Source organism: Pseudoalteromonas sp. AOP31-A2-14 (assembly GCF_052378035.1).
GTDB lineage: Bacteria > Pseudomonadota > Gammaproteobacteria > Enterobacterales > Alteromonadaceae > Pseudoalteromonas.
In genome coordinates, this window is the sequence record NZ_JBQSXI010000001.1 from 1,543,148 (window position 1) to 2,004,520 (window position 461,373).

The window sequence follows — 461,373 nt, forward strand, 5'->3', positions numbered from 1 at the left end:
TTTAACGGTATCATCTTCTATCAGTATTGAATGGGCGCTAAAACCTGGAAATATTTCTACACCAAGAGTTTCAGCTTGCTCAGCTAAAAAGCGGCACACATTACCCATAGATACAATATAGTTTCCGTCATTATGAAATGTCTTAGGTGTTGCGAAGTGAGGTATTTTTGAAGCTTTTTCACTGTTATTAAACCAAAGAATTTCATCGTTAATTACTTTTGTATTGATAGGTGCGCCCAGTTCTTGCCAATCAGGTAGTAACTCGTCAAGGGCTCTTGCTTCAAATACGGCGCCCGATAATATATGTGCGCCTACTTCAGACCCTTTTTCGACCACACAAATCATTAGCTCTTGTTGTTTTTGTTGTGCCTGCTGCGCTAAACGAATTGCTGTAGACAACCCTGCAGGGCCTGCTCCTACGATAACAACATCAAATTCCATAGTTTCGCGTTCGACCATATTAATCTCCTCAGTGACGGCCCTAAGCCACAATTAGGTGGCAGTTTCATACTTGCAAATGAAACGTTACAGGTGATGAATAGTTTAAGGTTATTTTAGGTTGACGTTTACGTCAACAGGAAGTAGTCTAAAATTATAAAATAAACAGGTTGACGTTCACGTCACCCTGTAATTCAAAATGATAATGGAGTTCAGATGAAAGTTCTCGTGCCAATTAAAAGAGTGATTGACTACAACGTTAAAGCGCGTGTTAAAGCTGACAGAAGTGATGTTGACTTAGCTAACGTAAAAATGGCTTTGAATCCGTTTTGTGAAATTGCGATTGAAGAAGCAATCCGTTTAAAAGAAGCGGGCACTGCAACCGAGGTTGTTGCTGTTACCATTGGCGCTAAAGCATCTCAAGAGCAGTTGCGTACTGCACTAGCCCTAGGCGCTGATAAAGCCATTCACATTGAAACTGATGAAAAACTTGAATCTCTTCATGTGGCCAAGTTACTCGCTAAAATTGTTGAACAAGAATCTCCAGAGATAGTTATTTTAGGTAAGCAGTCAATTGATTCGGATAACAATCAAACTGGTCAAATGCTGGCAGCACTAACAAAGCGTGGGCAGGGGACATTTGCTTCTAAAGTAGACGTGCAAAATGGCACTATTAATGTAACGCGTGAAGTCGACGGCGGCCTACAAACAGTTTCGCTTAAACTTCCTGCTATCGTGACTACTGATCTACGCTTAAATGAACCGCGTTATGCGTCTTTACCTAATATTATGAAAGCAAAGCGTAAACCACTTGAGGTAATAGCAGCAGACAGCCTTGGTGTAGATTTAACTCCGCATATTCAATTGGTTGAAGTTAATGAGCCACAAAAGCGTTCAGCGGGTGTGATTGTTGATGATGTTGCGACATTAGTTGAGAAGTTAAAATCTGAAGCGAAGGTGATCTAAATGAAAACATTAGTAATAGCCGATCATGATAACGGCGCTTTAAAACCTGAAACTAACAAAACGATTAATGCTGCTGTAAAGCTTGGTTTACCTGTAGATGTTCTAATTGCTGGTGAAAAAGTATCGGTGATGAGTGAGCAAGTTGCCACTATTGCAGGGGTAAACAGTGTGTTAGTGGCAGATAACAGCGTATATGCTCAGCAATTAGCAGAGAATATGGCAGATTTAGTGTTATCAATAGCTGATGATTACTCTAATTTGGTAGCCAGTGCCACTACAACAGGTAAAAACTTTATGCCGCGTGTCGCTGCACTTTTAGATGTAGCACAAATATCTGAAATTATAGACGTGATTGATGCAGATACATTTAAACGCCCAATTTATGCTGGTAATGCGATTGCAACGGTTAAATCGCTAGATAGCAAAAAAGTAATTACGGTACGCGCGAGTAGTTTTGATTTACCAAGCGAACAAGCAACAGCGTCAATCATTGCAATTGATACTGTGATTGAATCAACATTGAGTGAATTTCTAAGTGTTGAGAAAACAGAATCAGAGCGTCTAGAGCTAACCGCTGCTCCGGTTGTTATATCCGGCGGACGTGGTATGCAAAACGGTGAAAACTTTACATTATTAAATGGGATTGCCGATAAACTCGGCGCCGCTATTGGCGCATCGCGCGCAGCTGTTGATGCGGGTTTTGTGCCTAACGACATGCAAGTAGGGCAAACAGGTAAAATTGTAGCACCTGATTTATATATTGCAGTAGGTATCAGCGGCGCTATTCAGCACCTTGCAGGAATGAAAGACTCAAAAGTGATTGTTGCAATAAATAAAGACCCTGAGGCACCTATTTTTCAAGTCGCTGATTATGGCTTAGTCGCGGATTTATTTGACGTACTACCTGAGCTTGAAAAAGCACTGTAAACCTTTATGAAGAAAAAATTCTGGTTGTAAAGCTGCTGCATCTATTTAGGTGCGCAGCTTTTTTGTTTGCCCAGCGAAGCTGGCAAACCCGATAGGCTGAAAGATGCCTTATCACCCTGACTAAGGGGAAGATAATCTGAATGGCAAGGGCGTCACTGGCCAACGGTGGGGTCTGAAGGAAGCCATAAGAAGTTAGAGGTACACAACTAACCGTAACCTGTTTCGGCAGTATTGGTGGGTCAGCGTGCAAAATAGCGCAACGCCCTATACTTAGTCAGACCAATACTGTGCTTGAGGGTGGGATTTCTAACAGGGAGCCAGTGCAGTAACTGGGGAAGCCTGGCATCTAAACTTAATGAGAGTAAGTGGCCTAAATTCAAGGTGAAAGCCAAGATTTAGTGTCGGTGTGAGGTGGCAGATGAACCCGTAGTAGTGAGTAAGGCTAGGCCGATGAAAGCCAGTAATGGTGTGGAGGGGAAAACCAAGCCGACCATCAACATTATGTTTGATGGGGTCAACTTTAGCCAAAAGCTTTAATTGATTGCGAAGGGGGGAAGTATTCTTTAAGCGTATGAAAGACGGGAACTTTTGTTTATCGGCTCACAAGTATTTCGACGGAAATAGCCAAAATATGACGGCCAAACAGGAATGTAGACGCTGAGAATTGAAGGGCGAGCAATGGAGTAATGACTGACCACTTAGGCAGATTGCCAAAAAAGGCTAGCACACCTAATGTCATCATGAAGAATCAGCGATAAGTAGAGTGACACGAGCAGACATACCGCAAGCAAAGGCAGAAAATGACAGTTTACTACAGCTTGTACGGACAATTATTAGACATTAATAACCTGTACAAGGGATTCAAAAAAGTGAAAGCAGCTAAAGGAGCGGCCGGAATAGATAGGCAGACCGTAGGCGCATTCGCCCTGAATTTAGAAGCAAACTTAAAACAACTGCAACTTGAGCTGCAAACCAAGCAATATAGGGCACAACCTGTCAAACGGGTGGAAATACCCAAAGATGATGGCGGTGTCAGAATGCTAGGTATCCCCGCAGTTCGAGACCGAATAGTGCAACAAACACTATTGAACATACTCCAACCGATATTCGACATCGACTTTCACCCATCGAGTTATGGGTATAGGCCGAAACGAAGCTGTCATGACGCTATCAGTAAAGCAAGTGTATTTATCCGTAAATACCATCGCGACTGGGTCGTAGACATGGATTTGTCGAAGTGTTTTGACCTGCTTGATCATGCTTTGATAATTAGGAGTGTTAGACGCAAAGTGACGGACGGTAGTATTTTAAAACTGATTAATCAGTTCTTAAAAAGCGGAGTAATGATAGGTGAACACTGGGAGGCTAGTACGATAGGAAGCCCACAAGGTGGCGTAATTAGCCCGTTATTGGCCAATATCTACCTAGATGCTTTCGATCAAGAAATGAAAAAGCGTAATCACCGAATAGTGAGGTATGCAGATGATATCTTGATTTTGTGCAGCACAGAAAAAGCAGCGCAAGAAGCACTTAAGGCATCCACCCAGATACTAGAGCGAGACTTGAAATTAACCGTGAACCAAAATAAAACCCATATTGCTCATAGCAGCAAAGGAGTGAAGTTTTTGGGAGTAGAGATAGGTAGCCAGTGGACACGGATACAAGCATCAAAACTCATCGGGTTTAAACAAAAAGTGAAGCAATTAACAAAACGTAACGGCGGCATAAATTTAGCAGAAGTAATAAAACGGCTAAATCCAGTTGTGCGCGGTTTTGTAAATTATTTTAGTATAGCCAATTGTAAACGAGAGCTAAAAGCCTTGGCAGGTTGGATCAGACGAAGACTAAGGGCAATACAGCTGAGGTTGTGGAAGAAGCCATCAAGGCTACATCGACGACTAAAACAGTTAGGAAAAAAGCCACCGTTTAAGTTCATTAAGATGAACTCGTGGCGTAACTCACTAAGCCCTTTATCTTGTGTATCGATGCCAAACCAATGGTTTGAGGAGCTTGGTTTATATCCAATAGAAAAAGTGAATACGGGATGGCTTGCTTTATCGGCGTTTAGGAAATAAGTTGATAAAATGTGAAGGGTACAGGAGCCGTATACGAGGTCCGTACGTACGGTTCTGTGAGAGGGATGAGGCATAAGCCTCACCCTACTCGATTATGTCCGTTGCTAAAAGTGTGTTGAATGACTTTTATGTATAAAAAAACCAACTCAAGGTTGGTTTTTAATTTTAAAATTATTCAGTTACTAAAATTTAGTAAGTTGCACTGCCTTTAGTGCGAGGGAAGGCAATTACATCACGTACGTTACCCATACCTGTTACATAAGCAACTAAACGCTCAAACCCAAGACCAAAGCCTGAATGTGGTACGGTACCGTATTTGCGTAAGTCGCGATACCAGCTGTAATCTTCTTTATTTAAGCCCATTTCTGCAAGACGCGCATCAAGTACATCTAAACGTTCTTCACGTTGTGAGCCACCAATGATTTCGCCAATTCCAGGGGCAACAACATCCATAGCAGCTACGGTTTTACCGTCTTCATTTTGACGCATGTAAAATGCTTTTATATCGCGAGGGTAATTTTTAATAACCACGGGTGCTTTAAAATGTTCTTCTGCTAAATAACGCTCGTGTTCAGACTGTAAATCAACACCCCATTCAACATCGTATTCAAATTTTTTGCCACAGGCTTTTAAGATTTCAACGGCGTCAGTGTAATCAACTTGCGCGAAGTCTTTTTCTACAAACTCTTCTAAACGCGAAATGGCGGTTTTCTCTACACGTTTTGCAAAAAATTCCATATCATCGCGTCGCTCTGTAAGTACGGCATTGAATACATATTTGAGCATATTTTCGGCAAGTTTTGCGATATCTTCTAAATCGGCAAAGGCAACTTCTGGCTCTACCATCCAAAATTCGGCTAAGTGGCGTGAAGTATTTGAGTTTTCAGCACGGAACGTTGGGCCAAAGGTGTAAATTTTTGACATTGCTGAAGCGTATGTTTCACCATTAAGCTGACCTGATACGGTTAAAAATGCTTCTTTACCGAAAAAGTCTTCACTGTAATCAACAGCCCCTTTCTCTGTGCGCGGCAGGTTTTGCATATCCAAGGTTGAAACACGGAACATTTCACCTGCGCCTTCACAGTCACTTGCGGTGATGATTGGGGTACTTATCCAGTAATAACCTTGTTCATGATAAAAGCGGTGAATCGCTTGTGCTAAACAGTTACGTACACGTGTTACGGCGCCCATGATGTTAGTGCGTGGACGTAAATGCGCGTGTTCACGCAAGTATTCAATACTGTGGCGCTTTGCCGACATTGGGTATGAATCTGGATTTTCTACCCAACCTAATACCTCAATTGTATTTGCCTGAATTTCAAATGATTGACCTTGGCCAGCAGATTTAACTAAAACACCCGTTACTGAGACAGAACAACCAGCGGTAAGGCGAGTTACTTCATCATAATTATTAAGTGAATTAGGGACTACCGCTTGAATAGGATCAAAACATGAACCGTCATGAACGGCTAAAAAAGAAATTCCTGCTTTTGAATCGCGGCGAGTACGGATCCAGCCTTTAATTGTTACTTGGCTGTCTTCCGCAACCGTGCCTTTTAATAGCTCTGAGATCGCTAAATGGCTCATCTTCACTCCAATGATATAAGTTGCCTAACATTAATAATGTGCACTGCACTTTGAACCGCCTATCTTACCTTTGTAAAGCCAATAAAAAAACTACTGTTGATAACTCTTTGGTATTTTTTATAAGTTTGATGAAAAAATCAGCAAGTAATAGCGGCATTTAGGTGTTATTTAAAATTGTCACTGCGAAAGTTGACTATTTTATGGCATGATAAAGATCAATAAACGTTAACTCAATCAAATTAGTTTACAGGTGTTATGAAACAAGTCTTTATTCTTCGTGGTTTACCAGGGGCGGGTAAATCTTATTATGCGCAAAACCTAGCTGACGAAATGGTGCAGGGCGACCAAAGTCAATACGTAATTTGTGCAACCGATGATTACTTTTATAACGCTGATGGTGTTTATCATTTTGATAAGTTTAAACTCTCCGAATACCATAATTTAAACTTGGCGCGTTTTATAAACTCCTTAGCCCAAAATATCCCGCTGGTGATTGTCGATAATACGAATATCAAAAAGTGGGAGTTTATAGCCTATACCCAAGCTGCTCAAGCATTAGGCTATCAGGTAAAAGAAGTGATAGTTGGCGAGGTCAAAGATAAATCTTTGCAGCATCTTTATGCTAAGCGAAATCAACACAAAGTACCGCTAAAAATGCTTAGTAAAATGGCTTATATGTTCGAGTGGTAACCAAAATTGGTTAATAAAAGGAAGTTCTTGCTTCCTTTTTAGCTGGTAGTTTAATTTATACTTTAGTAATGCTTACCTTTAATTGCTTTATAAATTGCATCACACAGAGTCGTTAAATCTTGCTCGTTACTTATATACGGTGGCATTAGGTAAATAAGCTTCCCAAATGGGCGTATCCACACACCTTGGCTATTGAAGTACTGCTGTATTTTTTCAACATTTACATTACTGTTTAGCTCTATAACACCAATTGCCCCAAGTGTTCTAACATCAACCACTTCGTTTAATTCGTTACATCGCTCAAGCTGGTGGCTTAACACACTATTTATAAGTGTTATTTGCGCTTGCCAATCTTGTGCTAACAGTAAGTCAATACTTGCACATGCTACCGCGCAAGCAAGTGGGTTACCCATAAAAGTAGGCCCGTGCATTAATACACCGGCTTCACCTTCACTGATACCAATAGCGACTTTATCGGTTGTTAAGGTTGCAGACAGCGTCATCATACCGCCAGTAAGTGCTTTACCAATACATAAAATATCAGGTTGAATATTTGCGTGAGCTACAGCAAATAACTTACCAGTGCGGCCAAATCCTGTCGCTATTTCATCGCATATAAGAAGTACATCGTATTGGTCGCAAAGTTTGCGAACAGATTTAAGGTAGTTTGGGTGATAAAAGTTCATACCGCCCGCATTTTGTACAATAGGCTCAATAATAAAGGCGGCCACTTCATGGTGGTGCTTTTTAAAATAATCGGCTAATAGAGTTGATTCTTGCTCATTATAATCACTTGCAAAAGCGCTTTTGGGGGCAGGTACAAAAATATGTTCAGGTAAAAAGCCTTCATATAAGCTATGCATTGAATTAACCGGATCGCATACGCTCATAGCGGCAAAAGTATCACCATGGTAGCCCTTAAACGGTGTCATTAATTTTTGTTTAGTCGTTACACCTTGGCTTAACCAATACTGTAAGGCCATTTTTATCGCCACTTCAACACTTACCGAGCCACTGTCTGCTAAAAATACTTTTTGTAATTTTTCAGGAGTCATAGACACTAATTTTTTACACAGCGTTACCGCAGGTTGGTGAGTAATTCCCCCAAACATAACGTGACTCATTTTAGCCACTTGCTTTGTTATTGCTTCATTTAATACAGGGTGGCCGTAACCGTGAATAGCACTCCACCAAGAGGCCATTCCATCTATAAGTGTTTCACCAGTTTCTAAATACAGCCGATTACCTATTGCATGTGTTACTGGGTATACAGGCAGAGGGTGTGTCATTGATGTATAAGGGTGCCAAATATGCTCGCGATCAAAATCTAGATCTATAGATTTATTTATGTTCATTTGTAAACTCAACTGTGCTCTTGTTTGTTGACAATGTTACGCCAAGACGTAGACTAAAGCCAATATCACCGTTACAAAATAAAGAGACTTATTATGGAGCTAGCACCTGTTCGCCACGATTGGAACCATAGCGAGGTTAAAGCACTATTTACAATGCCATTCAACGATTTACTGTTTAAAGCTGCGTCTGTTCATCGTACAAACTTTAATCCTAACGAAATACAAATTTCAACATTGTTATCAATCAAAACCGGTGCTTGCCCTGAAGACTGTAAATATTGTCCGCAATCTGGACATTATAGAACTGACTTAGAGCGTGAGCGTTTAATCGAAGTTGATAAGGTAGTTGAACAAGCACGTTTAGCAAAAGAAAAAGGCGCTACTCGTTTTTGTATGGGGGCGGCTTGGTCTGATCCTAAAGACAGGGATATGCCGTATATTTCTAGAATGGTTAAAGAGGTAAAAGAGCTAGGCCTTGAAACCTGTATGACCTTAGGCATGCTTGATAATGACAAAGCCCATGAATTGAGTACCGCGGGCCTTGATTACTACAACCACAATTTAGATACCTCTCCAGAGTATTATGAGCAAATTATAACTACTCGAACCTTTGAAGATCGTTTAGATACCATAGGTAATGTACGCGATGCAGGTATGAAAGTATGTTCGGGCGGAATAGTTGGTATGGGGGAGCAAGCTTCAGATCGCTTTGGTTTATTAATGCAACTAGCTAATTTACCACAGCAGCCTGAAAGTGTGCCAATTAACATGTTGGTAAAGGTAAAAGGCACACCGCTTGAAAATGTTGAAGACTTAGATGATTTTGAGTTTATCCGCACCATTGCTACGGCCCGTATAATGATGCCGCACAGTTATGTACGTTTATCTGCTGGTCGCAACGCAATGAACGAACAAATGCAATCAATGTGCTTTTTTGCAGGTGCAAACTCTATATTTTATGGCGATAAGTTACTTACTACTGAAAACCCAGAAGCAGATGCCGATATGAACCTAATTAAAAAGTTAGGCATGAACCCAGAGCAGCGCCATGATTATTCAGACGAAGCGCATGAAGCGTCATTAGCATCAAAGGTTGCAGACAAGGCAACATCTGAGTTGTTTTACGAAGCTTAAGTTAGAGTTTATTGTATTCTATGCCATTTGATTTTATAAATAGTCATTTACAAGCGCGCTGCGATAATGCACTTAATCGCACGCGCCACTTGATTGAGCATACAAGCGCACGCACAATCACCGTGGCTGATAAAACCTATATTAACTTTGCCAGTAATGATTATTTAGGCTTCGCAGAACAGCCCATAATGGCTAGTAAAACGTCAGCTCTTGGTAGCCACAGCTCAGCGCTGGTAACGGGGTATCAACAATCTCAATATCAGCTTGAACAGTACTTGTGCCACCAATTAGGGTATCAAGCAGCCATGCTGTTTAATTCTGGTTTTAGTGCTAATAGCAGTATAATTAAGGCATTATTTCAAGACAAAAAAGTGGCTCAGCACAGTGCGATTTTCCAGGATAAGTTAAATCACGCCAGTTTAATTGATGGTGCGTTGCATGCAAATGCCGCTTTAGTAAGGTTTAACCATAACGATATAAACCATTTACGTTCTCGGCTCGAAAAATCTAAAGCACAGCATAAATTGATTGTGAGTGAAGGGGTGTTTTCAATGGATGGCGATAAGGCCCCGCTGAAAGAGTTACTCACGCTTGCCAAACAACACAATGCATGGCTAATGATAGACGATGCGCATGGCTTTGGTACTTTAGGTAAAACAGGGCTCGGCAGCTGTGAGGCCTTTATTGCTGATGAACTAATGCCAGACATACTGGTGATCACCTTTGGCAAAGCAGCTGCAAGTAGTGGCGCGTGTGTTTTAGGGTCAGACGCGTTTATTGATTATATGCTGCAATACAACCGTGACTACACGTTTTCAACAGCGATGTCGCCGCTTATTGCGTGCCAAACATTAGCGCGTATTAAAGCGATAAGAAACGCGAATGAGCAGAGAAAAAAGTTAAACGCCAATATTACCACGTTTAAACATTTAGCTAGTAAGTACAATATATCTGTTCTTCCTTCAAATACGGCCATTCAACCCATTGTTTTAGGCTGCGCCGATCAGACCTTACAAGTTAGCGAGCAATTAAAACAACAAGGAATATGGCTCACGGCAATTCGCCCACCTACGGTACAGCATAATACAGCAAGGCTACGTATTACATTAACTGCGGCGCATACCGAAAGCGACATAGTTACATTAGTCAGCAGCTTACAAAAGGCTATTACATGATAAACCCGCAGGCGATTAATACATCTTTTAAAAAATCATCATTTAAAAATTCATCACCTATAAAAGAAGTAATAAAAGCACCCATTACGACTCAATCAGGTCGTTTAGCCTCAGAAGTATTAAAAGCTAATACTCAGCGTAGGTTTTCACATGCAGCAAATAACTATGTTGAGCATGCCAATGTACAAAAACAGGCTGCGCTCGACTTATTTAAATTAATCCCTGTAACACCCCAAACTAAAGACAAACTGTGCATTGATATCGGTGCAGGGCCACTTTGTAACACGAAAACTTTACAGAGCATGTTTAAGCAGGTGATTGCAATGGATTTAAGTTTAAATATGCTGCAAAGTAGTATGCTGACCGCGCCGCGTATTTGCGCTGACATGGATAATTTACCGCTACATGAAAATAGTATTGATGTTATTTTTAGTAATTTTGCGGTGCAGTGGTCGGCTGATTTTGAAAGGCTGATACAGGGAGTTTATAAAGCATTAAAATCAGGTGGGCAGGCGTTCATAAGTACGGTAGTTGAAGGCTCACTTCATGAAATAAAAACGGCGTTTGCAGTACTTGATCTTCACAGTCATATTAATCATTTTCAAAGTAAGCATAATATAAACCAATCGGTCGAAAAGGCAGGGTTTAAGATAAATAGTACCAAAACTGTTGTATATACCGACCAATTTGCATCTCCAATACAGGCTATTCGGTCAATTAAGGCTATTGGTGCCACCGCCCAAAACCAAACAACTCATCGCCCTGGTTTATTAACTAAACAAGCGCTACAAAGGGTATGCAATGCTTACCCGCTGATAAACAGTAAAGCGCATGTTTCTTACCATGTGTTATTGATGTCGTTAGAAAAGTCTCATTAAAAACAGCAAAAATTTAATAAAATACAAAGGCAGCGCATGCACTCATTTTTTATTACCGGCACCGATACCGACGCCGGTAAAACTCACGTAACTAGTTTGCTATTAAAATTGCTTGCTCAGCACAAAAAGCGTGCAATTGGTTTTAAGCCTATAGCCTCTGGCTGCGAAATGGCGTTTGATCAACTCGTTAATGCAGATGCCCTAATGTTAATGGAAAGCGCAACCGTTAGCGCCAATTACGATATTATTAATCCGTTTGCATTTTCACCGCCCATTGCCCCGCATATAGCAGCACAACAAGCGGGAGTGACGCTGAGCGTTGCAAAGCTAAGCGCGGCGTATCAAAATATAAAACAGCAAGAGGCTGATTACTTGTTTACAGAGGGCGCTGGTGGTTGGGCGTTACCCATTAATGATACTGAGTATTTATATGACTGGGTTAAAGCCGAGAAAATTCCGGTTATACTTGTGGTAGGGATAAAGCTGGGGTGTATAAATCATGCTATATTAACAGCCGAACATATGAAAAGTATGGGTGTAAACTGTATAGGCTGGGTCGCTAATCAAGTTGACTCTAATATGGCCGAGTACCAGGCAAACCTTGACTCACTTAAGCACCGTTTAACTTTTCCATTACTTGCAATAAGCCCGTATACCGAGCAAACACCTAAATTACAAATTTATAAAACCTTGCTTAAAGAATTATCGATTAATCCATAAATAACGCTTGCACCTTGACATAGTTTGTCATACTGCAGTGGTTGCTACAGCATGACAAACTATCAATCACTCAGCAATAAATGTTATTTTTGGAGAACTCGAATGAAACGTATATTTTTGTTTTTATTAACTAACCTAGCGGTTATGTTGGTATTAGGTGTGGTGCTTTCAATAATAATGAGTGTGCTGGGTCTGAGCCATCGTAGCTTAGGCGGCATACTACTTATTGCTGCAGTATTTGGTTTTGGTGGTTCGTTTATTTCGTTATTTATGTCGAAATGGATAGCTAAAAAATCAACCGGTGCACATGTTATTACTCATCCTCGTAACGAAACCGAACAATGGCTTATTAATACCGTAGCGGCGCAAGCTAAACAGGCCGATATTAAAATGCCAGAAGTCGCTATTTACGACAGCCCGGAAATGAATGCATTTGCAACGGGTCCAAGTAAAAAAAATTCGCTGGTGGCAGTAAGTACAGGCTTAATGCACAACATGAACCAAGAGCAAATCGAAGCGGTACTTGCGCACGAAGTCTCACACATTGCGAATGGCGACATGGTTACGCTTACACTAATACAAGGTGTAGTAAATACTTTTGTTATTTTTGCTGCAAAAGTATTGGCGGGAATAGTAGATAACTTTATTAACAGCAATGAGGAGGAGGGCGGCAGTAGCTGGACTTATTTCCTATTTGATATGTTATTTCAGGTATTATTTGGTGTACTTGCAAGCGTTGTGGTGGCGCATTATAGTCGAAAACGTGAATTTGTTGCCGACAGAGGCGCTGCAAAATTAGTCGGTGGTGACAAAATGCGCTCAGCACTTGAGCGTTTAAAGCAAAACCACCCATCGCAATTAAAAGGTTCAATGATGGCATTTGGTATAGCCAGTGGTAAAGGTATGGCTGAGTTATTTTCATCTCATCCATCGCTCGACGCACGAATAAACGCACTACGTTAAGTAAAAGCCTTATTTGATAAAGTATTCTAAAAAGCCAGCGCTTAAGCTGGCTTTTAACTATGTGCAAACTTAAATATTATTGAGATTGAATAATCTCAGTAATGCCTTCGGCTGATAATATCTCAATCCAGTAACCGTCAGGGTCCTTAATAAAGGCTAAGCCTTTCATTGAGCCATCGTCTGGCTTTTTAACAAACTCCACATCGTATTTTGCAAACCGCTCGCAGGCGTTATATACATCGGGTACGCTAATACCAATGTGGCCAAAACCTTTAGGCTCTTGGTTGCCACTATGATAGCCGGCAAAACTGTCGTCATTTTCAGTGCCCCAGTTATGGGTGAGTTCAATGAGTGCAGGGCGGCGAAATACCCACTCTGTTTTAGTTTTATCATCACCCTTTGGTAGTTCTTGCTCATAGCCTAAAAAGTACAGGGTAAACTCCATATCAGGAAAATCATACTTACCTAATAGTTTCATTCCTAAAACATCTTGATAAAACGCTAATGAAGGTTTTGGGTCTTTAATACGTAACATCGTTTGTTGCATTACGTAGCCTTGTGTAGATTCTGCAACTTGTTCTGGCGATTCGTTATAGTTAGACATAGTGGTACCTTAATGAGAATTAAAAAGCGAAACTGTATGTGATCCATTGTTACTGCATGATAATCAACACCAAGCTAAATTAAAACCACCTGCTGCAATGCAGATTCTATTACGGTGATATTTTTATACAAAAGTGCTTAAACTAGCATTTACTAAGTTTATATACAGTACTTTGTGTGAGAGCGAAGATGCATTGTTTTATAAAATTACTTTAATACAAAAATGGATAACGATAATAATAGTGACCCTATGAAAATGAACGAAGCGTTTAATAATCCCCCTCTCTTTGTGCTGCTGCGCTAGTGTCGATTTCAGATAAACTGGGATTTACACCAGAAACACTTAGAGCATGGGTCAAGCAGTCTCAAGCTCAATCGTCTAAAACATTTTTTAACACTTAATCTGAAGCGCGAGAATAAAGAGCTTAAGTCAACGAATGGTATCTTGAGGAAAACCGCTGCTTTTTTCGCCCAAGCGGAGCTAGACCGCAAACTGGTGTCGAGTTAATTTGCAAGGAATTACAGATTGCACCATCAAGGTATTATTCCCATAAACAGATGAAAACAGAGCCTGAGCGCCTTTCTAACTGAGCAGCCAAATCAGCTTTGGGTACCTGATATTATATATGTTGCGACATGGAGTGGCTTTGTTTACGTCGCTTTCGTGATCGATGTTTTTTCACGGTACATTGTAGGTTGGCGTGTAGAACTTATTTTTGATGCGTTAGAGCAAGCTATTTAGCACATAGTGGCAATCCCGAGGGGTTAACTCACCATAGCGACAGAATCTGTCAATATTTGTATGTAATATACACAATTCGATTCTCTGAAGCTGGAATTCAAGCGTCTATGGGAATGTAGGTGGCTCTTTTAACAATGCAGTGGATTAAACGATTAATGGTTTATTTAAAACAAAAATTATTTACAGGAATGGCCCGTGGAAAAATGCTGATACTGTTGAATATGCAACCTTAGAATGGTTGAGTTGGTCTAATAATCAACGGTAATACTCTTCAATTGGGTATGTTTCACCAGCTCAATATGAAGCAAACTTCTATGATAATTTAAACCAGTCAGGTAAAGTGGCCTGACTTAAACAAACTGGTCTCCGATGAACTCGAGACGATTCATATCATTTTTTATTTTTAGGAGAATTCTTGCGCAATTATCGAGGTAGCATCGCTGGTTTTTTGGGAGGAATTATATATGCAATTATATTTTATTACCTGTTTTCGATTGGTGAAAAATATTCAGTTAACTTTTTAGAGTTTGTATCAATTGCAATGTTAGTTATTTTTCCTATTTCAGTCGGAATTATAACGGTACTTTTTCTTACAAAAGAACAGGCTTTAAATAAAAAAATCATATTATTACATCCTTGGCTCCCTGTTATAGGTTGGTCTCTTATTTCGATTTTACTAGCATGGGAAACAATAATTTGTATAGTTATGTTGTTACCATTATATCTACCATTGTCTTCTTTGGGGGGATATGTTGCAGGTTATGTAAGAAAAAATTACTGTGAAAAAACTAATGCAGGTGTTGCTTCATGCTTTGCTATTTTGCCTCTTATTATCGCACCAATTGAAAGGCCTTTAGAGTCACCGACTTTATTTTATTCTTCAAGTAACACGATTGCTATAAATGCACCATTAGATCAAGTATGGGCTGGAATACCTAATATACAAGATATACAGCCAGAGGAATTACCGTGGAATTTATCTCACTTTATTGGAATTCCTAAGCCACTATCAGCTACAACTACTGAGTTAAAGGTTGGTGGTCTAAGAGAGCTGCATTGGGAGCGAGGTGTTCACTTTCAAGAAAAGATCACTGAACTAGAGGTTAACAAAAAATTGGCGTACGAAGTTATTGTAGATCAAAAGTCTATGAGTATCGCAGAGCTAGATACTCATATCGTGGTAGGTGATAAATACTTTGATGTTCAAAGCGGCTCGTATGATCTTAAGCTTATTGACGGTGTAGCTTATTTGTCATTAACTACAAATTATAGAATGACATCAAAAGTAAATTGGTATGGTTCGTTATGGGCTAATTATGTGTTGGATGATTTCCACAGCTCTGTATTAAATCTAATTAAAAACAGAGTAGAAAAATATAACAACATGCCATAAGGTGGGCCGTAAGTACTAAACCTAATTTTCCACCGCAAATTTAAAAGCCAGCGAGTACTGGCTTTTTGAAAGCTGTATTTTTGTTATGATTACTTTGCACTTCGTGCTATTTGATTTGGTAGTAGCTCTTCGATAATTTCTCGTGCTGGCAGGGTGTATCTTACACCATCAAACATGACTGATGTAAATTCATCAATTGAGGTGATCCCCGTGAGTGTCCAGCCTTCTCCACGGTTGGGGCAATAAACAGTGGTTGTAGGTTGAATTACTTCAAATTCGTCGCTCATATTAGCTTATTATTTTCTTGAAAGTAGCGCTATGATAAGCCAATATTCGTTGTTCATAAAGAAAAACGAAGAATTTATTGTGCAGCATGAAATGTCAGGGTTGACAGATATTTCCCTCCGACTTGTTTCCCATAAAGATTGCCAAGCTATTTGGGATATCTTACAAAACCCATTGGTACAAGAATTTAACGATTACCCACTGACAATCACTAAAGGGGATGTAAGAGACTTAATTCAAGGTGATATTGAACGTGCCTATAAACTAGAAGGCTCACGTTTTGTTATTGTATTTAACTTAACAGGGCAAGTAGTCGGAAGTATAGGGCTATTTAATATAAATAAAGCGGCACAAAGTGCTTATGTTGGGTTTGAGTTAGCCCCTGAGTTTTTTGGTAAGGGAATAATGCATAAGGCAGTGAGCATATTATTATCTAAAACGGTTAAGCATCATGCCTATCAAATAAACACGGTGTATGCAGATGTAAAACCAGGTAATGCTGCGTGTATTGCGTTACTCAAAAAGTTAGGTTTTACTTTTAATAATAAGATATGGGAAAAGCTACTTTAATACGACTTACACACACCAAAAGAACACATCATACTAAATTGTATTTTATTTATAAAAGCGGAGTTGCTCTTAAAAACATTTAATAAAAGGGAAGTCGATTAGTATATAATTGTATTTGGTTCTTAAGTCAGAATGTTGGTCAGTTTGGTACAAAGTAGTTAACGCTTAAGGCAATATCTGCTCTTAGCATTATTTACAATTTTGTGGTTTTTTATTGTTTGTTGCACTGTCCATTCATGGAAAATAAGCGTTTAAAGTAATGAAACCTTTTGACTCAATGTATGTAGCATTAATTTAGTTGTAGGTTCTTGCTCTGATAATCCATAAAGTAGTGTCATGAAATAGCAGTCGAGTAAGATAGCGGCTTTTACTTTATTAAATTGTGGTTGGTCGGCAAATACTAATTCGCGCATCAAAGCAACTTGCTGCTGTTGAAAACCATCGGTGAAAAGTTTATTACTAAACAGTAGTCGGTAGAATGCTAAGTGCTGACAATAAAATTGAAAAAAATACTGGCCGTAGTGGGTTATCTTCATACGTGCTGAACGATGAAAGTCTGTTTCTTTTGCTTGCTTAACAACTGCTTCAAATCGTGTCTTTAGGCAATCGTGTAAAATATCCAGCTTCACTTCAAAGTGGCTAAACAAAGTGCCAGTCGCAATCCCTACTGATTGTGATATTTCTCGTGTCGAGGTGTTCTCGTAACCGTTATTAGTGAATAATTGCCAAGCATGTTGTAATATACGTTCCCGCGTTTGTTCTTTCTTTTTCATTTTATATCTCCTTGTATTTTAATTATAAAATAAAAAATGACTGCGCTCATTTTAATTTATGAGCACGCTCATTAAGTGTAGAAGCTATTTTGTGAATCGCAAAATTTTATTTTTTATTTGTTATATGTGCTTAAGCTAATCTTTCATGGCATGACGCAGTGGTTTAGTTTAAAATTGCGCGCAATATTATTTTGTTTTTACCCGTTGGAGGGTACCGCTATTATAAGTACAGCTAACATCACCATGCAATTTGGTGCTAAACCTTTATTTGAAAATATCTCTGCTAAGTTTGGTGAAGGAAACCGTTACGGTTTAATAGGTGCAAACGGCTGTGGCAAGTCCACATTCATGAAAATCCTAAGCGGCGAGCTTGAGCCATCAGCGGGTAATGTTAGTACTGATCCTAATGAGCGTGTCGCAAAACTTAATCAAGATCAGTTTGCTTATGAAGAGTATTCGGTTATTGATACAGTGATCATGGGGCATAAAGAGCTTTGGGCCATTAAACAAGAACGCGACCGTATTTATAGCTTACCTGAAATGAGTGAAGAGGACGGCATGAAAGTCGCTGATCTTGAAACCGAGTTCGCTGAGATGGATGGTTATTCGGCAGAGGCAAAAGCGGGTGAGTTGTTAATTGGTGTTGGTATTGGCACTGAACAGCATTTTGGCCCAATGTCTGAAATAGCACCGGGTTTTAAATTACGAGTGCTGTTAGCACAGGTATTATTCTCAGATCCAGATATCATGTTACTTGATGAGCCCACCAATAACTTAGATATTTATACTATCAAATGGCTTGAAGATGTATTGAATCAACGTGATTGCACGATGATTATTATTTCTCATGACCGTCACTTCCTAAACTCGGTCTGTACGGACATGGCAGATATTGATTATGGTGAGCTGCGTATTTATCCAGGTAACTATGATGAGTACATGTTTGCAGCAACTCAAGCGCGTGAACGTTTACTCAGTGAAAACGCTAAGAAGAAAAATCAAATTGCCGAGCTTCAACAGTTTGTTTCACGTTTTTCTGCTAATGCTTCAAAAGCTAAACAAGCCACATCGCGAGCAAAAAGAATAGACAAAATTCAATTAGATGAAGTTAAAGCTTCTTCACGTCAAACACCATTTATACGCTTTGAACAAGAAAAGCAGCTATTTCGTAACGCATTAGAAATAACTAACTTCAGCCAAGGATTTGAAGAAACGTTATTCTCAGGCCTTGAAGGGCTTGTTGAAGTGGGTGAACGTATTGCTATCATTGGTGAAAATGGTGTTGGTAAAACGACATTATTAAATACTCTGGCTGGAAAATTAGCGCCTAAGCAAGGTGAGTACAAATGGTCTGACAATGCAAACATTGGTTATTACGCACAAGATCATGCGAGTGATTTTGAAAAAGATATGAATTTGTTCCAGTGGATGGAGCAATGGCAACAAGAGGGTGATGACGAACAAGTTGTACGTAGCTTCCTGGGCCGTATGTTGTTTTCACAAAACGATATTAAAAAATCAGTGAAGGTAATTTCAGGAGGTGAGCAAGGCCGTATGTTGTTTGGTAAAATTATGATGCATAAGCCAAATATCTTATTGATGGATGAGCCGACAAACCATATGGATATGGAATCAATTGAAGCACTTAACCTAGCTTTAGAAGCATATGAAGGCACTTTATTATTTGTCTCTCATGACCGCCAATTTGTTTCATCTGTAGCGACCCGCATTTGGGAAATTAAAGATGGTAAAGTAATTGATTTTAGTGGTACATATTCTGAGTACTTAGCATCTAAAGAAAGCTGAACGACTTAACCGTTTGTAATTTACTAAAAGCCATGTATGTCATGGCTTTTTTATTGCCTGAAAGTCGCACTTTGGTTAGTTATCCGTGTATAATGCTCGCCATTAAATAAGGACAAAAGTCCGCAATTGCTTTATAAATTTATTTACTGAGGAGTATTTATGACTGTTGGCATTATTATGGGTTCTAAATCAGATTGGCCGACCATGGAACATGCGGTGTTAATGCTAGAAAAGTTTGGTATTGATTATGAAACCAAAGTTGTTTCAGCGCATCGTACTCCTCAATTATTAGCTGACTATGCAAGCTCTGCTGCAGAACGCGGTATTAAAGTCATTATCGCAGGTGCTGGCGGCGCTGCTCACTTACCGGGAATGGCCGCAGCTTTTACCTCATTACCCGTATTAGGTGTGCCAGTAAAATCAAAAACCTTAAATGGGGTTGATTCATTATTGTCTATTTGCCAAATGCCAAAAGGCGTTGCTGTAGGTACATTGGCTATTGGTGAAGCAGGGGCTGCAAATGCGGGCTTACTAGCTGCACAGATTTTAGGTTGTCAGCAACCTGATCTTTTTGCCAAAGTTGAAGCATTCCGTAAAGAGCAAACTGAGACAATTTTAGCAAACCCAAATCCTGCAGAATAATATGAATATTTTAATTTTAGGTGCAGGACAACTTGCACGAATGATGAGCCTTGCTGGCGCGCCTTTAGATTTAAATGTGGTTGCTTATGATGTCGGCAGCAAAAAAATTATGCATCCGTTGACAGGAGAGGTTTATAGCACAACTTTACAACAAGCTATTGCTGAAGCTGATTCGATTACTGCTGAGTTTGAGCACATACCGGATGATGTACTAACGCTTTGTTGCGAGAGTAATAAGTTTTACCCTGGTAAAGCCGCAATTAAAACCGGAGGTGACCGCGCGCTTGAAAAAGCATTACTTGATAAAACGAATGTTGAATGTGCGCCTTATCAGTTGATCACTCAAAAGCAGCATCTTATTGATGCTGTTGAAAAACTAGGCAAGCCTCTCGTAATTAAAACCTGTCAAGCTGGTTACGATGGCAAAGGGCAGTGGCGTCTTAAGTCGGATGATCAAATACCACAAATTTGGTCTGAAATGGCCGATTTTATAACCTCAGGTACCGACGCCGCCCCGCATACTATTATTGCTGAAAAGATGATCCCGTTTGATCGGGAGGTTTCAATAATTGGTGTTCGAGATAAGCACGGTAATACGGCTATTTATCCACTTACCGAAAATCAGCATACTAATGGTGTACTTACGTTATCAGTTGCAGGTAAAGAAAAATGGACAATTGAGCACCAAGCACAAGACGCCTTTAATAAGCTTGCTAACGAGCTTAATTATGTAGGTGTGCTTGCAATTGAGTTTTTTGATGTTCAAGGGCAACTATTAGTTAATGAAATTGCGCCTCGCGTTCATAACTCAGGACATTGGACTCAACAAGGTACTCACTGTTCTCAATTTGAGAATCATATGCGTGCTGTTGCGGGTTTACCTCTTGGTAATACTGAGCTTCAACGAGTAAGTGCAATGATAAACGTACTGGGTCAATCAAGCATTCCAGTAAATGTACTGACTACACCCGATGTGACTAGTCACTGGTATGGCAAAGTAGCTAAGCCTGGTCGTAAAATGGGCCATATAAATGTTTCAGCAAATAATCTACATCAGTTAGGTGAGCGGTTAGCTGAAATGGCTGAGATACTTCTAGAAAAAGATTACCCCGGAGTTGCGGCCACTAGTAAAGCGTTAACTCTTAACTAATAGAAAGAGCCGAGCTTAACTCGGTTTTTTATTACAACGTTACCGTGCTAAAAATTAAAAGAAATATGCAAACGCAAAATATTCCCTCATTTTTGTGACTACACTTGTAGCATATTGTGTTACTCGAGTTTAAACGTTAGGTGTAAAATGGCTAACCTAAATATGATTAAAAAACCACTATTTATAGGCCTATTCTTACTCTGTGCGTTACCAATAGTTGGATCAGGTACAGCCTTGATCGTAGGTGCTTTATTTGCTTTAACGATCGGCAACCCATTTACAGAGCTAAGTCAAAAGGCCAGTAAATGGATGCTTAAATTAGCTGTTGTGGGATTAGGTTTCTCGGTTGATTTTAATCAGGTAATAGAAGTTGGCCGTAGCTCTTTAGTGCTAACTATTGTCAGTATTACTGCCATTATTGGTTTAGGTGAAATACTTACGCAGGTATTTAAGCTAAACCGTAATACGGGTGTGTTAATTTCATTTGGTACGGCGATATGTGGTGGCAGTGCCATTGCTGCTATGGCACCCGTTATCAAAGCAAAAGATCATGAAGTTGCGGTTGCACTGGGCATTGTATTTTTACTTAATGGCGTTGGCTTACTGTTATTTCCAAGTATTGGCCATTATTTAGAATTGAGCCAAGAGCAATTTGGTATGTGGGCAGCGCTTGCTATTCACGATACCAGTAGTGTCGTGGGAGCGTCTGCTACTTATGGTGCAGCAGCTCTAAGCATTGCCACGACGGTTAAGCTTACCAGAGCGATGTGGATAATTCCTTATACGTCATTGGCTGGCATGTTTTGGCGCTCTGATGAAAAGGCCAGTATTCCGCTTTTTATTGTTGGCTTTTTAGCTGCTGCATTGATCAATACTTACTTGCCTGACTATCATGTAGTTTGGGGTGTTTTTAATGTTCTGGCTAAAGAGCTGTTAGTGATGACGCTATTTTTAATTGGTAGTGGCTTATCATTGCATGTTTTAAAAAATGCCGGGATAAAGCCATTTATAATGGCTATATTATTATGGATAGTAGTCAGTAGTGTCATATTACTTCTTATTTTAGATGGGTTTATCTAATGAAATTACCTTACTCAATATTAGCTGCATTATTTATAACTAATCCTAGTTTTGCAGCTGATAGCATCCGTGTAGCAACATTTAATGTTAGTATGGATGCCACTAATTATGCTAATAATCCTCAAGAGATTAAAGCTGATTCGCTATCTACAGCGCTTAAAGAAGACCATCAGCAAATCAGAAATATAGCTGAGATTATCCAGCGCGTACGTCCAGATATCATTTTACTTAATGAGTTTGACTATATTGAGCAAAGTAGCGGTATCGATTATTTTAAACATCACTACTTACAGGTTAGCCAACAAAAGCAACCCACGATAAATTACCCTTATACGTTTATTGCTCCGGTCAATACTGGGCTGGCTACCGCATTTGATCTTGATAATAATGGCAAAAACACTGGCATAAAAGCAGATGCACAAGGCTTTGGTTTTTTTGAAGGCCATTATGGTATGGCTGTACTTTCTCGTTTTCCCATTGATGTAAGTAAAGTGCGTACATTACAAAAATTTAAAAATAAAGATATGCCTAATGCGGGAGTCCCTGTAGATCCCAAAACAGGAGATAACTGGTATTCAGCACAAGAGTGGCAAGCGTTAAGGCTGAGCTCAAAATCATTTTGGGATATACCAATCTCTATAAAAGGTAAAACGCTACATTTAATTGCATCCCATCCAACGCCCCCCGTTTTTGATGGCGAAGAAGATCGAAATGGCATTCGAAACCATGATGAAGTACGTTTGATAGCAGACTATGTTGCAAACGCTGATTACCTTTATGATGATAAAGGCGTGCATGGGGGGTTAAAGGCTAATTCTCGATTCGTGGTTGTAGGGGATCTTAATGCCGCTCCTGAAGGGGATAAAAAACGCCCAGATACAACTGACCAATTATTAAAGCACCCGTTAATAAATGCCACTTATGCACCACAAAGTAAAGGGGCTAAACTTAGTTACCCACAGAGCTATGGCGCACGTTATACCGCTTTTTGGCAAGCCCGCGTAGATTATGTACTCCCTTCAAAAGAAGGGATAAAAATTCACCAAGGCGGGGTTTTTTGGCCACCTAAAGACAGTGAATTATTTAGATTAATTAAAGATCGTAATGCTTCATCTGATCACCGCATGGTGTGGTTAGATATTTCACTAAAATAACTTGGTTATTAAACAGCAAAGTTTGGCTGTCTGTCTGAAATAATTGCTATTACATAGCTGCTTCTGGTTAAATTAGGGAAATTATAATTACCTTAAAGAAGCATTATGACTTTACCAATTACGGCTAATAAAACGCTCGTTGCGCTAAGCGTTGCAGCAAGCTTTATGTTAGCAGGCTGTCAAACTACCGCCTCAACGACTAAAGAGCAACCTACAGCAAATGTTGCCTCTGTAGTTACCACCCCAGCAGATACTGGCTCAGCAGAAATAACCCTCGAACAAGCAATGGCTCATCCAGACTGGTTAGGTCGCCAAGCAGAAAAAGCTTTTTGGGCTGCGGATTCAGCCACAATTATTTATGCACGTAAGCAGCAAGGTAATGAATTATATGACTTGTTTAGTCAAGCAATAGATTCGAAGCAAGCAGAGCAAGTTGAACTTAATAAATTGCATACGTTAGGTGCAAAAAAATCTGTCTATTCTAGAGATAAAAAACAACAAGCTTATGAGTTTGAAGGCAATATTTTTGTCAAAAACAGTCAAACAGGTGTAATTAAACAAATTACTCAAGACAGTACCAAGCAATCAAAGCCACAGTTTTTAAATGACGGCAGTTTAGCGTTTCGTGAAGGAAATACTTTTTATAAAGTTGACCTTGCAACAGGCCAACAAATTGAACTGGTAAAGTTACACTTAAGTAATGCGCCAAAGGGTATCCAAGAGCCCTCTACTTATATTGCCAAAGAACAACATAAGCTGATTGACTATATTGCGCTTACTCATAAAAATAATAAAGATAAACAAGCACGTAAAGAGCAAATTAATGAGAAAAACAGTTCAATTGCCAATGCGCAATTTTATCTGGGTGAAGGCAATAAAATCGCTGATGTACAGCTTTCACCAAATGGTAAAGCGTTAGTTGTCGTAGTAACTGAAAAGCGTCTATGGCGTGATGATACCGATATTATGCCAAATTATATAAAAGCAGATGCCGGTGTTAAAGCTGAAAAAGCACGTCGTCGTGTTGCTGATGAAAAGCCAATCACTTCAGAAGTTATTTATATCGACCTTGAAAACCAAAGTAAAAAAACACTTTCATTTGATACTTTACCCGGCTATGACGAAGACGTACTTGCTGCTGTAAAAAAAGAAAACTATAAACGTGAAGGTAAAACGTATAAATCTGAAGAAGCGCCTCGTGCTATCAACCTAATAATGGATTGGGGGTGGTCTCAAAGCGCCATTGTTTGGAATGATGAGGGTAGCCAAGTGGCTTTAATGCTAGAGGCTTGGGATAATAAAGATCGCTGGTTAGCAACTGTAGATACGACAAGTAATGAACTTGTTTCGCAGCACCGTTTACATGATGATGCCTGGGTTAATTACACCTACAATGATTTTGGATGGTTAAATAATAGCGACACCTTGTATTATTTATCTGAGGAAACAGGTTATAGTCATATTTATAAAAAGCCATTAGATGCAGACGCTACACAGCTAACTAAAGGTCAGTTTGTTGTATCTAATTTAACGCTGGCAGATGACGATAGTGCAATTTATTATAAAGCCAATGTTGAGCATCCTGGCCTATACGAAATTTTCCGTGTGAATCCAAATAATGGTGAATCGCAACAAGTGACTGATCTAAACGGCATGACCGATTATCAGTTAAGTCCAGATCAAACCAAGCTGTTATTAACTCATTCAAAAATAATGTCGCCGCCAGAGTTATACGTTGCTGATGCGAAAGCGAACACGCAAGCGACGCAACTAACGAATATGGTATCTGATGAGTTTTTAGCTAAACAGCTAATTGCCCCTAAAATTGTTGCTGTGCCATCGAGTCATACTGAGCAACCTATTTATGCAAAAGTATATTATCCAGCGGACTACGTTGAAGGTGAAAGTGGTAAAAACCGTAAAGCAGTCATTTTCAACCATGGGGCAGGCTATTTACAAAACTCGCACATGGGTTGGTCTGCTTACTTTCGCGAATTTATGTTTCATTCACTCTTAGCCTCTGAAGGTTATGTAGTCATGGATATGGATTACCGCGCATCAAAAGGCTATGGCCGTGATTGGCGTACTGCGATTTATCGCCAAATGGGCACTCCGGAAACACAGGATTTAGTTGATGGTGTTAGCTGGATGGAACAAAACGCTAATGTTGATACGGGCTCAATAGGTACGTATGGCGGTTCTTATGGTGGCTTTATGACGTTTATGGCACTATTTACCGAGCCTGATCTATTCCAAGCGGGTGCTGCGCTTCGTCCTGTAACTGATTGGGCACACTATAACGGTCCTTACACAGCAAATATCTTAAACCACCCAGATGTTGATCCGATTGCCTATGAGCGAAGCTCGCCGATTTATTTTGCTGAGGGACTTAAAAATCGCTTATTGATAAACGCGCCAATGGTTGATGATAATGTATTTTTTCAAGATTCAGTACGGTTAGTACAACGTTTAATTGAACTTGAAAAAGAAAACTTTGAAACGGCTATTTTTCCAGTCGAGCCACATGGTTTTGTGCAGCCCTCAAGCTGGTTAGATGAATATCGTCGCATTTATAAGTTATTTAAAGAAAGTCTTTAAAAAGCAAACAAAAAACGCCATGCATTAGCTTGGCGTTTTTTTTGATCTAAAGTAAGTTATTAATAAGGGTAACGCTAATAACAAGCCACCAATAGCGCCAATTAAATGCGCATCAATAGCCACGTTCGAATTAATAAGTTTTACTATATCTGCACTAGGACCGTTTATTTGTTCTAATAGTATTTTGATCCATACGCCGATAAATAAAAGCACGCCTGTACGATAGCCGATACAAATATCTTTAACAGCACCCCAAATAATTACGCCATGTAACAGCGCACTTAAGCCCGTATAAGTCTTTATATCAGGGCAAAATAGCGTTATACCGAGGCCGCACCAAGTAGCTAAAAACAAAACATTAAAAGTATAACGAAGCGGTGTAGTGTGCTCTGCGTGCAGAGCCCAAATGAGTAGTATGCCCGCACAGTTCAGCGCTAAATGTGGCCAATTAGCATGTACAAATTGACTAGATACGATACGCAAGTATTCGCCACTTTCAACAAGTGAGCGGTTAAACTCTAGAACATCATTTAATTGCAACAAAGCAAATAGTGTACTTATTAACATTAAGCACAATGGCGGTAAAATATAACGTGGCTGCAATGGAAGATTGAACATTTTGTTCTTATTTTAAAGCAAAACTTTGCATATTGTGCCCGTTTAACTTTAAGATGCCAATATGATTGCTTAATATAAATAGTCCTATGCTTTGTAAACTAAACCCCCTTATTACGCTGAGCTTCTTTTCTTGTACTTTACTTGCAAATACAGCGCAGCAACCTCGCGAAGTTCGTGAACCTGAAGCCGCTACCGGCCATCAAATAAAACATCAAGTGATGGGTAACGATTATGTCGTAGCCGCCGCCAATCCATATGCCGCAAAAGCTGGTCGTACGATACTTGAAAAAGGCGGTAGCGCAGTTGATGCTGCTATTGCTACGCAGCTGGTATTAACCTTAGTGGAGCCACAATCCTCGGGAATTGGAGGCGGCACATTTATGATGGTCTATAATAAAAAAAATCAGCAGTTAACTAGCTTTGATGGCCGTGAGACCGCGCCAAGTAACGCTGACGAAACACTCTTTTTAAATAAACACGGTAAGGCTGTAAAGTGGATTGAAGCAGTTGTCGGTGGACGTTCAGTTGGTGTGCCTGGTGTGTTACATGCTTTTGCAAGCGCACATAAACAATACGGTAAACTTGAGTGGGCAGAGCTTTTTGCGCCAGCAATAAAACTTGCCGATCAAGGCTTTGTGATATCACCACGTCTACACTCATTACTTGCTAAGCAGATAAACCCTGGAGTGACTAAGCTACCTGTTATCCGCGATTACTTTTTTCCTGACGGAAAAGCTATTGCTATTGGGTCGCTTAAAAAGAACCCGCCATTAGCAAATTTATACCGCGATATCGCCGCACAGGGCATTGATGCGTTTTATAAAGGAAGTAACGCTAAACAAATGGTTCATGCGGTACAAAATTCACAGGTTGTACCCGGTAAGCTTGCGCTCAACGATTTAGCAAACTACCAAAGTCAGCAACGCGATGCAGTATGTACGCCTTATCATCAATACAAAGTATGCTCTATGGCACCACCAAGTAGTGGAGGAGTTGCGGTATTACAAATACTCGCTTTGCTTGAAGAAAAAAATATGGCTCAGTATCAGCCAAATGAAGAGCAAGCTCTGCATTATTTTACGCAAGCCTCGCGTCTGGCATTTGCCGATCGTAACGTATATATGGGCGATCCTGCTTTTGCTGATATTCCCACTGAAGAATTACTTGCAGTTGACTACATTAAACAGCGGTCGCAATTAATCACAGAAAAAGACACCCATGCAACAGCCGGTGAGCCAAGAGTAAAACTTAGCTACGCAATAGACGATGCCTATGAACTCCCTTCAACAAGTCATGTATCCATTGTGGATAGCGACGGTAATGCGGTGTCGATGACCAGTTCAATAGAAATGGCATTTGGATCAACCGTTATGGTCAATGGATATATTTTAAATAATCAGCTTACTGACTTTGCATTATCACCAAGCAAAAACGGAAAATTAATGGCTAACCGTGTTGAAGCAGGTAAACGCCCGCGCAGTTCAATGTCACCGGTAATGGTATTTAATAAAGATGGAAGCTTACGCCTTGTGGTTGGTTCTCCTGGTGGAAGTCGTATAATTAATTATGTGTCACAAGTGGTTATTGGTGTACTAGATTGGAAATTGAGTGCACAGCAAGCGATTGATTTGCCTAGAATCACTAATCGAAATAATTACACTAGCCTTGAAAAAGCTACTGAGATTGTTAATGCCGCTAAAGCACTTAGTAAACGGGGTCACACTGTGCGTATTGTCGATTTAAATTCAGGCTTACACAGTGTAGAAGTGATCAATGGCAAGCTGTATGGCGGGGCAGATCCCCGTCGTGAAGGGGTCGCGCTGAGCGAATTAAGTGAACAAAAAACGACTAACTAGTACCTACAGTAAAGCAATAGCTTGACGCTGGTTCAAGCTATTGTAATCAGGTATAATTAAGTTCTATGCGATGATATTTCGCGTGCTTTTTTAACTTTCAATTGGTCTGACAAGATTGAATGTCATTGCATTTTTATCATAGGCAGTAATAATGACAGATCACACATACAAGACATCGTTAAGCTTGGAATTATGACTACAAAAACCGATCCGAACTATCTTTATATCCATCATTCAGGCCCTGGTTTAATTGAGACTCCTCTTTTAAATAAAGGCAGCGCATTTAGCAAGCAAGAACGTGAAAACTTTAATTTAGCGGGGCTTTTACCGCCACGCTTTGAAACCATCGAAGAACAAGTCGAACGTTGCTATCAGCAATACTCAAGCTTTAGTGATAACTTAAACAAGCACATTTACTTGCGTGCAATTCAAGATAATAACGAAACCTTATACTATCGATTAGTACGCGATCATATCGACGAAATGATGCCGATTATCTACACCCCAACGGTAGGTGACGCTTGTGAGAAGTTTTCAGATATTTATCGTAGTGCTCGAGGCTTATTTATTTCGTACGAAGACCGTTTTCATATAGATGATATTTTACGCAATGCTACAAAAGGCAAAGTAAAGGTTATTGTGGTAACTGATGGCGAGCGTATTTTAGGCCTTGGGGATCAAGGTATTGGTGGTATGGGGATCCCTATTGGTAAGCTATCGCTTTATACCGCCTGTGGTGGTATTAGCCCAGCGTATACGCTGCCAATGATGCTTGATGTGGGTACCAATAACGAGAAGCTACTTAACGATCCGATGTACATGGGCGCGCGGCACAAGCGTATTAGCCAAGACGAATATGATGAATTTTTAGACTTATTTATTCAAGCCGTGAAACGCCGCTGGCCAAACGTATTACTCCAGTTTGAAGATTTTGCTCAACCTAATGCAATGCCATTATTAAAGCGCTACCGTAACGAGATTTGTAGTTTTAATGATGATATTCAAGGTACTGCTGCAGTTACCGTAGGGTCATTGCTGGCCGCATGTCGAGTTAAAAATCAGCGTCTTTGCGACCAAAAAGTAGTTTTTGTTGGTGCCGGCTCTGCAGGTTGTGGTATTGCTGAACAAATTGTTAGTCAAATGGTATTTGAAGGTGCAACGGATGCACAAGCGCGTAGTCAAATATTCATGGTCGATCGTTTTGGCTTATTAACAGACGGTATGCTCGGACTTCGTGATTTCCAACAATCATTGGCACAACCTACCGATAAACTTACCGATTGGACTTACAGTGGTGAATACGCCTCTCTATTAGATGTAATGCATTGCGCAGAGCCGGATATTTTAATTGGGGTGTCAGGTCAACCTGGTTTATTTACCGAGCAAGTTATCCGGGCTATGCATAATGGCTGTGAAAAACCAATTATTTTCCCGCTTAGCAACCCTTCAAAGCAAGTCGAAGCATTGCCCGAAGATGTTATTAAGTGGACGGACGGCAAAGCACTGATAGCTACAGGTAGCCCATTTGCACCGGTTGAATATAACGGTGAAACTTTTCCTATACCACAATGCAATAATAGCTATATTTTCCCGGGTATAGGTTTAGGAGTTATTGCCGCCAAAGCGAAACGAATTACTGATGCAATGCTGATGGTTTCTAGTGAAATGCTGGCCGAGTCATCACCGCTTGCAAACTCTGGTTTAGGTAGTTTATTGCCTGCTTTGGCTGAAATTGAAACACTTAGTAAGCGTATAGCTTTTGCTGTTGCTAAAAAAGCTATTGAAGAAGGCGTCGCACTTGAGATAAGTGATGATATGCTTTGGGCTGCTATTGACCGTAACTATTGGCTACCGAAATACCGTAACTATAAACGTTGCAGTATTTGATCAATTTACTCAGTTAGTAAAAATAACAGGCTATTTTGGCCTGTTTTTTTGTTTGCCCAGCGAAGCTGGCAAACCCGATAGGCTGAAAGATGCCTTATCACCCTGACTAAGGGGAAGATAATCTGAATGGCAAGGGCGTCACTGGCCAACGGTGGGGTCTGAAGGAAGCCATAAGAAGTTAGAGGTACACAACTAACCGTAACCTGTTTCGGCAGTATTGGTGGGTCAGCGTGCAAAATAGCGCAACGCCCTATACTTAGTCAGACCAATACTGTGCTTGAGGGTGGGATTTCTAACAGGGAGCCAGTGCAGTAACTGGGGAAGCCTGGCATCTAAACTTAATGAGAGTAAGTGGCCTAAATTCAAGGTGAAAGCCAAGATTTAGTGTCGGTGTGAGGTGGCAGATGAACCCGTAGTAGTGAGTAAGGCTAGGCCGATGAAAGCCAGTAATGGTGTGGAGGGGAAAACCAAGCCGACCATCAACATTATGTTTGATGGGGTCAACTTTAGCCAAAAGCTTTAATTGATTGCGAAGGGGGGAAGTATTCTTTAAGCGTATGAAAGACGGGAACTTTTGTTTATCGGCTCACAAGTATTTCGACGGAAATAGCCAAAATATGACGGCCAAACAGGAATGTAGACGCTGAGAATTGAAGGGCGAGCAATGGAGTAATGACTGACCACTTAGGCAGATTGCCAAAAAAGGCTAGCACACCTAATGTCATCATGAAGAATCAGCGATAAGTAGAGTGACACGAGCAGACATACCGCAAGCAAAGGCAGAAAATGACAGTTTACTACAGCTTGTACGGACAATTATTAGACATTAATAACCTGTACAAGGGATTCAAAAAAGTGAAAGCAGCTAAAGGAGCGGCCGGAATAGATAGGCAGACCGTAGGCGCATTCGCCCTGAATTTAGAAGCAAACTTAAAACAACTGCAACTTGAGCTGCAAACCAAGCAATATAGGGCACAACCTGTCAAACGGGTGGAAATACCCAAAGATGATGGCGGTGTCAGAATGCTAGGTATCCCCGCAGTTCGAGACCGAATAGTGCAACAAACACTATTGAACATACTCCAACCGATATTCGACATCGACTTTCACCCATCGAGTTATGGGTATAGGCCGAAACGAAGCTGTCATGACGCTATCAGTAAAGCAAGTGTATTTATCCGTAAATACCATCGCGACTGGGTCGTAGACATGGATTTGTCGAAGTGTTTTGACCTGCTTGATCATGCTTTGATAATTAGGAGTGTTAGACGCAAAGTGACGGACGGTAGTATTTTAAAACTGATTAATCAGTTCTTAAAAAGCGGAGTAATGATAGGTGAACACTGGGAGGCTAGTACGATAGGAAGCCCACAAGGTGGCGTAATTAGCCCGTTATTGGCCAATATCTACCTAGATGCTTTCGATCAAGAAATGAAAAAGCGTAATCACCGAATAGTGAGGTATGCAGATGATATCTTGATTTTGTGCAGCACAGAAAAAGCAGCGCAAGAAGCACTTAAGGCATCCACCCAGATACTAGAGCGAGACTTGAAATTAACCGTGAACCAAAATAAAACCCATATTGCTCATAGCAGCAAAGGAGTGAAGTTTTTGGGAGTAGAGATAGGTAGCCAGTGGACACGGATACAAGCATCAAAACTCATCGGGTTTAAACAAAAAGTGAAGCAATTAACAAAACGTAACGGCGGCATAAATTTAGCAGAAGTAATAAAACGGCTAAATCCAGTTGTGCGCGGTTTTGTAAATTATTTTAGTATAGCCAATTGTAAACGAGAGCTAAAAGCCTTGGCAGGTTGGATCAGACGAAGACTAAGGGCAATACAGCTGAGGTTGTGGAAGAAGCCATCAAGGCTACATCGACGACTAAAGCAGTTAGGAAAAAAGCCACCGTTTAAGTTCATTAAGATGAACTCGTGGCGTAACTCACTAAGCCCTTTATCTTGTGTATCGATGCCAAACCAATGGTTTGAGGAGCTTGGTTTATATCCAATAGAAAAAGTGAATACGGGATGGCTTGCTTTATCGGCGTTTAGGAAATAAGTTGATAAAATGTGAAGGGTACAGGAGCCGTATACGAGGTCCGTACGTACGGTTCTGTGAGAGGGATGAGGCATAAGCCTCACCCTACTCGATGTTTGCCCAGCGAAGCTGGCAAACCCGATAGGCTGAAAGATGCCTTATCACCCTGACTAAGGGGAAGATAATCTGAATGGCAAGGGCGTCACTGGCCAACGGTGGGGTCTGAAGGAAGCCATAAGAAGTTAGAGGTACACAACTAACCGTAACCTGTTTCGGCAGTATTGGTGGGTCAGCGTGCAAAATAGCGCAACGCCCTATACTTAGTCAGACCAATACTGTGCTTGAGGGTGGGATTTCTAACAGGGAGCCAGTGCAGTAACTGGGGAAGCCTGGCATCTAAACTTAATGAGAGTAAGTGGCCTAAATTCAAGGTGAAAGCCAAGATTTAGTGTCGGTGTGAGGTGGCAGATGAACCCGTAGTAGTGAGTAAGGCTAGGCCGATGAAAGCCAGTAATGGTGTGGAGGGGAAAACCAAGCCGACCATCAACATTATGTTTGATGGGGTCAACTTTAGCCAAAAGCTTTAATTGATTGCGAAGGGGGGAAGTATTCTTTAAGCGTATGAAAGACGGGAACTTTTGTTTATCGGCTCACAAGTATTTCGACGGAAATAGCCAAAATATGACGGCCAAACAGGAATGTAGACGCTGAGAATTGAAGGGCGAGCAATGGAGTAATGACTGACCACTTAGGCAGATTGCCAAAAAAGGCTAGCACACCTAATGTCATCATGAAGAATCAGCGATAAGTAGAGTGACACGAGCAGACATACCGCAAGCAAAGGCAGAAAATGACAGTTTACTACAGCTTGTACGGACAATTATTAGACATTAATAACCTGTACAAGGGATTCAAAAAAGTGAAAGCAGCTAAAGGAGCGGCCGGAATAGATAGGCAGACCGTAGGCGCATTCGCCCTGAATTTAGAAGCAAACTTAAAACAACTGCAACTTGAGCTGCAAACCAAGCAATATAGGGCACAACCTGTCAAACGGGTGGAAATACCCAAAGATGATGGCGGTGTCAGAATGCTAGGTATCCCCGCAGTTCGAGACCGAATAGTGCAACAAACACTATTGAACATACTCCAACCGATATTCGACATCGACTTTCACCCATCGAGTTATGGGTATAGGCCGAAACGAAGCTGTCATGACGCTATCAGTAAAGCAAGTGTATTTATCCGTAAATACCATCGCGACTGGGTCGTAGACATGGATTTGTCGAAGTGTTTTGACCTGCTTGATCATGCTTTGATAATTAGGAGTGTTAGACGCAAAGTGACGGACGGTAGTATTTTAAAACTGATTAATCAGTTCTTAAAAAGCGGAGTAATGATAGGTGAACACTGGGAGGCTAGTACGATAGGAAGCCCACAAGGTGGCGTAATTAGCCCGTTATTGGCCAATATCTACCTAGATGCTTTCGATCAAGAAATGAAAAAGCGTAATCACCGAATAGTGAGGTATGCAGATGATATCTTGATTTTGTGCAGCACAGAAAAAGCAGCGCAAGAAGCACTTAAGGCATCCACCCAGATACTAGAGCGAGACTTGAAATTAACCGTGAACCAAAATAAAACCCATATTGCTCATAGCAGCAAAGGAGTGAAGTTTTTGGGAGTAGAGATAGGTAGCCAGTGGACACGGATACAAGCATCAAAACTCATCGGGTTTAAACAAAAAGTGAAGCAATTAACAAAACGTAACGGCGGCATAAATTTAGCAGAAGTAATAAAACGGCTAAATCCAGTTGTGCGCGGTTTTGTAAATTATTTTAGTATAGCCAATTGTAAACGAGAGCTAAAAGCCTTGGCAGGTTGGATCAGACGAAGACTAAGGGCAATACAGCTGAGGTTGTGGAAGAAGCCATCAAGGCTACATCGACGACTAAAGCAGTTAGGAAAAAAGCCACCGTTTAAGTTCATTAAGATGAACTCGTGGCGTAACTCACTAAGCCCTTTATCTTGTGTATCGATGCCAAACCAATGGTTTGAGGAGCTTGGTTTATATCCAATAGAAAAAGTGAATACGGGATGGCTTGCTTTATCGGCGTTTAGGAAATAAGTTGATAAAATGTGAAGGGTACAGGAGCCGTATACGAGGTCCGTACGTACGGTTCTGTGAGAGGGATGAGGCATAAGCCTCACCCTACTCGATGTTTATATAGTTAATAAATTGTTCATTGCGAATTAACCCGCTAAGGTGTTTACTATGGCCTAGCAATAGAAATTATTATGGATTCAAGAAGGAATTAATTAATGCGTACTTTATCGATGACAATACTAGCATCTACAATGACTTTTAATAGTTTTGCGGCAAGTACACCGGATGCTCCACATCTTTATATACAGGGACAAGCTTCTGTTACTACCGTACCTGATAATGTTCGGCTAAGAGTTGCTATTGTCGAAGTAGATAAAAATTTAATGGCTGCAAAACAAAAAGCAGATCAAACCATGGCCAAAGCCATAAAAATTGCTAAACAAACCGGCGTAGATAAAAAAGGGATTAACGCAGCGCAAATCCAAATAAACCGAGACACGCAATATAATAGTAAAATGGGAACGCAAGACTTTAACGGATACAGAGTGGGGCGCAGTTTAACATTTACTCTTAACGAGGTTGATAAGTACCCACAACTATTACAAAATTTAGTGGATGCAGGCATTAATGAAATACAGCAAACCCAGTTTACCTCAAGTCGTGAAGTAGCCTTACAAAAACAAGTTCAAAAAATGGCGATTGCTGATGCTAAAAAAGCCGCAGAAGAGTTAGCTGATGACTATGATGTGGAGTTAAAAGGGCTATATAGCGTATCATCTAGCCCATTGAATTCAGGAGCGCAGCCTTATATGCGCGCTGAAAAAACGATGCTGCAAGACACTGCCAGTGGTGGATTCGTACCTGACGCGTATCATGCAGGTGAAATAAATATTACTGCATCAAGTTATGCTATTTATCTAATTGAAGATAAATAGTTACACGTTGATTTTAGAATTTAGCTGTTAAACCGAGCAGCTAATTTCTCTCCCTTTTCAGGACTGATGCGCGAGATAGACTTGAGCATGTTATTTACCTGATTACGGTCATACTCATTAGTAATATGCTCATTAATATCATCAACAATGGCATTCAGATAAATAAATAGGCTGGCATTCGCTGATTGATATTTATGCGACGTGAAAAGAATGTTTTTAAAGGCCTCTAATATATTAGTCATTACATAGGCATCACTTTTAGAATAATTTCTAAGGGGGGTAAAGTTATCATTAAGCAGTTCATCAAATGATGTTTCATGAAAGTATAAAAGAGGTACACCATTCTCACTATTTCTAAGTGAGTAATTAACATCTTTAATATCTAGCCGTATAATTAGTAAAATGCTCAGCATATCAATAGCTTTAACAGCTGTCCCTGGATCGTTAATACCTGGGCTCATGGCCTTGACTGCAATTTCTGAAATTTGCGTTAAGCCATAGCGATAGTGATCGCTTATGTATTCTTCAATATAAAAAATAAAACAACCTAATACTTGTTCTATAAGCTCTTTATTATCGGTGATGTCTTTATCGCATTTTAAAAAGGGATAACCTTCTACGGTAAAGAAACCCTGCTTGATGGTTACATAAGCATTTAAATTATTCTCTGCTAAAAGTGAAGTGAGCTTTTCGGTGTGCACGCCTTTAAAATAACCCTCAGTGTTACTGGTAATAGAATGCCATGAATCAAAGTCAGGAAATTCATTTATGCTATGTTCATCTTGGCGCTGGACACTAGCGACCATTTCAAGTTTAGTATGTTTGTACAAGTCATTTAAAACATTATCAGCTTGGATAGACCGAGAAATAGAATGTATAAAAAATACAAAAAGTGCCAACGAAATTAAACCAAAAACCAGCGCAAAAAATACGCCTAATGAAGGTACCGCTGTACTACCGTCGGCAAGCTTATTAATATTGATCAGCATAATAATTGAATAAATAATACTGCCAAGATAAAACCCCAGCACCATTTGATGTGATTTACGAGTAATAAGACCAGGGATAACCCGAGGGGATAATGACGCGCTGGCACTATTGAGTACAATCATTACCATTGAAAAGCTAAACACCGTTAACGAAATGATACTGCCAGCTAAAGTACTTAAAATGGTACGTGCATTTTCTTCGCTATCAACTAGTATGACGTTTATTGATTCTTTAAATTTTTGTACAAAGCCAATGTATTCTACAGACATAGTTAAAACTGCAAATAATAAAAAGAATACAGAGATCAATGAGGGGTAAAAACCAATACTACTAATTAAATCTCGATATTTATTAGCAATTTTTCTAGGTGCGAACATAAAAATCCTTAAACAAGGTTAGACTTTAAGTTCAATCTAGTCATAATAGCGCTGAACTTGAGTTGTTTTTAGCGTAGCAATAAAATGGCTTATTAGTCTAACAAATAATAAATTGGAATTAATGTGATCGTTTCTTTATATGCTGCAATACTGGCCATAATGTATATACAATTAAGTTTTAGAGTTGTTAAAGTACGTAAAGCACAACAAATATCATTAGGTGATGGTGATGACCCTGAGTTAATTATGGCAATACGCACCCATGGGAATTTTATTGAATATGTGCCATTCGCTTTAATACTCTTGTTTTTGGTTGAATATCAAGGAGTAGGGAGCCACTATTGTTACATACTTGGCTTTTTATTAGTCATTGGCAGAGTTTGTCATAGTTATGCATTACCTGAAAACTCTCTAAAAATACGCGCTATTGGCATGGTGCTAACATTTTCTGTGTTTATTCTCAGCGCATTTTTACTGCTGCTTACAAGTTTTTTTTAGAGAAAGTCATTTTGTTTTAGCCATAAATAAGTAAACATTAATGAGTAACAAAATTTTTATAATTGGCTTACCAAGAACAGGTACAACCAGTGTTTGTAATAGCTTTTTAGAGCTTGGTTACACTACGGCACATACTGCATATACTAAAAAGACACTAACACAAGCAAAGGTTATTGCTGACACACCTATATTTAGTGAATATCAGCTGCTTGACAAGCAGTTTAGCGGCGCCCAATTTATCAACTTAACTCGGGAGCTTTCGTTATGGGTTCCGTCAATTAGACAACTCTTAACCCGTATGTATACTAACTTAACACGCCCAGATGGCGGTTTTAATATTCATATAAAACGTTGTTATATGTCTACATTTGAAAATATTAATCTCGATAAAATTAACTCTGATACGTATTTAACAGATTGCTATTACAAGCACCAAGATACCGTAATGAATTACTTTAAACAGCGCAGTAGTGATTTATTAAACATTGATATCGCAAAAGCAGACAGTGGCCCCAAACTACAAGCTTTTATCAATAACGGACTACCGATTAATTTTACTAAAATGAATGTTGCTGGCAAAGTAACCGCTTGGAATGATCTAAAGCATCCTAGTAAAATATCCTCAACCAGAAATGGTAAAATTGATAAATCACTAGGCTATGACCACAAGATTTTATAATGCAAATATTGTAGAATCTAGTTATAGATTTTAAAAATAGTTGTATCCATGTTTGAACTAAAATATCACACGCCTTTCTCGTGGACAGAAACCGTAATGGCTGACTTCAGTGCATTTTTACAAGATCATGCCGCGGCTGAAAAAAAAGCTGCAGGCATGGCAATGTCGATGCTTTCTCATTACCCCGATCGCCTAAAGTTAGTTAAATCAATGACAGATTTAGCACTTGAAGAAATGATTCACTTTAAACAAGTATTAAAACTATTAATAGACCGAGGAGTAAACCTTGGCAACGACCAAAAAGACCCATACGTAAAACAAATCCGTGGCTTATTTAGAAATGGCCGTGATGAGTTTCTAATGGATCGACTTTTAGTTGCTGGTGTTATAGAGGCTAGGGGACATGAACGTTTTTCTCTTGTAGCTGAAGCACTACCAGATGGGAAAGAAAAAGAGTTTTATATAGCCATCGCCAAATCAGAAGAAAAACATAAAAACCTTTTTGTAGAGCTTGCATACGAGTACTTCTCTAAAAATGAAGTTGATATACGTTTAGAAGAAATTTTAATTGCGGAAGCAAAAATCTGTGAAAGCATTCCATTTACGTCAGCGCTTCACTAAATTTTTTATAAAAAGCCCCAGTAATTATACTTAAGATTATTTATCTGCTGGAAGATAGATAAGCTTGAGTATATAAAATTAAGGTATTTACTTAATAGTTAATTATTTACTTGAAAAAATTGGTGAACAACTTAATAAACATATAGAAAAAAACTTTCAACAATAGCTAAGCTCCCTTAAAGGCGTTGCTTTAAAGTAATTTATTAGCTCTGAAAGTTCTACGATAGTAGGGCGCCCGGCTTTGTAATTTGTATCTATATGGTAAGTATTAAAGATCCAAAAAGGTTTTTTTGTGGCATTATGGCCGTGAATTGAAAATAAAACGCCGCGATTACTAAAAATTTTATCTTGTTTTACAACTTCCCGATCCCATAGTAACTCGCTTACAAGCTTTTTCTTATCACTATTTAAATCACTCCAATCCCATTGCTGACCTAGAGTATGTGACAAGCCAATTTTCTCACCTTGATAATCAAGCAAAATAGACAGCGGGTAAGATACTAACTTTTCACATGCCGTTCGCAATGTTTGCTTATCAACATTAAGGTGCCAATTACCACCATTTTTAGTCCAAAGTGCGTGCGTTATTAAGCGACAATTACGGTGGCCGGTCTAGCGACAATTATCTTGGCCGGTTGATCTGATAAGGTTCGGTACAGCAGAACGGAGGAGTTCACTGTGCCGGGAACACGAATCACTGATCAGCAGGTCACTATTTATATGAAACATAGAAAACGTAATAGCCAAGTTATCGCGGCTGCGAAAGCAGGTATTTCAGAACGTTCAGCAAGGCGCATTGATAAACTGGATGAGCAGCCATTGTCTAATAAACGCCAATGGCGAACGCGTATAGATCCACTTGAGTCTATCTGGGACAGTATTGTTGTCCCTCTACTTCAAGGTGATGCAACGTTAACTCCGGTGGGAATTTTTGATCACCTTTGCGAGTTTCACACCGACAAATTTAACCCTAGCTCACGGCGTACATTAGAGCGTCGAATTCATAAATGGCGGGCACTGTATGGCTCAAGTAAAGAGGTCGTATTCCTGCAAACACACGAGTATGGCCTATTAGGTATGTGTGATTTTACACATGTGAAGTCACCCGTTACCATTGCTAGTGAACCCTTAAAGCATATGTTGTTTCATTATCGTATGCCCGCCAGTGGCTGGGCTTACGCCCAAGTGATCTACGGCGGTGAAAGCTTTGCTGCTTTTTCTGATGGCGTGCAAAACGCATTTAAAGCAGCCGGCGGTGTGCCTAAAGAAGTGCGTACAGACAGTCTGAGTGCCGCCTATCGTAATCACACTAATGATAACGATTTTACAGAGCGCTTTAATGAATTAGTCACCCATTATGGCTTTAAAGCGACCCGCAATAACCGCGGTATTGCGCATGAAAATGGGGCTATTGAGAGCCCTCATGGGCATCTTAAATCGCAACTGGAGCAAGCATTAAAAATCCGTGGTAGTTATGACTTTCAGACAAGAGAAGTCTATGAATCGTTTGTTGCCGACATTGTAGCTCGCCGTAATCGCCGTGTAAGTGATAAATACGCAGTAGAGCAGCGACAATTACATGCTTTACCACGGACGATGAGCGTCAATTACACCGAGCATTATCTAACGGTGTCACGTACGAGTACTATTTCATTGAAACGTGTTACCTATAGCGTCCCGTCACGCCTTATTGGTAGCCGATTACTGGTTCGTTTATATGACAACCGTTTAGAGCTGCACTATGGCAGCGATTTAGTTCAAACGTTAGCGCGTGTCTATGCTTCTAAAGGATGCCGTGCACGTAATATTAGTTACTTGCATGTTATTGACGCACTGGTTAAAAAACCATTGGCATTTCGCTACTCACAACTACGTGACGACTTACTTCCAAGCGACAATTACAAAGCTATTTGGGAATACGTTAATGCCCACCTTTTAGCGGATGAAGCGAGCTATTACATGGTAAAACTGCTCCATTTAGCAAAACAAAGTGGGTGCGAACGTCAATTAGGACGATTTGTAGCAGCGTCAATTACTCAGCGACAATTACCGGCCATCCGAGAATGTGAAGCGCAATTTTTAGTGATTGCATCAAACATACCCACAATAACAATAAAGCAACACAGCTTGAGCGCTTATAGCAGCATGATACCGGGAGGTCTACATGGATAACTTCACGGCCTCGTTACCTTTAATGCTGAAACAATTAAAGCTTAGCACCATGCTTCAACAGTGGAATACCCTGGGCAAAAAAGCGATAGAAGAACAATGGAGCCCACAGCAATACTTATCTGAGCTGTGCCATATTGAACTTGCGACACGCGATGATAAACGCCTTCAGCGGCTTTTAAAAGATGCAAAATTGCCCGTGGGTAAACACCTTAGCAGCTTCGACTTTACCCTTGTTGATGGGGTTAGTAAGCCCCTTGTTGCTGATTTAATAAATCAGCCGGATTGGTTGAAGCACGGTGGCAATATATTGCTATTTGGCGCCAGTGGTCTTGGTAAAACGCATATCGCCAGTAGTATCGGTTATGGCCTTATCGAGCAGGGCCATAAAGTTAAGTTTGTTGCCGCGTCAGCGATTGTTCAACAACTCCAGCAAGCAAAGCGACATTTACGCTTGCAAGACGAACTTGTAAAGCTCGATAAATACAGCTTATTAATCGTTGATGACGTTGGTTACGTACGAAAAACGGAACAGGAAACGAGCGTGCTGTTTGAATTGATAGCCCATCGCTATGAGCGACACAGCATGATCATCACATCAAACAAATCATTCGAACAATGGGATGAACTATTTGATGATTCAACGATGACTGTAGCGGCAATAGATCGCTTGGTTCATCATGCAACGATTATTCATTGCGAAGGTGAAAGTTACCGACGCAAAACAGCGCTCAATAAGAGCAAATAAAATTCGGTGTCAACCGGCCAAGATAATTGACGCGGAACCGGCCAAGTTAATTGACGCTAGATAGTGCGCTTTTTTATCATTAGCAATTATTGATTCAAGCATCATATGTTCATGGTTCCCAAGCACCATATGTACGCCAAGGGTCGAAAAAGTATTGAGTAGTTTTAAGCTGTCATTACCACGGTCAATAACATCACCAAGAGAAATTAAAACATCTTTTTCTTTATTAAAGTTTACCGACTTAAGTGCATAGTGAAACTTTGCTAAATCTGCATCTAAATCACCAATAACAAATATGCGTTTATCAGCATTAATATGAAGAGACTGTTGAGTTGGTGATTTCAAAATTGCGTTAGCACTAATGCGCATCAAAATAAAAGACTCCAAATGAACTGAACAATTTATATTAACATTGGTTTAATGTAATTTCTAAACCCTTATAAAAAAACTGACACGAAGTTGGGTTAGTAGAGGCTTATAAACAAGGTAATGACAACATTAAAACGAGATCTTTATCTTATTTAACATAATATAAATTATGGGCTATTAGTTAACTAACGAAACTTAAGCATTTCTTGATACCACTAAGTCCAATACTGCCAGGAGTATATAGCTGTAATATGTATTTAACTTTTTAACCATTTTAACTAGCTGATTTTTAGTAATTTAATCAAACTAAGGAATAAACACACTATGTATATATAGCCCACTAAGTCCAGTACTAGACGGTATCGGACTTAGTGGGCGTAGAAAAGAATGTTGACGATATAGATAAGTTACTGCAATCATATCTATAGCAGTTGAAACAACGCATGTATGTGAATTGGGAAATGTAAAAAGCTTTATAAGATTTAAGATCTCAGGCACCATATTGTCATTACAGTTTACTGCTCACTATCCGAGGTTGGATAACGAAACTTAACCCAAGCAAGCTGTTTTTTATATTCGTTCTTCATCATATCTATCACGAAATAAGCTAAGCGATTCATCACCATATGCAATGTAACGATTAAGTAAAGACTCTAAGGGAGCATTTGGGTCATGAAAAACTGAGGACACACCATTAGTAACAATATCTTCGGGCAATTCGCGCTCACGCAACAAAATGACTCGTCCTGCAATCATTTTATGGTAAAATAACATGTCACCTATTTCGATGGGATTGAACTCGCAGTTTTCTGTAAGGTTGTAAATTGACATATCAGCAATAAGATAAAACAGAGAAATTGAAGTTTTTAAATATTCATGAAAAGTCCAACCCTTCGGTAATAAGAAAATATCAACAACTGATCTATTAAATAATAGTTGTTGATAGTTTCGTTTAGAGTTATACAAGAATCCATTTACTTTCTCACTATCTAAATAAAATGTAGCTATGGGAAAGGCAAATTGATCACTTTTATTTACTACCCCTTTATGACGATATTCTTGAGCCCCTGACTTTGAGTGAAACTTAACTACTGGATTGTTAATCCTATTCTGTTTATGCGAATAGAACCCATGCCATGAAATATAAGAAACATCCAGAAAGTGGAATTTATTTTGTTTTATATTAATAAACCCATTAAATCTGTCCCTTTTAGAGCACTCGATGATAACATCTGATTCCCCATATATTGGAGACTGCCGAATAGGCGCATCCTGAACTTTAATTGCTAATACCACTGTTCCATTTTGTGATCTTAAATAAAACTTATTACTCATTCAGTACCTCTGAGAATATAATGCTTTGCCAAGAGGCAAGTGAGCATTGCTGGACGAAGCCCTGTTAGTATTTGTCCCTGCTGTGCTTTTTTAACTCGGTAATCCCCCTGCCCTAGCACATCATCTATTGAATTGAGTTGACTTTATTTATTGTACAATTTTGAAAACTGTTTAGCATATGATCTTCAGAATAGGGGTTTTAGTGCATTTTTCAAAGCCTGAACTTTTATTTCTTTAAAGCAATTTCCTTTGGCGAGAAAATGGCCGAATTATAACAGCTGGCCATCTAATCTGAAAAATTGCATTTATTATCCGAATTTAGGAAAGTATTGTCACCCTCAGCTAAAGAACAAAACTTAGATTCAATCAACGTGCCTATCCAAAGAAAAATTATGACAGCAAAGATTGAAACTCACTTTTGGACAATTTCGAGTTAGAGCCTAAGGTCAGCTTTGTGCCATAAGCGGACTGTCGCACCTTAGACTCTTGTTAAGTTACCTTTAAACTTATATTTTGAAGTTCATCTCTAATGCTTGTCAGATGTTTATACTTTGTTTTGACCATTAACGAAAAGGTGAGTATTGGATACAAAATCGTACTGCTAAATCCTTCTTTGAATTGGTCACCATCTTCATGGCTTTCTAAGCACTGCCTTATTATTTCTATGTCTTTACCATTTGGACAGTTGGCACTATGTAACAATAACGCTCCTCTAGACTGGTCTGAGAAATATAAACCGATATAGTCTACGATTGATTTTTGCAGGCTTTGATGATGGTCCAAATCGAAGTTAGCTAATATAAATTTGAGCTCACCCACAAACTCGTCTTCGTTATTGTAAAATGCTTCAATTGAAGTGGTAAAACCATTCTTATACTTTAATGAAATATCAAACATACCGACAAGATCTTTTTCCTTGAAGTCTTTATTCAATTCCAATGATGCTCCTTCCCTATTTACAACAGGAGTTGTTACTTCAAAAAAAGAGTGTCTCATGTTGTTAAATACCCATGAAATGGCATTAGAATAAGCTTTTAGCTTTCGGTCATTTTCTAATTGAGCTTGAGCTTTTAATGCCGCTTCTGTCTTCTTTTCAACTTTTTCAGCATAGTTTGACCAAGCAGCGTTAATAAGCATGCCCAGAATAATAATTCCTAACAATGCTTGTATTGAAATAACTACCTGCATGAGCTCAGAAGTAGGAAGAATATCTCCGTAACCTAGCGTCGTAATTGTGACAACACTAAAATATAGAGCGCTAACTGGAGACAGCTCTTTGTTAAAGTTACACAACTCTTCAGGCGAGCAGAAAAAATAAATAAGGGCAAAAAATATAATGCATACAAAGTATGCAATAACTAATTTCTTAACCGAAGTAGAATTTATACTCATACTATCCCTGGTAAGTTAACAAATTTATCAGAGGACACTTTCCCTATTTTAGCGCGAAAACATCCTTATTTTATGAGCTTATATTAATAGCAAATAGCGTAAACTATTGCCAGATATAAATATTATACTTTTTATAGCCTATATAAACATGTAAAAAAGAGGAACGTTTCCTCTTATTCTTACTAAGTTACTGACAACTCACCTGACTGACTGCTTATCGCTCACAGCCAAACTTCTCCAAAGTGCCATGAGCACCCCTTCAAGGCGTTAACCTGAAACTTTGTTGGGTGGCGCCTTCGGCTTAACCAACCTACCTTTTGACGTTACGGGGTAGGTCGGATAAGTGGCGAAGCCACGCCATCCGAAAAAATGATGAGTTTACTAGAAACAGCCCGACTTACCGCGTTTAGCTGCGTTTTAAAATTGGCAATACTTCTGCTGTTTCAGAATCTAACATTTCCAAAACGCTTTCAAAATCATGTATAGGTGACCAACCTAATTTCTCACGTGCGGACGATGAATCATATACGCGATCTAAGCATTGAGGTAATTGCCAATTTCTTTGTTTAAATGCTAGCGCGATTTCTGGGCACTTACGCTTGATGACAGATCCAGCTTCAGTATATAAAGCTTCGCAATCAGAAAGATGAAAAGGTGTTGCACCTGAAATTATAAAACGATTAAAACCGTTTAAACGTTTTTCCACAGCACATAAATGAGCACTTGCTACATCTCGAGCATCAATACCACGAGTCAGACGAAATACCGCCATTAAATCCGCAGCCTCAGGAAAACATCTCGACATTTGCAGCACAGTCACTGGAAGCTGAAACAGGTTTGAAATTTCTTTTAGCTTAGTTTCAGCATCAATTTTACTTTTATGGTAAATCGACTTAGGTTGCGGAGTAACCTCCTCATTAATCCAACCTGAAATACCTTTCGGAGTCGAAGCATAACCGTACAACGCAGTTGTACTGGTAAAAATAAAGTGCTTAATACCTGCTTTTACGCCAGACAAAGCCAGTTTCTCAGTCGCGTCTACGTTGATAGATTTAAACTCAGAATCAGGCACTAAACCAACATGAGGAGCATGAAGAGCCGCTGTATGAATGATGACATCAATATTTTCAAGAATCCCATCAATCAGAGCACTATCACGAATATCACCAATGTAATCGGCTGTTGAACAAGGTGTTTTATCAATACCGACTACGTTATGTGTTCGCATTAATTTAATATAAATCGCACGCCCTACTCTACCCGCAGAGCCTGTTACCAATATTCTCATTTACAGCACCTTCTTAATGATTTACCTCAAAGCAGCTAACAATTTAATAGTGTGCAAATAGCGTATTTATTTGCTATTGCTAGCTCATCTCTACATGGTTTTAACAAATTACCTAAGATATTACTAAGTTTTCTAAAGTTTTTATGTAAAGTTAAATGAAACAATGTACGAGCGCCGCTCATTTCCTCCAATTAATGAGCAAACAACATTGAGCAATCTGTTAACTATTATATTTAGTCAATCGCAATGACTGCTCTTCGCTCAAAGCCGCCCTTAGAGTATTTACGTTTACTTATAAAGGGGCAATCCAAAACTTGCCTCTGGACATAACTGAGTTATAGAGATTACTAAATTAGCGTCTAACGAATTACTGTGGCATAGCAAGCTAGGGACAAATGCGCAAAATGATCCCGCTATTGATTAACTAAAATTTCATAAGTGAAAGTTACATGCTCGGGTACATACTGTTCAGTATTAATTTCACGTTGGACTTCTTCGATAGTCAAAACACAGAGAGCACCCTCACTATTCAAGAGCACGGCTTTTTGTCCGACAGTAGGGGTGATTGTTCGACCGGGGGTTAGAAAAGAATCGACTGTTGAGGGGGTAAAGTTTGGAGTTGTTATTAGCCCCACAGCTTTAAGACCACCGTCAGTGTATACATAGACACTATTTCCTGAACACCCACTGAAATGAATTTTGAACTGGTACTCACCATTTCCAACGGTATAACCTGAATGCTCTCGATAGCGAAAAGTTACACGCCCACTTAGAGCTGGGTTTGCATAATTACCAGAGTCTTTAAGAACATCAATCCGCTCAAGTCGCGCTGCTCGTTTATGAACGACCGAGATAGGTATCGCATGTTGTTTGTCTGCGGGAAGTCCTTCAATCCATCGCCATACTGCGTCTATCTGGGTTGATCCTGGATATCTCCTAGCATCAGGGTTTGAGTTAAAATCAAAACCTTTAGGACTTTTAGCTTTTAGCCAACGAGGCAATCTATAGTTAGGGTTTCTAACAAAAATAACGGACAGCCATGTGTTTGGTTTACTCTCAAAAACACTGCTTATCCATTCTGTCTCAATGCCAACTCCTGATGTTGGGGCGTTGTCTGCACGTTCAACATAATTTTCATCAACAACTAAAAGTACATGAGAAGCATCGGTTACTTCTTGCATGAAGCCGCTTAAACTCGAACCATAGTCGACTGCTTCGTCAATTTTCACCGTGTAACCCATTAAATGAAGTTGGCTTGCGAGTAGGTGAACCCACTCTTTATGCTCATTTGACGTCCAAGCGTATGAAATAAATAAATCCGTTTTCATTTGAATGTGTTTTCCTTATGTTCGTGACATATTGTTTAAATGCAATAGTAAACATAACCTAAATTCGGATAATAAGTGCAATTTCTCAGATTAGATGGCCAGCTGTTATAATTCGGCCATTTTCTCGCCAAAGGAAATTGCTTTAATGAAATATAAACAGCTGACACAAGAAGAAAGATACCAGATTTACGCGTTAATAAAAGCAGGAAATAACCAAAAGCAGATAGCTGAAGAACTAACTCGTTCACCGTCATCTATTTCTAGAGAGCTAAAACGCAATAAAGGACTTAAAGGCTATCGGCCTAACCAAGCCAATAACTTTGCTGAACAAAGACGTAAGTCATCTTTCAAAGCAAGTAAGTTAACAGAGGACGTCACTCACTGGATTAATAAATTGTTGCATGACGGACTTTCCCCTGAGCAAGTGGCAGGCCGCTTAGCTTTAGAGAAACAGGTCGTTTTACATCATGAAACAATTTATCAATATATTTACAGAGACAAGGCTCGTGGTGGCAAGCTACATAAGACACTCACTCGTGCATGTAAAAAGTATAAAAAACGCTATGGAAGCTATGATAAACGTGGACAGATAGTTAATCGAGTCAGCATTGATGAACGCCCAAGTATTGTGGATTCAAAGTCTAGGATTGGTGATTGGGAGGGCGATACAGTGATAGGTAAAGGGCGTAAAAATGCGCTTGTCACAATGGTTGAACGTAAAACGTTATATACAGTCGTTCACAGAATTGAAAGCAAGCATGCGAAAATAACAGCCGATGCGCTGATCACGTGTATGACACCATATAAAGGTAAGGTTATTACCGTGACGTTAGATAATGGAAAAGAGTTTGCTCACCATGAGCATGTTGCACAAAAATTAGAAGCTGATGTGTATTTCGCTCATCCCTATTCATCATGGGAGCGGGGCATAAATGAGAATACCAACGGCTTACTTAGACGCTTCTTCCCCAAGGGAACTGACTTTATGGCGCTAAGTGAAGCAGAGATACAGGCGGCAGTTGATAAGCTCAACCATCGGCCAAGAAAAACAAGAGGGTATAAAACCCCTCATGAATTATTTACGGGGCAATCAGAAGTTCTGGTGGCTGCATAATGATTGCACTTAATACTTGAATTCAAGTAAAGAGAATTTAAAAGCTACTCAGACTAATGACAATAAGCACAAATTCATCAAACTGCTTCTCATCTTCGGATTACGATTTGTTAGTTTGAATATGTACCAAGGCAGCACAAACAATCACACTCCCTAGCTCGAAAAGGGGCAAAAGCTTGTTAGAACAAAAGGCAGACTGCGACAAATAGCATCGAAAAGTTTCGAACGTTATTGTCATGGTTTTAGTATTTATTGTCGAGTTTCATACTTTAATGTTATGAATCCCTTAAAGTGTAACTATTGCTTGATGTTCTAAAATACCTGTTCATACTGGTTATTAACACAGGTATAGAGTAATGGTTATGATCGTACTGAAATCCACATCTGACTTTGAGATAGAAAGCGTCAAATACCCCAATTTCCCTTTACTGACTTGGGAGACTGATAATTCAGATCTAGGGATTGAATCTGGAAACCTTTGTGTAGAGGCAATGCAGTTCTTGATCTATGAGTGCCTAAAACGAGGTCGAGTGAATAGTGAGAACACTTGGTGGACGTATGGCAATCATTTAGCTCAATTCCTGACATTCTGTGAGCAGAACAGTTTGGATTGGCGAGATATTTCAGAAAGCAGTGAAGATGAAATGTTAGTCAGTGCTTATCGTGACCTTTGTGTTGGTGAGTTTGGCATGTCGGTTAATTCAACCAATCAGCACTTACGAACGATAGTGCGTTTCTACTCCTATGGTGTTGGTAAGTGGTTTAAATCATTGCCTTACTCTCTAGAATCCGTTTCAGTGAATAAAGGGCAGCAGTTTCTAGCTCATACCGAAAGAAATGGTGGTAAGAAGTACAGCTCTGATTTGATGATGAAAACCTTTGAGAAGAAAGCTAAGTTTTTGTCAGCTATTGAAGTGAAAGAACTGCTATCTGCGATTGAAAATCCAACCTTAAAGCTGATGGTTCGCTTATGTCTACAGACAGGTATCAGACGTAAAGAGCTGTTGTTGTTTCCGTTGCACGTAATACGAAAGCCAACTGGAAATCGAGCTTACTACGAGGTCAATATTTCGCGAACCAAAGGTGAGAAAGAGCGTAAGATACACATTCCAACACGACTGATGGAAGACTTGTGGCGTTATGTCAATGAGGCTCGTTTTCGGAAGCAGCAAGAGTCAGGAGTGGTATCAGACTGCTTGTTTTTAACGTCTGATGGTCAAGAGTGGACTTCTCAAGGCTCTGCTTTTGGTAAGGCTCTCAAGTCGCTTAATTTGCCCTTTCACGTATCACCGCACATGTTAAGACATACTTACGCAACGCACATGCTAAAAGGAATGCTAGAACATAAAAGCAGCAGATTTGAACCCTTGATGTACCTACAAGCTCGGCTTGGGCATTCAAGTATCACAACCACAATGAAGTATTTGCACTTGGTTAATGATTTAGTCGATGACTTTTCGATTGAGTATCAGCAACAAGTTGATGCGATTGCGTAGGTAAAGTATGGCTAGGCAAAGAAAAAAACTGTCGATTAACAAAGACAAGCTAAAGAAAACGTCGGCAGTAGAGCCAACTATTGACACTACTCAAAATCGAGAAATAGTCCGACCAATCAACCCTGTTGTGAATTACCCCAATATCGGTTCAAAAGGTGGTAATGGTTCTAACATTAATTTTACTCGTTTCTATGGCAAAGGTTATGACGACATTACAAATCGAGTGTACTACACCGCAAAAGCTCTGCTGAAAAATACCGATGCTCTTAGCGAGGAAACTCAAAGAAGTTATTTTAATAGTGGTTTTTCCCATTTCGCTGAATACCTTACATTATTTAGGTATTCAGCGAGTGAGGACTTAACACAAGCAGATATTACACCAGAGTTGATCGACCAATATTTACTGCACCTTAAAGGTAGTGATATTGGGTATAACACCCAAAAAGGTTACTACACTCATCTCAAGTCAATGCTGATACACATGAGGGACAAGGGCTATTGGTCAGTCATTGGTTACATCAACCTAAACAGTGATTTCTTTCCTAAGAGCCCATTTCCAAATTCAAGTAAACGTGCAAAGGGCGAGAAACCTCTGACTTCCCATGAAAAAAGGCAGGTGGTAGTTGCGCTAAAACAAGCAATTAAGCCGATTTATCAAAAGACCGAACCACTAACAGGTTATCAGTTAACACTGTGTTTGTTAGCTGTGGCGATTCAGACAGGCATCAACACATCTCCGCTTCTCAATATGACTACCGACTCATTGACCGACCACCCACTTAAAGATTGCCGCAAGCTCTTAACCGTATTCAAAAAAAGAGGCAACACCACGCAATTGCACAATTTACGAAAATCACAGGAACTTGAAGTGGTGCAAGGAATAAAGCTTGATGTTGCTTATCTTATTGAGGCTATCATTGTAATGGTCTAATGAAACTGGACAGGTTTATAGCGTAAAATGAGCTAAACCCAAAAGGTATCACTATGACCAGAAAATCAAAAGTAACACTCAGTGCACAACAAAAACTTGAATATGCCAAATTAATGGTAGAAGAAGGTTATACCAATAAGCAAATTGAAGAGATGTCTGGCGCAGGAAAGTCAGCAGTATCACGTTGGAAGCAACAATATCTATCTGAGCTAGATGGTAAGAGCCCGGGAAATGTACAAGCACTCACACCAGAACAGCAACGTATTCAATTGCTAGAGAAGCAGCTACAGCGAGCTTTAAGGGATAATGATATATTAAAAAAAGCCACCGCTTTCTTCATTCGCGACAATCAAAATTTAAAGTAATTAAAGCGTTGAAGAAAGCGACCCCAAGCTATACGGTATCTGAGTTGTGTCGTGCTTTAGAAGTCAGTACAAGTAGTTATTACTATGCGCCCGTCGCGCCAAATAAGTCAGAGCAGGCACTGCTGGAGTTAATTAAATCTATCGCTGACGATTCTGGTTATACGTATGGTAGACGCAGAGTGAACGTTGAACTGAATGCGTTAAATCATACGATTGGAATATATAAAACAGCGGCACTGATGAAAAAGTTGAATATAAAAGCCATCAGGCCGAAGAAAAAACATTACTACCCTAACTCAGGTGATGAACATAAGTACGCACAGAACCTCTTAAAACGAGAGTTTAACCCTGATTCACATAACACGCATTGGGTCGGTGATATTACCTATATCAGGAACCATCAAGGGTGGAGCTACTTGGCCTGTGTGTTAGACTTATCAACGAGGGAAGTTGTAGGGTATGCCTTATCAACAAGCCCAAATGCTGAATTGGCTATAGCAGCATTGAATAATGCTATTAAGCGTCAACAGCCGGTTCTTAATCAACTGATGTTTCATTCCGATCAGGGGTGTCAGTATTCTGCGGCCTCGTTTAGAGCTCGGTTATCACAACTAACTATAACGCAAAGTATGAGTCGTCGAGGTAATTGTTGGGATAATGCAGTAATGGAGCGATTTTTTAGAAGTTTAAAAACAGAGCGACTGAATCGCCTGTCATTTATAAATCATCATTCAGTTATAAGTGAGGTGGACAATTATATTCAGTTTTACAATTACAAACGTAGGCATTCTACGCTTAATTATATGACGCCACATCAGAAATATAATGAATTAAAAAATGCCGCTTAGAATCTCTACAGAATTTGTTGACCATTACACATTGAGCGTAATAGCCAAGTGAGAAAGTCTATCGATTCCGACTTGGTATTTGTCTATGAGCCTAGAGTTGCCCACATAGGTGCAGAGAGAGGTACGGTCTCCTCTCTAGCAGAAAGGCTGCTTCGATATAACATCAAAAAATTCATCAAAGAGTACGACTTAAGAGATGAAGATGTTCGAACGATGAAACTTAATGTAAGCCGTTTTCGCAAGACGTTCATCAATGGTATTTATGAGCTGAGTGGTGAGAGTTTGTTAATTGCTGCGCGGCAAGCCAAACACAGTGGGACAGGAACGCTTGACCACTACCTGCAAGCTCCTGAGCAATCAAAGCGCAACTTGGGCTTAATGGGTGAGATACGAGTTAAAGAGCTAACGTGCGCAGAGCCAAGTGTCCCTGTAGGGCATTGTAAAGACCCTAAGAATGGCGATAAAGCACCGAAAAATGGCTCGTTCTGTAATGACTTTTTAGGCTGCTTCCGCTGTAAAAGCTTCGTTATTACAGGTGATGATTTGTACAAACTCTTTAGTTTTTATTGGGCGATTATTCGAAGCCGTGACGAGTTTGGTCGTAAAGACTGGAAGCGTCATTTAAAAAATGTTCTAAGAATCGTAGATGAAGAAGTTGTCCCTGAATTTGCAAAGCTTGGTCAGCTACAGCGTGTAGAGGCTGAAAAAGAACGGGCAAGATCTAATCCACATCCGTACTGGCAAAACCTTGATATGTTGAAGGTGACGCAATGAGTTCAATTGAGTTAATACTCACGCAAGCTGAGTTTGCAATTCAGCAATGCCCAAAGCCAAGCACCAGTGCGCTTGAGCAAGTCATTGATGGCTCTCTAACGGGTATCGTGACCTACATTAAACTCGCCAATGGTGAATACCAAACGCTATCTCGATTTGAGGAAGATGTATGGGTGTTTCCTGCTAGGAAAGGTACGAAAGCAACTATAGCAAGTGCATTAAACCTTACTTTTTCTACGATTGATGATACTCAAATGAAGCGCATGGCAAAGTGGGTAATCTGGAGCAAATTCAAAAAGGGGTTAGCTCTTAATACTCTTGTGAAAACATTGGACAAGTTGAAAAGTTATTTTCAGTGGGTTTTAAGCTCAGATACTACAGTTACACATGGGCTGACAGCTTTTACCTCAAATGCCTACGTTAGGCATGTAAATACCCTGCACTCAAAACGAAAAGGCGAGACTAAACCACTGACAGCAGTCACCAAGGTGGATAGATTCCGCGTTCTAGAATACCTTTATTACCACTGTAAAGAGTTTGATTTTGTCAAAGAGCATCCTTGGCCTCAATCAACCGCTAATGAGCAAGCAGGGTATGTTGGTGAAGCGTATCGGGAAGCCATTACCAAAGGTAAGACCCCCATTATTCCAAATAAAGTGCTAATTCCGCTGTGCCAGTTCACTAAATCATACCTAGATAAAGCTGATGAAATTCTGGAATCGTCAAAAAAGAGAGAAACATTGCTACTTCGAGATAGCTGTATCTTCTGGCTGTTACTCACAACGGGTATGCGTATCCATGAAATATTAGGCATTAAGCGTGATGCGTATCGCTCTGAAACGAAAGGTGACACCACTTACTACCACATCGAAACTGTCTCTGAGAAAACACATACAGGGTTAGCTGAGTGGATTGCGCCAAGGATAGCCACGGAAGCGATTGATATTCTTGGCCGTTTGAGCGCTCCACTTCAAGACCAACTTGAGTGTGATTTACTAAAAGCGAAAGCAAGCAACGATCATGTGGAAGCACATCGACTTGAGGAAATCTCAAACCACATCTGCCTATCGAAAAACCGGGGAAAAGGAAACGCAATTTACCTATTGTCAGGGGTGGCAATGACTAACACTAGGTTGCCAAACTTATGTGAACAAATAGGGAATAATTGGAACCTATCAGCGCACCAATTCAGACGTACCTTTGCTAATTATGCGGTTCACTCTGAATTAGGTGACTTGAGAGCATTAAAAGACCACTTTAAACATTGGTCAATTACCATGACCACTTTGTATGCCTTTAATGATGCTTTTGATGCTGAATTGTTTGAAGAAATGCTTCGAGAGAAATATCTGGTTGAAGAAGAAATTAAGCAAGATTGGTTTGAACTAGACATGCCTATCACTGGTGGCGACATAGCTCAAAACATCATGAAAGTCCGTGAGGATAAAGAGTTAATTAAATCTTTTGGCTCTCTTAGTGCTATGGCAAAGGCATACTCTAGCTCCATACCAATTCGCTCAACAGGTATTGGGTGGTGCACCAATGATGATGAGTGTAAGTGTGGTAAGCCTGATAGCTGTGAAAGCGGCATTGTAGATAAGCGACACCTGCCCTATTGGGAGGGAATGCTAGTGCAGCAAATGAAACTGATGCAATTGGATGATATTGGTGAAGCTGGTAGAGCGGCGGTAAAAAAAGGCATGGAACGCTGTGAAAAGGTTCTAGTGGCATTGGGTATTGATGTTGAAGCTATGAAGCAAGAGATTAACGAAAGAGAGAATATCGAGGTGATAAATGTCTAACCAGAAAGAAAAAGCGACACATAAAGCGGTTCGACTTGCCATTGTTCGAATCGAAAAAGGTCGTCCAAATACTGTTTCTCATAAACGCAAAATGAGTGTCGCTGCCGTTGCCGAAGAAGCAGGTGTAAGTCGAGCATTGATTCACCGTGATTGCCCTGAACTATTAGAGCGTATTAAAGGCGGTGTAAACAAAGATATTCGACAGCAACGTGATGCCAAACAAACTGAACTTAATAAATACAAAGACCGCAATCGAGAGTTGCGGTCTGAGGTGGCAGAATTGAAAGCTATGCTCGCTAAAGTTCAATCACAAAATGCTACGTTAATACGAAAAAACATGGCTCTGAGCAATGTTCTTGCGGACAATAGCAATGTAACGCAACTAATATACAGCTAACTGCCTGAATTTAATGTTAATAATTTCAAATTAAGGTTACTTTTGAGATAGTTAAAAACATCCAAAAGTGTAACCTCAAACAAAGCTATATAAAACAGAAGGTTAGCCACAGTTACATGTAACGAACTATTTATAATTATTGTCCTCCGACAATAACAAGTTATATTCCTTGGTTTACTTTAAAACTCTGCGCTTGCTCAAATATTTCTTTGTATACTTCATCGCGGCTGATTGGTGGATATTTAAATTTAGCGAGTATTAAAATCAGCTCTACTTTAAGTGATGATTTAATATCGTCGCGGTGATTCCAATCAACAAATTTAACTTTGTCGTCCACGATTACTTTTACCGCTTGGGCCAGCTCAATTAGCTTATCTTCGGGGTAGTCAAAGTCGTATTTAACTGCAAGTGCTTTTAAGGCGTCGTAAAAGCCTTTTTCTTCAATATCAATACCTAGCTCGTCGCCAGCGTTCATTTCGTCGCGTACGCTGTAAATCATATCAACCATGCTTTCTGAAAAGTCATCAAGTACGCTACTTACCAGTACGTCATCTTCTTTCCGTTCGTTGTAGCGCTGTACCAGCGACTCAAAGCGTTTAGTAAAATCGATACCTTGGGTTTGATTTACTTTTTTAAGCTCACCAATGGCTTTGGCTAGCATTTGTTGCAGTATTTTAATTTTGGTATTGGGGAGTTTTATTTTTTCTATTTTAGCGATGTAGTCGTCATTAAAAATGTCGATTTCGCCGCCGTCTTCATTACCGAGTTTAAATATTTCCTCAACGCCGTCGCTTTGTAGGGCCTCGCTTATCATTTCACGTACTTTGGCGTTCATTTGCGCAGTATCGGGCGCTTCGCCTTTGGTTAGTTTGTAAATAATAGAGCGAATAGCGAGGTAAAAGTGAATGTGGTTACGCTCACTTTCGTTAATTTTTTCACTGCCACAACATACATCGTAAGCGGCTTTTAAACGCTTAACTAAATCCATAAAGCGCTTTTGGCGCTTTTCGGTAATAAGCGCAAATTCAGCGGCGTGGTTTAAGCAGTTTAATTGGGCAACGGCTTCACCGGTAAAGTATGGGCTGCTGTCAAATTTATGGAATAACTCGGCAAGTAGCGCTAAATGGTTTTTGACTTCAATAACCGAGGCGGTAATGTCTTCAAAATTGGTTTCGTCTGTTTTTGAATACTGCGCTAGGGCTTTATTCATTTCAGATTTAATACCAATGTAATCAACTACTAGGCCTTTATCTTTACCTTCAAACTGGCGGTTAACCCGCGAAATAGTTTGTATTAAGCTGTGCTTTTGCAATGGCTTATCTATGTACATGGTATCTAAAAATGGCACGTCAAAACCGGTTAGCCACATATCGACCACTATGGCTATTTTAAAGTTTGAGTTTTTGTTTTTAAATTGCTTATCAAGCTCTTTACGCTCGTCTTTACTGCCTAGTAAATTATATAAGCGTTCAACGTCGTCTTTGCCACGCGTCATTACCATTTTTACTTTTTCAGAGGGGGCAGCAATACGGCCTTCGCTAATGGCGCGCTTTCGCTCGGTATCTGATAGCTTTTGGGCGTCATCGGTATCTACTACATCAAACCAATGTGGGCGTAGTTCTTCTAGTTCTTGATACAGCTGATAGGCAATACCACGCGAGCTACACACAAACATAGCCTTTCCTGCAACCGTAGAGCCTTCCTCAACGCGTTTTTCGTAATGTTCAACAAAGTCCCTTGCTAAAACATTAATGCGGTCAGGATCGCCTAGAATGCTATTCATGTTAGCGGTGGCTTTTTTACTGTCTTCTATTTGCAGCTCGTTACTGCCTGCATCGGCACATTCTTTGTAATAGGCTTCAATTTCTGCCAGCTTGCTATTGTTTAAGCACACCTTGGCGGCGCGGCCTTCGTACACAATACGTACGGTTATTTCATCTTTAACCGACTCTGTCATGGTGTACGAGTCAACCACTTCACCAAATACATCTAAAGTTGCGTCTACTGGCGTGCCAGTAAAACCAACATAGGTAGCGTTTGGCAGTGAGTCGTGCAGGTATTTAGCAAAGCCAAAGGTCTTTTTAACACCTTTTTCGGTAATAGTAATTTTTTGATCAAGGTTAACTTGGCTACGATGCGCCTCATCAGAAATACAAATAACGTTAGTGCGGTCGGTTAATAACTGGGTGTCTTCGGTAAATTTATGAATAGTGGTTAAAAATACCCCTCCGCTGTTACGCCCTTCTAGTAACTCACGTAAGTGAGTACGGCTGGTGACTGTTTTTACCGTATCATCGCCAATGTAGGTTTTAGCATTACCAAACTGCTGCGAAAGCTGATCGTCTAAATCGGTTCGGTCGGTAATTAAAATAATGGTTGGGCTTTTAAGTTCAACGCTTTTCATCAACAAGCGTGTTAAAAATTGCATGGTGTAACTTTTACCGCAACCCGTTGCGCCAAAGTACGTACCGCCTTTACCATCACCTTGTGGCTTTAAATGCAGTTTTATATTTTCGAACAGTTTATTAGCCGCATAATATTGCGGGTAACGCGGCACAATTTTTACCTCTTTTTTGCCCGCGTTTTTATTATCAGAGTCGGGAAAAAATACAAAGTTGCGTATTACATCGCGTAAGCGTGCTTTATCAAACAAGCCCTGCAATAACGTATGTAACGAGTTAATCCCCTCTTGCACTGTGAGCTCTTGCCCCGTTACTTTTCCCCACGAATAAAAAAATTGATACGGCGCAAATAAGTTACCCATTTTATTGTTTACGCCATCGCTTATAACGCACAAGGTATTAAACACAAATAATTGAGGTATAGCGCGCCTGTACCGCACCGTTAACTGCTCATACGCTTCAAATATGGGGGCTTGCTCGCGTATCGCGCTTTTAAATTCAAACACCACCAATGGCAAGCCGTTTACATATAAAATGCCATCGGGAATACGCAGTTCAATATTATCGTAGCTTGTGGGGCTTTCTATTTCTAACTGGGTAACAAAGCGGTAGATGTTATCGTCTTGCAGGTAAGTAACGCTCGCTTCATTCACTTTATTCAAAGCAACGTCCGCTATAGCACTGCCTGCTATTAGGCTACTTTTAATGCCTTGCTCAACGTTGTCGTAATCAAGCAGCTGAATATACAAATCTTTTTGCGCCGCGCTGCCTGCTACTCTTCCACGCTCGCGTGTAAGCAAAAAACCATCACTCAGCCACTTACAAAAGGTTTTATTACTCTCGTATAAATCACTGGCTGGCAGCTTTTCAAGTTTTGCAATTATTGAGTCTACTTCACCCGTTGTAATATTATTTTTAGCGTAGCGCTTGGTTAAAAAAGCTCGGAGGTCTTCTTTTATCAATACATCGCTATGGTTGCGAGTAAGCTCACCACCCAGTAAATACGGGTAGCCTTGCTCGCCTAATAGCGCAACCACCGCTTGTTCTAATTTGGCTTCAGTAAATTTCATCAAACATCCTTATTCTTGTTATTTTGGCCTTTAAACGCTCAGCTAAGGTTAATTTACTACTTCTTCATCGGTTGCAACATCAGGTATTTGTAGCTCGCCAGATATGAGTTTGGGGAGCAAATAATCCCTAGTTTCAGTCAATGTATTAATTTCTTGGACACAAGCAGTAATACGTTCGTAATACATTTTTGTTACTTCTGTATAAGCCTCTACAGCCTTTTTTGATGGAATAACTAGCTGTATACTTTTGAATGTTTTCTTACTTATCTCCGCAAACGTTGTACCACCAGAAATACCCTTGATTTCATCCATCACAGAGTCTAGCCATTGGATGGTATATTCGGAACTTAATGTTTGAGCATCAGTAATTGCTATGTAACCTTGGTTGATCGCAACAGGTACTTTTGCTAACGCCAAATAACCGACTGGCGCTCTTGATGACATTAGAACAGTATCAATAGGTAATAAACCTGATGTTATTTTTTTCAATCCAGCAGAAGTTATCTTTCGGCTTGTATCAAGCATTATTTTTGTAGTGTTACCCGATAAGTCTTTAGGTGAGGTCCAGTGTATCTCACCACCTTCCCAAAAATCTGGATTTTTTGTACTTGGTGTTGAACCACCTTTTACCACAAACTCATCCTCTACTGAAGATGCACTCCAGCCCTTTGGTATCCAGCCTAGTTGTTCGTTGTGTTCGAACTCATTGGGGAAGTGGGAGTGGGTGTTGGCGTGTTGGGCCAATATATTAGGATTGACGTTAAAGTCTGCTTTAACGAGTGTTTCAGAGCCTTTATCTACTGCTTTTGTTGGTAACTGTGCTTGTAACTCGTGAGCGAGCGCACTGAGTGATGCTTTGCATTCGTCCGCATTGTGTAAACTGTTCAGTGCCGCTAAGCGGCGCTGTGCTTTTAGTTTTAACTCGTCTGGCAGACTAGTTTCAAGGTTTTCTAACTTAAAATCAACGCTCGCAAGTAGGTTGTCGAACACCGGATCAAAATCAACAAACCAGCTTTTAAATAACGCCTGCGCCATCTGCTCAAGGGTTTGGTTGGTTTGTTTATTAAGCTCTATTTTCTCACTAAAACTGAAATACACTTCCCCAGCCCACTTTTGGTATTCTAAATCACTTGGAATATCAAAATATAATTTAGAGAAATCACCTTTTTTGAAGTGCGGTATCATTGTACCGACATGCATATTTAAAATACTTTTCTGTGCTTTTGGACTGCGAAGCAATGCGAATAGAAACTTTGAATCAATTACATTTTTATTGGCTCTGATAGCAACCATGTCTTGCGCGATACAATAAGGGACTGGATTTTGTACCCAAGCTACACGACCAGGAGAGCCCTTACATACAAAAATAATATCTTCTGGCTTAGGGTGCCCTCTAAACCAAGTTTTGTATGTTTCATCAGAAATATAACGAACCCTTTCGTACTCAGCATATAAAGAGTTATCTTTAATGCAATTGGTTGCAATTAGAGGGATGCCGCTACTTTGAACTGGACAAGTTTTACCACGGTTATCTACTATATTTTCCAATAAATCTTTAAATGTATAGCTTTTAAACTCCATAACCGAGCGCCTCCAAATTTTTACGAATAGCTTTATCAAGCGCATCGCTTTGGTTCATTTGGCTATAAAGAGTTTGGCTAAGCTCAGTCATTTTGGTTTCGAACGGGATGCCATCGTCTACAATATCGGCAGCACCTACATAGCGCCCAGGGGTGAGTACGTAATCGTTAGCTTTAATATCATCAAGAGAGGCTGATTTACAGTAACCGGCGATATCTTGGTATTCTTGCTCTTTATTTTCGCTTTGCTTTTTATCTGCGCTTTCTGGCTTCGCACTTTCAGTGGTTAGCTCTTCGCCGCGCCATATATGGTAGGTTTCGGTTATTTTAGCTATGTCGTCGTTAGTTAGCTCTTTTAAGGTACGGTTAACCATAGAGCCCATTTCACGGGCGTCTATAAATAGCGTTTCGCCTTGGCGGTCGCGGCGCTTTAGTAGGCCTTTTTCGTTATTACCGCGTTTATCTTTACTTATAAACCATAAACACACCGGAATTTGCGTAGTGTAAAACAGTTGCCCTGGTAGGGCTATCATACAATCGACTAAATCGTTTTCGATTATTTTTTGGCGAATATCACCTTCAGTATTGGTATTAGTTGACATTGAACCGTTAGCGAGTACAAAGCCTGCGGTGCCATGCTCACTAAGCTTTGAGATCATATGCATTATCCACGCATAGTTGGCATTGCCAGTAGGCGGTGTTGGGTAACCTGCCCAACGGGCATCGTCGACTAGTTCGTTATCGGCGCGCCACTGTTTTTGGTTAAACGGTGGGTTTGCCATTATGTAATCGGCTTTTAGGTCGGGGTGTTGGTCTTTAAAAAAGGTGTCGCCCGCTACATCACCCAAGTTGCCCGAAATACCGCGCACAGCTAGGTTCATTTTAGCCAGTTTATAGGTGGTGTTAGTGTACTCTTGCCCATAAATAGAGATGTTTTTTTGGTTGCCATTATGGCTATTAATAAACTTAAGCGATTGCACAAACATACCGCCCGAGCCACAACATGGGTCGTAAATTTTACCTTCGAATGGTTCGATCATATCGGCTATTAGGGTAACAATTGATTTTGGCGTGTAGAACTCGCCCCCGCCTTTACCTTCAGAGGCGGCAAATTTGCCTAAAAAGTATTCGTAAACGCGGCCAACTAAGTCTTCTTCTGTTTTTTCGTTTTGATTGGCAATGGTGTCGATATTATTAATGGTATCGATTAACGCTGAAAGCTTACTAGCATCAAGCCCTAAGCGAGAAAAATAATTATCGGGCAATGCGCCGGCGAGTGATTTATTGTTTTTTTCGACCGCGTGTAGTGCGGTATCTATTTTAACGGCAATATCGCCTTGCTTGGCGTTGGCTTGAATATACGACCAACGTGCGTCTTCTGGTAGGTAAAACACGTTATCCATCGCATAAAAGTCGACCATGTCGATGTATTCATCACCGTACTCAGCAACGATAGCCTTTTTACGCACCTCAAATTTATCACTAATAAATTTAAGAAAGATTAAGCTTAAAACAATATGCTTGTATTCAGCTGACTCAACACTTCCGCGCAGTTTATTGGCGGCGTCCCAAAGGGATTCTTCAAACCCGACTTGTGTTTTTTTTGTGGCTTTTTTTGTTGCAGGCTTTTTTGATGCAGCGTCCATGTGGTCTCTCTTTGCAAGAATATCAATATAAATTATTGGCTTATCATACCGCAAAGGTCGTGGTTTTTTGAGTGTTAATTAGTAATAAATTGGTATTAAAAAAAGAGATATAAAATAATTTTTAAAAAGGTATGTTTGTCAAAAAACGACTATTGTAAATCAGGCATATATTTACGCCCGATTATACGTGTATTTTACTGTTTTAATTCTAATAATTGAATGAGCTTACGCTTACCTTCGTCATCAAGCTTTTCGATTAAACACGCCAGTGTTGCGCTTTCTTCTGACTCACAAAAAAAATAATTTACGGGAACATTTAGCTCGGTCGCTAGATTTTTGAGTGTTGCAAGATCGGGCATATGACGACCTGTTTCGTAATGGTTCATTCTGCCACTGGCAGAGCTTGGGTCCATCCCCATTTTAATACCTAACTCTTTTTGGCTTATTTTCATTCGCTTTCGAGCCTCTTTAAGACGCTCTGTAAAAAAGGATTTAACCTGCACCGTTGCTTCATCTTGGTAACTCTTACATTTAAATGATTGTCTAGTTTTTACATGAGCATGTATACTTAGTAATCCTAAGTTTATGGTGAGTGGTAAAGTTTAGCAATGAGTAAGAAAGCGAATATGAATGTATTTTTACATTTTCTTTTGGTAATCAAACAGATGGATAACTTCACTGTAACAGAAGCTAAAGACGCTTTATTACATGAACAATCTGCGTTTACTGATGCGGTGGAAACCCGAAAGTTTATATACCGTCAATTAACTCGTAATGTTGAAAAAGGACTATTAAAGCGAACCAATAAATTAAACAATGGAGTTAAAGAAGTTATCTATTCAAAAACGGAGCTGTTTTTTAATTTAGAAATGGTGCCAAACTCAAGAGGAAGTAGAGCAAAAAGCATTGATATTAATAATAACTCTACTAACGCCACAGCTGAAAATCTTGAAATTACTGAGTACCAAGAAGAACTTAAAAAAGACTTACTAACATACGAAATTGATTTAAATACAGTACTTGAAGAAGCAAAAGAGTATAAACGCCTTACTGCGCGTTACCCAAAACTACATGAACAATTGCAGCTGCATCACACTCAAGCTAAGGAAAAATCGATTAAATTACTTGGCAAAATAAATGCTTTGCAGACTTTACTGGGTAATAAAATAACAGAAAAACAGCCATGTTAAGGGCTTGGCAAACAGCCTGCTTATCGGCAGTTAAAAAACATTACTCTCAAAACCATAAACACTTTTTTTGTTTAGCTACACCTGGGGCTGGTAAAAGCGTGTTGGCGGCAGAAGTTACAGCTTACTTATTTGATACAAAGCAAATAGACTTTGTGATTTGTTTTTCACCCTCTAGTGAGGTTGCAAATGGCATTAGAAAGACGTTTGCTAAACGTTTAAATTGTAATTTTGACGGTGTTATTGGCTCAGTTGGTTGCTCGTATACTTATCAAAACATGCGCTTTTTTAGTGACGACTACTGGAAGCTATTAAAGAACAACCGCGTGTTAGTGGTGTTTGATGAAATACACCATTGCGCTGGTTCAAGCATTGAGGATGCTAATGTATGGGGGCAAGGTATTGTTAAAAACATTCAACAGCAAGCTGCTTTCACGTTAGCTTTAACAGGCACACCTTGGCGCTCTGACCTTCTCCCTATTGCGCTGGCGACTTATAGCGACCCAGATAATAGAATTCAGTGTAATTACACTTACTCACTGCAACAGGCCGTAACTGATGGAGTTTGCCGTAACCCTAAAATTGTTTTAATTGATAATGAAGAAATTTCGGTAACAACCACGAAACAGGAAACTAAAACCTATAACTCATTAAAGTCTTTGCTAAAAGATCCATCGATTTCCTACCAAGATCTAATTAAGCACGAGGCTGTAATCAATTACATTGTTGCTCAAGGAGTAAGTAAGCTCGCCACTATTAGGCTGCAAAACAGCAATGCAGCAGGGCTAATTGTGACCTCTTCTGTTGAACATGCAGAGCAAATAGTGACTGTACTAACTGACCTTTTTCATCAATCAGCAACCATAGTTACTTACAAAGAAAGCGATGCTGGCGATAGAATCAGTCATTTTCGCTTTAGCAACACGCAATGGATTGTAAGCGTTGGCATGGTGTCGGAAGGTACTGACATACCAAGACTACAGGTATGCTGCCATTTAAGCAGAGTTAAAACCGAGCTTTATTTTAGGCAGGTGCTTGGACGCATATTAAGAGTAAACAATTCCCCCAACCAAGAAGCTTGGCTATTCACCCTAGCCGAAGAAACACTAAGCACTTTTGCAAATAGAATTGACCAAGAGCTACCTGACACTTGCGTACTGATAAGAAATAACGCCATAGCGAATGAATATTTTGGAACAGAGACTCATAAAAAGACAAGCTCCACTAGGCCCGATAGTCAGCCGATTGCTGAAATTGATGATTTATTATTTTCGTGGGGCTTAAATGAATCAAATCAGCTAAAAATTGAACCTCAAGAAGCAAGTTTTTTACAGACCTTTGGCGGATTTAGAGAGCGGGTAATAGAGGTGTTTGTAATGAGCTAAAATATCAAGCTACTTTGTAGAGCAGGTATTACACCTGCTTAGATTTATGAAAGACAACTAGTAAGTTAAATTAAAGCTATAAATTATTCTACTTTTACACCAAGCAGTTTTGTTAAACCTGTAATAAAACCACGAGGCAGTACTTCAATGTTACTATCTTTACATTTTATTTGCCCTGCTGGGGTTGAATACCAGTCATTATTTTCCATACATTCTTCAGATATAGCATAATTTAGTGTTTTTCTTTCAGATTCTGTTAAGTTGCTTATCAACGATGATTCTAAAGTATAAGATTCATTTGATTGTTTGATTGGCCGTCTGTCTATCACAATATTTGCATGTTGTTTGAGTAAGTTAACCTCTTTTCTGTACCTGTTTCTCTCGGCTATGATTTGTCCAAACAAAGCTCTTACTGCAGGGTCTGTAATACGCTGCAGTAAAATATTATCGGATGGGAGTTTGCTGTTTGGTTTGACTTTGTTATTAGCTCTTTGAACTCTATCTTTGCTCTTCTCAGCCCATGCTTCAATAAGTACACGATAGTGGTCGTTTCTTGTCGCTCTCAAAGCTTCATATCCTGGACCACCATTTAACTTGGAGTAATGACCTATCTGTGTTATTGAAAAGTTACAATTACCTAAAGCTGAATAATTACTCATAATTTCATTTAATTTTTCTAAATTTTTTTGTGTTCTAGTTGCCTTTCCATCCTTTAAATCAGCTAGAATAACGTCGATATTAATATTCATTAGCTCTCCAAACTCAAAGGCAAGGTTAATTTTTCTAAATTTATAGCATTATTATTGATAGCAGATATACCGGCAGACAAAAGTTTATTGTTTACAAGGTATTCTTCAGCTTCAATATGATTTGCTACTTTTCTATAACCTTCCATTTTATCATCAGGATCAGCAATTTTAGCCATTTTTCTCATCATCGCATTTACTGCTATTAACTGTTGATTGTCGTCCATTTCCATAAAAATTGGCTTGAAACCACTTTTCATAAGCACCCGGCTTAATTGCATTGTGCGCTTCTGTATTGCTGGTGTTTTGCGAAGCTCATCTTTGAGATCAGGGTAAAACTCAGCATCCTCGCAGAGTAGTGATAAGTGCAATAACTCTGATTTTGTTTCTATAAATTTCAGTGCCTTAGTAATATCTCTTTCATCGCCAACAGCAATTAATTTATCCTGTTTTTCATCATCTTTGCGTGTTTCTTCTACTCGAATAATTTTGTTTATAAGTTCAAAGCAGGCCATCCAATCTTTAGTATATTCATCTGCTTCAACTTTTTGCTTTTCATATCTCCGCTGTAAAATTTGAAGTTCATTATGTTTAATAAAAGGAATTCCTTGTTCTTCAGCAAAAAAACTTTCATCTTTTAAGTTATCTAATTCACCTTCGATTTCAATAAATAGGTTTGCCGCTTGGTGAGCTTTATAGCTGAGTTGATTGAATTGTGCATTAAGAGTTGGAAGGTAGCGTGCTTCAGTTATAAACCACCGACATCTAATGCAGTTCTCTGGGCCATGAGATACAGCAGCATAAATCCGGTTTTGGGCATATGTTGCTTCAGTTAGCTCTTCTCCTCCATTCCAGCAGCCTCCCAGAGAACTAGATTCACTAGATTTAACGGTATTACCGCCAACTAAACATAAACCAGTAGCTCTTTCTTCCCAACCTATAGGTGCACGATTGACTAATGCCGCTTCGATACTATCGGCCTTATGGTATGCCATTTTCATTTGAATTTGCTCGGTAGAAGCATCTTTTAAAAAATTTCTGACACTTTGAGTAGATTTTTCTTCTAATTGGAGTTCTGCCTCCCCCATTTTATGTGCAAACACAGAGGGAGTGATTTTATTGTAGTAAATTGTCATCAGTAATCTGCTGTGGCCAGCCAGCATTTTTGATATAACAGCAATGGGTAGCTGTGTATCCATTGTGTATGCCGTAATTAAAGAAACACGTAAGCTATGGAGCGGAAAGTAAGTACTAGTCATTGAAGCCAAAGATGTACCAAGAGAGCATTCGTGGACTAACTTTAATTTTTCTCCATTATCTAGTGTATCTCCATTTAATTCTAGGTTGCATTCCAATTTAAGTAATAATTGATACCATAACCGGTTGATAGCTTTGTAATAAGTAGGTTTAAACTTATCGGTACCTGCTGCAGAAGCGTCGCGAAAAAGAAAGGAAATATCGCCCATACTTCTTAACTGAGCTTCAGATTTTTTCTGATCTGCTGTATGTTTATTTTTTAAAGTAGTACAGTCTGTAGGGCTTTCGATAGGATTGTATTTTTCCTGCCAACTGCGCAATTTTTCTAACCAATATAGTACTTCTTCATTCTGCCAAGGAATTGTATATCCTCGTTCGAGCTCTTCTTTATTATTGTCAGCTGATTTATTAGTATTTATATATAAAGCTGTTGAATAAGCTGCAGAAACAGAATCATAAACTCGACGAAAAACGCCTTTACCATATGGTCGTTTCGCATTCCCTAATTTAAAACTATGCTTTTCGTTAAGTACCCATTGTCGATTTTCATATCTCCATGTATCAGCTTCGCCACTATCCAACATACTTATTCTTGAATTCAAGTATTAAGTGCAATCATTATGCAGCCACCAGAACTTCTGATTGCCCCGTAAATAATTCATGAGGGGTTTTATACCCTCTTGTTTTTCTTGGCCGATGGTTGAGCTTATCAACTGCCGCCTGTATCTCTGCTTCACTTAGCGCCATAAAGTCAGTTCCCTTGGGGAAGAAGCGTCTAAGTAAGCCGTTGGTATTCTCATTTATGCCCCGCTCCCATGATGAATAGGGATGAGCGAAATACACATCAGCTTCTAATTTTTGTGCAACATGCTCATGGTGAGCAAACTCTTTTCCATTATCTAACGTCACGGTAATAACCTTACCTTTATATGGTGTCATACACGTGATCAGCGCATCGGCTGTTATTTTCGCATGCTTGCTTTCAATTCTGTGAACGACTGTATATAACGTTTTACGTTCAACCATTGTGACAAGCGCATTTTTACGCCCTTTACCTATCACTGTATCGCCCTCCCAATCACCAATCCTAGACTTTGAATCCACAATACTTGGGCGTTCATCAATGCTGACTCGATTAACTATCTGTCCACGTTTATCATAGCTTCCATAGCGTTTTTTATACTTTTTACATGCACGAGTGAGTGTCTTATGTAGCTTGCCACCACGAGCCTTGTCTCTGTAAATATATTGATAAATTGTTTCATGATGTAAAACGACCTGTTTCTCTAAAGCTAAGCGGCCTGCCACTTGCTCAGGGGAAAGTCCGTCATGCAACAATTTATTAATCCAGTGAGTGACGTCCTCTGTTAACTTACTTGCTTTGAAAGATGACTTACGTCTTTGTTCAGCAAAGTTATTGGCTTGGTTAGGCCGATAGCCTTTAAGTCCTTTATTGCGTTTTAGCTCTCTAGAAATAGATGACGGTGAACGAGTTAGTTCTTCAGCTATCTGCTTTTGGTTATTTCCTGCTTTTATTAACGCGTAAATCTGGTATCTTTCTTCTTGTGTCAGCTGTTTATATTTCATTAAAGCAATTTCCTTTGGCGAGAAAATGGCCGAATTATAACAGCTGGCCATCTAATCTGAGAAATTGCACTTATTATCCGAATTTAGGATTTGATATGTACGCAAAGGTAAATGAAGTTTAATAAACAGTATCATGTGCCTGACAGGGGACCAGATTTGAAACGTTTCCTTTTTACCATTCTTTTTTGTACGCCACACACAATCTGGGTCTGATTTATCGATTACCTCTTCATCGACTTCGTACCAATCACTTTTTTGTGTATCATGGGACCAAGTCCAATCACTGAAATTTCGGTAGTGATAAGATGGTTTTAACTCTTCATTTAACTCTATGGTTTTAGAAATCTCTAGCATTTCTATTTTACTTGGTAATGGACAGATGATCTGACGTAAATCTTGAATATACCGATAAGGTAAAGGATTACGAACAGTCTCTGTGAGAGAACGGGCTATCTTTATTTTAGTGAAAGGGTTAGCTACAAGTGGGATAGAAATACCATTATCATTTTTTTCGGATAAATGAGATTCAATAATATAATCAATAAAATCGCATGGTACATTAACAGACTTTTGTATCGCTGCAGGCTGATTTACTGTTTTTCTTATTATCTTTTCAAACTCTTCAGTAGAGCATTTATGGCCATTGAAGCCACTAAAAAAAAGTTTGACATCAACAGCGTAAGGCACTTTTTTATAGAGGTATGTTTCAAAAAAACGTGTCAGAGCTACCTGTTTAGGTCCAACACCACTTTGCTGTGTTTCCATCCATTCTGAAGCTAATTTTTGCCAGTCCTCCCATTCAGGACCAAATGTATTTAACATCCAACCGAAAGTCGTATCTGATGCGCGATTGTCTCTTTTTTTCACTTCAATTTTTATGTTCATTTTAAGCCTCTAAATTTAGAATTTTTACCAGTAAAGTAACCATTAGGGTCTATATCCTCGAAACCAACTTCAACTAAATCATTCCAATTCAATGGTTTAACAATTGATTCTATGTTAGATAGCTGATGCGTTGCTCTTTCAAGCTCTTTAGATATCTCCATATGGCTCTTACCTGTATAAGGTATTTGAGACTCTAACGATTTATGATGCATACATCGACGTATTATAAGTGGACTTAGCCCTGCTCGCTCAAGGCGTCTTCCATAGTTATGACGATGTCCATGAGGGCAAATTCCTTCTGATTTGTTAGATCTTAACCCAATTCTTTTTAATCCAACTGAATAATTATGGTTAAAAGCATTAATTGTATAAGGAGAACTCAAACTTGTATGATGAAAAGATATAAAAGCATAAGGATGATAACAATCTACACTAGCACGAAACTTCTGATAGCTAGTCCATAATGACATAAAAACCTTACCGTAATCAGAAGGAAACCAATGAACTTGTAAATAATTATCTTTATGATCAACGACTGTACTTTTCCATCCTAGATAATGAGTACCTTTCATTTTAATACGTGGAATTCTTACATAGTTTTCTTTTAAATACGCTTGTCTGGTTTGGGTGCCTGAGCGGCACTTCCAATCATAAGGGGCCTTGCCGTCTACTTCATTATAAACTCTGACAACAGCAATTTCAGGATTATAGGGGTCCTCAAATACATCTGTAATCCATAGAGTCAGTGCTTCACTTAAGCGTAGACCACCTCCATGAATTAATAATAAAACCAATTTATCCCTAAGTATTACTCTAGGGTCAGTGGAGCCTCCTAAGCCATGCTTAAAAAACATTTCCCAATATTTCTCTGGAAATGCAACTGCATCACCTTCGGCTTGTGTTAATAATGTACGCCCTTTGATATGCCTTGCTTTTCGAATGGTTTTATTAATAATCTTATCTTCAATATGTCCCAAGTAGTCATTTTGATTCTTTCGAAACCATGCTGCATAATTTAACCTATATTCCTGTGGTGTAGCATCGCGTAGGGGATTCATTGAAACATTACCAATTTTGTCAGCCTGCCAATCCGTAAATGCAGTTAGCCTATTGATATGTTTATTTACATTAATTGTTGAAGTAGGTATCCAATATAAGCCTGAAGGATCTAAACCATCCTCACCTATAGTGCCTGTATATAAGCGCTTAGCGAAAGTTTGAAAGAGTATGGCGGGATCATGAAATAAATATTTATTAGCTTCCAAATAATCTAATAACAAAGATATAGCCCTGATTAGACTTAACATAGACGAATTACTTGAACCATTAGCCTCCATTAATAACAAGTAATCAGTTACTGAACTTATTTCACCCTCCTCTGTAAGTAAGGTAGGTATTTGGCTTTTTACACCAGTATTATCTTCTATTATTGTTGCTCTAACTTTTACTGTAGTCAATCCCATCTCTTAAATACACACTATACACATATGCTACTATATAGCTTGCGCTATTAAAGTCAAATTCATCGATTAATTAACCACTTAAATACACAATATACACTAAATTAATTACTATATATAATAGACGGTATCGGACATAAAGTAATTTTAAAACTTTATTAAAAAACACTATGGTTATTTGGTTAATCAACACTGAGTAAACGCTCAGCTGTATATTCGTTAGTAATTAAGCCGCTTATCATGTTTGACCTTACTGCACCTAAAATGGCTAACACTTTTTCTTCGCCAGCAGCTATCGCATAAATCTGTTTATTAGCGTTTGTTTTTAAAGGCGTACTAGCTACACGTTGATTAACATTACAATCTAAAAGATTACCGTTTTTATCAAATACCCAACTAATCATTTCACCTACGCCACCCAAACTTTGTAACTGTTTAAGCTCTTGTGCATCAATAAAACCATCTATGTGTAATGGCGATTTTTCACCTAAGCTACCAATACCAACAAATGTAACATCTGCATCTCTAGCGAGTTTTAAGTTCCCGGTAATATTTTGTTGTGCATGTAATTGCTCTTTCTCTTCAATACTTCTTGGTAAGACTGGTAATGGCATTGGGTAATGTTTTGCATTGGTGTGCCCGGCCATTCTTACAACAACATCATAAGGTGAAGCAGATCCGTCCAATGCCATATTGCCTAACATAGCTACGATTTTATGTTGTGGACAATCAACAATTCTGAGCTCATTTACACACGCACGTAACACTCGACCAGTTCCCATAGCAAGTACTTTGGGTCGCTCAGATTTTAAGTGCCGCTCTATTTCTGCTGCACCAGCTTGTGCCAAACCTAAAGTAGATGAAGGTTCAGATGGATCACTAGGCACAACTTCACACGAATCTAAGCCAAAACGGCTTTTTAATTTTTCTGCTAAATCCATACATTTAGCAATTGGGTGATCGAGCCTAACTTTAATTAAACTTTGGCTAACTGATAATGCGACCATTCTTTGTGCTGACTGGCGAGAAACATTGAGTTTTTTAGCTATTTCATCTTGTGTGTTACCGCCAACATAATATAACCACCCTGCTCTAGCTGCATCATCGAGCTTCCTAATTTCTGTATTTGATAGCTTAATCACGTAAACCTCTTAAATTAGAAGGATAAGTAAACCCTGATTTTTAATTTTAATTGTATGTGTTGCTATATAAAATTTATATATAACAACAAATATACCTTTTTTTAATAAAAACAACGAGGTTTCATAGTATTATGAAATCATAACTTGAGTAATAGCACCCTTAAATTGCTTACAAAGGTGCTATTTTGGTCGCTACTGTAACCATTTTGGATTAATAAATATAGCTATTCGACTAATGATTCAAAATTTAACTGAGATTTCCGAAGTGAAGCCATCAAACCCTTTACCGATTTGTCCGCCAGAGTTAATGCCTTCTTTTTGATTAACATACTCAACTTTTAGAAGCGTTTTATCATTAAACCAGTAGCCAGTGGCTACTTGAATGCGCTCTACTGTATTGTCTGTGTGGTCAATTAAGTCTGAGGTGTTTTCGGCTTCAGCATAGCGAGCTGCTATGTATAACTTTTTAGGGATTAGATATTGCTGCGCTTCAAAAACGAAGTACTCTACTGATGTGTCACCTTCAATTACACTATTTGAATCAAAAGTAGTGCCATTTTCGTCAGCTATCCCGTTTGTACCAAAATATGTAATACCCGCAACTGCATTACCAGCAGCATCAGCAAACGTGTAATCATCAGATGATTTACCAAGCATAAAAATTAAGCTCGTTTGGTCAGATGGTTGATAAGCTAAATTCAGCTGAATGATTGATTGCTCAAGTCCAGGCATTACTCCAACGTGGGTATCTCTTTCGTTTGAAGGTGATGCTGAAAAATTATAGTTTTCACCATCGCCAAAGCGATAGTTTGTTGTTGTCACCCCATCAAGACTAGCTACCCCATTTTCAAAGCGTAATTGATCGCCTTGGTTCGCTTTTAATAAGTTTAAACCCGCTTTAAAGCCACCTTGAAACTCTAGGGTACCTTGAAGTCGGTAGTTATAACCGCGACCATCTTGAAAAGCTTCACCAAAACTAGACGTTGTAATATGGCCTGTTACATTATAAGCACGGACTACACCGCTATTTAATGTTTCGCTATAACTTAACTGGGCACCATTTTCTGCTGTTGAATAATCTGTAATACCATTACCAATAAGTGCATTACCTTGGTTATCTGCGCCGTCCTGAAAACCTTTAAATTGAAAAGGTGATCCGCCAATGTTACCTAAACGCAGTGTTAAGTTTGCATTATCTTTTGGTGTTCCATAAAGGCCTAGTAAGTCAAATTCAATACCAGCAAAATCGTTGTGGAATGAAAAATCCTGGCCTTCACCACCAAAATCATTAGGCTCTTCTGCAATGTCTATATCAGCAGTAATAAACTCATTAATATGAAATTTAAGCATAAGATTTGCTCTAATGCGGCCAAATCCAGATTCTTGCTCTTCGTCTTCTGGGCGAAATGCGCCTCCTTTTGCCTGAATTGACTGAAAGTTTTGCATTAACAAGAAATCTAGCTCAACGCGATCTAGGTACTCAGAGATATCAGCATGTGCAGGCGTTGATGTAGCCATAGCTAGTGCTATGAACGAGATTGCAAAGTTAGTCTTTTTATCATTAAACATAATAAACTCTATATTTTGTGTGGTGTGTTGATCCCAACTTTATTAAATCGCATTTTTACTTGATAAAATTGGTATTAATTTAGTGTGTATAGATAAGTCGATCCGAGCAAAAACCCGTAAATCCAATCAAAAACAAAGTTAAGGGCATAAGCTCATCTCGTGAGCATAATCACAGAGTCAATTTGGAAGGTCAATTGTTTTTTATTACAATAAATTTACAAGGTTGAATCTTTCACGTAAATATATTTTGAATCAATAGGTTAAGTAATAACTTTTAACACACAAATTAGAGAGTAATAAGTTACTGGATTCACTTAATTATATTAAATAAGTCATTCTTTTAAATACAACCTACAAAATTGCAAATTTATAACGGGTAATAAAGAGGTTATTTATTAGTGATTTTTAAGTAACGTTCTTGAGCTTATCTATTGCTTAGCTTAATATTAAAAGCATATTTAGCTGTTTGAAATAAGAAGTAAACGATATGGAATTTGTGCGCCCGCTAGAACCTATTTTAATAATTGATGATGTTAAAGATATTCGCGATTATTTAAATCAAATTTTAACCGAGCTCGGGTTTGAAAATATTCTTGAAAGCCCCGACTTTCAGTCAGCGAAAAAACTAATCGAAACTAAGTCACCTAACGTTATATTTTTAGATATTGAAATGCCAGATACCGAAGGCACCGAAATATTAGAATACATTAACGATCATTACCCTAAAATTCATGTTGTTATGTGCTCTGGTCATAATAGTCTTGAAAACGTACAAAACACCTGGGAGCTAGGTGCTAAAGGGTTTATAGCTAAACCATTTAATGCTAAAAAAGTTGATACAGTAATGAAACGGCTTGAACTTGTTTAACCACCCATTCCAATGTCTTTAAGGCTTATATGCAACGAACAATTACTGCAATAATAGATGATTTATCTACAGTTATTTATGGAAAACAAAAACAAATAAAATTAGCTCTTAGTTGCTTATTTAGCCAAGGACACTTATTAATTGAAGACTTACCCGGTATGGGTAAAACTACGCTATCTCATGCTTTAGCGACAGTGTTAGGCTTATCGTATCAACGAGTGCAATTTACCAGTGATTTATTACCCGCTGATATTTTAGGTTCAAGTATTTTTAATGCCAGTAATCACCAATTCACTTTTCATAAAGGCCCGATATTTAGTCAAGTTGTGCTTGCAGATGAAATAAATCGAGCGGGGCCTAAAACACAAAGCGCATTACTTGAGGCTATGGAAGAAAACCAAGTGACAATGGATGGCGATATCTACCCCCTGCCAAGCCCTTTCTTTGTTCTCGCTACACAAAACCCATCAAGTCAATCAGGAACTTACCCATTACCTGAGTCACAGTTAGATCGTTTTTTCATGCGTATTAGTTTGGGCTACCCACCCAAAGAAGCTGAGCAAAAGTTGATCTTAGGTGTAAACGATCGTAATTATGAAAAATTACCCGTGCGTATCAACCCGACTCAATTGGTTGATATACAAAATGAAATTAAAAACGTTATGATTACAGCGCCGGTCGTTGATTATATTTTAGCCCTAGTTGCTAAAACTCGAGTGGAAGGACATTATGCAAACTCTTTATCACCTCGCGCTAGTATTGCTTTAGGGAAAGCATCTCAAGCATGGGCTTTTATAGAGGGTCGTGATTTTACGACACCTGAAGATGTTCAAGCTATTTTTGCAAGTGTCACAGAACACAACAGGTTAGGTCTACAACACGAAGGGCGCGAGCAACAAATAGCACAACTGTTAAACTCAGTAACTGTACCGCTGTAATATATGAATACAAACATAGTTAGCTCCTCTGCTTTTTTTGATGCTGTTAAATCACGTTTAACTGAGTTATTACTAAAAAACAACCACCACACAAAACATCTAATTTTAAAGCACAATACTACCTATATTTTCCCTTCTAAAGCGGGCTTAGGCTTTTTATGCGTCACATTGCTTAATTTCATTCTCGGTATTAACTATCAAAATAACCTTGTTTTAGTGATGGCGTATTTGATGTTAGTGGTTATGATTTTTTCGTTTTTAACAGCTTACAGCAATGCACAAGGATTACAGGTTAAATACCAAAATTTTTCTGCTAGTTACTCGCCGGCCTCACCATTTTTGAACTTACAGCTAAAAGCAGCCTCATCAAGTCAAGCGTTTTCATTTATATACGATAATATAACAGTAGCGACTATTGATGAAATAACCACTGAACCTAAAGTTTTACAACTACCTCTGCCAATCAGTAAGCGCGGAGAGTACAAACCGACTCTACTTAAAGTGCTAAGCCTGTACCCGTTTGGTTTAGTATCCGTTTGGAGTTACATGCAATTGAGTGAATCATTTTATGTTTACCCAAAAAAATTAAAGCCACAACATTTACCAGGCTCAACGAGCGACGCTCGCTCTGCATCAGTTGGCACGTATGAACAAACCAATGGTATTGATGAGTTTGACTCTTTAAAAGTACATCAAACAGGCATGAATATTAACCGGGTGTCTTGGAAACATTACGCTAAAACACAGCAACTAATGATCAAGGAGTTTATTAATTTGAATGAACAATCCACGCTTTATGACTTTAATCAACTCCAAGGGGATACTGAATCAAGGCTCAGCCAACTTAGCTTTCTTATTAGCGAAGGACGTGAACAAAAAAGTCGATTTAGTTTAGTGCTTGCAGACACCTACTTTTCTGCCCCCAATGATGATTTGACTATGGATCAACATTACACTGATTGTCTAAAAGCAATTAGTCGCTTTAATAAAACTACAGAGTCGCTTGATGCAAACAACGCATAAATCTATAAATAACTTAGGCACTATTAATGTTTGCCTTTGTATTATATATGCTTTTGTACTTTGCTTTTTAGTAAGTGAATTACCCATTATATTTAGCGTGTTACTAGCGTTGCTGTGTAGTTGGAACTTATTGATAACCCATTTTAATAAAAATAAGCCATCGCCATTACTGGCTAATTGCTTAGCCGGTGTTAGTTTATTAATACTGTTTTACTTTGTTGGGTTTAGCGATACCGTAACACTATTTGTAGCAATGTTAATCCTGTCGAGTTTGTTTAAACTATTACAAGCGACAACCAAAAAGCATTACCAAACTATTACTTTACTAAGTTTTTTTAGTCTTTCTACCGTTTATTTATTCTCACAAACCATCATAACCACACTTGTTATAAGTGTATTATATTTTTTAAATTTTGCTGTATTAGCATTAATAGAATCAGGGAAAAGCCTTCAGTTTGCTTCAAAACAAAGTGTAAAATTATTATTACTTTCGCTGCCTATTGCAGTTTTTTTATTACTATTTTTACCGAAATTGCCAGCGTTTTGGCAGTTGCCTGGACCGAAGCTAGCTAAAACGGGTTTATCCGAATCAGTCGATCCGTTTGCTATTGCTAAATTATCAAATTCAGATGAGTTGGTATTTAGGGCTAAACTTACGCAAACACCACTAAAGCCTCCTTATTATTGGCGTGCACTCATTCATGATGAATTTAATGGTCGCACTTGGGTAATATCGGACTTTTTAAAAAAGCGTCAGAAAAGTTGGCATTCAGTGGATGTTGACGAGCAAAGTCAGGTACAAAATAAAGGGGTAAGTTATCAAATATATGCTGAGCCGGCAGCCAAACCTTGGTTATTTGGCTTAGGGCTTGCTAAGTCTAATCACAAAGATATTAAAAATACCGCGCAAGGTTTATTACTACGTCAGCGTTATTTAAGTAATAGTATTAGTTATCAAGTACAAAGCCAACCGTTGAACAGTTCGAAGCTTACAGAAACCGAACGTTCAGAAAACCTAAAAATAAATTTAAAAACAAATAACCCACAAGCACAGCGCTTAGCTGCGTCTATTTATAAATCAAACTCTAAACCAGAGCAGTTTTATGATGCTTTATTTAAGCATTTTGCTAACAATGGTTTTAGTTATACGTTATCACCTGAACCTATGTTGGGAGAAAACACCATTGACCAATTTTTATTTGATAATAAACGCGGTTTTTGTGGCCATTATGCAAGCAGCGCAGCATTTATGTTTCGTTCTGTTGGCATCCCTGCCCGTGTTGTTTCGGGGTATTTAGGGGGTGAGTATAACCAGCAAGATGGCTATTTAAGCGTCTACCAATACGATGCGCATGCGTGGGTTGAAGTTTATATTGAAAAAAAAGGTTGGAAGATTTTTGATGCTACAGCTGTCGTATCACCTGAAAGATTAAACGGTTCTTTATCTGAACATCAACAATTAAATAATGAATTTAATAATAACCTTAACTTTGGCTTATTAAGGCTGAGCAATGTCGCGGCAATAAACTGGATACGGTTAAAGCTTGAAAACCTAGATTATCAATGGACAAGCTGGGTATTAGGATTTGATAAACAGCAACAGTCATCAATGCTAAAAGCATTGTTTGGTAATAAAGATCTCTGGAAGATATCAGTTGTTGTGCTTTTATGTGTTGCAGGGGTATTTGCAAGTTACTTTATTCATTTAAAGTGGTCAAAGAAGCCCAAAAGCCAATTACATACTCTAGGAAATGATTACTTAATTATAAAAGCACACGTAGAAAAACAAGGCTTTAAATTTTCTGAATCAATTACACCACTACAGTTTTGTAAGCAAGCAGGAAATTCTATTCCTGATGCTAAACCTTATTTTGATAAATTTGCTAAGCTTTATAGCGATATTCGTTATCAAGAAAAAATATTTACCGAAGAACGTAAAAATCACAGTAAATCTCTGGTAAAATTAATTAAAAGAACAACAAATACAAAGAAATCGTCATGAATGCAGTTTTGATTGGTGTAATATCAATGCTTGGGCTTACACTTGCGCGAGTAAATGTAATTGTCGCGATGACATTAAGTGCCATGGTTGCAGGTTTAGTTGCTGGTCTTAGCTTGTCAGAAACGATTGATGCATTTAACGCTGGGCTTTCAGGCGGTGCTGAAATAGCCTTAAGTTATGCCATGTTGGGGGCATTTGCAGTCGCAATCTCTAAATCGGGCTTAACCCGTATTTTAGCTGCAAAGTTATTAGAGAAAGTAGAAAATAGCTCTAATTGGGCTGAAACCTCATTAAGTTATTTAATTCTCGGGATTATTTTGCTTTGTGGTATTTCATCACAAAATATTATCCCTGTTCATATCGCCTTTATACCAATTCTGATCCCACCATTACTCGTTGTTTTCAACAAATTAAGATTGGACCGCAGAGCTATCGCTTGTGTGATGACATTTGGTTTAGCTACTTCATATATGGTCATACCCTATGGTTTTGGAGGAATGTACCTCTATAAAATATTACACAAAAACTTAGAGAAAAACGGCCTAGATATTATCACTACTCAAGTGCCTATTGCCATGGTTATCCCAGCTTGCGGAATGGTTATAGGGTTAATTATCGCGGTGTTTTTTAGCTATCGTAAAAAACGAGATTATACGCAAGATAACACTCAAGTTGATGCTGTAAAAGTCCGAGTAGAAAAACCAAAAAAAGTTTTAATTGTTGGCTTTGCCGCTGTAATAACATCCTTAATTGCCCAGACTATAAGTGAGTCTATGATATTAGGTGGCTTAGTTGGTGTTACGGTCTTTAGCTTATTGGGTGTTGTTAAGTGGGAACAAAATAGCGATGTCTTTAGTAAAGGTGTTGCTATGATGGCAATGATTGGCTTTATTATGATTTCGGCTAATGGTTTTTCATCAGTTATTGAAGCAACAGGCGATGTAAATAGTTTAGTAAAAAGCGCGGCCTCAATTATAGAAGGCAATCAACCGTTAGCTGCTGCGTTAATTTTATTAGTGGGTCTAATGATTACAATGGGTATTGGGAGCTCATTTTCAACGGTACCGATCATAGCAACTCTATTTGTACCTTTATGTTTAGAACTTAACTTCTCGATTATGGCAACGGCTGCACTTGTAGGTACAGCTGGTGCTTTAGGAGATGCTGGTTCTCCTGCTTCAGATTCAACGTTAGGACCAACCTCTGGTTTAAATGTTGACGGACAACATGATCATATTTGGGAAACAGTCGTTCCAACTTTTTTACACTTTAATATACCTTTGCTTATTTTCGGATGGATAGCTGCAATGGTTCTTTGATAAGAATGTACCGCATAAAATTACATACCATGTGCTAATGTTTGTTGTAGAGGTAAAATTATAAAAAGCATTAGCCACCCTCTTGGTAATCTATTAATAATTTATAATAATAGTTTAGATTAGTTATTACGATATCTAGTATGATGTGTTCTTTATGTGAAGTTAATAAGCACAATCGAGTGCTTATTAATTTACCCATTTTATTTATACTAACAATTAATCTTCAAAACCATTCTTCATTTTATCGCACACAACGGGTGTAGGTCTGTGGTTGTCATCAACTGCAACAAACGTAAAGCTTCCAGTTATAGCTGAATGTTGGTCATCTCTGTGCATTGCTTCTAAGAAAATTTCAACATCAACTTTTAAACTTGTATTACCGACATATACAACCTTAGAAACAAGCTCAGCAAATGTACCTACTGGGATTGCTTCTTTAAAGTCGACTCTGTCTGATGAAATAGTCACTAAAGGCTTACGACAAAAACGAGTCGCAGCAATAAAAGCAACCTCATCCATCCAGGCTAATGCATCTCCGCCAAATAAAGTGTTATGGTGATTTGTACGTCCGGGAAATACAGTTTTTGTAACTGAGGTTGTGGATTTTTTTATTCGTTCAGTGATGATTTCATCACGGGTTTTATCTGTTGTCATTATCTCTACTTTTCGTTTTTGCTAGGGTATCGATCATCATTAGACCTGGATCTAAACGTTCGTTCTTCCAGTTAAAGCGCCAATCAAGGTGCGGGCCAGTTACTCGGCCAGTAGCCCCAATTTCTGCAATTTTATCACCATGTGTAACCATCTCCCCTACCTTTACATTCAATTTACTCAAATGAATATAGGTTGAGGTAACACCATGACCATGATCTAAAATTAATGTACCGCCAGAATAATATAAGTCATTATCCGCAAATACTACATTACCACTAACGGGGGCATAAACGGGGCTGCCTGTTTTATTAGCTATGTCTAAACCAAAGTGCGGACGACGAGGCTTACCATTAAAATAACGCTGGCTACCATAAACACCTGAGATGCGCCCTTTTGCAGGCTTATAAACAGGGTCTAAAAAGTAAGTAAGGTCAGAGTCAACTTGACGTGCTTTTTTTACCGCAATGGCATCACGGGTGATCCGTTCGCTGACTTCTTTAGGTGGAGATACATATTTTTTAGCCACACCGGTTATTTTATCAATATCGTATTCACGCTTTGTAATAGTTAATTCTTTTTGCTGAGATTTACCGTTTTTATCAACCCAGCTTAAGGTATGAGTTAACTTTGCATCACGACCAAAACCAAATACAAATTGCCCAGCTTTAGATACTTTTAGTGGTTCATCGTTAAGTGACACTGAAGAGTCACCATCAACTGAGCCGACAACTAAACCGCCTTGGGTTAAATTGCCCTTAAGCTCAACGCTTTGGCTAGAAAAACTAAGTGCAGCTAAAATTGTTGCTGAAATCAATTTATGCATAGCAAATAGATCCTTTAGCGACACCTTCATAAGCGGTGATTTTCACTTCGCACTCAGGATTATCTTGTTTCACTTGTCCTGCCAAATAATTAGCAATACATTCTACCGTTGTATCACAAGGTAAAATATCACAGCGAGCTTCACTTATAGCCATCTCAAAATAACCTTGCTGTGCTGTATAGGCAAAACATACATCATTATTATTTGCAGTAATGTGTTTTAGCTTAGAGGCTTGAATTTGGTCTTCAGCTGTAGCTAAGTATATATCTTGCCACTTATCGGCCCACTCTTTTTGTAGCCTTGGCATTGACATACCATTTAAGCTAATACCAATTTGTGAGCGATGTCCATGTATAATGCGCTGACAATTACCATCGTGTTTTTTCAAGCCATGACTATAATGATAAAAAAAGCTTTTACTATGTTCAGGCTTTACTTCAATTTCTATTTTATCAATATTATCTGGCAATTGAGGGGTAATTGTAGCAATTAGAAAATCAATAACTGCAGCTTCATCAACCTGTGGCGCATCAATAAAACAATACGCTTGATTAGGTGCACTCATCGCTAAATGGTGCTTACCAAAATGACAATCAACAGTAGTATGATCTGCGTGCTTAACTACCTCACCATCAAAGGTATTTGGAATAGCCAACTTATGATCAATACACTCATCAATAATGCCCTTTATTTGCTTTTTAACAAGCCCAAAATCTAGTAGCATTGATTCATCATTTAATTTGCCATGCAATGTTAAGTCAACAATCCAGCTCTCGCCAACAGCGCCTCGCTTTGAACATAAGTAGGAAAAATCGATAACAGTAAGTGCGTTAACAAAAAGGATCATAAACTTCCTTTAAACTGGTTAAAATTCACGGTAATTATAATGATTTTTAAACAAAAAAGCGCGTGCAAATCACTTTATAGTTAACTTACAAAGTTAACTGGTGATTTTTCAGGCGAAATGTCTATTTTTTTAACTGCTCCGAGTTGTTTAGCGTACAAGTGTACGCTAAAGTACTAGGCAATTTCTAAGCGATGAAAAGTGTTATGGAACCTAAAAATAGTTATACAAAAGAAGATTTGATCCTATGTGGTCAAGGTGAAATGTTTGGTGAAGGCAACTGCCGTTTACCAATTGACAACATGCTAATGATGGACCGTATCGTTTCAATCACTGATGATGGTGGTGAATACGGTAAAGGTCAAATTGTTGCAGAGCTAGATATTAATCCAGACTTATGGTTTTTTGATTGCCACTTTAGAGGTGACCCGGTAATGCCTGGTTGCTTAGGGCTTGATGCTATGTGGCAATTAGTCGGCTTTTTCTTAGGTTGGTCTGGTGGTCCTGGTCTTGGACGTGCACTAGGTGTGGGTGAAGTAAAATTCACAGGCCAAATTCTACCTACGGCTAAAAAAGTAACTTACCGTCTTGAAATGAAGCGTGTAATCAAGCGTAAGTTATTCATGGGAATGGCTGATGGTATAGTCGAAGTCGATGGCCGAGTAATTTATGAAGCAAAAGATTTAAAAGTCGGTCTGTTTCAAGATACCAGCGCGTTTTAATATATAAACGCATAACAAAAACGCCCCAACATTATCGTTGGGGCGTTTTTGCTTAAATAAGAAGGGTTATAACCATTATATTTTGTATAAGTTTCGGTTATCAATGGCCTCTCGCCACCCACCTAACCATTCTGACTTCGGATCCACTTGTTGATACGGACAATGTTCTTTAGAACGTCCTGCTAAACCTGCTTTAAAGCCTTGAGAGTGAGCTCTTTCTAAACGATCTCTCTTCTGTCTCTTCATAGGTAAATCCTCACCTTTTATTGTATATTTGTAGTGCAAATCACATCTACATCTAATGAATAGTAAATAAAAGTGTTAATTTCAAACCACAAAAGCAATTAAAAAAATTGACTTTAACTAAGTTGCTGATGCAAAAATGAATTAACATTAAAAAAAGTAAAGTGGTCATACCTTAAAAAGGTGATGACCAAAAACGTTCAAAATAAATACGATTTAATAATCTAAAAATTGCATTTAACTGCAACATTTATGACCTAAGGCTTTAGCAAGAGTTCCTATAAAAATCGCAACAATGACAATTTCATTACACATTTAATCTAAGCTTCTGACTTTTTGAATTTATTTGTATTGAGTTAAAAGGCTGGTTAAAAAACAACTTGCAATAAAATACGATCGGTCTAATATAACAATGTGTTTTTAAACTTAATGGTTAAGGCAATGACTACAGTACCTGATATAACACCACGCAGAGGCAGGCCACCAAAGGTTGCTCGCAGTAATAGTGATACCCGCGCACTGCTGATTCAGACGGGAGTTGAAACATTCACTGAGTTTGGTTTTAGTGCTACAGGTATAGATACTGTTCTTAAGAAAGTCGGTGTTCCAAAAGGCTCTTTTTATCATTATTTTAAAAACAAAGAAGCTTTTGGCTTAGCTGTAATTGACGCATACGACGATTACTTTATAGCCAAGCTAAGTCGTTATCTCAAACAAGATAATATCCCTCCCTTGGAGCGCATTATTAACTTTACCCAAAGTGCAAGCGCTGGCATGAAGAAATACAACTTCAAACGTGGTTGTTTAGTGGGTAATTTAAATCAAGAGCTGAATCACTTAAGCAGTGAATTTAAAACCCGGTTATTAAAAAGCTATAGCTTATGGCAACTTGAAGTTAATCATTGCCTTCAGTTAGCTAAACAACAAAAAGCAATTGCTGATGATGTTGATACTCAAAAAATGAGTGAGTTCTTTTGGCTCGGTTGGGAAGGTGCAGTTATGCGGGCTAAGCTATTGAATAACGCTTCTCCACTTATTTTGTACACAGAAATGTTTTTACGTGCGCTGCTTAGGTAGTGCTTTTTTATTTATCAATTTAAAGACGATCGGTCTAAAAGGTGCGATATGAAGAATGTAACTAAAGCAATCATGGTCAACAAAGATGAAAATACCCCCTACTCGGCTTCGTATTGTGATGTTTCCACTACTGATATGCCAAGTAATGATGTTGATGTTGATGTACTTTACAGCTCTCTTAATTATAAAGATGCACTGGCAATAACTGGAAAAGGACCTGTTGTTCGTAGCTTCCCCATGATTCCAGGGATTGATTTAGTCGGTAAAGTGACTCACTCTGATAGTTCTGAGTTTTCTGTTAACCAGTACGTGTTACTAAATGGTTTTTCTGTTGGAGAAAAATATTGGGGCGGACTTGCACAAAAAGCGAGCTTAAAGAGCGATTGGTTGATCCCTTTACCAGAACAATTAACTCCAAAACATGCAATGCAAATTGGTACAGCTGGATACACCGCTATGTTAAGTATTATTGCCCTTGAAAAACAAGGAATAAAACCTGACTCTGGTGATATATTAGTCACAGGCGCTAGTGGTGGCGTTGGTAGTTTTGCAATATATCTACTTAATAAATTAGGCTATCGCGTAATCGCAGTAACAGGCAGATTAAAAGAGAAAGGCTATTTAAAACAGCTTGGCGCAAGTGATGTTCTATCAAGAGAGGACTTTTCCGTGCCCGGTAAACCACTTGCTAAAGAACGTTTCATTGGCGCAATAGACTCAGTAGGTAGTCATACTTTAGCGAATGTATGCGCCTCATTAAAATATGGCGGTGTTGTTACAGCTTGTGGCTTAGCACAAGGAATGGACTTCCCAGCTTCCGTAGCGCCTTTTATCTTACGTGGTATATCCTTAATAGGTATTGATAGTGTAATGCGTCCAAAACATGACCGCATTGAAGCATGGCAGCGTTTGGCACAACTTGTCGACAGCGATTATCTCGATACCATAAGTAAAGAAATTAGCCTTGAGCAAAGTATCGAACATGCCCAATACTTGCTCGCCGGCACTTTGCGAGGTCGCGTTGTAGTTAAGTGCAATGAATAGCATTTAAACATGTTGAGCTAATTGTTTGGTTCAAGAAAATATAGCCCTATTTAACTTAAACCTATTAAACAGGGCTAAAGCAATTTATACTTGCGCTTGTTTAAAGTAATCAGGGTGAAGCAATGAGTAACGAAAAAATTTTTGGAAATAATCCACTACAAGGTGTAAAGCTTGAACAGGTAGTGTCCGAGCTTGTTGACCAATACAGCTGGGAGTTGCTTTATGCTTATATGCAACTTAATTGTTTTAAGACTAACCCTGATTTAAAGTCGACAGTTAAATTTTTACGTAAAACACAATGGGCGCAAGACAAGGTTGAAAATTTTTATTTATATCGCTTAAAAAATCTACCCAAACCTGATGATGTGCAATACCAATTACCACCCCGCGATCGTGTTATACCAGAAGATCACAAACCCGGTGAGCCTTGTGAACTAAGCTTTAGTGATGCAAAACGAATTCAAGCTAAAAAAGAAGCGAAAGATCGTGCGCGTACACGCAAACAACGCTCTAATGCTAGCAACCCTTGGGGTAACTAAGCGCGTTTATGCGGGGTTCTAAACGCCCCGCTAATCATTATTTATACTCTATTGCTCTTCATAAGGCATTTTTGTTGCAGCTCTAGGAAAGTTTAACTTTAAATGTTTTCTCAGCAATGATTTTACCATTTAATTCAAGTGTCATTCGCCAATCACCTACTTTATTTTCTATCGGTGCCCATAAAGTATCACCTAGATAAAAGTCCCAATTATTATCTTTTACATACTCAACACCATTAAAAGGTGGCATTACTTCACCGTCTTTATCCGGTATATCTGGATGATAAATGCAGTAATGTAGTTTTTCACCCTTTGCTTTTTTAATATTAATAATAAAACCAAATTCAATATCAAGCTGCGCATTTACCTTGGTTGTAAAAGCTTCAATCTGCGGTAAGGCCTTAGACTTCTCGTCCCAATGTGTATAAATACCATAGCTTTGCATGTTGATTATCGGTGTTGATTTAGCCATTAATCTCTCTGGGGTTTTTTGGATAAAAATGATCGTTTTGCTTTACACATAAATTAAATTCTCGGGTATTTTTATAAGGTAGCTTCATAAAACCTGCTACGCCAACATCGGTTATACTCACGGCATATTGCATTAACTTATCAAGCAAGCGCTTAAATTCCCCCTCTTTACTTGCATCAAGTAATCGGTAGTAATGGTGTATTTTCATCCTATCTGGCAAGGCTTCAAAGATAATACATCCGGTATGATGAATTTGATTAAGTTCAAAGACACAGCGGATTACTTTTTTAGGAAGTTGTAATTGCTCATCAGGATCTTTACCGTCTTCAAAATAAGAGTGTGGTCTTGTTACATCAGCCGCAGTAACATCCATTACTTCATAATTTAATTCGGGTAACTGGTCAAACTTAAAAGCCCCAGTGCCATCACGCTCTAATTGAATAGTTCTACGGGCATCAAATAAACAACATTTAAATAAGCCTTTTTGGCTTATCCCTTGCGCCAGCATTACAGTGTTATTTATTGCATCAGTAAATGCTAAATCAAGATTTTCATCGTGCATAATTAAAGATGATTCAACGAATAATGAGTCTTGTTTCCAATGAAAGCTTAGGCCCCCTACTACAGGATATTTTGCTAAGCGACTTATTGAAGCTAGAAAGGCTTTTTCTGTATCACCGGTATCAAATAAAAACTCTTTATAATACCTATCTAATTGGGCATCGTTTACGTCAAGTAAGTGATGTTCATGATCAGCTTGGCGTAAAAACTGTTTTCGTGAGCTATAAACGACAGTATCAGGCAAATCGTCTGTTTCACTATACCAAAAAGGAATGATCGCTCGCACAGCTTGGCGTTGTAATTCAGGTAAATATGCTTTAGCAATGCTTGGCATATTTCGCATAAAATAATTACCAGCGTCATCACGCGTGGCTTTATCTTTTGCCAGCATGCCGTCAATAACTTTAGCAAGCTCTTGCGGTAGGTATAAACTGGTTGCCGGGATCACACTTGCACCAAACCGACATGATTGCGCTGAAGCGAGTGCATATAGTGTAGCTGCTACTCCTTGCTCATCAAAACGCGGGGAAGATTTTTCCCCCGACATTTGAGCTTCACCGATAAAGTACACATCACCCATTCGTGCATTTGTTGTACTTAAATCTGCAGACATTAAATCCATAAAGTTGCTAGCTATAGGGTTTCCATCACTATCTACTTGGGCATACACAGAGCTCCCCCAGTCAACCAGTGATAGCTTATGGTACGTTTCGTCATAAACGATATTCGAAGGCTTGATATCACCATGGACTATAGGCTGGGGGGTGATGCCATTTTTATGATTACGTAAATCAAGCAGTACATTGCGCAACTTTAAAGCCAGCGCCATTATTTGTGCTGCGTTAAAACGCCCTTGCTTTAGGGATATTTTTTCCAGATCCTCCCCAAGAGCGCGCTCCATCATCAGAATGCCCTGCTTTTTTATACGCTCAAAAGCATAAAACTCGGGTACTAAAGGGTTATTCACTTGTGAGAGCATATAGGCTTCATCCTCAAGCCTATCTCGTACACTTTGCGCAAGTGTTATTCGGGAAAATTTAAAAACCCACGGTTTTCCTTCGTCATCAATTCCTGCGAACACGAAACCAAATGCCCCAGAGCCGATCATTTCAACGTCACTATAACCAAGGTTAGTAAGCTGTTTAATACAGATATTTAACCATTGGCGATGTTTTTTCGCATCATGATGGGAGAGCAAATAAACCGATTGCTCTTCATTGATATAAAAATTGCGGATTTCTTTGGGGTTCACTACACAAACTCAGTTTAAAGTAAAGCAGCTACTCATCTGGGTAGCTTTCAATTATTGATTTTATAATCGTTAATTACAAGCTTTAAGCCTGTTGTTTAAAATGTAAAACTTTAGTTTTATCAAAAATAAGCTGTTTCTGTACCCGCGCTATTAATTTATTAAATTAGCAATTAATTTTTACCAAAAGCGTGTTTCACCATTCTTTTTAGTTAAGTAAAAAATTATACCCAACCGCGTAGTAACTCTAAAGTAATAAACAAAGGTGCTGAAAACTATTTACGAATAAAAGTGAATAAGTTTGCACATTAAAGATCAACAATAATAACCAGCTAATTCTAACAAATTAGAATATAAGATGTTAGTAAACATAATTTAACTTTATAAACGTAGTACAAAAGGCATAACTCAATTAAAGTTATGCCTTTTTAGTTAAACTAATCATTGATTTACTTCATGAATTGTTTTACAAACGAATACCGCCGTCTATTTCAATTACACGACCAGAGAAAAAGTCGTTTTCAACAATATATTTCGCTGTTTGAGCAATTTCATCTGCTTCGCCAAAGCGCCCAACCGGTGTTACTGCAAGCATACGTTGCTTTGCTTCTGGCTTCATGGCATCGGTCATCTTGGTGCGTATAACACCAGGGGCAATCGCACCAACACGAATGCCAAACCGGCCAAGTTCTTTAGCCCACCCTGTAGTCATTGACACCACACCGGCTTTGGATGCCGCGTAGTTAGTTTGCCCAATATTACCCGCACGGGCAACACTCGACATATTGACAATTACGCCGCCTTTGCCTGACTCAATCATATGACTTGCAGCTTCACGTCCTGCTAAAAATACCCCAGTGAGATTAACATCAATCACTGATTGAAATTGTGACAATGACATTTTATCTACAACTTTTCCCTCTTTGGCTTTAATAAACATGCCATCTCGTAGAATACCCGCATTATTAATAAGCACCCCGATGTAACCAAAATCGGCGTTAATGGTATTAAAAGTATTGACCATTTCGTCTTCGTCAGTCACATCAGCAGCGTACGCTTTAACGGTTGTGCTGTGTTTAGCCGTGTGAACACTTAGCATAGCAACAGCGTCGTCAAGTATTGATTGCTGCATATCAATAAGGGCGATATTAGCGCCCATAACTGCAAATTTTTCAGCCATTGCCAAGCCTAGTCCTTGTGCGCCACCAGTAATTACAATGTTGTTGTTTTTAATATCCACAACACACTCCTACTTTGAAAATAATTTAAATATGGCGCTAAAGTCATCACTTCCTGCGCCTTTGTGTTGTAGCATAGTGTATAAGTTCTTAGCCATAGCACCCATTGGCGTAACCGAGTTACTTTGCTGGGCTGACTCCATCGCAAGGCCTAAATCTTTAGCCATTAAGTCGACCATAAAGCCCGGTTTATAATCATTACTTGCGGGGCTATTTTCCATCACACCAGGGCATGGGTTATAAAGTTCAAGTGTCCAATTTCGCCCAGAACTTGCGGCCATAATATCGCTAAGCACTTTGACATCTAAACCATTATTAATACCCATTTGTAGAGCTTCGCTGGTACCCGCCATTAAAATACTCAGCAGCATGTTATTGCAAATTTTAGCGACTTGTCCTGCCCCCACTTGCCCGGCATGGAAAATATTTTTCCCCATATCATCAAGAGCCGATTTTGCTTTGGCAAAATCACTTTGTTCACCACCGACAATAAAGGTAAGCGTACCTGCGGTTGCACCTGAAACTCCTCCTGATACTGGTGCATCCACAAAGCTAATGCCCTTAGCGCCAAGTTCACTGCCGACATGGCGTGCCGATTCTGCATCAATAGTTGAACAATCTACTACTAAAGTGTTTTCAGCAAGTGCATGGATAAGCCCAGCTTCGCCTAAATAAAGTGATTTAACATGCTTACTCGCAGGTAGCATACTAATTAGTAGCTCAGCACCTTTTGCACATTCACTGGCGCTTTTTGCCGCTATTGCGCCTTGCTTTTCAAGGTCGGTCACAGCCATCTCATTTAAGTCAAAGACTCTTACAGTGTGGCCTGCTTTAATTAGATTAGCTGCCATTGGGCCGCCCATATTACCTAAGCCGATAAAACCAATCGTTAATTTAGCCATTATATTATCCTTGAGTTAACAGTTTAAGTGGGTGAGCTTGTTCATCCCATCGTGGTGTGAAAAAGCTAGCTAACAGTGCTTCATCAATTTCATTAATCGACTTAAACTGCCAGTTAGGTTTTCCGTCTTTATCAACTAACAAAGCACGTACACCTTCTTGAAATTCACCCACTTCAGCACAACGAACTGAAATACCTAGCTCCATTTTAAAACACTCTATAAGCGTTTTATGTTGAGAGTTTTTAAGCTGTTGCTCAACCAATGCAGAGCTTAATGGACAACCATGCGCTAATGCTTTTTGTGCTCGTAATAGCCACTTATCATCCGTTTCAAGACCGTGGATGTAATCAACTTTACTTTGTAAATCATTAAATTTGCCCAGCTTTTGAATTGTGGCTAAATTAGCTTTTACATTCCCCTTTGGCATACGACCTGATAAACTTTCTATTTGAATAAGTAACTTGGTAAGTTTGTCATGGTTAAGTGATGAAGTTTTACTCCACTTTTCACTAACTATCGCGCTTAAAATACTCTCGTACTTGTCGCTGCTTGCATAGTGATCGGCAAGCTTCACGAACAATGCATCGTCGCAATTCATTGAAGCAGATGTTAGCCCTAAAAATAAACCGACTTGTTCAGGCATTTTATGTAAAAAATAACTGCCACCAACATCCGGATACAATCCTATAGTTTGCTCAGGCATAGCAATACGCGAAGTTTCGGTTACCACGCGGTGGCTAGCACCTGCCATTAAACCTAAGCCGCCCCCCATTACAATGCCATTACCCCATAGTAATATGGGCTTGTCATAGCAATGAATTAAGTAATCTAAGCGATACTCACAAGCAAAGTAATCTTGAATATAGTTTTCGGGTTGCTTGGTTTTCATAACCCCATGCAAGCTTACAACATCCCCGCCTGCACAAAAGGCTTTATCACCTGCGCCCTTTAAAATGACCATCGCAATAGCATCATCATCTGCCCACAATCGCAATTGGGGTTCTAATAACTTGATCATGTCAAAATTAAGAGCGTTAAGTGCTTTAGGCGAATTTAAAGTCGCAATACCAATTAAGCTGCCATTATCTGCACTTGCAGTTTCAAACATCACAGGTGCATCAGCCTCATTTAATAGTGTTAAATCAACCATTATCCGTTTACCCAGTTTGCTTTGCGTTTATCTAAAAAGGCATTCACGCCTTCGCGCTGATCTTCGCTATCAAACAAGCCAATAAATAACTCACGTTCAAGTGGTAATACATTGGCCATTGGTTGAGTACGCCCTTTTTGTATTAGCGTTTTACAAGCACTTACTGCAACAGGACTTTGCTCAGCCACTTGGTTGGCAAGTTTTAAGGCGCTTGTAAAGCTTTCACCTTTAGCAACAACTTCTTCGACAAGGCCTATTTGTAAGGCTTTATCTGCTTTTAGACGCTCGCCGCATAAAATCATTCGTTTTGCCCAGCCTTCGCCGACAAGCCAAGCAAGGTTTTGTGTACCACCGGCGCACGGTAACAAGCCCACTTTAGCCTCAGGCAGTGCCATTTGAGTTTGCTCTTCTGCAATTCGAATATCGCAAGCAAGCGCAACTTCAAGACCCCCTCCCATGGCATAACCATTAATTGCCGCGATTGAAACTCCACGAAAATTGCTCAGTGCTTCAAATGCATCACCAAACACTTTTGACATAGTAGCAGCAACGCCTTTATCGCCTTCGGCAAACATATTTAAATCTGCACCGGCACTAAAAAATTTTTCACCTTCACCAGTTAATACCAATGAATATATATTTTTATTATCGTTCAATTCATAAACTGTATTTTTTAAAGTGGTTAAGGTGTCTTCAGTCCATGTATTTGCTGGCGGATTATTCATGGTCAATATGGCAACATGACCTTCAATAGTTAAATCTATACTTGGGTTTGACATCATAGTCTCCTTATAAAATATCGCTGGCAGATTCGGCTAAAATACAACGCGCAATGATCACACGCATAATTTCGTTCGTTCCTTCTAGTATTTGGTGAACACGTACATCACGCACATGACGCTCAAGCGGGTATTCTTTGATATAACCGTAGCCGCCGTGAATTTGCAGCGCATCATCACATACTTTAAAGCCAACATCGGTAGCAAAGCGTTTTGCCATGGCGCAATAAGTTGTTTTTTCACTATCGCCGGTATCAAGCTTAAAGGCAGCTAATCTCACCATTTGGCGTGCTGCAACTAGTTCAGTGTTCATATCAGCCAGTTTAAATTGCAATGCCTGAAATGCAGCCAAAGGCTTACCAAATTGATGACGTTCTTTTAAGTATTCACGGGCTGTATTTAAGGCTGCTTGCGCTGTACCTAGTGAACAGGTCGCGATATTAATTCGCCCACCATCTAAACCTTGCATAGCAAATTTAAAGCCTTCGCCTTCGCTGCCTAATAAGTTATGCGCAGGAATACGTACTTCTTCAAAACTAATTAAACGAGTCGGTTGAGCGTTCCAGCCCATTTTTTCTTCGGCTTTACCGTATTCAACACCACTTGCATCAGCAGGTACTAAAAATGCTGAAATACCTGCAGCACCTTCGCCGCCAGTACGCGCCATAACAACAAGCACCTCTGTTTCTCCTGCACCAGAGATAAACATTTTTGAGCCACTTATTACATACTCATCACCTTCGCGTACAGCTTTGGTTTTAAGTGACGCAGCATCTGATCCTGAGCCAGGCTCGGTTAAACAATATGATGCTAGTAACTTGCCCATTACTAATTGCTCGCAGTACGCTGATTTCACTTGCTCTGTGCCAAAGCTTGTGATCATCCAGGTTGCCATATTATGGATAGTTAACATCGCAGTAGTAGCTGTGCAGCCCATAGCTAATTGTTCGAAAATAATGCTCGAATCAAGACGAGAAAGACCTAAACCGCCCGCTTCTTCTGGGCTGTAAAGTCCACAAAAACCAAGTTCACCTGCGGCTTTGATAGTGTCTTTTGGAAAAATATGTTCGCGGTCCCATTTAGCTGCATGTGGCGCAAGCTCAGTTTGTGCAAACTGGCGAGCCGTATCGGCAAAGGCTTGTTGATCTTCGGTTAAATTAAAGTCCATGATAGACCTCTTATTTTAAATTGTGTGTTGTCAAAATAGTGATGAACGTTAATAACTTAGCGTTCATCTTTTTTATTGTTTTAAGTTGATTATTTAAGGTTAATACTCATATTTGGGCCTGAGGCAATATCATCTTCAAACCAACGAGAGGTAACCGTTTTTGTCTCGGTGTAAAAGCGAATGCCTTGTTTGCCGTAAGTATGCTGGTCGCCATAAAATGAGCCTTTCCAACCTGTAAACGAGAAGAACGGCAGCGGCACAGGAATTGGTACGTTAATTCCTACTTGTCCTACCTCTATTTCATGTTGGAATTTACGCGCTGCTGCACCGTTTGAGGTAAACAACGACGTACCATTACCGTATGGTGACGCATTAATAAGTGTTATCGCCTCTTCAAGGGTATCAACAAACATACAGGCGAGTACTGGGCCAAAGATTTCTTCTTTGTATAAGTCCATTTCGGTGGTGACATCGCTAAACAACGTTGGACCTACCCAGTTACCTTGCTCGTAACCTTCTACCATGTAATCTGAGCCATCAATCAAACACGTTGCACCTTGTTTTTTACCGCCAGCAATAAGCGATAAAATACGCTTTTTTGCCGCTTTTGATGTTTGAGGGCCGTATGCGGCGTCTTTATCATCCCAAACTCCAGGACGAACGTTTTCAAAACCGGCTTTAATATCATCAACCCAGTCTTTTGCTTGGCCTACAAATACTCCAACTGAAATACCCATACAACGTTGACCTGCCGCCCCTACTGAAGCACCGACAAGGTTGTTAACCACATGCGATTTACTTGAGTCTGGCATAATTACCATGTGGTTTTTAGCACCCACACATGCTTGTACACGCTTTAAATTAGCAGTGCCTTTTGAGTAAATATATTCACCTACACCACAGGAGCCTACAAACGAAATAGCACGCACAATTGGATCTTCTAATAAACGGTCAACTTGCGGCTTAGTACCATGTACAACTTGTAATACGCCCTTTGGCGCGCCTGCTTCAACAAATAGTTCAGCTAAGCGCATTGGCGTTAATGGATCTTGTTCAGAAGGTTTTAAAATAAAGGTATTACCGCACACAATGGCTAAAGGAAACATCCAAAGTGGGATCATCGCAGGAAAGTTAAACGGCGTTACACCAGCACAAACACCCAATGGTTGCATATAAGATACAGTATCTATTTTACGTGCCACGTTTTCCATCGTCTCGCCCATCATTAATGAAGGGGCATTAGCCGCTTGCTCAACAACTTCAATACCACGCCAGACATCACCTTTTGCATCTTCAAACGTTTTACCTAGTTCGTGGCAAATAATGGTTGCGAGCTCGTCGTGATGCTCTTTTAAAAGCGCTGCGTACTTCATCATTATGCGGGCACGCTCTGAAATAGGCACTTCTTTCCATGCTTTAAAGGTTTCAGCGCCAGAGCTAATAGCTGCATCCATTTCAGCGTCTGTAGCACAAGGTACTTTTGCTAGTACCTCTTGATTAGCAGGGTTGATCACGTCAATTAATTCTTTTGAACTTGATTGGGTAAATTCGCCGTTTATGAGTAATGGTACTTGGTGCATAATGCACTCCTCGTCTGAGGGTAAATAGTGAAACCGCAGCTAGTTATTATTAAAAGGCACTGCGGCTGTGAGAGATTAAAAATGTATTAATAGGCTTCAACTGCCATTGCCACGGCTTCGCCACCACCGATACACAGTGAAGCAACTCCTTTTTTAAGACCTTTATTTTTAAGAGCATGAACTAAGGTAACTAAAATTCGTGCACCACTGGCACCAATTGGGTGACCTAATGCACAAGCGCCGCCATTAACATTTACTTTGTTTTCATCAAGTTTTAGCTCATTAATTGCAAGCATAGTTACCATTGCAAATGCTTCATTAATTTCCCAAAGGTCAACGTCATCGACGCTCCAACCCGCTTTTTCAAGTAGTGACTTCATAGCGCCCACAGGAGCTACAGTAAATTCACTTGGCGCTTGAGAATGCGTAGTGTGTGCAACAATTTTACATAAGGGGGTTAAATTTTGTGCTTTAGCGTCTAATTCGCGCATTAATACCAGTGCAGCTGCGCCGTCTGAAATTGACGAAGAATTTGCCGCGGTTATAGTGCCATCTTTTTTAAATGCAGCGCGCAAGTTTGGAATTTTATCAGGGCGTGCATTGCCTGGTTGCTCGTCAAAGCTCACGGTTACATCACCTTTATGGGTAGAAATTGTATGCGGCGCCACTTCGTTACTAAAAGCCCCACTTTCTATCGCTGTATTAGCTTTAGTTAACGAGCCAACCGCAAAATCATCCATTTGTTTACGACTAATACCGTATTGATCGGCAGTGTCTTGTGCAAAACAGCCCATTGCTTTGTTATCGTAAGCATCTTCAAGGCCATCGCTCATCATATGATCTTTAATTTCACCGTGGCCCATACGCATTCCGCCACGCGCCTTAGGAATAAAGTAAGGCGCGTTACTCATACTTTCCATACCGCCAGCAATTGCGCTATTAATAGAGCCTGCTTTGATTAAATCATGAGCCAACATAGCGGCCTTTAAACCTGAACCACATACTTTATTAATGGTCGTTGCCCCCGTACCTTGTTTTAGACCTGCTTTAAGCATTGCTTGGCGCGCAGGTGCTTGGCCAAGGCCTGCGGGCAGTACACAACCCATAATTACTTCATCAATCGATTCGGTATTTAAACCCGCGTCAGCTAGGGTACTTTTAATTACAGTAGCGCCAAGTTCAGTGGCATCAGCTCCACTTAGTGCGCCCATAAAGCCCCCCATTGGGGTGCGTTTTGCTGCTACAATAACAATGGCATCGGTAGTCATAATTGGCTCCATGTTTTTGGTTATCATTTATCAATGAATTAATAAACTAATTTAATTCTTTGTATAAAAGCATACATAAGATTTACGTTTACGCCAACGTAAATCTAAAATTAACGTTTTTGCGGTAAATTAAACTGTAAAGTTTTTTGTTTTTTGTGTTTACAGTAACAAAAAACACCCTGCAAAGGGTCATATAACATATAAAGTAGCTTAGGCACTTCCATTTTTTATAAGTCTAAAGTATAAGCTAGAGATACCCCTTTACCTTTACGTAAACTTCACTTATATTGGGACTATTAGAATGAGGGAACACAACATGAAACAAGACAATCAAACAAATTTTGAAAGCTCTGCGGCAGAGCCTGCAAGCCACGAACAAACGTTTAGTATTAGTGAATTAGCTAAAGAATTTGATATTACAACCCGCTCAATTCGCTTTTATGAAGACCAAGGCTTGATCTCACCTGATCGTAACGGCCAAACCCGCATTTATTCAAAACGTGACAAAGTACGCTTAAAGCTTATTTTACGCGGCAAGCGTTTAGGTTTTACACTGGCTGAAACAGGTCGCTTGTTTGAACTTTATGATGCAGATAAATCAAGTGCCAAGCAATTAGTGACTATGCTTGATTTAATTGCAGATAAAAAAGCTGATTTAAGCCAACAGATGGATGACATTAAAGTTGTTTTAATGGAATTGGTTACAGCAGAACGTCGTTGTCGTGAAACCCTCAACAACTTAGACGACTAACCTATTACTAATCGTCACAGACTCTCACAGGAACTTATTTATGAGCACTATTTCCCTTTATAAAGAAATGAATTTTGGCCTTGGTGAAACCGCTGATATGATCCGCGATCATGTTAATAGTTTTGCCAGTCAAGAAATCGCGCCACTGGCTGAAAAAACTGATATAGACAACGAGTTTCCAAATCAGTTATGGCCACAACTAGGTGAAATGGGCTTATTAGGAATGACTGTCTCTGAAGAGTTTGGTGGCGCAGGCTTAGGTTACCTTGAACATGTAATTGCAATGGAAGAGGTAAGCCGCGCAAGTGCCTCTATTGGTTTAAGCTATGGCGCGCATTCAAATTTATGTGTTAACCAAATTAACCGTAACGGTAATCAAGCACAAAAAGAAAAATTCTTACCTAAGTTAATTAGCGGTGAGCATATTGGTGCATTAGCTATGAGCGAACCTAATGCAGGCTCTGATGTAGTTTCAATGAAACTTAAAGCCGAGAAAAAAGGCGATAATTACGTACTTAACGGTAATAAAATGTGGATCACTAACGGTCCTGATGCACACACCTTTGTTATTTACGCAAAAACTGATTTAAACGCCGGCGCTAAAGGGATTACTGCCTTTATTGTTGAAGCTGACACTCCTGGGTTTTCAACAGCCCAAAAGCTCGACAAATTAGGTATGCGTGGCTCAAATACCTGTGAGCTCGTATTTGAAAACTGCCAAATACCAAAAGAGAACATTTTAGGTAACTTAAACGAAGGCGTTAAAGTATTAATGAGTGGCCTAGATTATGAACGCGTAGTTCTCGCGGCAGGCCCACTTGGCATTATGCAAGCGTGTATGGATATTGTTGTACCTTATGTACACGAGCGTAAACAGTTTGACACCCCTATCGGCCAGTTCCAACTTATTCAAGGCAAGATAGCCGATATGTATACACAAATGAACGCGGCTCGTTCGTATGTTTATACTGTAGCACGTTCATGTGATCGTGGTGAAACCACCCGAAAGGATTCAGCAGGCGCTATTTTATATGCTGCTGAACTTGCTACTAAAATGGCTCTTGATGCGATTCAAATTTTAGGCGGTAATGGTTATATAAACGAGTACGCAACGGGTCGATTACTACGTGACGCAAAGCTTTATGAAATTGGTGCGGGCACTTCAGAAATTCGCCGCATGTTAATTGGTCGCGAACTGTTCACTGAAAGCCGATAGGATAAAACGCTATGACGATTTTAAAATCGAGTGTTAACCCACACGACCCACAGTTTGTAAAAAATCATCAAAACATGTCAGCTTTGGTCGATGACTTACAAACGCAAGTAAATCAAATTAGCCAAGGCGGTGGAGCTGCACTTATTGAGCGTCATCAAGATCGCGGTAAGTTATTTGTACGCGACCGTGTTGAAACACTATTAGATGAAGGATCTCCTTTTCTAGAGATTTCACAATTTGCTGCATTTGGCGTTTATGAACAAGCGATTCCATGTGCCGGTGTTGTTGCCGGTATTGGCCGTGTTAAAGGCGTTGAATGCATGATTGTGGCAAATGATGCCACCGTAAAAGGCGGTACTTATTTTCCGCTCACCGTTAAAAAGCATTTACGCGCACAAGATATAGCCGAGCGCTGTCACTTACCCTGTATTTATTTAGTCGATTCGGGCGGTGCAAACTTACCTGAGCAAGACGACGTATTCCCTGACAAGCTGCATTTTGGACGAATTTTTTATAACCAAGCACGTATGTCAGGTAAAGGCATTCCACAAATAGCGGTGGTAATGGGTTTGTGTACTGCAGGCGGTGCGTACGTACCTGCCATGGCAGATGAAAGCATTATAGTAAAAGATCAAGGCACTATATTTTTAGCAGGTCCGCCGCTTGTAAAAGCCGCGACTGGTGAAGAAGTAACTGCCGAAGAACTAGGCGGCGCCGACGTTCACTGTAAAACATCAGGCGTTGCCGATCATTACGCTGAAAATGACGAGCATGCGCTTTCTATTGCTCGCCAATGTATTGAACGCATTAATTATCAACGCCCTACTGCACCATTACTTGCTGAGGACGTAAAACCACCACGTTACGATATTAACGAACTTTACGGTGTTGTTGGCACAGACCTTAAAAAGCCATTTGATGTGCGCGAAGTTATAGCCCGTACTGTTGATGATTCGTCATTTGATGAATTCAAACGCTATTTTGGCGATACCTTAGTCACAGGTTTTGCAAAAATATATGGCCACCCTGTCGGTATTGTCGCTAACAATGGCATCTTATTTAGTGAGTCTGCACAAAAAGGTGCTCACTTTATTCAACTATGCGCTCAACGAAATATTCCACTGGTATTTTTGCAAAATATTACCGGGTTTATGGTAGGTAAAAAATACGAAGCCGAAGGCATTGCTAAACACGGCGCAAAAATGGTAACAGCGGTTTCATGTGCTGACGTGCCAAAATTCACCATATTGATTGGTGGTTCTTATGGCGCTGGCAACTATGGTATGTGCGGCCGTGCATTTGAACCCACTATGATGTGGATGTGGCCAAATGCCCGTATTTCTGTGATGGGTGGTGAACAAGCCGCCGGCGTTATGGCACAGGTAAAGCAAGATGGTTTAGTCCGTAAAGGCGAAAACATGACTGAAGAACAAATTAGTGAATTTAAAAAGCCGATTGTTGATCAGTACGAGAAACAAGGCCACCCCTATTATGCCAGTGCCCGCTTGTGGGATGACGGTATTATCGACCCAGCTGATACACGCAATGTATTGGGGCTTGCGCTTAGCGCTGCTAAAAATGCACCTAAACGTGATTCTCAGTTTGGCGTATTTAGAATGTAAAGGAGCGCAGCATGTCAGTAACACTACAAATAACTAAATCAAATGTGGCTGTACTCCTATTAAGCCGCCCTGAAAAACGAAATGCCTTTAACGAACAAGTCATTCACGAGCTAATTCAATGTATTGAGCATGCAAACACGCTTAATATTCGTGCTTTAGTATTAAAAACCGAAGGTAAACATTTTTCAGCTGGTGCGGATTTGAATTGGATGAAGTCTATGGCTGAAAACGACTTTAGCGAAAATTTGGCTGACTCTAAACAACTCGCTAAATTAATGCATGTCTTAGCTACCTGCCCACACCCAACGATTTGCGCAGTTCAAGGCGCTGCTTTTGGTGGTGCGCTGGGTTTAATTGCCTGTTGTGATATTGCTCTTTGTAAAGACGATGCGCAATTTTGTTTAAGTGAAGTTAGGCTTGGCCTTATTCCAGCTGTTATAAGCCCTTACGTTATTAAAGCAATTGGGGAGCGCACCGCACGCCGTTATTTTTTAACCGCAGAAGTATTTGATGCGCACACGGCTAAAAGCTTAGGGCTTATTCATCAAATAACAGGCGATTTAGACTGTGCGGTCCAAAAGATATTAGAAACACTATTAGACAATGGTCCATTGGCTGTTAAAGCCGCTAAACAGCTTATAAATGACGTTGCAGGGCATGAAATAAACGGCCAGATTATTAATTTAACTGCTGAGCGAATTGCAAATATTCGTGTTTCCGATGAAGGTCAAGAAGGCCTTAGTGCCTTTTTTGAGAAACGTGCCCCTAACTGGCAGAAGTAGGATTACCCATGACAACATCTAGATTACAAAAAATCCTTATCGCAAACCGTGGTGAAATTGCCTGTCGGGTTATGCGCACCGCAAAGTTAATGGGATTAAGCACCGTTGCTGTTTATTCTGATGCAGATAAAAACGCTCAGCACGTTAAACTCGCCGATGAAGCATATCACATTGGCGCTGCGCCAAGTAAAGACTCGTACTTAGACATTAAAAAAATACTTTCAGTCGCTAAGCAAGCGGCCGTTGATTGCATTCATCCAGGGTATGGTTTTTTATCTGAAAACAGCGAGTTTGCTAAAGTATGTGAAACCAATAACATTGCATTTATTGGCCCACCAGCAAGTAGTATTGAAGCTATGGGCTCAAAAACACGTGCAAAAGAAATTATGGCAGCAGCCAATGTACCCTTAGTACCTGGTTATTATGGCGATAACCAAGACGCCGAGTTTTTACATGCTGAAGCTGAAAAAATTGGTTACCCAGTACTTATTAAAGCGGCCTTTGGCGGCGGCGGTAAAGGCATGCGCGTGGTTGAAAACAGTAAAGAATTTATGGACGCACTAGAAGGCGCCAAGCGCGAAGCCATTACAGGTTTTGGTAACGATCTTGTATTACTTGAGCGCTATGTCAATAAACCACGCCATGTTGAGGTTCAAGTGTTTGCTGATAGTCACGGCAACTGTGTTTATTTAGGCGATAGAGATTGCTCATTACAGCGCCGTCACCAAAAAGTAATTGAAGAAGCCCCTGCTCCAGGTTTGTCTGACGCGTTACGCAAAGAAATGGGTGAAGCGGCTGTACGCTGCGCGCAAGCGATTAACTACCGCGGCGCGGGTACTGTTGAGTTTTTATTTTGTGGTGATGAATTTTTCTTTATGGAGATGAACACCCGTTTACAAGTAGAACACCCGGTTACAGAAATGGTGACTGGCGTAGATTTAGTTCAATGGCAAATAAATGTCGCAGCAGGTAAGCCGCTTCCTTTAAAGCAAGCTGATATACAAACGCAAGGCCATAGTTTTGAAGCGCGTATTTATGCAGAAGATCCAAGCAATGACTTTATTCCTTGCTCAGGGTATATAACAGCGTTGAACATACCTGCTGAATCTGAGTTTATACGTGTCGACACTGGTGTTGCCTGTGGCGATGAAATAAGTCCATTTTACGATCCGATGATCGCAAAATTAATTGTACACGATGATAACCGTGATGCTGCTCTTGGGCGTTTATCAACAGCACTTGAGCAATTTCATCTAGCGGGCTTTAGCTGTAACGTAAACTTTTTACATACCCTTGCAAACCACGAAGTCTTTAAGCAAAGCGCACCAAACACGCATTTTATTGCCGATGAAGGTAAAGAACTCGTCGCCGTCGATACTGATCTTACAAAAGTAAGTACTATCATTGCTGCTTTTAGCTATGCTGTTGGATTAGCTGGATGCGAGGCGAATGCATGGCAACAGTTATCGGGTTTTAAATTAAATAGCGCCAGAGTCATCAAAATACCGTTTGTTGATCACGATGAAATCACAGCCACTAAAACCGCTGAGGGCTATACAATCAGTCTTCAAGGGGTTGACTATACAGCATCAGGTACTGTGAATAATAGCTTGTGGAATGTATTTATTAATGGTGATAAACACACCGCTCATGTCTATAGTACAGGTGCTGACATTACTGTAATGGTAAACGCACTACAGGCACATTTTGAGTTATTAAGTAAACACTATATTAGTGACCATGAAAGCGATGCCCTTCCGCTTGCAGCCCCACTTAATGGTACTGTTGTGAAGCACTTAATGGCGATTGGCGATACTGTCACCAAAGGTAACGCAGTGGTAATTATTGAAGCCATGAAAATGGAATACACCTTAACTGCGCCACACAATGGTGTATTAAAAAGCTACTGCTTCGCTGAAGGTCAACTAGTGAGCCATGGCAACCTTCTTGCTATTGTTGAGGATGAGGAGGCGTAATGGCTGACAGTGCAAACAACCTACCAAAACATGTCCGTATTGTTGAAGTCGGCCCTCGTGATGGCTTACAGAATGAAACAAGTGTTAGTACAGATGACAAGGTAGCGCTTATCACCGCTTTAGCAAAAGCGGGATTGAAAGATATTGAAGCTGGCGCCTTTGTATCCCCGAAATGGGTGCCTCAAATGGCTGACTCCACTGACGTAATTAATCAGCTAAATAAGTGCCCGGAACTTAATAATATAAATTTTAGCGCGCTTACGCCAAACTTACGCGGCGGCGAATCAGCTCATCAAGCAGGCATTAAAGAGTTTGCAATTTTTACCGCTGCCAGTGAGGTATTTTGCCAAAAAAACATTAACTGCTCAATTGATGAAAGTATCGACCGCTTTAAAGATGTGATGGACTTTGCTAAACAGCATGATATTCGCGTACGGGGCTATGTTAGCTGCGTTATGGGGTGTCCATATCAAGGTGATGTTGATATTGCAGATGTACTCAAAGTATCACAGCGACTACTTGAAATAGGCTGCTATGAAATAAGCTTGGGCGATACCATTGGAGTTGGTAATCCAAAAAAAGTAAATGCTCTACTAGACTTGCTATTAACGCATATTGATAAGTCCAAGCTTGCTGTACATTTTCATGATACTTACGGCCAAGCGCTCACAAATATTTACACGGCCCTAAACCGCGGTATAGCAACAGTTGACAGTGCAGTGTCTGGCCTTGGTGGTTGTCCTTATGCTAAAGGTGCGTCAGGGAATGTTGCCACCGAAGATGTTGTTTACTTACTACAAGGACTTGGCATTGAACATGGAATTGATTTAGAAAGACTAGCTAAAGCAGGTTGGATTATTTGTAGCACACTCAATAAACAACCCATGAGCAAGGTTTCTCTTGCGCTTAAAAACACCGTGAATAATGAAGGAGTAAGCTAATGGCCGGTTTCGATAAAGTAGTTTCAAGTTATGAAGCTGCAATGGCAGGTTTAAAAGATGGCGATACGGTTATCGCTGGAGGCTTTGGTCTTTGTGGTATTCCTGAGGGCTTAATTGCTGAAATAAAAAGAAAACGAACTCAAGCTCTTACGGTGGTATCAAACAATTGTGGAATCGACGATTTTGGTCTGGGCATTTTATTAAAAGACAAACAAATTAAAAAAATTGTGGCTTCTTATGTAGGTGAAAACGCCCTATTTGAACAGCAATTACTAAGCGGTGAAATTGATGTCGTACTTACCCCTCAAGGCACACTTGCTGAAAAAATGCGTGCGGGCGGTGCTGGAATACCTGCATTTTATACCGCCACAGGTTATGGCACACCGGTTGCTGAAGGCAAAGAAGTAAAAGAATTTGATGGTCGCCCGTATATTTTAGAAGAGTCGATCACGGGTGAGTTTGCAATTGTAAAAGCGTGGAAAGCAGACCGTTATGGCAATTTAGTGTTTCACCATACCGCGATGAACTTCAACCCAATGGCCGCCACAGCAGGTAAAATTACGGTCGCCGAAGTAGAAGAAATTGTAGAGCCAGGTGAACTTGAGCCAAGCCAAATTCATACTCCAGGTATTTTTGTTAACCGCGTGATTAAAGGTAATAACTTTGAAAAACGCATTGAACGTATCACTACTTGCGATTAAGGAGCAATAACAATGGCATTATCACGTGAACAAGTTGCGATGCGCGTAGCAAAAGAACTACAAGATGGTTATTACGTTAATTTAGGCATTGGCATCCCTACTCTTGTGGCAAACTATGTTCCAGACGGTATCGAAGTAATGTTACAATCTGAAAATGGTCTATTAGGCATGGGTGCCTACCCGAGTAAAGATGAAGTTGATGCTGATATGATCAACGCGGGTAAAGAAACCGTGACAGCAGCGACAGGAGCTGCCATATTTAATAGTGCAGATAGCTTTGCCATGATACGGGGTGGTCATGTAGACTTAACTGTATTGGGCGCGTTTGAAGTAGACCAGCATGGCTCTATTGCATCGTGGATGATCCCTAAAAAGCTGATAAAAGGCATGGGCGGCGCGATGGACTTAGTCGCTGGTGCAAAAAATATTATTGTTACGATGACTCATGCTAGTAAGCATGGAGACTCTAAGTTATTAGAAAGTTGCACTTTACCGTTAACTGGGGTTAACTGTGTAAAGAAAATCGTAACTGATTTAGCCGTGCTTGAAGTAAAAGGCGGCGCATTTCATCTAATTGAACGTGCACCAGGTGTCTCAGTCGATGAAATAATTAGTAAAACAGCAGGTAAATTACTTGTTGACGGTGACGTTCCTGAGATGGCTGTTTAAGCCACCAACTAACCCTGTACCGACCTCATTCCCAGTGCCAATGGCGCTGAGTTACCCAAAATCCCTCGCAAGAGGGATTTTTTTTAGTTATTATTCACAGCCTATTTGCACTTCTATGATGCACATTTTATTTTAAAACATTATTTTGGTAATAAAATGCTGATATGATCACTCATTATTGGGCTATTATACACTTAACAAGTTGGGTCATTAATTGCTTAACTTATAATATTAATGAATGGATGAAATAGAGTTATTATGCAAACGCCTATTCGTGGATTACGCTCATTTTGTGTCGCAGCAAAAAGCTTAAGTTTTAAAGAAGCTGCAAATCAGCTATTTTTAACCCCTTCAGCCGTAAGTCATCAGATAAAGCAATTGGAAGAACAATTAGGTATAGATCTATTCGAGAGACAAACTCGCTCAATTAGTCTCACCTCAGCCGGTAAAAACTTTTACGATTCCGTATCGCCTTTAGTTAAAGCACTTGAAAGTACTATTAATGAATTTAGTCAGCTACAAGAAAACGTTAGTATTAGCATCACCCTACCTGAGTTTTTTGCCAGCGAATTATTAATGCCTAAACTGAGTGCATGGACTACCGAGCATCCTAATATTAATTTACAGCTAAATACCATGAAAACCAGAAAAGAACTGAGTCAGCTAAGCGATGTATCAGTTGTTTTATCATCATCCAAGCCTATTGACGGTTTAGTACATGAGTTATTCGCTCTTGAATATATCCCTGCATGTAATAAACAAAACCTACAGCGCTGGAAAGAAGATCCACTCGATGCTTTAAACCAAGTCCCACTGATCTTACATAAATCTCGTCCATGGTCTTGGCATCAATGGGCTGATCATGCGGGTGTTGATGATTTTTCACCTAAGCAAATTATCCAAATAGACAGTATGTTTGGGGTGACTCGCGCCGCCCAACAAGGTATGGGCATTGCTTTAATTCCTCTACCTATTAGTCAAACTTGGCTTGATGAAGAATGGCTCCATAAATTAACGGATATTCCATATAAAACGAAAGACAAATATTATCTTGTCCAGCATGAGTCTAACCAAAGTAACCCATCACTAGACTTATTTACAAAATGGATGGTAGATACGTTTCAGTATTTAAAATAGATATAAAATACCGTGGTGCTCTGTATTAGTGCATAAAGTAGGTAACTCTTGAACCCTACTTAATTATGCTCAACTTTAGCAACACCTCTTTGGAAGTTAAAATTTATTACAACTTTAATTTTGCTCTTTAAGTTAAGCATAAGACTAAAGTCTACAAGTTAGAAAAATTCACTCATTAGGTTTATTTTTATCGTTTGTCGCATTGAGGCTAAGATCCTAGAATTTAATTGTTGGCGATGAACACCAACTTAACCAGAGGATTTTTATTATGTTTAACCCACTTTTGAAACGCATTGCACTTACCGCTCTTTTAACTTGTTCAGCTGTAGCAGTCGCTGATCAAAGTGACTATAAGTTAATGGTTATTAAAGACTTGCAAACATCTCAGGCAATTATTTCAGGCCAGTACGAAACTGTATTAAGTAGTAATGTAGAACAAAGTATTGATTTAGAACGTAAATATGAACTTGCATTTAACCGCTGCGCCGCAAATATAAAAATGAAAAAATTTGTCGATGCAGAAACGTTATGTACACAGGCAATTACCTTACTAAAAAACAGTAAAGTACCTGGCTATAAGCGTCGTGAATTAACTTCTTTTGCATTAAGTAACCGTGGCATCGCACGTATAATGGCAAATAATAATACGGCTGGACTATCAGATTTTTATGAAGCAGTTAATGTTTCAGGTAACGATTTGGTTTCACATAACCTTAATCGCGCTAAACAGAATTTATCGCTTTAATACTAAATACCCTATACTAGACAAATAAAAACAGCGCTCTATGGCGCTGTTTTTATTTGTCTAAAGCTTTTAAATCTTGTAAAGATTAACTTTCTACCCGCGGCACAAACTCAAGTACTGTAGCGTTTATACAATAACGATCTTGACCCTGTGGCCCTTCGCCTGGGAACATATGTCCTAAATGTATTCCAGATGTTTTAGAACGAATTTCTATACGGCGCATACCCCAGCTATTATCTTCGTGCTCAGTGATATTACTTTCAATAGGATGAGTAAAGGATAACCAACCCGTGCCAGAGTCAAAACGCTCACGAGTATCAAATAAAGCTTCACCACTTAGCTTATCGATAAAAATACCATCCGGTGTATTTTTAAATTCTTTATATTCCTTACAATAAGGCCTATCTGTATCAGAGTCAAAAGCAACATCATAACCTTGACTATTACCTAACTTAAATGCGCCAAGTGCTTTATAAAAATCTTCACTGGTTACATAGCCTTGTCGTCCATAAACTTCTTCTCCATTTTCTATAAACAGTATAGTCGGAGTTGCCCAAGTTGCTGACTTAATTGTTAAACCGTCAAGTTGATCAGCTTTACGAAAAGTAACGGGAATAGAACCTTTATAATCGTTAAGCACCTCTTTTTTAAGCTTTTCACAATAGGGGCAGTAATCACGAGAATCTATAATAACAATGTGTTTTCCAGCTAATAATGCCTTGTTACTTACCTGCTCTTCTTGACGTTTTTCAAACACTACGCCAGTTGAGTGATCAGGGCAATATCCATTAGGGTTTTTGACCAAATAGTTTTGGTGATACTCCTCAGCCGGATAAAACGTAGTTAGCGGTTTAATGATTGTTTTAATTTCACCATAACCTGCTGCGGTAAGCTTTTTCTGATACTCATCTTTGATTGTATTTGCAGTAGCAAGTTGTTCAGAGCTGGAAGTCAGAACGGTTGAGCGATATTGCGTACCAATATCGTTGCCCTGACGATTTTTTTTAGTTGGATCATGGCCTTCAAAATAATTTTTCAATAAAGCTTCTGCGCTGATGATGGTACTATTAAAGGTAACTTTAACTACCTCAGCGTAATTATTTTCATCGTGCCTACGTGACGCTTTTGTAATTTCACGGTAACTAGCACGAAATCCGCTCCCATCTGCATAACCAGATTGTGCATCCAGTACGCCGTTTAATGCTTCGTAGCGTTTCTCTGCGCCCCAGAAACAACCAGAACCTAGTACCAATGTTTGCACATGCATGGTGGCTTGTGTTTTGCTGTTTTGAGCTGCGGTAGAGGAAAAAGTAACACCTGTACTGCCAATAACAAACAGAATAAAACCTGCCTTTGTTAATTTATTCAATATATTAATTCCTTACTAGGTAATTGCTTATTTTAGTAGACCATGCATTAAACAACTTTATTTCAAATTTATACTGCTTTAATCGCTAATTTTTGCACACTCAGCGTGTATAACTTAACCTTGTAGTCTAATTAAGGTACAACCCCTGATATTATAATTAAAAGGTATCATTATCATGAGTAAACTATTTAAAGCATCGGCTTTAGCACTAACAATGACATTAAGTACGCAGCTTAACGCCGCTGAGTTCAACTTTTCATCGAGCATTAATGACGAGGCGCAAGCGCTGGTCGTTTTTTATAGTAAAAATGAACAGCAGTACTCTTTAAGTACCCAAGATAAGCAACTTACAGAGCAGCTTAAGCGAGCAATTGAAATTGAAAAATTTACTGGCAAACTTGGCAGCGTAGTTGAGCTGTTAGCCCCGCACGACAGCGGTTTCGAACGTATACTGATTGTCGGCACTGGTGAACAAGACTCTTTTGATAAAGCGGCGGCAGCAAAGTTAGGAGGAGATATTCATGCTCGCCTACTAAAAAATAAAACGACAACAGCAAGTGTTGCATTTGAAGGTATAAAAGGAACTATTAATAATAGTGATTTAGCTGCAAACTTTGCTCATGGTATCAACTTACGTGATCATCGCTTTGAAAAATACAAACAAAAACCGAGCATAAATACAGTTAACTATACCTTTGATGTTAACGATTCTAAAACCACTGATAAGATGTATTCAGTACTTAAAAGCATTCAAGCTGGTGTTTTCTTGGCGCGAGACTTAACCTCTGAAGTTCCCACTGAAATGACCCCTGTTGATTTTGCGAATGCGGCTAAAAAACTTCAAGAATTAGGGGTTGAGGTAAAGGTTTTAGAACCCTCAAAAATGAAAGAGCTTGGCATGGGAGCACTTGAAGCTGTTGGCCGTGGTAGCGAACAAGGATCACGACTCATTGTTGCACACTACAAAGGCTCAAATGATACTCCTATTGCTTTAGTCGGAAAAGGAATTACCTTTGACTCTGGTGGTTATAGTATAAAGACTGGCTCGTCAATTGCGCGGATGAAATCGGACATGGCAGGTGCTGCTGCGGTATTAGGCACCGTAAAAGCAATGGCCTTAGCCAAAGCGGACAAGAATGTTGTAGCCGTAATGGGCATGGCAGCTAATATGGTCTCACAGTTTTCTGTCGCACCAGGTGATGTAGTTAATACTGCTGAAGGATTAAGTGTAGAAATTTTAAATACTGACGCTGAAGGACGCTTAGTGTTGAGCGACGCAATGTGGTATGCACGTGAGTACTATAAACCTGAGATTATGGTTGATATAGCGACGTTAACAGGGTCAAAAATTGGCGCTGTAGGAAACGATTACGCAGCAGTATTTTCTTCAGATGATGAACTTGTGACTGAATTAACCTTTGCGGGTAAACAAGTGAATGAAAATTTATGGCGCTTACCTTTAGGCTATAAAGAAACCCTTGAGTCACCTATTGCTGACCTTACAAATATTGGTTCTAGCGGTCCTGGGGCAACAACAGCAGCAAGCTTTTTAGAGCATTTCGCTGGAGAAACTCGCTGGGTACACCTTGATATAGCTGGTAATGCGCTAGCGACTAAAGGTAAAGGAGAAATCTCACCAGGAGGTACAGGTTACGGAGTTCGTTTATTAAGTGAATGGCTATTAAAAGACTAAAGCCATTTGACTGCGCATAAGTGTTAGGCTTACATTTATGCGTAGTCACTTATATATACCCAAACAGCCTCAAAATGTCTTGCCTAAATCACTTTTTAATTCTAACTGAAACTCACATCTTTAGATCGCTTGGATATATAACAATAAATAACGCTATCAACATTTTATGTCATTTGTGTTAGCTTAGTTTAATCAATTATTAATAAAGTTATAAGTGATGACTAAAGACTTAAGCGTAGCTACCTATATTCTTAGTAATAACAGCTTACTTTTAGATGCAACACATCTTGGTGATAACATCTTATCGATTCAAAAAAAAATTTGGGCTTTGGTTGCCAAATGTAATGAATCTAAAGCTTTTGTAGATGTAGTCCCTGCAATGAATTCATTAACCGTGTATTTAATAAATAGTGATGAGCTAACTTTTTGGCAAACGACCTTAACAAATTGGTGGCAAGAAGTAGATGAAAAGCAGCATCAAGGTTCGCACCACAAAATAATAACCCGCTATGGTGGTGTTCATGGCCCTGATTTAGATTACGTTGCACAAGTACATAAATTATCGGTATCTCAAGTTATCCAATTACACAGCCAGGTACATTATCAGGTGTTGTTTTTAGGCTTCCAACCAGGTTTTGCTTATTTACACGGGCTCGATAAGAAGCTCACCACCCCAAGACGCAGCGAGCCACGCACCCGCGTACCAAAAGGCTCGGTTGCTATTGGTGCCAATCAAACCGCTATTTATCCTGCTGACTCACCTGGAGGCTGGCATATTATTGGTCATACAAATCATCCTTTATTTGACACCAGTAAAGAAACACCTTGCACTATAGCACCCGGTGACACACTAGAATTTGTAGTTGAGGATTAACCATGCTGACAATTATTAAACCTGGAATACAAATGAGTGTACAAGATGCTGGCCGCGCAGGTTTTCGACACCTTGGCGTGGCTAAATCAGGTGTACTTGATAAGTATTCACAAATTATTGCTAATCGACTTGTTGATAATACTGATAATGCCCCGGTAATTGAAATTACTTTAGGTTTAGCTGAATTAAAATTCCAATGCGACACGAGCATTGCTTTACAAGGCGCTGACTTAAAAGCAAAACTGGATGACACCCCCATTTACCCCGGCTGGCGACATGAAGTAAAACAAGGTCAAACGCTTACCTTTGCCTCTGCACGTAATGGATTTAGGTGTTATTTAGCTGTTAAAGGCGGTATTGATGTGTCAACTGTGATGAATAGCGCATCAACTGATTTAGGCGCTGATTTTGGCGGCTTCAATTCTCGCGCATTGGCAAGCGATGATAAGCTTACGTTTGGAAACTTCAATACACAACCCAACCCTCAACCAGAAAAAGGGGCTATGGCTCCGGCTAAACGTCGTATTATTCGTCTGCATTCCAGCGCCCACAGTGAACTTATTGGCAAGGAAAAACTCAATGAGTTTATTAATAAAAAATGGCAAATTACCCCGCAAAGTAACCGCATGGGGCTACGTTTATCTGCTGCCAACATATCTCTTGAGCATAACCATTCACTGCCATCATTAGGCGTTGAACCAGGGAGCATTCAACTACCGCCTAATGGTGAACCCATTATATTACTTAATGACTGTCAAACGACTGGTGGTTACCCGTTACTCGGTACCGTAATAAGCGCAGATCTACATCAGTTTGCACAGTTTAAAACGGGTGATAATGTACAATTTGAATATGTTGATTTAGCAACTGCTGAGAAAGCCCAGCGAAAACTAGACAGCCATTTAAACCAATGGATGATTGCTTTACAAAAAAATTAATTATCAACGCACCAAAATGGCGCGCACTGCATAGTAAAATGTGTAGTGATAGCGCCGAAAGTGCTCACAATCGGTCTAGTAAATTCAAATGGCGAAATAACCCCCTCACCACCGACTATTTTGGTGCACCTAGCACTATAGTGGTGCATTAATTATTCTATATTTTTTCTAAAAGCTATGTGACTTAGTTAAATATTTCTGTTAAAACAAAGGTTAGCAGTTAGCGAATGGTTAGCTGCACACATAATTGGAATGAGGAGTCACTATGTGTTCAATTTTTGGGGTATTAGATATAAAGTCTGATCCTAGCAAATTGCGAAGCCAAGCAATTGAAATGTCAAAATTACTACGTCATCGCGGACCTGACTGGTCAGGTGTTTATTCATCAGACAAAGCTATTTTAGTGCACGAACGTTTAGCTATTGTCGGCGTATCAAGTGGTGCACAGCCTTTATATAACCCAGAAAAAACAAATATTTTAGCTGTTAATGGTGAAATTTATAACCACAAAGAGCTAGCAGCAAATTTAGAAACCGATTTCACTTTTCAAACCCAATCTGACTGTGAAGTTATTTTAGCCCTATATAAACAAAAAGGGCCTGAGTTTTTAGATGACCTAAATGGCATTTTTGCTTTTTGCTTATACGATGAAGAGCAAGACGCCTACCTTATTGGACGCGACCATATCGGTATTATCCCGCTTTATACTGGGCATGACGAGCATGGTAACTTTTATGTTGCCTCTGAACTCAAAGCATTATCGCCTATTTGTAAGCAGATTGAAGAGTTTCCACCTGGTCATTACCTTTACAGTAAAGATGGTGAGCTTAAGCCTTATTACAAACGTGATTGGGAAACATTCGATGCAGTTAAAGATAACAGCGCACAAGCCCAAGACGTTAAAGAAGCATTAGAGGCGGCCGTAAAACGCCAGTTAATGTGTGATGTACCTTACGGTGTATTACTTTCTGGTGGTTTAGACTCTTCTGTAATTTCAGCAATCACACAGCGCTTTGCTGCTAAACGTGTTGAAGATAACGACGAAAGCGATGCATGGTGGCCAAGACTTCATTCGTTTTCTGTTGGTCTTGAAGGTTCACCGGATTTAGCTGCAGCACAAAAAGTAGCTGATAAGATTGGTACAATTCACCACCCTATCCATTTTACGATTCAAGAAGGTATAGACGCGCTTAAAGAAGTGATTTACCACATTGAAACTTATGATGTAACAACAATTCGTGCATCAACCCCAATGTATTTAATGGCTCGTCAAATTAAAGCTATGGGTATTAAAATGGTACTATCAGGCGAAGGCGCTGATGAATTATTTGGTGGTTACTTGTATTTTCATAAGGCGCCTAATGCAAAAGAGTTTCATGAAGAACTTAATCGCAAAGTATCAAAACTACATATGTTTGACTGCCTACGCGCCAATAAATCAATGGCGGCTTGGGGAGTTGAAGCACGAGTTCCTTTCTTAGATAAAGAATTTGTTGATACCGCCATGCGTATAAATCCAGAAGCAAAGATGTGTATAGATGAAAAAATCGAAAAACATATATTACGCGAAGGCTTTGAAGGTTACTTACCTGATGAAGTTTTATGGCGCCAAAAAGAGCAGTTTTCTGATGGCGTAGGTTACAGCTGGATAGATACTTTAAAGGAATATGTCGCTGAACAAGTAAGTGACCAAGACTTAGCTAACGCCCACTTCAAGTATCCTATTAATACGCCTGATTCAAAAGAAGCATATTTTTATCGCCGTATTTTTGAATCACACTTTCCAGGTGATGCCGCGGCTAAATGCGTACCACACGGTAAGTCTGTCGCATGTTCGACTCCTGAAGCGCTAGCTTGGGATGCATCATTTCAAAACAATGCAGATCCTTCAGGCCGTGCCTCAGGTATTCACAACGACGCCTATGCCCAAAAGAAATAATAAGTATCCTTACTTATTAGCCGGCTCACTGCACAAAGCAACCCGCTTTGTGCAGTTTGTGGGTATAGAGCGTGTTTTTTATCATACAAAGACACACCAACAAGGTTCATCTGCATTAATTGTTATTTATACACATGGATTGACTACATTCATGATGCAGAAAATAGCAAAAAAAACAGATCAACCCGCCACTGTTTTTTTAAATAAAGCCGATATATCCAAACCAAAATGTGCAATTAGGTGGTTTAATCCAAATAAAGAAATTCTTCGCTGCGGTCACGGTACATTAGCGGCGGCCTATTTTTTAAAAAAATACCAAGGGTATTGTCCGGCTGTATTTAGAAGGGGTAAAGGGATTGTAAGTAATGAAGAGTTTAAGATAATAAGTCAAAATGGCGCATTACAACTTCAACTAGCACCTATCATCAGTAACACTATTAACAATATTGAGATATTATCAAAAGCAGTTCCGGTAACTTTAAAGAGGCTTTATCAAACAACTGGCCATGAGGGTTATACAACGGCGTTAATTGATAGTGAAGTATCCCTAAAAAATTTAAAGGTTAACGTGGAACAGCTGAAGCTCCACCCTTTCGCTTTAATTATTTTACAAAAAACGAAAAACAAACGACATCAGACGCAATGGAGGTTTAGGTATTTTGCACCTTATTTTGGCGTCAACGAAGATAATGCAACAGGTTCAGCACTGAGTATAATAGCACCTATCATAAAATCACTAAGCGCCCAAACTCACGCCGTACTAATACAGGAGTCACCGAGCGGTGCTGTTATTAATTATCAATTAAAAAATAATGTCATCAATATCAGTTAACCTAGCACTTTTTATATAGCTATAAAGTACTCCTTTTAATAGCAAATGTGTCAATTTAAAGCTCAACATTATTTAATTTAAACGTATTGAGAGGTTTCTTGGTTTAAAAGTTCACTTAATACATCAGGTTCAATTTCATCAAATACCCATTGTTGGTTTGGAAACACTGCTATATTAATACTTTCGTTTTTAAAAAGTGGTAACCAGTAATCTATAAATTCATGTAACGATAGTTCACATACAGCGTAGTTCTCAATGCTATTTGTGAAAACGTCTGCATAATCGGGATGCGGCCACACAGGAACCGATTTCATGCCTTCAGCATTTATACAAAAAAAGAAACCGTCATCATTTTTCACACCCCAGAGTTGTTCCCAATCTGCGACTCGCTCAATAAAATGGCGACTGCGTTTTTCAGCACTTAAAGATAACACTGCACTGAATTGATGCTCATTCATTTTATATGGCATAAAAACCAAACGCTCACTATATAAATTAATACAACAAATTGTAAATTTTATTCTATTACTGTTGGATGAAAAAAGGTTTCTGCTTCAGAAATCAAATGCTCTAATTGTCCAGACTCTATAATAAGTGAAACTTGGGTACTCCAAAAAGGCTCCCACGTCCCTGTACATAGTTTTGCTGTTAAAGTTATATGGCCTGTTTTGTCAGAAGTTGCGAAAAGCTGAAACTCCCCTTCGAGGGCACTCCAGGATTTTTCACCTTCCCAGCCATTTCTATTTTGAAATAACTGATTGAAAAAATCTATCGGACTTTCACCGTATACATGATTAGTAACACGAATATTAGCACTTAATTCGTTCCCGATTAAGGATACACAATAAAAATCAACCCAGCCTTGGGAATTAACTTCTGGTGAATGTAATTCTATTGATATATTTTCTGTTGAGGTTATTTTCATTTGTATTGCTATAGTTTCCTATTGTAATTAGTAATTTAACTTACAATCTAATTAGGTTAATTCAGCAGGACCAACTTTTTCGCTCATTAAAGCTATAAAATCGTCATGCTCTGTTACAGCTCGTTTAGGTATTATATGAAAAAACTGATTGCTAATATAAATTAAGTAAAGATCTGGAGTATTAGCCCATTTATGAATCTCTTCCCATGTAAACTTACTGATTGTTTGGGAGTTCTTATGGGTAACATACTCAGGAGTTAATTCAACTTCAGTATAACTTGCTATCGCCTTATTTTGCGTAAAATGCTTTTTACTAATATAAGGCATGAGCCAAAGCTGGGCACCTAAGAAGCCTAAAAAGCCAAATACCAACGGTGTGAAAAACAATAAATACATGCCTGTTAGTAAACCCGCAACGAAAAAAATGCTTCCCATAGTTAGATAGATAGGTAGTAAAATTTTATTGTTTTTAACGCTTATTTTGACCGCTTGGTGAAACTCGGATTCTTTTAATGTATATTCAATTTTCAAACTTTAACCCTTTTTATGATTTATTTAATGTGCAAGTTTTATGAACCAAATGGTTTAGTGAGTTATTGATAAACACTTCTAACATTAATTTACCGAACGTACGCCCCATAGGTTTGACTATTTCATACAGGCTTTTGTTAATTATATAAATTTCCAACTTAGTCTAAACTGAATAGCTTACTGTTTACATAACCTTGGTAATCATACATGCTGTTCTTATAAAGCGCTGTCATTCATGTTTCATATTATATTGTGCCCTAATGGCTGTTTATGTTTGATAACACAGCAATCGTAAACTAAACCGTAAAGAGGCTTAATCATTGAGTAAAGTACAACAAAGAATCGACTCTGCAATTGCTAATTATTCTGTCGCTTTGATGAATAATACTAAATGGAAGCATGTTTTCAAAAAGCTAACAGAGTTTCAAATGATATTTCAAATAGCTTTTGTACGTGAGCATAAGTACGGATCATTACAAAAGATTCATACGTTAGATGTTATTGATGACCACTTAGCAGATGGGTGTGTATGCGGGGGACCTACGTACTTTAAGGAAATATATGCAGTGAAAATAATACGCTTTAACAAAAGCCAAAATGCTGCAACGGGAAGGTACGAGAATACAACAACATCAAGCAATGCATTTTTAGATAGCCTGCAAGCATTTGGTAGGTTCCCGATAGAAATAACCGAGGAAAATATTTATATACACGGGTATCAATAAGGTAACTACCGCTTGGTGAATTAAACACTCAGCTACAACAAACTATAACTGACTACGATTAGCTAAGCTTAATAGACTCAAATTGGCCTTAATAGGCATAAGGCAAAGTAGTTCTTATCATCTTGCCAGGTATTCTCTAATGACAAATTGGCTTGTTTGGCTAAGTTATTAAATGATTCGAGTGTGTACTTGTGCGAATTTTCAGTGTGTATACTCTCTCCTTTTTCAAACCTAACTGATTGACCATCAATAGTAACTGTTTGTGCGATATCACTGACTAAATGCATTTCTATACGACTATGTTGCTCATTAAAGCGCGATTCATGGCTAAAATGCTCGAGCATGAAAGTACCACCTAATTCATTATTAATACGCTGCAATAAATTTTTGTTAAATGCAGCAGTAATCCCCGCTTTATCGTCATAGGCATCAAGAAGCACTTGCCTTTGTTTAACCAAATCAATTCCGACCAATACATAGCCGCCTACACCACACAATCGGTTAAAGTTTTTTAAGATCTCGATTGCTTTTACTGGTGAGAAGTTGCCAATAGTAGAACCTGGAAAGTACACTAAGTTGGTCTGATTATCTAATGCATGCTCTACTGATAACTGTTTTACCATGTGACTGTCAGTAAAATCACCAAGCAATGGGCTGATTGCCAATGTTGGAAATAACGGGCCTAAATGTGCAAGAGAATAGTTCAACATTTCTGCAGATATTTCAAAAGGTACAAAATTTTTAACGGCTTTTAAATGTGCCAGTAAATAAGCAATTTTTTTGCCTGAGCCACAGCCTGGCTCTATTATTGATAAATTATCTGGCAATAACTGTGCAATAGCTTGGCTATGCTTAGTTAAAATTGAAAGTTCTGCTCGGGTTACATAATATTCATTTAATTCAGTTATTTGTTCAAAAAGAGCAGCGCCCGCATCATCGTAAAAGTATTTACATGGTAAGTTTTTTTGCTGTTGTACAAGTCCTGTAGTTACATCATTTAAAAAATCATTATCAATCATCTCAGTTAACTTAAAGTCACCTTGAATTTGGTTCATAATTTATCCTTAGCGAGTCTAATTCCGCTTTGCATCCATGCTTGATGTGCATAGTAAAAGTTACGATAGCTAACACGTAAGTGTTTATCTGGAGTTAGTGCGCAACCACCACGTAGTACCATTTGGTTACTCATAAACTTTCCGTTGTACTCACCAGCAACACCAGCAATAGGTTGAAATCCGGGATAGGGTAAATAACTACTGTTTGTCCATTGCCAACAGCAATCATCCAACTGAGAAAATAAAGCACGCTCAGGCGAACTCGCCGCTCGCTCCCACTCAAACTCAGTAGGCAGACGAGCATCGGCAAAGGCCGCATAAGCACTGGCTTCATAAAAAGAAACATGTGAAACAGGGGCATTTAAATCAAGTTTTTTTAAGCCATGTAAAGTAAACTCAAACCAACACCCTTCTATTAAATGCCAATAAAGCGGTGCTTTAGTATCGAGTGTATTAATATGTGCCCACCCATCACTTAGCCAATACTCTGGATTCTGATAGCCTTTCGCTTCTATAAAGGCTAAGTATTCACCATTTGTTACCAGCCTATTAGCTAAACTAAAGTCATGGCTCAATACTTGGTGGCAAGGTCTCTCATTGTCATAACTAAAGCCTTCACTCATCGCTCCAATATTAATTATAGATTGGTCAAAGTCGTAAAATACCATTGCAGATGATGAAGTGTGTTTACTGGGTTTATCGTCATTTTTGCGGTAGCTTGGAAAAATAGGGTTAACTGAAAAGTTATACTTTATATCCATTAACATTAATTCTTGGTGCTGCTGCTCATGATTAATGCCCAACTCAACTATTTCAAAGTGCTCATGATTAACTGTTGCACTTAAAAGTGTGGTTACTTGGTTATCTATATATTCACGATAACTTAGGATATCAGTCAAGCTCGGTCTTGATAAGCAGCCCCGCTGGGCACGACTAAATTGCGAACCAATGCCGTTATAATAAGAATTAAATAACACGGTGTAATATTTATTAAACTCAGTGTAATTGGCCATGTGGGCCTTGAGTAAAAACGTTTCAAAAAACCAACTTGTATGGGCTAAGTGCCACTTGCTAGGACTTACATCTGCCATTGCCTGTAATTGGCAATCCTCTGTTGATAAATCACTTATAATGCTTCGTGTTACTTGTCGCGTTTGTTTAAAACGTAAAATAAGTGACTCGTTGAGTGTCGATGCAGTTATCCTTTGATCTATCATTTTATTATTCTGCCTTTATCCTTGCCTAACTAGAAATAAAATAGGCCTCTATTCTTTTAAATCATATTTAGATGACACCCAGATTAATTGTTTATGCAAAATAGAGCTACCCCATTTATCATAAAAATTATTTATCACTAATTTAGTATAGTAGTAAATAGCTAACAGCTCATTATTTTTTATGAATATTACCTATTATTCAGATATTTAGCAGTGCTACTGTTTACATTTGTAATATACCACCTAAACTAATGGGGCACTTTCAAAATAATTTACCCAATTTTGGTATTATTTTTAAACGACATAACTAGTTTTGACTATATTAGAGTCCTATCAGCTGATCTAGCATCAAAATAGATAGCAACAACAAGAGGTATTACATGAGCGAAAACCATGATAAATACAGTATAGACAATACGGACTATACCGTAGGTCAAGATAATGTGAAAAAGTGGGGGTTTGATGTTCATAATCCCGTTTTTGGGTTCAGTGCGGGCTTAATTATCATTTTTTTACTCGCTGTCTTAATAACTGATGCTGAAACAGCGAAAGCCACCCTTGATGGTATCAAAAAAGATATAATTAATAATTTCGATGGCCTTTTTATGTGGGCTGCGAATTTCTTTGTATTATTTTGTATTGGCTTAATTGTTTCTCCTTACGGGAAAATTCGTTTAGGTGGTGATGAAGCACGCCCTACCTACACTAGATTGTCTTGGATGGCAATGTTATTTGCTGCAGGTATGGGTATTGGTTTAATGTTTTGGGGGGTCGCAGAGCCGCTAGCTTATTATACTGGGTGGTTCGAAACGCCACTGAATGTTGCAGCTAATACACCTGAAGCTGCAAAACTTGCCATGGGAGCAACCATGTTTCATTGGGGTTTACACCCATGGGCAATATACGCAGTAGTGGCCTTATCATTAGCCTTTTTCACATATAATAAAGGATTACCACTTTCAATTCGTTCTATTTTCTTTCCTATCCTAGGTGATAGAGTGTGGGGTTGGCCAGGACATATAATTGATATCTTAGCGGTACTTGCAACCCTATTTGGTCTTGCAACATCCCTAGGATTAGGTGCACAACAAGCCTCTGCTGGTATTAACCATGTATTTGGTACAGATGGTGGCATCGGCTTAGAAATAATTGTCATCGCGGCAGTGACACTACTCGCTGTATTTTCAGTTATTCGTGGTATTGATGGTGGCGTTAAATTATTAAGTAACGTTAATATGGGCCTAGCATTTGTATTATTACTATTTGTTTGTCTAGTAGGTTTTGCTGTTGCAGTGGGCAATCTTCCAAATACTATAATGGGCTATGTTGAAAATATTATTCCTCTTAGTAACCCTCACGGACGTGAAGATGAAGGCTGGATGCATGGCTGGACTGTAGCTTACTGGGCATGGTGGATTTCGTGGTCACCGTTTGTAGGTATGTTCATTGCTCGCGTATCTAGAGGACGTACTATTCGTGAGTTTTTAATTGCAGTATTACTTATCCCAACTCTAGTCACTGTGGTGTGGATGTCTATTTACGGTGGCATTGCGATTGATCAAGTTAAAGAAGGTATTGGCGAATTGGGTCAAAACGGTTTAACCGAGGTACCTCTGGCTATGTTCCAAATGTTTGACGTATTGCCGATGTCGCAAGTACTGTCATTTATTGCAATTGTATTAGTGTTAGTGTTCTTTATCACCTCATCTGATTCTGGGTCGTTGGTTATTGATTCTATCACCGCTGGTGGTAAAGTTGATGCGCCTGTACCTCAACGTATCTTTTGGGCCACCATTGAGGGCGTAATTGCTGCTGCACTCGTTTGGATTGGCGGCACTGAAGCTATTGAAGCATTACAAGCTGGTGCGGTGTCAACAGGCTTACCATTTACTATCGTACTTTTATTAATGTGTGTTAGTTTATTGCTAGGCCTTCGCACAGAGCCTCGCCCTAAATAAGTGATTTAACAAATTAGTAAACAACAAAACGCCGCATTTTTGCGGCGTTTTTTATTGGTATAAATTTATTAATATGAATATGCAGTTTGAAATGTTGCGATATAAATACGCCTCTATATCAAACCCAAAGAGCTGATAGCGGTGTGTCAGGCCGATAATGGTGACATAACTGTGCTTGCAATAACTCTGCGGTTGCCAACGCGTCTGTTAACGCATTATGGCTATTATATGCTGGTAATGAATAGCGCGCACGTGTATCACCTAAGCGTAACGAATCGAGCTTAGTATTAAATATCTTCCCTAATAAGCCTTGTCGTGCTTGTAAAGCGCGCTTTTCAATTTCCATCGTGTCTATAACGGCAAACTCAATACCCTCTCCTAGTCTTGCTAATAAGGCTTTATTTAAAAAATGCCGCTCAATTGCACCAAAATGTACTACTATAATTTTACCGGTTAACGCTGCTAATAACTGATTTAAAATAACACTTAAATCGGGTGCATCATTAACCTCTGAATGAGTTATACCATGTATAACAATCGACTTTTCTTTTAAGTCTTGTCGTGGCTGTACTAACCAATGCGCACTTTCTCGGCAATAAATACGTGCAAGCGTAAACGGCACTAACCCAACGCTTACAATATCATCACTTTTGAAGTTTAGACCGGTCGTCTCAAAATCTAACGCCACCATAGGGACTTCATTAATAGCTAAGTTGCCATCACTTATGCTGTGCTTATAAAAGCTTTGTAACTGTTGATCACAAGCGCTTGCAAATAATTGCTTATAGCGACTATGCCAGTTTACTTTTTGCTTATTTACCATTTAATACTGTCATACTTGTATTGGCCAAATAACTATACTTTAAGTAACTCTGTGCTTTTTCTAAAATAGCAAAGGCTTCTTTTAAGTTGCGCTGTTCAAATGGTGATAGTAAATGCGGGTCTAAATCATTGTCTGGTGCTTCACCCTGTTCTATTTGCCATGCTTGATGACGAATACGCATCATGGCAATGTATTCAAGCGCATCACGTAAGTCTTGTCCTTTGCCCTCAGGTAATAGTTTCGCTGCGATAATATCTTCAAGGCGTTCAAAAGAATTTTGCTTTCTTGAACCCACCGCAAGAGCATGCACTCGAATAACATCCGATAACGGCGCAGTGCCTCGACGCTTTAAATTCATTGCACGTTTATGCTGGCCATTATGCTCAAGTACAAAACCTTTAAAAAAGCCAAGTGGAGGTGTCCTGTTACGCGCATTTGCAGCCATGTTAGCTAAAAACCGTTTGTTTTGTCGCCCCGTTCTTCCCACATAGCTTTTTAGTTCATCGGCCCATTTTAATTTACCCCACACACCATCTAAATCAAAGAAAATGGAGCTATGTAACAGCGATTGTGGTTTAGGCTCTTTAATCCAACTGGCAAACTGCTCGCGCCATTGATCTCGTGTCAGACGCCACTTTTTAAAAGACGCCATTATCTCCCCAGTACAATAGGTATAACCACACAAAGCTAAACCGTCACAAACAAAATCGGATAGTTTTTGAAAGTAGCCATCATGGAGTTTTTCATCAAAGCTATTATCTAAAATCAAAGCGTTATCTTGGTCAGTTACAATCAACTGCTCGTCTCGTGCCATTGAGCCAAGTGCAATAAAGCAATAAGGAACGGGTGGTGGGCCATATTTTTCTTCAGCTAACTGCAGTAATTTTTGTTTAAAGGTACGGCCAATAACAGCCATTGCTGTACCAACCATGTGCGAGTTAGCATCTTCGTTAACCATACGAACAAATACATTGGGTACTTGGCGGGCATAATGAGTTAAGTCCTCAATCGATTGCTGAGCTAATATCCCACGTACTAATAGTAAGCTACTTTGTGACTCGTGACGTAAAATATCCGATAAAGAAATAACACCAATAGGTTTACGTTTATGGACAACAGGTAGATGGTGCAAATTTTCACGAAGCATCGCAAGAACCGCTTCAAACACATAGGCATTAGCATCTAATAAAACTAAGTTTGTTGACATAATTTCATCAGCCCGAGTGTCATACGTCATGCCCTTGGCGATCACTTTACTACGTAAATCTCGGTCTGTAATGATACCCACAACTTGACCATCATCTTCTTCTGGGTCATCGCTTAGTTGTTTTTGTGCATCGGTAACTAAAACTGACGATACCGATTCTTGGGTCATTAATTCAGCAACGTCTCTTATTGAAGCATCATTAGGGGCCGTTACTACCCCTCGATGCAGTAACGATTTAATTTTTGCGGTGGTTAAATCATTACTGTCGGCTTGCTCTAAAATTGCTTGATGCAAGCGCACATTACCATCAGATTCAAAATAATCTGCGAAAGCATCAAACTCACTACAATAATGCTCAAAAAGCTCTGCATTAATGCAATACACTAACGTGTCTTCAAGGGCTTTGGCGGGGAATCGTACTTTACGATTCATTAGTAGTCCCATTTGACCAAAAATTCCACCAATTGCTAAACGATTATATAATTCGCCATCACGGCGATACATTTCCACAGAGCCACTACGAATAATATATAAGTCGGCGATGTCTTCACCAAATTGCAAAATATCAGTACCGGCACGAAAATAACTTACCTCAATTTGTTGAGCGAGCTTGTTAAGCGCTTCAATAGGGAGTTTATCGAATGGCGGATGTACAGTTAAAAATTGTGCTACTTCAAATTGTTCGGTCTGCATAACAAGCATTCCTAATCGCGGTTTAGGCGTTAATTGTGTGCCTAATCGACTATTTTTTCAAAGAAAAATAGTCGATTTCAGATTTTAGTTGTAGCTCAGGTCATTTTATCAAGTTCTTGGGCTAATTGTTTAGACTCATCACCTCTAGGCGAAGTGAAGCGTGCAAGCCCTAAATAAATAACAGGAGTAAGGTAAAGCGTAAATAATACCGCAAGTGCAAGACCACCAAATACAACCCAACCGATGGCATTACGTGCCTCGGCTCCCGCCCCTGTTGATAATATAAGAGGTAGAGCACCCAATAGCGTAGATACTAAAGTCATGGTAATAGGTCTTAATCTAACTAAAGCGGCCTCTTCCACTGCTTTACGCACTGAGTTTCCTTGGTCACGAAGTTGATCAGCAAACTCGACCAATAAAATGGCATTTTTCGCAATTAATCCAATCAGCATGACTAAACCTATTTGCGAGTAAATATTTAAGGATGTACCTGTCAGATAAAGAGCTAAAATTGCTGAGGTGATGCCAAATGGCACAGTAATCATGACAACTACAGCACTATTTATACTTTCAAATTGTGCTGCAAGTACAAGTAAAACAATTAACAATGCTAAAATATAGGTTAGCAATATTTCATTACTGGTCTCTTCAAATGTAAGTGCTTCACCTTTAAACATTAAAGTAATACCATCGGGTAAAGAGGTATCAGATACGTCTCTAATGTGTGTTACTAGCTCTGCTAATGTTAAATCTTCCGGAAGCTCCATATCTACTTCAATAGAGCGACGCTGGGCGTGCCGTTCAAGTTCAGCGGCAACACCTTCCTCTGTTATTGTAGCGAGACTGCTTAATGGAACCAATCGACCATCAGCAGCACCTATATATAGGTTTGCTAAGTCGCTGGGATCATTAATTGTCTGGTTTTGAGCTTGTAGCATGATGGGTATAGATTGGTCACCTATATTTAAATCAGCCACATCCTCACCATTTATAGCAGCGCGCAAAGTAATAGCTATATCACTGAGCTCAACACCGAGATCTTCAGCTCTATGCCTGTCTATATTTACCCGTAGCTGTGGCTGGGAAGGTTGATAAGAAATACGTACCGGCGCAACGGCTGGAATTTTTTCTTCAAGAGCTGCAGAAAATTGTTGTGCTGCTTTAAATATTTGCAGGTAATCTTGACCTAATAAAGCGAGTTCAATTCCACCCCCTTGGCCACGTAAATTAAGACTATTAGAGCCAGATACTCGCCCTGGAGCTCCTGGAATAGCACTAACTGGTTCACGTATTTTATCGATAATTTCTTGTTGGCTAAATTGTCGTTCGTCCCAATGCTTCAATGGCACTGTAATTAATACAATATTAGGATCATATTGACCAACAACAGTATACATAGATTCGATTTCACCACTTTCAAGGTATGGCATTAAAGTATCTTCTATTTGCAGTGCCTGCCTGTCCATAAAATTTAGGCCAACGCCATCAGGGCCTCGCGCAAAAATACGGATTTCACCGCGATCCTCTGAAGGTAATAATTCATTGTCTAAATTTAAATAAAGCGCACCAGAACCTGTTGCAACTAAAACACAAACAGCGAACGTAAGCCAAGCATGATCAAGAACCCAATGTATTGACTTTGTGTAAATACGCGCAAGTATATGGCCAAATTTAGCGAATGGGTGAAAACCACCTGGCTTCAATTTTAATTTTGGGTGGTGTGTCAGAAAGTATGCTGAAGAAATAAAGGAGGGTGACAGCCAAAGCAAGATGATATATTTGAGGTTATGAAGACACAAATAGATATCAGCTGCCCCGACTGTCACAGTCCCAGTTTAAAGAAAAACGGCATAAAAAGCTATGGCAAGCAGAACTACCAATGCAAGGACTGCAAACGTCAATTCATTGGTGACCATGCCTTAACTTATAAGGGCTGTCACTCTAAAATAGAAGACATCATACGGCTAATGACGGTGAGAGGTTGCGGTGTTAGAGACATAGCTATTATAGCCTCAGTCAGTATCGGTAAAGTATTGGGCACCATAGGCTCATCTGTTTATAAGATCGCGCCTAAGAAGCGCTACTATGAACGCTTAGAGGTTGATGAGTTCTGGACTTACGTGTATCGCAAGAAGCGTAAAGTCTGGCTCATCTACGCTTATGACCGTGCTACTAATGAGATTGTCGCTTATGTCTGGGGCAAACGTGACTTAAAAACAGCTAAGAAGCTAAGAGCACGTTTAAAGCAACTTAAAGTAAGCTATGGCTCTATCAGTATGGACAACTGGGATAGCTTTAAAACCGCCTTTAAAGGTGATCACAAACAGGTTGGCAAACAGCATACCATAGGTATAGAGGGTAATAACTGTCGCCTTAGACACCGATTAAGACGAGCGGTTAGAAAGACTTGTTGCTTCTCAAAAAAGCTTGATAATCATTTTAAAGTGTTTGATTTGGTGTTCTTTTACATCAATTATGGCTACGTCTGATGCCAGCATACTTTTTAGAACACCACCTAATTTTGAAGTCAGTGCAGGTACTAATGATAAGGCAACAAAGCTTGAAATAATGACAGCGCCAGCAAGTACACCACCAAACTCTCTAAACAAACGCCCTACTGTTGATGGTAAAAAGGCAATCGGTACAAATACTGCAGCCAAAACAGCAGTAGTAGCTATTACAGCAAAAAACACTTCACGAGTGCCAATTACAGCGGCTGCCCTTCGGCCAAGCCCCAAACCACGCTGCCTTTGAATGTTTTCACTGACAACAATGGCATCGTCCACAATTAGGCCTGTAGCAAGAACTAGGGCGAGTAATGTTAAAATATTAATTGAAAAACCAAGTACCCATATTAACGCCAGCGATCCCACCAATGCAACAGGAATTGCAAAAGCAGGAACAAGCGTTGCCCGCCAAGAACCGATAAATACCCATAGGGTAATGATCACCAAAAGTACTGTTAAAACTAACGAAGTGATCACTTCTTTAACTGAGCTTCGAATAAATAACGCATCGTCAGATGTAAGAGTAAACTGTAATTCAGGAAAACGTGTGCGCATTCCATCCTAAATTCGGATAATAAGTGCAATTTCTCAGATTAGATGGCCAGCTGTTATAATTCGGCCATTTTCTCGCCAAAGGAAATTGCTTTAATGAAATATAAACAGCTGACACAAGAAGAAAGATACCAGATTTACGCGTTAATAAAAGCAGGAAATAACCAAAAGCAGATAGCTGAAGAACTAACTCGTTCACCGTCATCTATTTCTAGAGAGCTAAAACGCAATAAAGGACTTAAAGGCTATCGGCCTAACCAAGCCAATAACTTTGCTGAACAAAGACGTAAGTCATCTTTCAAAGCAAGTAAGTTAACAGAGGACGTCACTCACTGGATTAATAAATTGTTGCATGACGGACTTTCCCCTGAGCAAGTGGCAGGCCGCTTAGCTTTAGAGAAACAGGTCGTTTTACATCATGAAACAATTTATCAATATATTTACAGAGACAAGGCTCGTGGTGGCAAGCTACATAAGACACTCACTCGTGCATGTAAAAAGTATAAAAAACGCTATGGAAGCTATGATAAACGTGGACAGATAGTTAATCGAGTCAGCATTGATGAACGCCCAAGTATTGTGGATTCAAAGTCTAGGATTGGTGATTGGGAGGGCGATACAGTGATAGGTAAAGGGCGTAAAAATGCGCTTGTCACAATGGTTGAACGTAAAACGTTATATACAGTCGTTCACAGAATTGAAAGCAAGCATGCGAAAATAACAGCCGATGCGCTGATCACGTGTATGACACCATATAAAGGTAAGGTTATTACCGTGACGTTAGATAATGGAAAAGAGTTTGCTCACCATGAGCATGTTGCACAAAAATTAGAAGCTGATGTGTATTTCGCTCATCCCTATTCATCATGGGAGCGGGGCATAAATGAGAATACCAACGGCTTACTTAGACGCTTCTTCCCCAAGGGAACTGACTTTATGGCGCTAAGTGAAGCAGAGATACAGGCGGCAGTTGATAAGCTCAACCATCGGCCAAGAAAAACAAGAGGGTATAAAACCCCTCATGAATTATTTACGGGGCAATCAGAAGTTCTGGTGGCTGCATAATGATTGCACTTAATACTTGAATTCAAGCATCTAATAAATTTAATACTTCATCTGAAATCTCAATTGTATTAGATTGCGCTTGACGGATAATTTCCAACCCGATAACTGGAACACCATTTAAGCGAACCATTGAAAGCGGATCTGCAGGGCCAAAGTAAACAGCGGCAACATCACCAATACGAGTATCACCCTGTATTATAATATCAGCTATTTGTTCAGCATTAATTGAAGTTGCATCAGCACGTACAATAATTTGCTGATCATTGGCTTTTAAGCTACCCGCAGGTACATCAAAGGGAGCTTCGAGAAGCACATCTGCTACGTCAGGCACGGTAAGGTTAAAACTGCTCAGTTTTAAAGGATCAATACGAACCCGCAAAACACGCTCTCTATCACCATTTAAGCGCACATCAGCCACGCCAGGAATGGTTAAAAATTGAGGCGCTAAATCTGTTTCAACACGTTCGGTTAGTGCCTCTAGAGATACTGTGTCACTTGAAACAGTTAAAGAGACAACAGCTTCAGCATCATCATCAGCCTTAATAATTGAAACCTGCTCTACGTCGTCAGGTAGTTCACGCTCTATTCTAGCAACTGATTCTCGGGTTTCGTTAGCTGCATTATCGAGATTAACCCCCGGGCGAAACTCAACCACAATACGTGAGTTACCTTCCTCACTTTGTGCGCGAATAGACTTAACGCCGCTTACACGAGCGACCGCGCCCTCTAATTTACTAGTAACTTCGGTATCTACTGTTTCGGGAGATCCTCCAGGAAATGCCGCACTAACCGTTATCTTAGGCATATCAACATCAGGAAGTTCACGCACCTCAACACCTGCAATTGCAGCAATACCAGCAATTATGATCAACAAATTTAAAACCACAATCAGCACTGGACGGCGAATAGCCATTGAGGGCAAATCGTTCATTAGTGGGAGTTGTTTCATAACTTACTCCTGAACGCTTGAACTGGTCGAGTTAAAAATTAGGTCCTGCTGAGAACGTAAAGTCTGTACACCTTCTACCACTAGTAAGTCATCAGTTTTTAAGTTACCGCTTACAAGCAGTCTTCCAGCTAAACGTTGAGCTATTTTCACATCAACACGCACTGCTTTTTTATCAATACTTTTCCATACATAAGGCCCCGTAGCTCCCCATAAAAGTGCAGCTTCAGGGATCACAGCAAAGTTATCCCCTTGGGACTGAATATGCACCCGAAAACTCATCCCTGGAATAAATTGTTGATTATTATTGTTAACTTTTGCTTTCACTCTCAATGTACGAGTTTGTGAATCTATCCGAGAGTCTAAATAAGCAACTTTAGCAGCAACCTGTTGTTCTCCCTGCCATGGAATAACCACAACTTCTCCCTCAGTTTTCAGTATATTTATTGCAGATTCGGGAGCATTAAAATTAATATAAAGTGAGCTAGTGTCATCGATTGTCGCAATAGCGGTTTGCGGTGTTATCCGATCGCCTACTTCTACGTCGGTTAAACCCATAATACCACCAAATGGAGCAATTACGGTTCGATCCTCAAGTTCAGTTTCGGCTTGTGTTACAGCGACCTTTGCAAGCTCAAAAAGAGTTTTAGCATCATCTAAGTCACTTTGAGGCACGGCACCTTTAGCATGACTTTCAATTAATCGTTCAACCGTTCTTTGAGTATCATTAAAGGTTATTTTTGCTTCGCTAAGTGCTGTTTTTTGTCTACGTGAGTCAAGTTCTAACAGTATTTCACCTGCTTCAACTTTATCTCCTGGTGCAAAATGCACGGCCGTTACTTTATCTCCAACAGCAGGGTAAAGCGTCACCGAACGTATTGCTTCAGCGTCCCCAACTGCTTGAACTTTCTTTTCACTACGCTCCATCGTTATTGGTTTTACAATTACATTAGCTGCAATAGCTGTTCTTGCAAAAATTACACTAATAAAGATTAAAATACTGAATGATAAAAGTTGTCGCTGCAAAAGTTCACCTAAATGATAACTATTTTATTTATGTACGTAGTGTAACAACAGTAAGTTCAATGAAAAGAAAAGTTCGATTAATTAACATAATGCTGAGGTAAGTATAAAAAGGTGGCTAGGGTGAATAGCTAGATATAAAAAAAGCCCTACTAGGGCTTTTTTTAATTAGAACATACTGTATTAAAGCTACTTTTGACGTTGAGCGTCTTTTTGTGCTTTTTTAGCATCTTTACGTTTTTGTAAAACAGCTTGAGCTTCATTACCGATGTGACCTTCGCCACGGGCTTGTGCAAGTTCTATTTGTTTTTGTCGTTCAGCAAAGCGCGCTCTTTGTTCATCAGTAACATTATCTATACAATGATGACATGACACACCTTCCATGTACTCAGGCTTTTGTTTTTCTTGCTCAGTGATAGGCATACGACACGCATGACATTGATCGTATGAACCCTTTTGTAAATCATGATCTACGGCAACGCGATTATCAAATACAAAACACTCACCTTCCCACATGGTTTCCTCTTTTGGCACTTCTTCTAAATATTTTAAAATACCACCTTCAAGGTGATATACATCATCAAAGCCCTTCTCTTTCATGTAGGCAGTTGATTTTTCGCAGCGAATACCGCCAGTACAAAACATGGCTACTTTTTTATGCTTTTTAGGATCTAAATTTTCTTTTGCCCACTGCGGAAATTCACGGAATGTAGTCGTATTTGGATCGACTGCATTTTGAAAAGTACCAATCTCAATTTCGTAGTCATTGCGTGTATCAATTAAGATAACCTCTGGATCTGAGATTAAAGCATTCCAATCTTTTGGTTTCACATAGCTACCGACAGCTTTTAGAGGGTCTATACCCTCAACACCCATTGTTACAATTTCTTTTTTGAGTTTTACTTTAGTACGGTAAAATGGGCATTCGTCATCAAACGATTCTTTAGTCACTATATTATCAAGGCTTGGTTGTGTGCTAAGCCATGCGAGTAAATTGTCAATACCTTGGCGTTTAGCCGATACCGTTCCATTAATACCTTCAGCGGCAAGTAATAATGTACCACGTACCTCATTGGCTTCCATTACCGCTAACAGCGGCTGACGTAATGCTTCAAACTCAGGTAAAGCAACAAATTTATAGAGCGCGCACACAACAAAGTGTTCACTGGTGACATTATCTTTATGTACAGCAGACATGGGGATTCCTATTTTGCTTTGAGAGCCAATATTGGCAACAACCGAATCGTAAATCCGGCGCAGGCGCGCATTTTACCCGATTTACATTTAATTGCAAAAACTAGCTAAGTTACTGCGTTTTTCCTGTCTCCTTGGTGTATATCTACGTTATAATAAACTGTATTTTATTTGATTTTGCTCATCGGAGAACAACACATTGCATTTTACTGAACTTGGGATTGATACACGCCTTGAAAAGCAGCTTGCCCACCAAGGGATCACTCAGCCCACTGATATTCAAGCCCATGCGGTGCCTACAGCACTTGCAGGCCATGACATTTTCGCTCAGTCTAAAACGGGGTCAGGTAAAACATTAGCGTTTTTATTACCTGCCGTGCAGCGTGTTATGAAGCAAAGAGCACTCAGTAAACGTGATCCTCGGGCATTAATTGTCGCTCCCACTCGCGAGCTTGCAACCCAAGTATTTACCCAACTTAGATTGCTCATTGCGGGTACTAATATAAAAGCAGTAAAAATACTCGGTGGCGAAAACTTTAATGACCAAGTTAAAGCACTACGTAATGATCCGCAATTTGTCATCGCCACACCAGGGCGTTTGGCTGATCATCTGACTCAACGTTCATTACAGTTAAGTGGCCTTGAGTTACTTATATTTGATGAAGCCGACCGCATTTTAGACTTAGGTTTTTCTGAACAAATAAAAATGATTAATGAGTTGGCCGACCATCGATTACGCCAAACGTTATTGTTTTCAGCAACACTTGATCATGCTCAAATTGATGCCCTATCACGTAATTTATTACGTAAACCAAAACAAATTACGCTAAGCGCCGCTAACGAGCAGCATTCAGATATTAAACAAAGCTTATATTTAGCAGATCACTTAGATCATAAAGAAGCCCTACTTAAGCATTTTGTCACGCAAGATGATGTGGGACAGTGTATTATCTTTACTGCTACGCGCTCTGATACTCAAAGATTAAGTGATTTATTAACTGCAAAAGGCATTAAAGCACAAGCACTCGCTGGCGATTTAACACAAAATAAACGTCTCGATATTATGGATGCGTTTAGTCGTGAAAACTTTAAAGTACTGATCACCACTGATGTAGCCTCTCGTGGCTTAGATTTATTAAGTGTAACTCATGTTATTAATTTTGACTTACCTAAACACGCCGAGGAATATGTACACCGCATAGGTCGTACCGGCCGTGCTGGTTTTAAAGGAACTGCGATTTCGTTAGTCGGACCAAAAGATTGGCTGAGCTATAAAGCAATCAAAGCATTTTTAAATGACGAACTAACTTTTCATACTATCGAAGGCCTTACCGGTAAATTTAAAGGCTTACGTGAGAAAAAGGTTACTCCAGAATCAGTTAAAACAGATAAAAAAGCCGTTGTTTCAAAAAGTATAAAACCAAAGCGAAAAACCAGCCCCAAAAAACCAAAAGCGCCAATTAAAGCCCCTATTGATATAGACGCTAATACGCCCATGCGTCGCAAAAAAAAGCCTGAGCAGGAATAATTATGAGTTACCTCGGAACCACCCAAACCTTATTTGTAAATGAAGTATCAAACGAAGGTGCTTATCTTGATGGCCATGATTTAGGTGAAGTATTTTTACCTAGCCAAGAAATTAAACATGAGCTTGAAGCCGGCGATAGCATTAGCGTATTTATTTACCTTGATCATGCCAATCTTGCTACAGCAACAACTAAAAAGCCGATTGCTCAAGTTGGTGAATACGCCCTACTTCGTGTTAAAGAAATCAACAGCATTGGGGCTTTCTTAGATTGGGGATTAGACAAAGATGTACTTGCCCCGTTCAATGAACAAAAACCACGTATGCAAGAAGGCCACTCCTACTTGGTACGTCTTTACTTAGATAACGCAAGCTCACGTATTTGTGCATCTAGTAATTTCAATCGTTTTCTATCAAAAGATGAACCACAATACACTGCCCTTCAGGAAGTCAATTTAATTGTGGCTGGCAAAACAGATATCGGCTACAAAGTATTGATTGAAGAAGCACATTTTGGTGTGGTTTTTTATAATATGGTATTTAAGAATTTATTTATCGGCCAAAAATTAACAGGCTTTATCCATAAAGTCCGTGAAGATGGCAAAATTGACGTGATACTTGAAAAGCCAGGTATGGGAAAAGTAAGTGAACTAGGTGAAAAAATCATGCAAAAGCTAAAAGACGAAGGCGGTGTTTTAGCAATTGGTGATAAGTCAGATCCTGTACTTATTAAAAAGGTCTTCGCTACTAGTAAAGCAAACTATAAAAAAGCCATAGGCGGTTTGTTTAAGCAAGGTTTAATTGATATTGAAGCTAAGTCTATTAAGTTAAAATAATAAAAACTAATAATATTAAATGCTTAATAAAAGAGTAAAGTGAAAGCTTTGCTCTTTTTTATAAGCTTCAATGGCAACTATGAGCTGTGAGTTCAGACGGGCGATAAACTCGCTTTCGGTGTTTGTCAAACTAGTTGTCGCGATCACTACGTTATGCACTCTCAGCCTTGACACTATTTTGTTCAGGGTTTAAGTACACTTCTTTTGGTAAATCCCAATTACGGATATTACCGCTCCAGCGCTCAGGGTGAGCATCTTTAGCACCTTGATAAACTTCTTTTCTATTAGCCAATATGTCACCCGCTAATCCTGAATGCCTTTGATGTGGGCTGACGTATTTGATGCCACTATGTTTGTGGTTAAAATTATACCAGTGGCTAAATTTCAACACCCAACTACGCGCCTCATCAATTGTTGAAAACCCTTTATACGGATAGTCAGGCCGATATTTACACGTTTTAAATATCGACTCAGCATAAGCATTATCATTGCTCACCCTAGGACGATTAAAAGACGACACGACACCTAAACTATAAAGTGTTTCAAGCATTGATGAGCCTTTCATTGGGCTTCCATTATCCGAATGCAGTACCAGAGGATTATCTTTAACTCCTTCTTTTAAATGAGCTTTCTTAATTAATATTGATGCATTTTCTGCTGATTCGTCATCATGAATTTCCCATCCAACAATCTTTCGACTAAATATATCGAGTATCAAATATAAATAAAAATGCAGCCCTTTAGCGGGGCCTGGTAACCAAGTAATATCCCAACACCACACTTGGTTTGGCCCTGTAGCACAGTGTGTCGTCGGTACTTTTCTCTCTTTTATCTGACTACGTCCGCGAGCGTTTTGCTGTTTTTCTTCATGAAGAACACGATAATATGTTGATTCAGAAGCAAGATAAATACCCTCATCTGCTAATGTAGGGACGATTTGGCTTGGTGGTAAGCTCTTAAAATCATCGCTATTAACGATGGCTAATATGTTATCTCTCTCTGCTTTTGATAGCTTATTTTTTGGCTCAGGGCGCTGAGATATTGGTCTACCATCTGTTTTTATGTTCCCGTCAACAGTCCAACGTTGATACGTCCGGACACTGATCCCAAGTTCACGGCAAGCTTTAAACTTTGGCGCACCAGAACTCACAGCTTCATTAACTAGTTTAACTGCTTGAATGCGAGCTGAGTCGAGGATCATTCGTCCTCGGCTTCCCCCCAGATCGCATTTGCTTTTTTTCTTAACACCAATAGTGCTGCGGTTTCAGCGAGTGCCTTATCTTTTCGACGTAGCTCCTTTTCTAATTGATTGATCTGTTTTTTATCTTTCTTTGTTTCGGTGGAGAAGGCTTTTTCTTGCTCTTTAACGTTAGCGTTTGCATCTATACACGCATTTCGCCAAGCCGATACTTGTTCCACATAAAGACCTTTGCCTCGGCAATATTCCGCTAACTCAGCTTGATTTAAAGAGGCTGTTTCCAACACGACTGAGAATTTATTTGCTGATGACCACTGCTCAGCATTCTTTCCATCACCTGGCACTAAATGCCCCTTATCAATTGCTTGTTTTCGCCAATTATACAAGGTTGATTCACCAATCCCCATCTCGATTGATAATTGGGCTATTGCTATATTATTTGGAGGCATCATCTTCTGAAGAGCCGACTCTTTGCTTTGCGCTGAATAATGTTTCATTGTTACTCCACGCCCTCTGTTTAATGGTTGAATATTAAGCGCGACAACTAGTCTGACAGAGAGGGATATTTCCGAATCACTGCTATTTTTCCATCTTCGATTTCCAAAACTTCCATCGTTGAGTAGTGTAATTCAATGAGTTTATTTGTTTGAGGGTGAATTCCCTTACTAGATGTGGTGTATGTAATGGTAATCACATTGTGAGCGGGAATAACTTGGTTCAAAGTAGCTTCATGTTCAGAATGAGATCCTAAATAAAACAACATCCCTTCGCGAATACTTTCTTTGCCGTCAGGTAACCGGGAGTCATCCGAATCGTAGGGCAAGTGTTGGTGGGCGACATCAGGTTTAAGGAAAGACAGGTAGTGCTCTAAGTCTTTTTCAGTAGCATCAGGTGCCTGTGTTGCTGCCCATGCTAAAAAATACTTTTTTCCGAATACGGATAAATCTGTGTCTGCTATCGCGTTAAATGACGAGACTAAGGTAAAAAAAGTAAGCATCCATCTATTCATAAAAACCTCCACTGTTTAGATTAGGTATAACGCCAGCAATAAACGGCGCCCTGACAAGGGCGTCCGGTGGAGGCCGAAGGCCGGAACGAATTTAATTGCCTTGTTAAATCGTCACTTCCCACGGCAATGGTTCTCGTAGAAATCTAACAGAAAATCGTCAGTTTCTTGGTTAGCTGCGGACCAATCATAACCAAACCAATTGTCCCAACCAGATTCGATAATCAACTTACCCCGATGAAAACGTGGATGGACGGCCTCATCTGTTACCGGAGGGACATACGGCCCCCAGCGGTAAAAGCCATAGCGCAGCATGAGTAACAGACTGACTTTCCATGAACGCCAAAATGAGAAGGTCGAAATGGTTACCCTCCCACTGGCGTTATCTCTGACTTCGAATCCCTTACTCATAGTCTGTCGTGACATTTAACGCCGAAGCTCAGTTGCCGCTGTAGAGCGAAGCGGAACAGCGGTCAATTGCAGCGACTTGTGTACGCCCGACATGGGCATTGACTTATGAGGTGAAAGTCCTCTGTAGGAAGATCACCGTTTAAATAACACACTGTTATTAAACGATAACTACTAGCGAATGGCAAGGGCTAAATCGCGAGAGATAGTCTAGAGGAAGCCGCTAGCAAATCTGTGAGCTGATGAACAAAAACATCATATGAGGCGTAGGCTGGAGACGAGCTAGCACAAGATAGCGAAGTCATGTGATCTAACGGCCACCGTAAATGATGCAGTTGTGCAGAGAAAGTCGATGCACCTTATTCGGGGAGATCTGATAAACACGCATCCGCGCTAACGCTTGGAGATTACCAGTTAGGGACTGGTTGTTCAACCCTTGGCGCTTTGGTTGCTGCGACCTACAGCGAGCGAAATAGCAGTAAACAAGCATTAGTTTCGACGCGCTTTATCGAGTAATCGCTAGAGTGATTTATCAGAAGTCAGCAGACGGCATAGTAGCCAAACGCCCATCGTAATGGAGGGGACACGGTGAAGGCCTGAACATCTTAACCAGAGGAGATACTACAAATGAACTTGAATTCACATAGATCACCGTGTTGTGATAGTGATGAACAGCGTTCGACTGTGAATAATACCTCGAATGAATACAACAAAACAGATCGTGACCTGATGGCAAGGGTACTGAGCAACCACAACATTGGTGCAGCATGGCAACATGTTAAGCGCAATAAAGGGGCTGCGGGTATTGATAATATGAGTATTGAGGAATTTAATGACTTCGCTAAGTTACATTGGCTGGGTATTAAACAACAATTACTTAGCGGCACTTATCAACCCTTGCCAGTCAAACGCGTGATGATACCCAAACCCGATGGCGGTGAGCGAATGCTTGGGATCCCTTCTGTTATTGACAGAGTAATCCAACAAGCTATTGCTCAAGTGATTAGCCCTTACTTTGAGCCTCTATTTTCACCACATAGTTATGGTTATCGCCCTCATAAAAGAGCCAGCCAAGCAGTAAATCATGTTCAATCTTGTGTTAAACAAGGTTATAAAACAGCAGTTGATATTGACTTGTCTAAGTTCTTTGATGAAGTAAACCATGACATGCTGATGAATCGTGTTGGTCGTAAAGTCAAAGACAAAGCACTCATGCGCCTACTTGGTAAATACCTCCGAGCGGGGATCGCAGAGCGCGAAACGGGTCTGTGGTTTGAGTCAACCAAAGGAGTCCCTCAAGGTGGGCCATTATCCCCTTTGCTTTCCAACATCTTACTCGATGAATTAGATAAGAAGCTAACCTACAAACACCTTAAGTTTGCACGTTACGCTGATGATATAATCATTTTAGTAAAAACGAAAAGCGAAGGACTCATAATCCAGCGGGAAATTACTGCGTTCATCACTCAGCGATTAAAACTCAAAGTGAATGAATCGAAAAGTCGAGTCGGTCCCGTATCAGGCTCGAAATTTCTCGGGTTTACCTTCCGTTACGCTCAAGTGCAGATCCACGAACAGGCGCTAAAGAAATTCAAAGCAAATGTAAGAGAACTCACTAACCGCAACTGGGGGATCTCAATGACCCTACAAATTCATAAACTCACACAGTATTTGCGCGGCTGGGGGAACTACTACCTAATAGCCAACGCTTATCAGCTAACGGTGGATTTAGATCACTGGATCCGACGTAGGATAAGAATGTGCTACTGGCGGCAATGGCGTAAACCTCGCACCAAAGTACGCAGTTTAATGAAATTGGGTGTTAGCGAACGACTCGCCATAGCCTGTGGTATCACCAGTAAAGGCCCTTGTAGAAGCTCAAAAACAAAAGGAATTAACATTGCGCTAGGTAATGACTATTTAGCATCACAAGGTTTAGTGTCATTGAAAGATATTTGGATCAAAATTCATTACGGGAGATGAACCGCCCATTGCGGACCCGCATGATGGGTGGTGTGGGGGCTGGAGGTTAGAGACCTCCGGCTACCCGATTAGCTTTGTTTGCCAAGGTATTCTTTAGCGTACAGGCCAACTAAACTACGCCCAGGATTTTGACCGTTAATCCATTCATCAACGGAGAATAGCTCAAACAATCCAACTTTAATCAAGGTCGGTACTGCGATCTTCAGCTGCTCTTCTACCTCGCCACGCTCACCTGCGTTGTATAAAGCGACGTTGCGGAGCATCGTGGCAACCGTACCTGTTTGTACCTTACTTCCATCTTTAAGGGTGACTGCGGGAAGCTCTTCTCCTTCGGCCACGATCTTTTTATTGATCGAACCAAGTTGCTCGATATTTTCTGGTGAACCTTCGGACATCTCGATCTCCTTCAATAATTTTCGTAATAGCTAACGCCCAGCTCAGCCGCAGTTTGTAAGTTGACGTTTTGTGGAAACCTTTTGCGTAGCAAAACCACAAAACGGCGACTTACAAACTGTCGAGCGCACGAAGTGCGCGTTGCTGGAGCGACTTGTGTACGCCCGACATGGGCATTGACTTATGAGGTGAAAGTCCTCTGTAGGAAGATCACCGTTTAAATAACACACTGTTATTAAACGATAACTACTAGCGAATGGCAAGGGCTAAATCGCGAGAGATAGTCTAGAGGAAGCCGCTAGCAAATCTGTGAGCTGATGAACAAAAACATCATATGAGGCGTAGGCTGGAGACGAGCTAGCACAAGATAGCGAAGTCATGTGATCTAACGGCCACCGTAAATGATGCAGTTGTGCAGAGAAAGTCGATGCACCTTATTCGGGGAGATCTGATAAACACGCATCCGCGCTAACGCTTGGAGATTACCAGTTAGGGACTGGTTGTTCAACCCTTGGCGCTTTGGTTGCTGCGACCTACAGCGAGCGAAATAGCAGTAAACAAGCATTAGTTTCGACGCGCTTTATCGAGTAATCGCTAGAGTGATTTATCAGAAGTCAGCAGACGGCATAGTAGCCAAACGCCCATCGTAATGGAGGGGACACGGTGAAGGCCTGAACATCTTAACCAGAGGAGATACTACAAATGAACTTGAATTCACATAGATCACCGTGTTGTGATAGTGATGAACAGCGTTCGACTGTGAATAATACCTCGAATGAATACAACAAAACAGATCGTGACCTGATGGCAAGGGTACTGAGCAACCACAACATTGGTGCAGCATGGCAACATGTTAAGCGCAATAAAGGGGCTGCGGGTATTGATAATATGAGTATTGAGGAATTTAATGACTTCGCTAAGTTACATTGGCTGGGTATTAAACAACAATTACTTAGCGGCACTTATCAACCCTTGCCAGTCAAACGCGTGATGATACCCAAACCCGATGGCGGTGAGCGAATGCTTGGGATCCCTTCTGTTATTGACAGAGTAATCCAACAAGCTATTGCTCAAGTGATTAGCCCTTACTTTGAGCCTCTATTTTCACCACATAGTTATGGTTATCGCCCTCATAAAAGAGCCAGCCAAGCAGTAAATCATGTTCAATCTTGTGTTAAACAAGGTTATAAAACAGCAGTTGATATTGACTTGTCTAAGTTCTTTGATGAAGTAAACCATGACATGCTGATGAATCGTGTTGGTCGTAAAGTCAAAGACAAAGCACTCATGCGCCTACTTGGTAAATACCTCCGAGCGGGGATCGCAGAGCGCGAAACGGGTCTGTGGTTTGAGTCAACCAAAGGAGTCCCTCAAGGTGGGCCATTATCCCCTTTGCTTTCCAACATCTTACTCGATGAATTAGATAAGAAGCTAACCTACAAACACCTTAAGTTTGCACGTTACGCTGATGATATAATCATTTTAGTAAAAACGAAAAGCGAAGGACTCATAATCCAGCGGGAAATTACTGCGTTCATCACTCAGCGATTAAAACTCAAAGTGAATGAATCGAAAAGTCGAGTCGGTCCCGTATCAGGCTCGAAATTTCTCGGGTTTACCTTCCGTTACGCTCAAGTGCAGATCCACGAACAGGCGCTAAAGAAATTCAAAGCAAATGTAAGAGAACTCACTAACCGCAACTGGGGGATCTCAATGACCCTACAAATTCATAAACTCACACAGTATTTGCGCGGCTGGGGGAACTACTACCTAATAGCCAACGCTTATCAGCTAACGGTGGATTTAGATCACTGGATCCGACGTAGGATAAGAATGTGCTACTGGCGGCAATGGCGTAAACCTCGCACCAAAGTACGCAGTTTAATGAAATTGGGTGTTAGCGAACGACTCGCCATAGCCTGTGGTATCACCAGTAAAGGCCCTTGTAGAAGCTCAAAAACAAAAGGAATTAACATTGCGCTAGGTAATGACTATTTAGCATCACAAGGTTTAGTGTCATTGAAAGATATTTGGATCAAAATTCATTACGGGAGATGAACCGCCCATTGCGGACCCGCATGATGGGTGGTGTGGGGGCTGGAGGTTAGAGACCTCCGGCTACCCGATTAGCTTATGATTTTGCGGCACCAATAGTTTTACAAAAGCTTTCAATAACAGCTTTTTCAGGTGATGAAACGCCACCAGAAATAGAATAACTAATTGATATTTTTGAATTTGAACCGGATTCTTCTACGACCACATTAAGGGGTGCAGTTTTACCGTTACCGTATGAAACGTCTTGGCCTGCGGAAATAATACCAAGATCTTTGTCAGAACTTGAAATTTTCCAGCCGCCTTTTGCTATTTGTTGGTATATTTTTTTGTAGGCTTCTGCGGTTGAAACCCCTTCAACTTCAGCCCATGTTTTAAAGGTTTTTCCTTTAAAAAAGCTGCCTTCTTTTGTGAAGTTAGTTTCGCATTGCTCCGCTGCCAAAGTATTAAAACTAACGCAGAAAGAAAGTAACAGAATTGCTTTAGATTTTTTCATAATTCCCTCAATTGGTTATACCCTAAAAATTGTTGATAGCTTCGGGCATGGAAAAGCTAACGCCTGAATTCAGCCGCCGGCCGCTGGCGCAGCCAGTGGACGGTCGGCTGGAATGAATTGTTAGCCATCAACTCGAATTCTTCTTTAGAGCAGACGCTATTAGTTGGCTACAACCGAACCAACCCCAATAGATTCTATGGTTCATGATTTTGTAGTCAGAAATCTGCATGACTTCGAGAATGTCGATTTGATCGCCTTCAGGAGTTTCCCTCGGGTACTCCCAAATAAGGGTGTCACCGTTGATGAAGTATTTGCCTGTTCGATGCCAACGAACTAGATCATTGGGTCTTCGCTTAGTACCCTCCTCCAAGAAGCGAACAATCTCCTGCCGCCCCCGAAGAACGCCAGAGTCTTGATCTAGGATGGCTGGCACAAGCGGGCTTTCGAAGACAGCATCTTCAGCGTACAGATTGATGAGGGATGGAACATCCCGACCCTTGGCATATTCGTGCCATTTCTCATAGATGGTTTCAAACTCGTTCATATCTCTCCCATGAAGGCTAACGCCCGCCATCATGCGCTTGTCGCATGCATGGCATTGTTATGTGTTTATTTTTCAGATTTTTTGATTTCATATTGGTCTGCGCCATGATTCCCCAGATTCGGGGCACTATTTCTTGGCTTAAATATTGGAGCCGTCGGATGCTTCGGGTAGTAAAGGTTGATAGTAAACCGTTCGGCATACTCACAAGAACGAAGATCAACCAATGTTCCGGCCTCAACAGTGACTCCTTGAGCCTCCACATCTTCTGCCAGCTCAGCAACGAAGGGCTTAGAACACAATAGGTCCATGCCTGGAGAATTTGCCCACCAACCTACTGCCGCACCTACAATTAGGCTCAGGGCAACGGTCAAAGCAACCAGAAACACTCTCTTCAATCTTCACCCCCCTGCAACACATAACGCTAAGCTAAGCCGAGCGCGCTTTTTGCGCGTCGGCTTGAGCTTTTTGTTAGAGCCATTTTAACTTGCAATCTCAGGAAGAAAAGAAATGTCAACATGGTATTTTTTGGGGTTGTCTCTTTCTATTAGAACAGTAATTTCATCAGTATTAATGTGCTCAGTGGGATCGAACCATATATTTTCACTACTAAATAAGTGTATTTCAGATGTGGTAGGGTTTTTCCATTGAGCACAAATTTTATATGGGTTTCTACCATTTACTTCAAGTGAGCCATTGATTTCCACGTTTTGAAATTTGGCCTTAATTGGAATCCCATTTTTTTTCAAATATTCAATCTTTTTACCCTTCAAGCTTCCTAGCAGTATGATTAAGAATCCAGTGAGGAAAAAAACCGAACCTAGCCCCCCCAAAATAGTTGGCGCACCCCACAAAGAAAAGAAACCATTTATTTTAGCTCGCTCAGGAAAAGTCTCTTGATACAAAATTTCAACAATTTCGCCTCTAGAATAACTTGGAGGGTTACTTCCAGACGACGAGGTGAATTCAATAGTTGAACCATCTTGTGTTATAAATTCAATCATCGGTCTATATGTATCTGAGTCACTTGATCTTGAGCGTACAAGTTCTACGACTGTCCCGTCAGCTGTTAGCGCATTCTTCAGAAAATCCTGTGTATTTGTAAATAAGAAAAATGCCCCGACTAGCATGCCAAGCCCGACCACTGTAAACGTATATTTTATTATTGAAATTGTTCTCATATTTTTCCTTGTAGCTCTAACGCCGTTGTAACCGGCAAAAAATTGTTGGCTAAAATTTTGTGAAGTACGAGCAAAGCCAACAAATTTTTTGTCCGCGTTGACGACTTTGTTATGTGAATTCTCGATTGAAACGCCGAACTTTTGTACGCATATTTTTCATAGGTGACGATGTATTAAACTGAATCATACGCCCCAAAGTCCATTGTTCATACCACGCAACACCATACAAATCATGGTCACTTAAGCTTGAAATGAGTAAAAGTATCTCGTTAACCGTAGACTCAAGCTCAATGAGTAAATCGTCATATTTCCACTGACGATACTCTTCGTGGAAGCTTTCAGCAAGCGAGCCTAATTGATTCCATTTATAACCTGTTTCTGGGAAATCAACTTGTTGGTTTTGAGCTCTTAAGTTATACCATTTAAGAACGAGTCTCCCCCAACCAATCAAGTAAGCCACTGTGTCACTAACGCTAATGACTGTACCTTTGATATTTCCCTCTACTCCAAGTTTGCGAGCTTTGCTTTCCGGAATTGAACGATAGTCAGCCATGAGTTTCGGAAATATTGAGTTTATCGCTAACTCCAATTCATCCTTGTTTTTTGGCACAGAAGACATTTTGATCTCCATTCACATAACAATTTTATAGTGCGCTCATTGCGCATATATCTGCCAATGTCACGCTCATGTATTCAATAATTCTTTTTAACAAATAACTTAACACATTGCTACATATAATTTTTTATTAGTACTCAAACTCTCAATAAAAGACAAAATGCGCTCGCCGCTCATTTTCTTGAATATGTGTGCATCACAACTATACTGTATATAAAAACAGCACTATTATTGGTAATAGTATGAAAACACGTTCCCCATTTTTAAATTACATAGCTGAATATATGCTAGTTCGTCAATATTCATTGCGCACCGTAGATACGTACCTAAGATGGATTGCATCTTATATCCATTTTCATAATAAACGTCATCCCGCCTCAATGGGGGACAATGAAGTCGAACGCTACTTAGAACATTTAGTGTTAAAGCAAAACGTTGCACCACGTACGCAAGCTACCGCACTCAATTCATTGTCATTTTTATACAAGCACATAATAAAAAAAGAACTCTCATTAAATTTAAATTTTGCTCGTAGTAAAAAACAAGCAAAGCTCCCTGTAGTGATGACCCCAGAGGAAGTTAAAATGTTGATGGCTCATTTAAATAAGCGCTATTATTTAATTGCAGCCCTTATGTATGGAAGTGGCTTAAGAGTAATGGAAGCGGTGCAATTAAGGGTGAAAGATATTGATTTTGATTACAAGTGTATTCAAGTATGGAATGGCAAAGGTAATAAACACCGTATTGTAACGCTGGCCACCGAGCTAATTCCTATGCTGAGAAATCAAATTCTGCAGGTTGATGACTATCTAAAACTTGATTTAAATAATACGGAATATGCTGGCGTATGGATGCCTTATGCTTTAACAAAAAAATATCCTTCTGCCTCAAAATCACTTGCGTGGCAGTATTTATTTCCCTCACATATATTAAGTACAGATCCTCAAAGTGGTGAAATAAGACGACATCATTTTCATCACTCGTGTATAAGAAAAGAAGTAAAAAAAGCCGTTCAAAAATCGGGATTAACAAAAATAATAACACCGCATACCTTGCGTCATTCATTTGCAACGCATCTATTGCAAAGTGGCGCCGATATTCGCACCGTTCAAGCACAATTGGGCCATTCTGATGTCAAAACCACACAAATATATACGCATGTTTTACAACAAGGAGCAAACGGTGTTGTAAGCCCATTAAGCAAAATTTTCTAGTTAACTTACTATGAGGCGAAAAGTGCGTTAGCGGAACGGCCGCTTTGTAGAATAAAGAAAATAGCATTAAACGACTTGAACCATCTCTTGCTCGCTCAAAGTCGCCATTAAAGTATTTACTTTAACTGATTTTAGAACATAAACGAGTTAGTACAACCGGCCGCTTATGGCACATTGCGGGCTATTTATCGCCAAGTTAGTAAGTTTGTATACCTAAAAGCAAAAAGAGCAAAGTAAGTACTTTGCTCTTAGTATTAGTAATAGTACTAATTGAAATAACGCTTGGTTATTTTAACGAGTCATTAATTTCTTTAAGAACCGTCACCGGATCAACAGCTTGTGTAATCGGACGCCCAACAACTAGGTAGTTACTACCATCATCAATGGCTTGCTTTGGTGTCATGATACGTTTTTGGTCGCCTGCATCACTGCCTGTAGGGCGAATGCCTGGGGTCACTAGTTTAAAATCTTCACCTAGTTCTACTTTTAATTGCTTGGCTTCTTGTGCTGAGCACACTACTCCGTCAAGGCCTGCTTCTTTTGCAAGTTTTGCTAAATAGATAACCTGTTCTTCTGGGGTTTTATCAACACCTAAACGAGTAAGCTCAACTTTATCCATGCTGGTTAAAACAGTAACCGCAATTAATAAGGGGGCTTTATCACCAAACGGTTCAAGTGCTTGTTTCGCCTTGGTCATCATTTCAACACCACCACTGGCATGCACATTAACCATCCATACTCCCATCTTAGCTGCTGCAGTTACAGATTTAGCTACCGTGTTGGGAATATCATGAAATTTTAAGTCTAAAAATACATCAAAGCCTAAATCAATTAGTTCTTTAACAAATGCAGGACCAAAGTAAGTAAACATTTCTTTACCTACTTTTAAGCGACAATTGGTAGGTGATAATTGTTTAACAAAATCCAGTGCTGTTTGTTGATCGTCATAATCAAGCGCTATAAGAACTTTTTTTGAATCTTTTAAAGACATAACTTTCCTAAACAAGTTGTAAATATGTGTTCTAACTAGAAGAATTAAAAGCCGTCAATACCACGGCTTGGGACAATTGTTTCCCAATGTTTGCACGATGGGCAAACCCAATAAATAGTATAACTTGTAAAACCGCAATGCTGACACTGAAAGTCAGGCTTGGTGGCGATATAAGACGTTACTAGCTTATCAATTTGATCAAGCACTTCTTTTATATCGCCATTTTGTTTAGCTAACAACTGCAGTAAAAAACTGAAACCACGAATTGTGGGTTGTCGCTTTAAGCTATCAGTTAAAAACGTTATCGCCTGGTCAGTATGACCCTGCTCGAGTAACGCTTGGCAATGTTTTATTTTTATTAACACCCCACCTTTATCAAGAAGCTGTACAACTAACTCATGAAACTGTGATGTTAAATTCAATTGATTATAGCTATGTGCAAGCTCTTCTATAAAGAGCGGAGCAAAAAATGTAAAATTACAAATGAGTTCTCGCCAATAGTAAATAGCTTTTACATAATCTTCTTTTGCGTAGGCAGACTTACCCAATTCATACAAAGGCCTAATTACTTTGTGATTTAAGCTAATAGCTTTACGCATTATTTGTGGGTTGTTTTCAACTAAAGCAGCTTCACAATAAAAATTAGCAATGGCTTTAAAGTGTTGAGGTTTTGAGAATAACTCTCTGTGGCCTTCAAACATACTAATGCCCTTGCCCCACTCACGGGTTTGCGAGTATAGATTCAAAATCGGGTCTAATGCGTCTATGTGATGGGCTTTAACTAACCAGACTAGGTGCTCTTCGGCACTATCTAATAGCCCTGCCATAATATAATCTTCGGCAAGTTCTAAGCGACTAGCAGTTGCTTGTTGCTCATTAAGACTTGGATGCTTTAATAGCAACTCGTGGATTTTTATTGCGCGGTCAAGCTCGCCGCGGCGCCTAAACATAGTGGCAAGCGTTGAATAATGCTCAACAGAGTCAGCAGCGACTTCTAGTAAATTAATAAGGTGTTCAAGGCCTTGATCTTCTTCTCTATCAAGAAGAAACTTCAACCCTTTACTGTATTCAGAGGTGATCTGACGATTAAGTTGATGAGCTTTATTTTTAGCACTGTTTTTTCCCATGATCCAGCCATAACCAGCTGCCACAGGCAAAAGTAAAAACAAAAGCTCAATCATAGTTAGGTGTCTTTATTAGCAACAAGCTTTTTATTGTCTTTTTCAGGCGCTAATCTTTTTTTCAAACGATAGTTTTGCCACTTCAACTGCGAAAACAGTTTAAAGCTGATAAAACAACCAATTGCGACACCTAAAGCAAAGCAGATACTTATTATCATGGCTAGGGGTAATGTACTACTAGCAATAATATAATTTATTTGCACAAGTTGTGGATTTTGCGAACCAAGCACAAATGCAAATATGAAGCATATTGCTACCAGAATAATTTTTAATACCCTAAACAAGTAACTACTCCAATCAATAAACTAGGCAATACTCGCGTTTACGCGATCACGTAATTCTTTACCTGGTTTGAAATGTGGTACATGCTTACCATCAAGCTCAACAGTGTCACCGGTTTTAGGATTACGGCCAGTACGTGGAGAACGGTAATGCAGTGAGAAACTACCAAAACCTCGGATCTCAATACGATCTGAGCTCGATAATGATCCGGCCATTTGTTCAAGAATTTCTTTTACTGCATTTTCAACATCTTTCACTGGTACATGTGCGTGTTGTTCGCCAAGTGTTTCTATCAATTCTGACTTAGTCATAGCGTTTCCTTAAAAAAAGATAAAGGAAGGGCAATAGTGCCCTTCCCATTAAGACTGATTAATTAGTCTTTTTGAGCACTTTTAAATGCTGCAGCCATTGCGTTTTCAAACACTGGCTCTTCTTTCTTAAGCTTCTCAATTACTTCTTTCTCTTCTGCTTCGTAAAGAGCTTTAACAGATAAGCTTAGGGTGCGGTTCTTACGATCAACACCAACATATTTCACTTCGATCTCGCTGCCTACAGAAGTAACTGTTGTTGCGTCTTCAACACGCTCTTGAGAGATATCAGCTACACGAATGTAACCTTCAACACCTTCAATAAGCTCAACAGTTGCACCTTTAGCATCAACTTCTGTCACTTTACCTTTAACAATAGCACCTTTTTTATGTGCATCAAGATAGTTATTGAATGGGTCAGCTTCGATTTGCTTAACACCTAGCGAAATACGTTCGCGCTCTGGGTCAACTTGCAATACGATTGCAGTGATTTCGTCGCCTTTCTTAAACTCACGTACAGCGTCTTCGCCAGGCGTGTTCCAAGAAATATCTGAAAGATGTACAAGACCGTCAATGCCACCTTCAAGACCGATAAAGATACCGAAGTCAGTGATTGATTTGATCTTACCAGTAACTTGGTCGCCTTTGTTTTGAAGACGAGCAAATTCCTGCCAAGGATTAGCAATACATTGCTTAAGACCAAGAGAAATACGACGACGTTCTTCGTCGATTTCGAGAACCATAACTTCAACTGTGTCGCCAAGGCTAACAACTTTTGAAGGATGGATGTTCTTGTTAGTCCAATCCATTTCAGAAACATGTACTAGACCTTCAACGCCTTCTTCGATTTCTACGAAGCAACCGTAATCTGTAAGGTTAGTAACACGACCAGAAAGTTTAGAACCTTCTGGGTAACGACCAGCGATAGCGGCCCATGGATCTTCGCCAAGCTGTTTAAGGCCTAGAGATACACGAGTCTTTTCTTTGTCGAATTTAAGAACTTTAACTGCGATTTCGTCACCAACATTAACGATTTCTGAAGGGTGCTTAACACGCTTCCACGCCATGTCAGTAATGTGTAGTAGACCATCAACACCACCAAGGTCAACGAATGCACCGTAGTCAGTAAGGTTCTTAACGATACCTTTAACTTCTTGACCTTCAACAAGGTTAGCAAGAAGTTCTTCACGTTCTTGTGAGTTTTCTGACTCGATAACTGCACGACGTGAAACAACAACGTTGTTACGTTTTTGATCAAGCTTGATTACTTTAAATTCAAGCTCTTTACCTTCAAGGTGTGTTGTGTCACGTACAGGACGAACATCAACAAGTGAACCAGGTAGGAAAGCTCGGATTGAATCAACTTCAACTGTGAAGCCGCCTTTAACTTTACCGTTGATAACACCAGTAACAGTTTCTTGCTCTTCACATGCTTTTTCAAGACGGATCCACGCTTCGTGACGCTTCGCTTTCTCACGAGAAAGGATAGTTTCACCGAAACCGTCTTCGATTGCATCAAGTGCAACATCTACTTCGTCGCCTACAGCAACTTCTAGTTCACCAGCAGCATTTTTGAACTGCTCTGCAGGGATAGCACTTTCTGATTTAAGACCAGCATCTACAAGTACAATGTTATTCTCGATAGAGATTACTGTACCTTTAACAATAGAGCCTTGCTCTGCTTCAAAACCCTTTAAGCTTTCTTCAAATAACTGCGCAAAATTTTCTGACATACGAATATACGTCTCATATATTAATACCAATAAGCAACCATGCTGCATGGGGTTGTTAAAATAGCACTGGCATCCTGCTGGCGCATAAAATGTGTTTAGCTTCGTTTAGGAAGCTTACCTTCAGAGATTGCAATATCAATTAAATTGATTACTTTATCAAATACTTGCTGAGCATTAAGCTCGCTAGTATCTATTTCAATAGCATCTTCTGCCGGCACAAGCGGCGCAACGGTACGATTCATATCGCGATCGTCACGAGCTTTAATGTCTTCAAATAGACCACTCAGTGTAACACTTAGTCCGCGCTCGTTCAACTCAACAAAGCGACGGCGCGCGCGCTCTTCTGCGCTAGCTGTTAAATATATCTTTAGCGTCGCATCAGGGAATACAACGGTGCCCATATCACGGCCGTCAGCAATTAAACCATTTTCGGTTTTAAAAGCGCGCTGGCGACGTAGCAACGCTTCGCGAACGCGAGGTAAGGCAGCAACTGTAGATGCTTCAGCGCCTACTTCTTCATCACGTATTGTTGTAGTAACATCTTCGCCTTCTAATACCACTTTAGATTTATTTGTTTGACTATCGACCAAAAACTGTACATCGAGATTGGCAGCAAGGGGCACTAACGCTTCTTCATTATTTAATGCAATTTGATGATGAAGTGCTGCTAGCGATAAAACACGATAAATCGCGCCACTGTCCAGCACATCCCATCCTAATGTTTCGGCTAACAAGCGACAAACGGTTCCTTTACCTGAACCACTTGGACCATCAACGGTGATTACGGGCATTAATAACGCCTGCATTTAAACCTCCTGCAATGCACACCAAAATAAACGACAGCATTATACTTCAGATAATAAAATATATCCGCTTTTTTGTGGTTAACTTTTTATTATGACCTATTTTTATACACCGCTGACTGAGCGTAAAACCTTAAAAAAAGTAGGGAAAGTTTTATATGTACACTTAGGGTCGTTGATTGTTATGGGCTTACCCCCGACCGCAACCATGGCAAAACACATCGCTATGCGATGGTCGTCATAAGTATCAATATCTACATCATAAAACGTTGTCGGCGGTGTTATTTCAATAAAGTCTTTACCTTCTATGACTTTTGCGCCCACTTTACGAAGCTCTGTTGCCATAGCGTATAAACGGTCAGTTTCTTTAACACGCCAATTATAAATATTACGTATGGCTGTAGGACCATCAGCAAATAAGGCTACTGTGGCAAGTGTCATAGCAGCATCAGGAATAGCATTGGCATCAATATCAACGCCTTTAAGCTGGCCCTTACGAACGACTAGGCGCTCATCATACCAATCAATCTTGGCCCCGACTTGCTCCATCACTTTGGCAAAGCCGATATCGCCTTGTACGGATTTAGCGCCAACGCCTTTTATTTCAATTTCACCGCCAGCAATAGCAGCTGCTGCAACAAAGTATGATGCGGATGAAGCATCCCCTTCAACCATAATACGATCAACCGCTTGGTACTGTTGTGCGCCTTTAACGTGAAAGGTTTGATAGTCATTATGAGAAACGTTAACACCAAAACGCGCCATTACATCTAACGTAATATCAATATAGGGCTTTGATACTAAGGTGCCTTTTATAGTAATTTGCGTGTCGCCTTTAAATAATGGTGCTGCCATTAATAACGCAGTTAAGAATTGGCTCGAAATACTGCCGTCAATTTCAACTTCACCGCCATTTATTTGCCCACCCACTATTTTAAGTGGAGGATAGTCTTTATGCTTTGTATAAGTAACATCGCCACCAAGCGCTTGTAGGGCATCAACTAAGTGCCCTATCGGACGCTCTTCCATGCGTGGCTCGCCAATAAGTTCATATTCACCTTTTACAGCCGCAAGCACCGCTGTTAATGGACGATATGCTGTACCCGCATTACCTAAAAATAACGACTCTGTAGGCGTTAAAAACTGCCCACCAACACCTTCTACGGTAGCCACAGTTTTATCATCATTAAGACTTACATTGACACCTAATAGCTTTAGAGCATCAAGCATATGACGGATATCATCGCTATCAAGTAAATTTTCAACAACAGTGGTACCTCGTGCCAACGCTGCCAATAATAAAATCCGATTTGATAAACTTTTCGAGCCAGGCAAAGTGACACTACCATTTACTTTTTTAATTGGCTCTAAGCGTAACTGCTCCATTAGTTATGCTCCTTGGCAAATTTCTCCATAAAGTCTACTAATGCTTGCACACCGGCAAGTGGCATAGCGTTATAAATGCTGGCACGCATGCCCCCAACACTTCTATGGCCTTCAAGTGCCATTAACCCCGCATCGTTTGATTGAGCGACAAACTTACTGTTCAAGCTTTCGTCATTTAGCCAAAAAGGCACGTTCATACGCGAGCGGCTATGCTTAGCTACTTTATTAAAATAAAAATCAGAATTATCGATAAAATTATAAAGAAGTTCAGCCTTTGCAATATTTTGTGTTTCCATGGCTTTTACACCACCATTTTGCTCAAGCCATTCGAATACTTCAGCCGCTAAATACCATGCAAATGTGGGTGGCGTATTAAACATACTGCTCTGCTTGGCCTCTAGTGCATAATCTAAAATCCCCGGCCTAGGAAGCCCCTCTCGCGCCAGTAATGTTTTACGCACTATAACGATTGATATGCCCGAAGGGCCTATATTTTTTTGTGCACCGGCATAAATTAAGTCAAATTGATTAACGTCTATTTCGCGCGATAAAATAGTTGACGACATATCTGCGATAATTGGCGCTGTTGGATGGCTCGGTACATCAAAAATTTCTAGTCCATCAATAGTTTCATTGGGACAATAGTGAATGTACGAGGGATCTGCTGGTAACTGCCAGTCAGTCACCGGTTTGATCGAAAATTGACCATTGGCATCGTTACGTATATCGATAGCAGTAATTTGTGTAAACTTATTTGCTTCATCCGTTGCACTTTTTGACCAAACACCGTTTTCGTAGTAAACCGCTGATTTATTTTCCTGATGTAAATTTAATGGTACAGCACTAAATTGACCCCGTCCGCCGCCGTGCATAAATAGTATTTCAAACTCGTCACTAATATTCATTAGGCGACGTAAGCTTGCTTCGCATTTTTCTGTTAGAGCAAGAAATTTTTTACTACGGTGACTTATTTCCATCACCGACACACCTAAACCTTGCCAATCGATAAACTCTTTTTGTGCTTTTTCCATAACTGCCGGTGGCAACATTGCAGGCCCCGCACAAAAGTTATATTTACTCATTACCTTTCCTCATTCCAGTAATTTGATTATCTGATACTAAATTATTTTTATTAATTAGTATTGTTATACTACAAAAAAAAGCGGCCTAAGCCGCTTTTTATTTATTAATGTTATTCAGCTGGAGGGTGATCCCCAGTTTCATCATCAATAATTTCATCGCTTGGTGTATCAGTAATTTCGACGCTTTCGCCCTCAATGGCTAATAGCTCATCAATTTCGATTTCTTCGATACGTTGTAAACCAACGACTTGCTCTTCTTCAATGGTTCTAATTAAGATCACACCTTGAGTATTACGACCAACCGTCGATACTTCATTAACGCGTGTCCTAACTAATGTGCCACGATTAGAGATAATCATGATCTCGTCGTTATCATCTACTTGTACAGCACCAACTACAGCACCATTTCGCTCTGAAACCTTGATTGAGACTACACCTTGAGTTGCACGACTCTTCGATGGGTAATCTTCAAGTAGCGTACGTTTACCATAACCGTTTTCTGTCACAGTTAAAATAGCGCCATCTGTTTTTGGTACAATTAACGATACAACACGTTGCTCGGCAGACATTTTTATACCACGAACACCGGTTGCTGTACGACCCATAGGACGTACACCTTTAAACTTAACTTCAGGGTTGCCTTCATCATCAAGTACCGGGTTGTCATTTTCATCAACAACGGCTGTTTCTTCCGCTTCTTTAAAGCGAACAACTTTACCTGCATCAGTAAATAACATAATTTCGTTGCTGCCATCGGTGATATCTACACCAATTAAGCTATCGCCATCATTTAAATTAACTGCAATAATACCACTGGCACGTTGACGACTGTACGCTGTTAATGGCGTTTTCTTAACCGTACCAAAAGCAGTTGCCATAAAGATGAACTTATTTTCTTCGTACTCGCGTACCGGTAAGATAGCAGTAATACGCTCATCTGCTTCAAGTGGTAACAAGTTAACAATCGGCTTACCGCGGGCTGCACGGCTTGCAAGTGGTAATTGATATACTTTAAGCCAATATAAACGACCCGCTGTAGAGAAGCACAAAATAGTATCGTGCGTGTTTGCAACCAATAAACGTTCGATGAAGTCTTCGTCTTTCATCTTCGTCGCTGATTTACCTTTACCACCACGGCGCTGCGCTTCGTAATCGGACAAGGGCTGATACTTTACGTAACCTTCGTGAGAAAGTGTTACAACCACATTTTCTTCGTTAATTAAATCTTCAAGGCTAATATCGTGGGCTGCGGCACTTATTTCAGTACGACGCTCATCACCATATTGCTCTTTAATCTCGACCAGCTCATCACGGATAACTTCCATTAAGCGCTCAGGCGTTGCCAATATGTAGAGTAACTCGGCGATAAGGTCGAGTAGCGTTTGGTATTCGTTTATAATCTTTTCATGTTCTAGACCAGTAAGCTTATGCAAACGAAGGTCTAAAATTGCTTGGGCTTGCTGCTCAGAGATATAATACATATCATCACGAATACCAAACTCTTCTGCTAGCCAATCTGGGCGCGCAACATTCTCTTCACCTGCTTTTTCAAGCATTGATTTAACATTGCCTAATTCCCACGGACGCGCAGTTAATGCAAGTTTTGCTTCAGCTGGGCTTGGCGAATTACGAATAAGCTCAATGATCGGGTCAATATTAGCCAGTGCAATAGCAAGGCCTTCCAGCGTATGAGCACGGTCACGAGCTTTGCGTAAATCAAAAACGGTACGACGAGTAACCACTTCACGACGGTGAACAATAAACTCTTCAAGCATTTCTTTTAAATTAAAACACTTCGGTTGGTTATTTATTAACGCCACCATATTCATACCAAACACAGTTTGTAACTGAGTTTGTGAATAAAGGTTGTTTAAAATAACTTCGCCTACATCACCACGTTTGATCTCAATAACGATACGCATACCGTCTTTATCTGATTCATCACGAAGTGCGCTAATACCTTCAATTTTCTTATCTTTAACCAGCTCAGCAATCTTTTCGATTAAACGTGCTTTATTAACTTGATAAGGAATTTCGTGAACAATGATAGTTTCGCGATGGGTTTTTTCATCAACTTCAATCTCAGCTCGAGCACGGATATATACTTTACCACGACCCGTTAAATAGGCTTGTTCAATACCTTTTTTACCATTGATAATGCCGGCTGTTGGAAAGTCTGGTCCTGGAATATAGTCAATTAATTCATGAATAGTTAGATCAGGATTCTGAATAAGCGCTAAACAACCATTAATTACCTCAGATAGGTTATGAGGAGGTATATTTGTAGCCATACCTACCGCAATACCTGATGAACCGTTCACTAATAAGTTAGGAACTTTAGTCGGCAGAACATCTGGAATGTGTTCAGTACCATCATAGTTTGGTACAAAATCCACAGTCTCTTTATCAAGATCAGCTAATAACTCATGAGACATTTTCTCCATACGTATTTCGGTATAACGCATTGCCGCTGCTGAGTCACCATCAACTGAACCAAAGTTACCTTGGCCATCAACCAACATATAACGAAGCGAAAATGGCTGTGCCATACGTACAATCGTGTCATACACCGCGCTGTCGCCATGGGGATGGTACTTACCAATTACGTCACCAACCACACGGGCTGATTTTTTGTAAGGTTTATTCCAATCATTATTAAGTTCGTTCATTGCAAACAAAACGCGGCGGTGAACAGGTTTTAAGCCATCACGTACGTCTGGTAATGCACGCCCTACAATTACACTCATTGCATAATCTAAGTAGGAGTTTTTTAACTCATCTTCAATATTGACTGGCAGAATTTCATTGGCGAGATCAGTCATTTGATATCACATTCCTTCAGGATTTACTTACCAAAGTGCCACTATAGTGGCCGCTTAGCAGTATTAGTTATTATTACAACACCATGCTACCACAATTAATTTAGATTTACAGGCGCTAAATCTTTGCGATTTATCAATTTCCCCCTATATAATGGCCTCAGATTGACGAGGAAGCTTTTTATGACCGAACATCAAAATGTAGATAGTGCAGAAATTGCAAAGTTTGAAGCCATCGCTGAGCGTTGGTGGGACCGCGAGGGTGAATTTAAACCCTTACACGAAATTAACCCATTGCGATTAGATTTTGTCGCAAATAAATGTAACGGCTTATTTGATAAGCACACCTTAGATGTTGGCTGTGGCGGCGGAATTTTAAGTGAAAGCATGGCGAAAATGGGGGCTCACGTTACCGGAATTGATATGGGCCAAGAACCTTTATCTATTGCTAAATTACATGCACTTGAAAGCGGCGTTAACGTTGACTATATAAAAATACCGGCCGAGGAATATGCCAACCAACATCCTGCTCGCTTTGACGTAGTAACCTGTATGGAAATGCTTGAACACGTTCCCGATCCAGCTTCAATTATTCATGCTGTGGCTGCACTTGCGAAACCCGGAGCAGATGTGTTTTTTTCAACGTTGAATAAAACTGCAAAAGCGTATTTATTTGCCATTATTGGTGCTGAAAAAGTCTTAAAAATGGTGCCTGATGGCACTCATGACCATAAAAAATTCATTAAGCCTGCGCAGCTAATTCAATGGGCTGAGCAAGCAGGATTAAAGGTACGCGCCAGTGCAGGCTTAACTTATAATCCCCTATCTAAACAGTACGCGCTTAATAGTGATGTCAGCGTTAACTATATTTTACATTTTGAGAAACTTGCCTAATGGTCGGGTTTAAACCACATGATATTGACTATGATGCGTTTATTTTTGATTTAGATGGCACATTACTCGATACCGCAGATGATTTAGGTGCGGCACTTAATGAGGTGCTCAAAAGTGTAAAGATAGCGCCAGTCTCTGCTGAGCAGTATCGTCCTGTGGCCTCTAATGGCGCAAATGCCTTACTTGAACTTGGCTTTGCGGCGCAGTGGCCTGAGATGGACCAGCAAGGGCTTAGGCAACAACTGCTTGAGTATTACGCTGCTAGTATTGCAGTGCATAGCCGCTGTTTTTCAGGTATTGCCCCACTTTTAATTGCTCTTGAGCAGCAACAAATAAAATGGGGGATCATGACTAATAAGCCCGGTTTTTTAACTGAGCCGTTAGTCAAAACCTTTAAAGAACTAGCTAACGTGCAAGCTATAGTTAGTGGCGATACTATTAATATAGCAAAGCCTTCACCGTTACCACTATTACATACCGCAGAATTATTGAATGTTGATCCAACACGCTGCTTATATATTGGCGATGCTGAGCGTGACATTGTTGCAGCTAAAGCTGCCAACATGCACAGTGCAACCGCGCTTTGGGGCTACATACCCAGTATTGATGAGGCTTTAAGCTGGCAAGCCGACTTTAACTGGCAAACACCAATTGACGGATTTAACCATATATAGTGCCTAAAACACGAGTTGATACTATATATAGTGATAAAGATAGTTTTTGAACATTATTTGTTGATAAAAAAAGCAGACAAAATTTATTTTTAAAAGTATGTATATTTGTAGATCTTTAGTTGATTTTTACAAATTTCTTCATCAGTGATTGGTCAAAGGTTAGTGAGCACTAACGTAAATACCTTATCCCAATGTTATCCACAAAAAGAGGAATTTCTATCCCTTGCAAAACAGAGCCGACCACACTATCTTGTGATCTGTAAATTAAAGAACACCAGATATTGTGGCTAAATGTTATTCAACAAGCGCCCTATTATTTAGGGTTCTGAGCAAAAAGAGTTATATAAAATTACTTTGTTATTCAAAGTATAATTTTCCCAAGGAATACAGGCAAAACTATGAACCAACAGCTATCTGTAAGCAAACGTGACGGCCGTAAAGAGTCACTTGATCTGGATAAGATCCATCGCGTCATCGCTTGGGCCGCAGAAGGTCTAAATAATGTGTCTGTCTCACAAGTTGAATTAAAGTCACATATTCAATTTTATGACGGAATTCGTACTGATGATATTCACGAAACCATTATCAAAGCAGCCGCTGATCAGATCTCAAAAGATACGCCTGATTACCAATATTTAGCTGCACGATTAGCTGTATTCCATCTCCGTAAAAAAGCATATGGCCAATTTGAGCCGCCCCGTTTATACGATCACGTTGTAAAATTAGTCGAAGACAAGCGCTATGACGCACATTTACTTGCCGACTACACTGAACAAGAAATTGATGAACTTGATAACTACCTAGATCATGACCGCGATTTAAATTTTAGTTATGCAGCAGTAAAACAGCTTGAAGGTAAATATTTAGTTCAAAACCGTGTTACGGGTAAAATCTATGAAAGCGCCCAATTTTTATATATTTTAGTTGCGGCAAGTTTATTCTCAGATTATCCAAAAGAAACGCGTCTTGATTACATTAAGCGTTTTTATGATGCCGTATCTTTATTTAAAATTTCACTACCTACCCCTATTATGGCTGGGGTACGTACACCTACGCGTCAATTTAGTTCGTGTGTACTAATTGAATGTGGCGATAGCTTAGACTCAATTAATGCGACTTCTTCTGCGATTGTTAAATATGTATCTCAACGCGCGGGGATCGGTATTAACGCAGGACAAATTCGTGCCCTTGGTAGCCCTATACGTAACGGCGAAGCGTACCATACTGGCTGTATTCCTTTTTATAAGCACTTTCAAACAGCTGTAAAAAGCTGTTCACAAGGCGGTGTTCGCGGCGGTGCTGCAACACTTTTCTACCCGCTTTGGCATTTAGAAGTAGAAAACTTACTCGTACTTAAAAATAACCGTGGTGTTGATGATAACCGTGTCCGTCACCTGGATTACGGCGTACAATTTAATAAGCTAATGTATTCACGTTTAATTAAAGACGACTACATCACTTTATTTAGTCCATCAGATGTGCCTGGCCTTTATGATTCATTTTTTGAAGATCAAGCCAAGTTTGATGAGCTGTATGTGAAATATGAACAAGACGAATCAATCCGTAAAAAGCGCATTAAAGCGATTGAATTATTCTCAATGTTTGCCCAAGAGCGTGCAAGTACTGGTCGTATTTACTTACAAAATGTCGACCACTGTAATACTCATAGCCCATTTATATCGACCGTGGCACCTATTCGTCAATCTAACTTATGTTTGGAAATTGCATTACCTACTAAACCGCTCAATAATGTTAACGACGAAGACGGTGAAATTGCACTTTGTACGTTATCAGCCTTTAATTTAGGTGCAATTGAATCACTAGATGAACTAGAAGAGTTAGCAGAGCTTGCAGTACGTGCACTTGATAACTTATTAGATTTCCAGGACTACCCTGTTCCAGCAGCGCATAATGCCACCATGGGTCGTCGTACGCTCGGTATAGGTGTAATTAACTACGCATATTACTTAGCTAAAAATGGTAAGCGTTACTCTGACGGTAGTGCTAATGCGCTAACACATAAAACATTCGAAGCAATTCAATATTACTTAATGAAAGCATCAAATGAACTGGCTAAAGAACGCGGCGCTTGCCCTAAGTTTAACGAAACTACATATTCTCAAGGCATCATGCCAACTGATACTTATAAGCGTGATCTTGACAAGTTTTGTGATGAGCCATTGCATTTAGATTGGGATGCATTACGTGCTAATATTAAAGAGCACGGTATGCGTAACTCGACATTGTCAGCACTGATGCCTTCAGAAACATCATCGCAAATCTCTAACGCGACAAATGGTATTGAGCCACCTCGCGGGCATATCAGCGTTAAAGCCAGTAAAGATGGCATTTTAAAGCAGGTTGTACCTGAGTATGAGCGTTTAAAAGATAATTACGAGTTACTATGGGATATTCCATCAAACGATGGTTACCTACAACTTGTTGGTATTATGCAAAAGTTTGTTGACCAAACAATTTCAGCTAATACTAATTATGATCCAAATAAGTACGAAGGTGGAAGAGTCCCTATGAAGGTGTTATTGCAAGACTTGCTTAGCGCTTATAAGCTAGGAGTCAAAACACTTTATTATCATAATACCCGTGATGGTTCATCTGATTCACAAGATGACCAAGCTCCACAAGTTGAAGATGATGATTGCGCTGGCGGCGCATGCAAGATTTAACTATAAAGTAAAATAACGAAAGCGGGCTTAATGCCCGCTTTGTCCTGACTGTTTTTTGAGTAACCACTATGTCTTATACCACTTTTAGCCGAACACATAATGATCAATTAAAAGAACCGATGTTTTTCGGCCAAACAGTAAACGTGTCACGGTACGATCAGCAAAAGTACCCTATTTTTGAAAAGTTAATTGAAAAGCAATTGTCGTTTTTCTGGCGTCCAGAGGAAGTAGACGTAAGTAAAGACCGACTAGACTTCCAAGCGCTACCGGAACACGAAAAACACATCTTTTTGAGTAACCTTAAATACCAAACACTACTTGATAGTGTACAGGGCCGCTCGCCTAATATTGCTTTGCTTCCTATTGTGTCCATTCCAGAGCTAGAAACATGGATTGAAACTTGGGCATTTAGCGAAACTATTCACAGTCGCTCTTATACGCATATTATTCGTAATGTTACTCAATCACCTGAACTTATTTTTGACGATATCGTTAGTAATGACAAAATCAGTGAACGTGCTGATGCCGTAACAAAATATTACGATGACTTGATAAATCAGGTATCTATTTATAATTTATATGGTGAAGGTAAGCACGTGATCAACGGTGAGACCGTTCACATTAGCTTATTTGAACTTAAAAAATTATTATACCTTGCCATGATGTCGGTAAACATTTTAGAAGCGATTCGCTTTTATGTTAGTTTTGCTTGTTCATTTGCGTTTGCAGAGCGCGAGCTAATGGAAGGTAACGCTAAAATAATCAAATTAATTGCTCGCGATGAAGCTCTACATTTATCAGGTACTCAGCATATTTTAAATATTATGCAAGATGGCAAAGACGACCCTGAAATGGCAATTGTTGCAACACAGTGCCGCGAACAAGCGATCCAAATGTTTGTTGATGCCGCTGAGCAAGAAAAAGAATGGGCAGAATATCTGTTTAAAGATGGCTCAATGATTGGCTTAAATAAAGACATTTTATGTCAGTATGTTGAATATATAACTAATTCTCGTATGAGTGCGGTAGGCCTTCCGCCGCAATTTGAAAATAATAACAACCCTATTCCATGGATCAGCTCGTGGTTAGCATCAGACAACGTACAAGTTGCTCCACAAGAGACTGAAATTAGCTCTTACCTTGTAGGTCAAATAGACTCACAAGTTGATGCTTCTGACTTCGGTGATTTCGATCTCTAATGAGCGACAAAAAACCTGCAAGAGTCCATCTTGCAGATACCAGCCAGTGTATCGATTTTAGCACTGGCTGCAATTCCCTTTTAGATTGTTTAGAGCAACGAAAGCTAACTATTCCATTTCAATGCCGTGAAGGGTATTGCGGCGCCTGTCGTGCTGAGCTATTAAGCGGTGAAGTCAGTTATAATCAAGAACCGTTAGCGTTTGTAAGAGACGGAGAGGTATTACTCTGTTGTTGTAAACCCAACGGTGATATACGTTTAAAGATTTAATTTAGCACTATGATTAGTGATAAAATGGACAAGGTTTGTTTTTTATCATTTCAAAATGATGAACTCGACAAAAAACACTACTTGTAATTGCACCTCGTTGACATGTAGATTTTTTGCATAGCGTATTAGCTCTTTCTGCGCCTAAGCAGTCATAGAAATTTTTATCTATGTTGATTTGATATTCTTCACGTGGAATAGGCTTAAAACCTGAATAAGGTAAAAAGGCATCATAATGGTAATAATATAAAAAAGCTTCGAGTAATAACGCCTCTGTAAACTCGCAATCAAGTGCTTTGGCACTGTGATTAATATCTTCAATAGTATCTGAGTCTAGTGTAGACACTAACTTTTTTTGTAAAGCGATTAGTGGTACGCCCTGACTATCAACCTGATTAGTTTCAAGTTTGTCGTCGTCAATTATTAACCCATTAGTGTGTAAAAGCCATTCTTCATCCTGTGGAAGATATAACCACCCTGCTTCAATTTCGGTACCACCACGCGACAATATATTGATCAGAGGCTCGAATGCCATACTATTATTATATTCAACCATCAGTTCCTCTATTATTATTAATTCGTTAGTCTATTTTTTGACTGGTGAATTTTAAGTAACAAATAAGTTTCGCTTCATACGCTAAAATAACGCAAACATGACTTACCACCAATTTAAGGGCGTTTCGCCATCATCAGCATAAACATTACCGTAATACCATTGTGTATTATTAAATACAGTCATCACATCACTAAAAACAGACTCAATCTTATCAAACCCTGCTGAAGCAGGTACAGTGTATACACAAACACCGTTATTTATACCATCTAAAAAGCCACTTAAAGCCACTAACTTTTGAGTTAAGTAAGGTTCAACTACTGTAATTGAGTCGCTGTATACTTGAATACTTATGTTTCCACCTCGTTTTATTAGTTCAAAGTAGCCATGCTCTAAGTCAATGATATTGATGACATCACCCATCGCGATACCTAAAACTAAAGCAGGTGAAATAGCTAATTTATAATGCCTATTATCAATTGGATAAGCTAACAATGATTCACGAACTTCTTTGGAATCACTCGCATTACCCGCGTAGAGTAATATTTCCTGAGGATTGCCTGTTTCAGTTTTCAGCATAAAGCTCTACTCCTACTACTTTTAAACTATCACTAGGTAAAGTCTAAAGTATAAATAATGTGTGTATTAAGCGACAATTACGGTGGCCGGTCTAGCGACAATTATCTTGGCCGGTTGATCTGATAAGGTTCGGTACAGCAGAACGGAGGAGTTCACTGTGCCGGGAACACGAATCACTGATCAGCAGGTCACTATTTATATGAAACATAGAAAACGTAATAGCCAAGTTATCGCGGCTGCGAAAGCAGGTATTTCAGAACGTTCAGCAAGGCGCATTGATAAACTGGATGAGCAGCCATTGTCTAATAAACGCCAATGGCGAACGCGTATAGATCCACTTGAGTCTATCTGGGACAGTATTGTTGTCCCTCTACTTCAAGGTGATGCAACGTTAACTCCGGTGGGAATTTTTGATCACCTTTGCGAGTTTCACACCGACAAATTTAACCCTAGCTCACGGCGTACATTAGAGCGTCGAATTCATAAATGGCGGGCACTGTATGGCTCAAGTAAAGAGGTCGTATTCCTGCAAACACACGAGTATGGCCTATTAGGTATGTGTGATTTTACACATGTGAAGTCACCCGTTACCATTGCTAGTGAACCCTTAAAGCATATGTTGTTTCATTATCGTATGCCCGCCAGTGGCTGGGCTTACGCCCAAGTGATCTACGGCGGTGAAAGCTTTGCTGCTTTTTCTGATGGCGTGCAAAACGCATTTAAAGCAGCCGGCGGTGTGCCTAAAGAAGTGCGTACAGACAGTCTGAGTGCCGCCTATCGTAATCACACTAATGATAACGATTTTACAGAGCGCTTTAATGAATTAGTCACCCATTATGGCTTTAAAGCGACCCGCAATAACCGCGGTATTGCGCATGAAAATGGGGCTATTGAGAGCCCTCATGGGCATCTTAAATCGCAACTGGAGCAAGCATTAAAAATCCGTGGTAGTTATGACTTTCAGACAAGAGAAGTCTATGAATCGTTTGTTGCCGACATTGTAGCTCGCCGTAATCGCCGTGTAAGTGATAAATACGCAGTAGAGCAGCGACAATTACATGCTTTACCACGGACGATGAGCGTCAATTACACCGAGCATTATCTAACGGTGTCACGTACGAGTACTATTTCATTGAAACGTGTTACCTATAGCGTCCCGTCACGCCTTATTGGTAGCCGATTACTGGTTCGTTTATATGACAACCGTTTAGAGCTGCACTATGGCAGCGATTTAGTTCAAACGTTAGCGCGTGTCTATGCTTCTAAAGGATGCCGTGCACGTAATATTAGTTACTTGCATGTTATTGACGCACTGGTTAAAAAACCATTGGCATTTCGCTACTCACAACTACGTGACGACTTACTTCCAAGCGACAATTACAAAGCTATTTGGGAATACGTTAATGCCCACCTTTTAGCGGATGAAGCGAGCTATTACATGGTAAAACTGCTCCATTTAGCAAAACAAAGTGGGTGCGAACGTCAATTAGGACGATTTGTAGCAGCGTCAATTACTCAGCGACAATTACCGGCCATCCGAGAATGTGAAGCGCAATTTTTAGTGATTGCATCAAACATACCCACAATAACAATAAAGCAACACAGCTTGAGCGCTTATAGCAGCATGATACCGGGAGGTCTACATGGATAACTTCACGGCCTCGTTACCTTTAATGCTGAAACAATTAAAGCTTAGCACCATGCTTCAACAGTGGAATACCCTGGGCAAAAAAGCGATAGAAGAACAATGGAGCCCACAGCAATACTTATCTGAGCTGTGCCATATTGAACTTGCGACACGCGATGATAAACGCCTTCAGCGGCTTTTAAAAGATGCAAAATTGCCCGTGGGTAAACACCTTAGCAGCTTCGACTTTACCCTTGTTGATGGGGTTAGTAAGCCCCTTGTTGCTGATTTAATAAATCAGCCGGATTGGTTGAAGCACGGTGGCAATATATTGCTATTTGGCGCCAGTGGTCTTGGTAAAACGCATATCGCCAGTAGTATCGGTTATGGCCTTATCGAGCAGGGCCATAAAGTTAAGTTTGTTGCCGCGTCAGCGATTGTTCAACAACTCCAGCAAGCAAAGCGACATTTACGCTTGCAAGACGAACTTGTAAAGCTCGATAAATACAGCTTATTAATCGTTGATGACGTTGGTTACGTACGAAAAACGGAACAGGAAACGAGCGTGCTGTTTGAATTGATAGCCCATCGCTATGAGCGACACAGCATGATCATCACATCAAACAAATCATTCGAACAATGGGATGAACTATTTGATGATTCAACGATGACTGTAGCGGCAATAGATCGCTTGGTTCATCATGCAACGATTATTCATTGCGAAGGTGAAAGTTACCGACGCAAAACAGCGCTCAATAAGAGCAAATAAAATTCGGTGTCAACCGGCCAAGATAATTGACGCGGAACCGGCCAAGTTAATTGACGCTAGATAGTGTGAACATTCAGTGCATTTAAATTTATAGATTGCAGGATTACCACCTTCCTCATACACCGATAACATACTTTGCCATTGCTCTAATTTGAACCTATTTTCATTTAAAAATTGCGTTAATTTTATACCACTAAGCTCAGCTAATTCTTTTTTTGATGCATCGCCATGAAATTCACAAGCTGTTGAGCAATGAGATTGCCACTGTTCCTGTTGCCATGAATGATAACCAGGAGTTCTATCGCAAACCTCATCAATAACCTCTTCTACGACACCTGCTTGGAGTAAAAAGAAATCATCTGAGAACATCCCCTCAAATTTAGCGGCGGCTGAACCATCAGCAATACACCAAGGGCAAATAAAACTTACCTCTTCTTTGGTGTAAAATGATGCTGTATAAATATAACCTGAGGCTTGCTGACAACATTCACACTCTTCATCACTTTGAACAATGGCACCTGTTGAAATAGGGTTTGGGTGATATTTAAATATTGGTAAAACCACTTTTACTCCTTATAAAGTCTAATCATTAATATTTAAATTAATCTGCACGGCATCTAGCAACGTTTGAATTTTTGCTATATGACCACGTTTTGAATCATTACAGTTAACCGTACGATGTTAATGTTAGCTATCTCATAATCACTAAGCCCACCGGATAACTAAACAAAACTTTTGTCTTTTCGTAACTGCCCATATTATCGATGAGCTTAATGAACAAGACTCAGTATGAAACTACTTCTGATGTATCTACATCAAACAATGAGCCTGGATTTAGTAAGGATTCAAAGTATTGTTCTGAAATTTTATCAATCTAATAATTAGAGCTGAATAAAATAGCGTAATTGAGATTGACTAAATTGATAATGAAACGCTTCAATTAACTTAAATTTGCTCAATGGCTTATTCAATAACTTAACTAGTTTTTTGTTTGATCACGAGAGATACGATACATAAAAATTAGTTAGCGGGTTAATTTGCTGTGTTTGGTAGAAACATTGGCCAAAAAACCATAACTAAAACTGACAACACCGACTTTCATATTTTTATACTTTTATATAACGATAATTTTCAAAGGGCTACGTTTAAATATGCTACGTACTAAAGGATTATACATCATTAAACTAGGCTAACTAGTTAACAATTTCAATGGTTATAAGCTAGTATTAATTCATTAATGTAAAATCATTCATAGTAGTATGATTTTACCCAACTATATTTTCGGTTGTGTTTTTCACACCATGTAGAAAAGTCGAAATCAAAGCAACCTGATTCCCACATAATATAATCTCTATATAGTTGGCAGTAATAGCTATGTTCATTAATCAGATCTTTATGTAGAACTTGACTGTTTGCATCGAAAAAATCACTAGACTCATTAATTAATGAAGTAACGTATGCAATATCTCCAATCATAAAGTCTGGCAAGTGGTGGGCACCATAATATAAGTCATAAACATAATCAGCACCGAGTAGGCTTTTTACTGTCGTGTTATCAGGTTCTGATATCAAAGCAGTTTTTAATAAGTCTCGGTTAGATATATCTCCTAACTCTTTATATATTTCTCTAGAAAAACCACCTTCATTCGCTTGTACGAGGTAAACAATATCTTTTACTGAGTTATTCCTAATCCCCTCAACTAAGATAGGTAAAATGCACTTGACAAAAATAGGATATTGCAACTGGTTATTAATGCCTTTGTTTAGCTCTAACTTACACAACGAATATAAAAAATCATTGAAATAACCCACATCGTACATATTGATTATATTAACTACACTTGTTAAAGCCTTATTTGCTTGTTTTTTAAGCCCTTTTCTTTTAAATCTATATACGTTAGCCATTGGCTTTTAATCTCTTTCGGTATTTTCATATCTGTCACTTCTTAAAACTTTCACTCTATAATAAACAACCGAGATTTAATCATTCATACTTACAAAATTCGAGTCTATAAACATCAAACTATTACCTAGTAATTCTCGCTTAAAATTAGGTCCCTTAAACTAGGTAACTAAGTAAAGAATAACATGTATTCAATTTCTTAACATAAGTGTGAGACTTATCAATAGCATGCCTTATCTTAACTTAAGCATCATAAAAGAATAAGCAAATGTCCAATAAAACTCAGGACCAATTAACGTTCACTTTAATTAGTGCTTAAAAGTAGCAGTCGTTAACATTTGTGTGTAGTCATGTTTGGTATAAAGAAGTACTTCAAGCGTGCGATTATTTAATCGTTCAGTTGCCATCTAAAACTCATACCTTGGCCATAAGTTGAATAAGCACAACACTACACATAAGCCTAAAGCTATACTATAACGTTGTTGCTTAGCGCCTACCCTAGTGTTATATTATATCACAACATTAACAAGCCAAAATGTAGTAATGATAATGAAGCAATATTCTATGATTTCTGCGGCCGTTGCCGCGGCCTTATTCTCTCACAACGCATTCGCCGCAGTTGTAAACGGGCAAGTTACCGATAATAACAACCAGCCTATTGCTGATGCCGATGTACACGTTCATGGTAAAACAAAAAGCGTAAAAACAGATGACCAAGGTTACTTTAATATTGATATTGATAATAAAGGCCAATTACACATCAGTAAAAGCAACTACATTGATGAGCGTGTTGCTATTAATGATGCCGATCAGACCGTTAATGTAAGCTTAACACCTACATCAGTTGAAACTGTTGTGGTATATGCCTCTGGACTTCACAAAAATAGTTTAGAGATGATTTCACCCGTCAATGTATTATCAGGTGATGAACTTAAAAACCAATCAAAACCAACACTGGGTGAAACTTTAAAAGGCTTGCCAGGCGTGAATTCAAGCTACTTTGGCCCAGTTTCATCAAGCCCTATTATTCGTGGTCTTAGTGGTCCTCGCGTAAAAATAACCCAAAATGGCTTAGACAGCAGCGATGCTTCAAGGATTGGTCCTGACCATGCAACCTCAAACGACACGTTAGCAGCAGAACAAGTTGAAGTGTTACGTGGGCCTGCAACTTTATTATATGGTTCTGGTGCTATCGGTGGTGTTGTAAATGTTGTTGATAACCGTATCCCAACTGATAATATCGAGAGCCTTACCGGTGCGGCACAATATAATCATGATACAGTTTCTAATGCCAACACCTATGCTGCAAAGCTCGAAACAGGTCATGATAACTTTAATTTTCATTTTGATGGTACTAAACGTAAAGGTGATGATTACGATACACCTGACTTTCAACTACCCGCAGAAGATGGCGAAGAGCCTGAACTAGCTTCTTCGGTAGAGAACACATTCATTGATAGCGAAACAGTCAACTTTGGTACGAGCTATGTAGGAGAGCACTTTACCATTGGTGCTTCATACGGACGTATTGAAACTGACTACGGCATTCCAGCGCATGAGCATCACCATGCTCATGAAGAACACCATGATCATGAAGAAGACCATAACCATGAAGAAGACCATAACCATCAAGATGAAGAAGAAGCTGTCTACGCGAAAGTAGAACAGGATCGCTGGCAAGGACTAATGAGCTACTCTTTACACAACAATTGGATTGAAAGTATTAACCTACGTTTAGGCTATACAGATTACCAGCATGCTGAAATTGAAGATGGCGCCATCGGTACTATTTTCAAAAATGAAACCACTGAAGCGCGAGTCAATATCGAACATAAATTAAGTGATTGGCATGGTATGGTTGGCTATCATTATAGTGAATCTGACTACGATGCAGATGGTGAAGAAGCATTTACCCCAGCAAGCAAAACAACCACTCATGCGCTATTTATTCTAGAAGAGCGCCAGTTTGGTGATGTTACAGTAGAGCTGGGTGGCCGAATAGAAGATTACGAAATTAAAAGTTCAATTACAGCATCTGATCACGATCATGAGCACGAGCACGAGCACGAAGAAGAAGAGCACGAAACGAGCGCAACGCAATACAACCAAAGCTTTACCAACTTAAGCCTTTCTGCTGGTGCAATTTGGCAGTACAAACCGGGCTATAGCATGGCATTAAGTGCTTCGCACTCTGAACGCGCCCCACTCTCAGCTGAACTTCTATCAAATGGCTTACATATAGCTACTGGTACTTATGAGCTTGGTCTTGGTTACGAGATTGAAAACGGTGAAATTCATTTTGAACCAGAAGATATCAAGCAAGAAAAATCAACAAACCTTGATTTAAGCTTTAGACGTTTTGTTGGTGACTTTGGTTATAACATTAATTTTTTCTATAACGACATTGAAAACTTCTATTTCCAACAAAATACAGGCCTTGTTTATGACGAAGAAGTGGGCTTAGAAACAGCTGCAGAAGGTCATGAAGGTGATTCACCTGTTTATCAATTTGTAAGTAGCGATGTAGAGCTATATGGAATCGAGTTTGATGCACATTATCAAATTAACCCTAATGCAATGGTAAAAGTGTTTGGTGATTCTACAACCGCAAAGTTATCAGATGAAGATGATGCTAATCTACCTCGTATTCCTGCAAACAAATTAGGCTCAGAATTGCAATACTCAATTTCTGATTGGCAGTTTAGCCTGACAGGTACTCATTACTTCGAGCAAAATGATATTACAGCCTATGAAACAGCTACGGAGTCATATACGTTATTTGATGCTAGTGCAAATTATCAGCTTGATTTAGGTCAAGTTGATACGCAAGTGTATTTAAAAATTGAAAACTTTACTGATGAATTAGGTTTTGTACATAGCTCATTTATTAAAGAAAAAGCACCTTTACCAGGGCGTAACTTCAGCTTTGGTATTCGTGGATACTTTTAATTAGCTTTAAAGCCTATTAATTATCGTTAATAGCGGCTTCCCTACTTGCCGTTATTAGCGATTAAACAGCACACACAAAAAAGCCACACTCAATATTATCGAGTGTGGCTTTTTATTATTCACCTTTATATTACCTAAGGAAACCTCAGGTAATGGCGAATAGATATCTAATTAAAGAATAGCGTGTAGCTCAACATCAAATATTAGCGTTGAGAATGGTGCAATGGCAGCACCTGCACCACGTTCACCATAAGCAAGGTCATGAGGAACATAGACACGCCATTTTGTGCCTTCAGGCATCATTTGTAATGCTTCAGTCCAACCTTTGATCACGCCGCCTACTGGGAATTCAGCAGGTTGACCGCGCTCGTATGAACTATCAAAAACAGTACCATTAATAAGCGTTCCATGGTAATCAACACGTACTGTTGACTCTGCTGTTGGTTTTTCGCCTTCACCTGTTGTTATTACTTCATATTGAAGTCCAGATTCAGTTACTGTTATTTCAGGACGTTTTGCATTTTCTTCTAAAAATGCAATGCCTTCAGCTGAAAGTACTTTTGCTTCTTCTTCACGACGTGCTTGAATTTCAGTGTTAATTTTTTCAAATGCCGCTTGAATTTCAGGGATCTCCACTTGGAAATCATTACCTGTATAAGCATCTTTCATGCCTTCAAATACTGAATTAAGGTTTAAACCTTCAAAAGGGTTTGCTTTAAGTTGCTCGCCCATTTGTAAACCAATACCATAACTTGCTTTTTCAGCACCTGTACTAAAATTATCTGACATAATGTGTTTTTCACGTTTTGTTAGTTAAAAGACCCGCGTATGCTAACATAAAAAGAATCGCCTTTGGGCTCAGTTTAGCGCTTTTCAGGTGAGTTTTTCTCTGCACGGCGCTTTAAAAAAGCGACTAATAATGTTAGCAAAGGTAAACTAATACAAATAACAGCGATAAGCTCGCTTGCCAATAGCGCAGCGGCACCAACAAATATAAGCGGCACCACAATCAAGCCAACGCAAGCAATAAATAAAGCAGCTATGACAGGGAAGTGTTTATCATATTTAGTGATCAAATGCGCTGTTAAAACATTAAAGCCAAGGCAATAAATAATAGCGGTGAGCAATGCATTATCAGGTTCAGCATCTAATGCCATTTTTACTAATAAATTAATGGCGCTATGAAAGCAGTAGCTAAACACAGTCCAAAGTAAAATATGTTTGATTATACGTTGTGGTTTAGACAAAGGGCGTGAAGTATTCATATTAGTACTTTCCAATAAAGAACTGTTCCATAAAGCAAAAAACCGCCAATAAGGCGGTTTCTTTAAATGATGGTGGAGAGATAGGGATTTGAACCCTAGAGGGGCTATAAACCCCTGCCGGTTTTCAAGACCGGTGCATTCGGCCACTCTGCCATCTCTCCGTACGGCGCGAATGATAGTGTTTAAGGAAGTTGTTGTAAACCCCTAAAAGACAATTAAGATAAAATTGCTGATTATTAGTAATATTGCTTAGGTCTTTTAGCTATCCATGAGCAAATCAAACAAACTAATAAACTAAATGTAGTAAAACTGATTGCTTGAAAGATCACATCAAACTTATTTAAATCATCGCTTGGTATAATAACCAATACAAATGCTGGTAGTACACTAACTAAAGAAACATAAAGACATACCTTAAATGCACGACCAAAATCAAAGCGTTTTGTACGCTGCATCCACAAAGTAAGTAATCCCAGTACACCAAACGCTGATATCGCAATAAAGTGTGGTGTTTTAGTACTCATAGCAATATAGAGTGTAATCACAGCACCGACCATGCCCCATAATGACCATGCCCACCACTTCTCTTTTTCTTGTAAAAATAAATTGCCCATCATTCTCGTCTTCTTTATCGTTTTTTTTATAAGACTTCCCATACACTAACAAAAAACAACCGATTAAAAAACAAACTGAAGAAGAATTATTTACCACTGCATCCTAGCGCTTCTTACAGCATTAAGCGTTAACTTATAAAAAATAACACTGCCAACCTTAATGCCGTCTGACTACTGAAAAGCTCAATAGTTCACTATTGTGATCACAAAGAGGTAAAAAAGTCACCGACTTGATGACGAGTGGGTTTAGTGCAATCAACCACCGCTGTGCCAAGATATAAATAGCCGACTATTTCATCACATTCAGCCAAGCCAAGCGCCGCTTTAACTCCACTACTTTGAGCAAAGTAGCCGGTACGCCAAATACCATCAAGGCCTTGTGCAAAAGCGGCCTGTTGCATCGTCAGTACGCTGCAACCAGCGCTTTGTACTTGCTCTATACGCGGTACTTTTGGATGTTCTTGGTATTTAGCTATCGCGATAATGACCATAGGTGCTCTATGTGGCAAGTCTTTAGCCCGATTTATCACTTTTTCAGGCTGTTGCTCATCAACCGCGCTTTGATAAAAAATTTCACCAAGGCGATCACGACCTTCATCTTCAACAATAATAAACTGCCAAGGAGATAAACCACCATGATCGGGGACTTTTAAAGCAGCTTGTTTAATAATGGCTAATTGCTCCTCACTTGGACCAGGAAAAGAAAGCTTAGCTGTGGATTGACGGGTTAATAAAAGCTCGATAGCGTCCATAAAATTACTCTGAAGAAAAAACATTAGCATAACATCAATTATAAACGGTAGAAATCGTCGCTTAAAAAGGCAAGATTAATTTTGATACGAAACGCTAGCAATAGAAAAAATAACAGCCTGAAAAGATTATTATTGCTTTCATACACGCATTTAGCTGATGTAAATTGTATCTAAACAACAAGCATGTTTGCTTGATGAGCTTTAGAGGCGAACCTATAGGCATATAGTTCGTCACCTATAAGCTGCCCATACGTTACTCATCATTTATTTCTATTCATTAAACCAACTTTTAGTATTCAATAACTTACCCAAGCCTTTTAGAAGGCATAAGAAACGAGCCTCAACCTAGGCTAAGCTGATTAATTTAATAAATAGTTGCATTATATTGCTCTTGCGACTTGTAATGCTTCAAATATGGCTCGCTTAGCGTCAATAGCTGAAGCAAGCTTTGCACCACCTATAACGTATACGTTTGCTTTTCCTTGACTTGAAGCGATGATTTCATCGTTTGAAACTTGCCCAATACAGGCAATGACGGTATCAACGTTAAGTACTTTATGTTCGCCCGCTATTTTAATGGTTAAACCATTGTTATCAAATGACAAATATTCGCATTCAGCTATTTGGTTTACACCATGTTGCTTTGCAATTCGTCTATGTATCCAGCCGGTTGTTTTACCTAAACCACCACCAAAACGCCCTGCACTTCGTTTTAGCATATAGATTGTTCGAGGGTCTTTAACAGGGTTAGCTGGCTGCTCAATGCCCCATTGGGTTTTAAATTGTTCGATGGATTGGTTTTTATGTTCAGTTAGATAAGCCACCATATCAAAGCCAATCCCGCCAGCTCCCAGTATAGCGATTGATTGCCCAAGCTCAACGTCACCCCGAATAACCTCATCATAAGCCAATACCCGTTTGCCGTCAGAGCAAGCTATATTCGCTTCTCGAGGACGCACACCACTTGCAAAAACAACATCATTAAAATGACTTAACATATCATCTTGATAAGCTTTACCAAGCTCAACGGTGACTCCTAGACGTTTTAATTCATTCGTGTAATAAAGTAAAGTATGAATAAAATCTTCTTTACCCGGAATTTGCATAGCAAGATTAAACTGCCCCCCCATTTGCATCTTTTTATCTATCAAGGTTACTTTATGACCTTTTTGTGCAAGATAGCAACTTGCTGAAAGCCCCGCAGGACCGGCGCCCACCACTAATACACTTTTAGTTTTATGCGCTTGTTCAAGCGGATAATCAAGCTCATAACCTGCTTGCGGATTCACCAAACAAGTAGCTCTTTTGCCTTTAAATACATGATCTAAACAACCTTGGTTACAACCAATACAAATATTAATTTGTTCAAATTGCTTAGCTTTATATTTATTAAAAAAGTCAGGATCAGCTAATAATGGTCGCGCCATTGAAATCAAATCAGCTTCTTCATCAGCTAAAATTTGATTAGCAATATCGGGTGTATTGATCCGATTAACCGCGATAACTGGCACATTAATCACTGACTTTAGTCGCTTTGATGCTTCTTTATAAGCACCCGGCGGCACCATACTTGCGATAGTTGGTATTCGGGCTTCATGCCAGCCGATGCCGGTGTTGAATATATCAACTCCTGCTTGCTCAAGTGTCTTTGCCTGAATAGTAACGTCATCAGGAGTTGAGCCATCTGGAATTAAATCAATAACAGATAAGCGAAATATAATTAAAAACTCTTTACTGACTTTAGCTCTAACGGCTTTAACTATTTCAACCGCTAGACGCATACGGTTTTCTAAACTGCCACCAAACTCATCATTACGCTTATTAGGGCGTGTTGATCTTTGTGGTATGAAAAACAAACAGCATGAAGATAAGGTATAATTGAATTCGCCAGAAAACTTTACACCGAACCTACATGCCAAGATTAATGTTAACAGACGGGACATGGAATGTCTTATCAAAAGTAATGTACTTAAGTGGTCGAATTTATAATAAGCCCAACCATAGAAAAACGCTCGAAGGCATACTGTATAAGATGCGCACAGGTATTCCATGGCGAGATTTACCTTCTGATTTTGGCCGTTGGAGTGCTATCTACAGACGGTTTAATTTATGGTCCAAAAAAGGGATTTTGAATGAACTGTTTCGCGCATTATCTCGTGATGCGGACATGGATTGGGTCTTCATTGATGGCAGTATTGTCAGGGCTCATCAACATAGTTGCGGTGCAAGAACTGCTGACAATGAATCAATTGGAAAGAGCCGAGGTGGAAATTCTACGAAAATTCATCTTGCAGTCGATAGCGGAGGGTTGCCTGTTTATTATGAATTATCCTGTGGGAATACGCATGATATCGTCCATGCAGAGTCACTCGTAGCTAATTGCCCAACAAGTAATATGGTTGTCGCAGATAAAGGCTACGACAGTGAAAAACTGAGAGCGTTTGTTCGTGATAATAACGCTACACCCGTTATTCCACGTAAGGGCAACAGTTTAGTAGGCAATGAAGATATTGACTGGTGCATGTACAAATATCGGCACTTGGTTGAGAATGCATTTGGCCGTATTAAGCAATATAGAGGGATAGCCACGCGGTATGAAAAGCTTGAACGAAATTATCATTCAATGCTCGCTTTAGCATTTACTATGATGTGGCTACCAATGTGGGCTGATTGATATATGTACTACAAAGATCAACAGCCCCTAGTATACCCCGCCATAAACTCGTTAATTAAATACCCTTCGGAGCCCATTATCTCAACTCCATCGTAACCGGCTTTTTGTGCCATGCGAGCTGAGTGAGCAAAGTCTTTTATCGTTTTTTTAATACTTGAAAGTGACATCGCTTTTGGCTTATAGGGGTTAATAGGCGCTTTAATGGCACTTGGTGCTTGATTAAATGGGTGATACGCATAACGTCCAGCATGCAATAGTTGCAAGCAAATTTTCCCCCCATGTTGATGCACTACATCAGTGTAAGCCCGATGTTTAAAAACATCGTAATAGTTATTAAACGAAGAAGAAATCGGGGTGAGTTTACCGCGTAAATTAGGACTGTAGCCTCCGGTTATAATCATTCCAGTGCCGCCTTTTGCGCGGGCATCATAAAATGCACGTAAGCGTTTTCGATTATGCCAGCCTTCTTCAAGTCCGGTATGCATTGAGCCCATCACTAAGCGGTTACGTAATTGTGTGTGTTTTAATTCTAATTGTTGTTCTAACATCCTCTGCCCCAACTAACTGGTCTAACCTCTATACATTAGCGAATTTTGCTTGATTGGCAAGTAATAAGCAATAAAAGCCCTGGTAATTTATAATTAAAGTGCAAAATCACCACACAATAAAGTATATAAATACTTAGTTACGATTTAACAGTTAAGTTTTTTTTTATTCTAAGCTACTATGAATACAATGTTTAGGTAGTACCATAATTAAGGAATTATTTTGATTGCAAAGGTATTTAAAGGTTTATGGGCAGGAATTAACTTTTCTCGTCGATTAATATTGAATCTGTTGTTTTTAGTGATCGTGCTTATTATCATCGTTTCAATGTTTAGTGATGGCGATAAAGTTACAGTTGAAAACGGCTCTGTACTTAGGCTCAACTTAAACGGGCCTATTGTTGAAGAAAAAACTTATGTTGACCCGATAGAAGCAGCAATAAACGACGCGACAATGGATAGCGAGGCACCGAGCGAAATATTACTTGATGATATTGTTAAGGTTATCAATAAAGCCGCAAAAGATGACCGTATTACTGTACTGCTTTTAGACTTACAAGAAATGCCTAGTGCGCACCTTAATAAGTTAAAACGCATCACTAAGTCTATTGATAAGTTCAAAGCGACAGGTAAACAAGTCATCGCCAACGGCTATTATTATACCCAAGCACAGTACTATATTGCCGCACATGCCGATGAAGTATCTATGCATCCTTATGGTGGTGTCATGATTGAAGGTTATGGCATGTATCCGCTTTACTTTAAAGACGCTCTAGAAAAATTAGCCGTAACGCAACATATCTTTAGAGTGGGTACATTTAAGTCAGCCGTAGAGCCATTTATTCGTAACGACATGTCTGATGCAGCAAAAGAAGCAAATAGCGTTTGGTTAGGTGCTTTATGGCAAGAATATAAGCAAGATATCGCTCATGTTCGCCCATTTGATGAAACAAATTTTGATGAAACCATGGACGTTTACTTAGCGAAAATGAAAGCGGTTAATGGCGATTCAGGTCAATACGCACTTGATCATCAGTGGGTTGATTCATTAAAATCTAACCAACAAATTCGCCAACAATTAATTAAGCTTGTCGGCACTGAAGAAACCGGTAAAACATTTAAACAAGTGTCGTTTCGTGATTACTTAAGCTTGGTTAAGCCTCCTGTTGTTTTTGATAACCCAATGACTGAAAAAGTAGCTGTTGTTGTTGCTAGAGGCACGATTGTTGATGGCGAACGTAAAGCAGGTGAAATTGGTGGTGACTCAACAGCAGCGTTATTACGTAAAGCCCGCCTTGATGAAAAAGTAAAAGCAGTTGTACTACGTATTGATTCAGGCGGAGGCAGTATGTTTGCCTCAGAAGTTATTCGTGCTGAAGTACTCGCACTTAAAGCTGCTGGTAAGCCTGTCATTGCCTCTATGAGTTCAGTTGCAGCATCAGGTGGCTATTGGATTGCTTCAGCGGCTAACGAAATTTGGGCCGCACCTAGTACGATAACTGGTTCAATCGGCGTATTTGGTAGCTTTATGACCTTTGAAAACACAATGGCAAAACTTGGGGTTTACTCAGACGGTATTGCAACCACAGAAATGTCGGGCTTTTCGATTGCTCGTCCGCTTGATGATAAAATGGCTGAAATAATTCAACTTAGTGTCGAAGATGCCTACCAACGCTTTTTAGAAGTGGTAGGCGATGCCCGAAATATGACGCCAGAGCAAGTAAACAAAATTGCCCAAGGCCGTGTATGGATAGCGTCACAAGCACAAGAGCTTGGTTTAGTCGATAAGTTAGGCGATAAACAAGATGCTATCGACGCAGCCGCTGCTTTAGCTAAATTAGACTTGTTTGAAGTTAAAACGATTAAGCAAACACTGACCCCACAAGAGCAAATGATGCAAGACATTTTTGGCAATGTCTCATTAGGCGCCCTACTTGGCAGCCAGAAAAGTGCTGTTAGCTCGCTTGCAACCCAAGCTAATTTACAAAGCTTAGTTAAGGAGCTTGGCAGCGAGGTTGATAACTTAAAAGACTATAACGACCCGCAAGGTATTTATACCCGTTGCTTAGTCTGTAACGTGGTGCAGTAATCTTTCACTTGATGCTGTAATACATACAACTTAACGTTATACTAAGCCCAGTTTTTTTACTGGGCTTTTTTATGAAACGCAAACGTATTTATATCGCTTATACAGGCGGTACTATTGGCATGAAAAAATCGAGTCGCGGCTACATTCCTGCAAGCGGGTATTTAACCGAAACTGTCGTTAATAACGCTGAGTTTAATCGTGATGAAATGCCTTTATTTGATATACACGAATATGCACCATTAATTGACTCATCTGATATGTCTCCTGCACACTGGCAATTAATTGCAGACGACATTAAAAGTAAATACCAAGATTATGACGGCTTTGTGGTACTACATGGAACTGACACCATGGCATATACTGCATCAGCCTTATCATTCATGTTTGAAAACCTAACTAAACCTGTGATTGTTACCGGCTCACAAATTCCACTATCGCAACTGCGATCTGATGGCCAAGTGAACTTACTCAACGCCATGTACTTGGCTGCGAACTACCCTATTGCAGAAGTCAGCTTATTTTTTAACAATCAGCTTTTCCGCGGTAATCGAGCCACCAAAGCCCATGCTGATGGCTTTAATGCGTTTGCATCGCCAAACCTCGATCCTTTAGCGCTTTCTGGTATTAGTATTCAATTATTAAAAGGCCAATTAAGTCCTTACGTTGAGAATGAGCTACAAGTAACCAACATTACCCCACAGCCAATTGGTGTACTTTATTTATACCCAGGTATCAGTTCACAGGTAGTAAACAGTCTTGTAAACGATAATATTAAAGCACTCGTACTGTTAAGCTTTGGGGTGGGTAATGCGCCACAAGATCCAACCTTTTTAGATATATTATCAAATGCTAGCCAACGTGGAACAGTGATCATCAACCTCACACAATGTTTAAAAGGGCATGTAAATATGGGCGGCTATGCAACGGGCAATGCACTACTTAATATTGGTGTGTTCAGCGGTTACGACATGACTCTAGAAGCTTGCTTAACTAAGCTACATTACTTACTAAGTCAAAATTTAGAAATTGAAGCTATTCGCCATTTAATGCAAGACAACTTACGCGGTGAATTAAGTCGCTAAAGCTTAGCTTCGCGAAGTTTTATTAATTCCAATAAAAAAGGCACGCTAATTAGCGTGCCTTTATACTATTAAACAGTTAGTTCTTAACGAACCTTAGCATCTATCTCAACCAAGTCAGTTAAATGACATGATTCACCATTGTGAATTTTAATGCCATGCTCACCAAAGTAATCTCGCTGAGCCTGTACTAAATGCCCGTTACTCGGTGTTGTTAGCGTAGCTAAATAATTTTGCGTGGCACCTAATACAGGAAAAGCCAAACCAGTCATGACTGCTTGCCCGGTAATTTTGCGAAGTGCTTGCGACTCTTTTTCAAGAGTATCAATAAATTGAACACCCTCTGCAACACTGTCTAAGTAATCTGCTCGAATAATACAGCCTGCGCGCCAAGTCTGTAATGTTTTAGATAAATCTACTTTCCATTGATGAGTACGTGACGCCCCTTTGATAAGCGCTAACCCCTGACGGTAAGCTAATAAACTTGCAAGTGTAAACGCATCTTTAAGTTCATCTAAATCAATATCAACTTTGTTCGTTGATTTAGCCGCATAAGTCATCTCTTGTGCTGCAGTGGTATCACACACATTTGTTAAATGACGCGCCTGTACAGCAGCCACTAATGATGGCACAGCAATACCAAGTTCTAATGCATTTTGCGCAGTCCAAAGACCCGTGCCTTTAGCGCCAACTTTGTTATCAATTAAATCAACCAGTGGAATATTGTTTTTATTTTCAAGTGATAAAATATGGCTAGAAATAGAGAGTAAGTAGCTGTTTAATTGGCCTTCTGCCCATTGATTAAATATCTCAGCAACCTGCTGCGGAGTTCGGCCTGTGCCTATACGCAACAATTGGTACACTTCAGCTATTAATTGCATCAATGAATATTCAATGCCGTTGTGAACCATTTTCACAAAATGGCCGCTAGCTGATTGGCCAACACGTGCAAAACACGACTCGCCATTGTAACTTGCAGCTACTTTTTCAAACCACGGCTCAATACGGCCCCAACCACCTTCAGAACCGCTTGCCATCATGGCAGGTCCAAAACGGGCACCTTCAGCGCCACCAGAAATTCCCATTGTGGCAAATTCAAATTTGTTCTGGTATTTAAGTTTACGCGTAATACCATCTTTATAATTACTATTGCCACAATCAACGATAATATCATTACAATCGACGCCCGCTTCGACTAATTCATTACAAACGCTATCAACTAGCTCGCCTGCAGGAACAAGTAATAAAATAGAGCGCGGTGCTTCTAAACGCCTAACCATGTCTCTTAAGTCAGAAACAATGTGCAGCCTTTCGGCCATACCTTGAGATTTAGCACAACTTAATAATTCTTCACCCGCATGTGGGTTTTTGTCATAAGCGACTAGCGTTATCCCTTTTTCAATCAAGTTTAGGGCAATATTTTTCCCCATAACGCCTAACCCTACTAATGCAACTTGCATTTAGTGTCCTCCTCGGTAACAACTATTTGGTTAGTTAATGAACATATTTTTGCGCAGATTGCACCCAAACAGATTAAAAATTATACTTTGAGCCAGTTTGATGCCACGCTACGTACACTATCTGTACGTAATCTTGGCATTATATCAAACATCCCGAACGTCGTGGCAAAAATTTCAATCTTATGGTTTTAATTACAAGCACATTGACGGCGTCTGACACCGGTGTCATAATGGCAAAATAAGTTTTGTATAAATATTGGTAACTTAAAATTATTAAGTGTTTTATAAAATGACACTTTCCCTTATAAAGTGACTTTCAATTACTTAATTGAAAGTAAGAATAACGAAGATAACCCTCAATCTGCTTACCTAAGTAAGCCTACAGGAGAATTTGATGCTTAGACGCACAAAAATAGTCGCTACACTTGGACCTGCAACCGATCGTGATAACAACCTAGAAAAAATAATCAGTGCTGGTGCAAACGTAGTGCGTTTGAACTTCTCACATGGCGTAGCACAAGATCATAAAGACCGTGCTCAAGCTGTACGTGATATAGCTAATCGACTAGGCAAACACATTGCAATTTTAGCCGATTTACAAGGCCCTAAAATTCGTGTTTCTACCTTTAAAGAAGGCAAAGTAACGCTTGATGTTGGTGCTAAATTCATCCTAGACGCTAAGATGGAAAAAGGCCAAGGCGATGTTAATGCTGTCGGTATTGACTATAAAGAACTGCCACAAGATGTTTATCCTAGCGATCTATTACTTTTAAACGATGGCTTAATTCAATTAATTGTTGAAAAAGTTGAAGGCCACTTAGTGCACACCAGTGTTACTGTTGGTGGCGTTTTATCGAACAATAAAGGTATTAATCGTTTAGGTGGTGGTCTAACGGCCCCTGCCTTCACTGAAAAAGATAAAGAAGACTTAATAACTGCAGCAGAAATTGACGTTGATTATATCGCTGTTTCATTCCCTCGTAGTGGCGATGACATGCGTTATGTCCGCTCACTTGCTGAAGCAGCTGGCTCAAAAGCTCAGCTACTTGCAAAAATTGAACGTGCAGAAGCGGTAGAGACAACTGAAGCCGTCGATGACATCGTACTTGCCTCAGATGCAGTAATGGTTGCCCGTGGTGATTTAGGTGTTGAAATTGGTGATGCCGCATTAATGGGTAAGCAAAAATTAATTATCCGCCGTGCTCGCGCATTAAACCGTACTGTTGTTACTGCAACACAAATGATGGAATCAATGATCGATAACCCAATGCCAACTCGCGCAGAAGTTATGGATGTTGCCAATTCAGTTTTAGATGGTACAGATGCTGTAATGCTTTCTGCTGAAACAGCAGCCGGTGACTACCCAGAAGAAACCGTAGCAACTATGGCACGTGTTTGTTTAGGTGCTGAATCACAAAAAGAGACTCACGTTTCTAAGCACCGCGTAGATAGCCGTTTTTCATCTAATGCAGAGTCTATTGCTCTATCAGCCATGTATGCTGCAAATCACTTAGATTCCGTTAAAGCAATCGTTACGTTAACTGAGTCAGGTAGTACAGCAAAGCTTATGTCACGTATTAGCTCAGGCTTACCTATTTACTCACTGTCACGTCATGCAAGTACGCTGGGTCAAAGCGCCCTTTACCGTGGTGTTTACCCGGTATTTTTTGACTCAACAAAGTGCGAAAAAGACAGTATGGTTAAAGATGCGTTAAACACGTTAGTTGCTGCTGGTTCATTACACTCTGGTGATACCGTTATCATTACTCATGGTGATGCAATGGAAACCGTTGGTGCAACAAATACTATGAAAATTGTTACTGTAGCCTAGGCGACAGATTAACAATAAAAAACGCGAGCAGAGGCTCGCGTTTTTTATTTTAAAAGCGTTACCTTAGCAACATCTATTATTTGACCACTAAAGTTAGTGCTAAATACTCACTTATTAACTAGCTAGCGCTGCTTTAACTTTATCTCGATAGCTGCGACTGACTTTAAGCTCTTGACCATTATCTAACACTAACAAGTACTCACCACTTACCTGCGTGACTAATTTACTAATTTGCTTAGTATTGACAATCGCACTGCGATGTACACGCACAAATAACTGAGGGTCGAGCTCTTGTTCAAGTTCTTTCATCGTTTTGCGTAAAATATGTGTTTGCCCGTCTTGGCAATGAAGGCACATATAATCACCCGCCGCATCAACCCATTGCATCGTCGCTACAGGCACTCGAATAATTTCACCTTGATCTTTAACAGCCAACGATTCTGGGTAACGACGATCTGATAACGTATCACCAGTAGCTAATTTCTTTAAAATTTCTTCACAGTTATTTCCGGTGATCCCGGCAACAAAACTGGCTAGTTTCTTTTTATGGGCATTGTCTTGTTGCGTCTTTAAATAGGTATGCACTTTTTCTACCGCCTGTTTTAGTCTGTCGTCATCGACTGGTTTAAGAATATAATCTAAAGCATGGATCTCAAATGCTTTGACCGCGAATTGGTCAAATGCCGTAACAAACACAATAGCCGGTAATACTCTAATACTCTTGCTTAAAGCACGAGCCACTTCGAAACCATTCATACCCGGCATTTGAATATCTAAGAAAACTAAATCTACATCTCCTGTTTGGCATGCATCTATCGCTTCTTGGCCTGAGCAGCAAAGCTTTACAACTTCGATATCATCAAAATCTTCGAGCCTCACTGCCAAACCTTTTCGTGCTAATGGTTCATCATCAACGACTAGGGCTTTAATTTTGTTCATTTTTCACAGCCTCTTCAAACGGAACTCGAAGGTTCACTTTTAGACCACTTGGCGTGTTGTGCGATAACACAAAAGAATAATTATTTTCATACAAGGTTTTTAAACGATCTTTTGTATTTGCCACACCCACACCTTGTGAGTTAACTAATTGACCATCTTTTAATTCTGTACCTGGACCATTGTCACCTACTTCTAATAAAAGCTCATTAGCAAAAACTTGTGCTTTAATGTCAATCATCCCCCCTTGCGCTAAATGTGCAATGGCGTATTTAATTGAATTTTCAATCAGCGGTTGCAATATTAAGCTCGGTACTAAAGCATTTTTGGCTTTGTCACTCACTTCAATATTAACTTTTAAACGCTCATCAAACCGTACCCGTTCAATTTCAAGGTAAAGCATCAGTGCATGCAGCTCTTGCTCTAGTGGCACTTTCTTTATTGGGTCTGTATTTAAGGTATAGCGTAAAAACTCACTAAGCTTAGACACCATCAAATTAGCATCTTTATTTTCTTTAACCAAGATTAAGGTCGAGATCGCATTGAGTGTATTGAATAAGAAATGAGGATTAAGCTGATAGCGCAGCATTTTTAACTGTGCTTCATGGGCCATTGTAGTCGCTTTTAATGCTTTTTGACGCTCGCTTTGCAACAATTGGTAGTACTTAATACCAAAATACAAACCACTCCAGCATAAAATTATGTAAACTGAATCTAGACCCTGCTGAAAATAATAAAACCATTCGTTTGGTCTGTAGCCATGACGATAAATTTCCCACAGGTTAAATTTTTGAACGACGGACCACAGGGTGCCTGTTGCATACGATGCACTAAATACTACCAGCATCAATACCCATGGTGATGAATTCCACACCTTTCGATACATATAGCGCAGCGGCACGGTCATTAAGCAGCCTGCATACGCATTGAGCACAATTACAAATACGTAAATATCACGCATTTCAAATACTTTTGAGCCAATGTAATTTACCAGTGCATAGCCAATCCACCCCGCTATCTGTAATACCCAGAAAAAACGCTGACGGTTATCGACTAACGATTGCCAATTCAAAATAATCAGTTACCTTAATTGTTTGTCGGTATTATATCGGGTTATTAACGTATTGATCACTACCGCCCACCTTATATTTTAACAAGCTTACCGCAAAGGCGGTCTGATTTTTAAACAGCCACATCGAGTAGGGTGAGGCTTATGCCTCATCCCTCTCACAGAACCGTACGTACGGACCTCGTATACGGCTCCTGTACCCTTCACATTTTATCAACTTATTTCCTAAACGCCGATAAAGCAAGCCATCCCGTATTCACTTTTTCTATTGGATATAAACCAAGCTCCTCAAACCATTGGTTTGGCATCGATACACAAGATAAAGGGCTTAGTGAGTTACGCCACGAGTTCATCTTAATGAACTTAAACGGTGGCTTTTTTCCTAACTGCTTTAGTCGTCGATGTAGCCTTGATGGCTTCTTCCACAACCTCAGCTGTATTGCCCTTAGTCTTCGTCTGATCCAACCTGCCAAGGCTTTTAGCTCTCGTTTACAATTGGCTATACTAAAATAATTTACAAAACCGCGCACAACTGGATTTAGCCGTTTTATTACTTCTGCTAAATTTATGCCGCCGTTACGTTTTGTTAATTGCTTCACTTTTTGTTTAAACCCGATGAGTTTTGATGCTTGTATCCGTGTCCACTGGCTACCTATCTCTACTCCCAAAAACTTCACTCCTTTGCTGCTATGAGCAATATGGGTTTTATTTTGGTTCACGGTTAATTTCAAGTCTCGCTCTAGTATCTGGGTGGATGCCTTAAGTGCTTCTTGCGCTGCTTTTTCTGTGCTGCACAAAATCAAGATATCATCTGCATACCTCACTATTCGGTGATTACGCTTTTTCATTTCTTGATCGAAAGCATCTAGGTAGATATTGGCCAATAACGGGCTAATTACGCCACCTTGTGGGCTTCCTATCGTACTAGCCTCCCAGTGTTCACCTATCATTACTCCGCTTTTTAAGAACTGATTAATCAGTTTTAAAATACTACCGTCCGTCACTTTGCGTCTAACACTCCTAATTATCAAAGCATGATCAAGCAGGTCAAAACACTTCGACAAATCCATGTCTACGACCCAGTCGCGATGGTATTTACGGATAAATACACTTGCTTTACTGATAGCGTCATGACAGCTTCGTTTCGGCCTATACCCATAACTCGATGGGTGAAAGTCGATGTCGAATATCGGTTGGAGTATGTTCAATAGTGTTTGTTGCACTATTCGGTCTCGAACTGCGGGGATACCTAGCATTCTGACACCGCCATCATCTTTGGGTATTTCCACCCGTTTGACAGGTTGTGCCCTATATTGCTTGGTTTGCAGCTCAAGTTGCAGTTGTTTTAAGTTTGCTTCTAAATTCAGGGCGAATGCGCCTACGGTCTGCCTATCTATTCCGGCCGCTCCTTTAGCTGCTTTCACTTTTTTGAATCCCTTGTACAGGTTATTAATGTCTAATAATTGTCCGTACAAGCTGTAGTAAACTGTCATTTTCTGCCTTTGCTTGCGGTATGTCTGCTCGTGTCACTCTACTTATCGCTGATTCTTCATGATGACATTAGGTGTGCTAGCCTTTTTTGGCAATCTGCCTAAGTGGTCAGTCATTACTCCATTGCTCGCCCTTCAATTCTCAGCGTCTACATTCCTGTTTGGCCGTCATATTTTGGCTATTTCCGTCGAAATACTTGTGAGCCGATAAACAAAAGTTCCCGTCTTTCATACGCTTAAAGAATACTTCCCCCCTTCGCAATCAATTAAAGCTTTTGGCTAAAGTTGACCCCATCAAACATAATGTTGATGGTCGGCTTGGTTTTCCCCTCCACACCATTACTGGCTTTCATCGGCCTAGCCTTACTCACTACTACGGGTTCATCTGCCACCTCACACCGACACTAAATCTTGGCTTTCACCTTGAATTTAGGCCACTTACTCTCATTAAGTTTAGATGCCAGGCTTCCCCAGTTACTGCACTGGCTCCCTGTTAGAAATCCCACCCTCAAGCACAGTATTGGTCTGACTAAGTATAGGGCGTTGCGCTATTTTGCACGCTGACCCACCAATACTGCCGAAACAGGTTACGGTTAGTTGTGTACCTCTAACTTCTTATGGCTTCCTTCAGACCCCACCGTTGGCCAGTGACGCCCTTGCCATTCAGATTATCTTCCCCTTAGTCAGGGTGATAAGGCATCTTTCAGCCTATCGGGTTTGCCAGCTTCGCTGGGCAAACAAAAAAAGGAGCCAGAGGCTCCTTTTTAATACTTAGATGAAAAAGCTTAAGCGGCTAGGCCTTCTTTTGCTTTTTCAACAAGCGCTGCAAATGCAACTTGGTCATAAACAGCGATATCTGCAAGGATCTTACGATCTATTTCTACAGATGTCTTTTTAAGACCATTAATAAAACGGCTGTAAGACAGACCATTTTGACGTGAAGCTGCATTGATACGTGCAATCCATAATTGACGGAAAGTACGTTTCTTAGCACGACGGTCACGGTAAGCGTATTGACCCGCTTTAGTAACTGCCTGAAAAGCTACACGGTAAACACGTGAACGTGCTCCGTAATAACCTTTAGCTTGTTTTAAAACTTTTTTGTGACGTGCACGTGCGACAACACCGCGTTTAACTCTTGCCATTTCTAAAAACCCCTATTAAGCGAATGGTAACATACGTGAAACTAGACCATGGTCATTTTTATGAACCATAAGCTTAGGACGTAGGTGTAACTTACGCTTAGAAGTTTTCTTAGTCAGAATGTGACGAAGATGCGCTTGTTTACGCTTGAAACCGCCAGAAGCAGTTTTCTTGAAACGCTTTGCTGCGCCTCTGTGACTTTTTAGCTTATAAGCCATTGCAATAACTCCAAATGTATTGCTTTAAAATTAGTAAGCAGGCGTGAGATATATTGCTATAGCTCCACTTTTAGGCCTAACTTACTGCCATATTCCGGTGAAAACTCAGCACTTATGTGCTGCAGCTTTACTTCAAAACCGGTTACCTCAGGTGAGCATTTTCATACTACTTGTAGACCTGAGCTAAATTCGGTGCGTATTATCGCTGAATTATTACTTTTTAGCAATAGGTGCCATCATCATAACCATTTGGCGACCTTCTACACGATTTGGAAATGACTCTACAATTGCTAAGTCTTCTAAATCGGTTTTTACTCGGTTTAATAATTCAATACCAATTTCTTGGTGCGCCATTTCGCGGCCACGAAAACGAATAGTAATCTTTGCTTTATCGCCAGCTTCTAAGAACTTACGTAAGTTACGCAGCTTAACCTGATAATCGCCTTCATCCGTACCCGGACGGAATTTGATTTCTTTAATCTGGATTTGCTTTTGTTTCTTCTTCTGTTCTTTAAGCTCTTTGCTTTTTTCAAAGATGAACTTACCGTAGTCCATAACTTTACAAACAGGCGGCTCAGCGTTTGGGCTGATCTCTACTAGATCAACTCCCGCTGCATCAGCCATAGCTTGCGCGTCTTGTAATGACTGAATTCCAGCTTGTTCGCCTTCAATGTCAATTAAACGAACTTCTTGTGCTGTAATATCTTCGTTAATACGATTTTTTTGAGCTGTTTGTTGCCCTTTCTTGCCGCCTCTAATGGTACGTTCCTCCAAGAATATCAATTAAAAAGCGTGCAGTTGGCCTATTATTAATGCCCTACACACTCGAATTTTACTGTCGATGCTTAATTTCTTCGCTAATTTTAGCTACAAATTCATCAACATTAAATTTGCCCAAGTCTTCACCTGTGCGAGTTCGTACTGCTACTTCTTGCTGTTCAACTTCTTTATCACCAACAACTAGTAAGTAAGGAATACGTTTTAATGTATGTTCGCGGATTTTAAAGCCAATCTTCTCATTTCTCAAGTCAGCAGAGGCTCTAATACCCAATTTATTTAATTTTTGTACAACTTCTTTAACATAAGGCGCTTGTTTATCGGTAATATTCATAATTACCACTTGCTTTGGCGCAAGCCAGGTTGGGAATAAACCGGCATACTCTTCGGTTAAGATACCGATAAAGCGTTCAATCGAGCCTAAAATCGCACGGTGAATCATAACTGGTGTGCGACGCTCGTTATTTTCGGCTACATAAGTAGCACCTAAACGCTCTGGTAGAGCAAAATCTAACTGCACTGTACCACACTGCCACGCTCTGTCTAAGCAATCGTACAAAGTAAATTCAATTTTAGGGCCGTAAAACGCCCCTTCACCTGGTAAATAGTCAAACTCAATGTCGTTTGCTTTAAGTGCATCCGCTAATGCAAGCTCAGCTTTATCCCATAAATGGTCTTCGCCAATACGCTTTTCTGGACGAGTAGAGAGCTTAACGACAATCTTTTCAAAACCGAACGTCTCATAAGTATCATAAACCATCTTAATGCAGGCTGACACTTCGTCCATAACTTGTTCTTCGGTACAGAATATATGTGCATCATCTTGAGTAAAGCCACGCACTCGCATTAAGCCATGCAGCGCACCTGAAGGTTCGTTACGGTGGCAACAACCAAACTCAGCCATACGAAGTGGTAAATCACGGTACGATTTTAAACCTTGGTTAAAGATTTGTACGTGACCTGGGCAGTTCATTGGTTTAATAGCGTATTCACGCTTTTCAGATTCGGTGGTAAACATCGCGTCTGAATATTTTTCCCAGTGACCTGATTTTTCCCATAATGAACGGTCCATCATCATTGGGCCTTTCACTTCTTCGTAATCGTACTCACGTAGTTTTTCACGTACAAACTCTTCCAGTTCGCGGTAAATACTCCAGCCATCATTGTGCCAAAACACCATGCCTGGCGCTTCTTCTTGCCAGTGCCATAAATCAAGGGCTTTACCAATACGGCGATGATCGCGTTTTTCGGCTTCTTCTAAGCGTTTTAAATACGCTTTAAGTTGTTTTTTATCGCCCCAAGCTGTGCCATAGATACGTTGAAGCATTTTGTTTTCTGAATCGCCGCGCCAGTATGCACCGGCTACTTTCATTATCTTAAAGTTTTGGCAAAACTTCATATTTGGTACGTGCGGACCACGACACATATCAACATACTCTTCATGATGATATAAACCTGGGCGGTCATCTTGTGCGATGTTTTGATCTAATATTTCTATTTTGTAAGTTTCACCACGCGCAGCAAACGTATCGCGTGCTTCTTGCCAGCTGACGGTTTTTTTCACTACGTCGTAGTTAGTTTTTGCCAGTTGTAGCATGCGCTTTTCAATTGCATCTAAATCGTCTTGGCTTAAAGAGTGTTCCATATCGATATCATAGTAAAAACCATTATCGATAGTTGGACCAATCGCCATTTTCGCTTCAGGGAATAATTGTTTAACTGCATGACCAATAAGGTGCGCGCATGAGTGGCGAATAATTTCTAAGCCATCATCATCTTTTGCGGTAATAATCTCAAGACGGGCATCTTCGCTGATTAAATCACATGCATCAACACGTGTACCATCTACACGACCAGCAATGGTCGCCTTAGCGAGGCCTGGACCAATATCATTGGCTACATCGAGTGTACTTACTGGGTTTTCAAAACTACGCTGACTGCCGTCAGGAAGGGTAATAACTGGCATTATAAATCCTTACTACAGTGGTGACGCCTACAATGCATCACATGTATTTATTAAAAGTAAAATGAGTGACTCTACAACGCTTTTACGAATAAGCATTGCTGAAACATGCCAAAAGGCTTTTATAGTTGCTGAGTCTGAGCAACTATTATTGGTATTGTCTCGTTTGATGCAGCCAAATACAAGTATTTAGCCCCAGTAATTGACAAATAATCCCGACATTTCATACTGAGCCGATTGTTCTTTATGGAAATACGCTATGCCTGCCAGCAAGCCTGAAAATATAGCCAATACTGAGCAGCTCAGTTTTGCCACATTTAATTTACTTAACTATGCTGCGCCGCCGTACTCGTTTTACACTCAGCAAGAACGCTATAGTCAAACTCAGTGGCGACAAAAACAAGCGTTTATAAGTGATTTTTTGCAGCAATCACATGCTGATGTTATTGCTTTTCAAGAGGTATTTAGCCCCAATAAATTACAAGCGTTATGTGAGCTGCACGGCTATAGCCATTTTAAAACGGTTGAGTCCCCTCGCTGTGATCCATTATACCCACAGTTGTTGCTAAGCCCCGTGGTTGCAATTGCCGCTAAATATCCTATAAAACAATGTGAGCCTTTAACGCCTTCACCACAACTTATAAAGTATTTAACCAATCAAACGGAATTTAAATTTAATCGTATACCTATCAAATGCCTAATTGATTTACCTTTACTTGGTGAGTTGTGCTGTTATGTGGTGCATTTTAAATCACAGCGTATTGTGCCAATGAATGAGTTACTCAATGTTCATAGCAAAACGGATCCGGTATTAACATTATTAGAGAGTACGGTTGGCACTATGCAGTCGCAAATTGCACGCTCCCTCGAAGCGGCTATCGTGTATTTTGATGCCTTACACACTCAGCAACAGCGTCAATGTGCAACCCTGATTATGGGAGACTTTAATGATAACTTACAAAGTAGTTCCTTATCATTTATTAATAAACCGAACAAAGCACACAGAAGTACAAATAAAAAACCAGCTTTAACAACTAAAAATAACCCAGCTCTAGAAATTGCATTAACGGATGCATATTTGCTCAGTGAAAATAGTAAAGAAGCAAAACCCATTACGCACTATCATCACACAAAGGGAAATGTACTAGATTATATTTTAATCTCTGAACACTTTAACCCCAAAAGCCCTTATTCAAAAGTAGCTGCCCTGCGCTATCAAAGTTTTGATAAACACTTAAACCCCATGTTAAAAGAGGAAGATCTCAGTACCAGCGATCATAGTGCGATTAGTATTACCCTTACTTTTTAAGTAATAGCTTAAGTGGATGCCTCGCATCTTGAGGTGGTTTGGGTATATAATGTCGGCAATTAAGTTTTGTAGAGAAAAACCATGAGAACATGCGGTGTAGATATTACAGGTAGTGACGTACTACTATGTATTTTAAGTAAAGATAATGACGTATTTGATATCCGTGATGTACGTCAAACTCGGTTTACCCTAGCTAACGGGAATGACAGCGAAGTAATGCGTAAATTCCAGTTTGATTTTGCAAAACTTATGCAAGATTATCAAATAGACTCAGTGGCAATTCGTGAACGCCAGCCAAAGGGTAAATTTGCGGGTAGCGCGAAAGGGTTTAAAATGGAAACCGCCATCCAACTTATCGACAATTTAGATGTGCAAGTATTTAGCCCAACTGAAATAAAAGAACAATTAAAACGTAATCCTATCCCGATTGATTTTGAAGATACCGGCCTTAAAAAGTATCAGGAAAATGCGTTTGTTAATGCTTATGTCTACATCATGAAAAAAACATATCGTAGTGATGAGATATAAAAAATTATAAACGTTAAATAAACGCGCTAATGCGCGTTTTTTTATGCCCGTAATCATTTTCACAGCAGCAAACAACACACTACATTAGTCTAATACCACTTTTACTTGTCGACAATTTATGTTTATTTAGTATTGCAACCCCAACCTCTCACACTGATTTATGGAGCATGTAATGCAAGTAACCCACTCCACAACTGAACAACATGATTCAGAAGGTAACAATAAAACACTCACAAGGAGCCTCTTTACAGGTGTGCAAACCCCGGCATTAATAAATAAAACCATCGGACAATACTTTGATTCCATTGTCGACAATAATCCAGATCACCCTGCTATTATTGTCACTCATCAAAATGTACGTTTGAGCTATAGACAGTACCAAACTAAAATCAATCAATTAGCGATGGCGCTGCTTGCGCTTGGCGTTAAGCCAGGTGACCGTGTAGGCATTTGGTCACCTAACAATATCGAGTGGTGTTTAACCCAGTTTGCAACCGCAAAAATTGGTGCCATTATGGTTTGTATCAATCCGGCTTACCGCCCTAATGAACTGCGTTATGCATTAAACACCGTAGAATGCTCAACACTTATCACTGCAAGCGCTTTTAAGGCAAGTGACTACTTAAAAATGCTGAACGAAATTGCCCCTGAGCTTAGCCATAGTGAATCTGGGAGCTTGCGCGCTAAAGCATTGCCAACACTTAAAAACATTATTCGTATTGGTGACGAAGCGGCGCCGGGTATGTTTTGCTTTAATGATATTTTAACCCTCCCCACGGCTGCGCATAAAATTGAACTCGATGCACTAGCAGATACATTAAAACCCGATCAAGACATTAACATTCAGTTTACCTCTGGTACGACTGGCAACCCAAAAGGTGCCACGCTCACCCACAAAAACATTCTTAACAATGGCTTTTTCATGGCGAATGCAATGCAGTTAACCGCTAATGATAAAATATGTATTCCCGTACCCCTATATCATTGTTTTGGCATGGTGCTTGGAAATTTAACTTGCATAAGTAAAGGCGCGACGGCTGTATTTCCTGGCGACTCGTTTGATCCTAAAACAACCTTAAGCGTGGTTGAGCAAGAGCGCTGTACAGGGCTTCATGGTGTACCCACTATGTTTATCAGTGAGCTTGAACATAAAGACTTTCAGCAATTTAATTTATCAAGCTTGCGCACTGGTATTATGGCAGGCTCTACTTGTCCTGAACAGGTGATGCGCAAAGTGCAAACACTAATGCACATGAGCGAAATTGTTATTGGTTATGGTCAAACCGAGTGTAGCCCGATTAATAATGTAACTGAAATAGACTCCCCCATCGAAAAACAAGTAAAAACCGTGGGCCGTGCCCTTGCCCATACTAAAGTTAAAATAATTGATGAGCTGGGTAACATTCAAAAAATAGGTTTACCCGGTGAAATATGCAGCCACGGCGCGGGCATTATGCGCTGTTACTGGAACGATGCAGAAAAAACAGCCGCTACAATCGACACTGATGGCTGGCTACATTCTGGTGATTTAGGGGTGATGGATGAAGAAGGTTTTGTCACGATTGTTGGTCGCATTAAAGATATGATCATCCGTGGCGGTGAAAACATTTCACCAAGAGAAATAGAAGAAGTGCTTTACACCTATCCAGGTATTCAAGATGCGGCAATATTTGGCATAAACGATGAAAAATATGGTGAAGAAGTCTGCGCGTGGATACAACCCAAAGACGATGCTGTATTAGATGAGCACGCAATTCGTGACTTCTTAAAAGACAAACTAGCGTATTTTAAAATTCCAAGACACATTCGTTTTGTAGACAGTTACCCGATGACAGTAACGGGTAAATTACAAAAATTTAAAATGCGTGAGCAAATGCAAACTGAGCTTAAAGACTGCGCTTTTTCGTGATTTACGCTATCACCTAAGCAATAAGACCTAACTTTCAGCCCGAATTCTAAGGGTAATAAGTTAGGTCACTTTAATTAATTACAATTAGCTGTCTCATATCAACCTAACGTTTCTCTAAGTAATAAAGAAGCGCTTTGCTAAATATTAAACCCAATTAAAAACAGTATTAAGCCACAAAATATACTAATAGCAGATGTACTTTCGCGAGAACGTTCAGCGGATAATAGTTCACAACTTCCAACATAAAAACCATATAAAACACGGCCTAAACCACCGGTAAACCGGTAATTATGCAAATCAACATTACCCTTTTCATCGCTTAATAAACGCAGGTAACCAAAAAGGAAGCACACACAGCCGTTAATAAACAAGATTAATTGAAGTTTTTGCATTAAATATAAAAACAGGTTTTAGGTGAGCAAAGTGTAGCATTAAAAAAAGAGCTTTAAATACAAAGTTGATGGAATTGGCAATTAGGCTGCACTGCAAACGAGGCAGCCTATAAGTCTATCTCAGCAATTAAACGACGCCTTGTTCAATCATGGCATCAGCAACACGTTTAAAGCCAGCTATGTTAGCTCCTAGTAATAAATTTCCAGGTTCACCAAATTCAGTAGCCGTTTCACTGGCTGTGACAAATATATTTTTCATAATTTGTTGCAGCTTTTGATCAACTTCTTCAAACGTCCAACTTTGCATGCTGGCATTTTGTGCCATTTCAAGTTGGCTGGTGGCAACCCCACCGGCATTGGCCGCTTTACCTGGCCCGTATGCTATTTTAGCCTCAATAAAGCAGTCTATGGCTTCTTTAGTTGAAGGCATGTTTGCGCCCTCTGAAACCAATTTACATCCATTGCTTAATAATGCTTGTGCATCGGCTTGAGTTAATTCGTTTTGAGTGGCACATGGGAAAGCAGCATCTGCTGGAAGGCGCCATACAGCATGACCATCTACAGGATAATCATTGCGGGCAATATATTTAGCATTAGAATAAGTATTGATATAACTGCTTAAACAGCCCTTTGATTGCTCTTTAAGTTTTTTTATAAGAGTAAGATCAACCCCAGCTTCATGGTAAATAGTACCCCGGGAATCACTGCAGCTGATTGGCGTTGCACCTAATTGATAAAGCTTTTCAATGGTATAAATAGCTACATTACCAGATCCTGATACTAAACAGCGTTTACCTTGTAAAGTATCACCATTAGCTTCAAGCATATTATTGGCAAAATACGCAACACCATAACCGGTCGCTTCTTTACGTACTAATGAACCACCCCATAGTAAGCTTTTACCGGTCAGCACACCTTCATAGCGGCCTGTTAGGCGCTTATATTGGCCAAACATATAGCCAATTTCTTTTGCTCCAACACCAATATCACCCGCTGGTACATCTGTAGTTGGGCCTATGTGACGATATAACTCTGTCATAAACGATTGGCAAAAGCGCATTATTTCAGCGTCGGAGCGCCCTTTAGGATCGAAATTAGCGCCACCTTTACCGCCACCAATAGGCAAACCAGTCAATGCATTTTTAAAGATTTGTTCGAACCCAAGAAATTTAATAATGCTTGCATTTACACTCGGATGAAAGCGTAAACCTCCTTTATAAGGTCCCAAAGCTGAATTAAACTCAACACGATACCCTTTATTAACCTGCACATCGCCTTTATCGTCTACCCACGGGACCCTAAACATAATTTGTCGCTCAGGCTCAACTAAGCGTTGGATAATAGCATTGCGTTGATAAACCTCAGAGTCATCAAGTACAGGGTTTAGTGACTCAAGCACCTCTTCAACAGCCTGATAAAATTCACATTGTGCGGGGCTGGTTTGCTTTAAGTGCTCAATTGTAGAATGAATGTAATTCATAAATATTCTTCCGTTTCAAAAAAGTTTTATATATCAAATATTAAAATAAACATGATCTAGTTTGTATTTCATATAATAAGGCTATTCAAGTCATAAACTTAAGCACACCTTAACACTACTTTTATGAATACTTAACTTTTAAACGTGAAAAAAGCTGAAGATAAAAATCAAACTATGTCGATTTTTATGCTGTATAGATGAATATAAATGAAAAACAAAAACGAAGGAGAGTTACGATAAAACATAAATGAACTGCCAATCGCACACTCTCTTTTATGAGCTTATGTTAGTTTTGTTCAAATGCACCTACATCGCCTGGGAATACAACGGGCGATTCAACTCCTTGTGCATTAACTGCAGCCACACCAAAATAATAATTATCTATAACTACATTTTTTAAAGTCGCTTCACTTACATTGCCAACATAACGGCTAAACTGCCATTGTGGTTCGCTTGTGTAACGCCAGTAAATACGATATCCCGTTGTGGCTTTATCATTATTTTTTTTGCCATTTTAATGTAGTGCTTGGTTGCACTGCGCCTGAAATTTCAACCTCATTAGGTGGTGCTGGCGCCCACGCCATTGATGCAAGGCTCACCGCATTCAGTGCGGTTAATTTGGCTGCATAATCAAAATCAACACCATCGATTGTATCACCATAAATAATGCCGTTTTCAGTACGCAAATCTTGATGCTGGTGGTTATAATTTTCGTTAGTTTCCATTACCCGCACTGCAGCATAGCCCATATCATTAAATGGACGATGATGCCCCCCGCGGCCAAAGCGATCTAAACGGTAAACCAACATGGTATCTAGGCTTTCAATATAGCGCTCAGCAACGGTGTCAATATAGCGTGCGAGGTTACGACTTGCTGAATCAACCTCACCACCAGTAAAGCGACGTGTATGCGCTTGCTCTTTGGTTTCAATTACACGAGTGCCTTCAGAAAATATCCGCGCAGTGGTGTTATCGGTTACTCTATTGATACCAGTAATATTACCAATCATGTCATTATTAAGTACCGCATGAACTTGCCAACCTTGCTTTTGTGCATGAGCGGCTAATATTTTACCGCCAAACAGGCCTTGCTCCTCACCTGACAGCGCTGCATAAACAATCGAGCCATTAAACTTATGCTTTGAAAGCACTCGCGCCGATTCGATCACACCCGCAACACCCGAGGCATTATCATTAGCGCCTGGCGAATCACTGGTAAAGTCCATCACATCGCTCACGCGAGAGTCAATATCACCTGACATCATTACCATACGATTTGGCTCACTTTGACCTCGTTGTATGGCAATAATATTAACCACCTCAACAGGATCTGGAATGCGCTTTTCACCGGAAATAGTATCTTTTACTTCAATCACTTCTAAGCAACCACCACACTCGGCAGATATTTTTTCAAACTCTGCTTTTATCCAACGTCTTGCAGCTCCTATTCCGCGTGTGTCTGACTTGGTTTCAGACAAAGTATGGCGAGTACCAAAATCAACTAAAGACTGAATGTCACTTTCAATGCGAGATGCCGATACACTCGCTGCAATATCGTGAAGCTTTTGCTGTTCTTGATACTGAATTGTTGCCACTGAAGAGGCTGAAAACGATAACGCAGCAAAGCTAAATAAAAGCGACGCGTTGACTAGTTTAAAACTCATGGTGTTTACCTATTTGATTTATTGTTCATCGAACAATAGTAAAGTAAAAACACAACCGCAAAAAATTTGAGACCAATAACAACATGGCTCTGTTAAATCAATATCCAAACTTGTTTGGTAAAATAGTGTGCAATGCACTATCCCCATATATTAATATAAGAAAAACAAGCTAATCCTGTACCCAAGTCATGCTGAGAAGATTATGAAAAATAGATACGCCTTATTACTTTTTATTACCACAACTATTTATAGCAATATAGCTTTAGCACAGGTTAAAACGGATCATGATTGGCAGCTCATTGATAATTTCGAACTAAATACTTTAGCACAGTGGCAACTAATCGATACTGATAACCAAACAAAGCCCCGGGTAAAAAAGCCACAAATAACGACTATAAAAACAGAACAACTTAATAAAACTCAAAATAATTTTTTACTTAAAAAGCCAGCAAAAGACGGCTTAATTGGTAATCGTAAAGCCTTGAGTTACTTAAAGTTACCAAATGAGGTCGAAAACGGGCAAGTATACACATTTTATATACGTATTAATGTGGCAGCCTTTCCAAACAACCATGCTTTTGGCTTAAGTAATTTAGCCCCTGATAAAATAAATAAGCAAGGCTATGACTCCTTTGAGCCGACTCTACGCATAACCGATAAAATGGAGTCTAATGGCTTTAAAAATACCGGTGCGCTTATGGTTAAAACAGATCAGGGCTATAAGGATATTATTTCTGTAAATAAACAACAAAATGCAAAACCCATGTCTGAGAACCAATGGTATGAAGTATGGTACGTAGTAAATAACAAACCACATAAACAAGGTGGGCAGCGTTATGATGTTTATATCAAAGGTGGCGAGTTTTCTACGCAGACACTTGCATATAAAAATGCAGATTTTCGTATGAAACGAGAAAAACCATTAAAATATTTTTTAGCTAACTGCAATACAGGTCCACACGATAACCCATATGGCAATGGCGGTTTACGCTATGACGATTTATATATGGTACAAGGCATTAACCTTACAAGTCCGATTTGATTAAAGCGACTCTTTTAAGTCAAGCACTGAGCGTGAGCTTAGTATAAATACTGTAAGTTTAACGACCAGTCCCAACAAATATCGCACCTAGAGTAAGATTACAATGTTATAATATAGAATATTGTCTAGATAATTAAGCCATTAAAATGTATCGACTATTTGAGCGGATGACCAAACCATTCCCAACAGATAAACCCACTCAACCACCAGGCACTTTGTTTGCCTTTTGCCGTCACTATACCAAAGGTATGGAAGTATCACTGATACTTATGTCGCTAAGTGCTGCAGCACTTGCCATATTAGAGGTATCACTGTTTAGTTATATGGGCCAGCTTGTTGATTGGTTAAGCAGCTATACACCTGATACGTTATTTGTTGAACAAAAATCTGAGTTAATAAAAATGGCCGTAGTACTGCTGGTAGTGTTACCGCTGGTGGTATTTTTTCATTCAGCCATATTACACCAAGCTTTATTGGGTAATTATCCTATGTCAATTCGCTGGCTCGCACACCGCTATTTACTACGTCAAAGTGTCAGCTTTTACCAAAATGAGTTTGCTGGGCGCATTGCCACCAAAGTGATGCAGACATCACTCGCTGTACGCGAGTCTGTTATGAAGCTACTTGATGTACTGGTGTATATAGTCGTTTATTTTGGTGCCATGGTGTTTTTAGTCGCCGAGTCAGATTGGCGTTTAATGCTTCCATTGCTGGCATGGCTGGTACTTTACGCCGCGATTCAAGTATATTTTGTACCAAAACTTAAACGTATTGCCAGCTCTCAAGCGGACGCGCGTTCAGAAATGACCGGCCGTATTGTCGATAGCTATACGAATATTTCCACCATTAAACTATTTTCATACACCCAGCGTGAAGAACAATATGCAAAAGACAGCATGGATGTATTTTTGCAGCCTGTGTACAAACAAATGCGCTTAGTTACCAGCCTTAACTTTGCCATTAATAGCTTAAATTATTTATTAGTATTTAGTATCGCGGTACTCTCTTTATATTTATGGTCATTAAGTGCAATTAGTGCGGGTGCCATTGCTGTAGCAATAAGTTTATCGCTACGCTTAAATGGCATGGCGCAGTGGATAATGTGGGAAATAAGCAGCTTATTTGAAAATATTGGCACTGTCGTCGATGGCATGAAAACACTATCAACCCCCATTGAGGTAGATGATCAAGAAGATGCCTCAACACTTGAGATCACTGCCGGTGATATTTCGTTTAAACACGTGTACTTTAATTACGGTAAAGCGGCTAACGAAACGCATCGCGGCCCCGTCGTAAATGGCCTTGATTTACACATAAAACCGGGGGAAAAAATTGGTTTAGTGGGTCGCTCCGGCGCAGGTAAGTCGACCTTAGTTAACTTATTGCTACGCTTTTATGATGTTGATTCGGGCAGTATTACCATTGATAACCAAGATATTGCAAAAGTAAGCCAAGAAAGCTTACGCAAATACATTGCAATGGTTACTCAAGACACCTCCCTACTTCACCGCTCAGTACGAGACAATATTTTATATGGTCGCCCGAGTGCGACTGATGAAGAATTAATAGCCGCGGCCAAACAAGCCAAAGCCCTTGAGTTTATTTATGACCTTGTTGACAGTAAAGGGAATACAGGCTTTGATGCCCAAGTAGGTGAGCGCGGTGTAACACTTTCAGGCGGACAGCGCCAACGTATAGCAATTGCTCGGGTATTACTTAAGGATGCACCGATCCTAATTTTAGACGAAGCCACCAGCGCTCTCGATTCAGAGGTAGAAGCCGCGATTCAAACCAGCCTTGACGACTTAATGACTGGCAAAACCGTAATCGCCATTGCACACCGGTTATCGACCATCGCACAAATGGACAGGCTAATAGTGCTAGACGAAGGCGGTGTTGTTGAACAAGGAAGTCATGAAGAGCTTATCAAGCAAGGTGGTATTTATGCCGCACTTTGGTCACACCAAACAGGCGGGTTTATTGGAGTTGAATAGACTAAATTTAGTAAGTTTATAATAATTTAAAAGTGGGACCCATTGGAAACTTTATATAATAAGGCCAATGGGTCTTTGCCTTTATTCTTTAGCCTTTTATTACTCACCTTACCATTTTAATTAATCACAAAAACTAGACCTTTGACTAATCCCAACTTGCTGCGGGTTGCTTTACTCTGGTAACTCAACATTAAACGCTTTTTATATAATTATAATAAAAGCTATTTTTATATTGAATGCGTATTTTGAGTTAGCAATTATGTTGCCGGAGTAGTTATGACAACAACACAACAGGGTAATCAAGCACCTGAACCTAAAAATGAAGATCACCAACAAGCGACTTCTGACAGTTATGCGAACCTTCATAAACCTAGCTCTGAGTTTGAAACCAGAGATGAATACCTTGAACACGAGTTGCAGATCATGCAGCCTAAACGTTGGCGGGCTAATCTACCTTTTCGAGATTATCGATTTGAATTAGAAGACACCATTCCTGCAATGGCTGGCACCATAGGTAAAATTGTCATGGTTGGGGCGATTGCTGCCACCTTTGCTGCGCCATTAGGACTCGGCGATGCCTTCGTTTTAGAAAACGTCCGCTACGAGCTGCTTATAGTTGCGCTGTTTATTATTTTATTTTCAGGTTTTATTTTACCTACTGCAAATTTAGCAGGAACACATGGCCCACTTATCCCACTAATTCCTATTGTTGTTGCGGCGGGTGGCCATCCAATGGCGTTTGGCTTATTAATTGGTGCTTTTGGATTTATTTTAGCTATAACTAAAGGAGGTAGTTTGCTCGCGAGGCTCACCAGTAAAGGGGTTTGCGGGGGATTACTTATTTACCTAGGCTTTATTGGCACTATTTCTCAGGTTAAGAAATTATTTACGTGGGCCGAAAGTATTGAAATGACGCATATTGCATTTATCGTTATTCTTGCCACTATTTTACTTTATGCTCTACTAGAGCACTTTAAAAAACGCTGGCTTGCCGTCCCACTTAGCTGTCTTATTGGCGGCCTTACGGCATTTGCTTTAGGTGCACCGTTTGAATTTAAAACAGCACCGGGATTGCCCAACATGAACCCAATGTATTGGTGGGGTGAAAACACCGGCTGGATGCTCGGCCTGCCAACGTTAGAAAGCTTTGTGGTTGTTTTACCATTTGCTGTTTTAGCTGTTGCTATGTGGTCACCGGACTTTTTAGGTCATCAAGTATTTCAAAAGATTAGTTACCCTAAACGTACTGAAAAAGTACAAATGAATATTGATGACACTATGCTTAGTGCGTCTGTTCGCCAAACCTGTGGCTCACTATTTGGCGGGGCTAATTTCGCGTCTTCTTGGGGCACTTATATCGTACCTGCTGCCATTGCAAAACGCCCTATTCCTGCAGGCGCTATTTTAACAGCCTTATTTTGTATTATTGCCGGTATTTGGGGTTACCCTATGGATTTAGCAATCTGGCAACCAGTGCTTTGTGTGGCCTTGATTGTGGGTGTGTTTATACCGTTACTAGAAGCGGGTATGGAAATGACGCGTGAAGGCAAAACAACGCAATCTGCGGCTATTGTGGTCTTTGCTTCATCACTCGTAAATCCAGCATTTGGTTGGTCTTTAACTATGCTACTGGATAACTTAGGCCTAATTGGCTGTAAAGAAAGAAGTGCTGAGCTTACCCCTACCAGCCGCTGGATAGTACCACTTATTATGTTTGTATTACTGACGGGTGTAATGGCAATAGTCGGTATGCTACCGGGAATACCAGCATTAATGCCCAGCTTCAGGCATTAAAAATGTAATAGATAATAAGCCCACAACAGTGGGCTTTTTTGCGTATATAACGTTATTAATAAGCCACTAAACGTAGGCCGACTAATCCGAGTATCACAATATTGGCGGCTACTCCCACTAAAAAGAAATAACTACGTGGACTGGGGTTTTTCTCTGTCGCAATCATATAATAAAGCGCCATGTGGATTATGCGTGCAATAACGTAGATCCACACACTAATAGCAAAAATGCTGCTTTGCAGACCAACGATAAAAGCAAATAGTACCGTACCTAAAAATAACGGACTATTTTCAATCGTATTATGAAAAGTGCGATGTGCTCTAAATACAAAGCTTTCATGGCTCAAATTATCACTTAGCTTACCGGGCACCGTGCCTGGCTGATTAGCTTTAGAAAAACTTGCTACGCCCCACTGGATAAGCAACATAATAAAATATAAATAAAGCGCAAAGTAAGCAGATAACGTTAATTCAGTCATTTTTGTTCCTTAATTTTTTATTCGAACCAAATACCCTGCAAAGTTCAAACCATTATTAACCACCTGAAATTAAAGAATATTAAAGAAAAACAAACTAACCAATTAAAAGAATGAACCTCCGGTGTATAAAAATTACCGATTAAATAAAACCACTTAAGACACTTCCTGCTAAAAACAATGAGCTCATGTTAAAAGGTTTATATAGGTTTAAGTGTGATAAATATGAAACGACACGCTTTTAACAATATAACCTAAGGGATCCCCAGAAATAATCATTAAGTTTCAATTACATCACTCACATCCATATTTTTCCAATCGAGTTGCACTACCACCTGTACGAAATAGGCTAGTCCTGCCAAATAATCTCGCCGTCGCAGTTTAATGGACTGTTTTTTGAAGTATCGCAGCCCAACAAATGCCCATGACACTACTCGTCTTTTTTTGGTTGAATTAGCTTGAAAAGCGCCTGTCTTTCCTGCTTTGTCTATCACTGCCCCCAGCATCATTGAGAACCAATGAGCCAGTGTGGCAAGCAGCAACAGTATGTCTAATCGATAGAGTTTGTTTGTCCTGTGCAGATCTGAGCCTAAGCCGAACCTAACACTTTTTTGATCTCGAAATCCTGCTTCTATCTGCATTCTCATACCATATAATTTGAGTACTTTTTCGAGAAAGTGGTGCCTCTTTGGAAGTGAAGAAACGAGTAGCCAAGGCTCCTTATAACCACGTTTTTTATCTCTTTTTAATAACTTATGTCCCTTGCCAACCAGCACTGCATGAGTTTGATATTTTGCACTTTTGGTCAACTCGGTCGCGCCAAGATACTGGCTCTTACGTTGATTGCTCTTGAATAGTGACTGGCATGGAACAAACTCATCGCTGCCCTGCGTTTTCAAATGTGCCGTACCTCGAACACGGCTAATATAATGCCAGCCATTGTTTCGCACGGCTTTGAGCCAAGGAACTTTAAAGCCCGCATCCGTCACAATGACGGGCCGGCAGTCACCCGGCAAAATCAGTTTGAGCATCTTTAAGAACCGTTTTTGAACTTTTGGGCAATGATACTGAAAACTGAATGCACTTTCCTGATACAGGGTCAAAGAACGACCTTCACTGGCAATGCTGGCACGCAGAATACAGTATTTGGTTTGTGTATCTGCATGACTCCAATCAACCAAAATGACGGGATGCTTTTCAGTGACCACAAAACGGCTTAAGCGAACATAAACCGATGTCGACTCACGCAAAAGCTCGTGGTTATTGAGTAGTCGATCAATACGTTTAATATCATGTTTTTCAGTTGTTTTTGAATCCAAATTGCGACCAATAGATGTCAAGGTGCATTGCTGACAGTGCAAAAGAGATTTAACGGCAGCGACTAGAGTATTAAATCTGGCTTTATGAATAGAGTTAGGGGTGACAGCGCGGAGCATATTGTGCAAAATAGTAGACGCATTCATGGTGTTTAGTTCTGTTGTTTTTAAGCGATTCATAAGATCACAAAACACCATGAATGTTCCCTCACTACCCATATTTTTTAACACTATTAGTTCATTGATATATAAAGGCTAATTTTGGGGATACTTTAGCAATATAACTTTACTTGTATGCTGTAACTTACTGATAAATATATGTCAGCTAAGATGACTGAAGCGACTGGCGATAATTAGCACCATCAAAACGCCTTGTATCAATACAGTTACACACATTAAACAACAATAAGGTTACTTATGCGATTAGGACCAGGCCTACTTGTCACAGCCGCTTTTATTGGCCCAGGCACTATAACCAGTGCTAGCATAGCCGGTGCAAATTTTGGTTTTGCGCTTATTTGGACACTACTATTTTCTGTTATAGCGACTATTTTATTACAGTCTATGGCTGCACGCCTTGGTGTGGCAACTGGCCAAGACTTAGCTCAAGCGTTACGTACACATATTCAAACTCCCTTATTTAAAAAACTGGCCGCTTTCTTAGTGATAAGCGCCATTGGCGTTGGCAGTGCAGCTTATGAAGCAGGAAATCTAAGCGGGGCAAGTATGGGCTTAATTGAAATTTTCCCGCAGGTGCATGCCCAAGTATGGACGCCATTAATTGCTATTTTCAGTGCTGCATTACTGTACAGCGGTAAACATAAAGTAGTTGAAACCGCGCTGATTTTTTTAGTGATTTTAATGAGTTTGGTGTTTATATCTACTTTAATAATGGCAGCCCCCCCTATTACTCAAGTGTTAGCAGGCTTTGTGCCTAGCATTCCTGATGGCTCGATTACCACTGTGCTGGCCTTAATCGGTACCACCATCGTGCCCTATAACTTATTTTTACATTCAGGAGTATTAGCTGCACAACATGACAAACAAAGTGATAAACGCAAAGTTATAAAACAAACCAACCTCGATACGGGAATTTCAATCACCCTTGGTGGTGTTATTACATTAGCAATTTTATCCACCGCATCTGTTGCCTTTTATGGCACCGATGCCGGTAAAGTCAGTGCAGCTAATATGGCAATGCAGCTAGAACCATTATTAGGGGATGCAGCCCATTACTTTTTTGCAATTGGTTTATTTGCCGCAGGATTAACCAGCGCAATAACAGCACCTCTTGCCGGTGCTTACGCAGTATGCGGTATGATTGGTTGGTCTAATAATATGAACAGCACGCACTTTAAAATGGTCGCCCTTATTATTTTACTCTTTGGTGCAGCAGTTGCCTCTCTTGGCTTAGATCCTGTGGCCGTAATCATCTTTGCACAAGCCGCCAATGGCCTCTTGCTCCCAATAGTCACCACCTACCTCATATGGCTAGTAAACCAAAAATCGGTAATGGGTAATTACACAAACTCGACACTCGTTAATCTACTTATACTGCCCGTATTATTACTCATTTTTGCTCTCAGTAGTTATAAGCTCTTTAGTTTGATTTTTTAGCACATAAACTCAATACATACACACAACAAAGCCGCTGTTCATTATAAACAGCGGCTCTATGAAGTATTTAGGTGAAGCGGTAACAACTCACTATTTTTATCGTATTAAAACTAATTAAGTTCATTTTTGCTAATATACTTTTTAGTTAAAATACCGAAAACATATCCACCTACGGCTCCAGCAGTCAATTGAGCGTAAAATCCCCAGCCTCTTGCGCCCGCTATAATAGTGATATTCATAATTGACTCAATAGCCACCAAAGCAACAGCAAACGCCACGACTCCAGCAGCAATAAATAGCTGCACGCCATATTTATTATACTTACTATAAAGAAACCCAGTGATTAAAAATGCAATCAGCAATGCAACAGCAATTATAGCACCATAAGTTGGTAGTAAGCCCAGCCAATCATCGAGGGTTAAACTAACCCGATCACTAAAACCAACGACTACACCAACATTAACTAATTGATTGACAACGTATTGACTATGAAACAAGCTAGCAAGTGTGAATGTAAGTAACCAGGAAGCTAAAAATGAAGGTAACAAACGTGTTAAAAAGTTCATGGTTTTCTCAACTTAAAATGAAACGTTTTATCAACAGTAGCAAAGGCTTGAGTCGTAAACAATCTATCTGCTGTTTTACACTTACTTGGCTTTTTGTATTTTCAGTACAAGCCGACACACCGTTACCAACAAAAAAACACAAAATTTTCCCCCTAGCCACTGAGCTGCAATCTCCATGGAGTATGGTCGAACTGCCTGATGGCACATGGTTAATTACCGAACGTGACGGTCACGTAGTAATTGTAAAAAACAATCAACAATCTAGAGTTAATTTAGCGCTTGATGGATTATATGTTGCCGGCCAAGGAGGCCTGCTCGATATTGTATTATCGCCTGATTATAGTGAGACCAATAAAGTTATTTTCACTTATGTTCAAGGTAACTCTGACGCAAACCGAGTCGTGATTGCTAAAGCCACCTTTGATGGCACCGGCTTTTCACAACCTGAGATCATTTATCAAGTTGCAACTGATAAAGACACACCACAGCATCATGCAGGGCGCGCCCTTGTGCTACCTGATAATACTTTACTATTTTCAAGTGGTGATGGCTTTGATCATCGAGAACAAGCACAAGTAATAACTAGCCAGCTTGGCAAAGTATTACGTATAAATTTAGACGGCAGTTTACCAAAAAACAATCCATATATTGATCATGAAACCCTGGTTGCACGTGCGGTTTTCTCACTTGGCCACCGTAACACCCAAGGGCTGGTTTATGATTATGATACCAAACAAATCGTCAGTCATGAGCATGGCCCTGCTGGTGGTGACGAACTAAATTACTTAGCTGCAGGCACCAATTACGGTTGGCCGGTGATAACTTATGGTAAAGATTATTCTCAAGCCCGTATTTCACCTTTTACAGAATATTCAGGTATGAAAAAGCCTACCGTTGATTGGACGCCGTCTATTGCGCCCTCAGGTATGGCTTATTATGGCTCAAAGCAAGGTGCCTTTATTTCACTGAAAAAGCACGTCCTGATCACCACCCTAGTCGACAAAAAACTCTATGCGGTTAATTTAGATGATGGTGATTTTACCCAATCACATGTATTCCCAGAGATCACTGGAAGGCTACGAGATGTATTTGTAACCGATAACGGTAATATAGCTATATTAACTGATGGTCAAAAAGCAAAGCTATTACTCGTAACGCCAAAAGAATAAACAGAATAGGATAAACTGTTTTGTTAGGTACTAGAATTCGACTTCTGCCCCAACTTTAGTTTCACAAGACTCAACGAAAGGTCGCAGTGACCTCAATTCTTTGTGTAGTTTATCGCTTGGCTGAGATGGCCCATTCAGCATAAGCGCCTGAGGGTCTTTGACTTCAGACTCAATCTTATCTATAAAGCCTGAAAGCGCTTCTTCAAAATCATTGAAGTAGTTTTCAGACCACTTGTCTTTTGCCTCTTTGGCTACACACTCAGATACTTGAATAGACTCCTGAATACTTTATTCGCCATCACCGCTTGGGCCGATGAAGAAACTTAAATATCCCGATACCCTATGAAGCTGGCTTACTTGTGAGAGTGCAAGAGGCGAGATAAAGAGTGTAAGTAGTATAGATTTCTTAAAATAGTTCATTCGAAAGTCCGGTATCACCTAACGCCTTGCTAGGCGTATTTTGCACTTAACTTTGACCAGCTTTGATAAGTACCAACACAATAGAGCATACCGATACTTAAACATATTGCGGAGCTTACAAGCCAAAATATAATACTATTTTCAGGAAACATAGGCATTAACACAACGAATACTACGCCACGTAGTACATAAATCGATGATATAAGTACCAAAGCTGTACGTAAAAGCGGAAGTTTAATAATTAACCTTGCACCAGATAACCCATAAACAGACCAAATTAAAAGTACTAAAACCAAAACAGATGTAACAATAGTAGGATAAGACTCTCCTGCTTCCGCCATCCTAGCCATTTGTTCACCAGCCCCAAAGAAGCGATACCAATCACCACCAAATATAATGCACCCTAAGTGAGCTAAAGCAGCAACTGCGCTGAAAAACCCACCCAACATAAGAGGTTTATTTGTACTTGAATCTAACATAATACTTCCTGTATATGCCTAACGCCTTAATAAAGGAAGTAAAAGCAAAGCTTTTGTTGTCCGGCCAAAGGCGTTAGTTACAAAATAAGGGGGGCTGTTCAGGAGCTACGCCACCCCTTATTTTTTGTTTGAGCAACTTGTTACTCTTTTTCTTAGCCATTACTTTATTGGTTCATAATACCTTTGGTCATATTCTCAATTATTTTCTTTTGTGCAAGCTGAGCATTTTTACACTCTTCTGTATCAGCATTTTTACCTTGCGCCATAAGCTTTGAACACTTTTGAGCTGTTTCAGCCAATAACTCTGGGTCTTCTACCAAATCATTAACACTAGGCGCTCCACAAGCAGTTAATAGCAATGCGAATGGTGCAACAAATAACATTTTTTTCATTTTTTATCTCCTCGTCCTATAAAAAATATAGACGCTAGACCGGACGAACAAAAAGCCTAACGTCCTAATAATAGGTTAAAATAGTAAGGAACAAAAACAGCCAACTGTTTTTTGTCCCTATTAATTAGCTTATTATAACTCACTTGCTACTTTAGGTTGCTTTTTTGATAAATACCAACAATATAACCAACTAGCAGGAAAGAAAAAGATACTTAAAAGCAAAGCTAGGAAGTCCAATATAAAGATATCATCCGTAAAAGGGGTTGTTGCAGCAATAGCAGCCTATACACACCACACTCAAATCAAGTTTAGGTTTAAACAAACTATCAATACCTTCAGCATCTTATATGTTTATTAAAAAGAGAATAGACGATAAGAAGCGGGAATAAAACGATTCATAAAAGTGGAACGCATAAAAGCACAGCAACAATCTCCATAATCTTGTATATCAGAGTTATACCATTTATTTTTCCGCATTTATTTTCATGTACACCGTGCTGTAAAGGCTTACAACTAAGCTAAGGGGGGGCAGGCACAAGAATGCCGCCCCGCGTATAAGTGCCCCTGCGACCGAAGGGAATGACTTGAGTGTTTTGTTAGGCATCCGGTTCAAGCTTTGCCTTTGCGGCCAAAATAAAACAACCTAGACTCGCAAAAGTGGCTAAGAAATAGGGTAAATCATTGTACAAATAAAAATTATCATGTGAAGCATCGCCTAATACCGAGGTACCAAAAGCTATTGAGACCATCGGGATAAGAATGGATATGAAAGTAAATAAAAACCCCAGCGACAGGTGCTTGTATATTTTATAACCAGACTGTTTTGCTCTTTTACGAAAGCTGAAATATAAGTAACCAAAGGTCAACACAACTAATAGCTGTAAAGTATTAAAAAGTATCCCTAGTCCTTTTTGCAACTCTAAAAATAAATCCATTGTTTCCGTTCACCTTTAAATCGCTTGACATAATGACTCCCACACGGTGTTAGCCTACGCTTTTGTGGGTTAGCTTAATTCAAAGCTAGAGTCATATAGTTGGTCAAATAACTAAACAGCAGAGGCTAACATCAATAAACATAGCATACTTTTTACCGGCCTTGGTACACTAAAAAATTGAATGAATCCGCCCTTATTGAAGAACATAGACGCGATCAACCTGTTCAATCCTCGGCCTCAAAAATTTCCGTTCAAAAGCTTGTTTGCCAGTTCGCAATTCTAAATACCCTCGCACGACAAAGCTAAACTAGACTAGACAGTCCCTCACTATTCGAACACATGAGATAGCGTCCTCCCTGCGATCTTATACGTTAGGAATGCCTGCAAGGTCTCTGCGTGATCGTGATGAGGTGAAAAAATATCACAATAAATATAGTTGACTGAAAGAAATATCCATAAAACTGATAAAATCTACTTCCTATCTCCATTTTATTCAACACCCTATACTTCTTCATCTTTTATATACGACTCTGATTTGAGTGGCGCATAACACTCTCGTTAAGGGGCAAATTGTAGTTGCTTAAAACGTAAAGCTAAGCGGAGCCAGAGCAGCTTGTTATATTTTTGTTCGCCATTCAGATATATCGTCACCATCCTGCGTAACTGACTCATAAGGTAATACATTTTCATGGGGAGTAGCGATATTGAATTCAAAGGGCATATCATCTAAAAAAAGTATATTTTCTTGAAATATTAGCTCTTTATTTTTAACATAACAAGTCCAAGTTCTAATAAAATTAGAACTTCCAGGGTTTGTAATAGAAGTAATAAAGGAGACGTCTTTACCTAAAGATAATTCTTCAGATGCTTTTAACCAATGTGCTTCATAATCACTCTTTGACCAAAAACAAAATTCCGATTCAAATGACTCAATAAAGTCATCAATTTGAATTTGCCCTTTCCCATCACTTGTAAATTGAAAAGCATACATACAAATTTAACACCGATTTATAGAAAATATAACGCCGCGCTATACAGTAGCGTTATAGTTGATTAATTTTTGGCAAACTTTATCGCTACAAATTCAAGCGAGCGAGTTTATGCGCTTGTTATGTTTTTCTACTCCCCCGCATGGTTACCAATCACTCGCATATTCTTTATTCGCTTTAAACGCTTCGACCTCTAAAGGAGCTTTGTCGTACCCATATTCTGCTAAATCCGAAAAGTGCTGAGTTATTATGTGGTCGAGACTGGTTCGTTCAATTTGGAGTACATGTACCAATTCATGAGCAAGCTTTGCCCTATCCAGTTCATAACCATTACGAACATAAATTGAGTAACCGAACACTTGGGCATTGTTGATGATATCTTCACCAATGAATCCGAGTGCTTCACCTAGTGTTTTCAGGGCAAAGTTTTCGTATGGGAACGGAACTTCATCCACATACACAATCCTTACTTTATCTGGGTTTTGAATTCCTATATCGGTTGCTAAAGAAAATTCTTGTGCATTTAAAGGTGTTCCAGACTCCAAACCTTGTCTATCAGTTTCATACGCCCAGTCAATATACTGTGGCAGCAATATTTTTGAGATAACTTTCTGGTAAGACAGTGCTGCTACCACAATGGCAACGACCAAGATGCACGTTGTAAACTTGATGAACTTCATGTATTTCAAATCCTTTTCTAAAAAATCTAGTGTTCTGCGGGAAAAGTCCTAACCATTATATCTACGACATTTGCCGTTTTATAAACCGAAAAATATCCATATACTACAACGCTTTTATCTTAGCTATCAAATAAACATCTATAAACAATTAGTTAAGTTAGACGCGTACTTTATAATTGTAGGAATATACAAAGTGGTGGAGAACAGTAATATTAGATAAAACACAAAGTACTGTTTAATTCGAACGATTTAATCGCAATTAAGCCATAGCGATGTGCGAACCGAGTTAACTACAAGCCACTAATTTTACTCTCGCCAATTGACCATTATTAAATTTAGAATTTACACTATAAAAAAGCCGCTGTTTTTATAAACAGCGGCCTCTTAAAATTTATAGATCTAAAACTTATTTTATCACTTCTAACCCACCCATATATGGGCGTAGCACTTTAGGCACAATTACTGAGCCGTCGGCTTGTTGGTAGTTTTCTAAAATAGCGACAAGTGTACGGCCTACCGCTAAACCTGAGCCGTTTAGTGTGTGCAATAACTCTGGTTTTTTCTCGCCTGCACGGCGAAAACGTGCTTGCATACGGCGCGCTTGAAAGTCGGCCATGTTTGAACATGATGAGATTTCTCGGTAAGTATCTTGTGCGGGTACCCACACTTCTAAGTCGTAGGTTTTTGCAGAGCCAAAGCCCATGTCGCCCATACATAAAATCACTTTACGGTACGGTAATTCTAATGCTTGTAAGATTTGTTCAGCGTGACCTGTTAGCTCTTCTAGAGCTTGCATTGAATCTTCAGGTTTTACAAGCTGAACAAGCTCTACTTTATCAAACTGATGCTGACGGATAAGGCCACGGGTATCACGCCCGTAACTGCCCGCTTCACTTCTAAAGCACGGCGTATGTGCAGTTAAGCGAATAGGTAAGTCTTTTTCGTCGTAAATTTCATCTCGAGCGCTGTTAGTAAGTGGCACTTCTGCTGTTGGAATTAAGCTAAAGCCTTCTTGCTCTTCGCCGTCATCGTTTACTAGCCCTTTGGTGTGAAATAAATCTTCTGCAAATTTAGGTAACTGCCCAGTACCGTAAAGGCTGTCGCGGTTAACTAGGTACGGCACGTACATTTCTGTGTAGCCATTTTTGTCTGTGTGAGTGTCTAGCATAAATTGTACTAGCGCACGGTGCATACGCGCGGTTGCACCACGCATAACAGTAAAACGAGAGCCCGTAATTTTAACGCCCATTTCAAAATCAAGGCCGTTCAAGTCTTGCCCTAAATCAACATGATCTTTAACCTCAAAATCGTACTTTTTAGGCGTACCCCATGTTGAAATCTCAACATTATCAGATTCATCCGCACCTTCTGGTACCGACTCGTCAGGTAAATTAGGGATAGCTAAAGAAATTTGTTTTAGCTGCTCTAAAATAGTGTCTTGTTCGGCTTTAACGCTATCAAGCTGCGCGCCTAAATCACTTACCGCGTCTAATAATGGCTGTACGTCCTCGCCTTTGGCTTTTGCTTGGCCAATGGCTTTGGAGCTGCTGTTACGCTCACTTTGAAGCTCTTGCGTTTTTACTTGAAGTGTTTTGCGTTTTTCTTCAAGAGCAGTTACTGCTTTAGTATCAAGCTCATAACCTCGTGCGGCTAAACGCGCTGCGGTTTGTTCGATATCTTGACGTAATAATTTAGAATCTAACATGTTAGTTTTTTAACCTTTTTGCATTACCAGCTGAAGGCCCAGCCAAGCCATAAAAATACAGACCGTCACGTTTAAGACGATATTGAGGGCCATTTTAAAAAAGTGACCTTGTTGCAATAACAACAACGAATCCATTGAAAATGTTGAAAAGGTGGTCAATGCACCTAAAAAGCCTATTCCAATTAAGGTTTTAGCGGGGCTAACAGCGATTATATCTTTTTCAATCAAGCCGTATAAAATGCCCATCAACAATGAACCCAGAATATTAACCGTCAACGTACCAAAAGGGAATCCCCTACCCAGCAGTTTTACCATGGTTTCGCTAATAAAGTACCGTAAGCAAGCGCCTGATGCACCGCCAAAGGCGATCATCATGTAAAGTTTAACTGTTGTCATAACGTTTCAGGTCACTTTCTTGGTCGCGCTGCTGTAAGTATTCGAGCTTTTGTTTTATTTTTTGCTCAAGCCCGCGATCGCTTGGCTGATAATAACGTTTGCCATCCATTTCTTCTGGAAGGTATTTTTCACCCGCTGCAAACGCACCTTCTTCATTGTGAGCATAGCGATACTCAGCGCCGTAGCCTAAGTCTTTCATTAGATTCGTTGGGGCATTACGCAAGTGTTCTGGAACCGGGTAACTTGGTTCATTTTGTGCGTCTGTTTTAGCTTGATTAAAAGCCATATACACAGCGTTACTTTTTGGTGCGCTGGCTAAATAAAGTGTGGCTTGTGCTATTGCCCGCTCGCCTTCGCTTGGCCCTACGCGCTGGAAAATATCCCACGCATTAAGTGCAACTTCCATCGCTCTTGGATCTGCGTTGCCAATGTCTTCGGTAGCAATAGCTAATAAACGTCTTGCTACATATAAAGGATCGCCGCCGCCTGCTAAAATGCGGCAATACCAATACAGTGCGCCATCGGGTGAGCTACCTCGTACTGACTTATGAAACGCCGATATTAAGTCGTAAAATTCATCTCCGCCGTTGTCATACTTAGCTAAATGAGTAGGCAAAACTTGGCTTAAAATATGTTCGTCAACGACATACTGACCATTTTGCTCATTAGTTAGATCAATTGCTTGCTCAAGTAAATTAAGTACTTTACGGGCATCGCCATCACTTGCTTGGCAAAGCGCTTTTTTAGCGTTATCAGCAAGTATTATGGTTTTGCTGCACAGTTCAGCGTCGTTTTTAAGGGCACGTTCGATCACTAGGTGTAAATCAGGTTCTTGTAATGACTTAAGTACATATACCCTAGCGCGAGATAAAATAGCGTTATTAAGTGCAAAAGATGGGTTTTCGGTAGTTGCGCCAACAAAAATAAATGTGCCGTCTTCAATATGAGGCAAAAACGCATCTTGCTGAGATTTATTAAAGCGGTGTACTTCGTCAACAAATAATAAGGTACGCTGACCGCGCCCTTCAAGGTTATTTTTAGCCTCACTTACCGCATCACGAATATCTTTAACACCGGCAGTCACCGCTGACATTTGAATAAGTGCAGCATCTGCGTGATTAGCAATAATTTGCGCTAATGTAGTTTTACCCACACCAGGCGGGCCCCATAAAATGAGGCTATGACAACGCCCTGCAAGAATGGCCTGATAAAGCGGTTTGTCTTGGCTTAGAAGGTGTTGCTGGCCGATATATTCGTTCAGTGAATTTGGCCGCATACGCGCCGCAAGGGGACGTACATCGGGGCCGAAATTGAAGCCTAAATTACTCAATGTATATACTCATTTTCCTTGTCCATTTAGCTTAACACTTGCATTTTTACGCTAGTGACCTTGGCTTTGGTCGTCTACATCAACACCCTCTGGGATGGTAAATTCAAAGGTTGATTCTGCAAGATTCTCGTTTATTACTGGGTTGCTAAAAGTAAATAAAGATGACTGCCCTGAGCTGTCTTTAACCATTAACTTAGCTAAACCTTGCTGCTTTGCAGCAAAAACAATATCAAGCTGTTCAACTTGACTTTCAATACCTTGATTAGGTGTGACACTAAAACCATTATCGGTAGCGGTTACTTGATACTTTTGCCACTGTGCAGGATCTTCAGAGGTTAATAGCACAAATGGTGTTGAATCAATTAAGCTGTTGGTATTCATAATGGTTACTTGCTCAGCAAAGCTGTCAAAATAATAGGTTTTATTGCCATTTGATACAAATAAGGTGTCGTCAGGGCTTGTTTGCTGCCAGCGGATCATCATCGGTTGTTGTAAGGCAATATCGCCTTTTCCTTCCATGATGGTTTCGCCTTGGCCATCTGTTACATTTTGAGAAAACTGCGCTTTAAAGCTTTCAATCGATTGCAATTTTTGCTGCAGTTCTTGGCTGTCGTTTTCGTTGGCAACACTTTGCGCCGAAACAAGGCACGTAAGGACCAATGCTAAATAGTTAATTTTTTTCATTAATTTGCTCCATTATTGGGCACTAATACTTCACGAGCACCATTGTGACCTGGTGAGCTGACAATTCCCGAAGTTTCCATTTGTTCAACTAAACGGGCAGCACGGTTATAACCTACGCGCAGTTTACGTTGCACGCTTGATACTGACACCTTGCCCGATTCAATAACAAATGAAACGGCTTCATCATAAAGTGGATCGGATTCATCATCGCTGTTTTCATTGTTTTCGCCTGGCAACAAAATATCTTCTGTGGCATTACCGTTGAGAATCTCATCAATGTAATTAGGCTTTTCGCGTTTTTTCCAGTCATCAACTACAGCATGGACTTCATGGTCATCAACAAATGCACCATGTACACGCACTGGCACACTAGTACCTGGCGGTAAGTAAAGCATATCACCCATACCGAGTAAGTTTTCAGCACCTTGTTGGTCTAAAATAGTACGTGAATCAATTTTACTTGAAACCTGAAACGCCATGCGTGTGGGTATATTGGCTTTAATTAAGCCGGTAATAACATCAACCGATGGACGCTGTGTTGCTAATATTAAATGAATTCCTGCTGCACGCGCTTTTTGGGCTATACGCGCAATTAGCTCTTCAACTTTCTTACCTACAATCATCATCATGTCGGCAAATTCGTCAATAACGACTACAATGCTTGGCAGTTTACCTAATTCATCTGGGCCTTCTTTCATGCCATCGGTGTCTTTAAATAGCGGATCCATTATTGGATGCCCCGCTTCTTTAGCATCTAACACTTTTTGGTTGTAACCTTTTAAGTTACGCACACCCAGCGCCGACATTAATTTGTAGCGACGTTCCATTTCACCTACACACCAACGCAATGCGTTAGCGGCTTCTTTCATATCGGTGACTACTTCACACAATAAATGTGGAATACCACCGTACACCGATAACTCAAGCATTTTCGGATCAATCATGATCATACGAACATCATCAGGCCCTGATTTATACAGTAAGCTTAATATCATCACATTAACGCCCACTGACTTACCTGACCCGGTAGTACCTGCAACAAGCAAATGTGGCATTTTGCCAAGATCAGCACAAATCGGCTCTCCGGCAATATCTTTACCGAGTACCATAGTGAGTGGTGATGGGTTTTGTTCAAATTTTGGCGCATCAATAACTTCAGACAAGCGGACAATTTCACGGTGTTTATTTGGCAGCTCTATACCAACATAAGTTTTACCTGGAATAACTTCCACGACACGTACACTTACAGCCGATAATGAACGGGCTAAGTCTTTAGCAAGCCCGGTAATTTTAGAGACTTTAATACCTGGAGCTAAATCAAGCTCAAAACGTGTAACAACCGGGCCTGGGTAAACGCCGACTACGGCGGCTTGCACATTAAAATCAAGTAGTTTAGTTTCTACTAAGCGCGATACTGCCTCTAATTCTTCGGGCGAGATTGGGTTTTTAGCTTTGTCTGGTCTGTCGAGCAAATCGAGTGTTGGCAACGGCGCACTCGGTGGTTCCTCATCCAATAACTGTTCAAATTTTTCTTTTGCCGTTGGTGGAGGCTGATAAGTACTTTTTGGTTTAGGCATTGGCCTTGCTGGTGAAACCACCGTTGTTGTTGGCTTTTGCGCTTCAGCTACTTCACTTTGATCAAGCGCATTTAATTCAGTAACCGTATCAAGAGGCTCATCATCAATGGCGCTAAAATTAATTTCTTGGTCTAGAATATCGTCAAGATCATCAAAAGGAGATGGCTCGTTTTTTGTGTCTTCTTTTTGCTTGGCGGCTGATTTTGACGTTTTAGCTGGAGCTGGCTCGTTAAAATTAATCTCATCTATGGCATCATCTGACCCAGAAAACTCTGCATCACTTCGTTTAGGCTCATCAAGCGCGGAGCGTTCACGGTCCAACCAGCCTTTTAAGTGATAATGAGCAAGGTTATAAATACTAACAACCAAATCACCTAGCCAATCAACAAACTGCACCCATGAGACACCAGTTAAAAGCGTTAAACCAGCAAAGAAAAAACATAATAGTAAAATAGACGTGCCAGTAAAATTAAACGCAGGCATCATTGCTGAAGCAATAACATCCCCCACTACTCCCCCTGATGAAAAGTTATAGATGTCATCAAAGTTAATACTGCTAATTGCCGACGCTGAGGTAATAAACAGAGTAAGACCAATCACACGCAGCGCTAAAGTGGTGTAATCGAGCTGAAAAATTTTATGTGGCTGCTTAAATAATAAATAACCAAAGAGTTGAATACCCGCAGGTACAAAATAAGCAAGCCAGCCAAATGTAAGCAGTAATATATCCGCGATCCACGCACCTGCCGTGCCAGTGATATTTTTTACTTTTACAAATTCGCCTGTTTGCGACCAAGCAGGGTCCGCCGGATCAAAACTAATCAGGGCACACAAAATAAATACCGCAGCAAATGTGCTGATGATAAGCCCTGCTTCTAATAGTCTTTGCACACCATTTAGGCGCATAATTCCCTATTCCTCTTTATTATCTTTATCGTCACTGCTGTGCTGTTAATAAACACCACTTTTGAGATGCATTTAAGCAAAATACTTTAGCAGAAAAAGCTTTTTGATGCACTCTATCTTATCTAAGCTTGCCTGATTATGAACAAGTTTTTTGTGATTGCTTGCTCGATGAGTAAACTAGTTAACGTACGGACGGATGATCATCCCTTGCTCGCCTTTAACTTCTTCCATCACTACATAAGTTCGGCTTTCACTAACGTTGGGTAACTTCAATAATATATCACCGAGCACACCACGATATTCGGACATATCATTTACCCGCGTTTTTAATAAAAAATCAAAATTCCCTGATACTAAATGACACTCTATTATTTCTTCGTGCTTTTTTACGGCAGCACTAAACTCATCAAATACATCCGCAGAGGTCTTAATAATTGTAACCTCCACATAAACCGACAAGCCTTGTCCAAGTTTGGCAGAATCAACCACCGCTTTATATCCTAAAATATAGCCTTCTCGTTCAAGCTTTTTTACTCGCTCTAAACATGGGGTGGCACTTAAGCCTACTCACCTTGCTAATTCTACATTTGAAATACGGCCATCGAGCTGTAATTCCATTAAAATTTTACGGTCAATTCGGTCCAATAATTCATGCATAGTGCCAACTAGTTTTTTTAACTAAATAAAACAATTTTATAGACTATAACACTATAAACAAACCTAAAAAAGGTGAGACACACTGGCTTATCATGAATATAATAGTGGAAAATTTTATCAAGCTTTATAAAGGCGAATTTTATGATTATTGGTGTACCTAAAGAAATTAAAAACCATGAATACCGTGTAGGTATGGTTCCTGCGAGCGTACGTGAACTTGTAAACCACGGCCACCAAGTATTTGTTGAAACAGATGCTGGTATGGGCATTGGCTTTACTAACGAAGACTACACATTAGCGGGTGCAGAAATTTTGCCAACCGCTGCAGATGTGTTTGCAAAAGCTGACATGATCATAAAAGTAAAAGAGCCACAAGCTGTTGAACGTGCGATGTTACGTGAAGAGCAAATTCTTTTCACTTACCTGCACCTTGCACCTGATCTTCCACAAACTGAAGAGCTTGTTAAAAGTGGTTCTATCTGTATCGCTTATGAAACAATTACTGATTCACGTGGTGGTTTACCGCTTCTTGCGCCTATGAGCGAAGTAGCTGGTCGTATGTCAATTCAAGCCGGTGCACAAGCACTTGAAAAATCAAACCACGGCCGTGGTATGTTACTTGGTGGTGTACCTGGTGTTGAGGCAGCTAAAGTTGTTGTTATTGGCGGCGGTATGGTTGGTCGTAGTGCAGCGCAAATGGCTATTGGCTTAGGTGCTGAGGTTGTTGTTCTTGATCGTAATATCGACGTGCTACGTGCTCTTGATGCACAATTTGGTAATAAAGTTAAAGCTATTTACTCAACTGCTGATGCCCTTGAAAAGCATGTACTAGAAGCTGATTTAGTTATTGGTGGTGTACTTATTCCAGGTGCTGCGGCACCTAAGCTTGTAACTAGCGATCACATTAAAGCAATGAAACCAGGCTCTGCCATTGTTGATGTTGCAATTGACCAAGGCGGTTGTATCGCAACCTCTAAAGCAACAACCCATGCAGATCCTACTTTTATTGTTGATGACGTGGTTCACTATTGTGTTGCTAACATGCCAGGTGCGGTACCACGTACTTCTACGTTTGCACTTAATAATGCTACGCTACCTTTCATTATTAACCTTGCAAACAAAGGTTATAAAAAGGCGCTACTTGATGACGAGCACTTCTTAGAAGGCTTAAACGTACTGAAAGGCAAAGTGACTTACAAAGAAGTTGCTGAAGCGTTCAATATGCCTTACGAAGATCCTCGTACAGCAGTTGAAAACGCTTAGTGTGAACGCCGTAAATATGCGGAACTAACATCGAGTAGGGTGAGGCTTATGCCTCATCCCTCTCACAGAACCGTACGTACGGACCTCGTATACGGCTCCTGTACCCTTCACATTTTATCAACTTATTTCCTAAACGCCGATAAAGCAAGCCATCCCGTATTCACTTTTTCTATTGGATATAAACCAAGCTCCTCAAACCATTGGTTTGGCATCGATACACAAGATAAAGGGCTTAGTGAGTTACGCCACGAGTTCATCTTAATGAACTTAAACGGTGGCTTTTTTCCTAACTGTTTTAGTCGTCGATGTAGCCTTGATGGCTTCTTCCACAACCTCAGCTGTATTGCCCTTAGTCTTCGTCTGATCCAACCTGCCAAGGCTTTTAGCTCTCGTTTACAATTGGCTATACTAAAATAATTTACAAAACCGCGCACAACTGGATTTAGCCGTTTTATTACTTCTGCTAAATTTATGCCGCCGTTACGTTTTGTTAATTGCTTCACTTTTTGTTTAAACCCGATGAGTTTTGATGCTTGTATCCGTGTCCACTGGCTACCTATCTCTACTCCCAAAAACTTCACTCCTTTGCTGCTATGAGCAATATGGGTTTTATTTTGGTTCACGGTTAATTTCAAGTCTCGCTCTAGTATCTGGGTGGATGCCTTAAGTGCTTCTTGCGCTGCTTTTTCTGTGCTGCACAAAATCAAGATATCATCTGCATACCTCACTATTCGGTGATTACGCTTTTTCATTTCTTGATCGAAAGCATCTAGGTAGATATTGGCCAATAACGGGCTAATTACGCCACCTTGTGGGCTTCCTATCGTACTAGCCTCCCAGTGTTCACCTATCATTACTCCGCTTTTTAAGAACTGATTAATCAGTTTTAAAATACTACCGTCCGTCACTTTGCGTCTAACACTCCTAATTATCAAAGCATGATCAAGCAGGTCAAAACACTTCGACAAATCCATGTCTACGACCCAGTCGCGATGGTATTTACGGATAAATACACTTGCTTTACTGATAGCGTCATGACAGCTTCGTTTCGGCCTATACCCATAACTCGATGGGTGAAAGTCGATGTCGAATATCGGTTGGAGTATGTTCAATAGTGTTTGTTGCACTATTCGGTCTCGAACTGCGGGGATACCTAGCATTCTGACACCGCCATCATCTTTGGGTATTTCCACCCGTTTGACAGGTTGTGCCCTATATTGCTTGGTTTGCAGCTCAAGTTGCAGTTGTTTTAAGTTTGCTTCTAAATTCAGGGCGAATGCGCCTACGGTCTGCCTATCTATTCCGGCCGCTCCTTTAGCTGCTTTCACTTTTTTGAATCCCTTGTACAGGTTATTAATGTCTAATAATTGTCCGTACAAGCTGTAGTAAACTGTCATTTTCTGCCTTTGCTTGCGGTATGTCTGCTCGTGTCACTCTACTTATCGCTGATTCTTCATGATGACATTAGGTGTGCTAGCCTTTTTTGGCAATCTGCCTAAGTGGTCAGTCATTACTCCATTGCTCGCCCTTCAATTCTCAGCGTCTACATTCCTGTTTGGCCGTCATATTTTGGCTATTTCCGTCGAAATACTTGTGAGCCGATAAACAAAAGTTCCCGTCTTTCATACGCTTAAAGAATACTTCCCCCCTTCGCAATCAATTAAAGCTTTTGGCTAAAGTTGACCCCATCAAACATAATGTTGATGGTCGGCTTGGTTTTCCCCTCCACACCATTACTGGCTTTCATCGGCCTAGCCTTACTCACTACTACGGGTTCATCTGCCACCTCACACCGACACTAAATCTTGGCTTTCACCTTGAATTTAGGCCACTTACTCTCATTAAGTTTAGATGCCAGGCTTCCCCAGTTACTGCACTGGCTCCCTGTTAGAAATCCCACCCTCAAGCACAGTATTGGTCTGACTAAGTATAGGGCGTTGCGCTATTTTGCACGCTGACCCACCAATACTGCCGAAACAGGTTACGGTTAGTTGTGTACCTCTAACTTCTTATGGCTTCCTTCAGACCCCACCGTTGGCCAGTGACGCCCTTGCCATTCAGATTATCTTCCCCTTAGTCAGGGTGATAAGGCATCTTTCAGCCTATCGGGTTTGCCAGCTTCGCTGGGCAAACAATTAAAAAAAGCAGCGAATTCGCTGCTTTTTTTTTATCTGCATAAATCTTAAAGATATAGACTAAACAGTCTAAATAAAACGTTTGATTATAAAGTCCATTTTAACACGCTTAGCTTGCCCTAATAGCTTTTTAACCGGTGCCGGATAATCGTCTACCGTTTCTAAATCTTCAGCACCTGTCAAACGTCGGCAATGGGTTAAAATCGCTTGCTTTTCGTTTTCAATAGCAGGCATTAGTGACTGCTCTGGGTCATCAATTAAAATACCATTTTCAATATCAAGCCCCCATGCACGAGGGTTTAAGTTATGGCCGCTCAATAAGTGAGTGCGTTTGTCGCTGCAAATACCTTTTAGGTGAAATGAATTACTCTCGTGTTGCCATAAGTAAACATTCAAGTTGCCATTGGTAATATGGCGTTTTTGCGATTTTAAGAACTTATATAAAATCGTTTCATATAAATAAGGCAACGCCCCTACTTTGCTAAATGGTTCGCTTGGCGGTAAGTAAAAGTCATTAGCGGTTTTATCACCAACAATTATAGTTACGTTTTTACCTTGTTTAAGTAAACGCCTAAGTGAGCGCATTAATGGCGCTGGAAAATTAAAGTACGGGGTATACAGTACAAGCTCTTGTTCAGTATTATCAAATAATGATTTTATAACTCGATTTAAACGATTACCACGTCTACCAAGGCCTAAAAACAATCGAATATCTAACGGCGAGTCATGCTTAATTGCCCCATTATTATAACTGGCTGACTTTAAATCTCGCGTTAATTGTTTTTGGTCAAAACGGATATCGTTAAACCTAGTTAATGGCCGTGTGTCTAAGCGCGGCACCGCTGGTGAATTCAGCAAATGCTCGCTAATAAACTGAATAATAGAGTCACACAAAGCGGCTTGTTTGATAACAAAATAACGGTCTAAGCGGTAACGTTGTTCATATTGTAAGTAAACATTGTTTAAACTTGCCCCGCTATAAAGCAAAGTATCGTCAATCACAAAACCTTTCAGGTGTAATACACCAAATAGCTCTTTGGCCTTTACTGGTACACCATAAACTTCAACGTTCGATTGGTATTTTTGCTGATATTCGCAATAAAGACTTGCGTTACCGTCTGATTTTTTTGCGCCAATTAAACCTCGCTGAGCACGATGAAAGTCCACCAACACTTTTACTTCAAGTGCAGGGTTAGCAAGTGAGGCTTCATGCAGTGCAGTTAATACTTCTCGCCCTGCTTCATCATTTTGTAAATAGAGTGTCGTTATGTAAATACGTGTTTTCGCACCTGCGATAAGTGCTAATAAATGCGTGCGATATTCTTGTGCATTGGTCAAGACGTTAACGTCTTTTGAAGTTAACCCAAAACCAGGTTTTTCCTGCCAAAATAACATAGTTGCCTATTCACTTAAGTCGCCTTTTAAGGCTGACAAATCATAATTAGCTAAAACATACCAAAAAAACATGCTGTGGTCATGGTTTTACGCGCTATTGTTGATTATTAGCTTATAAAACAAGCAATGTAATCATAATAAAGTACACAATATCTGACAGCTTGGTGATTTGAATAAAATAATTATCCGGAATTTTTTTTACATCCGCCTTGTTTTTCTTAGAATTGAACTCATTAAAAGAGAATTGAAACGTTTAGGAAAAAAACATGAGTGAAGCAAAACATTGTAAGTTGTTAATTTTAGGCTCTGGCCCTGCGGGTTATACCGCAGCCGTATACGCTGCCCGCGCTAATTTAAACCCAGTTTTAATTACTGGCATTCAACAAGGTGGTCAACTAACGACCACGACTGAAGTTGAAAACTGGCCAGGTGACGCACATGGCCTAACGGGTCCTGCACTAATGGACCGGATGAAAGAGCATGCTGAACGTTTTGAAACTGAAATTGTGTTTGATCACATTAATAAAGTAGACGTATCAAAGCGCCCATTTACCCTAACAGGTGACCAAGGTACTTATACTTGTGACGCGCTCATTATCGCCACTGGTGCTTCAGCTAAATACTTAGGGCTAGAATCAGAGACTAACTTCCAAGGCCGTGGCGTATCAGCCTGTGCGACTTGTGATGGTTTCTTTTATAAAGGCCAAAAGGTAGCAGTTGTTGGCGGTGGTAATACGGCAGTTGAAGAAGCACTTTATTTATCTAACATTGCTGACGAAGTGCATGTTATTCACCGCCGTGATAGTTTTCGCAGTGAAAAAATTCTAGCCGATCGCCTTGCTGAAAAAGCGGCGAATGGCAATGTGGTTATGCATTACAACCGCACACTAGACGAAGTACTAGGCGACCAAATGGGCGTCACTGGCGTACGCATTAAAGATGTCGAGTCTGGTGACACTGAAGAACTTGATTTAGCCGGTGTGTTTATTGCTATCGGCCATAAACCAAATACCGATATGTTTGCAGATCAGTTAACAATGAAAGATGGTTACCTTGTCGTTGAATCAGGCTTACATGGTAATGCAACACAAACCAGCGTACCGGGCGTATTTGCAGCAGGCGATGTATCTGATCATATTTATCGTCAAGCGATTACCTCAGCGGGCACAGGCTGCATGGCAGCCCTAGATGCAGAGCGCTTCTTAGATAACCTTTAATAGTATTTAACCTGAGATCTGCTTAAGCGATAACTAATGCATTGCGCTCTACATCAGTTAAATTAAGGTGTGGTTTATTTTCTTTCAAGCAATAAGCCACCAATCCAGCGACTAAATTTAACATAAAGCCGTTCATACTCCGATGCCTCGAATGTTCAATGAAGGATATATTCTTGAGTTGGTCATTAATTGTTTCAATTATAAAGCGCTTTGAAAGCATCGCTCTATCCCATAGTGACATCGCTTTTGCCTTCATGTTTTTGCGAGCCGTCGTAATGAGCTTTACCCCTTTATCGAGTAAATCGGCTTCTAAAGCTTTACTTAAATACCCTTTGTCACCATATAATTTATCCGTCAGACAGCTCGCTAATTCACGCACTGGCTGTGTATCATGCACATTACCTGTTGTCACCTTTGCAGCAACAATTTCACCGTGATGATTAACAATTAAATGCAACTTGAAGCCATAAAACCAACCCATTGTTCCTTTGCCTCGCTGGGCTATTCCATCAAAGGTTTTGTGCCTGGGAATACGAATGTTATGGCATACCTTAATACATGTAGAATCAATGAATTCAACACCTGTAGGCTTTCCTTTAAGCGAAGTGAAATAGGCGCACATCGGCACAAGTACCCTCGGCATAACGGCTAAAAATCGGGTATAACTGAGCAAGTTAGGAAATTCACTTTTGTACATAAGTGAAACATAACCAAGATAGTAATTTTTAAAATCACGGTGATGCGACATATGGAAACTGATGACAATAGTCATAATTTCACTGGTCGTCATACGTCCTGCTCGCTGACGTTTTTGGGTACCATCTTCGAGTAATTGTTGTTCCCATTGAGGTATAAATACTTTGCAAAAATCATCGACATCGCAAAACAATTCAACTAATTTAATCATGCCTGTTCCTTGTCTATCCAATCGTTCTTGGTCGAAAGATCGGATCTCGGAACAGGCATTTAGTTCAATTTCTTAAACGAGATTCAGGTTATTTATACCTTAGGGTAAATTTTGAGGGCTGAGTATTCAGCCCTTTTTTGTGCCTTAATCAAAAGCGCATATATAAACGCAAAGTATGCGGTAGTGACATTCACTGCCGTTATAATAAAGATTCATCTTATATATACAGTATATATTGTAAGTGCGATAGGATCTAAATGCGTAAAATGAATACCGTCAAAGTATCGCACGTAAAACTAACTATAATTAGTTGAGCACAAAGCTTTGTTCCTTTGAGCATGACTAGAGACTATAAAATAAGTTAAAATGCTCAACTTCATATCAAGTAAAATATCGAGAGTTTTCTATGAGTTTGTATACACAGTATCTGGAAGAAATCCAAACCCGTAAAACGGAACTTGGATTAAATCCACAACCAATCGATAGCGCAGAACTAGTATCTGAAATAATTAATCAAATTAAAGATACAGGCAATGAGCACCGTAAAGATTCACTACACTTTTTTATCTTCAACACATTACCAGGAACTACAAGTGCTGCGGGCGTTAAAGCACAGTTTTTAAAAGAAATTATTCTTGGTGAAGAATCTGTAGAAGAAATCACTCCAGATTTCGCTTTTGAGCTTCTTTCACACATGAAAGGTGGCCCTTCAATCGAAAAGCTATTTGATTTAGCATTTGGTGATAACACGGAAATATCAGCACAAGCCGCTGAAGTACTTAAAACACAAGTATTCTTATACGATGCCGACACTGAGCGCCTAGAAGCGGCTTATAAAGCAGGTAACCCAGTTGCTAAAGAACTATTAGAAAGCTATGCAAAAGCGGAGTTTTTCACAAAGCTGCCAGATATTGAAGAAAAAATTGACGTTGTAACGTATATTGCTGGCGAAGGTGATATTTCAACTGATTTACTTTCTCCAGGTAACCAAGCGCATTCTCGTGCTGACCGTGAACTACACGGTAAATGCATGATCACTGAAGAAGCTCAGCAAGAAATTGGTGAACTTCAGAAAAAACACCCAAATGCTAAAGTAATGCTTATTGCTGAAAAAGGTACCATGGGTGTTGGTTCATCACGTATGTCGGGTGTGAATAACGTTGCACTTTGGGCTGGTAAGCAAGGAAGTCCATACGTTCCTTTCATCAACATTGCCCCTGTTGTTGCGGGTACTAACGGTATCTCGCCAATCTTTTTAACAACGGTTGGTGTAACTGGCGGTATCGGTCTTGACCTTAAAAACTGGGTTAAAAAAGTAGACGCAAACGGTAAAACGGTTACTGATAAAAATGGTGATGCAGTACTTGAAGAAGCATACTCAGTCGCTACTGGCACTGTTTTGACCATCAATACTAAAGAGAAAAAACTTTATAACGGTGATAAAGAGCTTGTTGATATATCTTCAGCATTTACATCGCAAAAAGTTGAATTTATGAAAGCTGGTGGTTCTTACGCTGTTGTATTTGGTAAAAAAATACAAACATTTGCCGCTGAAACTTTAGGCATTGAAACACCGCTTGTATACGCTCCTTCACAAGAAATATCACATGAAGGTCAAGGTTTAACTGCGGTTGAGAAAATATTTAACCGTAATGCTGTAGGCGTATTGTCTGAAACTCCTTTACACGCAGGTTCTGATATTCGTGTGAACGTAAACATTGTTGGTTCGCAAGATACAACAGGCCCAATGACTGCGCAAGAATTAGAAGCGATGGCTGCCTCAGTTATTTCACCAATTCTTGACGGTGCCTATCAATCAGGTTGCCATACAGCATCAGTATGGGATAGCAAAGCACAAGCTAATATACCTAAACTTATGGCGTTTATGAATAAGTTTGGTTTGATCACTGCACGTGACCCGCAAGGCGTTTACAATGCAATGACTGACGTAATTCACAAGGTATTGAACGACCTTACCATAGATGACCGCGCGATTATCATCGGTGGTGACTCGCATACACGTATGTCTAAAGGTGTTGCTTTTGGTGCTGATTCAGGCACCGTAGCATTAGCATTAGCTACAGGTGAAGCAGCAATGCCTATTCCTGAGTCTGTTAAAGTAACATTTAAAGGCAGCATGGCTAAGCACATGGATTTCCGTGACGTTGTACATGCAACACAAGCGCAAATGCTTAAGCAATTTGGTGGCGAGAACGTTTTCCAAGGCCGCGTGATTGAAGTACACATTGGTACCCTTATGGCTGACCAAGCGTTTACCTTCACTGACTGGACTGCAGAAATGAAAGCGAAAGCGTCAATCTGTATTTCAAACGACGAAACGTTAGTTAAATCAATTGAACTGGCTAAGAGCCGTATCCAAATCATGATCAACAAAGGTATGGATAACGAAATTGAAACGCTTAAAGGCCTAATTGCCCTTGCTGATAAACGTATCGAAGAAATTCAGTCTGGCACTAACCCTGCGCTTACACCTGACGATGCAGCGAAATACCATGCAGAAGTTGTGGTTAATTTAGATGAAATCGTTGAGCCAATGATTGCCGATCCAGACGTAAATAACGATGATGTATCTAAACGTTATACTCATGATGTTATTCGTCCGGTTTCATTCTACAACGACAAGCCAGTTGATTTAGGCTTTGTTGGTTCGTGTATGGTTCATAAAGGCGATATGAAAATTATTGCTCACATGCTACGTAACCTTGAAAAGAAAAACGGCTCTATCTCATTCAAGGCACCGCTTGTAGTTGCGCCACCAACATATAACATTGTTGATGAGCTTAAAGCTGAAGGCGACTGGGATATTTTAGCTAAGTACGCAGGCTTTGAATTTGACGATTCGAAACCAAAAACAGCCGCACGTACTAAGTATGAAAACATTTTATACCTAGAGCGCCCTGGTTGTAACTTATGCATGGGTAACCAAGAAAAAGCGGAACCAGGCGATACAGTTATTGCAACGTCAACTCGTCTTTTCCAAGGCCGTGTAGTAGCTGATACATCTGATAAAAAAGGTGAGTCACTATTAGGTTCAACACCCCTTGTAGTGCTTTCTACGGTACTTGGTCGCTTCCCAACTATCGAAGAGTATCGTTCAGCAGTTGAAGGCGTAGACCTAACAGCGTTTACTCCAGTTGAAGAAGATATGACAACCAAATTCAATGCGGCTGAAGCCGTTCCAGTAAAAGTTGTAAACTAATTGGACTGAATTAAGTTAGTAAAAGCGCGTTTAAAACGCGCTTTTTTTTTGCCCAAAATTTGCCCTAACATACAAGCCACATTTTCACCCTTGCCATTGACTGTTTACTATTTCTTGTTTGTGAATTTAAAGCAACAGGTTACAATTTATCTGCCCTCGTAGTTATTATCTGAAATCAGGTGAAATCGGTGTTATGACAAAACAACTTTATCAATTATCTCAAAACCAATTTACTTTTCCCGCCCCTATCTACGCATTGGATGAACCAGATGGCTTGCTTGCTATTGGTGGTTGCTTATCAGTAACACGATTAAAAAATGCGTATAACCAAGGAATATTCCCGTGGTTTAGTGAACATGAACCGATAATGTGGTGGTCCCCTAGCATGCGTGGCATTATTGAACTTGATGATTTTCATGTTAGTAAAAGTTTACGTAAAGAAATTAAGAAGTCGCCAGTCAAAGTGACTATTAATAATGCCTTTGAAGAAGTTATCGAAACCTGTAGAGATCAGCGTCTTGATACAGAGGGTACATGGATCACCACTGACATGCTCGACGCTTATATAAGCGCTCACCACGCGGGTATAGCCCATAGTCTTGAGGTATGGCGTGATGATGAGTTAGTCGGTGGTCTTTACGGCATAATGCAGCATGGGGTGTTTTGTGGCGAATCGATGTTTCACCACCAGAGTAACTGCTCAAAACTTGCCATGTGGGCACTCGTTAATTGGCTTAAGCGCCACAATGCGCATTTTATAGATTGTCAGTTGGAAAACCCTTATTTAATGTCGTTAGGAGCAAAAGTAATACCACGCTCTGACTTTTTTACTAAGCTAAATAATGCACACCAATATGTTATAGCCAGTGAAATGTGGAAACCACAAGAGTTAAAGGCTATTTATGAGTGAGCGTTTACCTGTACGACTGGGGTTAAGTCAGCCCTTTGATTGTAGCTACCTGAGCGACCGCGAAGAGCAATTATTAGTAATACTCGACCCAAGCTGTTATCAAACTGACAAGTTTGAACAATTACTGGGGTTAGGGTTTCGTCGCAGTGGTGACCAAATTTATCGTCCGCACTGCCCAGTGTGTAGTGCGTGTTCGTCTGTCCGTGTGTTAGCAAAGCAATTTATGCCAAGTAAATCACAAAAAAGAAAACGCAATAAAGCCGGTAACAAATTTACAGTACGCTATAGCACACAAGAAAATGAGCTCTACTACCCTTTATACTGTAAATATATTAGCGAGCGACATCAGGATGGCTCGATGTATCCGCCTGAGAAAAATCAGTACAAGAGCTTTTTACTTTGCAATTGGCTACCTATTACATTTATTGAACTTTGGCATGACGAAAAGCTCATTGCGGTAGCCGTTACCGACACCATGAATAACGCATTATCAGCCATTTATACATTTTTCGATCCAGACTATGAGCATTACAGTTTAGGTACCGTAATGATTTTAGAACAAGTAAAATTGGCCCAAAAGCAACAAAAGCAATATTTGTATTTAGGCTACCAAATTGATGAATGTGCCAAAATGCGCTACAAAACTCAATACTTACCGGCGCAAAAACACGTTAATGACCAGTGGATGGCTATTTAATTTGCAAAAATAGCCCCTGCACCTTTACTTATTGGTGTATTTTGGGCAAAATCTGCATCGTTTAACTATTAAAGAGGTGTTACGCTAAACATGGCGAAAGAAGACGTAATCGAAATGCAAGGAACGGTCCTTGATACTTTACCAAATACAATGTTCCGAGTTGAGCTTGAAAATGGTCACGTAGTTGTGGCGCATATATCAGGCAAAATGCGTAAAAATTATATCCGTATTTTAACTGGTGATAAAGTTACCGTAGAAATGACTCCTTACGATTTATCGAAAGGTCGCATTGTATTCCGTGCTCGCTAAGTTAGTGCGTTAACGAAATATCAAGTTTTTAGCTAAGTTGTCTGAGTAACTTAGTTACTTTCTACACTAGCTTGAAGCGTTTATTAAATGTAATTAGCAACTTAGTTATTAATTATCTTTTAATAAACAAAAAGCCCAGCAATTGCTGGGCTTTTTGTTGTCTAACGAATGTACTTATGCAGCTGTTAGATTTGTTTCATAATCAAAACGCAGTTTTTTATCCTTCACTGACACTTTGACATTACCGCCACCAACTAGCTCACCAAATAAAATGGCATTCGCCAACGGCTTCTTAAGCTGCTCTTGAATAACACGTGCCATAGGCCGTGCACCCATCGTTTTATCATAACCTTGATCAGCCAAGAACTCTCTAGCTTTTGAGGTAAGCTCAAAGTTCACCGATTTCTTATCTAGCTGAGCTTGTAGCTCTACAATAAACTTATCAACCACTTGCAGTATCACGTCTTTTTCTAGGTGATTAAACCAAATGATGTTATCTAAGCGATTTCTAAACTCAGGTGAGAATACCTTGTTTATTTCGCCCATCGCATCATGTGAATGATCCTGCTCAGTAAAGCCGATTGATTTACGTACTGTTTCTTGTACGCCCGCATTGGTGGTCATCACAACTACAACATTTCTAAAATCTGCTTTACGACCATTGTTATCAGTGAGCGTACCGTGATCCATCACCTGCAGCAGAATGTTATAAATATCTGAGTGTGCTTTTTCGATTTCATCGAGGAGTACCACTGCATGCGGATTTTTAATAACCGCTTCAGTAAGTAGACCGCCTTGCTCAAAGCCAACGTAGCCTGGTGGCGCACCAATTAAGCGGCTCACCGCATGGCGCTCAACATACTCCGACATATCAAAACGAATAAACTCCACACCCATACATTTACCAAGTTGCTTGGTAACTTCCGTTTTACCAACACCAGTTGGGCCTGCAAATAAGAATGAACCAATCGGTTTATCTTCATTAGCAAGGCCTGAGCGCGATAAACGAATAGCAGATGTCAGCGCGTCGATAGATTGGTCTTGGCCAAATACCAGCATTTTCAAATTACGATCGAGGTTTTTAAGGGTTTCTTTATCACTTGATGACACGCTTTGCTGTGGAATACGCGCCATTTTAGAAACAATCATTTCAATGTCCGCAACACCAATGGTTTTTTTACGCTTAGACGTGGGCTGTAAACGCTGACTAGCACCCGCTTCGTCTATCACATCAATGGCTTTATCAGGTAAGTGACGTTCATTAATGTATTTAGCACTCAGCTCTGCGGCTGCTTTAAGTGCTGGTTGTGTATAACGAATACCATGATGCTGTTCATAACGTTCTTTTAAACCGTTAAGAATTTTAGTGGTATCGGCCACACTTGGCTCAAGCACATCAATTTTTTGAAAGCGGCGAACTAAGGCACGATCTTTTTCAAAGATGTTTTTATACTCACTATAGGTTGTTGACCCCATGCAACGTAACTGACCACTTGAAAGCAGTGGTTTAATTAAGTTAGACGCGTCCATAACGCCGCCAGAGGCCGCACCGGCACCAATGATGGTATGAATCTCATCTATAAATAAAATAGAGTTAGGTTTAGCCTGAAGCTCTTTTAATAGCGACTTAAAGCGTTTTTCAAAATCGCCACGGTATTTCGTGCCAGCAAGTAACGCGCCCATGTCTAAAGAGTAAACAACAGCATCGGTAATAACCTCAGGTACTTGATTATTTATAATCCGATACGCTAAGCCTTCTGCAATGGCCGTTTTACCTACGCCAGCTTCACCCACTAATAACGGGTTATTTTTCTTACGGCGACATAATACTTGTACCGTACGTTCAACTTCACTGTCGCGCCCTACAAGTGGGTCAATATTCCCTTCTTCTGCTTGAATGTTTAAGTTGGTTGTGAAGTTTTCAAGTTTAGTTGGCTCTTCATTTTGTACTTCTTGTACTTCTTCGTGTAAGTCGTCGGGATCATCACCTAAATCATCTTCAGCTTTAGTAGTACCGTGAGAAATAAAGTTAACGATGTCTAAACGATTTACATCTGACTTTTTAAGTAAGTAAACTGCTTGGCTTTCCTGCTCAGAAAAAATCGCTACCAGTACGTTCACGCCTGTCACTTCATTTTTTCCTGAAGATTGTACATGGAATACTGCGCGCTGTAATACACGCTGAAAACCAAGTGTGGGCTGGGTTTCACGCTCTTCTTCTAAATCAGGGATGACCGGCGTGGTTTCGTCTATAAACTCAGACAATTCCAATTTTAAACCGGGCATATCAACACCACAGGCTGTTAACGCTTCGCCTGCTGATGGGTTGTCTAATAAAGCAAGCAATAGGTGCTCTACGGTCATAAATTCATGGCGGCGTGTACGCGCTTCACGAAACGCCTCATTTAAGGTTAGTTCTAAGTCTTTGTTTAGCATTGGCAACCCCTTACTGAGATAATCTATTTATACCACTTTGATAGCTCATTTGATCACTATCTTCAGTATTTATTCCTGCTCACAACTACATAGCAGTGGATGCTCGTTATCCCGCGCATAACGGTTAACTTGCTCAACTTTGGTATCGGCTACGTCTGCGGTATAAACTCCGCAAATACCTTTACCGTAGTGATGAACTTGAAGCATCACATCTGTTGCTTTATCGCTATCCATATTAAAAAACGTCGTAAGTACTTCTATCACAAAGTCCATTGGCGTGTAATCATCATTATTTAAAATGACTTTATATTTTCGCGGCGGCTGTAGCTTTTGCTTTTCACTGTCGCGAACTGTATCTAAAACATCTGATTCTTTCATACCACTCATAATTAAATATAGTCTTGTCTTTGGAACTCAAGGAAACTTGAATAAAAAATAAATAAATTGTTAATAAACCGCTAAAACAACTTGACTGCTTGATGAAATAAACTACAGTCAATTATAGATTGATTAAACCTTAGTCAGTCTAACAAATTATACGGTTTAGAATAACTAAATTAGTCAACTTATAGAAGGATGTAGAAGTATGGCTTGTGGTAAAGTCAAATGGTTCAACAATGCCAAAGGTTTTGGCTTCATCGTCGAAGACGGCTGTGAGAATGACATTTTCGCTCATTACTCAACGATTGTAATGGACGGTTATAAAACACTTAAAGCTGGTCAAGATGTAACATTCGAATTACAGCAAGGCCCTAAAGGGCTTCATGCTACAAATATCGCTCCTAACGGAGATATTTTGCAGTAGCTAATAATGTTCGACTACAAGCGAGCGATTTAGTTTAGATCCTCGCTTAATCCTTCTTTTTATACCTCTTTTATCTGTATTTGTCTGCTTAGATATATTTAATTGTACTAATTTATATTTAATGGCACTAATTCATTTACATACAGCCCGCTGAATTTTACTTTCTTAACGAACAAAATGACTTAAAAACCCCCTAACGGTTGAATTGTTGCGTACAAACCCCAATTGTTTATTTGTTGTGATGCCTTTTAGCGTTTTAACTAAAAGTAACTATGGAGCCTAAGCGCATACGCGCTAGCCCTTTTACACCAAACTTGGTACACTCTTGCATGCTAAAAAATTGCATTAATATGCAGTACAAGCTCATAACACTATGCTGATGGCTAATTTATTTTTCCAAAATGCAGCATATAAATACGCATTCACAGTCCGTCAGGTGTGAAAATTGTACACATTAGTAATCACACCTAACTGACTGATTATTGTCTAAACATTGACGATAATATTCTTTGCATTGTTGAATATGGCTTTAACGCCTACTATCTAGGAATGATGATGACATCAAAAATTATCTATACTCAAACAGACGAAGCGCCAGCACTGGCCACCTATTCACTTCTGCCGATTATTCAAGCGTACACTAATGCCGCTGGCGTTGAAGTGGAAACGCGTGATATTTCTTTAGCAGGTCGTGTTATCGCGAACTTTGCTGACTACTTAAATCCAGATCAGCGCATTGACGACGCACTTGCTGAATTAGGTGACATCGCAAAAACACCTGAAGCAAACATTATTAAATTACCTAACATCAGTGCTTCAGTGCCACAGCTTCGTGCGGTAATCAAAGAACTACAAGAAAAAGGCTATGCCCTTCCTGAATACACGTCTGAGCCTAAAACTGACGAAGAAAAACAAATTAAAGCCACCTACGACAAAATCAAAGGCAGCGCTGTAAACCCAGTATTACGTGAAGGTAACTCTGATCGTCGCGCACCAAGCTCTGTAAAAGAATATGCCCGTAATAACCCGCACTCAATGGGTGCATGGAGCAAAGATTCACAATCATACGTTGCAAGTATGGAAGACGGTGATTTCTTCGGATCTGAGCAGTCAGTAACTGTTGATAAAGCAACTGATGTACGTATCGAACACGTTGCTACAAATGGTGATGTAACCGTACTTAAAGAAAGTACACCGCTGCTTGCAGGCGAAGTCATTGATGCTTCTCGTATTAGCGCAGCTAAATTACAAGCGTTCTTAGCAAAAGAAATTGAAGCTGCTAAAGAAAAAGGCGTACTGTTCTCGCTACATATGAAAGCGACAATGATGAAAGTATCAGATCCAATTATCTTTGGTCACGCTGTAAAAGTATTCTTTAAAGACGTATTTGCTAAGCACGGCGAATTATTTAAAGAACTAGATGTTGATGTAAACAATGGCTTTGGTGATGTATTTTCTAAAATTGCCACTCTTGATGATGCTAAACGTGCAGAAATTGAAGCAGATATTCAAGCGGTTTATGACAACGGCCCTGCTATTGCAATGGTTGACTCAGACCGCGGTATTACCAACCTTCATGTACCAAGTGATGTGATCATTGATGCGTCTATGCCTGCTGCAATCCGTTCAAGCGGTCAAATGTGGAATAACGATGGTAAATTACAAGATACTAGCTTTGTAATCCCAGATCGTTGTTACTCAGGTATTTATCAAGCAACTATTGATTTTTGTAAAGAAAATGGTGCCTTTGATCCAACAACAATGGGTAGCGTGCCAAACGTTGGCCTTATGGCACAAAAAGCTGAAGAGTACGGTTCACACGATAAAACATTTGAAGCAAAAGCAGAGGGTTCTATTCGTGTTGTTGATACAAGCGGCACAACGTTACTTGAACACGGTGTTGAACAAGGCGATATCTGGCGCATGTGCCAGGTTAAAGATGCACCAATCCAAGATTGGGTTAAGCTTGCAGTAAACCGTGCACGCGCAACTGGCGTTCCGGCTATCTTTTGGTTGGATGAAAACCGCTCTCACGATGCTGAACTTATCAAAAAAGTAAATGCTTATTTACCAGAACATGATACTGATGGCTTAGATATCCGTATTCTAGCACCTCTTGAAGCGACACATGTTTCACTTGAACGCATCAAAGAAGGTAAAGACACTATTTCAGTAACTGGTAATGTATTACGCGACTACCTGACTGATTTATTCCCAATTCTTGAGCTAGGTACAAGTGCTAAAATGCTTTCAATTGTTCCACTTATGAATGGCGGTGGCTTATTTGAAACAGGTGCAGGTGGCTCAGCACCTAAGCATGTGCAACAGTTCGAAAAAGAAAACCATTTACGTTGGGATTCACTAGGTGAATTTTTAGCGTTGGCGGCTTCACTTGAGCATTTAAGTGTTAATACCAACAACAAAAAGGCGCAAGTACTTGCCGATACGCTTGATAAAGCAACTGGTACTTTCCTTGCTGAGAACAAGTCACCTTCACGTAAAGTTAAAGAAATTGATAACCGTGGTTCTCACTTTTTCTTATCTTTATTCTGGGCACAAGAACTTGCTAAGCAAAATGATGATAGCGAACTCAAAACACAGTTCACGCAAATTGCTGCTGATTTAGAAACTAACAAAGAACAAATTGTTAAGGAGCTAAATGAAGCACAAGGTCCTGCAATGGCCGTAGGTGGATATTTCCAGCTTAACGACGACAAAGCTTATAAAGCAATGCGTCCAAGTGCAACATACAACGATATTTTAGCTAAGCTAGTTTAAAGCTAAAAGCAAGTTGAGAAAGGCGCTTACTACAAAGTAAGCGCCTTTTTATTTTAAGCTTTAAAACACAAATAATAAAAAAGGCCACATAATAATATGTGGCCTTTTTAATAAGTTATTGCTAATTACTTATTATAAGCTCTGGGCATTTCTGAGTCGCTCATATAACGCTCTCGTAATTTATCTTGGCGTGCCTCAGTTGTAACTTTTTCGCCATTAATAAACATCTGCGTAACGTGGCTATTAAGTTCAAATGGATCACTACTCCAAATGACAACATCCGCGGCTTTACCTACTTCCATCCGACCTGCGTCAATAGAAAATACATCCGCAATATTTGATGTGACCGCTTTTAATGCACCTTGCTGACTCATACCATATGAAACAGCATTACCCGCATCAAAACGTAATTGGTAGATATTATGACTTGAATCGCCACCTACCGTTAAAAGAACTTTAACACCCGCTTTTTCAAGTTCACCTGCGTTGCTAAGGCTTGCGTGTAGTGAGTCAAAGCTACCGGGTAAGTTATCCATAGCACTTAAAATAACCGGCACGTGCGCATCCGCTAACTGCTTTTTAACGACAACGGCGTCTTGTGCGCCACTAAGTACAAGATTAACACCAAACTGTTGCTTAACTTTTAATAGTTCCATAATATCAGCCGCGCGTGATACGCTAACGAGCAATGGCATTTCACCAGCAAGGACTTTAGTTAATATTTTATCTTCAGTGCTTGGGGTGTCGTCTTTTTTATCTTCTTTAGCTGACTTTTGTTGGTGCGCTTCAAGTGTGTCTATAAGTGTTTTCAACGACATAGCACGAGAACCTTTACGTTTTTCACCAAGGTGAACAACTAAGGCTGCTTGTTTTTTTGAAACACTATCAAATGATCCACTTAAATCAACTATCGCAGCTAGGCCTGCAAAAATACTATCACCACCATGAGGTGTAATTACATCACGAGTAACACCACCTTTACGCGCATAAGGAATAAGGCTTGAGTGTGCATTAAAGGCAAGGCTTGGATCAAAATCAATCCCAGCTTTGTCATCGCCACCATCACGAGAACCTGCTACAGCACTCACTTCAACTAAACCTAATTGGTTCACACTAGCAATAAAACCTGGCGTTACAATTTTACCTTCGGCGTCAACAATAGTATCTGCAGTTACTTTCTCTGGATTAATCGCGGTAATTTTACCCTCATCCATAATAATGCTGGCATTTGATAATACACCTTGCTCTGTGGATGTATGTAAAGTGGCATTAATAATAGCGATTGATTGTGCTTGTACAGCGCCTGCTGCAAATAAACCGGCGGCAACCAGTGAAAGTGAAAACGAACGTGTTAATTTTGTCATCCTAGTTACCCCTTATTGTTGACCTAACATAAAATCGCTTTGTGCTTGGTATTTTTCGTCATTACGGTCATACACTTTGGCACCATCAACGAATACTTGTTCAGCTTTTGCATACACACTAAACGGGCTTTGATTCCAAATAACAACATCGCCTTGCTTACCCGCTTCAAGTGAGCCGGTTTTATCTGCAATGCCTAACGATTTAGCCGCGTTAGAGGTGATCCACTCAATTGCATGTTGCTCTGAAATATCAAAACCATTTTCATTCGCGCGGAACATTACCTTAGCCGCTTCTTGGTTTAAGCGCTGAATAGTGGTGTCTGAGTCTGAATGCACAATCGCGCATGAGTTTTTAACAGCATCAACAATTGCTACGTTTTCTTGAACCATGTCATAGGCTTCCATTTTAAAGCCCCACCAATCTGGCCAAAGTGCTGCGCACGAGCCATTTTCAGCAAGCATATCGGCAATTTTGTACGCCTCAACCCCATGATGGAACGTCCCTGCGTGATAACCAAATTCTTTCGATAGATCAATCATCATTGCCATTTCTTCGGCTTTGTAACAATGATTGTGGATCATTACTTCACCTTCAAGAACGCCTCGTAAAGTGTCGTATTTAATATCCCGTAGTGGAACTTCAGGGTTTTCACCTGCGGCATAATCGCTGTCGTATTTATCCCATTTTCGTTTATATTCAACCGCACTAGCCCAAGCTGCACGGTACCCTGCCATGTTACCCATACGGGTTGAAGGTAACTCGCCTTTACGGCCATAAACACGTTTAGGGTTTTCGCCACAGGCCATTTTTAAACCATACGGCGCATTTGGAAACTTCATGCCTTGCATTGTATGCGCAGGTATATTTTTAAGGGTCACACCGCGACCACCAAATAAGTTAGCTGAGCCAGGTAAAATTTGTAATGAGGTGATACCGCCTTCACGAGCACGATTAAAGCCAGGATCTTGTGGCCAAATAGAATGCTCTACCCAAACCTCTGCGGTATTTGGGCTAGTCATCTCGTTACCATCTTGATGCGAGTCAACCGATGGGTTGGGATAAGCTCCTAAATGAGAATGCACATCTATAATACCCGGTGTTACCCACTTACCTTGCGCATCGATAGTGACATCGGCACTGCCTGTTAAGTCTTTACCTACTTGTTGTACTTTACCATCAACCAGTAATACATCAGCCTCGTCTAAACGCTCACCTGTACCAGTTAATACTGTGGCATTGGTAATAAGCGTAGACTTCGATTTAAGCGGTTGGTAAGTACTTGGGTATGGGTTTTTATTAATCGTTATTTTTTCATTTTGTGGGCCATTATCTTGGCAGCCGCTAAGGGCAACAGCCAATGCAGCAGCCAACATAGAAGGAGCAAATTTTTGCATATGTTATATCTCTGTTGTTTTTTTATTATTAATGTAACTGTAACTAAATACGCCCCACAATGCGATCAAACACGGTAATTCAGCATTTATATAGGACGAATGCCTTAATTTTAGGCCATTGCAAAATATAAAACCATATACTTTAAAGTAAACGCCTTGGCCGTGCTAACAAATGTAATCAAACGTTACTTTTTAATGTAGTTATTGTAAAGCTTGTCTAAGGCATCTTCTGTCGTCATCTCAGGGTCTTTATCCATAAAATGCTTTACTGTACGAGTAACAAAATCTGAGTTTTGTTTATGCTTTTTAGCAAAGTCTTTAATGAGACTATTACCGTCTTTCACTGCGGTTACTTTATCATGACGATGACGGTACTGACTGAGCGCCTTATTAAAGTTGCCGTTATAATCTTCTACTAAAATTTTATAAAAGTCGCTTTTGTGTACATTTAAATCACTGATGCAATAATTAAGAGCCTCTTTAAAGTCGTAAAAAATCATCCCTTCTACATCAAATTCTTTCGTTTTTTCACGTACTGTTACTTTCGCTTCTTCGGTCGCATAGCTAAAACCTTGAAATGCTAAGCGTTCAGCAGATTCTTTACCGAGTCTCATACCGGCTTGAATACTGTGTGCGAACTCGTCACTCATCTCACCAAGCTCACTTTCATGCCACATATTATAAACGCGAAGCGGTTTGGCATATTTTGTTGAGAGCTTTTTTTTCAACTTAATGAAACGCTCATCAATGCTCATTAGACGCTCATTATGTAATAACGCATAGCACTCATAGCATGCAGGAATGCTAACAAACTCAGCCTCTTCTCCTAAGTCAACAATACTCTGTAGCATGTGCAATGGTGGGCAATGATCGCGCTCTGTAGCTTCGCAGCCACAGTAAAAGCACTGATTAAAATTTTGCTGTTCAGTGGCATATGCATGTTGATAGTAACTTGCAAGTTTACGGCTCACAGTGTCTCCCAAACTTTTTCAAAATTATGGCCGAATAATACAGCTAAGAAATACCTAAGTCACCTCGATAATCGATGAGTTTACTAAAAGTAAAAAAACCAAAATAAAATTATCAATAAGCCAAGTAAATCCGATAAAAAACAGTCAAAACCAATAATGACCTATCATAAGGAAATCAAGCAACTCGAGTGTCGCTATACATACACTGACAACTTCAACAACCCAAGCCGCCCTGCATAGCATCACGATTACTAACTATCTAAGGCAGTAATTTAAAATGATGAAAGGTATTGTGTCTTGTAGTGAGATGAACGTGGCTTAGCTTATCAGTGGCTATGCCTTAAGAGTTAAGAACGACAGTATCTGAATTACAATCAATGATAATACACAGCAATGATGTGATCCTACCGGTTCAAAGTAAATGATGTGATAGTAAAACTAAGTAGCCTAATAGTTAGGCTACTTAGTTTTGTAGGAATGAAACATTTGAAAAATAATACAATATTAAATAATTGCCGCTATCAAACCAAATACACCTCCGAATACACCACCCCATACAACAAGCCAACCTAAGTGCTCTCTGATCATAGTTTGAATAATATTTTTAACCATCACCGGCGTTAGCTCATTAAGACGTTCATCAACCAATGTCGTGATCGTATTATAAAGCGCGTTGTCGTCGGTAGCAGAGGGTGTTAAATGCGCCGATAATAGCTGCTTAAACTGCTCTGATTGGCTTATTTCAGTCATTGAGTGCTGCATTTTTTCTATAAACGATTCGCGCATTGGTTCAAGAGCCGCAGCACCGCCCATCATAGCCAGCATGCTACCAAACTGCGACTGCTCTATCACGTCAACTAAGTTGTCAAAGGCAGGGTTTAAATCGACTTTACCGATTACTGGCGCTAAATCAATCTGCTCAGTTTGTGAGCTTAAAAATTGATTTATTTTTTCTGGCGAAAAAAACTCAGTTAAAATTAAATGTTTTATTGCTTCTTTAAAGCGTTCGAATTTTAAAGTAATCACCCCTGAGCCATATAAAAAAGGGACTTTATCAAACAGCATGTGAATAGCTAATAAGTTTGTTACCGCGCCTGAAAGCGCAAATAAGCCAACCGACAAAAGAATACTTTGTTCAAAAAAATAACCCACCGCAACACACACAGCAGCAATAAAATTAGTAACAACACTTTTATTCATTTTATAAACAAGCCTTTTAAAATATCAGGATCATTAATTTTACCTGTAAGTGTTTGTCTATTGAACTTCTTTTTGCCATAGTTTAAGTATCTGTTCAAAAGGTGTTCAATGTTATGTGGAATTGTGTCAACGAACATATTAGCCAAGCCATGCATTTTGAGTTTAAACATACAATTAAGCAGCAGCTGCAAAGTGCCAATAGTGATAAACTGTTTCAAATTAGCGATGGGACCCGTCAATACTTTGTCAAAGTAGGTTATTCACATGATCTAGAACGCTTTGAGTGCGAGGCTCACAACTTAACATTGCTGACCCAAGAAAGCCTATTTATGGTGCCCGACTGTATTACAACGGGCGTTAATATCGAATATGCCTTTATTGTTTTAGAGTGGCTTGAACTTGATAAACAACCTCACACCGATTGGCATATTATGGGCAGCCATTTAGCAAGATTACATTTAAAACATCAACAAGCGATGTTTGGCTTTGATCATGACAACTTTATTGGTCCAACTAGCCAGCCTAATCGCTGGCATAAAAAATGGGATGTATTTTTCGCTGAGGAACGTATTGGTTGGCAATTACAGTTACTGGACGAGAAAGGCATTAACTTAGTCGATAAAGATGAGTTCGTAAGCGTTATAAAAAACAAGCTGCATGGGCATATAGTAAAGCCTTCATTATTGCATGGTGATTATTGGCGCGGCAATATGGGGTTTATGCAAGGTGTGCCGAGCACTTTTGATCCAGCTTGCTATTATGGCGACAGAGAAACCGATATAGCCATGAGCGAACTATTTGGACCACTCCCTGAAGCGTTTTATATTGCCTATAATAAGCACTACCCTTTGCCTCAAGGGTACCAACAACGCAAAATAATTTACCAGCTTTATCATATTTTAAATCACGCAAACATTTTTGCCGGACACTATCTTACTGAAGCAAAACAACAAATAAACCTATTACTCAAATAATAATTTTTAGTATTCAAATAAGTGTCACAAAAAGATATTTCACACTATATTTAAAGAGCTAAAAGTATTTGTGTAGCGCTGGAAATGTTGTTACGCCAGCCGAGTAAAGTAAACATATACCCGGATACTTTGACGACAATGAAGTTACAAAATAACTTAATTAATATAGTGATCAGGCATGCCTGATTAAGGTAAAAGCTGATGAAATATCAACTATCACAACGTATTACTTGCCCTCATTGTGGGCATCATATTCATATCGCGCTTGATGCCAGTGAGGGTGATCAAGATTATATTGAAGACTGCACCGCATGCTGCAACCCAATTCACTTAAATATGCACATCGATTACGCTCGCAACAAAATAGAGCTGCATATTGACAGCGACGATGAACAAATATTTTGAATTAGCTTTAATGTTGGCTTAAATAGTTCTCAACGGTATTTATTATGGTATAGGTTTGTTGATCAACTTCTATATTCAACCGACTGCCCACCTCACACGGCAAGATCATTATAAATTGAACTTATAGAGCAAGTAGTGATCAGATCAAGGCATAATAATTACTTGGTCGCATAAATATGAGCACTACTTTTCTGAAACATTTTAATTCAATTACAGATCCTCGCATTGAACGTTGTAAAAAGCATGAACTTATCGATATTCTTCTCCTTGCTATTAGCGCTGTACTCTCTGGTGCAGAAGGATGGGAAGATATTGAAGACTTTGGGCACCTAAAGCTTGATTGGTTAAAAAAATACGGCACGTTCAACGCAGGAATTCCAAAACATGACACGATTGCTCGCGTCATGTGTCGGTTAAAAGCAAATGAAATAGAAAGGGCATTTCAATCTTGGATATCATCACTGATTGAAACTACAGGTGCAGATATCATCGCTATCGATGGCAAAACCGCACGGCGTTCATTTACCACAAAAGACAGAAAAAGTGCCTTACACACGGTCAGTGCATGGAGTTGCCAACACCAGTTAGTGCTTGGGCAGACGGCTGTTGATAATAAAACAAATGAAATCACCGCAATACCAGAATTACTCACCCTGCTCGATATTGAAAACAGTATCATTACGTTAGATGCGATGGGATGCCAACAAGAAATAGCAAAACAAATCATCCAACAAAAAGCAGATTATATTCTTGCACTTAAAGGTAATCATTCAGGCATGCAAAAGGAACTAGAAGCGTGGTGGCACAAGTGCGAGCGTGAAAGGTTAACTAAGCATAATTGTGATGAACATACCGAAATAAGCTCAGGACATGGGCGTGTTGAAACACGTACATGCCAGCAGTTACTTATAGATAAAAGCTGGCTAGGCAAGGATTATCGTTGGCCTGGCTTAACGAGTATTATTAAGGTCAGGGCTGAAGTTCATGATAAGTCGGCAGGGTCGGATACCACTGAAACACGCTGGTATATAAGTTCATTAGACTTAAATGCAGCGCAAGCACTCAATGCAGTACGCAGTCACTGGCAGGTTGAAAGCATGCATTGGATGCTTGATATGAACTTCAGAGAAGATGAATCGAGAATACGCAAACTTCAAGGGCCATTAATGTTTAATGTAATGCGAAAGATAGCCATGGCGCTTTTTAAACAAGATGCATCTAAGTCAGCAAGTATGGCGAGGAAAAAGAAAATGGCAGGGCTAGACGATGATTACCGCTCAACCCTGCTAGAGTCTGGGATTAAAATGCGCTAGCCGTGGCCCACCTCAGCAACACCAATGTTAGTGATGGACAATGTTTCAGGAATGAGGTGCAACCAAAAGCCCAATTCATCAACCTCACCTACCGTCAAGCTTGCGCCATTAATGGCTACAAAACCTTTATACAATACGTATTTTTGCCATTCAGTTGGAATCGACAATTGTATTTTACAATTACTTTGCTCATGAATAACTTGCTCTACTTTGGCGCAGCAATGAATATGCCCTGATACAATATGCCCGCCAAGCTCCGTACCAAAAGTTACCGAGCGCTCATAATTTACCTGCATTCCTTGGGCTAACTCACCTAAGTTTGTTAATTTAAGCGTTTCGTCGATCACATCAAAGTAAACATGCGCTTGATGAACTTTGATTGCGTTATCAGGAGTATTTAAGCACACTTTTACAACCGTTAAACAACATCCATTAATAGCTATACTGGCACCTAAGTTTAAGTTTTCAACATAAACTTTTTCAACTTCAAGTACTAACCTAAGGACTCCCTCATTGTGATTATTTTCAACAACCTTTGCCTGTGTTTGCACGATACCAGTAAACATAACCATTCCTAATAAAAATTAACCGCTTAAGTGTAACTGAAAAAATATCTTCATTCATCGCTAGAAGCTTTTTTTCTGGGTGTATTGAATTACAATAACGTGACTTATTCTAGTTAGTGTTTGATATGACATTTTGTAATTGGGAAGCCAAACGGCTTATCTCTTTGGCCATTCCGGTCTTTTTAGCACAAGTTACCTTAGTATTAATGTCGGTCGTTGACACGATAATGGCAGGCCAAGTCAGCGCTACGGACTTAGCCGCTCTATCGATTGCTACGGGTATTTGGAACCCAGCAATGCTTGCCCTACAAGGTATTTTATTAGCGCTGACGGGTATCATTGCACAGTTTTCAGGAGGCAATGACAAAGCCGGCATAAGCCATTATTTTCAGCAAAGTTTATACTTAACCGCTATTTTAAGTGTGATTGGTTTAGCCATCGCTTATTTAGCAAACACCGTTATTTTAAAGTTAGACACCACGCCAGCCATTGCAGAACTCGCTGATGATTATATCCATTTTGTGAAATGGGGGGTTATTGGTTTTTTAGTGTTTAGTGTCTATCGTAATGTAACCGAAGGCATGGGGATGACTAAACCCGCTTTTTACATTAGCTTAATCGGACTCGCCATTAATATTCCGGCAAATTATATTTTTATCCACGGTAAATTGGGGATGCCCCCTCTTGGCGGTGCAGGGTGCGGTATTGCAACCGCCCTGGTATTTACAGCCATGGCGATCGCACAAGTTATTTACTGCCACAACAGTAAGAAAGTCAATGCCAAAGGCTTGTTGGCCGGTTTTAAAGCGCCGCAACTACAAACCATTTGGACAATAACTAAAGTGGGTATTCCCATTTCACTAGCGACTTTTTTTGAGGTTACACTGTTTGCGTGCATTCCTTTATTTATTGCGCATTTAGGCGCTGTTGCAGTATCGGGTCATCAAGTTGCTGCTAGTGTAACTACATTGCTATTTATGATGCCCCTAAGCCTTTCTATTGCGATAAGTATACGCATTGGTAATCTATATGGCCAAGGTCACTACCAGCAGCTTAAAAACGCAATATCAACCAGCTATATTCTCGCTGTGTGTATTGCAATACTACTTGCTACGATTACCTTTATCGGTCGCCATGCTATCAGCCACCTTTATACTGACAACGAAAGCGTTATCGCCCTTGCCTCTTCAATTATGATTTTGGCGTGTATTTATCAATTGCCTGATGCACTGCAAGTTGCAGCCAACGGTATTTTGCGTGGTTTAAAACATACAACCCCAATATCTTATATTACGTTTATTTCTTATTGGTTGGTTGGTTTTGCACTCGGCTTTATACTTGCCCGTACTGACTTAATAGTACCAGCTATGGGCCCACATGGTTTTTGGGTTGGTATTATTGTTGGTTTATCTGTAGCCGCTATAATGCTTATGTACACAGTTTCAAGGCGCTTTAAACATGAATCAATCACACGCTTTATCAAGTCATAGCTAATTAAATGCTAAATAAGCGGGCGAATAAAAACAATAATTACTGTTTATCTTGTCAAAAACTGGCGAGCGTCCTTGTGTGGGTATTGGCTACTTTTATGATCAGCGCATGTAATGACAAACCAAGCGATACCTACAGCGAGTATCAGCAGCGCCTAGCAAGCACCACAGCAGTTGAACTCCCTTCTACGACTCAACTGCGCAATATTAATATTGATTACTCCAACGATAATATAGACAAGCAAACCATCAGTTTACTACAGCTGGCCCAGCTCAATCACTGCCCTTTAAATGGATTAATTGCTGCTCACAACAATCAATTAGGAAAAGTAGCCACAGTAAGTAGTAAGCTTATTTATCAAATTCGCTTTATTCAACTTGCCAATAAATGCATGGCAACCATAGAAGATAAACCCAAAATATATCAAGCATTACAAAATGCCACGGCAAATAAAAAAGCACAATTAAATGCAAATTTCACAGTCTTACTTTACCAAGAACCTGAACTTAAAAGAACGTGGCTGTTAGGTAGCTACGAAGTGGATCAGAGTCTTTCAGGTTTAGTTGAAACTGAGCAAGCATTACAACAGCTCGTTAATATTAAAAAAGCAATTAAAGCTAAAGATTATCAAAATATCGGCACAGAGCTGCTATTCCCAGCTTTAGAAGTTTTAAATAAGTTTAATTTTAATCAAGCACTTATTAGTTCAGCTAGAAGACAAATAAAACTTAATAACGACACACGCGTTTATTTACAAAATCTCAAACTTAAACGCTTTTGCGCCCCCAATAAAAATAAACAAAAAGCGAAGATCCTTAGCAATATTTTTAAAAAGTATTACCTATCACAACTACAACCCTATCAAGCACAGCTAACAGCTGCCCTAGAGCGGTTAATGCCTTTGTATAAAGCGTTGTGGCTAACATCTTCACAAAATACTCCTAGCGCTTTACACTCTTTTATAAATGATAGCCCTGATAATTTACTTTATAATTTAAAATTATCAGCCAAAGCACATGTAAAATGGTGGCAAGTATTTTATAAAACGTGTGAAATCAGCCCAATATGAATAAAAAAACGGCAAACGCACTAAAAAAACATATTCACACTTGATTCACTAAAGCACACGCTATATATTAGCGACCGTTGTTGAGCAATTAACACATCTTAATTTATGATACGACCGTAGCTCAGTTGGTTAGAGCACTACCTTGACATGGTAGGGGTCGGTGGTTCGAATCCACTCAGTCGTACCAACATTTAAGAATCCTAAAAAAATTGTACGACCGTAGCTCAGCTGGTTAGAGCGCTACCTTGACATGGTAGAGGTCGGTGGTTCGAATCCACTCGGTCGTACCAATTAAACTCTATATTTCAAACAGTTAAAAACCCTATTCAATCTATTCGTTTAATTATTCAACTAAAAATTAAATTCTTAGTTTTTTATTATTTTGTATTCAAAATTTTAAAATAACGAGAGCCAAGCCTCAAAAGATCATCCTAAAAATTCCAGTTTTTATCGATTTGTGCCCAAACTTGTGCCCAAGCGCCCAAACCACTTTTTTAGCTCTTTAATCTTCCTCAAAATTAGACCCCTACCCTTGCAAATTCACAAACCTCAAATCACAAATTCCAAACCAAAAATTTCAAATCAGGTGACCACTACCCTAATATTTTCCGTGTCATTTCATGAAATATTCTATGACCCCTATTCCATAAACTGCTTCTGTGCCTTGTTTAGGCTCCGGTGCCCACACAAGGCACAGATACACTAATTAGTTGTGTGCAGCGATCATAACCTTAATAATATGTGTAGTGGTCAAAATGACTCTACCACTACAATTGCCCCACTTACATTAATTTACCCCAAGCGCCTTATAAACAGCATCCACAGGGTCACTGTAAAAGCTTACCTGAAACTTAGTAAACGTCTCTGCTGGGACTGATGGGATGTCACTGGCTGATGCCATTGGCAGAAGTACCTTGGTTGCTCCACCTTCTAGCGCTATTTGCATACTAGATGCGAGATCTTGCACTGGATTTACCACACCACCTAATGTAATGCTGCCAAGCACAACCATAGACTCTTGTATTGGTTTATTCATTAGAACTGAACAACTAGCAATTAAAGAAGCTAAACTTGCTGTATGACTATTGCCTGAGTTTTGTAAATCAACAAAGTGCAAGTGAAATTCGTGTTCAGAAAATCGTGAAGTCGCTGCTATACGATTTAAATTACCTTTGAAATATTCAAAACCCACCCTAACCTGTTCTTTTGCTGACGTATCAGAGCCAAAACCTGAAGTAGAGTGCTTACCATTACCAGGTGTCATTTGAGTTTCAACTCTGTATAGCCCTAACTTGCCAGCTGCGCCTTCACTTACAAAATGAAGCACACCAGGGTTAGCTATTCCAGCTGGTATTAGGTTTGAACCACCTTGTTCTGGAACATTGACAAAAAATTCCTCGAGTGTTTCATTATCAATATAGCTAAAGTTAACATCAAAAAATTCCATGCCGCCTATTTTTTTCAACTGTTCTTTAATTCGGCGGCGAACTTCTAAAGCATAGGTTAAACATACCCTTACATCTTCTTTAGTATATTCCCCATGAGGTACTAATAACTTTAGTAATCCAGAAGTTGTACGACGCACACCTATTACATCTCGTTGGTTTAAGTTATTTCCTAGCTTAAAGAACTTATTAATAGAGTCTGAAAACGTTGTCTTGCGCATTTCGCGCATGTATTCAGCTAAGTAATCAGTTATTAAACCAAAGCGGTCTGTGAAGAACTCAGGGCGCATTTTAGGTATTTCCCAACCAGGAATGTATCCGTGAAAACGGTCAAAAAATGCGGCATCAATCATATCATCAGGGAATGGCGCTAAAAGGTGACTCGTTTTTACTAAAGTTTCAACGCTATGGTCAATATTACCAACAAACACCATTGACGCTTTAGCTTCTATCGAATCACGGCCACGAGAGAATGAACCTGAGGCCATATAATCTTTCATGATCTGAATACCGTCTTTATCTTTAAAACGGATTCCGGCTACTTCATCAAAGGCCACAACGTCCCACATTCCCACTAAACCAATTTGGCGAGAAGACATATTATAAAAAAGGTTAGCAACTGTAGTTTGTCCGCCCGATACCAAGAGCGAGTTAGGAGAGCACTCTTTATAAACATGCGACTTACCTGTACCACGCGGCCCAAGTTCACAAACGTTATAGTTATTTTCAACAAATGGGATCATGCGAGCAATTAAATGCCATTTAGTTCGGTGATCTAAATTAGCAGGTTCCATTCCAATTGAGCGCAGTAACATATCGATCCACTGATCCATTGTGAACTTACGTCGAGCTTGATATACCTCTTCCATATTCATAGAAGGCATTTGAATTGGCTTTAAGCTAAATACACTAAAAGGTGATACCTTCTGGCCTTCTTCATAGTAATAGCTAACTGTAATAATGCACCAAATACCGCCTGTTAAGAGTTTCTCGTTTTCTTTAACAATTTTATTTGGCACAACCGCATCTTTGATACCGATATTAGATAGACTTGCTTCGTAAATATCTTTTTTCTGGTTTAGCTTAACCGTCACTTTATCTATAACTTTATGTGTGCCTTTTTCACGAATAAGCGACTTGGCCTTTTCTGCCTCATCTGGTCGAACATAGTTTTCCGTTAATATTTTCTTAACGTTTTTCATGCCTTCATCAATTAAGTCATCTTCAGCAGCAGAGCAATACATACCTAAAAGGTATTCCAGTACGTATACAGGAACGTTAGCACCTTCTTTTAACTGCTTTGTTAGATCTTTACGTACGATACGACCTTTAAATTCATTTATCATCAGCTCGTCTAGATCAATACTTCTTAGCTCCCCACGCTCAGTAAGCACCGGTGCAGTGTCGTCTATAGGGTCTATCGTCGCGTCATTTTCATGCATATGAACATGTACATTAATTTCACGTTCTTGGTTGGCAACTTGGTTTTCTTGATTATCATTTTCTAAATTGTCTTTGGTTTCCATTTTATGCCTTCCCTAAAAAAAGTCGTCTTCAAAAGCTAAATCAATAATCACAGAGTGTGTTGTTTTTACTTTGCTCTCTGTATCTTCCATCATTAGCTTGTAGCTCACTGTGCGGTCAAAGCCGCTACCTTCTAATTTTATTTGTACGTTGCGTTTACGATCGTCCATCTTCTCTGAAGTCGATTCAAACAATACCTTTTCACGTGAACTTACCTTTTTTCCATCGGAATCTTCAATCCATATTTCTAATTCACGGGCCTTAAATTTCTCGCCTACCGGATCTGTTTGAAGGAATTTGATCCTATCGATATTAGATACTATTTTCACAGGATTATTGAGCGGAACAGCGTTTACTTTCTGCTTTGCGTGTTTCGTTTGAGCCTTTGTATCTAACTCTCTAATTTGAAGAACAGGAACACAAATTTCCTGTGGCATAATACCACCATGAATAAACTTAGCCCCACCAACAAAATTAAAACGATTACTTCCCCTTGGGATCATAAACTCAGCATCATCACCACCGTCAACATCTACGCCAGCAGTGTTAGCTAATTTGCCAGTCCAGTAATAACTGTCTGTAGGTAAGTTTGAGCCTATTACATAACGCTTTTTCGCTTCGGTTGTGCCTGCTGGTTTTGATTTAAGCGCAGTCTTATCTGAATCGGTCACGTCCGTCATTTTAAACAAAAAACCATGATCAGCGGTAATAAGTACTCTACTACCGTTTAAGCGATTAATGATACGACCAATCAATTGCTTAATTTCATCAACGGCATCGCGAGCGGCTTCAAAGGTTTGATTCTCTGTCGCTTGCTTATCGCCTATTGCATCAATCTCATCGTGATAAATATAAACTACCTGAGTATCACGTACTTTGTCTCGGCCTTCTTGATTTGTCCAGTTAAGAACCTCATCCGCTTTAAATGCAACACCACCGTGCTTTTCAAGGATTTTATGGCGGTTTTCATGCCCATGCACAGACATGCCATCAGCTTTATATTCTGGCTTAGTGCCAAGGTGAGCTGTCAGCTTCTGATGAGGTAACAAACTACCCATGCCCAGTTGAGTGTAAGAAGGTACAACGCCTAACTGAGACTTAATCTCAGACTTAAAGCGTTTTTCATCATTAATCTGCTGGTGAATATCATGCGCTACCTCGTATCGAAGTGCATCGGAGATGATGACAAAAACTCGTTTAGTTTGAGTTTTATTTAATACACCTTTAACTTCTTCACGGAAGAAGTCTTGCTGATTGTTTATTCCAGCTAGGCTCCAATTATCCAGTAAGTTTTCATCATCAACTAACTTACCCCAAACAATCGCTAAATCATGCAAGTACCAATCAACATATAAGTGCTCAATATCTTCAACAAGACCTGTTGCTTTTAAAATATCAGAGCCGTTTTTACTAATTTCAATCGAGTTTTCACTAAAAATACGATACGCATGGTCAAACTTATAAAGCTCTGTTTCATAAGCTTTGTAAAGGCTCCTTGCACTTTCAAAAGCCAAACCATCAATATGCTTTTCTTTTAAGTCATAAAACTCTTTAGCGGCTCTTAATGCCGTATAAATAGCCGCATAGTTAGCACTATCTTTATGTGATCCTGGTGAGCACCAATGGCTGCGTAATTTTTTCGAAACCCATTCATTAATTTCAACAGCGTTATATGCAGGTAAATCCGTTGCTAACGATTTAATTAACTGCTGATCCGCTTCAACAAAGGTTTCAACATGTATCAGCTCCGACGGATGTTTAAACTCGGCAAGTTTATTCTTAATCTCTAGCTCTTGGGCAACCTCAAATGCCATAACATTATATGAATTCGATAACGTTCTGCTCTCTCGCCAAGACGACACAAAGTTAACCACAGATGCACGTTTAGAAGCCGCATTCAATAGCAACTCTTTTACGCTCTTTGGCAGTGCCGTTGTTTCTTCATCACTCAAGCTCATCGGTAAAGTGTGTGCTGAAAGGCTTGAGGCAAAACTAGTGGCTTGAACAGTAACGCCAGACGACTGCAACGCTTGGTAGCAATCAGTGACTAATAACTTAGTTAATAAGTCTTTAAATATAACGAGTTGAGTACTATTGGCTTTATCATCTATCCATAAACATTTGGCGACAAAACCAAACTCTTCAACAGCTAACAGCCAAAACACTTTACCAAGCTCAAATTTATTTAATTCAGATAGCAACTCACCTGCTTTTTCTGGCTGCTCTGCATACAACTTAATTAACTGATATAAAGCCGCAGTAAAAGAAACCGTTTCTACCTTAGCGATAACAGCAATCATCGAAAGCTCTAATGTTTGTTTATCTGCACCCTCTGGTAGTAACCGCTTTAGCTTGTTATAACGCTGCTGGTTTCCAAAAAACTTCTTATAGCGACTTATGTCTTGGCGAAACTCCATTCTCATACCTAGCTCATTCAATATCATCGAGCTTGAATCAGCATAAAACCGCTCTGCGTATAAGCGAATATCATATAGCCAATCGCGTGATGGCTCGTTTTGCGGTTTATTGCTATACAGCAAGAACTTTGAGCTTGTTTCTTTTAGTTCAATACGTTGCTTTATTTCAAAATGTGAACACGCATCAAGCTCAATAAGCTCTACATCATTGCTATTAAGTTCGTCGTTTATTGATGGCAACTGTTCTTTAAATTCGACATCTTCATCTTGCCAAAATACCAATCGGCACTTTTCAAACTTGGCTAATACACCTTGTTTTATTTGTTCTAGGTTCATTAGATTACCCCTTGTTAGTCAGGTTGAAATAATTACAATTTCCAGACAAAACAGTGCAATTTAAATTTGCAGCGCCAATAAAGTCTTTGATAGCGATAACTGAGCTATCATCTTCCGTCTGCACTTGCTGCTTCGCCAATAAACTTAGCTGAAGCTCTGATGTTAACTCAGCCCAGAAACCATCAGATGCAACTACTAAAGATTGCTCTTTTGCGATATTAAATTGGAAAAGCTCGGGGTTATATTTTTTTCGCATATTTAAAGAACGGGTCAAAATATGCCTTTCAGGTAGTAACTTCATTGAGTCTATAAAACTTTCACCAAAAGGATTGGCGCCAGTATGAACAGGAGAAAGCCAAATTATCTCATCCCTCACAGTGCCTATACGTGAGTCACCTACGGTATACCCCCACACATTGCCGGATTCATATGAAACAAAACACGTAATTAAGCTTGCTACTCCAGATTTGAACGACTGCTGTAACTCAATAATGACTTGTTGAAATACTTCAAGAAAAAGACTGGGTTCTGCAACACTTTCATTAGTGACCCGCTCTAAAATTAAGCCATTAAGTTGCTCTACAAAGCTTGCACAATTAAGCGATGAACTTGTTGAAACATCCAATAAATAAACCAACACTCCACAATCAAGTTCGAAAAGCCCAACAAAGTCTCTATTGGTCTCACGAGCACTACCTTGTTGTGAATAACAATCTATATCCATTACTCTGCTATCCATTGTCAGCAACGCCTTCTAGCCTTTCAAAAATCACCTTTTCTCTATCTAAATCACCATTTGTTAGGCTTTGAATCGCATACTCAAAATTGGAATCTTCTATTAGTAAAAATAATTGCTTTGAGATATAACTCTTCAAAGCCGCTGAAGCACTATTTATTTCTTCTACGATTTCCTCTCGGCCATCAAAAATATTAAGCAAATCTTCTATATCATGGCTAGATAAGCAATCTCCATTGCCACGCCCCAAGTAAGCTTCAATTTTTGTCGCAATAAAGTATTCCGGCGCAACAAGTTTGATCGTCAACTGATCAGTCAATTGATAATCTTGGGCCGTATCTACGGCATCTCTATACCACTTATTTGTAAAGCCGAGTGTTTTCTCATCCACAGGCATAAAATCAACTTTAAGCTCACCTAACAGCATACGGCACATGACTTCTTCACCCATATCTATGCTAAAGCCGTGCTCTTTTAATTGATCTTGTAAACTCGTCCAAGCAGGATACCCTACTACATCAACGATTAAGTCAACATCATCGGTATACCTAATTTGCTCTTTGGTGAAATCGTCTGTAATCAAAAGTCCTGTAGTACAGCCTCCCACAAACACAACTTCTTGAATCAATTGCTCACCAAGTGCTTCTGCTACTTTTGTTAGCATCTGCTTTTGTAAATTTATCGTTTTCATATTGTTGTCTTAAATAGTTGCTGTAAGGTTTCTAAAGCAAAGTTCCGTTCTCTAGGATTACCTAGTCTAATCGCGTCTGTTAACGCAAGGTATGCATACATTCTTGGATCTTTGCGAACAGCTTGAAAAACTTTGGGATGTAAAGGCTCTATAGTTAAACCCTTTGACTTGCCCTTGGCATAAGGCCAAACGGGTGAGAAATCGCCAGATGTCATTAACCTTCCTTGTAGCACAGGAGCAGCAATAGAGGTTGCAATTCCACGCGTTAATACTCCCTCTTTGGCAGGGAATACGTACCTAATACCATAAGCAAGGAACTCCAATAGTGCTTTAACATTTGTTTTAGGCACCGCTAGTTTTCTATCAAGCTTAACTAGCCCAACTTCAGTCATACGCTTTAAGCTCAAGTTGACTTGAGATTTACTAATTCCCGTATCACTTTCTAAAGATCGCATTGAAAAACGACGCTCAATATACTCATCGATTAAACTAGGTTCTTCAAAGTATACCTCCTCGCCATCACTCCAATCATCAAATTGCCAACTGATTTTTAATAATTCGCTTTCAACGGAGTTTTCGCCAAATAGCTCAGTGTGAAGGGACACTAACTTCAGCAACACGACGATATCTTGACTTTTCATTTTTATTTCCTTTTACTGTCCTCAGTCCTAGGACTGAGGACAGTATCCTTTAAACAATTTAAACATGTCAAGAATATTTACATGAAATACAAATAATCCCTTTTCCTAGCTTCGTATATATTACTTCACCGACTTCCCGTGGATAGTTTTTACGTTGTCGAAAGCAATTGCTATACGCTTTTCACACAATGACTTAATTGCTCGTCGCAAAACTCCACTAACTTCGCATATAAATTATTGCAAGCACTGATAAATGCTATTGTTTTTAAGCGATTACCAAACAATAACTCATCTTGATATAAGACTCCTTGAAACCTGTAACCAGTTATCATTAAAAATGCTCCGAACAGGCAGGACATTGAATATTAATAGGCTCTAAAGCCTCAATAGAATGATAATTCCAATAATCGCCGTTTTTAATTAATCTAGTTCTACATTCGCCATTAGAGCAATAGCTATAAATGGTGAAATGCTTACAATCATTACAAGTCGCCCACCATACTTTATCATTGTTACCTTGCGAATAATTTAAGTCGGTGCCACCACATTGAATACAAAACCCGGTTGAATCCGTAAGTGTAATAGGATGCTGTTTATTAAGTTTGTTATTCTCAACCCCATATTGTAAACACATACCTACAAGCCTTTGTAATTCATCCAGGTAACTGACCGTATCGATAGGAGAAAGCTTAATTGCACCATATTTATGATACTGTTGCTCACGCATAGTATCGTCCCAATCAAACATGGTTATCTCACCTAAAAAGCTATGCTGTGCCCAAGATTGCGGGTTAATTGCGACAGGTACAGCGTCATTTGAAGGGTGTAATACAAAAACGCCATTTTGACCCTTCTCTGAGTAATCTTTATCAAAATAAAGATGCTTTATAACTTGGCTAATACCACCATGTTTGGGGTCATTAATGTCTTGATAAAACTTTGCGTCAAATACAAAAGACCTACTATTAACTCGTCCGTTATCGCCTTGTGCATTAACTTCAAGTAAAAAGTCTGGTGTACGCTTATTACTTAATACTTTCTCGTACCATAAGGTAATACCTCGACCTGCTGCTTTATTTGTAAAAGATATAGAAATGTCTTTTTCATTATTTAATACTGACGCAATAAGTTTTTCTTTCCAGCCTTTTTCTGGCTGATATCTAAATTTAAATATCAACACTTTAAAAAACTGCAATAAGCACCATCTTTCATAAAGAGACGATATATTTATTAACTTCAGATTGTCAGACTTTTGAATTGCCTCAAATACATTATCTTCATTAAAACCAGAAAAATTAATTATGCTCTTATATGCTTTATTAGCATTACTGTAAGTTCGGTTTTGAATGAAGGTCATAGATGAAGGAAAATTGCCCGTCACGCCTATTCCTAATCGTTCAAATTTTACTTGTAGCGATTTTAAAGCTTGAATAAATGGCACAAAATATTGGGTTAAACGATCAGCTATATCTACTTTTGCTCTGAGTCTAGTATGCATTTCCTGTAGTGAGGCAAGTTCACGCTGCTGAGCTGTTTTTTCATTTTGTCGCAGTGGCCTCTTCCAACCGTTTTTCGCTAACGTTTCTGCCTCTGCTTCCATACTATTAATTTTATTGGTGAGCTTTTCAAATTTATCGCTTCCAAGTAAATCTATGCGGTTTAGCCCTCTTATGTTTATTTCGATAACAGACTTCCCTCTTCGGGTTCTCTTATCATATTGCCAATTACCCACAATCCGATATACACAGCCAATCTCAACAGGAACCATGACACTAAATAAAACCAGATTATAACCATCTAAGCCGTTTAACTTCCCATCATGCCAAGGCTTATTCGCAGAACTTTTAATCTTTGCAAAAAAACGATTTTTACTATCACCAAACTGACCTGTTAAATGAACAAACAATTCCTTGTTAGCGGTTAAATTATCTTTTGAAAGGCTTTTATTGAAATTACCTAACCTTGACTGCATCTGCTTGCGTTGTTCTTTTAATCGACTTATAGCATTTGTTACCGCATCAGCATTAACCAAAACATACTGACTAAACCTATCAATACGAGATTGATAACTTTTTACTTTTCGAGAGTCAGTATCATATTGTTGCTGAGCAATATTCTTAATAACCCCTAACATAAATACGGTTTGCTTTAACATAAAGTGTGCATACCGATTCTCTGCATTATCAGTAGTTGATGTTGCCATTCGGCCACTATAACTTTTAGCATAGGGGTTTTTTATGTATTCAATAAAGGTTTTATTAGTTGGCCTAACTCTTCCCCTTGGCTGCGGAGATAATGTTTCAATTAAATCGACTTTAGGATTCGCCACAATCGCGGTGATAGACTCAACAAAGGTATCTAACGTTTTAAAAATATCTTCATTTAAAACTAAATTATCAAGTTTACCTCTGCTGGTAAGATAGCTTTCATCATCGAGTAATAACTCTGAAAAATCGAGCTTAAAGTCAGATAAATATCGGTCAAGCTGTTCATAAGTAAAAGTAGAGGCTGCAACTCTTAGCTCTAATTCTTCAGCGCCTAAACTTAAAATAACCGAACCAACACCCGTTAGCATTCTCGACTGCCATTGGTTTCGGTCATTATCCCATTTGTCTTTTTCAACCCACCAAGTTAACCCTGTTTTAAAATCAACAACAGGCTGTAGCGGTAGCTTATCGGTTCCATTAATAATAAAAGGGGTAAACTCAACACTATTGAGCGGCCTAACAGCAAACTGCCCAAATTCACTTTTGTCATCGTTTAAAGTTGAGTAGCTAATAATATCAGCACAATATTCACCTTCACCAACAGTCTCAACGTCTATAGGCTGAGCCGATAGTTTCACAGATCCAACATGAGTTTTGTCACGCCAACGAATATTAATAAAACGGGCTTCAAAGTTCATATTTACAACCAAAAATTAACGTTCCAACCGTTTGCCTCTGCTTTTTTCAACAATGCTCCCAGTAATTTAACTGAAGAAAAAGACTCATTAATTTTTATGTCATCACCAATATCTTGCTTAAGCTCCCCATGCATTTGTAATAGCAATTCATGTTTATGGTATTCACCAACTTTTACTGTGCCATCAAAGTTAAGCTTTGGTAACACCTTAAAAAGAAAAAAGTTATTTAATGCTTCCTGCTCACTAGTGTTTACATCATTAAAATAATGCTGGTAATTCAAGCCTTGTCTAACCGGTCGCATACCAAAGTCTAAACCGAGTGGATGAAAAAATTCTTTAACGTATTTTGTCATTAATTCACAAAAGGGAGACGAAGTATCAAATGCCGGATACTCATGTCTTCTACCCATTTCGGCACTAGAAAACATGACTGGTAAATCAAAGCGAGAAACACCTAATTCATATAACCCCTTCTCTTTATTCAACTCAATCTCTGCTTTAATCCCCGCTAAATCCATTAACAAAGGGCTTTGAAACTGCATCACATGAACACGATCAAGTATTTTTGGCGACAAAAAGTGCGTAGTATCATCAATATTAACAGAGCCAACAATACGAACATTTTCAGGCAGCGTTAATACAGAAGGCTTGTTGGTACGCTCAGCAATTAATCGACGAATATCACCGTGGTATTTAACTAACGACTCCTGATCACTCATGCCAAACGCCAAACGAAGCTTTTTATTAATAGCTTCATCTTGAATCAATTCAATAAAACTCATTGATTCGCCGTTTTGACTATTATCACGTGCATCCTGCAATATAGTCAGCACCGTTTTTATTTCTGAAAGGGTATGCCCAACAGAATCATCACTGTATAGGCTTATTTTAGGCGCGCTATTGCGCTCTTCCATTTTTGACAAAAAGTCAGCAAAATAATATTCCACCTTGGCTAAATTCATTTCGTCTAAACAGATTAAATAAGGTTTTGTAGGGTTATCTCTCGCTTCAATTAGCGCATCTAAAAATGGGGTCGAAATATACTTTTTTTCAATCGGATTATAATAACCCACTAAATCTTCTGAGCCCGTCCAATTAGGTTTAACAGGAATAACCTTAGCAACGCCTCCTATGGCTTTAGCAAATGCCTTAACCAAACTTGTTTTACCTGCGCCAGAGTCGCCTGCTAACACAATTAAATCATTACATCGCAATAAGGTAATAAAGTTATCAACAATTTCCTTAGGGTACAAAAAACCATTCTCTGCCAAATTAGCTTGAATATATTGCGAAACCAGCGAGTAATCATTGTTAAAATCAGATGAGAAATTCAAATGTTCACCTTCATCCTCTTCTTCAACTTTAGATGACTCATCTACCTTATCAATCAAGTCTAATTGCTCTAAAACTCTCGTTTTTTGTTCTATATAGCGTGTAAGTTCAGATAAAGACTGTTTCATTTCAATTTCTTTTCCCTTAACGCTTTCCAGCGCTTTTTGAGCTTTAATCAGTTGTTCCGTAGCCGAGTCTTTTTGTTGCTGAACTGACGCAATACCACTTTCAATAGCGTTTATTTGCTGCTCTTTAATCTTAACGTCCTCAATTAATGAGGCATTTTTTTGATCTAACACATCTTTATTTATATTAGAAACATGTTCGATGATCCCCTCAGTAATATAGCCCCACTGATGTTGCTCATCTTTTAATTCTGACAGCTCAATTAAAGGTTTAATGCTCGAAGGCTGAACCTTTAATATAAAAGGGTTATTATGCTTTTCCCTTTCTTTGGCTTCTGATAACTCAACAGCACAGGTTATCCATCTAACGCCTTTATCCGTGTAAAATTCCCTAGCAACTTTACTATTTAAAAATATTCCTCGCCTTGGAATATCATGCTGAGTGGGTATATCGACTGGATAGGTTAATAACTGCGTTTGATTAACCGCTTTTACATTCGTCAATTTAATAAAAGTATCTTCAACCGTATTAATCTCAATTAACTCGCCCCAAACTAGCAATTCATCGCTTTCAATTTGCCAATGTGCTTTTAACACTTGCAGCAAATCATCGTCAGAAAGCGCTTGAGCTTCAGCAATTGTCAACAATGGTTGTGTATTGTCTGTTTCCATCTTATTTAAATAGCCCCATCATATTACTTCACCGCCTTACCGTGGATGGCTTTTACGTCGGCTAGTAGGTTGCCGAATTTGCCGTAGTTGGCTTTTACACCGTCGTCTAAGTCGAGGGTGATGCGTTTTTCGGCGTAGTGTTTTAATTGTTCGTCGAAGGTGCGTAGTTCGGCTTGTTTTTTATCTAAGGTTTTTAGTTCTTTTTCGATACGGCGAGCTTCGGTGCCAGTAGCTTGTATTTGCTGTTCTGATAATAAGGTATGCTGTGCATCAAACTTACCCATTAATGGCGTAACATACTCGGTACGCATCCGTGATAAGGTTCCTTCGTTATAGCGGTGTAGGTACACTAAGCACTCAAAGGCCTTTTCTTTACCTGAACTAAATAACCAATAGATAGGACGTTTTTTGTAGGTTTTACAATGGTCTTTAAAGAATTGTGTTGAGAAATAGCGACGAACAGTATCCATTGCACCTTCACCTCCTCCCTTTTTGGTAGAGAGCGGTTTCAATGCATGTAAACATAAACTTTCAGCTACAAACTCTAGGTTTTCAGTTAAGTGTTCTTCACCCCAAGCGGTTTTAACAAACTCTTTAAAGCGAGTGGTTGCGTCATCAACAAATAGCCACTCTTCTGAGGCTAAAGGGATAATACCGTCGTCGTCAGCGGGGAAAGATTTAAATGCCCCTTCAGCTTCAAGCTCTGCAAAGCCATCGTTGCTAGAGTGAGCGTAAACTAAGCCTTCTCGATCTAATGAGTAACGGCCCATCATACAACCAATACTATATTGTATAATCTCGCACAGCTTATCACTTCTTAATTTGTCAGCTAAGTTTAAACCCTTTGCACTATTTTTATACAGAAAGTCTTTATTGACGTTTAAGGAAATTTTGTCAAGAGTAACATCACCTTCAACAAAGCCCCCAAGCTCAAAAGAACTATTTACTATATGATTTAATTTATTTTCCAAGGCTAATACATTTTCAATGGTAGCCTGATAATCAGTCAAGCAAGTATTGTAGGCATCATTAATGCTCCCTTTATAAGAAACAATAGCTTCACTAGAAAAATAAAAAGAACTTTGTGTCAGGTTCCAGTCACGCTCATGTAAAGAAATAAGTTCTTTGACAATAGGTATAATTTCACTAACAGCTTTGTATGGCAGCTTTAAAAAGTCACCACTAGTTAAAGATAAAGTTGGAGCAACGACAGAAATCAATTGTTTATAAAAATTACTATTTAGAAGACCTAAAACTATACCTAAATTCGGATAATAAGTGCAATTTCTCAGATTAGATGGCCAGCTGTTATAATTCGGCCATTTTCTCGCCAAAGGAAATTGCTTTAATGAAATATAAACAGCTGACACAAGAAGAAAGATACCAGATTTACGCGTTAATAAAAGCAGGAAATAACCAAAAGCAGATAGCTGAAGAACTAACTCGTTCACCGTCATCTATTTCTAGAGAGCTAAAACGCAATAAAGGACTTAAAGGCTATCGGCCTAACCAAGCCAATAACTTTGCTGAACAAAGACGTAAGTCATCTTTCAAAGCAAGTAAGTTAACAGAGGACGTCACTCACTGGATTAATAAATTGTTGCATGACGGACTTTCCCCTGAGCAAGTGGCAGGCCGCTTAGCTTTAGAGAAACAGGTCGTTTTACATCATGAAACAATTTATCAATATATTTACAGAGACAAGGCTCGTGGTGGCAAGCTACATAAGACACTCACTCGTGCATGTAAAAAGTATAAAAAACGCTATGGAAGCTATGATAAACGTGGACAGATAGTTAATCGAGTCAGCATTGATGAACGCCCAAGTATTGTGGATTCAAAGTCTAGGATTGGTGATTGGGAGGGCGATACAGTGATAGGTAAAGGGCGTAAAAATGCGCTTGTCACAATGGTTGAACGTAAAACGTTATATACAGTCGTTCACAGAATTGAAAGCAAGCATGCGAAAATAACAGCCGATGCGCTGATCACGTGTATGACACCATATAAAGGTAAGGTTATTACCGTGACGTTAGATAATGGAAAAGAGTTTGCTCACCATGAGCATGTTGCACAAAAATTAGAAGCTGATGTGTATTTCGCTCATCCCTATTCATCATGGGAGCGGGGCATAAATGAGAATACCAACGGCTTACTTAGACGCTTCTTCCCCAAGGGAACTGACTTTATGGCGCTAAGTGAAGCAGAGATACAGGCGGCAGTTGATAAGCTCAACCATCGGCCAAGAAAAACAAGAGGGTATAAAACCCCTCATGAATTATTTACGGGGCAATCAGAAGTTCTGGTGGCTGCATAATGATTGCACTTAATACTTGAATTCAAGATATAGTAATCATCTTCATTTTCGAAAAATGCTGATAAGCCAACCCCGTCAAATATATGCCCAGATGGAGTTGAACGAAAAGAATTATCGGAAGATGTCAATTTAGGCCATGTAATCGATTTTTTAAAATAATATTTCTTCCCATTAAATCCATAACTATTCCCATTAACGGCTGCATAACCTTCAATATCCTTACCTGAGTTTTGGTAATTAACTATTAAATTTTGATTCCCATACCACTTTCGATAGGCTCCTCCTGATGCACATGGAAACCATTTAGCTTCAATGGTATTGCCAGCTTGTTGATTGAACTCAATTGTTGCTATATTGACTTCATGCCATTCCTTCATAAAGACTTCATTGTTGCCTGTTTTTATTCCAAAACCTGCATAACAAATATCTCTCAAAGTCTGATAACTTTCAAAAATCTCGAAAATATTTTCATCAATCCAGTAGCCTATCGGCTTTCCTGGTACTTTTTCGAAATGTGATACCGACCTAGTATAAAAAGGATATTCTTCACTCCCTGAAATAGCTTCTTTAAGTCTAAAAGGTTGTTCGTCACCATTACCTAAGTAACCTAGATTAGTATATTTCCCTAGGTATCTATTTACACCTTTGACAATTGTAAAACCTAGAAGAGGTACAATTGCGGAATCGAAAAAGCTGGTGTATGACGGTTGAACTAAAGAAGTTATTGACTTGTTTTGAAAGATCAATTTTCTTAATTTTTCATATGTTCCTAAAAACATCCAAACATAGGGGGTTACAAGAGCAAGATCACCATTATTTAGTGTTAACTGCTCACATCGTTCAATATAGACAGAAAATAAATCAGCTTTAGAAGAAGGGAAAACATCCTTAACAAAGCTTTTTAAATTGGCATTCATTCCCTTTGTTGCCAAATACGGAGGATTTGCTATTACAACGTTGTATCGGTCAGCTAAAACTATTGCTTGATTACATAATTGCAATAGATTTGTAGCAGCTTGCTTAGCACCTGGATCTGTACTTTTAATCTTCCTATCAAGCTCAGCTTTTAGACCGAGTAGGTTGTTTAAATTATGATGTTCAACTTGAATTAGTGAACCAAGGTTTTTTGCCTGCACAAAAGATGTTTTAAGCTTATGAAGTAATTCGAAATACTCTCCATAAACACCCGTCGGCTGTGCATAATTTTCAGAGGAGTCAAATAATCCACCTGTAGAACCAGCTTGTTGATTACCTTCTAGATCTAAAGCTTTCCAAAGCTTTGGAATATCCAAATGTTCAGATGATTGTAGTGAGTAAACATTAAGTGCTACCTCACCACCTTCAACACGTTGCCTAAACCTTTCAAACACGCGTCTATCATCTTCACGGGCTTTCATCATCAAAGCAAAACCACCAAGCTGCGCTGCACGGTCGTCAATATCCAAACCATAAATGTTTTTGGTAAGAATTAATTCAGGTATTTCACGAAGACGGTAGCCACGCTCTAGGTATATTTCGCGCAATACTTCATATACTTCAACCAAAATATGTCCTGATCCGCAGGCAGGGTCTAGCACTTTGATCTCTTCTGGGTCGATGCTTGTTGGCGTAATGGCTTTTAGCTGTTCAATAACATCTTCAGACTGCTCAGCAGGTTCGATGTAGTATTCCATTTTGTCTTTAAGGTCTGAATCTGGGTAAGTGGCTAACCATTGTCTACCCACAGAGTTTTGTACTAAGTATTTAACAATCCAGTTTGGCGTAAATAACTGAGTAGCAGCGGGTATATCTTCTGATTTAACCACTTTGCCAATTACAGCATCTTTATGCTCTGAAATGTAAAACTGATAAAGCCAACCGATGACTTCGATTTGTTGCCAATCTTCTTCTGGAATGTCGTTGATTAGACCTTTTAGGATCGAATCAGTCTTGGTTAAGTTATTTGGTAGTAGTAGCTCTGTTGCATCATCAATAGTTTCAAACGCTAAGCCTTTAAATATTTGAGGCATAATTTTAGCGAGTTGATGGCATTGGCCTAATAGCAATTCACGATACAGCTCTTCCTCTTTATCGCCCGCTAGTTGTAGCTCAATAATATGGTTTTTATCTAAATTTAAACTTTCTGCCACATCGGATGCATGATTTAAGATTTCAGGTAGGCTATCGGCGTTACTAAGATGACTCTTTGCAGGTGAAAGCACACGAAAACCATGATCAAAGTAATCGTGTATTTCCATATAACGCAGTGCCGCTAAACGGTTAAACCACGTGTAGGCAATTTCACGGGTGAACATATCATAGCCGCGTTCTGCTAATTTGCTTTCTAAACGCTTACGCTGCTCACCTTCTTGACGAGTAAAGGCACGGCCTTCGATTATCGCAGCGCCGCCTTCAATGCGAACTTCTGCTATTCGATCTTCATATATACCAAAGTGAGCAGCACGCTTTTTAACGGCTTCAATAAATTGTTTACGCGCTTTAGGTGCGTATGATTTTAAGTTTTTAGTGTTCATAATTTTCTCTTTACTGGGCCGCTGTATCTGACCTCGGTATCTAATCCATGATGTTAATTTGTTTCGCAGTCTTACTTGTTACTTTATGTTGGCGATATTACAGGCAATGTGAATTGCTTTTTCTTAGCTGACGGGCGTACTAGTTTGCCTTGCTCAACTAGGTGCTTTAACCACTTATCTAGTGCCTGCTTGCCCATTATTTCAAACTCGGGAAAATGGCTGTCGAGTGTTGTTTTATCAATAAGATGCTGTGGTTGCTGTTCAATTAATTTGCATAACTGAAGATAAAAGCTATCCAGCAAAGGCGTTGTTGATTCCTCAGGTGATTGCTCTTCTAACTGTTCTGGTATTTGCTGCGATATTTGCTCTGGTATTTTTTCGTTGGCTTGCTCTGGTGCTTGTTCTGTTTTTTGCACCTCACCTGCGTGTTGCTCTGGCTCCACATTTAGCAATTTAGTGTTATCACACTCATCGCTTTGTGTTTGATTACTTAAATTAACCTGTTTATTTTTGGTCTGCTCTTGCGGTTCTGATGACGAGGTTGAGCTGAGCTCTTTATGTTCGCCCGCTTCAAGTTGATTGTTTTTAACCTTAACACTTTTAACCTCAACACTTTTAGCCTCAACATTTTTAACCTCAACACCTTCTATCTTCGAGTATTTATTGGGTGAAGCCGATGCTTCTGGTTCACTTTCAAGTTCATTTTTTGCCATAGAAAATAGATCGTCTTGAGTCTGAATATTACTTATAGGACTTTCTGTATAGCTAGCGCTAGTTGTTGAAGCATCTAACCCGCTCAGCAGTGAACCTTGACCTTTTTCAACGTATTTAATTGATTCGTTGGCTAGTTTATTTGATTGTTGAGAGGTTTCTTTTTCTGAAGTTGAGAATAACCCTAACAATTGTTCTGTGGTGTTATCAGGCGAAATTGAATATGCATTAGCCAGAACCTTACCTAAGTCCTCGCCATTTATTAATGCTTGATTACCCGCTTGTAAAGGCTGTTTATGCTCTGAAACTAAAAGTGGTACCCACCCTTTTTTAAGGTTCTCTTTAGCGCCTTCCCACGTACCGCCTTTCTCACCTGAAGTTACAACAACCGTTGCACTTGATAAGAGGTAAATAAACTTATTACGCGCCATAGCATTAGCGGGTGTAAAGCGCCCTTCAGGGTAAAATGGACTTATAAGCACTAAGTTATTGGCTTTTAAGTGCTGACGCCATTGTCTTGCTGCGCTTGCTTTGAACAGGCTATCTGCCAATATGCCTATTGCTGTATTGCCGTTGTTAAGAGAAGCAAGCATTGCATGAGAGTCTACGCCTTTGGCTGCACCCGAAACGACTTGGTAATTTAAATGGTTAATTTGTGAAACGTATTGATTGGTTGCTTGTTCATCTTGCCCATCACAATCTCTAGAGCCAACAAAGCCAATTGCTTGCTTTGAGAGTAATTCAGGATTACCAACGCCAAAAAATAAAGCTGGGCTTTGATGCTTAAGCCGCTTTTTAATCACCTTAGGATAGTGCTCGTGTTGTCGGTCCATGATCCACACACCCGCACTCTGCCATTTGTCGAGCGCTAGGCTTAAACTTGCACCTCGATTAAGTAGAGTTTTAATACGCTCATACGTTAGTTTTTCAATTGTATTGTCTAAACGAGCAAAATCGATAATTTGTTTCGCTTTAATATGACTTAATGGTTCATCCCAAGATACCCAAATACTGTCAAACGTTTCTTCATTCAGTAAATCTACAGGCTTAAAACCATTTTGATGTAACCAACATGCGAAGTAACCGTACTCATTGACTGTCAGCGTTTTATATTCTTTCACTTCATTCGCGTTAAAAAAGCTTGTGAGTAAAAGTATTGCTTTTGTATTTTCAGTTATCATTTAAGTATCTACTATTATCGATTTTATAATTAGGTTGCTTTACTTGTTTCTTAATTTTACCTTGCCACTTTTTTGTCTTAGTTTACTTAGTTATTTTTACTGGTACTAGTTAATGCTATGGGCACTACGCTGGTTACACCATTTTGCCTTAATAAGGCGCCTGCAATGGTAAATGTCCACCTTGAATCTACCGCGTCATCTAATAACCAAACAGGTGAAGGATACCCTTGTGAAGTATCTATACTAAAAGCACCATCTAAATTTTTACTTTGGTGAAAGCTATTTTCCATCGTTTTTTGGGGTGGTCTTAATTCAGCAATATTAATAGTGTCTTTACATTCAACATTTAATGCAGCCGCTAACGCATGTGCAAAGTTTTTAACTAAGTTAGGATGCCTAGGAGATGGAATGTAAGCAAGCCAACTTGGCCTTTGTTCATAAGGGATGCTGTTGATCATTTTGACCATTGGCGGAATTAAGTCATGACTAAACACGCCTGAAGCTTTGCCCTCTGCAACGAGGTCGCCCCAGCCCCCATCTTTCCATGATGAAAGCGCCATCCCTTTTTCAATATTTAAATTAGCTTTATTTGCGCTATAGGGAAGACCATATTTAGTAAATGCTAAGCGGGCATTATTGCCAGAACTAGCAAAGGTTGCTCTTGGTTTAATAGCAATGTACCTATGCCTTAAGTAATCATTCGCTTTTAATACCAGCTCACTATCGACTTTGCCAGGTAGTTTATTTGCTGGATTACAATTTTCACATTTACCGCAAGGCTGTGAATCAGGATCATCTAACTCTTTTGACAAAAACTGCATTAAGCATGTATTAGATTTATGATAATTATTTAAGACTTCCCACTCACCTTGTTTAATAATATTTAGACGTTCAATTTTTTCTTCTGGTATTTGGTAATCAAACTGTGTTCTAAAATATTGAGGACCGTCTTTTAATATTGGTGATGGCTGCTCTATGCTTAAAAACTTTAAAATGTCTTCTATTGTACCTTTTGAGAAGTTAACGAGCGGCTCTAGCTCTGTTACTTTGAGGCCATCTGCATTTTCTATGACTTCTAATAATTGATTAATTTGTTGCTCTTTAGGGAAAGCATTTTCAATAAAGTATTGTTGAATTCTGCCATCCTCTTTACCTAGCATCATTATACCGATTGCTTTGTCTATTCCGCGCCCAGCACGGCCTACTTGTTGGTAATATTCAACAACGTTTCCTGGTGATTGGTAATGAATGACAAATCCTAAATCGGGCTTATCGAACCCCATGCCTAATGCAGAAGTAGAAACAAGTGCTTTGATTGTATTATTTATTAGCGCTTGTTCGAGCTGTTCTTTCATCTCGTTAGTTTCTAATTGACTATGATAAGCATGAGCATTAATACCTTGCGTTTGCAAAAAGCCTGCAACTATCTCACAGTCTTTTGTTGTTTTGGTATAAATAATCCCAGTACCTGACATGTCATTTAAATATTGAGCTAACCAAGCTAGGCGCTCTGATTTATTTGAAATATCGATATTTTGCAGCTGTAAGCTTTTGCGCGTGAGCGCTCCTCTGATTATAGATAAGCGATCTCCTAATTGATTTTTAATGTCATCAACAACGCGGTTATTCGCTGTAGCGGTTGTCGCTAATACAGGCATATTCTTCGGCATATTTTGTAGTACTCGAACAATACGGCCATAGTCTGGCCTGAAGTCGTGCCCCCAGTCTGATATACAGTGCGCTTCATCGACTACAAACAAACCTATATTACCACTAATGCGGCTCAATATTTTCTCGGCAAAGTAAGTTTGTCCTAATTGCTCAGGAGCAACTATGATTGCATCAACTTGGCTAGCGAGTATTTTATTTTCGGCAGTTTGGCGCTCATTTTTGTCCATTGATGAATTATATGAAACCACTTTTAACCCTAACTTTGCAGCAGAGTCGATTTGATTGCGAATCAATGACAACAAAGGCGATATGATTAATGTAGGGCCAAAGCTTTGAGAGCGACGAATTTTTGTGGCGATAAAATATACGGCACTTTTACCCCAACCAGTACGCTGAACGACTAGTAACTGATTTTGTTTATTCACCAGTTCATCGATAGATTCCCACTGGTCTTCATGAAAAGATGCGGTTGGGTTTCCCGTCATTTCATGTAAATATGCTTGTGCTATTTCTTTCATCGTTTTTCTTCCTTGGATGGCTCTTCAAACAATTTGTCGTCGAGCTTTTTTAATCCTTTAACTAATGTGCGACCAATAAACCTGCTTGGTTTTGACATTGCTGCCTTGTAAACCATTTCACCTGCATCAACTAGGCCTTTGGCAGTTCCTTCAATAGCAACACCTGCACCTTCAAAAATAGCCTCTACCCCATCAACGCCCTTATTATAGCGTTCAGAAGCGTGGTTAATTCCGCTAATAGTAGCGAAGATACCCAGTGTACCAACACCTGAGAGAATGGCATCAACAGCAGTATCTTTTGCGTCAATCACTCCACCGCCGAGTGCTTGCTCTACGGTATTGTTAAGCTCTTCATTGGTATAGCCTCCATCAATTGCACCAGTTTTTACTGCAACCTCACTCGTTGCTATTACAGGGATCTCTTCATCAACTGAGGCAATATAAGAAACACTATCTGTTGCTTTGATTTGCATCTCTATGCCATCAATTGTGATATCTGTGCCGGGGTTATTAAAGTGCTCAAATAATTCGCCCCCGGCATCGTCTGCTACAAGCTGCTCAAAATATGCACCTTTTGTTAGACTAACTAAGCCTGCATAACTTGCTGGTGACATCCAAAGTGTTTCAAACCAAATTTCGGTATTAGACATGTTTGCAAAGTTGCCATTAACAGCCCTAAGTGAGTCATACACTTGGTTGGCATTATATAGATCGTCGGTAATTGATACAGGTATGGATAATCCAGCAAACCAAGTAGCAGCAACCGAAGTGCTACTAATATTCTTTACTAGCTTTTTATCTACAGCATCTTTTAGTGTTTTATGTGCTCTATCGATTCTTTGTTCACTTAAAAGCAGTAATGACACAAAGTGGTCTTCTATTGCTTTGCAATCATTGCCATATGTTTTGTTAAACTCTTTTAGCGCTACTTTTAATTTGTGTATTTCTTTATCTAATGAGCTGAGATCTAGTTTTTCGTCATGTTTTAATTTATTCCAACATGAAAAATTAGCATAGGCTTGCTGCCACTCAAGATTAAGCTGGGCTCGCTTAAACTCAAATGTTGACAAGGTAGTCACTAATTTATCTCTTGCTACTATGACTGGAATTGCATTTTTTTTATTAGCCAATTGCCTTATGTTATTTTTTTTTAATACCTTTCTTTGGCGAGCTAATTCTTTTTGTTTATGACAGCGAATTGGCTTTTTTTTCTTAAATAAATTAGTAAATAAGTTCATTTATTTTAATCCCTTTGCCTTGCGACTATCCTTAGAAAATTTCATTATCAAAATATAGTTATATTGTTGAAAGAATGTTTTACCAAACTACCAATTGAGGTGGCTTTATTGGCACCTTAATTGGTAATTATCTCTATCTAATCCGCACTTTATTGTTGCTGTTTACTAATGTTGTGAGTTTTCCTTTGAGTGCTTTAAGGTAATTATTGATATCATCTTCAGTTTCAATTATTCCTGCGCTATTTACCTCTCGCATTACACTAGATGTATCAACAGAAACTATTTTTTTCGGTGCTGGTTCTGCTACTTTTTTTGGCTCAGATTTTGTTGGTTTGTAGTCACCACTTTCTGAGTCTATACCTGATGCTGAAACCGATTCAGGGGCTTGTTTAGCCTTTTGCGTTACTTCTTTGGCTTTTTGCTCAGCGAGTGCTTGTTGCTGTTCAATAAACTTATTGATTAGTTCGTAGGCATCTTCTTCAAGTGTGGCAGCTTCTGTGATCTCTTGATGTATTTCAGCAATACCTTGCAGCGTATCAACACGTTTTTTAGCGTTTTGAAGTGGGTAAAGCGCTTTATTGCTAATATCGCTATTTACTGCGCCTGCGGCTTTAATTTGCTCAGTTACATGCTCGATACGAATATCGATTCTTGCCTTAGCATGAGTGCGCTTTTCAGTTAATAAAGCTTCGTTAACTTTGTTTACACTTTCAATAAGCGGTTCTACGTCGCGTATGTCGCGGTATGGGCGCTCTTTATTAAAAATAGATTCCAACTTTTGCAGCGCTGCTATCGCGTTTGCCTCTTTTTCGAGTGCTATGCGATTACGGTCAAAGTCGATAGTGAGTGCTTTGTACAACTTTTGCCAAGTTGAAAATTGAGTTTCGTAGAAGTTTTCAAGATCTTGGTAGTCTTCTTCAAAATCAAGTAGATCATCACCATTAGCCAAGAATGATTCAATAAACTGATAGCTTGATTGCGCTTCAATTAAACCCGCTAACAATACTCGCCCGTTATCAATGTCTTTTACACCAGGGTAGTGACCCGTTGAAGCTTTGTTAGCAAAGCCATCAAGCTTCTTTTTCATGGTGCTTATATTAGTTTGAGCAATGTTGAACAGCTCTTTTTCACTGTCTGGGGCATTTTTGCCAAACACGTTTTTAAACAATTTAGCCGCACGGTTTAAGTTTGCTTCAGACTGCTGTTTAATGCGCCGAACGCGCAGTTCTGCACGTTTTCTAACTTGTGTAAGATTGTCGTAGGAACTTTTTAAAGGAACTTCTTGCTGACGCATTTGAAAGCAAATTTTGTTAGCGAGTGCCAAACGCGAAATAATTAAAATTATTTCTTCATCGTTCCAGCCAAACGGTCGTTTTGAAAAGCGTTTTACAATGTCTTCTGCAGTAATTGCTCTGCCAGTGTCATCGCCAAGGGTTATGAACTTTTCTACCTCTAAAGAGGCTAATGGATTTATTTCGTCAGCATTTAAATCGAGACCAATTTGGCTAATATCGTCTGCAACTAAAGTGTTTTGAATTTCGCGGCGGATATCACCTGGAAATGGTTTTACTAACTTTAGCTTGCTGAAAGTGTTTTCAATTACGTAGCGATAAAGCTCTTGAAGTATTGAGCTTACCGCTCCGCCTTTTGGATTTTGTTTAGAGCCTAAAGCGTAAAATTCAGCATCTTTTAGTATCTCTTCTACTTCTCCAATTAGGCGGCGATTTCGATCTTGGTTTTCTGTCGCTTTTTGATGAAGTAACTGTTGTTGTTCTGGGCGTTTACCAGAGTTACCACGTAAAAACTTACTTGTTCGGATAAACGTTTCGATGTCTCTGAATACTCTGTTGCTTTCAGCAAGTTTGATGATTATAGAGCCACTGTCGCCGTCCGTTGAGCGATTAGCACATACGGTAGATGTATATTCATCGTAGTTTGGATCTCTTGGTGTGATCACTTTTACTACTAAGTCGTTTTCTTGAGAGCCATCTCGTGGGCTACCATTACAAAAACGGCTGATAGGGAAATCTTGCTTGTTTTCTGGGTAGCGATAGTTCGCTTCACGACGCAGCACATCATCAAAAATTAGATCGCTTATCTTTTTAGTCTGATCAGATAATTCAATTTCAGTTTTTTGGATTTCTTGCTCAATTTCTTTCTCTTCGTTAGTAAGGAAAATGTACTCGTCACCTTGGCGAGCGATAAGCATATTAAGCTCTAAGGCATTTAAAGCCTGCTCAATTTCGCGCCTTAACGCTAGGCGGTCTTCATCGACTTTGCTTACACACAGGGTGACAAGGTTATCTAACGTTGACTTAATTACATCGACATAACGAATTAAAAACAATGTTTTTAATATATTCAGCGCGAACGGCGATATAGATTCTTTAACGGATGCCTGATCAATATCTTTTTTAACAGATGTATCGAGGAAGCTTTCGATAGCTGGATAGAAAAAATATAACGGGATTAGAACTCCGACATTTTCATTTCGGACTTGTTTGGCAGCGCTTTGGAATGCATCTAACAAAGAGCGTTCACCACGGCTTAAATGTAAGCCTGTTGCACCCGCTTTACGAATAGCTTCAAATATTTTTTGAACTAAAATATAATGATAAGGTACAAATGGATAGCTATTAATAAAGCTACTTGCATCTTTATAGTTAGCTAACTCAGCGGTTGTTGTACTGTCAAAAGCTAACTGGTTCCTTAGAATGTCACCCTTTTGATCATACAAGTCCTGGAGTTCAATACGAGCCGCATCTTCTTTTGATAGCAGTCGTTTTTCTATCACCTCACTGGTGTTTGAGCTTGAAAGAGATAGGCGTTCAAATCGGCCTTGGATTTTTGAGAAGTCGTGACCTTTTGAGCCTGTCATTTGCCCTATAACTGCATCGATGTCTTCTTGAGAAGTAACCACCACCCAAGCACGGCCTTCACAAATAGTACCGAGGTTTTCAGTGATTGTTTGAAGTTTCAGCATCATCTGGGTGTTGTTGCCAATGAACTGACCTACTTCATCCACAAAGAACAAAACTCGGCGGTCTGAGTTTACATCTAGGTATTCTTTTACCCATTTACAAAAGTTGCTAACGTCTAACGTGAAGTTGTTTTCAAGTTGCTCAACCCACTGCCTTGCTGATTCAGTTGATTGATTAGTTACCTTACCAAGCGCATCAGCCATGTCATCGCGGTAAAAATCGTAAGCATCTCTTTCTTCAATCCAGTTAGCAGACGCTAACGCATTGAACTCTTGTTTGAACTGTTCAAATACACCTCGTTGGTCTAACTCGCGTTCAAGGTGCGCAATATGAGGGTGATCTCCACTGAAGCCCATTTGCTCGTTAAAAACTTTTAAGAACACTTTTAAAATTGCATCATCACCGTCATCTGTGTTGGCACGGCTGTCGATATTAAAAAGGATAACGGTATTATCTTTGGTAACCGCAGTGTCTATTTCACCTAATAAGAAGCCATCTAGGTTTTTATCTTTGAAAAACTCGATAGCTGATTTATCAAACTCACCATTTGTTGCTTGAATGTTTTGTAAAAGGTAAGACAATATTTTGATGAAATGAGATTTACCTGAGCCAAAAAATCCACTCACCCAGATCCCTAACTTGCCTGATGCAGCTTTTGCTTTTGGATCGCGCACTGAAGGCATATACGCATCAAAAAACTCTTCGAAGTGTTTTGCTAATTCGGTGGTGATTACATATTCATCTAGCTCGGTAAAAACAGTGCTGTTTTCTAATTGGTCAGCTTTTACAACACCATTAATTGGTCGGTTTATATCTTTAGTAAATAAGTCGTTAATTTGCATGTTATTTTATCCTTGTTGTTTGATTGCAAGTCCGTTTACGGTACTAGTTTAAATGCACGATAATAGTTATTTGATTCGATTCTGCCAAAGGGTTTTAACGCTGTACCGTCGTACTCACCAGGATAGAAGAGCACCGTTGGTACGTTGCCTACCTTAGCATGTAGAGCGTTTAACAAGCCGTGACCACGAATAATAGGCCACGCGCTCCCAAGCCCATGAAGTAAAATGAACTCAGTTTTATTTTTTTCACAAGAGCCGAAGTCGATTTTTGAGGCGATAAATTCAGCGACTCGGTTTTGCTCAAGAGGCCCCTTTAGTGCGTTGAATAGCGCATCATCACCGCGCTCTTTTTGTACTTTAAACGCTCTTTCAGTAAGTTTTCGGGAATCGAGCAATTCAATAATGGCTTCAAATAAGTTGATGCTTTTAAAATTACGCTCACGTTTATCAAGGCGTTCTGTCATGTATTCTAGATGCTCTCTTACAGTTAATTCTGCCTCTGGTGGGTAGTCGAACACGTAAAAGCCAATCTCGTTTCCTAAACCTTGGTTTTTTAAAAAATCTTCGCTTTCAATCTTGGGCTGAATTTCATCAAGCCGCTCGTGAAGTCGTTTTTGTTGTTTGGTTTTAAGCTCAACCATTAGTGCAACTCCATCGCTGAAATAATATCGTCTCTGTTGATCTCTAGAAGTAAGTCTCTCACTTCTGGTAACAAATATACATTTTGTATTTTTTTATTCCGTGTTGTTTCTATATAACCAGCGTCAGCTATGGCTTTAAAAGCTACTTGAGAAATTTTGTAAGTCGATGATTCTGACATTTGAGCTAACTCAGGGAATAATCTAATGCGTTCATCCCAAAAAGACTCCCAATCAGCTACATCTAAACTTTCACGGAACATACGTTTAGCATCTAACACTACATTGCGCATAAAATCAGCAAGTAATGTGCAGTTAATTAACGTAGCTGCAAACATTAACTGAGTTGATAGCTCAGTGCTACCAAATGCGATTAGTTCTAGGTATTTGTCTGACATACCATCCAAACGCTTTTTGATAGTAGCCGCATTCCTCTTTGCTGAAGCGTCTGACCGTTTTTGTAAAACATTCTGATTTACAATGGCTTCTAGCCATTCTTCTTGTGACGGTTTTTTAAGTAATAGCTCAGCTACGGTCTGGCTTTCTTTGATCATTAAACTGCCGCCAATGAGATCGCCGAGATAGTCTCTATATGATTTCATTTGTGTTGTATTTGCAGTCGTCATTTATAGTTCTTCCAGTTCTGGTACATAACCTGGAGCAATTGCTAAGTTTTCGGCACCGAATAACGTTTGACGGTTTTTGAGCCATAATTGATACTCAGCGCCAACAAGCTCGGCATCAGCGGTACAATCAACATTCCAACGCCTTAATAGATAACCAGCCATAGCAGCCCTGACATTAAGTGACAGCTCATCTCCCTTCATTCCATAGTCTAATGCGATAGCAGTAGGGTGCCTTACATTATGAGGATGAGGAACGAGTTGCAACGGCATCATACGCATCCATTGATGATCTTCAATTTTACCTTCGCCAGCAACAACTTCCGTGTTTTTAATTGTTACTTTAGTGATCCTAGTTAATACGAAGTCTCTAAAACTTTTTGATTTTCTGTCATAAGCTCTCACATGCCAACGCAGACCGTTATCAACAATGCTGTGAGGTACTAGCTCTCTTGCAGCCGAACCACTAGATAACGATGTATAAATAACACTGACTGGTTTTTCATTGATAATTGCTTGAACAAGCTTTGCGACAATAAATATATCTGGGATGTTTAACTGGCTTGGTGCTTCGACTGGGAATGTAGTATCACCAATCGCATCAAAACCATCAGTAATTTGATTAGAGAGCTTAACAAGAGTTTTACGAGGGTCATGTGTGAATAAGGGCCTAAAGCCCGCAGCTTGAAAATATCTCTTTTCTTTTGAGTCATATACCATATTTTCAGGGCACAACTCTTTATAGAAATTGATATCACGAGTAGCCGAGGTTAACCCTTTCTCGAAATAAGAAACTATTTCAGCTCTCGTAACATATCCAACAAAAAAAAGTTTAAAATCAATGTATGACAAACGTTGTTTTTGAGTAAAGCCAATATCGTTTAAATTCATTTCTAATTATAAAATCAACTAAGTGAACCTAGTATGTTCATAAAGTGAATAGATATCAAATAATTTTTGATGAATCTTAAATCCACTCATAATTCATATCACTTTAGATAAAATATTATTTAGACTGACTAGTTGATATCAATCAAAATAGATTTTCACCACTTGCTTTTAAGCCTATATAGAATCATATCTTAAATAATATATAAAGGTTATGCAGTGTTAATCTATCTAACGCTTTTAATACTACTCTTTAGTTAATTATCGACTTTTTCGTAGGTAATAATTTCTTCTATTTTGCAGTCGAAGTAAGCACATAATGCATCCAAAGTACGCGTAGTTGTTGAGTAATTATTGTTATTAGCCATTTTTGACATAGCGGCTTTATTTACTCCTGCGGCATTTGCAACTTCATCTAACGTAATTTTACGTCCCTCTTTCAATGACTTAGCTGCGATTAATTCCTTTAAGTTATAAACAATCATTTTAATACAACCAATTATTTAAAAAGTTTCTTTACAGGATACTTTACGTATCTTGAATTCAAGTATTAAGTGCAATCATTATGCAGCCACCAGAACTTCTGATTGCCCCGTAAATAATTCATGAGGGGTTTTATACCCTCTTGTTTTTCTTGGCCGATGGTTGAGCTTATCAACTGCCGCCTGTATCTCTGCTTCACTTAGCGCCATAAAGTCAGTTCCCTTGGGGAAGAAGCGTCTAAGTAAGCCGTTGGTATTCTCATTTATGCCCCGCTCCCATGATGAATAGGGATGAGCGAAATACACATCAGCTTCTAATTTTTGTGCAACATGCTCATGGTGAGCAAACTCTTTTCCATTATCTAACGTCACGGTAATAACCTTACCTTTATATGGTGTCATACACGTGATCAGCGCATCGGCTGTTATTTTCGCATGCTTGCTTTCAATTCTGTGAACGACTGTATATAACGTTTTACGTTCAACCATTGTGACAAGCGCATTTTTACGCCCTTTACCTATCACTGTATCGCCCTCCCAATCACCAATCCTAGACTTTGAATCCACAATACTTGGGCGTTCATCAATGCTGACTCGATTAACTATCTGTCCACGTTTATCATAGCTTCCATAGCGTTTTTTATACTTTTTACATGCACGAGTGAGTGTCTTATGTAGCTTGCCACCACGAGCCTTGTCTCTGTAAATATATTGATAAATTGTTTCATGATGTAAAACGACCTGTTTCTCTAAAGCTAAGCGGCCTGCCACTTGCTCAGGGGAAAGTCCGTCATGCAACAATTTATTAATCCAGTGAGTGACGTCCTCTGTTAACTTACTTGCTTTGAAAGATGACTTACGTCTTTGTTCAGCAAAGTTATTGGCTTGGTTAGGCCGATAGCCTTTAAGTCCTTTATTGCGTTTTAGCTCTCTAGAAATAGATGACGGTGAACGAGTTAGTTCTTCAGCTATCTGCTTTTGGTTATTTCCTGCTTTTATTAACGCGTAAATCTGGTATCTTTCTTCTTGTGTCAGCTGTTTATATTTCATTAAAGCAATTTCCTTTGGCGAGAAAATGGCCGAATTATAACAGCTGGCCATCTAATCTGAGAAATTGCACTTATTATCCGAATTTAGGACTGATTATGATTAAACGCTTTAGCTAAAACCGCATTAACTTTAATACGCTTAATACCAATTTTCTCTGCCCGCTCAATGCCTTTTAAAATGTGCTGCAACTTGTCATGACCGGTTATCAGTTTAAACATTTGTGGGTTTAAGCTATCTATACTGACATTGATTGCATCAAGGCCTGCTGCTTTATATTCATCAACATTATTTAATAAATTAAAACCATTGGTTGTGATCGCCACTTCAGTGATCCCATCAGTGGCTTTACAACGCTTAATAATGTCAGGCAAATCTTTTCGTAAGCATGGTTCGCCGCCTGTTAAGCGAATTTTTTTAGTGCCAAGCTTGGCGAAAGAACGTAAGCGCGTAATTAGCCCCACATACCAATGTTAATGGCACCTATGCATAATTTACTCAGCATATTAACCTGAGGTAATTATGAATAAACAGCAAAAAATAAAACACTGGCAAGGCATTTTTGAGCAGCAAAAATCGAGTGGTTTAGCCATCATTCAATTTTGTCGTGATAACAACATTAACGCATCGACTTTCTATGTTTGGCGTAAACGCCTTTCTGACGAAACGGTAAGGGTTAAAAAGCAACAGGTGATCCCGTTTGTTATTCATGAGCAAGCCTTTACGCAACCTTCAATCATTAAACTCACCACACCAAACGGCTATCAAATAGACTTCGAGTCGACATTAGCTAACCAAACGCTAGCCAAATTATTGAGCGTACTGTGACACCTTGCACACACCAAGTTTACTTGGTCACGGGGTTCACCGACATGCGCAAATCAATCAATGGCCTAAGTATTATTGTCAGCGATACCCTATCTCTCGATCCTTTAAGCCAAGCGTGGTTCGTTTTTTGTAATAAACAACGCGATAAATTAAAGATTTTATTTTGGGATACCAACGGTTTTTGGCTCTATTATCGTCGTTTAGAACAAGGACGATTTCAGTGGCCAAAACAGACTAATGAACACACGGCTATGGGCATCGAGCAACGCCAATTACAGTGGTTGCTATCAGGGTTACCGGTCAGTAATCAAACACGGCACCCGACTTTATCGGGGTTATCGGTGATGTAAATTAATCAGATCGTTTTTTTTACTTGAACGATCTTTCCCATGTGTCATGCTATTAAAATGCCAGACACTATTCTCATCACCGAACTACAAAATCAGCTTGCACTTATGCAGGCTAAGCTTGATGCTTTACAAGAAGATAAGGTTGAAATGCAATCGCGGATTGACCACTTGCTTGCTGAGCTTAAGTTAAGTAAATCCCAAAAATACGGTAAAAAAAGTGAAAAAGCCCCACGGGGCACCTTCAATGAAGCGGAGCAGCATAAAACGACTGAGCCGCCTAAACACCATAAGAAAGGCAAACAAACGCTGGCTGAGCACTTTGAACGAGAAGAGGTTGAGCACACCTTAACCGAGTTAACGTGTCAGTGTTGCGGTGAGCAACTACATCAATGTGGTAGTGAAGACAGCGAACAAGTTAAAATTATTCCGGCGAAAGTCAGCGTCATTAAGCACAAACAATTTAAATATGCTTGCAGACATTGCGAGCATGAACAATTGACCAGTAAAATCATCACCGCGCCTAAACCTAAACAACCGATACCGGGGAGTATTGCCAGTCCCGAGGCATTAGCGGCGGTTGTGACAGGCAAATACTGCGATGCCTTACCGCTTTATCGTTTCGTTGAAATACTGGGCCGTGGCGGCCTTGAACTATCGCGCGGAACATTAGCTAATTGGTGTATTAAAGCGGGCCTGCTAATCAGCCCCTTAGTGGCAGCCATGCAACGTCACTTGCTTAATGAGCACAGTTTATGTGCCGATGAAACCCGTACACAAGTCTTAGATGAAGGTGACAATCCTAGCAGCAATTCCTACATGTGGGTTTATCGCAGCAATGAGGTTAGCCATGAGCCTGTCGTGATTTACGATTACCAAGCAGGTCGAAGTCGCGCTTGCGCAAAAGAATTTCTTGCCGGTTATCAAGGCTATTTACAGTGCGACGGTTACCGTGTTTATGACGGTATTGAAGGCATTACCCCTGTTGGTTGTTGGGCACACGCTAGACGCAAATATAACGATGCCTTAAAAGCAGAGTCGAAAAACAAAGGTCGAGCGCATAAAGCCATCAGCTTTATCAGCCAATTATATAAACTGGAAACCCAGGCTAAAAACAAACAGTTATCCCCTCAAGCGCGGTATCAGTTACGACAAGAAAAAGCCTTACCCATATTAATGCACTTTAAAGCGTGGCTTGATGAAGCCGAAGGTAAAGTAACGGCGGGGAGTTATATTGGCAAAGCGATAAAATACACGCTTAATCAATGGCCGAAATTAATGCGATATAGTGAAGATGGCGAACTAGGGATTGATAATAATATTACTGAGCGAGATATTCGGCCGTTTACCACTGGTAGGAAAAACTGGCTATTCTCAAAGTCAATTAATGGTGCCCAAGCAAGCGCCACACTCTATAGTATTGTGATGACGTGTCGTGCCAATGACATCAATCCTTATAACTACTTTGTGCATTTATTTAAAACGTTGCCGAATCGAGATGAGGGTGATGATGATTTTACCGACCTAATGCCGTGGAATGTGCAGCTAGACTTCGATTATAGCTAAGCGCACTGCTTAAATGCGCGCTTACGAAAGAACTGATAACCGTCGAAATTTCTGCTTGTGTTAAAAATGTCCTAGGGGTGTCGCATTGGTAACCATCGGGTAGGCAATAGCTACAACTAAAATTACATACGTCGGTGATTGACAGCCGTAAATAATTAAAACGCCGGCCAAATTTATCTTCGAGCTCACCTTCAAGTTCATTTTTATCTTCACGCATAATGTGCCTTCTTGTTATTTTTGTGTATCGCAGTGCTGAGCATAAAACTACACCGTAGTCCGCACATCAATTAGCTGAGTTTTATCAGTCACTGTATAGTGTTTAATAAGCTGACTCAACTCGGTTTTACATGAACCACAATTGGTACCGCATTTTAATTGCTGGCCTAGCTCATCAACCCGATGAATTCCTGACTTAATTGCATCTATAATCGGTTTTTCTCTAACTTTAAAGCAGCTACAAATTTGTCGACCTTGGCTAAACTCTTCATCAGGTGTAGCCGTTAATAATGACTGCAATTCTACAAAGCTAAGTGCAGGTTGGCAAAATAAGTGATTTATCCATTCTATAGAAGTGCTTGGCTGCACATTTGAAACCATAGCAACAAACACTAAACGACCATTTCCAATACATTGAATACGCTGCGTATCGCCTTCATAAAAACCGGACCATTGACCTTTTATGCCACTAATTCGTTGGCACCACAAAAGCGCATCCGACAAGGCCTCTTTAAAAGCGAGTTGATATTGGGTGCAATCGCTAGCGCTTAGCTTAAGCCAATAATCGCTTTCTGCGCTTATTATACCAAAAGAGCCTACTTCATCTTTTATGTCATTCTTAACGAACACGTCCATATATTGACCAAACGTAGCTGGTATCAGTTTTATGGCAGTAAATTTAGTTTCTGGCTGACCTGACAAGGGATCAACAATGGAGGAGTATAATTTGCCTATATTCGCCGATGAAGCGAATTGCCGATTCCAATGTATAGGCATAAAGCATTCACCCACTCTTAATGAGTCGGTAATTTTGGCGTTCGCTATCACTTTGCCTGTTTTTGCCTCGGCGATAACTAAATCATTATTATTAATGCCTAGCTGATTGGCATCCTTTGGATGCACCTCAATATAAGGACGAGTAATATGCGACGAAAGTGATGCTGACTTACCTGTACGCGTCATCGTGTGCCATTGGTCGCGAATACGGCCAGAATTCATCACCAGCGGATACTCACTTGAGGTCGTTTGCTTTGGTAGTTGTGGCGTTATAGCAATAAAGCGAGCTTTATTATTGGCGGTACTAAATTGGTTTTTGTAAAATACCTGCCCATTTTTATGCTCCACACCTTTTTTACAAGGCCATTGGGTGGGCCTTAATGCATTGTACTGCCTTGCAGTCATACCTGCTAAAGCCGATAAGTTAAGCTGGCGTTCGCCATTATTTTCATAACTAGTTAAGCGAGCCCATTCATCAAAAATTTCGCTGGGATTGCTAAAATCAAAGCCATCAAAGCCCATGTCTTTTGCTACCTCGCACAGTATTTGCCAATCATTTTTGGCTCCAGTGAACGGCGCTGTTATTGCCCGCTGGCGAGATATTCTACGCTCTGAATTAGTTACCGTGCCTTCTTTTTCACCCCACCCAGTACTAGGTAGTTTTACATGCGCAAAATCAAGAGTGTCATTACTCTGAACACAATCTGATACAACTACCAGGTCGCAGGCTTTCAGCGCTTTTGCAATAACATCAGTGTTAGGTAAGCTAACCATCGGATTGGTTGCCATGATCCATACAGCTTTGATTTTACCTGCGCTTATGGCCTCAAACATATCAAGTGCTTTAGCGCCTTCACTTGTGGCCATTGCAGGTGATTGCCAAAAACGTTTTAATAATGACTGATGCTGAACGTTATCTATATCCAAGTGTGCTGCAAGTTGATTGGCAAGTCCGCCGACTTCACGCCCGCCCATAGCATTGGGTTGGCCAGTAATCGAAAATGGCCCAGAGCCTTTTTTTAATAACTTCCCTGAGGCTAAATGCGCATTAATTATCGCATTGCATTTATCGACCCCAGATGATGATTGATTAATACCCATTGAATAAAAACTAATTGCTGAGGCGCTATTAGCAAACCAGCTATAAAATTGGTGAAGTTCATCGATATTTAATTCACAAAAGCGGGCAACTTCAGTTATTGTCCAATTATTAGCGGATGCTAAAGCCGCGGCAAAGCCATCAGTGTGTTTATCAATAAACTCGTTATCAAGTAGTTGGTTATCTGCTAAATAGTGCAATAAACCATTATATAGTGCCGCGTCGGTACCGGGTTTAATTTGTAAAAATGCATCTGCCAGCTCGGCGCTGTCGGTGCGCCTGGGATCGACAACCACTACTTTCATTTTAGGATTCATACGCTTTGCTCGCGCTATGCGTTGATATAATACCGGGTGCGTCCAAGCCGCGTTGGAGCCTATTAAAATAAGTAGTTCGGTGTGTTCTAAGTCTTCATAATCACAGGGCACAATATCTTCACCAAAAGCCCGTTTGTAACCCGCCACAGCAGAAGACATACATAAACGCGAGTTGGTATCAATATTGGCAGAGCCGATATAGCCTTTCATCAGTTTATTAGCAATGTAATAATCTTCAGTTAATAACTGACCCGACACATAAAAAGCCACAGCATCAGGGCCATGCTCAGCAATTATTTTACTAAATTTATTCGCCACATAATTACTTGCAACAGGCCAAGCAACTGCTTTATTATTAATCATTGGTGTAGTTAAGCGATTTTCATTTGCCAGCGTATCTAATAAATGGGTACCTTTAACGCACAAACGACCATAGTTTGCAGGATGCTCTGGCATGCCTTCAAGTTGTGTAGGTTGATTGTCGCTTAAACCAACGTCGACACCACAGCCAACACCACAGTAAGCACACGTTGTTTGAATTAAGCTCTCTTTTGAAGTGGTCATAGCGATCTCTTTATGCAAGTTCAGTAATGGGTATTAATGCGTTATCGCTAAGCACTAGGGGATTAGCTTCACTGGCATTAGCTAAAGTATTTTCGATAATACAGTTAACACGACTTTCACAACTACCACACCCTGTACAGGCCTTAGTTATTGTTTGTACTGAGGTTAAATCATTAGCTCCCGCCAATATGGCCTGTTCAATCGTCTGCTTGGTAACTGCATGACAAGAGCATATAAGTGCATCTGCAGGTAAGTCTGTAATTGATACAGAATCAGGCGTTGGTGCAAGCGGTAAAATAATTGATTCAGGAGCAACATTAAGGGCTAAGTCGTTCAAGTGATACTGCAATAAGTTGTCATAATCGCTGGTATCGCCAACCAGTACTGCGCCAATTAAACGAGTACCGGTTTTGTTGGTAACTATTTTTTTATATATACCAGCCTGTTGATCATCAAAAACATAACTACGCGCCCCTTCGGCACGTCCATGGGCATCACCAATTGAGCCGACTTCAACACCCATCAGCTTTAATTTTGTGCTCATATCAGCGCCATTAAACGCATCATCACTGTTATTAAAAAGAATATGTTTAGCCGCAACTTTGGCCATAGCGTAACCCGGAGCGACTAAGCCAAATATGAAATTGCTCCAAAGTGCGCACTCACCAATAGCATAAATGTTTTTATCTGACGTTTGGCAGTGGTTATTAATAACAATTCCACCGCGTTCGCCAATATTTAAATCAAATTCACGCGCTAAATTATCGTAAGGACGTATTCCTGCTGAAAATAAAATCAGGTCAGTTTCAATATTTTCTCCGTCTTTAAAGCACATTTTATAACGGTAGTTGTCGCCATCAACAATTTGCTCGGTTGCCATTGAGGTATGAACTTGTACGCCCAGAGCGGTAATTTTTTCTTTAAGTACTCGCCCGCCACCGCCATCGACTTGTACCCCCATTAACTGCGGTGCAAATTCAATAACATGAGTTTCAAGGCCAAGTTGCTTGAGTGCATTTGCGGCTTCTAACCCTAATAAACCACCGCCAATAACCACACCGACTTTACTAGTACTTGCAGAATGTTTAATTGCCTCTAAATCACGAATAGTGCGATATACCAAACAATGCTCTCGATCTTTACCCGGAATTGGCGGTACAAAAGGAAATGAACCGGTCGACAACACGAGCTTGTCGTAATCGAAAGTCATGTCTTCGCTAGTCGTCACTTGCTGTTTAGCACGGTTAATATTAGTCACTTTAGCATTAGTATAAAAACGTACTTGCCAATCAGTATAAATTTGCTCGCAAGTTAACGCTAAATCGCTAGCCGTTTTGCCAGAGAAAAACTCTGATAAGTGAACTCTATCGTAGGCTAAACGTTCTTCACCACTGAGTACGGTCACTTCAATGTCTGAGTCAGGTTCTATGTGGGAGGTAATTTGCTCTACGAAATGATGCCCAACCATTCCATTACCGACGACAACTATTCGTTGTTTGCGGTTCATCAGTTCACCTTGCTTACAATGACTATTTATTATTAACATTTAAAGCAAAGGACATACCAAACATTTAAAATGTTAATATTCATATATTTAGACTTATTTTTAATATGAAAAGGCAGGCTCGGCACCACTACAGTTCACCGCATGCACCATAGTGATACACAGTTTAAAGTAACCGTTTATTTAATAATTATCACAGTAAGTAAGCAAAGGAATAAGCAAATAGCGATTACTTGCCAAACCATCACCGGGTTACGTTGATAAAGAGAGGGCTTATCTATAACCGACATAGTCAGTTGTGAATTAGGCTTTTTAAGATCGGTTATAAACTCTGAAAATGAACTATAGCGATGTTCTGGCTTTGCTGCGGTGGCTTTCATCAACGCTTGATCAAACCAAAAAGGGATATCACTGCGATAATCTCGAATACTGCGATAATGCCAAAAAGCATAACTTTTAGGGGTGAACTGACTTGATGAAATTGATTTATAAGGTAATTTTGCAGCTAACAATTCATACATAATAACACCAAGTGAGAACAAGTCACTTTTAAAGTCGGCCTTAAGTGACAACTGCGTTTCTGGTGCGGTGTAATTTAACGTTCCTTGAGGGCAGTCATCAATTATTTGTTTAACGTCTCCCTGCATAGCCGCTATTTTTACAGTGCCATAATCTATTAATGTAACTTTGCCGTGTGAATCAATCATAACATTGTCTGGCTTTAAATCTCGATGAACCATATCAAGGCGCTGAAAAGCACGCAGAGCCTGCACTATTTGTAAGGCGATATTGCGCACTTGGTTTATTTGCGGAACGGGCGTATCAGCTTGCCATTGGCTAAGTGTTTGGCCATCCATATATTCACAAATATGGTATAAAAACGGACTATCATCAGCCGTACTCAACACTTTCATTACGTTGGGGTGAGTAATTCGTTGCCCCACCCATCCTTCGCGCACAAACCCTTGCAAATAATGCAGGTCGTCTGCAAAGTTTATTGAAGGCGTTTTTAAAACCACGGGGGCTGAGTACTCACTGCTTTGTACTAAATAAATATGCGAACGAGTGCTGGCGTGTATTTGCCTAAATACCTTATATTCATCAATCTTCTGGCCTACCCGCAGCACCATAGGAATTTTACGTTTGGTTAAGTCCCGGTATAGTTCATCAACGCATTTAGTAGGAACACTTTGCACTTTAACTAATAAACAGCTGACATTGTCATCACTGCCCTTAGCAATAGCTAGTTGCGTAAGCGCCTTTGCTGCCAGCTCTAAATCAGTATATTGATTCAGGCAAGCTATAATTTGTGCTTGGTTAATATAATCATGCACACCATCGCTGGTTAATAAGTAAATATCATCTTTTTTAATATCAAATTGATATACATCCACTTCTTGATGAAGCTCAGCGCCTAGTGCCTTGGTTAAATGCTGATTAACTTTGTGATCACGGGTTAATTGAGTCAATTGACTATCACGTAATTGGCTTATACGAGTATCACCTAAATGAAATATAAACCCACTGGATGATTTTAATATCAAGGAACTAAACGTCGTCATCCAGTGAGCCTGGCGATGCATTTGCAAATTATTATTCGGTGTTTGCGAGTAAAGCCATAAATTTAAGCTCGCGAGGACTTTTGAAACTGATTTATTAACCGACCAACTTAGCTCGGTTGCTAGGTATTCATTTATAAAATGACTAACCGATAAATGCGCAGCTTCTTTAGCAAATTTGGCACTTGAGCAGCCATCAGCTAAACAGGCTATAACCCCTTTGTAACCACGTTCGATACCTTTAGTATTTAAGGCCGCAAAGGCGTCTTGATTAACCGCTTTAATGCCTGCAGATGAATAACCACCAAAGCATACCTTTAGCTCATTAACTGATGTCTTTCTAGTTGATAGCTCATCAGTTAACCGCTCAGTCCCCGTTTTGGCAGCTTCATCTCGCATTGTGTATCCTTAGCTGACTGAAATTAATTCAACTGAACCGTCTTCGTTTACTTCAGTGATATGCCCTTTAGGTTCTTGCATGAACATCAAGGCAAGAAGCCCAACCAAAGCACTACCGGCAATCACAAAAAAGAAGGTTTGATAATCAACAATTGATAAAACCGTTAAATATACTACGGCCCCTACATTGCCATAAGCGCCAGTCATACCCGCTATTTGCCCTGTTAAACGACGCTTAATTAACGGCACAGCAGCAAAAACAGCCCCTTCGCCTGCCTGCACAAAGAACGAACACGCCATTGCCGCCACAACAGCTAACCACAGCGGCCAACTTGCATCAACTACCCCCATAACAAAATAGCCAACAGCTAGGCCCATTGTTAGTACAATTAAAGTGATTCTGCGTCCGAGCTTATCAGAGATCCAGCCGCCGCCGGGACGCGATACTAAGTTCATAAACGCATAAGCAGAGGCTAGTAAACCGGCATAAACCATATCAAGGCCAAATACGTCACTAAAAAATAACGGCAGCATAGAGATAACGGCAAGCTCTGAGCCAAAAGTGGTAAAGTATAAAATATTCAACACTGCCACTTGTTTAAACTCATACCGTTCAGACTCTGGTACTGGCTGTTTAAAAATAGCTTTATTGATATCAAACGTTTCCTAAATTCGGATAATAAGTGCAATTTCTCAGATTAGATGGCCAGCTGTTATAATTCGGCCATTTTCTCGCCAAAGGAAATTGCTTTAATGAAATATAAACAGCTGACACAAGAAGAAAGATACCAGATTTACGCGTTAATAAAAGCAGGAAATAACCAAAAGCAGATAGCTGAAGAACTAACTCGTTCACCGTCATCTATTTCTAGAGAGCTAAAACGCAATAAAGGACTTAAAGGCTATCGGCCTAACCAAGCCAATAACTTTGCTGAACAAAGACGTAAGTCATCTTTCAAAGCAAGTAAGTTAACAGAGGACGTCACTCACTGGATTAATAAATTGTTGCATGACGGACTTTCCCCTGAGCAAGTGGCAGGCCGCTTAGCTTTAGAGAAACAGGTCGTTTTACATCATGAAACAATTTATCAATATATTTACAGAGACAAGGCTCGTGGTGGCAAGCTACATAAGACACTCACTCGTGCATGTAAAAAGTATAAAAAACGCTATGGAAGCTATGATAAACGTGGACAGATAGTTAATCGAGTCAGCATTGATGAACGCCCAAGTATTGTGGATTCAAAGTCTAGGATTGGTGATTGGGAGGGCGATACAGTGATAGGTAAAGGGCGTAAAAATGCGCTTGTCACAATGGTTGAACGTAAAACGTTATATACAGTCGTTCACAGAATTGAAAGCAAGCATGCGAAAATAACAGCCGATGCGCTGATCACGTGTATGACACCATATAAAGGTAAGGTTATTACCGTGACGTTAGATAATGGAAAAGAGTTTGCTCACCATGAGCATGTTGCACAAAAATTAGAAGCTGATGTGTATTTCGCTCATCCCTATTCATCATGGGAGCGGGGCATAAATGAGAATACCAACGGCTTACTTAGACGCTTCTTCCCCAAGGGAACTGACTTTATGGCGCTAAGTGAAGCAGAGATACAGGCGGCAGTTGATAAGCTCAACCATCGGCCAAGAAAAACAAGAGGGTATAAAACCCCTCATGAATTATTTACGGGGCAATCAGAAGTTCTGGTGGCTGCATAATGATTGCACTTAATACTTGAATTCAAGTTTTATACACTTCATACAAATAAAGTAAAATAAGCACCCCATACACGCCCAGCACAAAGTTTGACGAAATAAGGTTTGCGTCACTATCAGATAACTTCCAACTAAGTAAAGCAAGCGCTGCATACATCGGTATTTTCATGACCAATAATAAAACAAAGTCTCCTTTGCTGGTCACTTCCATTGCGCCTACTTTTTTAGGTTTAAAATAGGTTGATCCTTTGGGTGTATCCCTAACATTAAAAAACCAGATAATGCCAAATAAAATGCTTATCACCCCTGTTACAGCAATCGCATAGCGCCAACCATCTTCACCACCAAATAAAACAGCAATAACAGGTAGCGACATCGCCGCAGCAGCTGAGCCAAAATTACCCCAGCCGCCGTAAATACCTTCTGCAATACCCAGTTCATTAGCAGGAAACCATTCACTAACCATACGAATACCCACCACGAAACCTGCGCCAATAAAGCCTAGCGCAAAACGCGCAATAGCAGCTTGTTCAAAGGTGGTCGCTGCGGCAAACATAAAACAAGGAATACTACAGGTGATAAGTAGTGCGGCATAAACAATACGCGGGCCATATTTATCAGTGAGCATACCAATCACGACGCGTGCTGGAATGGTTAGTGCCACATTTAATATCAGTAAAGTTTTTACTTCTGACATACTAATATCAAGTGATGCTGCAATCGCACCTAACATCGGCGCATGATTAAACCAGACAAAAAATGATACAAAAAAAACCATCCAACTCAAATGAAGAACTTTCATTTTTCCATTAAATGATAACAAATTGAACCCTGTACTTTGCTGCATGCGCCACTCTCCTGATGCTATTTTTATTAGAATAAATTCTTAAAATACTTTTATTTAGTACTAAGTAAGCTATAAGCATGTGAGAGTGAGCAAATTATAAGCCACAAAATTATATTTAATATTTTCATAGCATTAACCATTTAAAGTTATGAAAAAATATCGCTTTGCACTATTAGGGGAGTTAGAATGTGCAGTATCGGTGCATAATGCGAAATGCCAACTTTATTAAAAACAATGATCATCCTAGTCAGTTAAATAATTCACTAACTGGATTAAAAATCATTTATATATCGCGGTATGAGTACAAAAAGTAGGGTAATGCAAAAGCAATTGCTATAAATTAAATGGAATGAAGCTGTGCATGCAGAGTTTGGCCAATATTTAGCCCTAATTGCTCCCATGCGAGTAGTGACATACTACACAGTAAAGTTTGCGCGTCTATGTTAAGGCACAGTAACACCTCATATTGGTGTATTTCGTAGCTTATAAGCGTACCCGTGAGTATGTTTAAATCACTACTTTGGCTATTTAGCTCGTGGTGGATAATAACATCACTGGCATTAATACAAATTTTGCAGCTGTTTTTATCATCAAAGTTTGTAATATAAAGCGTTTGCAAACTGTTCGTTAACTGTACTTTCGTTAAGTTATATTCAGGTAGGTGCTTAACCACCTCAAAAGTAATAAAACTGAATTGCGGCGTATGTTGTTCATTATTAATCGTTTGACTAATCTGTGCGGTATCGGCATACCTTTTTATATGGCCTGCTTCTAATTGTAATAGCTTATCAGCGCAATAACTAAGCTCTTTTAATGAATGACTAACAATTATAAAGGTAATGTTTTTTTGCTTAGCGAGTAGCTTTATCGCTGATAATAAACGCTGTTTTTTATGCCAATCGAGGGCTGAAAATGGTTCATCGAGTAAAACGATATTTTGTCCTAACAATAACGTTCTGGCAAAAATAATACGTTGCCGTTCACCCCCTGACAACGTAGCGACTTCGCGGTCGAGCAAATCCTCAATCCCTAATAAAGAAATAATTTGCTTTAATTCCAACTGATTATTATTAACAGCCCTATGCTTACACGAAAATGCTAAGTTCATTTGCACATTAAGGTGCGGAAACAACGGACACGACTGTAGCTGTAAGCTGATACCTCGCTTATCAGGAGTTAGGTTACTTAAACTTTGTTGATGATTGCTAACCGATTGCCCTTTAATCAAGCCAGCTATACATGCTAATAAGGTTGATTTACCGGCACCTGAGGGCCCAAACACCCCCACAATAGTTCCTTGTGCTATAGAAAGATCGGCATTAAGCGTAAAATTTTTAAGTGGGTAATCTATGCTAGCTTCAAGCATTCTTCCCCCTAAAACCCAGGCCATTTTTATTAAATTTAAAAAGTAATATTAAGCAAGCGAACGAAATACCTAACAAAATTAAAGATAATTCATGGGCTGCTTGGTAATTTAAAGACTCAACATGATCATACAAAGCAATAGAAACAACTTGTGTTTCTCCAGGTATATTACCCCCTATCATTAATACCAAGCCAAACTCTCCTAATGTATGGGCAAAACCAAGTGCAAAAGCACTTAAAATAGTACTTTTTAGAAGCGGTATTAATAAAAAGAAAAACCGCTTTTTCGCACTAAAACCAAGCGCAATAGCCGCCTGATTATAATGAGCATTTATTTGTTTAAAGCCAATCAATAAAGGCTGCATAACAAAAGGTAATGAGTAAATGAGTGAACCTAAAACAATCCCCGAAAAACTAAAAGCCAATTGCTGGCCCGTTACACTTTGCCAAAGCTGTCCGAACATACTTTTTGGTGAAAATGCGACCAATAAATAAAACCCCAATAAAGTCGGTGGTAATACTAACGGCAAAGCAATGATGGCTTCAAAATAAGCTTTAAAACGCCCCTGATAGTTTGATAACAACCACGCAATTGGAAAGCAAATAAACAATAGTAATAATGAAGTAATGACAGCCAGTTTTATGGTGAGTAATAATGCGGTTAAATCAGTCTCTAGCATGCACTATTAATCCTTTTTGTAACCAAATTCAGCAATCTGTGTTTGCACCTTTATTGAAAGTAGATAATTCATTATTTTATTACTTAAGGCAAGGTTATCAGTTGACTTTAAAATTACTGCTTGCTGGATAATTGCTGGGTATTGGGTCTCAGGAATTAGCGTATAAGCTTCATATTTGTTGTTAGGCTGTAACTGATTAGCCGCTTTTAATGTAGCTAAGGCAACTATCCCCAGCCTTGCGTTGGCACTATCTACAAATTGGAATGCCTGAGTAATATTGTTTGCTAAAACAAACGTCAAACCAGTTTTTAAATAGTGATTATTGTAATATTCTGCGGCCTCTCCATAAGGAGATAAGCGTGGATTGGCAATCGCAATATAAGGATTATCTGAATGTGTCTCTGGCTGCCAAAGAGCGAGCTTTCCTGTCGCATAAGTTTTCAAACTACCGTTAACAATTAAACCTTGTTCACTTAGTTGCTCTGGCCTTTTGGCATCAGCAGACAGAAAAATATCAAACGGCGCACCGTGAATAATTTGCGAATACAGCACACCACTTGCACCTGCTGATATTTTTATATCAATATTATTATAAAATGGGGCCTGTTTAAGCAACTGCTCTAATGGCGCCTTAAAATTACTAGCAACCGCAATATGAACACTCTCTTTCGCCACCACACTATTTATATTAAGTAATAGTAACAAACAAAAATAGTAACTGACTCTATTGTAAAGCATTGACATTGTAAGTATTGTTTTAATTATATAAAGAATGTTAAGAATTAATATATATGAATGACTGCTTTAATGCATCCGGTTTATTGTCGGTTGAACTTGCCATTGAGAATATTTTATCGACTTTAAAACCTATAAATCAACATGAACAGATCAAACTTTATGAATCTGCAGATAGAATATTATCCAAAGCACTTATCTCGAACATAAATGTGCCTATCCATGATAATTCAGCAATGGACGGTTATGCAATTTGTTATAAACAATCATGTGATACTTATCAACAAATAGGAACCGTGCTTGCTGGTGAGTATTTTGAACCGCAATTGAATCCTGGTGAATGCGTTAGGATCATGACAGGCGCGCCTATCCCTAGAGGTTGCGACGTGGTGATTATGCAAGAAAATACCACTAAAATGGATGATAAAGTTACAATAAACCAAAAAATTCAAGTAGGCGATAATATTCGCTCTGCCGGTGAAGACATAGCAAAAGGTGACACGGTGTTGACCGCAGGTCATAAATTAACACCCGTTGACTTAGGTTTACTTGCCTCCCTTGGTATTAATGAGGTCTCAGTTTATAAGCGCGTTAAAGTAGCTGTATTTTCAACCGGTGATGAGTTAACGCTTCCAGGTGAACCTTTAAAAACAGGCGCAATTTACGAAAGCAATCGCCCTGTGCTTATTTCATTGCTTCAAAAATGTGCGTTCGAGGTGATTGATTTAGGAATAATAAATGATACCCCTACTGCCATAAAAGACGCTTTTTTAACGGCTGATGCAAAAGCAGATGTAGTGATAAGCTCAGGTGGCGTATCTGTTGGTGATGCTGATTATACCAAAGATGTGTTGAGTGAAATTGGCGATATTGGATTTTGGAAAATCGCGATGAAACCCGGTAAACCCTTTGCCTTTGGTAAACTTGCAAACAGCTATTTTTTTGGTTTGCCAGGAAATCCTGTATCAGCAATTGTTACCTTTATGAAGCTGGTAAGCCCTGCTCTTGAAAGCTTGTCTGGCAAATCAAGTCTTGGGGAGTTAAATTCTGAAAAAGCTAATAAGCTTACAGCTGTGACAACCACAGCCATCAAAAAGCGCCCAGGTCGTACCGACTTTCAAAGAGCCATTGCAAGTATTAACAGCGAAGGTCATTACACAGTAAGTGCCCTACCATATCAAGGCTCAGGTATATTAACATCGATGAGTAAAGCAAACTGTTTTATCGTCCTTAGTGCAGATTCAGGCCCTGTACCAGAAGGAAGCCAAGTAGAAATTGAAATGTTTTAAAAGATTATCGGCGACCAAACTTTTATGTTTTTAGTCGCTGACAACCTTCCAACTTTAGATACTAGTACTTAGAAGTGTTAGTACTCAATTATTGCTGCACTCTAACTCTAACAAAACCTTCCATTAAAATACGCGCACTGCGACTCATACTTGCTTTAGTTACTTGCCAGTTGCCGTCAATTTTCTGTGCTTGTGCGCCGACTTTTAAGGTGCCTGATGGGTGACCAAAGTTGATTTCTGTAAGGTTACCGCCACCAGCAGCTATATTTACAAGTGTGCCGTTAATTGCTGCAGCAGTGCCTATTGCAACAGCGGCGGTGCCCATCATGGCATGATGTAATTTACCCATCGACATAGCACGAACCAATAAATCAATTTCAGTTGCCTGAATATCTTTACCACTTGATGCTAAATAAGTTTTAGGCGCAGCAACAAAAGCAAGCTTGGGTGTGTGCTGGCGTTTTTGTGCTTCATCAATGTGGCTGATCAAGCCCATTTTAAGTGCACCATGGGCACGAATTAGCTCTAGGCGTTCAAGTGCCGTTACATCACTATTAATTGCATCTTGTAACTCCGTGCCGGTGTAGCCAATTGCATCCGCATTAACAAAAATGGTTGCAATACCAGCATTTATCATCGTCGCTTTTAATGTGCCAACACCTGGCACATCTAACTCATCAACCACATTACCCGTTGGAAATAATGCGCCATTGTCATCACCAGGGTTTATAAATTCAAGCTTTACCTCCGAGGCTGGAAATGTCACACCGTCAAGCTCAAAGTCGCCTGTTTCTTGTACTTGGCCGTCAGTTACCGGTACATGCACTAAAATGCTTTTTTTAATATTAGCTTGCCATACACGAACAATCGCTATGCCGTTTTCAGGTAAGCGGTTTTTATCAACCAACCCGTTATTAATAGCGAATGCACCGACTGCTGAGGTTAAGTTACCGCAGTTTCCGCTCCAATCAATAAAGGGCTTATCGATAGAGACTTGACCAAATAAGTAATCAACGTCGTGATCTGCTTGAGTGCTTTTTGATATTATAACCGTTTTACTCGTACTTGATGTTGCCCCGCCCATACCATCGGTTTGTTTGCCGTAAGGGTCTGGGCTACCAATAACCCGCAATAATAAATCATCACGTACAGTTCCTGCCACTTGGGCAGCCTCAGGTAAATCAGTTAATTTAAAAAATACCCCCTTACTTGTACCGCCGCGCATGTATGTGGCAGGAATTTTTAGTTGAGGCATAAATAATGGCGTTTCAGATTTCATTATTAAGCTTCCTCAGACTCTAAAAAGTCTTGTGCAAAACGTTGTAATACACCACCAGCAACATACACTGAAAGCTCTTCTTCGGTGTCAATACGGCACGTCATTGGTACTTCAACTACTTCACCATTGTTACGAATAATTATTAGGTTAAGTGTTGCACCTGGTGTTGGATCGCCTTTTACATCAAAGCTTTCGCTGCCGTCAATTTTTAACGTTTGACGCGTTGTGCCTTCTTTAAACTCAAGCGGTAGTACGCCCATGCCAATCAAGTTAGTACGATGAATACGCTCAAATCCTTCAGCTGCAATCACTTCAACACCGGCTAAACGTACGCCTTTAGCCGCCCAGTCTCGTGATGAGCCTTGCCCATAATCAGCGCCAGCAACAATAATCAATGACTGTTTGCGCTGCATATAGGTTTCAATTGCTTCCCACATACGAGTCACGGTGCCTTCAGGCTCAATACGTGCATAAGAACCTTGTTTAATCTCACCGTTTTCAATAACCATTTCGTTTAGTAACTTTGGGTTAGCAAACGTGGCGCGCTGCGCGGTTAGGTGATCGCCGCGATGCGTTGCATACGAGTTAAAGTCTTCTTCAGGCACATTCATTTTAGTTAAGTACTCACCGGCTGCACTGCTTGGCATAATCGCGTTTGAAGGCGATAAGTGATCTGTTGTGATATTGTCGCCAAGTACTGCTAATGCACGCATTCCTGTCATGGAACGCTCACTGGCCAACGCACCTTCCCAATAAGGAGGACGACGAATATAGGTACTTTCTGGACGCCAATCGTATAGCGGGTCGTTGTCTTCACCATAGTCAACTGTTAGGTCAAACATCGGTTCGTACACTTTTTTGAAGTGATCTGGTTTTACACTTTGCTTAATAACTGCGTCTATTTCTTCATCTGATGGCCATAAATCCATTAAGCGAATTTCATTGCCATCACAATCTGTACCTAATACGTCTTTTTCGATATCAAAGCGAATAGTACCCGCAATCGCATACGCAACAACTAAGGGTGGCGAGGCTAAAAACGCCTGCTTAGCATAAGGGTGAATACGCCCATCAAAGTTACGATTTCCCGAAAGTACCGCTGTGGCATATAAGTCACGATCAACCACTTCCTTTTGAATAATAGGGTCAAGCGCACCGCTCATGCCGTTACAAGTGGTACAAGCAAAACCAACAATACCAAACCCGAGCTTTTCAAGTTCAGGTAATAAGTTGGCTTCTTCAAGATACGATTGCACTGCTTTAGAGCCCGGCGCTAATGATGTCTTTACCCAGGGTTTGCGGCTTAAACCTTTGGCATTAGCGTTACGTGCAACAAGTCCTGCAGCAATTACATTCCGTGGGTTACTGGTATTGGTACAGCTCGTGATTGCAGCAATAATACAAGCGCCGTCAGGCATTAAGCCTTCTTCATTTTCAACTTTGCCTGATATACCTGTTACCGCTAAATCTTTGGTTGCTACACGACGATGTGGGTTCGAAGGTCCGGCAATATTTCGGCCTACACTTGATAAATCAAACGTTAGTTCACGCTCATACTCTGCAGTTTTTAAGTTGCTACTCCAAAGTCCAGTGGTTTTAGCGTAATTTTCAACTAATGAGACCTGCTCATCATCACGCCCTGTTAAGCGCAGATAATCGAGAGTGTTGTCATCAATATAAAACATTGCTGCAGAAGCACCAAACTCTGGCGTCATATTGGAAATGGTTGCTCTATCACCTAACGTAAGCGCATCAGCGCCTTCACCATAAAATTCAAGGTAACTTGAGACCACTTTTTGATTACGTAAAAATTCAGTAATCGCTAATACAATATCGGTGGCAGTAATACCTGGTTGCGGTTTGCCCGTAAGTTCAACCCCGATAATATCCGGTAGACGTAAATAAGAAGCGCGCCCAAGCATAACACTTTCGGCCTCAAGACCACCTACACCCAGGGCAATTACACCAAGCGCATCAACCATTGGTGTATGACTGTCGGTACCAACTAATGTATCTGGAAAAGCAATACCATCACGGCTTTGGATAACTGGCGACATTTTTTCAAGGTTAATTTGATGCATAATGCCATTTCCTGGTGGGATCACATCAATATTTTTAAATGCCGTTTTAGTCCAGTTTATAAAGTGAAAGCGGTCGTCGTTACGTCTATCTTCAATAGCGCGATTTTTCTCAAATGCATCAGGATCAAACCCTGCGTGCTCTACCGCTAATGAGTGGTCAACAATTAACTGCGTTGGTACAACAGGATTTACTTTTGCAGGGTCTCCACCTTTTTCTGCAATAGCATCACGTAGCCCAGCTAAATCCACAAGTGCGGTTTGGCCCAAAATATCATGGCACACAACACGAGCTGGAAACCATGGAAAATCTAAATCTCTCTTCCGCTCAATAAGCTGCTGTAGTGAATCAGTGAGCATTGCAGGATCGCATCGACGCACTAAGTTTTCAGCAAGTACACGTGAGGTATAAGGTAATGTGGCATAAGCGCCTGGTTTAATTGCATCTACGGCAGCTTGGGTATCAAAATAATCAAGATTGCTATTTGGTAAGGGTTTCCGATATTCGGTGTTATTTATAATAGTCATTATGGCGCTCGTTAATTTGGTGACGGGTGCAATGCCAACTTTATTAAAACATGATCTTTTTGCCGGATTTAATAGCTATAACTGGTCACAAATTTAATGCAGTTGGTATTTATCAAGAAGACCTTTAAGCTTGCAGTTACTTTTATTAAATAAAGCAATAAAAGGTGAACGTTCTGCTCACCTTATCTACATAACTTATCTTGATTCAATGGGCGTATAACTGCGCGCATCAGGCCCTGTGTATTCGGCACTTGGGCGAATTATACGATTATTAGCACGTTGTTCTTTAACATGCGCTGTCCAGCCAGTTACACGGCTCATTACAAAAATAGGCGTAAATAACTTGGTTGGAATATCCATAAAGTGATAAGCCGATGCATGGAAGAAATCAGCATTACAAAATAACTTTTTCTCACGCCACATTATTTCTTCACAGCGCACTGATACAGGATAAAGAACATCATCACCCACTTGCTCAGCGAGTTTTTCAGACCAGTTTTTAATAATTACATTACGTGGATCAGATTCACGATAAATAGCATGTCCAAAACCCATAATTTTGTCTTTACGCTCAAGCATACCCATAATTTCTTGTTCAGCGTGATCTACACTATTAAAATCTTGGATCATGTCCATAGCCGCTTCATTAGCGCCGCCATGTAATGGACCGCGCAGCGTACCAATTGCACCCGTTACACAAGAATGAATATCAGATAACGTTGACGCACATACACGCCCCGTAAAGGTCGAAGCATTAAATTCATGCTCTGCGTATAAAATTAGCGATACATTCATTACCTTTGCAAATAACTCTGAAGGTGATTTGTCATGTAGAAGTGTTAAAAAGTGTGCGCCAACTGAGTCATCATCCGTCTGTGTTTCAATACGTACTCCATCATGTGTAAAGCGGTACCAATAACAAATAATACTTGGAAATACAGCAACCATCCGGTCGATAGCATCATTAGATTCACTAAAATCATTTTCCATTTCAAGATTGCCTAACATAGAACAACCTGTACGCATTACATCCATTGGATGCGCATCTTTTGGAATATTTTCAAGCACCGTTTTAAGCGCTGCGGGTAAGCCACGTAAGCTTTTTAATTTTGCTTTGTAGCCGCTAAGCTCTTTTGTCGTAGGTAACTCACCACGAGAAAGTAAAAATGAGACCTCTTCAAATTGTGCTTTTTCAGCAAGTTCACTAATATCGTAACCACAATACGTTAAACCAGATCCTGTTTGCCCTACGGTACATAATGCTGTTTGCCCTGCTACTTGACCGCGTAAGCCAGCTCCGGCTAATGCTTTATCACTCATCATTTTGCTCCTTTAATTTTTTTATTATTTTTTTCTGAAAAAAGATTATCAAGGGTGTTTTCATAGGTATGATAATCAAGGAACTCATATAGCTCAGCACGGGTTTGCATATTATCTATTTGGCTTTGCTGAGACCCTTCATTTAAAATTGCTGAGTAGACATTCAGCGCGGCTTTATTCATCGCTCTAAAGGCACTTAACGGATAGAGCACCATTTCTACGCCCACTTCACTTAATTGCTCTTTGTTATAAATAGGTGTTTGCCCAAACTCAGTAATATTAGCCAAAATAGGCACATCAATCGCTTTTGAGAATGCTTGATAATCAGCAAGGTCGTGTACGGCTTCTGCAAAAATTGCATCTGCACCGGCTTCAACACACGCTGCTGCACGGTCAATCGCCGCACTTAAGCCTTCTTTTTGAAATGCATCTGTACGCGCCATAATATAAAAGTCGCTGTCAATTTTTGCATCAACGGCTGCTTTAATACGGTCGACCATTTCGTCTTGCGAAACTATTTCTTTATTTGGACGATGCCCACAACGCTTTTGTGCTACTTGGTCTTCAATATGAAAACCTGCCGCACCGGCTTTGGTCATTTCTTTTACTGTGCGAGCAATGTTAAATGCGCCGCCCCAACCGGTGTCAGCATCAACTAATAAGGGTAAATCGCTGGCACCGGTAATACGACGAATATCCTCTAGGACATTATCAAGGCTGGTCATACCTAAATCGGGCATACCATAAGAGGCATTAGCTACACCCGCACCTGATAAATAAATAGCTTGATGGCCCATTTTTTCAGCCATTATCGAGGTGTAAGCGTTGATAGTTCCCACCACTTGTAATGGGTGATTGTTGGCTACCGCCTGTTTAAATTTTAATCCTGCTGACATTACATATCCTCTCTTTGAACGGTTGTTGCGTGGAGCAAACTTTATATTTAAATTTGTTTATGACACTTTAACTGTCTTCAATTACTGCACTGCCTTCTCTTTTGTAGCTAACAAGTCGAATTTTGTTTGGATATTTGCTTGAGAGGCACTAATATGGCGTTTCATTAGCATTTCCGCGAGTTCGCCGTCATGGTTTTCAATGGCATTAATTATTGCCAAGTGTTCATCAAATGCTTTTGAAACTCGCGGCCCTACCATTCCCATTTGTACACGGTACATTCTTATTAATTGATACAACTCATTGCAGAGCAAGTGAATTAAGTGTGCATTTTTACTACCTTTAATGATTCGATAGTGAAAATCCAAATCGCCAGCTTCTTGATAATACGACTCGCCTTCTTTGACTCGTTGAGTTTGTAAATGCTGATTAAGCAATTGCTTTAAGCCTTTTACTTCTTCAGGCGCCATATTGTCGGCAGCTAAGCGACAGGCAAGCCCTTCTAGAGCACTACGAACTTGATAAACTTCAATTAAACGTTCAGCTGTTAGCGAAACCACTCGACAACCCACATTTGCTTTTCGCTCAACTAGGTTGCAGCTTTCTAAACGATTAAGCGCCTCCCTAAGCGTCGCACGGCTTACGCCATAACGTTTTGCAAGCTCCGCCTCTGAAATTTTACTGCCTTGCTTAATACTGCCTTCAACTACTTCAGCACGCACATCAACAAAGACTTGATCAGAGGCGGTGGTAATTGAGGTTTCGCTATAGACATCTTGCATCATTAGGTACATTTAAATATTGTCGACAATTCATAAAGGCACAATGCGCGTCTGACGATAAAATGTCAACCTTATAGCCAAAAAAACACTATAACGAACATTATTGTCGACAAAATTTAAAGGGACATCTATAAACGTTATAAACATATGCAGGTGTTGACATGAATTACCGCAATTAAAATATTAATAACCACACGACTCATCACTTATAAAAATGCTAAAATATATTTTTACTTACCACCTGCGAGCTTTTTCTTGGACGCTAACACTTATATTCCCCAGCAATTTATTGATGATGTGATTACCTATTTACCTGCACATTTATCTCTTGAGGATTTTGTACAGGCTTGTAAAACCCCCTTGCGTAAATCTATTCGTGTTAACACCTTAAAAATGTCTGTAGAGAACTTTAAGCAAGCAGCTGCAGATAAAGGCTGGCAGTTAACTCCTATTCCTTGGTGTAACGAAGGTTTTTGGCTAGAGCGCCCTGAAATAGAAGAAAATGCCTTAACTCTTGGTAATACCGCTCTGCATTTAAGCGGCGCCATGTATGTACAAGAAGCCAGCTCAATGCTGCCGCCGATGGCACTTAAAAAGTCGCTAACCGAAGCCTCGCATGTATTAGATATGGCCTCAGCCCCAGGATCTAAAACCTCACAATTAGCTGCACTTATGAATAATCAAGGTGTGTTAGTAGCTAATGAGCTTTCTTCGTCACGTTTAAAAGTGCTCAGTGCCACCCTCAAACGAATGGGCGTGGGTAATTGCGCACTCTCGCATTTTGATGGAATGATTTTTGGCGATTACATGTTTGAATGCTTCGACAGCATATTATTAGACGCTCCCTGCTCTGGCGAAGGAACTGTTCGTAAAGACAGTAACGCTTTAAAAAATTGGTCTATTGAGTCAAATACCGACATCGCAAAAGTACAAAAAGACTTAATAAAAAGTGCATTTTATGCTCTTAAACCCGGTGGCACGCTGGTGTACTCAACCTGTACACTCACTCCGCTTGAAAACCAGCAAGTATGTGAATATTTGCAAAGTGAGTTTGCAAACGCATTACAAGTAGAACCATTAAATACACTTTTTCCTGGCGCTGAGAAAGCCACTACTAAAGAAGGTTATTTACACGTATGGCCGCAAACATTCGACAGCGAAGGCTTTTTTATTGCAAAGTTCAAAAAATTAAGCAGTATTGATAATCCTAAACAAAAGATAAAAAAAGGGGCTTTTCCGTTTCAGCCTTTTGGTAAAAAGCAAGCAGAAGCGTTTAACAATGAATTAAAAAAGCAATTTGCCATAAAGCCACTTTGCGGCACACTTATGCAGCGCGATAAAGAGTTATGGTTATTTCCTAAAGACTTCGCAGCCATACAAGATAAAATAAAATACGCCCGACTCGGTATTCAAGTTGGCACCATTCATAAAAATGGCGTACGGTTAAATCATGAATTTGCCACGGTGTTTGGTAGTCAATGCGATAGCAATGTATTTGCTTTAACACAGGAGCAGGCCAACGATTATTATCAAGGAAAAGACATTCGCTTAGATAAAGAAATTAAAGCGACAGGAGAGGTTATTCTAACTTTATGTGGCTGCCCAGTAGGGTTAGGTAAATGGCAAAAAAATAAGATCAAAAACTCTCTACCAAGGGATTTAGTACAAAACAAGCGGTTAATAATAAGCAGTTAAAATGATTGAAAAAACATTAAAATAAACGCTTATCTAGCGTCAATTAACTTGGCCGGTTCCGCGTCAATTATCTTGGCCGGTTGACACCGAATTTTATTTGCTCTTATTGAGCGCTGTTTTGCGTCGGTAACTTTCACCTTCGCAATGAATAATCGTTGCATGATGAACCAAGCGATCTATTGCCGCTACAGTCATCGTTGAATCATCAAATAGTTCATCCCATTGTTCGAATGATTTGTTTGATGTGATGATCATGCTGTGTCGCTCATAGCGATGGGCTATCAATTCAAACAGCACGCTCGTTTCCTGTTCCGTTTTTCGTACGTAACCAACGTCATCAACGATTAATAAGCTGTATTTATCGAGCTTTACAAGTTCGTCTTGCAAGCGTAAATGTCGCTTTGCTTGCTGGAGTTGTTGAACAATCGCTGACGCGGCAACAAACTTAACTTTATGGCCCTGCTCGATAAGGCCATAACCGATACTACTGGCGATATGCGTTTTACCAAGACCACTGGCGCCAAATAGCAATATATTGCCACCGTGCTTCAACCAATCCGGCTGATTTATTAAATCAGCAACAAGGGGCTTACTAACCCCATCAACAAGGGTAAAGTCGAAGCTGCTAAGGTGTTTACCCACGGGCAATTTTGCATCTTTTAAAAGCCGCTGAAGGCGTTTATCATCGCGTGTCGCAAGTTCAATATGGCACAGCTCAGATAAGTATTGCTGTGGGCTCCATTGTTCTTCTATCGCTTTTTTGCCCAGGGTATTCCACTGTTGAAGCATGGTGCTAAGCTTTAATTGTTTCAGCATTAAAGGTAACGAGGCCGTGAAGTTATCCATGTAGACCTCCCGGTATCATGCTGCTATAAGCGCTCAAGCTGTGTTGCTTTATTGTTATTGTGGGTATGTTTGATGCAATCACTAAAAATTGCGCTTCACATTCTCGGATGGCCGGTAATTGTCGCTGAGTAATTGACGCTGCTACAAATCGTCCTAATTGACGTTCGCACCCACTTTGTTTTGCTAAATGGAGCAGTTTTACCATGTAATAGCTCGCTTCATCCGCTAAAAGGTGGGCATTAACGTATTCCCAAATAGCTTTGTAATTGTCGCTTGGAAGTAAGTCGTCACGTAGTTGTGAGTAGCGAAATGCCAATGGTTTTTTAACCAGTGCGTCAATAACATGCAAGTAACTAATATTACGTGCACGGCATCCTTTAGAAGCATAGACACGCGCTAACGTTTGAACTAAATCGCTGCCATAGTGCAGCTCTAAACGGTTGTCATATAAACGAACCAGTAATCGGCTACCAATAAGGCGTGACGGGACGCTATAGGTAACACGTTTCAATGAAATAGTACTCGTACGTGACACCGTTAGATAATGCTCGGTGTAATTGACGCTCATCGTCCGTGGTAAAGCATGTAATTGTCGCTGCTCTACTGCGTATTTATCACTTACACGGCGATTACGGCGAGCTACAATGTCGGCAACAAACGATTCATAGACTTCTCTTGTCTGAAAGTCATAACTACCACGGATTTTTAATGCTTGCTCCAGTTGCGATTTAAGATGCCCATGAGGGCTCTCAATAGCCCCATTTTCATGCGCAATACCGCGGTTATTGCGGGTCGCTTTAAAGCCATAATGGGTGACTAATTCATTAAAGCGCTCTGTAAAATCGTTATCATTAGTGTGATTACGATAGGCGGCACTCAGACTGTCTGTACGCACTTCTTTAGGCACACCGCCGGCTGCTTTAAATGCGTTTTGCACGCCATCAGAAAAAGCAGCAAAGCTTTCACCGCCGTAGATCACTTGGGCGTAAGCCCAGCCACTGGCGGGCATACGATAATGAAACAACATATGCTTTAAGGGTTCACTAGCAATGGTAACGGGTGACTTCACATGTGTAAAATCACACATACCTAATAGGCCATACTCGTGTGTTTGCAGGAATACGACCTCTTTACTTGAGCCATACAGTGCCCGCCATTTATGAATTCGACGCTCTAATGTACGCCGTGAGCTAGGGTTAAATTTGTCGGTGTGAAACTCGCAAAGGTGATCAAAAATTCCCACCGGAGTTAACGTTGCATCACCTTGAAGTAGAGGGACAACAATACTGTCCCAGATAGACTCAAGTGGATCTATACGCGTTCGCCATTGGCGTTTATTAGACAATGGCTGCTCATCCAGTTTATCAATGCGCCTTGCTGAACGTTCTGAAATACCTGCTTTCGCAGCCGCGATAACTTGGCTATTACGTTTTCTATGTTTCATATAAATAGTGACCTGCTGATCAGTGATTCGTGTTCCCGGCACAGTGAACTCCTCCGTTCTGCTGTACCGAACCTTATCAGATCAACCGGCCAAGATAATTGTCGCTAGACCGGCCACCGTAATTGTCGCTTAATAAACGCTTCTTCCATGGGGTGAAATACTTTTAAGCACAAAATAATATTACGCATTTCGTTAATAACTATTATTGTAGCGTTAATTTTAACGCGTAACCGCAAGGGGAGCTCTGCATTTTTTATTGCACTATTTTATTGCACTAATAGTTATTTGAAGTGGAAAGTTAAAATGCAGGCCTTAGTATAATTAATTGCTTATTCAAAAACTGGTTTAGGATTATTTTTCTTCTAAATCAAACTCAGTTAAACGGCCATCGCCGTGTATTAATTGATAGCGGGATAAATTCCCCTGCTCTAGTGTTATTAAACTAATAGCTGAGTCACTTACTAAATATTTTTGCCCATCTCCTATGGTTTGATGTTTATCTACTTCCATATGCCAGCGTTTGGTAAACAAATTAAGTGGGCTTTTAGGCGCATACAAAATCGAATCAATTTTATCGAGTATATTAATTAACTTCCGAGGAAATTCATTTTTAATGCCGCTGGCGGTCAATTGCCAGATACGGTTTGAGTGATCGCCAAAACGTTTTTGTACTGAAAAACAAAATGAGTAATGTACATCTCCAGATAAAATTAACGTTTCTTTTGGCGTATCATTACGGCGAAAAGTATTCAGTAACTTTTTTGCTGATCCTTCATGCGCCATCCAATTTTCAACATCGACTAGCAGCGGTTGTCCACATATATTAAAAATCGCTTGAATTGCCTCGATTGATTTAACCCCAAATACCGGTGCAGGAGACACTATAATCACCTGTTCATGAGCCAATAAACTTTCTTCAAGCTCGGTGAGCCGCTCCCAATCAAGTAACCCTGAGGGTTCGTTAAAATTACTTTCATTTCTCCAGCGGTGAGTCCGTGTATCAAGTACGACTACTTTGGGGATGGTATTAAGTTCATAATGCCAGTGATTAAAATCAAGTATGGCTTTATCAAAGGCTTTAAACTGCCAGCAGCTACCGTTAGTAAAACTTGCTTTAAAATCATTAATTAAGCTACTGGTTTTGTTTCCTGCATCATTACCAAAACCTTGCATTAACCAATAACTTATCAAGCCATTATTAACTATTCTACGGCTAACTGGGTGCTGGTAAATTGCTTGCTCCCAACCTGCTGTTAAGTTCCAATCATCAGTGACATCGTGATCGTCAAACATCATTAATGTTGAAACATTTGCAAATAAACGCTGCACATCACTAAGACCTTGGCCAAAAATAAGTAATGCCTTTTTCTCGTTATCGAATATCTGCTGACATTTAGCTGTTCTTGCTTGATAATTGATACTGTCAAAGTCAATTAGTTGCCAAGCTAATGAACTGAGATTAAGTAAATATAAGGCAATAAACTCTTCAAAAAATATTAAATGGTTGGCCGCTTTTAAGCTTGAAAAGTGTGGCTCATCTTTTTTTAACCAATACCCGACCCCAGTTTTACGACGCTGTTGCCACGGTAATTTTGGCAGGTATAAATGTCGCCGATAAAGCTGCTCATTGATATCCTCAGGTAGCGCAATATCAAGCGGCAGCTCTTTATAAATGCCAAGTTTTTTTATTAACCGCTTAATAGCAATAAGCATCGCCCCTGCCACATCGTCGGCGTATACTTGATCTCCTGATAGCAATAATATATCTGCGCCAACATTACCCTTCGTGCGTTGTTCATTTTGCCAATGCTCTGCTGCAACTAAGCTATCTTTTGCAGGATGGTGAGAATTTCTACACGAGCCGTGAAAAACTTGCTCAAGAACTCGTGGTATTACAAATGCTGGCGTGGACTTTCCCGGATAACTAAAGGCAGTCAGGTCTATGGTTTGATCGTCATTAAACAGCTGATAACCAAGTAAAACATCTGTCGGTAAGGTGGACTCAATGGGCTTCAAAGTAATAAAGTGTAAAAACACTTGTTTGCCTAGACGAATACTTTGAAGCTCGTTGTTGGTAGCAAGACCACAGAGCTCAATACGATAATTGCCAGCTTTAGTTGTAGCAAATTGTATACAAACGACAGCAGAGTCAGCACGGCGCACCATTGGCCCCATTAATAGTAGCGGAAGTTGCGCTGCACTTTTCGACATTAAGCCCTGACCTTTATTTACTGAGTTACTGTTTCCTGAGGGAGTATTTATAAATTAAATAGCGAATAAAAGTTATTCGTTGTCGCTGTAGCAAGCTCTTTATAACTAATACCTTTTAGCTCACTAATGTAATAAGCAACATCTTGTACGTATGCGGGCTGGTTAATTTTACCACGATAAGGCACTGGTGCTAAATACGGTGAGTCAGTCTCAATTAGTAGTCGGTCAAGTGGTATTTGTTTAACGACTTCTTTTAACTCAACAGCATTTTTAAAGGTCACAATGCCTGAGATAGAAATATAAAAACCTAAATCTATCGCTTTTTTAGCCATCGCCCAGTCTTCGGTAAAGCAATGTAATACACCGCCGCACTTTTCTGCGTTATGTTCGCGCATTAAATTTATAGTATCTTCACGGGCATCACGAGTGTGTATGATCAGCGGTTTTTGTAATTCGTTAGCGACTTCTATATGGCCCACAAAGCTGGCTTGCTGCACTGCATGGGTGTCTTTTGCGTAATAATAATCAAGGCCGGTTTCGCCAATGGCAACCACTTTGTCATTGCTAGCTAAATCAATTAAGCGTTGTTTATCAAGAGCGTCTTTTTGATCAAGTGGATGCACACCACAAGAAGCTGTCACATCACTATAATCTTTAATTTTGTCTAGCATACTAGGAAATTGATCAAGCGTTACGCTTACACATAAAAAATGCTCAACTTGCTTAGCTCTTGCATTATCAAGTACTTGGTCAAGGTTTAAGTCGAGCTTATCAAAGTCGAGGCGGTCTAAATGGCAATGAGAATCTACAATCATGGTACTACTTACATGGTATACGTTGGATTACCCGAGTTTAACATAGTACCCAGTAGTTTTTCGATCTTCGTATTGAGATTCGTTTTATCATCTATAAAGCTAATGCCAATCCCCGGAGGGTTAGAGCTTGGTGCGCCTTGCGGGGTTACCCAAGTAACTTTACCGGTTACTAAGTCATCTTCAAGGGCATCAGGTAATGTGACTTTTAATGCTAGAGAGTGCCCCATTTCATAATGCATATTGGTACGAACAAATAAACCACCGGTTTTTAAATAAGGCATATAGCTGCGATATAATTCATCCAAGTTGTCTATATCAACTAATAATTCTTGCACTGTGCGCTCCTAATTAATATTTTTTTGCAAGCTATACGCTAAACGAGAAATAGCGAGGGATAAATTTAAGCCGAGTACTTCGGTGCTATTTTGTAAAAACTCCGTCACAGCAAGTTGAATATTTTGATAAGCATCAAAACTCAAACCATTTAATAACTGAGCCTTAAGATGAGCATTTAAAAATAAAATAAATACCGAAATAAGTGCAGGCTGCTTGCTAAGTATATTTGCTAAATTGCTGAAATTATGACTATCTTTTAGGCCAGTAGCAAATTTATAAAGGCTATCGACGGTTTCGAGCAAATCATTGTCCTGCCAATGACTCACAAGTAACGGTTGTGCGTAGAATAGGTCAAGCCATTGATACTGCTTGTTATCAATCACGGACCCTAGCCATTGTGCTGCCAATTGCGGCGATTTAACCACAATATCCATTTTTGCACAGCGGCTTAAAATAGTCGCGGGGAGTTGATTAAGTTGACTGGTCGTTAATAATAAAAAACGCTGTTTGCTTGGCTCTTCTAAGGTTTTTAATAACGCGTTGGCGGCAGCTGTCGTCATTTTATGGCAATCATTGATCACTACAACTTTAGCACCATTTTGCGCCGCTGACTGGTTCATAAAATCACTAACACTGCGTATATCATCAACGCCTATGCTTTGCTCTTCAACGCTAATAACCCGCTTGTCAGGATGCGTGGCGGCTTGATTTAAATGACAACCTTTACACTGCCCGCAAGGAGATAAGTTAGTCGATTGCAGACACAGCAAGCTATTTGCAAGTTGTTCGACCATAGCTTGCTTACCAACGCCTGGTAAACCATAAAATAATTGACCATGATGAAAACGCCCAGCATTAAAGCTTTTGACTAATTGTTGCTTTGTTTGTTCAAGCCACGGATAAACCATACTAAGTGTTACTTTGCATAAAGTTTTCAAGCACAGCGAGTATATCTTGATGGACATTTTCAATGGCTTGTTCAGCATTAACCAACTTTATACTATCATCGTTATTTGCAAGTGCTAAATAGCGCGCGCGGGTACGCTCAAAAAAGCTCAAATGTTCTTTTTCAATTCTATCAAGCTCTCCACGCCCTTTTGCACGGGCAAGTCCGATTGCAGGGTCAATATCTAAATAAATTGTCAAATCAGGTTTTAAGCCTTTTAAAACAATCTCAGCCAATGCACTTAAAGTTGTTTGCTTTATTTCACGGCCACCACCTTGGTAGGCTTGTGAAGAGAGATCATGGCGGTCACAAAGCACCCACTGGCCTTTTGTTAGCGCTGGGGTTATAACATTATTGACCAGTTGTGAACGCGCGGCATACATAATTAATAATTCAGTTTCAGGGGCAATAGCTTCATCATGGCTGGCTTTTATAAGACCTCGTAAGGCTTCTGCGAGTGGCGTACCGCCAGGCTCTCTGACATTCGTAAAGTCAATGCTGCGTTGCTCTAAAAAATCTTGGCAAATAGCAATTGCCGTTGATTTTCCTGCCCCTTCCAGGCCTTCTATGACAATAAATTTTCCGGTCATGGTATCTCTTTTATAAGCAAAATAGCTTAAATTATTTGTTCAGTTGCTTTTGATAACGTAAATAATCTCGTACTGCTCGGTTATGCTCTTTTAATGTTTTCGAGAAGGTATGGCTACCATCTCCTTTTGCCACAAAATAAACATAGTCTGAGTCAGGCGGATTAACCGCAGCTAATATAGCTGCTTTTGACGGCATAGCAATGGGCGTTGGTGGTAAACCGTCTATTCTATAAGTATTATAAGGTGTATAACTGGTTAAATCTTTGCGTTTTATATCGCCATCATACGCTGTACCAAGGCCATAAATTACCGTTGGATCAGTTTGCAAACGCATATTGGCATTTAAACGATTCGAAAATACAGCAGCGATAACTGGGCGTTCACTGGCAAGGCCGGTTTCTTTTTCAATTATTGAAGCCATTATTAATGCTTCATAAGCACTGTCATATGGTAATACGGCAGCTCTTTGCTGCCATGCATCATCTAATACCTGCTGCATTTTATGATAAGCACGTTTAAGCACCGCACTTGCTTTATCATTTGCATGATAGTGGTATGTGTCTGGGAATAGCCAGCCTTCTAGATGTTGTTCTGAGTTTGCAATTTGCTTGGCTAGTTTTTCGGGGTCAAGATCTTTTTCTAAACGTTCCGCTCGCTCAATATTTGCTAAGACATCACGCAACGTTTGCCCTTCGATGATGGTAAAGCTAAAGCTTACTTGCTGACCATGGTTAATACGGCGAATATTTTCAAGCACGGTGCCATTATCAAGCTCATATAAACCTGCTTTTAAATCAGTGAGCGTTGGGTCAAGTTTTGCGAGCACTTGGTAACGAAAACACCCTTCAAGCCAGCTTTTAGCTTGCCATTGCTGACATAATTGATTAAACCCCGTGCCTTTTTTAACTTCAAATAGCTGTGTTTGTGTGACCTTTAATGGGTTTTTAATTGTGGTTTGTAATTGATAATAACCAATTGCACAGCTCAATACCGCTAATAATATAATCGATATAATGATTCTTAACACGTAGGCTCCTTGGCAAACAATTCTTGTAACAATAATGAACTGGGCGCTAACTGGAACTGAATATCGCCAATAGCAGTCACAGGCACAACCCCCATTAAACTATTACACATAAATACGGCATCCATTCGCTGTAATTGTTCGAGGGTAATATCAATAAATTCAATAGGTAATTTAGCACACAGTGATTGTAGATAAACCCCTTTAATACCACAATTTTGTAACTGTGGACTGACTATACGGCCGCCTTTAATCGCAAAAATATTCGCCGCAGAAGTTTCAATCACATAACCGTTATAATCACACACCACGACATCATCGTAAGGTTGCTGTTGCATCGCCTGCTTTATCATCACTTGCTCTAGACGGTTTAGTGTTTTCAAGCCGGCAAGTAACGGCTGAGAGGCTAATTTTATAGGGCTGATCCCCAATGTAATGCCTCGCTTTGGAAGTTCAGGATAACCGGGAGGAAAAGGCAGTAACGACAATAAAATTTTCAGCTTTGGCTGCTCTGGTAAACCATAACCACGCCCACCTTCACCGCGGGTAACAACTATTTTTAATATACCTGTGGGCTGCTCCGAAACAGTAGTGCTTATTGTGCGCTCAAGCGCGGGAAAATCTAGTTCACCAAATAACAAACGTTCACTGCATTCACTCAAACGTTGTCGATGTAACGGCCAATGTTCAACCTCGCCATCCAAAATTTTAGCTGTTGTAAAAAAGCCATCGCCATAATTAAAGCCGCGATCCCCCGCACTAATGGCGGTTTGTGCAGTGGTTATTATTATTTTTTGTGGTGTTTTTTGTTTTATCATTTTTCACATATAAAAAAACCCAGTAACAACTGGGCTTTTATTCTGTCTTGTTGTTAAAAAAGATTATACCTTTTTAAATAGCAATGAGCCATTAGTACCACCAAAACCAAATGAGTTACACAATGCATAGTCTAATTTTGCATCACGAGCTGTGTGTGGTACATAGTCCAAATCACAGCCTTCATCTGGGTTATCAAGGTTAATTGTCGGTGTCACTTTTTGCTCTTGTAGCGATAAAATAGAAATAATTGATTCAACAGAGCCTGCAGCGCCGAGTAAATGGCCCATCATCGATTTAGATGAACTAACCATTACATCTTTAGCTGCATCGCCAAAAATAGATTTAACGGCTGAAGTTTCTGCTTTATCACCCGCGTTAGTCGACGTGCCGTGTGCGTTAATATAACCCACTTGATCTGCATTGACTTTTGCATCATTTAAGGCATTTTCCATCGCAAGTGCTGCACCGGCGCCATCTTCTGGTGGGGATGTCATGTGATACGCATCACCACTCATACCAAAACCAACTAACTCAGAATAGATTTTTGCACCACGAGCTTTCGCATGTTCATACTCTTCAAGTACGATAACGCCTGCGCCATCAGATAGTACAAAACCATCTCGGTCTTTATCCCACGGGCGAGAAGCCGCTTGTGGGTCATCGTTACGGGTTGATAGAGCACGCGCAGCATTAAAACCACCCATACCAATGGGTGTTGAAGCTTTTTCAGCGCCACCGGCTACCATAGCATCAGCATCGCCGTAAGCGATCATGCGCGCCGCATGGCCAATATTGTGTAAGCCAGTAGTACAAGCAGTCACAATAGAAATATTAGGACCACGTAGACCGTGCATAATCGATAAATGACCTGAAATCATATTGATAATGGTCGACGGCACGTAAAAAGGAGAAAGCTTACGTGGGCCACTGTTTAATAATTTGATGTGGTTCTCTTCAATTAAAGTTAAACCACCAATACCTGAACCTACAGCTACACCAACACGTGATGCATTTTCCTCTGTGATATTTAGGCCAGAATCTTGTAATGCTTGCACACCCGCCGCTATGCCATATTGGATAAATAAGTCCATCTTTTTAGCATCTTTCGGTGGCATGTAAGCTGATGCATCAAAATCATTCAGCAAACCTGCGAATTTGGTGCCGAAACTTGAAGTATCGAAATGCGTGATAGTTTGAATACCGCTTTTACCATTTAACAAACCTTGCCAGGTTGATTCAACATCGTTACCTAGCGGTGTCAACATTCCTAAGCCTGTTACGACGACTCGACGTTTAGCCACGGGTTGCCTCCAATAAGGAAATTATTATTTTTAGGTGGGTGTATACCATTTTATAGGTATCATACTCTAGATAGACTAAGGGCAGCGGATGCTGCCCTTAATTTGCGATTAATTACTCAGCGTGAGCCGTAACGTAATCGATTGCAGATTGAACTGTAGTGATCTTCTCAGCTTCTTCATCTGGGATCTCAGTGTCAAACTCTTCTTCAAGAGCCATAACTAATTCAACAGTATCAAGTGAATCGGCGCCTAAGTCATCAACGAAAGAAGCTTCGTGCTTAACTTCTTCTTCTTTAACACCTAGTTGCTCAATGATGATTTTCTTTACGCGTTCTTGGATGTCGCTCATTCTTCTTTCCTTTAATAAAAACGCCAATGCGTTATTTTCAGATTGCGGCGTAGTTTACGGCGCATAATTCTGTGATTCAAGGATTTGATGATAATTATTTATCTGGTCAAACCTCTTGAGGGTTATTTGTCTCTTTTATCGCTTATTTTCACAACGAATTTAAGTAGGTTTAAAGCAAGATCACAAAAATTTCAACATTTTTCTACATACTTACTTTAAACAAATAGGAACGAAGTTCCTTAAACCATATACATTGCACCATTTACATGCAGTGTTTCGCCTGATACATAAGAAGCAGCATCAGATGCTAAGTAACAAACGGCAGCGGCAATTTCGTCAGGCTGACCTAAACGACCAGCAGGAACATTAGTAAGCGTAGCTGCTTTTTGCTCATCTGTAAGCTCGTTTGTCATGTCAGTCTGAATAAAACCTGGCGCCACCACGTTAACAGTAATGCCACGCGATGCAACTTCACGAGCTAATGATTTAGAAAAACCAATAACCCCCGCCTTAGCAGCTGCATAATTTGCTTGGCCGGCATTACCCATAGTGCCCACTACTGAACCAATATTGATGATACGACCATTCTTTTTCTTCATCATCGGGCGTAATACCGCCTTTGACAAGCGAAAAACCGAACTTAAGTTAGTATCTATAATATCATCCCACTCACCGTCTTTCATACGCATTAATAAGTTATCACGGGTAATACCTGCATTATTAACAAGTACATCAATATCACCTAAATCGGCTTTTATTGCAGCAAGTGTTGCCTCAATCGATGCAGAATCTGTTACGTTAAGCGCATATCCTTTACCATTGTCACCTAGGTATTCGCTGATTTTAGCAGCCCCAGACTCGCTAGTAGCAGTACCAGCAACTTTTGCGCCTTGCGCTATTAGTGTGCTTGCTATCGCCTTACCAATACCACGACTCGCACCAGTTATAAGGACAACTTTGCCCTCCAATGAAAATAAATTTGCCATCTTATTCCTACTCTTATTTCGCTTCATCAATGGCAGCTTGACTATTTACCGAGCCACATACCATTGCTTTATCAATCCGTTTTGCAAGACCCGTTAATACTTTTCCTGGGCCGAACTCATAGCTTTGGGTGATGCCTTGCGCTACAAGTGTTTGCACTGTTTCTGTCCAGCGTACTGGACTATAAAGTTGACGAACTAACGCCTGCTTAATTTCATCTGCAGCACTTTGCGCTTTAACATCAACATTATTAATGACATCACACTTAGGTGTATTAAATGTTAAAGTAGCCAAATCAGCAGCTAACTTCTCTGCCGCAGGCTTCATAAGTTCACAATGTGAAGGTACACTCACTGAAAGTGGTAATGCGCGTTTAGCTCCGGCTTCTTTACATGCCTCTGATGCTCTATCTACCGCAGCTTTATGTCCAGCTATAACCACTTGGCCAGGTGAATTGTAATTTACTGGCGATACAACCTCACCTTGTGCTGATGCACTACAAGCTGCTTTAATTTCATCATCGCCCAAGCCAATTATAGCAGCCATTGAGCCAACACCTGCAGGAACGGCTTCTTGCATGTATAAACCACGGTTTTCAACTAACTTCACAGCTTCGCTTAAGCTTAATACATCTGCACATACAAGTGCAGAATACTCACCCAAACTATGTCCTGCCATGGTAACAGCAGTATCTGGATTGGCAGCTAACCACTGACGATAAATAGCAACCGATGCGGTTAATAATGCAGGTTGCGTGCGATGAGTTTTATTTAGCTCTTGTTCTGGGCCATTCACTACTAGGGCAGCCAAATCATAACCTAATGCTTCTGATGCTTCTGCAAAGGTCGCTTTAACAATCTCTGACTCACTTAACAGCTCACTTAACATACCCACTGACTGTGAGCCTTGGCCAGGAAATACAAGTGCAATTTTTTGTGTCATACTTTGCTCTTTTTATTAAACAAATAAATGAATATCTAAATGATCGACTATATTGTGTATTTAATCAGTCGTCATTTTTTGTTGAGTGTGTTTGCTCGAAAATAGCCGCTATTTTTTCAGGAAGTTGGCGTTCAACTTCTTTGGCAGCTTCGTCGATCGCAGCATGAAAAGCTTTCGCTGAGGCATTTCCATGACTTTTTACCACAATACCGCGCAATCCTACCAGAGAAGCACCGTTATACTGGTCGGGGTTCACCCGTTTATAGAGTTTTTTTATTACTGGGCGCAACATAAAGGCTAAACACTTATAGAAACAATGCTTACTCAGCGCTTTGCTTAACTTAAACATAATAAGTTTAGCAATACCTTCACAGGTCTTTAATGCCACATTACCAACAAAGCCTTCGCAGACAATAACATCTGACTTTCCGGTAAAAATATCACTGCCTTCGCTGTAACCAGTATAATTAATATAATCGCATTGTTGCATCAACTGGGCAGCTTGTTTTATGCCTTCATGACCTTTAATATCTTCGGAGCCTATGTTCAATAAGCTTACTTTTGGGTTATCACAGTCTAACGCCTGCCCTGCGACAACAGATCCCATAATGCCAAACTGGTAAAGTGTTTGCGCATCACAATGCACATTAGCGCCTAAATCAAGAAGGTAAACAGGGTTTTTTCTTTCGGTGGGGACGGCTGAAATTAATGCAGGGCGTTTTACCCCGGGCAGCATTTTTAATACATAATGCGCCATAAAGAATAAGGCACCAGTATTTCCTGCACTCACACATGCCTGTGCTTCACCTGACTTGACTAAATCAAGAGCTACGCGCATAGATGAATCTTTTTTAGAACGCACCACCAAAGCAGGCTCACAACCATTAGTGACAACATCACTGCAGTGTCGGATAATTAATCTTGGATGAGATAGCGAATCGAGAGACTCGAGTTCATTAGTTATTACTTGCTCGTTACCACATAAGATAAGTCTTAAGTTGGTATTAGCATTTACCGCGTTAACGGCTGCGGGGATAGATGAACGGGGGCCATAATCGCCCCCCATCATATCTAACGCAATGGTTAGATTGGTCAGCATATAAGCAATCTCTTAGTTAGAAATTACTTGAACGCCTTTGTAGTAACCATCTGCAGTCACATGGTGACGACGATGAGTCTCACCAGATGTTTGGTCTACAGTTAAACTTGGACCACTAATCGCATCGTGTGAACGGCGCATGCCGCGTCTTGCACGAGACTTTTTGCTTTTTTGTACAGCCATAGTCTTCTCCTAAGAATCTTTCTTAAGTTGTTTCAAAATATCAAATGGATTTGGTTTATCATCTTCCGCTTTTAAAACACCAAAGCTGGCAGGCTTTGCTGAATAACTGCATGAAGCTTCGTTGTGGGTAGCCACTAATGGAACAGCTAAAATTAATTCGTCTTCGATTAAATCAAATACGTTAATTTCACCATTTTCATCAAGTGCTACTTCATCGTAGTCTTCTGGAAAAATATCTAACTCTGTATCCTCACCAACAGGGGAATAGACAAAGTCCTGATCCAAATCCAACCCTAAATCACCATTACAACGTTGACAAGTAACAGTTACGTGTGTGGACAAATTGCCTCTAATCACAGCTAAACCTTGCTCATCGTTTTTGCAATGAATTTTTACCGTTATTTCACCTACTTCTTCCTGCACAACTCCACGTAAACGAGTAAGTTTTTCAAGCGACACAATACCATCGTACTTTAAACGGTGTTGCGCAGCTTTGCCAGGATGAAGAGTGACGGGAATTTTCACCTTTTGCATAGGGGCTGCATCATATAGATAGTTACTAGGTTAGTCAAAATAAAAAACCAATTTTAGCTGGTTTTTAACGTGTTTTAAACTCGGATCTGATTTATCCTAACTCAATCTGATTCATACTAGGAAAATAATCAATGAAGCACTCGCTTATTTTAGCCTCAAGTTCACCCTTTCGTCAGTCTTTATTAAAAAAATTTAATTTACCCTTTGATACTTTTTCACCCAATGTTGATGAATCACCTTTAGCAGACGAACTACCGGCTTCATTAGTTGCCCGCTTAAGCGAGCTAAAAGCCCGAGAAGCCATAAATCACTTTAACCAAGGTTTAGTTATTGGCTCTGACCAAGTTGCAGTATTTGACCAACAAATTTTGGGCAAACCACACACTAAAGAAAACGCAATCAAGCAATTGAGCTTGTTTAGCGCGCAAACGGTGACGTTTTTAACCGGCCTTTGCGTTTTCGATATTGCCAATAACCGTACAAAAACAATTATAGAGCCGTTTAATGTAACCTTTAAAAAATTAAGCAATGCAGATATCAGCGCCTATTGCGACGCAGAACAGCCTTATAATTGCGCTGGCAGCTTTAAAAGCGAAGGGCTAGGTATTTGTTTATTTGAAAAATTAAGCGGTGACGATCCAAATAGTTTAATTGGCTTGCCACTCATTAAACTCAGTCAATTACTTAATGAGTTTAATGTCAATGTACTGGCAGCACAACAAGCCTAACCTACGTTATTAACAGCGGCTGTAACTGTACAAATGAATCGACTGTTGCAATAGGTTTAAATTCATTAAGTTGAGTCGCATTGTGCGCGCCCATTGTAACCCCCACACGGTTAATATTTGCAGCTTGTGCCATCATCATATCAATTTGCGTATCACCAATCATAACTGCATCGCTGGGCGCTATATTTAACTCTTCAAGTAGTTGTAGCAGCATATCTGGTGACGGTTTTGACAGCGCTTCATTGCTGGTCCGCGTTGCAACAAAATAGCCACGCAGCTTGGTTTCGTCTAATAAGCGCTCAAGCCCTGCGCGGCTTTTACCCGTGGCAACGGCTAGTAACACGCCTTGCTGTTGTAACGCAATTAATGTGCGTTCTACACCGACGAAAAGTGGTGCGACTGTGGTATCCACTTCTTTATATTGACGCTGGTACTCAAGCACAATATCTGCACACGGTGCGTCATCATCAGGGAACAGCACTGCAACTGCTTTTTCAAGTGACATACCAATGATATTCTTAACTGCATCATCACTAGGTACAGCTAAATTAAGTGTAAGCGCGCTTTGCTGCATACAATTAACTATTTTTGGCACCGAATCCATTACCGTGCCATCCCAATCAAAAATCACTAATTTATATTTATTCATGACTTAGCTGCACGTAATGTTTTAATGCAATTTTTTAAAGTTTTATCAAGAGGCGCTTCAACGCGCATAGTTGTTTCACTTTTAGGGTGATAAAAGCGCAAGTCATGAGCATGTAAAAATAAACGATTTAAGCCTATTTTACGCATTCCCGCATCAAAACCTTGGTCACCATATTTATCATCACACGCAATTGGATGACCTACACATTGAGTATGAACACGAATTTGATGAGTACGTCCTGTTACAGGCGATGCTTGTACTAATGAGCATTCATCAAAGTGTTCAAGTACTTTAAACCGTGTATGTGATGGTTTACCTTCAGTGTTATCAACTCTAACTATACGTTCACCTGACTGCAGCGTATTTTTACGCAACCCCTCCGTCACGTTTTTAGTTTTAGAGTCCCATTGACCGTCGACTAATGCCCAATAATTTTTTTCCATGGTTTTTTCACGTAGTTGTTCATGCAAACTAGTAAGCACAGAACGACGCTTAGCAATTAATAAACACCCCGAAGTATCGCGGTCTAAACGATGAACCAACTCTAAACTGCGTTCATTTGGACGAAGAGCTCGCAGTGCTTCAATTAAGCCATAACTTAGCCCACTACCACCATGAACAGCCATACCCGATGGCTTATTAATGACAATTAAGTACTTATCTTCAAACAAAATTTCGTCTTCTAGTTTGGCTATTTTATCGAGCTTTGTCGGCACAAACTCTTCACGTTCGGCTACTTTTATGGGGGGGATACGTACGATATCGTCTATTTTTAGTTTGTAAACGGGCTTAATGCGTTTTTTATTTACACGCACTTCCCCTTTTCGCAAAATTTTATAAATCGCGCTCTTTGGCACCCCTTTTAAATGGGTAATAAGAAAGTTATCAATACGCTGACCGAGGTGGTCCTCGGTGATCGTGACGAAAGATACTTGTAAGCCGGTTTTTTCTGACATTGCCTAATCACTGATTTAAGTAAATAATTTAGTTGCTAACACGGATGTAATAATGGGATAATCATTACTGTAAATATAATTTGCAGTAACAACGGTGCTTTTTAACACATTTAAAACATTCATGATGCACATTCTGGGTTGCCGATCATACAGATCCGAGTTAAGTTTTCCAAAGCTTTTATATATACCTAGTTAACACGTGCGTTCAACTAATGGTGATGCGCGTAATATATCGCCGCTTAAGTTTGACCATGAATAGCAATTGATGTTGATAAAAAAGCAATGAACAGATAATTTTGTCTGATAGTGACGACGTCAAATACGTCGTTCAGAATTTGCCCGTGTAACACACAAATAGTTAATTTTTTAAATGGCTGACTTCTAGATATAACTGCATTTAGCGTGTTAGTAAAAACACCCTTAGGTTTTATCTCAAATAAGAATTTAATAACGTAATAGAGCGTTATTGTCGCCAGCAGCATAAACATAACAATGTGCAACACAGCCAAGCTCCCCCACAGACCCAGTCGTGAGACTGTACAAAAAGAAGCGATGGGAGCAACTGAACAGGCGATAAGTATCGTCATGTCAGAGACATAAAACTAGTAGAGTAATAATATGAAACGTATGCTAATCAATGCAACGCAGCAAGAAGAAATGCGCGTAGCACTGGTTGATGGCCAGCGCCTATATGATTTAGATATCGAGAGCCCAGGTCACGAACAAAAAAAAGCCAATATTTATAAAGGCAAAATAACTCGTATCGAACCGTCACTTGAAGCCGCCTTTGTAGATTACGGCGCTGAACGTCACGGGTTCCTTCCTTTAAAAGAAATTGCTCGTACATACTTCCCACAAGGCTATACCTTCCATGGTCGTCCGAACATTCGTGATGTGATCAAAGAGGGTCAAGAAGTTATTGTGCAAGTTGATAAAGAAGAGCGTGGCCAAAAAGGCGCCGCGCTTACTACTTTTATCAGCGTAGCTGGCAGCTATTTAGTATTGATGCCAAACAACCCTCGTGCTGGGGGGATTTCGCGTCGGATTGAAGGTGATGAGCGTACAGATCTTAAAGAAGCATTAAGTCGCCTAGAGTTACCAAAAGGCATGGGCCTAATTGTGCGCACTGCAGGCGTAGGCAAAACATTTGAAGAACTTGATTACGACCTTAAAGCCTTATTGGTTCATTGGGAGGCTATTCAACAAGCATCTGATAGCGGTAAAGCCCCGTTTTTAATTCATCAAGAGAGTAACGTGATCTTTCGTGCTATTCGCGATTATTTACGTCGTGATATTGGTGAAATTTTAATTGATAAACCACGAGTTTTTGAAGAAGCAAAAGCGCATATTGAGCGTTTCCGCCCTGACTTTATGAGCCGTGTAAAACTTTATCAAGGTGAAGTGCCACTATTTACTCATTACCAAATTGAAAGCCAAATTGAGTCAGCCTTCCAACGTGAAGTACGTTTGCCTTCAGGTGGTTCAATAGTTATTGACCCAACAGAAGCGTTAACGTCAATCGATATCAACTCATCAAAAGCCACTAAAGGTGGTGATATCGAGGAAACAGCACTTAATACCAACTTAGAGGCCGCAGACGAAATTGCGCGTCAATTACGCTTACGCGACTTAGGCGGTTTAATTGTTATCGATTTTATCGATATGACACCACCGCGCCATCAACGTGAAGTAGAAAATCGCTTAAAAGACGCAGCCCGTCCTGATAGAGCCCGCGTACAAATTGGTAAAATTTCTCGATTTGGTTTACTTGAAATGTCACGCCAGCGCTTACGCCCATCATTAGGTGAAGCGAGCCAAGGCCCATGCCCACGTTGTAGTGGTCAAGGAACAATTCGTTCAAACGAATCAATTGCGTTATCAATTCTACGTTTAATCGAAGAAGAAGCGATTAAAGACAACACCTCACAAGTAAATGCACAAGTACCTGTAGAAGTTGCCGCGTACTTATTAAACGAGCAGCGCCGTAGCGTAAATCGTATTGAAAAACGCCATAGCTGTGATGTGGTGATCGTTCCTAATAAACATATGGAAACCCCTCATTACGAAGTGGTACGTTTACGTAAAGACGAAACCATAGAAACAGCAAGTTATGAACAAGTAATTGCACCTGTGCAAGAAGTCGTAGAGCGCTCTAAAAAGCCAGCAACCCCAGTACGTGAAGAACCGGTATTAAAAGGTGTCGTAATGCCTTCTACACCGGCACCACAAAGTGCATCTAAAACGGTAGAAAAAGCTGCTCAAGCAGGCGCAGAAGTTAGTTTATTTGTAAAACTTGGGAACTGGATAAGATCATTATTTAGCGATGACAGCGAACAGAAAAAGCAGCCATCGACCGATAATAAAGGCACTAGAAACAATAATCATCGTAACAACGATAACCGCCGTCGCAATAACAACCCTCGTCGCCGTAATAACACACGTAACAAACCACGTAATGAACGAGTTAAAGACGAAGAAGTTAAAGATCAAAATAATACAGCTAACGCGTCAACTAATACCGATCAATCGCGCGACAGAAACGAAGGCCGTAATAAACGTCGTCGTAATCCTAATCAACGCAAACGTAATGAAAACCGTAGCGATAATAAAGCTGAGGTAAAGTCAGAAGCACCAGCTAAAGAAGCCGCTGTTGAGCCGAAGGAACAAAAGCCTAAAGTTCGTCGTCAGCGTCGTAATATTCGTAAAAAAGTGCGCATTCAAGATGAATCAGCAGAAACAGCGAATACAGTAACTACTGAGCAATCTGTTGAACAAGTAGCTGAAACTAAACCGGTAGTAGAAAATACTGTCGAAAACGCAGTTGAGTCGAACGTTGAAAACAAAATTGCAAGCAAAGTTGAAAGTGACAATACGTCAACATTAACTAGCGATTCAGAAACAAATACTCAAGTAGAACAGCCAAGTACTGATTCAGTAGAAACAAGCTCTGACGAAGCACCAGCTCGCACACGTTCACGCCGCTCACCTCGCCATTTACGTGCCGCAGGACAGCGTCGCCGTCGCCCTGAAGGTGAATCTGACGAAGTACTTTCTACAGAGCCTCCAGCATTTATCCCAGTTGCTGATCAGGCTGCTGCTGAATATGAAGCTGAGTTAAAAGCTAAAAAATCTGCTGAACAAGAAGCGACTACACAGCAAGCAGTAAAAGCTGAAGAACCAGTAAAAGCCGAAGATCCAGTAAAAACTGACGAACCAGTTAAAACTGACGAACCAGTGGATACTGAAGAATCAGTGAGTACTGAAGAACCAGTGAAAACTGAAGAGCCAGTTAAAACTGACGAACCAGTGAATGCTGAAAAACCAGTGAAAACTGAAGAACCAGTGAAAACTGACGAACCAGTGAAAACTGACGAACCAGTGAAAACTGAAGAACCAGTTAAAACTGAAGAACCAGTGAAAGTTGAAGAACCAGTTAAAACTGAAGAACCAGTGAAAACTGAAGAACCAGTTAAAACTGAAGAACCAGTGAAAACTGCAGAACCAGTGAATGCTGAAGAACCAGTGAAAACTGACGAACCAGTGAAAACTGACGAACCAGTGAAAACTGACGAACCAGTGAAAGCTGAAGAACCTGTGAAAGCTGAAGAACCTGTGAAAGCTGACGAAGCTATTAGTGCGGTCACATCAGAACAACATACTAAAACAGCAGTTGCCCAAGGTGCAGCGAGTGCGCCAATGGCACAGCCGACACCAGTAGCAGATAGTGCTTCTCAGCCTACTCCTACAGCCATGGCACATGACAAACGTGAACTAATACCAGATAGTGGTTTACGTGCAGGCTCTATTAAACCTGCAGGTCGTGCAAATGCTGCAACGACAAAAACCTTGAGTGCTGAATAACACTCCAAGTTTAGCTTAAAGCAAATAAAAAGCCGCGTTAATTAGTTAACGCGGCTTTTTTGATATTCGTAAATTTGGCTTTATGAAAAAGAAAGTTTGTTTCTAGTAGATCATATCTGCTCTTACAGTTTCGATGAGTAGGATTGGACTTTACCCGACAGGCTGTAACAGCTGAGCTAATAAGTGAAGAAAAATTACTTAATTTGCTACTCTATTGGCTATTCAACTTCTAGTTAGTTGAACCAAAAAAGCGAAGTGCATTCACTTCGCTTTAAAATAACTCAAATTAGCTTAAAGCTTTTACCTTGCAATCTTAATCTTGCTCTTTTTCCATAAATCGCTGTAATTGGTCTTTTAGGTTTGGCGGTATTCCTTTGATAACTAATGTATCGGTTGCTTCGTTGTACATTACTCGCTCGCCTAAATGTTTGCGCTCAAAACTAACACTTACACCACCACCAAGGCCTGAGAATTTAACCATGTTGGTAACTGTTTTTTTATCAACCGGGAATGACTCTTCCAAGTCATAGCTTTGCTCTTTACAGAAGCTTTCAAACGGGTTGTCATCGCCTTTGGTTAGCGTGCTTGATAAATCACTCACATTGGCTTCTTCACCAGTGGTTACGCAGTCATTGCAGTAATCGAATACTTGTTTACGTAACTCGTCTTTTTCGGTTTTATCAAACTGTTGCTCTGATAAGTAATCATCAACAGCGCCAAGCATTACTTGGCTTTGCTGCTTAGGATCAATGCCTTCTTCACAACCTAGAAAATCTAAAAAGAAATCGGCAACTTTGCGCCCTGCTCTGCCTTTGATAAACGAAATATAACGATTATCTTCAGCTTGTGTATCCCATGCGGTTAAATCAATACGGGCTGCAAGTTGCATGCGAGAAATATCTAAATGCCGTGATGAGGCTAAATCAAGCTCTGAAGTGATTGAGTAATGCTCTTTTATGTTGATCATCGCAACCAATAAATAATCACTAGCCACATATTGATAATGGCAAAAAACTAAATAGCCGGTTTCGTTAAAAGCATATTTATTTAGCTCTTCTTTAAGCACTTCTGTTGCTTGCTCAGTCATATGCCAAAAGCCAAGTTCGTCGTTACGATAGCTTTGCATTGCAGAAGCCACAATGCTATTTTTTTCACCGCTAAAGGCACAGTAGCCTTTGCCTGGTTTACCATTATATGCGTGATGTAGCTGCTCAATGAAAATCGATACTTTTTCATTAATAGCCATTTCATCATTTCGTAAGTGAATTTGCGTCTCATCGTCTTTTTTGTCTACATAGTGAACGACTAACTTTTTAACATCTGTTGTCATCTTTGTTTTTCACGCCTCTAGTGTTAAAATACGAGAATATAACTCTTTTATTGAACCAACTGATGCCTATCTTATCAAAATATTCCAATGACCAAGTAGAACAAATCGTCGATCAGCTAATTGATGTGCTAACAGAACACAATGCACCGGTTGATTTAAGCCTTATGTGTTTAGGAAATTCTATCACGCATATCTTAAAAGAGCATGTACCAGCAGCAAAAAGGCAAGCCGTTGCTGATAACTTTGCAAAAGCGCTAGCGCAATCGGTTAAATAGACTTTATGAATTTATCGCAGCACAATCAGTTCTCATCAAAAGCAAGCCAATTATTAAGTTGGGGCCATTGGTTTACCTTTGCAAATATTGGTTTAGCGCTTTTAATTAGCTTAAGTTATTTATTTGCAGACTCAGCGCCCTCCACCTTTATAGGTGCTATTTATATGCTAGTAACTTGGTTAAGCCATACTAGTTTCATTATTTTTATTGCGTTTGTGCTAACCATATTTCCACTTAGTTTAGTATTCCCTTACCCACAGCATATTCGAGGCATGGCAGCCGTTTTATCAACCTGTGGAGCATCTTTACTTACACTTGATGCCTATGTTTATTTTAATCTTGGGTATCACCTAAGTAGTTCAGCACTTCCTGAAATAATTACTTTATTGTGGCATCGTATTACCAGCTCGCCAGCACTTACAACACTACTTGCTGGCGGTATTGTGATGCTTATTTTAGCCTTTCAGTTACTTGCCAGTAATTATACGTGGCACCATTTAGCGCGTTTAAAGCAATATAAGTTTGCCCGCTATGCCAGTTCCTTTTTACTGGTGTGTTTTGCAATGAGCCATAGTATACATATTTGGGCTGATGCAAATTTAAAGTTTGACATTACCAAGCAAGATAATGTGTTACCGCTTTCTTACCCAACGACTGCGAAAAGCTTATTGGCTAAAAATGATTTACTTGATATTGAAAGCTACAAACAAGCACATAATGTTAGGTTAAATAATCAAAATATTAATTATAAGGCATCTTTACCATTAGAGCGCTGCGAAGCTTTTACGCCTAATAAAGTAGATGTTTTAGTATTTAGTAATCAACAAGCCCTCATAAACTTTACCAAGCAACATGAAGCTCTGTATTCAACTGAGCAATTTTTACAACCTATTGCTAGAGAAGATAGTTTGTTTAGCTTAATTTATGGTTTACCCGCTTATTACAAGCCTGCGCTCATGCAAGAGCAATCGCTACCCATCTGGTTAAATAAACGTAAAAGTATGGTGGTGTCTGGATTTGAAAGCTTTGCATACATAAATACTGTATCAACCATCGAAGATGCAGCTATTCGTATAGTAAAAGCCGATGAAAATAGTACGGTGCGGACAGACAGCACTCATTTATTTGCTTTTGCGATCGCCCCAAATAGTAAAGATATTGTTACTACTACAACCTTATATAGTAATGATAAAAAAATTACTCATGTTGAAGGACTTATACAGCCAAGTGATATTATTGCGACCATTTTAAGTAAGTATTTTAATTGTCAGGCATTGGCTGCACAAACTATGCTTGGTGTAGATTTATACAAAAAACAAAATGATATGGGCGTTAATTATTCTCAAGGTGTGTTTATAGCCTATAAAAAAGACCGTATTACTTTAATTGATTCAGACGGGAATTATAAAAATATTTCTGCTGCGCAAGGTTTCTCAATTGAACAGGGCCTTGATATTCCATTTTTAGTACAAAGCATTAAAAGTCTAAAGCGTTTTACTAAATAAAGTTTTATTTGGTAATTAAAATAGCCTAGCTTGCGAGTTACATAAGCTAGGCTATAGTTGATCAATTAAGGACAAACGATCATCTAGGGACCCAGATGCTAATGAAAAGACTCACCATACAGCTGGTATTCTTTACAGTTATAAATACTGCAAGTGCCAACGATACGACTCATTATTATAAGTGCACTACTGACAAAGGTACAACATTTAGTCAACTTCCTTGCAGCCCAAACGCTACCAAACATACATTAATAAACCACACAGCCAACCAATCTCCAAAGCAAGATCATATAAAAACACTCAATAATATTGAACGTACGCAGACCATTCGTAATCTTAACGGCGAAATTCGTAGTAAAAAACATGAAATTGCTATTTTAAAACGCAATCTAGACCGCGCCAAATATCAGCAACAACAGCGTACTAAACGTATTTTAAGTGAGGATGAAACCAAGCGAATCAAAAAAGATATTGTTAAAAAAATTGCACAACTCGATACATCATTTAAGGCAGCGTTAAAAAGTAAAAAGAAACAACTTGCTAAATTAGAGAAGCAACTAGCAAGGTACAAATAAACGCTTGGGTTTTACTATTTTTTATCATAACCTTAATAAAAATAGTATGTCTCTATTAAGGATATTACAATGCAGCCCCAGCAAGTTGCAGACTTAATTTTAAACGGATTTAAAACCCACTATCAGCTATTTCAACAGATCACAGCAACAGCACCTAGTGCATTTGCGAAACAAGACTGGGCCTGCATGCATGACATTAACAGCTTACGCATAACCTATTATGATGATCGGGTAAACGAAACAACCGAAAAGCTAAAACAAAATATACATAATAGCCCCTTTTGTACTGACAAGTGGCATAGATGTAAGCAAATTTATCAACAATATCTAACCTTTCACCCTCAAGCTGAACTGGCTGAAACTTTTTATAATTCTGTGTTTTGTCGTCTTTTTCATCATCGTTACTTTAACAATAACTTTATCTTTGTCACCACAACGCTTGCAAATGAACCCGCACTACCAGTAGAAGCTGAATACAGAAGTTACTTTCCTGTAGTTGATGGGTTGCGGCCAACGATACGTAAAATACTAAATCAATATGACTTCAAAACTCCGTATGTTGATCTTGATCGCGATATTCGCCTATTAGTTAAAGCTTTTTATAATCAAGCTCCCGACACTCATCATCAAGCATCACAGATGCGCTTTGATATTCTGCAAGCCCCTTTTTTTAGAAATAAAGCCGCTTATATAGTTGGCCGAGTAGTATCGCAAAGCGGTATACAGCCTTTTATTATTGCTATATTGCATCATAAAAACCAAGGGCTTTATTTAGATGCGCTACTGACTAAATCATCTCAAATGCGTGTGATATTTGGTTTTGCCCGAGCTTATTTTATGGTTGAAACACACGCACCTTCGGCACTGGTACGTTTTCTAAATCAGCTCATGCCTAACAAAACACTGGCCGAGCTTTACAATGCAATTGGCTTTCATAAACAGGGAAAAACTGAGTTTTATCGCGAACTTTTAAACCACTTACAAAATTCTAATGATGACTTTGTCGTCGCGCCCGGAACACCCGGAATGGTGATGATGGTATTCACCCTGCCCTCATTTGATTATGTATTTAAAGTCATTAAGGATACTTTCGGTGAAAGCAAGCCATTTGGTCGCGACACTGTATTAAAACGCTATCAATTAGTTAAAAACCACGACCGTGTTGGCCGCATGGCAGACACCATAGAATACTCCAATGTAGTGTTTCCACTAGCGCGATTTAAACCGCCATTACTAGCACTATTAAAAGAAACCATTGGGGATTCAATGAGTATTGAAGGTGACCTGTTAATAATAAAACACCTCTATATTGAACGGCGCATGACACCGCTTAATCTATATTTACAAAGCGCCAATAAAGAAGATGCAATAAGCGCAATTACAGCTTATGGCCAAGCATTAAAAGAAATGATTTCGGTAAATATCTTCCCTGGTGACATGCTGCTGAAAAATTTTGGTGTGAGTAAACATAAACGGGTTATATTTTATGACTACGATGAGGTACAGTACCTTACAGACATGAGATTTAGGGCACTACCAAAAGCTAAAAATTATGATGACTACTTAACTAACGAACAAAGTTATTCAGTAGCTCCTCAAGACGTATTCCCTGAGCAATTATGTACCTTTGTAATACTTAACCCTAAATATAAAACGGTTTTTACTCAGGCTCACCCTGAGCTACTCAATGTAGGATATTGGCAACAAGCGCAAAAAAATATAAAAAATGGCGTGGTTAGTCATATTTATCCCTATCCAGACAAACAACGGTTTATCCATAGTTGGTAAACCCAAGGACAGACAATGAATATCAGTAAAATAGATTTAAATTTACTCGTTTATCTTGATACCTTACTGCGCGAATGTAACGTCACTCGCGCGGCTAACCAACTAAGCATTACACAGCCAGCTATGAGCAACGGCTTAAAACGCCTGCGTAATTTATTTAACGACCCAATTTTAGTGCGTACCAGCGATGGCATGGTCCCCACAGAACGTGCTTTAGAGTTACGACCGGTGATCCGCAGCATTTTAATGACATTAGAAGAGACTCTCGCCCCCAACCGTGATTTTGAAGCTAGCCAAAGTAAACGGGTATTTCGTATTATGGCAAGTGATTACGCAGCCAGTACATTAGCCCCCCGCCTATTGAGTAAGTTACACGCAGAAGCGCCAGACACGACCCTAGATATACTTACTCCAAGCGATGTCACATTTCACGATGTAGAAAACGGTAAAGTCGATATGGCCATTAACCGTTTCGAAAACCTACCGCAGTCTTTTCACCATAAACAAATATGGAAAGACAGCTTTTGCTGCTTAGTTAAAGCAGATAACCCAATCATTGAACAATTTAGTTTAGATAGTTACTTAAAAGCACGACATATTTGGGTAAGCAAAACGGGCTTTGGTGTTGGTGTTGGTATGGATCCTAAAGATGTGCAAAAACTTGGCTGGGTTGACGAAGCTCTGGCTCGCTTTGAGAAGCACCGAAATATTGCCACTTTTACTCGTAATTACCATGTTGCGATTCACTTAGCTAAAGAGCAAAACCTGGTAGCCACTCTGCCCTCAAAAGCAGCCAATATTTATTTGGACGATCCTGGCCTAACTATTTTAGAACCTCCTTTTCCAATCCCGCCGTTTGAGCTTGATATGATTTGGAGCCCACTACTTCACCGTGATGCCAGCCACATTTGGTTACGCCAAAAGGTAGCCGAAGTCGCTGAGGAACTAAAGTAACCCCTCACTATTACATGTACTTCTGTAAAATATGCTCAGTGATTTATTGACACGCCGAGCATACCCACAAAAAATCTCTGTAAATCAAAACTTTAAAATTATAAAAATCATGGAATGACCTTTGCTTTTGACTAGGTGAATATATTATTTCATTAAATTAAAAGAGGTCATTATTATGAATAACCATCAAGGAAACGAAGCAACTCATATCACTGACATTATTCAAGTAATGAACAGCGGCATCGACTTTTATGAAAAAGCACAGGAGAAAGTAAAAGACCCTGCCATTAATTCACTTTTTCAGCGCATGATTGACGCCCGAAAAGTAAGTGCTGAACAACTCCAGCCTTATGCGATCAATGAAAAAGGTCAGCGCGAGGATGGCTCGTCTTTTTCAGTAGAATTACGCAGTGCTTACACAACGCTATTGACTAAATTTAGCAGTGACAATGACGATACTTATGTCAAAGAACTTGAAGAAGTCGAAGACAGAACTATTGAAGAGATTAAAGCAGCCATGGATAAACCACAACCATCTGACTGTGAAGCAGCGCTGGCAAAAACCTTACTAACCATACAGAGTTGTCATGCTGAAATGAGTCGTATGCAAAAAAAACTATAGTTTTATAAATATATCATGTAATCATAAAAGGGCCCTGTGGCCCTTTTAAATTAAATATCTTTGACTTTAAATAATGAGATATAAATATTATTTAAAAACGATATTCAGCACCTAAGTAATAATAAGCACCATTATAACCAAACGGCGCTGAGCGGCGAGAATATTCAAAAACCCCTGTTGAATTCACTATGGTATTACCTGAAGCATCTACAATAGTACCTGCTCGTGAGTTACCAATTTCGTTTTTATCCGGATATACATCAAATAGGTTATTAGCGCCAATATTTAATGATAAGTTATCAGTAACAAAGTAATTAATTTTTACATCAGTAAGGATCTCAGCGCCGTAAGTTTGGCGTCCACCATCTTCAACTGTGTATTCACCATAACGATTTAACGATAAATTTACCGTCCAATCCTCAAGCTTATATAGAGCACTTAAGTTTACCCGATCCTGTGGTTGCCACTCTTCGATGATTGATGTTTCTTGAGATGAAAATACATCTTCAACCGGTATTGCCTCAAGGCCACTACCTGCCGGTGTAAATAAATCCACCACATCGGTTTCAGTAAAGTTTGCCGCAAGAGTAAAATCAAGCGTGCCGCCTAATCCTTCAGTATTCCACGTTGCCACAAAGTCTACGCCTTGAGTTTCCGTATCAGCCCCATTTAAGAAAAACTGACCAGCCCCTGCTCCCGAGCTTACAAGTGCAGCATCAAGTGTTGATGATAAGCCTTTACCTAAGCGATTACTAATCACAATTCGATCGTCGATATCAATCGAGTAGTAATCAACCGTGATATTAATATTGCTTGTCATATTATAAACAATACCAAGACTGTAATTTTGTGATTTTTCTTCTTTAAGCTCTGGAATACCAATACTTTGTGCAAGTGTACTGTCGTTTCTAAATGTGCCTACCTCTTCTGCAACAAGGTCGCCATTTGAATCAACAACAAACTGCGTACTAATATTATTAAAGTATAGTTGCTGCATAGATGGCGCTCTAAACCCTGTACTAACCGCACCACGTAACGACACATCATCTGTCATTGACCAGTTACCCGCTAACTTAAAGTTAACCGTGTCACCAAAGCCTTTATAGTTATCATAACGCAGCGCGCCGGAGAGAATCACATCGTCAATAATGTAGGCCTCAGCATCTAAATAAAACGAAATCACATCGCGAGACTCATCTACCGATGATGCCGGTGATGAACCACCAAAACCTTGCGTGCCACCGGCAGCATTTTCACTACCAACACCACCGCTGAGTCCTTCATAAATGTTCGCACCGTTAATGCTATCATAATCACGGTAGGCGTATTCACTGCCTTCTAGAATACGGTACTCATCGGTACGTAGCTCCGCGCCCATCGCCAGTGAATAATCATCATAATCTTTTGTATAATCGAGATTTAAGGTTTGCAATGATAATTCCATGCCATAAGCGTAAGCTTCTCGAGGAATGCCGGCACGAATTTCATCAGCACTTAATCCTTGCTCATAGCGTAGTAAATTAGCGTATGAGCCATTAATGGTATCACTGGTCGTATAATCTATACTATTTTCACCATAAGTATATGAAAAATCTAGGCTTGAACTGTTATTAAATTCTTTTTTAAAACCAAAGTTATAAGATACATCATCAATAGTCGTATTTATTTTTGGTAAAAAGCCAAGAGGAATAGTTGCATCACCATCTTGTAAAACTGGGTTGCCATCCGCATTTGCATTATGGCGGAAAAATGCCGCTGATTCGTTATCACGACTTGAATAGGTAATAAAACTATAAAGCTCACCACCAGCAAACTCATATCCTGAATTAACAATTAAAGAGAATTGCTGAGAATCTGCATCACCAATTCTAAATGTGTCACGCTCTACGGTTAACTCACGCGGATCGCCAGCTAAAAGCGTACCATCGTCAAGCTCAGTACAACCATAAAACTGACAAGAACCATGTAAACCAGCACGGTTAGTTGGGGCACGATCGCGGTAGTTAATTGTCGTATTTAGGTAGCCATCATCACCAAGGGCAAAGCCTTTGTTAAAATCCACATTAACAGTTTCGCCATCACCTTCTGAGTATTGACCATAATTAATCGCCGCTTTACCGCCTTCTTCAGCATCTTTTAAAACAATATTTATTACACCCGCAATAGCATCAGAGCCATATTGTGCCGCTGCGCCATCACGTAAAACTTCAATTCGTTTAATTGCGGCCGCAGGAATCGCATTCATATCAGTGCCCGCAGTACCGCGCCCTACAGAGGTGTTAATATGAATTATACTGGCTTGATGGCGACGCTTACCATTAATAAGTACTAAGGTTTGATCTGGTCCTAAACCACGCAATGTGGCAGGACGAAGAGCATCGGTGCCATCACTAATTGATGAACTTGAAAAGTTAAATGAAGGTGCGATAGCTTGTAACATACGGCCCACTTCAGTTTGACCTGTATTTTCAAGTGCCTCAGCACTTAAAATATCGACAGGAACAGGTAAATCTTCCACTGAACGCCCGGCTACACGGCTACCGACAATAGCGATTTTTTCTATGTTTTCATCTGCGCCTTGCTCTTGTGCATTAACCGCTTGGCTATTGGTGGCCATTAAAAGAGGTAATACAGCAGCACTGACTCCTGAAAGCTTTTTCATGTTGTTATCATTCCTATTGATTTGTTTGAGTTTTATACTCAGTAAACCATCTTGATCAACAACCGCATCGAGTTCAGTTCGTTCTAACATAGTGGTAAGTGCATCTAGCTGTGAATAATACCCAAACACAGATTGAGCTTGGTATTGTTTAGCTAAGTCAAAAGAAAAAACGATTGTTTGTTCTGTCTGTTTTGCAAATTCTATTAATGCTAGGTCTGCTCGCTGGGCTTTTATATCAAGTTGTATCATCGGTGCATTTTCGGCTATGGCCTGAGTACTATAGCTTATTGCTAAAGCAAGCAAAGGCATTAACCCACATCGAGTATACGTTTGGTTACTGCGCAGTTTATACAAACAGCTCACATAGAAAAATCCGCTACATTTAAACTTCTTTTTTTTAATTATTTTTTTACTTTTCGTTTTAACCATAGCAACATCTTAATTTGATTATTGTGATTACTTAACTTCTCACCGCCTAACTATGATCGCCCTGTTTTAGACTAACGATATGCTCGCCTAAACGTTCATGCTCGATTGCGAGGTTGGCCTGTAAACTATCTAATAAACCAATAATATCCCCAGCCTTGAATACGCCTGCCACTTTTAAACTTCCTAAAGCGGGATCAGAAAGCTTAAAACGAGTTGCTGTATACCGGCTTACTTCCTGTAATGCTTCACTTAATGGCTCACCATTAAAAATCAACATGCCTTGTTGCCATGCAAGATCTCGCTGTATATCATCAACTGATAATCGGTTAATACTTTTTGTTTTACTTTCTTTAATTAATACTTTTTCACCAGAGGTGACAATACTAGCATTAATAATTTTTACTTTTTCAGTATCATTACTGGCACCTTGAAGTGCGGCAAAATCACTCGCATTTACTTCTATATTGGGCGCAGTGATCATCACTTTACCTTCTGTAACCACCAGCTCTAAATCATTGACTGCATTGCGTTGAACATTAAAAACCGTCCCTAATGCAGTGAAATCTTTATCACCCGCCATTACAGTAAATGGTCGCGAAGCATCTTTGGCAACATTAAAACGTCCTTCACCACGAGTTAAAATAAGTTGTCTGTGGTTTTGAGTATAAGCAACTTCTAACAAACTATTGGTATTGAGTTGAACGATGGTGCGATCTGGTAACACGTAAGTTGCTTGCTCGCCTACTTTTGTACGATAAATTTTACTATACTTAGCTTTCATTTTTTCATTATCAGGCCATACACCTAAGTTAATAAACATAAAACTAGCCAATAATAAAAATGCAAAAAAGCTTGCCACCATAGTGTACCGTGTAAAAAATGGAGACTTAGTATTAATTGATTTATTTGGAAATAAACTACTTAGCTCATTAAGCACACTCATGTCGTCCCAGAGTTGAGCAAGTTCAAATACAGCGTCTTGATGATGAGAGCTTTGTGCAACCCATACTTGAAAACCAGCTCTTTCTTTTTGGCTTAAGCCTCTATCCATAGCACTTATCCAGCGACTGGCTTGAGCTTGAATGGCGTCTTTAGACGAAAATTGATGAATGTTACTCATTTTCCTACCCTCCTAGCAGGAGCCTGCCCTTGTTCACTAAACGACCGTGGCCGGCCAATATGTTCATGAGCATGCATGTACTGCATTGATTGCAATAATCCTTTAGCAATATGCTTTTCAACTGTACTTTCACTGAGCTGCATTTGTTGAGCGATTTCTTTTTGACTCATACCGTAAACTTTTTTCAAAATAAAGCATTTACGTATTGGTTGGCTTAATTGTTCTGTTGCTCGGCAAAATAATAAAAAGCGTTCTTTTGAGGTAACTTCGTCTTCTAACTGCAATGAGCTTAATGCCTGCTGATACTCACTACTTTCTTCAAGTGAATCATTATATTTATTATCCCATTTAGCAACATGATTGAGCGCTAAGTGCTTTGCTGTTCGAAGCATATAACTACGGGCATACTTAATATCTTTTTTTAAATCAGCCTCATAACTTTTAATAAACGTTTCTTGAACAATATCTTCTACATCATCCGGTGCAACAATTCGCGAAACAAATCGACGTAACTGTGTCGACAGTCCTAAAAAAGAGGCCGTGAGTGAATTTTTTTTTGTCATCCTTAACCACTTATTTTTATTGATATTAAGCTTAGATTACGAGTTTCACCGTTAATTACAAGATAATTAGTTAAACTTATATTTATTTTGCTACCAAAAGTTAACTTCTTCCCATTTAACTCTCAAATAATGACCGCATAAACTCATAAAACACTTCTGTTTTTCGAGTAGTTAAACTATTTTGTGGTCGTAGAAACCATACTGGTGCATGGTTGTCAGCTAAAACCCCCGGTAGTACTTCTAATAAATGACCTAATTTCAGTTCTTCATCAATAGCAATTTTAGATTTAATTGCAATACCATGTCCGGCAAGTGTTGCTTGCGTCATATTGTCGGAGTTTGAAATAGTAAAACGAGTATTAGCATTAAAGTTAACGATTTCGTTGTTGCTATTTTGCAGCCTTAGTTGACGCTGCCACGGTAAGCAGACCCAATAATGCTCATTTAATTGCGCTATATTTTCAGGCATACCATATTTTTCAACATAACTCGGCGCAACACATAGTATTCGATGATTATTAACTATTTTCCTAGAAAGCATCGCTGAGTCGTTCAGTTTACCAACACGAATAGCAACATCTTGCGCGTCATCGACTACATTGACAAAATTATCTGAAATCAAAAAATCTAGCTTTATATCTGGATATTGCGCTTCAAAATCACTTAACTTTGGCATCACAAACTTCGAAAACACCCAAGGCGGCATGGTAACTCGCAGCAAGCCACTGACGGATGATCCCTTTGCACCGATAGTGTGTTCAGCATCACGTAGCGCCTCTAAAATAGCGCCAACACGCCGATAAAACACCTCACCGGCAGGTGACAAACGAATGCGCCTACTATCTCTAAACACAAGCACAGTGGACAATTCACGTTCAAGCTTACTTAACCTGTGACTAACAGTTGCTGGTGATAACCTTTGCGCGCTTGCAGCAGCAAGCACCCCTTTATTTTCAACTACGGCTATAAATGTTTCGAGGTCACTAATGCTATACATATACCCTCTCACCTCTGTTTAATATTTTCGAATACAGCTTTTAGTTTTTCACTGTTTATTTAAATAAGTAAAACACTATACTCAATAGTAGTTCAACTTAGTAAGGAATTCATTATGAATTTAACTGCACAGATTGCAGCTTATGAAGAGCAAAAAAAAGCTAAAATGCCAAGCGATATACTTGAGGTAATGAACCAGACCACAGAACAACTGATCTCAAAGCATATTTCCGACAAAGCCCTTCGTATTGGTGATAAAGTTGCTGATTTCACTTTACCCGACCAAAACGGTACAGCAATAAAGTTAAGTAACTTACTAGCTAAAGGCCCCATTGTAGTAAGCTTCTACCGTGGCGAATGGTGTCCTTACTGTAATTTAGAACTTAAAGCATTTAACGCTCTACTTCCTGATTTTAAAGCGCATGGGGCTGAGCTTATTGCAATTTCACCGCAGTTACCTGACTCATCACTCGATACAGTACAAAAAAATGCACTAGAATTTATCGTACTTTCGGATGTAGGCAATAAAATAGCTGAGCAATTTGGCTTAGTATTCACTCTAGATGAACGTTTAAAACCAATTTATGCAAAGCTTGGGTTAGATCTCCCAAAAAGTAATGGGGATGATAGTTATCAGCTACCCTTACCTAGTACTTATGTGATTAATCAACGCGCAGAGGTCGCCTATGCATTTGTATCTGAAGATTATACACAGCGCGCAGAGCCAAATGATGTGCTTAACTTATTTAAAGGAAATTTAAAGGAAATAAACAAATGAACGTACTTAAAAAGTTTAAATCAGTAGCACTAGGTTTACTAGTCACCAGTACTCTTGTAGGAGGTAATGTAATGGCAGAACAAACAGAGGCCACCCAGCCCAAAGTAATTATTTTTGATGTAAACGAAACGCTACTCGATTTAGAGTCAATGCGTGCATCAATAGGCGAAGCATTAGGCGGTCGTGAAGACTTATTGCCACTGTGGTTTTCAACTATGCTCCATCACTCATTAGTAACAACCGCAATAGGCGATTACCAAGATTTTGGTGAAATTGGTGTTGCATCACTATTAATGGTTGCTCAAAACAATGGTATTGCATTAGATGCTGAAAAAGCCAAAACAGCAATTGTCACACCGCTATTAAGCTTACCAGCCCACCCTGATGTTAAAAGTAGCCTACAAATATTAAAAGATAGAGGGTACAAGCTAGTAAGCCTTACCAACTCTTCAAATAAGGGTGTAAAAGCACAGTTTGAAAATGCTGGGCTAACTGAACTTTTTGATGCTCGTTACAGTATCGAAGATATAAAAATTTATAAGCCAGACCTAAGAGCTTATGAGTGGGCGCTTGAAAAATTAGATGTAAAGCCTGAAGAAGCACTACTCGTAGCCGCTCACGGATGGGATATTGCCGGTGCAAATGCCGCGGGATTAAATACTGCTTTTATAGCACGCCCAGGTAAAGCACTATTTCCACTAGCTCAAAAACCTGACTTTAACGTGAAGGACTTAACTGAGCTGGTCGAGAAACTAAAATAATTCACTATAAATCATGAACTTAAAATAGACAAAAGTGCTCAAACCGATGTTTTCAAGCTTCATATCTAATAAGGGAAGCTAAAAAGAACTACGGTTAATATCGTCATACAAGCTAAAAATCAAGGGCAAATAATACGTTTGCCCTTTTTTATGGCTTAAACAACAACGAGTAATTTAAACACTTGAGCGCGAGTATTAACTAATATAAAGAGGAGATCGCAAAGAGTAATTAAAAATTAATCGAGTTTGAGCAGTATTCCTTATTATTTAAAGCTATTAAAGACAGTGGCCAAGAGCTCGCTGTACTCGCAAGTCTTCGCGCACAAACACGGCAATTAAAAGAAACTAACCAGAAGTCTCCCGAGCAACCACTAAATGATAACTCAAAACCATGAAATAGCTGACATCCTTGGCTAAAATGCTAAACTAACGCAACCTTTATTTGTTTATTACTTTCATGAACTTTAGACTATTACCCGAATGGGCTGAACAAGATGCAATTATGCTCACTTGGCCCCATCAAGACACTGACTGGGCAGATAACCTAGCCAACGTTGAGCCTGTATATATTTCCTTGTGCCAACATATTGCTGCACGCCAAGTTCTAGTAATTGTGGCTCATGATCAAGCCTTAAAAAACCACATTAACAAGTTGCTGACTAACGCTAATGTCGCGATGAGTAATGTGCGCTTTGTTATCACGGCTTGTAACGATACTTGGGCGCGAGATCACGGCCCACTAACCTGCAGCAATATTAACGATACTAGTCAGTTAAGAATAATGGATTTTACCTTTAATGGTTGGGGTAATAAGTTTGCAAGCACACTTGATAATCAAATAAATGCCGTGTTAGTTAAACAACTTGCAAATAGCAGTAATGATTATCAAGCCGTTGATATTGTACTGGAAGGTGGCGGTATAGAAATTAACGAAGCCGGTGTATTACTAACCACTAAAGCGTGCTTACTTAACCCTAATCGTAACCCACTATTAAGCCAAGCGGATATAGAGCAAAGTCTCACTAAACACTTAGGAGCAAGCCAATTTTTATGGCTTGAGCATGGCTATTTAGCTGGTGATGACACCGACAGTCATATTGACACCTTAGTGCGTTTTGCGCCAAATGATACTTTGCTATACGTAAAGTGTGATGACCAAAACGATGAGCACTTTAACGCACTCAGTGCGATGCAAAGTCAATTGAAAACCTTTAAAACCAGCAAAAACACCCCATATACGCTTATAGATTTACCCTGGCCAAAGCCTGTGTTTAATACTGAAGGCGACAGATTACCAGCCACCTATGCTAATTACTTAATTATCAATGGCGCCGTATTAGTGCCTACTTATAATGATAGCAATGATGAGCTTGCCCTTAAAAAAGTTCAGCAAGCTTACCCAGAACATCACATAATAGGCGTTAATTGTTTGCCTATTATTCATCAATTTGGCAGCTTACATTGCATTACCATGCAATTACCTCGTGGATTTTTAGTTGGAGCGACCCTATGAGCCACTCTAAAATAGTAAATGATGCACTCACTAATGTATTTACTGTTGCATTAGTTCAGCAAAGTAACAGCGATAATGCCGATGAAAATATGGCAAAGTCAATCGCCGGTATTCGTGATGCTGCAAGCCAAGGAGCTGAGCTTGTAGTACTACAAGAACTGCATCGTAGTTTATATTTTTGCCAAACCGAAGACGTAAACACATTTGATTTAGCAGAAACGATTCCTGGCCCAAGTACTGAAACTCTTGGTGCAATAGCTAAAGAGTTAGGTATTGTGATTGTTGCCTCATTATTTGAAAAGCGTGCAGCGGGGCTTTATCACAATACCGCAATAGTACTTGAAAAAGACGGCAGCATTGCCGGTAAATATCGTAAAATGCATATACCTGATGATCCAGGTTTTTATGAAAAGTTTTACTTTACCCCAGGAGACTTAGGTTTTGAGCCAATTCAAACCTCAGTCGGTAAAATTGGCGTATTAGTATGTTGGGATCAATGGTTCCCAGAAGCCGCCCGTTTAATGGCAATGGCAGGTGCTGAGCTACTTATTTACCCGACTGCTATTGGTTGGGATCCCCGTGATGACAGCGCCGAGCAAACTCGTCAACTAGACGCTTGGGTAATTTCACAACGCGCCCATGCAATTGCAAACGGCGTGCCTGTTATAAGTGCTAACCGCGTAGGCCACGAAATCGACCCCAGCGGACAAAGCGAAGGTATTCAATTTTGGGGTAACTCGTTTATTGCAGGCCCACAAGGTGAATTACTCGCTAGTGCAAACAGTACTGACGAGCAACAATTAGTGGTGCAACTTGATCGAAAACGTACCGATGACGTAAGACGTATATGGCCATATTTACGTGACCGTCGTATTGATCATTACCACGACTTAAGCAAAATATACCGCGACTAAACAATATTAAAATTCGCGCAGCAAAGACTGCGCACGTAAAGGAGTAATAAATGGCGTTTGCGCAATGGGCAGCCTTGCCATGGGTAAAATCTCAAGCTGATAAAATTCAATGGGGGCAACTCACTGGCAGTGGTTTAAGTATCGCGATTGCCGAAGGTGTAAAGCAACATTCTGATTTAGTGGTTATTGTTACCCCTGATACACCAAGCGCGTTGCGTCTTGAAACAGAGCTTGAATACCTTTTACCTGAAAACCCAGTAATGGTTTTTCCTGACTGGGAAACACTGCCTTACGATCATTTTTCGCCTCATCAAGATATTATTTCTGCTCGCCTGGCGACTCTTAATACACTAAAAAAAGAACAACAAAGTGTATTGATTGTGCCGGTTTCAACGTTAATGCTGCGCACCGCACCGGCCTCATTTATTTATGGTTCTACTTTAAACTTTAAGCTCGGTGATAAACTCGACACTCACACTCTACGCGACAACTTAGAACAAGCAGGTTATTTAAACGTACAACAAGTGATGGAGCATGGCGAGTACGCTATTCGCGGATCGATTGTTGATTTATATCCAATGGGCAGCCCGCACCCGTTTAGACTGGATTTTTTTGACGATGAAATCGACACCATTCGCTTATTTGACGTTGAAACTCAACGTTCTGATGAAAAGGTTGATAGAATTGAGCTACTTCCGGCTCATGAATTTCCAACTAATGAAGCGGACGTAGAACGCTTTAGAATTAATTACCGCGAACAATTTGGCGCAAGTGCAGAACAAGACTCTGTTTATATGCAGGTTAGCAAAGGTACTTGGCCTGCAGGTATTGAATACTACATGCCGCTGTTTTTTGATGGCTTAGCAACTATATTTGACTACTTGCCAAACAACACCACATTTATGCAGCTAGGTGATTTACAACACGCCGCTGATCAATTTTGGCATGATGTAAACGTACGCTATGAAAACCGCCGAGTTGACCCACTTAGGCCGCTGCTTGCGCCTGAATCCCTGTATCAACCGATTAATGAGTTATTTTCAAACTTAGGTAACTTTGCCCGTATTCGCTTAAGCCAAGCTAAGCTCGGCACTAAAGCAGGCAATACCAATTTAGCAAGTAAAGAACTACCAACTGTTCGTATTGACCATAAATTGCATGAACCTTATCAAGCATTTATTAATTATGTAAGCGAGATAAAAAAGCAAAAAGGCCGTATTTTACTGTCGGTTGAATCAGACGGACGCCGTGAATCTCTATTAACACTCATTCGCCCTAGTGGCTTAAAAGTGAAAGAGTTTGAGACCTTTAGCGACTTTTATCACAGCAGCAGTGATGTTGGTTTAGTTGTATCGCCTCTTGAGCAAAGTGTGGTGCTTAGTGGCAAACCAACCCTTGCAATTATTACCGAACAAGAACTTCTCGGTATTAAAGTTTCCCAGCGCAGACGCCGTAAACACAAATACGAAGCAAGCCAAGATGCGTTAATACGTAACTTGGCTGAGCTTAAAGTTGGCCAACCCATTGTGCATCTTGATCATGGTGTCGGTCGTTATCAAGGTTTAGAAACCATTGATGCCGCAGGTGTTGTTACTGAGTTTGTCACCATTAACTATGCTGGTGAAGCCAAACTTTACGTACCTGTTGCCGCGCTGCACATGTTAAGCCGGTATTCTGGTGGTGAGGAAGCAAGCGCACCACTTCATAAGCTCGGCTCAGATGCGTGGGAAAAAGCAAAAAAACGTGCCGCTGAAAAAGTCCGAGACGTAGCCGCCGAATTACTCGACATTTATGCTCAACGCCAAGCAAAACCAGGCAATGCATTTAAGCTCGATAGCAGTGCATATCGACAATTTAGCGACAGCTTCCCATTTGAAGAAACAGACGATCAGCGTAATGCTATTGAGGCCGTCATCGGCGATATGCAAAGCAAACTCGCCATGGACCGATTAGTATGTGGAGACGTAGGCTTTGGCAAAACCGAAGTTGCCATGCGCGCTGCTTTTACTGCTGTTAACGATGATAAGCAGGTTGCTGTACTAGTGCCAACCACCCTGCTTGCCCAGCAGCACTTTGAAAATTTCAAAGACCGCTTTGCTGATTTCCCTATAGAGGTAGGTGTATTATCGCGTTTTAACTCAACTAAAGAGCAAAAAGACACTTTAGAAAAAATGGCCAATGGCAAACTAGATATCGTTATTGGTACACATAAACTGATTCAACAAGATATCGTTTTTAAAGACTTAGGCTTATTGATTGTTGATGAAGAGCACCGCTTTGGTGTACGCCAAAAAGAAAAAATAAAATCACTTCGTGCTGATGTCGATATACTAACACTCACTGCTACGCCAATACCTCGAACACTCAACATGGCCATGAGCGGCATGCGTGACTTATCTATTATTGCCACGCCACCGGCAAAACGCTTAGCGGTAAAAACCTTTGTGCGCCAACGTGATGCCGATTTAATACGCGAGGCAGTATTACGGGAAATTAAACGAGGTGGACAAGTTTATTTTTTACACAACAATGTCGAAACCATTGACCGCGTAGCACAAGAAATAAGTGAATGGGTACCTGAGGCTAGTGTGACATCAGCCCACGGGCAAATGCGTGAACGTGAGCTTGAGCAAATCATGGGTGATTTTTATCATCAAAAATATAATGTCTTGGTATGTACCACCATTATTGAAACCGGTATCGACGTACCGACCGCCAATACTATTATTATGGATAGAGCGGATAAACTGGGCTTGGCACAATTGCACCAATTACGTGGGCGTGTTGGACGCAGCCATCACCAAGCCTATGCCTATTTATTAACCGGCAACCCTAAAGCACTTTCTAAAGATGCCCTAAAACGACTCGAAGCTATTGAATCACTTGAAGACCTAGGCGCAGGCTTTGTCCTTGCAACCCATGATTTAGAAATTCGTGGTGCAGGTGAGCTACTAGGCGATGATCAGTCAGGTCAAATGCAAACCATTGGCTTTAATTTATATATGGAAATGCTCGATCAAGCAGTTAACGCCTTAAAAGAAGGTAAAGAGCCGACTCTTGAAAACTTATTACAGCAGCAAACTGAAGTCGACTTAAAGCTACCAGCACTATTACCTGCTGATTATATTCATGATGTAAATGCCCGTTTAGGTATCTACAAACGTGTAGCAAGCTGTGCTAACCTTAATGATATGGACGAGTTGCAGGTAGAGTTAATCGATCGCTTTGGCTTATTACCCGACGCAACTAAAAATTTATTTAGTTTGCAACAGCTAAAGCTTAAAGCAAGTGCGATTGGCATTAATAAAATTGAAGCCAACCCCAAGGGGGGTTATTTTGAGTTTAGCCAACATACTAAGGTTAACCCAAGCTTCATTATTGGTTTGATACAAAGTGCACCGCATATCTATAAAATGGATGGTGCCAGTAAGTTACGTTTTGCTATTAGTGAGGCAAACCCTCATGAACGCTTAAAAATGGTCACTGCAATGATTGCAGATTTCGAGAAAAAGGTTAGCCATTAATGTCGTTAAAAAAATATCTTCTGATACTTTGCTGTGTATTTAGCAGTAGTGCATTTGCAGAGCGTTGGTTTGAAGTGGAAGTGCTTATTTTCAAGCAGCGTCAAGCCCCCTACTTACAAGAAGACTTTAGCTTAAAACACGAAAAAATTACCGCTAATAATCAATTAGACTTATTAAGTCCCTTGTATTCAAAGCAAGCACAACAAGCATGTATTAATGGCGACAGCCGCTTTAATTCTTCATCATTTACTGACTCATTAGTTAGCGCAGAGCGTTCGAATCTCTGTGATGACAGCGTAGATTATGTAAAAAGCTACGACAGCCTTCCGTTAACTCCTGATGCACCAGCAAAAGATAATATGATCGAACCTTACTTACTAGCACCTTCGCAACTGAAGTTTAAAGCCCAGCAACAAGCATTAAAGCGAAAAGGTTTAACGCCCATACTACATACCGGTTGGCGCTTTGAGGGAAAAAGTAAGTTTCGCGCGCCAAGTGTTCACTTATTTGGTGGCGAGCAATTTAAACCACCTCGTATTATCAACCAAAATGCGCAAAATAATTCAAGCTTTATTAGTTTAATGGATAACAGTAATACTGGGTTTAATACACAGCCTGAGATGGTTTCTTCTTGGGAGTTAGATGGCCTATTTAAGATTCATTTAAATCATTACCTATACATTACTGCTGATTTTGATTTAGCTGACAAATTACCAACAGGGGATATTGAAAAAGCACGTTTTTCTCAGTTCAAACGCGTAATTAGTCACGAAATTCATTACTTTGATCACCCAAAGATGGGCATGATTGTACAGATAAGAAAGTTTAAGCATTAGGAAAAGCCATGAAAAACTCTTTAATTATTACCGCAACATTAGCACTTGCGGCCTGCTCTAAAGTGAACTTAGAAAACTATGAAAAGATATCAATCGGCATGGATAAAACAGCAGTTGAGACTATTTTAGGTAAAGCAGATAGCTGTGAAGAAAAAACCTTACACACTAATTGTATTTGGGGTAATGAAGGTAAGAAAATTGAGATCACGCTGGTATCAGATAAAGTATCACTTTATAGCAAAACCGGTGTAAATAAGTAACTTGAATTAGGTGGCTCTGCCACCTATTTATACACATTACCACCAGTAAACTGGATAATGCCGCTTAGGATTACTTGATAAGTTATTAACCAGCAACCCAACCAATAACATAATCGCCGAGCCAAAAAATACGGGGCTTATTACATAGTAATAGCCTAAATTAGTAATAGCTTCACCGCCTATCACAGCAATTAAAGCTGTCGCCCCACCCGGAGGATGCAAAGTACGAGTTAAGTGCATAACAGCGATAGATACAGACACCGCAATAGCACTTGCCAATAATAAGTCCCCTTGAATTAACTTTGCTACTGTCACACCCACCAGCGCACTCAGGACATGCCCACCCACCAAGTTTCGAGGCTGAGAAAATTCCGCCATCGGCGCGCCATAAATAAGTACCGCAGTAGCGCCTAATGAGCCAATTAAAAACAACTGCGTTACAGTATCAACTTGTAACGTTTGACCTATTAAACCCACCAAGTAAATGCCTAAAAATGATCCCAACAGCGACCACATGATTTTACTCATAGGTTTACGCGGTGGACATTGACTACTGGGAGACATTCTTGACAGCAATAAACGCATTAAACACTCATATTAGCGATAAAAATCAGAAAAGGAATGATACCGTAATAATATAAAAAGACGAGAGGTCGTTTATTTCTTTTTCGTATAAATAAGTTCAATATTGACTATTTTACTTCTATTGAGGGTTATTTTGTAACGCTGGTACTTTTTATCATCTCCAATGGTTTGCACTAATACTAAATTCAACTGGTATCGACGCTCCACACCTTGCTTTGAAATTTTATTATTATCAATATGATAAAGTTTGCCCTCACCTTTTTTTAAGTACCGTGCAAATGGCGATAAATTAAATTGTAAGGTTTGCTGCAGACTGTCATAGCCAGGTAAAAACTCTTTAGCGCTAACCCTTATTTCGCTAGCAAAATGTAGCCACTGCGCAGCTTGCTTATTTTGTTGCCGGCGCTTTGAAAATATTTTACGCACTTGCTCTGGAATATGTTTAAAACGCATATATTCAAGCCATATATGTTGGCTGGCTATTTTATCTTTAGTAACACTATTACGAAATAAAAAACGCCATTTTGGCCGCCCTTTTACAATCGCGCGCCAAATAACCCGAGTTATATCTTCTTTAAATATTTCCCGCAATCCATAAATTGCACCAAGAATAACCACTAAGGTCGCCGTAACCTCAGTAAAACTTGAGCGGGCATTGAGCACGACCACCATTACAAAGGCCATGATCACCGCAGTAACAGAGCCCTTAACGACTCTTTTTAAATAGCTGTTAAGGTAACGAGTTTGCCTTTTTAAAATAACCCCATGTTCAATTAAGCGTTGCAGCAAGCGCATTTTGTTCGTTATTCTATTAGCGTCTTGCAAAGTGGAATCTGAGTTATATTGTTGCTCAGTACGATAGGTGTCTTCACTTTTACAAAAATTCATCAACTCATTACGCTCTTTTGCGTAATCGCTGCTGCGGGGCCCTTCGTCAAGTAATTTTAAAAACGATTGCTCGACCTGCCAACTTAAGTAGTTATCTGCATTGGTATAAAATGGCACCAGCTTTTCATCATCAGGGGTATAACGGCGTAGCTTTTTTAATAAATTAGTACTTTGTTCACAAAGCTCCGTAGTACGCTGATAAAACTCATCGGTGCTTTCAATTTTAAGCGCTTCTTTAATATCGGTTTCAATGGCTAGTCGCACCTGATAACAATATAAATTTAAGTTTTGTCGGTAGTCTTGCTGCTCGCCTTTGTTTTTACTCACAAAACGGCTACGAACAAGCGGTAAGTGAATGTTGTTAGCGTTATAGGCTAAAAATGCTTTGAAGTGATTATTAAAGTAAGACTCTTCGGTAAGCGTTTGCGGATTGATGCCCATTTCATTCGGGATAGAGAAATACAGGTCGATACGCTGCTCAGAACGCGGGCTCAACTCAGGTTCGATAATAAAGGATAAGTTTTCATCCTGTTTTAACAAGCAATGCTCCTTCTTTATATAAGCCTTAAGTCTACGTGTGTCCTTATCTTTATTCAATAAAAAAAGCCTAGTAAAAACTAGGCCTTAAAGAATCAAATGTTTTATTACTTAAATTAGAACTTAACGTTCACACCAGCAAAGAAACGACGACCTAATACATCATACGTGTATGGGTCAGTATTTGAATCGTTATTACCTGTGTAATAAGGAGGCTGTTTGTCAAACAAGTTGTTAACACCCGCTGACACTGAAACAGTCTCATTGACAGTGTAAGAGCCACTTAAATCATGATATACAACACTTGGTGTTGTAGGTGCATAACAAGTATCTTTATTTAAACATGCAAAGCTGTCCATTCCGGCAATATAACGAGCTTGATACTGAGCATCCCAGTTATCACCAGCAACGTTTAGCGTAAAGTTAGACTTGATTTCAGCATAACCACCAGAACCTGAAGTGATTATACCTGCATAATCAACCGGGTCACCTGTAACTTGCTTAACATACTCGTCAAGGTAAGTTGTATCTAGACCTGCTTTCCAGTTAAGGCCAACAGCATCAAAGCTATACTCTAGGTTTAAATCGTAACCAGAGGTTTTCTCAACACCAATGTTTTGTAATTGGTTGTTAAAGATAATACGACCAGTGCCATCAATTGTTACATTAGAGGATTGGCATAAAGCAGTACCAGCATTAGCTGCATTATTTAAACATTCATCAACGATGTATTGGTTATCAACCGTTACAATCGCATTTTCAATTTCAATGTCGTAGTAATCTACAGTCATTGAGAAACCGTCAAACCACTCTGGTTCATAAACAATACCAGCAGTTAATGTATCAGCTTCTTCCGGTGTTAATTGATCGTTACCACCTACTGTAACTTCTGCTTGGTCTTGAGCACCAGGATAAGTAACATTTTCAAACGATGGTGAATTACCTGAGTAAAGCTCAGAAACAGTTGGCGCACGGAATGCTGTTGATACAACACTGCGGAACATTAGTTCGTCGTTTGCTTTCCATGTTAAACCTAGTTTCCATGTCTCGTCAGAGCCAAATGTGCTGTAATCAAAGGCACGTAAAGCGGCGCTTAACTCAACATTTTGAGCAAATGGTGCATCGGCTAAAAGTGGGATAGCAAATTCAACATATGCTTCGTTTACATCAAAGCCACCTGCGGTTGGCTCAACCATAGGATCGTTTGCTAAACCTTGTGCAGTTAGTGAATCAGGTGTGTACCATGCTTTCTCTTGGCGACGCTCAATACCAGCCGCAAATGCTGTATAACCTGCAGGAAGCTCAAACATTTCACCTGATACTGACGCAGCAAGAATAAATAATTGGCTACCACCGTTATTTACTTCTGTGTAAACGTTTTTGCTGAACTCTTCTCCTGACCACGCAGCTTGATCAAGTGGGTTAAAAGTACCTTCAATGATTTGATCTTGAATAGCACCCATGTTGTGAAGATTGCCCGTCTTATCAACTGAGTCATTACGACCAAAGTTAGCCGACACATCCCAAGAGTAATCACCCACAAAACCTTCAGCACCAACAACAGCACGTACAGTATCAACTGTTTGCTCGTAGTAACGAGGCCCCGTATCACTCATACGACGGCCATAAAAAATATCGTCATCGTAAGCATAGTTTGCGCTTTCTGTAATGTAGTTACCATCTGCATCACGGTCAGCAATGCCATCGCCATCACGGTCAACTTTACTATTATAAGATTGGCCTAGTAAAGAGTCCCCGTCTTCATCCATATCTGCGTTGTAGTTAAAACCAAACCACACTGGCTGCGCAGCCATTTGTTGCTCAGACCAACGTTTAGTATAAGTGAATTCAGTGAACAGGCTTGTGTCATCAGTTAATTCATACGTAGCAACACCCGTTAAGTTTAAACGCTCCATTGGCGTATATAGGTAGCTTGCTGGTGCAAAGTTATAACGATCTGCATCAGTGAATGGGTGTAAACCGCCTTGGCCGCTCAGGCCGCTATCATTTATAGCAAGACCAGAAGTAATTGGGTTGCCATCATCATCAAACGCGTTACCTTCTGAGTTTACATCACCAATTACACCGTCTTGCCAAATGTGTCCACCTTCACTGTAAGTTGAGCCACCATTACAGTTTAAGCCATTTGCGCCTTCTGCTATTGGGCAACTTGAGAAGTCACGATCAGACTGCTTTGCATTTCCGCGATCGGTATATTGCATACCAAGTACGATATTACCTTTGTCAAATGATGTACCTACAGTAAAATCAATTGAGTTTTCAGGTGCATCACCTTCGCCAGTAATTGCAGCATTGACGTTCATGTCTAGGCCTTCGAAGTCATCTTTTAAGATGATATTCACAACACCAGCAACAGCATCAGTACCATATACAGCTGACGCGCCGTCTTTTAGTACTTCAACTGATTTTATCATTGATACTGGAATAGTATTTAAATCAACAGAAGATGCAGCACCAGTACCAGAGTTAATCATACGACGACCATTAACAAGTACTAATGTACGCTGCGAACCAAGACCACGTAAATCAATACGTGCATTACCACCTGAGTCGTTATTAACGCCAGGGTTTGTCATTGCGCCGCCAGTTGCGGTCATTTTTTGTAAAACGCTATCAATACTTGTCGCGCCCATCGCTTTGATGTCGTCTGCGCCAATTAACGTTACTGGGCTTGCACCTTCCATATCTGAACGTGAGATACGTGAGCCCGTAACTTGGATTTTTTCGATTGATTCTGCTGAATCTTCAGCAGCTAAAACTTGCATGCTTGAGAACATTGGTATTGCTGATACAACAGCTAAACCAAGAATTGATTTTTTCATGTGAAACCCTACTTGTTGGAAATTTACCTTGCTCAGGTAGTACTCGTTATTATTTGAATTACGAGTCAGGGCGTCAACTTAGGCCGAGTTAACTGAATGAAAACTGAATAGAAGAACAAATAAAAATCACAGGGGTTTTTGTGTACTATATACAGGTAAATAGGTAAACAAATGTTTCAATGTTAATGATATAAAACACAAAAAAAACAGGGTGTTAATTAACAAGATCACAAAAAATTAAACCAATGAAATCAAATACACCGCCTTTGTAATCAAACGTAATTACGCGACATTTTTACCGAAAGCAGAAAATTTACAACTTAATCACACCGTTTTATAAAAACCGCAAAACTCCTTGTTTATTACTAACCATAGTTATGCATAAAAAATGATTAATTAAGCCTTTTAATAGAGTATAAATAGGTAAAAAAGTTCACCTTATTGCTTCAGTAGAGATTAATTTTTGCCTTTTTAATAAGCAGCCACATATAGAAAATTTGATATCTATAGTTATTTTTATGGATTGTATTGTTTCAAATAGAATAAATCCGGACGCTATACCCCCAGTAAATTTCAAGAGTAATCTCTATGTACTACGGTGTTTTATCTAGATACTTTTGTGGTTGTCTGTTAACGGTGAAATTAATTATCAATCGGGGGGCTAAATTTACTGAATTAAGTACCTATATTAATAGGGTTTTATACTATATCAACTAGGTCATTTCGATGTGTGTAGTACTAATATAGCAATCAATTAACGTCATTACTGCCAAATTACCTAGCGCAATAGAACTAACAGTTTCTATCAGAAATAGTAGTTAAGGGCCAATGCCTTAGTTTTTCAGTATCTATATTATCTATAACAGTATTGAGCTGATAAAAGTTTTGCACGCTCATGCCTACTCCGTCGGCTTTGTAAACGTAAGCTAAAAGATGCGCTAAAATATGGTTGGAAATAAGTAATATGGACTGATTTAACTGAGTCGAAAATGTGCAACTAAAAATGTGCCACTATTAACTAACTGAAAGTAATATAAATAATACAAAGGGAACTTTGAAAGCACTTGAGTACTTAGCGCTCAAGTGCATAGCAAAAAATATATTCATGAAATGAAGGCTGAAGACAAGCTAGGTTATTTTTAAACAAAATATAAGTCAGTTCTTTTAGCCTACATAGTCCATACTTAATAAACTACATCAAAAAAATAGCTGAGAGTTTGACTCAATCCATCATCGTCAACAGTATTGAGGCTTAATTGCCAAGTCATTTTACGCTCGCTGCAAATACCCACCATAGTATGAGCGATAAAATGATCTTGAAAAGGTTCAAAGTTCAGCGGTATATACCCCATATACATGGTACCCCCAACCAGCTTTGATTCTTCAATCTGCAAGTTATCAGGCAGGGATACATGAATAGAAAACTCCTCTTCAGGTGACAAAGTAGGCTCACTTAACCATACCTTTACACCGCTTTCATAACGACAAGGCTGGTTATTGTTACAACTTGCACTGAGGGGTTGCTCTTGTATACTGGTATTTTGCGGTTCGCAAGCACTGAGCAATACCAGGATGAAAGCACAGCCTAAATAAGTAAACAGTTTCATTATTTTCACGCATATAAAAGATGTTGAGAGATATACTAACAAAATGGTCGCTCAAAGCGCAGGCATATAGTAGAAAAACCGTGCCAAAAGTAACCAATAACTTGAGAAAATTTGATTGATGTCATAATTTTATGCAATTGAACTATCTTTTTTAGGCCAAAAAATTTATCATTTAGCCCGCAAAAATAAGGGGTTCGCGAGTTTGTTTTCAAAAGTTATCAGGTAGTGATAGCTTTAGAGCATAAGCTTGTGAAGTAGTAGGGCCCACTCTAAGTAGTGGGTAATTCATTTCTAAACGCATAAATTGCAGCGGAAGCCAGAAAATGAGCCAAACAGTAGCATCACAAACTGAGTACAATTATAAAGTTGTACGCCAATTCGCTATAATGACAGTGATTTGGGGCATCGTTGGCATGAGTATCGGGGTTCTGATTGCTGCCCAACTAGCTTGGCCAGCACTTAACTTTGATACACCATGGTTAACATACTCTCGACTTCGTCCGTTACACACGAACGCAGTTATTTTCGCATTTGGTACTAGTGCACTTTTTGCGACATCGTATTATGTCGTTCAGCGCACATGTCAAACGCGACTTCTCTCCGACAAATTAGCCGCCTTCACTTTTTGGGGTTGGCAATTAGTTATCGTACTTGCAGTGATCACATTGCCTTTAGGTATTACAAGCTCTAAAGAGTACGCCGAGCTTGAGTGGCCAATCGACATTTTAATTGCGATTGTCTGGGTTACCTATGCGGTTATATTTATGGGAACTATTGCCAAACGCAAGGTTTCGCATATTTACGTTGCTAACTGGTTCTATGCTGGTTTTATTATTACGGTTGCAGTTCTGCATATTGTAAATAGCATGGCAGTGCCTGTATCTCTTACCAAGTCATATTCAATTTATGCTGGTGCAGTCGATGCCATGGTACAGTGGTGGTATGGTCATAACGCTGTCGGTTTCTTACTAACTGCAGGTTTCTTAGGTATGATGTACTACTTTGTACCGAAACAAGCTGGTCGTCCGGTATATTCATATCGCTTATCAGTAGTTCATTTTTGGGCATTGGTATCACTTTATATTTGGGCTGGTCCTCATCACTTACACTACACAGCACTTCCTGACTGGACACAAAGTTTAGGTATGGTGATGTCAATTATCTTATTCGTACCTTCTTGGGGCGGCATGATAAACGGTATCATGACCTTGTCTGGTGCTTGGCATAAACTTCGTACTGATCCTGTACTTCGCTTCTTAGTTGTTTCACTTTCTTTTTATGGTATGTCTACCTTTGAAGGACCGATGATGGCAATTAAGTCAGTAAATGCATTATCACATTATACTGATTGGACTATCGGGCATGTTCATTCCGGTGCGCTTGGTTGGGTTGCGATGATTTCTATTGGTGCTATTTACCACCTAATTCCTGCTTTATATTCACAGGGTCGCATGTATAGCGTGAAACTGGTTAACACCCACTTCTGGCTACACACTGTAGGTGTTGTACTTTACATTGTAGCAATGTGGATTTCAGGTGTTATGCAAGGTCTTATGTGGCGTGCAGTAAACTCTGACGGCACCCTAATGTACAGCTTTGTGCAATCGCTTGAAGCATCATATCCATTTTATGTTATGCGTTTCTTAGGTGGTGTGTTCATCGTCATCGGTATGCTAGTTATGGCTTATAACGTTTACCGTACAATTGCAGCGAAAGATAATTCGTTGAAATTAGACGCGCAAGCACAATTAGCATAACGGGGTGAGATAATGAGCAAAAAGAAATCACAAAATAAACATGAAATAGTCGAAAAAAATATCGGCCTTATGGCTATATTAACTGTTTTTGCAATTAGTTTCGGTGCATTAGTGGAAATCACTCCATTAATGTTCCAAGACGATACCACTAAACCTGTAGATGGCCTGCGCCCTCTTACAGCGCTTGAAATGGAAGGTCGCGACATTTACGTACGTGAAGGCTGCGCTAACTGCCATTCACAAATGATCCGACCTTTTCGTGATGAAGTTGAACGTTACGGTCACTACTCAGTTGCCGGTGAGTCAGTATGGAACCACCCATTCTTATGGGGTTCTAAGCGTACTGGTCCTGACCTTGCTCGTGTAGGTGAGCGTTACTCAGATGATTGGCATTATGCACACTTAGTTGACCCACGAGCAGTGGTTCCTGAGTCAAATATGCCAGGATTTCCTTGGTTAGCAGAGAACACTTTAGATACAAGTTTGACTCTGGATAAACTGAAAATTTTCCGTGATAATTTTTCTATCAACCCAGAAAACCCGGTACACCCTGGTTTAGGTTATGGTAGCGATGAAGAATTACTTGCTGATATTGCTACAGTTGATGCAATGAACGATGGTAAAGGTGCAACAGAAATGCAAGCCCTTATCGCGTACTTGCAACAACTTGGCACGCACTTGAAGTAACATATTATGGATTATGGAACATACAGAGGCATTTTAACGCTAATAATATTAGTATTATTTATTGTGATTGTTGTGTGGGCATTCAGTAAGCGCAGTAAAAACCGCTTTAGTGACGCTGCCAATGCTATTTTTGAAGATGAAAAAAAACACAATACAACACTCTCTAATGAGGAAAAGGAGTCTGAGAAATGACTAGCTTTTGGAGTATATGGGTTATTGTATTAACCCTATCATGTCTGTTCATCTTGTTTGGATTATTGGTGTGGAACTTAAAGAACTACGCTGGTGTTGAAGAGGGTGAAAGCTGCGGGCATGAATTTGATGGTATTGAAGAATTAAACAACCCACTACCAAAGTGGTGGACTTACATGTTCTTTGCAACATTTGCATGGTCAGTTTATTACTTAGCTGCTTACCCAGGACTTGGTAATTGGGAAGGCTTAGCTAAATGGACAAGCTCTAACCAAGGTGTAACCTCTTTAGCTGAATCTAAGCAAGCTGTTAAAGATGCCAAAGAAAATGATAAATTTGTAAAACTTGATAAAGAATACGAAGCAGCAGATAAACGTTTTGGTCCTATTTTTGATGCTTTTGCTAAACAAGACATTGAAACTCTTGCTAAGGATGAAAAAGCTCTTGAGATTGGTCAACGTTTATTTGCACAAAACTGTTCGCAATGTCACGGTTCTGATGCCCGTGGTGCAACAGGCTTCCCTAATTTAACAGATAAAAGCTGGTTATATGGTGGCACACCAGACAAGATTAAAGAAACACTTCTTTATGGTCGTGTTGCAGAAATGCCACCTTGGGGTGATGCACTCGGCGAGCAAGGCGTTAAAGAAATGACCGCACATGTCCTTAGTCTTTCTGGTCGTACTGTAAACCAAAAAGATGCAAAAGCAGGTGCCGCTAAATTTGCTATGTGTGCAGCTTGTCATGGCGCAGATGGTAAAGGGTCAGTTGCTAACAACTTACCTTTTGGTGCACCTAACTTAACCGATAACATTTGGTTATATGGCGGTTCACAGCGCGCTGTTGAAGAAACACTTAATAACGGTCGTGCTGGTGTAATGCCGGCGTGGAAAGACATTTTAGGCGAAGAAAAAATTCACCTTTTAACTGCATATGTATATAGTTTATCACAAGATAAATAAGCTTAATATTAATAAAATGTTTATAAATTAATCTTTTATTTCAATAAATTAATTAAGATCAAAAAAGCCTCTAATTTGAGGCTTTTTTTTAGTCTTTTGATTATAAATCCTATAAAATACTCTTATCACAAACAAATTAATGTTGTCTATTTATGAGCCCTACTCCTTGGTATAAGAACTTTTGGCCATGGTTTTTAATCTTTTTCCCACTAGCCGCCATTATTGGTTGTGTTTCATTATTTATCACTGCTATCGGCAACGGTCCCGACATGGTGGTTGATGATTACTATAAAAAGGGCAAAGCAATCAATTTAGAACTCACTAAGTTTGATAAAGCTAAAGCACTTTATTTACATGGTGATCTAACGGTGAGCACCGATAAAGTAAGCTTTAAATTTATTAAAGGCGATACAAGTAATATTCACTCTCTTAAGCTTTCGTTTTATCATAGAACTATTCAGGCTTATGACTTTGATACGCATTTGACCCCAAATGCTAAAGGCGAGTTCACAGCGATTATTGAACCATTTACCGATGGCGCATACACCGTGTTTATAGAGCCGACCGATGCTAGCTGGAAATTAAAAGAAAACATTACTTTGCCAAATACGCGAAGTATTGCCATTAATCCTGAATATAAGTAACAAATAGTTATGGCTGCAAATTGCTTTCATTGCTTAGAGCCTATTCCATCAGGTTTTACACAAACAGTATTGATCGAACAAACCGCACAACCCATGTGTTGTGTGGGCTGTGAAGCGGTTGCTGAAACCATCGTCGCGCAAGGCATGACGGATTATTATAAATTTAGGACCGTGCGTGCAGGTAAAGTTGAACAGCTTGTACCTGAGCAGTTAAAACTTGTTGAAAGTTACGACAATCCTGATATCCAAGATGAGTTTATTAGTGAACATAACGATGTTAGCGAAGTACTCTTAACGGTTGAGGGGATCACCTGCGCTGCTTGTGCGTGGCTTATTGAAACCCAATTACTTAAATTAGGCAGCATAAAGCGAGTTGATGTTAATACATCAACTAACCGTGCAATGATCCAATGGGATAAATCGAGCACACCTCTGAGCGAAATAATTAAATCATTGCTCGAAATTGGCTATAAAGCCTACCCATTTCAAGCAGATATAGAAGCAAGTCAAAAGCAACAGGTTGCCAAAGCGTATATTCGTCGCTTAGGTGTGGCAGGTTTAATGACTATGCAGGTGATGATGTTTGCTTTTGCCATGTACTTTGGCATGTTCTCCGGCATGGAAGAAAGCTTTGAGCAATATTTTCGTTGGATCAGTTTAGTTTTAGCCTCGCCGGTTATCTTATATAGCGCACTCCCCTTTTTAACTAACGCTATAAATGGCTTAAAAGCTAAACAACTCAATATGGACTTACCGGTATCGCTAGCAATTTTTGGCGCTTATGCCGCCAGTAGTTACGCGACTATAATGCAAGTAGGCGAAGTGTATTTTGAATCTATCTGTATGTTTACCTTTTTATTATTGCTGGGTAAATACTTGGAGTTTCGAGCTCGTTTAAAGGCCAGTGAGTTTACGGCTAACTTACAAAAATTACTGCCACTAACCGCTCGTATAATTAACGCACAGGGCAATGAGCAGATCATTGCCGCTAAAAAATTAAAACTTCATGACCGTGTTTTAATTAAAGCCGGTGAAACCATTCCCGCAGATGGCATTATTATTAATGGCACCACCAGCGTTGATGAATCGATGATGACCGGTGAACATTCACCGGTAAGTAAATACCCTGAGCACCCGGTTTTTTCTGGTACTGTTAATCATGACGGCGTGATTGAAATTGAAATTAATAAAACCGGCCAAAATACACTCCTGAACCAAATTATAAAATTACAACACAGTGCCCTTGCGACTCGGCCTAAACTTGTTGAAATTACTGATAAAGTAGCGCAGTGGTTTGTGGCCTGCTTGCTTGTATTTGCGTCAATTACTGCTATTGGCTGGTATCAAACTGACCCAGTTCAAGCCTTTTGGATAACGATTGCTGTACTGGTTGCAACTTGCCCTTGCGCGCTGAGCTTAGCGATACCCACTGCAATGACTTGCGCCGTGGCAACGCTTACCCGTAAAGGTATTCTAATTAAACAATCTCACGTATTAGAAACCTTGCCGAAATTAACTGATCTCGCATTTGATAAAACAGGGACCCTTACTCAAGGCCGCTTTAGTTTAGATGCGGTTGATGTGCTTGATAATAGTGTGACTAAAAAAACGGTTTTAAATTTAGTTGCACAACTTGAAAGCTACTCAGAACATCCTATAGCAAGTGCTTTTACTGACTATACACCAACAGTTCGCACCTTAACTGATATTAAAATAGTGCCCGGCAAAGGCATAACTGGTCGAGATGAGAAGCATCACTATGGCGTAGGAAAAAGCGGTTGGTTTAACACTAAAAAAACCAATGCCCAAGCCACTTTTTATATCGACCAACAAGCAGTTGCTCACTTTTACTTTGTTGATCCTATAAAAAATAACGCCAACGCCTTAATCGCTAACTTACATAAGCAAGGCTTGCAATGCCACATGCTTACAGGCGATGCCACTAATACTGGGCAAAAAGTCGCAAAACAGCTAAACTTAGATACTGTACAAGCGGGATGTTCTGCTAAAGATAAACAAGTCGCCGTTGAAAAGTGGTCTTCTGCTAACAAAATAGTAGCCATGATTGGCGATGGAGTTAATGATAGCCCCGTATTTAATAGTGCTCACTTATCTATCGCGATGGAGACTGGCGCTGATATTTCCAAAAACACCGCCGATGTAGTTTTACTCAATAGTAATTTAGAAGCAATCGAGCAAATGCTTATCGTTGCAAAACAAACACGCAAAATTATCAAACAAAACTTAGCATTATCGCTACTCTATAATAGTGCTATTTTACCTCTGGCAGCATTAGGTTTAGTTGCCCCTTGGATGGCTGTTATTGGCATGTCTGCAAGTTCCATTATTGTTATCAGTAATTCATTAAGGTTATTGAAATTATGAGCATTATTTATATCTTGATCCCCATCGCCATTTTATTTGTAATTATTGCTATAGGCGTGTTTTTTTGGGCAGTACGTACTGAGCAATTTTCAGACTTAAATAAGCAAGGCCATAGTATTTTATTTGAGGACGACAAAGAGCAGCATAATAAAAGCAATGATTGATCCCCTTTTTAGCAGTGCCTTTATCATGGGGTTGATTGGCAGTGGCCACTGTATTGCCATGTGTGGCGGTATTGCAAGTTCGTTACAACTTGCCAGTAAACAAAGTAACAGCTTTTATTTTGTAATTGCTTATAACGTAGGCCGCGCACTAAGCTACATGTTAGCCGGAGCATTAGTGGCAGGAATAAGCAGTCATTTTGCTTCACAAAACCAAGTTTTTTCCTTATTGCTCTCACTTTTAAGTGGGTTATTTATGCTGCTTGTTGGCCTGTATATAATGCGTTTAGGAGCCAGTTTACAGTGGTTAGAGAAGGTGGGGAAAACACTTATTTGGCAACATTTGGTTAAGTTAAATAAGTTTTTGCTACCCATAAACTCACTTCCTAAAGCCATTGGTTATGGAGCACTTTGGGGCTGGCTACCTTGCGGCTTAGTATATTCAGCTTTAACATGGTCAATGACCAGCAATAATGCCCTAGAAGGTGCATTTGTGATGCTCTTCTTTGCTCTTGGTACTTTCCCTGCCATGATCACCATTGGCATTGGCGCGCAAAAATTACATAAATTTATCAACCATAGTTGGACCCGTTTATTTTTAGGCAGTTTACTTATTTGGTACGGTATTTACCTTATAATCATTGCAACTGATAAGCTAGTACATTAATGTTATTTAAAATAATCTCGATTTATCGATGGATTTAATATGGACTTTTCACACTATAAAGCAAAATCAGATTCAGCTCTGAGCTGCAATAACTGTAGCATTAGCCAACTGTGCTTACCGTTTTCTTTAAATGGCCAAGAAATGGATAAGCTAGATGAAATAATTGAGCGCAAACGACCACTGCACAAAAGTGATTTCTTATTTGAATCAGGTGCGCCATTAAACGCAATTTATGCAGTGCGCTCAGGCTCTTTTAAATCTTATACGCTGTCCGAACAAGGTGATGAACAAATTACTGGTTTCCACCTAGCCGGCGACTTAATTGGCTTTGATGCAATTAATAAAATGCAGCACCAAAGCTTTTCACAAGCTCTTGAAACCTCCATGGTCTGTGAAATCCCCTTTGATACCCTTGATGAGCTTTCAGGCAAATTACCAAAACTTCGTCAGCAAATCATGCGCCTGATGAGTAACGAAATTAATTACGACCAAGAAATGTTTTTAGCGCTGAATAAAAAGTCAGCTGAAGCACGCCTAGCCAGCTTTATTTATAATTTATCAACACGATTTGGGGAACGAGGCTTTTCACGTAAAGAGTTCCGCCTAACCATGACACGCGGCGAAATCGGCAATTACCTAGGTCTAACCGTAGAAACCATTAGCCGATTACTTGGCCGCTTTCAAAAAGCTGAGTTAATTAAAGTTGAAGGTAAATTGATCGTCATCAACGAATTAGACAATTTAGCTAAAGCAGCCTGTATGAATCCTAAATAATTTGCTTATACTAATTTTATACTAATTAATAAGCTTGAATGATTAAGGAGCAGCACATGGACACTATAAAACGTATTATTGCGGTAATTGATCCAACCGCCGAGTTGCAGCACAGTTTAACGCGCTCAATTGACTTGGCGAAAAAATCAGGCGCAAGCATTACCGCATTTATGAATATTTATGACTTTTCTTACGAAATGACCACTATGCTTTCATCAGATGAACGTGAAGCAATGCGTGCTGCGGTTGTAAAAGACCGTCAAGCATGGCTTGATGAGCTTATTTCTCATTATAAAGATGTTAATATTGATACCCATGTGGTCTGGCACAACCGTGCTTACGAAGCCATTATTGATACGGTTTTAAGCGAAGGTTTTGACTTGGTTGTAAAAGGCACTCGTGAACACGATACCTTAAAATCAGTGATTTTCACTCCTACTGATTGGCACTTAATTCGTAAATGCCCAGCTCCTGTACTACTAGTTAAAGACAAGCTATGGCCAGAACAAGGGAATATTTTAGCCGCTGTAAATGCAGTAAGTGAAAACGAGCAACACCTAGCGCTTAATCACCGCATTATTCAAGATGCTCAATTTTTATGTGAGCTGGCAAACGCACAAATTAATATCGTTAATGCTTACCCTGCTACGCCTGTTAATATTGCGATTGAAATTCCTGAATTTAACCCTGCGGTTTATAACGAGTCAGTAAAAAACCATCATATAGACTCAACCCATGATATGGCCAATAAATACAACGTTGATCGCGAACACTGCTACATTGAAGAAGGATTACCTGAAGATGTTATTCCTGATGTAGCAAAACGTTTAAATAGTAAATTAGTGGTCATTGGTACTGTTGGCCGCACAGGTTTAAGTGCAGCTCTTGTTGGCAACACCGCAGAGCATGTTATTGATAGCCTTGATTGCGATGTACTCGCACTCAAGCCTGATGGCTACAAAAGTCCATTGGCAAAAGACTAACCGTTAAGAATGTGTTTCTTTCGCGCTTAATTTAACTGTATAATACGCCCCTTAATTTTACGCATAGTTTTTAAGGGGGCGTAATGTCGCATTCTGCACAAGCCAAAGCTCAACATAACTTCACTAAGTTACAAAAACGCTTACGTCGTCAAACCGGTCAAGCTGTTATGGACTTCAATATGATTGAAGATGGCGACCGTATAATGGTTTGCCTTTCTGGTGGCAAAGACAGCTACACCCTACTTGAAATGCTTAAGCACTTACAGCGTGTTGCGCCAATTAAATTCGACCTTTTTGTGGTTAACCTTGATCAAAAGCAGCCAGGATTTCCTGAGCATGTTTTACCTGAATATTTGGATACTCAAGATATAGAATACAAAATTGTAGAAGAAGATACTTACAGTATTGTTACCGATATCATTCCTGAAGGTAAAACAACCTGCTCGCTTTGTTCTCGTTTGCGCCGTGGTATTTTGTATCGTACAGCTAAAGAAATGCGCGCCACTAAAATCGCTTTAGGCCATCACCGTGATGATATGATTGAAACCTTGTTTTTAAACATGTTTTACGGCGGTAAACTAAAAAGTATGCCAGCAAAACTGATGAGCGATAACGGTGAACACATGGTTATTCGTCCTCTGGCTTATTGTAAAGAAAACGATATTGAGCAATACGCCATTCATCAAGCTTACCCAATCATCCCGTGTAATTTGTGTGGCTCACAGGAAAATTTACAGCGTAAACACACTAAAACCATGCTTGCACAGTGGAATATAGATCACCCAGGGCGTATTGAAAGTATATTTACCGCTATGCAAAACGTAGTACCATCGCACTTAGCTGATAATGAACTGTTTGACTTTGCTAATTTGCAAACCGGAGAGGTCGTTGATGGAGGCGATATTGCTCTTGATAAACCCGATATTCCTAAACATCCCTCAGTTGCGCAAAAAAAAGAAACTAATGATGATGTGGTAACGATTAATTTAAGCTAAAAAATAGATAGTTTGATATAAAAACCCTCAGTAATTGGAATGTCCAACTAGTGAGGGCGCCTCAAAATTTGCAACTTTTATACTTTGAATCTAGTCATGGCATATCCATTAAAGATTGACTCTGTTCGTCAAGCGCAGCTTTATAATTATCAGCACTTAATCCTAATAATTGTGGAAGCGTTGCAGCAATACAAATTGACGATAACGTCCCCACTACAATCCCCACGAATAAAGAAACAGAAAATCCCTGTAGTGATGCGCCAGCCAGCAACCAAACACTTGCAACAGTAGCCAATGTTGTTCCTGATGTTATTAAAGTGCGTGTTAATGTGCTTTGTATCGCTTTATTTATAATGGAATCGACACTTAGTTTTTGTGCTGTGTCTATTCGTAATAACTCCCTAACCCTATCACCAACAATAATCGAGTCATTAAGTGAGTAACCGATTATAGCAAGTAAACTTGCTAGCACCGTTAAGTTAAACTCAAGTTGTAGCCAAGCGAATAACCCCACCACAATGATAATATCGTGCATTAATGCAACTACAGCACCCAGTGCCAAGCGCCACTCAAAACGTACAGCTAAATACATCATCACTGCGATCATTGCGGCAAAAAGCGCCAAACAACCTTGCTCAAATAACTCATCCCCAACTTGCGATCCTAAATACGAAGATGATAAAACATCAATCCCCAACTCAGAATGTTGTTCAAGCGCTTTTAACCAGCCAGACTCACTAACATGTTGGCTTTCTTTCAATTGAAAGTGCTGTGCTGATTGCGCCGTTAAAATAAAGTTACTCTTGCCTGCATCAATAATTTTACGACTTAAATCACCTTCACTTAATGCCACAGCACTAGTAAATTCAGTTAAATACCCACCTGTAAAATCTAGACCAAAGTTAAGCCCTTTAGTTGTGATACCAACGATAGAAAAAAGCACTAATAAAATCGACAACACCAGCCCAATAAAACGCAAACGTGTTGCTTTTTTGAATCTTGAATTTTTGTATTTCATGCCCTTGCTCCTCGTTTATCAGCCAGTTTTAAATAAAAAATTTGGCTCAGTGCTTTAGATACATATACACCTGTAAACACACTGGTAATAAGCCCTAAAGCAAGAGTGATTGCAAAACCTTTAATTGGACCATAGCCAATACCATATAAAATGATAGCAGTAATCATAGTGGTAATATTAGCATCAAAAATGCTCGTGAAAGCTTGATTATAACCTTGCTCTATCGCTTGATATGGTGCTCTGCCTTTGCGTCTTTCTTCTTTGATACGCTCAAAAATAATCACATTAGTGTCCACTGCCATACCAATGGTTAACACAAGCCCTGCAATCCCCGGAAGCGTCAATACAACCCCTGGTAATAATGACATCAGCCCTACCAATGCCGTTAAATTCAGTAATAATGCAGCATTAGCAATTAAACCTAAGCGTCGATACCACAGCGCCATAAATGCAAGGGTAATCCCCATACCTAACATCAAAGCTGCTAAACCGCTATTGATATTATCTGCGCCTAAAGTTGGGCCAATAGTTTGTTCTTGCACTATTGCCACGGGCGCCGTAAGTGAACCGGCACGTAACAGTAATGCTAGATCTTGCGCAGCTTTTGGGCTTTTCATATTAGTAATACTAAATTGGCTACTTAAATGTTGAGCAATATTAGCCACATTAATCACTTCACTGCTTTTAACTGTTTCACCTTTATCATTTTGGTAATACTGAGAGTAAACCGTTGCCATAGGCTTACCTATATTGCGTTTTGAAAACGCAGACATAGCCTCGCCACCTTGGCTATCAAGGCTTAATTGCACTAAAGACTTGCCCCACTCATCTCGTCCTGCATGTGCATTATTAATATGCTGACCAGAAAAAATAGCGACCGGGTCTAAGTTGATCGTGCCGCCACTTTGTAATTTAAACGTTTTTCCACCCACCTCTTTTAGTTGATAAAAGTCGAGTGATGCTGTTGCTCCAATAATCCGTTTTGCTTCACTTGGATCTTGCACTCCTGGCAATTCAATACGAATACGTTGCTTGCCTTGCCGCTGCGTTACAGCCTCAGTGATACCAAGCTCTTCAATACGCCCTCTGAGGGTAGTCAATGTTTGGCTCATTACTTCTTTATCAAATAAGGTTGCACCTTGCTCACTAAAACCAAATGACACTGTGAGCATATTCCCTTTGTGTTGACTACTGGCTTTTAAACCTGCAAAGCGACTTACAATCGTATTTTCTACTGCTGATAAAGCACTCTTTGCATTATCCAGTGCGTGTAGCTCAAAACCACCCTCACTTTTTTGTACGCGAACCCCATGTGCTTTTTGCTCACGAATAACCATTTTAGTTTGTTCATAAGCGCTATCAAGTTGCTCTTGTTGCGCTTTATTTAAATCAACATCTAAAACAAATAACACGCCACCATTAAGATCTAAACCTAACTTAATAGGCGCTAAACCTAAACTTTGCAGCCATTGTGGGCTAGTTTGATGAGTTACAACTTTAGTTTTTAGCTCTGTAAACTCGCTTTTAAGTGCCTGTTGCGCGCCAGCGCTTTGGCTTGAAGTATTAAGTAATATATTTAATGAACTGCCACGTTCAGTAGGTTGTTCAATAGATTTCGCTACTAAATAATCATGGTCATTAAGAAACTCAATGATCTGTTTTTGTGTGATTAATTGATCAACTGTTTGTTTATTTGGCGTTTCTATATGTAACCATGAAGCTGGCGGATATAAATTGGGTAACGCACTGATTGCTAATAACAGCAACGCCATAAACATAGCTAAATAGCTAATTTTAAACCGCTGCCATAGCGGTTTTTTTAATGATTTGTTAAACATAATTCTTCCTTTAAACCAGCGCATACGCTAGTTTCATGCCTTTAAGGCACATTAATTTGTAAGTTTTTAAAATTTATAAATTAATAAGAGAATTAGGTATGGTAGGTAATTACACCACGGTAAAGCAGATTTGCGTCTTTCCAGCCACTCAAGCGTGACTTTTTTCCATTATAAGCTGTAAACCAAGGTAACGTAATAGGTGGCTCTAAAGGTTTTAAATAAAGTGCACGGGCGAAGCTGGGTGTAAAAAATTCAAATATAGGTGTGTAATTAGGTTCAGTTTGATTTTGATACAAAAACAGTGAAGAATTACTAACAACTAAACGAACCAGCACAGGCTTAAAGCCAGGCTCTTTGGGTTGCGGGTAAACTTGTTTAACCGTGATATGCTGAGTAAGCGGTTTTATATTAGATAAAGAAATACTAGGAAAATCTATAGTACTGTGCAACGTACCTGGTTGGAAAGTAGAAGTTGACTGAATAATATTAACTTTATCGCAAGCAATAGTATTACCCTGCACACTAAAAAATGCAATAAACATCAGTAAAACGGGAATAACCAAGCGAAAATGAATCATTTTATTATCTATTTACAATACTCACTGATGAGATGGAGAGTAATCAAGATATTTCAATGGGTAATAATAAATTATTTCATAAAAAAGCCGCAGTTTAGGCTATGAAAAGTTACTTCTTAATTATTAAGCGACTTCAAGTAATGGCACATCAATAACATAACGATGAGATAAATCACCTTCTTTTAAGCGTTCAAAGGCATTATTAATTTCATCTATTTTGATCACCTCTACTTTAGGTAGAATATTATGCAGCGGACAAAAACCGAAAATTTCCTGTGCCTGTGCAATCCCACCAATTAAAGAACCCGCAACACGGCGGCAACCGTATCACCTACTTTGTACTTACTAACTTTTGAGCCAACATCAGTCACACGCCCTACAATCTCATGACCTGTTAATATTGGGTAACTTGTACCACCCCAATCGTTATTAACCGTGTGTAAGTCTCAATAACACACCCCGCAATATAAATTTTAATTGAGGCATCTTCATTGCGCAAATCGCGCCTTTTGAAATGAAATGATTCTAATGATTTACTCGCTTTATGTGCTGCATATCCGATAGCTTACATATTCATCCTTTGTTATTAACTGTGTTTAATTTAACGCGTCAAAGCATTGCCATAACTAGCGTAAGCTGTACTATGCTGTTTGTTAGTATAGGCCAAATTGTAAGCCACTGAAGTTTTTACTCTAAATTACAGCAAAAGGTTTAATACAGGACTTAAGATTTCCCTACAATATTTAGAGAGAACTATGCGCGGAGCCGGTAAGCAAGAAACAATAAAGCATCAAGACGCTATGAACATGAACCAAAGCATTAAAACGCTTTGGCCCTATTTAATAGCATTTAAAGGCCGCGTACTATTGGCTTTATTGGCACTGGTAGCTGCAAAAGGCGCCACGTTATTAATGCCTTGGGCACTTAAAGAAATTATTGATGCCGTTGACGGCAATTTGCATACTGTGTTGCTAGTACCTACTGCATTATTATTACTATACGGTGGGTTACGTTTTGCGGGGGTATTTTTTGGTGAAGTACGTGACGCCTTATTTGGCCGAGTTACAGAGCATGCCATGCACCATATTGGCCTTAAAGTATTTAAACATTTGCATGCTCTTGAACTAAGTTTCCATTTAGACAGACAAACTGGTGGCATTAGCCGAGATATTGAACGTGGTACCCGCGGCTTAAGCTTCTTGATGCGCTTTTTAATGTTTAATATTGTGCCCACGTTACTTGAAATTGTCGTTGTAGCAGTAATATTTGCCACGTTGTTTTCGCCTTGGTTTGCACTAGTTACGCTTGTTGCGGTAGTCGTCTATATCACCTTTACGGTTATTGTTACTCAATGGCGAAACCGTTTTATTCGAGAAGCCAACCAAGCCGACAACAACAGTAACAGCCGCGCGGTAGATAGTTTACTTAATTATGAAACAGTCAAATATTTTAATAATGAACAACATGAAGCAACAAGCTATGACTCATTTTTAGCCAGCTGGGAGCAAGCAAGGCTAAAAAATCGTTTATCATTATTAGCGCTTAACGCAGGTCAAGCGTTGCTCATTGCCTTCGCTATTACGGCACTAATGTGGCTAGGCTCCGCAGATGTAGTTAAAGGTGAGCTAACCATCGGTGAACTGGTGATGATCAACGCTTATATGATCCAACTGTTTTTACCGCTTAACTTTTTAGGCTTTGTGTACCGCGAAATCCGTCGCGCACTCACTGATCTTGAAAATATGCTTGGGCTTCTTAATCGTGAACCAATAATAAAAGATCAACAAGGTGCCAAAGACTTAGTATTAACTGAGGGCCGAATTAGCTTTAACAATGTTGAATTTAGCTATGAAAATACTCGTACTATCATTAATAATTTAAGCTTTACAGTTGCAGCAAACAGTAAAGTTGCCATCGTCGGCTCAAGCGGTGCTGGTAAAAGTACTCTCGCACGATTACTTTATCGCTTTTACGATATGACCCACGGTAGTATTAATATTGACAGCCAAGACATTAATAATGTAACACTAAAAAGCCTTCGCCAAGCTATTGCCATTGTGCCTCAAGACACCGTACTGTTTAATGCGAGTATACGTGAAAACATCGCTTATGGTCGCCCAACTGCTACGACTGAAGAAGTCGATAGCGCCATCAAAATGGCGCACTTAACTGGTTTTATTAATAGCCTAGAACAAGGCGATAACACATTAGTAGGTGAGCGAGGATTAAAAGTATCCGGCGGTGAAAAGCAACGTATTGCAATTGCCCGAGCTATTTTAAAAAAATCCCCTATTTTGATTTTTGATGAAGCAACATCAGCACTTGATTCACATTCAGAGCAAGCTATTTTAAGTGCCATGCGAGAAGTCGCTAGCAATCATACAACTATCGTTATTGCCCATCGATTATCAACCATTACAGATGCAGATAATATTATCGTACTTAAAAATGGTAAATTAGTCGAACAAGGCAATCATCAACAATTACTTGAAAAACAACAAGAGTATGCGCAAATGTGGCAGCTACAACAAATAAAATCCTAATACTAGCAAGTTATTAGCGCATTAGATCGAGCGGTTAGGTTATTCACCTCAAAAGGTTTGTTTTACTATGCATTTTCAATAACAATCGATGTTAATACAAAATAATAATCAATATAAAGATTAAGGCAATATAATGAAAAAAACACTTATTGCAGCAACTCTCGCTGCGTTCTTTTTAGCAGGCTGTACAAAGCCCGAAACGACTGAAGCTGAAACACCACCTCTAAAAACAGCCAAAGCTTCCGCTTCTAGTGATAAAAAAGCAGAGCTTGGTAGCTTTGGTGTCGACCTTTCGGCGCGTAATGAAGCCGTCAAACCAGGCGATGATTTTTTTATGTACGCCAGTGGCACATGGTATGACAACTACAAAATGCCTGCAGACAAAACTCGCTATGGCGCGTTCTCTGGTTTGGCAGAGCGCAGTGAAGAGCGTGTTAAAGAAATCATTGAGAAAATCGCAGCACGAAATGACCTCAATACAGAGGAGCAACTCATTGCAAATTTTTACAATGCTTATATGGATACACAAACGCTTAACAAATTAGGCTTAGCTCCTATAAAGCCTTTACTTAATGATATTAGCGCTGTTTCATCGACTGATGACTTAACTATGCTGTTTGGCCAAGCGTGGTTATCCGGTGTAAATTCGCCAATTGGCGGTGGCATGTGGTTTAACCGACTTGACCCAAACAAATATGAAATGTCTTTAGGTGCCGGTGGTTTAGGTTTACCAGATCGCTCTTATTACCTTGAAGATTCTGAGCGCTTCGCAAAAACGCGCGCAGCGTATGTTGCACATATAGCCCAAATGCTAACACTAGCAGACGTTGAAAATAGCGCAGAGCGTGCACAGTCAATTCTAGCCCTTGAAACCAAAATGGCACAAGGTCATTGGCCGCGTGAAAAGCGCCGTAATCGTGACCTAACACTAAACCAAATCAAACGCGAAGAATTAGCTAAAGCCTACCCTGATTTTAATTGGGATCTGTATTTTGCCCAAACAGGCTATAAAGTCCCCCAACTTAATATCTCGCAGCCAGAGCCTGTTAAAGCCATGATTGAGCTTATCAATCAAGAAGATTTAGAAGTATGGAAAGACTACTTAACGTATCACGCACTAAGTGGTAATGCATCATTACTATCTGAAGAAGTATTCAATACGAATTTTGCTTTTTACGGTAAAGAGCTTAATGGCCAACTAGAGCCGCGCCCGCGTTGGAAACGTGCAATCAGCGAAATGTCGAGCACCAACTCTTTAGGCTTTGCTATCGGTAAAGTGTATGTTGCACGCTACTTTCCGGAATCATCAAAGCAGCAGATGTCTCAACTAGTTGAAAACTTACGAACCGCACTTGGTGAGCGTATAGATAACCTTGACTGGATGGGTGAAGAAACCAAAGTAAATGCGCACGCTAAATTAGCCGCATTTGTACCAAAAATTGGCTATCCAGACGAATGGCAATCATTTGATGGTTTAACTATCAGCAAAGATGATTTAATGGCAAATATTAAAAATACCCGTGAGTTCTTTAGAGCTGACAGTGTCGCTAAAGAGCTTAAAAAAACTGATCGTAATCGTTGGGGAATGACACCACAACGTGTAAACGCTTATTACAACAGCTCATTTAATGAAATTGTATTTCCTGCTGCTATTTTACAACCTCCATTTTTCGACCCAAATGCAGATTCTGCTGTTAACTACGGCGGTATTGGGGCTGTAATTGGCCATGAAATGGGCCATGGTTTTGACGATCAAGGCTCTAAATCAGATGCAAATGGTGTACAGCGTAACTGGTGGACTGATGCCGACCGGGCTGCATTTGATGCTAAAGCAGACCAACTTGCTGCACAATATAGTCAGTATGAACCCATAGAAGGTAACTTCGTCAATGGTCGTAACAGCTTAGGGGAAAATATTGGTGATGTGGGCGGCCTAGCGATGGCTTACCACGCCTATAAACTTAGTTTAAACGGCAAAGAAGCACCTGTTATCGATGGCGTTACTGGCGATCAACGCTTCTTTCTTGCGTGGGCACAAGTGTGGAAAGAAAAGCGTACTGAACAAAGTATGTTAAATCAACTGCGTGGCGGTACACATGCTCCTGGTCGTTTTAGAGCTCAAGCACCAAGAAACCATGATGCATGGTATAAAGCGTTTGACGTGAAACCAGGTGATGAACTGTATTTACCTGAACAAGAACGTGTGCGTATTTGGTAAGCACGGTTTAATATTTAACTAGCCCGCAAATGCGGGCTAGTTTCACTACATGCTAATTTGCCCCTCATTATAACCTTCTCTAACTCACATAAAATCAGACTAGCCCTGCCCTGCATTTACCTTTAGAATACCCGCACACAAATTTTATTACTTTTTATTCAAATATCACAAGGCAGAACGCAGATGGGAAGAGCTTACCAAAACAAAAAAGATTCAATGGCTAAAACTGCGGGTGCTAAAACTAAAGTTTACTCAAAGTATGGTAAAGAAATTTATATTTGTGCCAAAAATGGTGGCGTAGATACAGACGGTAACTTAGCACTACGGCGCTTAATTGAGCGAGCGAAAAAAGACCAAGTTCCCGCACATGTAATTGAACGCGCAATTGAAAAAGCAAAAGGTGGTGGCGGCGAAGACTATTCTGCAACCCGTTATGAAGGATATGGCCCGGGCAATTGTATGATTATTGTTGACTGCTTAACTGACAATAACAAGCGTACTTTTGCTGACGTTCGTATCTGCTTTACCAAAGCGAATGCGAAAATCGGCGCTCAAAACTCGGTATCACACTTATTTGATCACCTAGCAATTTTTGTATTTGACGGTGATGACGACGAAGCCGTACTTGAAACGCTTATGCTAGCTGATGTAGATGTCACCGACGTAGAAGTCGAAGCGGGTAAAGTAACCGTTTTCGCCCCACATACTGAATATAATAATACTCGTACAGCACTTGAAGAAATGGGTATTACTGAATTTGATGAAGATTTAATTGCCTTTGTTCCACAAGTAGAGGCGCCAATTGAAGGTGAAGATGTAGAAGTGATGGAGCGCTTTTTAGCAATGCTTGAAGATTGTGATGACGTACAAAACGTTTATCATAACGCACGGTTTTAATTTTTTACTTTAATTAATAAAATTAAGACAAGGGCCAACTTAGTTTGGCCTTTTTTATTTTTGAACGATTAAACTAAATAAATGGATTACATTTTGAATACGCTACAAGAGCTTCGCAGTGGAAAATTGACTGGTGCTATACACTTACAACTAGTTGAAGAGTTGACTATATTCCCAGTAGAAATTTTTACCCTCGCTGATACCCTAGAAGTCCTCGATTTATCAAATAATAACTTGATGGATTTACCTGCTGATTTTGCCTGTTTAACTAAGTTAAAACGGGTATTTTTATCGTTTAACCAGTTTAAACATATTCCATCTGTATTAGCTAAATGCCCTGCCTTAATAATGATTGCCTTTAAAGGTAATCAAATTAGTGACTTTGCAGAGCACAGCTTACCAGTTTCAACACAGTGGCTAATTTTGACTGATAATAAAATAAAAAAACTGCCTCAGTCATTTGGCGATCTTACTAAGCTACGAAAACTCGCCCTTGCAGGAAACAACCTAACAGAGCTTCCGCCCAGCATGAAAAAGTGCCAAGCACTTGAGCTGGTGCGTTTATCAGCCAATAATTTAAACTATATTGATGACTGGTTGTTTGAGCTACCCAAGCTTACTTGGCTTGCCTTTGCAGGAAATAACTTTAATAAAGCTAAAAGTTTACAACACGTAGCATTAGATAAGATTAGTTTCGATGAGTTTACCCTTGTTGAGCAAATTGGCCAAGGTGCATCAGGTGTTATTCATTTAGCAAAGTGGCAGCAAAATAAAGTGGCTATAAAACTTTTTAAAGGAGCAATTACTAGCGACGGCTATCCACTTGATGAAGTAAACTGTTGCCTGCAAGCCGGTACTCATGAAAATTTGATAAACGTACTCGCCTATATTGATAAGCCAATGCAACTGGGGTTAGTTATGGAGCTGATACCTAAACACTACCAAAATCTTGGCTTACCGCCATCGCTAGATACCTGCACCCGAGATACGTTTACTGAGCACACCTACTTTAGCGCTTCAGCAATAAAGCAGATTACAAAACAAATGAGCAGTACCCTCACCCATTTACATGCTAACAATGTAAGCCACGGTGACGTATACGCTCACAACACCATGATTAATAGTGAGCATAACGTGCTATTTGGCGACTTTGGTGCCGCGACTAATTTAACAGGTTTAACTGACTATCAACGCCTGCAAATGCAACGTATTGAAGTAAGAGCAATTGGCTGTTTAATGGATGATCTACTAAGCGTTTGCACTGAAGCTAGTCGTGATGCAGAACTGCTTAAATTACTTGTAAAGCAATGTATGAGTGAGGACGTTTCACAAAGACCTACATTAAACGAACTAAAACACGACTTACAATGCCTGTGAGTCGTGTTTTTATGTGTTAATAGCAACTTAAAACACGATTATAGAATATGATTTACAAGAGATTAATTCAAAGACTGCAATGCATATTCTAAGCAGCATTATTTCTGCTTCTTTAACGGAAATAACTGCTGTTTTAACATTCCTTTTGGCACGTAATCACCCACGACGCCGTAAGCTTCAGGCCACTCTTTTTGGCCTTTAACAGCCGTTCCAAATACGTAATCTAAAAATGAGAAATGCGCGGCATAGTTACGATCAATAGCGGCTTTATCTGAAGAATGATGCCAATGATGAAATTGCGGCGTAACCAACACATACTTAAGCCAACCAAACCTCACTTGCACATTAGCGTGATTAAATACCGCCTGAAAACCCACAATAACCACATATAAACTAATTACTTCTTGTGAAAACCCTAATACAAAAATGGGTGTAAGCACTAAGCTACGAGTCATTAAAATTTCCAAAATATGCTGGCGCGATCCTGCTAACCAGTCCATCTCTTTTGCACTGTGATGTATTCCATGAAAACGCCATAAAAAAGGCACTTCGTGATAAGCACGATGTACAAAGTACTGCATTAAATCAGCAACTAAAATAATTAAAACAACTTGAAGTAGAAAAGGTATTTGATTGATATAACCCTGTACAGTGCTAGACACAGCCCAACCAAAGCCATAATGCACAAATTGATTTGTTACCAACAATACAAAACCAATAATCAGGTGATTAACAAAAAAGTGGTTTAAATCGCCACGCCACTCGCTGCGTAATATTTTTTGCTCTTTGCGGTGAGGTAACAATTTTTCAATCAAAATAAAGATCAAGGTCGAGCCTAATAGATCTAATATAAACCAATCTAGACCTATATAAGGGGTGTTATCAGCAAAATCATTTACTTGTACATTTGGTCCACCAAACACAACTGCCAATAAAATGAAAAGCCATGCAGTGACACCTAAGCGCTTATTTTTATTACGAACGAAGTTGAGTAAGCCCAAGCTACCAGCCACTATTAGCGCAATAAACATCAACTGACGCAAAAACTCTACACTGTAGCTTTGTCTAAGCTCTGGTGTTGTTAAATATTCAGGGAAATGAAAAGCGAGCACACCTAAACAAGACAAAATAGCTAAAAAACAGGCGATATAACCGCTAATACTTCCTTCGCCAATTTGCAAGTGATCAGTACGAAACAAGTGATTTTTTATTATATTTATCAATCAAGTAACTCCTTTTTAAACCAGTCATTTCCTTTAAAGCTAGCTTAATACTACCATACTCATCATCTAAGTTCTAAGCACAAAAAAGCCGCGATAAACGCGGCTTTGTTGGATAAAGCTAAACTTTTACTTAGGCTGAATTATAAATACTGGCACAGTGCTTTAACTTGGTCTAGCATACGATTTGAGAAACCCCATTCGTTATCGTACCAAGCCATTACTTTAACTAGTTTGCCATCAGCCTTTGTTTGCGTTGAATCAAAAATTGATGACGCAGGATTATGATTAAAGTCGATAGAAACAAGCGGCAGTTCGTTATATTCTAAAATACCTTTCATAGAACCAACAGAAGCAGCTTTCATTACTTCATTAATTTCATCAGCTGTGGTTTCACGCTTGGTAATGAAAGTGAAATCAACTAAAGAAACATTGATTGTTGGTACACGTACTGACATGCCATCAAGTTTACCAGCAAGCTCTGGTAGTACTAAACCAACGGCTTTTGCTGCGCCGGTTTTTGTTGGGATCATAGACTGTGTTGCACTACGCGCACGGTATAGATCAGGATGGTACACATCAGATAAGTTTTGATCATTTGTGTAAGCATGAATGGTTGTCATGCTACCTTGCTCGATACCTACGGTGTCGTTAATTGCTTTTGCAATTGGTGCTAAACAGTTAGTCGTACAAGATGCGTTTGAGATAATGTTGCTATCAGCGTTAATTACATCACTGTTAACACCATGAACAACCGTTGCATCTAAATCAGTACCTGGTGCTGACACGACTACCTTTTTGGCGCCTGCTTCAATGTGTTGACTAGCCGCTTCACGAGAAGTGAATAAACCAGTACATTCTAAAACGATATCTACGTTCAATGCTTTCCACGGTAAGTTAGTTGGATCGCGTTCTTGAGTCAGGGTAATTTCGTCATTACCAATTAGCATGGTCTTATCAGACAGCGTTACTTTTTGAGAAAATTGACCGTGCACTGAGTCAAATTGCGTTAAATGCGCATTCACGTTTGCTGGTGCTAGGTCGTTAATTGCTACGATTTTAATTTCGTTATTTTGTGCCGACTCATAAAGTGCACGTAATACGTTGCGACCGATACGACCATAGCCATTAATTGCTACATTAATCATTATAAACTCCCGTTAATTATTTAACTTCACTTGCTTGGCGAGCAAGCTCTTCAATGGCTTGCCAGTCTTTATTTGCTATTAATTTTTTGTCTAACATCCACGTACCACCAACACAAATTACATTGCTAAGCGCTAAGTAGTCAGGTGCAGTTGCTAGGCTAATGCCACCGGTTGGACAAAAAGTGATCTGTGGTAATGGTGCGCCAATAGATTTAAGCATTGCAGTACCGCCTGCAGCCTCTGCTGGAAAGAATTTTAAAAACTTAAAGCCATGGCTAGCCAATTTCATTACTTCGCTAGATGTTGCCGCACCTGGCAAAAATGGAATATCCGTTTCCTTTGCAAGTGCTAATAGTTCATCATTAACACCTGGACTCACCATAAAATCCGCGCCGGCGGCAACAGATGCATCAAAGCTTGCTTTATCTACCACGGTACCTGTACCGACGTAGGCTTGTGGTACAGCTTCTTTCATTAGCTTTACCGCCTCTGCCGCTATTGGCGTACGCAAGGTAATTTCTAATGCTTTTAAACCACCATTATAAAGCGCTTTAGCAAGTGGCGCGGCGTCTTCAAGGTTGTCAATTACAACCACAGGTACAACCGGTGCTGACGATAATATTTTTTCAATACTCATTGCTTGTTCCTCATATCCTGTAAGGCGTATTATTCTTTTATGCCAAAGGCGCTAGCGCCCATATCTGCGCTACTTACGATACTTCTAAATCCTTCAAATAACTCACGGCCAGTACCAAATGTTTGGCTTGGCATACTAAGTTGAAGTTCTCGCTGTACTAATTCTTCGTCGCTTACATGTACTTTTAAAATACCTGCAGGAGCATCAAGCGTAATTAAATCACCCTCGCAAATTTTAGCGATTACTCCACCTTCAACTGCTTCTGGCGCTAAATGAATCGCAGCAGGTACTTTGCCTGATGCACCCGACATACGTCCATCGGTAACAATCGCAACTTTGTAGCCTTCATCTTGCAAAGTTGCCATTACTGGCGTTAACTTATGAAGCTCAGGCATGCCTTTCGCTTTTGGCCCTTGCTCTTTAAGTACAGCGATAAAATCTTGGTTTAACTCACCACGGCTGTATGCTTCTTGTAATTCTGCTTGCGTGCTAAATATTTTAGCCGGTGCGCTTACGACTTGATGTGACTCGGCAACTGCAGATACTTTTATCACCGCTTTACCTAAGTTACCTTGAAGTAGCTGTAAGCCACCATGTTTACTAAATGGGTTATCAACAGGGCGAAGAACATCTTCATCCAGTGACTTTTCAGGACTCGGAACCCATTTAACTTTACTTGGGCCTGTACTATCAGTCATGATCACGCTGCTATCGCTGGCTAAACGAGGCTCACAAGAATACGCTTCAAGGCCATCCCCAACAATCGTTTTAACGTCATTATGTAAGAAGCCTGCATTAACTAGTTGCTTCATTAAAAAGCCCATACCGCCTGCAGCTTGAAAGTGATTTACATCTGCTGAGCCATTTGGATAAATGCGCGCTAGCAGAGGTACAACCGCAGATAAGTCAGACATATCTTTCCAAGTCAGCTGAATGCCTGCCGCTTTAGCTATCGCCACTAAGTGGATAGCATGGTTAGTTGACCCACCCGTTGACAGTAGACCAACTAAACCATTAATAATGGTTTTTTCAGTAATAACATCTGCTAAACAATTTGCGTCTTTACTATCAATTAATTGATTAAGCATGGTTTCTACTGCATTACCGGTTAAACCATCGCGTAATTCAGTATATGGATTTATAAACGAGCTACCTGGTAGGTGTAAGCCCATAATTTCCATAAGCATTTGGTTTGAGTTGGCAGTACCGTAAAACGTACAGGTACCTGCACTATGATAAGACGCACTTTCGGCTTCTAATAGCACATCACGACTTACTAAGCCTTGCGCAAATTTTTGACGTACGCGGGCTTTTTCTTTATTAGGAATGCCTGATTGCATTGGCCCTGCTGGTAAAAAATACACAGGTAAATGGCCAAATGATAATGCACCAATCAATAAGCCCGGAACAATCTTGTCACATACACCTAAGCAAAATACCCCATCAAACACATCATGTGATAAGGAAACGGCAGTAGACATAGCGATTACATCACGTGAAAAAAGCGACAACTCCATGCCATCGCGGCCTTGGGTTACGCCATCACACATTGCAGGTACACCACCAGCAACTTGTGCTGTGGCATCGTGCTTGGTCGCAATGCTTTTAATTAAATCTGGAAAATCTTTATACGGTACATGCGCTGAAAGCATATCGTTGTATGAGTTGATGATAGCTAAATTTGGCTGTTCATCAGCTTTTAAACGCGCCTTATCATCGCTGCTTGAAGCAGCCATAACATGGGCAATATTTCCGCAACCTAAGCCTGCACGAACTCTTGTTTGTTTTTTTGCGTGTGCAATACGGTCTAAATAAGCTTTGCGGGTTGATTTACTGCGTTCAATAACGCGTTCAGTGACTTCTTGGATACGAGGATGCAACATAATTCGACTCATCTCTATAGTTAGAGGATAAAGGCTCAGTAACAATTACAGACTCCACGAAAATAACTGTACTGAGCGTCTTTGATTTACCCGTTCAAAGGTACGCTACCAGGCCGTCTCTCACAACCAACCTGACACCGGTGTCAGTATATTAACGCATGAGTGTGACACCGGTGTCAACCTTAACTTTTAAATTTAGTCTAATTTTTTGATGTGAGCAAATAATGAATGAATATTTATTTTAATACAGACAATAAACCCAAGAAAGCGTCATGCAATCTCGGGCTATTATGGGATAACTTAAACGTGTTAGTTTTTTAGCTGAGCGCTTGATTCACGAGTGATCAAACGCGCTTCAAGCGTTACTTGATAAGGGGTTTCTTGCGGCTCACTAATATGGCTTATGAGCTGGGAAACCGCTTGCTTAGTCATCTCTTCTACAGGCTGTGCGATAGTTGTAAGCCCAGGCCAAATATGCCGTGCAATGGGAGCATTATCAAAGCCAACAATCGAGATATCTTCAGGTACCTTGAGTTGGCGCTGACTGGCAAGCTTTAACACCGCCGCAGCCATGTAATCGTTTGACGCAAAAACTGCGGTTGGTCTTGGCGATAAATCTAAAATGCTGCGCGCACTATCGACTCCAGAGTGATAACTAAAGTTACCCTCTTCAACCAAACGTTCGTTAAATTCAATAGCGTAGCTACTAAGCGCACGTCTGTAGCCTTTAAAGCGCTGTTCGGTGGCGCTGTGATCTGGATGACCTTTAATAAAAGCAATATTCTTGTGGCCAAGCTTAATTAAATGCTCGGTAATTTCAAAAGCACCTTGTTCATCATTACTGCGCACCGAAATAGAGTCATCTTCTAATACAGCAGAGGCAACTCGCGCATATGGAATATTTTTTGTCTTTAAAAAATCAACCAACACTTTAAAATCTGAAAATGGCGGGGTTAACACCAAGCCATCTAAACGTGAGGTTTGTAAAAGCTGCTCTATATTATTAATAAGCGCATCACCACGTAAGTCACACGGATGAATAAGTAAGTTATAATGATTTTCTTGGCAAGCGGCTAATGCCCCAGTTTGCACTCGAGTTATATAACTTTTACTGGGGTTATCGTAAATACAGCCGATAATAAAACTGCGGTTTTGCGCCAAACCCCGAGCAATTGGATTAGGTGTGTAGTCTAGCTCTTTGAATACTTTAAGTACTTTTTCGCGGGTTGCATCGCTCACATTAGGCTCATTATTGAGCACACGCGACACAGTTTTTTTAGAAACCCCTGCATAACTTGCTACACTATTTATAGTTACTTTTTTCATCCAATACTCATCTAATATTTAACTTTGGCTATTAACATGTAAACAAGCCGCCGCACCGACTAAAGGAATATTATCTTGCGTTACTAAGGTCACGGGTATTTGCCCTGTATACTGAGACATAATGCCTTTATCTGAAAAGCGTTCAACAAAGCGACTAAATAATAAGCGTTCTTGCATACGTGGTAATATTCCGCCACCAATGAATACGCCACCGAGTGCACCAAATGTCAGGGCTAAGTCCCCTGCAACACTCCCAATCCAATCACAGAATTGATTAAGGGTCGCATCACAAACAGCGCATTCACCTGTTGCTGCTAATTGGCTAATTTGAGCTGCATCAATGTTTTTTACGGGTGCATCATTTACCGCAGCCATTGCGCGATATAAATGGGCAATACCTGGGCCTGAAAATATAGTCTCGACAGAAACGTGGCTAAGTTCTTTTCTAAGCTCAGCAATTAGCTTTCGCTCAAGATCTGTGACTGCCGCAAGGCTTATGTGCCCTGCTTCGCAGCTAAGTACTGCGCTACCTTGTGCTGTACGCACTAAACAAGCAGCGCCAAAGCCAGTACCAGGACCCATTACCGCAATATTGGCATTATTATCAGCTTGACCTGCTTTTACTGCCACATTTTGGCTATTATCTAGATAAGGCGCAGCATACGCAAAGGCCGCAAAGTCGTTGATCACTTCAAGCTCATCAAACGCAAAATCATTTTTTAATTTAGCAACACTAAAATGCCAGCCTAAATTAGTTAAATGTACTTGGCCTGCTTTAATAGGACCAGCAACGGCCAAACATGCACGGCTAGGTTGCTGATGTGGTATTTGTGTAAAGTAATGATTAATAGCAGCTTCTAGTGAACCAAAATCAGTACTTGGAAACTTATGGTTATGTTCAATAACAAACTGATTAGCGCCAGTGTCAAATCCAGTTATTAATGCAAAGCGTGCATTTGTGCCGCCAATATCGGCAACTAAAATTGGGTTAAATTCAGTATTTAATTGTGAGCTCATGGTGTTTTCTCTATTTGCCTAAGCAGTATTACTACTTGTTTTTATAATTTCAATGGCAAGGCCACTGTGAGCAGATAAGCTTTGAGCTATCACCTCAAAGCGGTTATCCTAGTCATTGCGAAAAATGCTGCTCAACTAAATAAGCAGCCAATACGTTTTGACAACAAAATGATAAACGTCGACAGTATGACACCGGTGTCATACTTTAATCAATAAAAATATTCTATTGTTTACGAATAGCTTGAAAAAATCAGCAAATAGTCGAAAACGACATCATTCAGTATTGCGCATTATGCAGGTGGAAATGCCTTTGGTAATTTACTCAAACGAATCCGTTGGGAAGAACTTACTCCCTCCTCCCTCCAAGTTTAAGAGTAAACTGTTCGAGTGTATAACCCCTGAATGATATCTAATAACTTTACTGATTATTCGCCAGCCCTTCACTAATGTAGATTTAAAATGGGTTCACTCAAGGGTTACATTTAAACCAACTAAATAGAGTACGAAAATTAGTTAACCAAGATAACTAAAAGTACTTTACCTTCATTATTTTTTGGAATATTTATTTAGCTACGGCTGCTTTTGATAGCTGGCTTAATACACCCGAAATTTTATTGATTATCTTATTACAACCTTGTATGTCGTGTCTCTTCAGCAGATAATTTGGACTATTGTATGAAAGCCAAACCTTGCTATTAGCATCCTCACTTACCATCACTTTTTGAGGTAAATCAATAGCAACATTTTGAGCACATTGCATTAAAACCGTACCAATTTTAGGATTTCCAAAAATAATGACTTCTGTCGGTCTTAACTCTAAATTGACACCGCTGGCATTTTTTTGGTGATCGACTCTAGCAAAGAGAGTTAACCCTTTACTTTCAGCTATACTTTCAAAACGGTCTGCTGTTTCTTTTACCGAGTAATTACTTTCATATTTAATCAAACCATCATCAGCTATTACTGAAAATGATAAACAAACGAGTATTAAACTTAATGATATTAATTTTTTCATTTCTATCCCCTTACGAAAAAACTTATTTAAATAGATAATTCATCTGGCATCTTACTAAGCGGCGCAAAATACGATCCACCGGTGCCTTTAATACCACTTAAACACTCACATTGATAAATTCTCTATGATAGAGCCTAAATTTAGCAACTATACCAACGCTATCACAGCTTGTTGAAAAGAGCCGAATTAAAGATATCAGGCACGTTGAGCGACAAAAATACGCAGAGATTTCCTCTGTAACAAACTAAACAGAAAACCAAAAAAAGGTTGAAATGCAATCAGAGACTAATCAAAGTGCAGCTACTTATTATGCGCTATTTACTTCAAGCCACTCACAAAATATGTCCCCTGAATTCTCATCACCAAACTCAGCAGGATTTTTAACGATTTCTAATGCTGTTTTAGGAATAGATGTATTAAATTCCTGAACAACCCAATCTTGAAATTTTAAATTAGGCTTTACAATAAATTCATTTTTTTTAAAGCTTGCGAAAGGTGTTTCATCAAAATCGTCATTCCAACAAACCTCATCATATCCTATGGCAATTAACCGAATAAAATCTACAGCATTGTCAGCTAGCACACAGGCTAAAATTGAACCTGAGCCAGATCCAATATGCACAATTTTTTGTTCACCGTTATCATCAAGCCAAAAAGCGGCTACAGAGCCATCCCCACCTGTACGCGCAAATATACGCAGCCTATCTTTAATACCTTTGTGAACAATGTAAAAGTCATCACTTTGTTCCTCAGCGTAAAATTCGATTAAAGTACCGCCCGGTCTTTGGTGATCATCCCATTCATTTCTTACTTTTTCTATGGGGTACAAGTAACCAACACGACCTGTTTCAGTTTCTTCAGCTAAACCATTGCTTTCAATCCAATCAAATAATTTAACTAATGGTTCAGGTATGAACATTGTGTCAGGTAAGGTGTCTTGTATTTTTTTATGAAGTGGAGTCAAATGAAAATCATCCTTATCGTATACGCCTCACAAGAGACAATAAACAGCTTGCTAAAATGTTGAGGAACGAAAACAACAAACTGCTTTGTCCTGCTTGAGTAGCTTATTATAATCCATTTTTAGCGCCGAGTGTAAACAGTAAAATTGGGGCCTAAGACCTGTTAAGAAGCAAAATATAACCCACTTTATCTATATTTTAATATTCTTGTATAGATAATAAACTCATCGAACTTTCTTTTGTTATTACGCGTTTTTTAATTATACCTAGAGATAAAAACATAATAAAAGAGCCCCCAAAATAATAGTAGACTTAGATACTAAATCTGCGAACACGTACTCATTAACAAACTTAACGGGATAAAAAATTCAACACCGCGCTATTTACTTTATCAGCCTGATCGACCGTTAAAAAATGACCGGCACTTTGGATTTGTTCGATTTGTACCTGCACTAACATTTTTTTGGCCCGTTCGAGGCTCCCTTGATCGTTCATCATGTCATTATCGCCAATCAGCACTAATGTCGGCAAAGTAACCTGTTGCAGCTGCTGATCCGAAAACGGCCGTAGCTCTGTTATTAAATCAGGCACCGGGTCATCCCTAAGCGCTGCTACGTATAGATCAAGATAAATTGGGTTTATCGCCTGTGGCTGGCTCGACAGACTCTTTAAGCTCTCGTGTACCTGATCGCGATCAGGATTAAGAGTAAAAAAAATACTCGTCAGTAACTCGCTACTGAACTGAATCCAGCCAAAGGTTTGAGCTGGACTTAGTAACACCAAACGCTGAATACGTGACCTATCTCGCGCCGACTCGGCTAATGCAATCGCAGTTGCCTGCCAGCCACCACGCGAAGCGCCAACTAGATGCATCGAGTCCAGTTCCAAAATATCGAACAACTCCTGATACCAGTTAACCAATTGATCCATATCTGTAATGTCTGCGCTCGCACGCGAGCCGCCCGAACCTAGTAAATCATCGATGGCATAAACCCGATAATTTTCGGCCAATGCAGCAATATTAGGGTACCACATAGCTGAGTTTGCCTGCATACCATGCAGCAGCACCACTGGCTCTGCATCAACAGGGCCAGCGACAATCACTCTCGCTTGGCCTAGTGAAGTCGGCACACTGAGCTCCCGATAAGCTGTCGGCCACAAACTCAGAGCACGTTGATAAAGATCAGCATTGGACAACGTATTGGCCGGTTGCAGCTGTAACTTGGCATTTTCGGTGTGACGATCTGGTAGTAAATAGGCAGCCTCTGCCTGTGTAACCTCAGCTTTATCGCCAAACCAATCGCAACCGCCCAGCAGTGTCAGTATTGACAACACGCCTATCAAACTCTTCATCTATATTCCTGTATAAGTATTATTGGTATTTCTAAATTCGAGCCATCATTGGCTCTATAGTGATATATGTATTGATATTAAAAGACCTATTTGCCAACTTAACGCCCATTTAATTGTTCCACTCGACCACCTGCGTAATTCTACTGTCTCTAGTCACATTTATTCAGTACTTGCCTCAGTACTTAAGCATTATCTCGCTAAAATAAAAAATATCAAAGCGGACTTTTTGCTACTGATTTTTAAATTACTATATAAACCATAACCGAGGCCTTATTTGGCTCAACTGCTCAATAAGTGATCATTTAGTACCTCTCGAATCTTTCGAACTATTAAATCATAATAGGACTGTGAGAATTGAAAAATTTAACTTTCATAAAAATGACTAACTCTTTAATTCAAAATTAAATAATTTACTGACTGTTAACATTATCGCCACTAACGTTTTTAGCAAACTTCATGACCCTCTCAAGAAGCCTTGTATTAACTCCTCTAAATTTTCAGCCCTCCCTTCAAGATTAACAAAAGTAAGTAATAGGTTGACTCTAGCTACTGCCAATGAAACAATAAGAATAGTTATCATTTCTATTACTATAAATATTTGGGACATATAAAAAAAATGGAACTAAACCACAGGCTCTACATACCAAGAAGTTCAAATAACTGCGCATCAATTCCTAGTTTTAAAGGCCGCAAAAGTCGTTACTCTTTAGTATTGACAATCGCTGCGGTATTCTCTGGACAAGTGCTTGCAACGCAAGAAACGACAGATAAAAATATAAATAAAGACAACCAAAATATCGAAGTGATTGAGGTGAAAAGCTCACCATTTAGTAATCAAAACCCCACTCGAATCCCTCTGTCAGCTAAAGAATTACCACAGTCTGTAAGTAGCATTTCACGTGAATTGATGGATTTAAGCGCCATTACTGACATTAACGATGTTATGCTAAATGTTCCTGGCGTAAATGTTACACAGTATGATAGTCAGCGACCTTTGTACTTCGCTCGAGGCTTTCAAATTACCGATTTCCAAGTAGATGGTATACCAACTTATAGTGGTTCAACCAATCAAGAATACGACACATCACTATACCAACAAGTCGAAGTCATACGTGGTGCAAATGGCTTACTAAGTGGGGTAGGTTCACCTTCGGCTACCGTCAATATGATACGCAAACGTCCAAAGCAAGAGTTTGACGCGTCAGTTTCGGCAGGTATAGGCTCCTGGGATAAACGTCGTGGTGTTGCAGATATTTCTGTGCCGCTCACTCAGGATGGCAGTATTCGTAGCCGATTAGTCGTTGCTTATCAAGACTCCGATAGTTACCTCGACCGCTATCAAGAAGATAAATTAGCCATGATGGGCATTATTGAAGCCGACATTACTCGCAACACTACCGTGTCATTAGGTTATCAAAACCAAGATAACAATCCAGAAGGCACCACATGGGGCACGATCCCTATCTTCGCCAGTGATGGGGATGAAGCAAACTTACCAGTTACTTCCAGCTATGCGCCTAAATGGACAAAATGGCAACGGGAATCATCGACTGTATTTGCTGATATCGAACATCATTTCAACGACTATTGGAAACTACGCGCAGCGCTAAACCACACTGAGGGTGAACTTGAAAGTTTACGTGTTTATGCTTCTGGTTTCCCTGATCGTGACACTGGTGAAGGCGTATTCTTACGAGGTGCTGCAGGCTCTACCGAAGATACGCGTGATAGCCTAGATCTATACCTTACTGGTAGTTACAATCTATTTAATCGTGAACATGAGCTAATGTTCGGTGCTAATATTAGTCAAAACGAATCTACAAGTTTGAGCTACTCCTCACTGTCTGACTGGTCTTACAATGTACCAGATGCATGGAGTTATAATGGAGAAGCCCCTATACCAGACTATACACCCACTGGGGCGTATCAAAAGAGTAATACTGATCAATATGGTTTTTATGCGGCTACTCGCTTTCGGGTAACTGATATACTATCACTCGTTGGCGGTGCACGTATTACCTCTTGGGAGACAAGCACAAATAACTACGACACTAACGCGTCTTATGTTGATACCACAGGTGATTATAAGGTGAGTAATGAAATTACTCCCTACGTAGGTATTGTTTATGAACTAACTCCATCAACCAGTCTCTATACTAGCTACACGGACATTTTCACGCCGCAAAATTACAAAGATAAAAATAATAATTTGCTTGCTCCCGTACTTGGTAGCAATTTAGAAGCGGGTATCAAAAGTGAATTTTATGATGGTCAAATTATGGCAACCTTCGCTATATTTAATACCAAACAAGACAATTACGGTGTACGAGATCTAACCCAGCCAGATTACTCACTGCCAGATGGAAGCTCAGCTTATAAAGGCATTGATGGCACTGAAAGTGAGGGTGTCGAAATTAGCCTAAGCGGCCATATCAATCAAGGGTGGCTGGTCAATGCAGGTTATACATATGTAGATACCACTCGTAATAAAGATGATCTCATCTGGACTAACTTGCCCGAACATTCAGTTAAGCTTTCAACGCATTATCAGTTCTCTGGTGCGCTTGATAAACTAAATATCGGTGGTGGCATCAAATGGCAAAGTGAAATCACCGGCTATAGTGTAAGCCATCCATTAATCAGTGAAGGCGTGACTTATGAGCAAGATGCTTACATGCTAATTAATCTACATGCTAACTGGCGCTTCAACAAATCGTGGAACGCGACGCTAAGTGCAACAAACGTAACCGACGAGACATATTGGGCTAATATTGACTTTGCCAATTACGGTGAGCCTCAAAACATCAACTTCACAGTTAAATGGACGTATTAGCACACTAACCATAATTAATACCACGCGACTTTATAATCGCGTGGTATTAAAAACAACAAAGTAAACTAATTTTTTACTCGGGTACAACTAACATAAGGTTTAACTTAAAAAAGATAAAAAATTAAGCTCCTTGCGATTACAAAGCAGTAAAAAAAATCAAACTAGACTTACGACCCAAAAAGGCTAACTCTGCAGTATCAACGCGACTTTAGCGCTTGTTAAGTTCTTTTTGCAGTGACAATCAGGCTGTTTGTATAGCTAAACCCATAACCATAACCATATCAGCCATAACCATAGCCATATCAGCCATAACCTTTCCCTTCAAAACCACCTGAATTCACCTTATAACTCCAATCATAAGCTCCTGAAGTTATAGGTGTAACTGATACGATTTCAAAACCATCTCTATTTAATTTTTCAACCTCTTGAGCCAAGTCACTAGCTAACCGTGCGCTATCAATACTGCAATCTGACCAACCAGTTTGTTCCCACTTAGTTTCTTTACGTGTGACATCTTTCTCGCCACCAAAGAAGCCTTTTTTCTTCTCACCAGTTGGAACCTTAATTTTTTTATCTTTTCCAATAGGTTCAAAAAATGCGGGGATATATACGACTTTATTCAATGGATACCTCCTTGGCACTTAACTGCGTATTACCAAAATACCGATAAACACTCGCCAGTTATTATCAGAAACAGGCAGAACACGCATTAAAATTTATAATACTTTTTTATAAAATCATCAACAATCGTACCTTATAACAATAAAAATAAGCCGTTATAGCGAGAACTTATTTAATCGAGAAATTTCAGGACTATCCTATTCATTCACAAAACAGGAGAAAGCGTTACCAACGGTACTAACCCATGAAGAGGCTTTTACGCCGGCTTCAGTTACACAGACCTTTGCACTTGCCATTATGGAAGAGAAGCGATTTAGTGATCTATTGGTACAATTAAGTGAGCGCATGGAACGCGTTACTCTTAAGGCCAATAATGTATCACTTCAAAAGTTAGACACTCACGAACACGATGATCACGACAATCATGACGATAAACACGCCAATTAGCCTTTCTGCGGGTGTAGCGTGAGTCTTCACTTCAGGTTACAACGTGGTTATTTCAGTATCGTGTTCTGAGCGCACACCCGCTGTCCCTGAGTTATTATCGTTTGGCCCGCATATTACCGTGGGCAACTATGAAGTAGACAATTATTACGACCAAACCGCGACTGACTTATACGCTAAAAGTGGACACGACCACGGGGAAGAAAGCATAAAGCACGACGAACACTCTGGCGAATTATCTGTGTACTTATTTAAAACTGGTGATGTGGTTTTACATAGCTTTGAAGCACAAGTTGCTGAGCTATTCTGACTTTACAAACCCAAAATAGATAAGTCTCTAATTTGTGGTTGATCAATTAAATGCACGTTACTAGAACAATTAAAAAACTAGGCTCTTTATTTTATAAGCTTATTCACCATCAAACAGCGTCTGAGTCAGTTTTTGTGGCATAATTTTGAAAAGCATTTCAGCCCTCGCTTTACTAAACTCTTTTTCGACAAAATCAAAAGCCTTTGACAATATTGGCGGCCTTCTTTTTACATTATGCCCTATTAAGCGACAATTACGGTGGCCGGTCTAGCGACAATTATCTTGGCCGGTTGATCTGATAAGGTTCGGTACAGCAGAACGGAGGAGTTCACTGTGCCGGGAACACGAATCACTGATCAGCAGGTCACTATTTATATGAAACATAGAAAACGTAATAGCCAAGTTATCGCGGCTGCGAAAGCAGGTATTTCAGAACGTTCAGCAAGGCGCATTGATAAACTGGATGAGCAGCCATTGTCTAATAAACGCCAATGGCGAACGCGTATAGATCCACTTGAGTCTATCTGGGACAGTATTGTTGTCCCTCTACTTCAAGGTGATGCAACGTTAACTCCGGTGGGAATTTTTGATCACCTTTGCGAGTTTCACACCGACAAATTTAACCCTAGCTCACGGCGTACATTAGAGCGTCGAATTCATAAATGGCGGGCACTGTATGGCTCAAGTAAAGAGGTCGTATTCCTGCAAACACACGAGTATGGCCTATTAGGTATGTGTGATTTTACACATGTGAAGTCACCCGTTACCATTGCTAGTGAACCCTTAAAGCATATGTTGTTTCATTATCGTATGCCCGCCAGTGGCTGGGCTTACGCCCAAGTGATCTACGGCGGTGAAAGCTTTGCTGCTTTTTCTGATGGCGTGCAAAACGCATTTAAAGCAGCCGGCGGTGTGCCTAAAGAAGTGCGTACAGACAGTCTGAGTGCCGCCTATCGTAATCACACTAATGATAACGATTTTACAGAGCGCTTTAATGAATTAGTCACCCATTATGGCTTTAAAGCGACCCGCAATAACCGCGGTATTGCGCATGAAAATGGGGCTATTGAGAGCCCTCATGGGCATCTTAAATCGCAACTGGAGCAAGCATTAAAAATCCGTGGTAGTTATGACTTTCAGACAAGAGAAGTCTATGAATCGTTTGTTGCCGACATTGTAGCTCGCCGTAATCGCCGTGTAAGTGATAAATACGCAGTAGAGCAGCGACAATTACATGCTTTACCACGGACGATGAGCGTCAATTACACCGAGCATTATCTAACGGTGTCACGTACGAGTACTATTTCATTGAAACGTGTTACCTATAGCGTCCCGTCACGCCTTATTGGTAGCCGATTACTGGTTCGTTTATATGACAACCGTTTAGAGCTGCACTATGGCAGCGATTTAGTTCAAACGTTAGCGCGTGTCTATGCTTCTAAAGGATGCCGTGCACGTAATATTAGTTACTTGCATGTTATTGACGCACTGGTTAAAAAACCATTGGCATTTCGCTACTCACAACTACGTGACGACTTACTTCCAAGCGACAATTACAAAGCTATTTGGGAATACGTTAATGCCCACCTTTTAGCGGATGAAGCGAGCTATTACATGGTAAAACTGCTCCATTTAGCAAAACAAAGTGGGTGCGAACGTCAATTAGGACGATTTGTAGCAGCGTCAATTACTCAGCGACAATTACCGGCCATCCGAGAATGTGAAGCGCAATTTTTAGTGATTGCATCAAACATACCCACAATAACAATAAAGCAACACAGCTTGAGCGCTTATAGCAGCATGATACCGGGAGGTCTACATGGATAACTTCACGGCCTCGTTACCTTTAATGCTGAAACAATTAAAGCTTAGCACCATGCTTCAACAGTGGAATACCCTGGGCAAAAAAGCGATAGAAGAACAATGGAGCCCACAGCAATACTTATCTGAGCTGTGCCATATTGAACTTGCGACACGCGATGATAAACGCCTTCAGCGGCTTTTAAAAGATGCAAAATTGCCCGTGGGTAAACACCTTAGCAGCTTCGACTTTACCCTTGTTGATGGGGTTAGTAAGCCCCTTGTTGCTGATTTAATAAATCAGCCGGATTGGTTGAAGCACGGTGGCAATATATTGCTATTTGGCGCCAGTGGTCTTGGTAAAACGCATATCGCCAGTAGTATCGGTTATGGCCTTATCGAGCAGGGCCATAAAGTTAAGTTTGTTGCCGCGTCAGCGATTGTTCAACAACTCCAGCAAGCAAAGCGACATTTACGCTTGCAAGACGAACTTGTAAAGCTCGATAAATACAGCTTATTAATCGTTGATGACGTTGGTTACGTACGAAAAACGGAACAGGAAACGAGCGTGCTGTTTGAATTGATAGCCCATCGCTATGAGCGACACAGCATGATCATCACATCAAACAAATCATTCGAACAATGGGATGAACTATTTGATGATTCAACGATGACTGTAGCGGCAATAGATCGCTTGGTTCATCATGCAACGATTATTCATTGCGAAGGTGAAAGTTACCGACGCAAAACAGCGCTCAATAAGAGCAAATAAAATTCGGTGTCAACCGGCCAAGATAATTGACGCGGAACCGGCCAAGTTAATTGACGCTAGATAATGCCCATCGCTTGCAACAACACTCACCTTATCTTCTTTTAATAATATTTTTGAATAATTTTGAGAGGCTTCACCAAATCCGCCTGTTATGCTGGCTGCTGTGACTTGCGTTAAGCAACCCAACCTTAAAAATGGGTTAAGAAGTTGCGGTGATCTCAACAACTCTCGATTACGCTCAGGATGCACTAATAACGAACGGTAACCATTAGCAAACAACCACTTCACAAAATTTTCAGAGCCTGGAGGTACATGACTATGCGGAAATTCTAACAATATCGTTTCTAATCCATCAGATACACCTAATGTTGGAATATCCCCGGCCTTCAATTTTGCCATTAACTCAATATCTAGCCTTAATTCGGAAGCTGCGGCAACTTTGATTGTAAGCTCACTTTCTTTTATGATTTTTTTTAGCGTTTGTAGACCTGCCATTATAGTTTTAGTTGAGTTTTCGAATCGCCCATAATGTATGTGGGGAGTCACCACTATATGAGTCGTGCCATCATTTTGTGCTAAGCGCAAAAGAGATAAAGCATCGACTTCATCTCTAGCGCCATCGTCAATACCTGGGATCAGGTGAGAGTGGATGTCATACATACCTATGAAGGTTTATCTGAGTAAGAGTAATAATCATAATATCCATTATACCCTTGGACTTTCGCTATTTTATCAGTATCCACTTGATTAAGTACAACGCCTGCCAGTTTAGCTTCATCTTGTAGTAAACGTCCTAATCCACTTTTTACTACTGAAATATGAGTATCATCACTTTTTACCACATAAATAACACTATCTGCCGTTTTAGAAATCATCAATGAATCACTAACAGCTTCCACAGGTGCAGTATCGATAATAATTCTATCGTATTGACCTTTTAATAATTCAATAATTTTAGTGAAACGTCTACTTGATAGTAACTCAAGAGGATTTGGTGGCAATTGACCACAAGGCATGACTGTAATACCGCTTTGTTCATCATGATATAGGCAATTTTCAATCTTATCTGTACCTGATATTAAGTTAGATAAACCAGGATGATAACTCGGCATATCAAAGTGCTTACAAATACTTGGTTTTCGCATATCCGCATCAATTAGTAGTACTTTTTCAATTTGTCCCAGTGAAAAGGCTAAGTTTATAGAAGTGGTCGTTTTACCCTCTCCTGGCACAGATGAAGTTATTTCAATAACTTTTTGATTAGTGTTATCCATCAAAGACAGGACAATACCTGTTCGAAGTGTTCTTATCGCCTCAGAAAATTGATTTTTATCTTTATTAAAAAAAGCTCGCGCATCAAGTGAACCGCCTTTTGATAGTGGGATCAACCCTAACATGCGCATTGATAATTTGTTTTCGATATCAGTATGGCTCTTAATCGTGTCATCAAGTAATTCAAAGAGTATTATTAAACCAGTAAAAAACATTACACTCAAAATAAAAGACGCAGCGACAATTAATTTACGGTTTGGTTTAACTGGATAAATACTCGGGGATGCAAAGCCAGTAAACCTTGCGGGGGTTGTTTTATAACCACTTGTAGCCTCAGTTTCTCGCGAACGCTCTAAGAAGGTATTATATAGATTACGGTTAGTATCTACCTCAACTTTCAACGCTGTATAATGCGAATCTAATTTAGTAATTTCATTATATTTCTTACGAATATTAACCAATTCCTGTTGGTATTGTTTTACTCGCTCATTGGCGGCGTAAGATTCTTTTTCAATACCAGAAATAAGTGAACGTATTTGTGAGTTAACCTGCTCTTTACGCATATTAAGCTCTTCACTTGCGGCAATTAACTTCGGATGCTTTGGACCATACCTTTTGGCTAATTCAGCATATTTAAGTTCTGCAAGCTCTAATTGAGCACGGCCAGCAGATACAGAACTATGGCTCATTATTTCAGGTAAAGATTTTAAACTTTCAAAATCTGACTTACCTAATTTGTTAATCATATTTAAAATACTATCAACTTTACTCTTATCACTTTGTGCAATCGCCAGCGTCTGTTGAGTACTTTCAAGCTCATTATCAATTCGTGTGACCGCACTTTCTATATCAACAATATTATTTTCTTGACGAAAGTTCTCAAAGGCAGCTTCAGAACGCTCAAGCTGAGTTGTTAAATCCGCCATTTTATCGCTCATCCACGTAGTTGCTTCGCGAGTGACGCCCATTTTGGCTTCTAACTGAGTTTCAATGTATGCCTCTCCAACCGCGTTCGCGATTTCGGCGGCTAACTTGCGATCTGTAGCCTCATAGCTAATATGGACTAATTGCGTGCCCATTATAGGTTCTACAGTTAAGCGTTCTCTGAATTCGTTGATTAAATTTACTAATTTGTATTCATCATTTAATTCAGATTTCGGTTGCTCATAACCTATTAATGTATAAAGTTCACCTTTTATATCAAACGAACTATCATCTTCATTAAATTCTGGGTTATCGGATAAATTAAGCTTCTTTATTACTGCAAGCGCAATATATTTCGATTTTAAAATTGCAAACTGAGTACTGTAATATTCTCTTTTTGTTGTATCAAAGCCATACATTTCATCAACTGAAGCCATATTTTTTTGTTCAGGTTCTATCAGTAATGTTGCTGTTGATTCGTAGATTGGCTTTATCTGCATAACGACAAAAGCTGTAATTATTGAGATAAATAGAGAAGCAAAGATTATTCTCCATTTATACTGAAGGCATGCATATAGATAACGCTTAAAATCTAGGTTATTACTTTTATCTGCAAAGGGTTTATTCGAATCCATTAGAAAAACCTCTGTTCAACGGTTAAAGTATCACCCGCATTGACGGTCGAGTTTAATGTAGCATCAATTTGCTGTGATTTATTTTTTTCTCTAAAAAGAAAGATTTTATCTTTAGAGGCTCTTTCAGTTAATCCACCAGCAATTGCAATTGCCTGATTAACCGTCATCCCAGGTTGATAAGGATAACTTCCTGGAGTTTGAACCTCACCATGTATAAAGAAAGGTCTATATTGCGTAACCGTCACGTTTACTGTTGGCTCTATTAGGTAGTTACCTTTGAGCCCTCTGTAGATTTTATCTTGTAACGCATTCTCAGTTAGACCATTAATTTTCATCTCCCCTAAAAACGGGTAATTTAATTTACCTGAGCGACTAATTTTGGTCTCTAGAGAAAGTTCATCTTCGCCATAAACGGTGATCTGTATAATATCCCCCGTATCTAGAAGATAATTTGTTTGTTCTGCAAATGAAGATACTGAAAATAGCAGTACCAAAAGAGAGTAAAAAAATTTCATCTTTATCCTTACATTGAAATTTTAAAGTTGAAACCAACTAAGGTTTTATCATATTTAAACTGTTCTAAATTTGAATTTTTATCTTGTAGTGTTCCATAGATGCTTATCTCCAACCACCTTGCAGTACTGTGCACAAGTGCAATACTAAATTCCTGAGAGTCATCTTCGCGTTGGACACCTTCATAATCATCATTTACAAAGCTATAAGACGGTGTTTGTCAAACTAGTTGTCGCGATCACTACGTTATGCACTCTCAGCCTTGACACTATTTTGTTCAGGGTTTAAGTACACTTCTTTTGGTAAATCCCAATTACGGATATTACCGCTCCAGCGCTCAGGGTGAGCATCTTTAGCACCTTGATAAACTTCTTTTCTATTAGCCAATATGTCACCCGCTAATCCTGAATGCCTTTGATGTGGGCTGACGTATTTGATGCCACTATGTTTGTGGTTAAAATTATACCAGTGGCTAAATTTCAACACCCAACTACGCGCCTCATCAATTGTTGAAAACCCTTTATACGGATAGTCAGGGCGATATTTACACGTTTTAAATATCGACTCAGCATAAGCATTATCATTGCTCACCCTAGGACGATTAAAAGACGACACGACACCTAAACTATAAAGTGTTTCAAGCATTGATGAGCCTTTCATTGGGCTTCCATTATCCGAATGCAGTACCAGAGGATTATCTTTAACTCCTTCTTTTAAATGAGCTTTCTTAATTAATATTGATGCATTTTCTGCTGATTCGTCATCATGAATTTCCCATCCAACAATCTTTCGACTAAATATATCGAGTATCAAATATAAATAAAAATGCAGCCCTTTAGCGGGGCCTGGTAACCAAGTAATATCCCAACACCACACTTGGTTTGGCCCTGTAGCACAGTGTGTCGTCGGTACTTTTCTCTCTTTTATCTGACTACGTCCGCGAGCGTTTTGCTGTTTTTCTTCATGAAGAACACGATAATATGTTGATTCAGAAGCAAGATAAATACCCTCATCTGCTAATGTAGGGACGATTTGGCTTGGTGGTAAGCTCTTAAAATCATCGCTATTAACGATGGCTAATATGTTATCTCTCTCTGCTTTTGATAGCTTATTTTTTGGCTCAGGGCGCTGAGATATTGGTCTACCATCTGTTTTTATGTTCCCGTCAACAGTCCAACGTTGATACGTCCGGACACTGATCCCAAGTTCACGGCAAGCTTTAAACTTTGGCGCACCAGAACTCACAGCTTCATTAACTAGTTTAACTGCTTGAATGCGAGCTGAGTCGAGGATCATTCGTCCTCGGCTTCCCCCCAGATCGCATTTGCTTTTTTTCTTAACACCAATAGTGCTGCGGTTTCAGCGAGTGCCTTATCTTTTCGACGTAGCTCCTTTTCTAATTGATTGATCTGTTTTTTATCTTTCTTTGTTTCGGTGGAGAAGGCTTTTTCTTGCTCTTTAACGTTAGCGTTTGCATCTATACACGCATTTCGCCAAGCCGATACTTGTTCCACATAAAGACCTTTGCCTCGGCAATATTCCGCTAACTCAGCTTGATTTAAAGAGGCTGTTTCCAACACGACTGAGAATTTATTTGCTGATGACCACTGCTCAGCATTCTTTCCATCACCTGGCACTAAATGCCCCTTATCAATTGCTTGTTTTCGCCAATTATACAAGGTTGATTCACCAATCCCCATCTCGATTGATAATTGGGCTATTGCTATATTATTTGGAGGCATCATCTTCTGAAGAGCCGACTCTTTGCTTTGCGCTGAATAATGTTTCATTGTTACTCCACGCCCTCTGTTTAATGGTTGAATATTAAGCGCGACAACTAGTCTGACAGAGAGGGATCCCCTAAAGGTGATGTTAATACATGTGGGATCAATACAATTTTCGAGTTTGTATCCTCTAAAATTCGTATTATTAACTGCTCAATACATTTATTATAATCGGTTCTAAATTGGTATCTATTTTTAGCTTGTTCAGGATCATTATAGATTAGCCCACTTATATTAATACCAAGCACATCATCATCTGACTCTAACCACTTAATTACTTTAGGGTTAATTTTATGACTTGATTCTTTAACAGGTAATGCAAATGCCATATCTACACCTACTTTATGTATATTTGGGTTAAACTTATCCCCTAATAAATCTTTTAATACTTCATACGATCTTAAATCTCTAGCCCAAGCCATTTTAGAATTAATAACTAAATGCCTAGCTTCATTTTTTGTCTTATCTGACCTAAATGGACCGTAAGTTTGTGGAAGTAGAACAAGTGGTATTTTATTTTTTATAGCAAAATATTTTGGCGCATTTACTAGGTTGAAACGAAATGTTCCATAAAGATCTGTAAAACTATCTCCTCCACTTACGTCTAAAAAAGCATCCGCGCTCAGTAGATGTTTGCAGTTAGCATTTGTGAAGCCATTAAAATATGCAGATACATTTAAATTTAAGTAACTTTGTTTTTGATAGAATTTTTTACTTAATTTTGCACCGCATAAATTTACCTCAATCGAATCACCTTCAGTAGTAAAAAGACTTTTACGGACCCCTTTTTTAGAGTCTAGGACTGTGAATAAGTTGTCTTTATTCACTTGGTACAAACCAGAAATAGCAGCATTACCTAATGCTGAAACACCTAAATTACTAGTTCCTGGATCTGAACCACAAACTACAAAATGCATGTTATAACCTTATAGTTAATTGATATATTTGTTCTTTAATTCGTTTATACGTTGCTTTGCCCAGCAAGCTGTTACTAAAAACCCTAATTGCTTTGTGTAAGAGTCTGGATTATGAAGGATCAAAAGAATATGATTTTCATTCATCGATAAGTATTTTCTCATTATTTCTGATACTTGATGATTAATAGATTTATCCTGAATTAACACTTTTATAACTGAGTTTGACCCTAAATCATCCTGACTTTTGATACCTAAAGAACGTTTGTATAGTTTATTTGCAATACGAGTAACTTTATTATTACGTATAAAATTACTACCTAGCTGACTTGCATAAGGTACTTCAGCAATTTTAGGATGCAATTTTTTCACTAGTGATAGCTGGGCTTGACGATTTTTTCTCAAGTCTAAAGGAACAGATAGAGCCCAATCTAAATAAGGGTCTGTAAGTAAAGGTGCGCATACGTCATAATAATTTGATGAAGCCTTCAAAACGGGTCCCACCCAGTTGGTCACTCTATGCTGTGCATACAGCGAAACTAAACTAGATCTCCAAGCTTGGGCATTATTTGTATTTAATAAGCCTGCGAGTTCGCTTTTTAATTTTTCATGTTGATATTCATGCCCTCCGACATGATTAACTAACAAATTACCAGAAGAATAAAGACGTTTTTTCATCCATTTATCAAATATATATGGGTGAGATATTAATTTATCAAAAGGCGTAAAATAAAAATCCCCTGCACACTCTCCACCTACACCGGTTACTTGACCTTTCCTGTAGGGTTCTAATTGTTTATATACGTTTGGCATCCAGCTATATGAAGCTGCATTCAGAGAAAAGCCAGACATTACAGCAAAATTATAGCCATCTTTTAGTATAGAATCGGCATTATAATCTTGGTTCAAAAGGTAATGTGCAGAGTTTGATGATTGACTAATTAATTGTGCAACTTGCACATCAGGATCAGAATCATTGCCAATGGTAAAATTTTGCCTAGGAGCTTTACCACCAGCAAGCCCTAAGGCATATACTAAACGACTATCTATACCGCCGGTAAGCTCAGAAATATAATTATCATCAAAATTTTTCGCTACAAAACCAAGTAATATATCGAATAATTGTTCGGTGGCATGACTGTATGACAGTGGCTTAGGACTCTTAGATTTTAGCGTGAGCCGCCCATTCTCTAATTCTAGATATTCATTTACGCGTAGTTTATATATATTATCAAATATAGAAGTATTATCTATGCGAAAGCCCATAACAAGGTCTTGATAAAGCGCTTCTTTAGATAAGTCACAATCGAACAAAGCAGCAATTACATCTGGTTGCGAAGATATCGCGCAGATCCCATTGGCATTTCTTATATAGTATACAGCACTAACCCCGTGCTTTGATGGGCTAAAAATAAAGCCGTTAGATGTTTTACTGAGATTTATAGCAAGGGGGTTCAACCCATCAAAAAAGTCTGAAGTACTATTTATTTTAATATTATTATTAGACCCTTCACAGTAGAAAAAAGAGAATACATCTAACTTGATTACTTGGTTGTACATTTTTTTGAGAGTTATTTTTAACTCACTGGGGTTAATGAGTAAAAAATCACCGTTTTTCTTATTATTCATATCCTTTGAATACCTAACTTACCACAAAGTAATAATTTTATATTAGAAGAAATCCAATTACAACAAAAACAAAACAACATACATCCTAAATGATTAGTTTTATATATATTATCTTTTAGCTACTTTCTCTGAATGCATTATAATTTAACTGTAATAGTGGCGACAAAAGGTAATCAAGCGGTGTTCTTTGTTCAAGTAAAATCATAACTTCGGCAGGCATACCAGGATAAAGCTCAATGGCTTCTGGCTTATCCTGTATCTTTACTTTCACTTTATACGCTGAAATATCTTTTTCTTCGTCGTATATTCTGTCAGCAGAAACATTCTCAACAAGTCCATCTATAGGAGCAACTCGCCTCATATTATATGAGGAAAGCCTTACTTTAGCCTTCATCCCCTTATGTACTGACTCAATATCTTTTGGATTAAGCAATACTTCTACTAGTAAATCATCATTATCAGCACGGCAAGATCATTATAAATTGAACTTATAGAGCAAGTAGTGATCAGATCAAGGCATAATAATTACTTGGTCGCATAAATATGAGCACTACTTTTCTGAAACATTTTAATTCAATTACAGATCCTCGCATTGAACGTTGTAAAAAGCATGAACTTATCGATATTCTTCTCCTTTCTATTAGCGCTGTACTCTCTGGTGCAGAAGGATGGGAAGATATTGAAGACTTTGGGCACCTAAAGCTTGATTGGTTAAAAAAATACGGCACGTTCAACGCAGGAATTCCAAAACATGACACGATTGCTCGCGTCATGTGTCGGTTAAAAGCAAATGAAATAGAAAGGGCATTTCAATCTTGGATATCATCACTGATTGAAACTACAGGTGCAGATATCATCGCTATCGATGGCAAAACCGCACGGCGTTCATTTACCACAAAAGACAGAAAAAGTGCCTTACACACGGTCAGTGCATGGAGTTGCCAACACCAGTTAGTGCTTGGGCAGACGGCTGTTGATAATAAAACAAATGAAATCACCGCAATACCAGAATTACTCACCCTGCTCGATATTGAAAACAGTATCATTACGTTAGATGCGATGGGATGCCAACAAGAAATAGCAAAACAAATCATCCAACAAAAAGCAGATTATATTCTTGCACTTAAAGGTAATCATTCAGGCATGCAAAAGGAACTAGAAGCGTGGTGGCACAAGTGCGAGCGTGAAAGGTTAACTAAGCATAATTGTGATGAACATACCGAAATAAGCTCAGGACATGGGCGTGTTGAAACACGTACATGCCAGCAGTTACTTATAGATAAAAGCTGGCTAGGCAAGGATTATCGTTGGCCTGGCTTAACGAGTATTATTAAGGTCAGGGCTGAAGTTCATGATAAGTCGGCAGGGTCGGATACCACTGAAACACGCTGGTATATAAGTTCATTAGACTTAAATGCAGCGCAAGCACTCAATGCAGTACGCAGTCACTGGCAGGTTGAAAGCATGCATTGGATGCTTGATATGAACTTCAGAGAAGATGAATCGAGAATACGCAAACTTCAAGGGCCATTAATGTTTAATGTAATGCGAAAGATAGCCATGGCGCTTTTTAAACAAGATGCATCTAAGTCAGCAAGTATGGCGAGGAAAAAGAAAATGGCAGGGCTAGACGATGATTACCGCTCAACCCTGTTAGAGTCTGGGATTAAAATGCGCTAGCCGTGTCATTATCAGGTACAATATCTAATAATTTTTGTCTTGGGCTAATAACACCTTGTAATGTATTCACAGAAAGGTTTACAACATAACCTGAGATTGGGCTAATTATTGTCGTTCTATCTAATACATCTTTAACACGCATATATTCAGATTGCCTTACACTTAACAGCTCTTGCTGCTTTTCAAAAACTTCTCTTAGTTGCTTTTGATTTTCAATGCGAATATTAGCCAAAGCTAACTCAGATTCATTAATAGCTCCTTGAGCTTGCTGAATTAGCCCGTCGTATTCGTTAAGTCTTCCCTGAATCGACTCTTGATTACTCTGTGCCGCTAAAAATTGAGATCTTGATGAGTAGCCTTTTTTTTCAAGCTCCGTATACATAGCTACTTGCTCTTTTGCTATTTTTAATTGCTTCCTATCTGATGTTTGTTTTGCTAATAAAGTTTTTAGTTTCTGTGCGCTTTGCTCTTGCTTTTCAAGTTGTAATGAAATCTGGCTGTTTAATTTATGCTTATTTGCATAAAATTGCTCAATTTGGTAATCGAGCATCTGTTTTATTTTTTTGTTGCTTTCATCAAACCCACTAAAATTTAATGTTTCCATACCTGACAACTCAGCTTGTATACGCTGAAACGCAGCTTTTGCATACTGATATTGTGTTTGTGTTTGATCAAATAAATTGAGTGCCTGCTCTTTTGCTAGTTTAAATAATACATCGCCTCTATTAACATACTGTCCCTCTTCAACATGTATTTCTTGTATAATTCCACCTTCTAAGTGTTGTACACTCTTTTTATTACCTTTGACAACTACGCTGCCAGCAGCAATTGATGCTGAACTAAGCGGTGCTATCACAGCCCAAGTTATAAAAGTCCCAAAACCAAATAAAAAAATGGTAAAACAAACGAACAACCATTTTCGGCTCGCGTTTTTATCCATTACTAACCTCTTTTATTTTATTTCTACTTGCAAAAAAATCAGCAGTTCTGCCATGAAATTTGACATTACCTGCCTCTAAATAAAGAATATTTTTAGCTTTGCTAAGTAAGTTCATTTTTTTCGCACTGTAAATTGTTATTTGTTCAAGTGTGTCGCGTTTTTCTAATATTTTAATCAATGCTAACTCTGCTTTACTATCTAGATGATCATCAATATTATCAGCTATAAATATATGAGGGTTATTACACAAAGCTCTTATAAGTAATATTAATTGAATTTCAGAACTACTTAATTGATTTTTGACATCTAATATTTCAGTATCGTAACCCTGCGCTTGTTGCATTATTCTTTCATGCAAGCCAAGTTGCTGTGATAATTGGATAATAGAATTATGAAGGTTTGGATCTGTCGACATATTATTTATAATCGTACTTTTATAAATAGGGAGATCTGATCTATAAATACCAATAATTTTTTGCTTTGTGTTAAAACTCCAATTAGATAGCTGACTAGCCGCTATTCTAACTTCACCTGAAAACGGTGTATTCTCGCCTGACATAATTTTCAATAGCGTAGACTTGCCGGATCCATTCGAGCCAACGATCGCATGTGAATAATTAAACTGAGCACTGAAAGGCTTAATGAAGACTTTATTTGCGTTAGGATATTTATATATAATTTTTTCAGCAATTAAACTTCCTTTAGGTATAGGAGGCTCGGTTTCTAACTGAATATCTACTAATGCACCTTCTTTGGTCAACCTTTTCCAAGCATTAAAACAGGTAACCCAATGCTGTAATTGCATAACCGATTGTTCATAAGGAGCAAGCGCTCTGCCAATAATTAAATTTGCGGCAATCATACCGCCAACAGAAAGTTCTTGCTCAAGTACATAAGATACACCTACGCATGTCACTGCTATCTGAACGAGTAAACGGTATGTTTTAGAAAAGCTACTTATGTTCAAAGTTTGTGTTTTATATGTATGTTGATTAGCGCTGTTTTTATCCGTACTTTTACGCCACAACTCAATGATCTGAACCATCATTAGTGGACACTTCGTTAAGCGACATTTAGTTGTTCAAATTTCTCGGGGCTTAAATAGCCTAACGCACTATGCCTTCTCTTTTTGTTGTAATCAATTTCTATATATTCAAATACATGCTGCCTCATGGTTTCTCGGTTCATAATAGGCTCATATTGGATGGCTTCGACCTTGAGTGAATGGAAGAAGCTTTCCACACACGCATTATCCCAGCAGTTGCCTTTACGACTCATACTTTGCATTAAATGATGTTCGCTTAATAAATCACGATAAGCATGGGAAGCATATTGGCTGCCTCTATCACTATGTACAATGACATCTTTAGGTCTACCTCGGCGCCAGATAGCCATTTGCAGGGCGTCACACACCAAAGATGATGTCATGCGTGTACTCATTGACCAACCAATCACTGAGCGCGAGTACAGGTCGATAATCACAGCGAGGTAAAGCCATCCTTCGCTGGTCATTAGATACGTGATATCACCTGCCCATTTTTGGTTGGGCTTATCGGCGGTAAAGTTCTGCTCAAGTAAATTAGGGGCCACAGGTAAATTGTGTTTACTGTCGGTGGTCGACTTGAATTTACGAGCTGCTTTAGCTACTAAACCCTGACGTCCCATGCTTCTGTTGATGGTTTTTACATCATGTTTATTCCCTTGCTCCGCCAGCTCGACTTGGATACGTCTCGCACCGTCTCGCTCTTTACTGTCAACAAATACGGCTTTGACCTGAGTATCTAACATTTGCTGTTGTTGTTTGCGCTTACACACGTGCTCACATGATTTTATCCATGCATAAAACCCACTTGGCGATACACAAAGTACCTTAGCCATTCTGATAACGCTGAATGTGCTTCGGTAGCTTTGCATAAATTCAAATCGTGTTATTTTTGATTTTTCGCGAAGTAGGTGGCGGCTTTTTTTAATATGTCTAGCTCCTCTGCTTGCACCGCTAGTTGGCGTTTCAAACGAGCATTCTCGGTAGCTAACGTACTTTCTCTATCTGATGTAGATGCCTTTTTCAGAGCAGCAGTTCGCCAATAGTAAAGCTGGGACTCTGCGACACTTAATTCTCTGGCAGCTTGAGCAAAACCTACTTTACTCGCCAGCTTTAGTGCTTCTTCTTTGAATTCTTCTGAATAGGATTTACGTTTGGTCTTAGTTGTCATGTTTCACCTCTATGAGTTAGTTTACTCACTTAATGAGGTGTCCAAAACTATTGGTTCAGATCACAACAATAGGTGTAATTAACCCTGAAGAAGTAAAATAGTTCAACTCAGTTAAAATAGACTCTTGAATATCTTTGGATGGTTTCTGTGCACTGGCACGTTTACTATATCCATAATTGATACAAGCAAGTATTAACAACACTGCAATACTTCCTACCGCAATATAGAAAAATGTGGGGTGTATTATTAGTAGTACAAATAAAAATATGCTAGTCCAAGGGAGGTCGGTAACTGAAGAAACGTGATTTTGTAGGCCATTCTCTGCTAATTTAATATCCTTAACTAATTTACCGTTATCGTCTTTCGCAAAGCATTGCTCCGCGCAAACTGTATTCGCATATTTACGCCACTCATTTGCACTTGCATACAGGAGTCGTTGCTTAGCCCAATCTAATACACCATAAACAACGACCAACCAACAGGCGATTATGGTTAAAAGGTATAACGTATCTAAACTAAATGAACTTAATACTCGATCGAAAACTTGTAATGAATAGATAGGTACAACTAACATTAGAATGCTAGGGCGTGTTGATCTTTGTGGTATGAAAAACAAACAGCATGAAGATAAGGTATAATTGAATTCGCCAGAAAACTTTACACCGAACCTACATGCCAAGATTAATGTTAACAGACGGGACATGGAATGTCTTATCAAAAGTAATGTACTTAAGTGGTCGAATTTATAATAAGCCCAACCATAGAAAAACGCTCGAAGGCATACTGTATAAGATGCGCACAGGTATTCCATGGCGAGATTTACCTTCTGATTTTGGCCGTTGGAGTGCTATCTACAGACGGTTTAATTTATGGTCCAAAAAAGGGATTTTGAATGAACTGTTTCGCGCATTATCTCGTGATGCGGACATGGATTGGGTCTTCATTGATGGCAGTATTGTCAGGGCTCATCAACATAGTTGCGGTGCAAGAACTGCTGACAATGAATCAATTGGAAAGAGCCGAGGTGGAAATTCTACGAAAATTCATCTTGCAGTCGATAGCGGAGGGTTGCCTGTTTATTATGAATTATCCTGTGGGAATACGCATGATATCGTCCATGCAGAGTCACTCGTAGCTAATTGCCCAACAAGTAATATGGTTGTCGCAGATAAAGGCTACGACAGTGAAAAACTGAGAGCGTTTGTTCGTGATAATAACGCTACACCCGTTATTCCACGTAAGGGCAACAGTTTAGTAGGCAATGAAGATATTGACTGGTGCATGTACAAATATCGGCACTTGGTTGAGAATGCATTTGGCCGTATTAAGCAATATAGAGGGATAGCCACGCGGTATGAAAAGCTTGAACGAAATTATCATTCAATGCTCGCTTTAGCATTTACTATGATGTGGCTACCAATGTGGGCTGATTGATATATGTACTACAAAGATCAACAGCCCCTAGTCAGAAAACTAAAAAAAAAGGCCCATCGAACACGGCTAATAATATGACGCTTAATTTTTTCCACATCAAATCCTATTAATAAAAACAGCAGCCATATTGGCTGCTGCTTTGATGTTTATTTTAATTAAGCGTAAGCTATTGAGTCTTCAGTCATGAAACCTGCAGAGTCAAACCCACCCATCTCTGAGTCAGAATCATTAATAATGTCCTCAATTACTGTAACTGTATTATTATCAGTAGCATAAACAGTTTCTTGCAACTCGGTTGCTGAATCTAGTCCTAATAATGCAACAAGCTCGGCTTCATAAGAGCCCTCTAACTCTTGGGTTGATTGTTCTGTAGCGCTCTCAGCAAAAGTTAAAGTATCTACTCCGATAGCGAAGAACATATCATCGTAGGTACCTTCTGACTGTGCAGCAACTTTATCCAATGATACATTTACATTGTAATCAACTGAACTTTCTCTATCAGCAACAAAGCCCTCTACACTGTTGAATTTAGATGCTGATAGGTCAACATCGACAACATGATCGCCATTATCGTCATTCATGTTTGCAATGATATCCAACCCTTCACCACCGAAAACACCTTTATCTGATTCATCAGTGAAGAAGGTATCATTCCCTTCACCGCCAACAAGCAAGTCCATACCGCTGCCACCGATTAGGATATCGTCTCCTTTACCTCCACTAAGGTAGTCGTCACCTTGTGCACCTTCTAAAAGGTTATCTCCGCTGTTACCTTGCAATACATCATTATATTGTGTACCAATGGCTCCCTCGAAATTAACTAGTTTATCAGCCTCAATAGAACCAGTTTTGACTGCTTGGAGTAGCTCAGTCCATGAATGTGTCAACTTGTCACTCATACTAATTGTAAAGCCCTGATCTAACCTTACATTGACCCCTGCACCATTAGCAGTTGTTCCATAATAGCTTGCTATATCGAAGCCATCACCACCATTCATAAAATCAGAACCACCCCCACCTTTAATTATATTATCACCAGACGAGCCCTGAATAACGTCCTTAAACTCTGTACCTGTAAAATTCTCAATACCTTCAAATGAATCAAAATCAATTGTACCAGCTGCTATTTTAGAATTGATTTCGGTCCAAGAGTAATCAAGTTTATTCTGATAATCAGTGGCCCAACCTTTATCCATGCGCACATAGACACCTTGAGAGTCAGTTTGCCCATAGTAGTTCAAAGTGTCGATACCTTCACCACCATCAACAAAATTACCCCAGCCCCCACCGGTCTTGATTAAATCGTCGCCCTCTCCACCGAATAAAGAGTTAGCACCTGCACCCCCATTAATATAGTCGTTACCGCCCATACCATTGATAATTTCATCAAGGCTTGAGCCTTGAATGATGTCCCCATATGAGGATCCAGTAAAATTGCTTATATTTTCAATGGCTTCATGATTGATTGTATCATTTGATATTCCGCTAAGCAGTTCTGTCCAGCTATAGATAGGTTTATTTGCTAAATCAGTAGACCAACCTTTGTCAAGGCGTGCGTAAATAGTATTCTCAGAAGATTGATAATCAATTACACTTTCAGAAGGTGCAGAGTTTTCGTTTGATGTATTCATTGTAAAGATGCCTCACATTTAAAATTAATTAATAGTAATGTTCAGCAACCCGGCTATCATCCTGATAGAACTTCCTTTAGGAGACCCGTGGCTTTCCGTCCTTGGCTCGCACCAAGTTTGGCTTTTTGATAAGGGTAGTTATATGCGCATCTCACACATAAGTTAAAATCACTTAAAGTGCTTATAAACACTATGTAGTACGATGCTATTCCATTTCGCAAAGTAGACTAGCAGTACAAAAAAAATAGTTCAAGCAAAAAGATACAATAAAATTCACTTATTTTCTGCGAAATAATGTTAACTTAATGAGTCAATCTATTAGTTGTAATAACTTTGAATCCAACAGGTAAGAGTTATGTAGGGATTGTTAATTAAAATAGTTTACATCTGCACATTTAAAAATTTGTATTTTTTTCAACGATATAACGATATATAGTAATTAAATAAATATCTGAGCTAAATTAATTCATCATAAGATTTTATCTAATTTAATTAAAAATTATTTTTCTTAATGTGGCAATAACTTTAAATTTATACTGATTTATGAAAGGTATCTATATTACTAGAGTGCAGTCTAGGCTTAATAGTTCCTAAATTCGGATAATAAGTGCAATTTCTCAGATTAGATGGCCAGCTGTTATAATTCGGCCATTTTCTCGCCAAAGGAAATTGCTTTAATGAAATATAAACAGCTGACACAAGAAGAAAGATACCAGATTTACGCGTTAATAAAAGCAGGAAATAACCAAAAGCAGATAGCTGAAGAACTAACTCGTTCACCGTCATCTATTTCTAGAGAGCTAAAACGCAATAAAGGACTTAAAGGCTATCGGCCTAACCAAGCCAATAACTTTGCTGAACAAAGACGTAAGTCATCTTTCAAAGCAAGTAAGTTAACAGAGGACGTCACTCACTGGATTAATAAATTGTTGCATGACGGACTTTCCCCTGAGCAAGTGGCAGGCCGCTTAGCTTTAGAGAAACAGGTCGTTTTACATCATGAAACAATTTATCAATATATTTACAGAGACAAGGCTCGTGGTGGCAAGCTACATAAGACACTCACTCGTGCATGTAAAAAGTATAAAAAACGCTATGGAAGCTATGATAAACGTGGACAGATAGTTAATCGAGTCAGCATTGATGAACGCCCAAGTATTGTGGATTCAAAGTCTAGGATTGGTGATTGGGAGGGCGATACAGTGATAGGTAAAGGGCGTAAAAATGCGCTTGTCACAATGGTTGAACGTAAAACGTTATATACAGTCGTTCACAGAATTGAAAGCAAGCATGCGAAAATAACAGCCGATGCGCTGATCACGTGTATGACACCATATAAAGGTAAGGTTATTACCGTGACGTTAGATAATGGAAAAGAGTTTGCTCACCATGAGCATGTTGCACAAAAATTAGAAGCTGATGTGTATTTCGCTCATCCCTATTCATCATGGGAGCGGGGCATAAATGAGAATACCAACGGCTTACTTAGACGCTTCTTCCCCAAGGGAACTGACTTTATGGCGCTAAGTGAAGCAGAGATACAGGCGGCAGTTGATAAGCTCAACCATCGGCCAAGAAAAACAAGAGGGTATAAAACCCCTCATGAATTATTTACGGGGCAATCAGAAGTTCTGGTGGCTGCATAATGATTGCACTTAATACTTGAATTCAAGGTTGATGAAACATTTATTTTTGATATATAACGCATGTTGTTAGCGCTTGAAAATATAGAAACTTTTTGAAGTAGCTCACACTTAAGATGTATTTCTACATATATACTTGATTATCATAATACAAAATATCTATCATTTTAATCATTAAATATATAGCCCTTTCAGTGTGTTTTAATTTGTTTTTATAAGATTTATTTTTACTATTACACAAAGTAGCTCTTACAGTTTCGCTTCCTTGCTACTTGCTTTGATTAGTGCGGCAGTGTATATATAATTTTCTCTTATATTCAATAAGAGAAAATCTATATTACTCTCCATTATTTTAAGGGAGCTTCGACTTATATACTGGGAAAATCTAAACCTATATCTTTGGTACTAACTTAATAACCCCCTCTTGAATTTTCATATCAAGAGGTAGCTTACTTAGTAAGGCGATTTTAGGATCATCTGTATTAAGTTTATAAACCGGGTTCACCGCTAAAAAACCATTAATAATTTGTAAGGCTTCATCGTTTAAAACCCCTAAGTTCCCCTTAAAGCCACCTGTATCAACACTCGAATCAAGTAGTTTAACGTTACGTAAAAACACCGCATTTTTCTCACTATCGTAAAATGGCGAGCCTTCAATTTGTAACTTTAAACGCACTGGGTACTCCAGTGCTAAAGCATTAATGACTGCGCTTGAATCGGCACCTAGCACTACAACATCACGATTATCTGGGCCCACGTTGACGCTTAGGTCATTAACATCAAACTGTACAGGTAACCCCATTAGCCTTATTTCTTCACTTAGTTTTGGCAACTGCTCAGTCAGTACTGATTCAATTTCACTATTGGTAAATGAATAAACCGATACACCATTAGTCGTGTTACAGGCGGTTAAAAATAAACATCCGATTAATAAAATATACTTCATTGTTTTTCCTTTTAAAAAAGCCGCCAAGTGATGAATGGCGGCTTTCAATCGTGTACTTATTGTATTTTATACAATATCAAATACCGCTTTTAAACGAGTTAGTGTGCCAGTATCAACTGAACCTTGGCTGAGTGCTAATACTTGCTTTAAGTAGTAATTTAAATCAGCATGTTCACCACGATGTTTATCATCCAGCATAGCCACTTGCTCAGCCATACGTGCAGCGCCTTCAGGGCTTGTTACGTTCGCTAAAATTTCCATTCTAACTAACAATTGCTCGAGGCTGAGTACTGTTTCAGTGTTACCTTGCCACTGAACTGGTATTGCTTTGCCTTGTGCTAATGCACTAAACAACGCAGTAAAATCGGCCTGTGCTGCTTTTTCTGTGATTAGTGCTAACTTATCGTCAATATTTAAAAGTAATTGCTGAACGCGCTTTGTAAGTGCCTTACTACTCTTAAGCGTAATTACTTTAGTGCGTAAATCGAGTAGTTGTGCTTTTTGATTGACAGCATCAAGTGCCTCTTCAAGCTCTACAAGTTGTGCGACAACAACCGCATCATCTGCAACTTGTTGTTGCTTTTGCTCTGCAAACTCTTCACTACGCTTTGCGAAAGTAGCATCATTAAACTGACGAAACTTTTGCCAAAGACTATTTTCAGCTTTCACACCCGCAAAACCAATTGTTTGCCATTGCTGCTGTAGTACCTTTAATTGCTGACAAGCACTGGCTAACTCATCACTTTGTGAAAATTGTTCGGCTTGTGCTATCAACTCACTTTTTGCAGCGGCATTAGCCTTATGAAATGCACTTAGCTCATTAAATACAGCTTGCTGATGAATTTTATACTGGCTTTGCATAGCCTTGTATACTTTTGGTTCAACATTACCAGCACTGCGCCACGCTTTATTAATACGATTGTATTGGCTCTCAAATTCTTTCCAATCAATGTCGCTACTAGCCGTATCTGTATTAGCTAATAACTGCATTTGTTCAATAATAGCTTGTCGTTTTGTTTTGGTAACTTCGCGCTGCTGTTCAAGCTGTGCAAAGTACTCTCTGCAGGGGGCAAATAGTAATTCTATTTTTTCATCGAACTCTTTACCTTGTAGCTGCTCTTGCTCAGTATCTAAACGACCTAATTCATTCCAGCGACGGCGAAGTGTTTTAACTTCATCTGCACGCATTTTAGGGTCGCTACATGGCTCTTTCAGCAGTACGTTAACTTCATTAAGTAATTCGTCACGCTTAGGTGCCGATGCATACTTTTGCCAATCGCGCGCATCGGCTAGCTGCTCTTCTAAGTCGGTTTTTATTTTATCTAAGCTGTACTGAAAGTTTGTGGTTAAACTTTCATAAAGCTCAGTAAAGCCTTTAAACACACCAAACGCCACATTAAAACGACCCTGCTCTATTAATCGTTTTACATCGCGGGCTTTACGATTTGCTTGTTGTTGATTTTTGGTTAGTTTTGTAGTCAGTGGTGCAATGTCACTTTGCCACTGTTTGTTATGCGCTTTAAGCTGGGCTTTAAAAGGTTTCTGTAAACTTGCTGGCAGTTGTTTTAAAGGTGAGTTTGCTGCCTTATACGCCGCTTCATATTCGTCGGTAATCGCATCATAGGTTGTAATATCAACCTCGTGGCTGATTTCACCCAGTGTTGCAAAAGCCATTTTATAATCGCTGATCGCTTGGCTAAGTTTCGGTAACTCCGTTACTCGTTGAAATAATTCATTTAATTTTTTAATTGTCTGCGACTTTTCAGCACTTGAAGTTAATTCACTCTCGGCTATCGCAGTCTTCGCTTGTGTTACTTTTGCTTCTAACCAATCTTGCTGAATTTGTTCTGGCCCTTCTAGACCAAGTTGTAGAGCATTTTCAATCTCTTCACTAAGTGCTTCAAGGTTCGCAAGCGCTAATAGTTCCCGCTGTTTTTGTAAAAGTAAAGCTTGCGCTTGTTGATGCATTTCGCTTAGTCGCGCTATGTGCACGTTTAATTTTTTAGTGAGATCTTGGTACTTTTTATCCAAGGTTTTCACCTGCTCGTTACTTAGCCATTTAAGCTCGAGTGCTTGCCACTTCGCAACCAGCTCATTATTTTGCTCATTAACCAGGGTATATTCTTGTTTATCACGCAGAGCATTTAACTTAGCCAGGATAACCCGTGTTTCATTTTGTACTTTTATAGGCATTTCCAGCGCTAACCGCTGGTTATCTAAATGCGTTTCCAATGCTACTTTCGCTTCACCTTGGGCATGCTTTACTAAATTTTTAGCAAGTTGCTGGTTTATTACCAATTCAACAAGCTGTTGTTGCAACTCAACATTACCTTCTTTAAAGGCTTTTTCAATTAACTTCGGATTAGATAAGCGTTTTAAAAGTTTAACTCTAACCTGAAGCTCTTTTTCAGCAAAGGCGAGTTTTTCAAGTGTTTTAGCAGGAGCAAAGCGCTCAATATACTCATTTTTAATATCACTTGATAGTTTGCTTTCATTACTTAAGAGCGCATTTGAAATATGTTGCTCAGCTAAATCTTTTAAACTTTGATCTTGCTTATAGGCTTGCCACCAAAGCACTAAATCATTAACTTTATTGAGTGCTTTTTTACGGATTTCAGCGGAGCTGTCGTCAATAGCAAGCGTATTTAAAATGATCGCATCACGTTCAACATCAAGATTTTCGATGGCGTCTAAACGCACTTGCTGCTTAGGGTGCTTCCATTTTGGAGTAAAGAGGTGTTTAAAGATCATGTTCACTAAACCTTGCTATTTCATTATCAGCGGAAAATTCTTTTTGCAGTTGTGCTTTGCTCTTTTGCACCATTTCACCATTTTCGCCAATAGTAAACTGCTCGTTTGTTTTGGCTTTTTTAGCTTGGTAAAGCATCACTAACTGCACTGTTTGCTCTTTTTGTGTATCGCTTAACACTGTTCCGTCAGGCCACTTCCCTGTCGCCGCGCCGTACTGAAGGCGCTCAAATAATTCGGGGGTAATTGTATTTACAAGATTGTCGATATTCATGTCATTTTTTCTTTTTTAAAGTCACTAAGATAACGCGATTTATTAAGTACCATATACAACCAACGCCAATTGCAGCGGTGCAGGCATACCAAGATAAGGTTTCTGGCTCTGGATGCAAGAAATACAAACAAAAGAATCCACCTAAAAAAATAAAAAGCGCAAAAAATGAATGATTCATAAATTTTTGTTGTTTTTCGATCTTCTTTTCACGAGCTAATTGCTGACGCTGCTCTTCATTAAGCTCCGCTACATTACTCTCACAGTGAGGGCACTGCTGGTGTTTATCTGATATTGACTTATCACAACTAGGACAACGAACAATCGCCATATCTATCTCCATACTTCGCATAAATGTCTACGCATAAAAAAGGCGCCTTGCGGCGCCTTTTATTGTACTTGTTTTATTTGTCGTTGTCTTTTTTGAATTTGACCCAGTACTCATCTATTGACTGTCTCATTTCTTTTCTTAGTAGCATAATGCCAAATAAGTTAGGTAAAGTCATAACTACAATAGCCACCGCCGCAAGCTTCCAAACTAGCGTGGTGTCTGCAAATGATGCCCAAAAGAAGCCCGCAACATAAAAGACTCTATATGGCATAACTGAACGATGACCTAGTAGATAAATCATCGCGCGATCGCCGTAATAAGACCAGGCAATTGCTGTAGAAAACGCAAATAATAATAAACCTATAGAAACTATATATTTACCGCTATCACCAAAGTAGCCGCGCGTAAATGCATACGTTGTTAGCTCCGCGGAATGTACGAGCGACTTACCAATTAAACTAATGCTTTCATCGGTAGGTAATCCCTTAACCACTTCAACTGTCCCAGAGTATTTATGTTTGTCAGTAATACCAAAGCGAATATCTTCACCAATTGAACGAGAGTGAAGTACAGTAAAGTCACTATTAGTAGCAATACCATTTTCAACTTCGATGTTACCGTTATAAAGCTCAATGGTGCTGTCTTTACCATTAAGGTAGTTATAAAGCTGCTCGCGATTTTCTTCATTCGCTTCTGAATAACTGCCTTTAATAATACTCATTGAAGAGCGTTCAAAATGGGTTTCAAACTTTTCGTTCCACACCCCTGATGACAAAATAACTAAACCGGTAAGCGTACAAATTACAATGGTATCGATGAAAGGTTCTAAAATAGACACCATACCTTCAGATACGGGTTCATCAGCCTTTGCTGATGCATGAGCAATAGGTGCAGAACCTTGACCGGCTTCGTTTGAGAATAAGCCCCGATTTACACCTCTGTTAAACGCATAAGCAAAAGACGCCCCTAAGAAACCACCTGCCGCAGCTGACCCCGTAAAGGCATCAGTAAATACAGAAGCAAACGAAGGACCAATGTTTTCAAAGTTATAAAAAATAACCGCCAATGCACCAATAATATAAATCGCTGCCATTAACGGCACCACGCGAGAGGTAATAGCAGCAATACGTTTAATACCACCAAGAATAACCAGCGCCAATAATACAGATAACACAGCACCTGTCGCCATCGGTGCAAAACCAAAGGTGGCTTGCATGCCTTGGGAGATATTATTAATTTGTGGCAAGCTGCCGGTGCCAAATGAACTGATCACCGTGGCTATAGCAAATAACACAGCCAGCCACTTCATGTTCAGACGCTTATCCATGTAATACATGGGACCACCTGCCATAGTGCCATCTTCGGTTTTTTCACGGTACTTATGTGACAAGGTAACTTCAACAAATTTGGTCGTCATACCAAAAAAGGCGGTCATCCACATCCAGAATAACGCAGCTGGGCCACCAATAGAAATAGCAAGTGCTACGCCACCGATATTACCAGTACCAACAGTACCTGAAAGCGCAGTTGCAAGAGCCTGAAAGTGTGTAGTGTCACCTTCGGTATCTTTTTTATCAAACTTACCCGTAACAATTTTACAGGCGTGTTTAAAATATCGAATTTGTGGAAACTTTAAGTAAACCGTAAAAAACAAACCCACGCCTAGTAACACGTATGGGAACCATACTGCACCCCCTAACATACCATCAAGGCTATCTAAAAACTGTCCAAATACATCCACTTTGTGATCCTCTTGTTATTATTTATAAATTACTATATTTGTTTTTACTTGAATTCAAGTATTAAGTGCAATCATTATGCAGCCACCAGAACTTCTGATTGCCCCGTAAATAATTCATGAGGGGTTTTATACCCTCTTGTTTTTCTTGGCCGATGGTTGAGCTTATCAACTGCCGCCTGTATCTCTGCTTCACTTAGCGCCATAAAGTCAGTTCCCTTGGGGAAGAAGCGTCTAAGTAAGCCGTTGGTATTCTCATTTATGCCCCGCTCCCATGATGAATAGGGATGAGCGAAATACACATCAGCTTCTAATTTTTGTGCAACATGCTCATGGTGAGCAAACTCTTTTCCATTATCTAACGTCACGGTAATAACCTTACCTTTATATGGTGTCATACACGTGATCAGCGCATCGGCTGTTATTTTCGCATGCTTGCTTTCAATTCTGTGAACGACTGTATATAACGTTTTACGTTCAACCATTGTGACAAGCGCATTTTTACGCCCTTTACCTATCACTGTATCGCCCTCCCAATCACCAATCCTAGACTTTGAATCCACAATACTTGGGCGTTCATCAATGCTGACTCGATTAACTATCTGTCCACGTTTATCATAGCTTCCATAGCGTTTTTTATACTTTTTACATGCACGAGTGAGTGTCTTATGTAGCTTGCCACCACGAGCCTTGTCTCTGTAAATATATTGATAAATTGTTTCATGATGTAAAACGACCTGTTTCTCTAAAGCTAAGCGGCCTGCCACTTGCTCAGGGGAAAGTCCGTCATGCAACAATTTATTAATCCAGTGAGTGACGTCCTCTGTTAACTTACTTGCTTTGAAAGATGACTTACGTCTTTGTTCAGCAAAGTTATTGGCTTGGTTAGGCCGATAGCCTTTAAGTCCTTTATTGCGTTTTAGCTCTCTAGAAATAGATGACGGTGAACGAGTTAGTTCTTCAGCTATCTGCTTTTGGTTATTTCCTGCTTTTATTAACGCGTAAATCTGGTATCTTTCTTCTTGTGTCAGCTGTTTATATTTCATTAAAGCAATTTCCTTTGGCGAGAAAATGGCCGAATTATAACAGCTGGCCATCTAATCTGAGAAATTGCACTTATTATCCGAATTTAGGTTATATTAGGTATTAAAAAGGGCATCATTAAATGATGCCCTACTTTTTTTAGCGTAACTTATCAACTACATTTACAATTGCAGCCAAAGTATCTTGGCCAAATTGATATGAGCGACGATCTGACCAGCCATAATCTGGATCAGGTAAGTCATCATTATCTTTAAACGGCATTTCTACTGTATAAGCTAGTGCGTTGAATTCTTCTGCAACCGCTGAAGAACCCACTGTTAAATTCGCTTTACCTGGCTCATCCTGTGGGTAACCATGTTCGTCTTGAAACTCAGGCGTTACAATATGTAGCGCTGCTTTAAAGCTATCTTCAAGTTCTTTTAAACGTGCATCGTAACTTGGAATACCTTCGCTACCCGCCACAAAGTTATAAGGAATTGCTTCATCACCATGAATGTCTAGGTGCATATCAAGCCCTGTATCACGCATTTTATTAAGTACTAAATATACTTCTGGGCTGTTTTCCATGCTTGGGGTTTGCCATTCACGGTTTAAGTTAACGCCTTTCGCATTAGTACGTAAATGACCGCGTGCACTGCCATCTGGGTTCATGTTTGGCACAATATAAAATACAGCTTTCGATAATAGTGCTGCAGCGTGCGGATCTTCATCATCAAGTAATTTATGAAGCAACCCTTCAACATACCACTCAGCCATTGTTTCACCAGGGTGCTGACGCGCAGTTACCCAAATTACTTTTTTACCTTGGTCGCTTTCACTACCCACACGTAATACGCTCATATCACGACCATCTAATGTTTCGCCTAGTGTTTCTAAGCTACATGCTTCTTGGCTTTGCGCCCAGGTAATTAAGTCTAAGTGACGGTCGTAGCTATAAGGAGCAAAGTATGCAAAATACATGGTGCCGCATTCCGGTTCTACTTCAAATGACAAAGTGCCATTTTCATACTCGGATGGGACACGGAACCAAGTTTGACGGTCGTAAGAAGCAACCGTATTGTAGCCTTTCCAGCCATCTGGATAAGCTGAATTTTCAAGGTTATTTATGTGCAGTTTGTGGTTTTGAAAAGGGGTTGTTTCTAATCGAAAGTGAAACCACTGGAAAAAGTCTGATTGATGATCTTTATTGATCTCAAGTTGAATATTTAGTGGCTCAGCCGCGTCAACGACCTTGATATTACCACTATCAAAATTACTGGTGATTTTCATTTTATAAAACCTATTGGTTAAAAATTAATAGCTAACCTATCGCTTGTTAGTCAGCAATTATACTTATTCGATGAACCTATATCAGGCTCACCTTGTTACTGAAATGTAGCAAACCCTTACAGCCTACCACATGGCATATACTTTGAAAAAATATTCATCACTAAAAAAGCCAGCTATTTTGCTGGCTTTTGTAAAGGTTATTAATCGTTTCGATTAACGCGGCAAGCTTGGGAATGAAACTTCAGCCATATCGCGCATACAACGAACTACTTGGCAGCTGTAACCAAACTCATTATCATACCAAACGTACAGTACAACACGCTTTTCATCTACGATAGTCGCTTTTGAATCAACGACACCAGCATAACGACTGCCAACTAAATCAGTTGATACGATCTCAGTTGAAGCTGTGTAATCAATTTGGTCACGCAAATCTGAATGTAATGCGGTGTCACGTAAAAATGAGTTTACCTCTTCAACGCTGGTACTCTTTGCTAAGTTTAAGTTCAAAATAGCCAATGATACATTGGGCGTTGGTACACGGATTGCGTTACCCGTTAATTTACCTTCAAGTTCTGGTAAGGCTTTAGATACGGCTTTAGCAGCGCCCGTTTCAGTGATAACCATATTAAGTGCAGCAGCACGGCCACGACGTTCTGCTTTATGGTAGTTATCAATTAAGTTTTGATCATTAGTATAAGAGTGCACCGTTTCAACATGACCGTTATTAATACCAAACTTATCGTTTAGCGCTTTTAATGTTGGCGTAATTGCGTTAGTGGTACAACTAGCAGCACAAACAATTTTATCTGCAGGTAAGATATCACTATTATTTACACCATAAACAATATTTTTAATCGCGCCTTTAGCTGGAGCGGTTAATAATACTTTTTCTGCGCCTTTACATTCTAAATGCTGACCAAGGCCTGCTTCATCTTTCCAGATACCAGTATTATCTACAATAAGTGCATTTTCGATACCGTAAGCGGTGTAATCAACTTCACTTGGTGAGTTAGCATAGATAACTTGAATATAGCTACCATTGGCTTTAATTGCATTACGCTCTTTATCAATAGTGATAGAACCATTAAATGGGCCATGAATTGAATCGCGGCGTAATAAGCTGGCGCGCTTTTCTAAATCACCTTCTTTACCGCCTCGTACTACGATGGCGCGTAAACGTAAATCAGCATACGGGCCTGATTTTTCAATCAATAAACGCGCCAATAAACGGCCAATACGACCAAAGCCATAAAGCACCACATCACGCGACTCTTTACGTTCAGAATTAGTAATTTCAGCTAATTCCTCGCTGATATATTCTTCAACGCTGCGACCATTTGCGACATTTTTAAATAAGTAGTTATAGGCAAGCTTACCAATATCGATACGTGCTGAATTTAAATCCATTTTGCTAATAACTTCTAGAAAGGGAAAGCTTTCGCGTAAACGTAGTTTAGTCCCTTCAAACTGCGCAACTGATTTATGAGACTTGATGATATCGATGGTGCTAGCATTAACTAATGGGCGGCCATATACGGCAATTTCAATACCACGATTACGATAAAGGCGACCAATAATAGGTTGCATACTTTCGGCGTAATCTTGGCGCTCTTGCCAACTATTTGTATATTCTAACTCGTGAGAGGAGGTCATATTATTTACCTAATTTAACATTTTGAACGGATAACTTATGCAGTATTGGGCTTGTGAGAGCAACACTGCCATAAGGCAAATGTATTCTAAGTTAAACTGCGTCAATTCTCCACTGTTACAAGACGAATCATGAGTTTAAAATATGTTTATACTTATTTAGTTGTAGAAAAAGAATGTAATAAAGTGGGGAATTTATTGCTTGAATTCAAGTATTAAGTGCAATCATTATGCAGCCACCAGAACTTCTGATTGCCCCGTAAATAATTCATGAGGGGTTTTATACCCTCTTGTTTTTCTTGGCCGATGGTTGAGCTTATCAACTGCCGCCTGTATCTCTGCTTCACTTAGCGCCATAAAGTCAGTTCCCTTGGGGAAGAAGCGTCTAAGTAAGCCGTTGGTATTCTCATTTATGCCCCGCTCCCATGATGAATAGGGATGAGCGAAATACACATCAGCTTCTAATTTTTGTGCAACATGCTCATGGTGAGCAAACTCTTTTCCATTATCTAACGTCACGGTAATAACCTTACCTTTATATGGTGTCATACACGTGATCAGCGCATCGGCTGTTATTTTCGCATGCTTGCTTTCAATTCTGTGAACGACTGTATATAACGTTTTACGTTCAACCATTGTGACAAGCGCATTTTTACGCCCTTTACCTATCACTGTATCGCCCTCCCAATCACCAATCCTAGACTTTGAATCCACAATACTTGGGCGTTCATCAATGCTGACTCGATTAACTATCTGTCCACGTTTATCATAGCTTCCATAGCGTTTTTTATACTTTTTACATGCACGAGTGAGTGTCTTATGTAGCTTGCCACCACGAGCCTTGTCTCTGTAAATATATTGATAAATTGTTTCATGATGTAAAACGACCTGTTTCTCTAAAGCTAAGCGGCCTGCCACTTGCTCAGGGGAAAGTCCGTCATGCAACAATTTATTAATCCAGTGAGTGACGTCCTCTGTTAACTTACTTGCTTTGAAAGATGACTTACGTCTTTGTTCAGCAAAGTTATTGGCTTGGTTAGGCCGATAGCCTTTAAGTCCTTTATTGCGTTTTAGCTCTCTAGAAATAGATGACGGTGAACGAGTTAGTTCTTCAGCTATCTGCTTTTGGTTATTTCCTGCTTTTATTAACGCGTAAATCTGGTATCTTTCTTCTTGTGTCAGCTGTTTATATTTCATTAAAGCAATTTCCTTTGGCGAGAAAATGGCCGAATTATAACAGCTGGCCATCTAATCTGAGAAATTGCACTTATTATCCGAATTTAGGTTGTTTAAACTTAAAAAACTACAATGACTGATTGAATAAATGTACTTGAGTTAACCTAAAAATAGTCGAGTTTTACTTTTTACAGGTAAAGAAAAAGGCAGCTTATAGCTACCCTTTTTATTTAATTATACCTACTTTAGGCGCTTATTTACTTGTCCCCACTTCTACACGGGTTTTAAGCTTTTGGCCTGGTCGAAAGGTCACTACACGCCTTGCCGAAATAGGAATATCTTCTCCTGTTTTCGGGTTACGCCCAGGTCTTTCTTTTTTGTCACGAAGATCAAAGTTACCAAATCCAGAGAGCTTAACTTGCTCCCCTTTCTCAAGCGCTGAGCGGATTTCTTCAAAAAACGCTTCAACTAAGTCTTTGGAATCTTTTTTATTGATCCCGAGTTTTTCAAATAGGTGTTCAGCTATGTCGGCTTTAGTAAGCGCCATATCTAGTCCCTCAACGATGCATTAAATTGTTCGGCCAATGCGGCCACCACATTATCAACTACCTGATTGATATCTTTCTCTTCGAGTGTTCTATCAACCGCTTGCAGTGTTAGAGCAATCGCCAAACTCTTATAATTTGGCTCAATACCTTTGCCCTTATACACATCGAATAAGTTTAGGTCAACCAATTGATTTCCGCCAACTTTTTCTATCACTGATAAAATGTCGCCAGATTTCACCTGATTTTCCACTAAAATAGCGATGTCGCGGCGGTTTGAAGGGAACTTAGAAACCCCGACTGCCTCTGGTAATTTTCTTTTTTCCAGTGCTGACATTTCAATTTCAAACACAAAGGTTGCATTATTGATATCTAACGATTTTTGCACTTGTGGATGAATAGCGCCAAAGAAACCAACCTTTTTTCCATCAACATAAATAACCGCTGACTGACCTGGGTGAAGCCCATCAGACTGATCTGCTTTGATTTCAAAACGTGAAATATCATTGCTAATTGCAAGTAATGCTTCAACATCACCTTTTAAGTCATAAAAATCGACGCTGCGCTTGTCTTCAACCCAATGTTCACCATGGGCAAGACCAGTAATAACACCACCAATTACGGCTACTTGATTCACGCCATTTTCTGCGTTTTCATCACGTAAGAATTTAAGTCCATGCTCAAATAAACGAATGCGACCTTGCTGACGGTTTTGGTTGTATGTGAGAGATGCTAATAAGCCTGGCATTAAGCTAATACGCATTGCTGACATATCACTTGATATAGGATGCGGTAGTATTAAGGCATCACTTTGTGGATGCAAGATAGCTTGCGCTTTAGGATCAACAAAGCTGTACGTAATCGCCTCTTGATAACCACGAGTTACCAATGTATTACGAAATTTACTCGTGGCAATATTGGCTTCATTATGCGTCGTCATTTTAAGTTTTGCGGTCGGTGCTACATTTGGAATGCTGTTATAACCGTAAACGCGAGCCACTTCCTCAATTAAGTCTTCTTCAATACGAATATCAAAACGATAACTAGGAACATCGGCGCTCCATACACCATCGACGATTTTAACATCAAGACCTAAACGCGTTAAGATATCGGTTACTTTCTCATCATCAATATGATGACCAATAACACGGTCTAGGCGTGCACGGCGAAGACGAACTTCAGTTACTTTAGGTAGCTTATCTTTTGCGACTGCTTCAACCACGGGTCCTGCTTTGCCGCCTACAATGTCAAGTAACAACGCAGTTGCACGCTCCATTGCATCGTGTTGCAACGCAAAATCAACGCCACGCTCATAACGATGCGACGCATCAGTGCGTAAACCGTAGCTACGGGCTTGTCCTGCAATATCTACAGGATTAAAGAATGCGCTTTCTAGTAAAATATCTGATGTGTTCTCTGTTACACCTGATTGCTCACCACCAAAAATACCGGCAATAGCTAAGGCTTTATTATGATCAGCTATAACCAGTGTTGACTCATTAAGTTTCGCTGTATTGCCATCAAGTAAGACTAATTCTTCATCTACGTTTGCACTACGTACTTTAATGCCGCCTTCAATGGCATTTAAATCAAATGCATGCATTGGGTGACCAAGTTCAAGTAGTACAAAGTTGGTTACATCAACAACCGGATCGATTGAACGTATACCACTACGGCGTAACTTTTCAACCATCCAAAGAGGTGTTTCAGCACCAAGGTTAATACCTTTAATAACACGCCCTAGATAACGAGGACATGCCTGTTCGTTAACCAACTCAATAGCTATTTTGTCGTCGATTGTAGGAGTAACTGTTGGAATTTCAAGCGTTTTAACGTCAATACTATTAAGTACACCTACTTCACGTGCTATGCCTTTGATACCTAAGCAATCACCGCGGTTAGGCGTTAAATCAACATCAATAATGTTGTCATCAAGGTCTAAGTATTCACGTAAATCTGTGCCTACTGGCGCATCAAGTGGCAACTCCATAATACCATCGCCTTCCTCGCTTATACCTAGTTCAACAAACGCGCATAACATGCCATGTGAAGGTTGGCCACGAAGCTTGGCTTTTTTAATTTTAAAGTCACCCGGTAACACCGCACCGACGGTGGCAACAGCTACTTTGATACCTTGGCGACAATTTGGCGCACCGCATACAATATCAAGTAACTCATCGCCACCGACATTGATTTTAGTTACGCGTAATTTATCTGCATCAGGGTGCTGACCACACTCGATCACCTCACCAACAACAACGCCATTAAACGCAGCTGCAGCCGGTTCTATGGCGTCAACTTCAAGGCCGGCCATTGATAACTGTTCCGAAAGAGCCTGTGTATCAATTACAGGATTAACCCACTCTCTTAACCACTTTTCACTAAATTTCATTTTATATCTTCACTCTTAACGGAACTGGTTTAGGAATTTTAAGTCGTTTTCGAAAAACGCACGTAAATCGTTGACGCCATAACGCAACATGGTTAATCGCTCTACCCCCATACCAAAGGCAAAACCAGTGTATTTTTCCGGATCAATACCTACAGATTTAAGTACATTCGGGTGAACCATGCCACAGCCTAATACTTCTAACCATTTACCATTTTTTCCCATTACGTCTACTTCGGCTGAAGGCTCTGTAAATGGAAAGTAAGATGGGCGGAAACGAATTTCCATATCTTCTTCGAAAAAATTACGTAAAAAGTCATGCAAAATACCTTTAAGCTCTGTGAAGCTCACATCAGTATCCACCATTAGCCCTTCCACCTGATGAAACATCGGAGTATGGGTTTGGTCATAGTCATTACGATATACACGGCCAGGCGAGATAATACGCAGTGGTGGCTGCTCGGTTTCCATCGTGCGAATTTGTACACCACTAGTTTGGGTGCGTAGCACTAACTTTGGATTAAAGTAAAAGGTATCGTGATCAGCACGCGCTGGATGATGCTCGGGAATATTTAAAGCATCGAAGTTATGAAAGTCATCTTCAACTTCAGGGCCATTTTTAACTGCAAAACCCAATTCACCAAAAAAACTTTCTATACGCTCAATAGTACGTGTTACTGGGTGTAAACCACCTGTTGGCATAACTCGACCCGGAAGTGTTACATCAATCGTTTCTGCCGCTAACTTTTCTTCAAGTGCTTTACCAGCAAGTAACTCGCGTTTTTCGTTTATCGCAGCTTGTACATCTTGTTTGGCTTGGTTTATTACTTGCCCGGCTTCTTTGCGTTCTTCAGGGGCAATTTTACCAAGAGTTTTTAATAAGCTGGTGATCTCGCCTTTTTTACCAAGATAATTAACCCTAATCTCTTCAAGCTGCGCGATTTCGTTGGCACTGGCGACCGCCTCAAGTGCTTGCGCTAAAATATTTTCTAAGTTCATTCGATACCTGATCTTTCACAGAAGGTGATTGCTTTTAAGTAATAGCTAATGATAACTGAAAGCAAGGCATAGATTCCAGCCCTACTAAAGCTTTAACGTTGATTTTATGAAAGGAATAGTTAATTTTCGTTGCGCAGCCATCGATGCATGATCTAATTTGTCTAAAACGTCGAGTAATGCGCGCATATCACGACTTAGCCTTGTTAATAAAAACCGTGCGCATTCATCGGTTAATTCTAGTCCGCGCATATTGGCACGCTTAACTAACGCCTCGGCTTTGTCATCATCACTCATTGAACGAATTTGTAAAGTAGTACCCCACTTCAAGCGTGACTCAAGATCCGGTAAACTAATGTTTAACATATTAGGTAATAGATCAGCGGTAACAACAAGACACTTACCCGGTTCATTAAAGCGATTAAAAAAGTTAAACAATGCTTTTTCCCATGCATCATTACCAGCAATCAAATGTAAATCATCTATACACAACACATCTAATGCTTCTAAGCCATCTAGCACTATCGGTCCAAAACTAACTACTTCACGCATCGATAACAGCATTGTAGATAAACCATGCTCTTGGGCATGAATACAGGTTGCATAAAGTAAATGTGATTTACCTGAATCGCCAAGTCCACACAAGTAAGTATACTGAAATTGCTTAGATAGCTTTTTAAACGAATTTTTTAAGTGGCTCACTTCCAACGAATTTTCGCCGCCAAAATAAGAACTAAAAGTCTCATCATCCGGCAATGTTACTGGCAATGCCATTTGCATTGGCTCTATAGCCTGCATTACTCACCAGTCCATGAGTATTCTAGAGCATCATTATTAGTCAATTGATAAAAAGCACGGGGGTCAACAAAAGCACTAAATGCATTATCCAGCTCTAGGGCTTTTTTAAAGTCATTAATGCTACCGGTGTGGTTTACTCTAAATTCTACAAGGTCGTCTGTACGAGTACTAATAACGACTTGTGTAACCACACTCAAGCTTTCAAGGCGACGTTTAGCAAGCTCTATATCTACAAAGCTCTTTGTACCTTTTAATTGAAAGGTTGCCTCTGCAAGCTGTCCAACTGCATTTGGATCGACAGCGTATTCAGCAGCAAGACCTGCAGCTAAACTATCAATCATTTGTGCAACAATTTGCTGTCTATCACCAGTTATTTGATTAGATCCAAATAGTTCATCATTCGTAAAACGCCAATCTAGTAGCCAATTGTCACTATTTGGTTGCTGGTACATTCGCGCTGTAATGCTTCGCTCAGCCCTATACCGGTTCGATGCCTGTTGTACTGGTTCAGAAAAGTTTCCCCATATTTCGGGAATACCTACAAGCGATCTATCTTGTAAATCAAGTAACGGGACTACAACAGGCAAACCTCGTCGTTTTGCTCTGTCATATATTAAGCTTTCTAGTTGCGGATGGCTTTCTTGTGTTACGAGTTCACGACGTAAATTGTCCTCAATGGCAAGCCAGATAACAATAAGTGGACGACGATTCCCCCATAGAGATAAGTTTAGTTCTTTAACTAATGCATTAATTTTATTCGCTTCAAATTTAACCAATAAATCTAAATGTCCATCGGGCTTTTCGTCGTACTCAAATTTGAGCATATAATTAGAAATATCTTTACTACGCTGCTTAGCTAATGAGCTTTTATCTGCTTGGGCATCACCACTGACTTTAACGAGCACATTTAATAACGCTTGGCGGCTTGCAGCAATACGCGCATCACGGGATTTATTTTCCACCTTTAATATATCTTGGTAAAGATCAGTCACTTCAACTGCTAAAGAAGAGAAACTCACGAAAGAAAAAAAGATAACTATAATTAATCTAGACACAGGCTATTAGTTCTTGGTTTAAACTAATTTGATCCTAATTCAAAGGCCCACACAAAGCAAAATTAATTCATAAAAAAACCACTTACGAATAAGTGGTCTTCAAGTAAATGTTTTATGCTCTAGACGTTATTAAAATGTCCAGTTAAGACCTAAGTAAATATTACGCCCTGTGGTGTAATGACTACCAGCAACTTTTTCTTTTCGCTGCGTGTAATACACATCTTGCCCATCTAAAATACCACCTTCTGGTACTTCGATTTGTTGGCGAATGAAATAGTACTCTTGCTCTTCATCAAGTAAATTTGTAATAGAGAAAGTCGACATCACATCTTCAGTAATTTGATATGTCATTTTCATATCAATAGTTTGTCTGTCATCGACAACTAAATCTGACTGTGAACTTGGTCCATCAAAATACTCTGAACGGTAGTTATACGCTAAGCGAGCTGAAAATCTCTCATTTTCATAATACACTTGCGCATTACCCGTATGTTTAGAGTTACCCTCTGAGCGTACATTTTGGGTGTAAAAGTCATCAGTTTCATAACCCGTTACAATAGTGTTACCTTCTGCATCTTGCTCAGTGATAGCTGTATAATCTTGCGATGTAAATTCTTCATCTGGCACATTGATAAACGTATAATTACCTTGTATACCAAAGCCGTTACCAAAGTCGTGCTGTAACTGTACTTCATAACCGTTTATTTGCTGCTCTCCAACATTATAGTTAGAGTTAATTGCATATTCGCCAACCGCTAGTTGACCATCAGTAGTGTAGTAGTCTTCACCCGTTAAGTCCTGAATAAATGACTGGCTACGGATAATATTTTTAAGGTCTTTATAAAATGCGGTAACACCAAATAGGGAAGCGTCAGTAAAATACCACTCAAAGCCAACTTCAAATTGATTCGCTTCATATGAAGCAAGATCAGGGTTACCTATAGACCCAACACGCTGCAAATCTTGCTCTGCTATTATATCGCCATTACTATCATAATTGCTTGTAATACTATAACTATCACGAAGTTGTGAAAGTGTCGGATGATCAATTACTTTAGATGCAGCAGTTCGTACTACAAACCCGCTTGTTAAGTCGTAACTTAAATTGATGCTCGGTAGCACATCTTGAGAATCGGAGTTGGTGGTCACTGTTTGCCAAATAACATCACCATTAGAATCTTCCCCTGCAGTTTGGTAAGTTAATGACGTACGATCCGTATCAACAAAACGTACACCGACGTTACCGCGTAATTTACCAGCAGAGATATTCGCCATGATATAAGCTTCATTTATATCACTTTGTTGATCGTAAAACTCGCCAAACTCTTCTTGAAAACCAGTGCGACAACCACTCTGTCCAGCCGAGCTTTCACTAAGTAACACAGCACAATCATCTAAATCATTAACTAATAAATGATCATTATTCCAAATATCGTCACGCAGACCTTTATCAATATCAAAAAACGATTGTGGGAAAGCGTCAACGCTCTCGCGGACACCGTCAATCGTACCGCCTGCCATTTCTCCGGCAATAATACGCTGGTCATCTTCACGACTCGAATTGGCTAAAAAGCGATGATTATTACTTTCTTTTTTACGGATTTTAAAGCCACTTTCAATCGAACTGATATAATTATTATCAAGCTCCCACTCTAAGTCACCTTGGAAGTAGTTTTCATTATTTTCACGATACTGATCGCGCTTAAAAAAGTTCGTCAAATACATTTCTGATGTCGGTTCAGCAAGCCAATTATCAGCACCGCCTGTAACACCCCATGAAGGTTTATTAGCTGCTGTATCATAACCATAATAAACACCAACATCATCAAGGCCTGTATCTACACCCTCTTGAAAGTTTAAGCTATAATGCGTACCAAAATCAGATACGAACGATTCTGATGTTGAACGACCCACCTGAAATTTAACAAAAACTTCATCAAACTGATAATCAGCAGTAAAGTTAAGCTGATCGTTTGATGCATCGCTGCCATCACGATCTTGAAACTCCATCTGCATTAAGTTAGATAGTGGCCCAGTATTGCCACTTACATCATAAATGTCGTTAACATTACCTTGTGCATTAAGTAATAAATCTTGTTCGCGGTCAACATCAAAACCAGGTGCTTTAGTTACATAAGCCCAGCGTGAAAGGTAGTAATTACGCATATACAATGAATGGTTTTCATTACTATTGTCAGTATAATTATAAGTATAGTCTAAATTTAAGTTTAACTGATCAGTTGGTTGATATTGAAATGCAACAGTACCATTTAGACGTTTTTTATCACGAAAAAAACGAGCTGAATTTGGTATTCCCCAATGTGCGCCCGGTTTTTCATAAGTATCAGCATCTAGACTATATGCAGGAGAACCATCGACAGAGTTAGCTATCTGGTTTGGCTTATCATTACGATAATAGCCATACCAGCCACCTAAAGCTTCATTGCCATCACGTTGAGTATTAACCTCTTGGTAGCTTAAATTAAGTGAAGCGCCAAAGTTCTGCCCTTCATTAACCCAATTATAAAGGCCACTTACCTGCGGCGATGTTTTTTCATATGCATCATTATAATTAGCTTCAACCTTTAAAAAGCCTGAGTTATCTTCGCGTTCTAATGGTTTTTTAGTGTGTAGAATAACAGTACCACCAATCCCACCTGCTGGTAGATTTGCTTGTGGAGATTTGAACACTTCTATTTTTGAAATTTGGTCTGCAGACATCGAAGAAAAGTCAAACGCACTGGTTTCTTCTCTAAGCGGTAACGAAGCCGCAGATTCTAAAGACTGACCATTTAAAAGTGTGTTGGTAAATTGTGGTGCAGTACCACGAATTGAAACTTGTGAACCCTCACCAAACTCATTGCTAATCTGAACACCAGGGACACGCTGCAATGCTTCTGCCATATTCCTATCTGGATTTTTCGCAATATCTTCTGTGTTAATTGAATCAACAACAGCATTTGAAAAGCGTTTATTATTTAAGTTATCACGTAAAGAGCCACGGATACCGGTAACTTGTATCACTTCAACTTCTTCTTTTGTGTCCGCTTGCGTCTCTTCAACTTCAGCTGAGGTTGGCTTTTTAGCTACTTGTTCGACATCATTTGCCATAGCAGTTAGAGAAAAGCTACCACCCAATAGTAACGCTACTTGTGTTGCTATTATTGTTTTATTCACATTTTTTTGTTTCATCAAAACTCCAACACATACTTTATCTATCTACACTGGTGATAAATGAATATTTTATACTGCTAAAATAAGCATACTCAGTAAATTTTAAATTACATCAAATAGATAAATTATAAATAAATAATTAAGGAAGTGTGAACTTATCAGATCAAAGCTATATATTCAAATAATATATTCCACAAAAACAAACCTTTATAATATTTTTTATTTTCATGTAAACTATATCAATCAGCAATAATCACAACATATTACGTCTCTTGCACCTCCTACTAGAATATATAATTAGACGTAGCAGCGTGCTTTAGCCGCGAAAAGAGTATCTACATGGCTCATGAGCCAAATAAATAATTTGGCACGAAAGACCTTCCATGAGTCTCGCTTAAGGCTGTTTCGGTTTACTACTGAGTTCGGTACGGAGTCTTGGCTTGGGGTATTGGCTTGGTATTTTTACTTTATTCCAGACGTAAAAAAGCCCGACTCAATGAGCCGGGCTTTCTTTAATTTGAAGCCTGGTAATGTCCTACTTTCGCATAACAAATGCTACACTATCATCGGCGCTGTTTCGTTTCACTACTGAGTTCGGCATGGAGTCAGGTGGGTCCAAAACGCTATTGTCACCAAGCAAATTGGGGCGTTAATTCGTATCGCTATAAATTAACTGAATTTGGAAAATATCTGATAATATTTTTTAAGTCTTTCTTCGTAATATCTACTTTAGTTATTAACTTCTGTCTTAAACTATCACACAAAACGCGTTTGGCGTTGTATGGTTAAGCCTCACGGGTAATTAGTACAAGTTAGCTTAACATGTCACCATGCTTCCACATCTTGCCTATCAACGTTGTAGTCTTCAACGGCCCTTCAGAGACTTTAAAAGTCTAGTGAGAAATCATCTCGAGGCCTGCTTCGCGCTTAGATGCTTTCAGCGCTTATCAGTTCCGAACGTAGCTACCGGGCAATGCCATTGGCATGACAACCCGAACACCAGCGGTTCGTTCACTCCGGTCCTCTCGTACTAGGAGCAACCCCTCTCAATTCTCAAACGCCCACGGCAGATAGGGACCGAACTGTCTCACGACGTTCTAAACCCAGCTCGCGTACCACTTTAAATGGCGAACAGCCATACCCTTGGGACCGACTTCAGCCCCAGGATGTGATGAGCCGACATCGAGGTGCCAAACACCGCCGTCGATATGAACTCTTGGGCGGTATCAGCCTGTTATCCCCGGAGTACCTTTTATCCGTTGAGCGATGGCCCTTCCATTCAGAACCACCGGATCACTATGACCTACTTTCGTACCTGCTCGACGTGTCTGTCTCGCAGTTAAGCTGGCTTCTACCATTACACTAACCGTACGATGTCCGACCGTACTTAGCCAACCTTCGTGCTCCTCCGTTACTCTTTAGGAGGAGACCGCCCCAGTCAAACTACCCACCAGACACTGTCCGTAATCCCGATTCAGGGACCGACGTTAGAACATCAAAACTACAAGGGTGGTATTTCAAGGTTGACTCCACAAAAACTAGCGTCTCTGCTTCAAAGTCTCCCACCTATCCTACACATGTAGGTTCAATGTTCAGTGCCAAGCTGTAGTAAAGGTTCACGGGGTCTTTCCGTCTAGCCGCGGGTACACAGCATCTTCACTGCGATTTCAATTTCACTGAGTCTCGGGTGGAGACAGCGTGGCCATGGTTACACCATTCGTGCAGGTCGGAACTTACCCGACAAGGAATTTCGCTACCTTAGGACCGTTATAGTTACGGCCGCCGTTTACCGGGGCTTCGATCAAGAGCTTCTCCCTAAGGATAACCCCATCAATTAACCTTCCGGCACCGGGCAGGTGTCACACCGTATACGTCATCTTGCGATTTTGCACAGTGCTGTGTTTTTAATAAACAGTCCCAGCCACCTGGTCACTGCGGCTCCAATTAGCTCAGGGAGTAAATCCCGTCACCCATCGGAGCGTACCTTCTCCCGAAGTTACGGTACGATTTTGCCTAGTTCCTTCACCCGAGTTCTCTCAAGCGCCTTAGTATTCTCTACCTGACCACCTGTGTCGGTTTGGGGTACGATTCGGTATAATCTGAAGCTTAGAGGCTTTTCCTGGAAGTATGGCATCAACAACTTCACCACCTTAGTGGCTCGTCTCGTGTCTCAGTCTAACAGTAACCCGGATTTACCTAAGTCACTAACCTACTCACTTTCACATGGACAACCATCGCCATGCTTGCTTAGCCTGCTCCGTCCCCCCATCGCAATTATACCAAGTACGGAAATATTAATCCGTTTCCCATCGACTACGCCTTTCGGCCTCGCCTTAGGAGTCGACTTACCCTACCCTGATTAACATGGGATAGGAACCCTTGGTCTTCCGGCGTGCGGGTTTTTCACCCGCATTATCGTTACTCATGTCAGCATTCGCACTTCTGATACGTCCAGCATGCCTCCCGGCACACCTTCAACCGCTTACAGAACGCTCCCCTACCACTCATCCTAAGATGAATCCGCAGCTTCGGTGCATAGTTTAGCCCCGTTACATCTTCCGCGCAGACCGACTCGACCAGTGAGCTATTACGCTTTCTTTAAAGGATGGCTGCTTCTAAGCCAACCTCCTGGCTGTCTGTGCCTTTCCACATCGTTTCCCACTTAACTATGACTTTGGGACCTTAGCTGGCGGTCTGGGTTGTTTCCCTCTTCACGACGGACGTTAGCACCCGCCGTGTGTCTCCCGGATAGTACTTTACGGTATTCGGAGTTTGCAAAGGGTTGGTAAGTCGGGATGACCCCCTAGCCTTAACAGTGCTCTACCCCCGTAAGTATTCGTCCGAGGCTCTACCTAAATAGATTTCGGGGAGAACCAGCTATCTCCCGGTTTGATTAGCCTTTCACTCCTAACCACAGGTCATCCCCTAACTTTTCAACGTTAGTGGGTTCGGTCCTCCAATTGATGTTACTCAATCTTCAACCTGCCCATGGCTAGATCACCGGGTTTCGGGTCTATACCTTGCAACTCATCGCCCAGTTAAGACTCGGTTTCCCTACGGCTACCCTATTCGGTTAACCTCGCTACAAAATATAAGTCGCTGACCCATTATACAAAAGGTACGCAGTCACCTAACAAGTAGGCTCCTACTGCTTGTACGTACACGGTTTCAGGTTCTATTTCACTCCCCTCACAGGGGTTCTTTTCGCCTTTCCCTCACGGTACTGGTTCACTATCGGTCAGTTGGGAGTATTTAGCCTTAGATGATGGTCCACCTATATTCAGTCAAAGTTTCACGTGCTCCGACCTACTCGATTTCACTTAAATTGCATTTTCATGTACGGGACTATCACCCTGTATCGTGGCGCTTTCCAGCGCCTTCCATTAACACAACAAAAGCTTAAGGGCTGTTCCGGTTTCGCTCGCCGCTACTTCCGGAATCTCGGTTGATTTCTTTTCCTACGGGTACTTAGATGTTTCAGTTCTCCGCGTTCGCCTCGTTAACCTATGTATTCAGTTAACGATACCTGCAAGCAGGTGGGTTTCCCCATTCGGAAATCTTAGTCTCAAGTGCTTTTTACTAGCTTGACTAAGCTTATCGCAAGTTAATACGTCCTTCATCGCCTCCAACTGCCAAGGCATCCACCGTGTACGCTTAGTCACTTAACCATACAACCCAAACGGGTCTTTGTTTTGTGACAGTTTAACTTCGCCAGAAGTTAATATTGAATACTAAAGTAGATACCAATTAATCAACTCAAAGAGTGATTAAATGGCACTGAATGATACTGCTATCATTCTTTTTTACTTTTGAAAACTCTTGATAAATACAACGTATCTATCAGAATTTTATTATCAGCTTTTCCAAATTTTTAAAGAGCATATTAATTAGTTAACCCAAAGAGTAAAACTAACTAACAATCATCTGTGTGGACACTACGAACAAATAAGTTCTAAATCGTATAAGGAGGTGATCCAGCCCCAGGTTCCCCTAGGGCTACCTTGTTACGACTTCACCCCAGTCATGAATCACTCCGTGGTAAACGTCCTCCCGAGGGTTAGACTATCTACTTCTGGAGCAACCCACTCCCATGGTGTGACGGGCGGTGTGTACAAGGCCCGGGAACGTATTCACCGCGTCATTCTGATACGCGATTACTAGCGATTCCGACTTCATGGAGTCGAGTTGCAGACTCCAATCCGGACTACGACGCACTTTAAGTGATTCGCTTACCTTCGCAGGTTCGCAGCACTCTGTATGCGCCATTGTAGCACGTGTGTAGCCCTACACGTAAGGGCCATGATGACTTGACGTCGTCCCCACCTTCCTCCGGTTTATCACCGGCAGTCTCCTTAGAGTTCTCAGCATTACCTGCTAGCAACTAAGGATAGGGGTTGCGCTCGTTGCGGGACTTAACCCAACATCTCACAACACGAGCTGACGACAGCCATGCAGCACCTGTATCAGAGCTCCCGAAGGCACCAAACTATCTCTAGTAAGTTCTCTGTATGTCAAGTGTAGGTAAGGTTCTTCGCGTTGCATCGAATTAAACCACATGCTCCACCGCTTGTGCGGGCCCCCGTCAATTCATTTGAGTTTTAACCTTGCGGCCGTACTCCCCAGGCGGTCTACTTAATGCGTTAGCTTTGAAAAACAAAACCGAAGTTCCGAGCTTCTAGTAGACATCGTTTACGGCGTGGACTACCAGGGTATCTAATCCTGTTTGCTCCCCACGCTTTCGTACATGAGCGTCAGTGTTGACCCAGGTGGCTGCCTTCGCCATCGGTATTCCTTCAGATATCTACGCATTTCACCGCTACACCTGAAATTCTACCACCCTCTATCACACTCTAGTTTGCCAGTTCGAAATGCAGTTCCCAGGTTGAGCCCGGGGCTTTCACATCTCGCTTAACAAACCGCCTGCGTACGCTTTACGCCCAGTAATTCCGATTAACGCTCGCACCCTCCGTATTACCGCGGCTGCTGGCACGGAGTTAGCCGGTGCTTCTTCTGTCAGTAACGTCACAGCTAGCCGGTATTAACGACTAACCTTTCCTCCTGACTGAAAGTGCTTTACAACCCGAAGGCCTTCTTCACACACGCGGCATGGCTGCATCAGGCTTGCGCCCATTGTGCAATATTCCCCACTGCTGCCTCCCGTAGGAGTCTGGGCCGTGTCTCAGTCCCAGTGTGGCTGATCATCCTCTCAAACCAGCTAGGGATCGTTGCCTTGGTGAGCCATTACCTCACCAACTAGCTAATCCCACTTGGGCCAATCTAAAGGCGAGAGCCGAAGCCCTCTTTGGTCCGTAGACATTATGCGGTATTAGCAGTCGTTTCCAACTGTTGTCCCCCACCTCAAGGCATGTTCCCAAGCATTACTCACCCGTCCGCCGCTCGTCATCTTCTAGCAAGCTAGAAATGTTACCGCTCGACTTGCATGTGTTAGGCCTGCCGCCAGCGTTCAATCTGAGCCATGATCAAACTCTTCAATTAAAAGTTTTTATGTTCCGAAGAACAGCTCAATGAATTCTGAATTTATTTAATATCTTTCGATATTGAATTGACTGTGCTGAATAAATAAATTTATTCCGTTGGTCACTCAGTTTCAATTGAGACTCTAAATTTTTTGCCTTACTTAGCGAACTAAGCTCGGCTGTTAGAACTCAATCTGTACGAGTGCCCACACAGATGATTGCTTTATATTGTTAAAGAACGTTGCGATTAAAGCGCATTGCTTTACCTCGCTAGGGCTGCGCATATTACGCTTTCCTATTTTTTTGTCAACACTTAATTTTAAACTTTCTAAAAAATCTAAACTCAAGTTTTACTCGACTCACTGACTTGGTGCTTGCAACTTAAGTGTTGCCTGCTCTGCCGTGTCAGTGGGGTCGCATTATAGGGAGGACAGATTTTTACGCAAGCGTTTTTTAAAATAAATTGCCATATATTTTATACCGCAAACATATACACCCATACACACCACATAAACACAACTTACCCACAGAAGCCTGTGCACAACTGTAGGATATTTTCTTTTAAACTAAACTATTGAGTATACCTATGGTAGATTCCGGGCCGAAATAAAAATCAGCTTTTAGGTAAACGCTATGTTCGACGTAGGCTATATACTCAATAACATCTTAACGACTCCCCTACCCTCTATTAGATCCATAAATGATCTAGATGTATTCATTTGGGGGACTGTCTTAATATACCTTCTTATTGGTGCAGGTATATTTTTTACATTACGGTTAGGTTTCATTCAAATACTGCAATTCCCTCATATGATAAAGGTTATGCTTAAAAGTCGTGGAGGTTCACAAGATGGAATAACCTCTTTCCAAGCTTTTTGTACATCCTTAGCTGCTCGAGTAGGTACAGGTAACATGGCCGGGGTAGCATTAGCTTTATATTTAGGGGGGCCAGGGGCAATATTTTGGATGTGGCTTATTGCTTTGATCGGCATGGCGACGAGTTTTGCCGAAAGCACGCTCGCTCAAGCTTACAAAAAAAGGGATAGCCATGGGAATTTTCGTGGTGGTCCCGCTTATTATATGCAGTATGGTCTTGGTAAACGGTGGATGGGTATTGCGTTTTCATTATGTTTAATCTTAGCTTTCGGACTAATTTTTAATGCAGTGCAAGCAAATTCAATCGCTGTTGCCTTTAACGTGGCCTTTGGCGTACCAGATTATGTTGTCGGTATCATACTAGTTACTACAACGAGTCTGATTATATTCGGTGGGATTAAAACTATCTCTAGATTTGCTGAATTAGTCGTGCCCTTTATGGCACTTGTCTACTTACTAGTTGCACTATATGTATGTGTAATCAATTATGACAAGTTACCGTCAGTATTTATGCAGATCATCGATAGCGCATTGGGTATAACCCAAGTAGGTGCAGGTGCATTAGGCTACGCTGTTGGCCAAGCATTAATCGAAGGAATCAAAAGAGGATTATTTTCAAACGAAGCTGGTATGGGTAGTGCAGCGAATGCGGCTGCCACGGCTACACCGAACCCGCCTCACCCTGCCTCACAGGGTTATGTACAAATGCTAGGTGTATTTGTAGATACAATGGTTATTTGTACTGCCACAGCGGCGCTAATCCTATTATCCCAACAACTTGTCCCTGGCTCTGGGTTAACCAGTATCGCACTCACACAAGCAGCATTAGTAGAACATATCGGCCAAGGTGGGGCGATTTTTATTGCTATTGCAATTTTATTCTTCGCTTTCACCTCTATAGTCGCTAATTATTCCTACGCGGAGTCAAATTTATTATTTCTAAAACACGATGATAAAACAGGACTATTAATATTCAGGTTTTTAGTATTAGCTATGGTTATGTTTGGTGCTTTAGCAAAAGTAAAAGTCGTATGGACATTAGCGAATGTATCTATGGGATTTATGGCTATCATAAATATCATTGCTTTATTTATGTTGTCAGGGGTCGTGGTCTGGCTAGCAAAAGATTATAACAATCAACGCAAGCAAGGATTAGTACCAACCTTTGATAAAAGTAAACACCCTAAACTTTCAAAAGAAGTGGATCCTAGCGCGTGGTAACCACTTAAACTGAAAAGGTATCGGCGAACACGTCGGTACCTTTTTAATTGGTTACATTTTGATTTAAGGCTCAGTTTATCTATAAGTCCTAAAACATACTTAGCAAGGTGTTAGTATACGCGGTTCAAAATCGGATATATTTATAGTTGATCTATTAATTTTTATCTTATACTTGCTAATGCGTAATTGCTTAACAATATTTACTTACACTGATGTAAAACGCTCTGATAATACAGCTTGTAGCTGTTCTTTTTGCTATATCGTTAAGGTTTATTTAGCTCTTAACAGGTAATTATTTATGGTGGGCATTATTTATCATATGCCTTACTTAGGTGCTGAGTCGACTAATTTCTTCTACTTTCAATGAATTATTAATTCCTAAATTCGGATAATAAGTGCAATTTCTCAGATTAGATGGCCAGCTGTTATAATTCGGCCATTTTCTCGCCAAAGGAAATTGCTTTAATGAAATATAAACAGCTGACACAAGAAGAAAGATACCAGATTTACGCGTTAATAAAAGCAGGAAATAACCAAAAGCAGATAGCTGAAGAACTAACTCGTTCACCGTCATCTATTTCTAGAGAGCTAAAACGCAATAAAGGACTTAAAGGCTATCGGCCTAACCAAGCCAATAACTTTGCTGAACAAAGACGTAAGTCATCTTTCAAAGCAAGTAAGTTAACAGAGGACGTCACTCACTGGATTAATAAATTGTTGCATGACGGACTTTCCCCTGAGCAAGTGGCAGGCCGCTTAGCTTTAGAGAAACAGGTCGTTTTACATCATGAAACAATTTATCAATATATTTACAGAGACAAGGCTCGTGGTGGCAAGCTACATAAGACACTCACTCGTGCATGTAAAAAGTATAAAAAACGCTATGGAAGCTATGATAAACGTGGACAGATAGTTAATCGAGTCAGCATTGATGAACGCCCAAGTATTGTGGATTCAAAGTCTAGGATTGGTGATTGGGAGGGCGATACAGTGATAGGTAAAGGGCGTAAAAATGCGCTTGTCACAATGGTTGAACGTAAAACGTTATATACAGTCGTTCACAGAATTGAAAGCAAGCATGCGAAAATAACAGCCGATGCGCTGATCACGTGTATGACACCATATAAAGGTAAGGTTATTACCGTGACGTTAGATAATGGAAAAGAGTTTGCTCACCATGAGCATGTTGCACAAAAATTAGAAGCTGATGTGTATTTCGCTCATCCCTATTCATCATGGGAGCGGGGCATAAATGAGAATACCAACGGCTTACTTAGACGCTTCTTCCCCAAGGGAACTGACTTTATGGCGCTAAGTGAAGCAGAGATACAGGCGGCAGTTGATAAGCTCAACCATCGGCCAAGAAAAACAAGAGGGTATAAAACCCCTCATGAATTATTTACGGGGCAATCAGAAGTTCTGGTGGCTGCATAATGATTGCACTTAATACTTGAATTCAAGATTGAAGAGGCAACCATTGCAATGGGTATTAATACATGCAAAATGGCCAAACAGGCGATTATACAGTCCCCATTGGCTAATACCTTATTTAAATTTTCATTATAGTGCTCAGATACGAAATGATATTAGTATAATGTATGCGGATATGAATATGGGTATTATTTACATAACGGAAGTAAAAAGTGGTGCCCGGAGCCGGACTTGAACCGGCACGCCCTGTTGAGCGAGGGATTTTAAATCCCTTGTGTCTACCAATTCCACCACCCGGGCATCGGGCTGCTCTATGAGCATGTGGAGCAATTAAATGGAGGCGGAACCCGGAGTCGAACCGAGGTAGACGGATTTGCAATCCGGTGCATGGCCACTCTGCCATTCCGCCTTAATAATTCCAAATAATTGGAGCGGCACACGAGGCTCGAACTCGTGACCTCGACCTTGGCAAGGTCGCGCTCTACCAACTGAGCTAGTGCCGCAAATACTAAAAATTAACTTATAAGTTTGAATTGCACTTTAGTTATGCAACATCCATATATTGGTGCCCGAGGCCGGACTTGAACCGGCACGCCCTGTTGAGCGAGGGATTTTAAATCCCTTGTGTCTACCAATTCCACCACTCGGGCATCGAGTTTGCTACTAAAAGCAAGTGGATAAAACTAATATGGAGCGGCACACGAGGCTCGAACTCGTGACCTCGACCTTGGCAAGGTCGCGCTCTACCAACTGAGCTAGTGCCGCATCATATTAATTCTAAACATAACAAAGTTATATTATTTATTATATATTACACATTGGCAATGTAATAAAACCACAAAGTGGTGCCCGAGGCCGGACTTGAACCGGCACGCCCTGTTGAGCGAGGGATTTTAAATCCCTTGTGTCTACCAATTCCACCACTCGGGCATCGAGTTTGCTATTTAAAGCATGTGGAGCGTTGAAATGGAGGCGGAACCCGGAGTCGAACCGAGGTAGACGGATTTGCAATCCGGTGCATGGCCACTCTGCCATTCCGCCCCAATGTCGGGGTAACCTTAGATAACTTGGAGCGGCACACGAGGCTCGAACTCGTGACCTCGACCTTGGCAAGGTCGCGCTCTACCAACTGAGCTAGTGCCGCATACATCAATCATCTTGGGGCTGTGCCCTCTCAACACGGACGCATTCTACAGAGATTATTAAACGCGTCAATACAAAAAATGCTAGTTTTGGACTGTTTGCTTATTTTTTATCTAAAACGGTCTGTTATTAGACATTTACGTTAATTTTTAGTCAGTTCCCCCCATGCAGCGAACAAATATTGTAGCATTGAGCTTAAGGTTAAAAAGGTTGCTATATAAAGTAATGCATAGCTTAAATAAACCATCCAACTATCAAATTGCCAGATCAAACCAATGATAGCGAGCATTTGCGCTGCGGTTTTTGTTTTGCCCATATTCGATACAGCAACATTATCGCGCTTGCCTTGTCCTGCCATCCATTCACGAAGTGCAGAAATAACAATTTCACGGCTGATAATCACCAACGCTGGAATAGTCATATACAAAGATTGATAATAACTAGATAAAGCAACCAATGCAGCACATACCATTACCTTATCGGCAACAGGATCTAAAAACGCGCCAAACGGTGTTGATTGATCAAGCCTACGTGCAAGGTAACCATCAAGAATGTCGGTTATTGAGGCGAACAAAAAAACAAAAGCCGCAACAAAAAAAGCCCATGAGTAAGGCAAATAAAATATCACCAAAAAAATGGGGATAAGAAAAAGTCTAAAGGTTGTGAGTGTGTTTGGAATATTCCACATAACTACTTGGAGATGTCTTTTTTTATATTCGCATGAAGGACTACGCCTTGTCATGCAAATGATTAAATATCTTCTCAGCCATATCAGGGCTGATCCCAGGAACTTGTTTCAGTTGTTTTATATTAGCAGCTTTTACCCCTTGCATGCCCCCTAAATATTTTAATAATACTTGTCGACGTTTTTGTCCTACGCCACCGATTTCTTCTAATAGTGATTGTGTGCGCTGTTTTTGGCGTTTATTACGATGTCCTGCTATTGCAAAACGGTGTGACTCATCACGAATATGTTGAATTAAGTGCAGCGCTGGCGCATCAGAATCAAGTGGAATTGTTTTACGGCCACCATCAATTAATAACGTTTCTAGGCCTGGCTTCCTGCTTGTGCCTTTTGCAACACCTACTAACAAAGGTACTTTAGTATGCGACCAAGTTTCAAAATATTGCTCTGCTCTACCTAACTGCCCTTTACCACCATCAATAAAAATAACATCAGGGATTTTTTCTTCATCTACTAATTTGTTATAGCGTTTATTAAGCGCAAATTCCATTGCAGCATAATCATCGCCACCAGTGATGCCTGTAACATTATAACGCCGATACTCTTTATTACTAGGCCCTTGAGAATCAAACACTACACAACTTGCAACCGTGTTTTCTCCCATTGTATGGCTGATATCAAAACATTCCATACGATTGATATCATCAAGACGAAGTGTTTCTTTTAATTGCGCATAACGTTTATTAATTGAATCCTGCGCGCTTTGTTTCACATTGATACTGTTTAGTGCATTTTTAGTGGCCAGTTTGAGATATTGCGCTCGCTCACCCCGAGTAACCACTTTTAAACTAACTTTTCGCTCAGAAATAGACGAGAGTGCAGCACTTAGCACTTCATTTTCATTTGTCTCAAAAGGTAAAATAACCTCTTTGGCTATTCGTCCTGTTGCGCCGGTGGCTAAATAATACTGTCCCAAAAAGGAAGTAAGAATCTCTTGCTCAGAGGAGTCTTTAGGAACTTTAGGAAAATACGTTTTGCTGCCCAGTACTTTATGGTCACGGATCATTAATAAATGAATCGCGTTTAAGCCGTTTAAATGTGCAAAACCGACAACATCCATTTCGGCGTGACTACCTGATATAGACTGCTGTTCTTGCATTTTACGCAGTAACATTATTTGATCACGCACTTTAGCCGCGGCTTCAAACTGCAAAGCATTGCTCGCGTCTTCCATTTTCGTAATTAAGTCAGAAATTACTTCCTGAGACTTACCCATTAAAAATTTACGTACATAATCAACTTGCTCAGAATACGCCTCGTCCGTCACTTTATTTACACACGGTGCTGAACAACGTTTTAATTGATATTGTAAACAAGGCCGACTACGGGCGCGATAGTAAGCATCTTCGCATTGGCGTACAGGAAAAATCTTTTGCATTAAGCGTAAGCTTTCAGACACCGCTCCCGCACTTGGGAATGGTCCAAAATACTCACCTTTAGTTTTTCGACTCCCCCGATGAAATGAAAGTCTAGGGTGTTTGTGAGCCGTTAATAAAATATACGGATAGGACTTATCATCACGCAACAAAATGTTATAGCGCGGCTTATATTTTTTAATGAGGTTATTTTCAAGCAGCAACGCTTCTGTTTCGGTATTAGTAAGTGTGACTTCTATAGCTTCAATATTACTTACTAAAACGCGAGTTTTACTGTCTGTGATATTGCCGCGAAAATAGCTGGCAACGCGTTTCTTTAAGTTTTTAGCTTTACCCACATAAATAACTTGGCTCTCACTATCAAGCATCCGGTAAACACCGGGTTCACTTGAAAGCGTTTTTAAAAAATGCGCTGAATCAAACTCTGCCATAGGGCTAGTTAGTGCGAACTTTCTATATCGATCATCTTGTGGCGGATAGCTAAGTGCGTTAGCTCTACATCCCCCCCAACATTAAGCTTTTCAAACATACGATAACGATAACTGTTGACAGTTTTAGAGCTCAAGTTTAAACGTTCTGCGATATTCTGCGCTTTTTCACCTTTAGTGATCATTAACATAATTTGTAATTCACGTTCTGAAAGGCTTTGAAAAGGATTTTCATCAGTGCGTCCGGTGATTTGAGCTAACGCTATCTGCTGAGCTATTTCAGGAGCAATATAACGTTGACCAGCATTAACAGCACGAATAGCGTTAACCATTTCGTCAGAACCAGCACCTTTAGTTAAAAAGCCATGCGCACCAATTTGCATTACTTTACTTGGGAATGGATCTTCGCAGTTAACCGTCAGCACGATGATTTTAACATCTGGGCAATAGCGACAAATTTTCTTTGTGGCCTCAAGTCCACCAATGCCAGGCATATTCATATCCATTAACACAATATCGGGAGAGTGTTGACGACAAAATTGTACGGCTTCTTCACCTGTTTTAGCTTCACCAATCACTTTAAAACCACGAATATCATCTAAAATTCGTTTAATACCTGTACGAACAAGCTCATGATCATCAACTAAAAGTACATTAATCAATGGTACACCCTCAAAAAACCAAATATCTGCTTTGGCAACAACTTAATGCAGCAACATTAGCATAGAAAAGATAAAACGATAACTCTATTATGAATGCTTTCAACTAATTTATGAATCTGCTTTTTTGCTAAAGCGATCAACCCATAAAGCAATCACACCATCACCTGTAACATTACAGGCAGTACCAAAACTATCTTGCGCAAGGTAAAGTGCAATCATCAGTGCAACGGCACTGTCGTTAAAGCCGAGCATACTGGTTAATAGACCCAAAGCAGACATGACCGCCCCGCCTGGTGCTCCAGGGGCTGCAATCATAACCACTCCTAACATCATAATAAATGGCAACATATCTACCAATGAAGGAACATCCATACTCGGTGATAAAAACATTACTGCCATGGCACAAGTAACAATAGTGATTGTTGAACCCGACAAATGAATAGTTGCACACAAAGGTACGCTAAAATTAGCGACATCTTCTTGGACATCATTAGCTTTACTGGCACGTAATGAAATAGGAATCGTTGCGGCGCTCGACATAGTACCTAGTGCAGTAAAATAGGCTGGAAGCATGTTTTTAATTAATTCAATCGGGTTACGTTTTAATAATACGCCCGTACTAATATAAAGCACACTTAGCCATAACCAGTGCATAACAAGTGCAGCAACGAGCACAACACCGAATGTTTGTAGTGTCTCAAATACAGTACCTGCAACAGTCATTTCAGCAAATACACCGGCAATATAAAATGGTAAAGCAGGAATAATTACCTTTGCAAGTAAGGCATCAATTATATCTCGCCCTTGGTCAGATACTTTTTTAAGTGTCTCTAGCTGTAATTGGCTTATCCCAATACCAAATATAAATGCACTTGCAAGTGCAGTCATAACATCCATTAAAGGAGGGATTTTTAAATTAATCAAATTACTTAACGGTGTCGCTACTTCTGCATTGAATGTTAATCCACCATCAAATAGTGGAATAATTGCGCTAACAAGCATAAAAGCTAATGTACCCGCGATAATTGTAGAGCCATAGGCAAAGCCGACCGTTTTACCCAATAAATGGTTTGAGCCTTTAGGTAACCCAGCAATACCTGAAGCAATAAAAAATAAAATAATAAGGGGGATAGTAAAGGTAAGCAGCTGTCCGATAATTTCTTTTACCGTGTAGAGCAGCTCAACACCTGTTAGCGGCACATAAAGACCAACTAAAATACCCGCAACAATACCGGCTATTAATTTTAAAATTAAGTTCATAACGATCACTTCACTATTACAATAAGTAAGTTTTACCATGTTTTAATCTGCATGTGTTACAAAACCGCTCAACAACGGTTTGTTTGCGCAAAATATCAGCGGATCGTAAGCAATAGTCGAATAAATATATCTTATAGCCAAACTTTACTTTAATTTTTTTCAATCAGCAGTAAAGTGTGCTTATTAAATACTGATTTTAAAAATCAGTCCCGTTTGAACAAATTACACCTAAGGGAACATTCTATGTCTACAATTTTTGAAGATAACTCACTAAGTATTGGTAACACCCCCCTAGTTAAACTTAATCGCGTAACAGGTGGAAATGTTTTTGCTAAAGTAGAATCACGCAACCCAAGCTTCAGTGTAAAATGCCGTATCGGTGCCTCAATGATCTGGGAAGCTGAAGAGTCAGGTTTATTAACTAAAGATAAAGAGCTAATCGAGCCAACTTCTGGGAATACAGGTATAGCACTGGCATTTGTTGCCGCTTCTCGAGGTTATAAACTAACACTAACGATGCCTAATACTATGAGTCTTGAGCGCCGTAAGCTATTAAAAGCACTTGGTGCTAACTTAGTACTTACAGATGGTGCAAAAGGTATGAATGGCGCCATAGAAAAAGCTAAAGAAATTCAAGCCAGTGAACCTGGAAAGTTTATCTTACTACAGCAGTTTGAAAACCCAGCTAATCCTAAGATTCATTTTGAAACTACAGGCCCAGAAATTTTTTCAGCCACTGACGGAAAAGTTGACTTTTTTGTAGCGGGTGTAGGAACCGGCGGTACAATAACAGGTGTTAGCCGCTATTTAAAACTTGAAAAAGGCTTAGATGTTAAAGCAATTGCGGTTGAGCCAACAAACTCACCCGTTATTAGCCAAACACTAGCCGGTGAAGAAATTAAGCCCGGCCCTCATAAAATACAAGGTATTGGTGCAGGCTTTATTCCAGGTAACCTCGATTTAGAAGTAATTGATGGCGCTGAATTAGTTTCAAATGAAGATGCTATTGATATGGCACATCAATTAATGAAACATGAAGGTATCTTAGTAGGTATTTCTTCTGGTGCTGCGGTTGTTGCAGCTAAACGTATTGCTGAAAAACCTGAAAATGCGAATAAAAATATTGTGGTTATCTTACCAAGTGCTACAGAGCGCTACCTTTCAAGCCCAATGTTTGCTGAAGAATTCAGTGAAAAAGAAATGGTTCAATAAACAACCATTTCTTTATAATTAAAAAAGGGTGGCTAAGCCACCCTTTTTTAATTGCTTAACGCTTGTGGTGACTTAAAAACACCACAAGGTGAGAGTAATACGCCTGATAACAGCGCTGCGCTATTTTTTGATATTCTTTATAACCAACAAGGTCTTGAAAAAGCTAGCACTATGGCTCCCTAAAATGGCAAGAATAATGAAGTCATACGGCACACCTAACCAGTTCGTCCGTAACTTAGTTAACATGCAATATGACAATGTGGTAAATATGAGTTTACGTGAGCAATATGGCGAAGAAGTCGATATTAATCTGATTTTTACCGGCCAATTTAATGGGTAATAAAGTGGATGACATGCGCAGCGTTAAAATGATCCGCAAAAAAGGCAGTTGGTATATTAAAAGAATAGCTATCTTTTTCCCTTATTAAAAGCAATGTAAATCGCTGTTCAACCAATCCCCCGTTAAACGCTGAATTCTATATACCTAAAAAAGGCCTTGCTATCTACAAGGCCTTTTAGGTTTATTCTTAATAAGAGAATGCTACAACTCACCTTCTTTAAAGTTATCGACGGCTATCGCCTTTTTTCGTAACTCATTAGCCGCTTGCATTTGCTTAGCCGTTGCATCATCAATTAGCTCATTAGAGGCAGCAGAAATAATTGCATCTTCAATATTTAAATTGTGTTCCAATTTACCTGCACGTTGCCACTTTTTAAGTTGTTTAAATTGCTCACGGGTTTCTTCCATGGCAATAAACGCGTTTTCCATAATGCCTGTACCGGCATTATCATCTACATGGCATAAGTGCGTTAAGCGGTTACGAAACACACCGGGTTTAGTCATGTGATCACACATTGTTTTTGCAATATCATCACTTGGGCTGTGGTAATGGTTTCCAACCGGGAACACTATGCGTTTGAGTATAAAATTAACGACCGGGTTCGAGAAATTTTTAAAGAACCCATCAAACGCTTGGCCTATTTCAAACAATGAATGCTCAACAGCATATTTAACAAAAGGTAAATCCGCTTGCTGACGTCCTTCATCTTCATAACGCTTTAAAACAGTTGATGCTAAGTACAAATGACTTAATACATCACCTAAGCGAGCTGAAATCATTTCTTTTCGTTTTAGCTCTCCACCTAATACCAACATGGCAACATCGGTAGTGAAAGCAAGGCCTCGGCTCATACGCCCTAGTTGCTTATAGTAATTAGCTGTTTCGCCAGATACTGGTGATGATGCAAAAACACTTCGAGTTAAACCATGAGTGAATGCCATACCCGCATTCGTGGCAGCAAATAAAATATGCTCCATTAACAGTGAATCAAATTCTTTCAGCGCTAAATCACCATCTTCCATCGCCGCGGCATCCATTTCTTTAAGTACAAATGGATGGCAGCGTGTCGCGCCTTGACCAAATATCATCAAATTACGGGTAAGAATATTCGCCCCTTCAACAGTAATTGACACAGGTATACCCATATAGCCATGCGCAAGGTAGTTATTTGGCCCAACCTGAATTCCTTTGCCTGAATGAATATCCATCGCATCATTCATCACTGTACGCCCCATTTCGGTCATGTGATATTTTGCTATTGCAGTTACCACCGACGGGCTTAATTTTAAATCTATAGCCCCTGCAGTCATCAAACGACAAGACTCCAGTGCATACGTTAACCCGCCTATACGGGCTAATGATTCTTGCACTCCCTCAAAATGACCGATTGATAAACCAAACTGTTGACGGACCATCGCATAAGCTGACGTCATACGCGCTGCTAAATGTCCTGTTGCACTGCTTAATGCAGGTAAAGAAATTCCACGCCCAGCACTTAAACATTCAACCAGCATACGCCAACCACGACCAGCGCCTTGCTCCTCGCCAATGATCCAATCAATAGGAATAAATACATCTTCGCCATAAGTGGTGCCATTCATAAAAGCCATATTCAGTGGATAATGACGTTCACCTGTTTCAACACCAGGGTGGTCGGTAGGAATAAGTGCACAGGTAATGCCCAGCTCTTTATCATCGCCCAATAAACCATCAGGGTCATACATTTTAAAAGCTAAACCAAGCACTGTTGCAACCGGCGCCAGTGTTATATAGCGCTTTGACCAATTAAGCCTAAGCCCTATCACTTGTTCACCATTAAACTCGCCTTTACAGACCACCCCTGAATCAGGAATGCTGCCGGCATCAGAACCCGCCTCTGGACCGGTGAGAGCAAAACAGGGAACATCATCCCCCTTAGCAAGGCTTGGTAACCAGCGCTGTTGTTGCTCTTTTGTACCATAATGTAAAAGGAGTTCTCCAGGTCCTAAACTATTGGGTACCATTACAGTTACCGCAGCAGTTAAGCTTTTAGTAGCAATTTTTGCTACTATGGTTGAGTTAGCAATAGCTGAAAACTCTCGTCCACCAAATTTTTCAGGGATGATCAGCGCAAAAAAGCCTTCCACTTTTAAGTAATCCCAAACCTCTTTTGGTAAGTCTTTATCTTTTTGAACAATTTGGTAGTCGTCAAGCATACTAAGTAATCGCACCACTTGCTCATCTAAAAAAGCTCGCTCTTTGTCACTTAGTTCAGGTTTTGGGTATTTATGTAATTGTTGCCAGTCTGGATTACCACTAAATAATTCACCATCCCACCATACATCACCAGCTTCCATTGCTTCTCGCTCTGTTTGCGAAAGCGGCGGGAGTACCTTTTTAAACATTTTAAATGCAGGTCGAGTGATAAGGTTCATACGGATATCTTTCACCGCAAAAATAACCACTACCACAACAACCACTAGTAGAATAAACACTGACATAGATACTATCCTTCACGTTTCTGGTAAATATTGATAATTTAATTATGACCTATCCCTGTATAAATACAATCTCAGTGTAAAGCTATCTTTGCTCATAATTAAAACGGCTCAATATATGCTAGTCACCTTAATATGCACAATTCCACGTTCCATACAGAAGCTTAATATTAAGACATTCGATAAAGTTACGTTTATTTCATTTGGTTTATTAAAAGATCAATGGCGTTGGAAAGTTTTCTGATCAAGTAGCGCCTGAAAACTAAAATCAAGCGTGCTGGGATTCAAGTGAGAAGTACCAAGGTGTAGAAGCCCCCTTATACACATTATTTTTAGCGCATATTCTACAGTTTGATTTTCATCGTAGCTTATACGAAATCGCGGGAAACAAAGAAGCTATTCATCGTTGCTCGGTCTATAACTCTAATACCGCCATAGAAAAACTCAAAGCCAGGTTAGAAGTGGGGTCAAGTCGTCCTTGTCAAGAAGCGCTTTAAACCGCGACGGGAAAGTCTGAAATGAATGCTACCGCCCTACTAGGTTATTTTCCCGGTTACAACAATACCTTGATGAGCAAAACAAAGTTCATCAAGGTGGTGGTAAGTTTATTAGCCTTATTTAAAGATTAATTAAAAGTACTTACAAAAAGCCCGTCCTAAATTCGGATAATAAGTGCAATTTCTCAGATTAGATGGCCAGCTGTTATAATTCGGCCATTTTCTCGCCAAAGGAAATTGCTTTAATGAAATATAAACAGCTGACACAAGAAGAAAGATACCAGATTTACGCGTTAATAAAAGCAGGAAATAACCAAAAGCAGATAGCTGAAGAACTAACTCGTTCACCGTCATCTATTTCTAGAGAGCTAAAACGCAATAAAGGACTTAAAGGCTATCGGCCTAACCAAGCCAATAACTTTGCTGAACAAAGACGTAAGTCATCTTTCAAAGCAAGTAAGTTAACAGAGGACGTCACTCACTGGATTAATAAATTGTTGCATGACGGACTTTCCCCTGAGCAAGTGGCAGGCCGCTTAGCTTTAGAGAAACAGGTCGTTTTACATCATGAAACAATTTATCAATATATTTACAGAGACAAGGCTCGTGGTGGCAAGCTACATAAGACACTCACTCGTGCATGTAAAAAGTATAAAAAACGCTATGGAAGCTATGATAAACGTGGACAGATAGTTAATCGAGTCAGCATTGATGAACGCCCAAGTATTGTGGATTCAAAGTCTAGGATTGGTGATTGGGAGGGCGATACAGTGATAGGTAAAGGGCGTAAAAATGCGCTTGTCACAATGGTTGAACGTAAAACGTTATATACAGTCGTTCACAGAATTGAAAGCAAGCATGCGAAAATAACAGCCGATGCGCTGATCACGTGTATGACACCATATAAAGGTAAGGTTATTACCGTGACGTTAGATAATGGAAAAGAGTTTGCTCACCATGAGCATGTTGCACAAAAATTAGAAGCTGATGTGTATTTCGCTCATCCCTATTCATCATGGGAGCGGGGCATAAATGAGAATACCAACGGCTTACTTAGACGCTTCTTCCCCAAGGGAACTGACTTTATGGCGCTAAGTGAAGCAGAGATACAGGCGGCAGTTGATAAGCTCAACCATCGGCCAAGAAAAACAAGAGGGTATAAAACCCCTCATGAATTATTTACGGGGCAATCAGAAGTTCTGGTGGCTGCATAATGATTGCACTTAATACTTGAATTCAAGCGTGTTAATAACACGGGCTTTTATATTTTTATAGTCGCTTAGTTTTAGCTTTGCTTATAATCGCTGAAGAAACGCTGCATTTTATCAACCGCACTGGTAAGGTCATCTTTATTAGGTAAAAACACTAACCTGAAATGATCTGGGTTTGGCCAATTAAACGCGCGGCCATGAACCAATAAAATCTTTTCAGCTTTAAGTAAGTCCAAAATCATTCGCTCATCACTTTTAATATTAAAGCGCTCAGTGTCTACTTTAGCAAACGCATACAATGCGCCTTTTGGCTTTTTACAGGAAATACCATCAATTGCATTTAAACCTCGCCATGCAATATCGCGCTGCACATATAAACGTCCACCGGGGTCAATTAAACTATCGATAGATTGTACGCCGCCCAACGCTTGTTGAATTGCATATTGTGCGGGTACATTGGCACATAAGCGCATAGAAGCCAGTATGTCTAAACCACGAATTAAGTCATCCATTAACGATGTTCGACCACTAAGCACCATCCAACCCATTCTAAGACCTGCTGCTCGATAAGTTTTTGCAAGGCCGTTAAAAGTAATAATAGGCACATCATCACACAGTGCGCCGATCGAGCTGTGGCTTATACCGTCATAAAGAATTTTTTCGTAAATTTCATCACTTAACAGTAAGAGTTTATGTTCGCGAGCAATATCAATCAATTGCTGCAATAAATCATCAGAGTACACTGCCCCCGTCGGGTTATTCGGGTTTATAAGTACCAGAGCTTTTGTTTTTGAAGTGATTTTACTGCGGATATCAGCAATATCTGGAAACCAATCTTGCTCTTCATCGCACAGGTAATGTACCGGATTGCCGCCTGCTAATTTAACCGAGGCCGTCCAAAGCGGATAATCAGGAGCAGGAATAAGCACTTCATCATCATTATTTAATAATGCTTGAGTGGTCATTTGAATAAGCTCACTTACGCCATTACCGATATAAATATTATCAACGTCTAAGTTGTACAATCCGCGTTGTTGGTAATGCTGATAAATAGCTACACGGGCTGAGTAGAGGCCTTTAGAGTCACAGTAGCCCTGAGCTGAGTATAAATTACGAATAATATCACGGTGCATATCTTCTGGCATATCAAAACCAAAAGCAGCTGGATTACCGATATTTAACTTAAGAATATTTTGACCTTCATCTTCCATTTTACGCGCTTGTGCTAACACAGGCCCGCGAATGTCATAGCAAACGCCATCTAGTTTTTGACTCTTTTTTATTTCTGACATTTTTACCTCTACTAGTGAGCAGTTAGATTACCCTAAAATGCCTATGGATTTAAGCCATTGAAACTGAATTTATTTCATTATTAGCGTGATTACAGCCAATCATTTAGTTTTATTTTTGAACCCGAAACTTGTCCATCCAACTGTTTGGATACAGCAATAGCATTAACTACATCAGCATTGTTTAAGCTCTGCTCAATTTCGCGGGCAACTTCAGATAAACTCGTGGCACCAAACTGTGCCGCGTTTGACTTTAAACTATGTGCATGGCGTGTTGCTGCTTGAACATCATTATGAATAGTAGCTAATACTTCCCCACCAAGACGTTCAAACTCAGCACAACAAAAAACTAATGTGTCACTAAACTGTTCACCTAGTAATGACTCCATACTTTCTAATGCACTTTCATCTATTGTCACTGTATTCATTTATTATCCTTAAAGCCAATCTACTTATTTTTATTAAAACACCCACGTAAACTTAACTTAGCAGGTATAATTAGGTATGATTTTTGTCTGTTTATTATCAGTTAGTTTACGTTATGTCTCGTTCAGTTTGCAATCATTGCCAATATAGCCAACAAACCTGCATTTGTGATGCGATAGAAGCTGTTAAGAATAACCTAAAAATAATTATCTTACAGCATCCTAGTGAAGTAAAAGCCAGTAAAAACACAGCTCGTTTAGTAAGTCTTGCACTCACGAACTGTGAAATTTATATTGGAGAGTGTGATGAGGATTTTCCTTTTTTAAGCGATTTTCCTACAGACTCTACTGCTGTGCTATATCCCGATGAAGATGCCATAGTTCTTGACGATAAAGTAAAGTTTTCTGACCATACTACTGGTAATAATAATGAAGGCACTAGCGAAAATAAGGGCGAAGTTAATAACTATCCCTCCCCTTTTTCAATAAGCCATTTAATAGTTATCGACGGCACTTGGAAAAAAGCATTTAAAATAATACAGTTAACACCTAAGCTTAATCATTTTCAAAAAGTTAGTTTTAAGAATTTACCAACCAATCGTTATGTTATTCGTAAAGCGCTAAGGCCCGATAGCTTATCTACTTTGGAAGCCATTGCTTATAGTTTAAAGTTACTTGAAAACCAACCTACAGCGCCATTACATAAACTACTTAATGCCTTTATTGAAAAGCAAACCCAGTTTATGCCTAAACACGTAAAAGCCCGTTATTTTGACTAAAAACGTTAACCGATTACGACGCGGGTTTTACCGACAAGGACCTGACTACCGCTTTGATGATCAGGTCGATTTTTTAGATATTCGCGACACGTTTGGCTTTCGTACCATGATAGTTGGTAAGTGGGTAACAAAGGAAGAACGCTTTATTAGCGCGAATTTAATTTATGATGCTCTGGCAGATTTAGCGCAGATTCTACAGTTGCCACCGAAAGCAATTGGTCTGCGAGGAAAGTTAAATTTTGCTTTTGGCCATGGCGGCCAGCAAGGTGTACAAGCACATTATAATAGCGCTACACAAACCTTGGCACTGGCAAAGAATGCAGGCGGAGGTGCCCTTGCCCATGAGTGGTTTCATGCTTTTGATCATCATATTTGCCGGTTTTTATTTCCCTGTGCATTGCCAAATCAATTTGCATCTGCTCGCTGGCTTCAAGCTAAAGTAGCCGTCGCACACCCACTAAACCAAGCCTTATGTGCGTTTTATAAAGCAGTGTTTTTAACTAATCAAGAAGACAAAGGAAATGACTATGTTAAACAAGCAATCGCTTTTGATACTCGCCACCAGCAACATTATATGAGTATGCCTGAAGAATTAGCTGCGCGCTGCTTTGAAGCCTGCATAGCCCGCCACAGACACATAAAAAATAGCTTTTTGGTAGGCACCCTCAAACACAGTGGACTAATTTATCCAGCCGAATCGGTACTTGTTAATGCCGATAAAGCACTTAATGATTATTTTTCCCAGTTAGGTTATTTACTACACCAGGCGTAGAGGCATGATTTAAATAATCACTTAGCCACAGCATGTAATCATTAAATGCCAATGGCTTAGAAAAATAATAGCCTTGACCAATTTCACAGCCGTAACTTAGTAACACTTGTAATGCCTGCTCACCCTCAATACCTTCCGCTATTACCTGTGAATCTAAACTTTTAGCTATATCGCAAGTCGCCCGACAAATAGTTTGTCGTTTTTTGAATACTCAAGATTCGTCACAAATTGCTTATCTATTTTTATTTCATCAAAGCCAATTTGACTCCGTGTGGCTAAAGAAGAATAACCCGTGCCAAAATCATCTATCGCAATTTTAACACCAATTAACCGGTACTCTTGCAGGGCTGTTTTTATATTTTGCCCTTCATCAAGCGTAGCCGACTCTGTTAATTCAATCATAATGCTATTAGCCGACAGTTGATATTCATTAAGCAAAGTTATAAATAACACTGGTAACTCTTTACGGGTTAAGTCTTTAGCCGAAATATTAATTGATAAAATATGCTTCGGGTAACGTTTTATTATTTCCCCTTGAAAGGCAAAGGCTTGTGTTACCACCCATTCGGTTAATTCTGAAATAACACCTGATGACTCCGCAATAGGAATGAACAAATCAGGGGGACATGTCCAAGCTCAGGGTGGTGCCAGCGAAGTAAAGCCTCTGAACCATAAATTTTAGCATCCGTTAAATACACATGAAGTTGAAAATAAAAATACCTCTAGCATAGTGTGTTACTTATTCATTTTATTCTGTATGACTTGAAAGAGGAAAATTGCCAGCTTGAGTTAATGTTTAAGCACAAAAAAGGAAAGCTTTTTATCTTCTATAAAAAACAGTATTACTGGTTGTTATCATCGCTTATGCGACTTGCCACTGCACTATTTTGATCTTTGTATTTAGCATCCTTACGCGTGTTATAAGGTGTCGATGATGGGCCTGACATCGTTTCAAAACTCATCGCGCCTATTTTCATCATCGGCCTAAGTGCTAACGGTAGCTTACCTGAATTATAAAACTCTAAAACAATATTGCCTGACCAACCAGGATCGATTCGATGCGCAGTCACATGTACCATTAAACCTAAACGGGCTAATGAAGAACGACCATCAAGCCAACCCACTATATCGGCTGGTAAAGTCACCTTTTCATAGGTGATTGCCAATGCAAGTTCGCCAGGGTGCAAGAAAAAGGCATCGCCTTCAGCTAACACTATTTCGTCACTCATTATTGATTCCATGGCTTTATTTAACTGATCTTTTGGGCCACTTAAATCAACATAAGCCGCGGTGTGATCTTGAAAAACCCGAAACTTATTACCAAGGCGTAAATCAACCGTCACTCCAGAAATCATATCTTCGCTAGGTGTCGGTTCTATTATAATATGTTCATCATCAATATATTGTTTAATATGGGTATCTGATAATCTCATTTTTAGTCATCCGTAATCACAATTTCAACCGCGCTTTGCGATGATTGTTGATAATATAAACTGCTCGCTAATAACCGTGCGGCACTTGTAAAGGCGTTACTAAGAGGCGTATCGACATCACGAGATATTAATTTACCTTGCTCTGAATATTCACGTATATCAGTTGCCAGCGGTATATTGGCAAGCACGGGAACGCCATGCCTACTAGCAAGCTTGATTGCACCGTCTTTACCAAATACATGATTTGACTCACCACAGTGATCGCACACAAAGTAACTCATATTTTCAATTAACCCAAGCACAGGCATATTTACCTTGTTAAACATGGCGATACCCTTTTGCGCATCGGCAAGGGCTAAATCTTGTGGAGTAGTAACAATAAGTGCGCCACTGGCAGGAACTTTTTGGCTCATGGTTAATTGAATATCGCCGGTGCCCGGGGGCATATCAACCACTAAATAATCAAGCCCGCCCCAATCTGTTTCATTAAGTAGTTGATTTAACGCGCCTGATGCCATCGGCCCACGCCAAACAGTAGCGTCGTCACTCGGTACCAAATAACCGATTGATTGTGTTTTAAGGCCTTGAGCATCAAAAGGCAATAATTGCTTATTATCTTTTGTTTTTGGCTCTGCGCCTTGTAAGCCCAATAACATGGGGATAGAAGGGCCGTAAATATCTGCATCAAGTACACCAACAGCCGCGCCTTCTAGCTGCAGTGCTGCCGCGATATTAACCGCCGTAGTTGACTTACCCACGCCACCTTTACCTGAAGCTACTAACACAATGTGTTTAATGTTTTTAAACTTACTCGGCTCAGTTAATTGTACTTCTGCGTTGATGGTTACTTTGTAGTTAAGTTGCTCAGTTAAAAACGTGGCAACCTTTGGCATTTCTTGTAAAGCCGCAAAAGGCAGCGTTAAAGACAGCACAAGGGTGTTACTATCATCTCTTGTAATAGTATTTATAAAATTTTTATCCAAACCTATGGGAAATGCGCCGCTGCGGTAGTTTGCCAAGGCTGTGAATATCGGTTGTTTTTCCAGCGATTTGCCGGAGAATAGTTTTGACAGTCCAAACATAGCAATAAATTAGCGTTTCTTTGATGAAAATTGCCTCGGAATTATGTAACATTCACGGCATTAACACCAGTCAATTAACAAATATCGCGCGCGCAATCGCTTATTGGCTTTTAGCGCATGATAAAAATATGATAAATACGCCACAAAATAGCGATTTATCCTCAATTCGGAATGATTATGGCACAGCGAAAGATCCTGATTACCAGCGCATTACCTTATGCCAATGGCCCCACTCACCTAGGCCACTTATTGGAATATATCCAAACTGATATTTGGTCACGCTTTCAAAAACAGCAAGGCCACGAAACATATTACGTTTGCGCCGACGATGCCCATGGCACACCAATTATGCTTAACGCGCAAAAACAAGGGATCACGCCAGAAGCAGCGGTGGAAAAAGTGAGTATAGAGCGCCAACGTGACTTTGCTGACTTCAATATTAAATTTGATAACTACCACAGTACTCATAGCCAAGAAAATAAAGAATTAAGCGAGCTTATTTACAACCGCCTTAATGATGCCGGCCATATCAAAAAACATACTATTTCACAGTTATTTGACCCAGAGAAAAGCATTTTCTTGCCAGACCGTTTTGTAACAGGCACGTGCCCTACATGTAAGTCTGAAGATCAAAATGGTGACAGCTGCGACGCTTGTGGCGCAACCTATAGTCCAACAGATTTAATTAATCCACGCTCTGTTATGTCGGGTGCAGAGCCTATTTTAAAAGATTCTGAACATTATTTCTTTGACCTACCAGCATTCGAAGGCATGCTAAAAACATGGCTCCATTCTGGAAGTATTCAACAAGAAATGGCTAACAAGCTTGATGAATGGTTTGCTGATGGCTTGCACCAATGGGATATCAGCCGCGACGCGCCTTATTTTGGTTTTGAAATTCCTAATGCACCAGGTAAATACTTTTATGTTTGGCTGGATGCGCCCATTGGTTATATGGCCAGTTTTAAAAACCTTTGTGAACGTGAAAACATCGACTTTGATGCGTTTTGGCGCGAAGGCTCAGACGCAGAGCTTTATCACTTCATCGGCAAAGATATTATCTACTTCCACAGCCTATTTTGGCCAGCAATGCTTGAAGGCGCACAGTTTAGAAAGCCAACCAATGTATTTGCCCACGGCTTTGTGACCGTTAACGGCGCAAAAATGTCAAAGTCAAAAGGCACATTTATTAAGGCACGAACATATTTAGATAACCTCGACCCTGAATACTTACGTTATTATTACGCTGCTAAACTCAATGGCGGTATTACCGACCTTGATTTAAACCTTGAAGACTTTGCTCAGCGCGTAAACTCTGACTTAGTGGGTAAAGTAGTTAATATAGCGAGTCGTTGTGCAAACTTTATCACTAAAAAGTTTGACGGAAAATTAAGTGACACAGTCATGCAACCACAGTTATTGGCTGAGTTTCAAGCCGCTGCTGATGTTATTGCTGAATATTATGAAAACCGTGAGTACAGCCGCGCAATTCGCGAAATAATGGCGCTTGCCGATAAAGCAAATCAATTTATTGATAATGCCGCGCCTTGGGTGCTTATTAAAGACGAAACCAAGCAACAAGAAACTCATCAAGTATGTTCCCTTGGCTTGAACATGTTCCGCGTGTTAATCACCTACTTAAAACCAGTTTTACCAGGTATGGCAAGTAACGTTGAAGCATTCTTAAACGATGAGCTAACATGGCAAGGCGTGCAAACAGCACTCACCAATCACGAAATAAATAAATTTAAACCATTAATGCAGCGCGTTGAAATGGATAAAGTAAATAAAATGATTGATGAATCAAAAGAAAGCCTATTAGCAGAAAAAAATAAAATCGATCAAAATAGCCCTCTCGCTAAAGAGCCGATTGAAGCTGAAATTGAGTTTGACGACTTTGCAAAAGTAGACTTACGCATAGCTAAAATAGCCAAAGCTGAGCATGTTAAAGGTGCTGATAAACTATTAAAGCTTACCCTTGATTTAGGCGGCGAATCGCGCCAAGTATTCGCGGGCATTAAATCAGCTTACGCACCTGAAGATCTTGAAGGAAAGCTCACCGTGATGGTTGCCAACCTTAAACCTCGTAAAATGCGTTTTGGCATGTCTGAAGGTATGGTGCTTGCGGCAGGCCCTGGTGGTAAAGAAATTTATATTCTTAACCCTGATGAAGGATCAGAGCCTGGTATGCGTGTAATGTAATTGTTCAGATAGATGTAAGCCGCTGTTCACAGTTCAGCGGCTTTTTTTTGCTTTAAAGAAAATGATCGACTATTGCCCATTTTTCGTATCTAAAATATATAGCTAAAACGAGAAATAAGTATGTTTTCTTTATTCAAAACAGATCCATTAAAAAAATTGAATCAGCAATATAGTGCCAAACTTGAAAAAGCCATGCTTGCACAACGCAATGGCGATATAAAAGGTTACTCTGCACTTACATACGAAGCCGAACAAATTCTTGATAAAATCAAAGTGCTAGAAAATAACAAAAGCAGCTAATGTATTACCCTCTATGCACATTTAGTATGCTTTACTTTAGTTAATAAAGTGATTTAAGCACTCGTTCTTTACGAGGTAAGTAATAGTCATCATAATCCAGCGAGACGATCACCCGCTGCGCTTTACCTAGTAATTCGGCTCTGGGCACTAAGCCAATCACTCTGGAGTCTGCACTGTTATCACGATTATCCCCCATTGCAAGATACATATCTTTTGGAATCGTTACTGCAGGAAAGTTTTGTACCGCAGAATGTTGTTTATCCAATTTTATCGCGTGCTTAACACCATGAAGATCCTCTATTGTTATATAGCTCATTGGGCTTTCACTGATGTTAGTGTAATTGATCTTTTTATCATTAATTACTAACTGATTATTAATAAGCGCGACTTTGTCACCTGGCATACCGATAACTCGTTTTATTAAACGATTTTGCGCAGCGGTAGAATCAAATACTATTATATCGCCTGTTTCTGGCTCGGACAGCCGTAACAATGATATTTTTGTAAATGGTACGCGTAGGTCATAGGCCATTTTATCAGTTAATATGCGGTCGCCTTCTACAATCGTCGGGTTCATCGATCCAGTAGGTACTTCATACCAATCGGCAACAGCACTTCTAAAAACACTCATTAGACAAATAAAGACGATGAGTGAGCGATTATTCTTCCATATTTTTGCAAGCGGTTTCATATCGGCTCTCTATATTGTTGGTTTTAATGATTATTTACAACTACAGTTATGACTAATATTTGTTTGAAGGGGTTCAATCAGGAGTGTAACAAAGTGTGTGCTAGATCCTAGGCCAAGGCTAACACCTTGGCCTAATTGTATAAAAAATTACTGTTGGTTATTTAACTGCTCTTTCGCTTTTGCAAATTCAGCATCACTAATACCTAACTCATCGCTTGCTTCTTTAATTAAATGTGGCTGAGTCATCACTAAGCCCATCAGCTGTTGTAACTGCTCTGGTGGAATACCTAACTGCTGAACAAGTGCCATTGCCGCCATTGGATTTTCGGTAAAGGCCTGAAAAAGCTCATGGACTTTTTCATCGCTTACGTTGTGTTCTTTTAGTGTTGCTATAATTGGATTCATAATACGGTTCACTTTTTATTTAACGTTCAATTTAACTTCAATTAAGCCATTGCGTATTTATTGGGTCTGCGTCATCATTTTTAAAGTCATAAAAAGTAACTTAGTCTTCAGCTGTAACCAATAACACCACTTTCCCCGCATTTTCGTTGTTTTCCAGCATTGCATGGGCTTCACTTGCTTGTTGCCAAGGTAACGCTTTATAGATATTTAAATCAAAATGCTGATTTTTAATATCGTCATAAAACTTAGCTACAAACTCATCTCGCAATTGGCGTTTAAATACTTGGCTACGGTTTCTAAGAGTGGAAGCATGAAACGATATACGTTTTTGTAATAATTTAGCAAAGTCCACCTCACTAAAACGCCCATCTAAAAATGCTAGCATGACAATTTGGCAATCCATAGCTGCAATACTGGCATTTCTATTTAAATAACTGCCTGAAACTGGATCAACAATTACATTAGCGAGTAGTTGATGTTCGTGCATATACTCAACAAAGTCAGTAGTTTTATAATTTATAACATGATCAGCCCCTAGCGCCTTTGCATGCTGACATTTTTCATCACTACCCGCGGTTATAACCACTGTTGCACCTACACGCTTAGCCATTTGAATTGCCGCGCCGCCCACGCCGCTTGCGCCAGCATGAATTAATGTAGTTTGACCTTGTTGCAAATTACCTAACTGAAATAATGCGCCAAACGCGGTTAAGTACACTTCGCTTATCGCCGCCCCTTCCTCAGCACTAATATTCTCTGGCAATGCCATAAGTTGCTCGGCATCAACAGCGACATATTCACTGTATGCGCCGCCGGCACACAATGCGAATACCCCTTTATTTAACCATGAAGTATTGTCTACTTCATCACCGAGTTCAACAACCGTTCCTGCGCATTCTAGTCCTAAAATAGGGCTGTCACCTTTAGGGGCTGGGTACTTTCCTTGGCGCTGCATACAGTCAGCGCGGTTAACACCGATTGCCGCCACTTTTATTAATACTTCATTAGCGTTTAATTGTGGCTTCTCAGTCGTGCTCATACTAAGTTTATTATCATGGTGAGAAATATATTGCATTTGAGCTCCTTCACTAAAAATCAGAATTAATTAATCTTTCGCCAAACTTCGACCACCATTAATTTACCATTTATCCTCAGATAATGATGCTATAATAGCCATTCTATTTTGTAATCAACCGCCATTCTCATGCGAATAATAAAGTAATATTACCGTACGAAATTTTTCGATAAATGACTTGTTTTTAAGTGTATATTTATTAGCAGTATAATGAAATGTCGCATCCTTTTAAGTAATGCAATTCAAATTACCTTTGGGGGCGAAACTTTATAGAGATGACTTTAGATCCTTTAGCCACTTCAAACTAATATCGGTAGCTATCTCCTTAACTTTTGTTTATATACCCTTTAAAAGCGCCAGCTTTGTTTATACGGATAAACATCAGGCAATTGACCTGCTTGAATATGTGTTTGGCAAACCTGCCAAAAATTAGCACTAAATAAATCCTGATGTTGCAAACAAAAGTAATCATATGCACGGGGATTGGCGCTAAAGAAAATACTAAATTGGCTCGGAAAAATGTCATTCTCAGCTACATCAAAGTAACTTTCACTGCTGAGTTCTTCAAAGCTATTTTGACTCGTTGGTAATTCCCGAAATTGGCAGTCTGTTAAGGGGCAAATTTCATCGTAGTCATAAAAAACTACTCGCCCCCAACGAGTTACGCCAAAGTTTTTCATGAGCATATCACCCGGGAAAATATTAGCACCAGCCAAATCTTTAATTGCTTTACCGTAATCGTTCATTACTTCAACTAACTGTTTTTCTTCGCATTGAGTAATATATAAATTCAGTGGCATCATTTTACGTTCAACGTAGACGTGTTGCAGTACTAAAGCTTTGTTGGCTATGATCATTGAACCTGCAATACTCTCACGCATTTGGGCAAACAATTCATCACTAAACCGACTAAGATCAAAAGCAAGGTAACTAAACTCATGGGTGTCGGCCAAACGCCCCACTCTATCGGCTTGTTTTACGAAGTCGTACTTAGCCATTACCTGTGCTTTAGTTGCTGTTTTTGGGGCACTGAATTTATCTTTAATAACTTTGTAAACATAGTCAGAGCCGGGAGTTGTAAATACCAACATCACCATGCCAGGAGTACCTGGGGCTATAATATATTTATCACAAGCGGGGCTATTTTTGGTGGTGTCGACCTTATAACGATAAAACTCGGTTTTAGCATGCTTAATAAAGCCAATGGCGTTAAATAATTCAAAACGTTTTTTATGGGGCATTAATACCGATAAGTAATCCACATAACGCGCGGGTTGATCAGTATCGACCATAAAATATGTACGGGCAAAACCAAACAGTAAACTCAGTTGATCAGCCCCCATCATTACGGCGTCAAGTTTTAAACCATTCTCTGTATTTAAAATAGCAATAGCAAAGGGCATATTATCGCCATTTTTAGCGATACAACGACCTATAAGATAGCAGGCTTTATTTCTAAAAAAGAGTGAGTTAGCGTATTCGATGTAGCCATCATTTAATTTAAGTAACTGATAAACTTGTGGGCATTGCTCTTTAGCTCCCGCACTTAGCGTTTGCTGTAATAAAGCAATATCGCGTTCAATGTTTTCAAATGGTGTTCGAAAAACATGGCGTTTAACTAGCATGTCAATAGCTTGATCAAAACCCATTTGTAACGATAAACGACTAACGAGTTGATCGAATGAACGCGGCTTTGCACGGTATTTTGCTTTTAGCACAAACAAATGCACAGTACGAATTTTGCGATCGTCCCAAATAGCGCCAAAAGTAGAATTAAAAAAAGTATGAGCAATGGGCTGATTTTCATGGGTAAGCACCATTTGTGCGTAAATATTTTTAGCTCGCTGCCAAAGGCTACTATTATTTAACTCATCGAAAGCTATTACATTAACCGCATCGCTTACTTTTTTTACCTTCTTTTCATATACCTGTAGCCTTAAACGCATTGCTGATTGCACATCATGCCATTGTCTTTGTTCAAACCGGCTTTGCGCGCCTAGAGTTATATTTAAAAAGTCTGCAAACATCCCTTCAAACCCCGCATAAACAGCGCGCGCTAGCTTAGTAGCAATAAGATCTAATAAAGGCTCGTTTACTGTGATGCTTTTTGGCTCAGCTTTTGACTCAGATAATTCAGACATATATTTATCAGTTATAGTAATTATTTTTTATTAATGATTTACTTACCATAGCAACCGCGCTTTAATTTAGATAATTAATAAAGCAAATAAATAAGATTGATCCGATGAATATAAGAAATGTCGATCTCAACTTGTTAGTCTACTTAAATGTACTAATTGACGAGCAAAATGTGTCTAAAGCAGCCAACAAACTTGCTTTAACACAACCAGCTATGAGTAATGCATTAAAGCGTTTGCGAGGCTTGTTTGACGATCCGCTACTGGTTCGTGCTGCTGGCAATATGACCCCCACGGCGAAAGCACTAAGCTTAAAGCCCGAGATTGAATCTTTGCTTAAAATGGCTGAAGCTATCACCCAGCCGAGTGAGTTATTTGACCCAACTAGCGCTGAAATAACTTTTAGAATAATGGCTAACGACTATTTAGAGTCGACTTTAATTGCACCTTTTATCACCAACCAACTACTAAAACATCCAGGCCTTAATTTTGATGTGTTAAACCCAAGTGATGTCAGCTTACAAGATATGGAAAAAGGCACTATAGATTTAGCTATTAACCGCTTTAATGGTATGCCGCGCTCGTTCCATCAATCAACAGTGTGGAGAGATAACTACTGCTGCTTAAGCCATCCTAAAAGTCCTTATTTAAAAAAGCCAGATTTAGCAAATTACCTTGCCCAAGAACATATTTGGGTTAATCGCGCAGGCTGGGGCCCAGAAGCGGCTATCACGAATAAATCAGGTAGCCAAAAACTCGGCTGGGTTGACGAGGCGCTTTGGCAATTAGAACAGACACGCCATATACGGGTATTTACCCGCCATTACATGATCGCAAGCCTGCTTTGCCAGTCACCAGAATTAATAGCCACCTTGCCACGTCGCCAAGCGATGTTACTGGCAAAACATACCGATTTAGTAATAAGCCCAGTCCCTTTTCAAATTGTGCCAATTGAAATAAAAATGCTCTGGAGCCCATTGCTGCATCACGCTAACCCACATCAATGGCTACGTAGAGAGCTCGTTAGTTTTGCCGGCACTATTGCCGATCGCTAACGGACAAACTAGGGCGTGTTGATCTTTGTGGTATGAAAAACAAACAGCATGAAGATAAGGTATAATTGAATTCGCCAGAAAACTTTACACCGAACCTACATGCCAAGATTAATGTTAACAGACGGGACATGGAATGTCTTATCAAAAGTAATGTACTTAAGTGGTCGAATTTATAATAAGCCCAACCATAGAAAAACGCTCGAAGGCATACTGTATAAGATGCGCACAGGTATTCCATGGCGAGATTTACCTTCTGATTTTGGCCGTTGGAGTGCTATCTACAGACGGTTTAATTTATGGTCCAAAAAAGGGATTTTGAATGAACTGTTTCGCGCATTATCTCGTGATGCGGACATGGATTGGGTCTTCATTGATGGCAGTATTGTCAGGGCTCATCAACATAGTTGCGGTGCAAGAACTGCTGACAATGAATCAATTGGAAAGAGCCGAGGTGGAAATTCTACGAAAATTCATCTTGCAGTCGATAGCGGAGGGTTGCCTGTTTATTATGAATTATCCTGTGGGAATACGCATGATATCGTCCATGCAGAGTCACTCGTAGCTAATTGCCCAACAAGTAATATGGTTGTCGCAGATAAAGGCTACGACAGTGAAAAACTGAGAGCGTTTGTTCGTGATAATAACGCTACACCCGTTATTCCACGTAAGGGCAACAGTTTAGTAGGCAATGAAGATATTGACTGGTGCATGTACAAATATCGGCACTTGGTTGAGAATGCATTTGGCCGTATTAAGCAATATAGAGGGATAGCCACGCGGTATGAAAAGCTTGAACGAAATTATCATTCAATGCTCGCTTTAGCATTTACTATGATGTGGCTACCAATGTGGGCTGATTGATATATGTACTACAAAGATCAACAGCCCCTAACCTAACTTGAAGTTTGCTAATTCATTACATACCAAATCATTCTAAGGGGTAGCTCTAAATGGTTTTGTGCAAAGTTTAAAAGCTGCGCGCCGTATGCGATATATGGCGGCCTGTACTCACTAAAAGTACGCACTAAGAAATACCCCTGACTGGGTAAGTGAGTATCGACGACATGTCATATTATATAGCGGCTATCCGTTTAGGTTAAACTGGCACGACAGCACCGAAAACAAAGCCCCTATTACCATGGAAGCATTATAAACTAGCTATTTTGCTATCATTGCCCATTAACTCTCGCCACGATTCGGGTAAGTGTTGCCACGCTATTAAATTAAAGGTTGGTTCAACCGTTATGCTCGGTAGCCTTGTACCTAGCGCAGCCTATATCGCAGCCTTCTACGGCTATAGAAGTCGGTGTACCTAAAGCTTATATAGGTTTTGCAATGTTAAGCTCTTGGCTTCACCTTCGCGTCTAACGTTATTGTTGGCACTGGCTCATACCACCCACTTGCTATGGCAATGCAGTAAGTTAACTGCGCTTGTCAAATGAGTATAATTTTCAGCGCTTGGCTATACTCTTTGTAACCAACAGTTTGCATCCAACAGTTAATTATTCTCTTTTATCAAAATAAATGCCCGTAATCATATAATTAATATTGAGTTATATATTCAGCCTAGCGCAGCGAAACACTTATTAAACAATTATGTCGCAAAAATTTAAAGACAGTTGTTGACGTAGTGAGAAATTATCACTAACCTTTCTGGAAGCGCTTCCACACACGCACAATTTTCTTACTTTATTATGGTAGCGCTTCCATGTTTGCAATACATAAACTTGAACAACAATGTCTTACTATAAAGTAAGAAATAATAATGATAAAAGTACGAGGGAAACCTAATGTCCAATCATATTTTAAAGAAAACACAGTTAGCTACCAGCTTATCTTTGCTTTTAGGTGTTACTACTTTACCTACTCTAGCGGCTGAAGCTGAAAAGCCGGATAACTTAGAAGTTATTCAAGTGACAGGCTTCAAAGGAAGTATTAAAGAATCAACTCAGCTGAAGCGTTATTCTGCGGGGGTTGTTGATGCCATTTCTTCAGAAGATATAGGTAAATTTCCTGACACCAACTTAGCTGAATCACTACAACGCATTACTGGTGTTTCGATCGACCGTAGCAATGGTGAAGGCTCAAAAGTCACAGTGCGTGGTTTCGGTCCAGATTATAATATGGTGACATTAAACGGACGTACAATGCCAGCGGCTTCGATTCCTGCAGGTGGCGGTACGCCAAACTCTCGTTCTTACGATTTTGCCAATTTAGCTTCAGAAAGTGTGAGTGCAGTAGAAGTATATAAAACCGGTAAAGCAAGCATTGCGTCAGGCGGTATTGGCGCTACAATTAACATAAACACTGCTCGCCCACTGGATAACCCAGGTGTTGTAGCTAATGTTGGTGTTAAAGCTCAGCATGACACAACAAATCGTGTTGGCGATGATATCACCCCTGAGCTCTCAGGTATTTTTAGCTGGACCGATGAAGACGCTGTGTTTGGTGCTTCATTAACTGCAAGTGTGCAGGAACGAGATAGCTCAAGCACCGGGGCATTTGTTAATGAATGGCGTACCACAGAATATGACGGTACAATTCCTCAATCTGCTGATGATATCATCGTAGAAAATGCCCCTGCCATGGGTCAATATTATTCAATGCCATCAGATTTGCGCTATACAATTGCCGATCGTGAAAGAACACGTACAAATGCGCAATTAACATTACAATACAGCCCTGTTGACGACTTTACTGCAACCGTAGATTATACTTATTCAAAGCAAGATATTTATGAGTCTCGTGCAGAACAATCAATTTGGATGGATAACTATAAAAGCCACCTAATTTTTGATGATAACGAAGTTAAAACACCTATTTACTATAGCGAAGAACGTGGTGATTTATCTACCCGCGATTTGGGCTTAGCACTTCAAGAACAAAATCAAGTTAACGAAAATAAATCAATCGGCTTAAACCTTGAATATCATGTAAATGATTACCTTAGTTTCATGTTTGATGCGCATAGTTCTGAAGCAACCAGTAAGCCTGATGCAGAATATGGCAGTTGGGTAAATGCAGGGTTAGGTGCGAATGTTGTTGCAGGACAATCTGTCGATTTTAGCCGTGATTTACCTTCAATGGTTATCGACTTTGATGACTGCAGCCGAGATAACCTTAATTGTTCTGGCGCTTTAGAACAATCTGATGTAGGTACATCAATTCTAGATTCAAACTTTGCAAGTCAAGAGTCTACAGTTGATGAATTTCGTTTGCATGGTAAATACCTACTTGAAACAGGCAGTGTTGATTTTGGTATTGAATCACGCTCAATGGAAAGTCAATCATTACAATCATTAACTCGCAATACTATGGGTAACTGGGGAATTGAAAACCCTGGTGAACTTCCTGAAGGTTATTTAGATCCAACAAACTTCCTAGCTGAATTTGATGACTACAATACTTCTGATTCCTTTAACCAAGGTTTTACAGGTAGCGCCTCTGAAGTCGGTTATTGGGCCGCTGAACAGTACGGTTTTAATTTTGCGGCAGATGGCGCCTACGCGACCAATCGTACTATAAAAGAAGATATAACCGCTGCGTTTGTACAATATAATCACAATGGTGAAATTGGTGATATGCCATTTAACCTATCTGTTGGTGCGCGTTATGAAACAACCGATATCACATCAACTGCTAATATCGATTTACCAGACGCTGTCGCATGGGAAGGTAATAACGACTTTAACGTGCGTTACGGTACAAACAAGCAAGATTACTCACTTAGCTCTGACTATAATCACTTTTTACC

General features: G+C 39.8%; 374 protein-coding genes, 11 tRNA genes, 3 rRNA genes, 16 pseudogenes and 1 riboswitch (2 of these 405 only partly in view). Of the genes and pseudogenes, 163 read left to right on the top strand and 241 right to left on the bottom strand.

Translation table 11 applies throughout. The features are described 5' to 3' along the window. On the bottom strand, positions 1-492 hold the 5' portion of the coding sequence (locus ACT3S9_RS07190) for an electron transfer flavoprotein-ubiquinone oxidoreductase (RefSeq protein ID WP_444750849.1). 1,188 nt of this gene lie to the left of the window's left edge; only the first 492 of its 1,680 coding nucleotides appear in the window; the start codon lies at positions 490-492; its stop codon lies off the left edge, out of view. 162 nt (positions 493-654) lie between these two features. Here ACT3S9_RS07190 and ACT3S9_RS07195 point away from each other — a divergent pair, with 162 nt between their 5' ends. The 3 genes from ACT3S9_RS07195 to ltrA (ACT3S9_RS07205) all read left to right on the top strand — a co-directional run bounded on the left by ACT3S9_RS07195 (position 655) and on the right by ltrA (ACT3S9_RS07205) (position 4,406). Next, on the top strand, positions 655-1,404 hold the full coding sequence (locus ACT3S9_RS07195) for an electron transfer flavoprotein subunit beta/FixA family protein (RefSeq protein ID WP_444750850.1): 750 nt from the start codon (positions 655-657) through the stop codon (positions 1,402-1,404). Further along, positions 1,405-2,331 (top strand): electron transfer flavoprotein subunit alpha/FixB family protein, encoded by a 927-nt coding sequence (locus ACT3S9_RS07200; RefSeq protein WP_444750851.1) that lies wholly within the window; start codon positions 1,405-1,407, stop codon positions 2,329-2,331. An 800-nt stretch (positions 2,332-3,131) separates the two neighbouring features. Next, positions 3,132-4,406 carry a group II intron reverse transcriptase/maturase gene (gene ltrA, locus ACT3S9_RS07205; protein WP_086960535.1) on the top strand — a complete coding sequence of 425 codons (1,275 nt, stop codon included), beginning with the start codon at positions 3,132-3,134 and terminating at the stop codon, positions 4,404-4,406. A gap of 189 nt (positions 4,407-4,595) precedes the next feature. Here ltrA (ACT3S9_RS07205) and asnS read toward each other — a convergent pair whose 3' ends face one another. Continuing rightward, positions 4,596-5,993, bottom strand: coding sequence for an asparagine--tRNA ligase (asnS, locus tag ACT3S9_RS07210; RefSeq protein ID WP_441834781.1), 1,398 nt, complete (start codon positions 5,991-5,993; stop codon positions 4,596-4,598). A 255-nt stretch (positions 5,994-6,248) separates the two neighbouring features. On the opposite strand from asnS, the gene ACT3S9_RS07215 reads away from it, so the two are divergent. Beyond that, the gene (locus ACT3S9_RS07215) at positions 6,249-6,683 is read left to right on the top strand and encodes an AAA family ATPase (protein WP_441834782.1); all 435 of its coding nucleotides are present in this window, start codon (positions 6,249-6,251) and stop codon (positions 6,681-6,683) included. A gap of 62 nt (positions 6,684-6,745) precedes the next feature. Here ACT3S9_RS07215 and bioA read toward each other — a convergent pair whose 3' ends face one another. Then, entirely contained in the window at positions 6,746-8,038 is a 1,293-nt protein-coding gene (bioA, locus tag ACT3S9_RS07220; protein WP_441834783.1) for an adenosylmethionine--8-amino-7-oxononanoate transaminase, read from the bottom strand. Positions 8,039-8,131: 93 nt separating this feature from the next. On the opposite strand from bioA, the gene bioB reads away from it, so the two are divergent. From bioB to htpX, 5 genes are all read left to right on the top strand, one after another. Next, a complete protein-coding gene (bioB, locus tag ACT3S9_RS07225; RefSeq protein WP_441834784.1) occupies positions 8,132-9,172 on the top strand; it encodes a biotin synthase BioB in 1,041 nt (346 codons plus the stop codon). Between the two features lie 20 nt (positions 9,173-9,192). Beyond that, positions 9,193-10,347: an aminotransferase class I/II-fold pyridoxal phosphate-dependent enzyme gene (locus ACT3S9_RS07230; protein ID WP_441834785.1), complete on the top strand. Its 1,155-nt coding sequence runs from the start codon at positions 9,193-9,195 to the stop codon at positions 10,345-10,347. Further along, positions 10,344-11,225, top strand: coding sequence for a methyltransferase domain-containing protein (locus tag ACT3S9_RS07235; protein ID WP_441834786.1), 882 nt, complete (start codon positions 10,344-10,346; stop codon positions 11,223-11,225). The genes ACT3S9_RS07230 and ACT3S9_RS07235 overlap by 4 nt, the downstream gene beginning before the upstream one ends. A 36-nt stretch (positions 11,226-11,261) precedes the next feature. After that, positions 11,262-11,945 (top strand): dethiobiotin synthase, encoded by a 684-nt coding sequence (bioD, locus tag ACT3S9_RS07240; protein WP_441834787.1) that lies wholly within the window; start codon positions 11,262-11,264, stop codon positions 11,943-11,945. Between the two features lie 102 nt (positions 11,946-12,047). Beyond that, the gene (gene htpX, locus ACT3S9_RS07245; RefSeq protein ID WP_441834788.1) at positions 12,048-12,908 is read left to right on the top strand and encodes a protease HtpX; all 861 of its coding nucleotides are present in this window, start codon (positions 12,048-12,050) and stop codon (positions 12,906-12,908) included. Positions 12,909-12,984: 76 nt separating this feature from the next. Here htpX and gloA read toward each other — a convergent pair whose 3' ends face one another. After that, complete coding sequence (gloA, locus tag ACT3S9_RS07250; protein ID WP_441834789.1) at positions 12,985-13,512, bottom strand: lactoylglutathione lyase; 528 nt, start codon at positions 13,510-13,512, stop codon at positions 12,985-12,987. 402 nt (positions 13,513-13,914) lie between these two features. On the opposite strand from gloA, the pseudogene ACT3S9_RS07255 reads away from it, so the two are divergent. Beyond that, positions 13,915-14,515: pseudogene (locus tag ACT3S9_RS07255) on the top strand (DDE-type integrase/transposase/recombinase); the annotation flags it as partial. A gap of 153 nt (positions 14,516-14,668) precedes the next feature. Next, positions 14,669-15,646, top strand: a complete 978-nt coding sequence (locus ACT3S9_RS07260) for a hypothetical protein (protein ID WP_441834790.1) — start codon at positions 14,669-14,671, stop codon at positions 15,644-15,646. Between the two features lie 89 nt (positions 15,647-15,735). On the opposite strand, the gene ACT3S9_RS07265 is transcribed toward ACT3S9_RS07260, so the two are convergent. After that, the gene (locus tag ACT3S9_RS07265; RefSeq protein ID WP_441834791.1) at positions 15,736-15,933 is read right to left on the bottom strand and encodes a hypothetical protein; all 198 of its coding nucleotides are present in this window, start codon (positions 15,931-15,933) and stop codon (positions 15,736-15,738) included. A 31-nt stretch (positions 15,934-15,964) separates the two neighbouring features. Here ACT3S9_RS07265 and ACT3S9_RS07270 point away from each other — a divergent pair, with 31 nt between their 5' ends. Next, a complete protein-coding gene (locus ACT3S9_RS07270; RefSeq protein WP_441834792.1) occupies positions 15,965-16,501 on the top strand; it encodes a GNAT family N-acetyltransferase in 537 nt (178 codons plus the stop codon). Between the two features lie 251 nt (positions 16,502-16,752). On the opposite strand, the gene ACT3S9_RS07275 is transcribed toward ACT3S9_RS07270, so the two are convergent. After that, on the bottom strand, positions 16,753-17,274 hold the full coding sequence (locus tag ACT3S9_RS07275) for a TetR/AcrR family transcriptional regulator (protein WP_441834793.1): 522 nt from the start codon (positions 17,272-17,274) through the stop codon (positions 16,753-16,755). 219 nt (positions 17,275-17,493) lie between these two features. On the opposite strand from ACT3S9_RS07275, the gene ACT3S9_RS07280 reads away from it, so the two are divergent. The 6 genes from ACT3S9_RS07280 (at position 17,494) to ACT3S9_RS07305 (ending at position 25,704) form a co-directional block, all read left to right on the top strand. Next, positions 17,494-19,080, top strand: a complete 1,587-nt coding sequence (locus tag ACT3S9_RS07280; RefSeq protein WP_441834802.1) for an ABC-F family ATPase — start codon at positions 17,494-17,496, stop codon at positions 19,078-19,080. A 159-nt stretch (positions 19,081-19,239) separates the two neighbouring features. Then, entirely contained in the window at positions 19,240-19,722 is a 483-nt protein-coding gene (purE, locus tag ACT3S9_RS07285; protein ID WP_441834794.1) for a 5-(carboxyamino)imidazole ribonucleotide mutase, read from the top strand. Position 19,723: 1 nt separating this feature from the next. After that, on the top strand, positions 19,724-20,872 hold the full coding sequence (locus tag ACT3S9_RS07290; protein WP_441834795.1) for a 5-(carboxyamino)imidazole ribonucleotide synthase: 1,149 nt from the start codon (positions 19,724-19,726) through the stop codon (positions 20,870-20,872). Between the two features lie 147 nt (positions 20,873-21,019). After that, the gene (locus tag ACT3S9_RS07295) at positions 21,020-21,952 is read left to right on the top strand and encodes a YeiH family protein (RefSeq protein WP_441834796.1); all 933 of its coding nucleotides are present in this window, start codon (positions 21,020-21,022) and stop codon (positions 21,950-21,952) included. Continuing rightward, positions 21,952-23,106, top strand: a complete 1,155-nt coding sequence (locus tag ACT3S9_RS07300; RefSeq protein ID WP_441834797.1) for an endonuclease/exonuclease/phosphatase family protein — start codon at positions 21,952-21,954, stop codon at positions 23,104-23,106. Before ACT3S9_RS07295 ends, ACT3S9_RS07300 begins: the two co-directional genes overlap by 1 nt. A 105-nt stretch (positions 23,107-23,211) precedes the next feature. Further along, a complete protein-coding gene (locus tag ACT3S9_RS07305) occupies positions 23,212-25,704 on the top strand; it encodes a prolyl oligopeptidase family serine peptidase (protein WP_441834798.1) in 2,493 nt (830 codons plus the stop codon). Between the two features lie 24 nt (positions 25,705-25,728). Here the strand turns inward: ACT3S9_RS07305 and rrtA are convergent, their stop codons facing one another. Next, positions 25,729-26,322: a rhombosortase gene (gene rrtA, locus ACT3S9_RS07310; RefSeq protein ID WP_441834799.1), complete on the bottom strand. Its 594-nt coding sequence runs from the start codon at positions 26,320-26,322 to the stop codon at positions 25,729-25,731. 86 nt (positions 26,323-26,408) lie between these two features. Here rrtA and ggt point away from each other — a divergent pair, with 86 nt between their 5' ends. The 5 genes from ggt to ACT3S9_RS07335 all read left to right on the top strand — a co-directional run bounded on the left by ggt (position 26,409) and on the right by ACT3S9_RS07335 (position 35,144). Beyond that, positions 26,409-28,178, top strand: coding sequence for a gamma-glutamyltransferase (gene ggt, locus ACT3S9_RS07315; protein ID WP_441834800.1), 1,770 nt, complete (start codon positions 26,409-26,411; stop codon positions 28,176-28,178). A 192-nt stretch (positions 28,179-28,370) separates the two neighbouring features. Further along, positions 28,371-30,065: an NAD-dependent malic enzyme gene (locus ACT3S9_RS07320; protein ID WP_441834801.1), complete on the top strand. Its 1,695-nt coding sequence runs from the start codon at positions 28,371-28,373 to the stop codon at positions 30,063-30,065. A gap of 786 nt (positions 30,066-30,851) precedes the next feature. After that, complete coding sequence (gene ltrA / locus ACT3S9_RS07325; RefSeq protein ID WP_086960535.1) at positions 30,852-32,126, top strand: group II intron reverse transcriptase/maturase; 1,275 nt, start codon at positions 30,852-30,854, stop codon at positions 32,124-32,126. A gap of 829 nt (positions 32,127-32,955) precedes the next feature. Next, a complete protein-coding gene (gene ltrA, locus ACT3S9_RS07330) occupies positions 32,956-34,230 on the top strand; it encodes a group II intron reverse transcriptase/maturase (RefSeq protein ID WP_086960535.1) in 1,275 nt (424 codons plus the stop codon). 194 nt (positions 34,231-34,424) lie between these two features. Beyond that, positions 34,425-35,144 carry an SIMPL domain-containing protein gene (locus ACT3S9_RS07335; protein ID WP_441833792.1) on the top strand — a complete coding sequence of 240 codons (720 nt, stop codon included), beginning with the start codon at positions 34,425-34,427 and terminating at the stop codon, positions 35,142-35,144. Positions 35,145-35,164: 20 nt separating this feature from the next. Here ACT3S9_RS07335 and ACT3S9_RS07340 read toward each other — a convergent pair whose 3' ends face one another. Further along, a complete protein-coding gene (locus tag ACT3S9_RS07340; protein WP_441833793.1) occupies positions 35,165-36,511 on the bottom strand; it encodes a DUF2254 domain-containing protein in 1,347 nt (448 codons plus the stop codon). Between the two features lie 123 nt (positions 36,512-36,634). Here ACT3S9_RS07340 and ACT3S9_RS07345 point away from each other — a divergent pair, with 123 nt between their 5' ends. From ACT3S9_RS07345 to ACT3S9_RS07355, 3 genes are read left to right on the top strand one after another with little or no spacing between them, the layout of a single operon-like run. Next, positions 36,635-37,009, top strand: a complete 375-nt coding sequence (locus tag ACT3S9_RS07345) for an MAPEG family protein (RefSeq protein WP_441833794.1) — start codon at positions 36,635-36,637, stop codon at positions 37,007-37,009. A gap of 40 nt (positions 37,010-37,049) precedes the next feature. Then, positions 37,050-37,688, top strand: a complete 639-nt coding sequence (locus ACT3S9_RS07350; protein WP_441833795.1) for a sulfotransferase — start codon at positions 37,050-37,052, stop codon at positions 37,686-37,688. Positions 37,689-37,736: 48 nt separating this feature from the next. Further along, positions 37,737-38,309 (top strand): tRNA-(ms[2]io[6]A)-hydroxylase, encoded by a 573-nt coding sequence (locus ACT3S9_RS07355; RefSeq protein WP_441833796.1) that lies wholly within the window; start codon positions 37,737-37,739, stop codon positions 38,307-38,309. 156 nt (positions 38,310-38,465) lie between these two features. Here the strand turns inward: ACT3S9_RS07355 and ACT3S9_RS07360 are convergent, their stop codons facing one another. After that, complete coding sequence (locus ACT3S9_RS07360) at positions 38,466-38,759, bottom strand: hypothetical protein (RefSeq protein ID WP_444750852.1); 294 nt, start codon at positions 38,757-38,759, stop codon at positions 38,466-38,468. 228 nt (positions 38,760-38,987) lie between these two features. Here ACT3S9_RS07360 and istA (ACT3S9_RS07365) point away from each other — a divergent pair, with 228 nt between their 5' ends. After that, entirely contained in the window at positions 38,988-40,481 is a 1,494-nt protein-coding gene (istA, locus tag ACT3S9_RS07365) for an IS21 family transposase (RefSeq protein WP_443490040.1), read from the top strand. Beyond that, positions 40,474-41,226 (top strand): IS21-like element helper ATPase IstB, encoded by a 753-nt coding sequence (gene istB, locus ACT3S9_RS07370; protein ID WP_208835222.1) that lies wholly within the window; start codon positions 40,474-40,476, stop codon positions 41,224-41,226. The genes istA (ACT3S9_RS07365) and istB (ACT3S9_RS07370) overlap by 8 nt, the downstream gene beginning before the upstream one ends. A 9-nt stretch (positions 41,227-41,235) precedes the next feature. Here istB (ACT3S9_RS07370) and ACT3S9_RS07375 read toward each other — a convergent pair whose 3' ends face one another. The 5 genes from ACT3S9_RS07375 to ACT3S9_RS07395 all read right to left on the bottom strand — a co-directional run bounded on the left by ACT3S9_RS07375 (position 41,236) and on the right by ACT3S9_RS07395 (position 46,938). Continuing rightward, positions 41,236-41,595 (bottom strand): metallophosphoesterase, encoded by a 360-nt coding sequence (locus ACT3S9_RS07375; RefSeq protein ID WP_444750853.1) that lies wholly within the window; start codon positions 41,593-41,595, stop codon positions 41,236-41,238. Between the two features lie 570 nt (positions 41,596-42,165). Next, a complete protein-coding gene (locus tag ACT3S9_RS07380; protein ID WP_443487903.1) occupies positions 42,166-42,930 on the bottom strand; it encodes a hypothetical protein in 765 nt (254 codons plus the stop codon). 489 nt (positions 42,931-43,419) lie between these two features. Then, positions 43,420-44,322, bottom strand: a complete 903-nt coding sequence (locus ACT3S9_RS07385) for a potassium channel family protein (RefSeq protein WP_444750854.1) — start codon at positions 44,320-44,322, stop codon at positions 43,420-43,422. 406 nt (positions 44,323-44,728) lie between these two features. After that, positions 44,729-45,610 (bottom strand): NAD-dependent epimerase/dehydratase family protein, encoded by an 882-nt coding sequence (locus tag ACT3S9_RS07390; RefSeq protein ID WP_444750855.1) that lies wholly within the window; start codon positions 45,608-45,610, stop codon positions 44,729-44,731. 413 nt (positions 45,611-46,023) lie between these two features. Continuing rightward, positions 46,024-46,938: a toll/interleukin-1 receptor domain-containing protein gene (locus ACT3S9_RS07395; RefSeq protein WP_444750856.1), complete on the bottom strand. Its 915-nt coding sequence runs from the start codon at positions 46,936-46,938 to the stop codon at positions 46,024-46,026. Positions 46,939-47,083: 145 nt separating this feature from the next. Here ACT3S9_RS07395 and ACT3S9_RS07400 point away from each other — a divergent pair, with 145 nt between their 5' ends. The 7 genes from ACT3S9_RS07400 to ACT3S9_RS07430 all read left to right on the top strand — a co-directional run bounded on the left by ACT3S9_RS07400 (position 47,084) and on the right by ACT3S9_RS07430 (position 54,665). Then, the gene (locus ACT3S9_RS07400; protein ID WP_086959932.1) at positions 47,084-48,052 is read left to right on the top strand and encodes an IS30 family transposase; all 969 of its coding nucleotides are present in this window, start codon (positions 47,084-47,086) and stop codon (positions 48,050-48,052) included. Positions 48,053-48,543: 491 nt separating this feature from the next. After that, positions 48,544-49,548, top strand: coding sequence for a tyrosine-type recombinase/integrase (locus ACT3S9_RS07405; protein WP_444751102.1), 1,005 nt, complete (start codon positions 48,544-48,546; stop codon positions 49,546-49,548). 7 nt (positions 49,549-49,555) lie between these two features. After that, positions 49,556-50,479 carry a phage integrase SAM-like domain-containing protein gene (locus ACT3S9_RS07410; RefSeq protein WP_444750857.1) on the top strand — a complete coding sequence of 308 codons (924 nt, stop codon included), beginning with the start codon at positions 49,556-49,558 and terminating at the stop codon, positions 50,477-50,479. A gap of 53 nt (positions 50,480-50,532) precedes the next feature. Next, positions 50,533-51,692 (top strand): IS3 family transposase gene (locus ACT3S9_RS07415; RefSeq protein ID WP_086962489.1). Its coding sequence is split into 2 segments (ribosomal slippage): positions 50,533-50,806 and positions 50,806-51,692, totalling 1,161 coding nucleotides; the frame shifts between segments, so codons are not numbered across the junction. A 48-nt stretch (positions 51,693-51,740) separates the two neighbouring features. Beyond that, positions 51,741-52,466 (top strand): hypothetical protein, encoded by a 726-nt coding sequence (locus ACT3S9_RS07420; protein WP_444750858.1) that lies wholly within the window; start codon positions 51,741-51,743, stop codon positions 52,464-52,466. Further along, entirely contained in the window at positions 52,463-54,268 is a 1,806-nt protein-coding gene (locus tag ACT3S9_RS07425; RefSeq protein WP_441838935.1) for a site-specific integrase, read from the top strand. The genes ACT3S9_RS07420 and ACT3S9_RS07425 overlap by 4 nt, the downstream gene beginning before the upstream one ends. Further along, complete coding sequence (locus ACT3S9_RS07430; protein WP_192532726.1) at positions 54,261-54,665, top strand: TetR family transcriptional regulator; 405 nt, start codon at positions 54,261-54,263, stop codon at positions 54,663-54,665. Before ACT3S9_RS07425 ends, ACT3S9_RS07430 begins: the two co-directional genes overlap by 8 nt. Before the next feature lie 160 nt (positions 54,666-54,825). Here ACT3S9_RS07430 and ACT3S9_RS07435 read toward each other — a convergent pair whose 3' ends face one another. The 4 genes from ACT3S9_RS07435 to ACT3S9_RS07450 form a co-directional block, all read right to left on the bottom strand. Beyond that, positions 54,826-58,137, bottom strand: a complete 3,312-nt coding sequence (locus ACT3S9_RS07435; RefSeq protein WP_444750859.1) for a type I restriction endonuclease subunit R — start codon at positions 58,135-58,137, stop codon at positions 54,826-54,828. A gap of 48 nt (positions 58,138-58,185) precedes the next feature. Then, positions 58,186-59,718: a restriction endonuclease subunit S gene (locus ACT3S9_RS07440; protein ID WP_441993553.1), complete on the bottom strand. Its 1,533-nt coding sequence runs from the start codon at positions 59,716-59,718 to the stop codon at positions 58,186-58,188. Next, positions 59,708-61,363 (bottom strand): N-6 DNA methylase, encoded by a 1,656-nt coding sequence (locus ACT3S9_RS07445; RefSeq protein WP_444750860.1) that lies wholly within the window; start codon positions 61,361-61,363, stop codon positions 59,708-59,710. Before ACT3S9_RS07445 ends, ACT3S9_RS07440 begins: the two co-directional genes overlap by 11 nt. Before the next feature lie 194 nt (positions 61,364-61,557). Next, positions 61,558-61,866 (bottom strand): helix-turn-helix domain-containing protein, encoded by a 309-nt coding sequence (locus tag ACT3S9_RS07450; protein ID WP_350585549.1) that lies wholly within the window; start codon positions 61,864-61,866, stop codon positions 61,558-61,560. A gap of 105 nt (positions 61,867-61,971) precedes the next feature. On the opposite strand from ACT3S9_RS07450, the gene ACT3S9_RS07455 reads away from it, so the two are divergent. Beyond that, positions 61,972-62,553, top strand: a complete 582-nt coding sequence (locus tag ACT3S9_RS07455; RefSeq protein ID WP_444750861.1) for a hypothetical protein — start codon at positions 61,972-61,974, stop codon at positions 62,551-62,553. Next, complete coding sequence (locus tag ACT3S9_RS07460; protein ID WP_444750862.1) at positions 62,547-63,935, top strand: DEAD/DEAH box helicase; 1,389 nt, start codon at positions 62,547-62,549, stop codon at positions 63,933-63,935. Before ACT3S9_RS07455 ends, ACT3S9_RS07460 begins: the two co-directional genes overlap by 7 nt. An 83-nt stretch (positions 63,936-64,018) precedes the next feature. On the opposite strand, the gene gmtX is transcribed toward ACT3S9_RS07460, so the two are convergent. The 7 genes from gmtX to ACT3S9_RS07495 form a co-directional block, all read right to left on the bottom strand. Beyond that, complete coding sequence (gene gmtX, locus ACT3S9_RS07465) at positions 64,019-64,684, bottom strand: gamma-mobile-trio protein GmtX (RefSeq protein ID WP_443489614.1); 666 nt, start codon at positions 64,682-64,684, stop codon at positions 64,019-64,021. Then, a complete protein-coding gene (gene gmtZ / locus ACT3S9_RS07470; protein ID WP_444750863.1) occupies positions 64,684-66,522 on the bottom strand; it encodes a gamma-mobile-trio integrase GmtZ in 1,839 nt (612 codons plus the stop codon). Before gmtZ ends, gmtX begins: the two co-directional genes overlap by 1 nt. Positions 66,523-66,556: 34 nt before the next feature. After that, the gene (locus tag ACT3S9_RS07475; RefSeq protein WP_086959932.1) at positions 66,557-67,525 is read right to left on the bottom strand and encodes an IS30 family transposase; all 969 of its coding nucleotides are present in this window, start codon (positions 67,523-67,525) and stop codon (positions 66,557-66,559) included. A gap of 51 nt (positions 67,526-67,576) precedes the next feature. After that, on the bottom strand, positions 67,577-68,410 hold the full coding sequence (locus ACT3S9_RS07480) for a VPA1269 family protein (RefSeq protein ID WP_444750864.1): 834 nt from the start codon (positions 68,408-68,410) through the stop codon (positions 67,577-67,579). Next, positions 68,407-69,867: a gamma-mobile-trio recombinase GmtY gene (gene gmtY / locus ACT3S9_RS07485; protein WP_443488005.1), complete on the bottom strand. Its 1,461-nt coding sequence runs from the start codon at positions 69,865-69,867 to the stop codon at positions 68,407-68,409. The genes ACT3S9_RS07480 and gmtY overlap by 4 nt, the downstream gene beginning before the upstream one ends. Positions 69,868-70,052: 185 nt before the next feature. Further along, positions 70,053-71,012 carry a sugar-binding transcriptional regulator gene (locus tag ACT3S9_RS07490; protein ID WP_441836426.1) on the bottom strand — a complete coding sequence of 320 codons (960 nt, stop codon included), beginning with the start codon at positions 71,010-71,012 and terminating at the stop codon, positions 70,053-70,055. 240 nt (positions 71,013-71,252) lie between these two features. Next, positions 71,253-72,581, bottom strand: a complete 1,329-nt coding sequence (locus tag ACT3S9_RS07495; protein WP_441836425.1) for a hypothetical protein — start codon at positions 72,579-72,581, stop codon at positions 71,253-71,255. Between the two features lie 487 nt (positions 72,582-73,068). Between ACT3S9_RS07495 and ACT3S9_RS07500 the strand changes: the two genes are divergently transcribed. From ACT3S9_RS07500 to ACT3S9_RS07520, 5 genes are read left to right on the top strand one after another with little or no spacing between them, the layout of a single operon-like run. Continuing rightward, positions 73,069-73,449: a response regulator gene (locus ACT3S9_RS07500; RefSeq protein WP_441836424.1), complete on the top strand. Its 381-nt coding sequence runs from the start codon at positions 73,069-73,071 to the stop codon at positions 73,447-73,449. A gap of 29 nt (positions 73,450-73,478) precedes the next feature. Continuing rightward, positions 73,479-74,387, top strand: a complete 909-nt coding sequence (locus ACT3S9_RS07505) for an AAA family ATPase (RefSeq protein ID WP_444750865.1) — start codon at positions 73,479-73,481, stop codon at positions 74,385-74,387. A 3-nt stretch (positions 74,388-74,390) separates the two neighbouring features. Then, the gene (locus ACT3S9_RS07510; protein WP_441836422.1) at positions 74,391-75,410 is read left to right on the top strand and encodes a DUF58 domain-containing protein; all 1,020 of its coding nucleotides are present in this window, start codon (positions 74,391-74,393) and stop codon (positions 75,408-75,410) included. Continuing rightward, a complete protein-coding gene (locus tag ACT3S9_RS07515) occupies positions 75,394-77,412 on the top strand; it encodes a transglutaminase family protein (protein ID WP_441993578.1) in 2,019 nt (672 codons plus the stop codon). The genes ACT3S9_RS07510 and ACT3S9_RS07515 overlap by 17 nt, the downstream gene beginning before the upstream one ends. After that, on the top strand, positions 77,409-78,731 hold the full coding sequence (locus ACT3S9_RS07520; protein ID WP_441834754.1) for a Na+/H+ antiporter family protein: 1,323 nt from the start codon (positions 77,409-77,411) through the stop codon (positions 78,729-78,731). The genes ACT3S9_RS07515 and ACT3S9_RS07520 overlap by 4 nt, the downstream gene beginning before the upstream one ends. Positions 78,732-78,947: 216 nt before the next feature. Here ACT3S9_RS07520 and ACT3S9_RS07525 read toward each other — a convergent pair whose 3' ends face one another. The 3 genes from ACT3S9_RS07525 to ACT3S9_RS07535 are packed head-to-tail and all read right to left on the bottom strand — an operon-like array spanning position 78,948 to position 81,055. Beyond that, complete coding sequence (locus tag ACT3S9_RS07525) at positions 78,948-79,385, bottom strand: acyl-CoA thioesterase (protein WP_441834755.1); 438 nt, start codon at positions 79,383-79,385, stop codon at positions 78,948-78,950. Then, complete coding sequence (locus ACT3S9_RS07530) at positions 79,372-80,208, bottom strand: M23 family metallopeptidase (protein ID WP_441834756.1); 837 nt, start codon at positions 80,206-80,208, stop codon at positions 79,372-79,374. Before ACT3S9_RS07530 ends, ACT3S9_RS07525 begins: the two co-directional genes overlap by 14 nt. After that, entirely contained in the window at positions 80,201-81,055 is an 855-nt protein-coding gene (locus tag ACT3S9_RS07535) for a 6-carboxytetrahydropterin synthase (protein ID WP_441834757.1), read from the bottom strand. Before ACT3S9_RS07535 ends, ACT3S9_RS07530 begins: the two co-directional genes overlap by 8 nt. Before the next feature lie 203 nt (positions 81,056-81,258). Between ACT3S9_RS07535 and fabA the strand changes: the two genes are divergently transcribed. Further along, on the top strand, positions 81,259-81,774 hold the full coding sequence (fabA, locus tag ACT3S9_RS07540) for a bifunctional 3-hydroxydecanoyl-ACP dehydratase/trans-2-decenoyl-ACP isomerase (protein ID WP_441834779.1): 516 nt from the start codon (positions 81,259-81,261) through the stop codon (positions 81,772-81,774). Between the two features lie 75 nt (positions 81,775-81,849). On the opposite strand, the gene rmf is transcribed toward fabA, so the two are convergent. Continuing rightward, the gene (gene rmf / locus ACT3S9_RS07545; RefSeq protein WP_441834758.1) at positions 81,850-82,020 is read right to left on the bottom strand and encodes a ribosome modulation factor; all 171 of its coding nucleotides are present in this window, start codon (positions 82,018-82,020) and stop codon (positions 81,850-81,852) included. Between the two features lie 438 nt (positions 82,021-82,458). On the opposite strand from rmf, the gene acuR reads away from it, so the two are divergent. From acuR to ACT3S9_RS07560, 3 genes are all read left to right on the top strand, one after another. Next, the gene (gene acuR, locus ACT3S9_RS07550; RefSeq protein WP_441834759.1) at positions 82,459-83,094 is read left to right on the top strand and encodes an acrylate utilization transcriptional regulator AcuR; all 636 of its coding nucleotides are present in this window, start codon (positions 82,459-82,461) and stop codon (positions 83,092-83,094) included. A 48-nt stretch (positions 83,095-83,142) separates the two neighbouring features. Next, positions 83,143-84,138, top strand: coding sequence for an acrylyl-CoA reductase (NADPH) (acuI, locus tag ACT3S9_RS07555; protein ID WP_441834760.1), 996 nt, complete (start codon positions 83,143-83,145; stop codon positions 84,136-84,138). 122 nt (positions 84,139-84,260) lie between these two features. After that, positions 84,261-84,677 (top strand): VF530 family DNA-binding protein, encoded by a 417-nt coding sequence (locus ACT3S9_RS07560; protein ID WP_441834761.1) that lies wholly within the window; start codon positions 84,261-84,263, stop codon positions 84,675-84,677. Positions 84,678-84,759: 82 nt separating this feature from the next. Here ACT3S9_RS07560 and ACT3S9_RS07565 read toward each other — a convergent pair whose 3' ends face one another. The 9 genes from ACT3S9_RS07565 to ACT3S9_RS07605 form a co-directional block, all read right to left on the bottom strand. Continuing rightward, positions 84,760-85,149 (bottom strand): DUF3859 domain-containing protein, encoded by a 390-nt coding sequence (locus tag ACT3S9_RS07565; protein ID WP_441834762.1) that lies wholly within the window; start codon positions 85,147-85,149, stop codon positions 84,760-84,762. After that, entirely contained in the window at positions 85,142-86,962 is a 1,821-nt protein-coding gene (locus ACT3S9_RS07570) for a protein kinase domain-containing protein (RefSeq protein WP_441834763.1), read from the bottom strand. Before ACT3S9_RS07570 ends, ACT3S9_RS07565 begins: the two co-directional genes overlap by 8 nt. A gap of 463 nt (positions 86,963-87,425) precedes the next feature. After that, positions 87,426-88,199 carry an SDR family oxidoreductase gene (locus ACT3S9_RS07575; RefSeq protein ID WP_441834764.1) on the bottom strand — a complete coding sequence of 258 codons (774 nt, stop codon included), beginning with the start codon at positions 88,197-88,199 and terminating at the stop codon, positions 87,426-87,428. 9 nt (positions 88,200-88,208) lie between these two features. After that, positions 88,209-89,099, bottom strand: coding sequence for a 3-hydroxyisobutyrate dehydrogenase (gene mmsB, locus ACT3S9_RS07580; protein ID WP_441834765.1), 891 nt, complete (start codon positions 89,097-89,099; stop codon positions 88,209-88,211). 4 nt (positions 89,100-89,103) lie between these two features. After that, complete coding sequence (locus tag ACT3S9_RS07585) at positions 89,104-90,249, bottom strand: enoyl-CoA hydratase/isomerase family protein (RefSeq protein ID WP_441834766.1); 1,146 nt, start codon at positions 90,247-90,249, stop codon at positions 89,104-89,106. After that, positions 90,249-91,028 (bottom strand): enoyl-CoA hydratase, encoded by a 780-nt coding sequence (locus ACT3S9_RS07590; RefSeq protein ID WP_441834780.1) that lies wholly within the window; start codon positions 91,026-91,028, stop codon positions 90,249-90,251. The genes ACT3S9_RS07585 and ACT3S9_RS07590 overlap by 1 nt, the downstream gene beginning before the upstream one ends. Before the next feature lie 10 nt (positions 91,029-91,038). Further along, entirely contained in the window at positions 91,039-92,196 is a 1,158-nt protein-coding gene (locus ACT3S9_RS07595; protein ID WP_441834767.1) for an acyl-CoA dehydrogenase family protein, read from the bottom strand. Positions 92,197-92,285: 89 nt separating this feature from the next. Beyond that, positions 92,286-93,776 (bottom strand): CoA-acylating methylmalonate-semialdehyde dehydrogenase, encoded by a 1,491-nt coding sequence (locus ACT3S9_RS07600; protein WP_444750866.1) that lies wholly within the window; start codon positions 93,774-93,776, stop codon positions 92,286-92,288. An 86-nt stretch (positions 93,777-93,862) separates the two neighbouring features. Further along, complete coding sequence (locus ACT3S9_RS07605) at positions 93,863-95,044, bottom strand: acetyl-CoA C-acyltransferase (protein WP_444751107.1); 1,182 nt, start codon at positions 95,042-95,044, stop codon at positions 93,863-93,865. Positions 95,045-95,360: 316 nt separating this feature from the next. On the opposite strand from ACT3S9_RS07605, the gene ACT3S9_RS07610 reads away from it, so the two are divergent. From ACT3S9_RS07610 to ACT3S9_RS07655, 10 genes are all read left to right on the top strand, one after another. Next, positions 95,361-95,795: a MerR family transcriptional regulator gene (locus ACT3S9_RS07610; protein ID WP_444750867.1), complete on the top strand. Its 435-nt coding sequence runs from the start codon at positions 95,361-95,363 to the stop codon at positions 95,793-95,795. Between the two features lie 40 nt (positions 95,796-95,835). Then, positions 95,836-97,011: an isovaleryl-CoA dehydrogenase gene (locus ACT3S9_RS07615; protein WP_441834771.1), complete on the top strand. Its 1,176-nt coding sequence runs from the start codon at positions 95,836-95,838 to the stop codon at positions 97,009-97,011. An 11-nt stretch (positions 97,012-97,022) separates the two neighbouring features. Further along, on the top strand, positions 97,023-98,633 hold the full coding sequence (locus tag ACT3S9_RS07620) for a carboxyl transferase domain-containing protein (RefSeq protein ID WP_444750868.1): 1,611 nt from the start codon (positions 97,023-97,025) through the stop codon (positions 98,631-98,633). 11 nt (positions 98,634-98,644) lie between these two features. Continuing rightward, complete coding sequence (locus ACT3S9_RS07625; protein WP_444750869.1) at positions 98,645-99,415, top strand: enoyl-CoA hydratase/isomerase family protein; 771 nt, start codon at positions 98,645-98,647, stop codon at positions 99,413-99,415. A gap of 8 nt (positions 99,416-99,423) precedes the next feature. Beyond that, on the top strand, positions 99,424-101,391 hold the full coding sequence (locus ACT3S9_RS07630; protein WP_441834774.1) for an acetyl-CoA carboxylase biotin carboxylase subunit: 1,968 nt from the start codon (positions 99,424-99,426) through the stop codon (positions 101,389-101,391). Continuing rightward, the gene (locus ACT3S9_RS07635) at positions 101,391-102,332 is read left to right on the top strand and encodes a hydroxymethylglutaryl-CoA lyase (protein WP_441834775.1); all 942 of its coding nucleotides are present in this window, start codon (positions 101,391-101,393) and stop codon (positions 102,330-102,332) included. The genes ACT3S9_RS07630 and ACT3S9_RS07635 overlap by 1 nt, the downstream gene beginning before the upstream one ends. Beyond that, complete coding sequence (locus tag ACT3S9_RS07640; protein ID WP_441834776.1) at positions 102,332-103,033, top strand: CoA transferase subunit A; 702 nt, start codon at positions 102,332-102,334, stop codon at positions 103,031-103,033. Before ACT3S9_RS07635 ends, ACT3S9_RS07640 begins: the two co-directional genes overlap by 1 nt. A gap of 12 nt (positions 103,034-103,045) precedes the next feature. Then, on the top strand, positions 103,046-103,702 hold the full coding sequence (locus ACT3S9_RS07645) for a 3-oxoacid CoA-transferase subunit B (RefSeq protein ID WP_441834777.1): 657 nt from the start codon (positions 103,046-103,048) through the stop codon (positions 103,700-103,702). 258 nt (positions 103,703-103,960) lie between these two features. Then, the gene (locus ACT3S9_RS07650) at positions 103,961-104,839 is read left to right on the top strand and encodes a LysR family transcriptional regulator (protein WP_441834778.1); all 879 of its coding nucleotides are present in this window, start codon (positions 103,961-103,963) and stop codon (positions 104,837-104,839) included. Positions 104,840-105,107: 268 nt separating this feature from the next. Then, positions 105,108-105,584, top strand: a complete 477-nt coding sequence (locus ACT3S9_RS07655; RefSeq protein WP_441992954.1) for a hypothetical protein — start codon at positions 105,108-105,110, stop codon at positions 105,582-105,584. A gap of 85 nt (positions 105,585-105,669) precedes the next feature. Here the strand turns inward: ACT3S9_RS07655 and msrA are convergent, their stop codons facing one another. Further along, positions 105,670-106,914: a peptide-methionine (S)-S-oxide reductase MsrA gene (gene msrA, locus ACT3S9_RS07660; protein WP_441835036.1), complete on the bottom strand. Its 1,245-nt coding sequence runs from the start codon at positions 106,912-106,914 to the stop codon at positions 105,670-105,672. A 214-nt stretch (positions 106,915-107,128) separates the two neighbouring features. Here msrA and ACT3S9_RS07665 point away from each other — a divergent pair, with 214 nt between their 5' ends. The 5 genes from ACT3S9_RS07665 to ACT3S9_RS07685 all read left to right on the top strand — a co-directional run bounded on the left by ACT3S9_RS07665 (position 107,129) and on the right by ACT3S9_RS07685 (position 113,229). Then, a complete protein-coding gene (locus tag ACT3S9_RS07665) occupies positions 107,129-108,646 on the top strand; it encodes a leucyl aminopeptidase (RefSeq protein ID WP_441835018.1) in 1,518 nt (505 codons plus the stop codon). A 217-nt stretch (positions 108,647-108,863) separates the two neighbouring features. Beyond that, positions 108,864-109,520 (top strand): 5-oxoprolinase subunit PxpB, encoded by a 657-nt coding sequence (pxpB, locus tag ACT3S9_RS07670; RefSeq protein WP_441835019.1) that lies wholly within the window; start codon positions 108,864-108,866, stop codon positions 109,518-109,520. Positions 109,521-109,522: 2 nt separating this feature from the next. Then, positions 109,523-110,458, top strand: coding sequence for a biotin-dependent carboxyltransferase family protein (locus tag ACT3S9_RS07675; protein WP_441835020.1), 936 nt, complete (start codon positions 109,523-109,525; stop codon positions 110,456-110,458). A 265-nt stretch (positions 110,459-110,723) separates the two neighbouring features. Continuing rightward, entirely contained in the window at positions 110,724-112,397 is a 1,674-nt protein-coding gene (asnB, locus tag ACT3S9_RS07680; RefSeq protein ID WP_441835021.1) for an asparagine synthase B, read from the top strand. Then, on the top strand, positions 112,381-113,229 hold the full coding sequence (locus ACT3S9_RS07685; RefSeq protein ID WP_441835022.1) for a PhzF family phenazine biosynthesis protein: 849 nt from the start codon (positions 112,381-112,383) through the stop codon (positions 113,227-113,229). Before asnB ends, ACT3S9_RS07685 begins: the two co-directional genes overlap by 17 nt. 77 nt (positions 113,230-113,306) lie before the next feature. Here the strand turns inward: ACT3S9_RS07685 and ACT3S9_RS07690 are convergent, their stop codons facing one another. The 3 genes from ACT3S9_RS07690 to ACT3S9_RS07700 are packed head-to-tail and all read right to left on the bottom strand — an operon-like array spanning position 113,307 to position 114,685. Then, positions 113,307-113,687 carry a DUF2750 domain-containing protein gene (locus ACT3S9_RS07690; RefSeq protein ID WP_441835023.1) on the bottom strand — a complete coding sequence of 127 codons (381 nt, stop codon included), beginning with the start codon at positions 113,685-113,687 and terminating at the stop codon, positions 113,307-113,309. Positions 113,688-113,746: 59 nt separating this feature from the next. Continuing rightward, positions 113,747-114,154, bottom strand: coding sequence for a DUF6228 family protein (locus ACT3S9_RS07695; protein ID WP_441835024.1), 408 nt, complete (start codon positions 114,152-114,154; stop codon positions 113,747-113,749). Positions 114,155-114,205: 51 nt separating this feature from the next. Then, the gene (locus tag ACT3S9_RS07700) at positions 114,206-114,685 is read right to left on the bottom strand and encodes a YcxB family protein (RefSeq protein ID WP_441994544.1); all 480 of its coding nucleotides are present in this window, start codon (positions 114,683-114,685) and stop codon (positions 114,206-114,208) included. 320 nt (positions 114,686-115,005) lie between these two features. Between ACT3S9_RS07700 and ACT3S9_RS07705 the strand changes: the two genes are divergently transcribed. Further along, positions 115,006-115,410, top strand: a complete 405-nt coding sequence (locus ACT3S9_RS07705) for a DUF6678 family protein (protein WP_441835026.1) — start codon at positions 115,006-115,008, stop codon at positions 115,408-115,410. Between the two features lie 77 nt (positions 115,411-115,487). On the opposite strand, the gene egtD is transcribed toward ACT3S9_RS07705, so the two are convergent. Together egtD and egtB are read right to left on the bottom strand one after the other, a co-directional pair. After that, positions 115,488-116,465 carry an L-histidine N(alpha)-methyltransferase gene (gene egtD / locus ACT3S9_RS07710; protein WP_441835027.1) on the bottom strand — a complete coding sequence of 326 codons (978 nt, stop codon included), beginning with the start codon at positions 116,463-116,465 and terminating at the stop codon, positions 115,488-115,490. After that, positions 116,462-117,682: an ergothioneine biosynthesis protein EgtB gene (gene egtB, locus ACT3S9_RS07715; protein WP_441835028.1), complete on the bottom strand. Its 1,221-nt coding sequence runs from the start codon at positions 117,680-117,682 to the stop codon at positions 116,462-116,464. The genes egtD and egtB overlap by 4 nt, the downstream gene beginning before the upstream one ends. Before the next feature lie 380 nt (positions 117,683-118,062). Here egtB and ACT3S9_RS07720 point away from each other — a divergent pair, with 380 nt between their 5' ends. Further along, the gene (locus ACT3S9_RS07720; protein WP_441835029.1) at positions 118,063-119,640 is read left to right on the top strand and encodes a BCCT family transporter; all 1,578 of its coding nucleotides are present in this window, start codon (positions 118,063-118,065) and stop codon (positions 119,638-119,640) included. A gap of 118 nt (positions 119,641-119,758) precedes the next feature. On the opposite strand, the gene ACT3S9_RS07725 is transcribed toward ACT3S9_RS07720, so the two are convergent. The 3 genes from ACT3S9_RS07725 to ACT3S9_RS07735 all read right to left on the bottom strand — a co-directional run bounded on the left by ACT3S9_RS07725 (position 119,759) and on the right by ACT3S9_RS07735 (position 124,189). Beyond that, the gene (locus ACT3S9_RS07725) at positions 119,759-120,463 is read right to left on the bottom strand and encodes a 3'-5' exonuclease (RefSeq protein WP_441835030.1); all 705 of its coding nucleotides are present in this window, start codon (positions 120,461-120,463) and stop codon (positions 119,759-119,761) included. Further along, the gene (locus ACT3S9_RS07730) at positions 120,453-122,363 is read right to left on the bottom strand and encodes a DUF294 nucleotidyltransferase-like domain-containing protein (protein ID WP_441835031.1); all 1,911 of its coding nucleotides are present in this window, start codon (positions 122,361-122,363) and stop codon (positions 120,453-120,455) included. The genes ACT3S9_RS07725 and ACT3S9_RS07730 overlap by 11 nt, the downstream gene beginning before the upstream one ends. A 95-nt stretch (positions 122,364-122,458) precedes the next feature. Beyond that, on the bottom strand, positions 122,459-124,189 hold the full coding sequence (locus ACT3S9_RS07735) for an efflux RND transporter permease subunit (protein WP_444750870.1): 1,731 nt from the start codon (positions 124,187-124,189) through the stop codon (positions 122,459-122,461). Between ACT3S9_RS07735 and ACT3S9_RS07740 the strand changes: the two genes are divergently transcribed. Continuing rightward, a complete protein-coding gene (locus tag ACT3S9_RS07740) occupies positions 124,151-124,852 on the top strand; it encodes an IS1 family transposase (protein WP_443489204.1) in 702 nt (233 codons plus the stop codon). The two genes, ACT3S9_RS07735 and ACT3S9_RS07740, sit on opposite strands and share 39 nt — an antisense overlap. Before the next feature lie 27 nt (positions 124,853-124,879). Here the strand turns inward: ACT3S9_RS07740 and ACT3S9_RS07745 are convergent. Further along, positions 124,880-125,431 (bottom strand): annotated as a pseudogene (locus ACT3S9_RS07745) (efflux RND transporter permease subunit); the annotation flags it as partial. 87 nt (positions 125,432-125,518) lie between these two features. Here ACT3S9_RS07745 and ACT3S9_RS07750 point away from each other — a divergent pair. After that, a complete protein-coding gene (locus tag ACT3S9_RS07750) occupies positions 125,519-126,487 on the top strand; it encodes an IS30 family transposase (protein WP_086959932.1) in 969 nt (322 codons plus the stop codon). Between the two features lie 28 nt (positions 126,488-126,515). Here the strand turns inward: ACT3S9_RS07750 and ACT3S9_RS07755 are convergent. The 3 genes and pseudogenes from ACT3S9_RS07755 to trhO form a co-directional block, all read right to left on the bottom strand. Further along, positions 126,516-127,436: pseudogene (locus tag ACT3S9_RS07755) on the bottom strand (efflux RND transporter permease subunit); the annotation flags it as partial. A gap of 3 nt (positions 127,437-127,439) precedes the next feature. Further along, positions 127,440-128,360, bottom strand: coding sequence for an efflux RND transporter periplasmic adaptor subunit (locus ACT3S9_RS07760; protein ID WP_441835037.1), 921 nt, complete (start codon positions 128,358-128,360; stop codon positions 127,440-127,442). A gap of 285 nt (positions 128,361-128,645) precedes the next feature. Beyond that, positions 128,646-129,653, bottom strand: a complete 1,008-nt coding sequence (gene trhO / locus ACT3S9_RS07765) for an oxygen-dependent tRNA uridine(34) hydroxylase TrhO (protein ID WP_441835033.1) — start codon at positions 129,651-129,653, stop codon at positions 128,646-128,648. A gap of 196 nt (positions 129,654-129,849) precedes the next feature. On the opposite strand from trhO, the gene ACT3S9_RS07770 reads away from it, so the two are divergent. Together ACT3S9_RS07770 and ACT3S9_RS07775 are read left to right on the top strand one after the other, a co-directional pair. Further along, entirely contained in the window at positions 129,850-131,178 is a 1,329-nt protein-coding gene (locus ACT3S9_RS07770; protein ID WP_441835034.1) for a DEAD/DEAH box helicase, read from the top strand. A 2-nt stretch (positions 131,179-131,180) separates the two neighbouring features. Further along, complete coding sequence (locus tag ACT3S9_RS07775; protein WP_441835035.1) at positions 131,181-132,011, top strand: CvfB family protein; 831 nt, start codon at positions 131,181-131,183, stop codon at positions 132,009-132,011. Between the two features lie 151 nt (positions 132,012-132,162). Here ACT3S9_RS07775 and ACT3S9_RS07780 read toward each other — a convergent pair. Together ACT3S9_RS07780 and ACT3S9_RS07785 are read right to left on the bottom strand one after the other, a co-directional pair. Next, positions 132,163-133,706 (bottom strand): IS3 family transposase gene (locus ACT3S9_RS07780; RefSeq protein WP_110957763.1). Its coding sequence is split into 2 segments (ribosomal slippage): positions 132,163-133,241 and positions 133,241-133,706, totalling 1,545 coding nucleotides; the frame shifts between segments, so codons are not numbered across the junction. Positions 133,707-133,753: 47 nt separating this feature from the next. Continuing rightward, a complete protein-coding gene (locus ACT3S9_RS07785; protein ID WP_444750871.1) occupies positions 133,754-134,218 on the bottom strand; it encodes a nuclear transport factor 2 family protein in 465 nt (154 codons plus the stop codon). A gap of 1,032 nt (positions 134,219-135,250) precedes the next feature. Here ACT3S9_RS07785 and ltrA (ACT3S9_RS07790) point away from each other — a divergent pair. Then, positions 135,251-136,606, top strand: a complete 1,356-nt coding sequence (gene ltrA, locus ACT3S9_RS07790) for a group II intron reverse transcriptase/maturase (RefSeq protein WP_444750872.1) — start codon at positions 135,251-135,253, stop codon at positions 136,604-136,606. A gap of 68 nt (positions 136,607-136,674) precedes the next feature. On the opposite strand, the gene ACT3S9_RS07795 is transcribed toward ltrA (ACT3S9_RS07790), so the two are convergent. Further along, entirely contained in the window at positions 136,675-137,001 is a 327-nt protein-coding gene (locus ACT3S9_RS07795) for a DUF7709 family protein (RefSeq protein WP_192532262.1), read from the bottom strand. 700 nt (positions 137,002-137,701) lie between these two features. Here ACT3S9_RS07795 and ltrA (ACT3S9_RS07800) point away from each other — a divergent pair. Next, entirely contained in the window at positions 137,702-139,057 is a 1,356-nt protein-coding gene (gene ltrA, locus ACT3S9_RS07800) for a group II intron reverse transcriptase/maturase (RefSeq protein WP_444750872.1), read from the top strand. A 73-nt stretch (positions 139,058-139,130) separates the two neighbouring features. Here ltrA (ACT3S9_RS07800) and ACT3S9_RS07805 read toward each other — a convergent pair whose 3' ends face one another. The 5 genes from ACT3S9_RS07805 to ACT3S9_RS07825 form a co-directional block, all read right to left on the bottom strand. Next, on the bottom strand, positions 139,131-139,547 hold the full coding sequence (locus tag ACT3S9_RS07805; RefSeq protein ID WP_444750873.1) for a hypothetical protein: 417 nt from the start codon (positions 139,545-139,547) through the stop codon (positions 139,131-139,133). A gap of 127 nt (positions 139,548-139,674) precedes the next feature. Beyond that, positions 139,675-140,091: a nuclear transport factor 2 family protein gene (locus ACT3S9_RS07810; RefSeq protein WP_444750874.1), complete on the bottom strand. Its 417-nt coding sequence runs from the start codon at positions 140,089-140,091 to the stop codon at positions 139,675-139,677. Between the two features lie 65 nt (positions 140,092-140,156). Then, positions 140,157-140,486: a hypothetical protein gene (locus ACT3S9_RS07815; RefSeq protein ID WP_444511493.1), complete on the bottom strand. Its 330-nt coding sequence runs from the start codon at positions 140,484-140,486 to the stop codon at positions 140,157-140,159. An 84-nt stretch (positions 140,487-140,570) separates the two neighbouring features. Beyond that, positions 140,571-141,269, bottom strand: coding sequence for a DUF3592 domain-containing protein (locus ACT3S9_RS07820; RefSeq protein ID WP_444511494.1), 699 nt, complete (start codon positions 141,267-141,269; stop codon positions 140,571-140,573). Between the two features lie 109 nt (positions 141,270-141,378). Next, positions 141,379-141,888 (bottom strand): ClbS/DfsB family four-helix bundle protein, encoded by a 510-nt coding sequence (locus tag ACT3S9_RS07825; RefSeq protein WP_441996500.1) that lies wholly within the window; start codon positions 141,886-141,888, stop codon positions 141,379-141,381. A gap of 239 nt (positions 141,889-142,127) precedes the next feature. Between ACT3S9_RS07825 and ACT3S9_RS07830 the strand changes: the two genes are divergently transcribed. After that, positions 142,128-143,099, top strand: a complete 972-nt coding sequence (locus tag ACT3S9_RS07830; protein ID WP_444750875.1) for an integron integrase — start codon at positions 142,128-142,130, stop codon at positions 143,097-143,099. A 286-nt stretch (positions 143,100-143,385) separates the two neighbouring features. Here the strand turns inward: ACT3S9_RS07830 and pyrF are convergent, their stop codons facing one another. The 9 genes from pyrF to gyrA form a co-directional block, all read right to left on the bottom strand. Continuing rightward, complete coding sequence (pyrF, locus tag ACT3S9_RS07835) at positions 143,386-144,090, bottom strand: orotidine-5'-phosphate decarboxylase (protein WP_444750876.1); 705 nt, start codon at positions 144,088-144,090, stop codon at positions 143,386-143,388. 44 nt (positions 144,091-144,134) lie between these two features. Next, entirely contained in the window at positions 144,135-145,271 is a 1,137-nt protein-coding gene (lapB, locus tag ACT3S9_RS07840; protein WP_441835539.1) for a lipopolysaccharide assembly protein LapB, read from the bottom strand. A gap of 2 nt (positions 145,272-145,273) precedes the next feature. Continuing rightward, on the bottom strand, positions 145,274-145,555 hold the full coding sequence (locus ACT3S9_RS07845) for a lipopolysaccharide assembly protein LapA domain-containing protein (protein WP_441835538.1): 282 nt from the start codon (positions 145,553-145,555) through the stop codon (positions 145,274-145,276). Positions 145,556-145,576: 21 nt separating this feature from the next. Continuing rightward, positions 145,577-145,864 carry an integration host factor subunit beta gene (ihfB, locus tag ACT3S9_RS07850; protein ID WP_441835537.1) on the bottom strand — a complete coding sequence of 96 codons (288 nt, stop codon included), beginning with the start codon at positions 145,862-145,864 and terminating at the stop codon, positions 145,577-145,579. Between the two features lie 62 nt (positions 145,865-145,926). After that, complete coding sequence (rpsA, locus tag ACT3S9_RS07855; protein ID WP_441835536.1) at positions 145,927-147,594, bottom strand: 30S ribosomal protein S1; 1,668 nt, start codon at positions 147,592-147,594, stop codon at positions 145,927-145,929. 95 nt (positions 147,595-147,689) lie between these two features. Next, positions 147,690-148,400, bottom strand: a complete 711-nt coding sequence (cmk, locus tag ACT3S9_RS07860) for a (d)CMP kinase (protein WP_444750877.1) — start codon at positions 148,398-148,400, stop codon at positions 147,690-147,692. Between the two features lie 102 nt (positions 148,401-148,502). Then, positions 148,503-149,783, bottom strand: a complete 1,281-nt coding sequence (aroA, locus tag ACT3S9_RS07865; protein ID WP_441835534.1) for a 3-phosphoshikimate 1-carboxyvinyltransferase — start codon at positions 149,781-149,783, stop codon at positions 148,503-148,505. Continuing rightward, positions 149,783-150,865 (bottom strand): 3-phosphoserine/phosphohydroxythreonine transaminase, encoded by a 1,083-nt coding sequence (gene serC, locus ACT3S9_RS07870; RefSeq protein ID WP_441835533.1) that lies wholly within the window; start codon positions 150,863-150,865, stop codon positions 149,783-149,785. Before serC ends, aroA begins: the two co-directional genes overlap by 1 nt. Positions 150,866-150,975: 110 nt before the next feature. Next, a complete protein-coding gene (gene gyrA / locus ACT3S9_RS07875; protein WP_441835532.1) occupies positions 150,976-153,687 on the bottom strand; it encodes a DNA topoisomerase (ATP-hydrolyzing) subunit A in 2,712 nt (903 codons plus the stop codon). Between the two features lie 180 nt (positions 153,688-153,867). On the opposite strand from gyrA, the gene ubiG reads away from it, so the two are divergent. The 5 genes from ubiG (at position 153,868) to yfaE (ending at position 159,404) form a co-directional block, all read left to right on the top strand. Continuing rightward, positions 153,868-154,578 carry a bifunctional 2-polyprenyl-6-hydroxyphenol methylase/3-demethylubiquinol 3-O-methyltransferase UbiG gene (gene ubiG / locus ACT3S9_RS07880; protein WP_444750878.1) on the top strand — a complete coding sequence of 237 codons (711 nt, stop codon included), beginning with the start codon at positions 153,868-153,870 and terminating at the stop codon, positions 154,576-154,578. Beyond that, positions 154,578-155,252 (top strand): HAD family hydrolase, encoded by a 675-nt coding sequence (locus tag ACT3S9_RS07885; RefSeq protein WP_441835530.1) that lies wholly within the window; start codon positions 154,578-154,580, stop codon positions 155,250-155,252. Before ubiG ends, ACT3S9_RS07885 begins: the two co-directional genes overlap by 1 nt. 398 nt (positions 155,253-155,650) lie before the next feature. Next, positions 155,651-157,936 carry a class 1a ribonucleoside-diphosphate reductase subunit alpha gene (gene nrdA / locus ACT3S9_RS07890; protein ID WP_441835529.1) on the top strand — a complete coding sequence of 762 codons (2,286 nt, stop codon included), beginning with the start codon at positions 155,651-155,653 and terminating at the stop codon, positions 157,934-157,936. Positions 157,937-158,004: 68 nt separating this feature from the next. Next, positions 158,005-159,135 (top strand): class Ia ribonucleoside-diphosphate reductase subunit beta, encoded by a 1,131-nt coding sequence (gene nrdB / locus ACT3S9_RS07895; protein WP_441835528.1) that lies wholly within the window; start codon positions 158,005-158,007, stop codon positions 159,133-159,135. Next, positions 159,135-159,404, top strand: a complete 270-nt coding sequence (gene yfaE, locus ACT3S9_RS07900) for a class I ribonucleotide reductase maintenance protein YfaE (RefSeq protein WP_441835527.1) — start codon at positions 159,135-159,137, stop codon at positions 159,402-159,404. Before nrdB ends, yfaE begins: the two co-directional genes overlap by 1 nt. A 13-nt stretch (positions 159,405-159,417) precedes the next feature. Here the strand turns inward: yfaE and ACT3S9_RS07905 are convergent, their stop codons facing one another. Both ACT3S9_RS07905 and ACT3S9_RS07910 read right to left on the bottom strand, forming a co-directional pair. Beyond that, positions 159,418-159,957, bottom strand: coding sequence for a DUF7716 domain-containing protein (locus ACT3S9_RS07905; RefSeq protein WP_441835526.1), 540 nt, complete (start codon positions 159,955-159,957; stop codon positions 159,418-159,420). Positions 159,958-160,059: 102 nt separating this feature from the next. Then, complete coding sequence (locus ACT3S9_RS07910) at positions 160,060-160,533, bottom strand: DUF4265 domain-containing protein (protein ID WP_441835525.1); 474 nt, start codon at positions 160,531-160,533, stop codon at positions 160,060-160,062. 157 nt (positions 160,534-160,690) lie between these two features. Here ACT3S9_RS07910 and istA (ACT3S9_RS07915) point away from each other — a divergent pair, with 157 nt between their 5' ends. Beyond that, the gene (istA, locus tag ACT3S9_RS07915; protein WP_443490040.1) at positions 160,691-162,184 is read left to right on the top strand and encodes an IS21 family transposase; all 1,494 of its coding nucleotides are present in this window, start codon (positions 160,691-160,693) and stop codon (positions 162,182-162,184) included. Further along, positions 162,177-162,929 (top strand): IS21-like element helper ATPase IstB, encoded by a 753-nt coding sequence (gene istB, locus ACT3S9_RS07920; RefSeq protein WP_208835222.1) that lies wholly within the window; start codon positions 162,177-162,179, stop codon positions 162,927-162,929. The genes istA (ACT3S9_RS07915) and istB (ACT3S9_RS07920) overlap by 8 nt, the downstream gene beginning before the upstream one ends. Before the next feature lie 9 nt (positions 162,930-162,938). Here istB (ACT3S9_RS07920) and ACT3S9_RS07925 read toward each other — a convergent pair whose 3' ends face one another. Further along, positions 162,939-163,493 (bottom strand): CbrC family protein, encoded by a 555-nt coding sequence (locus ACT3S9_RS07925; protein ID WP_444750879.1) that lies wholly within the window; start codon positions 163,491-163,493, stop codon positions 162,939-162,941. Positions 163,494-164,174: 681 nt separating this feature from the next. Then, positions 164,175-164,834, bottom strand: a complete 660-nt coding sequence (locus ACT3S9_RS07930; RefSeq protein ID WP_441994827.1) for a hypothetical protein — start codon at positions 164,832-164,834, stop codon at positions 164,175-164,177. A 547-nt stretch (positions 164,835-165,381) separates the two neighbouring features. Here ACT3S9_RS07930 and ACT3S9_RS07935 point away from each other — a divergent pair. Then, entirely contained in the window at positions 165,382-167,781 is a 2,400-nt protein-coding gene (locus tag ACT3S9_RS07935) for a TonB-dependent receptor (protein ID WP_441993617.1), read from the top strand. 171 nt (positions 167,782-167,952) lie between these two features. On the opposite strand, the gene ACT3S9_RS07940 is transcribed toward ACT3S9_RS07935, so the two are convergent. The 6 genes and pseudogenes from ACT3S9_RS07940 to ACT3S9_RS07965 all read right to left on the bottom strand — a co-directional run. Next, positions 167,953-168,570, bottom strand: a complete 618-nt coding sequence (locus ACT3S9_RS07940) for an FKBP-type peptidyl-prolyl cis-trans isomerase (RefSeq protein WP_441993619.1) — start codon at positions 168,568-168,570, stop codon at positions 167,953-167,955. 74 nt (positions 168,571-168,644) lie between these two features. Continuing rightward, the gene (locus tag ACT3S9_RS07945) at positions 168,645-169,046 is read right to left on the bottom strand and encodes a hypothetical protein (RefSeq protein ID WP_441994825.1); all 402 of its coding nucleotides are present in this window, start codon (positions 169,044-169,046) and stop codon (positions 168,645-168,647) included. 70 nt (positions 169,047-169,116) lie between these two features. Beyond that, positions 169,117-169,207, bottom strand: a tRNA-Ser gene (locus tag ACT3S9_RS07950). Between the two features lie 75 nt (positions 169,208-169,282). Continuing rightward, positions 169,283-169,660, bottom strand: coding sequence for a hypothetical protein (locus ACT3S9_RS07955; RefSeq protein ID WP_441835401.1), 378 nt, complete (start codon positions 169,658-169,660; stop codon positions 169,283-169,285). 203 nt (positions 169,661-169,863) lie between these two features. Continuing rightward, positions 169,864-170,412 carry an NAD(P)H nitroreductase gene (locus ACT3S9_RS07960; protein WP_441835386.1) on the bottom strand — a complete coding sequence of 183 codons (549 nt, stop codon included), beginning with the start codon at positions 170,410-170,412 and terminating at the stop codon, positions 169,864-169,866. A gap of 380 nt (positions 170,413-170,792) precedes the next feature. Beyond that, positions 170,793-172,316: pseudogene (locus ACT3S9_RS07965) on the bottom strand (oxidoreductase); the annotation flags it as partial. An 8-nt stretch (positions 172,317-172,324) separates the two neighbouring features. Between ACT3S9_RS07965 and ACT3S9_RS07970 the strand changes: the two are divergent. Further along, positions 172,325-173,086, top strand: coding sequence for an IS5 family transposase (locus tag ACT3S9_RS07970; protein WP_089367531.1), 762 nt, complete (start codon positions 172,325-172,327; stop codon positions 173,084-173,086). A gap of 29 nt (positions 173,087-173,115) precedes the next feature. Here ACT3S9_RS07970 and ACT3S9_RS07975 read toward each other — a convergent pair. Continuing rightward, positions 173,116-173,634: pseudogene (locus ACT3S9_RS07975) on the bottom strand (oxidoreductase); the annotation flags it as partial. A gap of 220 nt (positions 173,635-173,854) precedes the next feature. Between ACT3S9_RS07975 and sppA the strand changes: the two are divergent. Both sppA and ansA read left to right on the top strand, forming a co-directional pair. Further along, positions 173,855-175,720 carry a signal peptide peptidase SppA gene (gene sppA / locus ACT3S9_RS07980; protein WP_441835388.1) on the top strand — a complete coding sequence of 622 codons (1,866 nt, stop codon included), beginning with the start codon at positions 173,855-173,857 and terminating at the stop codon, positions 175,718-175,720. A gap of 71 nt (positions 175,721-175,791) precedes the next feature. Then, positions 175,792-176,802 (top strand): asparaginase, encoded by a 1,011-nt coding sequence (ansA, locus tag ACT3S9_RS07985; protein WP_441835389.1) that lies wholly within the window; start codon positions 175,792-175,794, stop codon positions 176,800-176,802. Positions 176,803-176,885: 83 nt separating this feature from the next. Here ansA and gndA read toward each other — a convergent pair whose 3' ends face one another. Further along, positions 176,886-178,259 carry an NADP-dependent phosphogluconate dehydrogenase gene (gene gndA, locus ACT3S9_RS07990; protein ID WP_441835390.1) on the bottom strand — a complete coding sequence of 458 codons (1,374 nt, stop codon included), beginning with the start codon at positions 178,257-178,259 and terminating at the stop codon, positions 176,886-176,888. A gap of 394 nt (positions 178,260-178,653) precedes the next feature. Between gndA and pyk the strand changes: the two genes are divergently transcribed. Beyond that, the gene (pyk, locus tag ACT3S9_RS07995; RefSeq protein ID WP_441835391.1) at positions 178,654-180,090 is read left to right on the top strand and encodes a pyruvate kinase; all 1,437 of its coding nucleotides are present in this window, start codon (positions 178,654-178,656) and stop codon (positions 180,088-180,090) included. Between the two features lie 114 nt (positions 180,091-180,204). On the opposite strand, the gene ACT3S9_RS08000 is transcribed toward pyk, so the two are convergent. The 7 genes from ACT3S9_RS08000 to thrS form a co-directional block, all read right to left on the bottom strand. Further along, on the bottom strand, positions 180,205-181,029 hold the full coding sequence (locus ACT3S9_RS08000; protein WP_441835392.1) for a LytR/AlgR family response regulator transcription factor: 825 nt from the start codon (positions 181,027-181,029) through the stop codon (positions 180,205-180,207). Next, entirely contained in the window at positions 181,016-182,098 is a 1,083-nt protein-coding gene (locus tag ACT3S9_RS08005; RefSeq protein ID WP_441835393.1) for a sensor histidine kinase, read from the bottom strand. Before ACT3S9_RS08005 ends, ACT3S9_RS08000 begins: the two co-directional genes overlap by 14 nt. Positions 182,099-182,313: 215 nt before the next feature. Next, a complete protein-coding gene (gene ltrA / locus ACT3S9_RS08010) occupies positions 182,314-183,588 on the bottom strand; it encodes a group II intron reverse transcriptase/maturase (RefSeq protein ID WP_086960535.1) in 1,275 nt (424 codons plus the stop codon). Between the two features lie 782 nt (positions 183,589-184,370). Beyond that, entirely contained in the window at positions 184,371-184,730 is a 360-nt protein-coding gene (gene rplT / locus ACT3S9_RS08015; RefSeq protein ID WP_002960711.1) for a 50S ribosomal protein L20, read from the bottom strand. A 15-nt stretch (positions 184,731-184,745) separates the two neighbouring features. Next, positions 184,746-184,946, bottom strand: a complete 201-nt coding sequence (gene rpmI / locus ACT3S9_RS08020) for a 50S ribosomal protein L35 (RefSeq protein ID WP_441835394.1) — start codon at positions 184,944-184,946, stop codon at positions 184,746-184,748. 213 nt (positions 184,947-185,159) lie between these two features. Beyond that, on the bottom strand, positions 185,160-185,720 hold the full coding sequence (gene infC / locus ACT3S9_RS08025; protein WP_441835395.1) for a translation initiation factor IF-3: 561 nt from the start codon (positions 185,718-185,720) through the stop codon (positions 185,160-185,162). 58 nt (positions 185,721-185,778) lie between these two features. Then, the gene (gene thrS / locus ACT3S9_RS08030) at positions 185,779-187,689 is read right to left on the bottom strand and encodes a threonine--tRNA ligase (protein ID WP_441835396.1); all 1,911 of its coding nucleotides are present in this window, start codon (positions 187,687-187,689) and stop codon (positions 185,779-185,781) included. A gap of 61 nt (positions 187,690-187,750) precedes the next feature. On the opposite strand from thrS, the gene ACT3S9_RS08035 reads away from it, so the two are divergent. The 4 genes from ACT3S9_RS08035 to ACT3S9_RS08050 all read left to right on the top strand — a co-directional run bounded on the left by ACT3S9_RS08035 (position 187,751) and on the right by ACT3S9_RS08050 (position 191,432). Next, positions 187,751-187,879 carry a hypothetical protein gene (locus ACT3S9_RS08035; RefSeq protein WP_444750880.1) on the top strand — a complete coding sequence of 43 codons (129 nt, stop codon included), beginning with the start codon at positions 187,751-187,753 and terminating at the stop codon, positions 187,877-187,879. Between the two features lie 66 nt (positions 187,880-187,945). Continuing rightward, positions 187,946-188,995, top strand: coding sequence for an endonuclease/exonuclease/phosphatase family protein (locus tag ACT3S9_RS08040; RefSeq protein ID WP_441835397.1), 1,050 nt, complete (start codon positions 187,946-187,948; stop codon positions 188,993-188,995). An 81-nt stretch (positions 188,996-189,076) separates the two neighbouring features. After that, entirely contained in the window at positions 189,077-189,523 is a 447-nt protein-coding gene (locus tag ACT3S9_RS08045; RefSeq protein ID WP_441835398.1) for a DUF3010 family protein, read from the top strand. A gap of 172 nt (positions 189,524-189,695) precedes the next feature. Next, positions 189,696-191,432, top strand: coding sequence for an AMP-binding protein (locus ACT3S9_RS08050; RefSeq protein ID WP_441835399.1), 1,737 nt, complete (start codon positions 189,696-189,698; stop codon positions 191,430-191,432). A gap of 519 nt (positions 191,433-191,951) precedes the next feature. On the opposite strand, the gene gdhA is transcribed toward ACT3S9_RS08050, so the two are convergent. Both gdhA and ACT3S9_RS08060 read right to left on the bottom strand, forming a co-directional pair. Further along, positions 191,952-193,304 carry an NADP-specific glutamate dehydrogenase gene (gene gdhA, locus ACT3S9_RS08055; protein ID WP_441995014.1) on the bottom strand — a complete coding sequence of 451 codons (1,353 nt, stop codon included), beginning with the start codon at positions 193,302-193,304 and terminating at the stop codon, positions 191,952-191,954. Between the two features lie 286 nt (positions 193,305-193,590). After that, positions 193,591-194,968, bottom strand: a pseudogene (locus tag ACT3S9_RS08060) (M28 family peptidase). Positions 194,969-195,170: 202 nt separating this feature from the next. On the opposite strand from ACT3S9_RS08060, the gene ACT3S9_RS08065 reads away from it, so the two are divergent. The 3 genes from ACT3S9_RS08065 (at position 195,171) to ACT3S9_RS08075 (ending at position 199,798) form a co-directional block, all read left to right on the top strand. Next, complete coding sequence (locus ACT3S9_RS08065) at positions 195,171-196,010, top strand: hypothetical protein (protein ID WP_441836277.1); 840 nt, start codon at positions 195,171-195,173, stop codon at positions 196,008-196,010. Between the two features lie 146 nt (positions 196,011-196,156). Next, the gene (locus tag ACT3S9_RS08070) at positions 196,157-198,004 is read left to right on the top strand and encodes an ABC transporter ATP-binding protein (protein ID WP_441836278.1); all 1,848 of its coding nucleotides are present in this window, start codon (positions 196,157-196,159) and stop codon (positions 198,002-198,004) included. 276 nt (positions 198,005-198,280) lie between these two features. Next, positions 198,281-199,798: a DUF3360 family protein gene (locus tag ACT3S9_RS08075; RefSeq protein ID WP_441836279.1), complete on the top strand. Its 1,518-nt coding sequence runs from the start codon at positions 198,281-198,283 to the stop codon at positions 199,796-199,798. Positions 199,799-199,853: 55 nt separating this feature from the next. Here ACT3S9_RS08075 and ACT3S9_RS08080 read toward each other — a convergent pair whose 3' ends face one another. Then, a complete protein-coding gene (locus ACT3S9_RS08080) occupies positions 199,854-200,276 on the bottom strand; it encodes an MAPEG family protein (protein WP_441836280.1) in 423 nt (140 codons plus the stop codon). 275 nt (positions 200,277-200,551) lie between these two features. Beyond that, the gene (locus ACT3S9_RS08085; protein ID WP_301562640.1) at positions 200,552-201,769 is read right to left on the bottom strand and encodes an IS4 family transposase; all 1,218 of its coding nucleotides are present in this window, start codon (positions 201,767-201,769) and stop codon (positions 200,552-200,554) included. Between the two features lie 237 nt (positions 201,770-202,006). Between ACT3S9_RS08085 and ACT3S9_RS08090 the strand changes: the two genes are divergently transcribed. Then, a complete protein-coding gene (locus ACT3S9_RS08090; RefSeq protein ID WP_441835570.1) occupies positions 202,007-203,206 on the top strand; it encodes an Nramp family divalent metal transporter in 1,200 nt (399 codons plus the stop codon). Positions 203,207-203,316: 110 nt separating this feature from the next. Here ACT3S9_RS08090 and ACT3S9_RS08095 read toward each other — a convergent pair whose 3' ends face one another. Next, complete coding sequence (locus ACT3S9_RS08095; protein ID WP_441835571.1) at positions 203,317-203,772, bottom strand: hypothetical protein; 456 nt, start codon at positions 203,770-203,772, stop codon at positions 203,317-203,319. Between ACT3S9_RS08095 and ACT3S9_RS08100 the strand changes: the two genes are divergently transcribed. Further along, the gene (locus ACT3S9_RS08100; RefSeq protein WP_441835572.1) at positions 203,757-204,941 is read left to right on the top strand and encodes a PQQ-dependent sugar dehydrogenase; all 1,185 of its coding nucleotides are present in this window, start codon (positions 203,757-203,759) and stop codon (positions 204,939-204,941) included. The two genes, ACT3S9_RS08095 and ACT3S9_RS08100, sit on opposite strands and share 16 nt — an antisense overlap. A 449-nt stretch (positions 204,942-205,390) precedes the next feature. Here the strand turns inward: ACT3S9_RS08100 and ACT3S9_RS08105 are convergent, their stop codons facing one another. The 12 genes and pseudogenes from ACT3S9_RS08105 to lrp all read right to left on the bottom strand — a co-directional run bounded on the left by ACT3S9_RS08105 (position 205,391) and on the right by lrp (position 216,091). Next, entirely contained in the window at positions 205,391-205,840 is a 450-nt protein-coding gene (locus ACT3S9_RS08105) for a hypothetical protein (RefSeq protein ID WP_441835573.1), read from the bottom strand. 164 nt (positions 205,841-206,004) lie between these two features. Then, entirely contained in the window at positions 206,005-206,232 is a 228-nt protein-coding gene (locus ACT3S9_RS08110; protein ID WP_441835574.1) for an EexN family lipoprotein, read from the bottom strand. 596 nt (positions 206,233-206,828) lie between these two features. Further along, positions 206,829-207,167 carry a hypothetical protein gene (locus tag ACT3S9_RS08115; protein WP_441835575.1) on the bottom strand — a complete coding sequence of 113 codons (339 nt, stop codon included), beginning with the start codon at positions 207,165-207,167 and terminating at the stop codon, positions 206,829-206,831. Positions 207,168-207,494: 327 nt separating this feature from the next. Next, positions 207,495-207,638, bottom strand: a complete 144-nt coding sequence (locus tag ACT3S9_RS08120) for a DUF6326 family protein (protein ID WP_441835586.1) — start codon at positions 207,636-207,638, stop codon at positions 207,495-207,497. Between the two features lie 145 nt (positions 207,639-207,783). Continuing rightward, a complete protein-coding gene (locus tag ACT3S9_RS08125) occupies positions 207,784-208,158 on the bottom strand; it encodes a hypothetical protein (protein ID WP_441835576.1) in 375 nt (124 codons plus the stop codon). A gap of 144 nt (positions 208,159-208,302) precedes the next feature. After that, the gene (locus ACT3S9_RS08130; protein WP_441835577.1) at positions 208,303-208,836 is read right to left on the bottom strand and encodes a hypothetical protein; all 534 of its coding nucleotides are present in this window, start codon (positions 208,834-208,836) and stop codon (positions 208,303-208,305) included. Between the two features lie 406 nt (positions 208,837-209,242). Beyond that, complete coding sequence (gene serS / locus ACT3S9_RS08135) at positions 209,243-210,541, bottom strand: serine--tRNA ligase (RefSeq protein ID WP_441835578.1); 1,299 nt, start codon at positions 210,539-210,541, stop codon at positions 209,243-209,245. A 9-nt stretch (positions 210,542-210,550) separates the two neighbouring features. Then, positions 210,551-210,937 carry a fluoride efflux transporter CrcB gene (gene crcB / locus ACT3S9_RS08140; RefSeq protein WP_441835579.1) on the bottom strand — a complete coding sequence of 129 codons (387 nt, stop codon included), beginning with the start codon at positions 210,935-210,937 and terminating at the stop codon, positions 210,551-210,553. Further along, positions 210,924-212,267: a replication-associated recombination protein A gene (locus ACT3S9_RS08145; RefSeq protein ID WP_441835580.1), complete on the bottom strand. Its 1,344-nt coding sequence runs from the start codon at positions 212,265-212,267 to the stop codon at positions 210,924-210,926. Before ACT3S9_RS08145 ends, crcB begins: the two co-directional genes overlap by 14 nt. Before the next feature lie 51 nt (positions 212,268-212,318). Then, entirely contained in the window at positions 212,319-212,951 is a 633-nt protein-coding gene (lolA, locus tag ACT3S9_RS08150; protein ID WP_441835581.1) for an outer membrane lipoprotein chaperone LolA, read from the bottom strand. Further along, positions 212,951-215,434, bottom strand: coding sequence for a DNA translocase FtsK 4TM domain-containing protein (locus ACT3S9_RS08155; protein ID WP_441835582.1), 2,484 nt, complete (start codon positions 215,432-215,434; stop codon positions 212,951-212,953). The genes lolA and ACT3S9_RS08155 overlap by 1 nt, the downstream gene beginning before the upstream one ends. A gap of 177 nt (positions 215,435-215,611) precedes the next feature. Next, positions 215,612-216,091, bottom strand: a pseudogene (gene lrp / locus ACT3S9_RS08160) (leucine-responsive transcriptional regulator Lrp). Positions 216,092-216,232: 141 nt separating this feature from the next. Here lrp and ald point away from each other — a divergent pair. After that, on the top strand, positions 216,233-217,354 hold the full coding sequence (gene ald / locus ACT3S9_RS08165; protein WP_441835583.1) for an alanine dehydrogenase: 1,122 nt from the start codon (positions 216,233-216,235) through the stop codon (positions 217,352-217,354). A 122-nt stretch (positions 217,355-217,476) separates the two neighbouring features. Here the strand turns inward: ald and ltrA (ACT3S9_RS08170) are convergent, their stop codons facing one another. Together ltrA (ACT3S9_RS08170) and pssA are read right to left on the bottom strand one after the other, a co-directional pair. Continuing rightward, positions 217,477-218,751: a group II intron reverse transcriptase/maturase gene (gene ltrA / locus ACT3S9_RS08170; RefSeq protein WP_086960535.1), complete on the bottom strand. Its 1,275-nt coding sequence runs from the start codon at positions 218,749-218,751 to the stop codon at positions 217,477-217,479. An 807-nt stretch (positions 218,752-219,558) separates the two neighbouring features. After that, positions 219,559-220,884 carry a CDP-diacylglycerol--serine O-phosphatidyltransferase gene (pssA, locus tag ACT3S9_RS08175; protein WP_441835584.1) on the bottom strand — a complete coding sequence of 442 codons (1,326 nt, stop codon included), beginning with the start codon at positions 220,882-220,884 and terminating at the stop codon, positions 219,559-219,561. A 266-nt stretch (positions 220,885-221,150) separates the two neighbouring features. Between pssA and trxB the strand changes: the two genes are divergently transcribed. Then, positions 221,151-222,101: a thioredoxin-disulfide reductase gene (trxB, locus tag ACT3S9_RS08180; protein WP_441835585.1), complete on the top strand. Its 951-nt coding sequence runs from the start codon at positions 221,151-221,153 to the stop codon at positions 222,099-222,101. Positions 222,102-222,123: 22 nt separating this feature from the next. On the opposite strand, the gene ACT3S9_RS08185 is transcribed toward trxB, so the two are convergent. Further along, on the bottom strand, positions 222,124-223,008 hold the full coding sequence (locus ACT3S9_RS08185; protein ID WP_444750803.1) for an IS982 family transposase: 885 nt from the start codon (positions 223,006-223,008) through the stop codon (positions 222,124-222,126). Between the two features lie 406 nt (positions 223,009-223,414). On the opposite strand from ACT3S9_RS08185, the gene ACT3S9_RS08190 reads away from it, so the two are divergent. The 4 genes from ACT3S9_RS08190 to infA all read left to right on the top strand — a co-directional run bounded on the left by ACT3S9_RS08190 (position 223,415) and on the right by infA (position 228,144). Then, the gene (locus ACT3S9_RS08190) at positions 223,415-226,228 is read left to right on the top strand and encodes a bifunctional aconitate hydratase 2/2-methylisocitrate dehydratase (RefSeq protein ID WP_441836053.1); all 2,814 of its coding nucleotides are present in this window, start codon (positions 223,415-223,417) and stop codon (positions 226,226-226,228) included. Positions 226,229-226,421: 193 nt separating this feature from the next. Then, on the top strand, positions 226,422-227,138 hold the full coding sequence (gene aat / locus ACT3S9_RS08195) for a leucyl/phenylalanyl-tRNA--protein transferase (protein WP_441836054.1): 717 nt from the start codon (positions 226,422-226,424) through the stop codon (positions 227,136-227,138). Next, positions 227,131-227,835, top strand: a complete 705-nt coding sequence (locus ACT3S9_RS08200; protein ID WP_441836055.1) for an arginyltransferase — start codon at positions 227,131-227,133, stop codon at positions 227,833-227,835. The genes aat and ACT3S9_RS08200 overlap by 8 nt, the downstream gene beginning before the upstream one ends. A gap of 90 nt (positions 227,836-227,925) precedes the next feature. Beyond that, a complete protein-coding gene (gene infA, locus ACT3S9_RS08205) occupies positions 227,926-228,144 on the top strand; it encodes a translation initiation factor IF-1 (RefSeq protein WP_002962494.1) in 219 nt (72 codons plus the stop codon). Positions 228,145-228,318: 174 nt separating this feature from the next. On the opposite strand, the gene clpA is transcribed toward infA, so the two are convergent. Continuing rightward, complete coding sequence (gene clpA / locus ACT3S9_RS08210; RefSeq protein ID WP_441836056.1) at positions 228,319-230,580, bottom strand: ATP-dependent Clp protease ATP-binding subunit ClpA; 2,262 nt, start codon at positions 230,578-230,580, stop codon at positions 228,319-228,321. Positions 230,581-230,649: 69 nt separating this feature from the next. Further along, on the bottom strand, positions 230,650-230,958 hold the full coding sequence (clpS, locus tag ACT3S9_RS08215) for an ATP-dependent Clp protease adapter ClpS (protein ID WP_441836057.1): 309 nt from the start codon (positions 230,956-230,958) through the stop codon (positions 230,650-230,652). Between the two features lie 208 nt (positions 230,959-231,166). On the opposite strand from clpS, the gene cspD reads away from it, so the two are divergent. Both cspD and ACT3S9_RS08225 read left to right on the top strand, forming a co-directional pair. Further along, positions 231,167-231,385, top strand: coding sequence for a cold shock domain-containing protein CspD (gene cspD / locus ACT3S9_RS08220; RefSeq protein WP_441836058.1), 219 nt, complete (start codon positions 231,167-231,169; stop codon positions 231,383-231,385). A 555-nt stretch (positions 231,386-231,940) separates the two neighbouring features. Then, entirely contained in the window at positions 231,941-234,163 is a 2,223-nt protein-coding gene (locus ACT3S9_RS08225) for an NADP-dependent isocitrate dehydrogenase (RefSeq protein ID WP_441993072.1), read from the top strand. A gap of 125 nt (positions 234,164-234,288) precedes the next feature. On the opposite strand, the gene ACT3S9_RS08230 is transcribed toward ACT3S9_RS08225, so the two are convergent. From ACT3S9_RS08230 to ACT3S9_RS08245, 4 genes are all read right to left on the bottom strand, one after another. Then, on the bottom strand, positions 234,289-235,527 hold the full coding sequence (locus ACT3S9_RS08230) for an amidohydrolase family protein (protein WP_441836406.1): 1,239 nt from the start codon (positions 235,525-235,527) through the stop codon (positions 234,289-234,291). A gap of 12 nt (positions 235,528-235,539) precedes the next feature. Beyond that, positions 235,540-236,922: an amidohydrolase gene (locus ACT3S9_RS08235; RefSeq protein WP_441836407.1), complete on the bottom strand. Its 1,383-nt coding sequence runs from the start codon at positions 236,920-236,922 to the stop codon at positions 235,540-235,542. Positions 236,923-237,107: 185 nt separating this feature from the next. Continuing rightward, positions 237,108-237,893 (bottom strand): hypothetical protein, encoded by a 786-nt coding sequence (locus tag ACT3S9_RS08240; RefSeq protein ID WP_441836408.1) that lies wholly within the window; start codon positions 237,891-237,893, stop codon positions 237,108-237,110. Between the two features lie 504 nt (positions 237,894-238,397). After that, positions 238,398-239,093, bottom strand: a complete 696-nt coding sequence (locus ACT3S9_RS08245; protein WP_441836409.1) for a DUF445 domain-containing protein — start codon at positions 239,091-239,093, stop codon at positions 238,398-238,400. Between the two features lie 113 nt (positions 239,094-239,206). On the opposite strand from ACT3S9_RS08245, the gene ACT3S9_RS08250 reads away from it, so the two are divergent. Together ACT3S9_RS08250 and ACT3S9_RS08255 are read left to right on the top strand one after the other, a co-directional pair. Then, positions 239,207-240,067 carry a fructosamine kinase family protein gene (locus ACT3S9_RS08250; RefSeq protein ID WP_441836410.1) on the top strand — a complete coding sequence of 287 codons (861 nt, stop codon included), beginning with the start codon at positions 239,207-239,209 and terminating at the stop codon, positions 240,065-240,067. Between the two features lie 201 nt (positions 240,068-240,268). Continuing rightward, the gene (locus ACT3S9_RS08255; RefSeq protein WP_441836411.1) at positions 240,269-240,472 is read left to right on the top strand and encodes a CPXCG motif-containing cysteine-rich protein; all 204 of its coding nucleotides are present in this window, start codon (positions 240,269-240,271) and stop codon (positions 240,470-240,472) included. A gap of 7 nt (positions 240,473-240,479) precedes the next feature. Here the strand turns inward: ACT3S9_RS08255 and ACT3S9_RS08260 are convergent. Beyond that, a pseudogene (locus ACT3S9_RS08260) lies at positions 240,480-240,563 on the bottom strand (riboflavin synthase); the annotation flags it as partial. Positions 240,564-240,648: 85 nt separating this feature from the next. On the opposite strand from ACT3S9_RS08260, the gene ACT3S9_RS08265 reads away from it, so the two are divergent. Beyond that, the gene (locus ACT3S9_RS08265; protein ID WP_008466968.1) at positions 240,649-241,785 is read left to right on the top strand and encodes an ISAs1 family transposase; all 1,137 of its coding nucleotides are present in this window, start codon (positions 240,649-240,651) and stop codon (positions 241,783-241,785) included. On the opposite strand, the gene ACT3S9_RS08270 is transcribed toward ACT3S9_RS08265, so the two are convergent. Continuing rightward, on the bottom strand, positions 241,782-242,351 hold the full coding sequence (locus tag ACT3S9_RS08270; protein ID WP_441834617.1) for a riboflavin synthase subunit alpha: 570 nt from the start codon (positions 242,349-242,351) through the stop codon (positions 241,782-241,784). The genes ACT3S9_RS08265 and ACT3S9_RS08270 overlap by 4 nt on opposite strands. A gap of 125 nt (positions 242,352-242,476) precedes the next feature. Here ACT3S9_RS08270 and ACT3S9_RS08275 point away from each other — a divergent pair, with 125 nt between their 5' ends. From ACT3S9_RS08275 to ACT3S9_RS08290, 4 genes are all read left to right on the top strand, one after another. Beyond that, positions 242,477-243,841: an MATE family efflux transporter gene (locus ACT3S9_RS08275; protein WP_441834618.1), complete on the top strand. Its 1,365-nt coding sequence runs from the start codon at positions 242,477-242,479 to the stop codon at positions 243,839-243,841. A 77-nt stretch (positions 243,842-243,918) separates the two neighbouring features. Then, the gene (locus ACT3S9_RS08280) at positions 243,919-244,911 is read left to right on the top strand and encodes a DUF3080 family protein (protein WP_444750881.1); all 993 of its coding nucleotides are present in this window, start codon (positions 243,919-243,921) and stop codon (positions 244,909-244,911) included. 110 nt (positions 244,912-245,021) lie between these two features. Continuing rightward, a tRNA-Val gene (locus tag ACT3S9_RS08285) sits at positions 245,022-245,098 on the top strand. Between the two features lie 26 nt (positions 245,099-245,124). Continuing rightward, positions 245,125-245,201: transfer RNA gene (locus tag ACT3S9_RS08290), tRNA-Val, on the top strand. 497 nt (positions 245,202-245,698) lie between these two features. Here the strand turns inward: ACT3S9_RS08290 and brxL are convergent. The 8 genes from brxL to ACT3S9_RS08330 form a co-directional block, all read right to left on the bottom strand. Further along, positions 245,699-247,882: a protease Lon-related BREX system protein BrxL gene (gene brxL / locus ACT3S9_RS08295; RefSeq protein ID WP_441834620.1), complete on the bottom strand. Its 2,184-nt coding sequence runs from the start codon at positions 247,880-247,882 to the stop codon at positions 245,699-245,701. A 12-nt stretch (positions 247,883-247,894) separates the two neighbouring features. Then, the gene (gene pglZ, locus ACT3S9_RS08300) at positions 247,895-250,633 is read right to left on the bottom strand and encodes a BREX-1 system phosphatase PglZ type A (RefSeq protein WP_441834621.1); all 2,739 of its coding nucleotides are present in this window, start codon (positions 250,631-250,633) and stop codon (positions 247,895-247,897) included. A 4-nt stretch (positions 250,634-250,637) separates the two neighbouring features. After that, positions 250,638-251,372, bottom strand: a complete 735-nt coding sequence (locus ACT3S9_RS08305; RefSeq protein ID WP_444750882.1) for a hypothetical protein — start codon at positions 251,370-251,372, stop codon at positions 250,638-250,640. Beyond that, positions 251,365-252,060 carry a hypothetical protein gene (locus tag ACT3S9_RS08310; protein WP_441834623.1) on the bottom strand — a complete coding sequence of 232 codons (696 nt, stop codon included), beginning with the start codon at positions 252,058-252,060 and terminating at the stop codon, positions 251,365-251,367. The genes ACT3S9_RS08305 and ACT3S9_RS08310 overlap by 8 nt, the downstream gene beginning before the upstream one ends. Then, entirely contained in the window at positions 252,057-252,701 is a 645-nt protein-coding gene (locus ACT3S9_RS08315) for a hypothetical protein (RefSeq protein ID WP_248533839.1), read from the bottom strand. The genes ACT3S9_RS08310 and ACT3S9_RS08315 overlap by 4 nt, the downstream gene beginning before the upstream one ends. A 331-nt stretch (positions 252,702-253,032) precedes the next feature. Beyond that, positions 253,033-255,276: a nuclease domain-containing protein gene (locus tag ACT3S9_RS08320; protein WP_444750883.1), complete on the bottom strand. Its 2,244-nt coding sequence runs from the start codon at positions 255,274-255,276 to the stop codon at positions 253,033-253,035. 332 nt (positions 255,277-255,608) lie between these two features. Then, positions 255,609-257,735, bottom strand: coding sequence for an McrB family protein (locus tag ACT3S9_RS08325; protein ID WP_441834625.1), 2,127 nt, complete (start codon positions 257,733-257,735; stop codon positions 255,609-255,611). 23 nt (positions 257,736-257,758) lie between these two features. Beyond that, positions 257,759-258,955 (bottom strand): hypothetical protein, encoded by a 1,197-nt coding sequence (locus tag ACT3S9_RS08330; RefSeq protein WP_444750884.1) that lies wholly within the window; start codon positions 258,953-258,955, stop codon positions 257,759-257,761. 128 nt (positions 258,956-259,083) lie between these two features. Here ACT3S9_RS08330 and ACT3S9_RS08335 point away from each other — a divergent pair, with 128 nt between their 5' ends. Further along, positions 259,084-260,052 (top strand): IS30 family transposase, encoded by a 969-nt coding sequence (locus tag ACT3S9_RS08335; protein WP_086959932.1) that lies wholly within the window; start codon positions 259,084-259,086, stop codon positions 260,050-260,052. On the opposite strand, the gene pglX is transcribed toward ACT3S9_RS08335, so the two are convergent. The 11 genes from pglX to ACT3S9_RS08390 all read right to left on the bottom strand — a co-directional run bounded on the left by pglX (position 260,007) and on the right by ACT3S9_RS08390 (position 275,849). Continuing rightward, positions 260,007-262,565, bottom strand: a complete 2,559-nt coding sequence (pglX, locus tag ACT3S9_RS08340) for a BREX-1 system adenine-specific DNA-methyltransferase PglX (protein ID WP_444750885.1) — start codon at positions 262,563-262,565, stop codon at positions 260,007-260,009. The genes ACT3S9_RS08335 and pglX overlap by 46 nt on opposite strands. A gap of 83 nt (positions 262,566-262,648) precedes the next feature. Beyond that, entirely contained in the window at positions 262,649-264,457 is a 1,809-nt protein-coding gene (locus ACT3S9_RS08345) for a DNA-processing protein DprA (RefSeq protein ID WP_441834627.1), read from the bottom strand. Positions 264,458-264,543: 86 nt separating this feature from the next. Then, positions 264,544-266,646: a RecQ family ATP-dependent DNA helicase gene (locus tag ACT3S9_RS08350; protein WP_441834628.1), complete on the bottom strand. Its 2,103-nt coding sequence runs from the start codon at positions 266,644-266,646 to the stop codon at positions 264,544-264,546. Continuing rightward, positions 266,643-267,884 carry a hypothetical protein gene (locus tag ACT3S9_RS08355; RefSeq protein WP_441834629.1) on the bottom strand — a complete coding sequence of 414 codons (1,242 nt, stop codon included), beginning with the start codon at positions 267,882-267,884 and terminating at the stop codon, positions 266,643-266,645. The genes ACT3S9_RS08350 and ACT3S9_RS08355 overlap by 4 nt, the downstream gene beginning before the upstream one ends. A gap of 133 nt (positions 267,885-268,017) precedes the next feature. Further along, positions 268,018-271,707 carry a BREX system P-loop protein BrxC gene (brxC, locus tag ACT3S9_RS08360; protein WP_441834630.1) on the bottom strand — a complete coding sequence of 1,230 codons (3,690 nt, stop codon included), beginning with the start codon at positions 271,705-271,707 and terminating at the stop codon, positions 268,018-268,020. Between the two features lie 35 nt (positions 271,708-271,742). Next, positions 271,743-272,348 (bottom strand): DUF1788 domain-containing protein, encoded by a 606-nt coding sequence (locus ACT3S9_RS08365; protein WP_441834631.1) that lies wholly within the window; start codon positions 272,346-272,348, stop codon positions 271,743-271,745. Continuing rightward, on the bottom strand, positions 272,348-272,971 hold the full coding sequence (locus ACT3S9_RS08370) for a DUF1819 family protein (RefSeq protein ID WP_441834632.1): 624 nt from the start codon (positions 272,969-272,971) through the stop codon (positions 272,348-272,350). The genes ACT3S9_RS08365 and ACT3S9_RS08370 overlap by 1 nt, the downstream gene beginning before the upstream one ends. Continuing rightward, entirely contained in the window at positions 272,972-273,859 is an 888-nt protein-coding gene (locus tag ACT3S9_RS08375) for a WYL domain-containing protein (RefSeq protein WP_441834633.1), read from the bottom strand. It abuts the gene before it with no gap. Between the two features lie 254 nt (positions 273,860-274,113). Then, the gene (locus ACT3S9_RS08380) at positions 274,114-274,341 is read right to left on the bottom strand and encodes a helix-turn-helix domain-containing protein (protein ID WP_089368390.1); all 228 of its coding nucleotides are present in this window, start codon (positions 274,339-274,341) and stop codon (positions 274,114-274,116) included. Positions 274,342-274,419: 78 nt separating this feature from the next. Then, positions 274,420-275,388 (bottom strand): IS30 family transposase, encoded by a 969-nt coding sequence (locus ACT3S9_RS08385; protein ID WP_086959932.1) that lies wholly within the window; start codon positions 275,386-275,388, stop codon positions 274,420-274,422. An 83-nt stretch (positions 275,389-275,471) separates the two neighbouring features. Further along, positions 275,472-275,849, bottom strand: coding sequence for a radical SAM protein (locus ACT3S9_RS08390; RefSeq protein ID WP_444750886.1), 378 nt, complete (start codon positions 275,847-275,849; stop codon positions 275,472-275,474). A gap of 58 nt (positions 275,850-275,907) precedes the next feature. Between ACT3S9_RS08390 and tnpA the strand changes: the two genes are divergently transcribed. Genes tnpA through tnpC form a run of 3 tightly spaced genes read left to right on the top strand, consistent with a single transcriptional unit; the run spans position 275,908 to position 278,126 of the window. After that, positions 275,908-276,213: an IS66 family insertion sequence element accessory protein TnpA gene (gene tnpA, locus ACT3S9_RS08395; protein ID WP_301563154.1), complete on the top strand. Its 306-nt coding sequence runs from the start codon at positions 275,908-275,910 to the stop codon at positions 276,211-276,213. Beyond that, positions 276,210-276,563, top strand: coding sequence for an IS66 family insertion sequence element accessory protein TnpB (gene tnpB / locus ACT3S9_RS08400; protein WP_301563133.1), 354 nt, complete (start codon positions 276,210-276,212; stop codon positions 276,561-276,563). The genes tnpA and tnpB overlap by 4 nt, the downstream gene beginning before the upstream one ends. A 39-nt stretch (positions 276,564-276,602) precedes the next feature. Then, a complete protein-coding gene (gene tnpC / locus ACT3S9_RS08405) occupies positions 276,603-278,126 on the top strand; it encodes an IS66 family transposase (protein ID WP_443489209.1) in 1,524 nt (507 codons plus the stop codon). A 25-nt stretch (positions 278,127-278,151) separates the two neighbouring features. Here the strand turns inward: tnpC and moaA are convergent. From moaA to ACT3S9_RS08430, 5 genes and pseudogenes are all read right to left on the bottom strand, one after another. Further along, positions 278,152-278,343: pseudogene (moaA, locus tag ACT3S9_RS08410) on the bottom strand (GTP 3',8-cyclase MoaA); the annotation flags it as partial. Between the two features lie 47 nt (positions 278,344-278,390). Beyond that, on the bottom strand, positions 278,391-281,099 hold the full coding sequence (locus ACT3S9_RS08415; protein WP_441834112.1) for a nitrate reductase: 2,709 nt from the start codon (positions 281,097-281,099) through the stop codon (positions 278,391-278,393). A gap of 10 nt (positions 281,100-281,109) precedes the next feature. Beyond that, complete coding sequence (locus ACT3S9_RS08420; RefSeq protein WP_441834113.1) at positions 281,110-282,606, bottom strand: FAD-dependent oxidoreductase; 1,497 nt, start codon at positions 282,604-282,606, stop codon at positions 281,110-281,112. Positions 282,607-282,782: 176 nt separating this feature from the next. Further along, the gene (locus ACT3S9_RS08425; RefSeq protein WP_441834114.1) at positions 282,783-284,561 is read right to left on the bottom strand and encodes a protein kinase domain-containing protein; all 1,779 of its coding nucleotides are present in this window, start codon (positions 284,559-284,561) and stop codon (positions 282,783-282,785) included. 9 nt (positions 284,562-284,570) lie between these two features. After that, positions 284,571-285,227 (bottom strand): annotated as a pseudogene (locus ACT3S9_RS08430) (MFS transporter); the annotation flags it as partial. 87 nt (positions 285,228-285,314) lie between these two features. Between ACT3S9_RS08430 and ACT3S9_RS08435 the strand changes: the two are divergent. Then, positions 285,315-286,283, top strand: a complete 969-nt coding sequence (locus ACT3S9_RS08435; RefSeq protein WP_086959932.1) for an IS30 family transposase — start codon at positions 285,315-285,317, stop codon at positions 286,281-286,283. A 25-nt stretch (positions 286,284-286,308) separates the two neighbouring features. Here ACT3S9_RS08435 and ACT3S9_RS08440 read toward each other — a convergent pair. From ACT3S9_RS08440 to modA, 4 genes and pseudogenes are all read right to left on the bottom strand, one after another. Beyond that, positions 286,309-287,127, bottom strand: a pseudogene (locus ACT3S9_RS08440) (MFS transporter); the annotation flags it as partial. 340 nt (positions 287,128-287,467) lie between these two features. Then, positions 287,468-288,493: an ATP-binding cassette domain-containing protein gene (locus tag ACT3S9_RS08445; RefSeq protein WP_441834116.1), complete on the bottom strand. Its 1,026-nt coding sequence runs from the start codon at positions 288,491-288,493 to the stop codon at positions 287,468-287,470. Then, positions 288,486-289,172, bottom strand: coding sequence for a molybdate ABC transporter permease subunit (gene modB, locus ACT3S9_RS08450; protein WP_441834117.1), 687 nt, complete (start codon positions 289,170-289,172; stop codon positions 288,486-288,488). Before modB ends, ACT3S9_RS08445 begins: the two co-directional genes overlap by 8 nt. A 6-nt stretch (positions 289,173-289,178) precedes the next feature. After that, the gene (gene modA, locus ACT3S9_RS08455) at positions 289,179-289,877 is read right to left on the bottom strand and encodes a molybdate ABC transporter substrate-binding protein (RefSeq protein WP_444750887.1); all 699 of its coding nucleotides are present in this window, start codon (positions 289,875-289,877) and stop codon (positions 289,179-289,181) included. An 86-nt stretch (positions 289,878-289,963) separates the two neighbouring features. Here modA and moeA point away from each other — a divergent pair, with 86 nt between their 5' ends. Further along, complete coding sequence (moeA, locus tag ACT3S9_RS08460; protein WP_441834119.1) at positions 289,964-291,196, top strand: molybdopterin molybdotransferase MoeA; 1,233 nt, start codon at positions 289,964-289,966, stop codon at positions 291,194-291,196. Positions 291,197-291,284: 88 nt separating this feature from the next. Here the strand turns inward: moeA and prpF are convergent, their stop codons facing one another. The 5 genes from prpF to ACT3S9_RS08485 form a co-directional block, all read right to left on the bottom strand. Next, the gene (gene prpF / locus ACT3S9_RS08465; protein WP_441834120.1) at positions 291,285-292,475 is read right to left on the bottom strand and encodes a 2-methylaconitate cis-trans isomerase PrpF; all 1,191 of its coding nucleotides are present in this window, start codon (positions 292,473-292,475) and stop codon (positions 291,285-291,287) included. A 2-nt stretch (positions 292,476-292,477) separates the two neighbouring features. Next, positions 292,478-295,081 carry a Fe/S-dependent 2-methylisocitrate dehydratase AcnD gene (gene acnD / locus ACT3S9_RS08470; protein ID WP_441834121.1) on the bottom strand — a complete coding sequence of 868 codons (2,604 nt, stop codon included), beginning with the start codon at positions 295,079-295,081 and terminating at the stop codon, positions 292,478-292,480. A 195-nt stretch (positions 295,082-295,276) separates the two neighbouring features. Next, entirely contained in the window at positions 295,277-296,401 is a 1,125-nt protein-coding gene (prpC, locus tag ACT3S9_RS08475) for a bifunctional 2-methylcitrate synthase/citrate synthase (RefSeq protein ID WP_441834147.1), read from the bottom strand. Then, positions 296,401-297,297, bottom strand: coding sequence for a methylisocitrate lyase (gene prpB / locus ACT3S9_RS08480; protein WP_441834122.1), 897 nt, complete (start codon positions 297,295-297,297; stop codon positions 296,401-296,403). The genes prpC and prpB overlap by 1 nt, the downstream gene beginning before the upstream one ends. Before the next feature lie 81 nt (positions 297,298-297,378). Continuing rightward, entirely contained in the window at positions 297,379-298,080 is a 702-nt protein-coding gene (locus tag ACT3S9_RS08485) for a GntR family transcriptional regulator (RefSeq protein WP_441834123.1), read from the bottom strand. A 252-nt stretch (positions 298,081-298,332) separates the two neighbouring features. Between ACT3S9_RS08485 and rsmF the strand changes: the two genes are divergently transcribed. Next, positions 298,333-299,772 (top strand): 16S rRNA (cytosine(1407)-C(5))-methyltransferase RsmF, encoded by a 1,440-nt coding sequence (rsmF, locus tag ACT3S9_RS08490; RefSeq protein ID WP_441834124.1) that lies wholly within the window; start codon positions 298,333-298,335, stop codon positions 299,770-299,772. Between the two features lie 93 nt (positions 299,773-299,865). Here rsmF and istB (ACT3S9_RS08495) read toward each other — a convergent pair whose 3' ends face one another. The 16 genes from istB (ACT3S9_RS08495) to yceD form a co-directional block, all read right to left on the bottom strand. Further along, complete coding sequence (istB, locus tag ACT3S9_RS08495; RefSeq protein WP_208835222.1) at positions 299,866-300,618, bottom strand: IS21-like element helper ATPase IstB; 753 nt, start codon at positions 300,616-300,618, stop codon at positions 299,866-299,868. Next, complete coding sequence (gene istA / locus ACT3S9_RS08500) at positions 300,611-302,104, bottom strand: IS21 family transposase (RefSeq protein ID WP_443490040.1); 1,494 nt, start codon at positions 302,102-302,104, stop codon at positions 300,611-300,613. Before istA (ACT3S9_RS08500) ends, istB (ACT3S9_RS08495) begins: the two co-directional genes overlap by 8 nt. 309 nt (positions 302,105-302,413) lie before the next feature. After that, a complete protein-coding gene (locus ACT3S9_RS08505; RefSeq protein ID WP_441834125.1) occupies positions 302,414-304,273 on the bottom strand; it encodes a metallophosphatase in 1,860 nt (619 codons plus the stop codon). 47 nt (positions 304,274-304,320) lie between these two features. Beyond that, positions 304,321-305,088, bottom strand: coding sequence for a TatD family hydrolase (locus tag ACT3S9_RS08510; RefSeq protein ID WP_441834126.1), 768 nt, complete (start codon positions 305,086-305,088; stop codon positions 304,321-304,323). 8 nt (positions 305,089-305,096) lie between these two features. Beyond that, complete coding sequence (locus tag ACT3S9_RS08515; protein ID WP_441834127.1) at positions 305,097-305,423, bottom strand: PilZ domain-containing protein; 327 nt, start codon at positions 305,421-305,423, stop codon at positions 305,097-305,099. Positions 305,424-305,432: 9 nt separating this feature from the next. Continuing rightward, the gene (gene holB, locus ACT3S9_RS08520; protein WP_441834128.1) at positions 305,433-306,332 is read right to left on the bottom strand and encodes a DNA polymerase III subunit delta'; all 900 of its coding nucleotides are present in this window, start codon (positions 306,330-306,332) and stop codon (positions 305,433-305,435) included. Position 306,333: 1 nt separating this feature from the next. Beyond that, complete coding sequence (gene tmk / locus ACT3S9_RS08525) at positions 306,334-306,960, bottom strand: dTMP kinase (protein ID WP_441834129.1); 627 nt, start codon at positions 306,958-306,960, stop codon at positions 306,334-306,336. A 31-nt stretch (positions 306,961-306,991) separates the two neighbouring features. Continuing rightward, complete coding sequence (gene mltG / locus ACT3S9_RS08530; protein ID WP_441834130.1) at positions 306,992-307,987, bottom strand: endolytic transglycosylase MltG; 996 nt, start codon at positions 307,985-307,987, stop codon at positions 306,992-306,994. Beyond that, entirely contained in the window at positions 307,981-308,802 is an 822-nt protein-coding gene (gene pabC, locus ACT3S9_RS08535; protein ID WP_441834131.1) for an aminodeoxychorismate lyase, read from the bottom strand. Before pabC ends, mltG begins: the two co-directional genes overlap by 7 nt. Before the next feature lie 63 nt (positions 308,803-308,865). Next, a complete protein-coding gene (gene fabF, locus ACT3S9_RS08540) occupies positions 308,866-310,104 on the bottom strand; it encodes a beta-ketoacyl-ACP synthase II (RefSeq protein WP_441834132.1) in 1,239 nt (412 codons plus the stop codon). A 112-nt stretch (positions 310,105-310,216) separates the two neighbouring features. Next, complete coding sequence (gene acpP, locus ACT3S9_RS08545) at positions 310,217-310,453, bottom strand: acyl carrier protein (RefSeq protein WP_054203561.1); 237 nt, start codon at positions 310,451-310,453, stop codon at positions 310,217-310,219. Between the two features lie 239 nt (positions 310,454-310,692). Next, positions 310,693-311,439: a 3-oxoacyl-ACP reductase FabG gene (gene fabG / locus ACT3S9_RS08550; protein ID WP_441834133.1), complete on the bottom strand. Its 747-nt coding sequence runs from the start codon at positions 311,437-311,439 to the stop codon at positions 310,693-310,695. Positions 311,440-311,452: 13 nt separating this feature from the next. Further along, positions 311,453-312,379 carry an ACP S-malonyltransferase gene (gene fabD / locus ACT3S9_RS08555; protein ID WP_441834134.1) on the bottom strand — a complete coding sequence of 309 codons (927 nt, stop codon included), beginning with the start codon at positions 312,377-312,379 and terminating at the stop codon, positions 311,453-311,455. A 64-nt stretch (positions 312,380-312,443) separates the two neighbouring features. After that, positions 312,444-313,478, bottom strand: coding sequence for a phosphate acyltransferase PlsX (gene plsX, locus ACT3S9_RS08560; protein WP_441834135.1), 1,035 nt, complete (start codon positions 313,476-313,478; stop codon positions 312,444-312,446). Between the two features lie 12 nt (positions 313,479-313,490). Continuing rightward, the gene (gene rpmF / locus ACT3S9_RS08565; RefSeq protein ID WP_404339880.1) at positions 313,491-313,661 is read right to left on the bottom strand and encodes a 50S ribosomal protein L32; all 171 of its coding nucleotides are present in this window, start codon (positions 313,659-313,661) and stop codon (positions 313,491-313,493) included. A 9-nt stretch (positions 313,662-313,670) separates the two neighbouring features. After that, complete coding sequence (gene yceD / locus ACT3S9_RS08570; protein ID WP_441834136.1) at positions 313,671-314,195, bottom strand: 23S rRNA accumulation protein YceD; 525 nt, start codon at positions 314,193-314,195, stop codon at positions 313,671-313,673. A gap of 131 nt (positions 314,196-314,326) precedes the next feature. Here yceD and ACT3S9_RS08575 point away from each other — a divergent pair, with 131 nt between their 5' ends. Further along, a complete protein-coding gene (locus ACT3S9_RS08575) occupies positions 314,327-314,923 on the top strand; it encodes a Maf family protein (protein WP_441834137.1) in 597 nt (198 codons plus the stop codon). 1 nt (position 314,924) lies between these two features. Here the strand turns inward: ACT3S9_RS08575 and ACT3S9_RS08580 are convergent, their stop codons facing one another. Beyond that, a complete protein-coding gene (locus ACT3S9_RS08580) occupies positions 314,925-315,572 on the bottom strand; it encodes an HAD-IA family hydrolase (RefSeq protein WP_441834138.1) in 648 nt (215 codons plus the stop codon). Further along, on the bottom strand, positions 315,569-316,528 hold the full coding sequence (gene rluC / locus ACT3S9_RS08585) for a 23S rRNA pseudouridine(955/2504/2580) synthase RluC (RefSeq protein WP_441834139.1): 960 nt from the start codon (positions 316,526-316,528) through the stop codon (positions 315,569-315,571). The genes ACT3S9_RS08580 and rluC overlap by 4 nt, the downstream gene beginning before the upstream one ends. Positions 316,529-317,146: 618 nt before the next feature. On the opposite strand from rluC, the gene rne reads away from it, so the two are divergent. Next, positions 317,147-320,389, top strand: coding sequence for a ribonuclease E (gene rne, locus ACT3S9_RS08590; protein ID WP_444750888.1), 3,243 nt, complete (start codon positions 317,147-317,149; stop codon positions 320,387-320,389). 313 nt (positions 320,390-320,702) lie between these two features. On the opposite strand, the gene yejK is transcribed toward rne, so the two are convergent. Further along, positions 320,703-321,719 (bottom strand): nucleoid-associated protein YejK, encoded by a 1,017-nt coding sequence (gene yejK / locus ACT3S9_RS08595; protein ID WP_441834141.1) that lies wholly within the window; start codon positions 321,717-321,719, stop codon positions 320,703-320,705. A gap of 62 nt (positions 321,720-321,781) precedes the next feature. On the opposite strand from yejK, the gene ACT3S9_RS08600 reads away from it, so the two are divergent. The 6 genes from ACT3S9_RS08600 to ACT3S9_RS08625 all read left to right on the top strand — a co-directional run bounded on the left by ACT3S9_RS08600 (position 321,782) and on the right by ACT3S9_RS08625 (position 327,438). Further along, on the top strand, positions 321,782-321,994 hold the full coding sequence (locus ACT3S9_RS08600; protein ID WP_404339866.1) for a YejL family protein: 213 nt from the start codon (positions 321,782-321,784) through the stop codon (positions 321,992-321,994). A gap of 5 nt (positions 321,995-321,999) precedes the next feature. Next, on the top strand, positions 322,000-323,499 hold the full coding sequence (locus ACT3S9_RS08605) for a DUF3413 domain-containing protein (RefSeq protein ID WP_441834142.1): 1,500 nt from the start codon (positions 322,000-322,002) through the stop codon (positions 323,497-323,499). 101 nt (positions 323,500-323,600) lie between these two features. After that, positions 323,601-324,074: a DUF4124 domain-containing protein gene (locus tag ACT3S9_RS08610; RefSeq protein ID WP_441834143.1), complete on the top strand. Its 474-nt coding sequence runs from the start codon at positions 323,601-323,603 to the stop codon at positions 324,072-324,074. A gap of 69 nt (positions 324,075-324,143) precedes the next feature. Further along, positions 324,144-325,862, top strand: coding sequence for a bifunctional isocitrate dehydrogenase kinase/phosphatase (aceK, locus tag ACT3S9_RS08615; protein ID WP_441834144.1), 1,719 nt, complete (start codon positions 324,144-324,146; stop codon positions 325,860-325,862). Between the two features lie 15 nt (positions 325,863-325,877). Further along, the gene (locus ACT3S9_RS08620) at positions 325,878-326,816 is read left to right on the top strand and encodes a LysR substrate-binding domain-containing protein (protein ID WP_441834145.1); all 939 of its coding nucleotides are present in this window, start codon (positions 325,878-325,880) and stop codon (positions 326,814-326,816) included. 175 nt (positions 326,817-326,991) lie between these two features. Continuing rightward, on the top strand, positions 326,992-327,438 hold the full coding sequence (locus tag ACT3S9_RS08625) for a ferritin-like domain-containing protein (RefSeq protein WP_441834146.1): 447 nt from the start codon (positions 326,992-326,994) through the stop codon (positions 327,436-327,438). Between the two features lie 91 nt (positions 327,439-327,529). Here ACT3S9_RS08625 and ACT3S9_RS08630 read toward each other — a convergent pair whose 3' ends face one another. From ACT3S9_RS08630 to ACT3S9_RS08645, 4 genes are all read right to left on the bottom strand, one after another. Further along, on the bottom strand, positions 327,530-330,409 hold the full coding sequence (locus ACT3S9_RS08630) for a TonB-dependent receptor plug domain-containing protein (RefSeq protein ID WP_441992864.1): 2,880 nt from the start codon (positions 330,407-330,409) through the stop codon (positions 327,530-327,532). Between the two features lie 166 nt (positions 330,410-330,575). Beyond that, positions 330,576-331,649, bottom strand: coding sequence for a FecR family protein (locus ACT3S9_RS08635; RefSeq protein ID WP_441834443.1), 1,074 nt, complete (start codon positions 331,647-331,649; stop codon positions 330,576-330,578). Then, positions 331,646-332,212 (bottom strand): RNA polymerase sigma factor, encoded by a 567-nt coding sequence (locus ACT3S9_RS08640; RefSeq protein ID WP_441834442.1) that lies wholly within the window; start codon positions 332,210-332,212, stop codon positions 331,646-331,648. Before ACT3S9_RS08640 ends, ACT3S9_RS08635 begins: the two co-directional genes overlap by 4 nt. A 115-nt stretch (positions 332,213-332,327) precedes the next feature. Then, positions 332,328-333,209 carry a LysR family transcriptional regulator gene (locus ACT3S9_RS08645; RefSeq protein WP_441834441.1) on the bottom strand — a complete coding sequence of 294 codons (882 nt, stop codon included), beginning with the start codon at positions 333,207-333,209 and terminating at the stop codon, positions 332,328-332,330. Between the two features lie 114 nt (positions 333,210-333,323). Between ACT3S9_RS08645 and ACT3S9_RS08650 the strand changes: the two genes are divergently transcribed. From ACT3S9_RS08650 to ACT3S9_RS08680, 7 genes are all read left to right on the top strand, one after another. Beyond that, entirely contained in the window at positions 333,324-333,986 is a 663-nt protein-coding gene (locus tag ACT3S9_RS08650) for a peroxiredoxin-like family protein (RefSeq protein ID WP_441834440.1), read from the top strand. After that, positions 333,983-334,747, top strand: a complete 765-nt coding sequence (locus ACT3S9_RS08655; RefSeq protein ID WP_441834439.1) for a haloacid dehalogenase type II — start codon at positions 333,983-333,985, stop codon at positions 334,745-334,747. Before ACT3S9_RS08650 ends, ACT3S9_RS08655 begins: the two co-directional genes overlap by 4 nt. 457 nt (positions 334,748-335,204) lie before the next feature. Then, a complete protein-coding gene (locus ACT3S9_RS08660; RefSeq protein ID WP_441834438.1) occupies positions 335,205-336,260 on the top strand; it encodes an agmatine deiminase family protein in 1,056 nt (351 codons plus the stop codon). Continuing rightward, the gene (locus ACT3S9_RS08665) at positions 336,257-337,174 is read left to right on the top strand and encodes a carbon-nitrogen hydrolase (protein WP_441834437.1); all 918 of its coding nucleotides are present in this window, start codon (positions 336,257-336,259) and stop codon (positions 337,172-337,174) included. Before ACT3S9_RS08660 ends, ACT3S9_RS08665 begins: the two co-directional genes overlap by 4 nt. A 50-nt stretch (positions 337,175-337,224) precedes the next feature. Further along, positions 337,225-340,698 carry a transcription-repair coupling factor gene (gene mfd / locus ACT3S9_RS08670; protein WP_441834436.1) on the top strand — a complete coding sequence of 1,158 codons (3,474 nt, stop codon included), beginning with the start codon at positions 337,225-337,227 and terminating at the stop codon, positions 340,696-340,698. After that, entirely contained in the window at positions 340,698-341,534 is an 837-nt protein-coding gene (locus ACT3S9_RS08675; protein ID WP_441834435.1) for a peptidoglycan binding protein CsiV, read from the top strand. Before mfd ends, ACT3S9_RS08675 begins: the two co-directional genes overlap by 1 nt. An 8-nt stretch (positions 341,535-341,542) precedes the next feature. Further along, positions 341,543-341,794: a DUF3862 domain-containing protein gene (locus ACT3S9_RS08680; RefSeq protein WP_441834434.1), complete on the top strand. Its 252-nt coding sequence runs from the start codon at positions 341,543-341,545 to the stop codon at positions 341,792-341,794. Positions 341,795-341,830: 36 nt separating this feature from the next. On the opposite strand, the gene ACT3S9_RS08685 is transcribed toward ACT3S9_RS08680, so the two are convergent. The 4 genes from ACT3S9_RS08685 to ACT3S9_RS08700 form a co-directional block, all read right to left on the bottom strand. Continuing rightward, positions 341,831-342,379 carry an HPP family protein gene (locus tag ACT3S9_RS08685; RefSeq protein ID WP_441834433.1) on the bottom strand — a complete coding sequence of 183 codons (549 nt, stop codon included), beginning with the start codon at positions 342,377-342,379 and terminating at the stop codon, positions 341,831-341,833. Positions 342,380-342,451: 72 nt separating this feature from the next. Continuing rightward, positions 342,452-343,807 (bottom strand): hypothetical protein, encoded by a 1,356-nt coding sequence (locus ACT3S9_RS08690; protein WP_441834432.1) that lies wholly within the window; start codon positions 343,805-343,807, stop codon positions 342,452-342,454. A gap of 113 nt (positions 343,808-343,920) precedes the next feature. Continuing rightward, the gene (locus tag ACT3S9_RS08695; protein ID WP_444750889.1) at positions 343,921-346,647 is read right to left on the bottom strand and encodes a TonB-dependent receptor; all 2,727 of its coding nucleotides are present in this window, start codon (positions 346,645-346,647) and stop codon (positions 343,921-343,923) included. Between the two features lie 1,184 nt (positions 346,648-347,831). Further along, the gene (locus ACT3S9_RS08700; RefSeq protein WP_441834430.1) at positions 347,832-348,254 is read right to left on the bottom strand and encodes a hypothetical protein; all 423 of its coding nucleotides are present in this window, start codon (positions 348,252-348,254) and stop codon (positions 347,832-347,834) included. Positions 348,255-348,577: 323 nt separating this feature from the next. Between ACT3S9_RS08700 and ccoN the strand changes: the two genes are divergently transcribed. The 11 genes from ccoN (at position 348,578) to ttcA (ending at position 358,461) form a co-directional block, all read left to right on the top strand. Continuing rightward, entirely contained in the window at positions 348,578-350,011 is a 1,434-nt protein-coding gene (ccoN, locus tag ACT3S9_RS08705; protein ID WP_441834429.1) for a cytochrome-c oxidase, cbb3-type subunit I, read from the top strand. A gap of 12 nt (positions 350,012-350,023) precedes the next feature. Beyond that, positions 350,024-350,698 (top strand): cytochrome-c oxidase, cbb3-type subunit II, encoded by a 675-nt coding sequence (gene ccoO, locus ACT3S9_RS08710; RefSeq protein WP_441834428.1) that lies wholly within the window; start codon positions 350,024-350,026, stop codon positions 350,696-350,698. Positions 350,699-350,704: 6 nt separating this feature from the next. After that, positions 350,705-350,890, top strand: coding sequence for a cbb3-type cytochrome oxidase subunit 3 (locus ACT3S9_RS08715; protein ID WP_441834427.1), 186 nt, complete (start codon positions 350,705-350,707; stop codon positions 350,888-350,890). After that, positions 350,887-351,852 carry a cytochrome-c oxidase, cbb3-type subunit III gene (gene ccoP, locus ACT3S9_RS08720; RefSeq protein ID WP_441834426.1) on the top strand — a complete coding sequence of 322 codons (966 nt, stop codon included), beginning with the start codon at positions 350,887-350,889 and terminating at the stop codon, positions 351,850-351,852. Before ACT3S9_RS08715 ends, ccoP begins: the two co-directional genes overlap by 4 nt. A 152-nt stretch (positions 351,853-352,004) precedes the next feature. Next, complete coding sequence (locus ACT3S9_RS08725) at positions 352,005-352,496, top strand: FixH family protein (RefSeq protein ID WP_441994645.1); 492 nt, start codon at positions 352,005-352,007, stop codon at positions 352,494-352,496. Positions 352,497-352,505: 9 nt separating this feature from the next. After that, positions 352,506-354,881 carry a heavy metal translocating P-type ATPase gene (locus tag ACT3S9_RS08730; RefSeq protein ID WP_441994644.1) on the top strand — a complete coding sequence of 792 codons (2,376 nt, stop codon included), beginning with the start codon at positions 352,506-352,508 and terminating at the stop codon, positions 354,879-354,881. Further along, on the top strand, positions 354,878-355,045 hold the full coding sequence (gene ccoS, locus ACT3S9_RS08735; RefSeq protein WP_441834423.1) for a cbb3-type cytochrome oxidase assembly protein CcoS: 168 nt from the start codon (positions 354,878-354,880) through the stop codon (positions 355,043-355,045). Before ACT3S9_RS08730 ends, ccoS begins: the two co-directional genes overlap by 4 nt. Then, the gene (locus tag ACT3S9_RS08740; protein WP_444750890.1) at positions 355,038-355,709 is read left to right on the top strand and encodes a sulfite exporter TauE/SafE family protein; all 672 of its coding nucleotides are present in this window, start codon (positions 355,038-355,040) and stop codon (positions 355,707-355,709) included. The genes ccoS and ACT3S9_RS08740 overlap by 8 nt, the downstream gene beginning before the upstream one ends. Positions 355,710-355,748: 39 nt before the next feature. Further along, positions 355,749-356,483, top strand: a complete 735-nt coding sequence (locus ACT3S9_RS08745) for an FNR family transcription factor (protein ID WP_441834421.1) — start codon at positions 355,749-355,751, stop codon at positions 356,481-356,483. Positions 356,484-356,539: 56 nt separating this feature from the next. Then, entirely contained in the window at positions 356,540-357,466 is a 927-nt protein-coding gene (uspE, locus tag ACT3S9_RS08750) for a universal stress protein UspE (RefSeq protein WP_441834420.1), read from the top strand. A gap of 83 nt (positions 357,467-357,549) precedes the next feature. Next, the gene (gene ttcA, locus ACT3S9_RS08755) at positions 357,550-358,461 is read left to right on the top strand and encodes a tRNA 2-thiocytidine(32) synthetase TtcA (protein ID WP_441834419.1); all 912 of its coding nucleotides are present in this window, start codon (positions 357,550-357,552) and stop codon (positions 358,459-358,461) included. Positions 358,462-358,555: 94 nt separating this feature from the next. Here the strand turns inward: ttcA and secF are convergent, their stop codons facing one another. The 4 genes from secF to ACT3S9_RS08775 form a co-directional block, all read right to left on the bottom strand. Next, positions 358,556-359,479: a protein translocase subunit SecF gene (gene secF, locus ACT3S9_RS08760; protein ID WP_441834418.1), complete on the bottom strand. Its 924-nt coding sequence runs from the start codon at positions 359,477-359,479 to the stop codon at positions 358,556-358,558. Next, a complete protein-coding gene (gene secD, locus ACT3S9_RS08765; protein WP_441834417.1) occupies positions 359,476-361,317 on the bottom strand; it encodes a protein translocase subunit SecD in 1,842 nt (613 codons plus the stop codon). The genes secF and secD overlap by 4 nt, the downstream gene beginning before the upstream one ends. Before the next feature lie 92 nt (positions 361,318-361,409). Further along, entirely contained in the window at positions 361,410-361,895 is a 486-nt protein-coding gene (locus ACT3S9_RS08770; RefSeq protein ID WP_441834416.1) for a hypothetical protein, read from the bottom strand. A gap of 296 nt (positions 361,896-362,191) precedes the next feature. After that, complete coding sequence (locus ACT3S9_RS08775) at positions 362,192-362,296, bottom strand: alcohol dehydrogenase catalytic domain-containing protein (RefSeq protein ID WP_441834445.1); 105 nt, start codon at positions 362,294-362,296, stop codon at positions 362,192-362,194. 399 nt (positions 362,297-362,695) lie between these two features. On the opposite strand from ACT3S9_RS08775, the gene ACT3S9_RS08780 reads away from it, so the two are divergent. The 4 genes from ACT3S9_RS08780 to ACT3S9_RS08795 all read left to right on the top strand — a co-directional run bounded on the left by ACT3S9_RS08780 (position 362,696) and on the right by ACT3S9_RS08795 (position 368,930). Next, entirely contained in the window at positions 362,696-364,438 is a 1,743-nt protein-coding gene (locus ACT3S9_RS08780) for an ABCB family ABC transporter ATP-binding protein/permease (protein ID WP_441992960.1), read from the top strand. A gap of 133 nt (positions 364,439-364,571) precedes the next feature. Then, positions 364,572-366,656, top strand: a complete 2,085-nt coding sequence (locus ACT3S9_RS08785) for a M13 family metallopeptidase (RefSeq protein WP_441836427.1) — start codon at positions 364,572-364,574, stop codon at positions 366,654-366,656. Positions 366,657-366,839: 183 nt separating this feature from the next. Then, positions 366,840-367,553 carry a YebC/PmpR family DNA-binding transcriptional regulator gene (locus ACT3S9_RS08790; RefSeq protein ID WP_441836428.1) on the top strand — a complete coding sequence of 238 codons (714 nt, stop codon included), beginning with the start codon at positions 366,840-366,842 and terminating at the stop codon, positions 367,551-367,553. Positions 367,554-367,646: 93 nt separating this feature from the next. Next, positions 367,647-368,930 carry a leucine-rich repeat-containing protein kinase family protein gene (locus ACT3S9_RS08795; protein ID WP_441836429.1) on the top strand — a complete coding sequence of 428 codons (1,284 nt, stop codon included), beginning with the start codon at positions 367,647-367,649 and terminating at the stop codon, positions 368,928-368,930. Between the two features lie 98 nt (positions 368,931-369,028). Here ACT3S9_RS08795 and ACT3S9_RS08800 read toward each other — a convergent pair whose 3' ends face one another. From ACT3S9_RS08800 to ACT3S9_RS08840, 9 genes are all read right to left on the bottom strand, one after another. Next, entirely contained in the window at positions 369,029-370,153 is a 1,125-nt protein-coding gene (locus ACT3S9_RS08800) for a sterol desaturase family protein (protein WP_441836430.1), read from the bottom strand. Between the two features lie 140 nt (positions 370,154-370,293). Then, complete coding sequence (gene gap / locus ACT3S9_RS08805; RefSeq protein ID WP_441836456.1) at positions 370,294-371,298, bottom strand: type I glyceraldehyde-3-phosphate dehydrogenase; 1,005 nt, start codon at positions 371,296-371,298, stop codon at positions 370,294-370,296. A gap of 16 nt (positions 371,299-371,314) precedes the next feature. After that, positions 371,315-371,935 (bottom strand): bifunctional 4-hydroxy-2-oxoglutarate aldolase/2-dehydro-3-deoxy-phosphogluconate aldolase, encoded by a 621-nt coding sequence (gene eda, locus ACT3S9_RS08810; RefSeq protein ID WP_441836457.1) that lies wholly within the window; start codon positions 371,933-371,935, stop codon positions 371,315-371,317. Positions 371,936-371,964: 29 nt separating this feature from the next. Continuing rightward, positions 371,965-373,818, bottom strand: coding sequence for a phosphogluconate dehydratase (gene edd / locus ACT3S9_RS08815; RefSeq protein WP_441836458.1), 1,854 nt, complete (start codon positions 373,816-373,818; stop codon positions 371,965-371,967). Positions 373,819-374,127: 309 nt separating this feature from the next. Next, on the bottom strand, positions 374,128-375,144 hold the full coding sequence (locus ACT3S9_RS08820) for a LacI family DNA-binding transcriptional regulator (RefSeq protein WP_441836459.1): 1,017 nt from the start codon (positions 375,142-375,144) through the stop codon (positions 374,128-374,130). Positions 375,145-375,162: 18 nt separating this feature from the next. Then, entirely contained in the window at positions 375,163-376,161 is a 999-nt protein-coding gene (gene glk / locus ACT3S9_RS08825; protein WP_441836460.1) for a glucokinase, read from the bottom strand. A gap of 562 nt (positions 376,162-376,723) precedes the next feature. Next, entirely contained in the window at positions 376,724-377,176 is a 453-nt protein-coding gene (locus tag ACT3S9_RS08830) for a DUF302 domain-containing protein (RefSeq protein ID WP_441992956.1), read from the bottom strand. Between the two features lie 307 nt (positions 377,177-377,483). Next, positions 377,484-378,140: an SMI1/KNR4 family protein gene (locus ACT3S9_RS08835; RefSeq protein WP_441836109.1), complete on the bottom strand. Its 657-nt coding sequence runs from the start codon at positions 378,138-378,140 to the stop codon at positions 377,484-377,486. Between the two features lie 349 nt (positions 378,141-378,489). Then, positions 378,490-379,491, bottom strand: a complete 1,002-nt coding sequence (locus tag ACT3S9_RS08840; RefSeq protein ID WP_441992955.1) for an alpha/beta fold hydrolase — start codon at positions 379,489-379,491, stop codon at positions 378,490-378,492. A gap of 616 nt (positions 379,492-380,107) precedes the next feature. Between ACT3S9_RS08840 and ACT3S9_RS08845 the strand changes: the two genes are divergently transcribed. Then, a complete protein-coding gene (locus ACT3S9_RS08845) occupies positions 380,108-382,324 on the top strand; it encodes a TonB-dependent siderophore receptor (RefSeq protein ID WP_441836111.1) in 2,217 nt (738 codons plus the stop codon). A gap of 302 nt (positions 382,325-382,626) precedes the next feature. Here the strand turns inward: ACT3S9_RS08845 and ACT3S9_RS08850 are convergent, their stop codons facing one another. Further along, positions 382,627-382,947, bottom strand: a complete 321-nt coding sequence (locus ACT3S9_RS08850) for a hypothetical protein (protein ID WP_441836112.1) — start codon at positions 382,945-382,947, stop codon at positions 382,627-382,629. A gap of 325 nt (positions 382,948-383,272) precedes the next feature. On the opposite strand from ACT3S9_RS08850, the pseudogene ACT3S9_RS08855 reads away from it, so the two are divergent. From ACT3S9_RS08855 to istB (ACT3S9_RS08865), 3 genes and pseudogenes are all read left to right on the top strand, one after another. After that, positions 383,273-383,687, top strand: a pseudogene (locus ACT3S9_RS08855) (TonB-dependent receptor); the annotation flags it as partial. Positions 383,688-384,032: 345 nt separating this feature from the next. Beyond that, the gene (istA, locus tag ACT3S9_RS08860; RefSeq protein ID WP_443490040.1) at positions 384,033-385,526 is read left to right on the top strand and encodes an IS21 family transposase; all 1,494 of its coding nucleotides are present in this window, start codon (positions 384,033-384,035) and stop codon (positions 385,524-385,526) included. Further along, entirely contained in the window at positions 385,519-386,271 is a 753-nt protein-coding gene (gene istB / locus ACT3S9_RS08865; protein ID WP_208835222.1) for an IS21-like element helper ATPase IstB, read from the top strand. Before istA (ACT3S9_RS08860) ends, istB (ACT3S9_RS08865) begins: the two co-directional genes overlap by 8 nt. A 9-nt stretch (positions 386,272-386,280) precedes the next feature. Here the strand turns inward: istB (ACT3S9_RS08865) and ACT3S9_RS08870 are convergent, their stop codons facing one another. From ACT3S9_RS08870 to ACT3S9_RS08900, 7 genes and pseudogenes are all read right to left on the bottom strand, one after another. After that, positions 386,281-386,931, bottom strand: a complete 651-nt coding sequence (locus tag ACT3S9_RS08870; RefSeq protein ID WP_444750891.1) for a tyrosine-protein phosphatase — start codon at positions 386,929-386,931, stop codon at positions 386,281-386,283. A 2-nt stretch (positions 386,932-386,933) separates the two neighbouring features. Beyond that, positions 386,934-389,102, bottom strand: a complete 2,169-nt coding sequence (locus tag ACT3S9_RS08875) for a GumC family protein (protein WP_444750892.1) — start codon at positions 389,100-389,102, stop codon at positions 386,934-386,936. Continuing rightward, positions 389,102-389,617 carry a polysaccharide biosynthesis/export family protein gene (locus tag ACT3S9_RS08880; RefSeq protein WP_444750893.1) on the bottom strand — a complete coding sequence of 172 codons (516 nt, stop codon included), beginning with the start codon at positions 389,615-389,617 and terminating at the stop codon, positions 389,102-389,104. The genes ACT3S9_RS08875 and ACT3S9_RS08880 overlap by 1 nt, the downstream gene beginning before the upstream one ends. A 244-nt stretch (positions 389,618-389,861) precedes the next feature. Continuing rightward, positions 389,862-391,405 (bottom strand): IS3 family transposase gene (locus tag ACT3S9_RS08885; RefSeq protein ID WP_110957763.1). Its coding sequence is split into 2 segments (ribosomal slippage): positions 389,862-390,940 and positions 390,940-391,405, totalling 1,545 coding nucleotides; the frame shifts between segments, so codons are not numbered across the junction. Positions 391,406-391,452: 47 nt separating this feature from the next. Then, positions 391,453-392,316, bottom strand: a complete 864-nt coding sequence (locus ACT3S9_RS08890) for a polysaccharide pyruvyl transferase family protein (protein ID WP_441836617.1) — start codon at positions 392,314-392,316, stop codon at positions 391,453-391,455. 15 nt (positions 392,317-392,331) lie between these two features. Then, positions 392,332-393,942, bottom strand: coding sequence for a hypothetical protein (locus ACT3S9_RS08895; protein WP_441836616.1), 1,611 nt, complete (start codon positions 393,940-393,942; stop codon positions 392,332-392,334). A gap of 115 nt (positions 393,943-394,057) precedes the next feature. Then, a pseudogene (locus ACT3S9_RS08900) lies at positions 394,058-394,390 on the bottom strand (HlyD family efflux transporter periplasmic adaptor subunit); the annotation flags it as partial. 95 nt (positions 394,391-394,485) lie between these two features. Between ACT3S9_RS08900 and ACT3S9_RS08905 the strand changes: the two are divergent. Continuing rightward, positions 394,486-395,622 (top strand): ISAs1 family transposase, encoded by a 1,137-nt coding sequence (locus ACT3S9_RS08905; protein WP_444750804.1) that lies wholly within the window; start codon positions 394,486-394,488, stop codon positions 395,620-395,622. Here the strand turns inward: ACT3S9_RS08905 and ACT3S9_RS08910 are convergent. From ACT3S9_RS08910 to ACT3S9_RS08925, 4 genes are all read right to left on the bottom strand, one after another. After that, complete coding sequence (locus ACT3S9_RS08910; protein ID WP_444750894.1) at positions 395,609-396,562, bottom strand: hypothetical protein; 954 nt, start codon at positions 396,560-396,562, stop codon at positions 395,609-395,611. The genes ACT3S9_RS08905 and ACT3S9_RS08910 overlap by 14 nt on opposite strands. After that, positions 396,555-397,610, bottom strand: coding sequence for an ATP-binding cassette domain-containing protein (locus ACT3S9_RS08915; protein WP_441993668.1), 1,056 nt, complete (start codon positions 397,608-397,610; stop codon positions 396,555-396,557). The genes ACT3S9_RS08910 and ACT3S9_RS08915 overlap by 8 nt, the downstream gene beginning before the upstream one ends. Positions 397,611-397,624: 14 nt before the next feature. Beyond that, positions 397,625-398,775 (bottom strand): IS3 family transposase gene (locus ACT3S9_RS08920; protein ID WP_086957897.1). Its coding sequence is split into 2 segments (ribosomal slippage): positions 397,625-398,520 and positions 398,520-398,775, totalling 1,152 coding nucleotides; the frame shifts between segments, so codons are not numbered across the junction. Positions 398,776-398,830: 55 nt separating this feature from the next. Then, the gene (locus ACT3S9_RS08925; RefSeq protein WP_444750895.1) at positions 398,831-399,349 is read right to left on the bottom strand and encodes a hypothetical protein; all 519 of its coding nucleotides are present in this window, start codon (positions 399,347-399,349) and stop codon (positions 398,831-398,833) included. Between the two features lie 98 nt (positions 399,350-399,447). On the opposite strand from ACT3S9_RS08925, the gene ACT3S9_RS08930 reads away from it, so the two are divergent. Then, positions 399,448-400,209: an IS5 family transposase gene (locus ACT3S9_RS08930; RefSeq protein ID WP_089367531.1), complete on the top strand. Its 762-nt coding sequence runs from the start codon at positions 399,448-399,450 to the stop codon at positions 400,207-400,209. Between the two features lie 155 nt (positions 400,210-400,364). On the opposite strand, the gene ACT3S9_RS08935 is transcribed toward ACT3S9_RS08930, so the two are convergent. Continuing rightward, complete coding sequence (locus ACT3S9_RS08935; RefSeq protein WP_441835402.1) at positions 400,365-401,840, bottom strand: calcium-binding protein; 1,476 nt, start codon at positions 401,838-401,840, stop codon at positions 400,365-400,367. A 40-nt stretch (positions 401,841-401,880) separates the two neighbouring features. Then, positions 401,881-401,972: riboswitch (cyclic di-GMP riboswitch) on the bottom strand. Between the two features lie 545 nt (positions 401,973-402,517). Between ACT3S9_RS08935 and ACT3S9_RS08940 the strand changes: the two genes are divergently transcribed. Next, positions 402,518-403,486: an IS30 family transposase gene (locus ACT3S9_RS08940; RefSeq protein WP_086959932.1), complete on the top strand. Its 969-nt coding sequence runs from the start codon at positions 402,518-402,520 to the stop codon at positions 403,484-403,486. Positions 403,487-403,874: 388 nt separating this feature from the next. Here ACT3S9_RS08940 and ACT3S9_RS08945 read toward each other — a convergent pair whose 3' ends face one another. From ACT3S9_RS08945 to ACT3S9_RS09030, 18 genes are all read right to left on the bottom strand, one after another. Beyond that, positions 403,875-404,429, bottom strand: coding sequence for a DUF1439 domain-containing protein (locus tag ACT3S9_RS08945; protein WP_441835403.1), 555 nt, complete (start codon positions 404,427-404,429; stop codon positions 403,875-403,877). 66 nt (positions 404,430-404,495) lie between these two features. Then, positions 404,496-407,180, bottom strand: coding sequence for a DUF349 domain-containing protein (locus tag ACT3S9_RS08950; RefSeq protein ID WP_441835404.1), 2,685 nt, complete (start codon positions 407,178-407,180; stop codon positions 404,496-404,498). Then, positions 407,170-407,451 (bottom strand): YeaC family protein, encoded by a 282-nt coding sequence (locus tag ACT3S9_RS08955; protein WP_441835405.1) that lies wholly within the window; start codon positions 407,449-407,451, stop codon positions 407,170-407,172. The genes ACT3S9_RS08950 and ACT3S9_RS08955 overlap by 11 nt, the downstream gene beginning before the upstream one ends. 1 nt (position 407,452) lies before the next feature. After that, positions 407,453-407,779, bottom strand: coding sequence for a hypothetical protein (locus tag ACT3S9_RS08960; RefSeq protein WP_441835406.1), 327 nt, complete (start codon positions 407,777-407,779; stop codon positions 407,453-407,455). 73 nt (positions 407,780-407,852) lie between these two features. Beyond that, on the bottom strand, positions 407,853-409,520 hold the full coding sequence (locus ACT3S9_RS08965; protein WP_441835407.1) for an alanine/glycine:cation symporter family protein: 1,668 nt from the start codon (positions 409,518-409,520) through the stop codon (positions 407,853-407,855). 74 nt (positions 409,521-409,594) lie between these two features. Further along, positions 409,595-410,563, bottom strand: a complete 969-nt coding sequence (locus tag ACT3S9_RS08970; protein WP_086959932.1) for an IS30 family transposase — start codon at positions 410,561-410,563, stop codon at positions 409,595-409,597. A 136-nt stretch (positions 410,564-410,699) separates the two neighbouring features. Next, positions 410,700-411,830 carry a M14 family metallopeptidase gene (locus ACT3S9_RS08975; protein ID WP_441835408.1) on the bottom strand — a complete coding sequence of 377 codons (1,131 nt, stop codon included), beginning with the start codon at positions 411,828-411,830 and terminating at the stop codon, positions 410,700-410,702. Positions 411,831-412,043: 213 nt separating this feature from the next. Continuing rightward, positions 412,044-413,486, bottom strand: coding sequence for a glyceraldehyde-3-phosphate dehydrogenase (locus ACT3S9_RS08980; protein ID WP_441835409.1), 1,443 nt, complete (start codon positions 413,484-413,486; stop codon positions 412,044-412,046). A 225-nt stretch (positions 413,487-413,711) separates the two neighbouring features. Beyond that, positions 413,712-414,680, bottom strand: a complete 969-nt coding sequence (locus ACT3S9_RS08985) for an IS30 family transposase (RefSeq protein ID WP_086959932.1) — start codon at positions 414,678-414,680, stop codon at positions 413,712-413,714. Positions 414,681-414,912: 232 nt separating this feature from the next. Then, a complete protein-coding gene (gene ihfA / locus ACT3S9_RS08990) occupies positions 414,913-415,206 on the bottom strand; it encodes an integration host factor subunit alpha (RefSeq protein ID WP_441835410.1) in 294 nt (97 codons plus the stop codon). A 2-nt stretch (positions 415,207-415,208) separates the two neighbouring features. Next, the gene (gene pheT, locus ACT3S9_RS08995; protein ID WP_441835411.1) at positions 415,209-417,596 is read right to left on the bottom strand and encodes a phenylalanine--tRNA ligase subunit beta; all 2,388 of its coding nucleotides are present in this window, start codon (positions 417,594-417,596) and stop codon (positions 415,209-415,211) included. A gap of 15 nt (positions 417,597-417,611) precedes the next feature. Continuing rightward, positions 417,612-418,592 (bottom strand): phenylalanine--tRNA ligase subunit alpha, encoded by a 981-nt coding sequence (pheS, locus tag ACT3S9_RS09000; RefSeq protein ID WP_441835412.1) that lies wholly within the window; start codon positions 418,590-418,592, stop codon positions 417,612-417,614. Positions 418,593-418,676: 84 nt separating this feature from the next. Next, on the bottom strand, positions 418,677-419,387 hold the full coding sequence (hda, locus tag ACT3S9_RS09005; protein WP_441835413.1) for a DnaA inactivator Hda: 711 nt from the start codon (positions 419,385-419,387) through the stop codon (positions 418,677-418,679). Further along, positions 419,387-420,442 carry a DUF2066 domain-containing protein gene (locus ACT3S9_RS09010; RefSeq protein WP_441835414.1) on the bottom strand — a complete coding sequence of 352 codons (1,056 nt, stop codon included), beginning with the start codon at positions 420,440-420,442 and terminating at the stop codon, positions 419,387-419,389. The genes hda and ACT3S9_RS09010 overlap by 1 nt, the downstream gene beginning before the upstream one ends. Before the next feature lie 129 nt (positions 420,443-420,571). Next, entirely contained in the window at positions 420,572-423,634 is a 3,063-nt protein-coding gene (locus ACT3S9_RS09015) for a TonB-dependent receptor (protein ID WP_441835415.1), read from the bottom strand. A gap of 504 nt (positions 423,635-424,138) precedes the next feature. Beyond that, a 5S ribosomal RNA gene (gene rrf / locus ACT3S9_RS09020) occupies positions 424,139-424,253 on the bottom strand. Positions 424,254-424,397: 144 nt separating this feature from the next. Beyond that, positions 424,398-427,284, bottom strand: a 23S ribosomal RNA gene (locus tag ACT3S9_RS09025). 294 nt (positions 427,285-427,578) lie between these two features. Beyond that, positions 427,579-429,112 (bottom strand): 16S ribosomal RNA (locus ACT3S9_RS09030). The 16S, 23S and 5S rRNA genes sit together here, the layout of an rRNA operon. Before the next feature lie 614 nt (positions 429,113-429,726). Between ACT3S9_RS09030 and ACT3S9_RS09035 the strand changes: the two genes are divergently transcribed. Both ACT3S9_RS09035 and ACT3S9_RS09040 read left to right on the top strand, forming a co-directional pair. Beyond that, positions 429,727-431,190 (top strand): alanine/glycine:cation symporter family protein, encoded by a 1,464-nt coding sequence (locus tag ACT3S9_RS09035; RefSeq protein ID WP_444750896.1) that lies wholly within the window; start codon positions 429,727-429,729, stop codon positions 431,188-431,190. 465 nt (positions 431,191-431,655) lie between these two features. Beyond that, on the top strand, positions 431,656-432,624 hold the full coding sequence (locus ACT3S9_RS09040; protein WP_086959932.1) for an IS30 family transposase: 969 nt from the start codon (positions 431,656-431,658) through the stop codon (positions 432,622-432,624). Positions 432,625-432,834: 210 nt separating this feature from the next. On the opposite strand, the gene ACT3S9_RS09045 is transcribed toward ACT3S9_RS09040, so the two are convergent. The 12 genes from ACT3S9_RS09045 to ACT3S9_RS09100 form a co-directional block, all read right to left on the bottom strand. Further along, positions 432,835-432,921: transfer RNA gene (locus tag ACT3S9_RS09045), tRNA-Leu, on the bottom strand. A 35-nt stretch (positions 432,922-432,956) separates the two neighbouring features. Beyond that, a tRNA-Cys gene (locus ACT3S9_RS09050) sits at positions 432,957-433,030 on the bottom strand. Positions 433,031-433,048: 18 nt separating this feature from the next. Continuing rightward, positions 433,049-433,124, bottom strand: a tRNA-Gly gene (locus ACT3S9_RS09055). Positions 433,125-433,184: 60 nt separating this feature from the next. Next, positions 433,185-433,271: transfer RNA gene (locus ACT3S9_RS09060), tRNA-Leu, on the bottom strand. A gap of 39 nt (positions 433,272-433,310) precedes the next feature. Then, positions 433,311-433,386: transfer RNA gene (locus ACT3S9_RS09065), tRNA-Gly, on the bottom strand. A gap of 78 nt (positions 433,387-433,464) precedes the next feature. Then, positions 433,465-433,551 (bottom strand) — tRNA-Leu (locus ACT3S9_RS09070). Between the two features lie 37 nt (positions 433,552-433,588). Next, positions 433,589-433,662 (bottom strand) — tRNA-Cys (locus ACT3S9_RS09075). Between the two features lie 27 nt (positions 433,663-433,689). Then, positions 433,690-433,765: transfer RNA gene (locus ACT3S9_RS09080), tRNA-Gly, on the bottom strand. Between the two features lie 141 nt (positions 433,766-433,906). Then, entirely contained in the window at positions 433,907-434,452 is a 546-nt protein-coding gene (pgsA, locus tag ACT3S9_RS09085; protein WP_441833781.1) for a CDP-diacylglycerol--glycerol-3-phosphate 3-phosphatidyltransferase, read from the bottom strand. Positions 434,453-434,492: 40 nt separating this feature from the next. Next, positions 434,493-436,316, bottom strand: a complete 1,824-nt coding sequence (gene uvrC, locus ACT3S9_RS09090; RefSeq protein ID WP_441835184.1) for an excinuclease ABC subunit UvrC — start codon at positions 436,314-436,316, stop codon at positions 434,493-434,495. Between the two features lie 8 nt (positions 436,317-436,324). Continuing rightward, the gene (uvrY, locus tag ACT3S9_RS09095) at positions 436,325-436,975 is read right to left on the bottom strand and encodes a UvrY/SirA/GacA family response regulator transcription factor (RefSeq protein WP_441835183.1); all 651 of its coding nucleotides are present in this window, start codon (positions 436,973-436,975) and stop codon (positions 436,325-436,327) included. A 108-nt stretch (positions 436,976-437,083) separates the two neighbouring features. Continuing rightward, entirely contained in the window at positions 437,084-438,235 is a 1,152-nt protein-coding gene (locus tag ACT3S9_RS09100) for a dicarboxylate/amino acid:cation symporter (RefSeq protein ID WP_441835182.1), read from the bottom strand. 243 nt (positions 438,236-438,478) lie between these two features. Between ACT3S9_RS09100 and cysK the strand changes: the two genes are divergently transcribed. Together cysK and ACT3S9_RS09110 are read left to right on the top strand one after the other, a co-directional pair. Further along, positions 438,479-439,447 carry a cysteine synthase A gene (gene cysK, locus ACT3S9_RS09105; RefSeq protein WP_441835181.1) on the top strand — a complete coding sequence of 323 codons (969 nt, stop codon included), beginning with the start codon at positions 438,479-438,481 and terminating at the stop codon, positions 439,445-439,447. Positions 439,448-439,498: 51 nt separating this feature from the next. Then, positions 439,499-439,875 (top strand): annotated as a pseudogene (locus tag ACT3S9_RS09110) (hypothetical protein). A gap of 113 nt (positions 439,876-439,988) precedes the next feature. On the opposite strand, the gene ACT3S9_RS09115 reads toward ACT3S9_RS09110, so the two are convergent. Then, positions 439,989-442,268 carry an acyl-CoA dehydrogenase gene (locus tag ACT3S9_RS09115; protein ID WP_441835180.1) on the bottom strand — a complete coding sequence of 760 codons (2,280 nt, stop codon included), beginning with the start codon at positions 442,266-442,268 and terminating at the stop codon, positions 439,989-439,991. Positions 442,269-442,389: 121 nt separating this feature from the next. Between ACT3S9_RS09115 and ACT3S9_RS09120 the strand changes: the two are divergent. Both ACT3S9_RS09120 and ACT3S9_RS09125 read left to right on the top strand, forming a co-directional pair. Next, positions 442,390-442,887, top strand: a pseudogene (locus tag ACT3S9_RS09120) (M2 family metallopeptidase); the annotation flags it as partial. A 120-nt stretch (positions 442,888-443,007) separates the two neighbouring features. Beyond that, on the top strand, positions 443,008-443,976 hold the full coding sequence (locus ACT3S9_RS09125; protein ID WP_086959932.1) for an IS30 family transposase: 969 nt from the start codon (positions 443,008-443,010) through the stop codon (positions 443,974-443,976). Between the two features lie 71 nt (positions 443,977-444,047). On the opposite strand, the gene ACT3S9_RS09130 is transcribed toward ACT3S9_RS09125, so the two are convergent. Together ACT3S9_RS09130 and ACT3S9_RS09135 are read right to left on the bottom strand one after the other, a co-directional pair. After that, positions 444,048-445,265 carry a pyridoxal phosphate-dependent aminotransferase gene (locus ACT3S9_RS09130; protein ID WP_441835179.1) on the bottom strand — a complete coding sequence of 406 codons (1,218 nt, stop codon included), beginning with the start codon at positions 445,263-445,265 and terminating at the stop codon, positions 444,048-444,050. A gap of 89 nt (positions 445,266-445,354) precedes the next feature. After that, positions 445,355-445,690: an Hpt domain-containing protein gene (locus ACT3S9_RS09135; protein ID WP_441835178.1), complete on the bottom strand. Its 336-nt coding sequence runs from the start codon at positions 445,688-445,690 to the stop codon at positions 445,355-445,357. 113 nt (positions 445,691-445,803) lie between these two features. On the opposite strand from ACT3S9_RS09135, the gene ACT3S9_RS09140 reads away from it, so the two are divergent. Next, positions 445,804-446,466, top strand: coding sequence for a tRNA-uridine aminocarboxypropyltransferase (locus ACT3S9_RS09140; RefSeq protein WP_441835177.1), 663 nt, complete (start codon positions 445,804-445,806; stop codon positions 446,464-446,466). Continuing rightward, positions 446,459-447,238 (top strand): CLCA_X family protein, encoded by a 780-nt coding sequence (locus ACT3S9_RS09145; protein ID WP_441835176.1) that lies wholly within the window; start codon positions 446,459-446,461, stop codon positions 447,236-447,238. The genes ACT3S9_RS09140 and ACT3S9_RS09145 overlap by 8 nt, the downstream gene beginning before the upstream one ends. Here the strand turns inward: ACT3S9_RS09145 and ACT3S9_RS09150 are convergent. From ACT3S9_RS09150 to apbC, 3 genes and pseudogenes are all read right to left on the bottom strand, one after another. Continuing rightward, positions 447,192-447,853, bottom strand: a pseudogene (locus ACT3S9_RS09150) (EAL domain-containing protein). The gene ACT3S9_RS09145 and the pseudogene ACT3S9_RS09150 overlap by 47 nt on opposite strands. A gap of 227 nt (positions 447,854-448,080) precedes the next feature. Next, positions 448,081-448,671: a dCTP deaminase gene (gene dcd, locus ACT3S9_RS09155; RefSeq protein WP_441835175.1), complete on the bottom strand. Its 591-nt coding sequence runs from the start codon at positions 448,669-448,671 to the stop codon at positions 448,081-448,083. A gap of 2 nt (positions 448,672-448,673) precedes the next feature. Continuing rightward, positions 448,674-449,753 carry an iron-sulfur cluster carrier protein ApbC gene (gene apbC, locus ACT3S9_RS09160; RefSeq protein ID WP_441835174.1) on the bottom strand — a complete coding sequence of 360 codons (1,080 nt, stop codon included), beginning with the start codon at positions 449,751-449,753 and terminating at the stop codon, positions 448,674-448,676. Positions 449,754-449,930: 177 nt separating this feature from the next. Between apbC and metG the strand changes: the two genes are divergently transcribed. Beyond that, positions 449,931-451,955, top strand: coding sequence for a methionine--tRNA ligase (gene metG / locus ACT3S9_RS09165; protein WP_441835173.1), 2,025 nt, complete (start codon positions 449,931-449,933; stop codon positions 451,953-451,955). Positions 451,956-452,075: 120 nt separating this feature from the next. Then, positions 452,076-452,255, top strand: coding sequence for a DUF6435 family protein (locus ACT3S9_RS09170; protein ID WP_441835172.1), 180 nt, complete (start codon positions 452,076-452,078; stop codon positions 452,253-452,255). 40 nt (positions 452,256-452,295) lie between these two features. Here the strand turns inward: ACT3S9_RS09170 and lepB are convergent, their stop codons facing one another. From lepB to aceK (ACT3S9_RS09190), 4 genes are all read right to left on the bottom strand, one after another. Next, a complete protein-coding gene (gene lepB / locus ACT3S9_RS09175) occupies positions 452,296-452,946 on the bottom strand; it encodes a signal peptidase I (RefSeq protein ID WP_441835171.1) in 651 nt (216 codons plus the stop codon). A 147-nt stretch (positions 452,947-453,093) separates the two neighbouring features. Beyond that, complete coding sequence (locus ACT3S9_RS09180) at positions 453,094-453,351, bottom strand: DUF2999 family protein (RefSeq protein WP_441835170.1); 258 nt, start codon at positions 453,349-453,351, stop codon at positions 453,094-453,096. Between the two features lie 100 nt (positions 453,352-453,451). Continuing rightward, a complete protein-coding gene (locus tag ACT3S9_RS09185; RefSeq protein ID WP_441835169.1) occupies positions 453,452-454,426 on the bottom strand; it encodes a zinc-binding dehydrogenase in 975 nt (324 codons plus the stop codon). 347 nt (positions 454,427-454,773) lie between these two features. Next, positions 454,774-456,567, bottom strand: coding sequence for a bifunctional isocitrate dehydrogenase kinase/phosphatase (gene aceK / locus ACT3S9_RS09190; RefSeq protein WP_441835168.1), 1,794 nt, complete (start codon positions 456,565-456,567; stop codon positions 454,774-454,776). 104 nt (positions 456,568-456,671) lie between these two features. Here aceK (ACT3S9_RS09190) and ACT3S9_RS09195 point away from each other — a divergent pair, with 104 nt between their 5' ends. The 3 genes from ACT3S9_RS09195 to ACT3S9_RS09205 form a co-directional block, all read left to right on the top strand. Continuing rightward, entirely contained in the window at positions 456,672-457,619 is a 948-nt protein-coding gene (locus tag ACT3S9_RS09195; protein WP_441835167.1) for a LysR family transcriptional regulator, read from the top strand. Between the two features lie 99 nt (positions 457,620-457,718). Continuing rightward, positions 457,719-458,480, top strand: a complete 762-nt coding sequence (locus ACT3S9_RS09200) for an IS5 family transposase (RefSeq protein ID WP_089367531.1) — start codon at positions 457,719-457,721, stop codon at positions 458,478-458,480. 929 nt (positions 458,481-459,409) lie between these two features. Then, positions 459,410-461,373, top strand: the 5' portion of a protein-coding gene (locus tag ACT3S9_RS09205; RefSeq protein WP_441836237.1) for a TonB-dependent receptor. Its footprint extends 1,006 nt past the window's final position; 1,964 of the gene's 2,970 nt are visible here — the first part of the coding sequence; the start codon lies at positions 459,410-459,412; its stop codon lies beyond the right edge, outside the window.

What these genes read in the sequence shown, in the direction of transcription:
- ACT3S9_RS07195 (WP_444750850.1), top strand. Translation starts at nt 655, where the DNA reads ATGAAAGTTCTCGTGCCAATTAAAAGAGTGATTGACTACAACGTTAAA.
- ACT3S9_RS07200 (WP_444750851.1), top strand. Translation starts at nt 1,405, where the DNA reads ATGAAAACATTAGTAATAGCCGATCATGATAACGGCGCTTTAAAACCT.
- ltrA (WP_086960535.1), top strand. Translation starts at nt 3,132, where the DNA reads ATGACAGTTTACTACAGCTTGTACGGACAATTATTAGACATTAATAAC.
- asnS (WP_441834781.1), bottom strand. Translation starts at nt 5,993, where the DNA reads ATGAGCCATTTAGCGATCTCAGAGCTATTAAAAGGCACGGTTGCGGAA.
- ACT3S9_RS07215 (WP_441834782.1), top strand. Translation starts at nt 6,249, where the DNA reads ATGAAACAAGTCTTTATTCTTCGTGGTTTACCAGGGGCGGGTAAATCT.
- bioA (WP_441834783.1), bottom strand. Translation starts at nt 8,038, where the DNA reads ATGAACATAAATAAATCTATAGATCTAGATTTTGATCGCGAGCATATT.
- bioB (WP_441834784.1), top strand. Translation starts at nt 8,132, where the DNA reads ATGGAGCTAGCACCTGTTCGCCACGATTGGAACCATAGCGAGGTTAAA.
- ACT3S9_RS07230 (WP_441834785.1), top strand. Translation starts at nt 9,193, where the DNA reads ATGCCATTTGATTTTATAAATAGTCATTTACAAGCGCGCTGCGATAAT.
- ACT3S9_RS07235 (WP_441834786.1), top strand. Translation starts at nt 10,344, where the DNA reads ATGATAAACCCGCAGGCGATTAATACATCTTTTAAAAAATCATCATTT.
- bioD (WP_441834787.1), top strand. Translation starts at nt 11,262, where the DNA reads ATGCACTCATTTTTTATTACCGGCACCGATACCGACGCCGGTAAAACT.
- htpX (WP_441834788.1), top strand. Translation starts at nt 12,048, where the DNA reads ATGAAACGTATATTTTTGTTTTTATTAACTAACCTAGCGGTTATGTTG.
- gloA (WP_441834789.1), bottom strand. Translation starts at nt 13,512, where the DNA reads ATGTCTAACTATAACGAATCGCCAGAACAAGTTGCAGAATCTACACAA.
- ACT3S9_RS07265 (WP_441834791.1), bottom strand. Translation starts at nt 15,933, where the DNA reads ATGAGCGACGAATTTGAAGTAATTCAACCTACAACCACTGTTTATTGC.
- ACT3S9_RS07270 (WP_441834792.1), top strand. Translation starts at nt 15,965, where the DNA reads ATGATAAGCCAATATTCGTTGTTCATAAAGAAAAACGAAGAATTTATT.
- ACT3S9_RS07275 (WP_441834793.1), bottom strand. Translation starts at nt 17,274, where the DNA reads ATGAAAAAGAAAGAACAAACGCGGGAACGTATATTACAACATGCTTGG.
- purE (WP_441834794.1), top strand. Translation starts at nt 19,240, where the DNA reads ATGACTGTTGGCATTATTATGGGTTCTAAATCAGATTGGCCGACCATG.
- ACT3S9_RS07290 (WP_441834795.1), top strand. Translation starts at nt 19,724, where the DNA reads ATGAATATTTTAATTTTAGGTGCAGGACAACTTGCACGAATGATGAGC.
- ACT3S9_RS07295 (WP_441834796.1), top strand. Translation starts at nt 21,020, where the DNA reads ATGGCTAACCTAAATATGATTAAAAAACCACTATTTATAGGCCTATTC.
- ACT3S9_RS07300 (WP_441834797.1), top strand. Translation starts at nt 21,952, where the DNA reads ATGAAATTACCTTACTCAATATTAGCTGCATTATTTATAACTAATCCT.
- ACT3S9_RS07305 (WP_441834798.1), top strand. Translation starts at nt 23,212, where the DNA reads ATGACTTTACCAATTACGGCTAATAAAACGCTCGTTGCGCTAAGCGTT.
- rrtA (WP_441834799.1), bottom strand. Translation starts at nt 26,322, where the DNA reads ATGTTCAATCTTCCATTGCAGCCACGTTATATTTTACCGCCATTGTGC.
- ggt (WP_441834800.1), top strand. Translation starts at nt 26,409, where the DNA reads ATGCTTTGTAAACTAAACCCCCTTATTACGCTGAGCTTCTTTTCTTGT.
- ACT3S9_RS07320 (WP_441834801.1), top strand. Translation starts at nt 28,371, where the DNA reads ATGACTACAAAAACCGATCCGAACTATCTTTATATCCATCATTCAGGC.
- ltrA (WP_086960535.1), top strand. Translation starts at nt 30,852, where the DNA reads ATGACAGTTTACTACAGCTTGTACGGACAATTATTAGACATTAATAAC.
- ltrA (WP_086960535.1), top strand. Translation starts at nt 32,956, where the DNA reads ATGACAGTTTACTACAGCTTGTACGGACAATTATTAGACATTAATAAC.
- ACT3S9_RS07335 (WP_441833792.1), top strand. Translation starts at nt 34,425, where the DNA reads ATGCGTACTTTATCGATGACAATACTAGCATCTACAATGACTTTTAAT.
- ACT3S9_RS07340 (WP_441833793.1), bottom strand. Translation starts at nt 36,511, where the DNA reads ATGTTCGCACCTAGAAAAATTGCTAATAAATATCGAGATTTAATTAGT.
- ACT3S9_RS07350 (WP_441833795.1), top strand. Translation starts at nt 37,050, where the DNA reads ATGAGTAACAAAATTTTTATAATTGGCTTACCAAGAACAGGTACAACC.
- ACT3S9_RS07355 (WP_441833796.1), top strand. Translation starts at nt 37,737, where the DNA reads ATGTTTGAACTAAAATATCACACGCCTTTCTCGTGGACAGAAACCGTA.
- istB (WP_208835222.1), top strand. Translation starts at nt 40,474, where the DNA reads ATGGATAACTTCACGGCCTCGTTACCTTTAATGCTGAAACAATTAAAG.
- ACT3S9_RS07375 (WP_444750853.1), bottom strand. Translation starts at nt 41,595, where the DNA reads ATGCGCATTAGTGCTAACGCAATTTTGAAATCACCAACTCAACAGTCT.
- ACT3S9_RS07380 (WP_443487903.1), bottom strand. Translation starts at nt 42,930, where the DNA reads ATGAGTAATAAGTTTTATTTAAGATCACAAAATGGAACAGTGGTATTA.
- ACT3S9_RS07385 (WP_444750854.1), bottom strand. Translation starts at nt 44,322, where the DNA reads ATGAGTATAAATTCTACTTCGGTTAAGAAATTAGTTATTGCATACTTT.
- ACT3S9_RS07390 (WP_444750855.1), bottom strand. Translation starts at nt 45,610, where the DNA reads ATGAGAATATTGGTAACAGGCTCTGCGGGTAGAGTAGGGCGTGCGATT.
- ACT3S9_RS07395 (WP_444750856.1), bottom strand. Translation starts at nt 46,938, where the DNA reads ATGAAAACGGATTTATTTATTTCATACGCTTGGACGTCAAATGAGCAT.
- ACT3S9_RS07400 (WP_086959932.1), top strand. Translation starts at nt 47,084, where the DNA reads ATGAAATATAAACAGCTGACACAAGAAGAAAGATACCAGATTTACGCG.
- ACT3S9_RS07405 (WP_444751102.1), top strand. Translation starts at nt 48,544, where the DNA reads ATGCAGTTCTTGATCTATGAGTGCCTAAAACGAGGTCGAGTGAATAGT.
- ACT3S9_RS07410 (WP_444750857.1), top strand. Translation starts at nt 49,556, where the DNA reads ATGGCTAGGCAAAGAAAAAAACTGTCGATTAACAAAGACAAGCTAAAG.
- ACT3S9_RS07425 (WP_441838935.1), top strand. Translation starts at nt 52,463, where the DNA reads ATGAGTTCAATTGAGTTAATACTCACGCAAGCTGAGTTTGCAATTCAG.
- ACT3S9_RS07430 (WP_192532726.1), top strand. Translation starts at nt 54,261, where the DNA reads ATGTCTAACCAGAAAGAAAAAGCGACACATAAAGCGGTTCGACTTGCC.
- ACT3S9_RS07435 (WP_444750859.1), bottom strand. Translation starts at nt 58,137, where the DNA reads ATGAAATTTACTGAAGCCAAATTAGAACAAGCGGTGGTTGCGCTATTA.
- ACT3S9_RS07440 (WP_441993553.1), bottom strand. Translation starts at nt 59,718, where the DNA reads ATGGAGTTTAAAAGCTATACATTTAAAGATTTATTGGAAAATATAGTA.
- ACT3S9_RS07445 (WP_444750860.1), bottom strand. Translation starts at nt 61,363, where the DNA reads ATGGACGCTGCATCAAAAAAGCCTGCAACAAAAAAAGCCACAAAAAAA.
- ACT3S9_RS07455 (WP_444750861.1), top strand. Translation starts at nt 61,972, where the DNA reads ATGAGTAAGAAAGCGAATATGAATGTATTTTTACATTTTCTTTTGGTA.
- ACT3S9_RS07460 (WP_444750862.1), top strand. Translation starts at nt 62,547, where the DNA reads ATGTTAAGGGCTTGGCAAACAGCCTGCTTATCGGCAGTTAAAAAACAT.
- gmtX (WP_443489614.1), bottom strand. Translation starts at nt 64,684, where the DNA reads ATGAATATTAATATCGACGTTATTCTAGCTGATTTAAAGGATGGAAAG.
- gmtZ (WP_444750863.1), bottom strand. Translation starts at nt 66,522, where the DNA reads ATGTTGGATAGTGGCGAAGCTGATACATGGAGATATGAAAATCGACAA.
- ACT3S9_RS07475 (WP_086959932.1), bottom strand. Translation starts at nt 67,525, where the DNA reads ATGAAATATAAACAGCTGACACAAGAAGAAAGATACCAGATTTACGCG.
- ACT3S9_RS07480 (WP_444750864.1), bottom strand. Translation starts at nt 68,410, where the DNA reads ATGAACATAAAAATTGAAGTGAAAAAAAGAGACAATCGCGCATCAGAT.
- ACT3S9_RS07495 (WP_441836425.1), bottom strand. Translation starts at nt 72,581, where the DNA reads ATGTTTAATGATAAAAAGACTAACTTTGCAATCTCGTTCATAGCACTA.
- ACT3S9_RS07500 (WP_441836424.1), top strand. Translation starts at nt 73,069, where the DNA reads ATGGAATTTGTGCGCCCGCTAGAACCTATTTTAATAATTGATGATGTT.
- ACT3S9_RS07505 (WP_444750865.1), top strand. Translation starts at nt 73,479, where the DNA reads ATGCAACGAACAATTACTGCAATAATAGATGATTTATCTACAGTTATT.
- ACT3S9_RS07510 (WP_441836422.1), top strand. Translation starts at nt 74,391, where the DNA reads ATGAATACAAACATAGTTAGCTCCTCTGCTTTTTTTGATGCTGTTAAA.
- ACT3S9_RS07515 (WP_441993578.1), top strand. Translation starts at nt 75,394, where the DNA reads ATGCAAACAACGCATAAATCTATAAATAACTTAGGCACTATTAATGTT.
- ACT3S9_RS07520 (WP_441834754.1), top strand. Translation starts at nt 77,409, where the DNA reads ATGAATGCAGTTTTGATTGGTGTAATATCAATGCTTGGGCTTACACTT.
- ACT3S9_RS07525 (WP_441834755.1), bottom strand. Translation starts at nt 79,385, where the DNA reads ATGACAACAGATAAAACCCGTGATGAAATCATCACTGAACGAATAAAA.
- ACT3S9_RS07530 (WP_441834756.1), bottom strand. Translation starts at nt 80,208, where the DNA reads ATGCATAAATTGATTTCAGCAACAATTTTAGCTGCACTTAGTTTTTCT.
- ACT3S9_RS07535 (WP_441834757.1), bottom strand. Translation starts at nt 81,055, where the DNA reads ATGATCCTTTTTGTTAACGCACTTACTGTTATCGATTTTTCCTACTTA.
- fabA (WP_441834779.1), top strand. Translation starts at nt 81,259, where the DNA reads ATGGAACCTAAAAATAGTTATACAAAAGAAGATTTGATCCTATGTGGT.
- rmf (WP_441834758.1), bottom strand. Translation starts at nt 82,020, where the DNA reads ATGAAGAGACAGAAGAGAGATCGTTTAGAAAGAGCTCACTCTCAAGGC.
- acuR (WP_441834759.1), top strand. Translation starts at nt 82,459, where the DNA reads ATGACTACAGTACCTGATATAACACCACGCAGAGGCAGGCCACCAAAG.
- acuI (WP_441834760.1), top strand. Translation starts at nt 83,143, where the DNA reads ATGAAGAATGTAACTAAAGCAATCATGGTCAACAAAGATGAAAATACC.
- ACT3S9_RS07560 (WP_441834761.1), top strand. Translation starts at nt 84,261, where the DNA reads ATGAGTAACGAAAAAATTTTTGGAAATAATCCACTACAAGGTGTAAAG.
- ACT3S9_RS07565 (WP_441834762.1), bottom strand. Translation starts at nt 85,149, where the DNA reads ATGGCTAAATCAACACCGATAATCAACATGCAAAGCTATGGTATTTAT.
- mmsB (WP_441834765.1), bottom strand. Translation starts at nt 89,099, where the DNA reads ATGGCTAAATTAACGATTGGTTTTATCGGCTTAGGTAATATGGGCGGC.
- ACT3S9_RS07585 (WP_441834766.1), bottom strand. Translation starts at nt 90,249, where the DNA reads ATGGTTGATTTAACACTATTAAATGAGGCTGATGCACCTGTGATGTTT.
- ACT3S9_RS07590 (WP_441834780.1), bottom strand. Translation starts at nt 91,028, where the DNA reads ATGTCAAACCCAAGTATAGATTTAACTATTGAAGGTCATGTTGCCATA.
- ACT3S9_RS07595 (WP_441834767.1), bottom strand. Translation starts at nt 92,196, where the DNA reads ATGGACTTTAATTTAACCGAAGATCAACAAGCCTTTGCCGATACGGCT.
- ACT3S9_RS07600 (WP_444750866.1), bottom strand. Translation starts at nt 93,776, where the DNA reads ATGCACCAAGTACCATTACTCATAAACGGCGAATTTACCCAATCAAGT.
- ACT3S9_RS07605 (WP_444751107.1), bottom strand. Translation starts at nt 95,044, where the DNA reads ATGACTACCGATGCCATTGTTATTGTAGCAGCAAAACGCACCCCAATG.
- ACT3S9_RS07610 (WP_444750867.1), top strand. Translation starts at nt 95,361, where the DNA reads ATGAAACAAGACAATCAAACAAATTTTGAAAGCTCTGCGGCAGAGCCT.
- ACT3S9_RS07615 (WP_441834771.1), top strand. Translation starts at nt 95,836, where the DNA reads ATGAGCACTATTTCCCTTTATAAAGAAATGAATTTTGGCCTTGGTGAA.
- ACT3S9_RS07620 (WP_444750868.1), top strand. Translation starts at nt 97,023, where the DNA reads ATGACGATTTTAAAATCGAGTGTTAACCCACACGACCCACAGTTTGTA.
- ACT3S9_RS07625 (WP_444750869.1), top strand. Translation starts at nt 98,645, where the DNA reads ATGTCAGTAACACTACAAATAACTAAATCAAATGTGGCTGTACTCCTA.
- ACT3S9_RS07630 (WP_441834774.1), top strand. Translation starts at nt 99,424, where the DNA reads ATGACAACATCTAGATTACAAAAAATCCTTATCGCAAACCGTGGTGAA.
- ACT3S9_RS07635 (WP_441834775.1), top strand. Translation starts at nt 101,391, where the DNA reads ATGGCTGACAGTGCAAACAACCTACCAAAACATGTCCGTATTGTTGAA.
- ACT3S9_RS07640 (WP_441834776.1), top strand. Translation starts at nt 102,332, where the DNA reads ATGGCCGGTTTCGATAAAGTAGTTTCAAGTTATGAAGCTGCAATGGCA.
- ACT3S9_RS07645 (WP_441834777.1), top strand. Translation starts at nt 103,046, where the DNA reads ATGGCATTATCACGTGAACAAGTTGCGATGCGCGTAGCAAAAGAACTA.
- ACT3S9_RS07650 (WP_441834778.1), top strand. Translation starts at nt 103,961, where the DNA reads ATGCAAACGCCTATTCGTGGATTACGCTCATTTTGTGTCGCAGCAAAA.
- ACT3S9_RS07655 (WP_441992954.1), top strand. Translation starts at nt 105,108, where the DNA reads ATGTTTAACCCACTTTTGAAACGCATTGCACTTACCGCTCTTTTAACT.
- ACT3S9_RS07665 (WP_441835018.1), top strand. Translation starts at nt 107,129, where the DNA reads ATGAGTAAACTATTTAAAGCATCGGCTTTAGCACTAACAATGACATTA.
- pxpB (WP_441835019.1), top strand. Translation starts at nt 108,864, where the DNA reads ATGACTAAAGACTTAAGCGTAGCTACCTATATTCTTAGTAATAACAGC.
- ACT3S9_RS07675 (WP_441835020.1), top strand. Translation starts at nt 109,523, where the DNA reads ATGCTGACAATTATTAAACCTGGAATACAAATGAGTGTACAAGATGCT.
- asnB (WP_441835021.1), top strand. Translation starts at nt 110,724, where the DNA reads ATGTGTTCAATTTTTGGGGTATTAGATATAAAGTCTGATCCTAGCAAA.
- ACT3S9_RS07685 (WP_441835022.1), top strand. Translation starts at nt 112,381, where the DNA reads ATGCCCAAAAGAAATAATAAGTATCCTTACTTATTAGCCGGCTCACTG.
- ACT3S9_RS07690 (WP_441835023.1), bottom strand. Translation starts at nt 113,687, where the DNA reads ATGAATGAGCATCAATTCAGTGCAGTGTTATCTTTAAGTGCTGAAAAA.
- ACT3S9_RS07695 (WP_441835024.1), bottom strand. Translation starts at nt 114,154, where the DNA reads ATGAAAATAACCTCAACAGAAAATATATCAATAGAATTACATTCACCA.
- egtD (WP_441835027.1), bottom strand. Translation starts at nt 116,465, where the DNA reads ATGAACCAAATTCAAGGTGACTTTAAGTTAACTGAGATGATTGATAAT.
- egtB (WP_441835028.1), bottom strand. Translation starts at nt 117,682, where the DNA reads ATGATAGATCAAAGGATAACTGCATCGACACTCAACGAGTCACTTATT.
- ACT3S9_RS07720 (WP_441835029.1), top strand. Translation starts at nt 118,063, where the DNA reads ATGAGCGAAAACCATGATAAATACAGTATAGACAATACGGACTATACC.
- ACT3S9_RS07725 (WP_441835030.1), bottom strand. Translation starts at nt 120,463, where the DNA reads ATGGTAAATAAGCAAAAAGTAAACTGGCATAGTCGCTATAAGCAATTA.
- ACT3S9_RS07730 (WP_441835031.1), bottom strand. Translation starts at nt 122,363, where the DNA reads ATGCAGACCGAACAATTTGAAGTAGCACAATTTTTAACTGTACATCCG.
- ACT3S9_RS07740 (WP_443489204.1), top strand. Translation starts at nt 124,151, where the DNA reads ATGAAGACACAAATAGATATCAGCTGCCCCGACTGTCACAGTCCCAGT.
- ACT3S9_RS07750 (WP_086959932.1), top strand. Translation starts at nt 125,519, where the DNA reads ATGAAATATAAACAGCTGACACAAGAAGAAAGATACCAGATTTACGCG.
- ACT3S9_RS07760 (WP_441835037.1), bottom strand. Translation starts at nt 128,360, where the DNA reads ATGGAGCGTAGTGAAAAGAAAGTTCAAGCAGTTGGGGACGCTGAAGCA.
- trhO (WP_441835033.1), bottom strand. Translation starts at nt 129,653, where the DNA reads ATGTCTGCTGTACATAAAGATAATGTCACCAGTGAACACTTTGTTGTG.
- ACT3S9_RS07775 (WP_441835035.1), top strand. Translation starts at nt 131,181, where the DNA reads ATGAGTTACCTCGGAACCACCCAAACCTTATTTGTAAATGAAGTATCA.
- ACT3S9_RS07785 (WP_444750871.1), bottom strand. Translation starts at nt 134,218, where the DNA reads ATGAATAGATGGATGCTTACTTTTTTTACCTTAGTCTCGTCATTTAAC.
- ltrA (WP_444750872.1), top strand. Translation starts at nt 135,251, where the DNA reads ATGAACTTGAATTCACATAGATCACCGTGTTGTGATAGTGATGAACAG.
- ACT3S9_RS07795 (WP_192532262.1), bottom strand. Translation starts at nt 137,001, where the DNA reads ATGTCCGAAGGTTCACCAGAAAATATCGAGCAACTTGGTTCGATCAAT.
- ltrA (WP_444750872.1), top strand. Translation starts at nt 137,702, where the DNA reads ATGAACTTGAATTCACATAGATCACCGTGTTGTGATAGTGATGAACAG.
- ACT3S9_RS07805 (WP_444750873.1), bottom strand. Translation starts at nt 139,547, where the DNA reads ATGAAAAAATCTAAAGCAATTCTGTTACTTTCTTTCTGCGTTAGTTTT.
- ACT3S9_RS07810 (WP_444750874.1), bottom strand. Translation starts at nt 140,091, where the DNA reads ATGAACGAGTTTGAAACCATCTATGAGAAATGGCACGAATATGCCAAG.
- ACT3S9_RS07820 (WP_444511494.1), bottom strand. Translation starts at nt 141,269, where the DNA reads ATGAGAACAATTTCAATAATAAAATATACGTTTACAGTGGTCGGGCTT.
- ACT3S9_RS07825 (WP_441996500.1), bottom strand. Translation starts at nt 141,888, where the DNA reads ATGTCTTCTGTGCCAAAAAACAAGGATGAATTGGAGTTAGCGATAAAC.
- ACT3S9_RS07830 (WP_444750875.1), top strand. Translation starts at nt 142,128, where the DNA reads ATGAAAACACGTTCCCCATTTTTAAATTACATAGCTGAATATATGCTA.
- pyrF (WP_444750876.1), bottom strand. Translation starts at nt 144,090, where the DNA reads ATGTCTTTAAAAGATTCAAAAAAAGTTCTTATAGCGCTTGATTATGAC.
- lapB (WP_441835539.1), bottom strand. Translation starts at nt 145,271, where the DNA reads ATGATTGAGCTTTTGTTTTTACTTTTGCCTGTGGCAGCTGGTTATGGC.
- ihfB (WP_441835537.1), bottom strand. Translation starts at nt 145,864, where the DNA reads ATGACTAAGTCAGAATTGATAGAAACACTTGGCGAACAACACGCACAT.
- rpsA (WP_441835536.1), bottom strand. Translation starts at nt 147,594, where the DNA reads ATGTCAGAAAATTTTGCGCAGTTATTTGAAGAAAGCTTAAAGGGTTTT.
- cmk (WP_444750877.1), bottom strand. Translation starts at nt 148,400, where the DNA reads ATGCAGGCGTTATTAATGCCCGTAATCACCGTTGATGGTCCAAGTGGT.
- aroA (WP_441835534.1), bottom strand. Translation starts at nt 149,783, where the DNA reads ATGGAGCAGTTACGCTTAGAGCCAATTAAAAAAGTAAATGGTAGTGTC.
- serC (WP_441835533.1), bottom strand. Translation starts at nt 150,865, where the DNA reads ATGAGTAAATATAACTTTTGTGCGGGGCCTGCAATGTTGCCACCGGCA.
- gyrA (WP_441835532.1), bottom strand. Translation starts at nt 153,687, where the DNA reads ATGACTGATCTCGCCAATGAAATTCTGCCAGTCAATATTGAAGATGAG.
- ubiG (WP_444750878.1), top strand. Translation starts at nt 153,868, where the DNA reads ATGACCGAACATCAAAATGTAGATAGTGCAGAAATTGCAAAGTTTGAA.
- ACT3S9_RS07885 (WP_441835530.1), top strand. Translation starts at nt 154,578, where the DNA reads ATGGTCGGGTTTAAACCACATGATATTGACTATGATGCGTTTATTTTT.
- nrdA (WP_441835529.1), top strand. Translation starts at nt 155,651, where the DNA reads ATGAACCAACAGCTATCTGTAAGCAAACGTGACGGCCGTAAAGAGTCA.
- nrdB (WP_441835528.1), top strand. Translation starts at nt 158,005, where the DNA reads ATGTCTTATACCACTTTTAGCCGAACACATAATGATCAATTAAAAGAA.
- yfaE (WP_441835527.1), top strand. Translation starts at nt 159,135, where the DNA reads ATGAGCGACAAAAAACCTGCAAGAGTCCATCTTGCAGATACCAGCCAG.
- ACT3S9_RS07905 (WP_441835526.1), bottom strand. Translation starts at nt 159,957, where the DNA reads ATGGTTGAATATAATAATAGTATGGCATTCGAGCCTCTGATCAATATA.
- ACT3S9_RS07910 (WP_441835525.1), bottom strand. Translation starts at nt 160,533, where the DNA reads ATGCTGAAAACTGAAACAGGCAATCCTCAGGAAATATTACTCTACGCG.
- istB (WP_208835222.1), top strand. Translation starts at nt 162,177, where the DNA reads ATGGATAACTTCACGGCCTCGTTACCTTTAATGCTGAAACAATTAAAG.
- ACT3S9_RS07930 (WP_441994827.1), bottom strand. Translation starts at nt 164,834, where the DNA reads ATGGCTAACGTATATAGATTTAAAAGAAAAGGGCTTAAAAAACAAGCA.
- ACT3S9_RS07935 (WP_441993617.1), top strand. Translation starts at nt 165,382, where the DNA reads ATGAAGCAATATTCTATGATTTCTGCGGCCGTTGCCGCGGCCTTATTC.
- ACT3S9_RS07940 (WP_441993619.1), bottom strand. Translation starts at nt 168,570, where the DNA reads ATGTCAGATAATTTTAGTACAGGTGCTGAAAAAGCAAGTTATGGTATT.
- ACT3S9_RS07945 (WP_441994825.1), bottom strand. Translation starts at nt 169,046, where the DNA reads ATGAATACTTCACGCCCTTTGTCTAAACCACAACGTATAATCAAACAT.
- ACT3S9_RS07955 (WP_441835401.1), bottom strand. Translation starts at nt 169,660, where the DNA reads ATGGGCAATTTATTTTTACAAGAAAAAGAGAAGTGGTGGGCATGGTCA.
- ACT3S9_RS07960 (WP_441835386.1), bottom strand. Translation starts at nt 170,412, where the DNA reads ATGGACGCTATCGAGCTTTTATTAACCCGTCAATCCACAGCTAAGCTT.
- ACT3S9_RS07970 (WP_089367531.1), top strand. Translation starts at nt 172,325, where the DNA reads ATGCCAAGATTAATGTTAACAGACGGGACATGGAATGTCTTATCAAAA.
- ansA (WP_441835389.1), top strand. Translation starts at nt 175,792, where the DNA reads ATGAAACGCAAACGTATTTATATCGCTTATACAGGCGGTACTATTGGC.
- gndA (WP_441835390.1), bottom strand. Translation starts at nt 178,259, where the DNA reads ATGCAAGTTGCATTAGTAGGGTTAGGCGTTATGGGGAAAAATATTGCC.
- pyk (WP_441835391.1), top strand. Translation starts at nt 178,654, where the DNA reads ATGCTTAGACGCACAAAAATAGTCGCTACACTTGGACCTGCAACCGAT.
- ACT3S9_RS08000 (WP_441835392.1), bottom strand. Translation starts at nt 181,029, where the DNA reads ATGAACAAAATTAAAGCCCTAGTCGTTGATGATGAACCATTAGCACGA.
- ltrA (WP_086960535.1), bottom strand. Translation starts at nt 183,588, where the DNA reads ATGACAGTTTACTACAGCTTGTACGGACAATTATTAGACATTAATAAC.
- rplT (WP_002960711.1), bottom strand. Translation starts at nt 184,730, where the DNA reads ATGGCAAGAGTTAAACGCGGTGTTGTCGCACGTGCACGTCACAAAAAA.
- rpmI (WP_441835394.1), bottom strand. Translation starts at nt 184,946, where the DNA reads ATGGCTTATAAGCTAAAAAGTCACAGAGGCGCAGCAAAGCGTTTCAAG.
- thrS (WP_441835396.1), bottom strand. Translation starts at nt 187,689, where the DNA reads ATGCCAGTTATTACCCTTCCTGACGGCAGTCAGCGTAGTTTTGAAAAC.
- ACT3S9_RS08035 (WP_444750880.1), top strand. Translation starts at nt 187,751, where the DNA reads ATGAGTGACTCTACAACGCTTTTACGAATAAGCATTGCTGAAACATGC.
- ACT3S9_RS08040 (WP_441835397.1), top strand. Translation starts at nt 187,946, where the DNA reads ATGCCTGCCAGCAAGCCTGAAAATATAGCCAATACTGAGCAGCTCAGT.
- ACT3S9_RS08045 (WP_441835398.1), top strand. Translation starts at nt 189,077, where the DNA reads ATGAGAACATGCGGTGTAGATATTACAGGTAGTGACGTACTACTATGT.
- ACT3S9_RS08050 (WP_441835399.1), top strand. Translation starts at nt 189,696, where the DNA reads ATGCAAGTAACCCACTCCACAACTGAACAACATGATTCAGAAGGTAAC.
- gdhA (WP_441995014.1), bottom strand. Translation starts at nt 193,304, where the DNA reads ATGAATTACATTCATTCTACAATTGAGCACTTAAAGCAAACCAGCCCC.
- ACT3S9_RS08065 (WP_441836277.1), top strand. Translation starts at nt 195,171, where the DNA reads ATGAAAAATAGATACGCCTTATTACTTTTTATTACCACAACTATTTAT.
- ACT3S9_RS08070 (WP_441836278.1), top strand. Translation starts at nt 196,157, where the DNA reads ATGTATCGACTATTTGAGCGGATGACCAAACCATTCCCAACAGATAAA.
- ACT3S9_RS08075 (WP_441836279.1), top strand. Translation starts at nt 198,281, where the DNA reads ATGACAACAACACAACAGGGTAATCAAGCACCTGAACCTAAAAATGAA.
- ACT3S9_RS08080 (WP_441836280.1), bottom strand. Translation starts at nt 200,276, where the DNA reads ATGACTGAATTAACGTTATCTGCTTACTTTGCGCTTTATTTATATTTT.
- ACT3S9_RS08085 (WP_301562640.1), bottom strand. Translation starts at nt 201,769, where the DNA reads ATGAATCGCTTAAAAACAACAGAACTAAACACCATGAATGCGTCTACT.
- ACT3S9_RS08090 (WP_441835570.1), top strand. Translation starts at nt 202,007, where the DNA reads ATGCGATTAGGACCAGGCCTACTTGTCACAGCCGCTTTTATTGGCCCA.
- ACT3S9_RS08095 (WP_441835571.1), bottom strand. Translation starts at nt 203,772, where the DNA reads ATGAACTTTTTAACACGTTTGTTACCTTCATTTTTAGCTTCCTGGTTA.
- ACT3S9_RS08105 (WP_441835573.1), bottom strand. Translation starts at nt 205,840, where the DNA reads ATGTTAGATTCAAGTACAAATAAACCTCTTATGTTGGGTGGGTTTTTC.
- ACT3S9_RS08110 (WP_441835574.1), bottom strand. Translation starts at nt 206,232, where the DNA reads ATGAAAAAAATGTTATTTGTTGCACCATTCGCATTGCTATTAACTGCT.
- ACT3S9_RS08115 (WP_441835575.1), bottom strand. Translation starts at nt 207,167, where the DNA reads ATGGATTTATTTTTAGAGTTGCAAAAAGGACTAGGGATACTTTTTAAT.
- ACT3S9_RS08125 (WP_441835576.1), bottom strand. Translation starts at nt 208,158, where the DNA reads ATGTATGCTTTTCAATTTACAAGTGATGGGAAAGGGCAAATTCAAATT.
- ACT3S9_RS08130 (WP_441835577.1), bottom strand. Translation starts at nt 208,836, where the DNA reads ATGAAGTTCATCAAGTTTACAACGTGCATCTTGGTCGTTGCCATTGTG.
- serS (WP_441835578.1), bottom strand. Translation starts at nt 210,541, where the DNA reads ATGTTAGATTCTAAATTATTACGTCAAGATATCGAACAAACCGCAGCG.
- crcB (WP_441835579.1), bottom strand. Translation starts at nt 210,937, where the DNA reads ATGACAACAGTTAAACTTTACATGATGATCGCCTTTGGCGGTGCATCA.
- lolA (WP_441835581.1), bottom strand. Translation starts at nt 212,951, where the DNA reads ATGAAAAAAATTAACTATTTAGCATTGGTCCTTACGTGCCTTGTTTCG.
- ACT3S9_RS08155 (WP_441835582.1), bottom strand. Translation starts at nt 215,434, where the DNA reads ATGCGCCTAAATGGTGTGCAAAGACTATTAGAAGCAGGGCTTATCATC.
- ald (WP_441835583.1), top strand. Translation starts at nt 216,233, where the DNA reads ATGATTATTGGTGTACCTAAAGAAATTAAAAACCATGAATACCGTGTA.
- ltrA (WP_086960535.1), bottom strand. Translation starts at nt 218,751, where the DNA reads ATGACAGTTTACTACAGCTTGTACGGACAATTATTAGACATTAATAAC.
- pssA (WP_441835584.1), bottom strand. Translation starts at nt 220,884, where the DNA reads ATGTTATTTTGGCAGGAAAAACCTGGTTTTGGGTTAACTTCAAAAGAC.
- trxB (WP_441835585.1), top strand. Translation starts at nt 221,151, where the DNA reads ATGAGTGAAGCAAAACATTGTAAGTTGTTAATTTTAGGCTCTGGCCCT.
- ACT3S9_RS08185 (WP_444750803.1), bottom strand. Translation starts at nt 223,008, where the DNA reads ATGATTAAATTAGTTGAATTGTTTTGCGATGTCGATGATTTTTGCAAA.
- ACT3S9_RS08190 (WP_441836053.1), top strand. Translation starts at nt 223,415, where the DNA reads ATGAGTTTGTATACACAGTATCTGGAAGAAATCCAAACCCGTAAAACG.
- aat (WP_441836054.1), top strand. Translation starts at nt 226,422, where the DNA reads ATGACAAAACAACTTTATCAATTATCTCAAAACCAATTTACTTTTCCC.
- ACT3S9_RS08200 (WP_441836055.1), top strand. Translation starts at nt 227,131, where the DNA reads ATGAGTGAGCGTTTACCTGTACGACTGGGGTTAAGTCAGCCCTTTGAT.
- infA (WP_002962494.1), top strand. Translation starts at nt 227,926, where the DNA reads ATGGCGAAAGAAGACGTAATCGAAATGCAAGGAACGGTCCTTGATACT.
- clpA (WP_441836056.1), bottom strand. Translation starts at nt 230,580, where the DNA reads ATGCTAAACAAAGACTTAGAACTAACCTTAAATGAGGCGTTTCGTGAA.
- clpS (WP_441836057.1), bottom strand. Translation starts at nt 230,958, where the DNA reads ATGAAAGAATCAGATGTTTTAGATACAGTTCGCGACAGTGAAAAGCAA.
- cspD (WP_441836058.1), top strand. Translation starts at nt 231,167, where the DNA reads ATGGCTTGTGGTAAAGTCAAATGGTTCAACAATGCCAAAGGTTTTGGC.
- ACT3S9_RS08225 (WP_441993072.1), top strand. Translation starts at nt 231,941, where the DNA reads ATGACATCAAAAATTATCTATACTCAAACAGACGAAGCGCCAGCACTG.
- ACT3S9_RS08230 (WP_441836406.1), bottom strand. Translation starts at nt 235,527, where the DNA reads ATGACAAAATTAACACGTTCGTTTTCACTTTCACTGGTTGCCGCCGGT.
- ACT3S9_RS08235 (WP_441836407.1), bottom strand. Translation starts at nt 236,922, where the DNA reads ATGCAAAAATTTGCTCCTTCTATGTTGGCTGCTGCATTGGCTGTTGCC.
- ACT3S9_RS08245 (WP_441836409.1), bottom strand. Translation starts at nt 239,093, where the DNA reads ATGAATAAAAGTGTTGTTACTAATTTTATTGCTGCTGTGTGTGTTGCG.
- ACT3S9_RS08250 (WP_441836410.1), top strand. Translation starts at nt 239,207, where the DNA reads ATGTGGAATTGTGTCAACGAACATATTAGCCAAGCCATGCATTTTGAG.
- ACT3S9_RS08255 (WP_441836411.1), top strand. Translation starts at nt 240,269, where the DNA reads ATGAAATATCAACTATCACAACGTATTACTTGCCCTCATTGTGGGCAT.
- ACT3S9_RS08265 (WP_008466968.1), top strand. Translation starts at nt 240,649, where the DNA reads ATGAGCACTACTTTTCTGAAACATTTTAATTCAATTACAGATCCTCGC.
- ACT3S9_RS08270 (WP_441834617.1), bottom strand. Translation starts at nt 242,351, where the DNA reads ATGTTTACTGGTATCGTGCAAACACAGGCAAAGGTTGTTGAAAATAAT.
- ACT3S9_RS08275 (WP_441834618.1), top strand. Translation starts at nt 242,477, where the DNA reads ATGACATTTTGTAATTGGGAAGCCAAACGGCTTATCTCTTTGGCCATT.
- brxL (WP_441834620.1), bottom strand. Translation starts at nt 247,882, where the DNA reads ATGGAAACCAAAGACAATTTAGAAAATGATAATCAAGAAAACCAAGTT.
- pglZ (WP_441834621.1), bottom strand. Translation starts at nt 250,633, where the DNA reads ATGAACCTAGAACAAATAAAACAAGGTGTATTAGCCAAGTTTGAAAAG.
- ACT3S9_RS08305 (WP_444750882.1), bottom strand. Translation starts at nt 251,372, where the DNA reads ATGGATAGCAGAGTAATGGATATAGATTGTTATTCACAACAAGGTAGT.
- ACT3S9_RS08310 (WP_441834623.1), bottom strand. Translation starts at nt 252,060, where the DNA reads ATGAAAACGATAAATTTACAAAAGCAGATGCTAACAAAAGTAGCAGAA.
- ACT3S9_RS08315 (WP_248533839.1), bottom strand. Translation starts at nt 252,701, where the DNA reads ATGAAAAGTCAAGATATCGTCGTGTTGCTGAAGTTAGTGTCCCTTCAC.
- ACT3S9_RS08320 (WP_444750883.1), bottom strand. Translation starts at nt 255,276, where the DNA reads ATGCTAACGGGTGTTGGTTCGGTTATTTTAAGTTTAGGCGCTGAAGAA.
- ACT3S9_RS08325 (WP_441834625.1), bottom strand. Translation starts at nt 257,735, where the DNA reads ATGGAAACAGACAATACACAACCATTGTTGACAATTGCTGAAGCTCAA.
- ACT3S9_RS08335 (WP_086959932.1), top strand. Translation starts at nt 259,084, where the DNA reads ATGAAATATAAACAGCTGACACAAGAAGAAAGATACCAGATTTACGCG.
- pglX (WP_444750885.1), bottom strand. Translation starts at nt 262,565, where the DNA reads ATGAACACTAAAAACTTAAAATCATACGCACCTAAAGCGCGTAAACAA.
- ACT3S9_RS08345 (WP_441834627.1), bottom strand. Translation starts at nt 264,457, where the DNA reads ATGATAACTGAAAATACAAAAGCAATACTTTTACTCACAAGCTTTTTT.
- ACT3S9_RS08350 (WP_441834628.1), bottom strand. Translation starts at nt 266,646, where the DNA reads ATGAAAGAAATAGCACAAGCATATTTACATGAAATGACGGGAAACCCA.
- ACT3S9_RS08355 (WP_441834629.1), bottom strand. Translation starts at nt 267,884, where the DNA reads ATGAACTTATTTACTAATTTATTTAAGAAAAAAAAGCCAATTCGCTGT.
- brxC (WP_441834630.1), bottom strand. Translation starts at nt 271,707, where the DNA reads ATGCAAATTAACGACTTATTTACTAAAGATATAAACCGACCAATTAAT.
- ACT3S9_RS08365 (WP_441834631.1), bottom strand. Translation starts at nt 272,348, where the DNA reads ATGGTTGAGCTTAAAACCAAACAACAAAAACGACTTCACGAGCGGCTT.
- ACT3S9_RS08370 (WP_441834632.1), bottom strand. Translation starts at nt 272,971, where the DNA reads ATGACGACTGCAAATACAACACAAATGAAATCATATAGAGACTATCTC.
- ACT3S9_RS08375 (WP_441834633.1), bottom strand. Translation starts at nt 273,859, where the DNA reads ATGAATTTAAACGATATTGGCTTTACTCAAAAACAACGTTTGTCATAC.
- ACT3S9_RS08380 (WP_089368390.1), bottom strand. Translation starts at nt 274,341, where the DNA reads ATGATTGTTTATAACTTAAAGGAATTAATCGCAGCTAAGTCATTGAAA.
- ACT3S9_RS08385 (WP_086959932.1), bottom strand. Translation starts at nt 275,388, where the DNA reads ATGAAATATAAACAGCTGACACAAGAAGAAAGATACCAGATTTACGCG.
- tnpA (WP_301563154.1), top strand. Translation starts at nt 275,908, where the DNA reads ATGAATAAACAGCAAAAAATAAAACACTGGCAAGGCATTTTTGAGCAG.
- tnpC (WP_443489209.1), top strand. Translation starts at nt 276,603, where the DNA reads ATGTGTCATGCTATTAAAATGCCAGACACTATTCTCATCACCGAACTA.
- ACT3S9_RS08415 (WP_441834112.1), bottom strand. Translation starts at nt 281,099, where the DNA reads ATGACCACTTCAAAAGAGAGCTTAATTCAAACAACGTGTGCTTACTGT.
- ACT3S9_RS08420 (WP_441834113.1), bottom strand. Translation starts at nt 282,606, where the DNA reads ATGAACCGCAAACAACGAATAGTTGTCGTCGGTAATGGAATGGTTGGG.
- ACT3S9_RS08425 (WP_441834114.1), bottom strand. Translation starts at nt 284,561, where the DNA reads ATGCGAGATGAAGCTGCCAAAACGGGGACTGAGCGGTTAACTGATGAG.
- ACT3S9_RS08435 (WP_086959932.1), top strand. Translation starts at nt 285,315, where the DNA reads ATGAAATATAAACAGCTGACACAAGAAGAAAGATACCAGATTTACGCG.
- ACT3S9_RS08445 (WP_441834116.1), bottom strand. Translation starts at nt 288,493, where the DNA reads ATGCTTGAAGCTAGCATAGATTACCCACTTAAAAATTTTACGCTTAAT.
- modB (WP_441834117.1), bottom strand. Translation starts at nt 289,172, where the DNA reads ATGCTAGAGACTGATTTAACCGCATTATTACTCACCATAAAACTGGCT.
- moeA (WP_441834119.1), top strand. Translation starts at nt 289,964, where the DNA reads ATGAATGACTGCTTTAATGCATCCGGTTTATTGTCGGTTGAACTTGCC.
- prpF (WP_441834120.1), bottom strand. Translation starts at nt 292,475, where the DNA reads ATGAAATCTGAAACGCCATTATTTATGCCTCAACTAAAAATTCCTGCC.
- acnD (WP_441834121.1), bottom strand. Translation starts at nt 295,081, where the DNA reads ATGACTATTATAAATAACACCGAATATCGGAAACCCTTACCAAATAGC.
- prpC (WP_441834147.1), bottom strand. Translation starts at nt 296,401, where the DNA reads ATGAGTGATAAAGCATTAGCCGGAGCTGGCTTACGCGGTCAAGTAGCA.
- prpB (WP_441834122.1), bottom strand. Translation starts at nt 297,297, where the DNA reads ATGTCAGCAGGATTAAAATTTAAACAGGCGGTAGCCAACAATCACCCA.
- ACT3S9_RS08485 (WP_441834123.1), bottom strand. Translation starts at nt 298,080, where the DNA reads ATGATGCAAGATGTCTATAGCGAAACCTCAATTACCACCGCCTCTGAT.
- istB (WP_208835222.1), bottom strand. Translation starts at nt 300,618, where the DNA reads ATGGATAACTTCACGGCCTCGTTACCTTTAATGCTGAAACAATTAAAG.
- ACT3S9_RS08505 (WP_441834125.1), bottom strand. Translation starts at nt 304,273, where the DNA reads ATGTCGAAAAGTGCAGCGCAACTTCCGCTACTATTAATGGGGCCAATG.
- ACT3S9_RS08510 (WP_441834126.1), bottom strand. Translation starts at nt 305,088, where the DNA reads ATGATTGTAGATTCTCATTGCCATTTAGACCGCCTCGACTTTGATAAG.
- holB (WP_441834128.1), bottom strand. Translation starts at nt 306,332, where the DNA reads ATGGTTTATCCGTGGCTTGAACAAACAAAGCAACAATTAGTCAAAAGC.
- tmk (WP_441834129.1), bottom strand. Translation starts at nt 306,960, where the DNA reads ATGACCGGAAAATTTATTGTCATAGAAGGCCTGGAAGGGGCAGGAAAA.
- pabC (WP_441834131.1), bottom strand. Translation starts at nt 308,802, where the DNA reads ATGATAAAACAAAAAACACCACAAAAAATAATAATAACCACTGCACAA.
- acpP (WP_054203561.1), bottom strand. Translation starts at nt 310,453, where the DNA reads ATGAGCGACATCCAAGAACGCGTAAAGAAAATCATCATTGAGCAACTA.
- fabG (WP_441834133.1), bottom strand. Translation starts at nt 311,439, where the DNA reads ATGGCAAATTTATTTTCATTGGAGGGCAAAGTTGTCCTTATAACTGGT.
- fabD (WP_441834134.1), bottom strand. Translation starts at nt 312,379, where the DNA reads ATGACACAAAAAATTGCACTTGTATTTCCTGGCCAAGGCTCACAGTCA.
- plsX (WP_441834135.1), bottom strand. Translation starts at nt 313,478, where the DNA reads ATGCTGACCAATCTAACCATTGCGTTAGATATGATGGGGGGCGATTAT.
- rpmF (WP_404339880.1), bottom strand. Translation starts at nt 313,661, where the DNA reads ATGGCTGTACAAAAAAGCAAAAAGTCTCGTGCAAGACGCGGCATGCGC.
- yceD (WP_441834136.1), bottom strand. Translation starts at nt 314,195, where the DNA reads ATGCAAAAGGTGAAAATTCCCGTCACTCTTCATCCTGGCAAAGCTGCG.
- ACT3S9_RS08575 (WP_441834137.1), top strand. Translation starts at nt 314,327, where the DNA reads ATGAAGCACTCGCTTATTTTAGCCTCAAGTTCACCCTTTCGTCAGTCT.
- ACT3S9_RS08580 (WP_441834138.1), bottom strand. Translation starts at nt 315,572, where the DNA reads ATGAATAAATATAAATTAGTGATTTTTGATTGGGATGGCACGGTAATG.
- rluC (WP_441834139.1), bottom strand. Translation starts at nt 316,528, where the DNA reads ATGTCAGAAAAAACCGGCTTACAAGTATCTTTCGTCACGATCACCGAG.
- rne (WP_444750888.1), top strand. Translation starts at nt 317,147, where the DNA reads ATGAAACGTATGCTAATCAATGCAACGCAGCAAGAAGAAATGCGCGTA.
- yejK (WP_441834141.1), bottom strand. Translation starts at nt 321,719, where the DNA reads ATGACAACAGATGTTAAAAAGTTAGTCGTTCACTATGTAGACAAAAAA.
- ACT3S9_RS08600 (WP_404339866.1), top strand. Translation starts at nt 321,782, where the DNA reads ATGCCTATCTTATCAAAATATTCCAATGACCAAGTAGAACAAATCGTC.
- ACT3S9_RS08605 (WP_441834142.1), top strand. Translation starts at nt 322,000, where the DNA reads ATGAATTTATCGCAGCACAATCAGTTCTCATCAAAAGCAAGCCAATTA.
- ACT3S9_RS08610 (WP_441834143.1), top strand. Translation starts at nt 323,601, where the DNA reads ATGAAAAGACTCACCATACAGCTGGTATTCTTTACAGTTATAAATACT.
- aceK (WP_441834144.1), top strand. Translation starts at nt 324,144, where the DNA reads ATGCAGCCCCAGCAAGTTGCAGACTTAATTTTAAACGGATTTAAAACC.
- ACT3S9_RS08620 (WP_441834145.1), top strand. Translation starts at nt 325,878, where the DNA reads ATGAATATCAGTAAAATAGATTTAAATTTACTCGTTTATCTTGATACC.
- ACT3S9_RS08625 (WP_441834146.1), top strand. Translation starts at nt 326,992, where the DNA reads ATGAATAACCATCAAGGAAACGAAGCAACTCATATCACTGACATTATT.
- ACT3S9_RS08630 (WP_441992864.1), bottom strand. Translation starts at nt 330,409, where the DNA reads ATGCCTTTGCTTGCTTTAGCAATAAGCTATAGTACTCAGGCCATAGCC.
- ACT3S9_RS08635 (WP_441834443.1), bottom strand. Translation starts at nt 331,649, where the DNA reads ATGAGTAACATTCATCAATTTTCGTCTAAAGACGCCATTCAAGCTCAA.
- ACT3S9_RS08640 (WP_441834442.1), bottom strand. Translation starts at nt 332,212, where the DNA reads ATGACAAAAAAAAATTCACTCACGGCCTCTTTTTTAGGACTGTCGACA.
- ACT3S9_RS08645 (WP_441834441.1), bottom strand. Translation starts at nt 333,209, where the DNA reads ATGTATAGCATTAGTGACCTCGAAACATTTATAGCCGTAGTTGAAAAT.
- ACT3S9_RS08650 (WP_441834440.1), top strand. Translation starts at nt 333,324, where the DNA reads ATGAATTTAACTGCACAGATTGCAGCTTATGAAGAGCAAAAAAAAGCT.
- ACT3S9_RS08655 (WP_441834439.1), top strand. Translation starts at nt 333,983, where the DNA reads ATGAACGTACTTAAAAAGTTTAAATCAGTAGCACTAGGTTTACTAGTC.
- ACT3S9_RS08660 (WP_441834438.1), top strand. Translation starts at nt 335,205, where the DNA reads ATGAACTTTAGACTATTACCCGAATGGGCTGAACAAGATGCAATTATG.
- ACT3S9_RS08665 (WP_441834437.1), top strand. Translation starts at nt 336,257, where the DNA reads ATGAGCCACTCTAAAATAGTAAATGATGCACTCACTAATGTATTTACT.
- mfd (WP_441834436.1), top strand. Translation starts at nt 337,225, where the DNA reads ATGGCGTTTGCGCAATGGGCAGCCTTGCCATGGGTAAAATCTCAAGCT.
- ACT3S9_RS08675 (WP_441834435.1), top strand. Translation starts at nt 340,698, where the DNA reads ATGTCGTTAAAAAAATATCTTCTGATACTTTGCTGTGTATTTAGCAGT.
- ACT3S9_RS08680 (WP_441834434.1), top strand. Translation starts at nt 341,543, where the DNA reads ATGAAAAACTCTTTAATTATTACCGCAACATTAGCACTTGCGGCCTGC.
- ACT3S9_RS08685 (WP_441834433.1), bottom strand. Translation starts at nt 342,379, where the DNA reads ATGCGTTTATTGCTGTCAAGAATGTCTCCCAGTAGTCAATGTCCACCG.
- ACT3S9_RS08695 (WP_444750889.1), bottom strand. Translation starts at nt 346,647, where the DNA reads ATGAAAAAATCAATTCTTGGTTTAGCTGTTGTATCAGCAATACCAATG.
- ACT3S9_RS08700 (WP_441834430.1), bottom strand. Translation starts at nt 348,254, where the DNA reads ATGAAACTGTTTACTTATTTAGGCTGTGCTTTCATCCTGGTATTGCTC.
- ccoN (WP_441834429.1), top strand. Translation starts at nt 348,578, where the DNA reads ATGAGCCAAACAGTAGCATCACAAACTGAGTACAATTATAAAGTTGTA.
- ccoO (WP_441834428.1), top strand. Translation starts at nt 350,024, where the DNA reads ATGAGCAAAAAGAAATCACAAAATAAACATGAAATAGTCGAAAAAAAT.
- ACT3S9_RS08715 (WP_441834427.1), top strand. Translation starts at nt 350,705, where the DNA reads ATGGATTATGGAACATACAGAGGCATTTTAACGCTAATAATATTAGTA.
- ccoP (WP_441834426.1), top strand. Translation starts at nt 350,887, where the DNA reads ATGACTAGCTTTTGGAGTATATGGGTTATTGTATTAACCCTATCATGT.
- ACT3S9_RS08725 (WP_441994645.1), top strand. Translation starts at nt 352,005, where the DNA reads ATGAGCCCTACTCCTTGGTATAAGAACTTTTGGCCATGGTTTTTAATC.
- ACT3S9_RS08730 (WP_441994644.1), top strand. Translation starts at nt 352,506, where the DNA reads ATGGCTGCAAATTGCTTTCATTGCTTAGAGCCTATTCCATCAGGTTTT.
- ccoS (WP_441834423.1), top strand. Translation starts at nt 354,878, where the DNA reads ATGAGCATTATTTATATCTTGATCCCCATCGCCATTTTATTTGTAATT.
- ACT3S9_RS08740 (WP_444750890.1), top strand. Translation starts at nt 355,038, where the DNA reads ATGATTGATCCCCTTTTTAGCAGTGCCTTTATCATGGGGTTGATTGGC.
- ACT3S9_RS08745 (WP_441834421.1), top strand. Translation starts at nt 355,749, where the DNA reads ATGGACTTTTCACACTATAAAGCAAAATCAGATTCAGCTCTGAGCTGC.
- uspE (WP_441834420.1), top strand. Translation starts at nt 356,540, where the DNA reads ATGGACACTATAAAACGTATTATTGCGGTAATTGATCCAACCGCCGAG.
- ttcA (WP_441834419.1), top strand. Translation starts at nt 357,550, where the DNA reads ATGTCGCATTCTGCACAAGCCAAAGCTCAACATAACTTCACTAAGTTA.
- secF (WP_441834418.1), bottom strand. Translation starts at nt 359,479, where the DNA reads ATGAAATACAAAAATTCAAGATTCAAAAAAGCAACACGTTTGCGTTTT.
- secD (WP_441834417.1), bottom strand. Translation starts at nt 361,317, where the DNA reads ATGTTTAACAAATCATTAAAAAAACCGCTATGGCAGCGGTTTAAAATT.
- ACT3S9_RS08770 (WP_441834416.1), bottom strand. Translation starts at nt 361,895, where the DNA reads ATGATTCATTTTCGCTTGGTTATTCCCGTTTTACTGATGTTTATTGCA.
- ACT3S9_RS08780 (WP_441992960.1), top strand. Translation starts at nt 362,696, where the DNA reads ATGAACATGAACCAAAGCATTAAAACGCTTTGGCCCTATTTAATAGCA.
- ACT3S9_RS08785 (WP_441836427.1), top strand. Translation starts at nt 364,572, where the DNA reads ATGAAAAAAACACTTATTGCAGCAACTCTCGCTGCGTTCTTTTTAGCA.
- ACT3S9_RS08790 (WP_441836428.1), top strand. Translation starts at nt 366,840, where the DNA reads ATGGGAAGAGCTTACCAAAACAAAAAAGATTCAATGGCTAAAACTGCG.
- gap (WP_441836456.1), bottom strand. Translation starts at nt 371,298, where the DNA reads ATGATTAATGTAGCAATTAATGGCTATGGTCGTATCGGTCGCAACGTA.
- eda (WP_441836457.1), bottom strand. Translation starts at nt 371,935, where the DNA reads ATGAGTATTGAAAAAATATTATCGTCAGCACCGGTTGTACCTGTGGTT.
- edd (WP_441836458.1), bottom strand. Translation starts at nt 373,818, where the DNA reads ATGTTGCATCCTCGTATCCAAGAAGTCACTGAACGCGTTATTGAACGC.
- ACT3S9_RS08820 (WP_441836459.1), bottom strand. Translation starts at nt 375,144, where the DNA reads ATGAAAAAAGTAACTATAAATAGTGTAGCAAGTTATGCAGGGGTTTCT.
- glk (WP_441836460.1), bottom strand. Translation starts at nt 376,161, where the DNA reads ATGAGCTCACAATTAAATACTGAATTTAACCCAATTTTAGTTGCCGAT.
- ACT3S9_RS08830 (WP_441992956.1), bottom strand. Translation starts at nt 377,176, where the DNA reads ATGAAAAAATTAATATCATTAAGTTTAATACTCGTTTGTTTATCATTT.
- ACT3S9_RS08840 (WP_441992955.1), bottom strand. Translation starts at nt 379,491, where the DNA reads ATGAAGAGTTTGATAGGCGTGTTGTCAATACTGACACTGCTGGGCGGT.
- ACT3S9_RS08845 (WP_441836111.1), top strand. Translation starts at nt 380,108, where the DNA reads ATGGAACTAAACCACAGGCTCTACATACCAAGAAGTTCAAATAACTGC.
- istB (WP_208835222.1), top strand. Translation starts at nt 385,519, where the DNA reads ATGGATAACTTCACGGCCTCGTTACCTTTAATGCTGAAACAATTAAAG.
- ACT3S9_RS08870 (WP_444750891.1), bottom strand. Translation starts at nt 386,931, where the DNA reads ATGTATGACATCCACTCTCACCTGATCCCAGGTATTGACGATGGCGCT.
- ACT3S9_RS08875 (WP_444750892.1), bottom strand. Translation starts at nt 389,102, where the DNA reads ATGGATTCGAATAAACCCTTTGCAGATAAAAGTAATAACCTAGATTTT.
- ACT3S9_RS08880 (WP_444750893.1), bottom strand. Translation starts at nt 389,617, where the DNA reads ATGAAATTTTTTTACTCTCTTTTGGTACTGCTATTTTCAGTATCTTCA.
- ACT3S9_RS08890 (WP_441836617.1), bottom strand. Translation starts at nt 392,316, where the DNA reads ATGCATTTTGTAGTTTGTGGTTCAGATCCAGGAACTAGTAATTTAGGT.
- ACT3S9_RS08895 (WP_441836616.1), bottom strand. Translation starts at nt 393,942, where the DNA reads ATGAATAATAAGAAAAACGGTGATTTTTTACTCATTAACCCCAGTGAG.
- ACT3S9_RS08905 (WP_444750804.1), top strand. Translation starts at nt 394,486, where the DNA reads ATGAGCACTACTTTTCTGAAACATTTTAATTCAATTACAGATCCTCGC.
- ACT3S9_RS08910 (WP_444750894.1), bottom strand. Translation starts at nt 396,562, where the DNA reads ATGGATAAAAACGCGAGCCGAAAATGGTTGTTCGTTTGTTTTACCATT.
- ACT3S9_RS08915 (WP_441993668.1), bottom strand. Translation starts at nt 397,610, where the DNA reads ATGATGGTTCAGATCATTGAGTTGTGGCGTAAAAGTACGGATAAAAAC.
- ACT3S9_RS08925 (WP_444750895.1), bottom strand. Translation starts at nt 399,349, where the DNA reads ATGTTAGTTGTACCTATCTATTCATTACAAGTTTTCGATCGAGTATTA.
- ACT3S9_RS08930 (WP_089367531.1), top strand. Translation starts at nt 399,448, where the DNA reads ATGCCAAGATTAATGTTAACAGACGGGACATGGAATGTCTTATCAAAA.
- ACT3S9_RS08935 (WP_441835402.1), bottom strand. Translation starts at nt 401,840, where the DNA reads ATGAATACATCAAACGAAAACTCTGCACCTTCTGAAAGTGTAATTGAT.
- ACT3S9_RS08940 (WP_086959932.1), top strand. Translation starts at nt 402,518, where the DNA reads ATGAAATATAAACAGCTGACACAAGAAGAAAGATACCAGATTTACGCG.
- ACT3S9_RS08945 (WP_441835403.1), bottom strand. Translation starts at nt 404,429, where the DNA reads ATGAAGTATATTTTATTAATCGGATGTTTATTTTTAACCGCCTGTAAC.
- ACT3S9_RS08950 (WP_441835404.1), bottom strand. Translation starts at nt 407,180, where the DNA reads ATGATCTTTAAACACCTCTTTACTCCAAAATGGAAGCACCCTAAGCAG.
- ACT3S9_RS08955 (WP_441835405.1), bottom strand. Translation starts at nt 407,451, where the DNA reads ATGAATATCGACAATCTTGTAAATACAATTACCCCCGAATTATTTGAG.
- ACT3S9_RS08960 (WP_441835406.1), bottom strand. Translation starts at nt 407,779, where the DNA reads ATGGCGATTGTTCGTTGTCCTAGTTGTGATAAGTCAATATCAGATAAA.
- ACT3S9_RS08970 (WP_086959932.1), bottom strand. Translation starts at nt 410,563, where the DNA reads ATGAAATATAAACAGCTGACACAAGAAGAAAGATACCAGATTTACGCG.
- ACT3S9_RS08975 (WP_441835408.1), bottom strand. Translation starts at nt 411,830, where the DNA reads ATGAAAATCACCAGTAATTTTGATAGTGGTAATATCAAGGTCGTTGAC.
- ACT3S9_RS08980 (WP_441835409.1), bottom strand. Translation starts at nt 413,486, where the DNA reads ATGACCTCCTCTCACGAGTTAGAATATACAAATAGTTGGCAAGAGCGC.
- ACT3S9_RS08985 (WP_086959932.1), bottom strand. Translation starts at nt 414,680, where the DNA reads ATGAAATATAAACAGCTGACACAAGAAGAAAGATACCAGATTTACGCG.
- ihfA (WP_441835410.1), bottom strand. Translation starts at nt 415,206, where the DNA reads ATGGCGCTTACTAAAGCCGACATAGCTGAACACCTATTTGAAAAACTC.
- pheT (WP_441835411.1), bottom strand. Translation starts at nt 417,596, where the DNA reads ATGAAATTTAGTGAAAAGTGGTTAAGAGAGTGGGTTAATCCTGTAATT.
- pheS (WP_441835412.1), bottom strand. Translation starts at nt 418,592, where the DNA reads ATGAACTTAGAAAATATTTTAGCGCAAGCACTTGAGGCGGTCGCCAGT.
- hda (WP_441835413.1), bottom strand. Translation starts at nt 419,387, where the DNA reads ATGCAGGCTATAGAGCCAATGCAAATGGCATTGCCAGTAACATTGCCG.
- ACT3S9_RS09015 (WP_441835415.1), bottom strand. Translation starts at nt 423,634, where the DNA reads ATGAAACAAAAAAATGTGAATAAAACAATAATAGCAACACAAGTAGCG.
- ACT3S9_RS09035 (WP_444750896.1), top strand. Translation starts at nt 429,727, where the DNA reads ATGTTCGACGTAGGCTATATACTCAATAACATCTTAACGACTCCCCTA.
- ACT3S9_RS09040 (WP_086959932.1), top strand. Translation starts at nt 431,656, where the DNA reads ATGAAATATAAACAGCTGACACAAGAAGAAAGATACCAGATTTACGCG.
- pgsA (WP_441833781.1), bottom strand. Translation starts at nt 434,452, where the DNA reads ATGTGGAATATTCCAAACACACTCACAACCTTTAGACTTTTTCTTATC.
- uvrC (WP_441835184.1), bottom strand. Translation starts at nt 436,316, where the DNA reads ATGGCAGAGTTTGATTCAGCGCATTTTTTAAAAACGCTTTCAAGTGAA.
- ACT3S9_RS09100 (WP_441835182.1), bottom strand. Translation starts at nt 438,235, where the DNA reads ATGAACTTAATTTTAAAATTAATAGCCGGTATTGTTGCGGGTATTTTA.
- cysK (WP_441835181.1), top strand. Translation starts at nt 438,479, where the DNA reads ATGTCTACAATTTTTGAAGATAACTCACTAAGTATTGGTAACACCCCC.
- ACT3S9_RS09115 (WP_441835180.1), bottom strand. Translation starts at nt 442,268, where the DNA reads ATGTCAGTGTTTATTCTACTAGTGGTTGTTGTGGTAGTGGTTATTTTT.
- ACT3S9_RS09125 (WP_086959932.1), top strand. Translation starts at nt 443,008, where the DNA reads ATGAAATATAAACAGCTGACACAAGAAGAAAGATACCAGATTTACGCG.
- ACT3S9_RS09130 (WP_441835179.1), bottom strand. Translation starts at nt 445,265, where the DNA reads ATGTCAGAAATAAAAAAGAGTCAAAAACTAGATGGCGTTTGCTATGAC.
- ACT3S9_RS09135 (WP_441835178.1), bottom strand. Translation starts at nt 445,690, where the DNA reads ATGAATACAGTGACAATAGATGAAAGTGCATTAGAAAGTATGGAGTCA.
- ACT3S9_RS09140 (WP_441835177.1), top strand. Translation starts at nt 445,804, where the DNA reads ATGTCTCGTTCAGTTTGCAATCATTGCCAATATAGCCAACAAACCTGC.
- dcd (WP_441835175.1), bottom strand. Translation starts at nt 448,671, where the DNA reads ATGAGATTATCAGATACCCATATTAAACAATATATTGATGATGAACAT.
- apbC (WP_441835174.1), bottom strand. Translation starts at nt 449,753, where the DNA reads ATGTTTGGACTGTCAAAACTATTCTCCGGCAAATCGCTGGAAAAACAA.
- metG (WP_441835173.1), top strand. Translation starts at nt 449,931, where the DNA reads ATGGCACAGCGAAAGATCCTGATTACCAGCGCATTACCTTATGCCAAT.
- ACT3S9_RS09170 (WP_441835172.1), top strand. Translation starts at nt 452,076, where the DNA reads ATGTTTTCTTTATTCAAAACAGATCCATTAAAAAAATTGAATCAGCAA.
- lepB (WP_441835171.1), bottom strand. Translation starts at nt 452,946, where the DNA reads ATGAAACCGCTTGCAAAAATATGGAAGAATAATCGCTCACTCATCGTC.
- ACT3S9_RS09180 (WP_441835170.1), bottom strand. Translation starts at nt 453,351, where the DNA reads ATGAATCCAATTATAGCAACACTAAAAGAACACAACGTAAGCGATGAA.
- ACT3S9_RS09185 (WP_441835169.1), bottom strand. Translation starts at nt 454,426, where the DNA reads ATGCAATATATTTCTCACCATGATAATAAACTTAGTATGAGCACGACT.
- aceK (WP_441835168.1), bottom strand. Translation starts at nt 456,567, where the DNA reads ATGTCTGAATTATCTGAGTCAAAAGCTGAGCCAAAAAGCATCACAGTA.
- ACT3S9_RS09195 (WP_441835167.1), top strand. Translation starts at nt 456,672, where the DNA reads ATGAATATAAGAAATGTCGATCTCAACTTGTTAGTCTACTTAAATGTA.
- ACT3S9_RS09200 (WP_089367531.1), top strand. Translation starts at nt 457,719, where the DNA reads ATGCCAAGATTAATGTTAACAGACGGGACATGGAATGTCTTATCAAAA.